This is a genomic window from Flavobacterium cheniae (assembly GCF_004363695.1).
Classification (GTDB): Bacteria; Bacteroidota; Bacteroidia; order Flavobacteriales; family Flavobacteriaceae; genus Flavobacterium; species Flavobacterium cheniae.
On the sequence record NZ_SNZC01000001.1, the window covers coordinates 556,431 to 1,008,949 of the forward strand.

Genomic DNA, 452,519 nt, shown 5'->3' on the forward strand with positions numbered 1-452,519 from the left:
GGAGCAACTGGTTCAGCTACGGTAATTTTTACTGCTACTGATAACTGTGGAAATTCTTCTACTACTTCAGCAACCTTTACTATCATTGACGATACAGATCCAACTATCACAACTCAAGCTTCAAATTTAGAAGTACAATGTGATGGAAGTGGAAATACCGCTCAACTAAACGCTTGGTTAGCTTCAAACGGTGGCGCTGTGGCATCAGATGTTTGTTCGAATGTGACTTGGACCAATAACTTCGCATCAGTTTCTGATACTTGTGGTGCAACTGGTTCGGCTACAGTGACTTTTACCGCAACTGATAACTGTGGAAATTCTTCTACTACTTCAGCAACCTTTACTATCATTGACGATACAGATCCAACTATCACAACTCAAGCTTCAAATTTAGAAGTACAATGTGATGGAAGTGGAAATACCGCTCAACTAAACGCTTGGTTAGCTTCAAACGGTGGCGCTGTGGCATCAGATGTTTGTTCGAATGTGACTTGGACCAATAACTTCGCATCAGTTTCTGATACTTGTGGTGCAACTGGTTCGGCTACTGTGACTTTTACTGCTACTGATGCTTGTGGAAACGCTTCTACTACTTCAGCAACCTTTACAATCATTGACGATACAGATCCTGTTATTTCTATTCAAGCAAATGATTTAACTGTTGAATGCGATGGTAGTGGAAATGCTAGAGAATTAAGTATTTGGCTATCATCAAATGGTGGTGCATCGGCTAGTGATACTTGTTCAAACGTAACTTGGACAAACAATTTTGAATCATTATCTGATACTTGTGGATTCACAGGATCTGCTTCTGTAATATTTACAGCTACTGATGATTGTGGTAATAGTTCTTCTTCAACTGCAACATTTACTATTATTGATTCTACTAATCCTTTAATTTCTATTCAAGCAACTGATTTAATAGTTGAATGTGATGGAAATGGAAATACCAGACAATTAGAGAATTGGTTGACTTCAAACGGAGGTGCTGTTGCTTCGGATGTTTGTTCGAACGTAACTTGGACAAATAACTTTGCTTCGGTTTCTGATACTTGTGGAGCAACTGGTTCGGCTACAGTGACTTTTACTGCAACTGATAACTGTGGAAATTCTTCTACTACTTCAGCAACCTTTACAATTATTGACGATTCGGATCCAACTATCACAACTCAAGCTGCTAATTTAGAAGTACAATGTGATGGTTCTGGAAATACTGCCCAACTAAACGCTTGGTTAGCTTCCAATGGTGGTGCTGTGGCTTCGGATGTTTGTTCGAATGTAACTTGGACAAATAACTTCGCTTCAGTTTCTGATACTTGTGGAGCAACTGGTTCGGCTACAGTGACTTTTACTGCTACTGATGACTGTGGAAACGCTTCTACTACTTCAGCAACTTTTACTATCATTGACGATACGGATCCAATCTTTACAAGTGAATTACCACAAGATATTAGTGTTTCTTGTGATGCAATTCCAAATCCTGTAAATATGTTGGGTTCTGATAATTGTGGAGAAGTAACTATAACTGTTTTAGATACAATAGACAGAGAAGAATCGCAATGTGAAGGAGAATATATCATCAACAGAACTTGGACCATAACTGATAGTTGTAATAACAGCTCAAGTTATACACAAACTATAACTGTTTTTGACAACACTCCTCCTATTTTAACTACACCTTTAAATTCTCAAATAAGTGCTTTATGTTCTGAAATACCAGAAGTCCCACAATTAGTTTTTACCGATAATTGTTCTGGAATTCAAGATGTAGTTTTCAACGAAACTTCTACTATCATATCAATTTATTCCTATGTAATTGTACGTGAATGGGTTGTTTCTGATAATTGTGGAAATGAAGCTAATTTTACTCAAACAATTAACGTAAGTGTTGAAGAACCGTTTGATGCAATTCCTTTCGCAATTTGTATTGAAGAAAATCCAATAGATTTATTTACTATATTAGACGATTCAATTCCTACAACTGGAACATGGATAGAAGTTACTAGTTCTGGTGGATTAACAGGCAGTATTTTTAATCCTTCAAATGTAACTTTAGGTTATTACACCTTAAGATACATAGTGGAATTAGAAGATAATGCTTGTCCAATGATTTATGAAATTTACTTAAACGTAAATGACGATTGTGTGGTGTTACCAGCTTGTGATATTACAGTTTACAATGCAGTTTCACCAAATGATGATAGCTCGAATGATTTCTTTTTCATTGACGGACTTGAATGTTATCCAAATAATACAGTAGAAATTTATAACAGATGGGGAATTTTAGTTTATGACGAAACAGGTTATGATAATAATCTTAAATCGTTCAAAGGAATATCTGAAGGTAAAAACACCATTAACAAAAGTGAACTTTTACCAGATGGAACTTATTTTTATATTCTGAAATATACAGATGAAGAAAATAAAAATCATGACCGATCAGGATATTTATACCTAAACCGTTAATTACTAAAGTAACTTAAATACGAACAAGATGAAAACGATTCTAACTATAATTTGTGCATTCATTTTACAAAGTATGTATTCTCAACAGGATTCTCAATATACTCAATATATGTACAATACACCTCTAGTTAACCCTGCTTATGCGGGTTCTAGGGAAACTATAACGGCTTTTTTACTTCACAGAAATCAGTGGGTTGGATTAGAAGGTGCACCAGTAACTAACAATTTTTCTATAAATATGCCAGTTGGAGATTCAAACTTTGGTGTAGGATTAAATTTTGTTAACGATGAAATTGGTCCAGTATCTGAAAATGAAATTTCAGCCGACTTAGCTTATTTTATTCAAGTTTCTGAAAATTATAAATTGTCATTAGGTTTAAAAGGAACTGCTAATTTATTTCAATTAGACGTGAATAAATTAAGAATTTTTGATCCATCCGACCCACAATTTCAGAATGTAGATACTGAATTTTCACCAAATGTTGGAGCTGGATTATACCTATTTTCAGATAAAACCTATTTTGGATTATCGATACCTAATTTTTTCGAATCGTATCGATATAATGATAACAATGTTGAAATTACGAAAGAAAAAATGCACTTTTATTTTATTGCAGGTCATGTATTTACAATTAGTCCAAACATCGATTTTAAACCTGCAGTTTTAAGTAAAATTGTTGAAGGAGCTCCTTTACAAGCTGATGTTACTGCTAACTTTCTGTTCTTTGATAAACTAACTTTAGGAGCTGCATACAGATGGGATGCTTCTGTAAGTGCTTTAGCAGGATTTCAAATTTCAGATTCATGGTTCATTGGATATGGTTATGATTTAGAAACCACTAAGTTGTCTAATTACAATTCAGGTTCTCACGAGATATTCCTACGATATGAGTTTTTCAACAGAAGTAGAGTTTCAGCACCTAGATTCTTTTAAATTTTCCGATTATGAAAACATTATATACACTAGTATTCGTCTTAAGTATCACAATTGGTGCTTTTGGACAAGGGTCTAAGCTAAACAAAGCGGACAAAAAATACGACAAATATTCCTATATAGACGCAATCGAAATTTATGAGAAAGTGGCCGAAAAAGGATATAAATCGGTTGAATTATTCGAAAAATTAGGAAATGCTTACTACTTTAATGGTGAATTAGATAAAGCTTCAAAATGGTATGGCGAACTTTTTGCACTAAATCAAGAAGTAGATTCTGAGTATTATTTTAGATATGCGCAAGCCTTAAAAGCCGAAGGAAATTACGAAAAATCAAATCAGTACATGGAATTATTTGCTCAAAAAACAGATGATTCTAGAGCAAAGTTATATCAACAAAATAAAGACTACTTAACTGATATTGATGCCGTTTCTGGAAAATACACCATGGATAAAACCGATGTAAATTCAGAATTCTTTGACTACGGGCCAACATTTTTTGGAAAACAAATTGTATTTACTTCTTCAAGAAGCGAAGGCAATCAGTATACAAAAATTCACGATTGGACTAAACAAAATTTTACTGATTTATTCGTTGCTTCAATGGATAATGATGGAAAATTAGGAAGTGTAGAAAACTTTTCTAAAACCGTGAATACCAAATTTAACGAGTCCTCTCCTGTTTTCACTAAAGATGGAAAAACCATGTATTTTACCCGAAACAATTACAACGACGGTAAAAAACGTAAAAGTGATGACAAAGTTATCATGGAAAAAATTTACAAAGCAGAATTAGTCAATGGCGAATGGACAAATGTAAAAGAAGTTCCTTTTTCAAACGACAATTACAAAACAGCACATCCAACGTTGAGTCCAGATGAAAAAACCATGTATTTTGCTTCGGATATGCCAGGAAGTTTTGGATTTTCTGATTTGTACAAAGTATCTATCGATTCTAATGGTAAATTTGGAACACCTGAAAATTTAGGTCCTAATATCAATACAGAAGGAAGAGAAACGTTCCCTTTTGTTGATGCTGATAACAATTTGTTCTTCGCATCAGATGGACATCCAGGACTTGGTGGTTTAGATATTTTTGAAGCAAAATCAGCTAACAATTCTTTTGAAAAACCTTTAAATGTTGGAAAACCATTAAATAGTCCAATGGATGATTTTGGCTATGTCACCAACAAAGATGGTTTAGGATTTTTCTCATCCAATAGAGATGGCGGAAGCGGTTATGATGACATCTATACGTTTACCGTTTGTACACATACATTATCAGGTTTAATTACCGATGTTGATACAAAAGAAATTCTACCAAATGCTAAAGTGATATTGTTTGATGATAAAATGAATCAAATTAGTGAAACTACTGCTTCAGAAAAAGGCGCCTATTCCTTTAAAATTGAATGTAATAAAAAATATTACGTAAGAGCATCAAAAGAAGAATATGAAACGAATGAAAAACCCTTTGGCCCCGTAACCAAAACTGGTGAATCTAAATTAGACATTGAATTAAAACGAAATATATTCCCAGTTGAAGTAGGAACCGATTTAGGTAAAATACTTGGTGTAAGCATTATTTATTTCGATTTAGATAAATGGAACATAAGACCTGATGCTGCAGAAGATTTAGAAAAAATTATTGCCGTTATGAACCAATATCCAAATATGATAATAGATATTCGTTCACATACCGATAGTAGACAAACGCACAAATACAACGAATTGTTGTCAGACAGAAGAGCAAAATCTACTTTAGAATTTATGGTTAAAAACGGTATCAACCGAAACAGATTAACAGCAAAAGGATATGGAGAAACACAATTGGTAAACAATTGTTCTGACGAAGTTCCATGTAGCGAAGCAGATCATCAAAAAAATAGACGAAGCGAATTTATCGTACTAAAAATGTAACCTACACACATATCTATATCATTTTAGGAAAAGCAGTTATTATTTTAATAACTGCTTTTTTATGTTTTAAATATTTCATTTCAAAACTTCGGATAACTGATATTTATCATTTTTAATTAATTGATAGTGAAGTAACTTTATGTATCCCTAAATATGAAGTTATGAAAACTAAATTAAGATTTTTGATTTTATTAGCATTCGTTGGCTTTAATACTATTTATAGTCAATTTAGTGCTATTAGACCCGATTTAAGATTATGTGGATCTCCACCAAATTATTATTTAGATTACTACAATTGTACTTCTAATAATTATACTTTGGTTGATGTCTTTTTAAGTCTTACAGATGTTAATGGTGTACCATTAAATAATACTACTTGTACAATTGGAACACCACAAGATTTATATGTGATGCTCGATTATACCTCAAATTCAGCAAGTGCTGTGCATCATGCTCGTATGTTTGCCGATTTAAATATTGAAGGCCAAGGTACTGTTCCTTTGAATGTTGATTTCAGAACAGTACAACCTGGAGCCGGGCAGATAGCTCTTTATGGGCCATTTACATGGGTTTGTGGTCAAGAAATTACATTAAGTAGAATATTAATTGTTTGGAGAACAAACGGTGATGATACCGAATTAGTTCCATATGATTGTTCTTCTTACAATAAAACACAATGTGATTTACCTGACAACATTGCTGTAACAGCACCATTAGCTGTTGAATTTGATTATACAGCTTGTACTGTTGGTAACTTTACTACTGTTAGCTTCAATTCATCAACATCAGGTGGTACTCCACCCTATACTTTTGCATGGGATTTTGACAATAATGGAAATACTGATTCTATATTAGAAAACCCAACATTTGTTTACAATAACAGTATGAGTTATTCTGCTGAACTAACTGTTACGGATAATTTAGGATTATCAAATTCATATTTGGTACCAATTGTATATCCAACTGAAATTCAAATTACAACATCATTAACTACTGTCGGATGCTCTACTTCTAACGATGGAGCAATTGATATAACTGTTTCAGGAGGAACTCCACCTTATAGCTATTTGTGGAATAATGGAGCAATAACTCAAGATATTTCTAATCTTTTACCTGGAAATTATAATGTTCAAGTAACCGATTCTTTTGGTTGTATTAAAAATGAATTTTTTACAATATTAAATGGAGATACAACTCCTCCTGTAGTTACAATAACTCCAGATGTAACTTTAGAAGGTTGCTCAACGGCAATAATTGATGTAACCGATTTACCTTATTCAAGTATTGCTTCAACAATTGATTTAGCAACTTTCCAAAGCGTAGGCGGAACTATCACAGATGCTTCTAGCATTAGTAGTATTTCTTATCAAGATACCCAAACAGGAACTTGTCCGATTATTGTAACCAGAACTTATACAGTTTTAGATGCGTGTAATAACTCAACTTCAATAAGTAAAACCATTACAATCGATGATACAATTCCTCCAACATTTGTAGAAAGTTTACCTGCAAATGTAACTGTAGAATGTAACGTTGTTCCAACAGCAGTAACTTTAACTGCAACGGATATTTGTGGAACTCCAACAGTAACTTACGTAGAAGTTAGAACAAATGGAACTTGTACTTACGATTATACTTTAACTAGAACTTGGACTGCAACTGATGCATGTGGAAACACAACTTCTCATAATCAAATAATAACCGTTCAAGATAATTCTAATCCTACATTCGTAGAAAGTTTACCTGCAAATGTAACTGTAGAATGTAACGTTGTTCCTACTCCTGTTACCTTAACTGCAACGGATATTTGTGGAACTGCAACAGTAACTTACGCAGAAGTTAGAACAAACGGAACTTGTATTTACGAATATACATTAACTAGAACTTGGACTGCAACTGATGCTTGTGGAAACACTACAACTCACAATCAAGTAATAACCGTTCAAGATAATTCTAATCCAACATTCGTAGAAAGTTTACCTGCAAATGTAACTGTAGAATGTAACGCTGTTCCAACAGCTATAACTTTAACTGCAACCGACATTTGTGGAACTGCAACAGTAACATACACTGAAGTTAGAACAAACGGAACTTGTACTTACGATTATACATTAACCAGAACTTGGACTGCAACTGATGCTTGTGGAAACACTACAACTCACAATCAAGTAATAACCGTTCAAGATAATTCTAATCCTACATTCGTAGAAAGTTTACCTGCAAATGTAACTGTAGAATGTAACGCTGTTCCAACAGCTATAACTTTAACTGCAACCGACATTTGTGGAACTGCAACAGTAACATACACTGAAGTTAGAACAAACGGAACTTGTACTTACGATTATACATTAACCAGAACTTGGACTGCAACTGATGCTTGTGGAAACACTACAACTCACAATCAAGTAATAACCGTTCAAGATAATTCTAATCCTACATTCGTAGAAAGTTTACCTACAAATGTAACTGTAGAATGTAACGCTGTTCCAACAGCTGTAACTTTAACTGCAACGGATATTTGTGGAACTGCAACAGTAAGTTACGCAGAAGTTAGAACAAACGGAACTTGTACTTACGAATATACATTAACCAGAACTTGGACTGCAACTGATGCTTGTGGAAACACTACAACTCACAATCAAGTAATAACCGTTCAAGACAATTCTAATCCAACATTTGTAGAAAGTTTACCTGCTAACGTAACTGTAGAATGTAACGCTGTTCCAACTCCAGCTACTTTAACTGCAACCGACATTTGTGGAACTGCAACAGTAACATACACTGAAGTTAGAACAAACGGAACTTGTACTTACGATTATATATTAACCAGAACTTGGACTGCAACTGATGCTTGTGGAAATATAACTTCTCACAATCAAGTAATAACCGTTCAAGATAACTCTAATCCAACATTTGTAGAAAGTTTACCTGCAAATGTAACTGTAGAATGTAACGCTGTTCCAACAGCTATAACTTTAACTGCAACCGATGTTTGTGGAACTGCAACTGTTACTTACAATGAAGTTAGAACAAACGGAACTTGTACTTACGAATATACTTTAACTAGAACTTGGACTGCAACTGATGAATGTGGAAATACAACTTCTCACAATCAAGTAATAACCGTTCAAGATACTTCTAATCCTATATTCGTAGAAAGTTTACCTGCAAATGTAAATGTAGAATGTAACGCTGTTCCAGCAGCTGCAACTTTAACTGCAACCGACATTTGTGGAACTGCAACTGTTACTTACACTGAAGTTAGAACAAACGGAACTTGTACTTACGATTATACATTAACCAGAACTTGGACTGCAACAGATGCATGTGGAAACACTACAACTCACAATCAAGTAATAACCGTTCAAGATAATTCTAATCCAACATTCGTAGAAAGTTTACCTGCAAATGTAACTGTAGAATGTAACGTTGTTCCAACAGCTGCAACTTTAACTGCAACCGACATTTGTGGAACTGCAACAGTAACTTACAATGAAGTTAGAACAAACGGAACTTGTACTTACGAATATACTTTAACTAGAACTTGGACTGCAACTGATGAATGTGGAAACACAACAACTCACAATCAAGTAATAACCGTTCAAGACAATTCTAATCCTACATTCGTAGAAAGTTTACCTGCTGATGAAATAATTGAATGTAATGCAACGGTTCCAAGTGCTGCTACACTTACTGCTACAGACGTTTGTGGAATTGTAAATGTAACTTTCACTCAGCAAGAAATAAACGGAAGCTGTGATAATGAAAGTCAAATCATAAGAACTTGGACTGCAACTGATGCTTGTGGAAATGTAACCACTCATATACAAACTATTACTATTCAAGACACAACTCCTCCGGTCTTTACAGGAATTATTCCAAGTCAAGTTGTTTATGCATATTGTGATGGAATTCCAGCCGTTGAAACTGTAACAGCTTCTGATAATTGTGGTGCAACTACAATCAGTTTTAATGAAATTAGAATAGATGGAGATTGTATCAACAAATATGATTTAAACAGAACTTGGACTGCTGAAGACGATTGCGGAAATATAGCAACATTTACTCAAGTAGTTCATGTGGCTTGTGATATTAAAATTTACAATGCTGTTTCTCCTAATAACGATGGAATGAACGACATTTTCTACATCGAAGGTATTGATTGTTATCCAAACAACTCTGTAGAAATATACAATCGTTGGGGAATTAAAGTTTACACCATTAAAGGATATGATAATGTGAACAAAGTATTCAATGGTTATTCAAACGAGCACAATTCTGTTTCTGGAAACGACCTATTACCTGCTGGAACTTATTTCTATATTTTAAAATATGAGTACGATTTGTATGGTACTGAAAAACAAAATATTGAAAAATCTGGTTATTTATATATTCAAAGTAAATAGAACATTATGAAACGTTATATAACATCAAAAATAACTTCTTTAATGCTGTTAGTTTTAACTACGCTTGGAGTTATAAACGAGAGTGCTGCTCAGCAAGATTCTCAATATACCATGTATATGTACAATACCGCTAATGTAAATCCGGCTTATGCGGGTTCCAGAGAAACAATTACTGCTTTTCTGTTACATAGAAATCAATGGGTTGGATTAGATGGCGCTCCAGTAACCAATAACTTTGCAATCAATGCTCCATTAGGAGATTCAAATTTTGGTTGGGGAATATCATTTGTTAACGATCAATTAGGGCCAACATCTGAAAACGAAATATCAGCAGATTTAGCTTATTTCATTCAAATTTCTGATAATTTCAAATTGTCATTAGGCTTAAAAGGAACAGCTAACCTATTCAAATTGGATATTAATAAATTGGATATTTATAATCCTCTAGATCCTGAATTTCAAAATATGGATACTGAATTTTCTCCAAACATTGGTGCTGGATTGTACTTGTTCTCTGAACAAACCTATCTAGGAGTTTCTGTTCCTAATGTCTTTGAAACCTATCATTACAATGATAATAATACACAAATCAACAAAGAAAAAATGCACTTTTATGTTATTGGTGGTCACGTTTTTGAATTTAGCGATAACCTCAAATTCAAACCTGCATTTTTAACAAAAGCGGTTGAAGGTGCTCCAATTCAAATCGACTTAACTGGAAATTTCCTAATTCATGAGAAACTAACCCTTGGTGCTTCTTATCGTTGGGATGCTTCAATAAGTGCCTTAGCCGGATTCCAAATTTCTGATTCTTGGTTCATTGGATATGGTTACGATATGGAAACAACCGAACTTGCCAATTACAATTCAGGTTCACATGAAATTTTCTTACGATACGAATTCTTTAATAACAATCGAATCTCTGACCCTAGATTCTTCTAAAAAATTGATTATGAAAACGATATATATAATATTATCAATAATAGGTTTCTCATTTTCAGTTTGGTCTCAAAATGCTCAAATTGCGGAAGCCGATAAAAAGTACAACAAGTATTCATATGTTGATGCTATTGAGATTTATGAAAAAGTAGCCGAAAAAGGATATGAATCTCCCGAGTTGTTCCAAAAACTAGGAAATGCCTATTATTTCAATAGTAATTTACTAACTGCTGCTAAATGGTATGGAAAACTATTTGAATTGAATCCAGAACAAGAACCTGAATATTATTTTAGATATGCACAAGCACTAAAAGCTTCTGAAGAATATGAAAAATCAGATGCTTACATGGCTAAATTCTATGAGAAAAGTCCAGACTCTAGAGCTAAATTATATGCAGAAAACAAAGACTATCTAAAAGATATTGAAATTCATTCAGGGAAATTCACCGTTACTCCTACTGATATTAATTCTGAATTTTCAGATTTTGGAACAGCCTTTTTTGGAGACAAAATCGTGTATTCATCCTCTCGAAAAGAAGGTGCGCTATACAAAAAAATCAATCCTTGGACCGAACAAAATTATAGAGATTTATATGTTGTAGAAAAAGACAATGCTTACAAATTAAGTAGTCCAGTCAACTTTTCGAATGTGATTAATACAAAATACAACGAGTCAACTCCTGTATTTTCAAAAGATGGCAAAACCATATATTTTACCAGAAATAATTTTAATTCTGGAAGAAAAGGAAAAGCAGATGATAAAAGTACTTTAATCAAAATTTACAAAGCTAGTTTGATTGATGGCAATTGGACCAATGTAAAAGAACTTCCTTTCTGCAGTGATGATTATAGTACGGCTCATCCAGCATTAAGTTTTGATGAAAAAACCTTGTACTTCGTATCTGATATGCCAGGAGGTTTTGGAAGTTCTGACTTGTACAAAGTGAATATTGACGGTAATGGAAATTTTGGAAAACCAGAAAATTTAGGCAAAACAATTAATACCGAAAGTAAAGAAACGTTTCCTTTCCTAGACGACGACAACAATTTATACTTTGCCTCTGATGGTTATCCTGGATTAGGTGGTTTGGATATTTACAAAGCAAAAATAACAGCTACAGGGTATGAAAAACCTATGAACATGGGAAAACCAATCAATAGTCCGCTTGATGATTTTTGTATCATTATGGATAAAGAACATAAAGGGTATTTATCATCAAATCGTATAGGAAGCGTGGGTTATGACGATATTTACAGTTTTACCAAATGTAATTACATCGTAGAAGGTTTTATTACCGATGTAAAAACTGGCGAAATCTTAATAGATGCAACCGTTGAAATCTTTGATGAAAACCGTAAAAAAGTAACTGAAACCAAATCTAATGCTTTAGGAAAATACAGTTTGGCCATTGAATGTAGAGAAAACTATACGATTAGAGCTTCTAAAAAAGATTATGAATCTGCAGAGAAAATGTTTGTTTCTGAAAATGTAGATAACCTTTCAATAGTGAATTTAGCATTAGACCGAAACGTATTCTTAGTAGAAACTGGAACCGATTTAGCTAAAGTATTTGATATCAGTTTGATTTATTTTGATTTAGACAAATGGAATATCCGACCTGATGCTGCTAAAGATTTAGAAAAAATCATAGCCGTGATGAAACAAAATCCAGATATGAAAGTGGATATTCGTTCTCATACCGATAGCCGACAAACTCATAAATATAACGAAACATTATCTAACCGAAGAGCTAAAGCCACCATGGATTTCATGATTAAAAATGGAATTGATAAATCAAGATTAACAGCTAAAGGTTATGGTGAAACCGAATTAGTAAACGAATGTAAAGACAACGTTCCTTGTTCTGAAGCCCAACACCAAAAAAACAGAAGAAGTGAATTTATAATTTTAAAAATGTAATCTCAATGTTTTCATGACGACGAAAAAGCAGTTGTTGATATTTTTCTCAGCTGCTTTTTCAATTTTATATGTAATAAAAGTTTTATATATTTGATTGTTACAAATAAGTCTTAGCTATTTTTTCGAATTAGAGTCATATGAGAAACGCAATTATTTTGGTGCTTTTAATTTTAATTCTTTCCACTGGTCAAATAATGGAATTAAATTTTCCTTTATCATTAAATATTTTTTTAGTTATTTTAATTTTTACTTTAATAATTTTTTGGGAGTTTTCTGTTTTAAATAAAAATTTTATATCTGACTTTAAAATTCGTAATTGTAGTAGAAAATTAAAATTTGGAAGTTTTATCAATGCACTTTTTTGGACTAGTATAATGCTCTATGACAGTAAACTGAAAAGCTTTTTTTTTATAATTCTAATTATGTGGTTGTATCCATTAATTGATATAATAATAGTGTATGTCTACAGAAAAAAGCAACCATATACTATTTTTATAAATGATAATAATTTGATTTTGAACTTGCCTTGGAAAAAAGAAAGAGATTTGTCTGAATTGACAGAGATTACATTTGATAGATTTTCTAAAGATCTAGAACTTAGTTTTAAAACAAAAAGTGATATTACAGTACAAACAAAAGAGTACAATAAGCAAGAAATTGATAAATTTATTGAAATCATAATAAGCAAAACTAAATATAATATTTCTATTCCTAAAAATTACATCTTAAGTAAAGAAAACAGTTAGTTAACTATAGCGTGCAACAATTATACTTTAATTTAAACAAACAAAAAAGCAGCTATTCTTTTCAAAATAGCTGCTTTTTCTATAAACAAACATGAAATTTTATTTTTTAATGAACATATTAGTGTAGTATTTTCTACCTTGATCGTCCATTTTAATTGCAGCTCCAAAATGTGTGTAATCACCTTCTAAGTTCGCTTTGTGTCCTGTGCTGTTTGCCCAGGCTGTTACTGTTGCTTGTGCAGTAGAATAAGCAAAAGCCACATTCTCTCCTACTCGGTAAGCTCCTAACACTTCTTGTAAATTTGATTTTCTTTCATCAAAACCTGCATGTGTTACTGTTTGGTTAGCCAACATGTAAGCATTGTGCTCTGCTGATTTGTATGAAATGTGTTCTATAATTTGTAACGGATTTAAACCTACTGAAACTCGGTAAGCGTTAACTTCGTCTAATAATTCCAATTCAATTGCGCTATGAGTATAGCTTTTAGCTGTTTCGATTGGTTCGTTTGCACTTTCGCTATCAGACGAACAAGAAGTTAAAGATGATAAACCAATTGTTAGGGCAAAAAGAGTAATCATTAATTTTTTCATGAGTAGAGAGTTTTTAGTTGTTGTTGTGTTAATAAACACTAAAAATCGATTAAGTGATTGATTAACAAGACAAATGTACAAAAACATCGGTAACGTGCAAAAAAAATCGATGAAATGCATCAAAATTTAACGTTTTAAACATTTGGATATCAATTACTTACAACTTTACTTACAGAAATAAAAAAATCCCAAGTTGTGAAACTTAGGATTTTATATAAAAAAAGTAAAATATTGATTATCAAGGTGATAATCGTTCTATTTTCCACTCATAATTGTCAGCTAATTGATAGCGAATTCTATCATGTAAACGATTAGGTCTTCCTTGCCAAAACTCCACTTCTACAGGTCGCACTAAAAAGCCACCCCAATGTGCCGGACGCAAAATTTCTTTTCCTTCCCACTCTTTTTCTAATTGTTTTAAGTTGTCTTCTAAAAACTCACGATTCGGAATTACTTCACTTTGTGGCGAAACAATTGCTCCTAGTTTACTTCCATCAGGACGCGATGCAAAATAATTATCGGAAATATTCTCAGCCGTTTTTTCAGCAATTCCTTTTATAATAATCTGACGTTCCACTGTTGGCCAAAAGAAAGACAAACACACATTCGGATTATTTAAAATAGCTTTTCCTTTTTCCGAATTGTAATTGGTATAAAAAATAAAACCTTCTTCATTAAATTTTTTAAGCAACACCACACGCGCTTTCGGAAAACCATCTAAACCAATTGTGGTAACGGTCATGGCGTTTACTTCCTCTGCAGCGTTTAAATCTTCCGCTTCATAAAACCATTTATGAAATAAGTTAATTGGATCTTCAGGAATTTGGTTTTCCAGTAATTCGCTCTTTTCGTATGATTTTCTATAATTGCTTAAATCTTTCATATTATTAACTATCGTAGTTTCTACAAAGCAAAGTTACAAAGGGAAACTTGTTTTTTTACTAAAACAAAAATTAAAATTAAACCTTTTTGAATATCTTTAGTCTTATAAACAAATATCGCATTTTGCAAGACGAAAAAGCTTTCATATCCGAATTATTAAACCCGAAAACGCAAAATGAAGCGTTTCGAAAGCTCCTGCAATTGTATCAAAAACCATTGTATTATCATATTAGAAACATGGTTTTGAATCATGATGATGCCGATGATGTGTTGCAAAACACGTTTATAAAAGTATTTGGTAACCTTAAAAATTTTAAAGGTGATAGTAAATTGTATTCTTGGATGTACCGAATTGCTACTAACGAAGCTATAACTTTCATGCAACAAAGAGCAAAAAAACAAGGCATATCAAACGAAGAAGCGCAACAAAAAGCCATTAATAAATTAGAAAGTGATGTTTTTTTTGATGGAGATGACATCCAATTAAAATTACAAAAAGCAATTGCAAAATTACCTGATAAACAACAAATGGTATTTAAAATGAGATATTTTGAAGAAATCAAATACGAAGAAATGTCCGAAATTTTAAATACTTCGGTTGGTGCTTTAAAAGCAAGTTACCACATAGCCGCTAAAAAAATAGAAGAATTTTTACATACCAATTAAACCTTTACACAAAATTTTTGTCCAATAGATATGAAACCTTTTGACTTAGAAAATAAAAACGAAATAAAATCGGGATTTAAAGTTCCAGAAAATTACTTTGAGCAATTCGAAGCTAAAATGATGGCACAAATTCCAGTAGAAAAAGAAACGAAAGTGGTTTCCTTATTCTACAGAAAACAAGTTTGGATAAGTGCTATTGCTGCCGTATTTTTACTTGCGATTGCAATTCCTGTTTATTTCAATATGGCAAGTGAAAGTAATTTAGACGCTTCAACTATTGAAAATTATTTAGCACAACAGCAAAATGTTGGTATAACAGAATTATCAAAACACTTAACCGATGACGATATTATAGCATTAGAGAAAAATTTATCTCTAAACGAATCAAATCCTGATGCTGTTGAAGATTATCTTTCCGAATCGGAAAACTTAGATTATTATATTAACGAATAAATTTACCCATTATGAAAACGAAAATCTTATTTCCAATTATATTTCTTTTAGTTGCTTCATTATCTTTCTCTCAAGGTTTTAAAGAAAAAAGAGAAAAAGTTAAAGCACTAAAAGTAGCTTACATTACTGAGCAATTAGAATTGACTACAGATGAAGCTCAAAAATTTTGGCCTATTTATAATGCATTTGACGATAAGCAAGGAGAATTACGTCATGAAAAAATGAAAAGTATTTTAGACCGATTTAAACCTGGAAATGTTGAAAAATTAAGTGAAAAAGATGCTTCTAATTCATTAATACAAATGGAAAAAATTGAAGAAGATTTATTCAATTTAAAGAAGAAATTCATCAAAGATTTACAAGGTGTAATTAGTGCTAAGAAAATCATCAAACTTAAAAAAGCCGAAGAAGATTTTAATAGAGAATTATTAAAACAAATGCGCGAAAAAAGAAGAGGATAGTTATAAATTTTTAAAAAGCGTTCAGCAACAGTTGAACGCTTTTTTTATTCCATTTGAAATCGAACCAACTTATTTCTTCCAGTTGCATAAAACACTTTTTCTGATTCAAATCTAAAAGTGAAAAAATCTTTGTCATCAGAGAATTTTGTCCAACTTTTACCAAAATTAGCCGAATAAAACATTCCTGTTCCACCAACAGAAATTAGCTGCTTTCCTTTGCTATTTGGAACAAATTGTACACACGAAGCGTATCCAAAAGCTTCATTTTCAGAGATTAATTTCCAAGTTTTTCCACCATTTTTAGTAATGGCTTTGTTGGCCCAATTTTGGTCTTGCTTCATGTAATTTCCGCCTGCAATTATTCCGATTTTTTCATTGTAAAAGTCCGCGGTAAAAATTCCGGTCATTTCCTCACCTTGAACAATTGGCGTTTCATAAACTTTCCAAGTTGCACCAAAATCTTTAGAAACAAAAACACGAGATTTCTTTCCACCCGAAACCATGAAAATCGATTTCCCTTTTATAGTTAAATTAGTATTACTAGTTGCAAAAGCGGCTTCACCTTCTGAAACTATTGGTAAAACATCGCAATTTACTTTTTGCCACGTTTTGCCTCCATCATTAGTTTTTATGAATGTTAAACAATTTTCAATTGGATCACCCATGGCAAATCCCTTTAATTCATCAACAAATTGCATACTGTCGTAAAACACTTTTTCGTGTTCTTCTTTATAAACTACAGTTTCTTCTAACGTTTTCTTATCAATACGAATTAACATCGCCGGATTTCCAACTGCTAAAATAAAAATGGCTTCTTTGGTTCCTGCAATGCTTCTAAATTCAGTATTTCTAGCAACTGATTGGACATCTTTTAGAATTGTAGTATCTTTTTTCTTATCGTAAAATCCGTAACGTCCTTTATCCATTCCCATCCACACTTTTTCATCGTCAACAAAAATGGCCCTGCAACTCAATTTAGTTTCTAGAATAACTTCCGATTTAAATTTTCCGCTTTGAGCTAATGTTGAAATACTCGTAAAAAACAGAAATGCAATTATTATCTTCATTTGATGGGTTTTATTTTCAAATATAATGGAAATGTTTTAAAGCAAAAATATATTTTATAAATCACTAATTATCAATACCTTAAATCGTTACGAAAAACTTTGGCACAGTAATTGAATTATGAAAAGTAAAAATAAGAACCCTTAAACGAAAATATTATGAAAACTAAATTGATACATCTGAGCTTACTGGCTTCATTGACGATAGGTTCACTTTTTGCTCAAGAAAAAACTACGGTTACAGCAAAAAATTCGGATATCAGCGACAACTTAGATTTAAGAGCGGTTGCAACGGTTTTTGGAGACGCTTCTAATTTAGAAGACTTTGAAAGACGTTTAAATGATCCTAAAACACAAATTTCAAACTTAGATTTGAATAACGATAACTATGTCGATTATTTAAGAGTTATTGAAACAGTTGAAGGCAATGTACATTTAGTAGTAGTTCAAGCGGTTTTAGAAAAAGATGTTTTTCAAGATGTAGCTACTATTGAAGTTGAACGCGATAGTAATAACCGAGTTCAAGTTCAGGTTGTTGGTGATGTTTACATGTATGGAACAAATTATATCTACGAACCCGTTTATGTACACACTCCTATAATTTATAATACATTTTGGGTAGGAAACTATCGTCCGTATTATTCATCTTGGTATTGGGGTTATTATCCTAGTTATTATAGCTACTGGAATCCGTTCCCAATTTTTAGATACAGAAATCACATTCATGTTCATATCAATTTTGGTCACAGTTATCATTATGTTTCACACAGAAGATGTGCTTCGGTTTATAACAATTATTATGGAAGAAGAGGAAATGGTTACGAAAGAATGCATCCAAATCGTTCATTCGCACATAGAAATTCAGGATATTCAAACCGACATGAATTAGATTCAAGAAGAAATATCAACACGCCACGAAATAGAAGTGAAATGACTTCAAACTCACCAAGAGGAAATCGTGAAACAAGAGAATTTAACGGAACTACGCCAAGAACTAGAACAGAAACAAGTACTCCAAGAAATAACGGAACAAGAGGAAATTCTGGCACACGAGTAACAACTGAAAACAGAGGAAATTCGCCTAGAGTTACTACTGAAAACAGAGATAGAAATCAAGGTATAAGATCAAATGGTGGCAGAGAATATTCAGAAAATAGAAGCAATACTCCAAGAGAAAGAGGTACTGTAACTAGTAGTGGCAACAGAGGAAATTCTGAAACAAGAGGAAGTTCTTCAAGAGGAAACTCTCAATCTAGAAGTAGCGCTCCTCGAGGCGATTCAAACTCTAGAGAGTCAGGTTCAAGAGCTGGTGGAAGAGGATAAATATTAAAGCTGTCAAATTTGACAGCTTTTTTTATTTTTATTCGTATCTTTGCAGGCTGATTTAAAATAAATAATGAGATTACACAGAAATTTAGTATTCACTACGATAGATTCGCTTATGGCGATTTTTAATGAAGGTGAATATGCCGATAAAGTTGTTGCTAGAGCTTTAAAAAAAGACAAGCGTTGGGGAAGTCATGATAGAAAATTCGTAGCCGAAACAATTTATGAAATTGTAAGATGGAAACGTTTATACGTAGAAATAGCAGAGGTTAAAGAACCTTTTGATAGAGATAATATTTGGAGAATATTTGCAGTTTGGGCTGTATTAAGAGGTTATACCCTACCCGATTGGAAATATTTTGAAGAAACTCCTGTTAGAAGAATTAAAGGAAAATTTGACGAATTAACAAAAACCAGAAAATTCAAAGAATCTATTCCAGATTGGATGGATGAATTGGGTGTTAAGGAATTAGGCGAAGAAATTTGGACAAAAGAACTAGCAGCTCAAAACGAGCAAGCTAAAGTAATCTTAAGAGTAAATCGTCTTAAAACGACAAAAGAAAAATTAAGAGCTATCTTAATGGATTTGAATATTGAAACCGAGTTTCATAAAGATTATCCAGATGCTTTAATTTTAACGGAAAGAGCAAATGTATTTTTAACAGACGCTTTTAAAGACGGATTGTTTGAAGTGCAAGATGCTTCTTCTCAATTAGTGGCTTATTTCTTGGATGTAAAACCAGGAATGCGAGTTGTAGATACTTGTGCTGGTGCTGGCGGAAAAACCTTGCATTTGGCTTCTTTAATGGAAAATAAAGGACAATTAATTGCTATGGATTTATACGAAAGTAAATTAAAGCAATTAAAAATTAGAGCTAAACGTAATGGCGCTTTCAATATTGAACCTAGAGTAATTGAAAGTACTAAAACAATAAAAAAATTACATGAAAAAGCAGATAGAGTTTTAATAGATGCGCCATGTAGTGGATTAGGTGTTTTAAAAAGAAACCCTGATAGCAAGTGGAAATTACAACCCGAATTTATTGAGAACATCAAAAAAATTCAGGCTGAAGTATTAGAAAATTATTCAAAAATTGTAAAACCAGGCGGAAAGTTAGTGTATGCTACATGTTCGGTTTTACCATCTGAAAATCAAGAACAAATTAAGCATTTCTTAAGCACCGAAATTGGAAAAGAGTTTACTTTTGTTAAAGACCAAAAAGTCTTAGCAAGCGAAAGCGGTTTCGACGGATTTTACATGGCATTATTAGAAAGAAAAAACAAATAGTTTATGAAAAAGAACTTTACTTTATTAGCGTTTTTATTGTGTTCAGTTATAGGATTGGCACAAATTCCTGCAGGTTATTATAGTACTGCAACAGGAAGTGGTTACACTTTAAAAACTCAGTTGAGTACAATAATTTCAACAGGTCATACTGATCAAGGTTATGGTGCACTGTGGACATTATTTACACAATCTGCATTTAGAGATAATTACTATGAAAACAATGGTAGTTTATTAGATATGTATTCAGAAAATCCAACAGGAGCAGATGCTTACGAATACACTTCAACTTCTCAACAATGTGGTAGCTATTCTGGAGAAGGTAATTGTTATAACAGAGAGCACTTGATACCACAATCGTATTTTGATCATTTTGATATTAATCCAATGAAGAATGATCCCTTTCACGTTGTCCCTTCAGATGGATCAGTGAATGGAGCACGTAACAACTTGCCTTTTGGAGTTGTTAATTCTGCTAATTATATTTCTCAAAATGGATCAAAAAGAGGAAGCAATTTAATTAATGTTTTTTCAAGTTATAATGGAACTGTTTTTGAGCCTTTAAACGAGTTCAAGGGAGATATTGCAAGATGTTTTTTTTATTATGCAACTAGATATGAAAATTTAATGGATGATTTTTATACAGGCGCAAATGCAGGTACTTGTGAAGCAAAAAACATGTTTGATGGTTCTACAAATAAAGTTTTTTCTGATGCATTTATATTATTATTAATTAAATGGCACAAAGAAGATCCAGTTTCTGCTAAAGAAATTGCACAAAACAATGCGATTTATACTTTTCAAGGAAATAGAAACCCTTTTATTGACAATCCTAGTTATGTTTGTAACATTTGGATAACTCAATGTAATACTGTTGACACTCTTTCTTCTGATAGCTTTACATTTGAAAACGGAATCTCAATTTATCCGAATCCAGCTGTTAATAATGAAGTAACAATTTCATCTGAAACGGAATTAAAATCGATTGTTTTATACAACATCAACGGACAAATTATTCAAGAAATTAAAAACCCTACGAGAGTTGATAATTCTTACAAAGTAAATAATTTATCAAGTGGGTTTTATTTAGTTCAAATGGCTTCTGAAAATGCAATCGCAATTAAGAAACTTATTGTAAACTAAGATTCAAAATATATAATAAATAGAAAAGTCTCATCAGTTGATGGGACTTTTTTATACAATAAAAAGAGTGCTAAAGTACAAACCTTAACACTCTTTTCCCCTATTAACAAAAAATATTTAATGACAATTGGCTTCGGGCTGCACAAATAAACTCATATTACTTGGCGATAAATATGGGATATCTAACCCTAAACCTCTTATGATAAATAACATTCCAATAATAACCGCTACTAACGGTATTGCTTTTTGAATAGTTCCTCTAAATGAAAATGAAATCAATCCAGAAGCATAAACTACTGCTACCATCATAGGAATTGTTCCTAGTCCAAAAAGTAACATATACCCTATTCCTAAAGTTACATTTTGCATAGCAATTGCACCAAACAGCGCTACATAGACCATTCCACAAGGTAAAAAACCATTTAATAATCCAATAGTAAATAACGATTTATAGCTTTTGTTTTTAAATTGTTGGCCTAAACTCGATTTTACTTTTGTAATAACTCTATAAACTGGTTTTGAAAAATTGTATTTAGCAAATACTTTCTCAGGAATTACCGCTACCATAATCATTAAAACCCCAACGATTATTGATAATTGCTGTTGCATTCCTGCTAAATAAAAGCTTCTTCCTAATAAACCAAAAATAAGACCTAAAATTCCGTAAGCTGATAATTTTCCAATATGATAAGTGATAATTTGTGTTATTTTTTTGGCTTCATTATTTCTATCAACGGGTAACATCATAGCTATTGGACCACACATTCCTATGCAGTGAAAACTACTAATTAACCCAAATATGAAAGCCGAATATAACATCAATTACAAATTCAATTACAAATTCAAAAATCAACAATGCAATTTAATCAATTCTAAACGAATTTTTATTCAAATATTTTACACCATCGTATTCCCAATCGATAGAAATGTCCCAAAGACCGCCAGCCAAATTACTTTTAGGTATGAGCAAATGTGGACTAGATAAAGAAATCGGAATTTCAAAATCTAATTTCTGACTTGACGGTCTATAAAAGGACACTTTTCCATTTATTTTTGAATAATCAAAATCTGCCGGAAACTGAATTTTAACGCCTTCCGCAGTATTTTCGATAGTAACTTTATTTGTTAATGCATTTGCATTTTCTTGTTTTTCAATATCTCCTTGAACTAAGGCTTCTTTTTTATAATAATCTTCTACCACAAGTTCATGATCATATTTATCATTGGATTGTACTTTGTACACATACGACAAAATAAATGTCATAAAAAGTGCAAAAGCAATAACGATTCCTGTTCCCCAATTAAATTTCATACTATTATTTTTTTAATTAAAATTTCTCGGTCCTTGGAAATTGGTTGATGTTTCTTCAATCAATTTATCTCCATTATATAATTCTAATTTTAAGTGTACTTTTTCGTCTTTTAGTAAGTTTTCTGGAATATCAATATATAATGTTCCACTTGCTAAACCTTGTTTTGGCACTTTAATTACTGGACTTCCAATTAATTTTATTTCTCCTTTATAATTTACAATCTTAACGGTTACATTATCAAAAGATTGTTCTGTTTTATTGACAACTTTATAGGTGTAGAAATTTCGGATTTTTTCTCCATTGTGTTGGAATAATTGTCCCGACATAGGTAAGAAATTAGCTTCTACATCATTTCGTAAGAATAGCATTCCTATTAAAACTCCAATTAATAAAGTTAAAACTCCAATATAACCTTTCATTCGAGTCGTTAATTTGAACTTCTCTTTCTTCACAATTTCATCTTCACTTGCATAGCGAATTAATCCTTTTGGCAATCCTACTTTATCCATGATGATGTCACATTCATCAATACAAGCCGTACAATTGATACACTCTAATTGCGTTCCGTTTCTAATATCGATTCCTGTTGGACAAACTACTACACATTGGTTACAATCAATACAATCACCATAACCTGCTGCGGTTCTATCTTCACCGTTTCTCCATTTTTTTCTTCCGTTTGTACTTTCTCCCCTAACGTGATCGTAGGCAACATTTATGGATTTGTTATCCAATAAAACACCTTGCATTCTTCCGTAAGGACAAGCAATAATACAAACTTGTTCTCTAAACCAAGCGAATACAAAATAGAAAACTCCAGTAAAAATTAATAATGCAATAAGTGTACTTAAATTATTTGCTGGACCTTCGGTAACCATTTTGATTAACTCGTCGCTGCTAATTAAATACGCTAAGAAAACATTGGCAATGAAGAATGAAAAAATAAAAAAGATAATCCATTTTGTAACTCTTTTTCTTATTTTTTCAGCATCCCACTTTTGTTTTGATAATCGTATTTGTGCACCTCTATCGCCATCAATCCAATACTCGATACGTCTGAAAACCATTTCCATAAAAATAGTTTGCGGACAAAACCAACCACAAAAAATACGTCCGAAAGCCACGGTAAATAAGGTTAACCCTACTACTCCAACAATCATTGAAATTACAAACAAATGAAAGTCTTGAGGCCAAAATGCAAATCCGAAAATACTAAAACGTCTTTCTAATACATTGAACATTAAAAATTGATTCCCATTAACTTTTATAAATGGTGACGCAATTAAAAACACCAAAAGAAAATAACTTAATAGTTTTCTTTTTTCATAAAATGGTCCAGAAGGCTTTTTAGGATGGATAAAATTTCTTTTGCCTTCGGCATTAATGGTAGATATGGTATCTCTAAAACTTTCGTCTGGTAAATTTGACATAATACTTTTATTTTTAGTTTAAAAAAGGTTTTGAGAAATTCCCAAAACCTTTTTTTACTAGCTTATTATTTTTTTGCAGGTTCTGCAACTTTTGTTGAATCTACAACAGCTTCCGCTGCTGGTTTAGCTTCTGCAGTTTCTTTCCAAACTTCTCCTTCTGCTGCTTTTGCACCAGCAGGTTTAGTTCCTTGTAATGTTAAAATATAACTTGATACACTTTGAATATCTGTAGAAGATAAATTTCCTTTCCAAGCTACCATTGAAGGGTTGTTTTTACTTCCTTCAGAAATTAACTTGAAGATATTTTTAATTCCTCCACCATTAATCCAATGCTCATCTGTTAAGTTTGGTCCCACTAAACCTCCACCATCTGCTTTGTGACAAGCAGCACAAGCGTTTGTGAAAATTTCTTTTCCTTTAGCTAAGCTGGTGGCATCAGTTACAGCAACAACGGTTTCGTAACTTACTTCATCTGCAGCGCTTTTTGGTAGTTTAGATTTCTCTAATTCTGCTAACGCTACTTCATTTTTAAATTCTTGTTCTTGATCGTATTCGTTCATCACGTGGAAACGAACCATATAAACCAATGCAAAAATAATTGTACCATAGAATAAATATACCCACCATGGTGGTAACACATTGTCTAACTCTTTGATACCATCGTAATCATGATCTAACATAATGTCTTCCTCTCTTTCCATTTCTTTAGAACGAGTCAATTTGCTTACTATGTTTTGATACCATTTACTTTCTGTAAAAGAAACTGATTGAGCATTTGCTAATTGTTGCTTTTGTTCGTCTGTTAGTAAATGATAGGTAACTTTATCAACAGCATCGATTACGATTTCGATTGCTATTAACAAAAATAGGAATACGCCTAAAAACAAAGCTACCATAGGAAACTTTATGAATGCTGGCCTGTCTCCTGAATCGATAAAATATTCCAATGCTGCAAAAACGAATGCAAACAGTAATGGAACTCTTACGTATGATGGAATTAATTTTTTCATATTAAGAAAGTTTAAATTTTTAAAAGAATCTGAACAACTATGAATATAAAGCTTCATAGTTGTTGCAGCTTCTGATTAACTATAATTATGACTATTCGTCGTTTAATGGCATTTCGCTAATTTCTTTGATTTTTTCTTTACTGTATGTAAATGCCCAAACGGTGAACAATACAAACGCTGTAAAAAATATTGTCAATGAAATGATTGGATAAATTTCTACTCCCGTTATGGTTTCTAAATTATGTTTGATAAACTTTAGCATAACTATTATTTTTTAACTTGAGTATCTGTACCTAATCTTTGTAAATAAGCAATAAGTGCTACAATTTCTCTATCTTTTAATGGAGACGCTGTTTCATTTCCGAATGATTTCTTAATATCAGGATTTGCTAATAAATTAGTTTCAATTTTAGTAGCTTGTTCATCCATATGTTTAAGTGCATTGTTAATTTCAGCTTCTGAATAAGGAACACCTAATGTAACCATGGCTTTCATTTTATCTTGAGTAGATGATTTATCCAACTCATTTTTAATTAACCATTGGTATCTTGGCATAATCGATTTCTCATTTAAACCTTGAGGATCATACATGTGGTTAAAATGCCATACGTCATCTCTACCTCCATTAAAAGGTTTTCCTTTAACACCTTCACGAGCTAAATCTGGTCCAGTACGTTTAGAACCCCATAAGAATGGATGGTCGTAAACGAATTCTCCTGCTTTAGAATAATCTCCATAACGTTCCACTTCTGAACGGAACGGACGAACCATTTGAGAGTGACATCCCACACAACCTTCACGGATATATAAATCTCTACCTTCTAATTCAAGAGGTGTGTATGGTTTTACTGCTGATATTGTTGGAATATTTGATTTTACTAAAATCGTTGGTAAAATTTGGATTAAACCACCAATTAAAATAGCAACTGTAGTCAATAACATGAATTGAACTGGTTTTCTTTCTAACCAAGAGTGTAATTTTTCACCTTTTAAACGGTTTGGAGAAATTACAGCTAAAGCTGGAGCTTCTACTAATTCGTTTTCTACTGGAGAACCTTGTCTAACGGTTCTAATAATATTGTAAACCAATACGATAACTCCTGTAAGATATAAAGTTCCACCCACAGCACGCATCCAATACATTGGCATTAGTTCGGTTACTGTTTCAAGGAAGTTTCCGTATTGTAAAGCACCACCGTCTGGTTTAAATTGTTTCCACATAGAAGCTTGAGTAAATCCAGCAACATACATTGGAAGCGAATATAAAATAATACCTAAAGTACCAATCCAGAAATGGAAATTCGCTAATTTCTCAGAGAATAATTTCGTTTTTGTCATTCTTGGGATTAACCAATAGATCATACCAAATGATAAGAAACCATTCCAAGCTAAAGCTCCAACGTGAACGTGAGCAATAATCCAATCCGTAAAGTGAGCAATAGCGTTAACGTTTTTTAATGATAACATTGGACCTTCAAAAGTTGCCATACCATAACCTGTAATAGCTACAACGAAGAATTTCAATACTGCATCTGTACGTACTTTATCCCAAACACCTCTTAATGTTAATAATCCATTAATCATACCTCCCCAAGATGGAGCAATCAACATTACAGAGAAAACAACTCCTAAGTTTTGAGCCCAATCAGGTAAAGCAGTATATAATAAATGGTGAGGTCCAGCCCAAATGTAAATAAAGATTAACGACCAAAAGTGAATAATTGATAATCTATATGAGTACACTGGACGATTTGCTACTTTTGGAACAAAGTAATACATCATACCTAAGAAAGGAGTAGTTAAGAAAAATGCTACCGCATTGTGTCCATACCACCATTGTACTAAAGCATCTTGAACACCAGCATAAACCGAATATGATTTCATTGCTGAAACTGGTAATTCTAAACTGTTAAAGATGTGAAGAACTGCAACCGTAACAAACGTAGCGATATAAAACCAAATAGCTACATAAATATGACGTTCTCTTCTTTTAATAATGGTTCCAATCATATTGATACCAAAAACTACCCAAATAAGAGCAATTGCAATATCAATTGGCCATTCTAATTCAGCGTATTCTTTTGATGTAGTAAAACCTAATGGTAATGAAATTGCTGCAGCAACAATAATTAATTGCCATCCCCAAAAGTGAATTTTACTTAAAAGGTCGCTAAACATTCTTGCCTTTAATAAACGTTGCATCGAGTAATAAATACCGGCAAACATTGCATTACCAACGAAGGCAAAAATTACCGCATTGGTGTGTAAAGGTCTTAAGCGTCCAAAACTTAAAAACGAAACGCCGCTCGTTAAGTTTGGAAACAAAAATAGGAAAGCTAAAATAAGCCCTACTAACATCCCCACTACTCCGAAAACGATACTAGCGTAGATGAAATTCCTTACAATTTTGTTGTCGTAATAAAATTGTTGCTTCTCCATAAAATTAGATTGATTTTTGTTTTTCTGTTTGTATTATTTTGTTAGGATTCTCTTTTACAATTTCATCGTCAAATAACATTCTGACTGATGGCGTGTAGTCATCATCATATTGGCCACTTTTAACTGCTTTTATAAAAGCAATCAAAAAAGCTATAGCAACTACTATACTGATCGTGATTAATAAATAAATGACACTCATACCTTAAATTGTGTTAACAAAGTTACTTGTACTCCTTTTTATAAAACATGACTTTTATCATGTATTAAAATTTTCTTAAATATTACTTCTTACTAGCGTACCAATTTGTCATAATTGTTACAAAACTTACAATAGTTATGGTGCTCAATGGCATGATGATAGCTGCAACAATTGGATCTAATTTACCTGTAATTGCATAACTCAATCCTACTACATTATATAATAAGGACAAACCAAAACTCATATAAATGGTCTTCATAGCGTTTTTAGAATAGCGCATATAAAAAGCAATCTTATCAAATTGTGATGCGTCTAAAATTCCATCACAAGCTGGCGAAAAAACATTTACGTTTTCTGATATAGACAATCCTAAATTACTTTGAGCTAAAGCTCCAGCATCGTTTAAGCCATCGCCGACCATCATGACGTTTTTACCTTCATTTTGTAATTGTTCGATGTATTGAAGTTTTTGCTCTGGTTTTTGATTGAAAACTAAAGTGGTTTTTGCTGGCAACATTTTTTCTAATATACTACGTTCGCCATCATTATCGCCTGATAAAACCACTAAATTATAATGCTTCGCTAAATCATCAAATAATTGCTCTAAACCTTTTCTGTACTGATTATTGAATACGTAACTTCCTTTATAAATACCATTGATTTCAACATGCACTTTGGTTTTCTTATGCGTGTTTTCGGTCATGGTTTTTAGGAATTGAGAGGAACCTAATTTTACTGTATTGCCATCGATTTCCGCAAAAATTCCTTTTCCGATAATTTCTTCGAAGCTTGAAGTTTCGATTTTGTCTTGGTTGGGAATAAATTCATACAATCTTCTACTTAAGGGATGATTCGAACCTCGTAAAACGTTTTTCAATAATTTTAATTCGGTTGGATTTAATTCGGTTCCTTCGTATGTAATTGCGGTTTTTTTATTGGTCGTAATCGTTCCTGTTTTATCGAAAACAATGGTATCTACTTTAGCTAATTGTTCGACTACCAAAGCGTTCTTTAAATATAACTTTCGATTGCCTAATATTCGTAACACATTTCCCAATGTAAACGGAGCCGTTAATGCCAACGCACACGGACAAGCCACAATTAAAATCGCAGTAAAGACATTAAAAGCTGTGGTAACATCAATAAAAACCCAATAAATAAAGGAAACAACTGACAAAGCCAGTAAAGCCGGCGTAAAATAACGACTAATTCTATCCGTAATGTTTTTGTGTTGTTGTTCTACTCGTTTTTGGAAGACATCGTTGCTCCATAATTGAGTCAAGTAACTATTTGAAACCGAAAATAAAACTTCCATTTCAATGACTTTTCCCATTTGTTTTCCTCCTGCGAAGACTTTATCTCCTGATTTTTTCTCAATCGGAACAGCTTCACCAGTAACAAAACTATAATCAATAGAAGCTTTTTCGGAAATTAAAATCCCATCAACCGGAATTAATTCTTGATTTCGAATCAATAATCTGTCGCCTTTTTCAATATCATAGACTTGAACTGATTCTTCTTCTCCATTTGGTAATATTTTTGTGATGGCAATTGGAAAATACGATTTATAATCTCGCTCAAACGAAAGGAAATCGTATGTTTTCTTTTGGAATAACTTTCCTAATAACATGAAGAAAATCAATCCTGCCATACTATCGAAAAAGCCTTGACCGTAATCGAAAATAATATCGACCGTACTTCTTACGAACATGACTACAATTCCTAAAGCAATTGGAATATCAATGTTCAACAAACCTGATTTCATGCTTTTCCAAGCGGAAACATAATAACCAGAAGCCGAATAAATAAACGTAGGAAGCGATAATCCGAAAATCAACCAACGGAAAAATCCTCGGTATTGATCAATCCAATATTCTTCTACTTCAAAATATTCGGGAAACGAAAGCAGCATGATATTTCCGAAACAGAAAAACGCTACTCCTATTTTATAGATTAAACTTCGGTCAATTTTTTTCTTTCCTTCATCAAAATTTTCTAAACTGATGTAAGGTTCATAACCAATTGAACTCAATAAGTAAACGATATCTTTTAAAGAAGTTTCTTCGGGATTAAACGTAACACGGACTTTCTTTTCGCCAAAGTTAACTTGAGAAGTACTTATTCCTGGTTGAAGTCTTTGTAGATTTTCCAGAATCCAAATACACGAACTACAGTGTATATGAGGAATGTAGAGTGAAACAATATGTGTTGTACGCTCTTGGAATTCCAATAGTTTTGAAACAATTTCTTCATTGTCTAAAAAGTCATATTTGCCCTGAATGTCTTGTGGAGTGGCGCCGGGTGCTGCCTGAAAGTCGTAATAACACGTTAAATCATTTTGACTAAAAATTTCGTACACGGTTTTACAACCATTGCAACAGAACTTCTTGTTGTCAAATAGAATCTCGTCTTTTTTTATAATTTCATTACCACAATGGAAACAATTTTCTGTGTCCATATATTTGCTCATTTTACCTAAGCACAAATTTCTTACTTCGTGGCAAAACAAAATATGATAATTGTCATACTTTGTTTATATTTGTATCAAACTCTAAACATTCCTTAAAATGAGTAAATGCGAACAATGTATTGTGAGGCAATTTAGTTCATTAAAAGCCTTAAATAAAGAAGAATTGCTACGCATGGCCGATTGCAAAACATCTTATACCATAAAAAAAGGCGAACCTATTTTTGAAGAAGGTGAAGTAACCAATGGTATTTATTGTATAAAAGACGGAATTTGTAAATTATCTAAGTTAAGTGATAACGGAAAAGACCAAATTGTAAAACTAGTAAAACCAGGAGAATTGCTAGGACAACGCTCAATGATTAGCGACGAACCTGCCAATTTAAGTGCCGTGGCGCTTGAAGACATGGAAGTTTGTTTTATTCCAAGAAGTGAAGTCATGCAGTTTTTTAATCAAAATAATCAGTTTTCGATGAATGTGATGCGTACCATTTGCGACGATTTAAAAGGAGCCGATGATCACATGGTGAATATGGCGCAAAAAACCGTTCGCCAACGTTTAGGTGAAACTTTGATTTACTTAGAGGACACTTTTGGCAAAAACGAAGATGGCTCATTACACATTCAACTATCCAGAGAAGAATTAGCCGGAATGATTGGCACCGCAACTGAAAGTTGTATTCGATTGTTATCTGAGTTAAATAAATCAGGTTATATTGAGTTAACGGGTAAGAAGATTACACTGTTAGATAAAAATAAATTAAAACGATTAACATAAGAGAATCCGCTGAAGAGCGGATTTTTTGTTGGGAATTAATATCCTAATTTTATAAAAACCTTAAATACAACTTTGAAAATAATTTATTACTTTTGAGAATACCAAAATGAATCAGCTATGGATATGACAGCCCAAATAAAAAAGAATTTAATTTCAAGAATTAAAGATTCTAAAGATTTGAATTTTCTTAAAGCGCTTCAAACTATATTTGATTCGTCTGAACAAGATTTATACCAATTATCTTCTGAGAAGCAATCAGCTATTGAAAAAGGGAGAAAGGAAATTAAAGAAGGTAATTTTCATAAAAATGATGAAGTAATTTCAGAAATGCGAGAATGGTTAAAAAAGAAATAATTTGGTCAGAATTAGCCAAACTTCAATTCAAAGCCATTTTAGAATATTATGTTGAAAGAAATGGTAACGAAAATTACAGTTTAAAACTGGTTGATGAAGTTGAAGATGTATTAAATACACTTTCAAAGTCTGAACTTATTGGAAGATTGACTTCAAACAAATGCAGTCGTGTTATTCCAATGAAAGTATATCTTATTTTTTATGAGATAAATGAAAACAAAATAGAGATTGTTTCTTTTTGGGATAATCGACAAGATGTAGAACGTAGAAAAATTAAATAACTCTACTTAGGTGGATTTCTTGTTGAATGAAGTTTTAAGAAATTAGTATTCAATAAAACTAAAAGATTACCAAAATAAATCTAGAAATTATGCCAAATAAAAATGAGAAAGAAAGGCGCAAAATAATTGTTAAAGAATTAAGATTAAAAGCAAAAAATGAATTTGAAAATAAACTTCCAATTAGTAGAGATTATTTTCTAAATCTATTTAATTATTTAGATGAAGAACTTTCAGAAAATGAATGTGATCATAATTTAGAATTTACCATTAATTTTCTTAATTCTCAAAACATAAAAAATATAAACAAAGTAACAGATTGGCTTAAAGACAATGGAGGTTACTGTGATTGTGAAGTTATTGCAAACGTGGAGGAAATGTTTGATGAAGATGCAATTTTATAATTTTTTTTATATCGATAGAACATAATTCCACCACCCCACAAACTAAAAAAAAATCCGCTCATCAGCGGATTTCTTTATTTATTCTGTTGGTCCCTCCCAATTAGAAAAACCACCTACTAAATTAAAGGTATTTTCAAAACCTAATTGTTCCATGGCGTTACAAGCGTTGGCACTACGTACACCAGCCGCACAATACACATAATAGTTTTTCGATTTATCTAATTCCTCTACTCTATAAATAAAACCTTGTCCTTTATATATATCGATATTTATAGCACCTGGAATAAAACCATCGTTAAATTCATCTTCGGTACGAACATCTACTATTACGCCGTTTGCATCTTGCAAAAACTGGCTCCACCACGTATTTTGATCTAAGTTTGTCATCTTTATTTTTTTTCAAAAGTACTATCAAAAAATGCATTTTTAAAATTTTAACAAAAATTTATTAAACATTTGTACATACAAATAAAATATTTACTACATTTGTACATACAAATTTTACAACATCAAATGAGAATAGAAGAAATCATAAAACCAAATACTCCAATGGCAATGGAAAAGAAAACATTACTTAACGTGATGTATACTCAAAATGTCATTTCGGAAAAGTTTAATGAGATATTAAAGCCATTTGACCTTTCCCCAGAACAATTTAATGTATTGCGCATTTTACGTGGTCAAAAAGGAAAGCCTGCTAATATGTGTATGATACAAGAACGCATGATTGCGAAAACCAGTAACACAACACGTTTAGTAGACAAATTGTTATTAAAAGAATTAGTGCTTAGAGAAATTTGCCCCATCAATCGCCGTAAAATGGAAATTACCATTACCGAGAAAGGGTTGCAACTTTTACTACAATTGGATCCATCAGTAGAAGCTCATGAGCGCTCTTTTTCTAAAAATTTGACGGTTGAAGAATTAGAATTGTTAAACGAATTGCTAGAAAAATTTAGAAATTAAAAACCCAACATTTACTATGAGTCACTTTATAGAAAACCAAAAATGGCGTTACGCCACCAAAAAATTTGACGCTGCTAAAAAAATATCAGCAGCAGATTTAGAAACCTTAAAAGAAGCAATCCAATTAAGTACTTCTTCTTACGGATTACAGTTATACAAAGTATTCATTATTGAAAATCCAGAAGTTAGAGCCAAGTTACAACCAGTTTCTTGGGGACAATCTCAAATTGTAGATGCATCTCACCTATTAGTATTTGCTAACATTGTAGATGTACAAGAAAATCACATTGATGCATATGTTCAAAACATTGCAACTACAAGAGGATTATCAGTTGAGGATTTAAAAGGATATTCAGACTTTATGAAATCTAAGATTGTTTCGTTACCAGTAGACCAAAAAGCGGTTTGGACATCAAAACAAACCTATTTAGCATTAGCCAACTTAATGAATGCTGCTGCCGAATTAAAAATTGATGTTACACCAATGGAAGGTTTTGAACCAGAAAAATACAATGAAATTTTAGGTTTCAATGCATTAGGATTAAACGCTTCATTAGTAGCAGCTGTTGGATATCGTCATGAAGAAGATGCAACACAACACTATGCAAAAGTGAGAAAACCAAAACAAGAATTATTTACTACCATTTAATTATAACCTTTAACATTAAAACAATTTTAAAACATGAAAAATTTCAAATCAATCGCTTTAGCTCTTGTAGCATTAGTAACTTTTACAGCTACAGCACAAAAATCAAAAAAAGTAGACGCTTCAAAAAGTACTATCAACTGGGTTGGTAAAAAAGTAACAGGTGCTCACGAAGGTACAATCACTTTAAAAGAAGGTGCTTTAATTTTCAAAGGAAAAAAATTAGTAGGTGGAAACTTTACAGTTGACATGACTACAATTAATACAACTGATTTATCAGGAAAAGGAAAAACAAACTTAGATGGTCACTTAAAATCAGATGATTTCTTTGGTGTTGAGAATTTCCCAACAGCAACTTTAGTTATCAAATCTCTTGGTGAAAAAGGAAACGGTGTTTACGCTGTAACTGCTGATTTAACAATCAAAGGAAAAACAGAATCTATTAAATTTGACTTAACTGTAGGGAAAAATACAGCTGAAACTTCTTTAAAAATCGATAGAACAAAATACGGTATCCAATATGGTTCTGGAAGCTTCTTTGATAACTTAGGAGACAAAACTATCAGTGACGAATTCGAATTAAAAGTAAAATTAGTATTCTAATTGAACTGGGAAACTTTGCTATGAAAAACAAAAAGCCTTGAAGAAATTCAGGGCTTTTTTGTGTTTATGTCTAGTCAAGGAATTTCACATTAAACATACCTGTTTTATATACTACTTTTAAAGTATCTCCATTTTTTAATTCATAAAGAGAAGGATGTTTTTTTACAATTCTTAATGAATCAATTTTATCCAATTGATCGGGAGAAGTTATAAACTCTTCTCTATTTTCATAAATATGAAATATTTTGTTGGTATTATCACTCACAACATGGTAAGTTTTTATTTGGCTTTCTAAATTGAATTTTGAATTTAAAAACAAAAGAAAATTATCTGTTATACTTTTGAATAAAAATCCAAATAACGCAGCCATAAGTAGAATAGAAAATACATAAACCTTATTAATAATCTTTTTTCTGAATCCATAAACAAGAAAAAAGACAATAACAACAAAAGGTATTAGAAGTGAAAATTTCCACGATATATCTTTGAAATTACGAATATCATTATCAAAATATATTTCCCTTATATAGGGTCTCAATAAAAATATATCTGTACATAAGATTGCAATAAAGACTGAATAAGCAAATATTCTATATTTTGAAATTTTCATTTTAGCATTTATATTCCTTCAAAAATAATAAATCGTTTTAAATAAAAATACTGTAAACCGTAAAAAGAAAATAAAAAAAGCCCTGAATTACTTCAGGGCTTTCCAATGTTAAGGGTGAAAGACGGGTCTCGAACCCGCGACCTTCGGAACCACAATCCGACGCTCTAACCAACTGAGCTACAATCACCATTTGTTTTGCGAGTGCAAATATAGGGGTTTACTTCTATCTTGCAAAGATTTTTTTTACTTTTTTACGACTATTTTATTTCAAATCGCCTAAGCTATTGACTGCCAAATATCTTTCGGTTGTAAAACCTTCTGCATATTCTACTCCAACGAGTCTTCCAAGGTCTTGAGCACGATATTTTACACTATCTAAAAAGTTTTTTGAAGTAATTGGTGAAACCGGTTCTTTTGAATTTGGATCATAAAATTGCGAACCATAAGCCAACACCGATTCCATTTTTTTACCGATAAATTCCGAAATATCTACCACAAAATCAGGTTCGATGTTTTGCCATTGGATGTAATGATACACCACTTTTGGTCGCCACGCTTCTTGCGCTTCTCCATTCAATTCCGTTTTAATTTGTCGCAAACCTGATAAAAAACAAGCATCACTAACTAATTTACTTCCTTTTCCGTGGTCGATGTGTCTGTCAGTAATCGCATTGCATAACACGATTTCAGGTTGGTATTTGCGAATCATTTCTATTACTTTAATTTGATGCGCTTCATCGTTTACAAAAAAGCCATCTCGCATATCCAAATTTCTTCGCACCGTTACCCCTAAAATTTCAGAAGCCTTAGCTGATTCCTCATTACGAATAGCCACAGAACCACGCGTACCAAGTTCACCACGAGTTAAATCGATAATCCCGACTTTCTTTCCAAGGCTAACTTCTTTGGCAATCGTACCACTACAACCTAATTCTACATCGTCTGGATGAGCTCCAAAAGCTAATATGTCTAATTTCATTTTTAAACTTTTATATTTTTTTAAACACATAGAATCATAGATTTTCTTTGTGTTTATTTTAGTCGTTTCACTCTACATAGTATACATAGCATCACTATGATAACTATTTAAAATACAATGCCTTTCAATATTTTCTATGTGCCTATGTGTTTCAATTTCATTTTGAAACTAAAACATTCCGCATCGTCATCGATTTATTTTCGGTTTCAATGAATTCTTTTTCAGGATTACTGTCTTTTGTAATGCCACAACCTACGTAAATGTTCACAACATCATTTTCCACTTCTAAACAGCGTAAATTTACGAATAAATCGGTTTGATTGTCTTTATTGTATTCGCCTAAAAATCCAGCGTAAAATTTTCTATTGTAACCTTCATTTTTTAGAATAAAATCAATAGCATTTTCTTTGGGTAAACCACAAACTGCTGGAGTTGGATGTAACGTTTTTATTAAATCATTCGCCTGAAAATCAGCTGTTAATTCTCCCGAAATAGAAGATTTTAAGTGAGCTAAATTTCCAGCTTTAACTGTTTTAGCATCAGAAATAATAAGTTTAGTTACTTTATCTTTTACTTTAGCTACAATATAATCCGTTACAAATTGCTGTTCTTCAATTTCTTTGGTTGCCCAAATTACATTTTCCGAATACAATTGAGTACCAGCCAAAGCTACTGTTTCAAAGTGATTTTGATTGATTTTTACCAATTGCTCCGGCGTTGCTCCCATCCATAAACCAATATTTGGATGAAAAAACAAATAACGAAAAGCCGTTGCATAAGATGAAATCAAGTTCTGAAAGGTTTCTACAATTGAGATTTGTTCCTTCAGAATGATTTTACGAGACAAAACCACTTTCTGAAATTCATCCTTTTGAATTGCTGAAACTCCTTTGGAAACTAAATCTTCAAAAGCTTCTTTTTGATTCGTTTGAGTAGTGAAATTTTCAGATAATTTTTGCTCTAATTTTTCAATATTTCCTTGCGAAAACGAATTGCCTTCAAACGGAATTACTACTTGTTTTCCTTCATGAAAAGGCATAAAAACAAATCCGGCTTGATTAGAAAATTCAATCATTTCATCGTTTTGTTGCACGAGTAAATTCCAAACTATTTCATTTGGTTTTACATAACAAACAAATGGTTTTTGTTGTGATAAAAAAAATTGTATTTCTTCGAAAACTTGCATTATTGTCTTCTTGAAAGTACCATATTCGTCAATTTACAAAGCGAAATCAATTTTCCTTCTTCGTCTACAATTCTAATTTCCCACAAATGAATACTTGCACCTTTATGAATGATTTTTGCTGTTGCCGTAACCATTCCTTCGCGTTTACTTTTTAAATGATTTGCCGAAATTTCGATACCACGAACTTCTTGCTTTTCTGGATTTACAAACATTAATGAAGCGGCACTTCCCACACTTTCAGCTAACGCAACTGTTGCACCTCCATGTAATAATCCCATAGGTTGATGCACTCTCGGATTAACAGGCATTGTAGCGGTTAGGAAATCTTCACCTGCATCGGTGTAGACAATATCTAAGGTATTCATTAAAGTATTTTTGCTCCAATCATTACACAATTGCAACATTTTTTCTCTATCAAACATCATAACTTTATTTTTTGTAAAATTAAGCATTCCGAAGAGAATAATTCAACTGATTTAACGTTTTAGTAAGTAATTTAAGCACATTTAGTTTTTATAGATTTAAAATTAATAATTACATTTACCAAAATTAACTATACATGCGTCGTTTATTACTTTTATTACTGATAGGATTTGCTGTTTCATTAACTTCATGTCGAAACGATTTTGATTTTGAATCAAGAACTGGTGGTTTGGAATTTTCTAAAGACACCGTTTATTTAGATACTGTTTTTACTGACATTGGTTCAAGTACTTATACATTAAAAGTGTACAACCGAAGTGATAAAAACATTTCAATTCCATCACTTAGATTAAAAGAAGGAACAGCATCAAAATACCGTTTAATGGTAGATGGAATGGCAGGTCAAGTATTTGAAAATGTAGAAATCTTAGCAAAAGATAGTATGTACATTTTTGTTTCTGTTACAGCAGAAGTAGCCGATGCGAATCCTACTGATTTTTTATATACCGATAAAATTTTATTTGGTGAAGAATCAAATCCAAATCACCAAAAAGTGGAATTGGTTACTCTAATTCAAGATGCTTATTTTATTTATCCTGGAAGAGTTCAAAATCCAGATGAATCCTATACTTATGATGAACTAAACTTAGGAGTTGATGGTGACGGAAATCCTATTACGATTCGTGGTCGATTTTTGGAAGAAACGAATCCAATCAATGGAAACGAATTGCATTGGACGAATACCAAACCTTATGTCATTTATGGTTATGCGGCCGTTCCTTCAAACAAAACACTTGTTGTAGATGCTGGAGCAAGAATTCACTTTCATGCAGAATCAGGATTAATTGTTGCTAATAATGCTTCGATTCATGTGAATGGAACAAATTCAACAACGGCTGCCTTAGAAAACGAAGTCATCTTTGAAGGTGATCGTTTAGAACCTGATTTTGCTGAAGTCCCTGGACAATGGGGAACGATTTGGCTAACACAAGGTAGTACAAACAATCAAATTAAAAATTTAACGATAAAAAATGCTACTGTTGGGCTTTTAGTTACTGGAAACGATGGTACTCCTACTCCTACTTTAGATATTGAAAATACTCAAATTTATAATTGTGCTAATGTTGGGCTTTTAGCTCGAACTGGAAACATTGAAGGAAGAAACATGGTTATTAATAATTGTGGTCAAGCTTCGTTTGCAGGAAGTTTTGGAGGAAGTTATGAATTTACACATTGTACGTTTGCTAATTATTGGCCAAGTCCAACACATACAGCAGTTTTATTAGATGATTTTGATGGAAATGCGATTTATGCACTTACCAAAGCGAATTTCAAAAATTGTATTATTCATTCTTCAAGTAATCTAGCTATTAACCTGAAAAAAGAAGGAACAACTTTTGTCTACAATTTTGACCATTGCTTAATCAAATTTGCCGATTTTAGTAATCAATTTACGAATAATCCTTTGTATGCCTTTTCTAATGCTACGCTTTATGATACTTGTTTAATTGCTACGAATTCTACAATTAATAATCCGGATTTTAAAGATGCTAGAAATAATGAATTAATTATTGGTGAAGATTCTGCAGCAAGAGGAAATGCTGACAACACCTACTCTAGTTTTAATGATATTTTGAATAATCCAAGAACTAATCCATCCGATATGGGTGCTTATAATTGGACCACTTTTGACTAACCAATTAAATTATACAATTATGAAAAATCTCTCTTTATCTCTTTTAATTATTGGTTTAACATTCGTTTCTTTTAAAAAAGAAGAAGCGCAACAACCAGCCGAAACAACAACTAAAGAAGAAGTTACTACCGAAACTAAACCCGATTCTGCTACAGTTGCTAAAGCTTGGGCGGATTATGCTACACCATCAAAGGCACATGAAATGTTGGCTAAAGATAGTGGAACTTGGGATGCCGAATTAACATTCTGGTCACCCGATAATCCACAAGAAATGAAATCTACTGCTATCGTAACCTACAAAATGATTATGGGTGGTAAATACCAAGAAGGAACTTATTCTGGAGATATGTTTGGAATGCCATTTGAAGGAAAAGGAACAGTTGCTTTTGATAATGCAACTCAAGAATTTGTATCAACTTGGATTGACAATATGGGAACTGGAATGATGGTTACTCGTGGAAAATATGATGAAGCTACAAAAACATCTACTTTTCATGGCGAAATGGTAGACCCAGTAATTAAAAAGGCTAAAAAAGTAAAAGAAGTTATTACCTATATTGACGATAACAACCAAAAAATGGAAATGTTTGATATTTTGGAAGATGGCAAAGAATTCAAATCGATGCAAGTAGTTTCGAAACGCAAAATATAGTTTTCAACAAATAAATACAAAGCTGTTCAAAAAAGAACAGCTTTTTTTGTTTTTATGCAGTCTTAAAACTTTGAACTTCTAACTTTTTAGAATAAATTTGCACTTTCAACAACAACACAAACATACAGATAAGGTAAACTTGTCTTTAAAAACAAAACTACAATGATTCATTTCTTCGGAAACCAATCCAACACCGTATTTGCGGTTCAAACGCAAAACGAATTATCGACTGAAGACATCAACAAATTAAATTGGCTTTTTGGCAACGCACATAAAATAGAAAAATCCGTATTGTCGGATTTTTTTGTTGGACCACGTGCCGCAATGGTTACGCCTTGGAGTACAAACGCTGTAGAAATTACCCAAAACATGGGGATTTCGGGTATCATTCGTATCGAGGAATTTGAAAAAGTAGCTGCCGATTTTAACGATTTCGACCCAATGCTTTCGCAAAAGTATTCGGAATTAAATCAAGAAATTTATACGATTAATATCCAACCTGAACCTATTTTGGATATTGAAGATATTGACGCTTACAATAAATCAGAAGGTTTAGCTTTGAGTCCAGAAGAAGTAGAATATCTAGATAATCTTTCAAGTAAATTAGGAAGAAAGTTAACCGATTCAGAAATTTTTGCTTTCTCACAAGCGAATTCAGAACACTGTCGTCACAAAATTTTTAACGGAACATTTGTGATTGATGGCGAAGAAAAACCAACATCTTTATTCAAATTAATCAAGAAAACATCCGAAACAAATCCAAACGATATTGTTTCGGCATATAAAGATAACGTAGCTTTTGTAAAAGGTCCGAAAGTAACGCAATTTGCTCCAAAAAGTGCAGACAAGCCAGACTTCTACCAAGAAAAGGAATTTGATTCAGTACTTTCTTTAAAAGCAGAAACACACAACTTCCCTACAACAGTTGAGCCTTTCAACGGAGCTGCAACAGGTTCAGGAGGAGAAATTCGTGACCGTTTGGCTGGAGGACAAGGTTCTTTACCATTAGCAGGAACTGCAGTTTACATGACTTCTTATTCTCGTTTAGCAGAAGAACGTCCTTGGGAAAATGGAATGTACGAAAGACCTTGGTTGTACCAAACACCAATGGATATTTTAATTAAAGCTTCAAACGGAGCATCTGATTTTGGAAATAAATTTGGACAACCTTTAATTACAGGTTCTATTTTAACTTTCGAACATGAAGAAAACAATCGTAAAATTGGTTACGATAAAGTAATCATGCAAGCGGGTGGAATTGGTTACGGAAAATTAGATCAAGCGATTAAAAAGAAACCTACGGCTGGCGATAAAATCGTTATTTTAGGTGGAGAAAATTATAGAATTGGAATGGGTGGTGCTGCAGTTTCTTCTGCAGATACTGGTGCTTTTGGTTCAGGAATTGAATTAAATGCCATCCAACGTTCTAATCCAGAAATGCAAAAACGTGCTGCCAACGCCATTCGTGGTTTGGTAGAAAGTGATAACAATCCGATTGTTTCCATTCACGATCATGGTGCGGGTGGACATTTGAACTGTCTTTCTGAATTAGTAGAAGAAACTGGAGGATTAATCGATTTAGATAAATTACCGGTTGGTGACCCAACGCTTTCGGCTAAAGAAATCATCGGAAACGAATCGCAAGAAAGAATGGGATTAGTTATTGGTGAAAAAGACATCGAAACATTACAAAGAATTGCTGACAGAGAGCGTTCTCCAATGTATCAAGTTGGTGACGTAACTAACGACCATAGATTTACTTTCGAATCAAAATCTACAGGGTTAAAACCAATGGATTATGCGTTGGAAGATTTCTTCGGAAGTTCGCCAAAAACGATTATGACGGATAAAACCGTTGCAACAAATTACTCAGATTTAGCATATAATAAAGAAAATATAGGAAGCTACTTAAGTCAAGTTTTACAATTAGAAGCGGTAGCTTGTAAAGATTGGTTAACTAATAAAGTAGACCGTTGTGTAGGCGGACGCGTTGCAAAACAGCAATGTGTTGGTCCATTACAATTACCACTGAACAATGTTGGTGTAATGGCATTGGATTTCAAAGGAAAAGAGGGAATTGCTACATCGATTGGACACTCACCTATTTCAGCTTTAGTAAATCCAGTTGCGGGTTCACGAACTGCGATTGGTGAAGCTTTATCAAATTTAGTTTGGGCTCCGTTAAAAGAAGGAATGAAATCGGTTTCATTATCAGCTAACTGGATGTGGGCTTGTAAAAATGAAGGAGAAGATGCTCGTTTATATGAAGCAGTAAAAGGTTGTTCGGATTTTGCTATTGAATTGGGAATCAATATTCCAACAGGAAAAGATTCGCTTTCGATGAAACAAAAATACCCGAATGATGAAGTAATTGCACCAGGTACAGTTATTATTTCAGCTGCTGGAAATTGTTCGAACATTACAAAAGTAGTTGAGCCTGTTTTACAAAGAAATGGCGGAAACATTTACTATATCAACTTATCTCAAGATTCGTTTAAATTAGGTGGAAGTTCATTTGCTCAGGTATTGAATAAAATTGGAAATGATGTTCCAACGATTCAAAACTCGGAATTCTTCAAAAAAGCGTTCAACGTTTTACAAGATTTAATTAAAGATAGAAAAATTAAAGCTGGACACGATATTGGAAGTGGTGGTTTAATCACAACTTTATTAGAAATGTGTTTTGCAGATGATAAATTAGGTGCGCTAATCGACTTGACTTCTTTAGGAGAAAAAGATACGGTTAAAGCCTTATTTAATGAAAATATCGGAGTTGTTTTCCAAGCAAATGCTGAAGTGGAAGCAACTTTTGCCCAACATAATATTGAGATTTTTAAAATTGGTTCGGCTATCGATGGCGATGCGTTTACCGTTATTAATGGTGAAGATAGTTTAACATTTAGTGTTTCAACTTTAAGAGATACTTGGTTTAAAACATCATTCCTATTAGATTCAAAACAATCTAAAAATGGAATGGCACAAGAACGTTTTGACAATTACAAAAATCAAAAATTACAATTTACTTTCCCATCGCATTTTAATGGTAAATTACCTTTAATTGATGGGTCAAAACCAAGACCAAAAGCAGCAATCATTCGTGAAAAAGGAAGTAATTCAGAACGCGAAATGGCAAATGCTATGTTCTTAGCTGGATTTGATGTAAAAGATGTTCACATGACCGATTTAATTTCGGGAAGAGAAACATTGGAAGATATTCAATTCATTGGAGCTGTTGGAGGATTTTCAAATTCTGATGTTTTAGGTTCAGCTAAAGGTTGGGCTGGAGCGTTTTTATACAACGAAAAAGCAAATACGGCTTTGAAAAACTTCTACAAACGCGAAGACACACTTTCAGTTGGAATTTGTAATGGTTGTCAATTATTAATGGAATTAGAATTGATAAATCCAGAGCACGAAGTTCATGGAAAAATGCATCACAACACTTCGAACAAACACGAAAGTGGTTTTACTTCGGTAACAGTTCAAAAGAATAATTCAGTGATGTTATCTACTTTAGAAGGAACGACTTTAGGAGTTTGGATTTCACATGGAGAAGGAAAATTCAAGTTACCTTATTCAGAAGAGAAATATAACATTGTAGCTAAATATGGGTACGAAAGTTATCCGGCGAATCCAAATGGTTCTGATTTCAATACGGCTATGATGTGCGATGTTACAGGAAGACATTTGGTAATGATGCCACACATTGAGCGTTCAACTTTCCCTTGGAACTGGGCACATTATCCAGAAAGAGGTCAAAAAGACGAAGTTTCACCTTGGTTAGAAGCTTTTGTGAATGCTAGAAAATGGATAGAAAACAAAAAATAATAACAGAAAAGCTCTCATACACTGAGAGCTTTTTTTATACAAAAAAACTGCCCGAAGGCAGTTTTCCAAAATTAACCCCAAAAACTAAAACTTATCTGTTTCTAAAACAACATAATTACTTGGATATTGTGTACTTGCATCATCTTCAGCTGTGATGAAAATTCGTTTTGGTTTTGATGAAGAAACACTTTCAAACTTTACATGAAGTCTTGAAGTTCCTACAATTTGACCAATATTTAACGGAATTTGATTTTGCTCTGAAGATAACCAAACCACATAATGTTTCTTAGGCGGTTGCAATCTTTCAGGTTCTGCTAGGTACGAAACCTCTAACTTAATGTTATAATTGTCATTTTTATCTTTTTTAACCGAAACATCACCTCTTGCTGCTGGAACCACATTTGAATTTTCAAATTCAATTTTTTTTGAACAAGATGAAAATGTTTGAGATAATACAAAACAGGATACAAAAAAAAATACTATTTTAATTGTTGTATTATTTGTTTTCATACTCTTTATTTTTTCTTGTTTCGGTCTGCCATTTCAGAAATAGATTTCCCTAAATCATCTAATTCATTATTGAAATCTACTTTAAACAATTCCCATTTTTGAGCAGGACCTTGTTCATAATTTTCAATTTTCAGTCTTAAATCGGTATTTCTTTTTTCTAATTTATTGATTTCAACTTCATCAATATCTCTTTCTACTTTTCCTTTCGAAGTGATTTTTAATTTTAAATCATCAATTACTTTCTGATTTTCAACTAATTTCAATTGAATACTCTCTTTAAAAGTATTGAAATCGCTAATCGAATCGTATTCTGCTTGATTCAAATCAGCTTCCGCATCAATTAAATCTTGAGTAGCTTCTTTTACGTCTTCCTCTTTAGCAGTTGGCGAATTATTGCAACTCGTCATAAAAAGTCCGATTATACTTGTCGTAAGAATCGTTTTTAAAATATATGTTTTCATTTTATTTTGATGTTTTATAAAACCATGATTTCTTTTTTCATCTATGCTAAAATTTTCATTTTAGCAATCATAAATGGTATCGTCTTTATTACTTAAGCTCGCTTCTGCAAACTCGTTCAAATGATGATTTAAAAATGAAACCATGGTCTATATTATTATTTCTTATTCATTTGATGATCTGAACCACTGTGAAGCAATTCATTTGCTTTGTCTTTAAAAGAAGTTCCCGCTTTACTGATTTTGTCTTCTAAAAGATGTTCAAAACTCATTGCTTTATCTTTTAAATACTGACCGTCTTCGCTAATTTCTTGTTTAAACTTACTAGCAGTATTTTTTACACTATTGGCAATATTTTTTCTTGTCTTTTTCCCTTTATGAGGTGCAAACAATACGCCAACTGTGGCTCCAATAAGTGCTCCAACTAACAAACTACCAACAACTAATTTCCCTTTATTATTTAAATTTTCCATTTGTATTATATTTTAAAAATTAAAATCTGTAACCTACTGTAGCTTGATACCACATGTTTTTGTAACGTGGTGTTGTTGAAGTTCCGTCACCGTTGTTATTTTTTAAATCCCAACCACCTCTAACACCAAAGACTAGATTTTTAATATTCAAATCAACTCCACCAATTAGAGAAAAAGTGTTTTTACGGATGTTGTCATTTGAAAATTCTTCCTCTTGTGTTGAACTCAATGATCCGCCTGTAAATTCATCTTTTTGCTTTAACAAATACGAATATTGTGGTCCGAATAAAAGCGTAACGTATTCAACTGGTTTAATGGCTAAAAACAAAGGAATATCAATATAATCTGTTGTTCTTGTAGTTTCATAATCTGTTCCTAAAAACGTTCCTGAAGATTTAAATCCTTTTTGAGAAAATAAAACTTCGGGTTGTACTCCAATAAATTTTCCTAATGGAATGGATACAAAAACACCACCTGCTAAACCAAGTTTTCCATCTGCAACAAAATCTTCGCCTTCAGAATCATACACATTGGAATAGTTTACTCCTGCTTTTACTCCAAAAAACAATTTATCTCGATTATCTGTTGTTGTTGACTCTTGAGCCATAGAATTGGTAACCGAAAGCGTAACTAATGCGATCATTATGATTGCTTTTTTCATTTTTTTTAATTTAAGTTATATGCGTATTATTACTAGATTTAGTAAAGATTTATTTCCTTACTATCTATAGAACAAAGGTGCAATACAATAAAGCATGATGTGTTACACATTATATTTATAAGTTACATGATTCACTTATTTTGAAAAACTTCTTCATAAAATTCCATTTCCTTTATCGAATTTGAGGTTTTTTCCATGGCTAACCTTGAAAGTAAATAACTAATGGTAGATTCTGCTCCTTGATTTAGATTCACATGATGTTGTTCTAAGCCATCATAACAACCACCTGTTTTAGGATTGTAGATGATTTGATGCAAATGATTTTTTCCTAAAAACCAATCAAAAGCAATTTTCATTTTGTTTTTATAGGATTCATCTTCATACACTTGATAAAAAGTTTGCAATGCTAATATCGTATACGCTACATCGATAGGCTGTTCTCCATATTGATTGACCGTTTTTCCTTTGTGGTACCAACCTTGATTTGAAATCACTTTAATTTGGTCATCTTTGAAAGTAAGAGAAAGTAAAAAGTCAAACGATGTTTTTGCAATGTTTTTGTACAATTCGCTTCCAGTGCTTAAACCTGCGTATAACAAGGCTTCAGGTAGAATACTATTGGCATAAGTAAGATAATCTTCAAACCATTTCCATTTTTTATCTGAAATTCCACGGTATTTTGAAACTAAATTATCCGCTAACGAAGTAATTAAATGATTAATCCTTGGGCTTTCTTTTTCCAAATTATAAAAATACAATCCTTTTATGGCGAAAGAAATTGCTCTTGGAGAATGAAATTTTAAAATATTTTTCAATGATTTTTCAATGGCAAATTTTGCTTTTCTAATCATGTTTTTATCTAATATTTCATTAAATGAAATAAATTCGCCCAGTGCCCAAATGGCTCTACCGTTAGCATCTTCTAAATTTTCATTAGAATTATTTGCAGTAAAATTGCCTTCTTTATCTACATAATTTAAAAAGCTTCCATCTTCTTGTTGGCAAAATAGAATGAACTTTAAATAGGTTTTTATTAATTCTAAATCTTCTTCTGAATTGGTTAATTGATAATGTTTCGTCACCGCAATTAATGCTCTTGCATTATCATCTAATGTATAACCCGATTCGATACTTGGTTTTGAAATAGCCGAAAACTGAATTAATCCATTTATAGTCGTCATTCTCTTGATATGGTTTAATGAAATTTTCGGCATTTCATACTGCAACACAATTTTATGTTTTTTACTATTGCTTTTTACTAATTCGATGTGTGCTATGGCTGAATTTTGCCAAGAAGTTGGGCTAATTTTATGCAACGCATTCAAGCGCATTTCTCTCAATAATTTTGGATTATAAAGTAATTCAATGGTTTTTTCAGCAAGTTGATTGGCATCTTGAAAATCATAATTGAATCCGGCTCCGTCTAAAAATTCTTTAGCATGCGGAATTGGTGTTGCAATTACTGGACAGCCACAAGCCATAGCATACGCTAATGTGCCACTAACCGCTTGATTTGGATCTTTTGAAGTGAAGAGATATATTTTTGTGCGTTGTAAATAATCCATTAATTCGTCTAAAGACAAATACTTATTTATAAATCGAACATTATTTTCTAAATGCAAGTTTTGCACTTTTTCGTAAAGAAAATTGCGGTATTTTTCACCTTCTTTTTTTACTACTTCAGGATGTGTTTTCCCAATGATTAGATAAATTACATTTGGAAATTTTTCTATAATTTGAGGTAAAGCGTCTAATGCTGTTTCTATACTTTTTCCTTCATTCAGTAAACCAAAAGTAGTGAGCACTACTCTATCGCTAAATTGATTTTTTGTTTTATGTTGCAAATTATCAAACGAAGCTACCAAATGAGTTCCATGAGAAATTACTGAAATTTTTCGTTCAGCAATACCATAATTTGTCATCAGAATGGTTTTCGAAATATCAGTCATCACAACTAAAGAATCAGAATAATCGGCAATTTTACGAACTACTTCTTTTAACTTATCATCTGGATTTGGTAAAACGGTATGAAATGTTGTAGTAATAGGTCGTTTTAAATGCTTCATGAATTTTAGTAAAAAATTACCATAAACTCCTCCAAAAAGACCAAATTCGTGTTGTAAAAATACCATTGCAATGTTTTTATCCGCATTGATTTTTATTGCTAACTCTGAAAAATTTGATTCAGCATCCGAATTTAATTTGTATTTAACTTCTTCTGGATAATTGTAATTTTCACCTGTTGTTTCTAGGGCGCAAACTTTTAATGAAAAAGTAGTTCCAAATTTTTCTTGCACAGCATTTTTTAAATCTTGTGTATAGGTCGCTATTCCACATTCTCTTGGTGGATAAGAAGTTATAAAAACGATTTCAGGAAGCTGTTTTTCTACTACTGGAATTAGTTCGTATTTAGAATTCGTAATGAATTTCATTAAATGACTTTCATTCAAATTATTTTTGGCTTCATTATAAACGAGTAATGAATTATTAAAAATTGGAAAAAAATTAGCTCTCATGTTGTGTTGGATTTTGTAAAAGTTCTTTTAATAATGCTTTTATACTCATAGATGCGCAAGCAATACATTTGTCAGCGGCACCATAATAGATATAAAGCGTATCTTCAAATATTGCAGTTCCTGTGGGAAACACCACATTGGAAACCACACCGTTTTTTTCATAATCGAGTTCTGGTACAAATAAAGGATCAACTAATCTTGCAAGTACTTTTGTAGGATTATCGATGTCTAATAAAGCAGCGGCGGCAGAATAAATATAGCCTTCTGAAGTATCAAAAACGCCATGATAAATAAGTAGCCAACCTAATTCGGTTTCTATTGGAGGACAACCACCACCTATAAAACCTGATTCGTGGTTAGTTCCTTTTGGATCAAGAATAATATGTTCATTAAAATGTAGAAAGTATTCGCTCCAAAATTCTTTAGTTAATTCCTCTAAATTATTGATTAAAACCAATTGAATTCCAGGACGAATTCGATGTAAAAAGGCAAGTTTTCCGTTTATTTTTCTTGGAAAAAACATTACATCTTTATCCCAAAGAAAAATTTCTTCATCATGCTTAAAATGACGCACATGACGAAAATATTTAGCGTTTACCAAATTATTACATTCGGCTAACCTTTTAAATTCATCAAATGTGAATTTTGGAACAATAATTCCGTGTCTTTCAAAAGTTAGCAGATCAGTTGATGTTACTAAGGCTCCTAAGGCATTGATTCCGTTATAAGCGGTATATGTTATGTAATAAACTCCATCGATTTTTACAATTCTGGCATCTTCAACACCTTTTGATTCTTCATCCAAAAAAGGTATAATTAGTGGTGTATTATTTCTTTGAATCAGTTTTATTGGACCTTCAAATTTGGCATATCCAATAGTTGAATAGTTACCACTTCTTACTGCTCGATATAGCATATGAACAGTATTTCCTTCTTGCATAATGGCAGGATTTAAAACACTATCATTTTCAAACGAGAGTTTTGTTTTTTTTAGAAGGATTCCTTCTTTTTTGATTTGTATCATTTTGAGTCGTAGTTAGATGAAAAAAAAGCGTAGATGATAATTCACCTACGCCTTTTATTGGCTATTATGTGTATTCATAGCATTTTTAAGATGCTAAGTTGCCCACAAAAGAAAGTCAATTATTATGTTGTAGGTTGCCCTTTTTTGATAATATTAATTACTTCCTCTCGTTTTTTGTGCAAGCGTGCCTCTACTCGTTCAAGTAAATCATCTTCTCTACCACTTTCGAATTTTAAATCAGAATCAGTTAATTGGGGAAATTTGTCTTTTAAATTATCTGCTTGTCTTTTCCAATCGCCAGAAATTTTAAAAACTTCTGTTCCTTTGTTTGCTTTTGATTCCATTTTAATTGTGTTTAAATGTTATAATCTTATAAAACAAAGGTTATTCATTTGAAACTAAAATGTATTACAGCATTAAAAAGAAAACTTGCATAAATCACACATTTTCATGTATTTAAACTAAACATCTTCTAAATTTTCTCTTAGTTTAGATTTTCTTTTCTTTTTTAATTGTTTAAAATAGGATGGAGATAATCCTGTAACTTTTTTAAATTGACCAGATAAATGTGCAACACTACTGTAGTTTAATAAATAAGCTATTTCAGATAAATTCAATTCATCATATAAAAGCAATTCTTTAACACGTTCAATTTTATGATTAATAATAAATTGTTGAATCGTAATTCCTTTTACTTCTGAAAATATGTTAGATAAATAAGTGTAATCTTGATGTAGTTTTTCGCTGATGTAATCTGAATAATTTACTTTTGGAAATTCATCTGTATAATGAACCATTTCGATAATTACATCTTTAATTTTTTCAATAAGAATAGCTTTTTTGTCGTCTAATAATTCAAGACCCGACATGGCCAAATTTGATTTCAGTAAATCAAATTGTTCAGGAGTTATATCTTCTAAAATTTCAACAACTCCCAAATCAACGATAACGTGATGCAACCCTATTTTCTTTAGTTCTTCTTTAACCATCATTTTGCAACGAAGACTAACCATATATTTAATATAGAGTATCATTTTGTTTTGGTTTTTATGAGCAAATTAGTTTTTGCTCTGCTTATTTAATCTTCATAACCACTTTTAATTACGGTTGATATCATTTTAAATTGTTCATTAGCATTAAAGTGGTGTGTGGAATGTGCAGGAATAACCATACCATCTCCTAGTTTTAATTTGAATTTTTTCTTATCAACAGTAATTTCTGCTACACCATCAATAATTTGAATATACGTATCAAATGGCGATCTTTTTTCGTCTAACTCTTCTCCTGCATCAAAGGAAGAAGCCGTAACATTTCCAGTTACTTTTTTTATAATTGTTTTACTTACCACTGCATTTGGTATGTATTCAATTAGTTCAACAACAATGTGAATTTTTCCTTTTTCAACTTCAACAACTTCGCTTGGCTTTTTCATTTTTTTGGCTGAATTGCTTTATAACTTTAAACTCAAATTACAACTCTATTCAAAGGTGGTTAAATATTTGGCATAATCATTACAAAATCTTATTTATTATTTACATAAATCACATTTTATACTGAAAAACAGTAATGGTTTAGCTTATTCAAACCACTTTATTCTCTATAATTTTACTAATATTGCAAAAAATAAAAACTATGTGGTTTGTCATTTTAAGTGTAATTTGTAGTGTTTCAGTTGGGATATTTTTAAAAGTAGCCAAACGATTTCAATTGAATGTATTTCAAATCATCACTTTTAATTATTTTTCGGCTTTACTACTCACCTATTTTACTTACCAACCTAATTTAGCTATTGAACAAAAATCGGTTCCGTATTCGCTTTTTATAAGTTTAGCATTTTTATTGCCTATTGTATTTTTTATTCAAGCAAAATCTATCAAACTTACTGGAATAGTAAAAACGGATATTGCGCAACGACTTTCTTTATTTATTCCGCTAATTGCATCTTACTATCTTTTTAATGAAATTTTCAGTTCGCTCAAAATAATTGGGTTTGTTGTGGGATTTTCAGCCATCTTTTTTACATTAAATAAAAAATCAGAAAGTAAATCAAATAATTGGGTTTATCCTCTATTAGTTTTATTGGGATTTGGAATTATTGATATTTTATTTAAAAAAGTAGCTGTTTTTAAAGCGTTTAGTTTTACCACTTCTTTATTTTTAATTTTCTGTGGTGCTTTTATAGTTTCAATTTTATTTTTAATTGGAAAAATAATTGTCCAAAAAGAAAAACTCGAAATGAAAAATGTACTTTGGGGATTGGCATTAGGAATTTTAAATTTCGGAAACATTCTCTTCTATCTAAAAGCGCATAAAGCTTTAGCAGAAAATCCTTCAACTGTTTTTGCTGGTATGAATATGGGAGTTATCATTCTAGGAAGTTTAGCTGGAATACTTCTGTTTAAAGAAAAAATGACCAAATGGAACTACTTCGGAATCATTTTGGCAATTATTTCAATAATTATCATCACACTTTCACAATTAAAGTAAAAATTAGTAGGCAAGCATAGTATTTTATTTTTGTTAAAATTCTAATTACAAGATTATCAATAATTTAAAAAATTGTATAATTAATTTAATTTTTATAATTTGCATAAAATAATAATTGCGAATTATGAACAATATCACACGCTTATTTGACTTTCCTTACTTTCAATTAGAAAAGTATAATTTAAAAGATGCTTTAGTTACAAAATATGACGGTCAGTGGATCAAAACTTCCACTCAGGAATATTTAGATAAAGCCAACGCCCTTTCTAGAGGTTTACTTCGATTAGGCGTAAATAAAAATGATAAAATTGCTATCATTTCATCTAACAATAGAACCGAATGGCACATTACAGATATTGGAGTTTTACAAACAGGAGCACAAACAGTTCCCATGTATCCAACAATTTCAGCCGAAGATTATGAATATATCTTAAATCACTCTGAATCAAAATATGTTTTTGTTTCTGATGACGAAGTGTATGAAAAGTTAAAAAGCATCAAAGCTAATGTTCCTACATTAAAAGAAGTGTATTCTTTTAATGATATTTCAGGATGCAAAAGTTGGAAAGAAATCTTAGAATTAGGTGCTGATAAAGAAAATCAAGATGTTGTAGAAGATAGAAAAAATAATGTCTCAACTACCGATTTAGCAACTATCATCTATACATCGGGAACTACAGGAAGACCAAAAGGAGTTATGTTAACACATCAAAATATTGTTTCAGATGTATTAATGAGTGCGCCAAGAGTTCCATTAAGAGCTGGAGATACTAGAGCTTTAAGTTTCTTACCGATTTGTCATATTTTCGAAAGAATGTTGACGTATTTATACCAATATTATGGTATCTCTATTTACTTCGCTGAAAGTATTGAGAAGATTTCTGATAACTTAAAAGAGGTAAAACCACATGTTATGTCGGTTGTTCCTCGTTTATTAGAAAAAGTTTACGATAAAATTTATGCTAAAGGAGCAGATTTAACAGGAATCAAAAAAGCACTTTTCTTTTGGGCTTTAGATTTAGGTATGGACTATAAACCTTATAAACAAAACGGAGCTTTCTACGAATTCAAATTAAAAATTGCACGTAAATTAATTTTCTCTAAATGGCAAGAAGGTTTAGGTGGTGAATTAGAATTATTAGTTTCAGGAAGTGCTGCGTTACAAAGTAGATTAACAAAAGTTTTTTGTGCTGCTAATATTCCAGTTATGGAAGGTTATGGTTTAACAGAAACTTCTCCTGTGATCTCAGTAAACGATATGAGAAACGGTGGTTTCAGAGTAGGATCTGTTGGAAAAGTATTAGACGGAGTTGAAGTTAAAATTGCAGAAGACGGTGAAATCTTATGTAAAGGTCCAAACGTTATGATGGGATATTACAAAGACGAAACACAAACTGCTGAGGTTTTAAAAGATGGCTACTTCCATACAGGTGATATCGGTGAAATTGATTCAGATGGTTTCCTAAAAATTACCGATCGTAAAAAAGAAATGTTCAAAACTTCAGGTGGAAAATACGTAGCACCTCAAATTTTAGAGAATACTTTCAAGCAATCTCGTTTCATTGAGCAAATCATGGTTATTGGTGATGGCGAAAAAATGCCAGCAGCTTTCATTCAACCTAATTTTGAATTTGTTAGAGAATGGGCAACAAGACATAATCTTAATTTCAATACCAATGAAGAATTATGTGCTAATAAAATGGTAGTCGACAGAATTCAGGAAGAAATTGATCAATGCAATGAGAAATTTGGAAATTGGGAAAAAGTAAAACGTTTTGAACTTACTCCAGATGTTTGGTCAATCGTTGATGGGCACCTTACTCCAACCATGAAATTAAAACGTAAAATCATTAAAGAAAAATACAACAATTTATATCAAAAAATTTACGGATAGAAACGCTAAAACCCACATTTCGTGGGTTTTGCTATTTTAAAATGTTAAATTTTGTAAAAAATGTTAAAAATACTATGCACGCATAGTATTTTTTTTTATATTTGAAAAAGTTTAGATAGTAATTCTATGAAAGATAAAACAATAGACTATATACTTAGAGCAACTTGGCAAGCAGTTGCCAGGATGTACAACGAAGAAGCAGCAAAATACAGTGCTACAATGGCTACTGGATTTGCTCTTTTAAGTATTGATAGAGAAAATGGTTCACCATCAACAACTCTAGGTCCAAAAATGGGTATGGAAGCCACAAGCTTAACCAGAACTCTAAAATCGATGGAAGAACGAGGATTAATTACTCGTAAAAAAAATCCAACTGATGGTCGTGGCGTAATTATTCAATTAACTAAAGAAGGAAAAGAAAAAAGAGAACTTTCAAAAGAAACCGTACTTCGTTTTAATGAAACCGTAAAGCAACATATTAGTGAAGAAAAATTACAACACTTTATGGAAGTTGCCGAAATCATAAACGAATTAATTGCAGACAAAAAAATCTATAACGACAAATAAAACAACAAACCTATAAACATGAAACGTAATATTAAAAAAGTTGCTGTTATTGGTTCCGGAATTATGGGAAGTGGTATCGCTTGCCATTTTGCTAATATTGGTGTAGAAGTCTTATTATTAGACATCGCTCCAAACGAACTAACCGAAGCAGAACAGAAAAAAGGATTGACTTTAGAGAGCAAAGCCGTTAGAAACCGATTAGTTAATGATCATTTAGCTAACGCATTAAAATCGAAGCCTTCTCCTATTTATCATCCAAGTTTTGCTTCAAGAATCACTACTGGAAACACCACAGATGATATGTCAAAAATTGCAACTGCAGATTGGATTATCGAAGTTGTAGTAGAACGTTTAGACATCAAAAAAATTGTTTTTGAACAAGTTGACAAATATAGAAAACCAGGAACTTTAGTTACTTCAAATACGTCTGGTATTCCAATTCAGTTCATGAGCGAAGGAAGAAGCGACGATTTTCAACAACATTTCTGTGGAACGCACTTTTTCAATCCAGCACGTTACTTAAAATTATTTGAAATCATTCCTGGTCCAAAAACCTCTAATGAAGTTTTAGATTTCTTGAATGGTTATGGTGAAAAATTCTTAGGAAAAACTTCAGTTGTTGCTAAAGATACTCCAGCTTTTATTGGAAATAGAATTGGAATCTTCGGAATCCAAAGTTTATTCCACCAAGTAAAAGAAATGGGATTAACGGTTGAAGAAGTTGATAAATTAACTGGACCAGTCATTGGTCGACCAAAATCAGCTACTTTTAGAACGGTTGATGTTGTAGGTTTAGATACTTTGGTTCATGTGGCTAACGGAATTTATGAAAATTGTCCAAACGACGAAGCGCATGAATTATTCAAACTTCCAGAATTTGTTAACAAAATGATGGAAAACAAATGGTTAGGAAGCAAAACGGGACAAGGTTTCTACAAAAAAGAAGGAAAAGACATTCTAACTTTAGATTTAGATACATTAGAATACAGAGCGAATAAAAAAGCATCTTTCGCAACTTTAGAATTAACTAAAACGATTGAAAAACCAATCGATAGATTCAAAGTTTTAGTTACTGGAAAAGACAAAGCAGGCGATTTCTACAGAAAAAACTTTGCTTCGATGTTCCAATATTGTTCAAACAGAATTCCTGAAATCACAGACGCTTTCTACAAAATCGACGATGCTATGAAAGCTGGTTTCGGTTGGGAAAACGGCCCATTCGAAATTTGGGATGCCATCGGAATTGAAAAAGGAATCGAATTAATGAAAGCGGAAGGTTACCAACCTGCTTCTTGGGTTACAGATATGTTAGCTTCAGGAAACACTTCTTTCTATTCGATTAAAGATGGAGCAACACACTTCTACTCTATCACAAACAAAAAGGTAGAAAAAATTCCAGGTCAAGATGCCTTCATTATCTTAAATAACATTCGCGAAAGCAAAAAAATATGGAACAACAGCGATTCAATCATTACCGATTTAGGTGATGGAATCATCAACTTAGAATTTACCTCTAAAATGAATTCTATTGGCGCTGGTGTTTTACAAGGAATCAATAAAGCTATTGACATTGCTGAAAAAGATTACAATGGTTTAGTAATTGGAAATCAAGGCGCAAATTTCTCTGTTGGAGCTAATTTAGGAATGATTTTCATGATGGCTGTGGAACAAGAATATGACGAATTAAACATGGCTATCAAAATGTTCCAAGACACGATGATGCGTTGTCGTTATTCAGCAATTCCAGTTATTGCAGCTCCTCACGGAATGACTCTTGGTGGTGGTTGCGAATTAACCATGCACGCTGATAGAGCTGTTGCCGCAGCAGAAACGTACATCGGATTAGTAGAATTTGGTGTTGGAGTAATTCCTGGCGGTGGTGGTTCTAAAGAAATGGCTTTGAGAGCTTCTGATTTATTCCGTAAAAATGATGTAGAATTAAACGTTTTACAAGAATATTTCTTAACTGTTGGTATGGCAAAAGTAGCTACTTCAGCTTACGAAGGTTTTGATACGGGAGTTTTACAAAAAGGAAGAGATATTGTTGTCGTGAACAAAGACCGCCAAATCGCAACAGCTAAACAAGTGGCTTTACAAATGGCAGAACAAGGTTATACACAACCTGTAAGAAGAAAAGATATTAAAGTATTAGGAAAACAAGCATTGGGAATGTTCTTAGTTGGAACTGACCAAATGGAAGCTGGTAAATACATTTCTGAACACGATAAGAAAATTGCAAACAAACTAGCTTATGTAATGGCTGGTGGTGATTTATCAGAAGCAACTTTAGTTTCTGAACAATATTTATTGGATTTAGAAAGAGAAGCATTTTTATCATTAACTGGAGAAAGAAAATCTTTAGAAAGAATTCAGTACATGTTAACCAAAGGGAAACCGTTAAGAAACTAAAAGATGAAAACAGCATATATAGTAAAAGCATATAGAACAGCAGTAGGAAAAGCACCAAAAGGAGTTTTTCGCTTTAAAAGACCTGACGAATTAGCAGCAGAAACCATCGAACACATGATGAAAGAGCTTCCTAATTTTGATAAAACTCGTATTGATGATGTTATGGTAGGAAATGCCATGCCTGAAGCAGAACAAGGTTTAAACGTTGGTAGATTAATTTCATTAATGGGATTAAAAGTAGAAGATGTTCCAGGTGTTACAGTAAATAGATATTGTGCATCAGGTATTGAAACTATCGGAATGGCAACGGCAAAAATTCAGTCAGGAATGGCAGATTGTATCATTGCTGGTGGTGCCGAAAGTATGAGTTATATTCCAATGGGAGGCTACAAACCAACACCAGATTATAAAGCTGCAGCTGCAGGTCACGAAGATTATTATTGGGGAATGGGATTAACTGCTGAGGCGGTTGCAAAACAATTCAACGTTTCTCGTGAAGATCAAGATGAGTTTGCATATCAATCACATATGAAGGCTTTAAAAGCACAAGCAGAAGGTAAATTTGATGCTCAAATAGTTCCTATTACAGTAGAAGAAACTTTTATCAATGAAAATGGTAAAAAAGAAACGCGTTCTTATGTTGTTAACAAAGACGAAGGACCAAGAGCAGGAACTTCTGTTGCGGCATTAGCAGGTTTAAGACCCGTATTTGCTGCTGACGGAAGTGTAACAGCAGGAAACTCATCTCAAATGAGTGATGGAGCAGCTTTCGTATTAGTTATGAGCGAAGAAATGGTAAAAGAATTAAATCTTGAACCTATTGCTCGATTAGTAAACTTTGCTTCAGCAGGTGTAGAACCAAGAATCATGGGAATCGGTCCGGTGAAAGCAATTCCAAAAGCATTAAAACAAGCAGGTTTAAAACAATCTGATATTGATTTAATTGAATTAAACGAAGCGTTTGCTTCTCAATCGTTAGCGGTTGTTAGAGAATTAGGTTTAAATCCTGATATCGTAAACGTAAATGGTGGAGCTATCGCTTTAGGCCACCCACTAGGTTGTACTGGTGCAAAACTTTCTGTTCAATTGTTTGACGAAATGCGATTAAGAGGAAGTAAATATGGAATCGTTTCTATGTGTGTGGGAACAGGACAAGGAACAGCAGGAATTTTTGAATTTTTAAAATAAAACTATAAAACTTAATAAGTTATGTCAGATATCATCAGAGGAGGACAATTCCTTGTAAAAGAAACAAAATGCGAAGACATCTTCACTCCAGAAGACTTCAATGAAGAACAAGTTATGATGCGTGATTCGGTTATCGAATTCGTAGACAAAGAAATTTGGCCAAACAAAGAACGCTTCGAAAAGAAAGATTACGCTTTAACCGAAGACATCATGCGCAAAGCGGGTGAATTAGGTTACTTAAGTGTTGCTGTTCCTGCGGCTTATGGCGGAATGGAAATGGGATTCGTAAACACCGTTTTAGTTTGTGATTATATTTCGGGAGCAACTGGTTCGTTTTCAACCGCTTTTGGAGCACATACTGGAATTGGAACTATGCCAATTACTTTATACGGAACTGAAGAACAAAAACAAAAATATGTACCAAAATTAGCTTCTGGCGAATGGTTTGGTGCGTATTGTTTAACAGAACCTGGAGCTGGTTCAGATGCAAATTCAGGAAAAACAAAAGCGGTTCTTTCAGAAGATGGAACACATTATAAAATCACAGGAGGAAAAATGTGGATTTCTAACGCTGGTTTTTGTAACGTAATGATTGTTTTCGCTCGTATCGAAGACGATAAAAATATTACAGGTTTCATTGTTGAAAATGATCCTTCAAACGGAATTTCAATGGGTGATGAAGAGCACAAATTAGGAATTCGCTCCTCTTCTACTCGTCAGGTTTTCTTTAACGAAACAAAAGTTCCTGTTGAGAATATGTTGGCAGGTCGTGGTGAAGGTTTTAAAATTGCTATGAATGCTTTAAATGTTGGGCGTATTAAATTAGCTGCTGCTTGTTTAGAAGCACAACGTAGAACCATTACTGGAGCAGTTAATTATGCTAACGAAAGAGTTCAGTTTAAAACACCTATTTCAAGTTTTGGAGCAATTCAAGCTAAAATTGCTGAAATGGCTACAAATGCTTATGCTGGAGAAAGTGCTACTTACAGAGCTGCATCTGATATCGAAAACAGAATCAATATTAGAGTTAGTGAAGGAAATTCGCACCAAGAAGCAGAATTAAAAGGTGTAGAAGAATTTGCAATCGAATGTTCTATCTTAAAAGTAGCGGTTTCTGAAGATGTTCAAGCTTGTACAGATGAAGGAATTCAAATTTTTGGTGGAATGGGATTCTCAGAAGATGCACCAATGGAAAGTGCTTGGAGAGATGCTCGTATCGCAAGAATTTACGAAGGAACTAACGAAATCAACAGAATGTTATCAGTTGGAATGTTAGTGAAAAAAGCAATGAAAGGTCATGTGGATTTATTAGGTCCAGCAATGGCTGTAGCTGAAGAATTAATGGGAATTCCATCTTTCGATATTCCTGATTATTCAGAATTATTTGCTGAAGAAAAAGAAATGATTGCCAAATTGAAAAAAGTATTCTTAATGGTTGCTGGTGCTGCAGTTCAAAAATATGGAGCAGAATTAGAATCACACCAACAATTATTAATGGCAGCTTCTGATATCTTAATCGAAATCTATATGGCTGAAAGTACAATTCTTAGAACTGAAAAATTAGCCAAAAAAGAAGGTGAAGACAAAGTTCAAGAGCAAATTGCTATGGCAAAATTATACTTATATCATGCAGTAGATATCGTAAACCAAAAAGGAAAAGAAGGAATCGTTTCTTTTGCTGAAGGCGACGAACAACGTATGATGTTAATGGGATTAAAACGTTTTACAAAATATACGAACATGCCGAATGTAATTGGTCTTCGTGAAAAAATTGCTGCAAAAATTATTAGCGAAAATAAATACGCTTTTTAATACAGCAATTAATTGGTTTAGTTTGTTTAAAAAAACCATCCGTTATTGCGGATGGTTTTTTATTTTAATATGTCAAAGCAGCAAAAATCTCTTTATTCCCTAATTTTTCTCTTCCGTTTAAAAACGATAATTCCATTAAGAAGTTCATTTGTACGATTTCGCCACCTAATTGCTCCACTAACTCACAAACGGCTTTTGCAGTTCCTCCAGTAGCTAAAACATCATCGTGAATTAAAACCTTATCCCCTTTTTGAATGGCGTCAATATGCATTTCTAATGTATCGGTACCATATTCTAATTCGTATGACGCACTAATTGTTTCAAAAGGTAACTTTTTAGGTTTACGAACAGGAACAAACCCTGCATTCAATTTTTGAGCCAATAAAATGCCAAAAAAGAAGCCACGACTCTCAACTCCTATTACCTTATTAATATTTTTATCAGCTAAAGTACTGGCTAACAATTCTAAGCAGGCAGAAGTTGCTTCAGGATTACTTAATAAAGGAGTAATATCTTTAAATCCAATTCCTGGCTTCGGAAAATCCTGAATATCACGTATATAGTTTTCTAAGTTCATTTTTTATATATTTTTTCTTTAATTGGTTTGCAATTTACACATTTATCTCTATATTTGCACCCGCATTAAGGCCTCGTGGCGCAACTGAATAGCGCATCTGATTACGGCTCAGAAGGTTACTGGTTTGAATCCAGTCGAGGTCACTTTAAAATCCCCAATCCCTTATAAAATAAGGTTTTGGGGATTTTTATTTTCTATTTGTGCCTTTTTTGTGCCAAAACCTAATATCTTTACTAAAATAGCTTTTTTTATATATAAAAATTAAAAAAATGAAGGATAATATTTTAGATGGAGTTTTACAATTATCTCTAGATATATTTAATACAAATTGGGATGAGACTCAATTAAAAATTTTAGATTGGGAAATTCAAGATTTAAAAAAAGAAATTCAGGAAGAAATTGAAGAAAATTTATTAGGCAAACATTTAATTTTTAAAGAAGATTCTGTTAGAATTTACTTAACCAATCTTTCAAATTTACACGATAAAATATTATCTTTAAATATAAAAGATTTTGAATTCGCAGAAAATTGCGACAAAGCTCAAGAAAAAATTATTCATTTTTACCAAGAAATAGTCGACTTTATTTGTACAGAATGTCTAACGCATGGAATTGATTTAAAAAAAATAGTAGATAATAATCACTATACATTCAATAATATTGATATATCAATTTTTGAAAATGAAATTGCTGAATCTAAACTTAAATCAAGGCTCTCTACTATGGATTCAGAGAAAATTTTGAAAGATCAATTTTCTAACCCAGAATACTATGCTTTTTTCAATTATTTAGTAAATAACTTCGATAAAAAATACAGTGATCATAATAAATATAGTTGTATTTATAGATTAATGATAGAAGATGAATTTATTTCAAACGATTTAAGACCTGAAAGATTTAAGCAAATTTTAGAAAAAAAACCTTTTGAAATTAAAATTACATTTTTCTTGAAAACAAAAAATGATTTGAGTAAAAAAATTAAAATGCATTATTATGAATTAAAAAATATTTTTTTGAAAAAATAAAAACCATTTAGTAAAAATGAAAAACCATTGAGTAAACTCAATGGTTTTTTTTTTATATAAAATTTCAAGTGCAATAAATTTGGCTCAACATTAAATCAGAAAATTTATGAATAAAGAAATTATCCCTACAAAATATCTTTCAAGATTGAATGCCTCTCAATACTTGGGGGTTTCTATTAAAACAATAGATCGTTTAATTCGAGATCATCGAATCAAAGCCTTTAAACTTGGTAAAAGAGTTCTAATACATTTAGATTCATTAACCGAGGAAAACATTAATTCTGTTAAGCCAAGATTCTGAAAAAAATAGAATTTTACTTAGAAGCATATTAAAAAACTTTCAAACAACTTAAAACTTTCTAATTATGACAAAACAAATTCAAAAAAGAACTTGCTTGTACTCTGGTGAAGAGTTTATTCCAAAAAGAAACAATCAAGTATTTGCAAATAAATACAATAGAATCAGTTTTCACAATCAAATAAATAACAAACTGAGAAATGAACTTAAGCAAACCAATAATCAATTAATGGTTAATTATAAAATTGGAATTGAACTTTTATCAAAAGAGAAAACAATTACTATTCATCGTGAATTTTTGAAAGGCAAAGGTTTTGACTTTAGATTTTTTACAAATCTTACTTCAAATAATGACATGAAAGGAACTGCTTATCAAGTATATGATATTTCATTTGAAAAAATTGATGAGAACAATTATTTAATTTCCAAATTATGATTAATCCAGATACAGAAAATTTGATCTTGATTCCTAGTGATGATATTGTTCAATTAGAAATTGAAAATGTAATGAGAGTACGAAATGAAAACCAAATTTTAAAAACTTCAATACTTTTAATTATTGTATTAACTATAATCATTATTACTAACTATAATACTAAAATACAAGATGAAAGAAATAAAAAACATTTATGACAATGGATTCGTAAAGCTTTCTAAACAAGTTTTAGAATGGCAATGGTATAATGATCCAAATGTAGCAAGATTGTATTTTCATATCCTTTTAAAAGCTAATTTCAAAGAAAACAATTGGAGAGGAATTGAAATAAAAATTGGAGAATTTGTAACATCTATCGATAAACTTCATGTAGAATTAAACATTTCGATTCAGACAATAAGAACAGCGCTGAAAAAATTAGAAAGAACAGGTTACATTCAGTTAAAACCAACTAACCAATTTACCTTGATAAAACTATTAAACTCTGATGTTTATAATAGTCAATCAAACAATACTATTATACAATCTGACAAACAAAAAACAATCCATCAACACTCAAATAACAAACAATTAACAACAACTAATAAAGAAAAGAAAGAATTAGAAACATTAGAAAGAAAAGAAATTTTTAAAAAACAAATTTTCCAATTTCAAAATCAATTTTCTAATAAAAAACTTGAGAGTTTCTTTAATTATTGGAGCGAAGAATGTGAGCAAACTGGGCGGCTGAAATTTGAAGATGAAAAATTTTGGAATCTTGAAACCAGAATTTCAAATTGGAAAGTTTTTGTAAACGAAACAACTAAAAAAGAATCTAATAATTTTTATTTAAATCGATAAACTATGAAATTAAACATTAATGAACTTGTCAATAATGCAAATGAAAGAAAAGCGTTATTAAACCAAACAACAGATCCGAAAAAATTATTTTTATTATTTCAATCAAAATTTCAAGAAATTGAAAAAGAAAAATTTATTTGCACTGAAGAAAGTAAAGCTTTAGTCTACACTCTAATTTACTTCTTTCAAAAGAAAGATAATTTTAAAAATTCTTCATTACTTTTTCAACACCCTCTCTCTTCGACAAACTTAAACAAGGGTTTAGTAATTGTTGGAGGCTTTGGTTGTGGGAAGACTTCTATATTAAGGGTTTTTCAACAAATTATAAATGAAAGTAATCAAGTGAATTTAAAATTTACCACAACAGTTGATTCAGTATCAAAATTTGAATCGATGGAAGACGAAAACATGCATGATTTTAAAGAACGTCTTTACAAAGGTCATCTAATTATTGATGATTTACTTGCAGAGAAACCAGCTTCTAGATATGGAAAATCAGAACTATTTGAAGAAGTTTTGTTTCAAAGATTGGAAAACAAAAAGATGAATTCCATTATTACTATGAATTACGACAGTGAGCATCAAAATGACATCGAATATGCCATAAATAAACTTTCTAGATATGGAGGAAGAGTATTTGATAGAATCTTAGGGAATTTCAATTTTATAGAATTACATGCTAAGAGTTTTAGAATTTAACTAGTTGTTTTAAAAGTAAATATGAGGCCTCATTTGCTTTTAAAAAACATTAAATCTCATAAGAAAAGAGGACTAAGCCTCTTGATTTACTTCTTACCTTAAAATTCCTTATTATTAGAATTTTATTAACGATATGGACAAAGAGTATTTGATCGCATATTAGGGAATTTTAATTTTATTATTCTAAAAGATAAAAGCTTTAGGAAGTAATAATATTTTATAATAACCCAAAGTAACAAATCAATAAAAATTATTTATTTAACTTTAATGTCTTAAAAGTATTATTCAAAACATTAACATAAAGTAAACCTCCATCAAAATTAGATTCAATACCGAGTATAATTTTGACTACCTCATTTGACATTAAACTACCAATCATTCCACATACTGGACTATTTATACCCTTTGATTCACAAGAATCTGCTTGTAAAAGTGTTTTAATATCAAACAAATCCTGATACTGAAATTTATTTTTATAATGTAGAAGTGTAATATATCCTTGCCAATCTGAAACTGCTCCATGGACTAAAGGAATTTCGTTGGCAAAACAATTTTTATCGATTATTAGTCTTGTATTTAAATTATCAGTACAGTCACAAACAATGGAATAATTTTTTATTATTTCATCAAAATTACTACTCGTTAACTCTTCATCATAAGCACAAATAGTCAGATGTTCGTTTTGGTTTTTTAATTTTGAAGTCAACACTAATGCTTTACTCTTTCCCAAATCATTTGAAGAATATAAAAACTGTCGATGTAAATTTGTCTCTTCAATTGTATCAAAATCAACAATTCCAATCTTACCAACCCCCATTGCAACCAAATAAGTAGCTACTACTGTTCCTAGCCCTCCTGCTCCAACTACTAAAACGCTAGCTTGACTTATTTTTTGTTGCCCTTTTTCTCCAATTTCAGGTAATTGAATTTGTTGTTTATATCTTTTCACTATCTATTAATTTGAGAAGTAATTGTAGTATCAGTTATTTTATCATCACTTGCTAAAAGAAAAGCCTTAGAAATAATTACAGACAAACCATTATCTCCTTCGAATGGCAAGAACAGATTTTCGCTGAAGTCCTTTTTACTTCTATCAGCAACAATACATAAATACTGATCGTTTGGTTCCATTAAAATATTAGTACTTCCTATGTGAATTTTATAAGTTCTTAGTTTTCCTTTGACCACAACAAACTTATCTTGTATAGATGTAACCCCTGAAATTTTTAATCGCGGTATTAGTCTTTGTAAAATCTCTTTTCTGTTTTTTGCAATTTCTGATAAATCGCCAAATGAATACGATTGCCAATAATCTCTATAAGTTGGTAATCCTCCAGAATCACTCCAAGTAGGGTCATTACCCACACTGGCAACTCCTACAAATAAATCAACATCACGCATTGCTTCTGAAAAAGCAACTGGTGGAACATCGATTAAATCAAGTAATTCTCCAGAATTAGAATCTAAAAATCTTATTTGGTCAGTTGATACATAATTCCATATTCCAGTGTCATTGAATTGATCTTCTGCATTTAAAGCATTTACCCAATATTCAACCCTGATATTATATTCAGGCATGTCTAATGTGGCTGTATCTTGATCTCCACCATCCCAAGAACCTATCAATCTCGCTTTCCAATTTCTTCCTTTAGCCAAAGTAACATACTGATGTTGTTTCAGGATATGAGAAGCCATTCTATTGCTATAAGTACGAGTATTTACTTCTGCATCTGTTAGCAAGTAAATCTCCCTGAAAGCTTGTTTAAAGGGTTGTTGAATTTCTCCTTCCATTAAAAATTTACGCCACTCCTTAACTTCATTTGTTGTACTTATAACAGGATGCCATAATAATACATTGTCATACTTTTCAATATCAACATTTGAATAATCCAGAGCAATCCATTGTTTATTGATGTATATAGCTAGAACATCATCATTTTCATTAGAAAATTTAAAAATTACTTTATTTATACAAAAAGAAAGTAATTCATGTTTCAAATACTTTTCTTTCAAATAATCTAATTTCATTACTCTGTTGCTTCGCAACATTCTATCAAATCGTTCCTTTTGTGCAGATGTAGTTTGATCTATTTGCTTTTGAACAGCTTTTAATTTTTTTAGCTTGACTGCAAATTTATCTTTTACAAATTGTGGAACTGACTTTTGCTCATTTCCATCTGGCTTAAACCATTTAATAACTGATTTACCAATACCAGTTAAAACCAAATTAGCGTTATATTCATCAAAAGAGTATATTAATTGATGGTCTTTCAATTTAAAATCATCAACTGCTAAATCTTCAATTTCAATTGAAGATATACCTAATTTTTGAGCCGCTTCTTCAATATATTTCTCAATTAATGCCAATGTATTGTTTTGCTTAATTTTTAATCGTAATCTCGATAATTGAGCAATTCCATCTAAACCCTTAGAAGCATACAGACTATACAAACAAGCATTCCCAATTCCTGCAGCTGCAGGACCTTTCTCTGGAATTTTTTTAAAACAACGTTCCCCTAATTTACTTAAAGTTTGAATAGTTCCATTATCGTAAAACCACGATGACATCCATACAAAACCTTTAATAGTATCAGCATTTAAGCTACTCAAAAATTCTATAACATTATAAGTATATTCTCTTTTGTCATAAATTTGAGTTTGAGTAATTACAGACTCTTTCATTTCTATAACATAAGTAAACCATTCTTGAGAAACTTTTTTAAATTTATCAGAGCCTAATTCATCAATTATCTTTTTAGCTTCATTAAGATACTTCTGTGATGGTTTACTTCCATTTGCTTTTTGTGCTAATGAAACTAAGGCAAACCAATTCTTTTTATCTTCTTCTTTTTGTTTATCTAATACATCATTGGCATATTGCTGAAAACCATCTATACCTAAAAAATAAGTTGGTTTAATACTACCTTCATCTGAATTACTTGCATGCATGTAGGTTTTAATTCTTTCCTCTAGCTTTACTTGATCTTTGTAATGGTAAGTGTTAACGTCTTTTTTTATTTCTGTAATTTCATTTAAAATTTCTTTAATACTCTCCGGAATAGAGTCTGATTTAAAACTCCCTTCAATTTGTCTAAATAAGCCAGATATTGGCCACCAATACATACCTAAATAGTTTTTATCAGGATTATAACTTTTGAAAATTTGATAAATAGCCAAAATAGTCTCTTCAGAAAATTTCATTTTGCTTCTAAACATATTTTGAAGCATTTGTGAAGACATTTGATATTCATTACCGCTTTGTCTGTCTCCTTTTCTGTATGGTAAATAAGTTCTTTTTACCGTGTTTGAAAGAAAAATTGCAAACTCTCCTTTTTTCTCATTATCCCATTTTTTTATTATATCATTATAAGTTGGAATTGCTGAAAAAGTGAACGTATAAAAGTATTGGCTTTCTTTTAGTTGTTCTTGAATTGTTTGCGAAAATATAGTTTTAAATTCGGAAATTTCTTCACTTTTCGATTCATTACTAATACCAATTGCTGATTTAATTTTATTGAATAATCCCATGAATATTATTTTATCCTCCTACTAAAGGTGTTAATTTTACAAAAGATATTTTGGATGTACTTTTAAGCACAACTTGTTGCTCTAATTCTTCTAATTGTTCATTATCAACCAAAACGAAAAATCCATTTTTTTGGAAAGCATCTAAAGCTATGTAAACTTGCTTTTCAACATCGATTAATTGTTTAGGTTTTAACTTGTAGCCATTTAAAGTCCGTTCAGCTTCTTTTGGTTCTATTAAACCGTTAAAATATTGAGGCAAACGTTTGTTATAATTTTCAATTTCTATGGAAACTCGTTTAGTTATCAAATCTCTAACAGTCAATGAATCTGATTCTAACGATATTTCAAATTGATTAGTTATGGTTCCGTTTAAAAGCTCATCGCAAATTACTATATTCATAAACAAAATTATTTATTATTCCTTTTTTTGAATTAGAGGCAACATAACCCCTAATTTATAAACTTTATGGTAAGCTTTAATTTTATTTTCTTCTTTATTTTTTTGATTTATTATGTTTTCCAAACTAAAATCCATAATACCCTTTTCCATATCAGGATAAATAATCAAACAATCAATGTTTCTATCATCTGTTACTTTTAACTTCTCTCTTACTTTATTCAGCCTTGCATAACCTGCAACTTGACGAATATCTTGATGTAAATGACCGTTTTGATAATGCAATTTATATTTAGCATCTATGACCATTTGAAAATCTGGTTTAGATACTAAAATATCTAAAAAATTTCCATGAGTAGAAAATTGATAATGTATCGCTTTTCTATCGGTTGGGTTAGCTTCAATCATTTTACTATAGACATATAACTCAAACAATCTTGGCATATCTATCCAAAAAGGAGGAGTTGCTACTTTATCGTTAGTAGTTTGGGTAATGTTATAAGCAAATCTTTTCAATATCTTTTTTCCTAAATCTATTGCAGTTGCATAATCTTTATAAAATGGATTGTGCTTAATATGCTTTAATTCGTAATCATTGACTTGATTAGAAATAAGTTCAAAAGTAGGTCTACAATAATTGATGGTATGTTGTAATTCTATAAATTTATCACCGAAAAGCTTTTCATGATTTTCGATATAGCTGCTGGCAAATTGCAATACTTTTTTTAGAAAACGATTTTCTGGATGATCTTCACCAAATTGTTGGTATTCACAAAAGGTATTCGTGAATCTATTTTTAAAAACATTTTGTTTAATGTGTTGACCCACTAAAATTTTACCCTTAACTCTATTGTTTAAGTTTTCTTGAACTTTATAATAATTTTTCTTCAGCCCCTGCCTAACAATAGCTTTAACTAATTGAAGATACTGAACAATCAAAAACGGTGTTAGTTTGTCTTCTTTTTGTCTAATTTCAATTGGTTTAGCAACCCAATCTATTTGTACCAAACCCTTTAATTCATCATTACTTTCAGAAACATAAGTAACTTGTAATAACATTTTTAAATAATCCAATTCTTTAATTTCTGTTGGAATATTTTCAGAATCATCTTTTAAAATTTCTTCTTCAGAATCAGTAATTGTATCAAATATTTTAGCTGTTTTGGTATTGAGTTTAGGTTCTACATATAAATATCTACCTGTGTTACCTAACCAATCTAAGCCAATACAATAATCGGCTTTTAAGCTAAAACCAAGCTCATTTTTTTCATAAACAAAACAATGACTACTATTATTAAAGACCTTTGAACTGAAAGAATCAAACAAATCATAATTGGAATGATTGATTTTAATTATTCCATCAACTTCCTTTTCTTGATCCTTTTCATCAAAAAAATGAATTTTTAAATTCTTATGTTCATGTAAACGAAAGCCCATTAAATAGATGTTTCTAATTGTTCTATCTTGTTAACGATGTCATTACCAATTAAAATACCATCTTTTACATACTCTAGTAAAATTGGTTTAATTTCATATTCTAAACGCATTTGGAAATCAATAGGCTTTGTTTTATCCTCTTTCCCTTTTTCATCTTTTTCGTATTGTTGAATAAAGTAAGAATGCCCCAATACAACATCTTTAGGATCAAACTCTTTGGATAAATTGACCGAATGCGTTTTATAGTCATCAGTTGTGAATAGTGATTTAACTGCTAAAAATAGTTGATTATCAAATACTACCTCTTCATTACTTAAATCTTTAGGTAAAACATTTACAAAAGCAAAACGTCTTCTAATAGCATAATCAATATGTCCTACTGAGCGGTCGGCTGTGTTCATAGTTCCTATGATGTACAAGTTTTGTGGCAATATTAACTCTTTTCCTTCTACATCATACATGCTTTCTACAGCTTCTCCTCTATATTCTAATGCATAAATTAACTCACCCAAAACAGAAGATAAGTTTGCGCGGTTAATTTCATCAACAATGAGAACGTAATTCTTCTGATCAATTTTTTTCTCAGTTTTTATTGAATTATTTTCTAAATTTTCATCTTCAATAAACTTCTGAAAAAGATTAAGAACTCTAACAAAATAACTAGCATGCTGCCTTGCAAGACCTGAAATTTTTTGATTATTTTTTATATGCTTCCTAACAGAATCCCCAGCAAAATATGACTGTAATATATCTTTAAATAAAATCCTATTTCCATTTTTCAACCAACCATCATTTAAACCTTTATAACGAAACGCATATTCGTCGTCTGAAGAAATTAATCCTACATTATCCGTTAATGAATAAAAACCATTTGCTTTTTCAATTTCATCATTTAAATACTCAACAAAATTTTCAAAAAGTTCCTTAACCTTAACTTCTTTAGTAATAGCAACTACATCTTTATTACTATCAACAAAATTATCTAAAGCATTTTTTGCAAAAGCTCCCAAAGTTTTATTTTCTGCCTCATATAAAATTCCTTCGCCATCAGAATTTGGCTTTGCTACAATACCTCTTACAAAATCCTCATAAGTGTAAGATGGATGAAATTGAATTATCTTAAATTGTTCTTCAAATAACTCTTCAAACTTGAATTCATTCAAATGTTTTGCAACCGCTAATGAATAAGGATCCATACCATTTTTATTGGAGGGCTCTATTCCTTTAGTCAATTGATTATATTTCTCAATAATTTCATTGTAAGAAGGGTTCCAATCTTGAGTTGTTCTATCGCTTATTAAACTAACAGAATCATCATTTAGAGCTTTAATGGTATAATACTCCTTTGCTCCGCTTGCATTAGCTATTTTGCTTCCTACAACAAGTTTGTTTTTTATTATATCAGAAGTTAAACCAATCATTTCTTTAGCAATTAATTTTGCCTCTCTTGTTTTACCAGTTCCAGGAGGACCTTGTAAAATGATTTGTTTTTTGTATTTTAATAAATCTCTGTTTTTATAGATACTAGACATTAACTTTTCTATTTTTTCGTTTTTTTGGAATGTTTCAAATCTTTGCTTAAAAGTTGTAAAAAAATCAATAAATTCTTCTGAAATTTCATCTGCTTCAAATAACTTTAATTTTTCTAAAGAATACTCCTTACCAGAATTTACTCTTCTTGTTGGTTTTTCCCAATAAATAAACTCATCTTGATATAAACCAGTTATTTGATTATTTTTCCATCTTGCTAAAACATTTAAACCGGTACCATCCCAATTTAAATAACATTTAACAGATTTATAATTATTTCCAAAATTACCCTGAACATTGATACAGATTTTACCACAAGAATATGATTCCCAACCTTTGATTTGATTTTGTATACCCGCACCATCATAACCTTGACCTGTCATTTTAAAACTTCCATCATCAACATATGATTTTATATACTTGTCGTAACCAATAAAAGTGCTTTGTTTATTTTGAATCCAATCTAAATGGGAAACAAAATATTCTAATAGTTTTTTAAATTTTAAATACTCTTCTAGCATTTTATTTTATGTGGTAATTTTTATAATAATTTCATTTGCTTACAAACATCTCTTTTTATTTTTCCGAGATGTTTTTTATTTATCTGCTCAGGACCTAGTGGTACTCCTTGACTATTTAATAAAGTAATATTACTTAATTCCACACTACCAGCTAATCCTTTGAATTGACTTAATAAAGATCTTTGTACTTTGGGAGATCGATGTTTAAATAAATTTATTAAATCATATAATATATCTCTTGTAGCTCCTTGATTATATCTATCCAAAATATCAAAATCAACTATTTGATTTTCATCATGAGTTGTTAAGTTATTAACACTAATTAATATTTCAGAAGAATCATTAGGAATTATTGAATTAACATAAAATTTAAAATGTTCATCAAAACTTTTATGAAATGGATTGAAGTGAGTTGTAATATTAAAATCTTTTTCACCTTTCAATGTAGCATTACATGTTGAACAACCTGGAATTAAATTAAAAAAAGATAGCGATAAATATGGGTACCTTGATCTTGGGTAAAAATGATCAAGTTGATATAACCTATTAGTTAGTGCATAGCCCGTAACTAAATCAATTTTTTGAATATTTTGCACTTCATCTTTATTACAATAAGGACAATAATTTATATTAAATTGTCTAAAATGAAATGCTGGTTTATCAGTATTGCGATACCATTCGTAACTAATTACATCTCTAACAATTTTTCCAAAATCATTTAAAGTTGCAGAATTATAACTAACATCATTAGATAAAAAATTAATACCAAACTCAGAATCAATATCAGAAATAATAGTTTGCAATTCATCAGGGCGAGAAATTATAATTCTCTTAAGATTTTCAAAATCATTATCTAACAAATAGGTCCAAAACCTTACCCTTTGAGGAAAAAGAATATCTAAAATAAGTTGACTTTGGATTCTACCTATTAGAGATTCCCTTTTTTTATAGAATCCATTAGCATTTTTCTTGAAAGTCAAAAAAGTATAATGTTCAAGTGCTAGCTCATCCAATTCTACTGTTGTATTATCATCAATTTTTACCATCCCTCAAATTTTCTATATGAATGTTGATAAATTCATCACCAATACTATCTATAACTAACATATCCTCTTTACTTAATGGAATTTTATTGTTGATTTTATCGATTAATTTTTGAATTTTATTGGCAGCAAAACGACTAATTAATCCTCCTTCCATAAAAAATGCATCAATGTAAAGTTCTCCTATATTCCCGCCAAAAGTTTTTACACTTTCATCATTATCAATAATAATTGAATGATTTTCAGAATCAACCCCTAAAAAAATTAAATTTTGCCTAGGTAAATCAGAAACTAAAAATGGAGAGTGAGATGTTAAAACAAATTGATAATTCGCAGAATTGAACATAGGTATTAATTTAACCAATTTATAAAAGAAATCAGCTTGCCACTTTGGATGTAAATATAAATCTCCTTCATCAATACATATTAAAATATTATCAGCTTTAATACTTTTAATCTCAAAGCGTAATAATGAAAATAAGTCAAGATATGCCTTGTGTCCCGAACTTAATCCAAGCCAATCAAGTTTGAATTTATTACTTGTATCTATAAAATTAAAAAAATCTTCATCGAGTCGACTAGCTGATTGATTAAATTCGAGAATATAATCTTCAGTTTTTCTGTTTCTAGCTCCTTCAGTATTGATTTCCAATTTTTTTGAATCTATAAATTGTTCAAACTTCTCTAATAATTTTATATTTTCATGTATTTTTTCTAGTTCTTTTAATTTTAGTTTGCTACTAAAAACACCTTCAAAACTTTCTATTATTATAGATTCAGTCCATTTTAACCATAATTTAGTAATATCAAACTTACTTTTATACGTTAGTTTTATATTTTCAATTTCGTTAATAAGATTGTCTGTATGTTTATTAATTAAGTCATCAAAAAAAATATCATCAAAACGTGAATATCTAATTTCACTTAATAAATCTGTAACAATACTAAATAGTAAAAAATAATATAATTTTTGCTTTGAAGGTCTCGTTGATTTTATATCAGACCATAAAGTTTTTAATTCTTTTGAAAAAAAATCATTTTTACTAAAATTTGAATTTATTCCTCTTTCAAAATATGCTGAATTAAAGAAATTTATTTTTGGAGTTATAATTACTTTTGTTGGTAACGGAATTTCAGAACTTTCAAATAGATCGCTTCTAATAAACTGCAATTGTTTTACAAAATCTGAAGTTTTACTCCTATTTGGCCAATTGTACTTGGGATAACGATTATTTGCAGATAAGTTAGATACTTTATTATCAAAAATATGAGTTCTTTCATCATATACATTTGAAAAATAAATAACCTTTAAATTATCTAAGTCTCCTTTATACTCTATGAATGAAATTGGGAAATTTGCATCTATTTTTATAAGTTCTTCAAAACTATAATAACAAATGAATTTATCGTCTTGTTTTATAATTATAAAAAAATCAGAATTTAAACTTGTTTTACCCCCTTTAACAAGTTTACATACTAATTCAAGTAAATTACTTTTACCAGTGCCGTTTTTTCCAATAAAACCTGTAACTTCACAAATATCGTTACCAAAAAAATTATCATTAATTTTATCTTCTTTACTTATGAATAATTCATTATTGATATATCTAAATTTTTCATGACTAGATAAATTAACTCCAAAATTTTGAAAATTTCTAAATTCTGAAACCCATATGTAACAAATTTTAAAACTCATTTTAATCAATATTTAGTTTTGTTCTCCGCAACCATCCCCAACTCTTCCTTAACATCACCCACCGTTACCTGACCATTCATCAACATAGGCAACAACCAATCACGAAGCGAAGCGAGTTCTTGGTTTTCTTTTAGATTTTTTTCTTTTTTAATTTGAATTGGCTTCATAAAATCGTAGAATTTCTCAGCTAATTCAATAGGTGGAATTGCTGTATAATGAGTACTTACAAATGATTCAAACAATAAATTCTTTATACCACTTGTTTTTCCTTCATAACCAAATAAAACGCCAGCATCATATATACTATTCCATTGAAATACGAAATTGTAGAAATAGTATTTACTTTTTAATGTAACAGCTTTACAAAAGTTAGAACAAATTATTGGTGCATCAAAGCGATGAAGTGTTTCTTCTGTAATGTATGCTAATCTACCAGTTGATTGAACGGGACTTCCTCCTGAAATTTCTACAATTAAATCATAAGGATCTAATGTTTTGAATAAATTTTTTTCTAAAATATAACGTTCTGGAGTTTTTAATTCTCCTTTCCCATTTAAGCCATTGATGTCTGCTCCTCTAACGCAATATACTTTCTGATTATAGTTTCCTTCTTCTTGTTCTTTTCCCCAGTCACCACTTTTATCATTATTTATAAATGAAGATAAGGTATCAACTTCCCATCCCTCAGGAATCTCCGTTTTCAACTCCTCATTCCAAACCATTTTACCACCTGAAGATTTATATGGTTTTCCATTCTCATTAGGAAAATCAAACTGCACAAACCAATAATCATACAAGGTCTTTGCCATAGCTTCTAACTCGGCGTTGATTTTGTTATTCAATTCAATTTTAGCATCTAAATCAGAAAGAACTTTGGCAATTTTTTGTTGCTCTAATAATGGTTTATATATTATATCTATTTCACCAAAATTTTTTAGAATAATTCTTGGCAATGCACTACCAGAAACATATTTTTTTGCAACTGTTTCTTTTACAGAATTAGAATGTAAATAGTATTTTAAATAATCAGGGGAGATTTTTTTTAGGTTAGGTCTAAGAATTCCTATAGATGATAAAATTGCTTGCTTTTTTTCTTCTTTAATTACAAAAACATGTTTTAAATAACTTCCATCTTTTGCTATTAAGACATCATTCAGTAAGGGAACACAATCGTTCCTTAACATCTTTTCATATTCCTCCTCTGATATATATTTACAATCAAGATATGAAAATCCATTGTGTTCCATATCTTTTACAGATAGCATGGGTAAACCATCAGTAATACCGACAGGACTATAATGAGAGCCGTCAGTAATTCTATCACAAACGGAATTTAATTTTACAAAGTTCAAATTACTCATATTTCAAACCTTTCAAATTATTCTGTATTTCTTTTTCTAGCTCTTTACTTTCCGCAAATAAATTAGCCAGATTACTTTCAAAGGTTTTCATTTTAGCAGTAAACTCATCAGATGTTATATCCACATGTTCAATTTTCACTTCAAAATATTGTCCAGCGGAAAACGAATAATTTTTAGCTTCAATTTCGGCTTTGGTTACTACCACTGATAAATCTTCAACGACTTGTTTGTTATTAAACGTATCAATAATTAATTGTTCTTCCTTTGGAGTTAAAACGGTACGTTGGTTTTTACCTTCTTTTACAGTTTCTCCTAATTTAGAAGCATCTAATAAAACTATATGCTCGCTATCGGCTTCTTTGTCTAAAAACAATACGGAAACATTGGTTCCTGTGCTGGCAAAAATGTTAGATGGCATACTCACTACACCTCGTAACCAACCTTTGGTAATCAAACGTTCTCTTATTTTCTTTTCAATACCACTTTGAGCTGTGATAAATCCTGTTGGTAACACAATAGCGGCTTTACCTGTATCACTCAAACTAAACATGATGTGCTGGATGAATAACAAATAAATCGCCATCGATTCTTTTTTAGTTTTCGGGATATTGGGAATCCCTGCAAAGAATCGTTTTTTGAAGGCATCTTTATCTAAATCGGCATGAAAATCAGAGAAATCCAATTTAAATGGAGGATTCGAAACTATATAATCAAACTTATCCTTTAAATACGTCGGTTGTGCTATGGTATTGGTTTTAATGATATTCGGAATCGAATGCGTTAAATTATTCAACACCAAATTCAAACGCAACATATTACTCGATTTCTGCGAAATATCTTCCGAGTAAATCGTACAATTTTCTTCTCCAATTTGGTGCGCTAAACTCATTAAAAGCGTCCCCGAACCCGCACTGGGGTCGTACACTTTTACTCCTTTTACAGGGGTTGGCACCATAATTTGTGCCATTATACGCGCTACCGCATGAGGCGTATAGTATTCCGCATATTTCCCACCTGAGTCGGTATTGTAATCTTTAATTAAGTATTCAAAAATAGTAGCAAAGAAATCGTATTTTTGCTCGAACATTTCTTCAAAACTAAATTCAAACAACTTATTAATTAACGCTTTCGCAAAAGCATCACGTTGCGAACTATCCGAAATAAACTGCGTTAATTCATCAAACAAAGTATCCTTTGCTCCCGAGAATGATTTTACCGAAAATACTTCGGCATTTTCTATCGAAATCTGACGTAAGGTATCATCAAAGGTTTTCGCAAAATCACTGTCGTTTTGTTTCACAAACAAATGCGAAATCAAATGTTCTGGACGTAAACGAGGAATATTTGGGTCTAAACTTGCAATTAAGAATTGGTATTCGTCTTCGCTTAAATCCAATAAAGCTTTGGAGAAATTCTCCGCTTCGTCTAATTCTGGTTTTTCTCGTTTCACCGCATAGCGAAACTTATCATTTAAGAACTTGTATAAAAATACTTGGGTAATAATTTTAAATTCGTTTCCATCATTGCCCAAGCCATAATTCGCACACACACTTTTTAAGTTGTCAATAAGTGCTTTTGTTTTGGTCATGAAGTTAATATCCTGCGTCATTTTTTCTATCGGTATTGGTATTGTTGTAAATATTCGTTCACTATTAAATTATTGATGGTTTCAGTGGTTGAAAAATCCAACGGAATGTTTTCATTTTTCTTAAATTCCTGAACCACTAATTGCAATAAATAACGTTTAAAGAAAGCTTCATTCTTCATAATATCTTCTTGTCCTTCTAATTTGTTATCTACATGTTGTTTTACTTGCATTAAGGCATTATGCAATTGCATTTCTTTAGCGTTAAGTGTTCCTTTTTCACTCAAGCGCTTATGAATGCGTGTATATTTTTCATCATTGATATACTTAGCTTTTAACAGTGCATTTTTACGATTCAACTCTTTGGCTTGTTCGTATATTTTTTGGAGTAAATGCATGTTTTCAATCATGTCGGCTTGCGTAACTTCACTCAAATTTTTCTTTTTGAAAATACGTTCTAGCTCTTCACGCAAACTTACAAATTGTGGATCGATTTGGTCAAAATTATTTTGAAGAGATTCCCTTGTTTTGCGTAATATATTTTTGAACTCATCAGCTAATACTAACTCGCTTTCATCAACTTTGATAAATTGAAAGATGACATCTTCTAAAGCGGTGTTCAATAAATTAGCGGAAGCTTCTTCATTACCAATGCTATCCACAAAATTTAAGTTGTCTAATCGGCTTTGTGCTTCTAGTAATAAGCGATTCCAAATATCAAAATCAGCAACACCATCTAAAGCTTCATAACCGTTAACTGCAATAATATTTTTCAATTCTTTTGCAGTACGCAAGGCTTTAATCAAGCGCAGCAACTCGTTTTTATCGGTAAGTTGTGCTATTTGCTGTGAGAACAACTCTCTATTTTGCGTATCGTAATGGAAAAGCGTCTCTTTAATCTCCTGAATTTCCTGTTGAATTTCTTCTTCCGTTTTGAACAAGTGCGAATACATTTCCATTTCATCGCCTAGTTGTTCTTGCAACTCATCAAAGTACATTTTGTTGGTTCGGTCAAAAGCTTTTGAAATATCAGCAAAATCAACCACATAACCGTATTGATATTTTTTATATGGTCTGTTAACACGAGTCAAGGTTTGTAATAAATTGTGGTCTTGAATAACACGAGCCAAATACAATTTCTTTAATCGTTTGGCATCAAAACCAGTCAGCAACATGTTGTAAACAAATAACAAATCAACCTTTCCTTTTTTGTAGGTAGATATTAATTCTTTACGAATGGCTTTGTCGTTTTCATCATGTAAGATTAAAGCAGCTGTTAATTTTGGTTCATCGTGATTACCATATCTTTCAGGCGGTTCGGCTGCCATCAAAATACTAGCATCGGTTTCTTGTTCTCCATACTTTTCCTCAAACAATCGAAACAATTCCTTCGCTTGATTCGCAGAATCACAAACTACCATTCCTCCTAAAGAAGTGTCTTGTTGTTCACGTCTGAATTTGATTAAATCAGTTACGATATAATCTAGTAATGGTTGCGCAAATTTTGGATGCGCATAAATCTGACGTGTGCTAATATCGCCTTGTAATACTTTGATTTGATCCATTACTTCTTTCATTTCCATTTTGAAGTTACCTTCAATTTGTTCACGAATTAAACGTAACGTATAACCATCAGCAATCGACATGTTGTAGTAATACTTGTGAAAGTAATTACCAAACAACATTTTAGAATCGTATTCTTTAGCAACTTCTTTTAATAATGGCGTTCCAGTTAAAGCAATAATTACAGCAGAACGGTCTGAATTAATCAGATTCGCTAAATAATTCCCTTTAGGATTATAACTTCTGTGTGCTTCATCTAAGAAATAAACACGTTGAATATTAATGTCATAGCTAATATCTTTATTTGCAATGGCATCCTCCGAAAATTTCTGAATATTCACCACCGTAATTTCAGGAACTCCGCTATCATTATGAATAGCACCCACTACTTTTAAGTCAGCAATAAAATCTTGTTTAGAATTAACTTGTTTTACTTTCAAACCTCTATTAGCAAATTCACTCGAAGCCTGAATTAATAAATCCAATCGGTCAACTATAAAATAGAATTTTGGAATTACTTGTTTCTTGGCGTAATAATCCGTTAAGTGTTTAACGTTGTAATATGCAAGTGCAGTTTTTCCTGAACCTTGCGTATGCCAAATAATTCCTTTGTTTTGTCCTGTGTCAATTTTAGTTGCAATTGCTTGTGTGGCAAACAACTGAGGATAACGCATGATATGCTTTTGATACGCTACTTTTCCTGTTACTTCTTCTTCCACATAAACAATAGCGTATTGTAAAATAAATTTCAAACGTTCTTTACTAAACAAAGAAGTTAAAATTCGATTCGTTGGCGTATTCGATTGTTTATTAGTAATGTATTCAGGACTATTTTTAATAACAATCAAATTGTTATCTTTTAAAAGTTCGTTTTCGGTCTTATCGTCAATATCCTTCAACTTTTGTTGAACAGGATAATCAGCATCTTCTCTAAAATAATTGAAATTAACATTTTCATAAGCTGGCGTAGCATAGAAAGCTCCGAAAATCGGTTCTACTATTCCATCTTCATATTCCATATTGTTAGAGAAAACCAACAACTGTGTAATATTAGCAAAACGTCTAAAATGTTTATTTTTAAAACGCTGATTAATTCGAGTTCTTTCTTTGATAACGCCCTCTTGATTATGAGGTTTTTTCACTTCAATAAAAGCCAAAGGCATTCCATTGATTAAAACCGTAATATCAGGTCGAAATTCTTCGTCTTCAGATTTACAAGTTAATTCGGTGGTAACGTGAAATTCGTTGTTGCTGAAATTTTCAAAATCAATTAATTTAACTCCTGAAGTTGAAGTCAATCTCTCGTAAAACTTTTTTCCCAAGTCTTCATAATCTAACTCCAGATTGATTTCATCTAAAATTCGTTGCGCTTCTTGTTCAGTTATTCCATTCAAAGCCGAAATCTTAGGAATGAAAATCGAATAGAAAATATTATTACTTTCAATTCTATTTTGCTCATTCAAAGGTAAATACTGATACCCCAAACGCATTAAATGTAATAAGGCTGGTATTTTTACACGAGAATCTTCGTTGAATTTCATTTATTAATTTTAAATATGTAGTATAAACCCTCAAACATAACGAAAAAAAAGGGCTTTTGCAACCCGTAAAAATACCTGATTTTCAAACCAGGTATTTTTACGGGGGTACCTTCTAGAGCTAAAGTAAATATTGGGATTGATAAAAAAATGTGGAAATCCGTAAACAGGTCATTCTTTTATTTAATTTAATATTTTAATCTACTTTTTAGAATAATTTTTAAGATGTAGATACATTAAAAAAATTCAATCAAAAGGAAATAATTAATCCTTTTTTCGTGTTTTTATAGATATGATTCAAAAATGAAAAGTCAATTTACCGTAGGTCAGATAATTCGATACAAAAAACAAAGAAGATCTCTTTTGGAAGAAGATTTTTATTTTGTGGTGTTAGGATTCAAAGGTCAATCTTTATGGATTCAAGTTCTAAATACAAATCCACAATATAAAGCTGGATGTTGTATTATACCTGAATCGGAAGATGATTTTGAACCTATTGAAATCTATGGTTATCATTTCATTAATTCAGAAGTTTTACTTTATGAATCCTATACTGATGAAATTGTAATAGGTGCCATTACTTATGTAGAAGATATAGATAATCCTATAACTTTTTATAGGTCAAAGAATGGTCTTGAATCTAATGTAACCTTTGGAATGGGTGATGATAGTTATCCTACTTTACAAGGTAAACTTCTTGTAGAATTTCCAGATGTTTTCTATTCATAAAACATTTTAAAGATATTAGTGCTTTTTTAAACGAATTAAAACATTTTCAAACGTTTTTAATTTAATTAAACATCTAAATATCAAAACACTATACTGCTTTACTTGTATAGAAACGTGAATCTATATGAATACTTTAATTATATCTTTTTCTCTAAGTAATCTTTAGCTTCACTATAATTATCAAAAATCCATTCTGTATCAGTAGCTTTTAATTTACTATTCATTCCATTTAGTAAAGTTCCTATTGAATTACTACAATTATCACCAATTATTACGACATTATGAATATCACTTTCTACACCTATATTGAATACTTTTTCTATAAGATCTCCCCAATTATATTCAAGTTGTGAAAAATCAAGAATAATTCCAAAAGGATCATATAATTTACAACCTAATTCACCCTTTGCAAACATATATTTAGCATCATCATTTCCTTGAGAACCATCACGATATTTTCCAATGTATTTGATTACAAGTATTTTTTTATAACTTTCTATACTAGATTGATCTAAAAAATATTTTACATTAATTGAACTTAAATTTTCAGGAAATATTTCTATCATAAGGTTTAATTTTAGGGGATTATAGAATACATATTTTTATTCTAATTATGATATTCTAATTTAAAGAAATCAGGATACTTTTCATCATTATTACTATTCCAACTATTAAATGTAAAATCTTCTAACTTACTTTTTAAATCAGAATGTAAATTTAAATTGGACTGTTCACAAAATGCTAAAATAGTAACAAAACCAACAATTGTTGGATTGGTGTCGGTTGCAATTCTACCTTCTACTTTTTTAATCTTAACCTTCCATTTTTCATTACTCAGTGAAAAGGCAAATTCTAACCCTTTTATTGTAGCTTTTTTCCAATGCTCATATCCATTATTTGGAACACTTTCAATGTGTCCCTGCGTAATCCAACCTTCACCAGAATAATCTTCAATAATTTCATTATCAGCATCACTCCTACTTACTTCAAGATTTACTATTGCAAAAAATGGTTTTCCATTTTTTACTTTAAAAAATTGATAGTCCAAATTATCATTAATCATAAGTTGTATTTTGCTGTGATCAAAAGTAAAGTTTTACTTCCGAAATATATTAGGTAAGTACATAGTCAAAAATTTTTGTTCTTATTTTTTTTAGCTTATCCACAATAGAGATTGGGTATAATATTCCCATCTTCCATTTCTTTTCAAATAAACATATATAGAGCTATTAGCTAATAAATAATCTGCAGATCTTTCAACATGTATAATTGCAACTGATTTATTTTTATCGAAAATTGGAATTGAGCAACTAGAATTTCCTTTTCCATATAATGTTTTATAATTTGTCCAGTAATCTTTACCATTGCTTTTTTCTAATTGATCAACTTTTTTCAAATCTGAAGGAGTTAAAACCCAAAATCCTTTTAGTTTAGTTTTATCCCAAAGCTTGGTTTTCTTATCCAATTGATTTATCAAATATTCTTTATTTTCAACATTTACAATAGTGTCTGGTAATTCATCAATTAAATTAATAAAACTATCTCCATGAGGTATTGAAAAACACATTAGCTTTCGAAATTTTAAAGAATCTTTTGTAACATTTTCAATACTTTCATTTGAATAAATTTCATTCATGAAGTTATAAATATCATTATCCGAAATTACTTTTCTTGAATTCTTTAAAACAGTATAAGAGCCATTAATATAATTGTGAGTATATTTATATATATGATTTGCAAAGGCTACTATAGCTATAAAAGCAATACTCATAATTAAAATATTCCACTTATAATTTTTATTCCTTTTTTTCTTTAAAAATCTCACAATTAGCTTTTTTATGAACATTCAACCCAAACTGTAATGAATTTAATTATTCATTATAAGGATCCATAATTCCGTTTGGATAATATTCTAGTCTATTCCAAAATTGTCCAGGATTTATACTACCTTCATATTCATTACTATAAACAATTATATTTTTCTCTTCCGTTTCATTTTCATTACGATTTGTGATCATTAATTCAATTCTGAATTTTGTTTTGAAACCTCCAGAATAAATAGGTGTTTTAAAACTCCAATAATTATTTCTTTCAAGAGTCAGAGTATGATAACTGTTTCCACACCAACTATTCGGTAAATATTCAATATCTTTCCATATACCATCCTCATCTTTTGCTTGAACTTTCATATACAATCTACTATCCTGTGCTGAGAAATTAATTTCTTTATTAGTTAAATTTGAAAGTGTAACATTATAAGCGTTAAAATTGCTGAAAATTGTATCCTTTGAATCTACATGAACAATAAGACTTATTTTTTTGTTTGGAAATTTTTCATTCTTAATTTTCTTAGGGATATTTCTTGAAGTTCCATAACCTCCCAAATCGTTTTTATTTGGTTTTGAATAAGCACTAAAATAACCTCTATTCATAAAATCAATATCAAGATTTTTTAGTTTTAGTTCTTTTGATTCTATTTCTTTCCAAATAATTTCACCCTTTTCATTAAAATAGACTAATTTATCGTCAATGGATGTTTTTAATATACCATTTTTAAAACCTTCTACATCAAATTCTTTCAACTTTGGTTCAATTATAGTAATACCATTAATATTAGCAACACCCCATAATGTTGTTTCTTCATCGTTTTCAATCCCATAATAAAAATAACCATTAACGACACCAATCTCATTAATCAAATCATATTTAGGATTTACAATGTAATTTCCATTTATATCAATAATACCAAACTTTACATCATTACTAACAATCGCATAATTGTTTACGAACCCATTTCCTGAAATTTTTTTATATGTATTATTACCTATTTTATTTAAATTAGTATCAACAATTTTATAATCTCTGTTACTATCTAAAATAAAAGCTCTTCCACAAGAAAAATCTCTTAACCTTTCATTAATTGTATCATTTAAAACAATTTTTCCTGTTTTATTAATATAACCATCGTAATAATTATAACTGGTTTCGCTTAATTTTTTCTTTATTGAAATTTTACCAATCCCATCATTAAAATAATCAGGTAGTAAATACTTACCAGTATATTTTTCTTGAAATAATAAATTTCCTTTATCATCAATATACCCGTAAATTTCATCATTCGAATCTGTATTTTTAAAATATACCTTTGCTATTCCATCATTATAATCGTTAATTTCAATAAATTTATTGAAAGGCACTATTAAATTTCCAGTAATATCAATTACTGCAGGTTTATGAATTAAATGATTTCCATTTTGAGAGATTTCTTTATTGGTAACTATCGCAACACCATTTTTAAAATTAGTAATTGAGCTATAAATTGTATCAATAACTAAGTTATTAGAAACAAGATTTAAAACCCCTTTTTTATCAGATGCTGTTGAAACAATAGCAAGGTCTTTATTTACAAATTCTAGAGATGTATATTTTTTACTAATAACAATTTTTCCATTTTTATCAATAAAAAAAGGGGTTCCTTTTAAAAATACTTTAGCAATCCCATTATAAAAATTGAAAGCTAAATCATATTTTGGCTCGATTACATATTTTCCTTCGGAATCAATAAAACCATATTTATCATACTCTCTTACAGAAGCTAAGCCTTCAGAAAAATCATAACCAACGGTATAATTTGGTTTAATTACTATTTTACCATAATTATTGATATAACCAATTTTATCATCTTCTATGATTCTAATCAAATCATTTGATTGAGCAAATAGATTTATTTGAAATAAAGTTAGAATCGAAACTAATATAATCTTATGCATATTAAAAAAATTATAATTCAATATAATAACATGATTTTTAAAATAATATTTTATTGAGGAAAAGTAAAATTGCAATTATTATTTTAACTGTTTGAAATGAGAATAAAAAAATTAATCTAATGTTTTAAATCATTTCATTCCACCAATTTTTATGATACTACATTTAAAATCACAATAATTTCACCATTTTTTGCTCTGTAAATAGAAATTTCAGATAAATCCATATCAGCAATATCATGCCCCCAAATTCCATATTTACCATCGGTTATATTCCTATTAGCCATCTTTGTTCTTTTGTTAATTGGAATTGTTTTAATAGTTGCTGTTTTTTCTTCTTCCGCAAAAAGTAAATAATAATGCTTACTAATTTCCATTAACAATTGCCCTCTAGAAAAACCTTTATTCGATTTAAGAACGAATTCATATTGATTTGTTAATGGATAATCGATAATTATTTTGATTTTATTCTCAGGAATAATAATAACGTCTTTTTGATCTAGAAGTGGTAAATCATTTTGTGGATTTTCTATATCTGCCCAAGGGATATATCCATCTTCAAAATCTATTTTATTATCTGTCTTAACTTTAAACTCAAACCTAGAAATAAATTCTCCTATGTCATTATAACTTTTTTCAGTTGACTGTTTTTCTCTTTCAATTATAACTTCAATAGGGTTTTTCGAATTAACTTCTGAATTTGAATTTTCTTTTGATTGTCCTTTACAATTCAAAAATGAAATTAATATGGTAGTCGCAATTAGATATTTACTTATCATGTTTGTTTAGTTTATATTTTAATGAAAGTAGCTAAAATAGTAAGATTTATTATTCCAATATGTTATTTTTAATCAAAGAATCCAATTCTGCTTCGTATTTTTTTCTCCAACCCATTCCGTTTCTAGAATTTAGATATTTTTCAATTTCATTATTATACATGTCAATTCCTCTTATAGTTGGACCATTTAAAGTACAGCCAACATATGATTCATGAAATCCATATTTTTCCTTTAATCCAATACAAGGAACGCCACACGGATGACTTAAAAGCTCTGTTGTTACAATTCTTGCAGAATCTCTCCATGCATCAATTTTTGCAGTCAAATAATTAAATCTATTAAAGAATCCTAATTGCCAAGATATTATTGTAATTATTAAAATTACTATTCCGAGTTTTATTTTTACATTTCTAGTCATTTGTTACTCTCTAACTACTATTTATATAGATCTATGAAATCCAAGTTGTTTTGTTAATTTCTTCTCTATTTACATTATTAAATATGTGTGTGAACAATACATATTTCAAAACCTAATTTTTGTTGGAACTCCTCAATAAAATCTTCTTTAAATTCAGGCCAGTTCCAAAAAGTGAACCCGATATTGCTAAACCCCCATTGAGGCTTAAAACTATAGTTGTTTATTTCAGTTTGATTTCCACAATTTGAACAGGTCAAATTATTAGTCTTATGTTCAAACCAATCGTCTAAAAAATCCCAAACATCAGATACAATATTTACTTTACAGTTTGGACAAATACATTCATCCATTCCATTTTGGCCAGTATGAAAAATTTGTCGTTTACTAGTAATTTCAAGGCCATTCACAATTAAATCAAATGGAAGATATTCGCTTTGCTCGACTATCTCAATAGCTCCTTCAGAAATTGCATATCCTTTATCTGAACTTAAAATACAATCCGAAATTGATGATTTAATAATGTTTTTAGACACCAACCATTCTAAAATTTCTCTCGCTTTTATTTCACTATCTGGATATACAGATTTTTTTGGTACTATTGAAATGCTGTGACTACTCATTTTGCATATTATATAAGTTTACAATTTACTTTTGACGTATATTCTTGGTCAAGGTAATTTAGTAAATATTAGGTTAATTAAACTAACTATAGTTAGATATAAAAAAAAACAACGAAGTTATTCATGCTAAATGTATTTATAAATTTATTTGATTTTTTGAAGAGAGTTTTCATATACTTCATCAATATCTTTAAATTTAGAAATTATTTTATGGACATTTCCATTAATTTCTGTGATTTCAAATCTTATTGTATCTTGATGTTCAATATTGAAATCTAAATTACTCAGTACTTTTCGATTGTAAATTTCATACGAACATGGTGAAGTCCATTTTATATTGTATTGAACTACAATATTAGAATCATTCAAATATTCAGTTTGATAAATTTCATTTCTTACGATTGTGTGAATAGTTCCATCAATCCCTTTCAATTCGAAAGTTCCAATTTTTAAATTTTTACAATCTTTTTCACATGAAATAATTAAAAAAGAAATTAATATTAAAAAATAGTGTTTCATTTTTATTTGATTTTATTTAAATCGCATTTAACGGTTTGCAGATTTGCGATGGGCGGGTTTTTCAGCACAAATGTTCATTCGAAGACTTGAGCTTTCGGCTGCAACTAATCTGTCTACGAAGCACGAAACCCCACCTATTGCAAATGTGCTGTTATGAGGTCTTTTTTTTATTTCTTGTCGGGGTCAATCAGTTCTATCATGTTGTAAAGTACTTCTGCACTGTCAACTGGCACATTGCATCTGTATTTGTCTGCTAAACTTATGTCAAGCATTTGTCTTTCAAATTTCATTGCATCTTGTCCTTTAATGTCCGCTCGAATAAAGACTTTATTGTCTTTTTGGAAAAAGCAAAAATTGTAGTCGTGTTGATGGCTACGATTAAACTTAAATTGTCTAAAGGAGAAATAATATTTGTTGTCATAAGTGATTAAGAAATCATTTTCTCCATACTCGTTTATCATAATGTCTTTTGCTTTGCCGTCAAACAAGACTGTATATTTTTCTCTCCTGCTAAATAAATCCGCGTCTGTCGAACGGTTAATGGTGTTGACACTAATTCCAAATTCAATTTTTACTTTGTCCGAGGTCAATGGGACATCTACTGTCACATTGATAGAATTATTGTCCCAAATTGCGTAGTAGTCTTTGTTGATTTTCCTAAGACCAAGTCCGCCAAGAATGAGAATAAAAAGTCCTGTTATGATTAATATTCGTCTTTTCACTTTTCTGTCTAACGTTTTAGCATGCCGCATAACTTGTATATATAGTAGTTTTTATTAGGACTTATTTTTTTCAATTGCTATTAACAATATTTTTTTATCCCATTCATCCCACATTATATTAATTCCTCTTTTTAAATCTTTAAAATCTGTTCTAAATAAAGTTCCATCATAATTTTCATAAATCAATTCAACATTCACATTATTACCTAATAATCTTTTTAATTTAAATTTTGAATATTTATTAAATAAGGTCAACATTTTTTCATGTAAAGAAAATGAAGTGATTGTTTGGTTTTCTATTCTAAAACGTGCACCATTTTCATAACCCAACCATCCACCTCTTTCAATTACCGCTTTTTTTCTCTCCTCTAATGTAAATTCAATTTCTTTTCCATTTATTGTAACATATGTCTTTCCTTCCCGCCAAGAAGAAAAATCGATTTTTTGAGGATATATTTCCAATCCTGTCATATCAATTTTACTAAAATCAATTAAAGATACAGAATCACCTATTCGGTGCCCGTTTAATTTTAGTTCTTCTGCTACAACATTTTTATCAAAGAGTATTTTAGGATTTGAAATGATTTCATAATCCTTAATTTTATCATTCTTAAATATTTTGCCTATTAAATTCAAATTGAAGAAATATCTGAGATTAACGTTTAGAGGTTTTAATTAAATGTCAAGTAATTACAAATATAATAAACCATCATACTTGTCTAATGATTTTAATTAGAAAAAACTAAAATTAAAAATTAAAGTTACCCTTTTTTATCTGCATTTATAAATCAAGTAATTCATACTCATTAAGTGCGTCTATCCAGATATTCTCTTTATTAATTCTAATTGCTTTTTTTACTAGTGATCCAATAATATTTTGAAAGAATTCATCTTGATTTATGAATTGAATAAAGATTTTCGAATCTTCAATGCTTAAAGGTTTTGACTTATCTTCAAAATTACAACACCCATATCCATCAAAAGATATTCTAATAAGATATACTAAATTTTCATCAGAAACATTAAAGTCGAGAAAAACAGCACTGTCTAAACATCCTAAATAGTAATCTGCCTCTCTAGTATCTGGCATTGTAGTTTTGAAAAAATTCATTCCTCTATCCATTGGAATTTCAATTATTAAATTCATTTTTGAATCATAGAAAGAATTGTTATCTAAGATAATCTCTTCGTCCAAAGGCATTTTAGACAATTGCTCAACAATTTTATTAGTAAACTCCTTGATTTTTTTACTTGGGTCTGTTATACCCAATTCTTGCATCTCTTTTCTGACGGTATAAATGTTCAGAAAATGTTCTACATTTAAGTTTTTCATATTTTTAAGAGTAATTGTAGATAACACTTCCTCACATAGTGAAGTTTTGAAAACAATAAACATTCTTTACATGCTAAGTTAAGATTTTCTTATTGAAAATCTAATTGATGTTTATTATAAATTTGACATTTAAAAGAATCTTTGATAAGTTTTAGTCATGTAATAACTTTACCAAAATTCCCACCATCGTCTTGTTTTTTGTTGCTTTAATCTTGATGTATCTTCTAATGTTTCTCCATCAAAGTTGATGATGTATTCATTGTTTTCAAAATCAGTTAATAGAATTTTGTCATTTTCAATTATTACTTCTGGTTTTCCATTAATATTTACCCAAATGTCTTTGCCTCCATAACTCCATTTAACATTACCACATTTATCAATACGATGGATTGCAAGTTCGCCACGTAACAAAAAATCGTCTTGAAGATTATAAAATTCAAAAATCTCTGCCAAATCAGGTCTAATTTTCCATTTTATTTCAAGGTTAACCAAATCAAACATAAAGAAAGTAAAACCTAAACTAAACACAATTGTGTCCTCTAAAATTTTCACAGAATAAGAGTTTTTTTCACCATTTGCTGTATGCAAAAATATTCCTCCATCAATTCCTTTGATTAAAATTGATAATGGAATTTTAGATTGAAAATAAATTTTCAAAATCAATGAGCTTGATGAATTCTCAATTTCATTAAGTTCTATGATTTTGTCATAACTATTTTTATAAAGAAATTCATTTTGATCATTAATTCTTTCAAATAAAATTTCAACAGTAACAAGTTCATTTTTAACTGTTAATGACTGTTTGTCAAAATTTGGAATTGTATTATTCATAAAGTTAGTAATTACTGTATGCTAAATAGTTGTAGTGTATTCATAGGACCAAAACAAATATAACTAAAACTTAAAAGTTTTCGGAATTGAACTGGACAAGACATTACTTTTTAATTTTTGTTGTGTAAAGTTCTTTTATTTGCTAAACGTTCTATTATAGTAATCCCTCCTACTAAAATTAATGCTAAAATAAGTCCTTGAATCCAAATTAGATAAAATCCACCCCAAGGCGAAGTCAGCCAATCAAATTCTTTTTCTGGGTCGAATTGTCTAATATTATAATCAGCAAGAAAAATGATATATCTTTCAAAATACCAACCAATTTTCATCGTAATAGATACGAACAGGAGAAAAAGAGGTTTTAATCCTATTTTTTTATAAAATAGAAAAAACGGAAGAAAAAGAGATGAAAAAATCATAAACCAATAACTGAACCAATATTTTCCAGTTGCTCGATTTATAAAAGCTGACTTTTCATGATTAATTATTATAAGTATTATGAAGGAAATTAAATTGACTATTACATATCCAATTATTATCCATTTTATTATTAGATAAGCTTTTTTAAATTGTAGTCTATCTTTAAAAAGTAATTGAAAAATTAACAAAGTTATAATCATTGCTGGTAAGCAATAAATCAGATTTGTGTCAATTAATTTTAGAATTCTGTCAAATATATCCATTCAAAATCTTGGCTTGGCCGATTTGTATTAAAAGTTTAGCTATTTTGGCAATTAAGTAAATTTAGTATAAAAGACAAATCAATTAAAAAATTCAGAAGTAGAAAAAGCCTTCCAATTTCTAAAATTATTGTTAAGTACTCGTTTTATTTTTTGTCAAAAATTGATTTATATTCAGCTACATGAATTGGAAATTCTTCTTCATAGAATGGATATGGAATTCCGAAAATTTCTATTTGATATTCTTCATTATCCATTCCACTAATTTGGTTTCCAACTCCTTTTATTTCAATTCCGACATTATTCGTAATTTTTAGTTTCGGAATACTCATTGTCGAAATCATTTTTACTTCTGGATAATCGTAAGCGAGTTCAATTTGATTATTCTCACAATATTCTTTAAGAAAACCATATCCAAATTTTGTATCAATAAAATTTAATTTACCAGTTACAACTCCCATTGGTGCATCAGCCTTTTCAAGTTCTGAAATTCCAATTTCTTTGTCATCTAGAAATATTCTATATATTTTATTTTGATGTAATATATTTAATTTTTCGTTATAAAATTCTAATTCATGATCTGAAGCAAGACACTCAAAGGTTTCGTCTTTAAAAAAGAATATAAAATGTTTTTTTTCTGAGTTGTTATTTACAATTATCTCAATTGGATTTGGCATATTCTTGTCTAATCCGCTTATTATTTCATAAAATTCTCCCCAAGGTAATTCGCTTGGATTTGTTCTATATTGTCCGTAATAATAGCCTTCATCATTACAAGTGTTAAGAGAATATAAAGTACAGTTTTTAAATCGAATTTTAACTTTATCACCTTTTTTAAAATTATCAAAGACATAATAATTTAAATAAATATCCATTATCAATTCAGTTTGATCAATTTTTAATTCAATTTTTGGTAAAACTGGATCGGCATTCCAATTAGTAGTCAATTGAATATATTCAATTTTTGGTATAACTGACTCATCAATATGATTAAAATTCGATTGGATAATTTCATTTTTATGAATTGAAATTTCCTTATTAATTTCAGATTTATTTTTGTTTCCAAATATTCTTTCTATCCAACTCAATTTTATTTGTATTACAGGTTTAAAATGACGAACAACGTTCCATTACTTGTGGCAGTTAAGTAAATTTAGAACAAATGATTACAAGTACAAAACTACTCATGGGATTTTTGTAGGAGAATCAGAACACAAACTATCTCTAGCAATTGGAGATAAACAGCTATGAAGTTTGTTGTTTTTAGTCAATCGAAATGTTGTATTCTTTGAAAAGAATCCTAAAATGCTCAGACCAATTCCCGCTATCCCAATCTTCTTGTTTTGTTTTTAATATACTAACTATTTTTTCTATATCATTCGGATTTTTAAATGATAAAATCGTATCTGTTAAATGGAAAATTTCAAAAGGTATATTTTTTTGTTGTAAACGATTAAGAATTGCTTCATATGTTTCACTTAGTTTATTGTCTTTTATAAACATTAAAAAGGTAGCAAGTTCAATAAATTTAGTAGAATTGACATTAACTTTACAAATGGTAAGCATTTTGTCATTTTGATATTTTTTTATGTTTTCCAAAATTAGAGGTAGTATCAATTCACTTTGACCATAATCACTGTCGAATTCTAAAAATCTATAATCATTGTTTGATAAAAGCCCATTTGCAAAAGAAATAGAAGCTTTTTCAGGTATATAATTAATTAAAAGTTTTGTTGCTGTTATGTCTATAATTTTATAATTTTCCCAAATGGATAGAATTAAAGATTGATAATGGCTACAATAATTTTTAGTAATTACTTCACTTAAATATGAGATGGATTCTTCATTAATATTTTTTAGTATATCTGTTAGAATTCCAGCAGATTTTTCACTTTTAAAAGCTGAAACAGCCAAAAGATAACTTTCTGATTCAAATTTTGATTTATATGAAAGTAAAAAGTCCCAAAATTTAGGATCCGGAAATTTAGCAATTCCAAAAAAAGCAAGTTCGCCAAGTTTTTTAAACTCAGGAATATCTTCTTCTCTTTTATAAATTGCCAAAGCCTCAATCGCTCCTATGTTTTTGTCTTTAAGAGCTAATTCTTTGATCCTTTCATATGTTTTTGGATTACCGTTATTGTTTTTAAGTGCATTAGATAGTAAATCAGTTTTATTTTTACCATAAAAAATTACACTATCGAGCTGTTTAATTTGAGATTGAAAGAATAAACTATCTTGTTCTGTAATTTTGTTATCGTAGTACTGGTATAATACTCTGTGATAAAATTCACGAGCCAATTCGTCCTTAGAAACTATGCAACCGTGTTGAGTGGTTGCTGATTCCCCAGTTCTTAGAAATTCAGCAAAGATGTTTGCTAGCTTAGGGTATTTATTATCGGCTAAAGCCCAACTGGTGTATCCTTTTACTACAGAATTTTTGTGGTTGAGAAGTTTTAAAAGTTCTTCCGTTGTAGCTTTGTTTTTAAGCTTTTCGAAGTTTCTGTATTGGTCTGTTGTCATACCAGCAATTCCAACGTGCTCGGATTGTAGTTCGTTATATTTTTCAATTTTTTTAACAAGGTTCTTTATTTCAGGTCTTATTTTTTGGGCAGAAACTTGAAATGTATAAAATGTTAGTATAACTAATGCAATATTTCTCATAGTTTTTTAAAACGTTGCTTGTGACTTTTAATGTAATCAAATATAAGAAAGTTTATATATCAATAAAGACATATAGTTATAAATAATAAATATTATTCTTTATCTAAAAAATTCATGTTTCGCAATTCTTTTTGCATTTTCTACTTTTTGCACTTTTACATAATTTAGAAAAACACGTTCCGATTTATGTCCGCTAATCGCCATAATATCTTGAATAGGCATACCAGCTTTAAATGCATTTGTACAAAAAGATCTTCTTGCTGTATGTGATGAAACAAATTTATATTTTGGCAAATTATACTCCTCCATCTTATTCCCTACTGTTCTCGTTAATGAATGATTATCTGTAATTTTTGCTTTCTTACAGATTGATTTAATGTGCTCATTAATCAATCCAGAGTAAATATAATCTGGCAATTTCCCCTCTCGTTTTTCTATTATTGAATTCACTATTGAATTCAATGGAATAATTACAGCATTAGATGTTTTCATTTGTCTTAGTTGAAAATATTTCACATCATCTTCTTCAAATATAACTTGGTATGGCTTTTTTAATAATCCTAACATGTCTGAAACTCTTAAACCAGTATAACTACTAATTAAAAAGATGTCTCTTACACCATCTAAAATTGGATCTTTTAAATCTAATTCTTGTATTCTCTTTAATTCCTCTACGGTTAAATAAACATGATCTATTTCCTCAGTCATCTTAGAAAAATAGCCTTTTTTGAATTCATTATTGTTATGAATACCTTCTTCATAAGCATAACCTAAAATTGTTTTTAATTTTTGAATAATTGTACCAAGATAGTTTTTAGAATAATTAAGAGAAGATAAATACAATACATAATCATTATAAAATTCTCTGTTACAATCATTAAATGAAAATTTTTTCAATTTTCTATCTTCTATATATTCTTGCAATCTGGATAAACCTGTTTTATAGGTTTTTAGTGTTCCTTGACCTAATTTTTTCTTTGTGTATGGACTATTGTGAACGGAATAATAATCTAAGAACCATGTATAATATGAGATCAAATTACTTTTATAACTCTCAACTTTCGCTTTTTCTTTATCAGAAACACTAGTTTTACAGAAAGCATCTAACATTATTTTCTGAACAATACCTTCTGAAATATCCGTTTCATCAATTGCCGAAATTGACTTATTGAATTTATACATAGCTTCAGATAATTTTGTATTAATGTCTGCTGCTCCAAATACTGAAGATGGAATTTTTAATCTTTCTTTTCTACTATCCCACTCTTTTGAATTCTGAATCATGTATCCTGTAGAAGTTCTTAATCGAATAGAACCATTTGAATTTCTGTATTCAAAATTTATTGAATACTTTTTTGTACTTTTGCGAAGGTAAAATCTAATTTTCATTACTGTCTTTTTTTAAAAATTAACATTATTGTAATATTAGATTTTGGCAAATTTTAATCAAAATATTGTGACCAAAATTGTGACCATTCTAAACCATTTGAGTCCATTTCTGTCCACTTAAACAAAAAAATGATTTAAAAAAGCCTCTGAAAAACATCGAATTGACGCGAAAACAGTAAAAAAAGTGACTAAAAACCTCCTGCAGTCGAGGTCACTAAATACTAAAGCGTTCAATCTTTTTGAACGCTTTTTTTTATATCTTAACTCAGTGTAAATCTACAAAAAACATGGATAATTCTATAGAAAATCGCGTAAGATTAGTGGAAACATTGTTTCATAATCTCGATGTGGAAATTATAGATTTCCAAAAAGAAACGAAATTAGGTTGTATTGCAGGTTGCGGAAAATGTTGCTCAACACCCGAAATTGATGCATCACCATTAGAGTTTTTGCCTTGGGCTTTTCATATATTTTTAAACGGTCAAGCCGAAGATACGCTTTTAGAATTAGAACAAAGCACAACAGCTACTTGCTTTTTATATCGCCCAAAATCGTTAGCAGAATTTACATCCGGAAATTGCAGTACGTATCAATATAGAGGATTAATCTGCAGACTTTTTGGTTTTGGTGCCACAACTGATAAATACGGAAAATTACGCATTGCAACGTGTAACATCATAAAAGAAGGACAAGCATCAAATTTTGAAAACGCTACTATTGCTATAAATACTAATTTATCTGTACCTATTTTTACAGAATATTACATGCAACTTTCGCAAATAGATTTTAAACTTGGAAATGTTTTTCTGCCAGTAAACAAAGCTATGAAAGCGGCTTTAGAAGAAGTTTTGCAATATTATGCGTACAGACCTTTTCCTGATAACTACAAAAAATCTATATAAAAGATTTATTTTCATTTTGTTGAATTAAAAGTAACAAATCAAACAAACTACCAAATTATAGTCTACCTTCGGTAAAAAATTATGACCATCGAACAACGAGTTGTTTTGGTAGAAGAATTATTCCAAAATTTGGATGTTGAGATAAAAGAATTCCAATCACACACTAAATTAAATTGCGTAGCTGGCTGTGGCAAATGCTGCAATCATCCTGAAATTGATGCGTCGCCATTAGAGTTTTTACCTTGGGCTTTTCACTTATTTTTAAATGGTGAAGCCGAAAAAGTATTAAACACCCTAAACAAATCCGATGTAAACCGATGTTTTATCTATAATCCGCTTTCATTGTTGGATAAAAACAAAGGAAATTGTAGCAGTTACCAATATCGAGGTTTAATTTGTCGCCTTTTCGGATTTGGAGCCAATACCGACAAATATGGTCAATTGCGATTGGCAACTTGCAAAATCATTAAAGAAGGACAAGCCGAAAATTACAATAAATCAACCGAATTAATCAACAAAGGTTTACCGGTTCCTATTTTTACAGACTACTACATGAATTTATCCCAAATCGATTTTCAATTGGGAAATGTAATTGTTCCAATAAATAAAGCACTCAAATTAGCTATTGAAGAAGTATTACAATATTACGCCTATCGTCCAATGCCAAATGGTCATTTTAATTGTGCTTAACCTAAATATTTTTCACCGATCACTTTTCGAATCGAAACAAAACCTATTTGATTCAAATCAATTTCCGAACGCTTTACCCAAATCAATTCCTGAATTTCGTCTTCTGCTTCTACTTTTATTACTTCGGAAGTTAATTCACATTCGTAAAAAATATCCATTGTTCTATAGGGAACGTTTTTATACAAATAATTGTTTGGAGATGTTGTGATGTATTTTAAATCGCTGTTTGAAATTTCTATTCCTAATTCTTCTTTGATTTCTCTACAAGCGGCTTCTTCTGCCGTTTCATTTGGGTCGATAAATTCCCCAGGTAAATCCCATTTTCCTTTGTCTGGGTCTACATTTCTAACCGTAAACAATACTTTGTCTTCAAACGTAAAAACAATCGCAACAGCGGCCGCTATGTTATGATAATACGTAAAACCACAATCATCACATAAAAACCGACGATTATCAGGAAACGTAAAATGAGTTGAAGCACAACTTGGACAAAATTTAAAAAAAGTCATTTTTTAGTGATTAGTGATTAGTGATTAGTGATTAGTGATTAGTGATTAGTGATTAGTGCAAATTTACTTTTTACTTTTTACTTTTTACTTTTTACTTTTTACTTTTTACTTTTTACTTTTTACTTTTTACTTTTTACTTTTTACTTAATAACTATCTTTGTCACATGAAGCATTTAGTCATCATAGGAGCCGTTTGGCCCGAACCTAATTCTACAGCAGCTGGAAGCAGAATGTTACAACTCATTTCGTTGTTTCAAAAGCAAGATTATGAAATTACGTTTTTGTGTTCAGCTTCTAAATCAGATTTTTCGTTTGATTTGAGTACGATTTCGGTTCAAACTAAAGTTATTCAACTGAATGATAGCAGTTTTGATGGTGAAATTAAATCTTTGAATCCCGATGTTGTCCTTTTTGACCGATTCATGCTTGAAGAACAATATGGTTGGCGTGTGATGGAAAACTGTCCGAATGCTCTACGAGTTTTAGACACTGAAGATTTACATTTTTTACGAAAAGCAAGAGAAATTGCTTTCAAACAAAATCGCGAGTTGGTTTTTGAAGATTATATTTCCGATATTTTTAAACGCGAAATGGCTTCCATTTACAGATGCGATTTGACTTTATTGATTTCAGAATACGAAATGGAATTGGCGATTGAAACTTTTAAAATTGATTCTTCTCTTTTGTACTATTTGCCTTTTCTATCGGAAGAAGTGAATACAAATGTTCCAAAGTTTGAAGAACGAAACCATTTTGTAAGCATTGGTAACTTTTTACACGAACCCAATTGGCAAACCGTTTTAAACTTAAAAAAATATTGGAAATCGATTAAAAAGCAACTTCCCGAAGCAGAAATTCATGTTTATGGTGCATATGTTTCGGAAAAAGCCAAGCAATTGCACAACGAAAAAGAAGGCTTTCTAGTTAAAGGAAGAGCCGAAAGTGTTGCTGTTGCATATTCAAAAACAAGAGTTTTGTTAGCTCCAATTCCGTACGGAGCTGGTTTGAAAGGCAAATTATTTGAAGCGATGCAATTTGGATTACCTTCAATAACCACAGAAATGGGAGCTGAAGCAATGAACGGAAAATTAGATTGGAACGGATTCATTACTACAGATGAAGCTGATTTTATTGAAAAAGCAGTCGAATTGTATACTAATAAATCGCTTTGGGAAAACGCTCAAAAAAACGGCTACGAAATAATTAAAAAACGATTCAAAAAGGAATTATATGAAACTGACTTCATGAATCAAGTAGAAAATCTCAAAGAAAATTTAAACGCACATCGTAGCAAAAACTTCTTGGGACAAATTTTGCAACATCAAAGTTTACAAAGCACTAAATATATGAGTAAGTGGATTGAAGCGAAGAATGCAATTTAATTAACAAAAAGTTTATAAAGAAACATTATAATAAGTCCGGGTAAAATTAAAAATAAACAACCAAATAAGACATCAGCTTTTGTCACTTTTCTATTTTTTGGATATCCGTTACTACCACCAATTTTAAAGCCTAAACCTTCCATACGACTTGGCATATAAGGGTATTTGTCTATCCATGATTTTAAAATATTTTTTAAGAATTCATAACTCAATAAAACGATAATTGGAGTCAATCCTAATATTGTATAGTTTATCCATTTTGGATTAAAAAATATTAAACTATACAGAACTGAAAAAAAGAAAAAAATAATTGAAACAATAATTCTATTCTTATATCTATCTTTTTTCATTGTTTCAGCAATAAAGAAAACATATAAATAAACAATAAGAAAAATAATAAAATAGATTATTTCCAAAATTCAAAAATTTAAATTAACCATGAATCGTTTCTGATTTTCCGTAGCTTTCAATCACTTTAGCTTCAAATTCTAACCATTCTTCCCAACGTTTTTTAACGTCGTAACCTTCTTCTGCTAATTCGTGAGCAAATTGTAAAAATGAAGTATAATGATTGGCTTCCGAAATCATTAATTCTCTATAAAAAACAGCTAATTCTTCGTCTTTGATATTATCTGAAAGTACTTTAAAACGTTCGCAGCTTCTAGCTTCAATCATTGCAGCAAATAACATACGCTCAACAATTAAATGCTTGCGATTTCCAGGTTTCATAAACTTGAATAAATCGTTTACATAACTGTCTTTTCGTTCACGTCCTAAAACCCAACCACGCGCTTTGATAATTTCATGCACTTGCTCAAAATGATCTAATTCTTCTTTCGCGATTGATGTTAACTCAGTAGTAATTTCTGTAAATTCAGGTAACAAATTAATTAACATCATTGCATTTGATGCCGCTTTGATTTCGCACCAAGCGTGATCAGTAAGAATTTCTTCTAAATTTCCTTCTGCTATGTTGGCCCATCTTGGATCTGTTGGTAGTTTTAAACGAAACATTTGATTTATGAATGTAGATTAACGATTTTTGATTTCAGATTACAAAATTAAGAAGATTAAAGTTGTAAACCTAAATTAGAAATATCCCATTGTTTATCAACATTATACTGAATATGCCCATTTTCAATTTCTAGTGTACAATCAAAATTATTGGTGTACAAACCACCAGTTCCTAAGCCTTGTGGCATTGGATTATTTAAGGTAAAAGTAAATTGGGTTATCGCATTCAATCCAATATTACTTTCCAATGCGGAAGTAATCCACCAACCAATATTTAAACTTTCAGCAATAGAAATCCATTCTAAAGTTCCTTTGAAACCACCAACTAAACTTGGTTTTAAAATGATGTATTGTGGTTGAATTTCTTCAAGTAATCTTCGCTTATTCTCAATTCCAAAAACACCAATTAACTCTTCGTCTAAAGCGATTGGAAAGGGCGTTTGATGGCAAAGTAATTTCATTTCTTGAATTTGATTGGCTCTTATAGGCTGTTCAATACTATGTAATTCAAATTCATTTAATTGATTCAACTTACTTAAAGCTTCATTTGAATTAAAAGCACCATTGGCATCTACCCGAATTTCGATGGTTTTAGCATCAAAATTTTGACGAATAAATCGCAATAATCCTAATTCTTTTTCAAAATCGATTGCTCCAATTTTTAGTTTTATACACGAAAATCCCTGCGCTAATTTTTCTTCGATTTGGGTTTTCATGAAGTGCTCCTCGCCCATCCAAACCAAACCATTTATCAACATGTTTTTTTTACCTTTTGAAAATTCTGAAGGAAACAAATCGAATGGTGTTTTTGATGCTAAAGATAAAAATGCCATTTCCACGCCAAATTGAATCGAAGGAAATTCCATTAATTCATCCCACAATTTATCTTTTCCTAAATGAATATTTTGACAAACCCATTGTAATTTCTCCTCGTAATCAGGTCGATCATCAAATGAAAGCGTTCTCAAAATACCACACTCACCTATTCCTGTTTTACCATTTTCTTGCAAAATTAAAAACCAAGTTTCTTTCTCGGTCATAACGCCTCGAGAAGTCCCGCTAGGTCTTTTAAAAGTAAGGATGTATTTTTTATAGGTTGCTTTCATATTCAAGTACAATGACAATTTCAAGTACAAATTTCAAAATCTTGAAGTTGATTTTTGAAATTGAAATTGATTAATTTAATCTAATATTCTCAATATTTTCTTGAAATCATCTACATTCAAACCTTTTGATTTATAAAATTCTATATCAAATTTAGCCTGTTGAATCCATGAGGTTTTTACATCAATATTGTTACTCTTGTATTTTTTGTGTATTTCTTTAGCCTCAGAAATATCTTCATTAAACACTAAAGCATTTGCATATTTTAACTGATACCAAAGTTGATTATTATCTAATTGAGTCGCTTTAAAATAGGATTCCTTAGCCTTAACAAATTGTTTCGTTTCTATATAAATATCTCCTAAAGCACTGTAATCTTTAGCTTGTGCCCATTTGTTATCTACAATTTCTTTTAAAATATAATCAATCGCTTTCTGATGTTGGTTTTTCTTATAAAAGTCCCAAGCTGTTTTTCTTTTAAATTCTAAAAAATCGTTCATCTGTTTGGTGTTTTGAACTGCTTGAATCGCAAGATTTTGAATACTATTTGCTTTTTCAGATGGCAATAAATCTTTAAATTCCTTGTATTTATATTTTCCAATTATTAAATCTATAAATTCTCCAGAAAAAATTTCTTTTTTAGAAAGTGAACTAACAAAATCCAGCCTTGCAATTTCTGCTTCAAGTTCTTTTTTGTTTTGTTTGGTCCAACCTCTACTTGCTTTATAATCCACCCAAGGCACGACTTCTAAAACAATTTTTTGGTTCATAACCCAATTCTGACTTTCGAATCCGAACCATAAATTAGGCAAATTAGTTAAACATAAAGAGGATGACGAAATCAACTTGGCGTCTTTGTTTACTTTTTCTTTTTGTTCCCAACACGCTCTATCCGTTTTTCCTTCTTTCAAAAATAAATTAGCGGCATTTGCCTCTTGAAATAAAGCAAACGTACATTTATCATCTCCCGAAATTGCAGATGTTAAATGAATAGCTCCTGCTGTTCCTTGACTAATTCCGGTTGGATCAGGAATGGCTTTTAACACCGAAACCAAACTTGATGTTAGTTTTTGATTTTCATCTAAAACGGTAATTCGGTATACGAATTCGGTGGTTCCAACGGGTAAATCTTCTGTTTTAATTAATGTTCGTTTTCCGGCAGAAAGTGTTATTTCTTTTGTAGTTGCACGTTCTTTGTCCCAAAACCCATCTTTTTGAGCAAAAAACGAAGTTGAAAATAATACGGCTGATACTAAATATAAAAGTTTGTTCATTTTAATTTTTAATAGATAAATACAATTTGGGTGCCAAAGAATTACAATTCTATACTTTGCCCAATTTCTAATAACATCAAATCTTTTCCTTTATCGAAAAATTTGCGTTTAGCGTCTTCATGATTGATTTCGATATACCCAAACGTATCAAAATGGTAACCCAATACTTTATCGCATTGTACAAAATCTGAAGCAATAATAGCATCTTCTACATCCATTGTGAAATTACTTCCAATAGGTAAAATGGCTAAATCCAACTTAGTTCGCATTGGAATTAATTTCATATCCATTGTTAAAGCGGTGTCGCCAGCAATGTATATATTTTTGTGTTCGCCCTCGATTACAAATCCACCTGGTTGTCCTCCGTAGCTTCCATCAGGAAAAGAAGACGTGTGAATAGCGTTTACATATTTAACCGTTCCGAATTCAAAATCCCAACTTCCACCATGATTCATTGGATGGTAGTTAAACCCTTTATTTCCGTAATGTGATGCAATTTCGTAATTAGAAACAATAACCGCCTCTGTTCGTTTAGCGATTGCTTCCACATCTAAAATATGATCTTGATGTGCATGTGTTAGTAATATAAAATCGGCTTCCAACGTATTTATGTCAATATGAGAAGCCTTTGGATTACCCGAAATAAATGGGTCAACTAAAATGTGAACATCATTTACTGTAATTCCGATACAAGCGTGTCCATAAAATGTGATTTTCATAATATTTTGGTATTAAAATTTGATTATTAAGTAGTAAGACTAAATTTTGAATATTAAAGTTAACCAAAATAATATACTTAATGCAAATGTACTTAAGGCTACTTTTTTAAGTTCTGGGTCGAAGTCTTCGTATTTTTTTGCAGCTCTAATTGTTCTCACATGTATAATTAATGGGAAACAAATAATCAAAATTGAATGTAAGGAAATTTTGGCCATCATTAAAAAAAATAAAAATGAAGTCCCAGCAATAATTAGCAATAATTCATGATAGTTTTTTGCGGTTTCTAATCCCATTTTCACCACCAATGTATTCTTTCCAGCGATTTTATCATTTTCAATGTCGCGCATATTGTTTAAATTTAAAACAGCAACGCTAAGACAACCAATAGCAAATGCAGGTAAGAAAAGTAAACCATCTAATTCCTTCGTAAACAAAAAATTAGAACCAATAACAGAAACTAATCCAAAGAAAATAAATACAAATAAATCCCCAAAACCACTGTAACCGTATGCGCTTTTCCCAACAGTATATTTAATAGCTGCACCAATAGAACCAATTCCTAACAAGATAAAAATCAAACTCAGTGCAAAATTTTCTTTTCCGAATGCTACGTAAATTAATAATAAAGCGATGATGAAGGTTAAAATTGCTGTAATAATAACTGCTTTTTTCATTTGCTCAGCGGTGATAATTCCAGCCGCTACCAAACGTTTTTCGCCAATTCGATTAGCATCGGTTCCTTTTACGCCATCTCCGTAATCGTTGGCATAATTGGACAAAACTTGCAATCCCAAAGTAGTTAACAATGCTAAAACCACAATTCTCCAGTCGGAAAATCCTTGATAATAGGCATAAGCGCTTCCCACGATGATTCCAGAAACGGAAAGAGGTAGGGTTCGTAATCGTGCGGCTTGTATCCAGTGTTTCATTATATATTGTTATTTAAAAATTGCCATCAGTATCAAAATTCCAAAAGCTATTGAAAATGGCGCGCAAATTCTCAAGTATATTGGTCTTAATGTTTCAGCAGCTTTTGTTGAAAATTTGTGATGTGTTTTAATTGGTGTAAGCATCAAAATTACAGCAGAAATGATTAAAAAGTAGCCAAAAACGCGAAAATATAATTCATAAGCATTCGATTTAGCGGAAATGACAAAACTTATTCCTAATAACAAACGAACAATCAATTCTCCATAATTAATTACAATAGTACTTCCAGCTTTACCAATTATAGCTCTTGCTCTTTCAGGATTAAAAAACATCAAAAAACCAGAATATATCAGAAATAATCCAAAGGCAAAAACGATATTTTTCGAAATTAATTCCATTTATAAATTTAATTACATCCAATTCTTATCAGAAGTTTCCACTTGATACAACCAATAATTAGTTAATTGCTTCACTTTAGAATAATTTGTTGTTGAAAAATTAACTGTTCCTCCAGCTGTTGAAAGACGAACTGAACCAATATCAGCTGGCTTTTGCCAAAAAAACTGTTGGGTTTCAATAGCCTGAATTTTATAGGGTTCGATGATGATTGTATCAATATCCCAAGCTCCATTTTGCTTGATGATAAAATCATTTGAAACAAAAAGTTTATAATTTTTAAACGAAAACCATATTAAAACAATAGCAAAAATGACGAAAAAACTTGTGTAAAGCAGCCATTCATTCCAAGTAACAAAGTGCAATTTAAAATTTATTGCTATTGAAATTAAAACTGGTACTACAAGAAGAAAAAAGGTATTGACTGCAAATTTTCTCCAATTAGGTAAATACTTCTTCCCTTTTTCTGGCAATTGATTTAACAACAAATTCAGAATAATATCGCGCTCGCTTGCGGAGCATCCTGGCACTTCGATTTGGTCTTTTTCCTTCACTTTTTCTACATCGCTAGAAGCCTGATGAACTCCAATAGTGGTAACATCTAACTTCTTTTGAAAATAGTTTTGCGTTATTTTAATTTTTTGAACTTTATTCGGATTCAACAATGTATTTTTTGTAGATAGTAATCCGTAAGACAACACAATCGCTTGCTTGCTTTTTTGGATAGTAAAATCGAAATATTTTAGAATGGTACGAAATAAGTTTACTATCAAAATAAGCACAATAAAAATCCCGACAACTATCATAAATGAAGTAATACTTGGTAATGTACCTAAATAATCAGTGACTTTATCTTCATCAATTACTTCTGTATTTAACTGTTGTAAATTCTCAATAATTGTGGTAAAAAACAGAAAAATTAAAGCAAAACTTTTGATATAATTCGATGTAAAGCCAATCTTTACCAAACTCAATATTCCAATTTTAATGAAGGAAGTCGGACTTTCTTCAATTGCAACTTTTTCAGAATCGGTAATCGTTTCTTGTTGCGAATGATTGATTAATCGCTCTTTTAAAATAGTGGCTAAATCATGTGAAATAGCACTAATAGAAGCTTCTTTTTTATCACTTCCAGCAGTATCTATTTCTAGTTTATGAACTCCGACTAATCGTTGAATCAAACTCTGATTGATATTAACTTGCTGAATTTTATGCAATTGTATCGTAATTCTCGTTTTATTAAAAACACCTTTTTGAATTACAAATTCGTTATTTTCTTCATCAATATGAAACGTAAAAAACAAATATTGCAAGTATGAAATTACTCCAATTATTATCACAACTCCTGCTATACTTCCAAAAAAAACAAGTTTATTTAAGGAATCAAACTTTACTAACCAAATCAACAACATAGGCCACAAAGCACGAACCGTCTTCTGCAAGGAATTGGCAAACATGACCAAAATCCCAGGAAGCGATTGACGTTGGGGTTGCGAGAAATCGGTTGGGTTATTCATTTTCTGCAGTTAAGAATGATTCGTTTGAAAATGGTTCAATAACTTCTTCCTTTTTAGGTGGATTGATTTTTTGGGAAACCAAATTTTTAATAATTTGGGCATCAGCCAAAAGCAAACCCGGAATTTCTAAATCCGAACTACTACCACCTGCGGTGAATAATTCGATGGAAGCCAAACCTAATTTTCGAGAAATAAATCCTTGGTGTAAAGCTACGTGTTGTACTCTGTTAAAAGGAATAATTGTAGTCGTTTCCGAAATTAAACCTGATTTATAAATGGTGTCATGTTCTCTAAAAGCATAACCTTTTTTATTGAAACTAAGCTTTGTATAAACTATTAATCCAGCAAGAAAAACCAAAATTCCAATAAGAATTAAAATCCAAGTAGTACTTGAAAAAGCATCTTTTTTAAAGTAAAATAAGGTAGAAAATCCACCAATTATTAAAATAAAAAGCAATAAAAAATTAAAAAGTAAAACGTTTATATACTTTGGATGAAGTCCTTTTAATTGAACTTCTTCAAATTTTGGAAGTTGGTCAATTTCGATTGGATTATTTGTGAATTCGTTCATAGTTTAAAATTTAAAACCAAGACCTACATTAATAAAATGCGTATTTGCAGTTCCATCTATATCATTAGAATTTATAGGAAAATATTTGTAACTTCCTTCAATAAAAAGCAAATCAGAAACATGATATTTTAAACCTGGATTAATTGTAAATCCATTAAAATTAACTTTTCGTTCTCTTGGCATTAAAGCAGGATCCATTGGGTCAAAAATACCCGTAACGTATTCTATTTTATTAGAAAAGAAAGCGTATCCAATACCAAAGAAAGGTCTTAATTTACCTTTAAAAGCATCTACTTCTATACTTGCATTTGGATTCCAAATTAAAATATGATTTGGAAGAAAATAATCTCTAGACTTTAAATAATCGATAGTTAAACCTCCAAAAACCGAAATTGTTTCGTCTTTATAAATCGCGTAATTACCTGAAATTCCAACAACACCATTAAAGCCGTCGCTGATAATGTTTTCATTACGAAGATTCCCAACGTAGTGAACTCCTAGTTGAAATTTACGCTCTTTTTTAACCTCTTGACTTTCTTGAGCCATTGATAAATTACTTAAGAATAGTAATAACCCGAATGCGATTTTTTTCATGGTATTATTTGTAATCATTTAGATTTTGAACTTCAATAAATTGATTTAATACTTCTAACTCATTTTCTTTAAAATCTTTTATAGGAAAATTAAAAACCTTATCCGATTTCATAAGAGCAATAGCTAAATTATTATTTTCCATTGTGATATTTTTTATATCGGATTTTGAATAATCTTCAAAGTAATTATTTTCAATAATTGTTAAAAAATTTTGTTTAACTATCAAATGATAGTTTAATTGCTTGAGATTTATAAAACTTAAAAACAATATATTGTAAAAACTAAAATCTGGTAATTCTTTATCTCTTACAAAAACAAGAACTTGAGTTAAAGCTGCCAAAATAAGAAATACCATTAAAAAAAAATCAAACCCAGAAAATTTGTATTTATGTCTACCAATTATTGTCCAATCATTTTTATAAATTTTCCATTTCAAATATGAGTAAAAAGATAATTCAATCAACAAGAATAAAATACAAAAAAACTTTCCAACATTATTTAATTCCAATGAATCATTAATCCATAAAAAAAATGAATAAAGAATTGTTAGAAAAACAGTAAAAAGAATAAAATAATATGATTTGAATTTCAGCATCAAAATTTGATTGATTAAGGCAAATATTTCTTTTCAAAATTAGGCTTACGTTTTTCTAAGAACGCATCTCTTCCTTCTTTTGCTTCGTCTGTCATGTAGGCTAAACGAGTAGCTTCACCTGCAAAAACTTGTTGTCCTACCATGCCATCATCCGTTAAATTCATTGCGAATTTTAGCATTTTAATTGATGTTGGTGATTTCGCTAGAATTTCTTGTGCCCATTCATAAGCAGTATCTTCTAACTCAGCATGAGGAATTACGGCATTTACCATTCCCATTTCAAAAGCATCTTGCGCTGAGTAATTTCTACCTAAGAAGAAAATTTCTCTCGCTTTCTTTTGTCCTACCATTTTAGCTAAATAAGCCGAACCGTAACCACCATCAAAACTAGTTACATCTGCATCCGTTTGTTTGAAAATAGCGTGTTCTTTACTCGCTAACGTTAAATCACAAACCACATGAAGCGAGTGTCCGCCACCAACAGCCCAACCCGGAACAACACAAATAACAGCTTTTGGCATGAAACGAATCATACGTTGTACTTCTAAAATATTCAATCTGTGGTAACCGTCATCTCCAACATAACCTTGGTGTCCACGAGCTTTTTGATCGCCACCACTGCAAAAACTCCAAATTCCATCTTTAGAACTTGGTCCTTCCGCAGAAAGTAATACAACTCCAATTGACGTATCTTCTTGGGCATCATAAAATGCTTCAATTAATTCTTTGGTTGTTTTAGGACGAAAGGCGTTTCTAACGTCTGGACGATTGAAAGCGATTCTTGCAACGCCATCACATTTTTTATAAGTTATATCTTCAAATTCTCTAACGGTTTTCCAATTGATATTGCTCATTTTTCAAATATTTAAAATAGATATTGTAATTTTTTTTAAATGTAAATTTCCGTAAAAATAATTCATTTTTTGCATTATATTGCAAGTTCAAAACAATTAGATTCATGAAAAAACTATATATAGGATTACTGTTTGCATCTGGGCTATTTTCGGCTTCGGCTCAAAACTATGAATTTCAGAAAGTTAATGATGTCGAATGTTTGCCGGTCATCTCTCAAGATATTACAGGAACGTGTTGGAGTTTCTCAACTTCTTCGTTTTTAGAATCCGAAATTATTCGCTTAACAGGAAAGAAAATCGACCTTTCAGAGATGTATCAAGCGAGAACTACCTATCCATTAAAAGCCGAAAACTATGTTTTACGACAAGGAAAAGCAAATTTTAGTGAAGGCGCTTTGGCTCATGATGTAATCACTAGTGTAACAAAATACGGATTAGTTCCTAATAGCATTTATGATGGATTAAATGATGACGCCAGCAAACATAACCATGCAGAAATGGTTGCAGTTTTAGAAGCGATGTTAAAAACGTATGTTTCAAATCCAAGTGGTAAATTATCTAAAAATTGGAAACAAGCGGTTAATGCTGTTTTGGATATTTATTTGGGAAGTATTCCAACCAAATTTGAATACGAAGGCAAAAATTATACTCCAAAATCATTTGCTGAATTCACTAAAATTAAGCCTGAAAATTATGTGACCTTGACTTCATTTACTCATGAAGCGAATTACAAACCGTTCATTTTGAATATTCCAGATAATTTTTCAAACGGTAGTATGTACAATTTGCCTTTAGATGAATTTATTGCCAATATTGATAATGCATTAGCAAACGGTTATTCCCTTTCATTAGATTGTGACGTTTCTGAACCAACATTTTCAGGAAAATATGGAGTGGCTTTTGTTCCAGAAAAAGAAGAAGATACTAAAACGGGGTTGGGTGAAATTATCATTGAAAAAAATATCACACCTGAATATCGCCAACAAGAATTTGAAAATTTATCTACCACTGACGACCATTTAATGCACATCGTTGGAAAAGTAAAAGACCAAAAAGGAAATGTATATTACAAAGTAAAAAATTCTTGGGGAAGCGACGAAAAGAAAGTGGCTAACGGTGGTTATGTTTACATGAGTGTGCCTTATATGAAATTAAAAGCAATATCAGTTATGGTTCACAAAGATGGAATTTCAAAAGAAACTAAGAAGAAGTTAGGATTGTAATATGTTTTTTAAATCGGCCACAAGCAAAATAAATAAGTACATTTTAATTGGTGCGATTGTTTTTATGTATTTAATGACAATTCCAACATTATATGACGATTCGATTGAGCCTTTCCTTATTATTTTTGGAATTAATCTAATCATTACACTATTTTTGCTTTGGACATATAAAACTACTTTTTATATTTTAAAAAATGATACGCTAATATGGAAATCCGGCCCATTTAAGGGGACTATTGAAATAAAGAATATCAATAAAATTGAATATCACAAAGGAATTATTGTGCCAACAATTTGGAAACCAGCATTAAGTCATATAGGTTTAATTATCACTTATAACAAATATGATGATATTTACATTTCGCCCGAAAAAAGCGAACAATTTATTACACAATTATTAGAAACAAACCCAAATATTACGATTAAGAATACCCCATATGATTTATAAATTACTCACCATAAGCCTATTATTTTTAGTTACAAGTTGCCAAGATAAGCCTGACAAAGCAAAAGAATCCACTATTAAAGATAAGGAAGGGAATGTATCTGAATTTGCTGTTAATTTTTCACCTCTTACCACTATTTATAAAAAAAGAATGGGAAATGAAGTGGAAGCATTTTATGACTCAAAATTCAATTCAAAAGATTTTAGTGGTTCGTTTTTAGTAGCAAAAAATGGCGAAATTCTATATGAAAATTATAGCGGATATGCCTACAAAGAAAAAGGCGATTCCATCAAACAAAATACACCTTTGCACATTGCTTCAGTGAGTAAAGTGATTACGGCTGTAACCATTTTAAAATTAGTTGATGCTAAAAAACTAAAATTAGACGATTTTGTAACTTCTATTTTACCTGAATTTCCACACGAAAAAACAACCGTAAGAATGTTGTTGAATCACAGAAGTGGTTTACGAAATTATGCCTATTTTACTGATGATAAAGGCGTTTGGGATAAAAAGAAAACACTAACCAATCAAGATGTTTTAACACTTTTAGCTACAAAAAACATTGGTTTAGAATCAACACCTGGAACTCGTTTTGGGTATTGCAACACCAATTATGCTTTATTAGCTTTAATCATTGAAAAAGTTGAGAAAAAGACTTATCCAAAAGTGCTTCAAGAATTAATTTTTGATCCATTAGGAATGAAAAACACTTTTGTTTTTGATGATTTAACAAAGCAAGACAGCGTGAGTCAGTCTTATAAAAATAATTATTTACGATTGGCTTTTGAATATTTAGACCAAGTGTATGGAGATAAAAACATCTACTCCACACCTCGCGATTTATTACAATTTGATTTGGCTTTATATTCTGATAAATTTTTGAGCCCAGCTATGAAAGCCGAAATGTTAAAAGGTTATAGCTATGAACGTAAAGGAACCAGAAATTATGGTTTAGGAATTCGTATGTTAGAATTTGAAACTGGACAACAATATTTCTTTCACAACGGTTGGTGGCATGGAAATACTTCATCTTATGTAACACTGGTAAAAGATTCGGTTACGATAATAGCGATTTCTAATAAATTCACAAGAAAACCTTATCAAACAAAGAGATTGGCACCAAAATTTGGCGATTATCCGTTTAAATTTAATGACGAAGAAGGCGAATAATTAACCGATTTTCACCGAAGTCATCGTTAACGAACCACCAACTGCTTTATCGTTAAAGAATTCTACTTTATCATTATCGGTTTGTAATGCCAAAATGTAGAGTAATGGATAATAATGATCTGGTGACGGAATGGCTAATATAGCTGATTTGTTTAGTTTTTCGTATTGAATTAATTCTTTATGAAAACCATTTGAAATTTTATTTTTGAAGATATCATTCATTTCTAAAGCCCAATCAAATCCGTATTCGGGTTCATTTAATTTATCCCAAGCTACCATTCGTAAATTGTGCACCATATTACCACTTCCGATAATTAGAACTCCTTTTTTACGAAGTGAAAGTAATTGTTTTGCTAATTCATAATGATAAGCTGCTGGTTTATAATAATCGATACTTAATTGTAAAACTGGAATATCAGCATCAGGATACATATGTTTTACAACCGACCAAGTACCGTGATCTAATCCCCAATCATGGTCCAATTCCACTGCCGGATTTGTAATTAGTTTTTGAATTTCTGTCGCTAATTCAGGACTTCCAGGTGCTGGATATTGCACATCAAATAACGCTTGTGGAAAACCTCCAAAATCGTGAATCGTTTTTGGATTTGGCATTGCGGTAACTAATGTTCCTTTTGTTAACCAATGCGCCGAAATTACCACAACTGCTTTTGGTGTTGGAATTTCCTTACCCATTTGCTGCCAACGTTTTGAAAACTCATTGTCTTCAATAGCATTCATAGGCGAACCGTGTCCTATGAATAAAACGGGCATCTTCTCCTCTTCTTCTCCTAATCCTTTTGTCCAATCATAGAACGGTTGTATACTTGCCATAGCGATTCCTCCTGAAAGTAATGTTATGAAATTCTTGCGATTCATAAATTAATATTTGTATATACAAATATATTGATAAAATTAAAATTAAATACTAATTGATTGTTAAAAACGTTATCTCTAAAATCATACGAAATGAAAACCCTTATTTTATTACTAACTATCTCATTAACTAATTATTCAGTTATAAAAACAAGCATTGAAAAAGATAGAAATTTGTTGCAAAAAAAATACATTTCAAATGAAAATAAATCAGAAACAATTGAAGAAGCCAAAACTAAATTAACAGCCTATTTATATAACGATATTTTTAATAATTGGTATTCAACTAAATGGAGCTTTGAAGGTCATTCTGAAACACCAAAACAAGGAACAATTGCTTGCGGATACTTTGTTTCAACCACTTTAAGAGATGTAGGATTCAATCTAAACCGATACAAATTAGCACAAAAAAGTCCTGAAGAAGAAGCAAAAGTAATTGCATGCGGGACTTCGATTGAGAAACGTGAAAACATTTCTAAACAAGAATTAAAAAAGTATTTTCTAAAACAAAAAGATGGTATCTACTTTATTGGCTTAGATTTTCATGTTGGGTACATTTATAAAAATAATCAAGAAATTTATTTCATTCATTCCAATTATATTGATAATAAAGGCGTGATGAAAGAAACAATTGAAAATTCTAAAGCTATTGTGAGTTCAAAATACTTTATAGTAAATATTACTCACAATGATAAACTAATAAAGAAATGGCTAATGAAAGAAGTCGTAACTACAAATTAAGCAATTCAATTTTGAAATGTCTCAAAATGAAGAAAATTGAAATCACATTACAAAATAATGAAAGCCAGTAATATTTGCTATAATCATCTTGATTAACAGCAATTTCATACAAATTTAAAAGTGGTAAAACTACGATAGCTATCCAAATTGGAATCCAAATGATTTCAGTTTCAAAACCAATAAAATGAATGGTATCAAAATTTTGAAAAATGCCAACAAACGTTAGTAATAAAACTAATATGCTTAGAAAAAGATATATTTTATTCTTTGTTGTCATTTTAAACCAAATAAATTCCGTCTTCCTTGATTTCGATTAACTTTTGTTTGTATAAATTTCCAACGGCTTTTTTGAAATTCTTTTTACTCATTTTCAATACCGTTTTAATGTCTTCTGGATGCGAATTATCAGTTAAACGTAAGAAACCACGATTTGCTTTTAATTCGTCTAAAATAACTTGAGAAGAAGGTTCGATTGCCTCTACTCCTACTTTACGCAATAATACATCAATTTTTCCGTCAGGGCGAATGTTTTTGATATAACCAACGGTTTTCATTCCTGGTTTTACATCCGTATATACCTCATTTTTATAAGCTAAGCCTTTGTATTTCTGATTGATAATAACATTGATTCCACCATCTGTAATATGAGAAATTAAGATATTTACTTCTTCATTTGGTTCCAAATCAACATTTTCATTCGTCAAATATTTATTGGTTCTACTTGAAGCTACCAAACGATTCGTTTTATCATCCATATGCATGTAAACCAAATAACGCTTTCCAACTTCCATTGGTCGCGCTTGTTCTTTGAATGGAACAAATAAATCTTTCTCTAATCCCCAATCTAAAAAAGCACCAAACTGATTCATGTAATTTACTTTTAAATGCGCAAATTCATTCAGTTTGATATAGGGTTTAAGCGTAGTTGCTACAGGACGTTCTTCATGATCAAGATAGATAAATACAGTTAAATCATCTCCAATAGAAAATTCTTTTGGCACGTATTTATTCGGTAACAAAACATCATCTTCTTGTGTTTCTTCACTTCCTAAAAACAAACCAACTTTAGTATCTCTTAATATTTTTAACGTATTGAACTCTCCTATATGTAACATAATAAAATAAATAAAGTGCAAAGGTAAGCATTTTAAAAATTAGAATTTAGAAATCGGAAATCCAGAAAATGAAAAAACCACAAATCATTAACTGACTTGTGGTTTTATGTTATATTTTCTAAGACTTAGATTCCTATTTCTAATTGAAAACGAACGTACCAATTTTGTTTATTACTTCCATCTAAATAATCTAAATCAGATAACGTAACTTCACCTTGTAATTTGAAAGCATGTTCCCATAAATATTTAGTAACACCTAACGAATATTGTTTCGAATCAGGAGTCAAAGCCTGAATATCTTCGTGCATTTTTTGAGTAGAAAAACGACCAATGATTTCGTAGTTTGTTGGAAAAACATAACTTAATTGATAATCCATTCCGCTTCCAACTGGCACATAGTTAAACTCTGTAATATCATCTGGATTAAAAGCAATTGGATCTTTCGCTGAACGAGACATATAACTTGACATAAAAGCCCAACCGTTATATTTGAACATTGCATCTAACAATACCGATTTCATTGTTTTTTGTTCGAATAAATCGCCACCTAGTTGACCTTGTGTTCTTCTAGCTAAATTATTTTGATGAAATGCACCTGATAATAATAATCTTGGCTTTTCTTCACGAGCTACATCTCCTTCAAAATTAGTTCCGTCTTTTTTAAATGAACCAAAAGGCATTAACTCTAATTTTCCAGTTAAAGCTACTCCATCATCAGCAGATTTTGTCCAGTTTCTTCCTTCTCCAGTAGTTACTGCCGTTTTTACATTATATGAAAATTTATCTTTGTTTTCATTCAAATAGTAGGCTTGAAAACCAAAATCTCTATCGATTGTAAAACGAGCATTATTAATACTTCTATCTGTTAATTGTAAAGCTCCTGATGAATTTACACGTTGTCGATTTCCTGGTAATTTCGTTTGTCCAAAAAGGAAACTCCAATGCTTATTTGGACGATAAAAAACAGCAGCATCACGAATAATATTGATATTTTCTCCGTCTTGAATTTCGCCCACATCACCTGGCGCAAAGGACAATTGAATTACATATAAAAAGTGTGGATTACCTACATAACCATCAAAACGCAAACGTAAACGTCTAATTTCTCCTGAATAAGCTGGATCAGCATCTTCATTTTGAATGTAAGTAACTCGGTTTTGCATTCTAAAACGAATATTCAATTGAAATAAACTATCTGGTGATGTTATTCCTAATCCTTTTCCATAGCTATAATATGGAAGTGCTGCCAACTTTAAATCGTTGTCTTTTGTGGTTACTTTTATATCTTGAGCAACAGCAATAGTGCTGATTACAAGTAATAAAAGAGTTACTATTTTTTTCATTTGTTATGTTGTTGTTTATTTTGCGCAAACTTAACATTAAAACAAGGTTAAGTATGTTAAGTAAATATTACCTTTGCAAAAAATTAACGTTATGTCAAATATATACATTGGATATCATTTTACAATAGAACCTATTGAATTAGGTAGCGAAATTTTAATTGCTGAATTAGGAGAAAAAGCTTTTGAAAGTTTTATTGAAACTGAAACAGGGATTTCTGCTTATGTTCAAAAAGATTTATGGAGCGAAACTATTTTAGAAGATATTCAAATTTTAGATAATCCTGAATTTAAAATCAATTATACTTTTGAAGAAATTGAGCAGGTAAATTGGAATGAAGAATGGGAAAAAAACTTCGAAGCCATTGAAGTAGACGGAAAATGTCATGTGAGAGCGCCATTTCATGAAAAAACAAATGCTGAATACGATATTGTAATTGAACCAAAAATGAGTTTTGGAACGGGTCACCATGAAACAACTCACATGATGATTCAACATATTTTGGAAACCGATTTTACCAATAAAAAAACCTTAGACATGGGTTGCGGAACTGCCATTTTAGCCATTTTAGCTGAGATGAAAGGTGCACAACCTATTGATGCCATTGATATTGATAATTGGTGTTATTTAAACTCAATTGAAAATGCAGAACGTAATAATTGCAAGCATATTTCGGTTTATGAAGGTGATGCTTCTTTATTAGTTGGAAAAAAATACGATATTATTATTGCAAACATCAATCGTAATATTCTTTTAAACGATATGCAACAATATGTAAATTGTTTAAACGATAATGGAATTTTATTCTTAAGCGGATTTTATACAGAAGATATTCCAGTAATTTTAGAAAGTTGTACGTCTAAAGGATTAACCTATGTAAAACAATTTGAAAGAAACAATTGGGTTGCATTGAAATTTGTGAAATAGTTAGGAGTTAGGAGATGGAAGTTGGAAGTTTAACTTTTTTAAATCTTAAATTTGATTTTTGAACTTGAACTTGAATTTTGAATTTGATTTTTGAATTTGAATTTGATTCAGTATTTTTGCAAAGAACTTTCAAACGTAAAGAAAATGAGCACGATAGAAAAAGTACAAGAAGAAGTTTTAGTAGCAGAAGCTGTTGGTGTTAATAACGAAATTGTATTACATAATGACGATGTAAATACATTTGACCATGTTATTGATACATTAATGAGAGTTTGCCAACATGATGAATTGCAAGCCGAACAATGTGCTTTATTAGTACATTATAAAGGCCAATGCACGGTTAAAACGGGTCCGATTGACCAATTAAAACCACAATGTTCCGCATTACTAGATGCTGGATTAAGTGCAGAAATTATATAAATAAAAAATCCCGCAAATAGCGGGATTTTTTATATCTAAAAGTTAAAGGATTATCCTAAAACTTCTTTTACTTTTTTACCAATTTCAGCTGGAGAATCAACTACGTGAATACCGTTTTCTCTCATGATGCGTTTTTTAGCTTCTGCTGTATCATCAGCACCACCAACGATTGCACCTGCGTGACCCATTGTTCTTCCTTTTGGAGCCGTTTCACCTGCGATGAATCCAACAACTGGTTTACGGTTTCCATCAGCTTTTACCCATTTAGCAGCGTCAGCTTCTAATTGACCTCCGATTTCACCAATCATGATGATTATTTCAGTTTCTGGATCGTTCATTAATAATTCTACTGCTTCTTTAGTTGTTGTTCCAATGATTGGATCACCACCAATTCCAATAGCTGTAGTAATTCCTAAACCTTGTTTTACTACTTGGTCAGCAGCTTCGTATGTTAAAGTACCTGATTTAGATACAATACCAACTGTTCCTTTTTTGAAAACGAAACCTGGCATAATACCAACTTTAGCTTCTCCTGGAGTAATTACACCTGGACAGTTAGGACCAACTAAACGACAATCTTTTCCTTTAATATAATCATAAGCTTTAATCATATCTGCCACCGGAATACCTTCAGTAATACAAATGATTACTTTGATTCCAGCTTCAGCAGCTTCCATAATTGCATCAGCAGCAAATGCTGGCGGAACGAAAATAATTGAAGTATCAGCACCCGCTTTTTCAACAGCATCTTTAACTGTATTAAAAACTGGCCTGTCTAAATGTGTTGAACCACCTTTTCCTGGAGTTACACCACCTACAACATTAGTTCCGTACTCAATCATTTGAGAAGCGTGGAAAGTTCCTTCGCTACCTGTAAATCCTTGTACAATTATTTTTGAATTTTTATTTACTAAAACGCTCATGATATATGAATTAAATTGTGTTTAAATTTGTGATGCAAAAGTAAGTTTTTTACCAAATAATCACATATTTTTTATTGTATTTTTTTAATTAGGTTTGCTAATTTGGTATCCTTTTTTGATTTTTCCTTCTTCAAATTCCCAAATGGCTACTATTTTAGCTATTAAAACGAATTCTTTTGGGTTTTCGATAGTTGTTACCTTGTGATTGTATTTTACTACAATTTGATTTTCTTGTTCAATGAAATGCGAAATTTCCATGAAAGAATCAATGTAATTTTGTTTCAATTCGTTAGCCAAATTGATGATTGCACTTTTTTGAAGTAATAATTTTCCTTCTGAACTGTCCCATTCTAAAATAAAATCGTCGTGCAAAAGTGTATCAAGAAATGATGCATTTCTTATTCCGTCTTCTTTGTACAAAAACTCAATGCGTTCTTTATTTGTCATTTTGTTTTAATTTTTCAATAATTTCTGGAATGCGTTTCACATTAGCCAATTGTTTCAACTTTTCTCTTGATTCTTCAATTGGAGTACCAAAATAGGTTTTTCCTCCTTCAATAGATTTAGTAACACCAGTTTGTCCCATTACTACTGCTTTTGTTCCTATAGTAATACCACTTGTTGTACCAACTTGTCCCCAAAGTGTTACTTCGTCTTCAATAACCACACAACCTGCTATTCCAGTTTGTGAAGCGATTAAACATTTTTTCCCAATCACAGTATCATGCCCAACATGCACTTGATTGTCAATTTTAGTTCCAGCTCCAATGGTTGTATCGCCAGTAACTCCTTTATCAATAGTACAAAGAGCGCCAATACCGACATTATCTTCAATCACTACTCGCCCACCCGATAACAATTGGTCAAAACCTTCAGGACGTTTTTTATAATAGAAAGCATCAGCTCCTAAAATAGTTCCAGCATGAATCATTACGTTATCGCCAATTACTGTATTATCGTAAATCGTAACATTAGCATGAATCAAACAATTTTTACCAATTTGAACATTATGTCCAATAAAACAATTTGGTTGAATAACCGTTCCTTCTCCTATTTTAGCTGAATCCGAAATTGCAACATTTGAAGACTGAAATGGTCTGAAATGTTTGGTAAGTTTATTGAAATCTCTGAAAGGATCATCTGAAATCAACAATGCTTTTCCTTCCGGACATTCTACTTCTTTGTTGATTAAAACAATAGTAGCTGCCGATTGAAGTGCTTTGTCATAATATTTTGGATGATCTACAAATACGATATCTCCAGGTTCAACTACATGAATTTCATTCATACCGTGAACTGGAAAATCAGCATCACCCACAAAATTACAATTGATAATTTGGGCTATTTCTTTTAGAGGATAAACTTTTGGAAATTTCATTTAATAGTGATTAGTGAATAGTAAAACATAAAAGAGTAATTAGTTGCTTGGCTATTTACTAATTACTCTTCCCTTTTTACTAATAATTATTCTTTTACTCTTTCCATGTAGTTTCCTGAAGCTGTATCAATTTTGATTTTATCACCTTCATTGATAAACAACGGAACGTTTACTGTAGCTCCTGTTTCAACAGTTGCTGGTTTTGTAGCATTTGTTGCTGTATTTCCTTTAACTCCTGGTTCAGCATAAGTAACTTCTAAAACGATAGAAGCTGGCATATCTACTGATAATGGTGCTTCAGTTTCAGCGTTAATCTGAATCATTACGTTTGTTCCTTCTTTTAATAAATCTGGAGCATCTAAAACTTTTTTGTCTAACGTAATTTGTTCAAATGATTCGTTATTCATAAAGTGAAATTGATCTCCTTCAGCATATAAATATTGGAATGTATGTGTTTCAACACGTACTTCATCAATTTTGTGTCCAGCAGAAAATGTGTTATCTAATACTTTTCCGTTAGTTAACGATTTTAATTTTGTTCTTACGAAAGCTGGCCCTTTACCTGGTTTTACGTGAAGAAATTCGATGATTTTATAAATATCGTTATTGTATTTGATACATAATCCGTTTCTAATATCTGATGTACTTGCCATTTTGTTTTTATTTGATGTTTATTTATTCTTTTATTTTGAGATTACATTGAACTTGTATATCCTTTCATGATACCACGTGAAGAATTTCTAATGAAATCTAAAATTTCATCTCTTTCTGTTGTAGCTTCCATTTCGGCCTCAATGATGCTTAATGCTTGCGTTGTATTGTAATTTTTTTGATATAAAATTCTGTAAATATCTTGAATTTCTCTGATTTTATCTGTTGAAAAACCTCTTCTTCTTAATCCTACAGAGTTAATTCCTACATAAGACAAAGGTTCTTTCGCCGCTTTTGTAAAAGGAGGAACATCTTTTCTTACTAATGAACCACCTGAAATCATCGCATGATCACCAATAGAAATAAACTGATGAACCGCAGCTAAACCTCCAATGATTGCAAAATCTCCCACAGTTACGTGTCCAGCCAAAGCAACACCATTTACAATAATAGCATTATCACCAATATGGCAATCGTGTGCAATATGCGCTGTAGCCATAATCAAACAGTTTTTTCCAATTTTTGTTTGACCAGAAGCAACTGTTCCTCTATTGATAGTAACACATTCTCTGATTGTGGTATTGTCTCCGATAACCGCTAACGATTCTTCTCCACCAAATTTTAAATCTTGAGGAACCGCTGAAATTACCGCACCTGGAAAAATATTACAATTTTTACCAATACGAGCGCCTTCCATGATGGTAACGTTTGAACCAATCCAAGTTCCTTCACCAATTTCAACATTATTATGTATGGTTGTAAAAGGATCAATTACAACGTTTCTTGCTATTTTGGCACCTGGATGCACATAAGCTAATGGTTGATTCATATTTTTAAATTATTTTACTTTAACTATTTGCGCCATTAATTCGGCTTCTGAAACTAATTTTCCGTTTGCATACGCATACGCTTGCATGTGACAAATTCCTCTTCTAATTGGAGAAATTAAATCGCATTTAAAGAATAAGGTATCACCTGGTAAGACTTTATTTTTAAACTTAACATTATCAATTTTCATGAAATAAGTTAAGTAATTTTCTGGATCTGGAACAGTACTTAAAATTAAGATTCCTCCTGTTTGCGCCATTGCTTCTACTTGTAAAACTCCTGGCATTACTGGAGCTCCTGGAAAATGTCCAACGAAAAAATCTTCATTCATCGTAACATTTTTCAATCCAACTACATGTGTTTCGGAAAGTTCTAAAATCTTATCTACTAACAAGAATGGTGGTCTATGAGGTAATAAATTCATAATACCATGAATATCCATTACAGGTTCTTTGTTAATATCATAACTAGGAACATTGTTACGTTCTTCAATCTTAATTAATTTAGCCATTTTCTTAGCAAACTGAGTGTTTACGTAATGTCCAGGCTTGTTAGCAATAATTTTTCCTTGAATACGAGTTCCAATTAAAGATAAATCACCAATAATATCCAATAATTTATGTCTTGCAGCCTCATTCGGATAATGTAATGTTAGGTTGTCTAAAATTCCATTTTCTTTAACCGAAATGGTATCTTTATTGAAAGCTGTCTTTAAGTTTTCCATTGTTTCAGCTGAAATTTCTTTATCAACATAAACAATGGCATTATTTAAATCACCACCTTTAATTAAACCATTATTCAAAAGTGATTCTAATTCATGTAAAAAACTAAAAGTTCTACAATTTGAAATTTCTTTTTTAAATTCTTTAATTCCTTTCATTGTAGCGTTTTGTGTACCTAAAACTTTAGTACCAAAATCAACCATTGCTGTGACACAATATTCATCTGAAGGAATTACCGTAATTTCACTTCCTGTAGCTTCATCTAGGTAAGAAATTACATCTTTAACTACAAATATTTTTCTTTCTGCTTCTTGCTCAACAACTCCAACTTTTTCAATGGCTTCAACAAAATATTTTGAAGAACCATCCATAATAGGAAGTTCAGAAGCATTTAATTCTATAATAACGTTATCTAAATCGCAACCCACAAGCGCCGCTAATACGTGCTCTGGTGTTTGAATCATTACTCCTAATTTTTCTAAATTAGTGCCTCGTTGCGTATTTACAACATAATTTGCATCAGCTTCAATAATTGGTTGGCCTTCCAAATCTACACGTACAAATGTAAATCCGTTGTTTACAGGAGCCGGTTTAAAAGTCATTGCAACTTCTTGACCTGTGTGTAAACCTACACCTTTTAATGATATTTCTGCAGCAATTGTTGTTTGCTTCGCCATGATAAAAATGGTTTTAAAATTATTTAATTGTATTTTTTAATTCTTCTAAATCGGAAACAATTTTAGGTAAATTTCTAAAATGTACAAAGGCTTTAGCAAAATCTCCATAATTAAAAGCGGGACTACCTTGAACAACTTCGCCTGCTTCTAAATTTTTTCCGATACCTGATTGCGCTTGAATTTTAACTCCATCACCAATAGTTAAATGCCCCGCAAATCCGACTTGACCACCAATTAAACAGTTTTTACCTATTTTGGTAGTTCCTGCAATTCCGGTTTGTGCAGCGATGACAGTGTTTTCACCAATTTCAACATTATGTGCTACTTGAATGTGATTATCAAGTTTTACTCCTTTTCTAATAATTGTTGAACCTAAAGTAGCTCTATCAACGGTTGTACAAGCACCAATTTCAACATCATCTTCAATAATTACATTTCCAATTTGTGGTACTTTCACATAACTTCCATCTTCTTGAGGCGCAAAACCAAATCCATCTGAACCGATAATGGTTCCTGAATGAATGGTACATCTGTTTCCAATAACCGTTTCAGAATAAATTCGAACACCTGCAAAGAAAACACAATTGTCACCAATAGTTACGTTATCTCCAATGAAACTATTCGGATAAATTTTTACATTATTTCCTATGGTTACATTCTTCCCAACATAACAAAAACTTCCTAAATACAAATCAGAACCATAAGTTACACCATCAGAAATTACTGAAGGTTGCTCAATACCTGATTTCATCAGTTTTACTTGATTGTAGTATTCTAACAACTTTGAAAATGATTGATAAGCATCTTCTACCTTAATTAAAGTAGTTGTTATTTCTTGTTCTGGCTCAAATGTATTGTTAACTATTGTAACAGATGCTTGAGTAGAATAAATGTAATTGATATATTTTGGGTTGGCCAAAAACGTCAAAGACCCTTCTGTTCCTTCCTCTATTTTAGACAATTTAAAAACTTCAGCATCTGGATTTCCAACTACTTCGCCCTCTAAAATGCCTGCTATTTGCGCTGCTGTAAACTTCATTTTAAAATTTTATTACTATCTAATTAGATAGATTTTGGGATATAAAAATACTCATTTTCATTTAATACAATGTATTGATTCCACTTCATCTTGGCAAAAATATGAAATTAAATTAAAAAGCTATGCTTCTAAGACCACTTTTGGAAAACATATAAAGTATTTTGTTACTGGTTTTGATAAAGCTTTTAAATGTAATTGGTCAGATGCTTCTACTACATCTTCAATAGTTTTATCCTTTTTCAAAATACGAATAGGCTCACTTGATTTGCTATACGCTTGATTTTTTAACTTGCCTTTGAATACAAAATAATCCGCTTCTTTATCGGAAATTCCAGCAAGAGCAATGTATTTATTCTTAATTGCTAATAGATTCTCTTTGTTTGGTTTATCATCTGTCATTTGAATCTTTAGTAAATCACGATTTAATATCATTCTACATAACGATTGTAAAACAAAATCATCATGAAAATGCCATGATTTAATCGCGCCCATCACATCATAATCATCCAAATAAGAAAATTTATTTAAAACACTTTTATCAAAATCAGACAAAGAAATTTTGTTTTGCATGAAAAATTGCAACGATTCGCTGCAAGGTAATACAATTCCTTTTTGAGTTAATTCTTTGGCACGTTTTAGAATTTTGGTCAAGATTAATTCCGCTACAACGCTAGTTTTATGCAAATACGCTTGCCAATACATTAATCTTCGGGCAACTAAAAACTTTTCAACCGAATAAATTCCTTTTTCCTCAATAACTAAATAATCATCTTGCACGTTCATCATTTGAATCAAACGCTCGCTGTTGATATTTCCTTCGGCTACACCGCTGTAAAAACTATCGCGTTTTAGATAATCCATTCTATCCATATCTAACTGACTTGAAATCAATTGCAACATGAATTTTCTATGATATTCGCCTTTAAAAACTTGAATCGCAAGCGCTAATTTTCCATCAAATTCTTTATTCAATTGCTCCATGAACAACAACGATAATTCTTCATGATGCACTTCTTCCACAATACTATGTTCCATGGCATGACTGTAGGGACCGTGACCAATATCGTGCAACAAAATAGCAATATACAATGCATTTTCTTCTTCTTCCGAAATTGCAACACCTTTAAACTGCAAGGTTTGAACCGCTTTTTGCATAATATGCATACAACCTAACGCATGATGAAAACGCGTATGATGCGCACCCGGATAAACCAAATACGACATTCCCATTTGAGAAATTCTTCGCAAACGTTGAAAGTAAGGATGCTGAATTAAATCGTAAATTAAAGAATTAGGAATGGTAATAAAACCATAAATTGGATCGTTGAATATTTTGAGTTTGTTGGTTTGGCTCACAAGTATAAATTTTGAGTAACAAATGTAGCGATTTTTTACAAAAAGAATTGTTTAAAACTAATGGGAAATTTTATACTAAATTTAATACAATGGTCGTTTAATAAATACTAACTTGCACACAAATTAAGAAGAAATGAGCCAGATAAAAATCCTTTGGGTTGATGATGAAATTGATTTATTAAAACCACATATCCTTTTTTTAGAAAAGAAGAATTATCATGTAACTACCTGTAATAACGGGCAAGATGCTATTGATTTGTTTGATGAAAACAATTTTGATGTGGTGTTTTTAGATGAAAACATGCCGGGTTTAAGTGGTTTAGAAACTTTATCTGAATTAAAAGAAAAGAAATCTTCGGTTCCGGTGATTATGATTACCAAAAGTGAAGAAGAATATATTATGGAAGAAGCTATCGGTTCTAAAATTGCCGATTATTTGATAAAACCTGTAAATCCAAATCAGATTTTATTGAGTTTAAAAAAGAATTTAGATCATTCACGATTGATTTCTGAGAAAACAACTTTGGATTATCAGAAAGAATTCCGAAAAATTGCGATGGATATGGCAATGGTTCGTACCTATGAAGATTGGGTGGAATTGTATAAAAAATTATTGTTCTGGGAATTAGAGTTGGAAAACATCGAAGACCAAAGCATGGTTGAAATTTTGGAAAGTCAAAAAGCCGAAGCCAATATGCAATTTGGTAAATTCATCGAGCGTAATTACGAAGATTGGTTCCAACCAAAAGCCGATAAACCGATTCTTTCACATGAAATCTTTGGGGAATTAGTCGCGCCTGAAATCCGTAAAAAAGACAAGCCTATTCTATTCGTGGTGATTGACAACTTACGTTATGATCAATGGAAAGCATTTGAAAGCGTTGTAAATAATCACTACAAACTGGAAAAAGAAGTCAGCTACTTCTCTATTTTACCAACAGCAACTCAATATGCTCGTAATGCGATATTTTCGGGTTTAACGCCTTTAGATATGGAAAAGAAATTTCCTCAATATTGGAAAAACGATCCAGATGAAGGTGGAAAAAATCTGTATGAAGGTGAATTTTTAACCGAACAACTAAAACGTTTAGGATTAAACATCAAGCAAGAATATTATAAGATAACCAATTTTACAGCTGGAAAAAAATTAGCAGACAACTTCAAATCATTAAAAAACAATGATTTAACGACTATTGTTTATAATTTCGTAGACATGTTATCGCACGCTAAAACCGAAATGGATGTAGTAAAAGAATTAGCTTCAAACGATAAAGCATATCGCTCTTTAACGGCGAGTTGGTTTAAGAATTCTCCACTTTTAGACATGATTCAACAAGCACAACAACTTGGTTTTAGATTGATTATAACTACCGACCATGGAACTATCAATTGTAAAAATCCATCGAAAGTTATTGGTGATAAAAACACAAGTTTAAATCTTCGCTACAAAACCGGAAGAAGTTTAACCTATGAAGACAAAGACGTTTATGCTGTGAAAGATCCGAAAAAAATTGGTTTACCAGCTCTAAACATGAGTAGCTCTTTTATTTTTGCGAAAAACGATTTATTTTTGGCTTACGTTAATAACTACAATCATTATGTGAGTTATTACCGAAATACCTATCAACACGGAGGAATTTCATTAGAAGAAATGGTGATTCCGTTTTTAGTTTTAGAACCAAGATAATAGTGTTCAGTTAACTTAGAATATATATGACGATAATTTTTTCATTAGACGAAATCACAAACGTTGCCAAGCAAATATTAGCCACGCCATCATTAAAAAAAGTAATTACATTTCACGCTCAAATGGGTGCTGGAAAAACCACTTTAATTAAAGAATTGGTGAAAGAATTAGGCGTAAAAGATAATTCAAGTAGTCCTACATTTTCTTTAGTGAATGAATATCGCACGTTTGAAGGTGAAATCGTATATCATTTTGATTTGTACCGATTAAATTCAGAAGAAGAAGGTTACGACATGGGATTAGACGAATATTTCTATTCTGATAATTGGTGTTTTATCGAATGGCCAGAAAAAACACCCAATTTAATTCCGATAGACCACGCCAGTATTTCAATAAAAGTAATGGCGGACGGTAAAAGAGAATTGACCTTGAAGAACTAAAAGATTCTTTTCTATTTTAAAAAATATTCCTAAATTGGTACCACAAAAAACAACGCAACATGTCCATTTATAGTCCATTTTCGAAATCACAACTATTACCACAAGAAGAAAAGCTAGAAGTGGCGCGTCATAAAAGTGAGTTGTTTATAGGAATTCCTAAAGAAACTTCTTATCAAGAACGTCGTATTTGCTTAACACCAGATGCCGTTTCTTCATTAGTTTCACATGGACATCGCGTAATGTTAGAAGCTGGTGCTGGAGAATGTTCAAGTTATAGCGATAAAGAATATAGCGATGCAGGTGCCGAAATAACTCAAGACACAAAAAAAGTATTGGGTTGCCCAATGATTTTAAAAGTGGAACCACCTACTCTAGCCGAACTAGAAATGATGAATCCGCAAACTATCGTTATTTCAGCAATTCAATTAAAAACTCAGAAAAAAGAATATTTTGAAGCCTTAGCTACTAAAAGAATTACTGCCTTAGCTTTCGAATTTATAAAAGATGAAGATGGTTCCTATCCAGCAGTAAAATCACTATCTGAAATTGCAGGAACTGCTTCGGTTTTGATCGCATCAGAATTGATGATTGGAGAAAACATTGGAAAAGGATTATTGTTTGGAAATATTACAGGAGTTCCACCTACAAAAGTTGTCATAATTGGTGCAGGAACAGTTGCAGAATATGCTGCCAGAACCGCTTTAGGACTAGGCGCAACTGTGAAAGTATTTGATAATTCGATTACCAAATTACGTCGTTTACAAAACACATTAAATCAAAGAATATTTACTTCTACTATTCAAGAAAAATCGCTTTTAAAAGCCTTACGTCGTTGTGATGTTGCTATTGGTGCTATGAAAGGTAAAAACCGTGCTCCAATTGTAGTTACTGAAACTATGGTGGAACACATGAAAAAAGGAGCTGTTATTGTAGATGTTAGTATTGATACGGGAGGTTGTTTTGAAACTTCAGAAGTCACCACACACGAAAAACCAACCTTTATTAAAAACGGAGTAATTCACTATTGTGTTCCCAATATTCCTTCTCGATATTCTAAAACGGCTTCAATGTCAATTAGTAATATCATTTCTCCTTTCTTATTACATATTGCAGATGATGGTGGAATTGAAACCGCTATTCGTTGCAACAGAGGTTTAAAACACGGTATTTATTCGTATCACGGAGTTTTAACCAATAAAGCAATTGCCGATTGGTTTAATTTAGAATACCGTGACATCAACTTAATTGTTTTTTAATATCCTTCAAAAGATAAAAATCTATGTGTCTATGTGTTTAATTTAAACTAAATTTGCACAAATTATACTATTATGAAGTTTCAGTTTCGTTTAGCCTACTACTTATTTGGATTATTTTTAGGAGCAATATTTGTAATTTGGTTTTTAAAAGCAAAAGCAAATGATAAAGGGGTAGAATTTTGCTACTTACCAAATTGTCGTGTTTTAAAAGATTTAAGAAGTAAATCATTAGATATTGATACACTTGCTAAGAAATCTTTATCTGAAAAATGGGTTACAATGGAAGATGTTAAAGAAAGTTTACGCTATGGTGATGTAGATTTTGATAAAAGTAATGAACCATATAGAAAAGGTAAGATTTATGTAATTGAAGGCAAAACTGCTAATAATGAAGAAATTACTATTACAATGGTAAATTACACTAACAAAGTCTTGTTAGAAAAGATAGAAAAAAAGTAATTTTTTCTTCAAAACACTTGCAGAAACAAATATTCCTTGTATATTTGCACTCGCAATACGGTAATAGTAAAGCACTATATTGGGGCGATTAGCTCAGCTGGTTCAGAGCACCTCGTTTACACCGAGGGGGTCGGGGGTTCGAACCCCTCATCGCCCACCAAATTTAAATCCTACAGAAATGTGGGATTTTTTGTTTTTAGAAATGTGTCTAAAATTAGTAGTTTTCAAACAATTCATACAATACTTATTAAACTCATTAGAATTTTAAAATAACTACTTCATTCCCTATATTTGTATAAATTTAAAAATTCATGCAACACATTATCGATCGCTTTATAAGCTACGTAACAATTGATACAGAATCAGATCCAAATTCTGACACCACTCCAAGTACAAAAAAACAACTCGACCTTGCCAATTTGCTAGTCAAAGAACTTAAAACAATGGGAATGACTGAAGTAACTATTGATAAAAATGGTTATGTAATGGCTACTTTAGAAAGCAATGTCAAACATGAAGTTCCAACTATCGGATTTGTTTCTCATTATGACACGACTCCTGATTTTACTGGAGCTAACGTAAAGCCTCAAATTGTAAAAAATTATGATGGTGGTGATATTGTTTTAAACAAAAAACAAAACATCATTTTATCACCAAGTTACTTTAAAGACTTGTTACAATATAAAGGACAAACTTTAATTACTACTGACGGAACTACGCTTCTAGGTGCCGATGACAAAGCCGGAATTACTGAAATCATGTCGGCGATGGAATATTTAATTCAACATCCAGAAATCAAACACGGAAAAATTCGTGTAGGATTCACGCCTGATGAAGAAATTGGTCGTGGCGCACATAAATTTGATGTTGAAAAATTTGGTTGCGAATGGGCTTATACCATGGACGGAAGTCAAATTGGTGAATTAGAATATGAAAATTTTAATGCCGCTGGAGCTAAAATTATTTTCAAAGGAAAAAGCGTTCACCCTGGTTATGCTAAAGGAAAAATGATTAACTCAATGCTTTTAGCGAATCAATTTATTTCGAAATTACCAAAAAACGAAATCCCAGAAAAAACAAAAGGTTATGAAGGATTTTTTCACGTAGTTGGAATTTCTGGAAGTATTGAAGAAACTGTGGTAGAATTAATTATTCGCGACCATAGTGCAAAAAAATTCAAAGAAAGAAAAGAATTTATTCACGAATTAGCGAATAAATTCAATAAAAAGTGGAAAAAACAATTTGGTGAAGAAATCTTAATTGCGGAAGTAAAAGACCAATACTATAACATGAAAGAAAAGGTAAAACCTGTTTTTCATATCGTAGAAATTGCCGAAAAAGCAATGAAAGAATTAGGTATCAAACCATTAATTAAACCAATTCGTGGTGGAACTGATGGTTGCCAGTTGTCTTATAAAGGTTTACCTTGTCCTAATATCTTTGCTGGAGGACACAATTTCCATGGAAAATACGAATACGTTCCAGTTGAAAGTATGGTAAAAGCTACTGAAGTGATTGTGAAAATTGCCGAAATTACAGCAATTAAAAAATAAAACTTGGTGGAAGAAAACAAATGGAATAAAACCAATCAATGGGAAAACGAATTGGAGCAATTGCATGCTATTATTCGCAAAACACCTTTAATTGAAACTACGAAATGGGGCGGACCTGTTTACACTTACAACAATAAAAATGTATTGGGAATAGGAGGTTTTAAATCGTATTTTGGAATATGGTTTTACAATGGTGTTTTTCTAAAAGATGAGAAAAAATTACTCATCAATGCCAATGAAGAAAATACGAAGTCACTTCGCCAAATGCGATTTAACTCGGCACAAGAAATTGATGAAAAACTGATTTTAAATTATATCAAAGAAGCCATTGAAATTGAAGATAAAGGATTAGTTATTCCGAAAGAAAAAAAAGAAACCATTATCCCTGAATTGTTGCAAAAAGAATTGAATAAAAATTCAGAACTACATACTAAATTCAATCAATTTTCACCATATAAACAAAGAGAATTTATAGAATATATCGTTACTGCCAAACAAGAAAAAACACAGTTGGCTCGCTTAGAAAAAGTCATTCCAATGATTTTAGAAGAAAAAGGTTTGAACGATAAATATAGAGCATAAAAAAGCCGAATTTCTTAATTGAAATTCGGCTTTACTTTTATTTAAAATGAAATTATGCTTTTAATTTAGCACTCATTTCCATTGAAATAGCTGATTTTTCCATTTTGATTTTTCCTGCCATAGTTTCAACTACGATAGTATCATCATTCATTTCAGCAATTTTTCCATGAATTCCTGATTTAGTGATGATTTTATCACCTACTTTTAATCCGGCTTCAAATGCTTTCTCTTTTTTGGCTCTTTGTTGTTGTGGTCTTATTAATAAGAAATAAAACACGGCAATCATTAATACAATTTGTATTGCTAAACTTGGATTCATAATTTATTTATTATTTAGCTACTACTTAGCAGCTGGTGTTACATTTGCTTTAATTTTGAACGTTTCATGACCATTTTCTGAATTGGTCGTTAATGTTACTGTTTTTTCTTGTGATCCTGGTTTACCTTTTGAATCAAAAGACACTTTTATTGGTGCTGAAGCTCCTGGTTTTATAGGTTCTTTCGGTGGTTCTGGAACAGTACAACCACAACTTCCTTTAGCATCAGATATCACTAAATCTGTTTCACCTACATTTTTAACTATAAATTCAGTTTCAACAACATCACCTTCATTAATGGTCCCAAAATCGTGAACTTCTTTATCTAATTCTACTTTAGGAAATTTACCAATTAAAGCTCTCTCTGCTTCAATCGATTTCATATCAGCATCTGTAATTTTATCTGCTGCACTTTCTTGCTTACAAGCTGTTGCTAACACAACTAATGAAAGGGCGAATAACCCAACTGATTTTCTTATCATATTTTTAAAATTTTATAATAAACCTCTACCTGCTTTGTTCAATTTTCCATCTCGGTCAAACTCTTTTACTAAGTTGTCCAATATTCCGTTGATAAAAATACTACTTTTTGGCGTAGAATATTCTTTTGCAATTTCTAAATATTCGTTAATTGTTACTTTCGTAGGAATAGAAGGGAATTTCAATAACTCACAAATTGCCATTTTCAAGATAATGGTATCAATTTCGGCAATACGCTCTACATCCCAATTTGGTGTTTTATCGATATATTCTTTAGATAATTCAACTTCGTTTAAAACTGTTTTTCTAAACAAATTCTTTACAAACTCTTTATCATCAGAATCTTTATACACTTTTGGAATTACCAATGCATCATGTTCCGATTTTAATTGTTTGATTTGCTTCACAATCAAAGTATTGATTCCTGGTAAATCATCCACCCAAGTCAATTTATAATCTTCTAAATAATCGTATAAACGATCACTTGGAGCAATTACTTCGGTATATAAATCGGCAATAAAGTTTTTATCATCTTCAAAACTACTAGTTGATTTTTCCATGTAGTTTTGGTACAATTCACTTTCTTTAATAGTGTCTATTAAACCTAAAATAATATCATCATTCAATTTCCAATTGTTGATGTTATTATCATCTAAAGCCGTTTCTAATGCTTCTGATTCGGTTAATAAAACCAAAGCTTTATTGTTGATGAATTTTAAATTTGGATGACGCTCTTCTTTAGTAGCTAAGTGTTTTTTAGAAGCCAATTCGATGTATTCCTCTTCTTTCTTTTTGATTTCGATAAGTGCTGAAAGCAATAAAAGATACAAGTTTTGGGTATTTTCGATACTTTGAAAAAGGAATTTTTCTTCTTTATCCAAATTATCAGATTGGTGTTGGTGCATTGCATAAATACTTTGCATCACTTTTACTCGGATATGTCTTCTGTTTAACATACTAATTAAGAACTTTATAAAATTAAGAGAGCGAAAAAGTTACCTCTTTCGCTCTGCAAAAATACAATTTTATTTAAAACGAATTACTTCTTTAATTCATTTTTTGCATCATCAATACGTTTTTGCGCCATTGAAAAAGCTGCTTGATGCGTAGTAATGTTGTTATCATCTGCAAATTTGAAAATCTCTAATGCTGTGTTATAGATGTTTTCTGTTTTTTCCATCACCTGAGCATTCGTCCATTTTACTAATTCAGAATACACATTGATAACACCTCCAGCGTTAATTAAGAAATCAGGCGCATATAAAATACCTTTTTCTTTTAAGATTTTTCCGTGAATTGCTTCGTTTGCTAATTGGTTGTTAGCCGCTCCAGCAATGATAGAAGCTTTTATATTATTGATAGTAGCATCGTTAATAGTAGCTCCTAAAGCACAAGGTGCATAAATATCTACATCAGCACTATATAAATCAGCACCTGTATAAATTTTAGCGCCGTACTTCGCTCCTACTTGGTTTACTCTATCTTCGTTAATATCAGTAATCGTAACTAAAGCACCACTTTCTGTTAAGTGTTGTACTAACACTTCACCCACGTGACCAATTCCTTGTACTAATACTTTTTTACCTTCTAAACTATCAGAACCATATTTGTATTTAGCAGCTGCTTTCATTCCCATGAAAACTCCGTAAGCTGTTACAGGAGAAGGATTTCCAGAACCACCTCTTTCAACTGAAATACCCGCAACGTGTTTCGTTACTTCGTTAACAGTATCCATGTCTTTGGTTTCCATTCCTACATCTTCTGCAGTGATATATTTTCCAGATAATGAATCTACAAATTGTCCAAAACGACGCATTAATTCAGGAGTTTTTTGTGTTTTAGCGTCACCAATGATAACTGCTTTTCCTCCACCTAAATTTAATCCCGAAATTGAGTTTTTGAAAGTCATTCCACGAGACAAACGTAAAACGTCGTTTAACGCTTCCCATTCGTTAGTATAATTCCACATTCTAGTTCCTCCTAAAGCAGGTCCTAAAACTGTGTTATGAATTCCAATAATTGCTTTTAATCCTGTATCTTTGTCGTGACAAAATACAACTTGTTCATGACCATCAAAAGAAACCTGACCAAAAACTGGGTCTACTTTATGAAGCTCATTCGCTTTTAATAATTCTGCTGTCATGTGATTTGAGTTGGGTTGAAAATTATTCAATATTTAATTACAATATTACGAATAATTTTAAATTGATTCAAAAAATTATATTTATTTTAATAATTTAGCAATGAAAAGCTAAAAAACCCGATAATCATTCATTATCAATTGATTAACTTTTTAATTAATTTGATAACGATTCGATATCACACTAAAGATTACTATGAAAGAACTGCAATATTTAAACAAATACTTTGTCAAATATAAATATCGTTTCCTATTAGGGATATTAATCACTATAATCGCACAAATATTTTCTTTATTCACTCCTGAGTTAATTGGTAACTCTATTAAAGTGATTGAAGATTATGTGAATCATCCTACAAATGATATTCCGTTTCAAAAAGAATTACTAGTAAAAAACATTCTTTTAATCTTAGCTACCACTATTATAGCTGGATTTTTTACTTTCTTAATGCGTCAGACTTTAATTGTAATGTCGCGCCATGTAGAATTTGATTTGAAGAATGAAATTTTTAATCACTACCAAACCCTAACGCAAAGTTTCTACAAACGCAATCGTACTGGTGACTTAATGAGTCGAATTAGTGAAGACGTTGGAAAAGTAAGAATGTATGTTGGGCCTGCCGTTATGTATTCGTTAAATACCTTAATGCGTTTTACGATTGTGGTGATTTACATGTATAACATATCACCAAAACTTACTTTATATTCTTTATTACCATTACCACTTTTATCGTATAGTATTTTCAAAATCAGCTCTATGATTCACAAGAAAAGTGGTGATTTTCAACAAAATTTATCTACTTTATCTTCTTTTACGCAAGAAATTTTTTCAGGAATTCGAGTGATAAAAGCCTATGCAATTGAGAATAAAAAACAACAAGAGTTTACTGATTTAAGTAATGAAAGTAAGGTAAAAGCAATGGATTTAGCCAAAGTAAATTCGCTTTTCGGTCCGTTAATGATTTTACTTATTGGATTGAGTAACTTGGTTGTGGTGTATGTTGGTGGTTCTATGTACATTAATAACGACCCTGAAATTAACAGTATTGGAGTAATTGCCCAATTCATTTTATACATCAACATGTTAACTTGGCCTGTTGCCTCTTTAGGTTGGGTTTCGTCATTGGTTCAAGAGGCAGAAGCTTCTCAAAAACGTATTAATGAATTCCTAAAAGAAGAACCAGAGATAAAAAACACCAATAGTAGTCATTCATTAATTGAAGGGACAATTCAATTTGATAATGTCTCTTTTGAATACGATGATACCAATATCAAAGCTTTAGACAAGATTTCATTTGAAGTTAAAAAAGGAAAAACATTAGCTATTTTAGGAAAAACAGGTTCAGGAAAATCAACGCTTTTAACTTTGATTAGTCGTTTATATGACACCAATTCAGGAACGGTATTCATTGATAACAATGACATTAAAGATTTAAATTTATTCGATTTACGTAATCAAATAAGTGTGGTGCCACAAGATGCTTTCTTGTTCTCAGATAGTATTAAAAATAACATCAAATTTGGTAATGAAAATGCTACCGATGAAGAAGTTATGGAAGCTGCAAAAAAAGCAGTAGTTCATGACAACATTATGAATTTTAATCAGCAATACGAAACGGTTTTAGGCGAACGAGGGATAACATTATCAGGTGGACAAAAACAAAGAGTTTCAATTGCTAGAGCTTTAATCAAAAACGCTCCTATCCTACTATTAGATGATTGTCTTAGCGCCGTTGATACCGAAACCGAAGAAACCATACTAAACAACTTGCTAGCATATTGCAAAGACAAAACCACTATTATCGTAAGTCACCGTGTTTCATCAGCTAAAAATGCGGATTGGATTATCATTTTAGAGGAAGGAAAAATCATTGAGCAAGGCACTCATTCTCAACTATTAGAACAAAATGGTTACTACAAAGAGTTATACTTAAAACAACTTTCGGAAAAAGAAATTGACTAAACTTTTGTTTAATCCGATTTTTTTTTAGATTTTTGAGACGCTATAACACTAATTAATTGACAGTAGGATTATGAGAGAAAATGACATGTTAGAAAAAGAAGATATTTTTTCTAAAGTATTGCGTGCAGGAAGAAGAACGTATTTCTTTGATGTAAGAGCTACAAAAGCAGATGATTACTACATTACCATTACTGAAAGTAAAAAGTTTACAGAAGAAGATGGTTCTTTTCACTTTAAAAAACACAAAATTTATTTGTACAAAGAAGATTTCGCTGCTTTCAGAGAAATTTTAGACGAAATGACTGATTTTGTTTTAGACCAAAAAGGTGAAGAAGTAATTTCGGAAAGACACCAAAAAGATTTCAAAAGAGAAATCTATGCTGAAGATAACGAAGAAATAAAATCAGCAGAAAGTTTTACAAATATTGATTTTGATGATATTTAATCATCAGATTTTAAAATACAAATCCCAAATTCTAAAAAAGAGTTTGGGATTTTTTTTTTATCCAATTCGCAACCCATTTTCAACAGGAATATCAGAAGTCAACAAAACAATATCATGCTCTTCTCCTACCGAACCTAAAACTAAACATTCGCTCATGAAATCTGCAATTTGTTTTTTAGGAAAATTGACAACTGCAATAATTTGTTTTCCTAGTAATTCTTCTTTAGCATAACGTTTGGTAATTTGAGCGGATGATTTTTTGATTCCCAATTCAACACCAAAATCAATCGTTAATTGATATGCTGGTTTATTCGCTTTTGGAAAATCTTGAACTTCTAAAATTGTTCCTACTCGCATTTCTACTTTTTCAAAATCATGCCAAGTTATCATATTTATAAAATAAAAAAGTACAATTTACCGAAGTAAATCATACTTATATTAGACGTTAAATCGTATTTATTTTTTTGCTTTTACTTTGCAAGTATTTATTCCAAACAAGGTGTAAAACGGACAAAACTGTACCGAAGCTACAATAATCATTACGGCTCCAACACCCAAAGCAATCCATTTTAAATTTCCTTCCAAAATTCCTGAAAGTCCTAGTATAATAGCAATAACACCAATCATAACTCGAACAAAACGATCGGCAGTTCCAATATTTTTCTTCATAATCTAAAATATTAAGTTTATTTAACGGTTGGTTTTTCTTCGCTTGTCCAGTTTGTAATTCCGCCTTCTAAGTCGGTTATGGTCTTAAATCCTAATTCTTTCAATCTCGCAGAAGCTTTAGCACTTCTTCCACCTGATTTACAATACACCATTACAGGTTTTTCTTTATCTAAACTTACCACTTTGGCATCAAAATCATCCGCCATAAAATCGATATTCACAGCATTTTCAATATGACCTTGACTAAATTCTTCTGGTGTACGAACATCAACCAACTGAACATCAGGTTGTGTCATTTTTTTCTCATAAGTGGCTACATCTAAAACTTGCACACCATCAGCTTGATTTTTTAAACAAGAGGTAAATCCTAACAAAAGGAACATTAAACTCAATACTTTTATCTTCATTATTCTATTTTTTTATGTTTTCGAATCTAAATATACAAAAAAAATTAATTCAAATGATTACTGATAATATCAGTTAAATCTTTTGAACTTAAAACTCCTGATTGTCTCCAAAGCATTTTACCTGTTTTAAATAACATCAAAGTAGGAACTCCACGAACCATAAAATGACTAGCCAAATCTTGATGTTGATCGACATTCACTTTTATAATTTTTACAGCTTCTTTTAAATTAGTTTTCACTTCTTGCAATATTGGCGACATCATTTTACACGGGCCACACCAATCGGCATAGAAGTCCACTAAAACCAAATCATTACTATTGATGATATCATTGAATTTTGCGTTCATAATCTTTATTTTTTCAATTTCAAAGATACAATTCAAAAGACTTTTTTTATGTAATATTTGTTACACAAAGGCAATATGATAATTATCATTTTTTCTTTTCTAGAAGCGCTTTAAGTTTGTATTGTGCTAAAAATATATCGTCATGTCAGTCTCAATAGTCCAAAAATATAACGTTCCAGGACCACGCTATACTAGTTATCCTACTGTCCCTTATTGGGAAGAGGAAAAATTCAATTTAGAAGATTGGAAACGTACCCTTTTACAATCTTTTAAAGAATCGAATGCTACCGAAGGTATCAGCTTATATATTCACCTTCCGTTTTGCGAAAGTTTGTGTACTTTTTGTGGTTGCAACAAGCGAATTACAAAACGTCATGAGGTTGAAGATCCTTACATTACAGCCGTAATTAAAGAATGGAAATTGTATTGCGATTTATTTCCAAGAAAACCTATCATCAAAGAAATTCATTTAGGTGGCGGAACTCCAACATTTTTCTCGCCTGAAAATTTAGAACGATTGATGAACGGCATTTTTCAATATGCAACAAAAGCCGAAGAACACGAATTTAGTTTTGAAGGGCATCCAAACAACACAACTCGACACCATTTACAAACCTTATATAATTTAGGATTCAGACGCGTGAGTTTTGGTGTGCAAGATTATTCACCTATAGTACAAGAAGCTATTCACCGTATTCAACCTTTTCATAACGTAGCAAAAGTGACGTTTTGGGCAAAAGAAATTGGCTACACATCAGTAGGACACGATTTAATTTTCGGATTGCCTTTTCAAACATTAGCTGATGTTAAAGATACGATTGATAAAACCAAATCATTACAACCTGATCGATTAGCTTTTTACAGCTACGCACACGTGCCATGGATTAAAGGAAACGGACAACGTGGTTTTAAAGACGAAGATTTACCAAAAGATGATGAAAAACGCATGTTGTATGAAGAAGGCAAAAAACAACTCGCACAAAACGGTTACCACGAAATTGGAATGGATCATTTTGCATTAGAAAATGACAGTATGTTTATTTCGTTCAATGAAGGAAAATTGCATCGTAATTTCATGGGCTACACGGCTTCAAAAACGCAATTGATGATTGGATTAGGCGTTTCGTCAATTAGCGATAGTTGGTACAGTTTTGCTCAAAATGAAAAAACAATTGAAGATTATTACACCCATTTAGCAGAAGACCAATTACCTATTTTCAGAGGTCACGTTTTAACACCAGAAGACTTAATTATTAGAAGACATATTTTGAATTTAATGTGTCAATTTACCACTTCTTGGAAAGATGAAACTTTAGATTTTCCTGAACTACCATCAGTTTTAGCAAGTTTAGAAGAAATGCAAGAGGATGGTTTGCTTACTCTTCAAGACAACTCGATAACGGTTACCGAAAAAGGAAAACCTTTCGTTCGTAATATTTGTATGGCATTCGATTTGAGATTAATCAGAAAAGCTCCAGAAACTAAGCTATTTTCTATGACGATTTAACTACTCATATCGAATATAACCTGGTTTAGATAATTGAAAATCGTAAAGTGATAAATTCGTGTTTTCAAACGAATTGAACTTGTTAATTCCATCACCTTCAAAAGGAATCGTAGGATAATACGAAAACGAAATTTGGAAACTATTAAACACTAAAAAGTCATTATTTATTAGTGCACCAATACTAAATTTCGAATACACTTTACTTGAGAATAAAGCTTTTTCGTTTGCCAAAGAACCAAGTGTAGTGTTGAAATACGGACTAAATCGGAAGCCATACCAACTACCAGGAATATAAGATTGTGTTTGAAAAGAAACAGTCCATTTTTGAGTCCCATTTAAACGATTATTAAATCCTGGCAAGCCATCTTCGTCAAGTAAAGTCAAACGGTCTTTAAACGAATCATCTCGATTATTTCCCCAAACGTAAGTAGGCTTCACAAATTGTCTAAAACGCCAATTTCCCCATGAAATAAGTGGACTAAAATAATTCAATCCTAGTTTAAAAGTGGTTTGTTCTGTTAAACCTGCATCGTAAAAACTGCCCCATTCGGCAAAACCACTAGCATAACCAAAAGAATATTTTCTTCCAAAAGAAACACTCAATCCAGTATACAATCTAGAATTACTGTTTTTTTCTTGATGTCCTACAATTAAAGCAATATTTTCTCCGTATGGAATATCTTCAGTAATGTTGTAGTTGAAAACAAATTTATCTTGGTAAAACTTTTGCTTAGAAAAACCAATCATTCCTATCCAGTTTTTTTCATTTGAAAAATAAGAAGTAGGATCTAAAACAGCCGCTGGCATTTGTCCAAATACTTTTTGATTATAGGTTAACGCTAAAACCATGTTATTAAAATAACGCTCAGGATTTGATTTTGGATTTATTTTAAAAGCTCTACCATACCAATATTCCTGAAAATCATATGAAACATTTTGCAATGAAATAGTGTCTAATACCGGAAATTGTTCCGTTCTCAATCGGTTTTCAAAAAAAGCACCACCCGCATTTTTTGTAATTACGGAGTAAAATGGTCGATTAATATTGATACTTCTCTTACTATCGTTATTGTAATCATTTGCGTAATCCAAATCCAAGCGGATGTAAGTGTTTTTAATATTATTGATAGAATATTGCGCATAAACTGCTCGCTCTTTTGTGTCAAAACGATTTTTGATGTTTCCACTAATTAAATGTCCAAATCCTAAAATGTTACGCTCCGTTAATTTAGCACTGCTTTCACTTGACGACAAACTACCTGTTGGAATTAATGTCCAGGAATCTAAAACTCGAATCTTTATATCAATGGAATCTTTACTGTTTGCAATATCTATTGGAACAATCGTAACTTCACGGATATAACGTTGACTTCGTATCAAACGTTCCGATTCGAGCAATAACTTGGAATCTAATTTATCATGCTTCTTAAAAAGCATAATATTTCTAATAGTAACTTCTTTCGTTCTGATATGAATTGAATTACCAAATTTTTCCATACTTCGTTTCGGAACTTTTTTCTCGTTCGTAACGGAATAACCAAAAGGATCCAGTGTTTCAATGGTTATATTTCGAATAATCTTTCCTTCTTGATATTTACTTACAACTTTTTCTTTCTTTTTAGGTTTAGAAGGAAATAAATTCTCAGCTTTTAATGCCGATTCTCTAAATAATAGCTTGTAAATAAATCGTGAAAACTTACTTTTTTTTGAAAAATTATTAATGTCTTTGTAAATAGAAATACTATCCTTCTCTTGTATAACATTCTGAGCAAAAGTGCCCGAAGAATGAAAACAAAAGATAAAAACAACAAAAAATAGGATATTCTTTTTCACCCCACAAAATTATTACTATAAAATCGAATAATTATTACACAATTCCGATAAAACGTTATAAAATCAAATTTAGTACCACTTCCAAGATGTTAAAATTCATTCCAAAAAGTTTATGTACCTTTGCACAAATTTAATACCCTTTATGAAAACGTTCCAAGAATTCGATTTACCAAAATCACTACAAAAAGCATTAGACGAATTAGGTTTTGTTCACGCTACGCCTATTCAAGAAAAATCGCATTCTGTAATTCTTTCAGGAAGAGACATGATGGGAATTGCACAAACAGGAACTGGAAAAACCTTTGCCTATCTACTACCTATTCTAAAACAATGGAAATTTCAAAATAACGAATCAGCAAGAATTGTTATTTTAGTTCCTACGCGTGAATTAGTAGTACAAGTTGTAGAAGAAGTTGAAAAATTGACCAAATACATGAGTGTGCGAACACTTGGTATTTATGGTGGAGTTAACATCAATACGCAACGAAAAGCATTAGCACAAGGCGTTGATATTTTAGTAGGAACGCCAGGTCGTGTGATGGATTTAGGTCTTGACGGAGTTTTACGTTTCGATGAATTACAAAAATTAGTCATTGACGAATTTGACGAAATCTTAAACTTAGGATTCCGTGCCCAACTGACTTCGATTTTATCGATGATGCGTGGCAAAAAACAAAACATCTTATTTTCGGCAACTATGACCGATGAAGTAGATGCGATGCTAGATGAATACTTCGAATTTCCTGAAGAAGTTTCTTTGGCACAAAGTGGAACTCCATTAGAACAAATTGAACAAATTGTATATCAAGTTCCAAATTTCCTTACGAAATTAAACATGTTGAAACACTTGGTTCGTGAAACCGAAACCATGGAACGTGTTTTAATTTTCGTAAACAACAAACGTATTGTTGATTTGGTTTTTGAAACATTAGACGAAGAATTTCCAGAGCAATTTGGTGTTATTCACTCGAATAAATCACAAAATTATCGTTTGAATACGATGGCAGCTTTTCAAGCGGGCGAATTAAGAGGTTTGGTTACGACCGATATTATGGCGCGTGGTTTGGATATTTCTGATATTACACACGTAATCAATTTACAATTTACCGAAGAGCCAGAAAAATACATGCACCGTATTGGTAGAACGGGTCGTGCTGATAAAACAGGTATTGCAATCAGTTTGGTTTCACCAAGTGAAGTTGAAAGTAAAATTGAGGTAGAATTATTAATGAATACCGAAATTAAAGAATTTCCACTTCCAGAAGATTTAAAAATCGAAGAACGCTATTTAGACTTCGAAAAGGAAAAGAAAAAAATGAAATTCTTGTTGAAAACACCTAAAAAAGAAGGTGGAGAAGCCTTTCACAAGAAAAAAGATAAAAATGCCAAAGTAAACCTTGGTGGTCCAGGAAAACGTAAACCACGTAAAACCGAATCAAGAAATAGAAACATCGAACGTAAAAGAGACGAGAAGAGAAAGAAGAAATAATTCTTATAACTACGCATAACATTACCGTCACTTCGAGTGATTTTTAAAAGTAAAAATGCTAATTTTTACTTTTAAAAATTGTATCGAGAACTATAAAAATCGATATAACACCTCCGTCACTTCGAGTGATTTTAGATTTTAAAATCCATTTTTTTTTGAAATCTTAAATTGTATCGAGAACTATAAAAACGTTCTAACACTGCCGTCACTTCGAGTGATTTTAGAATATAAAAGCCTAAGATTTTATATTCTAAAATTGTATCAAGAACTATAGAAACGATATAAACCATTCGTCACTTCGAGTGATTTTAGATTTAAAAACGTTAGTTTTTGAAATCTAAAATCGTATCGAGAACAACTGAAAACTTTTTCTATTTTTGTCTCATGCAAATCTCATACGTCTACATACTAAAATGCGCTGATGATTCCTACTACACAGGAGTAACCAGCAATTTAAATCAACGTATGTACCAACATGATTCCGCATACTTTCCAGATTGCTATACCGCTTCAAGAAGACCAGTAGAATTAGTCTTTTATGCAGAATTTACTAATATAGGATTCGCAATTGACAAAGAGAAACAAATTAAAAAATGGTCAAGAGCTAAAAAAGAAGCTTTAATAAATGGTGACTTCGATGAACTTCCAAATCTTGCGAAGAAAAGATTTGACAAATAAACATTTTCATTAGTTCTCGATACATTTTTTACAAAATAGCTAAGGCAATTTTATAAAAAACACTCGAAATGACAAAGGTGGAATTATAAATTCAAAAGAAACTTAGCTAAAACAACCAATAAAATAAGAACTCAAGAAACGGAACAACATTACCGTCACTTCGAGTGATTTTGAAAAGAAAAAATGCTAATTTTTGCTTTTTAAAATTGTATCGAGAACTTTAAAAACGATATAACGCCACCGTCACTTCGAGTGATTTTAGATTTTAAAAACACTAGTTTTTGAAATCTAAAATTGTATCGAGAACTATAGAAACGATTTAATTCCATTAGTTCTCGAAACATTTTCTGAAATCTAAAATCTAAAATCTAAATTGAATTTCGTACTTTTGACAAATTCTAATAATAAATGCAGTTCAAACATCCAGAAATTCTATACTTCCTTTTTCTGTTGGTGATACCAATTTTGGTGCATTTATTTCAATTACGTCGTTTTAAAAAAGAATATTTTACTAACGTAAAGCTTCTGAAAGAACTTCAAATTCAAACCCGAAAAAGTTCTAAAATCAAGAAATGGTTGTTGTTAGCTACTCGCCTATTGTTATTGGCTTGTTTAATTTTAGCTTTTGCCCAACCTTTTTTTGACGCCAAAGACACGACAAACAAAGGCAACGAATTAATTATCTTATTAGACAATTCGTTTTCGATGCAAGCTAAAGGTGCAAAAGGCGAATTACTAAAGCGAAGCATTCAAGATTTATTAGAAGAGCTACCTGAAAACCAACAATTCTCATTACTTACCAATTCCGAAGTGTTTTGGGACACGGATGTCAAATCCATTCAAAAAGAATTACAGAATTTAGACTATTCAGCGATGCCGTTTCAATTGGATTATTTGATTAATCAAGTCGAAACCAAAAAGAAAAACACCAAAAAAGACTACGTTATCATTACCGATGCGATTCAATCGGAAAGTAAAAAAGCCTTGGATTTAGCAGAAAATAATGTGGTATATATCATCCAACCCGAAGCACAAAACAAAACTAATATCAGCATTGACAAGGTAGCAATTTCACAAGTTTTAGATCAATTTTATGAATTGAAAATCACGCTTCAAGCTTTTGGAGAAACGGAGAATGAAGTGCCACTTTCTGTTTTCAGTAACAATAAAGCCATTGCCAAAACCATCGCAAAGTTTGAAACGCCAAAAACAGAAATTGCAATCACCATTCCAAAAAACGATTTTCACGGAAACATAAGCATCGAAGACAATAGTTTAAGCTACGATAACGATTACTATTTAAGCATTTCAAAACCTGAAAAAGCAAATGTAATCGCCATTGGAAATTCTGATAAGAACAACTTTTTAAGTCGCATTTTTACAGCTGATGAGTTCAATTTCAAAAGCACGGAATTAGCAACTTTAGATTACAATCAAATTGAAAATCAAGATGCAATTGTATTAAATGAATTAGAAGATTTGCCGGTTGCTTTAGGAACTACATTGAAATCATTTTATGAAAAAGGCGGCAATATAGTTTTGATTCCGAATGCAAAAAATTCACCTTCTTTATTGAATGCTTTCGTAAAAAACTTTGGTGGATTGAGTTATTCTGAACTATCAACATCTGGAAAACAAATCACGAAAATCAACTTTAATCATCCATTATACCAAACGGTTTTTGAGAAAAAAGTGACTAATTTTCAATATCCAAATATAAAAGAAAGTTTTACTTTATCAGGAATTACGAACATTTTACAATACGAAGACAATTCCGTTTTTGTAGGTTCAACTACGAATCGATTGGGAACGTTTTACGCTTTTTCGGCACCGATAAACAAACAAAATAGTAACTTCCAGAATGCACCTTTAATTGTTCCAACATTCTACAACATGGGACAAAATCAAGGAAAAACGGGAATTAACGCATACACCATTGGAGAAAACGAAAACCTAATTTTAGAAACAATTTTAGCAAAAGACGAAGTGGTTTCAGTTCAAAAAGAAGGCTATAGTTTCATTCCGATGCAACAAATATTGAATACCAAATGCAAATTATCCTTTGGTGATTACCCAGAAGAAGCAGGAAATTTTGATGTGTTAAAAGCGAACAATTCGCTAAAGAAAATCAGTTTTAACTTTCCAAGAACGGAAAGTGATTTAACGCAAATTTCGACTGCCAATTTTGAGAATTTCACTAAAGTAGACAACATATCCACCGTTCTAAACGACATTGCTTCCGAACGCACAAGCAATGAAATTTGGAAATGGTTTATCATCGCAACACTACTATTTTTAATAACAGAACTACTAATCCAAAAATTTGTAAAATGACGCAAGTTATTCTAAAACAAGCCAAAATCATCGACGCTTCAAGTCCGTTTCACAACCAAGTGATGGACATCAAAATTGAAAACGGAACGATAACACAAATAGAAAAAGAAATTGCAACTACTTCAGGTTTTGAAGTGGTGAATGTTCCTAATTTACACGTTTCTCAAGGTTGGATGGACAGCTCGGTTTCTTTTGGAGAACCAGGCTATGAAGACCGCGAAACCATAGAAAACGGCTTGAAAGTCGCTGCTAAAAGTGGATTTACTGCAGTAGCTTTACAACCTAACTCAAATCCAACTATCGATAATCAAGCGCAAGTGCGATTTGTATTAGACAGAGCTAAAAACCAAGCGACAACTTTATACCCAATTGGTGCTTTAACGAAAGGTAGCGAAGGAACGGATTTAGCGGAATTATTCGACATGAAAAACGCTGGAGCAATCGCTTTTGGTGATTATAAGAAAGCGTTACAAAATGCCAATCTTCAAAAAATTGCCTTACAATACGTGCAAGATTTCGACGGAATGGTAATCGCTTTTTGCCAAGACAGCACTTTAAAAGGAATTGGAATTGCAAATGAAGGTGAGGTAAGTACAAAATTAGGTATGAAAGGAATCCCAGCTTTAGCCGAAGAATTACAAGTCGCTCGTAACTTATTTTTATTAGAATACACTGGCGGAAAATTACACATTCCAACAATTTCTACTCAAGGAAGTATTAAATTAATCAAAGAAGCTAAAGCAAAAGGCTTGAACGTTACTTGTAGCGTTGCCGTTCATAATTTAGTTTTAAACGATGAAATTTTAATGGGATTTGATTCGCGATACAAAGTATTACCTCCATTACGAGAAGAAGCTACAAGAAAAGCTTTAGTGGAAGCTGTTTTAGAGGGAACAATCGATTGTATTACTTCAGACCATAATCCTTTAGATATTGAACTTAAGAAATTAGAATTTGATTTAGCCAAAGACGGAACCATCGGATTAGAGAGTGCTTTTGGTGCTTTACTAACGATTTTACCACTTGAAGTAATAGTTAATAAATTAACAGCCAACAAACTGGTTTTCAATATTGATAACCCATCAATAAAAAACGGAAGTAAAGCTGATATTTCACTATTCACTACAGAAGAAAATTGGATATTTGGAAAAGAAAACATCCTATCAAAATCTAAAAACACAGCTTTCTTAGGCCAAAAAATGAAAGGAAAAGTTATTGGAATTTATAATAATGGACAATTAATAATGAACAATTAATAATTGATAATTTTAAAATTATGAATGAAGTAGAGCAAGGGAAAAGCGATATCGAACAAGGAAAAATTACAGCTATTACTAGTTATATTTTAATTATTGGAGTGTTAATTGCACTTTCAATGAATGCTGAAACAAAAAATAAATTTGCATCGTTTCACATCAAGCAAGCAGTAGGATTAAATCTTACTTTTATTTCAATTGGATTACTAATTTCTAACTTTAGTAATACACAAATTTATGTTTCTTTTTGGGTGTTTTTTACTGTATTATGGGTTTTCGGAATTTTATCCGCTATTAAAGGTGAAATAAAACCAATTCCTTTAGTTGGAAATCTATATCAAAAATTATTTAAAAGCTTCTAGAAATGAATTTACACTATTTAGTACAAGAACCAAAAACAATAAAAGACCAAAATCCGCTTTTAATATTATTACACGGTTATGGTAGCAACGAAGAAGATTTATTTTCTTTCGCTCCCGAATTACCAGACGATAGTTATGTAATATCAGTTCGTGCGCCTTATGATTTACAACCTTACGGACATGCTTGGTATGCCATTCATTTTGATGCAGATGAAAACAAGTTTTCTGATAACGTACAAGCCAAACAATCGGTTGAAATCATAGCGAGTTTTATTGACGAAATCGTAAAACAATATCCAATCGATACTAAAAATGTAACTTTAATTGGTTTCAGTCAAGGTGCGATTTTAAGTTATGCTACTGCCCTAACCTATCCTGAAAAAATAACGAAAGTTGTGGCCTTAAGCGGCTATTTCAATCAAGAAATCCTTCCAGAAGTTATCGATACCAAAGCTATTTCACATTTGAAATTTTTCGTTTCGCATGGTTCGGTTGACCAAGTAATTCCAGTAGACTGGGCAAGAAAAGCTAAACCAGCTTTAGAAAATTTAGGGTTGGAAGTGGAATACCAAGAATACCCTATTGGACATGGGGTTTCTCCAAAAAACTTCTACGATTTTAAGAATTGGTTACAACGATAAAATAAAAAAGCTCTGAACTAACAATTCAGAGCTTTTCGTTTAACAAACTAAACTAAACATTTTAAGCATTATGATTTAGGCGTTACCACTGTATCTACTACATGAATTACACCATTTTTTTGATTTACATCAGCAATAGTTACTTTGGCACTGTTTCCGTTTTCATCAGTAATATATAAGTCTTTACCTTTCATCCAAGCTGTTAACGTACCACCGCTAACTGTTTTTAAAGTTGCTTTTCCATTTCCTTTTTTAATAACAGCATCAATATCTTTTGCATTCATTTTTCCAGCTACTACATGGTAGGTCAAAATCGTTTGCAATAATTTTAAATTCTCTGGTTTCAATAAGGTTTCAACAGTTCCAGCAGGTAATTTAGCAAACGCGGCATTTGTTGGGGCAAAAACGGTGAATGGTCCTTCTGACATTAATACATCTACTAATCCAGCAGCTTTTACAGCAGCAACTAATGTAGTGTGGTCTTTAGAATTAACCGCATTCTCTACAATGTTTTTACTTGGATACATAGGAGCTCCTCCTACTTCTACTGTTCTTTCTTTCATCTGAGCAAAAGACGATGTTCCAACTAATAATCCGAAAGCTACAATAGCAGTAGCAAAAATTTTGTTCGTTTTCATATTATAATTTTTAAGTTTTATAATGGCATTTACGCTGAAAATAAAATCTTGGTTTTAAAAAACTAAAAAAAAATAATCTTAAGCAAAGTATAAGTTCAACTTTAACCAATTATTCTTTACTTTTGTTATTCAAAAAAAATTAAAAGCTATGGCATCAATTACATTAGGAGGAAATCCAATTCACACAAATGGCGAATTGCCAGCAGTAGGTTCAAAAGCTACTGACTTTAATATGGTAAAAACAGATTTAGGCACAGCTACTTTAGCTGATTTTGCTGGATCGAAAGTAGTTTTAAACATTTTTCCAAGTATTGATACGGGAACTTGTGCAGCTTCTGTTAGAAAATTCAATGAAAAAGCAAGCGCTTTAGCAAATACTAAAGTATTATGTATTTCGAGAGATTTGCCTTTTGCTCAAAAACGTTTTTGTGGTGCAGAAGGATTAGAAAACGTAATCAATTTATCTGATTTTAAAGAAGGAAGTTTTGGAAAAAACTACGGTTTAGAAATAACTGATGGACCTTTAGCTGGTTTACATTCACGTGTGGTAATCGTTTTAGATGAAAACGGAACTATTCTTCACACAGAACAAGTAAAAGAAATTGCTGACGAGCCAAATTACGACGCTGCTTTAGCGGTACTATAATATGAAATTCGAAAAAGACGAAACCCTTTTTACAGGCCGATTAAAAAGTATGAAATTTGCTTTAAAGGGAGCAATAAAATTAATTACAACAGAACATAGTGTCATGGTACAGTCTTCATTGGCTGTACTTATGACATTTGCTGGATTTTACTTTGGAATCAACCGTTACGAATGGATGATGCAAATTCTGGTTTTTGGATTGGTATTAGGAATTGAAGGTTTAAACACAGCAGTTGAAAAAATTGCCGATTTTATTCATCCAGATTATCACGAACGCATCGGTTTTATTAAAGATATCGCAGCTGGAGCTGTATTTTTTGCAGCCTTAACTGCCATAACAATCGGATGTATTATTTATTTTCCGTATTTGTTTTAATTTAGCTACTTTTGTAAAAATTGTTCCGTTTACATGGCCAAAAAAACTAGCAAAGACACCGTTAATTCTCCTACCGAAACCAAAGAAAAATTCTCTTGGCGATTAAGTCGTCAGCAGAAGTTTATTTTAGGTATTTCGCTTATTTTCTTTTCATTAGCCTTATTACTTTCTTTTATTTCTTATTTCATTACAGGAAATAACGATCAAGATTTAGTAACCGAATTAACGAATAGAAACGCTAAAGCCGAAAACTGGTTGGGCAAATTTGGCGCTTTCTTAGCCGACTTCTTCCTTTATAAAGGATTTGGAGTTGCCTCATTTATCTTTGTTAGAATCTTATTTTTAGTGGGAGCTTACCTAGTTTTAGATATGGCTTTAGCTAAATTAAAGAAAAGCTTCTTTTGGGATTTTTATCTCATCATTTTTATATCCATAATCTTAGGTTTTTTCTGGGAATACATTCCGCAATTAGGAGGAACGGTTGGATTTGAAATGAACCTTTTCATTCAAGATTACATTGGAAAAACAGGAACATTATTAGTGTTGCTTTTTGGTATCCTGATTTTCTTAGTATTTAAAATCAAAATGTCGCCTGAAAGCTTTACTAAAGTTTTTGAAAAACCGCAAACAGCTTTCAATGAAGATATTGCTGCAGAAAGCACAATAGCACCAGTAGCAGTAGACACTACAGAAGACAATAATGAAGAAGAAGAAATCAATACCGATTTACCAATAACAACTCCTTCAAACTCAAAAGACGATTTTATCTTAACAGAAGACGAAGAAGAAATGGGTAATTTCGAATTGAAAACTTATCCTTCCTCTTTCGAAATAGATAAAGAAGCTTTAAAACCAACAATTGCTTCTGCATCGGAACTAAATTTAGATCCAAAACCAAAAGTTGAAACTCCAGAAGTAACTAATTTTTCTATCGAAGACCGAAGCATTCCCAAAGAAGATTTCGTAAACGAAGACGCTTTTGTAATTGAAAAAATTGAAGAAGAAGTTTTAGTAGAAGAAAATCTTGCCGCTAAATTGGTTCAGGATTTTGGTTTATTTGACCCAACATTAGAATTATCACATTATCAATTCCCACCAATTGACTTACTAAAAGAATATTCTTCTGGCGGTATTACCATCAATCAAGCGGAATTAGAAGAAAATAAAAACAAAATTGTTGATACGTTAAAGAATTACAGCATCGGTATTTCGCAAATTAAAGCTACTGTAGGACCTACGGTTACTTTATACGAAATTGTGCCAGAAGCTGGTATTCGTATCTCCAAAATCAAAAACTTAGAAGACGATATTGCGTTGTCGTTAGCGGCATTAGGAATCCGTATTATTGCGCCTATTCCAGGAAAAGGAACCATTGGTATTGAAGTACCTAATAACAACCCAACTATGGTTTCTATGAAGAGTGTTATCTCTTCACCAAAATTTCAAACCGCTGAAATGGAATTACCTATTGCTTTAGGGAAAACCATTTCAAATGAAACATTTGTAGTAGACTTAGCCAAAATGCCTCACTTATTGATGGCAGGTGCTACGGGACAAGGTAAATCAGTAGGTTTAAATGCCGTGTTGACTTCCCTACTCTACAAAAAACATCCAGCCGAAGTGAAATTCGTTTTGGTTGACCCGAAAAAGGTAGAATTAACCCTTTTCAATAAAATTGAACGTCATTATTTAGCCAAACTGCCTGATGGTGGTGACGCTATTATCACCGATAACACCAAGGTAATTAACACCTTAAACTCACTATGTATTGAAATGGACAACCGTTATTCTTTATTAAAAGATGCGATGGTTAGAAATATCAAAGAATACAACGAGAAATTCAGAAACCGTAAATTAAATCCAGAAAACGGACACCGCTTTTTACCATACATTGTATTAGTAGTAGACGAGTTCGCCGATTTAATTATGACAGCTGGTAAAGAAGTTGAAACGCCTATTGCTCGTTTAGCGCAGTTAGCACGTGCCATTGGTATTCACTTAATTATTGCTACGCAACGTCCGTCGGTAAACGTAATTACGGGGATGATTAAAGCCAACTTCCCAGCGCGTATTGCGTTTAGAGTAACTTCTAAAATTGATTCCAGAACCATTTTAGATTCAGGTGGTGCTGACCAGTTAATCGGACGAGGGGATTTATTATATACACAAGGTAACGAAATCGTCAGAGTACAATGTGCTTTTGTAGACACACCAGAGGTGGATAAAATTTGTGATTTCATTGGTTCACAAAAAGCATATCCTGAAGCCTACCTGCTTCCAGAGTATGTGGGTGAGGAAAGTGGCATAAAACTTGATATAGACATATCCGAAAGAGATTCTTTGTTTAGAGATGCTGCCGAAGTGATTGTCACTGCACAACAAGGAAGTGCCTCTTTAATTCAAAGAAAATTGAAATTAGGCTACAACAGAGCCGGTCGTTTAATCGACCAATTAGAAGCGGCAGGTATTGTAGGTCCTTTTGAAGGAAGTAAAGCCCGTTCCGTTTTAATTCCTGATTTAGTTGCTCTGGAACACTTTTTAAATAATGAACAAAATTAACATCAAAATGAAACGTTTTTTACAAGTTGCAATCGCATTACTAATTGGTTTTTCCCTTCAGGCTCAAGATGCTAAAAAAGCAAAAGAGTTATTAGATGAAGTGTCTGCCAAAGTAAAATCGTATAATAATATTGTAATAGATTTTAAATACTCTTTAAATAATCCTAAAGAAAACATCAATCAAGAAAGCAAAGGAAATGTTGCCCTTCAAGGCAATTTATATAACCTTAACTTTATGGGAGTGACTAAGATTTTCGACGGAAAAAAAGTATACACTGTTGTTCCTGAAGATGAAGAAATTACGGTAGCTAACTTTGATCCTAAAGACGAAAATGCGATTACTCCAAACAAGATGTTGACTTTCTTTAATACAGGTTACAAATACGCTTGGGATATTCCTCAAAATCTAAAAGGAAGAAAAATTCAATACATAAAATTAACCCCAAACAGTAGCAAAGATCAACGCAAAGAAATCTTAGTAGGTATTGATGTACAAACGAAACACATCTACACCGTGATTGAAGTGGGCAAAAATGGAACAAAAACTACTTTAACTGTTAATTCTTTTAAAACAAATCAGCCTTTATCGAAAAATCATTTTACCTTTACAAAATCAAAATATCCTAATTATTACATCAATAAATTAGACTAATTTCGTTCGGGTGAAAATATTAGATAAATACATTATTAAATCTTTCATGATTACATTTACTTCGGTATTTGTAATCTTGTTTTTTATATTCGTTTTACAAGGAATTTGGCTTTTCATTGCCGAACTAGCAGGAAAAGATTTGGACTTTTTTACCATTCTTAAATTTCTATCTTTCTATGCTCCTACTATTGTTCCGTTAGTATTACCGCTTTCGGTTTTATTAGCTTCCATCATGACCTTTGGTAGTTTTGCCGAAAACTATGAATTTGCAGCTATGAAATCTTCCGGAATTTCGTTACAACGCGCTATGAAAATGCTAACGATTACAATTGGAATCTTAGCTATCGTATCCTTCTTTTTTGCGAATAACGTTATTCCAGATGCGCAATACAAATTCATCAATCTTAGAAAAACAATTGTTCAGCAAAAACCCGCTATGGCTATTGCCGAAGGACAGTTTAACACCATTGGAACATCCAACATCAAAGTCGATAAAAAATCAGGCGATAATGGCGAGTTCCTAGAAGGCGTTACTATGCACGTTAAAAACAGTAACATGGGTTTAGGTGCAAATACCATCATAAAAGCAAAAAGAGGTGTCTTAACCAGCGAAGACGATTCTAATTATTTACAATTAGAATTATACGATGGATACTATTATGAAGACATTCATCCAAAAGACTTTGAAGAACGCAAACGTTTACCATTTGCAAAAAGTAGTTTTGAAAAATATGTAATCAATATCGATTTAACCAAATTAAATCAAGCAGAAATAGACGATGGAAATGTTACTTCTGAAAAAATGCTTACCGTTCCTGAATTAAAAATTACTTTAGATTCGTTACAAAAAAGCTATAACAAAGATGTTATTTCCTATGCTGATAATGTGGTAATGCGAAGTGATAATATTTTTAGAAAAAATAATCCAACAACAACTATTGCAACTTCTCCAAAAGAATCTATTGCAAAAGCAGAGCCTAAAAAAGATATTTTATCCATTTTTAATGCTACCGAGCGCAAGCAAATTTTGGAAATGGCAAAAAGCAATGTTACTAGTACCGAGTTTAGTATTCAATCTAACAAATTGGATTTAGAAAATAAATCGAAAAACATCAACAATCACTGGTTGGCTATTCATGAAAAATTCGTGATTGCTTATTCTTGTTTATTAATGTTTTTCATTGGAGCACCTCTAGGAGCTATTATCCGAAAAGGAGGATTAGGTTTACCAATTGTATTTGCAGTTTTAATTTTCATAACCTTCCATTTCATTAATACATTCGGAAGAAAAGTAGCACAACAAGATGAAATTCCTCCTTTCTTAGGAGCTTGGATGGCATCCATATTAATGACACCATTTGCCATTATGCTAACGTATCGTGCTACAAACGATATTGGTATCATGATTAATTTTGATTGGATAACCGACCCGTTTAAAAAACTTTTTAATAAAATAACACAAAATAACGACGACAACAACTAACACCATGTCAAAGAACATACAACTAAACACGATTGAAGAAGCTATTGAAGACATCCGTCAAGGAAAAGTAATCATAGTAGTAGATGATGAAGACAGAGAAAACGAAGGTGACTTCTTAGCCGCTGCCGAAAAAGTAACACCTGAAATGATTAACTTCATGGCAACTCACGGTAGAGGTCTTATTTGTGCCCCTTTAACCGAATCGCGTTGTAAAGAATTAGACTTACATACAATGGTACGCAATAATACCGACCATATGGAAACGGCTTTTACAGTATCAGTAGATTTAAAAGGGAACGGAGTAACGACAGGAATTTCCGCTGCCGATAGAGCAAAAACCATTCAAGCCTTAATAGACCCTGAAACAAAACCATTCGATTTAGCACGTCCTGGACATATATTTCCATTAATTGCAAAACAAGGTGGCGTATTAAGAAGAACTGGTCACACAGAAGCTGCAATTGACTTTGCACGTTTAGCAGGATTTAAACCAGCAGGTGTTATTGTAGAAATCATGAACGAAGACGGAACCATGGCGCGTTTACCTGAATTGGTAAAAGTAGCTAAGAAATTCGACTTAAAATTGGTTTCAATTGAAGCTTTAGTGGCTTACAGAATGCAACACGATAGTTTAATTCAAAAGAAAGAAGACTTCGATATTCAAACCCGTTTTGGAACGTTCAGAATGCGTGCGTATTTACAAACTACCAACAAACAAGTACACATTGCTTTAACAAAAGGAACTTGGAATGCTGGAGAATCGGTTTTAACACGTATCAACACAACCCAAGTAAACAATGATATTTTAGGCACACTTACCGATAACAACGATAAGAAACTAGACGATATTTTCCGTAAAATTAACGAAGTAGAAAAAGGCGCAATCATCTTCATTAACCAAGAAGTAAAATCCTTAGAATTATTAGATCGTATTGCCGAATTAAAAGTATTACAATCTCAAGGCGAAATGCGTGCCCCACAAATTAAAATGGACACCAAAGATTTCGGAATCGGAGCACAAATCCTCCACGACCTAGACATCACCAAAATCGAATTACTATCCAATAGCACCGCTCCTACCAAACGCGTAGGAATGATAGGCTACGGCTTAGAAATCACCGATTATGTAAATTATTAATATAAAAAAACGCTCAAGACAACTTGGGCGTTTTTTTATATTAATGGTGGCTGAGGCTCTCGAAGGCAAAAGGTAATAAACCCTTCAATCAATTTAAATTAAACTCCAAAACAATGGGAATATGATCAGAAATTTCGCGAGCGTAACTTAAACTCTCAACTGCTTTATAAAAAGGAAGTATGTAATATTTTTCTCTTTGAAATTTCAATATTCCCTTCTTCCACTAATTCAATTAAAGCTATTAACCAATAAAATTTGTAAGTAGCAGATGTACTATTAAATACAGATGCCAGCTTTTGAATGGGCAAGTTATGGGATTGAGGTAGATTCATTTAAAGATTTTGAATTGTTGATATATAATTAGATGCATAGTAAAGTTGCTTAACATTAGGTGCTTCGCCTGACTTTAATTTTTTACCAATTTCATTAAATACAGAATCGTATTTTATTCCTTTAGCTTTTGCAATCATGCCAATTTTATCAAAATTTGATATTATATCTTCTCCTTTTTCAATACAAGAATTATATTTTTTTACAACATAATTTAAAGTGTTTTCAAGGATAGTGTTTTCTTCTATAACTATCTTATCTAATACATCAGGGTAATTAATTCTTATTTTTTGAATTTGGTTATTTTCGAAGTTAACTAAATCAGTTGTTAAATCCTCATTTTGTTGAATTAAAGCTGAAATATTAGAAAACTTATTTCTCTCGTTATCTGTCAGATTATCCCATAGTAATGAGTTCAATTTTTTGTAAAACTCAGGTGTTTTAGAATGAATATCTACACTGTCTTTTAAAAATTTAAAATCAACTTCTTTATTTTTAGAATTAGCTTTTAATTTTTTTTCCAATTCTTTTTTAGATATAGAATATTTATTAAAAATCTTATTAGATTTGTCTGTGTTTAAAAAATCTTTGATTTCATTTGAGTTGTAGATGTCATCCCACATCTCTTTCTTTTTACTATATTCACCTAAATCATCACTTTTTGCATATTTTTTAATCAAATCATTTACAAGTATCATTAACTCTTTTAGATATACTTTCAAATCATCTTCGAGTCCTTCTTTTGCCCATAATTTTGCTAAATCAAAAGTGTAAGGATTTCTTTTGTCTCCTTCAGTTTTTGAAAATAAGATTGACATAGTATAGGGAACAACGGCAGAACGCAATTGTCCAATTGCATTATTTCTAGTTCCATGAATTTCTTCAAGTGATTTAAACAATATTATTCGTGAAATTAAAAGCTCATAGAAATTTCTATCAATATTTAATTTTTTTTCATTTTCCTCTGAACCAACATCTTCAAGAAATTTTCTAAATATAGCTTCACCACCTTTTTTTACTTTGTATGGTTCATCACCCCAGGAAGAATAATATTTACCAAGTTGTTCTTTTGTAAAACGAAATTCTTTAGGATATTCTTTTTCAATTCTATTTTTACCGGATTGACCAGCTATTCTGAGTTTTGTATTAAATTCCCCTTTTGACTTCTCAAAGAACCATTTACGACCTGAAGGTGTAATTATACTTTCTGAGAGTGCTTTAATTTTATTAAGTTGTGGATTTCTTGAACGTAAATCAACTGTAGTAACTTTTGATTGAGAATTTGAAAATTCACTTATATTTGAAATTAATTCGTTTAAGTCTTCTTCTGAGACATTTTTGGCAACATTAATTTTTGCCATTACTTTTACCTTACTTACATCAATACCATCTTTTTGACTGAAATAAATACTTGCTGTTGTTTGACCACCATTAACAATTTGAAAATCAGACAAAGATTTTATATAAATCTTATCTTTAATCGTTTCAATTTCTTTATTACTTGCTGTTATAGTCAATCCGTTATTAAAGGCAATAAATTTTTCAGGGTCTTTAGTTAAAGTTTTTCTCATTCCAAGATTTACACCTCTAAATTGTAAAAAAGATCTAACATTTTTTTCCAATAATCTTGAACTAAATCTTTTATATAGCTCAGCTAATATATTTGCTGGTAAAACACATAAGTACGATTCAAAATTTGTTTCATCAGCGGCTTTTATTGCTTCAATTTTAAAATCAAATTGCTCTTCAAAATTAATAGTTAAAGCTTCTCTATTTCCTTGTGAAATAAGTACACTATATAGAAAATTTAAGTCTACCAATCTTTTTAAGATTAAAATTTCTTTTTCTATTGATTCTCTGTTTTTAGTATATCTTATTTTTACTTTTTCATCTTTGAAATCCATCCTTTTTGGTTGCACAATGGAGCCACTACTAGTTACAGTAGCAGTAGCAGAAATTAAAAATATTTCTACAACATCAAATTGATCAGCACCAAGTGACGACGACATTTGATTTATTAGAGCATTGATTGCTCCAATATCTTGAATGTCATTTAAATGTCCTTTAATGGATTTGTTTGTAAAATTTGTAGCTCTTTTAAAAATGGTTTCATAATATTCTTTGATTGATACTTCTAAATTTTTTGAGTCTAATGATATCGATTCATCATTTAAAATAAAAAGTTGTAATCTTTCTCCAGAATCATTTATTATATATCCATTTATTTTTATTGGAGAACCATCTATTTCCGTTGAATAATAAGTTTCTGTAAAATCTTCAGTATCTATTAGTTTGGCATCTAACATCGAAGGAATGATATTATTGATGAAATTAGTTTCATTAATAAATCCATCTTCGTCTTTAGATTCATTAAGCAAATCAACCCTATATTTTAAATACTCTTTAATTTCCATTTAGAATTGTTTTTTGTTTATAATAAATTCTTCAATCAGGTTTAATCTTATATTATAATTTATTTTATTGATTTCCTCTGGTATTGAAGAACGAATAAGTTTTGGAAAATTTTCTCTATTACTGTCATATGAAATTTCTTCAATAGGTGCATAACGATAAATTTCATATTGATCTAAATCTCCAATCGTCAATCCTTTTTGAGCTAATGCACTTATAAAAATTGAATTATCTCCTAATTTATCAAGTACAATTGTTTTAATATCATTGATTAATGATTTCAGACTTAATCCATTTTCAATATCTGTATTTACAAAAATTACCACCAATACCAGTTCTTTTCCCTTTTCTGATTCTAATTGAAATTCACTTGAAATACGAACATTGTTTTTAGAACTTTCAATTGTTTTAATTTCATAATCTGTAAATTCAAAAACAAAATCATGTCCTTCGTCATATGGTCCTCTCCATGAAAGTAAAATGTCATCAACAATTAGTTCAGAGTTAAGAAGTAAATTCTTCAAATAAATAAGCTCGCCGATCAATCCTTTTACTTGGTCTCTTGAAAGACCATCGGTTTTTTTATTTTCAAAAAAAGCACTCCATTTAAAAAAATGTCTTGTAAATAATTCTGAATACTCTTCTGTATTTGAAATATTGTAAATTTTACTGTAAATAGATAATATTAGATCATCAAACAAGTCTTTGAAAAAATCATCATTTAAGATAATGCACAAACATTTTTCTTTTTTAAAATATTTTAGCGAAAGATTTTCCTTTTCAAACTGTTGGAAAGGTTTGTCAAAGTCAAAAGGCAACTCAAGAATTAAACATCTTTGCCTTTTTTTATTAAAACCAATGTTTAATTGTGGGATTGACTCTTTTGAAAGTAATTTATATTCAAACTCTCCTTCTCCAGAAGGAATAATTTTATTCCAAATATTTTCAATGATTGCTTTATTCATTATTATTAAATTTCAGATTCAATTCCTTCATAATCGTCATCTATTTCTTCATCATCATAAATTATTTCCATAGGATTATTTTCAATATTTTCTAATATATGTTTGTTGACCAGATATTGTCCTCCAATATTGACTTTTAATGGAGGTATTCCAATAGCAAAACCTACAAGAGGAACATTCAAATCAATATTTTCTTTATTTGCTTTAATTTCTAATTCAGAATTATAAAAAATTGCTTTTAAGTCCATAAGATAAATAACAAGTAAACCATCATTATCTTTCATTTTTTCACGATAAATTCTTTCTGGTGGGTTTTTCCCGGGATTATCAAATTTAAACTTTTCTTCTGCTTGATTTTTTTCTGACTCTGTTAATACTAAACTTAAATCTGTAGGACTAGTAACTATGTTAGATGAATTACCTGAAGCTGTAAATACATTTAATTCATAAAGACTTTTATAAAATCTGTTCCCTTCTTTTGGACCACTTCTTTTTGTTAATTTAACTTCTGTATTAAATCCAGTATATTCTCTAGGAATTTCTCTTAGTGATCCAGATGTATTAATTGCAATTGTCCAATTGGTAAGTTTTTCGTAGTTATTGCATAATTTAATGAATCTAACTATTGCATTTTTTTCAAACTTACCTGTATGAGTAGAAATCGAATTTAAGAAATCTTCTAAGGCTTGAGTATCCTTTTTTAAAATTATAAATTTTCTATCGTCATCAAATTTAAATCCAGATGAGTATTTTTGATATGTATTTTTAAAATTTTCCCATGAATTTGATATTTTATCTGCTTTTAATTCAAATTCTGTAGTTTGTACTAATTTATCTTCATAAGACCAAGTTTCAGTAACCGCATTTTTTAAAATTGCGGGTCTTGTTATTTGTAGAGTACCTGGATGGGTTAAAACCTTAGTTGCATAATCTTTAGGTTTCTTTTTATCTCTTGATAATTTTCTGAATTCTTCTTCTAACTCTTCAATTGTCCAAGTTACTTGATCAAATTTTTCAAATGAATCAGATGTTGTAAATAATTTACAACAATCTAGATAACCAGGTCTGTAACCGAACCATCTACCCATTTGTAATAAAGTGTCTGCATAATTTGTATTTCTTATAAAGTAGTTTATAGTTAATCCTTCTAGTGTAAATCCTCTTGAAAGTTTGTTTCCACCAATCACGATGTATTTTTTCTCTCCACTTTCGTAATCAAGAAAATCTTTTTCAACAGTATTTACTGCCTTTACTTCAATAGCATTAATAGCTGATACTAATAAATCTCTTACTTCTAGAAATGTTTTTCTAGTTAAATACTCATCGTCATAATTTTCAGGCAGATACTCTTTAATATTGTTGACAGCATCAGCAAAATATTTAATCCAAATTCTCTCAAATTCATTAAATATAGAATCTTTAGAAGTTAAAGCGTCATTATTTAAACTTGTTCTTAAATTATTAATTCTTTCATTTATTAATTCTTTACTTCTGCATTGCCAATCTGAAAATCTTGATATATGAATCAACATTGTATTATGTGGGTGAAATAGCTTTGATTGAATAAGTTCTGGTCTTCTTGATTGTCTTATTGCAATAGAAATAATGAAGCATTTTATTGCTTCATCTAAAGATTTAGGGATTGAATTAGGGTAATTATCGTATTTTGTTGTTGCTCTTGTTAATTCACGATAATCTTGATAAGTACCAAAACGGATTCTAGCATTTTCGTCATTATCAAATTCTGTTTTGTTATTATATTTTTTTACACCAACTAGACTACCATCTGATAGTTCTTCCACTCTTTCAGGAAAATATTCAATATAGTCGTTTATTGGTTCTGCTAGTAAAGGATCAATTTTTTTTATATCTTCAATCCTAGTTTCAAAGAAATTTTTTGGTCCAATGTAATTAGAAGGTGGGATTAGTAATTCAATAAAATCATCAGGAAATAAATTACCTTCAAGATCAAATTCTAATTCACTGTTATTTTTAGAGTCTTTAACTTTCCATTTAACTTCAGGTTTTTTATTCCAATCTTGAAGAATATTTGCAAAAGGTGTTGCTGTATAACCGATATACGTTTTGCGATTAAACAAAGCTAATAATGCTCTAATATGTCCATTTATTTTATTTGCATAATCCGCGCCTTTATGTCCTAAGTTATTTATAGATGCATTATCTGCTTCATCATCAATAATTAAAAAAGGAATGTCATGCTTATCTGTATTCTTTCCTAAATATTCATGTAACCATAAAAGTAAATTTTGTAAAACGCTTGTGTTTTTTTTACAAATAAGTATGTTAATTTGATTTAAACTAAATTCTGATTCTTTTAAATTTCTATCAAAATCTTTATTTTTTGAAGTTGGAATTACGATTTGCTTAACATCGTCAAATTTACCAAGAGGACCAAATGAATTTTCTTCACCAACTCCTATAAAAGAGCCTTGAGTAATCATTTTCCCTTCAACTTCTTTTTCAGTTCTAATTTGAGTTTGTCTTCTCAAATCTTCCATGATACCAGATAAGACAATTATAAGCTTATATCCAACATCAATAGAACTATTTACAACAGCATTAAAATTTGAAGTTTTACCAGACTGAACACTACCAACGACTAAACCTTTTACAAAGAAATTATTCGAATTTTTAGGGTCTCCAATTTTTTTTATTATTTCTAAACTTGATCTTTCAGTTTCATTTATCATTGATTTAGATCGACCAAGTTTTTTTTCTAAATATAATAGATATCTTCCTCTGTATGTTTTTGCTTTAGTTTCATCATTATCCCAACCAATTTCATTAATTCTATTTTCATTTAACCAAGAGTCTTTGTATTCGTTTTGAATAGACATACTTGGATTCATGATAGTTCTATAATTATATCTTACATCTCTTAATGCTATAGTGTACTTTTCGTCAAAATCATTATCAGATAAGTTATAAGTTTTTCCACTAAATAATATTGGAAATATTATTTTTAAAGAAGATTTACATTTGTTTTTTAATTCCTCTCCTTCAAAAAAATCTCTATCTGCAAAACCATTAACTTCAAAAAATTGATTGTAATTTGACACTATTAAACTTTTGATTTGATCAATAATTTCATTCATAAGTGATTTAATTTAATAGGTTTGATATTTCTTCGTGTGAATTTACTTTTATCCCAAGATTTGGCAAAATATCCTTCTTGATTTGTTCTTTAGACAATCCAAGGTTTAATAATTCACTAATTGATTTTACAATCTCATCAATTGATATTCCATCCTTTTCTGCATTTCCTGTTATTTCAACATTATCTACTTGACGCACTTTGTTAATTAAGTTAGAACTCATTTTAAGAATAAAATTAAGTTCTGCTTTTTGCTTGTTATTAAGTGACGATTTAAGTGATTTTAATAATGGAAATTCATCATTAATTCTGAGTAAAACACCTTTGTTTGTAGCTGTTTTATAAAACAATTCACTACTATGTTCAGTAGGTCTTTGAGTGAAGGTTTTGAGACCGTAATTAAAATATTCTTTTTGAGCTTCTGCTTTTAAATCTACTATAGCTCGTAAAAAGGAGTTTTTTAAATCATGTGGTATATTAATCTGAGATTTTGCAACATTCAGATGAAATAAATGGTCAACTTTATTACCAATATCAATTTTAAGTCTTCCTAATTGTAATCGTGGCATTTTTTTTATTAGTCCGTTCCAACCACCAAATAAAATTAACCTATCTGCTCTGTAAATGTATAAACCTTCCATATCCATCAGACTTTTATTGTGTGGAGTCCATGGATTAGAATTTTCTTTAGTTTCTTTTATACTAGTATTAGGCAAAACAAAACCTTGAATTTTAACAATGTCCTTGCTAAATTCTTTTTGTAGAGGTTCTAATGCTCTTAAATTAGAATTGTCTGTTGGAAAAGGATTGAAAGGTTTAACTAATGTGTTGTTAATTCTTATATCAACACGATTTGTTTGTCTTTCCATAAATTTATGAAAGACTATTGATAAATACTCACTAGTTGTATTGGTTATTTCTTCTTTTAAAGCATCTTGCTTATTTTTAACATCTAAAAAGTTTTCAAATTTGTATAACCCCCTCCAAACGATAATTGTATTAGGAATGAATTCATTTGAACTATTTTGATGGTCATTTGAAATGTTATTATATTGTTCTAAAATTTCAGCAATTTCTTCATCAGAATTTATTATCATTTCCCATTTCCCAGAATCTTTAAGATGTTTGACATCCCAAGTTAGTCCAGAAAAAAAAGAACTGCCTTTTTTTCTTGATAAAACGGTAAAAGCTCTTGTTTGAGAGAACGAGGCTGTTTTTAATCCTAATCCAAATCTCCCTAAATCATTAGATTCTCTTGAATCTTCGGGTGATTTACTAGGAAATTGCATATTTCTTTTTAAAGATTCTTTACTCATTCCGTCTCCATTATCACTAAGAAAAAGAGTAAAAGGTTCTTCATCTATTTTAGTTAATACTTCAATTCTTGATGCATTAGCTGTAATAGAATTATCCATTAAATCAGCTAAAGCAGTTTCTAAACTATAACCTTGCTCCGCAATAGATTTAATTAGAAATTCAGGATTAGGATTTGCTAACTCAAAATTTTGATTTTCAACATTCATAACATCTCTTTTATTTTATTAGCAATACCTTCAGCCATTAAAACTGGCACAGCATTTCCAATTTGTTTAAACGCAGCTGTTCTACTTGATTCAAAAAAGTAATCATCTGGAAAAGATTGTATTCTGGCGGCTTCTCTTACAGTAATTGACCTATTTTGGTCGATATCTGGATGAATGTAATAATGACCGTCAGCACAAATATGTGCAACAACAGTGTGAGATATTCCTTTATGATTTACAACTTGAAATCTATTTGAAAATGTTTTTGTATTACTATGCTTGATTAACCTTTCAGGTAATTCTCCATAATTAAGTCTTTTATTGTCTTTAATCCATTTCTCTACAGCTATTCTGTAAATTTCTAAATCATTTTCATTATTGTATCTTGCAACATGTTGTGTTGTAAAATCTATACCATTTCTTATTCCCGTAGCATTTAAATAAGCATTTGTTTTTTTAGCATATTTTGAAACATTCCATTCACCTTGACCACTTTTTAATTTAGGTAAATCAGAAAAAAGATGCTTTAAAACTTCAAATTGCACTTCTTTATCTTCAAATTTTGGGTATTGTAATTTTAAGTCTTTTCGCCAGCCAATGATTATAACCCTTTTTCTATCTTGTAAAACATTAAAATTTTTGGCGTTCAAAACTTGCTTTTCAAGATGATAACCTTGTTTTTTTACCGCATTAAATATCTTTTCTAAATATTCACCATTATTAGCAGATAGTATTCCAGGTACATTTTCAAATACAAACATTTTAGGCTTGTAACGTTTCAAAAATTCAACATAATGTTTATAAAGATGATTTCTTGGGTCATCTTCCATGTTTTTTCTGGCTCTTCCAGCTACAGAATAAGCTTGACAAGGAGGTCCACCAATTACTAAATCAACTTCTTCACCTTTTAATTCTTCATCAATTTTTTCAAATATTTCTGGTAATGTTTTAGGAGAAATTTCCTTGTTTATTACTGAATTAATCAAATGATTTGGAATTTTATTCCATAGTTCATCTCTTGAAATATTTCCTTTCAAATATTTATAGTATTCATCAACTCTTTCATTTTCTTTTAGATAATGAAATGCAGTTCTTGTACGTAAAGTGTCACATGCGTCTTTATTCATTTCAACATGTGCAATTGGTGTAAAACCAGCTCTTATGAAACCTTCAGATAGTCCACCTGCTCCTGCAAATAAGTCAATAAAATTTAATTTCGTTTTCATTTAAATAAATCTTTCCAATAACCGTAAAAATAATCAAAATGAGTTTTATTTTTCACATATAACTTTACATAAAATACATAAGTTATAAACATCAACATATTATTTATTTTTCAAAAATATAGATATAATTTTTAATTAAAATGTGGAAAACCGTACGAGAAGTGTTAAAATTAAAATACGTCCCACCATTTCTGGCAGGGCGTTTCCAATAGGGCTATATTGAACACAAAGCAAGCCTATTGTGCCTATGTGTTTTAAAAAAAGGCATAAAAAAACCGATTCATTTCTGAATCGGTTTTACCCTGCGGAGAAAGAGGGATTCGAACCCCCGGACCTGTTACAGTCAACAGTTTTCAAGACTGCCGCATTCGACCACTCTGCCATTTCTCCAATAAGTCGCGCACTACTTCCGTATTGCGAGTGCAAATATAGAACGATTTTTTATTTCTGCAAACGTTTTCAAAAGAAAAAAGTAAAAAAAACACACTTTCCACCTTACCCCATTCCCAACCATTTGAATGTCAGTAAATAAATAAAACTAAAATTTAAGAAAAAATCAAGAACAAGTACAAGAACAAAGTCAAAGTTATCATTTGTATCGTTTTTTTTTATATCTAAAGTAGTTGAAGAGATGCTTAACAGCATGACAAACTATGCGTGTAGTCTTTTATGTGAGCTATGCCAAGTGAAACATCTCTGTGTAGCTCTCTCAACACAATCCACTTCCAAAAAAACTCCGTGCAACTCTGTGTAAAAAACTATGTGCCTATGTGTTTTAATTTCAAAATTCAACCTTCGTTAATCATCATTCAACATTCAAGAAATGCTTAACAGCATGACAAACTAGACGATTAGTCTATTGTGAACTATAAAAGTGTAACGCCTCTGTGCAACTCTTTCAACACAATCCACTTTCAAAGAAACTCCGTGCAGCTCTGTGTAAAAAACTATGTGCCTATGTGTTTTAATTTCAAAATTCAAGATTCGTTAATCAAGATTCAACATTCAAAAAAACCACCTACTTTTGTAAAAATCAAAAACAATGCACCCTAATTCCAAACTATTTTGCCTAGAAAGCGTTCCCGATGTCACTTCCCAAACATCCAGCATCATTCTACCCTCTTTAGAAAAACTAGCATTGCAATACAACATCACTAACGTTTACCAAACCTGTGATAGCATAGAAGGATTAGAAGAAAGCCTATCTACCCTACTCTACGAAGACCGAAACTTTCATGATTACGAAATCATCTACTTCGTATTCCAAGGAAGAGACAACAACATCATCATCGACAATTATTTGTACAGCCTAGAAGAAATAGCCGAGTTTTTTGAAGGGAAACTTACCAACAAACGCATCCATTTTGCCAATACCTTACAATTAGACCTAGATTCCGAAACCGCTCAATATTTCTTAGATGTCACGGGAGCCATTTCCATTTCAGGCTATCGTAACCCAGCACCAATACTAAGTACCATAATCGACAATCCGTTCTTCGCTTTATGCCAAGAATATGATGACGTAACCGATATTGTAGAAGCATTATTCGAAAAACACTACACCTTAGCTAAAGCCATGGGTTTTACTTTGTATTACTAATTTTAGTACATTTGTTTATATCATACGCATAATTAAATGAATATAAATCAAAATATAAAAGTAGCCGTTGATGCCATTGTTTTTGGATACAGTGAAAACCAATTAAATGTGTTACTCATCAAACAAAAATACGGCGTTTTAAAAAACAAGTGGGCACTAGTTGGAGGTTTTGTAAAAGACAACGAAACTTTATTCGAAGCTGTCAACAGAGAACTTCAAGAAGAGACAGGTATTACTGTAAATTATTTAGAACAACTCTTCACTTTTGGCGATGATATTCAAAGAGATCCTAGAGGAAGAGTAATTTCCGTAGCCTACTTTGCGTTGGTTAATTCAACTAAATTTAATGTAAGAGCAGATAGTGATGCCGAAGAAGCACAATGGTTTTCTATTGCTGCACTTCCCGATTTGGCTTTTGACCATAAACTAATTTTAGAAACCGCTTTAAAAAGATTGCAAAACAAACTCACCTACCAACCCATAGGTTTTGATTTATTACCAAAAGAGTTTTTATTCTCCGACTTAGAGAATTTATATTGCACACTATTAAACAAAGAAATAGACCGAAGAAACTTCAGAAAAAAAATATTAAGCTTCGGAATTATTGAAGAAACCGATAAGTTTGGTTCGAAAAAAAATGGTAGACCAGCCAAACTTTTTAAATTCAACAAACTGAAATACAATAAATTAACAAAAGAAGGCTTTGTATTCGATATTTATTTTGCGTAAATTTTACACTAAATATTTTGTAGTTAATTTTAAACCTATTAACTTTGCGTAGAATTTACACAAATAATCAAATTATGATACTTAATTTAGACCCTAATTTCAAACCTGTAGCAGGAGAAGAAATTCAATTTCAAAGCTTTACTTTTTCAGGTGGTGAACCTCATATTAAGATAGACCCAAATTGCAATAACCAAAAAGTTACAATAACGCATCGCTTAAATTCATTTAACGATTTAGGTTTGTTGTGTTTGGCTGTTGATGCACTCAGAAGAATGGATGCTAAAATCGAAAAACTAATCATTCCTTACTTCCCTTCTGCCAGACAAGACAGAGTTATGATAAGTGGTGAGCCTTTATCTGTAAAAATTTACGCAGACATTATCAATAATTTGCAAATAGAAAAAGTAGTTGTTTTCGACCCTCACTCGGAAGTTACTCCAGCTTTGCTAAATAATTGTCAAGTAATTTCAAATCACAGATTTATTGAAAAAATAGTAGCAACTATCGGAAACGATGTTACGCTAATTTCTCCAGATGGTGGAGCCTTAAAGAAAATCTATAAAGTATCTGAATTTTTAGGAGGCGTTGAAGTGGTGGAATGCAGCAAAAGTAGAGACGTAAAAACAGGCAAGCTAACAGGATTTAAAGTTTACAACAATAATTTAGAAGGTAAAGATTGTTTAATTGTTGATGATATTTGTGACGGAGGCGGCACCTTTATTGGATTAGCAGCCGAATTAAAAAACAAAAATGCAGGAAAACTCTATTTAGCCGTTAGCCATGGTATATTTAGCAAAGGATTTGATAGTTTAAAATGTTTTGACAAAATATTCACTACCAATTCTTTCAAAGATTTTGATAACGAAGGCATCACTCAAATCAATTTACAAGATGGACTTTTATCTTAATCCCTCAAATTCTTACAATCGAATAGTTGAAGAATACAATAAGTATGGCACTTTAGTTGTGGCTTTCGATTTTGATGATACCGTATATGACTTTCATAAAAAAGGAAGAATATATTCCGACATGATTGACTTACTGCAAGAATTAAAAAGCATCAATTGCTATTTAATTTGTTGGACAGGACAAGAGGATGACACCCTCGTACAAAACTATTTAGTAGAAAATCAAATTCCATTCGATAGCATCAATGAAAATCCACCTTTTCATCAATCTAAAAGCAGAAAAGTATATGCAAATGTGTATTTAGACGATAGAGCGGGATTACAACAAGTATATTTAGATTTAAAAAAATTAATTCAAACTCAAAAACACCACTAATTATGAATCCTTTATTATTAACAGACGGATACAAAGTAGACCACAGAAGACAATATCCTAACGGAACAACACTTGTTTATTCCAATTGGACACCAAGAAAAAGTAGAATTGAAGGAGTTGATGAAGTGGTATTATTTGGATTACAATATTTCATAAAAAAATATATTTTAGAAGATTTTGAAAACTACTTTTTCAAGCAACCAAAAGAAAAAGTCGTAGCAGAATACAACCGAAGAATCAACAACTATTTAGGTGAAAATCAAGTAGGAACAAAACATATTGAAGTACTTCATGATTTGGGTTACATCCCAATGGTGATAAAAGCATTACCTGAAGGTGCTAGTGTACCCATAAGAGTTCCAATGTTTACAATGTATAATACATTACCCGAGTTCTTTTGGTTAACCAATTATTTCGAAACTCTTGTATCGGCAGTGATTTGGATGCCATGTACTTCTGCAACAATTGCCAAACAATACCGAATGGTTTTAGATAAATATGCAAATGAAACCTCATCAGTACCTGAATTTGTAGATTGGCAAGGACATGATTTCTCTATGCGAGGAATGGCAGGTATTGAAGCCAGTGTTATTTCTGCTTGTGGACATTTACTTAATTTTAGTGGAACTGATACTATTCCAGCTATTAATTTATTAGAAAACTATTACAACGCCAACTCAGACACTGAGTTAATCGGTGGTTCTGTAGCTGCAACAGAACACAGTGTAATGTGTATGGGAACTGCAGAAGATGAAATTGGTACCTTTAGAAGACTAATTTGCGATGTGTATCCAAAAGGTATTGTTTCTATTGTTTCTGATACTTGGGATTTATGGAAAGTACTAACCGAATACATGCCAAAACTTAAAAATGAAATCTTATCTCGAGAAGGAAAAGTGGTACTTAGACCTGATAGCGGTGATCCAGTAGATATTATTTGTGGAAATCCAAATGCTACTAGTGAAGTAGAAAGAAAAGGGGTAATTGAATTGTTGTGGGAAACTTTTGGTGGTACAATAAACAATAAAGGATTTAAAGAATTAGATGGACATATTGGAGCCATTTATGGAGATAGTATCACAGTAGCAAGAGCAGAACAAATTTGCGAAAGATTAAAAGAAAAAGGATTTGCTTCAACAAATGTTGTGTTAGGAATTGGTTCTTATACTTACCAATACAACACAAGAGATACTTTTGGTTTTGCGATGAAAGCAACCTATGGCGAAGTAAACGGAACAGGTCGCGCTATTTTCAAAGATCCAATTACCGATGATGGAACTAAAAAATCAGCAAAAGGTTTGATGAAAATCGTATTAGAAAATAACAAATACAAACTAATTGATGAAGTCAATTGGGATGAAGAAAACCAAGGCGAATTAAGAGAAATATTCAGAGATGGTAAATTAATAATAAACGATTCCCTATCCGATATTCGAAATAGAGTACGAAATTAAAAAAAAGACCTTCAAACTAAGTTGAAGGTCTTTTTTATTAACTCCTAAACAAAACGTTCATAATGTCGTCATAGGTTTTTAATTCGGTGGGATGAACTCGCATTTTAAAAACCACTTTTCCAGAACGGGCTTTTAATGCTTTGAAATCTTCAATGGTGAAATAAGCCAATTTATTATCCTCAGTTAGTCCCCACAAAACATTCTGACTTTCTGGATTAAAATGAATCGTTTTGGTATAACGATACAAAGCATTAACTCCCATTTCCACTAACACAACTTGTTTTAAATCCAACGCCTTCCCATTTTCATCTACAAAAGAAGCATCCAGTTTAGCTCCCTTTGGATACACATGAGGATAATCTAAATTCACTACGCCAAACTGATTTACCTCTAACGTTCTCATTATTTTTTTACTACCTGTTAAACTTTCAATCTCTTTGCGTTGCATAAATCGATTATATTCATTTGCCTTTCTATCATAATTAGCCCAAGCTTCTTCTATACTTTTTCGTTCGTTCTCAATTTTAGAAATTAAACCCGCATATTTTTTCTTATAATTGCTCAAAGCTTTAGAATATTGTGCTTTATCCTTAAAACTCAAATAACAAACACATTTAGTTTTAATAGAATCAGGATATTTACCCCAAGGAACAAAAGTCACTTCATAGGTACCATTTTTTAAATCTTTAACTAATATATCTTTAGAATCAAAACCACATTTTTTACCATCAATTGGCTCAAACCAAACGTTTTTGTATGCTTTCAATTTATCATTTTCATTCAGATTGTCTGTGACCTGAAAAGCAAATTTTCCCGCCTCTTTTGGAGGAATTGGAGCTTCTGGTAAACGCTCTAGTTCTTCTTTCTTTGTAGCTGTTTTTATTTCATCCTTACCTAATTCACGCCAAGTATTCGTTTTAGGATCTAAATCATAACGATTAAATTTAGCATCCTCTGAAAAACTTACTGCATCGACTTTTATTTTATTATTTGGATTGACCTGAACAGCCTTTCCATTATTCGAAGCATTCATTTCGAACATTCCTGCCGATTCAAAAACCAATTCTTCTCCATTTTCATTGGTAAAATTCATGGGAATACCCGCTAAATAAATGTCTAATGGATTGGAAAACATTCTAAATTTTAAAGCCACTGGACTCGTAATTACATTACCCTTTTCATCTAAAAAAGCATCTTTAGGTATCGAAATCACCGAACCTGATTTATGATAAATCACCGTATCCTTTGTAGGTGAAATTTGAAATTCATCCGCAACAATATCAGCTGCAGGAATTGGTGGAACTAATCGTTCTTCAGTAGCAGCTTGAGGTTTAGCTGTTTCTTCCTTTTCTTTACAAGAAAACAAACTCATTGAAAACAATACAATGAGTAAAAAATAACGGTTTTTCATAATAATAAGATTTGGTTAATAGTAAAACGTTAATAAATTACAATTAGTGCATAACATTTTTAAAATTAAAAGATTACAATATGAAATCCGTACGTATTTCCGTATCAAACAAAAAATTAAAAGTTTCAGCGCAACTTGTACCATAAAAACTTTTAAAACTATAAGAAATTGCCTATTTTCGGGCGATATAATCCAATCGTGATGTCTTTCTTAAAAATTGGTTTTCTTGCTTTCTTATTCCTAATTACTTCTTGTAAAAACCAAGAAGAAAATCCTGCGCTTGATGCGAATTTAGAACAAGCAGAAAATCTTTTCGCCACGAAACAATATCGAAAAGCCTATTATTATTACAATCAATCTTTTCTCTTCAACAAAGAACAACACAATACCAAACGAGCTGTTTTTAATTTATTAAGAATGGCACATATCGAAAATTTAGAGTGCGATTATATAGGAAGTGAAGCCACAACTACACAAGCCATAAAGCTTTTTGACAAAACTATTCCGATACCTTATCAAACCAATGCTTATATTTCATTAGGATTAAATTATATGCATCTAGCCAACTATGAAGATGCCGAATCAATGTTCGAAAAAGCAATTCAAATAACCGAAGATTCATTAACCGTTTATATTTCAAAAAACAACATTGGGTATTTATACATCAAACAAAAAGAATATCAAAAAGCGGTTCGTCTATTATCCGAAATAGAAAACGAAAAAATCCTTCAAGAATCACCTTTAGATTATGCTCGCGTATTAGATAACAAAGGAATTGCATTGTTTCACTTAAATGATAAATTGGCATTATCCTATCTAAAAAAAGCAAAAACAATTAGAGAAACCAATAATGACGATTCGCAAATTGTATCGTCTTATATGCATTTAGCCGAATATTATAAAAATCAAGAGCCTGCAACCGCAAAAGAATGGACTCAGAAAGCATACCATTCAGCTACAAAAGCATTTATTCCCGATGATCGATTAGAGGCGTTAAACCTTCTCTTTACCACCACTACTAACAACAACCTAAAAAACCAATATCACGATACTTATATTCACATTAATGACAGCTTGCAACAAGCCAGACAACAAGCTAAAAACCAATTTGCTAAAATCAAATACGATTCCGAAAAAGCGGAAACAGAAAAAACAGCATATCAATATAAAATGTATGGTTTTATAATATTATTAATACTAAGTGTAGCCGTTTTCATTTTGCTTTATCGCCTAACAATTCAAAAAAATAAACGCAAAATTTTAGAAACCCAATACACCACCGAAACTAAAATTGCCAAACGTTTACATGATGAATTAGCCAATGACGTTCACAACACCATTGCCTTTGCCGAAACACAGAATTTAGAAAACGAGCAAAACAAAGAAACACTGCTGGAAAATTTAGACACCATTTACCAACGCGCGCGAAACATTTCCAATGAAAATAAGGAAATTAATACAGGTAAAAACTATTTAGAACAACTAAAATACATGATTAATGCGTATTCAAGCGATACCATCAATGTAATTTTAAACACGAGCACATTACATGAAGTACCTTTAAATTCAGAAGTTAAAATTGCTTTATATCGTGTACTACAAGAACTCATGGTAAACATGAAAAAGCATAGCAATTGCTCGTTAGTAATGATAGGCTTTAAAGAGACTAATTCCGCATTAGAAATTAACTATTCAGACAACGGAAAAGGGACCGATAATCAATTACAAATAAAAAATGGTTTGCAAAATGTGGAAAACCGCATTTTTTCTATCAACGGAAACATTACTTTTGATACTGAACCTAATAAAGGTTTTAAAGTAAAAATTACAATTCCGAAATAAGTATGTTTACCAAAGTACTAATAGCCGAAGATTTTGATAGTATCAATATCGCCTTAATTCAGACCCTTGAAAATATGGGGGTGAAAGAAATTGAACACGCTAAATATTGCGATGATGCCTTACTAAAAGCCAAAAAAGCAATACAAGACAAAGCTCCATTTGATTTATTAATCAGTGATTTATCCTTTGAAACCGACTACAGAACCGTTTCATTAACCAGTGGAGAAGAACTCATTGCAGCCATCAGAAAAATACAACCTGAAATACCGGTTTTGGTGTACACAGTAGAAGACAAAACTTTTGTAATTAAATCATTAATAGAAGATGTAAAAATAAACGCCTTTGTACATAAAGGAAGAAATAGCATCAGCCAATTAAAAACGGCTATGGAAACCATATTGTTTGGAGGTACTTTCATCTCTCAAAATGTAGCACATGCCTTAAAAGAAAAATCATTTAATGAAATAGAAGATTATGATGTTGAAATTCTATCTCATTTGGCAAAAGGAGTAACCATTGAAGAAATGGAGCAACTTTTTAAATTGAAAGATATTAAACCTAATAGTAAAAGTTATATCGAAAAAAGAGTTAGCAAACTTAAAGACATCTTTAAAGCAAAAACTACTATTCATCTCATATCCCTTTCAAAAGATTTAGGTATTATCTAAATCTTTTTATTCATTTACGGATTTCCGTACGGAATTAAATTTTCTTGAGGTTAGCTTTGTACAAAACAACGCTATTTCATGCCTAACTACTATTTACATACCGAACCTGATGCAAAAGGTAATTATTGCTTACATGTAGCAGGATGTTCTTGTTTAAATAACTCAAGTCAATTTGCAAATCTTGGAGATTTTACAAAAATTGAAGAAGTAATTGCAGAAACAAAATCTTCAGATTATAGGATTTCACTATGCAAAGAATGCATTGACATCCATTTTAGCAAAACGGCGATTGATAATACGCCACCGATATTCGTTCAACTAAAAAACGCAATCAAAAAAAGATTGCGTTTAGTAATTCCCTTAAAAAATAAAAAATTATAATAATAAAATCAACAAAAGAACGATAATGATAATGGCTCCAACCGATAAGTAAATACCGCTATTGCTATCTCGTAATGATGATTTTATAACTTTAACTTCTTTTCGAAGTGCTTTTTTTTCTGTTGAAGTCATGTCTGACTTGTCCATTGCTTTTATTTCATTCAAACGATCCAACTGTACTTGTACATGCGCAGGAACTTCAATAGGTTTTGCAACAGGTGTATTGGATGGATTACCAGCAGCAGTCATAGTGTTTGGAAAGAAACTTATCGACATAATTAGCATCAATAAGTAAAGAGTTGTTTTTTTCATAATAGTATAATGTTAGTAATTATTTACAACATTAAAATTATACACTTCAATTGACTAAAGTGTTATACTATTTTTAGAAAAAATTACAGATATTACAGATAAAAAATCCATCCTTAATTTAGAAAATTCCAAAACCCAAACCTACAAATACTTCGCAATGTCTTCCGCCTGAATGCTATGATGCGAAACTCGATACACCACTTCCCCATTCTTTAAAACAATAATCTGTGGCGATTGATGAATCACACTTAATTCCTCAGCAATAAAATTAGAAACACTTCGATACGAAAGTAAATCTAAATAATTGAAATCGGCTTTAGCAATCAATACATCATTTCCACTAACCAAGCGCTCTTTAGCATAAGCACTAATACCACAAGTCACACTATCCTTAAAGATAATTTGAGGTTTTTCATTTGATTTTTCAACAATTTCTCTTACTTGTTCTTCAGTAGTTATGGGATTCCAGTTTTTCATATTTTTTTATTTGCTTTATGCCTTAAGCTCTAGGCTATTGGCAAGAATATTATTAAAAAAGCATATTGCATATAGCTTAAAACCTATAGCAATTTAAGAACTACACGACAACATAGAACACCCAACTTTATGTCGCGCCCAATCAGGTCGTTTAGCAAACCATTTTTCATATTGCGGTTGTTCTTCGTATGGATTTTTAAGTAACGTATATAATTCGTCAATAAGCGTGTAATCTTCTTTCTCTGCGGCTTCAATGGCTAATTGTGCCATATAATTTCGCAACACATATTTGGGATTAATGGTATTCATAGCTTGTTTTCGTTCTTCATCTGAACCAACTTCTGCTTTAATTTTCTCCAAATACAATTCCATCCAATTCAACCAACTCGTTTTTAATGTCGTTACAATTTTATCGGGTTGGTAAAACGCTAAGGTGATTTTAGCTAACGCTTCATCAGAAGTATCTGTTTTTACTAAATTGGCCAAATTGCGATAGAAAATCGTCATATCCGTTTCTGAAGCAGTTAACAAAGTCGTTAATTCATCTTGAAAATGAGCATCATATTCCGCTTGCAATCCCAACTTTTGTTGTTGCAGTATCGGAAATTGGCTATCAAATTGCTGACTGTAACTATTCAACACTTGTTCCATCGAAGCAATATCTTCAATCAACGGATACAAAGCATTTCCTAATTGTACCAAATTCCACAAAGCTATATCAGGTTGGTTTCTAAAACGATATCTTCTGCCTTCTGCATCAGTAGTATTCGGTGTCCAATCAGGATCATAATCTTCTAACCATCCATACGGACCGTAATCAATAGTTAATCCTAAAATCGACATATTATCCGTATTCATCACCCCATGAACAAAACCAACGCGTTGCCAATCCAACACCATTTCCACCGTTCTATTCACCACTTCCTGATAAAACTGCAAATACTTTTCTTTTCCCGATGTAGTAATTTCAGGATAAAAATACTGAATTGTATAATCGGCTAATGTCTTTAAATTCTTGATATCCTTACGAGCAGCAAACAATTGAAAATTCCCAAAACGAATAAACGAAGGAGCTACTCTACATACCACAGCACCGTCTTCATAAGCGGCGTTTCCGTTGTATAAAACATCTCGTAAAACTTTGTCACCAGTTGTCACCAAGGATAACGAACGAGTGGTTGGTACACCCAAATAATACATCGCTTCGCTACACAAATGCTCACGAATAGAAGAACGTAAAACGGCAAAACCATCTGCTGTTCTCGAATAAGGCGTTTCCCCTGCTCCTTTCAATTGTAATGTCCAACGCTGATTATTGTGCAAAATCTCAAACAAATTAATCGCTCTTCCATCGCCAAGTTGTCCAGCCCAGTTCCCAAATTGATGTCCGGCATACGCCATGGCATAAGGTTTTGAATCTGGATAAACACTACTTCCTGAAACCAAATTTAAAAAATCAAGAGATTGTGTTTCTGCTTGAGAAATCCCTAATAATTCAGCCACCTCATCGGCAACATGAAGCAAATTAGGATGTGATGGAACACGAGGTGATACAAACGAAAAAGCAGCATCAAATACTTGTCTTCGTGTATTTGAAGCATTTGAATCGGCTGGCAATTGCTGATTGAAAGTATCGTTAAGGTGTAATTTCATTTATTATCGGGTAAAAACTAATGTGTTTCCTTTAGACAAGTTAGCATCAAAAGCATATCCATCATAATTGAATTGCTTCAAATCTTCTATTGTTTCTGCATTGGTATCAATAATATAGCGTACCATTAAACCTCTTGCTTTTTTAGCAAAGAAGCTAATCATTTTTAGTTTTCCGTCTTTGTAATCTTTAAATTCTGGAGTAATAACAGGAACTTTCAATGTTTTAGTATCTACTGCAGAAAAGTATTCGTTACTCGCTAAGTTGATGAAAAGTTCGTTTTCTTGTAATTCACTATTCAAAGATGCCGTTACCTTTTTTTTCCAGAACTCATACAAGTTCTTTTTTGTACCAATAGGCAAAGAAGTCCCCATTTCTAATCGATACGGTTGCATTAAATCAAGCGGCTTTAAAACACCATATAAACCCGAAAGAATGCGTAATTTATCTTCTAGAACAGGAAATTTATCGGTTGGGATAGTATAAGCATTTAAACCTGTATACACATCGCCATCGAAAGCAAAAACTGCAGGACGAGCGTTTTCAGGCGAAAAAGGTAACGACCAATTTTGATTGCGTTCCCAATTCAAATCGGCTAACTTTTCCGAAATGTCCATTAACTCCATCAATTGCTTTGGCTTTTTCTTTTTTAAAGTTTTTTGAATGGTTTCCGCATCTTTTAAAAATAAACTTTCAGTATAGTTTTGAATTGGAAGTGGTGATTCAAAATTTAAGGACTTGGCAGGTGATACTACAATTTTCATAGCGTTTTTAAGATATTAAACTTATACTTTCAAAAGTACGAAAATAAGGTAATATGAGATTTAGAAAACAATAAATATTACTTATACTACAATTAGAAATAAAAAATCCCGAATAAATCGGGACTTTCATTTAACTCATTTTTCCAATGGCGCAACTTACATACGATTTAGCTTTTGAGCCTAAACTATTTGCTTCGCCATCTTCGGGATATCCTAATACTTTCAGTTTTTCCTTAACTTCAATTAACTTTTCTTCTGTTGGATAATCAAAAGAAACGGAATTTTCTTCAACATTAACAGACACTTCAGTAATAGCATCAATTGAAGAAACATTCTTTGTTATAGTATTGGCACAACCGCCACATTTTAAATTTTGAATATATAGTGTAGTTTTCATGATATTGTATTTTTATGAATAACAAATTTACAACATCTAGAAGCCAAACACGGTAACTTTTATTACTTTAACTTAACTTTAATGAGGTAATTTATCTTTTAGAAGGCCATAAATATAAGTTCCTAACAAAGCCCCAATTAAAACTACAGCAATGGCGTAGGTTCCTGTTCCCAGTAAAATAAAAATAGGGCCTGGACAACTTCCCACTAATGCCCAACCTAGTCCAAATAGTATTCCGCCAATAATATAACGCCAAAAACCTTTTTCTTTTTCAATAATTTGAATAGGAAAACCGTTGAAGTCTTTTATTTTAAATCTTTTAATTAATTGAATACCTAAAACTCCAGTAAATAGAGCCATTCCAATAATTCCAAACATATGAAACGATTGAAAATGAAACATTTCGTAAATGCGATACCAAGAAACAGCTTCTGCCTTAGTCAAAACAATTCCGAATACAATTCCTGTCAGAAAAAATCTAGCTAATTTCATATGCTTATGCTGTTTTAAAAATTATAGGTAAAATATAATGTGCCATTAATAATCCTCCAATAAAAAATCCGATTACTGCCACTAAAGAAGGTAATTGAAAATTACTTAATCCAGAAATAGCGTGACCTGAAGTACAACCACCAGCGTAACGCGTTCCAAAACCAATTAATAATCCGCCAATTAATAAAATAGCGAATCCTTTTGGAGTTTGAAGTGTTTCCACGCTAAAAATAGCATCAGGCATAAGTTTACCATTTGGAGCTTCTATTCCTAAAGTTTGTAGTTGTGAAACTGTATCGGGATTAATATTTACACCTGTTCCATTCGATAAAAAGTAAAAGGCGATAAAACCTCCAACAAAAGCACCTAATATAACAGCTAAACTCCACTTTTGTTCGCGCCAGTCAAACTTAAAAAAATCACTGAATTTTCCTGCTCCAGCCATAGTACACATGGTACGCAGATTAGATGACATTCCGAAAGATTTTCCAAAGTAAATTAAAAGTAACATGACCATACCAATTAAAAAACCGGATACAGCCCAATGCCAAGTGCCAAAAACAATTTCCATACCTAATGTAATTTTTGACAAAAATAGAAATTCAGATTGGGTTTTGTAGCATTTATTACAAAATATAGTACATTTGGAGTACCAATTAAATTTAATTTTCATGAAGAAATTTGCAATCGAAATCAAATGGGCCATTATCTCAATTATTATTTTCTTAGCTTGGATGACTTTAGAAAAACAATTAGGCTTTCATGACGAAAAAATAAAATGGCAAATGTTTTTTACAATGCTAATTATTTTTCCAAACTTTATACTGTATTATTTAGCTTTAAGAGATAAAAAGAAAAATTACTACAATGGCGAAATGAGTTGGAAACAAGGATTTATTTCAGGTGTTGTGATTTCTTTTATTATTGTGATTTTTAGTCCAATTACCCAATTTATCACACACGAATTTATTACACCTAACTATTTCGATAAATTAATTGCGCTTTCGGTAGAAAGTAAAAGACTAACCTTAGAGGAAGCTCAAAGTTACTTTAATCTAACGGCCTACATTTGGCAAAGTATTTCAGGTGGATTATCATTTGGAGTGGTGATTGGCGCGATTGTTGCTTATATCTTAAAAACAAAAACACCCGATACAACGATTAAAACGAAATAAAATGAAATACTTATTTTCAATAATTACAGCGCTTTTATTAACAAGTTGCATAAGCACACAATCCACTTTAAAAAACGTTGACAATACAGCCATTCGTCCAACTATTAAAGACCTAGCTTATGCAATTACCGAATATGCTACCGATAATAAATATGGTTACGATCAAGATTATCCAATCAATATCGGTTTCATTCATGAAAAGCAAGAAGACATCAATATTCAATACTATTTTAAAGGATTAGAAGGTCCTAATGGTGAAAAAATAAGTTATAAAAAAGTAGATACTTGCTGTCCGTTTCCTACTAAAAACAGTCTAATGGGCGCTGGAACTGTAGGAATATACGAAGTAACGTTTGAAGGTAGTAACAAAAAAGTAATGTTATATTTTAATATTTTTGAAAAAGGAAAAATTCTTTGTCCAAAGGGATTTGCTATCAAAAAACCAGTTTCAAGCAATAATTAAAACTTTTTTATTTATTAGTAACATTTGTAACCTTTTGAACCGCTGTTTGAAAGGTTTTTCTTTTTATCTTTGCCACTTCAAAACCAACACAAATGAATTTACAAAACATTCCACAAATAAAGCATACTGATAGCGGGAACTTTTTCTTATTAGCAGGACCTTGTGCCATTGAAGGCGAAGAAATGGCAATGCGTATTGCAGAGAAAATTGTTTCAGTTACCGATAAATTACAAATTCCTTACGTTTTTAAAGGTTCTTTCAAAAAAGCTAACCGTTCTAGAGTAGATAGTTTTACTGGAATTGGAGATGAAAAAGCCTTGAAAATTCTTCAAAAAGTATCTAAAGAATTTGGTGTACCAACAGTTACCGATATTCACACAAACGAAGATGCTGTAATGGCAGCAGAATATGTGGATATATTGCAAATTCCAGCATTTTTAGTTCGTCAAACGGATTTAGTGGTGGCAGCAGCCAATACTGGAAAAACGGTAAACTTGAAAAAAGGACAATTCATGAGTCCAGAAAGCATGAAACATGCGGTTCAAAAAGTATTAGACAGCAATAACCAAAACGTTATGGTTACCGATAGAGGAACGATGTTTGGTTACCAAGATATGATTGTAGATTTCAGAGGTATTCCAACTATGCAACAATATGCCACTACGGTTTTAGATGTAACGCATTCGTTACAACAACCTAATCAAATGACAGGTGTTACAGGTGGTCGTCCAGATATGATTGAAACTATCGCTAAAGCAGGAATTGTTGTAGGTGTTGATGGAATTTTCATCGAAACTCATTTTGATCCAGCTAATGCTAAAAGTGATGGTGCTAACATGTTACATTTAGACTATTTTGAAGGTTTAATGACAAAACTTGTTGCCATCCGAAAAACAATTAATCAATTCTAATTTTTTTATTTTTAAACTTTTAATGAAACATCCATTTTTAATGGTTGTACTAACTTTTTGTGTTTTTTCACAGTACACCTTTTCACAAGAAACAGTCGAAAATCCTGAAAAATACACAGCGCATAACAAAGGTAAATTCTATATTTTTTGGGGTGGAAACCGCGAATCGTTTTCAAAATCTGACATCCGATTTAAAGGTGCCGATTATGATTTTACACTTCATAATGTATCCGCTCACGACAAGCCAAAAGGTTTTCATATTGATTATTTCAACCCGGCTAGAATGACTATTCCACAAACCAACTTACGAATTGGGTATTTTATTTCTGATCATTACAATATTTCGATTGGATTTGACCACATGAAATATGTAATGTATAATGACAGAAGAGTAAGTTACTCTGGTTATTATCCAAATCCTGGAACTTATAATGAAAATCCAGCTAACGGAGAATTAACGTTAGACGAAGATTTCTTGTTATTTGAACATACGGATGGTTTAAACTATGTAAACACTGAAATTTCACGTGTAGATGATATTTCAAAACTTTTCAAAATAAACAATACCGATAAAATTCAAGTAAATGTTACAGAAGGTATTGGTGGTGGATTTTTATATCCAAAAACAAATACAACACTTTTAGGAAAAGATAGATACGACGAGTTTAACATTGCAGGATATGGAGTATCTGCAAAAGTGGGTTTAAACGTAACTTTCTTTAAATATTTCTTTATTCAAACCGAATTAAAAGGAGGATATATCGAAATGAATAATATAAGAACGACCCAAGACAAAGCAGATTCAGCCGAACAAAATTTTTGGTTTCTACAAAGAATTTTAACCATTGGAGGAATTTTTAGAATATAAAGTAAAAAAGCTCGAAGTTATCCTTCGAGCTTTTTTTATTTATTTTAAAATCTGAGCAGCGTGTGCTTTCGTTTTTACATCGGAAATAACTTCTTCAATAATTCCGTTTTCGTCAATCACAAAAGTAGTTCGGTGAATACCATCGTACTCTTTACCCATGAATTTCTTTGGTCCCCAAACACCAAATGCCTGAATCACCGATTTATCTTCGTCAGCTAACAATGGAAAAGGCAAATCATATTTTTCTATAAACTTCGCTTGCACTTTAGCGCTATCAGCACTTACGCCTAACAAAGCGTAATTATTAGCTTGAAAACGAGCGTAATTGTCTCTCAAATCACATGCTTCTGCTGTACATCCTGGCGTACTTGCTTTTGGATAAAAGAAAACTACTAATTTCTTTCCTTTATAATCAGCTAATGTGTGTGAAGCTCCATTTTGGTCTAAACCTGAAAAATTAGGTGCTTTATCTCCTGCTTTTAATGTTGTCATATTTTTATTGTTTACTATTTATTTTTAAAACATATAAGTCATATAAGCAAATGTAAGATTTCTTTGTCTTGATAAGTTCATATTAGTTCGGTTTCTATGCTTTCTATCTTAAGTGAAACGACTAAAACTATTCATATAGAAATTCTATGTGCCTATGTGTTTAAAATCTTGATCTTTTCACTTTTGCGTTTGAAGTTAATTTATCTTATTTTTACTTTCAAATTTAGTTAAAAATGACCAAAAGCGAGAAGGTAACATTTGTTATAAATACGTTAAATGAATTATATCCTGAAATTCCAATTCCGTTAGACCATAAAGACCCTTATACTTTATTGATTGCTGTTTTACTTTCAGCACAATGTACGGATGTTCGCGTGAATCAAATTACTCCACTCCTATTTGCTAAAGCTGATAATCCATATGATATGGTAAAAATGTCTGTGGAAGAAATTAAAGAAATCATTCGTCCGTGTGGATTATCGCCAATGAAATCGAAAGGTATTCACGGTTTATCAGAAATTTTAATTGACAAATATAATGGAGAAGTTCCGCAAAGTTTTGAAGCTTTAGAATCTTTGCCTGCTGTGGGACACAAAACAGCAAGTGTGGTAATGAGTCAAGCATTTGGAGTTCCAGCTTTTCCGGTAGATACACACATTCATAGATTAATGTACCGCTGGGGATTAACTAATGGTAAAAACGTACAACAAACTGAAAAAGATGCCAAACGCATTTTTCCAGAAGAATGTTGGAACGAGTTACACTTGCAAATTATTTGGTACGGACGCGAATACTCTCCGGCTCGTGGTTGGAATTTAGAGAAAGATATTATTACGAAGACGATTGGGAGGAAGAGTGTTTTGGAGGATATAGGAAAGAAGAAATAAATTTAACAGATTATGAATAAAATACATATAAACTATTTAAATGACACAATTAAATTATTAATTGAGGAAGCAAAACAAACTGAAAACGATAATGAATTTAATTCAGGAATAAGATTAGGATATTATCATGCAATATCAAGGATTTTAAGTCAATCAATTGCTTTTGGTTTTTTTGAAGAACTTGATTATGAAATTAGAGAGTTTAACTTAGAAAGTTTACTTTAGAAAGTATTTTAATAAATCACTAAAATAGAGGGTATTTTGGATGAATCACTAAAAAAATTAAAATGTCCAAACACAAAATAAACACCATGGCTTTCTCAAGCGTTTACCCACATTACATAACCAAAGCAGAGAAAAAAAATCGCACAAAAGCAGAAGTCGATGAAATTATTTGTTGGTTAACAGGATACACACTTGAAAGTTTACAAAAGCAAATTGATAGTAAAGTTGACTTTGAAACTTTTTTTGAGCAATCGCCTCAATTAAACGAAAACGTTTCTAAAATTACTGGTGTTATTTGTGGTTATCGCATTGAAGAAATTGAAGACCCATTAATGAAAAAAGTACGTTATTTGGATAAATTAATTGACGAATTAGCCAAAGGAAAAACGATGGAGAAAATCTTGAGAAAATAATTATCACGAAATGGATTCATCAAAAAAACACTTTCATACATTAGATGCTTTACGCTTTTTTTCATTTCTAATTGTTTTTTTTCATCATATACCTGTTCCAGAAAATTCTTGGTTTTCAGTATTTTCAAAAAGCGGTGATGTTGGGGTTTCCTTCTTTTTTGTTTTAAGTGGTTTTCTCATATCGTACATTTTAATTTTTGAGAAAAAAGCAAATAAAACCATCAATCTGAAAAATTTTCTCGCCAAAAGAATTTTAAAAATTTGGCCTTTGTTTTACGCAATGTTACTATTCGCTTTTTTAACTCCTTTTATCTTAAAACAATTGCAGCTATCATTTTCAAATGAAGGTTACGAACCAAATTGGTTACTATCGGTACTTTTCTTAGAAAATTACAATATGATGTTGACCAACAATTTTCCAAATGTTTCTCCATTACGAGTTATGTGGTCATTGTGTATTGAGGAACACTTTTATATTATTTGGGGATTTTTATTTAGCATCATTCCGTTAAATAAAATTAAGTATTTAATTATCATTTCGATAGTTCTAGCAAGTGTTTGCAGACTTTTCTATTCTTATTTTAATTTACCTTTTTTAGACGTATTTACTAATATTGATTATTTTGCTTTTGGCGCAATTCCAGCTTATATCTTAAGCTTTAAAAAGGAACAATTAATCACAATTGAAAAGCTGTCTTATTCGTTTAAAATAGGAATATGTTTACTTACAATTGTTGCTATTTTTGGATTATCTAATTTGAATTTTGAATGGCTTAAATTTGAAAAACCTATCATTTATGGAATTTTATTTGCTACAATATTGTCATTTGTAATTACAGAACAAAATTCTCTAAAAATAAAAGATACATTATGGATTAGTAAATTAGGAATATATACATACGGTCTCTATTTGTATCATACTATAATCATAAACTTATTTATAAAACTTAATAAAACATTAGAGCTCAACTGGTTTTTGATTTCAGTAATAAGTTTTACGCTAACCGTATTAGTAAGTTTTTTGTCTTATCATCTATTTGAAAAACAATTTTTAAAACTTAAAACCTATTTTAATTAAAGTCGTTTAATAATATAAAAAAAATGCCTCAAATCTCTTTGAGGCATTTTCCTTAATTAGCAATAATTTCAAAAGTTGATTTGCCCACCTTATGTATACTCAAAGCTTTTGAATAGTTGAGTAAAAACGAAATCGTTTCTTTTTTAGGTAACATTTTTTGAGTTGCTAATTTTTTCTTAGAGTAAAGTTTTGCCATTTATTATGATTTGGTTTATAAATCTATAACGACATTATTTTACTTTTAGTATTAGTTAGTCAAAATAATTTGATTTTTTTCGATAATTTTTCTCAAGTTTAATAATGCATAACGCATTCTTCCTAGTGCGGTATTTATGCTAACACCCGTTAAATCAGCTATTTCTTTAAAACTTAAGTCTTGATACATACGCATAACTAAAACTTCTTTTTGATCTGCAGGAAGTTCTTCTAAGAGTTTTGCTAAATCCGATTCTACTTGAGCTGTAATAATTTGTCCTTCAATATTCAAACTGTTATCAGTCATATAGTTGAAGATAGAATATTCTTCCGTTTCACGTTGAAAAGGCATTTTCTTTGCTTTTCTGAAATGGTCTACTACCAAGTTGTGAGCAATACGCATTACCCAAGGCAAGAATTTCCCTTCTTCGTTATACGAACTTGTCTTCAAAGTTTTAATGACCTTAATAAAAGTATCCTGAAAAATATCATCTGATAAATCCCTATCACCAATTTTAGAATAAATAAATCCGTAGATTTTAGATTGATGTCTGTTAATTAATAAAGCTAAAGCAGATTCATCTCCGCTTATATAATTCTTTACCAACACCGCATCTGGAAGTACAAGATTAGCCATAACAATACCTTTTAGTTAATTAAAGTTCGGAGTCTAAAAAGTAATTGTTTGTTATAGGCAAATGATTTATTGAGATTAATAAACCAAATTTAACATAAAATTTAATTAAAAAACAAATTTGAACTAAAAATTTAACATTTTGAATGCAATAAAAAAACGAAACTCATGTAATTATTAAAGAATAAAAAGGATTTCGAAGTAAATAAGATAAAATTCTTTGTCTGTTCTATCCGAGGAAATTAGTTTTAATGCTTAATAATCTTTTTGTTAGTTTTTTTAGTACCTGAATAAAGAGTGAGAATATAAATCCCTTTGGATAAATTTGAAATATCAACTTGATTCGTATTAAATTGGGTTTCTAAAACTTTACTACCTATTAGTGAATATATTTCAATCTTATCAATCGGATTTTCGGAGGTTATTAATAAAACATCATGAATTGGATTATTGAAAGTAAAATTATTAAAATCATTACTAACGGGTTGACTTAATGTACAATTATTTCCTACAACATAGGGAATATATTGTGTAACTGACATTCCGTTTGCAAAAGCAAATTTTACTGCATAATTAATTGTACTACCAATAGTTTGCCCCGTAATTGTATGTGTAAAAATTCTACCTGAAACATTTGTCATAGGTGTTTCTGCAAAAGGTGCAGCACGCCATAAATAAGCAAATAATCCAACTTTGTCTGTATCTAACAATTCAAAAGTTATTTTTACTGAATTACCAATGGTTTCAAAAGAATAATTATATCCCAATGAAAAAGTTCCTTGAGAAGCAATATTACTTGTGCCGTTACAACCTACAAAGCCAAGTGTTGTTGCATTCAAAATAATGCCATTGTTTGAAGCATTATTTCCGGATGCGTCTAAGGCTGTTACTGAAAAAGTGTAATTTGTATTTGGATTTAAGTTAGGAACAATAACTGATTTTTGAACTCCAGAAGTACCAAAAGTAGATATCGAGCTACTTCCATAAGTAATATTATAATTAACCGTGCCCGAATTGTCAATAGCATTTAATAAAAGTTCAATTGAGGAACTCGTAATATTACCAACAGAAGCCGAAAAATTAGTTGGAATTTGAGTATCCACTTGTACATTTTGATAAACTCTTACATAATCAATCTCCATAGCAGCTTGCGAAAAATTACTTGGAATAGTTCCTGCAACACCTCCCATAGCAATGTTTAATAGCAAATATTGATCGGCAATAAAAGGCCAAGTAGAAGCATTTTTTACTGCTGGATTATACGTATAAAATGCAACTCCATCAAGCAAAAACGTAATTTGGTTAGGAGACCAATTCATAGAATAAACATGAAAATCGTTACCTAGATTATTAGCTATCGTTCCACCATGATTTACTGTGTTTCCAAAAGAAGATGGAGTATGTAAGGCACTTTGTACATATCCAGAAGGTTGCCATGGCGTAATTCCATGTTCCATAATATCAATTTCACCACAAGCTGGCCAAGAGGTTGTACCATTAGTAGCTGAAAAAAAAGCTCCTGGTTCGATAATATTTTTTCCCAACAACCATAATGCAGGCCATGTACCTTGATTGGTAGGTATTTTTGCACGAATATCAACTCTACCATAAGTAAAAGCAAATTTTGAATTTAACCGTGCTGAAGTATATTGCTTAGTATAGCCTTGATTAGTATAAACTTCTTTTTTTGCTACAATTTTAAGTACACCATTTTCTACAAAAGAATTGGCCAACTCATTCGTATAATGCTGTTCTTCACCATTATACCAATTGCCACCAGATGGTATTTGTGTTTGATGATGCCATTTTGAAGCATTTATTACTCCGTTATTTTCAAATTCATCCGACCAAACCAAGTCGTTGTATCCTACATCAACTTGAGAATTAACAACTTGAAAATTCAAAAGGCATAATAAAAATCCAACTATTTTAAGAAAATTTTGCACTGTATATAATTAAAATTTTAGTTTTTCATTTTTATCCCAAATACCCCAGTGAGCACCCACTTCACCTTCAGGACCTACTTTCCAAGATTCGTCAAATGAAGAAAAGTAGAAAATTTCGATATTTTCATCTGCAGACCAAAGTTGGGAATTGATAAAATACTTCATTGCATTTTCAGCCGAAGGATGCGAATCTTTGAAACTTTCCCCTTGACTTGGCCAACCTGTTTCGGTAATGATAACTTGTTTACCGTTAGCCACACTTTTAGCTTGATGGTACATACTTTTCATGTGAGACAACGCATATTCTTGATTTGTTCCTTCCCAATACGGATAACAATTGGTTAAAATAACATCGCAAGCTTCGGTAATTCTTGGTTTGATAGTAAACTCGTAATACGCATCTACATAACCTACTGGAATATGAGACGGAATTTCTTTTCGTACTTTATGAATAAAAGATAAAAGTTCGTCTTCAGTTAAATCTTTACGATACATTACTTCATTACCCACAGCAGCAATATCGACAAAGCCTTCTTTTGCTAACTGAATTAAAGCTTCGATTTCTTTTTCGTTCTTTTCAGCATCGTCACCTAACCAAGCTCCTACGAGTGTTTTCATTCCTAACTCACGAGCAATTTTAGGAATAAATTCGTTTCCTTCAATGCAAGAAAACGAACGAACCCATTTTGTGTAAGGTGCCATGATTTCAAGCCTTCTTCGTACTTGTTCCTCAGAAATAGTATCACCTGGTTTTTGACCGTCTTCATACATGCTAAAGCAAAGTCCGTGCATGCCACTTTGCAAAACTTGTGAATATAAAAGTGTGATATCTTCTGGAGATTTTGTTGAAAAATCCAATCCGTTTTTGAAATCAGCAGTTGAAGAATCAAATTTTTTAGAATACTGAATATAATCGGTTCTGAATGACATAATTGTATTTATTATTAGTAAATGCTGTGTTGTTTTTAATTGACTTAATTTACTATCTTTTTCTCTATTCGTTTTTTCTCTAATTCTCTTTTAACTTCAGCAACTTTATCTTCATTAAGATCATAATTCCACATTACCCAAACAGCCAAAGCTGCCGTTAAACAAGGAATAATAATATCAGCAATTCGCAATTGATTCATTGTTTCAAAAGATTGTGTTGTGTTACCTGCATCAAAACCTACCATCGACAAAACTAAACCTCCTAAGGCCAATGCAATTGATTGACCAATTTTAACCATCCACCAATAGATTGCTCCAAAAGTACCTTCTCTTCTAGGTAATCCATTTCTAAGCTCATCTAAATCACACACATCGGCAGTCATACTCATCATTAAGGTGAACAATCCACCTAAACCAAATGCCATAAATGGAATGGGTAACAATAAAATTAATGGCATTTCAATAGAAAATTTTACGACGCCAATTTGTAAAACAACATCATTAAAAAGTACAGCAGTATTTTCATCAACGACCACAAAACCCCACCATTTTAAAGCATAACCAAAAATTGATAATATTGTTGAAATGATAAAGGCGTTTCGTTTACCATATTTATTAGCTAACCATGAAACTATTGGAATAATTAAAACGGCAGTTAAGAATGCTCCTAAAATAGAAAATATTGCTGGAACAGTACCTGCCATTTCATAACTGCCATTATACATATAAAAAACAATAATGAAGTAGCTAAACGAAGCCACCATTTGAAAGCCGTTAAATACTAAAAAAGTAGCCCCACACAAACGCATGAAAGGATTATTTTTAGTCATGTTTTTCATAGTATCCCACAAAATTTTCATGTTTTTTGTTAAATCTTTAAATGTTAAATTGGCTTTACTATCTGCGTCAGAAACATCCATTTCTTTACAAAATATAGCAGGCATAATTCCAAAAAACAGACAAGCAAACCCAACAAAAATTGACAAAGTTCTAACTCCATCTGCCTGATTATCAAATAAATCTTTATTAGCAATTAACACCCAAAACAAAGGCACAATCATCCAAGATATTTGCCCAACACTATTTGCAATGCCCATTAATCTAGTTCGTTCTTTTGTATCAGTAGTCATTTCATAACCCATTCCAATTAATGGTGTTGAAAAAACAGTATTGGCAAAAATGAATAAAATGGAGAACAATAGAAAATACCAAAAATTGTAAGTTGCACCATTGTCTTCCCACATTTGCCATTGCACTACAAACAAAATAGAAGCTAAAATAGCACCCGAAAATATATAAGGTCTTCTTCTTCCCCATTTAGAAGTAGTATTATCTGAAACAAAACCCATAATTGGATCTGAAAGCGCATCAAAAAAACGTGGAATTGCTGACAATAATCCAGCAATTGCGGGTTCTATACCAAATGCTGTAATTAAGAAAAATGAAAATACACCAAGTGCACCAGGTAATAAATTATTAACCAAATGTCCTGCGCCAAAAGCCGCTTTTTGCACTAATGGAACTCTTTCTCTTGAACTTTCAGAATTAAAAGCCATAATGAATTTATTTTAAGATTTAATCATCACTGTTTGCAATGCGTTTGCATCAATAGAAATGATTGTATTTTGATTATTAATTTGAATTTCGATGGTATGTTTTGCAGTAGTCGGATTAAATACCACTAGAGCAATTGACTTATCCGGATTTTGAACTGCGGTTACTTTTAGGTCTTTGCTATTGACATCGCATCCAATTTTAATAGCTCCTGGTCGCATGAATTTGCTAAAATGTGCCATTACATAATACAATGGTGTAAAGTATACTTCGTCATTTTCAGCGTCTACAATTACTGGTGCCACACACCAGTTTTTGAACCAATTTGGGCCACCTTGTCTATCTAAAACCATATTCCAATCGACCCAACCGTCGACTTGGTTATTCAAACAACCGATAATATCTTCAGCGTAGCGGTTAACTGGTGCGTATTTTGGATGTAAATATTTGTCTTTTTCACTTGCCCAATCCCAACCCCAATCAGTAGCTTCTTTTTTCCAATACCAAGCATCATCTTGCCAATATGGAATTTCAGAATCTACACAAGCTTCAGTTTGGATTAAGTGTTTGTTGGGTGCTTTGTTGTGAGCATATTGCAAGGCTTCTGGAAAAACTTCATAGGTGCTTTCGTACCAATGAATAGCGGTTCCTGCGAAGTATTTTGAGGTTTTGTCATCTTTATACATGGCATCGACCCATTCTTGTAAACCCGCTCTATTTTGGTCGTACCCTAAAATTTTGATGTTATTCCAACCGTCACGTTCTAATTTGGGTCCCAAATGATTTTGTACAAATAAGGTCATTTCTTCTGGTGAAAATAATGTGCTTTCCCAATTATTTCCATTACCGTGAGGTTCGTTAATAACCGTTACACCCCAAATATCAATGCCTTCTTTTTTATAAACTTCTAAATATTTTGAAAAATACAAAGCGAAAGTGTCGTTATATTCAGGTAGCAATTTTCCGCCTACATAACTTTTGTTATCTTTCATCCAAGGCGGACACGACCATGGTGATGCAATGATGTTAAATCCTTCTTTAGAAATTGCTTTCGCTTCTAAAATCATAGGAATAATATCGTCTTTGTCGTCTTCGATAGTGAAATGTTCTAAGGCTAAATCATTCTCTACTTTGGCATAAGTATAATTCTTTAAAGAGAAATCGCATGAAGCAATGGTAGTTCTAGTTAATGAATAATTCGCTCCACTTTCACTGAAGTAAGCATCTAGGATTTTCTTTCTGTTTTCTTTACTTAACCTATTCAATAAATAAGCCGAAGCTTCTGTAAATGAACCTCCAAAACCTGTGATTTTTTGAAATTTCTCCTCAGGATTAATACTAATAACAGATTTACTTCCTGTAGAAGAAAATTGGTCGACTTTTTTCAAAGCATTACCACTTTCAGAGGTTTCATAAACGGTTACTTCCAATGCACTATTGACTCCTTTACAATTCATCATTGTTACAAGAATTAAAAAACTTACTATATAATGAACTACTTTCATTTTACCCTTTTTTTGGTGGTGCTAAAATGCTTTTCATCAACAATTCTTTATCACCTGAATACGTTTTTTCAATCTTATTCCCATTTCTTTTCAAATTGGAAAAAATCTTTTTATCAACTGAATTCCACAAGGCGAATTTTGCTTTTCCATCTACAGTAAAAATCCCGAAATGATTTTCAGAACCATTTTTATTATGGCTGTCTTTCCAAGGTTCATCAAAAGCTTCGAAGTAAAAACAAGTGATATTTTCTTTATTGGTCCAAGCTCGCATACTTTGATAATACAAGGCTTGTTTATATTCATCTGAAGCTTTGGAACCGTGAACTCCATAATGTCCGTCGGAACTAGAAGCCCAGCCTGTTTCTCCAATATGAATCGGCTTATTTGGAATAATGGAATGCACGTAAGCTTTTACATTTTCAAATTGTTTTTGAGCGAATAATTGCACGCGAACCATTGCCGTTTCTACTTTTTGTAATTCATCAAAATGATTTTCATTGCTAGAGGTTTGCCAAAAATCAGGATTGTAATGTGTGTTGTGATAAGGATACGTGTGCATCGAAATGTAATCAACTGCTTTGATTAAATCCTCTAAATCTTTGGTATGGTAACTTGTATCGCCTCCACCCCAAGAAGCAAAATCATCAGAGCTGGTAATCCAAACTTGATTTGATAATTTGTTTTGCTTTTTTAAATCTTGTAAATGATTGACCCATTTTAAAATGATATTTGGCGAAACATAATAACTGGTTGCCCATTTTACCATAGCTTCATTTCCAACAGCAATTATTTTTATGATTTCTGGATACGCATTTGTTAAACGAACAGCTTCTGCTATTTCGATGGCATTTCTGTCACTTTCTTGATTGTGAATAGGTTCCAAATCAGTCCAAGCGTTTTTACAATCAATCCAAGCGCCGAGCATGACATACATTTCGAAATTGGATTCTTCTTTTTTTAGTTGCGTAATAGCTTCTAATAAATTGGAAACTTCTTTAAAATGGACATTATATGTTCTTACTATTTTGATGTTTAAAGCGGCTAAAATTTTTAAATCCTCTTTAATTTCAGCGATAGTAGGCTCAATTTCTCTAGTATTTTTACGATATCCGCCATAACAAATGGCTTGGTAATTTGGATTTCCTAATAGCTCTTTTGCTGTTATTTCTATAGGTTTTGCGTTCATTTCTTGGCTTTCTGATTTGGAATTACATGAAAACAACAAACACAAGCATACCATCAAAAGAAAGACTTTTGAAAGTTGGGAAAATGCTATGTTTGTTTTGATTTTCATATCGCAATCCTTCTTATTTTAAATTGGTAGCAACCACATTTACAATTAGTTTCTCAATAACTCCATTTCGACTAAATACGTCTTGACTTGTTTTAGCATCTAATGTTAATTGGTCAATTACTTTTGAGTTTCCATGGTTATCAAAAATTTCGATATTGGATACATCTGACAATTGATACACAACTGGAATTTGGCAGAATGTAAACGCTAAAGAATTTTCTTTTAATTCAATCGTTTTGTGTTCGAAATGAACGTTTACATATTCGAATGATTTGGATTTAGTTAAAAACTCATCTTTTCGCAATAAACATGGATTAAAATGCAATATTCCGTTTTTAATGAACACTCCTAATTCTCCAAAACGACTTAAAATATCTTCTTTTACTTGACCTGTCATTCCAGGTTGTTGTGCGCCTTTTCCTGCTGGTGTGTGCGAATAAGCATCTGTAGGGAAAGCACCGTAAAGTTTTGGAGATTTGTGAACTCCAATTCCTTCATTTATTTCGTAATAATGCTCTAATAGACGTCCGATAACTTTTGAAGATTCGTTTTCTTCGATGGCTTTTAGACAACATTCTTGAACGGCTAATTGTAGTTTTGAAACCATGTGCCAATAAATCGAACCTAAACCTTCATAACCATAAAAAGTTCCTGAGCGACCTGTGAACGCTTTGTGATTAAACACTTCTTCAAAGATTTCTAAAACTAATTTTTCATCTTTTTCAACAAGTGTTTTGAAAGTGTTATTTTGTTTTACTTCTTCTAACGCTTTTTTCAAATCATTGACATTGTGAAAGTTTCCATTAAAATGATAATTTCCTAAAATGTCTTGATTAATGATTTGAGCATTTTTATTGGCTACTAAATTTTGTAATAATTCTGATTTGGTAATTGCCTCTTTTGAAATGGTATTTTTCTCAATAAATTTTGGCAATTCTTTATTCGGATACAATAAATAACTGTATTGATCGTGTCTGAACAATTTGCTAGCTTTTAACGCATCTAAAACTTTTAAATTTTCTTTTGATGATAAATAGCCTGAACTCAAAACAGCAACTTGCCCTTCTAACATTTCGCTTAAATAGGAAATTGAAATCGAATTGTTGTTTTCAATCGTCATTAAGTTGTAAGCGTGATACAATGCATCTGAACGTTTGTTAGATTCGATGGAATGTTCGATAAATTTCAAACTTACTTTGGTGAAGTTTTTCAAACCTTGCATGGAATGGGTACGCTTTTTACCCCAAAATCCGCTGTTATAGATTTGGTAACGGTAATCTGAAGCTGCTTTTCCTAATCGGTCTAAAATTGCTTTTCGGGTAACATCATCAATTTTTCCTGAAAGTAGGTGCTCGTTTTCTAACAAACATTCTCTAACTTCATGATAGAATTCGACCATTTCATTAGAAATTTTGATGTTTTCTTGGTCTGAATTTTCTAATAATTGTTCAAAGAACTTCAAGAATCTTCTTAAATAATACAACGTAACCATCGAAACTCCGTTACCTACTAAAGCGTTGTTGGCGTCGTTCCATTCTGGTCGTTGTGTGTTCATCCAAATACCAGCTTCTGGAATAAAGTTGGACATTTTAGATAAAACCGTAGCTAATATTTTTTCTATGAAATTAACGTGATAAATGCTCTTGTCGTTACTATGTAACAAAGCACCATCAGCACCCATTTGTTGTTTTCTATCGTTGATTAATTTTTCCCAAGAATGGCTGTATTCTATGGTATCTTTTGGATTTTTTAGAATTTCGTCATAAGGTTTGATGATATACGGAACGGCTGCATATACAAAACAATCCGTTTCAAAATAATTGTTTAGTTTTCCTGGAGCATATTTTTCGCAGAATTCTAAAAATTTCAATAAATAGATAATTTGATGATCACCCCAATATCCGATGTACGACCAAGGATTATCAGGTTCAATTGCTTCCCAATCGAAACCATCTTTTGTAACACGATATGGATTGTACCCATCAAAAGTAGAAGCATTTAAGAATTTATGAATCATGTTATCTATAAACTCAGGGAAAGAATGTGCTAACGCTTCCCAGTTTTGGAAAATATCGCGCCAGTTTCCTTCGTAATCTAATATTTTTGAACCATCAATTTCATTGGTTGTGTTGATAGAAAATTTGTTCCAAGGACGGCTTGGATCTCCGTGTCTTCTACTGAATTTTAAAGGTAAATATTCAAAACTTAAACGTTCAAAATCTAAATTATTTTGTTGTTTTGCAAATTCTTTTAAAGTTTGAAGTGAAAACGTTTCTGTTAATTGATTGATTTTATTAGCTAATTTTTCAAAGATAACTTTATTTGCTTTTTTGATGTACAACACAAAATCGTGTTTTTCAATTTGGTAATTGTAATCGAAAATTCCGCCACGCATGATGTTGAAAAGCGTGTTTGAAAAATGTCTTGTATCTCTTAAATTATCTTCGGTAGCTTGAAGTGCATCAGAAGATGCATTAATTTCAATTAATTTTTTTGTTCCTAATTCGATATCCTCTTTGATACGACTTACTAAATCAGTATCATTTGAAATTGTTTGAATAATTTGAACAATATCGGCATGATTTTGATTTACGTTCGCAACAATTATCCAATTTTTATCTGAATTTGCTGATAAAGAAATTTCGCTATTGATAAAATAAGCGCCTTTTTCACCTTTGATATCATCTTCTTGTAGAATTGAATTTCCTCTTCTGAAATTATTTACTTGTAAAGAAGACACTAAATAAGAAGGATTTTCGAAACCTAAAGCATAAGCTACATTGGCTTTTAAAGCTTCACTTGGTTCGGCTTTATCAACAATGATCGCACTTAATGCAAAAATTCCTAATCCGCTGTTTTGATGTAATTCGCTTCGTTTGTAGGCATCAACTAAATTACTTGTTGACGCTTGCAAATCACTACTTACACCATGTGGCATAATATTTTGTATTCCGTCTAAAACTGAAATTTGATACTGATTATTCGAATGATTTTGAAGTTTCGATTTTTTTACAAAACCAAATTTATTACTAGAATTCCATTCGTAACTAAACGTAAGTTCTAAATCATGATTTACTTCTTCGAAAATAATTTTATTACCATAGAAGTTTTTGTATAAATTTCGACTAATGTTGTATTTACCTGTAAAACGCTCTGAAAATGGTTCCCAAACTAAAGTTTGATTGTTAAACGAAATTTGAAAAATAGATTTACTTCCTGTGATATCTGCCGATTCGGTAATTTTATCATCGGTGTAATATGGAAACAGTGCAAATTCAGCATTTTTTCTACCAGCAGAAAGTCCGCCATTACTGGAGATAAACATCCAATGATTAGAATCGGAAACAATGCTCATAAAAAATGGGCGCATTGCATCGTTATTATTTATTTTATAAAATTTTTCACCTTCGATGGTTACAATATCCATTGAAACCGATTTGTTTTCGGTTTTCGTTTCAGTCTCAACAAAATTTTCAGTGCTTTTACTCATGATTTGGTTGTTGCATTTTTAAATACATAACAAAATCAATATTAGACTTCTCCAACGAAAAGTCTAATATTTAATTCTGAATTGGTTTTAACTCTAAATTTAATTAATTCTACTATTGATATATTCTTATGTAATCAACAAGCATAGTTTGTGGAAAAGCTGTTTCTGTATTTGGAGAACCTGGCAAATTTCCTCCGACAGCCATATTCAAAATAATATAAAATGGTTGATCGAAAACCCACTCTCCAGGAACATCTTCAGGTGTTATTTGATTGTATAATACATCATCGATATAATAATTGATGTAATCTTCTCCCCACTCAATTCCAAAAACGTGAAAATCTGTATCAAATCGGCCATTAGGTAATGTGTAACTTTTTGAGATTGATTCACCACCAGAATAACCAGGACCGTGAACAGTTCCAAAAGCAGTTGTTGGATTATTTCCTAAGTATTCCATGATATCGATTTCTCCACATAAAGGCCAAGTAACTGTATCTGAATTAGCTCCTAACATCCAAAATGCTGGCCATAAACCTTTTCCTAATGGAAGCTTTATTCTAGCTTCTATTCTACCATATTTTTGTTCTACTTTCCCTTTTGATAAAATCCTAGCTGAAGTGTAGTTAGAACCCATGTACAATTCTCTACGAGCTGTAATTTTTAACATTCCATCTTCTACAACAACATTCTCAGGTCGGTCTGTGTAATATTGCAATTCGTTGTTTCCCCAACCGTTACTTCCTGTTCCAATATTGTAACTCCAGTATGTGCTATTTGGAGCACCATCTACATCAAATTCATCTTGCATAACTAGATTATTCATTGTGGTAACTGTTTGCTTTTCATCTGTAGAACATCCCATAATTACTAACAATGAAGTAGATAGTATTAATGATTTGATTGTATTATATTTTATAATCATAATGGTTACTTTTAAATTAATTACTGGATGATGTTAGTTGTAGAAGTAAACGTTGTCTACATAAATTACAGAACCATCACCCCCTTCAAGGATTATTTGAGCAATATTTGATCTGCTAGCTAGACCTGGCATCGCAGAAAAAGGAATATCAATTGACATCCAATTTTGAGACACTAAAAATGGTGCTGTAAAAGTGGTAGAATGTCTTGTATCATTACCACCACCAAAAGCGCCATCAGCACCAAAATCAACAACAATTACTCTTAATTGTCTACCTGGAGCAATTGTACCTGGTATGAAAGCGTCTAAATGGAAATGAGTCATAGAAGTTGCATTTACAGTAGGTGCACTAAATTCAATTCCAACAAAATTAAAAATGGTGTAATTCAAGATATTGTCATTAGCTACTGTAAAATCACTTGAAACTGTTGTTTGCCAAGGAGCCCAATATCCATTGTAATAATTTACCGGTACATTGTTATACGCATCAGAAAATATAGAAATAACATTGGCTTGATTTCTTGTGGGTGTTGGCGCATGAGTAAAGTTACCCGAACAATTTATAGTTAAACTTCCATTTGCTTGAACACCATTTATAGTTCCAGTAATTACAGTTGTTCCTGCGCTTAATGAAGTTACTAAACCATTAGAATCAACTGAAGCTACCGTAGGATTAGAAGATGTAAATTCAAAATAAGCAGTGCTTAAATTTACAATTTGGTTTATACCATTTGGTAAATTAAAAGTTGAAATAATACCTGTAACATTTGAATTAACTCCAACAAATGTATTTACAGAAGCATTATTTCCGTTCATAATAGCTGCTCCAACTGTTCTTATTGTACCTAGTTTTTCAAATTTCAAATTATCAATCCAAAAAGTATAACCCATTCCGTTTGTGCCTTGTGTACCTGCAGCATATCGAAACATACCTCTTTCTTGTAAAAGTTTTGATGCATCTGGAATTGGAATAATTACTTTAGACCAATTTGTACCAACGCTAACATTTGTAATGGTAGCCATATATTTGTTTTGGTCAAAATCTTCACCAAAACCAAACTCAGAAATGGTTACCCCTTGTGAAGCTTTCACGTAAAAAGTTAAGGCATCATATTCTGTTAAATTTCTACCTGCACCATCTACTCTAAAAATGGCACCTGCATAATTACCTTCTGCATCGTTTGCATTAGGAACATCAAATCGCATTGAAGCATTACTATTATAACCTTCTTCACGATCTACAGACCATGCAGTTGGCTTAGAACCACCGTATGGAAAGTAAAAATTAGATCCCATGCCTACAAAATCTTCGATAAAGATTTCTGCAACTTTAGGAAAAGTTGCTTCTGCAGCGTCATCGGATAATTCTCTCTCACAACTAGTATTGATAATTGCTATCGATCCTAGAAGCAAAAAGCCTACTAAACAATTAAACTTTAAGTTTTTCATATCTTCAATTTTTTTTTTATTATTTTCCAATATTAATGTGAATGTATGTTCTAATTTCCCATTCTGAACCGTTTCCAAAACCAACTGGACTTAAAACTGGTTCTGGTGGGAATGTATTTTCTGGAACTGCTGTTGGTGAATATCTTGGTGAATATTGGTCTAATGAACGCCAAATTCCCATGATTCCAATTCTTGTATCTGGTAAAATAAACCAACTTGGTTTTCCAACAGATGTTGATATATCGATAGAACTTTGAACAGGGAATGTTAAGTTAAAATCTCTATGATAATCGAACGGTCCCCAATCATTGAATTTAAGAGAAGTTACTACTTTCACTTTTTTGTAAATCATTCTAACGTCACCACCTGCTCTGTTGATAGTTCTTTCAGAATCACCATTCGCTTGACCATTACCAAAGTATAGGTTAGCTATAATTCCTAAATCAGGTGAAATTTTTGAAACAATTCTAGTGTTTGATTCCCATAAATCTTTTGCTGGAGCTGAGCGCTCAAATGCGAATGGATTTCTATTTGATAAAAATCCGATAGCAGCATCCATTGTTGTAGGTAAATGACGGTAAACAAATCCTGTACTGAATGCAAATTTTGCATCTTCTACCATGTCATTATTCCATTCATACATCCATGTTCCAGGTGTAGGGTCATATGTTAATAATAATTCACCACCAACAGTTTCCCTATTAGCTCTTACAATAAATGGATCATCTAAAATATTTCTTAATCTTCCAGGAGCATCAACTCCATTTGGCATAGCTTCTAATAAAGGTTTTTGCCATAAGAAGTTTGGTGCAATTTGCAAATTAGAATTTACATTATATGTAAAACCAGCTAAAAAGTTCATTTGATTTCCACTTCCACTGTCTTTTAATCTCCAACCTGTAAAAGTTTGCGTATAATCGCCACCACCATTTGCTACTAAACCTTGGATAGCACCTTGCGTGTAAGCGTTAAATTTTCCTTTAGAAAAAGTAAGCTTTGCTTTTCCACCCCAATTATCTTTATTGTTTACTTTGTCAACTTTTACAACATCACCATCCATCATTTGGAACTCTCTACCATTAAGTGGTTGCCCTCCCCAAATACCTCCTAATTCAATTCCTAAATTACCTAATTTTGTTTGGAAATAAACTGTTGCTCTTCTGGTTTTTGGCTGTGGAATAAAAATTGAAGTAACGGCTTGAGCTGCACTTGAAATATCTTCATGATAAACTGCTGAGGCGTTGAAAATTCCAATTTTTCTGTTGTATTTTAATAAGTATGCTGGATTGGCACCCCACCATAATTGAGGACCAAAAGCAGCTTTTAATCCGTCTAAACTTCCTCTTCCATCCACTTCAAAACCTAGAGTTTCTCCATTGTAAATGTCTAAATTTGGACCATAATTTGCTTCTGGATATAACCCGAAGAAATCGCCTTCATAACCCCAATGGTAGTGACCAGTTCTGTAAAAACCTCTTAATTCAAAATCTTTAGCTGTCCATTTGTATGAAGCGTTGTAAACTTGAAATCTATTAACATCTGTAGATAAAACTTCACCTTCATTTGTAAGCACTGTTTGCGATCTACCTCTATTTTCATAAAAAATTTCATTGATTGGATTTGTAGCAACGTTTCCTAAAATGTTGAAATTTACGTTAGCTTTCATATTAGCTGATGGATTTCCTTCAACACCAATGAAATACGATTGCATGTGGTCAAACCCTAATTTATTTGGATATCCGCTTGTATCAGGATCATCAGCTTCTGGAGTTGTGATTAAACTTCCACCCGTATTGAATGTTGTAAATTCTGCTCTAAGATTGCTTAATTTAATCATTCCTCCATCATTACTTGATAAAGCAGCTTTATCTCCTCTAGCTCTTAAAGCGGCATCCATTAAATTAGCTTCACCAAAATGAGTATTAACCACTTGAGTGTTTACACCTTCTTTAAATGGATTTAATTTGTGAATATCTTTTAAAACATAGTAAGTAGCTCTTGGATATAATTGATAATGTCCTTTTTCATTAGTAGGTCCTTTTGCGCAAATTCCAAACCATTCTTCATTCATGTTGTTTTGACCTTCTGTGAAATCTTTTTGATAACCACCATTAGACCAAGAAGCGTTTGAATCATGAACGTCTAAGTTTTTAGTTTGACCAAACTTCCACCAACCGTCACTAAATTGAAATGTAAATCCTCCAATAGAGTTACCTGATTTACCTAATCCTGCAGCATTTTCATAGATTTCTTTCCAATTCCCTTTTAAGTAAAAAGCTTGTGCGTTTTGATCTTCTTGGTTAGTCATAACATTGAAAGCATCAGAGCCAAACTCAGTAAATAAAACTGGTTTACCATATTCTTTCTTAACTCTTTCAAATAAATCACCAAAAGAAACTCCTCTATATACATTTGTTCCGAAGACATCTACATCTTTACATTCTTGGGCAATGATGTCAAGAAAAAGTAAATCACCGTTACAAATTGCCATAGGATGATTTGTGTCTATCGCTTTCATTGCTACAACAGCTTCGTTAAATAGCTTATACATAGAACGTGCTCTCGCTGTTGACTTTCTATCTTCTATCGGAATATTTTCTGTTTCGGCTCCATCCCAAAATAAACCGTAGTTATTCTCATTTCCTAAAAGAAATAAAAGAAGCCCTTTAGTATCTTTATATTCTGAAGCCATTTGTGTTACTTCCTTAAGAAGAAGTTCACGTGTTTTTTCATCAGAATATTCTGTATTTGGTTTCCATACACCATCAATTGTTAAACCATATCGACCGAAAGAATGATTTAACATGGTGTAAATACCATAATTTGTATAAATGTATTCAATCCATTTTTTTGGAATACCCGAATAAACACGGATAGTATTCACACCCATGTTTTGAAGTAATCCCATTTCATCATCTAAAGCCTGACGAATAAAATCGTCTGATTGATTCCAAAGACTGTATGAGTAATTTGTACCGATTGGAAAATAATCCCAATTCATTCCGTTTACCATAAAATCTTTACCGTCGACTTTAAGTTTCAATTCCGAATTATTATTTTCAACTACTACTTTTCCAGATTGTGAATAGGTAGTAAATGAATAACAAAAAATTAGTATCAGAATAATTTTTTTCATTTGCTGTTTGGATTTAAATAATTAATAATCGTATTAAAAATTGGTTTTGTTAATGATTTCATAAAAATAGCGAGTAAATATTACATTTTTGATAAAATTAACCTCAACAAAAAATATACATCGTAAAAAAGACGCTGGAAGCATTGAAAAATGCCAATAAAACATCGTTTTAACTGAATAAAAAAAGATTTTGATAATATCTTAAAATATCAGTTAAAGAATGTTTGTATAGGTAATGTATAGGTAAGAAAAACGCGCTTTTAGGACATTATATAGCTAATAAGTATTCCACAAGTCCCATTTCATGAGGAAGATTCATTTTCTTTCGCAAACGATATCGCTTAATTTCGATACTACGTACTGAAATATTAAGTAAAGGTGCTATTTCTTTTGAAGATAAATTAAGTCGTAAATAAGCACACAAACGCAAATCGTTTGGAGTTAGACTTGGGTGGTTTTCTTTAACTTTCTTCAAGAAATTATTATCAGCACTATCAAATGCTTCTTTAAAAATATTCCAAGTATTTTCTTCTTTCACATTTTTATTTATCGTAGAAATCACAGATTTAATACTTCTATTTGATGTACTATCTGTTGAGTTTTTTAAATCGCCTTTAATAATGTTTAAAAGTTCTGTTTTCTTGATAAGATTCATTGTAGAAACAGCAAGTTCCTTGTTCTTTTTGTCTACATCTTGAGTAAGCTGTTCGTTTTTAATTTTCATTATTTGCTGTTCATTCTCTAATTCCTTTAATTCTAATAAAATATTATTTTCAGCAATAATGCGTTGATGTCTTTTTTCGTGATAAATAGTGTAAAATTTATTGATGTAGTATCCTAAAACGATTAACATAATGAAGTAGAACATCATGGCCCAATTGTTAGCATACCAAGGTTTTTTAATCACAAAAGAATAAATAGCAATATTATCTGTTACAGAATTTGCTACTTTAGCTCTAACACTAAAAACATAATCGCCAGCTGGCAAATTTTCAAAAACGACTTGTGAATTAAAAGACCACTCACTCCATTCGTCATGAAGTCCTTCTAATTTGTACTGATATTCTGCATTAATGTATTTATCATATTCTGGAACGGTGTAATTAAATGCTAAATTATTTTCATCATGATGAAACGTTCCTTTTTCAGTAATTGAAATATTCGTTGATTTTGAATTGACAACATTATTAGAAATTCCGAAAAGCGAAACTTTGTGATTACTAAATTTGAACTCGTTGTTATTTAAAACATAATAACCATCTGTTGTTCCAATTAAATATGTTTCATCGCTTAATTGCAGAATATTTTCGTAACCAGGCATTGAATTGGTTAAAGAAGAAGGAATTGGCAGACTGTTTTTCTTTAACTCAGGTGATAATTTCCCAGAGGAATAGTAGTGAATGTAATTTTTAGTAAAAAACCATAATTTGTTTGATTTATCTACAATCATTTTTCCAGTTACATATTCGTCATTTTGAAATATTTCACTTAGAGATTTGTCTTTCTCAAAAATCTTTGTGGCATTATTCATTTTAAAAATACCATCCTTAGAAGCATAATAAATTTGATTATTGTACTTGGCTAAGGTTGCATTTTTACTTTTTGTAAGGTTATCAAATTTAATAATATCAGAAGCATTAAGAAGAGATTTATCTACTTTAAATTTATAAACTCCTTTATATTCATGACTTATATAAATTTCATTTGAGTTTAAAACCTCAAAATGCTTAGAAGAATAATTAAATCCTTTTATTTTGTTCTTATAAACCCAAGTATTATTCCTTTTCTCTAATACAGTAATTCCATTGTAATTACCTTGTAAAATATAATTGGTATTTCTAAAAGGGACAAATTTCCAAGTTCCAGAGGAGACAAAAATTGGAGTTGCATTTTTATCATTAATAACAAATGTTCCCGAATCATGTCCGCAAAAAAGCGTGTTTTGATAAGAAAACAAAGACCAAACTTGTCCTTTTGTATTTTGAACAAATTCAAATTTAGAGGTAGAATTCAATTCTTTACAAAACAAACCTTGATTAGTTCCAATGTATAATTTATTATTATGAGTTATTGAAGCATAGGTAGTTCCTAAAATTCCTGTATTATCTATATAGCTTTTTATAGGCGATTTAAGATTGATACAATTGATTCCGTTATCTAGTCCAATCCAAAGATTTTTATCAATATCCTCAAAAAGAGAAAGTGCAGTGTTATTACTTAATCCTGAATTTTGCGTTATATGATAGATGAGTTTGCCTTCTTTAGATAAGATAAATATTCCGTTTGAGATGGAACCTAAAGCTATACTTTCATCAGACAACATCTGGCTACTGTAAATATTACTTTGCTGAATTTCGACATCAACATTTGTTGAGAATTTACTTAATACACCATTCTTATAATTGAAAATCCCTTGCTTTTGAGTGACTAAGATTAACCCTTCGTTTGTATCAAAAATATTAATCAGTTTATTTTGATTGATAATATCGTTGCTTAAAAACAATTTACTTTTACCTTGATCAATCTCATACAACCCTTTTGTGGTCTGAAAATAAATACCATTAGCAGTCTTGAAAGCTTTATTAATTGTACTATTTGGGTTAATTATAGTGAATGATTTTGTTTTTGTATTGAAAGCATAAATTTTTTCTAAAGATTGAAAAAGTATCCAATTGTCGAATGGAAAGATACCCCAAAATTGTTCATCATCATTAATTTTATCTTTAATTGAATTACTAAGTGAAGTGTATGATAATTGACCATTTATAGCACGTTGCCAATAACCGAATTCCATAAAAGAACCCGTATAAATTTTATCGTTAATACACTTAACCGAACGAATAATTGTCTCATTAGGAGAAGGATTTAAAATCCATTTGGAACCGTTAAATTCTAACAAACCTTCATTATTAGCAAAATACATGAATCGATGATTATCTTGAGAAATCATCCAATTTTGAATTCCAGCACCATATACATCTTTAGAATACTTTACAATTGGAGGTAATTGTTGCCCAACACAAAATACTGAAGATAAGAATAATAAAAGCTTGAATAGAATTTTCGAAAATTGCATTTAAATAAAATTAAAAACTAAAGATATATAATATTAAATTTATAAAAAAATGATTAATAAAAAAAGACTGCCATTACTGACAGTCTTTAATACATTATATTGGTTAAAATTACTCTTTTATAAACTTAGTTGATGAAACGTTACCATCTACCATTGCTTTAACAACATAAATACCAGCATTTAATCCTGAAACATCTAAAGTAATAGAGTCTCCATTTACCTCTTTATTGATTACTTCTTGTCCTAAAACATTATAAATAACTAAGTTTTGAATAGTTCCAACTGATTCAATATTAAGCAAATTAGACGTTGGATTTGGATATAACTTCGTTTTTGAAACATCAAAACTATTAGATGATAAAACTGTATTTTTGTGAAAATAAATATTATCTAAATAAATTTTAATTGGCACATTGTTATCTGCTCTTGCTGCAGTAATTACAATTTGAGCTATTGCGTTTCTGCTTAAATTAGCTGGAGCACTAGCTGCAACAAAACTACTTAATGGAATATCAAGAGAAACCCATTGATTAGTTAATAATGGAGATGGTAAGAATTCAATTGCACTAGTCTCACCCATACCTCCATTATGGTTTGATAACTTTATACTCATTACTTGCCCAACCGGTAAGGTACCTCCAATCCAATAATCAACGTGTAAAGTAGTAAAAGTTGTTGCATCAAATAATACAGAAGCGAAATCAATTCCTGCAAATACTTTACCAGCAGCAAAATCAATAACTTTAGTTGGATTACTTTGAACAGGGAAATCATTTATTCTTGCTGAAGCAGGTCCCCAATCTGGCCCCCATTGACTAACAGTTAAGTTAGAATAAGCATCACTGTAAACAGATACAACATCTGCCGTTGGTCTAGCAGGAGGTGGTGTTGCAGCAACTGTTGGCGTAGGAATACAAGCAGCACAAGAACCTCCACAATCAATTCCTGTCTCAGTTCCATCTTGAATTCCATTAGTACATGTATTCACAACCTGAACAACAGAAACATTATCAATAAATACAAAGCCTGTCGCAGCACCTAAATCAAAAATTACTCTATCCGCAACAGCATCACCATAATTGATTGTGTATTGATATGAAAAAGTCTGTGGTGTAGCAGTTAAAGAAGTTGTTGAAGTTAAAGCAGCCCAAGGAGCATTATTTTGCCCTAAGCCAACTATAATGTTTCTTGTTGCAGTTGTTGCGTCAGTAAATGCCGTAAAGGTCAATTCATAAGTTAATCCACTAGTCAAATTAATGTTTTGACTTAAGTTTACATCATAAGGATTACCTGCTGCCAATACATTCGCTTGGTTTACAAAATTGGAACCACCAAGATCAACAACATTTGCAGCGTTATTATACCAAGGTGCTGCTGTACCCGTTTGAAAATCACCATTTGTCACCAAATTCTGAGAAAAACCCAGTGAACAAAAAATTAATGATAGAAAGAAAGTAATTTTTTTCATAATATATAATTTATTTAGTTAAAATTTATTGAATGTAAATTTAATCCATAAAATTTTTAAACAATTCTCAATCCATATATACAAACTATACATTGCGTTTTTTATACCACAATTTTTATACAATTGAAATAAAATTATAAATTATTAATTATCAAGCATTTATATCGTTAAAATTTTATTTAAAAATTAAAATGTATAGTTGATGTATAGTTTAATAATCGTATTTTTTGACCATTAGAATGATATAATCAACTCTACTTTAAGCAAAAAATCAATTTGGAATGAAAGATATACTATAACTTAAAATAGATTAATTATCTTTGCAATTCTATTAAAATCAACAATGATACAACACGATTTTTCAACCTTAGAACCAAAAAAAAATATCTTAATTAAAGGCGCTCAATTGCACAACCTTAAAAATTTAGATGTTGCTATTCCACGAAATAAATTAGTAGTAATTACTGGTCTTTCAGGTTCAGGAAAATCAAGTTTAGCTTTTGATACTTTATATGCCGAAGGGCAACGTAGATATGTTGAAAGTTTGTCTTCATATGCACGACAATTCCTTGGAAGATTAGACAAACCAAAAGTAGAATACATAAAAGGAATTGCTCCTGCGATTGCCATCGAACAAAAAGTAAATACTAGTAATGCACGTTCTACAGTAGGAACTTCTACAGAAATTTATGATTATTTAAAACTACTGTTTGCCCGAGTTGGGAAAACCTACTCTCCAATCTCTGGAAAAGAAGTAAAAAAAGATACCGTTTCTGATGTTATTAATGACATTAAAGAATTTCCAATAGATAGTAAATGGTTACTGCTTGCTCCTATTCATTTAGAAGAAGGAAGAGCTTTAGAAGACAAACTAAAAGTTTTATTACAACAAGGTTTTGCACGTATTTTAGTAGATAACGAGATGGTGCGTTTGGATACGTTAGACCAACACCAATTGGACAATAAAGATATTCTACTAATTATTGACCGAATTGTGGTTAAAACTGAAGAAGAATTCTTCAATCGTTTAGCTGATGCGGTACAAACTGCTTTTTATGAAGGAAAAGGCGTTTGTTATTTGCAAGAAGTGGATACTAAAAAACGTTTGGAATACAGCGCTAATTTTGAATTGGATGGTATCACGTTTTTAGAACCTAATATTCACTTGTTCAGTTTCAATAATCCTTACGGAGCTTGTCCAACATGTGAAGGCTATGGAAGTGTTATCGGAATTGATAGTGATTTAGTGATTCCTAATACTGCTTTATCTGTTTACGAAAATGCTGTATTTCCTTGGCGTGGCGATAGTATGAGTTGGTACCGAGATCAATTGGTAAACAACGCTTATAAATTCGATTTCCCTATACATAAACCGTTTTTCGAACTTTCAGACGAACAAAAACAACTGATTTGGGACGGAAATAAATATTTCACTGGATTAAACGATTTCTTTTCGGAATTAGAAGAGAAAAATTATAAAATTCAAAACCGCGTTTTACTTTCTAGATATAGAGGTAAAACAAAATGTCACACGTGTAAAGGCAAACGATTACGTCCCGAAGCTAATTATATTACTGTTGGGGGTAAAACAGTTTCTGATTTGGTTGATTTACCAATCGTAAATTTGATTGATTTCTTCAAAAAATTAGAATTAAACGAATACGATGCCAAAGTAGCCAAGCGTTTATTAATCGAAATCAACAATCGTTTGGACTTCTTATTCAATGTGGGATTGAGTTATTTGACGTTAAATCGTAACTCCAACTCACTTTCTGGAGGTGAATCGCAACGTATTAACTTGGCCACTTCGTTAGGAAGTAGTTTGGTAGGTTCTATGTACATTTTAGACGAACCAAGTATTGGTCTACATCCAAAAGATACCGAAAGATTAATCGAGGTATTGAAAGAACTTCGCGATTTAGGCAACACTGTTATCGTTGTAGAACACGACGAAGATATCATGAAAGCAGCCGATATGATTATCGATATTGGTCCAGAAGCAGGAACTCATGGAGGTGAATTAGTTGCACAAGGAACCTATGAAGAAATTCTAAAAGCCGATTCGCTAACAGCAAAATACTTAAATGGTAAAGAAGAAATTTCAGTGCCAAAAACAAGAAGAAAATTCAAAAATCATATCGAAGTAATTGGTGCGAGAGAAAATAACTTAAAAAATGAAAACTTCACTTTCCCATTAGAATGTTTGACTGTGATTACAGGTGTTTCGGGAAGTGGAAAAAGTACCTTGGTGAAGAAAATTTTGTTTCCAGCCATTCAAAAAAAATTAGAAGGTGTTGGTGAAAAAGCAGGACAATTTACCGAATTAGCCGGAAGTTTTTCGCACATCAAACATATTGAATATGTAGACCAAAATCCGATTGGAAGAAGTTCGCGTTCAAATCCAGTTACTTATATTAAAGCGTATGATGATATTCGTGAACTATTTGCCAAACAAAACGTTTCCAAACTACGAAATTATCAAGCAAAACATTTCTCTTTCAATGTAGAAGGCGGAAGATGTGAAGTTTGTAAAGGTGATGGAGAAGTTACTATCGAAATGCAATTCATGGCAGACGTTCACTTAGAATGTGAAGTTTGTAACGGAAAACGTTTCAAAAAAGAAGTGTTAGAAGTAACGTTTGAAGGTAAAAACATCAATGATATTTTAACCTTAACTATTGATGATGCTTTGGCGTTTTTTGGAGCGCACAACCAAACTAAAATTACACAGAAATTGCAACCTTTACAAGATGTTGGTTTAGGTTATGTGCAATTAGGACAATCCTCTTCTACCCTTTCTGGTGGCGAGGCGCAACGTATTAAATTAGCTTCATTCTTAGTTAAAGGAACTATAAAAGATAAAGCATTGTTTGTTTTTGATGAACCTACAACAGGATTGCATTTTCACGATATTAAAAAATTATTAGCTTCTTTTGACGCTTTGTTAGACAAAGGACATTCGATTATCGTAATTGAACACAATTTAGATTTAATTAAATGTGCCGATTATATTTTGGATATTGGTCCGGAAGGCGGTGAAAACGGTGGAAAATTAATGGCTTTTGGCACACCCGAAGAAGTAGCTAAAAACAAGAATTCGATTACTGGAAAATATTTAAAAGAGAAACTAAACTAATGATAAACCCTTCTGCAAACGGATGGATTGATAAGTTTTTTGCTGAAAATCAAGCTAATTTTGTTGATTTTCAAGGCAATACTTTGACTTTTTATGAAGATTGTAGAGCAACAGGGTTTATATATGGTTATGTGGTACGTTACCAACTTAAAAATCAAATCAATACCGTAAAATGGTCATATGATGAAGTGACGAAAGTTGGGTTCTTAAACACACTTTTTTCCTTGTATTGCATTGAAAAATCAAACGGAACTAAAGAAGATTTCATCAATTCGGTTTATGAATTTTATAAAATTATTCAGCCAGAAAACCTGAATTTCATTAAAAAACTACTACCAGAAGGTTCTTATAGTACCCGTTTAGAAAAAGTGATTGATGACCGAATTCAAACCAATAACAATACGATTAGCAAGAATTTTTCACATATTATTACAAATGCACTTTTATTTATCGATGTTTTAGCTTTTGAACATTATTTAAAAAATGATACTTTACCTTCCGATTATTTGAAAAATATGGAATCGGATTGTATTAAAATTGTTTCTTTGGCTTTAAAAATAAAAGAAAGTAAGTCAAAATACGACGAATTATTGGTGAAATTATTTGAAAATTCAATTCGTTATACCAAATTCAATTCCATCGAAAATATCGAATTATCTGAAATCAAGTTGATGCGACATTCTTCGCTTCTGGAAAAATTGTATCTTTTGGATATTGCTCAAATGGCTCTTTGGAGCGATGAAAAATTAGAACACAACGAAGAAAATTTCTTAAAACAATTGAGTTCAGATTTAGAATTAGAATCAGACTTACTTGAAAAAAGTAAAAAAGTAATCAATGCTTTTATAGAAAAATACAAATCGGAAATTCCGTTCTTTAATTATTCCAATCCTATCAAACATTTTTACGATCAAGCCAATAAAAATGTAACCAAACTTATCATTCGAAACAAAGACCGATTAACAAAAGAAATCAAAGAAAGTGGTGAATTAATGCAACTTTTAGCCAAATCAACCACTAAAGATTTGAGCAAAGACGAAAAAAAGAAAGTAAAAAAACAGTTACTAGATGTCTGTAAAACAGTTCCGTCGTTAACTATATTTTTACTTCCTGGTGGTGGCTTATTATTGCCTATTTTGATAAAATTTATTCCGCAATTATTGCCTTCTGCTTTTAATGAGAATTTAGATGATTAAAACTTCAACTGATACACATCATCCAAGTCTTTATCACAACTAAAATTTACACCTAAATCGGTTACATAACCATCGTTAAGACCATAAACCCAACCATGTAAAGATAACTCTTGTCCGTTTTTCCATGCGTTTTGAACAATGGATGTTTTGGCTAAATCCATAACTTGTTCTTTTACATTGATTTCTACGAATTTATTGAAGCGTTCTTTTTCATCGGTAATGGCATCTAATTCTTCATGATGAAAACGATATACATCTTTAATATGACGAATCCAATTATCAATAATTCCAATAGAAGTATTTCCCATTGCGGCTTTAACTCCACCACAACCATAATGTCCACAAACAATTACGTGTTTGACTTTTAAAGCATTTACAGCATAATCCAATACGCTTAACATGTTCATATCAGAATGTACAACCATATTAGCAATATTTCGGTGTACAAAAACTTCGCCAGGTTCAGCCCCAATAATTTCATTTGCAGGAACGCGACTATCTGAACAGCCAATCCATAAAAGTGGTGGACTTTGTCCGTCGGCTAAATTTTTGAAATAGTTTGGGCTAATGGCTAGTTTGTTTTCCACCCATTTTTTGTTATTGTCTAATATCTTTTTGTAAAAATCAGTCATTATCATTGTGTATGTGTTATCAAATATAAAATAAAAAAGCTATCAATTCCGTATTAAAATTTGGTGAAGTGATAGCTTTTTGAAAATATGATTTAAAATTATCTTTAGTGTCTTAGGTCTGAAACCGTAAATTCAGGATTAGAATTATCTTTAATGTACATAACATCATCGTAGAAAATTACTTTACCCGACTCGATATCGTGCATTGCTCCTACAATTCCGATTTGACCTTCTTCTAACATTTGTTCTAAAACAAAACTTCTTTCGATAATGTTTTTTACACTTCGTTTTACATTGATTTCTGCTACATTTTCAACGAATCCACTGTTTTTTGAAGTTCTGTCATCTGTCGTTTCTTTTTCTTGATAAACTGCAGGTTGAATTTTTGATAATAGTTCTGTTAAATTACCCATTTCAACATGATCACAAGCTCCTTTTACAGCTCCACATTTTGAATGACCTAAAACAACGATTAATTTAGAGCCAGCTACTTTACAAGCAAATTCCATACTTCCTAGAATATCGGTATTTACGATATTTCCAGCAATTCGTACCGAAAAAATATCGCCTAAACCTTGGTCAAAAATCAATTCCGCTGAAGTTCTACTATCAATACAACTTAAAATCGTAGCAAATGGCCATTGTCCATCACGAGTTTCGTTGGCTTGTTCTAATAAGTTTCTGTTCGCTTTTAAATTATTAATAAATCGATCATTTCCCTCTTGTAAAAATTGTAATGCTTTACGAGGTGTCATTTGTGCTTGAGTTTCTTTATTATGTGCTTTCATATTTATTTTATTTCTTTTTTATCTTCTTTAATTTCAATGTGTTTAAATTCAGTATTATCTAAATTATAATGCTCTTTAAATCCTTTTAAGGTTAAATCTATTTTTTTGTCTTCGGCTTTTACATTCCTAAAATCCTTTATCAATTCTACCACATCAAAATCAATATATTTGGTGTTTGATGCATCGATAACTAATTTAGAACCTTTTGGAATACGACCTAATGTATTTTTAATAGCTGCTTTATTTAAAAATGAAACTTCTTCAGCTAGTTTAATTGTAATTATATCACCATCGTGTAATGATTCCTTTTTGAACGAATAAGCAAATTTCAAGTTTTGATACAAGATAAATATTATACTTACTGCTAAACCAATTCCTACACCTTTTAATAAATCGATACGAACAACCGCAATTACTGTAACAACAAAAGGAATAAATTGAGAATATCCATTATTCCACAAGTGAACAAAAACGCTTGGTTTCGCTAATTTATATCCAACCATTAATAAAACCGCAGCCAATGCAGCTAATGGAATTTTATTTAAGATAAACGGAATTGATAATGCAAAAGTGAATAACAACAATCCATGAAAAATAGTTGAGAATTTAGTTCTACCACCAGAATTTATATTGGCAGACGAACGAACAACAACAGATGTCATTGGCAAGCCACCTAATAAACCACTAACAATGTTTCCAATACCTTGAGCCTTCAACTCACGATTTGTGTCTGTAAATCGTTTGTAAGGATCTAATTTATCTGTCGCCTCAATACATAATAATGTTTCAATGGACGCAACAACAGCAATGGTTACCGCAACAATCCACACTTTTTCGTTTGTTAAGGAAGCGAAATTTGGTAAAGCAAATCCATTACTAATTTCAGTAAAAGAAGGCAAACTCACCAAATGGTTTTGAGTAACAATCGCTAAACTTGAACCCGATTGAATAAAAAATTCATTCAATAAAATACTCACGACAACCACAACCAAAGCGCCAGGAACAACTTTTATTTTTTTTAAAGCAGGAACTTTTTCCCAAGTAATTAAAATGGCTAACGATAACAATGCAATTATTAATGCTCCTGTATGAATGTAATTGATAGACTCAAATAAAGTATCAAAAGTTGTATGACCCGATTTTTCGATATAGAAAAAATCGCCCTCGTTATCTACATCATGACCAAAAGCATGTGGAATTTGCTTTAAAATAATGATGATTCCAATAGCAGCTAACATTCCCTCAATAACACTTGTGGGAAAATAATTAGAAAAACTTCCCGCTCTCAAAAAGCCTAAAGCGATTTGAATTAATCCTGCTAAAATTACCGCAACTAAGAAAATATCAAATCCTCCCAAATCAGTAATTGCTGCAAGAACGATAGCTGTTAATCCAGCAGCTGGACCAGTAACACTCAATGCTGAATTACTTAAAAAACCAACAACTACACCGCCAATTACACCCGAAACAATACCTGAAAACAAAGGTGCTCCAGATGCTAATGCAATTCCTAAACACAATGGCAAAGCCACTAAAAATACAACAAGACCAGATGCAAGATCTCCTCTTACATTGGAAAAAATAGAATGATTATTCATGAATTTTTTGTATAATACATTAATAGTACACTCAAAAATTAAAAGAGTGTTAATAAAGAAAAATGAAATGTATTATGCCAAATTAGGAGGTGGGGAGAAAATTTGGTGAGCCAAATTGTCAAAACTTAATAAATCGTGTTCTATTAGAACATTAAGCTTTACTAACTCTCCGAATGAAAAATGAACTACTGAATAATTAGTAGTTTGTACCGTTTTAATTTCATTAAATAGCGAATGATTTTCCTCTTCTTCACACATTGTGTAAAAATAAGAGGTATCTGCTTCTTTATCTACCATACCAATTAATGTTGGAGTAGCTAAGAAAGCAATAAATAAGAATAAAAAAACAGTTGATAAAAACTTCATATAACAAATATAAAAATATTTTATAGTAATTCAACGATTAGTAAAAAAATAATGCTGTGAAAATTCACAGCATTATTTTTTTTAAACATATTAAATTTCTTCGTCCAACCAAGCTTTGAGCATCCAGTTGGTTTTTTCTTGCTCGGCAATAAAATCACTCATCATAGAATTAGTTCCTTCATCATTTATTTCTGATGCTTTAGCTAAAATTACTCTTTCAACTTGCAGCAAAACACTTAACGATTCTAAAATCAGCTGAATAGCTTCTACATCTTTTGAAATATCTTTTCCTACTTTTAATTTGCTATTTACAATATAATCTGAAAATGTATGTAAAGGAGTTCCTCCTAAAGTAAGTACACGCTCTGCAATTAAATCAATTTTTAACTGACTATCGTTGTATAATTCTTCAAATTTTAAGTGCAAATCAAAAAATCTTTTTCCTCTAATATTCCAATGTAAACCTCTTAAATTTTGATAATATATTTGAAAGTTAGATAACAATCCGTTCAATTCATTTACTAATTCTTCAGATTGTTCAACTGGTAATCCTAAGCTATTAAGTTTCATAATTTAGTATTTATTTTCTCAAATTTACAAAATTCCACACCCATTCCCTATAAATTTAATTGATAGTTTTTATATTTGCATCAAATTTATCAATGTTATGACAATTACTCAATTATACTACGTTTTGGCTGTAGCCGAATATAAAAACTTTACGTTAGCTGCTGAAAAATGCTTTGTAACACAACCTACATTGAGTATGCAAATTCAAAAATTAGAAGATGAATTAGATATTTTGATTTTTGATAGAAGCAAAAAACCAATATTGTTAACAGAAGTTGGTGAGAAAATCGTTAACCAAGCCAAAAACATCGTAAACGAAGCAGGAAGAATTAAAGATATTGTTGATCAACAAAAAGGATATATTGGTGGCGAATTTAAAGTGGGGATAATTCCAACAGTAATGCCAACCTTACTTCCTATGTTTTTGAATAATTTCATTAAAAAATATCCAAAAGTCAATTTAATTATTGAAGAACAAACCACTGAAGATATTATCAAGAAATTAAAAAATGGTCATTTAGATTGTGCTATTGCCGCTACTCCATTAGAAGAAGAAAATTTAAAGGAAATCGTTTTATATTACGAGCCTTTTGTTGCTTATGTACCTTCTAATCATCCTTCAATTGATAAAAAAGAAATTGAAATCTCTGATTTAGATTTAGACAAGATTTTACTTTTACAAGACGGACATTGTTTCAGAAATGGAATTCTTAACTTGTGTAAAAACAATAAGTATATTGCTGATAGTCATTTTCAATTGGAAAGCGGCAGTTTTGAAACGCTAATCAAATTAGCCGATGAAGGTTTAGGAACTACGCTACTTCCTTATTTGCATACTTTAGATTTGAATGAAAAGAATAAAGAAAAACTAAAACCGTTTAAAGATCCAAAACCGGCTAGAGAAGTTAGTTTGATTTATCCTAAAAACGAATTGAAAATACATATTATTAACGCCTTACGCGATACAATATCTGGCGTTGTCCGTGGAGCAATAGCATTTAGTGATGTTGAAATTATAAGTCCAAAAACAAAATAGATTTCAATATATACCATAAAAAAAGTCCCGAGATTATCGGGACTTTATATTTTTAGTTGATATAAATTAAACATTGTCTTAATTCTGGCTTCTCTTCGGTAAACTGTAAAAGCCACTCTCTCAATTGATCTATTTCATAAGGAAGCAATATTCTCACTGCTTTCTCTAATTCTTTACAAAATAGTTTCGCATCAAAACTCACTCTCTCCAAAATTGACTTGGTGTAAGAAAACATCGGTCTGGGCATACTTTTTCTAGATAAAAGGTTAGACTGGGGGTAAGAACTTGTCGTAAAGATAAATAAAAAAATCTTTCGAAAACGATATAGTTAATAAAAAAAATGCTAAAATTTTATTAAATTCTTACTTTACAGTAAAAATCATACATTTTTTGTAGCTCGTAACATTTCGCGTTTTCCTGGAGCTCCAGGCAGTTTTTCAATTGAAAATCCGACACTTAGCATCGCGTTCTTTATAGATGAACGACAAGCATAAGTAACAAGGGTTCTTTTTGGTAAAAGTGCATCGTACATTTTCTTAAAAATGGCTTCACTCCACAATTCGGGTTGTAATGGAAATCCGAATGCATCAAAATAAATTAAATCGAATTGGTTTTTGTCTTCGATATCTTGAAAAAACTGTTTTCTCTTAGTTAAATGAAAATTTTCAGAAATCGTTTCTTGTTTTTCCCAATCACAAGAATGCATTTTATCAAAAATCTCCTGATACATTTCGGAATCTAATTCAGAAACATAATTCATTTGCGCTATTTCTTCCTGAGAAATGGGATATGCTTCTACTCCAACGTAATTAACTTTTTCTTTATTTATAGTTTCCAAAAAAGTAATGAAAGCATTCAAACCAGTTCCGAAACCAATTTCTAAAATAGAAATCGCATCCTGATTCTGAAATAAATCTAATCCGTTTTTGATAAAAACATGTTTCGCTTCTTGAATTGCACCATGAGTTGAATGATAGTTCTCGTCCCATTCTGGAATTCGGATAGTCGTGGATCCGTCGTCGGTGATAATGATTTCTCTTTTCATAGTAAATTCAAAAAAGAAAAGGTTTAAGAATTCGAAATCTAGCTCTTAAACCTTTTTATTTTAATGAGTACATTACTCAATATACAATTTCTTAATTTTCGGTATCGGTCCGCCACATTTAACTTCGTGGCACTTGATACAAGCATCGATTCCGTTATTAAAATGTTCTTTAGCATTTTTTGGATCTTGATAAATCAATTCCTGAGCTTTGATAAATTTAGCTGCTTGTTCATCGAAAAAAGCATCTTTATCGGTTTCATCCGTCATTACTGCTTTATGAATGCGAATAAAATGTTGCGGAAATTTACCAATGGTATCGCCTTTCATGATGCGTTCTTTCAAACGTTCATTATCAACATACATTTGTTCCATCAGAGCTGCCATTTCTGACATTTCGTACATTTCAAAACCGTCTTTATTTACTTTTGAATCGGTTTCACATGCTTCTTTATCTGTTGCTTTTTCATCCACTTTCTTATCACAAGAAATCGACAAAATAGCAAAAGATAATAGTAGAATTAACTGTTTCATTATTTAGCAATTAAAACACCATTTGCCATAAACGAGTACGTTACTTTTGGCTCTACAATACTGTCAATTGCTGCTTGCGATTTTCCAGCATCTTTTGCATAATGTTTTAAAACATCAACACTTTCAACGCTTACAAATGCTTTTCCGTTCACAATAACTTCTTTATCTTGTGCATTTTTTGGAACGAAGAAACCATAGTCTTTAAATTTTACAAAAGCTTCTTTATCATCTGCTAAATCCAATGTCATCCAACAACCTTTCTTTTGACAAACTTCGTTGATTCCTGATTTGAATTTTACTTCTAAAGTATCGCCTTCTTTTAAAGATTTGAATTTTTCCATCATTTCAGCATTCGATAAAGCGCCTTCAGATGAAATAGAGTCGCCAAAAACAGCATAATCTACTTTAGCAATTTCTGGAGTAGTTTCTTTTTTTTGTTCACATCCAACAAATGCAATAGTTAGAAGTGATAGAGTAAGTATTTTTTTCATTTTAATTGTGAATAATTTCAACAAAAATAACGATATTTTTTATATTTTCGGAGCATCAAAAAAGAAAGTTTCATCTCTTGTAAAAGAAGTTAACGACACGAAGATTTCTTATTTATTTAGGTGATTTAAAATCAATTTAAAGTTTTTATCAAGATAAAATTTTGTCAGTTGTTGATAATTATTTTTTGGTAAGTAAAAATAAAACTTCTTTTTTTTAGTAAATTTGCAACGAATACGTAAAAATCTACCTTTTTTTTGTTGATTTTACAAAACTATAAATTATAACAGTTTGACCCTAATGGAATTAAAAACTTTAAACGAAATTGAAATTATTTCGGCTCCTCATTCAAAAATCAGCGAGGTTGATTTTGAAAACCTAACCTTTGGTAATGTCTTTACAGACCATATGTTAGTATGTGATTATGTAGATGGAGCATGGCAAAAACCTGTTATAGAACCATATGCACCTTTCATGATTGATCCTTCTGCAAAAGTATTCCACTACGGACAAGCTATTTTTGAAGGAATGAAAGCTTACAAAGATGAGCAAGATGACGTTTGGTTGTTTAGACCAGATGAAAATTATCACCGTTTTAATAAAAGTGCTACTAGAATGGCAATGCCAGAAGTTCCTGAAGATGTTTTCTTAGGAGGTTTACACCGTTTATTAGAAATTGAAAAAGAATGGGTTAAAAAAGGAAAAGGAAATACTTTGTATATCCGTCCTTTTATGATTGCAACCGGTCATGGTGTAATTGCGGCTCCTTCTCAAGAATACCGTTTTATGATTATATTATCGCCAGCTCGTGCTTATTATTCTGGTGAAGTTAGAGTACTTATTGCGGAACATTTTAGTAGAGCGGCTAACGGAGGAATTGGTGCGGCTAAAGCTGCAGGAAATTACTCTGCACAGTTTTACCCAACAAAATTAGCAAACGAGCAAGGTTTCCAACAAATCATTTGGACAGATGATGCTACGCATACCAAACTGGAAGAAGCTGGAACTATGAATGTTTTCTTTAGAATTAATGATACAATTTACACAGCACCAACAAGTGAAAGAATCCTAGATGGTGTTACTCGTAAAAGTGTTATCGAATTAGCGCAAAGAGAAAACATTAAAGTAGAAGTACGTTCGGTTTTAGTTGACGAACTAGTAGCTGCTGCAAAAGACGGTTCATTAAAAGAGATCTTTGGTGCAGGAACTGCGGCTGTGATAAATCCAATCGTAGGCTTTTCTTATTTAGGTGAATACTATGAATTACCAAAATTAGAAAACTCGGTGGCTTTAGAAATTAAAGAAAAGCTAACTAACATTCAATATAAATTAGCAGAAGACACTTTTGGTTGGACTGTTAAGATATAGTGTTCAGTGTTCAGTGTTCAGTGTTCAAAATTAAAAAACACATAAGTAAAAAGGCGATTTCAAAATTGAAATCGCCTTTTTTTTATTTTAAAATTTCTTCAAAATTAGGTTTAAAGTAATTTGGACCTTTCATTACTTTTCCGTCTTCTCTGTAAATAGGTTTTCCGTCTTCTCCAAGTTTACTCATATTAGAACGTTGAATTTCATCAAACACTTCTTCAATTTTATGTTGTAATCCGTGTTCTAAAATGGTGCCACACAAAATATATAACATATCGCCTAGAGCATCTGCAATTTCAACGATATCATTGTTTTGAACGGCTTCTAAATATTCTTCATTTTCCTCTTTCATTAGGTTAAAACGAAGTTCATTTTTTAAAGCACCTAAATCGGCTTTCATTTCTTCACTCACTCCTAAACCATAGGTTTCATGAAAAATTCTTACTGCTTTTAATTGTTTTTGCATAATTGACCTTATAAATTTCTCTAAATTAAAAAATTAGATAGTATTAAATTCTTATTTTTGTAAAAATTTTCAATATGTTTTCAACAGGACAAATCTACTTTGCTATTTTCTTTATAATTGCGTTTGTAACCACAATGATATTGGTATACCGTAAAGATTTAAGACAAATGAAACCGTTCTATAAAGGAACCTATTGGGTATTTATTGGATTTTTAGGCTTCATTGGGTTACTCTTTTTAATTAAAGTACTAATGAAAGATTAATTTTCTTACTTTTGAAAAACAAATTCATGCCCTGATGAGAATTTTAAAATACATACTTCTTTTATTGCTTCTATTTAGTGTGGCCTTTGTTGTCTTTGTTGCTACTCAGCAAAGCGACTATAGAGTGGTTCGCTCTAAAGAAATAAAAGCTTCAAAGGATATTGTTTATAATTTTGTTTCCGATAGCACTTCTTTAGTTGATTGGAATCCTTGGGATAAAGACAATGCGGTTTTTAAAAATCTAAAATCAGTTCCAGGTGATACAATTATGCAAACCATTACGGTTTCAGGTGAGAAAAACGATTCCTTTATGCGTTTTCAAAAAACAAAAAAAGGAGCTTTAGTTACTTGGGAATTAAAAGGGAAATTAGATTTTGAATTAAAATTATTGAGTGTTTTACAAGGTGGCGTTGATAATGTATTAGGAGATAAATTAGAAGACGGATTAAACAACATTGACACTTATTTAGTTAAGGAATTGACTACTTACAATATCAAAATTCACGGATTGGTAACTAAACATGCAACCAATTATATCCAACAAATAGATACTTGTTCATTTGCCGATTTTCAAAAAGTTTCTAAAACCATGTTGCAAAATATGATGGCTTTTGTGGAGAAAAACGACATTATCATTACTGGTTTACCTTTTATTACTTATGATACTTGGGATAAACAAAACAAAACAACCATTTTTTCAATGTGTGTTCCGGTGGAGGAAGAAATATTAACTACTCCGGGTAGCGAAATTTCAGGAGGTCATTTTGATGAATTTTTAGCTGTAAAAACAACTTTAACTGGCGATTATTCTCACAATCAAGAAGCTTGGGACAAAACTTTAGCTTATATTAAAAAGAAAAAACTAATTGAGGATTTAGAAGGTACTAACATTGAAGTTTATAAAGTTAGTTTACCAAAAGAACGTAAACCTTCAAAATGGGTAACCGAAATTTTTGTACCAATAAAAAAACGAGTTTACATTCCAAAACCAAAACCAGTTGAAACTGAAGTAGAAATCACTACACCTGTAGAAGGAACGACAACTAATACAAATCAATAATTATTTTAAATTTTATACTAATGAATAAACTTTTTTTATCAATTGTTTTTATACTAATTGGATCTTTTATAAATGCACAAGAAGTTGAAATTAAAGACGATAAAGTTCTTTTAGATGGAACACCAATTTTAAAATATGAAAAAATTAATGTTAGCCAACATTCCTTTTACTCATTAGAAGGCGATGACGAAATATTGCTATTCAAATGGCATTCCAACGAAACAAATGGATATACTGATGATGATTACATCATTCTAAACTTTTTAACCGCTAAAGTAAAAGTTGAATCTACAAGTGTTGAGCATATTATTTCAGGATTAGGTATGAATTCGAAAAAGAATATGCAAAAATTAGTAAAATGGCTATTAAAAGAAAAGGTTATTGATAGCAAAGGAATTTTAAATATTGAAAAAGTACAAACATTTTACGACAAATACAACGAAGACATAACGATGAGAACTTCTAGATAAAATAAAAAAAGGACATTTTAAATGTCCTTTTTTTATTCTTTATTCTTTCCTATCAAATGCTTTACAACAGTTTCAGCAGCATGTAAACCAAACAAAGCAGGCATCCAACTGTTCGTTCCGTAAAAAGATTTCTTGAAATTTGTTCCATCAGTGGTTTTTACACTAGAATAATCTGGTCGTTCGTATGAATATACCACTTTTACTCCTTTTGAAATTCCTTCCATTTTTAAACGCTTGCGTACATTCTTCGCTAACGGACAATATTCAGTTTTGCTGATATCGCGTACTTGAACTTTTTCAGCTTCAAACTTACCTCCTGCTCCCATGTTACTGATTACTTTCACTTTCTTACGTTTACAAGCCAAAATCAAATTGATTTTTGGCGTTACGCTATCAATACAATCTAAAACGTAGTCAAATTCAGGTGAAACCAATTCATAGGCACGTTCTGGAGACAAAAATTCTTCAATTCGTGTTAATTTTAATTCTGGATTAATATCCATTAATCTGTCACCAACAATTTTTACTTTTGGTTCACCAACTGTACTATGCAACGCTGGCAATTGACGATTAATATTCGTAATATCCACAACATCTCCATCCACAATGGTCATGTTTCCTACACCAGCACGGGCTAAAAATTCGGCAGCAAAACTCCCTACTCCACCTAATCCAACAACCAAAACATTAGCGTTTTCAAGTTTTTGAATGCCTTCTTCTTTAAATAATAATACCGCTCTTTCTTTCCACTTTGCCATAATAGTGTTGAATCGTTAAATTGATTAATTGTTTAACTGAAAATCCTTGAAAAATTAGTAAAAACGATAGTTTTCATTTCCTCTACCGAAATTCCTTTTATCGAAGCTGCTTTTTCATACACTTGATAAATGGATTCTTCAATCGTATCGGTTTCTAATAAAACTTGATTTTCGGGTGCAAAGGTAAATACTTTTTCTAAATCTGGATTACGAAGTAAGTATTTTCCAAACGAAAGATAAAAACCGTTATTCAAAAGTGATTTCGCCACTTGTTCGTTTTTTGAAAATCCGTGAATAATCATTGGATTTTCAATTTTCATTTCTCTCTTGATGGTAATAACTTCAACATAAGCCGCAACACAATGTAAAACGATAGGTTTATTAGTTTGCTTTACGATTTCTAATTGTTTCTTAAAAACCGATATTTGTAAGTCTAATGGAATTTCAATTCGTTTGTCTAAACCACATTCGCCAAGTGCTAAACATTCGTTTAATTGTAATTTCTCTTTGATGATTTCTAAATCGGATTCTAAACGATTCTCATCAATATACCAAGGATGAATTCCAATAGAATAATTCGGAATCGAAGCGTCAAACTCCCACGGATATTGATTAACGACTTCAATCACATCTAAAAGATTAGAAAATTTGTGCGTATGTAAGTTGATGAATTTAGTCATGAAATTTCTTTACTCCAGCTAAAATTTCGATATTCAAATCGTTTTCTAAAGGTACAATCGGACACGAATATTCGTAATTATAGGCACAATACGGATTATAAGCTTTATTGAAATCAATAGTCCAAGTTTTACCTTTTTGAATTTTCATGTCAACATATCTTCCACCTATGTAGCTTTCTTTTCCGCAAGTTAAATCAGAAAATGGTAAGAATAAATAATCTTCATAACCCGGTTTTTTATTCAAATCTACATTTTGATACACATTTAGTTTAAATGCTTTATCATCAATATTGAAGTGTAATTCACCATATTTTTTGTACAATGGAGTTCTAGAAGTTGTCGTTTTCATACCAAAAGGCTTTTCCTTTTTGGTTCTAATAAATGTCGCTTCAACAATATACTTTTCATTTATCGAAAAGAAGTCCAAACCTTTAAATTCTTTTAAATCCTCTTTAGTCAATGGACTTTTCAATGAATCCGCATAACTTTTATTCAAATCAGATTGAAATTTTTCAGCCGAAGACAAGTCTTTTTGAGCAAATGTCATAGTTGAAAATAATAGGAAAATCAAAAGTTTTTTCATTGGATTCATTTTTTACAAAAATATATAATTTCTATAACATTTTAATCGTGTTAGCTTTCGTAAATTTGCGATTCAACTTTAGGTATGTTACAGCGCGCTTTTAACAAATATATCGACAATTTCAGAGGATTTTCTCGCGAAATTTGGATACTTACACTTATTACTTTCATCAATCGTGCTGGAACCATGGTACTTCCTTTCTTGTCTAAATATTTAAGAGAAGATTTAGACTTTTCATACAATCAGGTGAAGTGGATATTGATAAGTTTTGGATTGGGTTCCATCGTAGGTTCTTGGTTAGGAGGAAAATTATCTGATAAAATTGGTTTTTATAAAATCATGATTTTCAGTTTAATGACCAGTGGAATTGCTTTTTTTGGATTACAATTTGTCACTAGTTTTGAAGGGTTACTTGTCGCTATGTTCTTCATAATGGTAGTTGCCGATATGTTCCGTCCAGCCATGTTTGTATCTTTAGGCGCTTATGCAAAACCAGAAAACAGAACTCGAGCCTTAACCTTAGTTAGATTAGCTATTAATTTAGGCTTCGCTGCCGGACCAGCACTTGGAGGATTATTAATTATGACTGTGGGCTACAAAGGTTTATTTTGGGTGGATGGTGCCACTTGTATTTTAGCCATTTTAATATTTTGGATTAAAGTAAAAGAAAAGAAAAAATCAAAATATACCGATAAAGAACATCCTGGCGAAATCCTAACCAATTCTGTTTTCAAAGACAGACCTTTTTGGATATTTCTTGGTGCTACTTTAATTACTGGAATATTATTTTTCCAATTGTTCACTACTATTCCGTTGTATCATAAAGAGCAATTTAATTTATCCGAATTACAAACAGGATTATTGTTAACTCTAAATGGTGTTTTAATCTTCTTTTTAGAAATGCCAATTGTAAGTTATATCGAACGCCATAAAATTAACAAGCTAAAAGTCATTACATTAGGCTGTTTGGCAATGGCAATAAGTATGTATTTACTTTTAGTCAACCAATGGGCAGGCATTTTAATCATTATGATGTTGTTTATGACATTTGGTGAAATGTTTGTATTTCCTTTCTCTAATTCATTTGCTATAAGTCGCGCACCTAAAGGCCATGAAGGTCGCTATATGGCAATTTTTACCATGAGTTACAGCACAGCACATATTTTAAGCGCCGAAGCTGGTATGGATATGATTCGTTTGTTTAGCTATCAAAACAATTGGTTCTTCATGGGAACACTTGGTATCATTGGTGTTTTACTCTTTATTTGGACCATGAAATTGGTTAAATATGAACCGCCAAGAAATATATAAACTAAAAATTTAGTTAAATAACTATAAAAATAGTTGTAAAACTAAAAATATAGTTATAAGTTTGACTTATCAAATTGAAAGTCATGCAAAAACTAACCAACAAAGAAGAAGAAATCATGCACATTTTATGGAAGCTAAAAAAAGCTTTTGTAAAAGATATCATGGAAGAAATCACTGACGATAAACCTCATTATAATACACTTTCTACCATTGTTCGTAATCTTGAAGAGAAAGGTTATGTTGGGTACAATGCTTACGGAAAAACACATCAGTACTTCCCGATTGTTACCATTGAAGATTACAGAAAAACGTTTATGAATACAGCTATTGATAACTATTTCAATAGTTCGTACAAAAATTTGGTTTCCTATTTTGCCGAAGAAGATAAAATTTCGGCAGACGAACTTCGTGAGATTTTAGCTTTAATCGAAAAAAAGAAATAGTATGGAAAATCTACTGATGTATTTTGCCAAGGTAAATGGGCTCATCATTTTATTTTATTTGATGTATATTTTATTCCTTCGAAAAGAAACATTTTTTGTTTCGAATCGCTGGTACTTTTTGTCGGGTTTAATATTATCATTGATTTTACCTCTAATCACTTTTACCAAAATAATTTGGGTGGAACCAACACCAATTCCTGAATATTATGAAGAGGCAATTCCAATAACCTATAATACTATCGAAACTCCAATACAAGAAGCTACTTTAGATTGGTCTTTGATTTTAATGTCGGCTTACATCGTAATTTCAATTTTAATTATTTTGAAAATTGGAATAGAATTAGTTTCGTTTTTCAAAAGAATTCAAAAACAAAACAAGCAAAAAGAAAGCGATTATACTTTGGTAGATTCAAATTCAGCTGAAAATCCTTTTTCATTTTTTAGTTACATCGTAATTAATAAAGATATGTTTACTGAAGAAGAATTACAGCATATTTTAACGCACGAGAGCATTCATGTGAAGCAAAAACATTCATTTGATGTGCTAATCGGAAAAGTGTTTTGTGCTATCTTTTGGGTAAACCCAATCATTTGGTTCTACCGAAAAGCGATGCTTCAAAACTTAGAATTTATTGCCGATAACGAAACATTTCAACAAATCGAAAACAAATACGAATATCAAAAAACATTATTAAAAGTTGTGACTCATCAACACAATTTAAGTATTACTAATCAATTTTATCAATCATTAATCAAAAAACGAATCGTTATGTTACACACAAATCAATCCCACAAAAAGAATGTTTGGAAGTATGCTACTATTCTTCCACTATTAGTAGGTTTCATGTTATTGTTTCAAATTGAAACCGTAGCTCAAGTAAAGGAAGTTACAATTTCAAAATCAATTACCAACGAATTAATTCAATTTGTAATTGATAAAAATACAACGGATGCGCAAATAAAAGAAGAAACTGAATTATTAAAAAAAGAGCATAATATCGAATTAAAAATTTCAAAAATTAAACGAAATGCTAAAAATGAAATCACTGCTTTAGAAGCTAAGTTTGAAGATAGTGATAAAACTTCAGGAAAAATTTCAATTAAAGGAGAAGAAGCTATAGAACCTATTCGCTTTTTTAAAGAAATAAATGAAAACGGAAAAGGAAATATTGGTTTCGACAGAAATAACATTTCAACCGTTTTTGCGAAAATGGATGCTGATCAACTAGAATGGAATGATGCTCAAACTATCGAAATAAAAAAATCAGATACAGATGAAGTGATTTACATCATAAATGGGAAAGAATATTCTAAGGAGGAAATGAAAGATAAAATCGTTGAATTAGACGGTGCCATCGAAATGAATGAGAATGAAAAGAACGGAAAAAAAATTATGATTTTTAAAGGAAATTCTACCATTTCAGACGAACCAAAAACCATTATTTATCTTGACGAAAAAATGATTTCTGAGGATGAAATGAAAAGAATAGATGCAAATATCATCAAATCAGTGGATGTAAATAAGGGTAATATCAAAAAAGAAATTAAAATTATAACTAAAAATTCTAGCGGGTTGCCAGAAGATGCAGAAATTTACATTGACGGAAAAAAAGCAACAAAAGAAGAATTAGACAAAATCGAAAAAGAAGAGATTGAAACCATAAACATAAACAATAATAACGGTAAAAAATCAATAGAAATCCATAAGAAAAACATCAAAACTATTTCAGGAGGAACTTGGACAGATGTTAATAAAGAAATTAAAAAGCAAGAAATAAAAATCATAACTACAGATGATGGAGATGAATCAATTATTTTTAATGTAAATAAGTTAAAAATCCCCGGAGAACCTACTGTTATAATAGAAAATGGCAGAGTTGATATTTATGTAAATGGCAAAAAACTTCCAAATTCAGAAAGTTTTTTAAATATAGATCCTAGTAAAATATATTATCTTGAAGTAACAGATAAAGAAAAAACAAATGAGGGTATTACCAAAATAAAACGAATTGAAGTAAAAACCAAATAACAAAAAAATCCCGATTCACTCGGGATTTTTAATTTTACTATATTTGCCAAAAATTAAACGATGTATAAATTACTTGCCAAACTTAATAAAGCACTTTTACCTAGTTTTACCAAACAAGGTTTAGATCCTATCAAAGCTAAAAAATGGCAAAAAGCAATTATTGCTTATCGTTATTACGTTACAATAAAATCTTTGGATTAGTCAATATACGTTTTATTACCGTTTTTGTTGATATAATATTTACCGCCTCTTGGTCCTGTAAATACTTTTTTACCTTTATACTCTCCAGTAACTTTGTCTTTTACTTTTTTCTCAGCTGCTTTAGATGTTGCCGTTTCTTTTAAGTCTTCTTTTTCTTCAACTTCAGTTTTCTTAACTTTTGTTTTTGTCTCTGTAGCCTTAGTTTTTGTTTCACTTTTAGCTTTTGCTTCTGCTTTGTTAGCTTCTGCTTTCGCTTTTCCAATTGTAGATTTAGCTTGACCTTGTTCTGAAGCACTATTTGATTTTACTTCTTTCTTAGCTTTTGAAACTTTTTCATCAGTTTCTTTTTTTGCTTTCGAAATTTCTTCTTTTGCTTCTTTTACTTTCTTATCTTGATCTTTTTTAGCATCAGCAACTTTTTTATCAACTGCTTTCTTTTTCTTTTCAGCTGCTTTTTTATCTTTCTCAGCTTTTTCTGTTGTAGCTTTTTTAGCTTCTTTAGTTGTTTTGGTTTCTTGTGCTAAAGAACCTAATGTAAATAATAGGGATAAACCCAAAAGAGCAATTTTTTTCATTCGTTTTTGTTTATAGTTATACAATTTTGTGAATTCTATTTACAGGTATCACAACTCCCTGTTTAAGTATTACTCTACTATCAGTAACGCCCCAAATAGTAGTTTCTACCATTTTTTTTGATATATCATCCTCAAAGTAAATTTTAATTTTAACATGCTCCAAATTACCTAAGGAAAGCGCTCTGTCTAAATCGTTTTTACGTCCAGATATATCTTCTTTATCTTCTAATACATCCGATTTTGGAAAATTTAAAGATGCTATTAATTCTTTGTCTATTAATTCAAATGCTGTATTCATAGTTTAATTAGTTAGGTTAGTTTCATAAAATTAAAAAAAAAACTAAATAAAGTCACTTTTTTTCTCTTTTATTTCAAACCTAAAAATAACTTCAAACAATTAACAAAATACATGCCAAAAAAAGAGACTACTTTTCAGCAGTCTCTTTTTCGAATAAAACTATCTAATAAACAGTTTAGAACTTCATACCAACACCTACCCCAATTAACCATGGATTGATATCAACTTCTGCTGGAATACTTAATCCTGGTGCTAAATTTGAAGCATCAACAGTTACGTCAGTACTTAAAAACAAACGTTTAGCATCAAAATTTATGAAAAAAGTATCATCTAACATTAAGTCAAAACCTACTTGTGCAGCATAACCTAAAGCATTATCATAGTCTACACCTGCAACATCACCTGATTTTACGTTGTAGAACAATGTATAATTTACACCAGCTCCAATATATGGTTTAAAAACTTTTTGGTCTGAAGTATAAAAATGGTATTGAGCAGTTAATGTTGGAGGCAATAACCAAACGCTTCCTAAATTTACATCACCCGCAAGTGTATTAATTGCTTGTACATCATGTTTTGCAGTTCCTAAAATTAATTCTGCAGCAAAATGTTCTGTAAAGAAATATGTGAAATCTAATTCAGGGATTAAAGCATTCGAAATAGCAACATCACCATCGATAATACCAATTTTAGCACTTTCGTCTGGAGCAACTCCAACAGCTCTTAAACGAACTTGCCATCTTTTAAATTCATTTGATTTTGATTCTTCTTTTGTTTCGTTATCTTGTGCATTTACAAAATTTACTGTCATTAAAGACATTGCCATTAAAGCAAAAACTATTTTTCTCATTTTTATTTAGTTTAAAAATTATGTGTCAAAGATATTTAGATGTAAAAACCTAAAAACTGATATAAATCATAGATTAAAAAATATTTATATGTAATTATCGTTTTAAAATGCTACAATTTTGATTTACATTTGTGGTCCTTATGCAAAAGACAGTTAACATACTTAATAAACGTGCTAAATTCGATTACGAAATTTTAGACAAATACACCGCTGGAATCGTTTTAACCGGAACCGAAATCAAATCGATTCGTTTGGGGAAAGCTGCTATTACTGAAAGTTTTTGCGAATTTAATGATGGTGAGTTATTTGTAATTAACTCGCACATCGAAGAATATTTATACGGAACACACTACAATCATAAAACGAAAAGTGAGCGTAAACTTCTTTTAAACAAGAAAGAATTAAAGAAATTATTCAAAGATTCTGATAACAAAGGGTTGACAATTGTGCCACTTCGTTTGTTTACCAATGAAAAAGGATTGGCTAAATTAGATATTGCCTTATGTCGTGGTAAAAAGAATTACGATAAACGTGAATCGTTGAAAGAGCAAGATACTAAACGCGATATAGCCCGAATTAAGAAAAGTTTCTAATCATACTTTTATGAAAGAAATTTTAAAACAAGCCCGAATAGAAAAAGGTCTTTCCACTAGAAAGTTAGCGGAACAAGCAAAAATCGACCAAGCTTTAATTAGTAAGTTTGAAAACGGATTTCGCATTCCAACAAAAAAACAAATCCAAACGCTAGCTCAAATTTTAGAAATCGACATAAAGCCTTTATTAGTAGCTTGGTACAAAGTAAAGCTAGACCATAATTTCGATTTAAATCCATTTGCCATTCAAGCCATTACTGAAATTCTTCAAGAAAAAGGCATTGAAGTTGGGAATTCATCTAAAGAAAAAGAAATTACTTCCATCTTAGACGAATTGGAAGTTTTGAAACAAAAATTAACGAATCTTCGCTAATTAATTTTTGTTTTCTAAAAGCGGTACAAATCGGAAATCACCAAATTCATGCTTCTCGAATTGTGTTTCGTTTTTACGAATCAACAACGTCATGATTTGTTCTTTTTCACCTACTGGAATTACTAACCTTCCTCCTATTTTCAATTGTGCCATCAAAGGTTGTGGAATAAAAGGAGCTCCAGCCGTTACAATGATACTATCAAAAGGAGCATAATCAGGTAAGCCTTTATAACCATCTCCAAAAGATAAAAATTTAGGTCGAATGTGCAACTTAGGTAACAAATTAGAAGTTACTTTAAACAATTTATTTTGTCTTTCTACCGAATATACTTTGGCACCCATCAAACATAAAACAGCCGTTTGGTAACCACTTCCGGTTCCAATTTCTAAAATTTTATGATCTTTTTCCACTTCTAACAACTGAGTTTGAAACGCCACAGTATACGGTTGCGAAATGGTTTGACCTGCTCCAATAGGAAATGCCTTGTCTTGATAGGCAAAATCTTCAAAACTAGAATCTAAAAACAAATGGCGCGGAATTTTACCAATAGCAGCTAACACGTTTTTATCGGTAATTCCTTTGTCTTCCAACTGTTTTACGAGCTGATTTCTAAGTCCTTGATGCTTATTAGTATCTTTCAATTTGGGTACGAATTTATTTTGTAAAAATAGAAAACAAATTGTCAATTATCAATTAAGATTTATCAATTAATTTCTATTTTTGTTGAAAATACTTTTTTATGCTTAAAGTTGGAGTTTTAGGTGCTGGTCACCTTGGAAAAATACATTTGAGATTATTAAATCAATCTGAAAAATATGAATTAGTAGGCTTTTACGATGCTTTTGAAGAAAACGCCAACAAAGTAGCAGCCGAATTTGGTTATAAAAAATTCGATTCTATTGCCGAATTAATTGCCGCAGTAGATGTGGTAGATATTGTAACGCCAACCATGCAACATTTTGATTGTGCAAAACAAGTTATTGAAGCTGGAAAGCATATTTTTATCGAAAAACCAATTTCAAACACAGTAGCAGAAGCAGATGAAATTATCGCTTTAGCTAATAAATACAATGTAAAAGGGCAAGTTGGACATGTAGAACGATTCAACCCAGCGTTTACTGCTGTGAAAGATAAAATCAAAAATCCAATGTTTATTGAAACGCATCGTTTGGCAGAATTTAATCCTCGTGGAACAGATGTTCCTGTGGTTTTGGATTTAATGATTCACGATATTGATGCTATTTTGAGTGTTGTAAAATCGAAAGTAAAATCAGTAAATGCAAGTGGAGTTGCTGTAATTTCTGATTCTCCAGATATTTCAAATGCACGTATTGAATTCGAAAACGGTTGTGTAGCGAATATTACTTCAAGCCGTATTTCTATGAAAAACATGCGTAAATCGCGTTTCTTCCAAAAAGATGCTTACATTTCTGTTGACTATTTAGATAAAGTATGTGAAATCGTTCGTATGCAAGATGCGCCAGAAGTTCCAGGTGATTTTGATATGATTTTACAAAATGCAGAAGGTGTAAAAAAACAAATCTATTTTGACAATCCACATGTAGATGCCAACAATGCCATTTTGGACGAATTAGAAACATTTGCTGATGCTATCAATAATAACACCACACCCATCGTAACGTTAGAAGACGGAACCGAAGCATTACGTGTGGCGTATCAGATTATTGATTGTATGAACGCTAGAAAATAAAAAACCAAACAAACCTAAAATAACAAAATGAACACAATAGCTGTAATTGGAGCAGGAACTATGGGTAACGGAATTGCTCATACTTTCGCGCAAAGCGGATTTACCGTAAAATTAATCGATATTTCAGACAAATCATTAGAAAAAGGAATGGCAACTATTGCTGCAAACCTTGATCGTATGGTAACAAAAGGAACTATTACGGAAGATGATAAAATCAAAACCATAGGAAATATTATTACGTATACTGACATCAAAGACGGTGTTGTAGGTTGTGATTTAGTAGTGGAAGCCGCTACAGAAAACGTAACTTTAAAAATGAACATCTTTAAACAATTGAGTGATGTTTGTGACCATAACGTAATTTTAGCTTCTAATACTTCTTCAATTTCTATTACGCAAATTGCAGCACAAGTTGTTCATCCTGAAAGAGTAATCGGAATGCACTTTATGAATCCGGTGCCAATTATGAAATTGGTTGAGATTATCCGTGGTTATTCTACTTCTGATGAAGTGACTAAAATCATCATGGATTTATCAGTTAAATTAGGAAAAACTCCAACAGAAGTAAACGATTATCCAGGTTTCGTAGCCAACAGAATCTTAATGCCAATGATTAACGAATCTATCGAAACGTTATACAACGGTGTTGCTGGTGTACAAGAAATTGACACCGTGATGAAATTAGGAATGGCTCACCCAATGGGACCATTACAATTAGCTGACTTCATTGGATTAGATGTTTGTTTATCTATCCTAAACGTAATGTACGACGGATTCAAAAATCCAAAATATGCACCATGTCCGTTATTAGTAAATATGGTAATGGCTGGAAAATTAGGAGTTAAATCTGGAGAAGGTTTCTACGATTACTCAGAAAGCAAAAAAGCAGAGAAAGTTTCGAAACAATTTTCTAAATAATTAACAATGGATAATTGATAATTGATAATTTTTGTAATTGTCCATTGTTAATTATCCATTATCAATTGAGTAAATGGCTAAAATAAAACCTTTTAAAGCAGTTCGTCCGGTAGCAGATAAAGTTGCCTTAGTTACTTGCAGAACGTACGACGATTATAGTTCGGCTGAGCTTGCTGCTTGGTTGGATTTTAATCCGTATTCGTTTTTGCATGTGATTCATCCTGCTTATGCTAATGCACAAAAAGTGTCATTGGAAAAGCGTTTTAAAGCCGTTGCTAACAAATATCAAGATTTTAAACACGACCAAATTCTGATTGAAGAAGAACATCCTGTTTTTTATCTGTACGAAATCCAGTCAAAAGGACAAACTTTTACTGGAATTATTGCCGGAACTTCGGTTAAAGATTACCAAGATAACGTCATCAAAAAACACGAAGACACCTTGCAATATCGCGTGGAATTGTTCAAAGATTATTTACATCAAACGAATTTTAACACCGAACCCGTTTTAATTACGTATCCCGATAGTGTGGAAATCAATACGTTTATTGCGTTGCGAAAAAAGAGTAAACCTGTTTACGAATATTCGACTACCAATAAAGAAAAACACACGCTTTGGAAAATTGATACGCAATCAGAAATCGATTGGCTACAAGAACATTTCGAAAAAATTCCGAATTTATATATTGCAGACGGGCATCATCGTTCGGCTTCAGCGGAATTATTATACGAGCAAGACAAACATTTAGGCAACGAAAATCTGAATTATTTCATGAGTTTTTTAATTGCTGAAAGTAACGTCAAAATTTACGAATTCAACCGATTGATTCGCGATTTGAATGGTTTGAACAAAGAAGAATTCATCAAAAAATTATCCGAAAATTTTATCATCAAAGCAAAAGACCAAGAAATTTGGAAACCTCAAAACAAGTTTGAATTTGGAATGTATTTAGATGGTAGTTTTTATGCTTTATTTTACAAACACGAAAACCACATTGCTACAACTGTTTTAGATGATTTAGATGCCCAAATTTTATACGATAAAGTATTATTTCCAATATTAGGCATCGAAGATTTAAGAAACGACGAACGCATTGATTACATTCCAGGAAAACAATCCATTTCGGTAATAAAAGACTTAATAGACGAAGGCGAATTTGAAGTTGGTTTCATGCTCTACCCTTCCGACATCAATGAAATCAAAGCTTTAGCTGATAACAATTTAATCATGCCTCCAAAATCTACGTACATTGAACCGAAGTTTAGAAGTGGTTTGGTGGTGTATGAGTTGTAGGTTTTTTTAGAAAAAAGAAGCAAGAGAAAAGAAAAAAGACACAATTTTGTCATTCTGAACTTGTTTCAGAATCTATTTTATATTTATGAAAATATTTGAAACAGAAAGTAAAAAATTCCTTTTAAGATTTTGGAATAAATTTAAATTATATATTTTACCTTTAATTATTGTTTTTATATTACTTTTTAGTAAACAAATAAATCTAAATAGCTACTTTTTATTCATTCTAACATTATATCTAATTTTTACTGTTTTTTACTCAATAATTTATTCAAAAAATGAAATTTACAAAATATGCTTTGATGAAAATAAATTAACTTTTTTCGGGAAAAAATATAATACCATTTGGCAAGAAGATTTTTTAATTTCAGAATCAGACATTAAATTGAAGGTCATTTCTAGTAGAAGATATTGTGATAAGGTTTATTATTTAAATATACAAAATAGAAACTCAAAATATTTGATCAACTATGATAACAATTGGAAACAAATTGAAGTTTTAAATATTTTCAATACTTACAAAGAATTAAAGAATGAAAAAATAATAATTGATGAACATCTAATTTTAAATTCATTAATAGATAAAATAAAAAAATGTCAATCTCAATAAACCTCAATAACATAAAATCCCAACTTCCACCTCACGTTACATTGGTTGCGGTTTCAAAAACCAAACCTGTGGCTGATTTAATGGAAGCTTACAATGCTGGGCAACGTATTTTTGGAGAAAACAAAATCCAAGAAATGACCGATAAATGGGAAGTCATGCCAAAAGACATTGAATGGCATATGATTGGTCACGTGCAAACCAACAAAGTCAAATATATGGCACCTTATGTGAGTTTGATTCACGGAGTTGATAGTTTGAAATTACTGCAAGAAATCAACAAACAAGCTGCTAAAAACAATCGTGTAATTGATTGTTTGTTACAAGTATATATTGCCGAAGAAGAAAGCAAATTTGGATTAGACGAACAAGAATTGGAAGATATTTTATCTTCTACTGAATTCAAACAATTAAAAAACATCAGAATCGTCGGTTTAATGGGAATGGCAACGTTCACCGAAAATAAAAACCAAATCGAAAAAGAATTCAAACATTTGAAAACGATTTTTGACAAATATAAAAAACTGAACACTGAACACTGTCAACTGAACACTCTTTCCATGGGCATGTCGGGCGATTATCAACTCGCAATTTCATGCGGAAGTACCATGGTTCGAATAGGAAGTAGTATATTTGGATCCAGATAAGAGAAAACTATTCACTAATTACCAATCACTATTTACTAACTTGTACTGTATACTCGACATAGAAACCACTGGAGGCCAATTCAATGAAGAAGGAATTACCGAAATCGCCATTTATAAATTTGATGGTCATGAGGTAGTGGACCAATTCATTAGTTTGGTCAATCCTGAAAAGCCAATTCAACCTTTTGTGGTGAAATTGACTGGGATTAACAATGCCATGCTTCGAAGTGCTCCAAAATTCTATGAAGTTGCTAAAAGAATTATCGAAATTACTGAAGGTTGCGTTATTGTAGCACACAACGCTTCATTCGATTATCGTATTTTAAAAACCGAATTCCGACGTTTGGGTTACGATTTTAAAAAGCAAACGCTTTGTACTGTTGAATTAGCTAAAAAGTTAATTCCAGAACAAGAATCGTATAGTTTAGGAAAATTAGTTCGTGCTTTAGGAATTCCTATGGCAGATCGTCACAGAGCTAGTGGTGATGCCATGGCAACTGTAAAGTTGTTTAAAATGTTGATGGTAAAAGACGTTGAAAAAGAAATCGTAAAAAGTTTTATTAAGACGGAAATCAAATCAGGAATTTCTCCAAAACTATTGGATATTGTCGAAAATTTACCTTCAAAAACGGGAATTTACTACATACACAATGAGAAAGGCGATTTGATTTACATTGGTAAAAGTAAAAACATCAAAAAACGCGTCAACCAACATTTCACAGGAACTTCAAGTAAAAGTAAAAAAATACAACGCGATGTATTTGCTGTCACAGTTGAAGAAACCGGAAGCGAGTTAATTGCACTTTTGAAAGAAAGTGAAGAAATTAAAATCAATAAGCCAATTTATAATAGAGCGCAACGTAAAAGCATTTTTCAATATGCCTTATACATGCATAAAAATGAAGAAGGCTATTTAGCTTTAAGTGTTGAAAAAGCAGATGGTCGTAAAAAAGAAATTACATCTTTCACAACCTTACAAGAAGGAAGAAATGCTTTATTTAAAATTACAGAAAAACACAATTTATGCCAGAAAATCAATGGTTTATACATCACAAAAAACGATTGTTTTCAGCATAAAATAAAAGAATGCAATGGTGCTTGTATTTGCGAAGAAACTCCAGAAAGTTATAACGAAAGAGTAACCGAATTTATAGAGGAAAACGCTTTTGAAAACAACAATATGATTATCATTGATCGCGGTAGAACTTTTGATGAAAGAAGTGCCGTATTAATTGAAAATGGTGTTTACAAAGGCTATTGCTTTTACGAATTAAATTATCAGATTACGAACATCGATATTTTGAAAAACATCATTATTCCAATGCAACATAATAGGGATATTAAAACGATTATTCAAAGCTATTTACGCAAAAACAAGGTTTACAAAGTAATTAAGTTTTAATTGCTTAATTTTGTTGTTATGAGTGAAATTAAGTCAAAATACGAAAATTTTAAACAAAAAGCCCACATTATCATCTACGGCACTAATACAGTAGCTGGTCGACTTTTTGATTTAATTTTGTTAGGCTTAATTTTACTAAGTGTTGTATTAGTAATGCTAGAAACCGTAAAAGGATTTGATGCAAAATATCACGCTTATTTAGTATTTTTTGAATGGGTAATTACTGTATTTTTTACTTTAGAATACATTTTACGAATTATTACCATCAAAAAACCAATCAATTACGTTTTGAGTTTCTACGGAATCATCGATTTGATTGCGATTTTACCTATGTATTTATCCTTTTTCATTACTGGAACCAGTGTATTTGCAGTAATTAGAGCATTACGATTGTTACGATTATTCAAGATTTTAAATCATCCCCAATTCAATAATCAATCTACACATTTAAAAGAATCATTAATTGCTAGTCGAGGCAAAATATTGATTTTCATGTATTTTATGTTAATTAGCACCATAATTATTGGTTCTGTAATGTATGTTGTTGAAGGAGAAGCAAGCGGATTTACAAGTATTCCAATGGGGATTTATTGGGCAATTGTAACTTTAACAACCGTTGGTTATGGAGATATTTCACCCGTTACGCCACTCGGTCAATTTTTAGCATCGTTTGTAATGATAATGGGTTACGGAATTATCGCGGTTCCTACCGGAATTGTCTCTGCAGAATTTGCTAAAAACAAACCAACTGTAAAAGAAAGTGAAACCAAAGTGTGTCAAAATTGTGGAAGTCACGAACATTATGTAAACGCGAAGTTTTGTCAAGATTGCGGACACGAATTATAAAATGAATTACCTAATCACTATTATCGGGCCAACAGCCATCGGAAAAACGGCGCTAAGTATTGCTTTAGCACAACATTTTGGTTGCGATATTATTTCGTGCGATAGCCGTCAGTTTTTTAAAGAAATGAAAATTGGTACGGCTGTTCCAAGTGATGAAGAATTAGCTGCGGCACAACATCATTTTATTCAAAATAAATCGATTTTTGAATCTTATTCTGTTGGAGATTTTGAACAAGAAGCTTTAGCTAAATTGGACGAATTATTTCAGAAAAACAACATTCAAATTATGGTCGGTGGTTCTGGTTTGTATGTGGAAGCGGTTTTGAAAGGATTTGATGATTTTCCTGATATTGATAACTCAGTTAGAGATGAAATAAATGCAAAATTTGATAGTTTAGGAATCGAATATTTACAACAACAATTACAAGAATTAGATTCGGAATATTACCAAAAATTACAATCAGAAAATCCGCAAACGTTACAAAATCCACAACGTATGAAACGCTTTGTAGAAGTTTGTATTGGAAGTAGAAAACCGTATTCGAGTTTTATTGGAAAACGAAAAAATGTGATAAACTTCACTCCTATTATCATCGGTTTAGAAGCCGACAGAGAAATCATGTACAACAGAATCAACCAACGCGTTGATATTATGCTAAATGAAGGACTTTTAGCCGAAGCGCAAGCATTGTATCCAAACAAACATTTAAATGCGTTACAAACCGTTGGTTACAGAGAATTATTCGATTATTTTGATGGAAAAACAACATTGGATTTCGCCATCGAACAAATCAAAATGAACACACGCCGCTTTGCTAAACGCCAAATTACCTGGTTTAAACGAACTGAAAATGTGAGTTGGTTTGATTATTTGACTAATAGAAAAGAGATTATTACAATAATAGAATCACAGATTCAAAAACTATAAAAATGCCCATTTCACCCAACTTTACTTCCATCTTAGAACAAGAATACGAAATCAACTTTTTACAATGCTATCCAAATGGTTTGTTGAAATATACCGATTTATGCAATATTTTTCAAATCACAGCCGGAATTCATGCCGATTTAGGTGGAATTAGTTTTAGTGATATGCAAGAACATCACCAGGCTTGGGTAATGAGTAAAATGCGTTTGGAAATTATCAGTTTACCGAAATGGAAAGAGAAAGTTACCGTAAAAACTTGGATAAAATCATTGGAAAATTCGCGTTCAACTCGTTGTTTGGAATTGTATCGAGGTGATGAAAAATTAGCAGGTTGCGAAACGTATTGGGCAGTTTTAAATACTCAAATCAGAAGACCTGAAAATTTAGCTTTACCACACGAACATTTCATTAAATATCCAGAACACAGCGCAACTGAAAAATCGGTTCAACGAATTAATTTAGATGTTCCGTTTGAAAAAATAACAGATTACAAAGTTCAGTTATCAGATTTAGATATTGTAAATCATGCAAACAACGTAAAATACTTAGAATGGTGTCTGAACACAATGGATAAAAAGTTCATTTTAAAACAACACATAAAAGGTTTTGAAATGAATTTCCTAAAGGAATTGAATTTAAATGACGAAGTTATCATTTCGAAAAACGAAAATACCTATACGATTTCTAAAGAAGATAAAATTTGCTTCGCATTAGAAATAAACGAATAAAAAAAGTCCTGATTGCTCAGGACTTTTTTGTTATTTTTTGATTACTAATCTAAAACCTTCTCCGTGAATGTTTAAGATTTCTACGTTTTCATCTTGTTTCAAGAATTTTCTCAATTTAGCGATGTAAACATCCATACTTCTTGAAGTGAAATAGTTATCGTCTCTCCAAATTTTGGTTAACGCTAATTCTCTTGGCATTAAATCATTTTCGTGAAGTGCTAACATTTTTAATAATTCGCACTCTTTTGGAGATAATTTAATTGGTTCTTGTCCTGGAAAAGTTAAGAAACGTAATTTTGAGTTTAAGTGGAATTTACCAATTTCGAACTCAAATTTAGTTGTATCTGGTTTTACTTCTGATGCTTTTCTTTGGATAATCGCTTTAATTTTCATTAAAAGTACTTCCGAATCAAACGGTTTGTTTAAATAATCGTCTGCTCCTACTTTATATCCTTTTAAAACGTCTTCTTTTAACGTTTTAGCAGTTAAAAAGATGATTGGCACTTCTTGGTTTTTCTCACGGATTTCTCTCGCTAAAGTATAACCATCTTTATAAGGCATCATAACATCTAAGATGCATAAATCAAAAGTATCTTTTTTAAATTTTTCAAATCCTTCCATTCCGTTTTTTGCCAACGTAACATCAAAATCATTTATCATTAAATAATCTTTAAGTACGGCGCCAAAATTGGGATCGTCTTCAACTAATAATATTTTCTTTGCTTCCATAGTAATTGTGTGTATATTTTAATTTATTAATGGCAATTTTATAATAAAGGTACTACCCTTTCCTTTTTCACTTTCAACAAAAATTTGTCCGTTGTGATCTTCTACAATTTGTTTTACGTAAGACAAACCTAAACCATGCCCTTTTACGTTATGCAAATCACCAGTATGTTCTCTGTAAAATTTTTCAAAAACTCTTTTTTGAGCCACTTTACTCATTCCTGCTCCTTGATCTTGAATTTTTATTACAATAAAATCTTTAATATTTTCTGTAAACACATCAATGATTGGAGCTGCTGGCGAATATTTAATCGCATTATCCAATATATTTACCAAAACATTGGTAAAATGAACTTCATTTAAAAGAATGGTATTTCGTTGTGCATTAAAATGCTGGTGAACTTGGCCTTCTCTATCTTCTACAATTAAACTAACATGTTCAATTGCGTCTTCTATAATTTCAGTAACATCTCTTGGTTCTTTTGAAATGTCTAACTCATTTTTCTCTAATTTAGAAATTCGCAACACATTTTCCACCTGAGCGTGCATACGTTTGTTTTCTTCTTTTATCATTTGAAGGTAACGTTGTACCTTTTCCTTGTCGTCTATAATTTTAGGGTTCTTAATAGCGTCTAAAGCTAAATTTATTGTAGCAATAGGCGTTTTGAACTCGTGTGTCATGTTATTAATGAAATCGGTTTTGATTTCAGAAATTTGCTTTTGTTTGATTAACTGATTTAAAGCACTTGAATACGTTAAAACGATAACCAAAGTAAACAACAAAGACAAACTTGATATTCCAATCAACGATGAAAAAACGAATTTATTTTTATGAGGAAAACTCACTAACAATTGATACTTTGAAAGTCCTTCATTGTCTTGAAAAACTGGAATTCCATATGTGGTATTGATGTCGTATTTAAAATCTTCTGAACGTACTTTTGTTGCTAAACCGTTACTATAAATTCCAAACTCAAATGGCGTTTCTACTCCATATTTATTGAGTTCAGCTTTTAAATATTTTCCTAATTGTTCAGTTGAAACTCTTTCTTGCAAGGGTTTTAAAGACACGACATCTTTAAAAGCTACTTCAAAATTTGCTTTATCTAAACTAGAAACACTACCTGATTTTTTTACAGTAACATCTGGAAAAGAACGCATTTGTAAACTTCCATCATTTAATGTGTTCCCGTTATAAATTTCTGTTTTTCTCTTAGAAACTACGTTTCCAAAATTAACTGAATTAGCATTTTTATCAAAGAACGAACCGTTTATACCGTAGTTTTCTGCCACTAAAGTATTGGTATAAATTATAGTTTCATTTGTTTTTTTATCGCGTTCGTAGAAATAAATTTCTTTTAATTCGTCTTCTTGTGGAACTTTACCTGTACTATCAATAATTTTATTGTAGTGATTATAGAAAGCAACTAACTCTTTTTCTTTTATCGTGTTGGAAACATTCCCTAAAACTTGCTGAACATGATACTTGAATTCCTCTTCATTTTTATCCAATGAAGTAGAAATCCAATATAATTGAACTAAAATGATTCCTATTAATGACAAACTCATTAAAAAGACCAATAATCTAAACCTTGATTTATTCATCGAAACAAATTTAACATTTTAACATTTATTGTTAAAATACATTAACCAAAGATTAACATATGAACAAATTTTTATGTTTTTGCTAATATTTTAAGAATTTCGTCAATTTTTAAGAAAGTATTACTTAAATCAATATTTTCTATGATAAAATCACTCAATTCTTTCTTTTTTGCCTCAGGAAGTTGATTATTAATTCTAACTAAAATGTCCTTTTTTGTTAAATTATCGCGTTTCATAGCTCTTTGAATCCTAAGTTCTTCGGGTGCAGTAATTAAAATAACTTTATCACATTGTTTATTTCCACCTGTTTCAAATAAAATAGCAACTTCTTTAATTACAAAAGGAAATTTTTCATGCTTTTTGACCCAATTTTTGAAATGATTATGTACTTCGGGATGTACAATGGCATTTAATTCTTTTAATTTACTTGGATTATTAAAAACGAATTCGCCTATTTTTTTTCGATTTAACGTTTTATCAGCATTAAGAACAGATTCATCAAACAAATTTTGAATTCTTTGTTTCACATCTGCATTTTCCATTATTTTTTTGGCTTCATCATCGGCAATGTAAACTGGAATTCCTTTTGAAGCAATGTAATTTGCTACAGTAGATTTTCCACTTCCTATACCACCTGTTAAACCAATAATTTTTGTCATAACTTATTTCTTAAAAAACAACTCTGGAAATGCTTTTTGAGGCTCTTGTTTTAACACCTCAACTTTATAGTAGGAAAGTAAAAATCCCTTTCCATAACCATAAAACTGAATTACCGCAGCCCATACTGAATATAACGCAATTTTGATACTTTTATTGGTTAGTAGTGAATTTATGAAAAGCATAAAAAAGTACAATCCATACAAACCGATAAAAAAGTAGATATTAAAAAAAGCTACTAAAACAGAAAATAGAAATCCTAATAAAAACAAGCTTGGAAACCAAAATGTGATTTTTTTATGTTCTGGATACCATGAATTTAGAATAGGTCGTGCTTTTCCAAATTTATTGACTTGAATTTGGAATTTTTCCCAACTGATTCTTCTTTTATGATACACAAATGCGTTTTTGATTAACTTGGTTTTAAAACCTAAATTCCACAATCGGATAGACAAATCGGGATCTTCACCTGGGTGGATATTTCCAAATCCGTTTGAAGCTTCAAATGCCTTTTTAGATAATCCCATATTAAAACTTCTAGGTTGAAATTTATCTACTTTTTCGCTTCCGCCTCTAATTCCTCCGGTAGTTAAGAAAGAGGTCATGGTAAAATTAATTGCTTTTTGTATGTCTGAAAACGAGTCCAAAGCAGCATCAGGACCACCAAAACAATCTACATATTCTGACTCTAAACTTTGCTGAACTTGCGTTAAATAATCTTGAGGAATAATACAGTCTGAATCTAAAATGATAAAATAATCACCTTTGGCAACTTTCATTCCGTAATTGCGGGAATCACCAGGACCTGAATTTGGTTTGAAGTAATAGGAAATAGTTAATTTATCAGTATACTTTTCAATTATATTCTGACAAGGAATGGTTGAACCATCTTCTACAATTACTACTTCAAAAGGAATAGTAGATGTAAACTTAGTTAAGCTTTCAAGCAATTCATCAATCTCATCTGGTCGGTTATACACCGGAACTATAAACGAAAAATACATCTAATTTTTTTTACAAAACTACATAAATTTTAAAGATTTTATATAGTAGTTTTCTAATCTATGTAGGTTCTTTATTCCTTGGGCAAAATAACACTTAGGAAAAAAGATAGTAAAAAGAAAAGTCCCGAATAAATCGGGACTTTAATCATTAACTCAATTTAATATTTATTGCTTAACTACTTTTAAAGTTTTAACTGAGTCACCTACTGTTACATTTACAATGTAAGTACCAGCACTTAATTCAGACATATCAACCTGAGTTGAAGTTGCATTAATATTTCTTGAAATTACTTCCTGACCTATCATATTGATAACTCTTACAGAAGAGATTTCAGATGTATAAGAAATATTTAAAATATCTCTAACTGGGTTTGGATAAGCAGTGAAAGTATTGTTATTAAAATCTTCATTACTTAATACACAAGCTACAGTCATTTCAAATGTACCAGTAGCTGTTCCAAATCCTTCAACCATTATATAATATGTTGAAGTTCCATCAGCTGTAAAAGTTGCTGATGATTGTAAACCACATGAATCATCATTTGATATAATTTCTGTTCCACCACAAGCATCAAATACTCTAATCAAAGTATCAAAAGAAGTATTTGTACATAAACTTACTGTAATATCTCCAGCTGCACCATTATAAGAATACCATACGTCAGCAGAAGCGTTACTTCCAGAATCAGTAGCTCCGTTAGCTGTTGATCCAGTAACTACATCTCCACAATCAACAGCAATTGCATCTACACAAGCGTCATTTGTAGGAGGACAAATGTTGGTAAAAATCCCTAAAGGTAAATTACAAGTACTATCTACTCCGTGTAATGCTGTTAAAGTTACAGATGCACCATCAGCAAAAGGTCCAACAGTAATTACTCCTGTAGCTGTAATAGGCCAATTGTTTGTTCCGTCACTAATTACTGGCGTTCCATCACCTAAAGCAGTTACATCTACATTAACAGAGAATTCTGCATTTCCACAATCAGCAACAAGAGTTGAAGAAGCTACAACAACTGGTGAACAAGTTGCTGCAATTATATTTACAAAATAATCTTCTGTTTGTCCCCATGTACTATTTGTAGGTCCACATGCCTGAGTATTTGTAATAGCTGAATCATCACCTCCTCTAATTCTCATTCTAGTTTGACCTAAAGTAGCTCCACCAGGAATAGTTATATTAATGTTTGATGTGCCTGAACCTCCAGCATTAGTAACTAAAGAGAAAGACTCTGAAGGCTCAAATGTTGTATTTTGGTTAAAATCAATCCAAACTCTACTAAATTGGGTACCATCAGTTCCCATTGTTACTGCTAAACTTACAGTTGTACCCGCACTTAAATTAGGAATTGCAATAGTAGCTGGTTGAGATAAAGTGAAATCTTCATAATAAGGGTTTACATTTCCAGTTGAAGCATTAGACCATGCACCAATTGCAACATTAGTAATATTATCACCACCACCACCATTAGTGTAAGTTGGTGAACAAAAACATGCATTTAAGCTTGTTGTAAATGAAACTTCAGAACAGCCTATTGCTGGACCAACACCGTTATATGGAGAAATTGTAAAATAATATGTTGTATTAGCATTACCACTAAAAGAGTAAGACAATACGTTTCCTAAATTAACATTATTTGCAATGTTATTTCCACCTGTAGTTGTACCAATAGTTATGTTGTAACCATCTGCTCCTGCAACGGCATCCCATGTAATAGCATTAGCAAAATTACCACAAGTTGGATTTGGTGTTACTACAACATTTGTTGCACAAACTGGTGCTGAAGCTGGAGTTAATCTAATTTCAAAATTATCAATAAAGAAATCAACATCTGCACCACCATTAGCTGCACCTTCTACTCCTCTAAAAGCAAAACGAACATCTGAACCCAAATAAGTATTAAGATTAATTACATTTGTTGTCCCTGTAGGTGCAGGTACATTTGTATTATTGTATGTGTATAAAACTGTCCAGTTATTTAAACCAGTTGTTGATACTAATACTTCAACAAAATCATCGGCTTCCCATGGAGTTGTTGGGGCTCCAGTACCATTCCACTGAGTAACAGCGGCATCAAATTTTAATTCGTAACCAGTAGCAGGTATATTAACAACAGGAGAAATAACCCAATCATTATCTCCTGTAAAGTCTATATTAATTTTAATAGCTCCAGTTCCACTAGTATTTCCAAAACCATCAGCAGCCCAACTTGAAGTTCCAAATGTAGCTGGTCCTGTAGTTACATTACCACCATCAGCTGCTTGCCAACAACTTGGTAAGAAAGTACCAAATTGCTCTAAATGAGGAACTGTTAAAGCGTCACAAGTAGTAAAATTAATTTCCGTACAACCTGTAGCTTGTCCAAATGTATTATATGGGAAAACCGTTACAAAATAAGTTGATCCAGCATCTGTTGGGAATGAATATGATAAAACATTACCTACATCAAAATTGTTTAAAACGTCAGTAGCTCCAGAAGTTGTACCTACACTAATTCTGTAGCCCGTAGCATCTAAATCACTAGCCCATGTTACATTTGAATTCATTACATTAACAGCATTATTTGCAGGTGAAGTAATTGCAACACAACTCGGTGCAACCGCAGGAGTATCCTCAACTACTACATCATCAATATAAATTCTCCATCCATCAAGACCTCCAGAAGGAACATGCCAAGCAAAATAAACATCACCAGAAACTCCAGTCAAATCTAAAGCCATAGTTGCAGGTGCAGTGTTAGAATAACTTGCTAAAGATGCTAATTCGGTAGTGAAATTAGCAGGAGCATTTCCTGTTGTTGACAACATTACTCTAAAATCATTAGGTTCAAAAGAACTTTGAACTTTATATTTGAAAACCAATCTTTGATTACCTGTTAAAGTAATTCTTGGAGAAATTAACCAGTCATCATTTAAACCTCCATTAAAGTCTGTATTAATATTTGCAGATTCATTGCCTGTAATTGGTGTAGTAGCGTAGCTAGTATTCCAAGCATCCCCATCACCATTTACATTTAGAACTGACCAACAAGATTCTGAAGATGAAGTCGAATCAAAAGTCTCTAGGAAAGGAACTGTAAAAACATCGCATGTTGTGAAGTTGCTTTCAAAACATCCTGTTGCTGCTCCGTTAACATTATAAGGAAAAACAGTCACATAATATGTTGATCCACCTACTAGACCAGTTAATGAATAAGAAAGCACATTACCAACATCAAAATTATTTAAAACATCTGTTGCACCAGATGATGATCCAACACTTAGTCTATAACCTGTTGCACCACCTGCTGCTGCAGGCCATGAAACAACACTTGAGCTTACATTAATAGCTCCATTCAAAGGAGATGAAACCGCAACACAAGATGGAGGTGTCAAAGGAACGAAGGTAGCTTCTACACCTATTGTTATAGTTACTTCATCTGAGAAAACATCATCATCATGTGAAGTAATGGTAAGCGTTGTAAATCCTGTGATATCCAAATTATTAAAAGCCGCTGCACAACCTGTAATGATAGGACCTCCATCTACAGATAAATCAAAACCAAACCACTCTGAACCATCAGCACTACAATCAGCAGAAGTTAAACTTCCTGCTGGATTTATTAATCTTAAACTAGTTAATGGATTAGCTCCATAACAAGTTATGTCTGCTGCATTAATTGTTAAAACTGTTGGGTCATCATCTTGTCCTGTTGCAGTGAAGGTTTGGCTACACGTTTGTGCATTTACTTGCCAACAGGTTAAAAGAGCAAATAACCATAAGGTAATTTTTTTCATGAAATAATGTTTTTTTGTGTTATGTTGAAACAAATTTAACGATTTAATAATACTCGAAAAGTTAAAAAAATTTTCAAAAAAAAGTTAAACAAAAAACATCGGTGAAAAACAAAAAGCATCGATTAAAAACAAAAAACCCTAACATAGTCAGGGTTTTATAACATTTTTTATGTAGAATGTGTTATTATTTAATACTTGGCACCATTACCATTTCGTTAGTATCTGCTTGATAATCTACACCATCAAAACCAAATCCAAATAAGTTTAAGAAATCTTGTTTATATCCAGCTAAATCACCTAATTCAACTAAAGACTCTGTAGTTGATTCTAACCACAATTTAGCTATTCTTTCTTGTACATCAGCTCTCATTTCCCAATCATCAATACGAATTCTTCCTTTATCATCGGTTGGAACTGCATTTCCTGTATACAATCTATCGGAGTATAAACGTTGGATTTGTTCAATACAACCTTCATGAATTCCTTCTGCTTTCATGATTTTATATAATAATGAAATATATAATGGAATTACAGGAATAGCTGAACTTGCCTGAGTTACTAATGCTTTATTAACTGAAACATAACCTTTTCCGTTGATATCTTTTAATTTCTCAGTAATTTCAAAAGCAGTAGCTTCTAAATGATCTTTTGCTCTTCCGATAGTTCCTTTTCTATAAACCGCTTCTGTAACTTCAGGTCCTATGTAAGAATAAGCAATTGTAGTTGCTCCTTCTGCTAAAACACCTGCGTTTTTCATTGCATCTACCCACATTGCCCAATCTTCTCCACCCATAACAACAACAGTGTTATCAATGTCTTCTTGATTAGCTGGTTCAATTGAAACTTGCGTAACATTTCCAGTATGGAAGTCTACTGTTTTATTAGTAAAAGTACTTCCAATAGGTTTTAAAGTAGAACGGTGTAAAACACCTGTAACCGGATGTTGACGCACTGGAGATGCCAAACTATAAATGATTAAATCAATCTGACCTAAATCAGCTTTAATCATATCGATTGTTTGTTGTTTTACTTCATTTGAGAATGCATCACCATTAATGCTTTTAGCATACAATCCTGCTTTTTCAGCCTCTACTTCAAATGCTGCAGAATTGTACCAACCTGGAGAAGCTGTTTTACCTTCAGATGGAGCTTTTTCAAAAAACACACCAATTGTAGCAGCATCAGAACCAAATGCACTTGTAATTCTTGAAGCTAAACCAAATCCAGTAGAAGCACCAATAACTAATACTCTTTTAGGTCCGTTTATTTTTCCTTTAGATTTTACATATTCAATTTGATTTTTTACATTTTGCTCACAACCTTTTGGATGGGCTGTTAAACAAATAAATCCTCGCATTCTTGGTTCTATAATCATCTTATTCTTTTTTTATATTGGTTTGTTGTTGTTTTATTTCTATAACAAAAGTACTTTAAAAAATTAATTAAGCAAAGCTTTTGCATGTTGTAAAGCTGAATCGGTTATATCTTTGCCTGATAACATTTCGGCAATTTGTTGAATTCTTTCTTCTGAGGTTAACAGATTTAATTCTGAAATCGTAGTATCGCCTTGGTTTCGTTTTGATACTTTATAGTGCGAACTTCCTTTAGCCGCAATTTGTGGCAAATGAGTAATTGCAAATACTTGCATCGTAGTACTCATTTCTTTCATAATTTCTCCCATTTTAATTGCGATTTCACCAGAAACTCCAGTGTCAATCTCATCAAAAATAATGGTAGGAAGTTTGGAATAATTAGCTAAAATGGCTTTTATCGCCAACATGATACGCGACATTTCTCCACCTGAAGCTACTTTTTTTAGTAATCCAAAACTAGTTCCTTTGTTTGCTGAAAATAGCAAAATTACTTCGTCTTTTCCTTTTGGATAATATGAATCGGTGTGATTAATTTCAATTTGAAAATTGGATTCTACCATTCCTAATTGAGATAAAATCGCTTTGATTTTTTCAATTAAGATTGGAGCCGTTTTCTTTCTGTTTTCAAAAACAGTGTTTGCTAATTCATCAACTTTGGCTTGTTGACTATTTAATTCTGTCTGTAATTTTTGAATAGCGCCGTCTAAATCATCAACACGAATAACCTTTGCATCCAATTCATTTTGAATTACCAATAATTCAGCAACAGTTTGCACTTGGTGTTTCTTCTGTAAATTATAAATAGATTGCAATTTGGTATTGACTAATTCTAATCGTTCTGGATCGGCTAAAATCTTTTCGTTATTTTGTTCACATTCTGAAACAATGTCTTCAATTTCCAACAAACTACTTGTCAATCTTTCTTGCAATTGCGCATATTGAATTGAAAAAATAGCTATTTTTTGAAGTGAAACTTTAATTTCTTTCAAATTCATTATTGCTCCAACTTGCTCTTCATTGGCAATAGCTAAAATTCGTTCAAAATTTTCTTTTATGAACTCAACATTACTTAATTGTTCCAATTCTTGTTCTAACTCTTCTTGTTCACCTTCAACTAAATTGGCTGCTAAAAGTTCGTTTAACAAATACGAATTGTATTCATATTCCTTAACCAAAGCTTCTTTTTCTAAAATCAATTGTTTCAACTCTTTTTGAGTCGATTTGAAATCAGATAAAGCATTTTTATAAGCAATTACATTATTTCCGTTATTGGCAACAGCATCTAAAATATCTATTTGATAATTTTCTTCTGTAAGTTCGCGCGTTTGGTGTTGGGAATGAATATCTAACAACATTGCACCTAATTCTTGTAACTCTTGGAGATTTACTGGACTATCGTTTATAAAAGCACGTGACTTTCCTGAAGGTAAAATTTCTCTTCTGATGATGGTTTTATCTTCATAATCCATATCATTTTCATCAAAAAAAGATTGAAGATTATAGTTAGAAATAGCAAATTGTGCTTCAATAATGCATTTTTGTTCTTTATCTTTCAATGAAGTCAAATCGGCTCTATTACCTAAAACCAAACCTAAAGCACCTAAAAGAATCGATTTACCTGCTCCAGTTTCTCCTGTAATAACAGAAAACTGATTGGAAAAATCAGTTTCAAGCGATTCGATTAACGCATAATTTTTTATGGAAAGTGAAAGCAACATAAATAATATATTAAATGAAGTATTATTTAATTTTACTCCACTGTTGAGAATTTAATGGAGAAATTCTATTTAAAGTTTCTACTAAAGGAGCAACATTAACTCTTGGTCCACCACTAAAAATTGATACAATTTCATCAGTTTTTGCATCAAAAAAAGTTCGGGTCAACAAAGCATTTGGACGTATTTTTTGAACTTCAGCTAAGGTATTAATACCTTTAACAACTCCTTCTTTACCTTTTTTTACATCATCTGACATTAAATCCATTCCCATTCTGTGGTATTGATAAAGCGATTGTCTGAATGGAGCAAAAGTGTTTGATAAAATATCTGAAATTAGAAAATTACGATTGTTATTGTTTCCTTCCGATTGATTCCATCCTTTAAATCCACTTGTTTGAGCTACATTGACGATATTTGATGCAATTTGGTAATATTCAGAGCCACCTAATTCCGAAAAAGTATCTTGATCTAATCCGATTATTAAATTAGAGTAGAAAGCCAAAACTGAAACCAAATTTGAATTAAACGTATTTGGATCATAAATTAAATTTTCAAATTCGATAAATCGAAACGAAAAATTTTTATCATTTATATTTAAAATTGGTGAAGACAAAGTAGAATTATGAACAGGTCTTGAAGACTGAACCTGAAGAGTAGCCTCAAAATTATTTGAACCAAATGAGTTTACATTTATAAAAAAATTACATTCAATTTTTTCTACATCAGTATATTCTTTCGTAGTCCATTTGGTTGTGTTTAAAAATTCTTTAACCTGAGTTTCTAAATTTTTAAATAATTGAGGATTTCCATTAGCAACTTGTTGAAAATTTACTGAAACGGTAGCATTCAACTCTTGTGAAAATACATTCACTAACGAAAACAAGAAAACTACTAATACAAATACTTTACGCATCATAAAATTGAATTACTTTATTAATAATATCCTGAGCTACTTCTTCTTTTGATTTTAATTCTTTAGGTTCAACAATAAAGTCTTTTGAAATAAAAGTCACTTTGTTTGTTGGTAAACCAAAACCTGCACCTTTATCATTTAACGAATTTAAAACAATCAAATCTAAGTTTTTTTTCTGGATTTTTTGCTTTGCATGTTCAATTTCATTCTCTGTTTCCAATGCAAATCCAATTAAAAACTGTTTTTTCTTTTGTTCGCCAAGAGAAGCCAAAATATCTTTTGTTTTTTCTAACTCTATAGAGAACGTTGCTTCATTCTTTTTTATTTTCTGGTCGGCAACATTTTTTGGGCGATAATCTGCAACTGCTGCCGCTGAAATAGCGACATCAACGTTATTGTAGTATTCATGACAAGCATCATACATATCTTGAGCTGATGTTACTCGAATCAATTTAATCGAAGAGTTTTGCACGTTAAAATGTGTTGGACCAGATACTAGAATCACTTCAGCCCCTTTATTAGCTGCTTCATTTGCGATATCAAATCCCATTTTACCGGAAGAATGATTTCCAATAAAACGAACAGGATCTATTGCTTCATATGTTGGACCAGCCGTAATTAATATCTTCTTCCCTTTAAGTGGTAGTTTTTCTAATAAGTCGTTTTCAAGGAAAGTAACTATATTTTCAGGTTCTGCCATTCTTCCTTCACCAGATAAACCACTAGCTAATTCTCCACTTTCGGCAGGAATTATTATGTTTCCAAACGATTTAAGTTTGTGAAAACTATCTAAAGTAGAAGGATGTTTGTACATATCCAAATCCATTGCAGGTGCAAAGTAAACCGGACATTTTGCAGACAAATAAGTTGCTATAAGTAAATTATCGCAATTCCCATTTGCCATTTTAGAAAGTGTATTGGCTGTAGCTGGAGCCACAAGCATTAAATCTGCCCATAATCCTAACTCAACGTGATTATTCCATTCTCCAGTTGCTTCTTCTTCGTTATAAAAAGTAGAATACACTGGATTTTTAGAAAGTGTAGCTAAAGTTAGTGGCGTAACAAAATGCAAAGAAGCAGGCGACATTACAACTTGTACTTGTGCACCTGCTTTTATGAATAGTCTAACCAAGTTGGCTGTTTTATAAGCAGCTATACCACCAGATACACCTAGCAAGATTTTTTTACCGCTTAAAACAGACATATTGATTTATTTAGCTTCTCTGTAATAGATTTTACCTTCTTCCCACTCTTGTACTGCTAAAGCATGTGGTTTAGGTAATTTTTCATAGAATTTTGAAACTTCGATTTGTTCTTTGTTCTCAAAAACTTCTTCTAAACTATCATTGTAAGTAGCAAACTCTTCTAATTTTTCAATCAATTCTTTTTTAATTTCAGTATTGATTTGATTAGCGCGTTTTGCCATGATAGTAATCGCTTCATAAATGTTTCCAGTAGGCTCTTCTAATTTACTTTTGTTGTAAGTAATAGTATTTACAGGAGCATTTGTTTTCTTTAAATCCATGATTTACTTTTTATTTAGTATATTTTTGTAATTCTTGTTCCACTTCAGCTAACATTTTATCAGCTTTATCTTTGTATTCTGTTTGAGCGTTATGCTTAATTAAATTTGAATATGTGTTCTTAGCATAAGTTAAACGTTCTTGTTTTTTTGATTCAACACTATTAATTGCTAATTTATATGCAGAATCAAATCTGTAAAATAAAGCTTGCTCTTTAAAAGGTGTTCCTGGATAATCCGCTAAGAAATTTTCAAAAGCTTTTAAAGCTCCTTTAAAATCAGAAATTGTATTATACTGCTTAGCGATTTCAAATGCTTTTTTCTCAAGTTTTTCTCTTAATTCTTTAACATAAACATTTGCTTGAGGTAAAAATTGAGATTCAGGATATATATCAATAAAACGTTGCATTTTATCTAATGCTTTGTTAGTATCTGTTTGATCTAAACTATATTCTGGTGATAATTTATAAAAGCACTCAGCTGCAAAAAAAGCGGCTTCTTCTCTTTTTTCACTTTTAGGGTAACTTGCTACAAAATTTTCTAATTGATAACCCGCCAAATAATATTGTTTAGATTTATACAAAGACATTGAATAAAAATAAAACATACGCTCAGCGTTTGGTTTTCCTTTGTAAGCTGGAGCTATTTGCTCGTATAATCTAATAGCTTTTACATACTTTCCAGCTTCATACATTTTATTTGCTGCTTCATTTTTTATTGCAACATCATCTGATTTTAAAGCCTTTTGATACTCACTACACGAAATCAATAAAAATGCAATAAAAAGAAAACTAACTACTTTGTTCATTTATTTAAATTTAATCTTTCTTAAAATTCAATACTTTAGAAGTCTAAAAAAGCAACTGCAAATTTAGACATTATTTGTTTACTACAAAAATCTTTTTTTAACTTAATTTACGAGTAAAATTATGCAATCTTGTTGCTAAATCTTCATTTACATTTACAAGTGGTAATCTTACTGTATTTTCAGACAAACCTAATGCTTTAAAGACTTCTTTAATTCCACCTGGATTTCCTTGCTCAAAAATCATATCGATACTATCCGATAGTAAATAGTGTAATTTATAAGCTTCGTCCACTTTTCTTTGCAATCCTAAACGAACCATTTCAGAGAATTCCTTTGGAAAACCTTCACCAATTACAGAAATCACTCCTGCTCCACCGGCTAAAACCATTGGTAATGTTATCATATCGTCTCCAGAAATCACTAAAAATCCTTCTGGTTTTGTTTGGATTAATTTCATTGCTTGTACAATATCACCCGCAGCTTCTTTGATTCCGATTACATTTTTGAAATCATTTGCAATTCTAATTACTGTAGATGGCAACATGTTACTTGCGGTTCTTCCAGGTACATTGTATAAAATCACTGGAATTGGAGACGCTTCTGCAACCGCTTTGAAATGTTGGTAAATACCTTCTTGTGTTGGTTTGTTATAATATGGAGAAACTGATAAAATTGCTGAGAAATGAGAAAAATCTCTAGTTTTCAATTCTTCAACTACTTTATGAGTATTGTTTCCTCCAACTCCTAAAACCAAAGGCAATCTTCCTGCATTGGCTTTAATAATAGTATCAATAACCAATTCTTTTTCATCTTGCGATAAAGTTGCTGATTCTGCTGTAGTTCCTAAAACTACCAAATACTCTACTCCACCTTCAACAACATAATTTACAATTCTAGCCAACGCTTCAACATCAACCGAAAGATCTTTTTTAAATGGCGTAACTAAAGCAACACCTGTACCAATAAATGATTGCATTTTTTATATTTTATTTAAAATTTTCAAATACTTAAACAGTTCTAAAACAAACTCATTATAATTTTCAACAAGTGATTTTATAATGAAATGATTCACTCTTTTATCAACTGTATCAAAGCCTACTTTAAATTTAGCTTTTGATTTGGTTGACAACAACAAAAGTCCGCTTTTATTCACATCATAATAATTCACTAACAAGTCGAAAGGAGTTTCTATAAAATCATTGACTTCTTTTTTATTGATTTCGCCAGAAAGTGAAATATTCTTTAAGGATAAAAAAGGCTCGTTAATTTCTTCTTTTTTCTTGATTTTATCTTTATAAACTAATATCGAAATATTGCTACCATCAATTCCTTGCGAAGCTATTCTTTTAACTAATTCAGCTGTTTCTGAGAAATAAGATTCATCAACTAAAATTCCAACCGTCAACACTTTATCGTTTGAACCATACGAATTTTGAGTTGCTAACTTTTTAGTAACATTTTTTTTAAGAAAAAAGTTCTTTATAATATTATAAAACATAGTATTTTTACCTATTCGACAAAATTAAAAATTTAAGCTTTTGTTATGCTTGTAAATGTAAAAAAGAATACAATATATTTTCGATTTTTTGTTATATTATTAACATTTAATCTTATTATATCCTGTAAATCAACTTCTTCCTATCAAACCACAAAAATTGAAGGAAAAAAAATAGGTGTAACCAATGATAAAGGTGAAAACCAAGCCATTGCAACTTATGTAAAACCTTATAGTGATAACATCAATAAAGACTTAAATAGTGTATTGGCTTATTGTCCTGAAACACAAGACAAAAGCAAAGGAACTTGGCAATCGAATATCGGAAACTTATTAGCCGAAATTACTTTCGAACTTGGAAATCCAGTTTTTCAAAAAAGAGAAAACAAAACTATTAATCTTTGTTTACTCAATCATGGAGGCATAAGAGCGGTTATTCCTAAAGGAGATGTTACTACAAGAACTGCTTTTGAAGTAATGCCTTTTGAAAATAGCCTAATCATTGTAGGACTTACCGGAAAAGAAATTAAAACGTTAGCCGAATACATCATTAAAGAAAAGAAACCGCATCCGTTATACGGAATGAAAATTTACATTGATAAGTCAACTTTAAAGATAAACAAGATTGAAATCAACAATAAACCATTGGATGAAAATCGAATTTATTATGTGGGAACTTCTGATTATTTAGCGAATGGAGGCGATAACATGACTTTTTTTAAAGAAAGTAAAATCAAATTTGACATGGAATACAAACTTCGAAATATGATGATTGATTATTTCAAGAAAGTAGATACAATTCCGAACATTACAACTGAAAAAATAATTTTAGAATAATACTTAGCTATGAAGAGAAGAGATTTTATCCAAAAAACAGCTGCAAGTTCGGCTTTACTTGGCTTATCAGGTGTGAGTTTAAGTAGTTTTTCTACATTAGAAACCAAGAAAATTACCATTTTACATACGAATGATACGCACAGTCATATTGATCCTTTTCCTATTGATCATCCAAAAAATCCAAACATGGGTGGTGCTGCCAGAAGAGCTGCAATTATTGAAAGCATTAGAAAAGAAGAAAAAAATGTGCTTTTATTAGATGCTGGTGATATTTTTCAAGGAACTCCGTACTTCAATTATTATGGTGGCGAATTGGAATTCAAACTAATGAGTATGATGCAATACGATGTTGCTACGATGGGAAATCATGATTTTGACAATGGAATTGATGGTTTTTATGCACAATTGCCACACGCTAAATTCGATTTTGTATCGGCTAATTATGATTTTAAAAATACGGTTTTGAATGATATAGTTAAACCATACAAAATCATCATTAAAGATGGAATTAAGATTGGGATTTTCGGATTAGGAGTTCAATTGGACGGACTTGTTGACAAAAAACTTTATAAAGAAACCGTATACAACAATCCAATTGAAGTAGCGCAAGATATGACCCGAATTCTAAAAGAAGAAAAGAAATGTGATTTGGTGATTTGCTTATCACACTTAGGATTCAAGTACAAAGACGAACCAGAGAAACCAAGTGACATCTTATTAGCTCAAAAGACTAAAAACATCGATTTGATTATTGGTGGTCACACCCATACTTTTTTAGACAAACCTGTAATTGAAAAAAATAGCGAAGGAAAAGAAGTTTTAATTAATCAAGTAGGTTGTTTTGGCGTAAACTTAGGAAGAATTGATTTCTATTTATCTAACGACAAACTTCATCACAATCAAACAAAGAATATCATTGTGTAATTACTTTTCTCTGTGCAATAAATACTTCAGAAGAAAATAATAGGTTGGGATTTCGATGATACAAGAGATGTAAATAAACAAGTCATTCTTACTGTAATACTTGTTCAATGCTATAAAGACATCCGAAAAAAACAGACAAAGTATTGTTAACAATAAAAATCGTGATGCAATAGATTTAAATCGCAAAGCATTGTAAATACTTAGAATCAAAACCATTAAAAACATTACAATATAACCTATAACCACAAAAAACTCTTTAAATTCTACATTTAAAGTCATGCTGGCTACTTTGTAAAGTATCACTAAAACTAAATAAGAAATAATAAAATATTTAAAATTCTTCTTCAGAAATTGATTCTTTTTAAACAATTGGGAATCTACAATAACATAGTAAAATAAAATACCAATAGCAATCAAATACAAATAGGTTGAAAAAACTTTTAAATCTTGTTCTTCTAGTAAGATTAAATTATCGGCAAAGAAAATAACTAAAAACAAACTCAAATTCAAGTAAATTTTTGGTGATTTACTTATGAAAAAATAGGCAAAAGCAATACTAGGAACAATTATTGGCTTAAAAATAAAAGCTATATCCATATCATCATAAACTCTATAGAAAAATAGATAACAGATATAGGAAATAAAATAAACATATAAAGCTACACTTGCTCTACTGTCTATATTTTTGTCAGTCTTGAATATCTCTCTTACCATAAAGCTTAAATTTAGTTCTGTAAATAAAATAACTTATGTAACAAAAAAATGAAAGCTCTTGAGTAACAACATTTATCATTTTCAATGCAATCAAATCTGGCAATTTTTTATAAAAAACAAAAAACAAATCCGAAACAATAAAACAAGCAACCATAATTCCTGTATACAAAATTGTCCTATTCGTATAATTAATTTGCATTACAAAAGCTAAAACTCCCATCAACAATAACATTATACCATACAACGCATAAATAAAAAAGTCAAAACTACTTTCTTCAATCATCATCATCAAAACATTAAAAAACAAATAAACTAATAACATCAAAATGATGTAAAATGAAAATGTATTGAGCTTAATTTTCTGTTTTTTCAAATAATAAATTAAATCTTGAATGATGAAATGTAAGATTATAAAATAAGGAATTAAAAGAAATATAAGTCCTGATATATTAAAATCCACACGACTAATCAAATGGAGAATTTCGCCGATAAAAAAAGACAAAATAGAAAAGGAAAACAAATAATTAACCTTACCTCTTACAGAAATATAATAGTAATAATAAATTGACGGAATAATAATTGGCTTGCTAAAAAGTTCCAAATTATCACTGTCTATTAATACCGCTATTATGTAAATTACAAATGCAGTAAAATAAAGTATTAACGCCGAATTTACTTTAACCATCTATCATATGTTTGAAATCGGTTTCCGAAATTATTGCAATTTTTAATTGATTCGCTTTTTCTAGTTTTGAAGGCCCCATGTTATCTCCAGCAATTACATAATCGGTTTTTGATGAAATAGAACTTCCTACTTTTCCGCCGTTATCTTCAATCGCTTTTTTGAGTTCGTCTCTTGAATAAATTTCAAAAACACCCGAAACTACAAAGGTTTTTCCTTTTAACTTTTCCGAAAGCAAAACATCTTCAGCTCCCGATTCTAATTGCACACCATAACACTTAAGCCTATCAATAATACGAATATTTTCTTGATTTTCAAAGAATTGAACGACACTCTGTCCGATTTTATCGCCAATCTCATCAACCAAAATCAAATCCATGATGCTCGCTTGAGCAATTGCGTCAATAGATTTATAATGTTTAGCAAGTTTTTTTGCCACGGTTTCACCAACATATCGAATTCCTAATGCATATAAAACACGTTCAAAAGGAATGGATTTCGATTTTTCAATTCCGTTAATTAAATTCTCAGCTGATTTTTCTGCCATTCGTTCTAACGGAATGATTTGCTCTTTTTTCAGTTCATACAAATCGGCATAATTGGTAACCAAACCTGCATGGAATAACAAAGCAACCGTTTCTCCGCCCAAACCATCAATATCCATGGCTTTTCTGGTGATAAAATGCTGAATTCTTCCAATAATTTGCGGTGGACAACCATAAAAATTTGGACAAAAATGATTCGCTTCGCCTTCACTTCTAACCAATTCTGTTTGACATTCTGGACAATGGGTGATGTATTGTGTAGGTTCAACTTGATTTCCTCTTTTCGCAACAGCAATAATTTTCGGAATAATTTCTCCACCTTTTTCTACAAAAACTTCATCACCTATTCTAATATCTAATTTTTCAATTTGGTCGGCATTGTGTAACGAAGCACGTTTTACAATAGTTCCAGCTAATTGCACGGGTTCTAAATTCGCTACAGGAGTTATAGCTCCAGTACGCCCAACTTGGTATGAAATCGAATTTAATTTTGTAGTCACTTGTTCCGCTTTAAACTTATACGCCATCGCCCAACGTGGTGATTTTGCCGTGTAGCCTAATTCATCTTGATGTTGTAAATTATTAACTTTAATAACCACACCATCCGTTTCATAAGGTAAATCGTGACGGTGTTTATCCCAATAATTGATGTATTCGAAAACTTCGTTTAGATTTTTAGCTAATTTAGATTGCGTAGGAACTTTAAATCCCCAATCTCTGGCTTTTTGTAAACCTTCAAATTGGGTTTTAAAGGGTAAGTTATTTCCAATTACGAAGTACAACAAACAATCTAACGGGCGTTTTGCTACTTCAGCACTATCTTGTAGTTTTAAACTTCCAGAAGCGGTATTTCTTGGATTTGAATAAGGTGTTTCACCAATTTCAATTAATTCTTGATTCATTTTTTCAAATCCGGCAAACGGAAGAATGATTTCGCCACGAATGTCAAATTTATCAGGAAAATCACCTTTTAAATGAATAGGAACTGCCTTAATGGTTTTGATGTTATTGGTTACATCATCGCCTTGAAAACCATCGCCACGCGTTACTGCACGAACTAAACGACCATTTTCATACGAAATACTAATTGACGCTCCGTCGTATTTTAATTCGCAAGTATATTCTAATGGAACATCTCCTAAAACCTTTTGAATTCGGGTTTCCCAATCTTGTAAATCTTCGATTGAATAGGAATTATCCAACGAATACATGCGATATTCGTGTTTTATGGTTTCAAAATTTTTGGTCACCATTCCTCCCACTCGTTGCGTAGGCGAATTTTCATCAAAAAACTCTGGATGTTGCGCTTCTAAATCTTGTAATTGTTTTAGTTTTTGATCAAATTCAAAATCAGAAATGGTAGGATTGTCCAACACATAATAATTGTAATTATGCTGATTTAATTCGTCTCTTAAATTCTTAATAGTCTCTAAAACGCTCATATTTACTGATTGATTAAGCTGTCTAATTTGGTAAATAATTCTCCTTTGCTGATGATTCCACCTTGTTTGATGATTTCAAACAATGATTCATTTCTGTTTTCTGACAAGTCCTTCTTACCTCTTGTAATTTCAACATCGTTGGAAAACAAATTTTCAGACAACCAATGAATTCCATCGGCAGAAACAAAATCAATTTGTGGATTATTGGTTTTAATTACAAAAGAGAAAACCGCATTTTGCATACATTTAAAAAGAAAAATGTAATTTTTAGAAAAATGATCAATGTGAGTTACATTCGTCAATGCTTTTTCCCAAATCATATCGGAAAAAACATCAATTTCTTGTTCGGCAATGTGTGGTTTATTTTGTTTGATTTCATCCCATTCCTTTTTATCAATAGATTGTGTTGCTAAAAAAGTAATGAATTCTGGATGTAATTCTTCTAATTGCTCTTTGGTTAATCTTGCGTACTTCATGTAGTAATTTTATAAAGTAAAGATAAAAAAAAAGCCCCGATAAAATCGGAGCTAATTTATATTTTAAGAAAAATTATGCTTTTTCACCTACGATTTCGTATGGTAATTCAACGATAACATCTCTGTGTAATCTTACGCTTGCAATATATTTACCTACACGTTTTACTACACCGCTAGTGATGAATTTTTTCTCGATTGAATGACCGTTAGCTTCTAATGCTTCAACAATGTTAGCGCTAGTAACTGAACCAAACAATTTATCACCACCTGCTTTAGCAGTAATTTTAATTTCTAAAGCTTTTAAAGCCTCAGCTAAAGATTTTGCATCTGCAACGATTTTAGCTTCTTTGTGTGCTTTTTGCTTTAAGTTTTCAGCTAAAACTTTTTTAGCAGAAGGAGTAGCTAAAATAGCAGCACCTTGAGGGATTAAGAAGTTACGTCCGTATCCGTTTTTCACAGTTACTACATCATCTTTAAATCCTAAATTTTGAACGTCTTGTTTTAAGATAAGTTCCATGTTGTTGTCCTTTTAATTAGAAGTTAGGTTCCTTAACGGAAACCAACAACTTAGTTGATATTATTTTAATAAATCGGCCACGTATGGCATTAAAGCTAAGTGACGAGCTCTTTTAACAGCTACAGAAACTTTTCTTTGGTATTTTAATGAAGTACCTGTTAAACGTCTTGGTAAAATTTTACCTTGCTCGTTAACAAATTTCAATAAAAAGTCTGCGTCTTTATAATCGATATATTTGATACCTGATTTTTTGAAACGACAATACTTTTTAGTTTTGTTTGTATCTATGTTTAAAGGCGTAAGATATCTGATATCCCCGTCTTTTTTACCTTTTGCAGATTGCTCTAATGTAGACATGATTAGTTTGATTTAGCTTTTAATTTAACTCTTCTTCTTTCTGCCCAAGAAATTGCATGTTTGTCTAAAGACACAGTTAAGAAACGCATAACACGCTCGTCACGACGGAATTCAGTTTCAAATGCAATAATAATTTCAGCTGGCGCTTTGAATTCGAATAAGTGGTAAAATCCACTTTTCTTGTGTTGAATTTCGTAAGCTAATTTTTTTAAGCCCCAATCTTCTTTCGATACCATCTCAGACCCTTTAGAAGTAAGAAAATCTTCAAACTTGCTTACTGTTTCCTTTACCTGTTGTTCAGATAAAACGGGATTCAAGATGAAAACAGTTTCATAATGATTCATAATCTTTATATTTATTGTTATAAAATTGGGTGCAAAAATAATACTTTTATTTGAAATTACAAGCATAACTAATTATTAATTTTTACATAAAAAAACTTGTGTAGTTGTAATAATTATTCTACTTTTAACAAACTATAAAAAATATATGCCCATGAAGTTGAATTGTATCGTTGTAGATGATAGTGCTATTCAAAGAATTACCATCACCAAATTAGTTAACGAATCAACATTATTAAACTTAGTAGGAGATTTCGCCAATGCTCTTGAGGCAAAGAATTGTATCAACAACAACTCAATTGATTTGATCTTTTTAGACATCGAAATGCCGTTAATTAACGGTTTCGACTTATTAGACGGACTAAAAACTAAACCACAAATTATATTCATTACTTCAAAAGCAGACTACGCAGTGAAAGCTTTTGATTATGAAGCAACTGATTTTCTTCAGAAACCAATTTCTAAAGAACGTTTCAATAAAGCGGTAAAAAAAGCTACTGAACTTCACGCATTACGTTACGAAAACCATGAAGAACATGGCGATAGTATCGTAATAAAAAGTAATTTAAAGAAACTAAAAGTATATGTTTCTAAAATTAAATGGATTGAAGCCTATGGTGATTATATAAAAGTTGTTACTGATGACGAAAGTCATTTAGTATTATCAACTATGAAAGGTTTTGAAAAAGAACTTCCAGAAGGTAAATTCATTCGAGTACACAAATCGTATATTATCAATTTAGACCGAGTGGAAAAATTCAATAGTAAGTTTGCCGAAATTGGAAACACAAAAATCCCTTTGAGTCGAAATAAAAAAGAAGAAATTGTAAAAGCAATCGAAAACGCTTAATAAACGTCTACATCAACTTTTACCTTAATAGAACGATATTGCGGAACTGCTTCAAAACTCATGAGCACTTTCGCAATATTTTTTTTGGTATTTCCCAAATGTTTCTGAACAGGAATTTTAACCATAATAGTTCGAATGTATTCATTACGAATTCTATTTATAGCTGGTTCTTCCGGACCCAAAACTGGCATATCTAAATTTTGAGACAACACGTTATAAATCCACATAGAACCTTCTTTCAATTTATCAAAATCGCGATGTTTCAAAGTAAGCTTCACTAATCTAAAGAAAGGCGGATATTTGAAATTCTGGCGTTCGTAAATTTGCTCTTTGTACATTCCCATATAATCATTACCCAAAACTTGTTGAATGGTATTATGATATGGATTATACGTTTGAATAACCACTTTTCCATTTTTCTCGGAACGTCCTGCCCTACCCGAAACTTGCATCATCATTTGATACGCTCTTTCGTAAGCTCTGAAATTCGGTTGGTTTAATAAATTATCGGCGTTTAAAATCCCAACTAAAGTTACATTGTCAAAATCTAAACCTTTGGCAAGCATTTGAGTTCCTACCAAAACATCAATTTCTCTATTTTTAAAGGAATCGATAATTTTTTCGAAGCCAAATTTTCCTCGTGTCGTATCTTGATCCATTCTTCCAATATTTTTTTCCGGAAAAAGGGTTTTTAATTCCATTTCAATTTGTTCGGTTCCGAAACCTTTCGAAGTAACATCAACCGATTGACAACTATGACAATGCGTGGGATTTGCAATCGAATGACCACAATAATGACAACGCAATTGGTTTTTGAATTTGTAATACGTCAAACTTACATCGCAACTTGGACAATGAGGCACATGACCACACGTCATACATTCCACATAAGGCGAAAATCCTCTTCGGTTTTGAAATAATATAACTTGCTCTCCTTTCGATAAGGTTTCGGTAATTTCTTCCAATAATTCATCTGAAAAATGTCCTGACATTTTCTTTCTGAAATACTTATCTTTTAAATCGACCAATTGAATTTCAGGCAAAACAACGTTTCCATAGCGCACTTTTAATTCGGTTAAACCGTATTTATTGGATTGCACATTATAATAGGTTTCCAAAGACGGAGTCGCGCTTCCCAAAACTACTTTTGCTCCGTGCTGCTTCGCTAAAACTATAGCAGCATCGCGAGCATGATATCTTGGTGCTGGATCGTTTTGTTTGAATGTTTGTTCGTGTTCTTCATCTACAATTATACATCCTAGATTTGAAAATGGAAGAAACAATGCACTTCGAACACCAATAACCACTTTTGCTTTTGGAGAATTTTCTAAGACTTGATTCCAAACTTCAATGCGTTCGTTATTTGTATATTTTGAATGAAAAACGGCAACTTCATTTCCGAAATAAGCTGTTAATCTTTGCACTAATTGAGTGGTTAAGGCAATTTCTGGCAATAAAAACAAAACTTGCTTTCCTTCCTTAATATATTGCTCTAATAGTTTGATGTAAATTTCGGTTTTACCTGAAGCTGTAACGCCGTGTAATAAATTCACATCAAAGGTTTTGAAATTTTCTTGAATACTATCAAAAGCTGTTTGTTGCGCTTCACTTAATGTAAATTGACTATCATCTTCTTTGTCGAAAGCAACTCTATCTTGCGCAATGTAATATTCTTCGAAAATCGTTTTATCTACCAACGATTTTACTATTGCAGATGAACTTCCGGAAGTTTCGATAAGTTTTTTTACGGAAATTGGTGCTTTTTCACGAGCTTGTAATTGAAAATAATGCAAAACCAATTCGCGTTGTTTCTTGGCTTTGGATAAAACTTCTAATAATTCAGCCAATTGTTCTTGTTGCAAAAAAGAATCATGCAATTTGATATAGCGAATCAACTTGGGTTTGTATTGTTCCGAAATCTCTTCTTGCAACACCAAAGCTCCTTTTGCTAACAATCGATTTATGATAGGAAAAACCGTTTTCTTACCCAAAATTTTAATCACATCTTGAACTGTAATCGAAGATTGACTTTTTAAAGCTTCTAAGATTAGATATTCATCATCCTTTAAATCATCCGAATCTAATTCCGCATTTTCTCTTGCTGAAATAATCGTTTCACTTTCCAATATATAACCCGAAGGCAATGCACTTCGAAACACTTCACCAAGCGAACACATATAATAAGAAGCAATCCATTTCCAATGCTCGATTTGATGTAAATTCACAACAGGTTTTTCATCTAAAATTTGATGGATTTCTTTGGCTTCGTATAACTGAGGTGGTGTATTGTTTTTATCTAAAACTAATGCGGTATAAATCTTGGTTTTACCAAATGGAACCGCCACTCGCATTCCAATTTGAATGTAGTGAAATTCCGCTTCCGAAACCTGATAAGTAAAGGTTTTAGAAACAGCCAACGGTAAAACGACTTCGATAAAATACAGCATAGAACAAATATAGTTTGAAAAAGAGAATAGAGAAAAGAAAAAAGAGAAAAGATGAACAACTACAATAAAAAAAGCGTCCTCGAATGAGAACGCTTGATCTATATTTTTAGTTAGAATTATTTCCCTAACATTTCGTCTTTTAAGTCTTTATCAGCTGGTTTGTCGCATAACCAAATTCCGAATAAAGCTTTTTTGAAATCATGTCCTTCAATACTTCCTTTTTTAACTCCGTTTTTGTAAACAACAACTCCTTCGTTTGGCACATTGATAATAATGAAAACATCACCTTTTTTAATTTCTTCTTTAAAGAAACCTTTGAATTTGTCAATTTTAGCTTTTAATGGTGCTGTTTTTTTACCAGTTGCATTTTCAAAACCTTCATTAATAGCCGAAACCATTTTTTCAGAAGTAATCAAACCTGAAACGATGTTTAATTTGATAGCAGCTCCTTCTTTACTGTTCATTACTTCAGAGGCATTTGCACTTTTTTTCTCTAAATATAAAGCTCCCACATACATGTCCATAAACATTTTAACACGAGTTCCAGCTCCGTTTAATACTAAAGATTGCCCTTCTAAATTCATTTTAGCATCTACCTTAACTCCTGCTACAGTTTTTTGTGCATTTACAGTAAATACAGTTGCAATCAACATTAAAAATGTAATAACTTGTTTTCTCATAATTTATTTTTTTTAGTTTGGTTAAATATATAAATTTTTTCTTTTCAATTTTGAAATAGTTGCATTTAATTCGAAACCTAATAACAAAACCATGCAATTTATCCAGATGTAAAACATTAATACAAGAAGTGTACCAATTGAACCATACAACTCATTATACTTAGCAAATTTAGTTACATATATTCCAAAAATATAAGAGGAAATCACAATTAAAATGGTGGTAAAAACCGCACCATAACTTATAAATGCAATGCTTGAAGTTTCTTTTGCTCCAAACTTATATAATATTGAAGTTGTGATTAAAATCATTAAAAGTATGAATCCATATCTACTCCATTCAATCACTGAAACATCTGCAACATAACCTCTAATATTGATCTTTTGAATCATTACCTCAGCAATAACGATAGCCGCAACTGTAATTAATAAAATCATCGACAACACCAAAGAAATGGCTAAAGAAATAAAATATTGTCTAAAAAAACCTCTAGTAATAGTAATGTGAGCCGACATTTCAAATCCGCCCAAAATAGCATTAATACCATTGGTCATCAATAAAATGGACAAAATAAAACCTGATGAAAGCAAGCCTTGATGGCTGGTTTCCATAATATCTCTCAAAATAGCTTCAATAGCGTCATAAGTATTAGGCGGAACACCTTCTTCTACAAACTCTAAAAAATCGGCTTGAAAATTCTCTAACGGAATAAACGGAATTAAATTCAGAATAAATAAAGCAAATGGAAATAACGCCATAAAGAAACTAAACGCAATAGAACTGGCTCTGTATGAAAAAGCGCCTTTGAAAATTCCCAAAACATAAAGTTCCAAAATATCATAAAGTGACAAGCCTTCTAAAGTTTTTAGCTTTATGGCTTTGGTAATTGCAACCAATTGCTTTACAACAGGAATTTTATTGAGTTTATTTTCTATTTCTTCGGACATAATTTATATTGCTTTTAAACTTAAATCCATATTATAAACTGAATGCGTTAATGCGCCAGAAGAAATATAATTCACACCACATTCTGCATAATTGCGAATGGTTTTTTCATTGATGTTTCCTGAAGATTCTGTCAAACTTTGATCTCCAATCATAGCTACTGCTTTCTTAGTCGTTTCGTAATCGAAATTATCTAACAAAATTCGGTAAACGCCGCCAGCATCTAAAATTTGCTGTACTTCGTCTAAATTTCTGGCTTCAACAATGATTTTTAAATCTTTATTATTATCGATTAAATATTGCTTTGTTTTTGCTATCGCTTGCGGAATTCCTCCTGCAAAATCGTTATGATTGTCTTTCAACATAATCATATCGTACAAAGCAAAACGATGATTTTCACCTCCACCAATTTTCACTGCCCATTTCTCGATGGCACGAATTCCTGGTGTGGTTTTTCTAGTATCTAAAATTTTAGTATTTGTTCCTTCTAATAGATCAACAAACATTTTGGTTTTTGTTGCGATAGCGCTCATTCGTTGCATCGAATTTAATACCAGACGCTCTGCTTTCAAAATTGATTGTGAACTTCCTGAAACATGAAAAACAACATCACCATATTTTACTCTTTCACCATCATTGATAAAAGTTTCCAGTTTCATGTCTTTATCTACATAATGAAAAATCATTTTGGCAAATTCTACTCCAGCAATAATTCCCTCATCTTTAACTAATAACTTCGCTTTTCCTTGAGCTGAAGCTGGAATACATGCGAGTGAACTATGATCGCCATCTCCAACATCTTCACGAATGGCATTACTAATAATTAACTCTAATTCTTTTTGAAATTGCGCTTCTGAAATCATGGTTTGTAAATTGAATTGCTAATGTAAGAAATCCTTTGAAGTTTAAAAAATATTGAGCCTGTAAAAACAAAAAACTCCCAGATAAATCTGAGAGTTTCTTTATGATTGAATTTAAAATTCGATTAAGATAAAGCTGCTTTAACTTGGTCAGCTGCTTCTTGGAATTGAACTGCAGATAAAATTGGCATACCTGAATTATCGATTAATTCTTTAGCAATTTCTGCGTTTGTTCCTTGTAAACGAACGATGATTGGCACTGTAATAGCGTCACCCATGTTTTTGTAAGCATCTACAACACCTTGAGCAACACGGTCACAACGAACGATACCACCAAAAATGTTAATTAAAATAGCTTTTACATTAGGATCTTTTAAGATAATACGGAAAGCAGTTTCAACACGTTTTGCATCAGCAGTTCCACCTACGTCTAAGAAGTTAGCTGGTTCAAAACCTGCATATTTAATTAAGTCCATAGTAGCCATTGCTAAACCAGCTCCGTTTACCATACAACCTACAGTTCCATCTAAATCTACGTAGTTTAATCCTACTTCTTTAGCTTCAACTTCGATTGGATTTTCTTCTCTAACGTCTCTCATTTCAGCATATTTTGCTTGTCTGAATAAAGCGTTATCGTCGATATTTACTTTAGCATCAACTGCTAAGATTTTATTGTCAGATGTTTTTAATACAGGGTTGATTTCAAACATTGATGAATCAGAACCGATATACGCTTTGTATAAAGCATCGATAAATTTCACCATTTCTTTGAAAGCATCTCCAGATAAACCTAAATTGAAAGCAATTTTTCTAGCTTGGAAACCTTGTAATCCGTAAGCAGGATCAATTTCTTCTGTAAAGATTAAGTGTGGTGTGTGCTCAGCAACTTCTTCGATATCCATTCCACCTTCTGTAGAATACATAATCATGTTACGTCCAGTTGCTCTGTTTAATAAAACAGAAACATAGAATTCAGAAGTTTCGCTTTCACCAGGATAATAAACATCTTCAGCAATTAATACTTTGTGAACTGTTTTTCCTTCTGGTGGAGTTTGTGGCGTAATTAACTGCATTCCGATGATTTGCTCAGAAATTTCAGTTACTTGGTCTAAGTTTTTAGCTAACTTAACTCCTCCACCTTTTCCTCTACCTCCAGCATGGATTTGTGCTTTTACTACGTACCAACTTGTACCTGTTTCTGTAGTTAATTGTTTTGCTGCAGCTAACGCCTCAACTGGATTGTTTGCAACAATACCACGTTGAACACGTACTCCATAACTAGCTAGGATTTCTTTACCCTGATATTCGTGTATGTTCATAATTGTTATGCGTTTATCTTGTTTAAAAAAGTGCCACAAAAATAGCAAAGTAATTTTTAATGGACTAACTTTTTTTCGTTTAATTTGGGAATTTGATATACATATTCTTATTAAAAGCGCAAGTTAAAAAATTTTCAAATGTTATAAATAAAACATTTTGTTATTTTTTGTTAATAATTGTTTTAAAAATTGCATTGAATTAATATTGATTTACTTTTGCATCAAATTAAATAACAATGAAACCAGAAGTATTACAACAATTAGCAACAGAATTTGGAAGTCCGTTATATGTATATGATGCGGAAAAAATTGCCTTTCAATACAACCGATTACAAAATGCATTTAGCAAAGTAGAACGTTTTAAGGTGCATTATGCCGTTAAAGCATTATCGAATGTTTCTGTTTTGAAATACTTAAAAAGTTTAGGTTCTGGATTGGATACTGTTTCTTTACAAGAAGTGCAATTGGGATTACACGCTGGTATTGAACCAAAAGACATTATTTATACTCCTAATGGTGTTTCGATGGAAGAAATTGAAGAAGTAGCGCAATTAGGTGTTCAAATTAATATTGATAATTTATCGATTTTGGAGCAATTTGGAACAAAACACCCAACAATTCCAGTTTGTATTCGAATTAATCCTCACGTGATGGCTGGTGGAAATGCGAATATTTCGGTAGGTCATATTGATAGTAAATTTGGGATTTCAATTCATCAATTGCCTCATATTTTGAGAATTATTGAAAATACGAAAATGCACATCAATGGCATTCACATGCATACAGGTTCTGATATTTTAGATGTAGAAGTATTTTTATATGCGGCTGAAATCCTATTTGAAACGGCTAAAAATTTCCCAGCATTAGATTTTATTGATTTTGGAAGTGGATTTAAAGTGCCTTACAAAAAAGGAGATATCGAAACCAATGTAGAAGAATTCGGAAGAAAATTAACAAAACGCTTTTTAGCTTTCGAAAAAGAATATGGTCGTCCATTGACTTTAGCTTTTGAGCCTGGAAAATTCTTGGTAAGTGAAGCGGGTTATTTCTTAGCGAAAGTAAACGTGGTAAAACAAACCACTTCAACTGTTTTTGCTGGAATTGATTCTGGATTCAATCATTTGATTCGTCCGATGTTATATGGAGCACAACATCATATTGAAAATATATCTAATCCAAAAGGAAAAGAGCGTTACTACTCGGTAGTAGGTTATATCTGCGAAACCGACACTTTTGCTAGCAACCGAAGAATTACTGAAATTCACGAAGGTGATATTTTATGTTTTAGAAACGCAGGTGCTTATTGCTTTTCAATGGCATCTAACTACAACTCACGACTAAAACCAGCCGAAGTACTATGGAAAGACGGAAAAGGTCACTTAATCAGAGAACGCGAAACGTTTGATGATATTTTGAAAAATCAAGTTATGATTGAAATTTAGTTTTATAGTTAAGTAAAGAAAAGCCCGGATTAATTATTAATTCGGGTTTTTTGATTTTACTTTACTGGAATTTCATGAATTAGTACGAATAAAAAAGCACCAAATTTTAGTTTGATGCTTTTTTATTATACTGACTTTCTGTATTTTTCTTTAATCTGTAAATGTATCTTTCATCTTCTAATAAAATACCTTTTGAATTAAGTGATTTCAACTTTTCATTATCAAAATAAACATCCATTTTATTCAATTTAGGATAAACAACAAAAATAGAATCATGAAATTTATGATAATCTCCTTCTTCAAAACTATCCCAATCTGCTTGAACTTTTCTCAAAACTATTCTTTCTATCGAATCAGTCTTTAAGTCAAAATAAACTCTTCTTTCAGAAAAACCAGCCTCTGGATTAAATCTAAATTTCAAATATTTAAGTTTTGAATCTATAAAAAAACTCTCTTGTGGTACTAAACCATCCTCTAAATATTTAAATTCTTCTGCATTTGTATTGGCAATAGCTGTTCTAAACTCTTTCTCTAAATCAGAATCTAAAATGTCATTATTTGAATTTTCACATCCAATAAATAAAAAAGATAAAAATAGAAGTCTAATAAAAATATTCATAAATAAATTTACTTACTTAAAACCTCCAACAAAACCTTACCATCAGAACTATTTGGCATAGTAATTTTTAGCATTTGTGTGATAGTTGGTGCTATTTGCGTGATTTCTTTTCTGTCGTGAGTTTGTCCTTTTTTGATGTTCCAACCAAAGAAAATTAACGGAACGTGTGTGTCATAAGAATAAGGCGAACCGTGTGTTGTTCCGGTTGAAGAATATTCTACATAACCTGGTTTGAAAATCATAATTAATTCCCCGTTTTGTGTTGGGTCATATCCTTTTGTGATGAAGTCTAAATAGTAATCACTTGGATTTCCGTTGGTGATTTCTTCTTCAGTGTAAACACGCTTGATGTAATCTTGCTTGTGTAAATAATCTTTGAAGGTTTGTTTTACCTCTTGTAAATTCAAGCCTTTTGCTTTTACTTTTGCTTTATCAAAAAATAGGTTATAATTCGAATAATCTAACACCAAGTTTTCTCCAAAAGTAGTTTCTGAGAATTCTTTCAACTCTTTTTGAATGTTTTTATAATTGATGTTATCTACTTTGTATTTATTGTCTTTCAAATACGTCACATTTTCCGCTCCAGCGTGATCTGCTGTTAAGAAAACCAAGTAATTTCCTTTTCCAACGGTTTTGTCTAAGTAAGCTAAGAAATCAGCAATAGTTTCGTCCAAACGCAAATAAGTGTCTTGTAATTCGATAGAACGAGGACCTAAAACGTGTCCGATGTAATCAGTTGAAGAGAAACTTACGGCTAAGAAATCGGTAATATTATCTTTTCCTAAATTTTCGCTTTCGATGGCTTTTTTAGCAAAATCAGCTAATAAATTATTTCCATAAGGCGTTGAACGTAGAATTCCAGCATCATTTGCATCATACATATCTTGTAAATTGTATGGCATAAACGGCGCTTTTTTATACAATTTCCCTTCGTATGGATTGTTATCGGTTAAGCTTTCGTTATAGGTTTCTTTTGGTTTTAATAAATCCCAACCTTTGGTTACGTATTTTAAATAATTTTTCTCAGCATTGAATTGCGTTGCCCAATCTGGAAGTTTTTCTCCGTAATACGTACTTGAAATAAAAGCTCCGGTTTTACTGTACCAAAAAGCCCAATCTGCAAAATGTCCAGCTGGAAGAATTGCACCTCTATCTTTAATACTCATTCCAATTACTTTACCCTTGAAATTAGTTGAAAGTTTCAATTCGTCAGTAATGGTAGAACTTTGCAAGTTTCTTGGCGACATTTTTCCTTCTTTTTTAGAATCGTCTCCAATAGTTGAAACCGTTTCATCATCGGTACAATACATTTCTTTTCCAGTCGCTTTATTGAACCATTCATTACCTACAATTCCGTGAACCGATGGTGTTGTTCCAGTATAAACTGAAGCATGACCAGGAGCTGTATATGTAGGCATATAATTGTAATGTGTGTTATGAAAAGTATATCCTTCTTTCATTAATCGTTTGAAACCATTTTCTGAAAAGTCGCTTGAAAAACGGTATAAGTATTCCATTTTCATTTGGTCTACTACGATTCCAACTACTAATTTTGGTTTATCTTGCGCAGTTCCTGTAAAAGAAACTAGAACAACTAACAAGGCTAAGGCTTTTTTCATTTTAAAACTATTTTATACAAAAGTACGTTTTTGATGTAAATGGAATGTTAATAAATAAAAAAATGACTTTCTATTGCATTCAATAAAAAGTCATTTTAATTATAATTTAAACTTATTTCTTCTTTGCAGGTTTATCTTCAAGAACCGTCATATTGTAAGCAATAATCATGTCTTCGTATGTAATATACAATTGATTTCTGCCTCCTTGTTTCTTTCTGGTGTAAATAGTTAAAACACATTCTACTCCATTGTTATCCACACAATTGAATTTAACTACATCGTCGTCTCCAATCGTTTCTTGATTTCCATATTTCATAATAGAAAACAGCTGAAGTACTTCTGAATAAACTACAATTCGGTGACTTTCCATGTCCAAAAGGACAGTCATTTCTGATTTTTGCAATTTCGACCAATCGCTCCAATTTCCTTTTTTGTCTTTCTGGCTTACCATATATCCAGAAGTTTTGAAATTAAATTTTTGAGCATAAGTAGTAACCGATGCAAAAAACAAAAACAATAGTATGTATTTTAAACTCTTCATTTCGTTGTTATATTAAAATTCAAAGGTAGTTACCTCTTTTCTAGCAGCGTTAAATTCCGTTATGATATTATCAACAATAGTTTCAACAGGCAAAATATCGTGAATTAATCCGGCAATTTGACCAATTTCTAATTCTCCTTCAACTAAATCGCCTTCAAACATACCTCTTTTTGCTCTTCTTTTACCTAATAATGCTTCTAAATCTTCTTTTGATGGACATTTAGCGTACAATTCCTGCACATCATTATAGAATTTATTTTTGATAAGTCGAACCGGAGCCAATTCTTTTAATGTTAATTGCGTATCTCCTTCTCCTGTTTCCACAATTGTTCTTTTGAACTCATCATGTGCAGAACTTTCAGTTGAAGCAGCAAAACGACTTCCCATTTGAACGCCATCGGCACCTAAAGTCATAGCGGCTAGCATTCCTCTTCCTGTTGCAATTCCTCCTGCAGCAATTAATGGAATTGAAATTTGTTCGCGTACCATTGGAATTAAGGTTAACGTTGTTGTTTCTTCTCTTCCGTTGTGTCCACCTGCTTCAAAACCTTCAGCAACTACAGCATCTACTCCAGCTTCTTGTGCTTTTAGTGCGAATTTAGAACTACTAACTACATGTACAACAGTTATGCCATTTTCTTTTAAAAACGGAGTCCAAGTTTTTGGATTTCCTGCAGAAGTAAAAACGATTTTCACACCTTCTTCTTTCAGAATTTGCATAATTTCTTCAATGTTTGGATATAACATTGGAACATTTACTCCAAAAGGTTTATCGGTTGCCTTTTTACATTTTTGAATATGTTCTCTTAACACTTCTGGATACATAGAACCAGCACCAATTAATCCTAAACCACCAGCGTTACTTACGGCACTTGCCAGTTTATAACCACTATTCCAAATCATTCCTCCTTGGATAATTGGGTATTTTATATTGAAGAGTTGGGTAATTTTATTCATGAGTAAAAATATATTTTAAGAAAAAGAAGTATAAATAAAAACGGCGTAAGCTAAAATTAGTAAAACACCTTCTTTAAAAAAAAGGCTACTACGTCGAGTAAACAGAACTAACGGCATTAAAGCAACCGCAAATCCTAACATCCAAATTAAATCGTGAGATATCATTTTTTGATCAATATTGTTAATTGGACTTATAATGGCTGATATTCCTAAAACACCCAATATATTAAAAATATTCGAACCTATTACATTACCAATTGCAATATCTGATTCTTTTTTTAATGCTGCTATAACTGAAGATGTTAATTCTGGTATACTTGTTCCCATTGAAACAACTGTAATTGCAATAATTCGATCACTAACTCCAAAATTTTTGGCTACATTTACGGCTCCTTTGACTAATAATTCAGATCCCAACCAGAGAGCAGCTCCTCCAAAAAACAAAAATAAAAATAGTTTTAATAACGTTTGCTCTTTAGTTGTTTCATTTGGTAATTCTACTATAATATTTTTATTAATTTTTATAAGATATACCAGAAACAAAATAAATAAAATTAGAAAGATAAATCCTTCTGTTCTACTTATACTATTATCAAACCATAGAAAGAAAGCTAATAAAAAAGATGCAATTATTTTAACTGGCCAATCTAAGGTATAAAATGTAGGACTCACCTTAATAGAATTAATTAATAAAACAATTCCAAGAATTAATCCTACGTTTCCAATGTTTGAACCTATAACATTTCCTACAGCTATATTTGAAAACCCTTGTAATGCAGCTTTTACACTTACAATGAGTTCAGGAGCCGAAGTAGCAATAGATACAACTGTTAATCCAATTATGATTTTAGAAATTTTTAACTTTAAAGAAAAACCTACAGATGCCTTTAAAAGCCAATCAGCTCCAAAAACTAATAATCCTAATCCAACAATAATGTATAAAAAATTCATCTATAATTAAAATTTAAGCTATTACACCGCTACCTAAAATTTCATCATTCAAATGCCAAGCAACAAATTGTCCTTCAGTGATTGCGGATTGCGGACTTTCAAAAACCACATACATTCCGTCTTTAAATTGATTCAAAGTTGCTTTTTGTAAAGGTTGACGGTAACGAATTCTTGCCATTACTTCCATTTTTTCTCCTTCTTTTAAAGCTAAATCTTCTCTAATCCAATGAATCTCTTCATTTGCAATAAACAATGCTTTTTTGAATAATCCAGGATGTTGATTTCCTTGACCAGTATACACAATATTTTTCTCTACATCAGTTTCTATGATGAATAAAGGCTCTTTGGTTCCACCTACATTTAAACCTTTGCGTTGGCCTTTTGTAAAATAATGAGCGCCTTGATGCTTACCCATAACTTTGCCAGGTACTTTTAGATAATCAATTCGTCTCGATTCAAAAGCAAAAGCTTCTTCTTCTGAATTGAATTGTGGTTTTTCTTGATGATATATTTCGGCTTCTGCTGGAATTTCAATAATTACTCCTTCTTTTGACTGTAATTTTTGTTGTAAAAATTCAGGTAAGCGCACTTTCCCTATAAAACAAAGTCCTTGCGAATCTTTCTTTTCAGCTGTAATTAAATCTAATTTGGATGCAATTTCACGAACTTCTGGTTTTGTTAATTCGCCAATAGGAAATAACGCTTTTGAAAGTTGCTCTTGTGATAATTGACAAAGAAAATAAGATTGATCTTTATTGCCATCTTTACCTGCTAATAATTGGTAAATTTCTTTTCCGTCTTTTTCAATCGTTCCTTTACGGCAATAATGTCCAGTTGCTACATAATCGGCACCTAAAGACATAGCAATTTTCATGAAAACATCAAATTTGATTTCTCGGTTACACAATACGTCAGGATTTGGAGTTCTTCCTTTTTCGTATTCGTTAAACATATAATCAACGATTTTCTCTTTGTATTGTTCGGATAAATCAACGGTTTGAAATGGAACTCCTAACTTTTCAGCTACTAACAAAGCATCATTACTATCTTCTAACCATGGACATTCATTTGAAATAGTTACAGAATCATCGTGCCAATTCTTCATGAATAGACCAATAACTTCATATCCTTGTTCTTTTAATAAATATGCGGCAACACTAGAATCTACTCCACCTGAAAGTCCTACTACAACTCTTTTCATTTATTCTTGTCCTCCTTTTTCTTGTTTTAATTGTTCTAGCGTTTTAGATGCTTCTTTGGCATTTCTTTGCTCGTATTTTATTAATTCTTGTCCGAATTTAGAAGCTTTTACTTCCTTTATAACTTTGTTTTTTTCGAAAAACTTCCAAGTTCCAACACGTTTTCCGTTTACGTAATTTCCTTCATACATTTTATTTCCCATTCCATCGTAATAAGAAGCAACACCATCATATTGTCCATTCTTATATATAAGAGACTCTAATAATTGCCCTTTTTCGGAATATGTCTTTGATTTTCCAATTTTGATTCCTGCTTTGTAATTAGTTTCTTCAGCAACTGTTCCGTCTTTGTAGAATACTTTTCGAATTCCTTCTAATTTACCACCTTTATAAAATTCTTGCGACATTAATTGTTTTGATTCGAAATGATAATATTTCCATTCGCCTTCAGGAAGCTTGTTCACTAAAGCACCTTCACTTACTTTATTCCCTTTTTGATCAAAAAAATTAGCATAACAAGAGCCATCTCCTTTTGAAAAATCTCTTGTAGCTATAACTGTTCCTGCCTTTGTATCATCAAAATATTTAAAAACACCCGTTTCTTTACCATGACTAAAAGTACCTTCATATCTAACACGATTCGATTCTTTATGAGTTCCTCTCCATAAACCATGGCGGTTACCTTTATCGTCTAATTGATTGATTTTATCTTGACTAAAGCCTAAAATTGAGATTAAAATTACAAAAATTACAGAAATTTGTTTCATTATATTAAGTATTGTTTAATTTATTAATTAGTAATCATACATTAAATATTGAAAAATCAAATATTAGACCAAATACTGATTAAACAAAAAATAAATGTGAGTTAAATCTGCTATACAACGCAGTAAAATAGTTTTTTATTCGTTTAATCTTTTTTAATTTTGATTAAACAAAAAATAAAACACTATGAAAAACTATGCAAAATTAATCAAATTAACGTTACTAGTAGTAAGTTCTACGATAATGTTTTCATGTTCTGATGATGACTCTACAACTCAAGACAGAACAATAACTGAATTCATTTCAAAAAATCCTACGTTTACAAACCTCTATGCAGCTTTAGAAAAAGCAGAATTATCAGAAACACTAAATCAAAGTGGACAATTTACAATTTTTGCTCCTACAAACGAAGCATTTGCTGAATTTTTAGCTGTAAACGGATTTGAAAATCTTGAAGATGTTCCTACGCCAGTTTTAAAAGAGATTCTACTAAATCATGTTTTAAATGCAAGAGTACCTTCATCTGATGTAAGTACAGGATATGTTAAAACGCTTGCAAAAGGAAGCGCTTCTTCAACAAATACTTTAAGCATGTTTATCAATGTTACAGAAAGTGGCGTTAGAATAAATGGTGTATCTAGTGTAACTGCTTTTGATATCAATGCTAGCAATGGTGTTGTACACGTTGTAGACGCTGTTATTGGATTACCAACAATCGTAACACATGCTTTAGCAAATCCAAACTTTAGCAACTTGGTTGGAGCACTTACAAGTCCTGGTCAACCTGATTTTGTGGGAATACTTTCTGGAAATACAAATTCACCATTTACCGTTTTTGCCCCATCAAATGCAGCTTTTTCAAGATTTGAAACTCAAAATCCTGGTACTCTTGGAAGTCTAACTTCTGGTCAATTAACTTCTGTTTTAACATACCATGTTGTAGCTGGTGCAAATGTATTATCAACTGGGATTCCATCAGGACCTATAACTACATTTGAAACAGGAACCTTTACTGTGAATGGTACAACAATTACAGATGAAGCAGGAAGACAAACTAATATTGTTGCAGTTGATGTTCAAGCTGCTAATGGCGTAATTCATGTTTTAGATAATGTAATCTTACCTAATCTAAATTAATTCGTTTCTATAAATAAAATTGCTATGAACAAAAAACGCTTTCCAATGGAAAGCGTTTTTTTTATGAACCTAATTCTAATGCTCTTGCATTTGCAGCTTCTATTCCTTCTATAACAATTTCTTGAAGCTCATTTTTATTAAACACTAACAAAGCCGCTTCGGTTGTTCCCCCTTTTGAAGCAACTCGTTGAATCCAAGCTTCGTTTGATAGTTTACTTCTATTTTGTAATTGAACAGAACCAGAAAAGGTTTGGCTCACCAAGAACTCTGCTTCAGATGCTGAAAAACCTAATCTAATTGCCGATTCAATCATAGCCTGCATAAAATAAAACACATAAGCTGGTCCACTACCTGAAACCGCTGTTGCGGCATTTAGCATTTCTTCTCTTTCAATATAAATTGATTTCCCTGTAGTGTTAATTAAATTCTGAACGATGAAAAGTTCTTTTCTATCTACTGCATTTGAAGCACAAAAAACGGTCATTCCCTCGCCTATTTGTGTTGGAATATTTGGCATTGATCGTACAATTTTAGAAACACCCAATTCATTTTGCATAGCTTCAATTGAAATCCCCGCCATTACTGATAAAATAACATGTTCTGGATTTAAGAAAGCTTTTATTTCAGAAGCCAATTGTTTGAAATCTTGTGGTTTCACAGCTAAAATCAAAATATCGGATTCAAAAATATTGGAATTAGGTTCGGTGAAAAAATTCACAGTATCGATTCCAAAACTATTCTTTTCTTCAATTTTAGTTTTATTCAAAATTAAAATATCTGATGCTCCTACAAACCCAGAACTCATAAAACTATTGGCATAGGTTTGTCCCATATTACCAAATCCAACAATGGCTACTTTCATAATGCGATATAAAAAAACCCTGTCGGTGCAGACAGGGTTTATATAAATATAAAACTTATTTTTTCTTTTGTGCGGCTTTTTGAGCTTCTGCTTGCTCCATCATTTCGCGCATTTTTCTTTGGAATTTACTTTCCTTTTTCTCTTTTGTTTTATTCTCTTGAATTTGAGCGTGAATTTTATCTTCTTTCACGATGTAATTCTTAATAACCAACATAATTCCGATAGTAATTAAGTTAGAGATGAAGTAATACAAACTCAATCCAGATGCATAATTGTTAAAGAAGAATAACATCATAACAGGGGAAATGTAAATCATAATTTTCATGATTTTACCCATATCTGGCATACCTTCTTGTGGTGGCGTGCTCATTGCTTGGTCTCCAGTTGTCATTTTCATATAGAAGAAAATAGCAATAGAAGCTAAAATTGGGAATAAACTCACGTGATTTCCATAAAAAGGAATACTAAAACCATTTGGAAAATAGTAAATCGCATCAAATGAAGATAAATCATCTGCCCATAAGAACGATTTTTGTCTTAAATCGAACATCGATGGGAAGAACTGAAACAACGCATAGAAAATAGGCATTTGCATCAAGGCTGGTAAACATCCTGCCATAGGATTTACACCGGCTTTAGAATACAACTTCATAGTTTCTTGTTGTTTCTTCATTGGATTGTCCTTGAATTTTTCATTCAATTCTGTAATTTCAGGACGTAAAACCTTCATTTTTGCTTGTGACAAATAAGACTTGTATGTTACTGGCGACATTACAATACGAACTAAAATCGTAAACAATACAATCGCAATTCCGTATCCTACTCCTAATGCTGAAATTAATCCGAAAACTGGAATAAAAATATAACGGTTAATCCATCCGAAAATTCCCCAACCTAATGGTAAGATTTCGTCTAAATTTTTCTCGTATCCATCCAAAATTTCATATTTCGCTGGACCATAATACCAATTCATATTATAGTTTAAAGCACCATTTTTAAATTCTAAAGGAACTTGAGCTGTGAAATTTTTTGTAAAAACAGTATCAATTTCTTCATCATCAACTAAATTATCAGATTTGAATTTCGCTGTTTTGAATTTCGTATCTGTTAATAAAATTGAAGTAAATAAATGCTGTTTAAAAGCGATATAAGAAACATCAATTGCTTCGTCTTCAGAATCTTTTGCTGCATTTAAATAATCGTCTTTTCCATCTTCATATTCAAATACTAGCTCAGTATAACGGTTTTCATAAGAAACACTATTTTCGTTTCTGTATGATTTTAATTGCCATTCTAAATCTAACGGTTTAGAAGTATTCACTACTTTTTCTAACCCTTGAGAACGGATAGCAAAATCTAACATGTATTCGTTAGGTTTTAATACATAACGATATTCTAAAAACTGATCTGGACCTGCTTTTAATTGCAACGTTAAAACTTGATTTTTACCTTCAGTAGTTAACTTAGGCTCAAAATACATGTCTTTTGTATGCAACGTTCTGTTATCAGTTGTATTTAAAGCAATGTCTAAAGAAGCGTTTTTATCTTTAATGATTTGAACCGCTTTTTTCGAATTTTTCTCAAATTGATCAAATCCTAAAACAGTTGCTTCTGTAATATAACCTCCTTTATTAGAAATTTTAAGTGATAAAACTTCGTTTTTGATTTCAGTAACAGCATCTGTAGCTGATGGAAGTGTTGCAGAATATCCAAACGTACCTAATTGTGCTTGAGCTGCTGCATTTTTAGTAGAATCTGCTACTGGCGCTGCAGCAACCGTTGAAGTTACCGTTTTAACTTCTTTAGCTTGTTTGTCTAATTGCTCTTTTTTCTCTTTTTCCTTTTGTTCTTCTGGTGTTGGAGCATTTGAATATAACATCCAAATCAAAATTCCAGAAATCAATACAAATCCGATAATCGAATTAAGGTCTAATTTTTTTTCTTCCATCTACTTATTAGTGTTCAGTGTTCTTAATTGAACAGTTTATTTAGTTTTATGTTGTACAGCTGCAGCTACAAAACTCACAAAAAGTGGGTGTGGATTTGCGACTGTACTTTTATATTCAGGATGGTATTGAACGCCGATAAAGAAAGGATGTGTAGGAATTTCAACAATTTCTACCAACTTCGTATCTGGATTTACTCCAGAAGCTACTAATCCTGCTTTTTCTAATTCGTTTAAATACGCACCATTGAATTCGTAACGGTGACGGTGACGCTCCATAATCTCAGTTTTACCATAGATTTTTTGTGCCAACGTATTTTCTTTTATGCTACATTTCCATGCACCTAAACGCATAGTTCCTCCTTTGTTTTCAATATTTTTTTGCTCTTCCATTAAATTAATAACTGGATGAGTTGTATTTTCATTCATTTCGGTTGAATTGGCATCAGCGTAACCTAAAACGTTACGAGAATATTCAATAACCGCCATTTGCATTCCCAAACAAATTCCGAAAAACGGAATATTATTTTCTCTTGCATAACGAACCGTGTCGATTTTACCTTCAATTCCACGACCGCCAAAACCTGGTGCAACAAGTATACCATCTAAATCTTTCAACTGACTTTCTGCCGAATTGGCATCTAAATACTCAGAATGAATAGAAATCACGTTCACTTTTGTCTCGTTTGCAGCTCCAGCATGAATGAACGCCTCTAAAATCGATTTGTAAGAATCTTGCAATTCCACATATTTTCCAACCAAACCAATGTTTACTTCGTGCTTAGGATTTTTCAATCTAAATAAGAACTCGTTCCAGTTGTTTAAATCTGGTGTGTTTTTTTCTGGTAAATCTAATTTTTTCAACGCTACTCTATCCAATCCTTCTTCCAACATTAAATTTGGAACTTCATAAATAGTTGATGCATCAATCGATTGAATTACCGCTTCTTTTTTCACATTACAAAACAACGCTAATTTTTGACGTAAATCTTGCGAAATTTCATGTTCAGTTCTACACACTAAAATATCAGCTTTGATTCCGCTTTCCATTAAAGTTTTCACCGAATGCTGTGTTGGTTTCGTTTTTAATTCACCGGCAGCAGCCAAATATGGCACTAACGTTAAATGAATTACGATTCCGTTATTTTCACCTAATTCCCAAATCAATTGACGCACTGACTCGATATAAGGTAATGATTCAATATCTCCAACAGTTCCACCAATCTCAGTAATTACAATATCAAAATCACCCGATTTTCCAAGCAACTGCATGCGTTCCTTGATTTCGTTTGTGATATGAGGTACTACCTGAACCGTTTTTCCTAAAAATTCTCCTCTACGTTCTTTTTCAATAACTGAAAGATATACTCTTCCTGTAGTTACGTTGTTCGCTTGAGAAGTAGGAACGTTTAAAAAACGCTCGTAGTGACCTAAATCCAAATCCGTTTCTGCTCCATCGTCTGTCACATAACATTCTCCGTGTTCGTAAGGATTTAATGTTCCTGGATCCACATTGATGTACGGATCAAACTTTTGAATGGTCGTTCGGTATCCTCTGGCTTGCAATAATTTGGCTAACGAAGCTGCGATAATCCCTTTTCCTAAAGAAGAAGTCACACCTCCGGTAACAAAAATGTACTTAGTTTGGTTCATTGTATTGTTGTTGTGTTGTTGTTGCGATAAAATCTTTTATCTGTAATAAAATCGTGCAAAGATAACACTAATTAGTCAATGTGCCAATTAGTCGATGTATCAATTTTGTAATTAAATTGTAAACAATTTATTTTTGTTTTGGAAAGTTTCTACGGATGTTTCTAACCAGTTCTTCCAATCCATTTAGCTTGAGTTCGTGGACCAATTTTAATTGTTCGCCTAATTGTCCTTTTGGAAAACCTTTATTAGCATACCAAACCACATAATACTCCGGAAGGTCGATTAAGTAATAGCCTTCGTATTTGCCAAATGGCATTTTGGTGTGAGCAAGTTTTACGAGGAGTTCTTGGTTGGTCATTTTGTTTAGAGAATAGAAAAAAGAGAATTTTATTTTTTAATTACAGTGGGTCAAATATTGTCTTTCTTCAAAATGCTTTTGAATCTTACCTGTAACTGGATCCAAATGTAAAATTTCCTCATCTGAATAACAATCAAAAATTGCAATTGTGTTAAAAACAATCCAATAATATTCATTCTTTTTTGAATCGAATTCTAATCTTAAATTAATCTTTCTTACTGATTTTTTTAAATTTTGATTATCAATAATTTGATTAAGTTCTGTTCTATTAAGCCAATTTGATTTTTTATTCTCCAAGAGAAATTTTGGAATTCTTTCAATATCAATTCTTTCAACCAAATTGAGCGATGAGTCAAGATTCACATAAACTCTTTTGTCTACAAAGTCATATTCAAAATCAGGATGTTTACAACTAAAAACTATCTGTTTTGCACTTAAAAATTTTCCTTTTGTTCGCTTACCTTTTTTTAATCTAGCCCATTTAACGTTTCCCTTTTTATCTATATATTGATAAAAAGAATTATCATCAAAATTTAAATAACTAAAAAAATAATCTCCAACAGCTTCTCTGAGGCTATTATTAGCTTTTTTTAGTATGTCATCAGTCAAATAACTTTGACTTTTCAAAGTTATCGACACAAAGAATAACACTATTAAAAAAAATATCTTTTTATTCACATTAGAATATGATTTTTTACTTCCAATTAAAAACAATCTCTTTTTTAATATCTGGATGCAAGCTGTAAAAAACTGGGCATGTCATTGCGGTTCTTTCTAAAATTGTTTTTGTTTTTTCATCGGGATGAATTGAGAAATGGAAGGTTACATGAATTTCGGTAATTCTTCTTGGTTCGGTTCCCATGATTTTGGTTACTTCTGCGGTGGAACCTGAAAAATCTACGTCTAAATCACGGGCTTTGATTCCCATAACGGTGAACATGCAACTTGCTAATCCATTGGCAACAGTATCGGTTGGAGAAAAGGCTTCTCCTTTTCCGTTGTTATCAAGTGGTGCATCCGAAATAATTTCCGAACCTGATTGTAAATGTATAGAAGAGGTGCGTAAATCACCTAAGTAAGTCACTTTTGAAGTTGCCATTATTGTGCTTGTTTAATCGTTAAATCGCTGTCGTAATACAATAAATACGTTGCATTATTTGAAATTAATCCGTTACTAGAATTGTAATCAAATGCGTTTTCAATGTATTCTGTTTTGGTTGTCGCTGCTGATTTTACAAAACCTTCTGGTTGGCAAATTCTCAATAAAGCATCAAACGTTACATCGAAACCTTTTTTGGCTGCAGCATTTGGATAAATATTATTGATTTTCTTGAATTGCTTTTCAAATTGCTTTTCTTCTGGTGTTGAAGCTACTTTAGTTGCTGATGGAAATAATAATTTCAAATCAGCTAAGTTTTTCATTGGAATTTCCTCAAAATTCAACGCATCATACAATTCGAAAACTGCTAATTGAATATCATATTCTTTTTGCAATCCTTTTAAAATGTTGGTAATACTTAAAATTGTACTTGCTTTTTCAATTTCCATAAGTACAAAATTCTTTTGCCCTTTAACCAATTGTGTTTTTAAAAGCGCCACATCTAAAGCTCCTTTATCATTAAATAAAGCATGCTTAACTTCTGGATGATTCGCTGTTATAAAATCTTTTGAAGTTGTTTTTTTAGCACTAATGATCGCTACCACATTTCCGTTTTTCGATTTAAAATAATCAAACATCGAAGCACGTAAACGATCTTCTGCTGGAACCGTGTAATATAAATTTGGTAATGGCAATCCACGCTCTTTAGAAAGTGGTGAAATTACCGGAGTATTATATTTTGTTAGCAATTGTGCCGTTGTTTCAACAATTGAGTTTTGAAAAGGTCCAACAACAGCATCTACATTTTCAAAATCATTTTTAGAAATGATAGAAGCTACATTTGATGAATATTTAGTACTTTCTACATCGTAAACCTTAACATTTACAGGCAATCCAAGTACTTTAGCCGAATCAATTGCCATAAGCGCTCCAGCGTAAAAATCTAAAGTAAGGTTTAAGAATTTATTCGTTTTTAACTGCTCTGTTTTGGTTTTAACCGAATCTGTTTCAATTTTATTGATATTGAATGGTAACAACAAAACCATGTTTCTTTGTTTCGATTTATCAACCGTAGCTAATAAATTCACTTTGTTTTTAGCTACTAAAACAGAATCTTTTGCTTTTGTAATAACAGTTCCGTTAGAAGGCACTTTTAAAAGCATTCCAATTTTTAAACCATCTTGCAAATCTGGATTTAGCGTAATTAAATCACCTTGCGCAATATCAAACTTTTTAGAAAGACTATAAAGCGTTTCTTTAGGTTGCACTTCATATTCAACCAAAGTTATATTCGAAGGTTTTTTAACCTGAACTCCTGGTTTCAAAATTAAGGTTTGACCAACATTTAATCCGCCTACAATTTGTGGATTTAGTTGTTCTAATTCGGTAACAGTTAAGCCGTATCTTGTAGCAATACCATACTTAGTTTCTTTAGCCTCTACTAAGTGAGTAGTTGCATTTGTTGTTGCTTTTGGCTTAAAAAAAGTCGCCTGACTAGCATTAATATCTGCCGCTGAGGGTTTTGAAACGAATATTTCTTGACCAATTTTCAAACCATTTTGCAAAGCAACTTTGTTCCAATTTTCGATATCTGAAACGGAAACATTATATTTTTTGGAGATTCCAAAAAGCGTTTCTTTTTCACCTACTACATGCTTAATTGCTTTATTAACTGAGCCATTAGGAATTAGTAGTGTCGTGTTTTCTTTAACACCATTTTTCGCATCTGGATTTAATCTGTAAATATCAAAAGGCGTAACCTCGTACTTTTTTGCGATTTGAAAAACGGTTTCTCCTTTAGCTACAACATGTTTAATCTGAGATTGAACAGGTAACGCGAAAAGAAAAATCAAACTGAAAAGAAAAACAACTCTTTTTATCATAATCTTAATTTAAAAACAATACTAAACAAAAATTTCAATAGCAATTTATATCGTAAAAATAGAATAAAAATAATTGCTATTGAAATTTATATGTCGAATTTGAAAAATTTATTTTATTCCCATTCTATCGTTGCAGGCGGTTTCGAACTGATGTCATACACCACTCGGTTTACACCTCTAACGTTATTTATAATTTCATTAGAAATTTTCATTAAAAACTCATACGGTAAATGTACCCAATCCGCAGTCATTCCGTCTGTCGATTCTACTGCACGTAAAGCAACAACTTTTTCGTATGTACGTTCATCACCCATTACTCCTACGCTATTTACTGGTAACAAGATTGCTCCTGCTTGCCATACTTTATCGTATAATCCGTGTTCTTTTAATCCGTTGATGAAAACCGCATCTACTTCTTGCAAAATAGCTACTTTTTCTGGCGTAATATCTCCTAAAATACGAATCGCTAATCCTGGTCCAGGGAACGGATGACGACCTAATAATTCTTCATCGATTCCTAAACTTCTTCCTACTCTACGAACCTCATCTTTAAATAACATTCGTAAAGGCTCCACCACTTGCAATTTCATAAAATCAGGTAATCCACCTACATTATGATGCGATTTAATCGTTGCTGAAGGTCCACCCGTTGCTGAAACTGATTCAATAACATCAGGATAAATCGTACCTTGACCTAACCATTTTACATCGGTTAATTGGTGTGCTTCATCATCAAAAACTTCAATGAACGCTTTTCCAATGGCTTTACGTTTTGCTTCTGGATCATCTAACCCAGCTAACGCATCCAAAAAGCGTGCCGAAGCATCAACTCCTTTTACATTTAAGCCCATTCCTTTGTACTGATTTAATACATTTTGGAATTCATTTTTACGTAACAATCCGTTGTTTACGAAAATACAATATAAGTTTTCTCCGATTGCTTTATTCAATAAAACCGCTGCTACTGTTGAATCTACACCACCCGAAAGTCCCAAAACCACTTTATCGTTTCCGATTTTAGCTTTCATTTCGGCAACCACTTCTTCTACGAAAGCGTTTGGTGTGAAATTTTGAGGTACTTGTGCAATTTTCACTAAGAAGTTCTCCAACATTTGTTTTCCATCTGTTGAATGGTATACTTCTGGGTGAAATTGGATTGCATAAGTAGTTTCGCCTTCAATTTTATAAGCTGCGTTTTCTACATCTTTTGTGCTAGCAATCTTAACTCCGTTTGTTGGCAATTGTTTGATTGAATCCGAATGAGACATCCAAACTTGACTGTTTTCAGAAACACCTTCTAAAAACACTTCGTTTTCTTTGATGTAAGACAAATTTGCTCTTCCATATTCTCTTGTGTTTGAAGCCGCTACTTCTCCACCTGAAAAATGGGCTAAATATTGTGCTCCGTAACAAACTGCTAACAATGGCATTTTACCTCTAATTTGAGATAAATCTGGATGTAATGCTTCTTCAGAACGAACTGAACATGGGCTTCCGCCTAAGATTACGGCTTTGTATGATGATAAATCTGCTGGAATTTTATCGAATGGAAAAATCTCGCAGAAAATATTTAATTCTCTTACTCTTCGGGCAATTAATTGGGTGTATTGCGAACCGAAATCTAAAATTAATACGTTGTGTTGCATTTTATTGTTGTTGTGTTGTAAATTTTAATTTCATTAAAAACAGAAAGACAAGTCATGACTTGTCTCTACAGATTAATACTCAAATGTTCCGTATTCGGATGTAATTGTTAATTTCTTACTATCTGATTTCTCTACTCTTCCTACGATTTGTGCGTCGATGTTGAATGATTTTGAAATTTCAATGATATCTTGTGCTACCTCTGCAGGAATGTATACTTCCATTCTGTGACCACAGTTGAATACTTGGTACATTTCTTTCCAATCCGTTTTAGAATTTTCTTGAATCAGTTTAAATAATGGCGACACTGGAAATAAATTATCTTTAATCACATGAACATTTTCTACGAAGTGAAGCACTTTTGTTTGCGCACCACCACTGCAGTGAACCATTCCGTGAATTTTGTTTGAATTGTATTTTGATAAAATCTTTTTGATTACTGGGGCGTATGTTCTGGTTGGAGAAAGCACTAATTTCCCAGCGTCAATTGGACTATTTTCAACAGCATCTGTCAATTTAGTTTGACCTGAATACACTAATTCATTTGGAACTGAAGCATCAAAACTTTCTGGATATTTTTCCGCCAAATATTTCGAAAAAACATCATGACGAGCCGAAGTTAAACCATTGCTTCCCATTCCGCCGTTATATTCCTTTTCGTAAGTAGCTTGCCCAAAAGAAGCCAATCCTACAATAACATCTCCAGCTTGAATATTTGCGTTATCAATTACATCCGCACGTTTCATTCGAGCTGTAACTGTTGAATCTACGATGATGGTTCGAACTAAATCGCCTACATCAGCAGTTTCTCCACCGGTAGAATGAATCGTAACTCCGTGATTTTTTAAATCCGAAATTAATTCTTCTGTTCCATTGATGATGGCTGAAATAACTTCGCCAGGAATCAAATTTTTGTTTCTTCCAATGGTTGATGAAAGTAAAATATTATCGGTTGCTCCGACACATAATAAATCATCAATATTCATGATTAACGCATCTTGAGCAATTCCTTTCCATACCGAAATATCTCCAGTTTCTTTCCAATACATGTAGGCTAAGGAAGATTTTGTTCCTGCGCCATCAGCATGCATAATGATGCAATATTGGTCGTCGTTTGTTAAATAATCTGGGATGATTTTACAAAATGCTTGTGGAAATAAGCCTTTGTCGATGTTTTTGATAGCTTGGTGCACATCTTCTTTAGAAGCCGAAACTCCTCTTAAATTGTAGCGTTTGCTCGTATCAGAACTCATGAATGTAGTGTGTTGTTGTTGTGGCGCAAAGATAGTTCTAAAATTTAGAATTTAGAAGTATGAATTTAGAATTTGTTAAATTTTTATAACATGAACAGCTTCAACCAATTCCGAATCGTTGTTTGGAAACAAAATATTTTCAATTTTAAAAGTGGTAAAACATTCTCCAACAATAGATGAAACATCATAATTTACATCAATTTGATCCATCTGTAAAGTTGTTTCGTTGTTCAACTTGATAGCAAACGAATTTCCTGTTGCATTTGAAACCGGTGGAAATATCTGGATTACATTCAAATTTTCAATAAACTCATATGGAATAGCTGCTTCCTCTAAATCTTGAATAATTATTTGTTGTGCTGTATAGGTTTCGTTCTCAAACACATTTTCGCCAGTAGTTTCATCTATGATTTCAACAAAAAAAGAAGCTGGCGTAGGCTGATTTCCTTCATCACACTTATCATTACAACTAACTAATGAAACCGTTATTATTATTAAAAATAAACCTATTATTTTTTTCATCGTTTTTTACTTAAAATTTCAATTTCGACTCTTCGATTTGCTGCTGCTTGTTCAGGCGTTGCTTCGGGAATAGGATGTATGGGTTGTGAAACTCCAAACCCTTTTGTTTTTACACGATATTCCTGAATACCATTATAAACGAGAAAACGTTTAATTTGTTTTGCTCTATCGGTAGACAAATTTCGATAATCTTTATCAATACAACAAATGTGACCTTGAATTTCGATTATTAACTCAGGATTATTTTGCATTACAAACAACAAATCGTACAACGTTCCTTGTGATTCGGGCATGGTTGCGAAGGTATTTTGGTAGAAATTGATGTTTTTCAATGTGATTTTCGTCCCCACTTTTGCCAACTTTACTTTTTCAGCTAATGGCGCATCATCTGGAATTATTACTTCTGGCTCAACTTCTTTGATTCCCAAAACTTCATCTTCCTTATCTAAATCTTTTTCCAATAAATAATGAATGATGGCTTTTCTGTTTTCGGCTTTGCTTGTAGAAGTTGCTCCTTTTTCGCCAAGAGAAATACTTTTAAAATCGGGTCTGATGTTTATCTTTCCTTTAATTTGGTTAAAAACATGACTTACTCGCTTTTGAGATAAAGTGTCATTAAAACCAGTACTTCCTACTTCATCAGTTGAACCTGTAATGGATAAAATTTTTGACGTTGTATTTTCTGAAATCCATTTCTGAAGTTTAGCTGCTTCAACTTTGTTTAATTCGAACTTATTATTGTCAAAATAAAAAACAACTTGTTCCTGAGCAAAGGTTAGTTGAAACAGAACGAACAATATAACAGAATATAGAAATTTCATGAAGTGTAAATTTTAAATGATCAAGGACGAAAAACTATGCCAAAATTAATTCTCTAAGATAAGAATTTCTACTCTACGATTTTCATTTCTTTCCTTTTCGTTTCTTTCAGGGATTTTATGGATAGGCTGAGTGCTTCCAAAACTTTTGTATAGCAATCTACTATCATCAATATCATTAGCCACTAAAAAGTTATGAACCGCAATAGCTCTAACTAATGCAATATCTTCTGGATCTTCTCCCAGCTGACAACAAATATGACCTTGAATTTCGATTTTAACTTTTGGATGCGTAATCATGAATTCTAATAATTCTTCCATTACAGGCAACGATTCGGGAACGAAAATCCCAGAACGATCATAGAAATACAAATTATTCATGACCAACTTATCACCCACTTTTGCTGTTGCATATGGATTTTTGTAAAGTCCAACAGGATCAATTAAATCATCTGTATCTGGAACTTGAATTATTTCTTTCTTTTCAATTACTTCTGGTTCTTTGTTTATGACTTGTCCTGTGTACACTACTGGATCATCATAAACCACTTCTTTCACCACTACTTTGTTGGGAATAATAATATAAAAAACATCAACCCTTCTATTATGGCGTCTTTCTTTTCTCGTTTGAACACGCTCTCCAAAACCTTTTATTTTTAAATCTTCGTTAAAGAAAATGGAAGAATTTACTTTTGCTTTTAATTGCTCATGAACCGTATGAATTCGTTTATAAGCTAAAGTATCGTTATAATCAAAGGTTCCGTACCAATCGCAATACCCATTAATTACCAGAATTTCGCGGTTTTCGTCTTTGTTCAACCAAGTCATAAACAATTCGTTTTGCTTTGGGTTAAACGTATCTTGATCAAAATCAAAATAAAAACTCGCCTTTTCTTGTGCTGAAAGTAAGAATCCAAACAGCAGTAATACGTATTTCATTTGGGGTATTTTAATGTAACGAATATAAAAAATAAAACGTATTAAAAAAACTTATTATTAAAAAGAACTTTTCAAATTCACATAACAATTTCATTTACAAACACTTAAAAACAAATCATTTTATCTATTAATTGGCAACAATTTGAATTTCTACTCTTCTATTTTCATTTCGTTCATCTTCGTTATTTTCGGGAATAATGTGAATGGGTTTTGAACTTCCAAAACTTTTATAACTCAATCGGTTTTTATTAATTCCGTTGTTAATCAAATAATTATAAACAGCTAAAGATCTAACTTTGGCTGTATCTTCCACATCGGTGCCTTTTTGACAACAAATATGACCTTGAATTTCTATTTTCAAATTAGGATTAGCCAACATGATTTTTAATAATTCCTCTAAAATTGGACGCGATTCAGGAACAAAAATTCCAGAACGATTGTAAAAATGTAAGTTTTTCAACACTAACTTATCGCCTACTTTTGCTGTTGAAACTTGGTGGGATAAATCCTTTTTATCGTCTTTTGTATGTGTTTTTTCTATTTGCAATTCTTCATAGAAAATCTCCACTTTTCGATTCAATTTTAAATCGGAATTTTGCTCGAAATTTTCTCCTTTACTTTGGATTTCGATTTGCTTTTGGTTGGTAACTTTTTCGATAATATGCGATACAAATTTAGCTCTATTGAACGCCAAAGTATCGTTGTAACCATTTGATGCACGATAATCGCAATACCCAATAAGTTTAGTAAATTTTAAATCTCTGTTTTTTAAAAAATTATCTAATCTGTTTAATTCAGAAAGTTGTAATTGGTACGAATCCGTATCAAAATACACCGTAAACTTGTTTTGCCCAAAAGAAATGGAACTCAGCAATAAAAACAGAAAAAGTATTTTTTTCATTAGGTAGGTTTTAGTTTACCGAAAATAGTAAAAATAGCAGAATTACTGTAGTTTTTGTACACTTTTTTTTTATATTTTTGAGGAAATAATATGATACTCTACTTATCCGAAATTGTGAAGACAAATATAAGTTTATAAGAAATATTAAATCCAAGTTTTCAAAACTTTATGAAAAACCATTTTTTTACAATACTATTATTTTTAATGTTTTCATCTTTTTCTTTAGCACAAAATGTTACTGATTTAGAAGAAGAAATATCTATTAGTAATCATGGTAATCGTTTTGAAAAAGTAGCTTATGCAAGAAAATTACTTTTACAAGATCCTTTTAACGAGAAAGGCATAAATTACATGATTCGTTATTATAATGAAATGAAATATGATTCAATATCAATTTTCCTTACTCAATTTAAAAATAAATTTCCAGACAATCCAAAAACTTATATCATTCTTTCCGAATACTGGCCGGCAAAAAAAGATATAAAACAAACACAAATTAATTTTCTTGAAAAGTCTATTTCAATTGATTCGAAAAATATTGAAGCACATAAATTACTTGCTAAAATATACTACGACGACTTTCAAATACCCTATTGCAAACCAGAACCATATGAATCTTTAGGTTTTAACAAAAAAGAGGACTCAATTTTTAAAGCTGAATACGATAAGATTTGGTCTAGGCCTATAAATTCAACCTTTAACAATTCACCTGAAAAAGCTTATGAATATTTAACAAAACTCTGGAATTTAAACAAATCCGAGCAATCAATATATTATTTTCCAATCAAACAACTTGAATCTTTTTTAAAGATTAAAAATTCTCAATATCAATTACCCAATAATAGCTTTTTCCCATCTGGTCATTTTATTAAACTAGAAAAGGACTGGCAAAATGATTACTCTAAGAATTACTTGTTTGAAGCTGAACAATCAGAAAGTACTACTAAATGGATTGGTAAACAACTATTAAGTCTTCAAGAACCTGATTTAATGAATCAAAAACTAAATTCACAAGATACTATAATTCGACTTACTTGGCTTAGATCATTTCATAATCCCATAACAATAAAAATCACACGTTCAAATTCTAGAATTATTTTGAATTACGTCATTGGGAATGGAGCTGGAGGATATGAACCAAAAGGGATTAAGCGAAAAGGAAAAATACGAATAAATGAAAAGGAATGGAATGAAATTCAGAAACTTTTATCCGATGCAAATTATTATAATCTAGAAAATGACTTTTATGTTTTAATGACAGATGGTTCAGAATGGATAATAGAAATTAAAACTGAAAACAAATTTTATGCAAAAAAGCGTAATTGGCCAAATGAAAAATTTTTATCAATATGTAATTATATTTTGGAATTATCTGAAATAAAAATTCCCAAAAAAGAGAGATATTAAAATATCAACTTAAATAGGAAGCAATAATCTAATAAGCAACAAAAAATACTTATTTTTATTTTTTTATTAAATCTATAACATTTTTTTATGATATTGAATTTATTAATTCATAATTATAAATATTATATTAAAATCAAAGTTTCAAATGACAAAATTTTTCTTTCTCATTTTACTTTTTTTCTTACTTTCTTGTAAAAGTCATTTTACTAATAATAACTACAATTTTAAATTAATTAAAATAGAAAAACTAACCAATCATAAATTATTAAGCTACAGCAATAATGTAGATACGTTTATGGTGGTAACAAAAAACAATATTTCCGAAAATTGTATTGAAAAAAACTTAACAAAGTTTTCTATTCAATCAAATGATAAAATAAACAAATTAATAGATAACGATGAGGAAATCTATTTTGAATATTTTACAAAGGTATTAGGAGATGAAAATAAAAAAATTTCAACTTCAACTGGAAATCTAGGAAAAAATAAAAGACGAATCCACTCCTATAATTCTCTTCCATATTACTTTGAAAATTGCGATGATTAAAAACCCTACAACTTAGAATTTTATTCTCAGTCTAAAATGTTTAAACATTAACCTCAAGCTTATACCCTTTTCCACGAACTACTACAATATTAATATTCGGGTCAAGCTCCAGTTTTTTTCTGAGTTTTGATATGAACATGTCTAAACTGCGTCCTACAATAACGCCTTCGTCTTCCCAAATCTCTTTTTGTAGTCGGCTTCTTTCTATTGTTTCGTTAGGCGATGAGGCAAAAATGAGCAATAAACGTGTTTCGGTTGCTGTTAAATCTATTGTTTTTTCATTACTTTCTAATTGACGCTTTTGCGCATCAAACACAACTGAACCAAAAGTGAATTGTTTGTTAGACAAATCTTTTGGTAACTCTTTCTTAGGTTTTAATTTCCAAAAAATGAATCCTATAAATGCCAAAAACACTAAGCCTGCTAAAAAATATTTATAATTTGCTGTAAATACATTAATTGGTTTAAATTTAACAACAATATTATAACAAGCAATGGGTTGCTTTCTTCCAACACAGGCTACAATATCTTCTTTTTTGTTTTTGGAAATAGCATAACCATAAGCTACACTCGAATTTTCACAATTAATTACATTTACAACATAATCCGTTACATGATAATCTTTAGCCAATAAACGCTTGGTGGTATTCACCAAAGAATCGGTTTGAAAAGCAAATTCTTTCTCAAAACTAATTTGGTATTCATTTTCAGCTATCTTTTTTATTGGAAGCACTCTTGAAGTACTATCACCCGATTGTAAAAGTATTTCATGTCCTATCCTACGCAGTAAAACTTCTCTTTTAGAAAGATCAAAATCGCTAGTATTATTTACAAAGAAAGCTAATGAAATTAACACTAGTAATAACAGTGCAATTATATATTTAGGTTTCCCAGAAAGGCGTTTTTGTCTACTACTCATATTGTCAATTAATTATTTACAAAGTTTACAATTTTATTTACAATCCCAATCGCTCTAACAAAAAATTATGAATGTAAATTCGTGTAATCAATTTAAAAAAATGAAACTTATGAAAAAAACAATTTATGTTCTAATCTTATCGCTGGTTGTGATAAGTGGATTTGTATTTAGCTTCTCTTCTTTTGCAAACAACTCGAAAGCAAAGACTGAAATTAAAAAAGAAACGAAACCTGTTAAAAGAACTTTATCTAGTGCTGAAAAGAAATCTATGTTGGAGCAACGAAAAAAATGGGAAGCTTCACCAGATGGAATAAAATTTAATGACTGGAAAAACTCGCCCGAAGGTAAAAAAGTACAAGCTAGCTATGAGAAAATAAAAAACGAAATAAATGCTTTTGATAAAATGGAAGCCATTGTAACATCAGTTACTTTTCAATTTCCAACTACAAACCCATTAAGTCCAAAATGGTTAGTTGTTAAGATTAATTGCGAAGATTACATGATGCAATTTATTCCTGAGGATTTTGAGAAATTTAAAAACTTAAACGTTAACGACAAAATAATTATTAAAAGTAGAAGCGCTGGTTTTTCAAATAATCATCCTTATTTGATATTATCAAGCGACTATATTGAACACAACGACAAAGTTCTTTTTGAACGTGATTTAAGTAAAAATGATGGTTGTTAATAATTTAAACTCATGATAGTATTCTTTAATTTAAGAATGTTTTGCTTCTAATCTTTTAGGTATATTTGTATATAACTAAGATGAAAAAACTTCTAAATAAATTGAATACAGAAATAACTCATAAAATATCTATTCTTGATAAATTTACATCAATATTAATTTTTTTCGGATTAATATTAGGTATAGGATTAAAAATAGAAATTGATGACTTAAATTATAATAAAAATAATCAAAATTTAATAATTATAGTAATTTTTACACTATTTATCATTTTATTTATTTTTAGTTGTATTAGGATTTTTGACGACAAGCCCATACTAAAAATCAATGAAAATGGTGTTTTTTACAGAAGTAGTTTTTTACCATTTTTACCATTAAGTCAACTAGAATGGAATGAAATAGACTTTGTTGAATTAAAAATAGTAAGGTATTCAAAACATTCAAGAGGAAAAGGATTATTAATATATAAAAAAAATAGCTTAACTCCAAAAACGATACATTTAGAAGATTTAGATTATCCTGAAAATGTAGTCTTGAATATCTTTAAAAAACATTCAAATTTTTTAAATTCAATTAACAAAACCGAAATAAAAAACCAGCATTAATAAATTCGATAGTATAGAATTATTTATTAAATAAAAAATCCCAATCTTTCGATTGGGATTCCTATTTCTAATTACTTCGTAAATAACAATTCTCTGTATTTTGTTAATGTCCAAAGTTCGTCGTCTACTAACAATTCTAATTTGTCAGCGTGGTAACGAATTTCTTCGAAGTATGGTTTTACTTTATCGCAATACGCATCTGCCATTTTTTCTGTGCTAGTTAAGGCATTTGCTTTTTTACGTTCTTCGGTCATTTTTTCTACTTTCGTATTAATGCCTTCGATGTGTTCTGAAATTTCTTTGATTAATGAAATTTGTTCTTTGGCAATTTTCTCAAAGTCTTTTCCAAAGATTTCTTTCAATCCTTTTACGTTTTCAATCAACACATTTTGGTAACGAATAGCCGTTGGAACCACATGATTACGAGCAATATCACCTAAAACACGACCTTCGATTTGGATTTTTTTCACGTATTCTTCCAATTCAATTTCGTAACGCGATTCAACCTCAACATGATTCATTACACCCATTTCACCAAACAATTCAATTGCTTTTTTAGAAACTTTCGCTTTTAATGCTTTTGGTGTTGTTTTGTGATTGCTTAGGCCACGTTTTTTAGCTTCTTTTTCCCATGCATCGCTATAACCATCACCTTCAAAAAGGATAGCTTTTGTTTGCTTAATATATTCTCTCAATACATTAAAAATCGCTTCGTCTTTCTTTAAATCTTTTTTCTCGATTAAAGCATCAACTTCAATTTTGAAATCTTTTAATTGTTTTGCAACAATCGTATTTAAAGTCGTCATAGAAACTGCACAGTTTGCAGAAGAACCAACGGCTCTAAACTCAAATTTATTACCAGTGAAAGCAAATGGCGAAGTTCTATTTCTATCCGTATTATCTAATAAAACGTCTGGTAATTTTCCTACTACGTTTAATTTTAAATCTGTTTTTTCTTCTGGCGATAATTTTCCTTGAGAAACTCCTTCTAATTCCGCTAACACCTTAGTCAATTGTTGTCCGATGAAAACCGAAATAATTGCTGGTGGCGCTTCGTTAGCTCCCAAACGGTGGTCGTTACTTGCCGAAGCAATTGACGCTCTTAACAATTCTTCATAATCATGAACCGCTTTAATCGTATTAATAAAGAAAGTCAAAAATTGTAAGTTGCTCATTGGCGTTTTTCCTGGAGACAATAAGTTAATTCCAGTATCAGTAGCTAATGACCAATTGTTATGCTTACCAGAACCATTAACTCCTTTGAATGGTTTTTCGTGGAATAATACTTTAAAATCGTGACGTTCAGCCACTTTTTGCATTACATCCATTAATAACGAGTTGTGGTCAACCGCTAAATTTGTTTCTTCGAAGATAGGTGCTAACTCAAATTGGTTAGGCGCTACTTCATTGTGACGTGTTTTAACCGGAATTCCTAATAACATACATTGGTTTTCCAAATCACGCATATACGTTAAAACTCGTGTAGGAATTGAACCAAAATAATGGTCGTCTAATTGTTGCCCTTTTGCCGCAGTGTGACCTAACAACGTTCTTCCTGTTGCTAATAAATCAGGTCTTGAATTGGCTAAAGCAGTGTCAACTAAGAAATATTCTTGTTCCCAACCTAAAGTTGGTGTTACTCTTTTTACATTTTTATCGAAATATTTTGCTACGTCGATTGCAGCTGAATCGATAGCATGTAATGCTCTTAATAAAGGCGTTTTGTTATCTAAAGCTTCTCCTGTGTACGAAACGAAAACTGTTGGAATACATAATGTAGTTCCGAAAATAAACGCTGGTGATGTTGGATCCCAAGCCGTATAACCTCTTGCTTCAAATGTATTACGAATTCCTCCATTTGGAAAAGAAGAAGCATCTGGTTCTTGTTGTACTAATTGACTTCCACCAAATTTTTCTACTGGATCACTTCCATCAGGAAATGTTTCGAAGAAAGCATCGTGCTTTTCCGCAGTGGTTCCAGTTAATGGTTGAAACCAGTGCGTGTAATGAGTTACTCCTTTAGATAATGCCCACTCTTTCATTCCCAAAGCAATATAATCGGCAATTTTTCGGTCGATTTTTACTCCTTCTGCTGCCGCTTTAACTGCTTTGTAAGCTTCTGATGTTAAAAACTGTCGCATGGCTTTATCGCCAAAAACATTACTACCAAAAATAGCTGATTTTCTGTCCAATTCTTCTACATGAACAGGTTTTCTGTCGGTTGCTTTTCTTAAAGCTTGAAAACGAAATGTCGACATAAGTTGTGTGTGTTTAAAGTTATACCCTTGAAAAGTTATGCAAATATATAACTTTTTTAAATATTTACACATACACCCCTATTTTTTTAGGGGTAAAAATATTTTTTATTATATTTACACTATGAAAACAGTAAATTTACATATGATTATGCTGGGGTGCACCCCAAAAGGGCGTTTTACCGAACAACACGATATCTTTTTTGGAATCGGAACCAGCTTGAAAGAACTAGTTGCCGACATGAAAGCTTTTTGGCCAGAAGCGAAAGGAAAAATTCACATTGATGCTTGGCAAAAAGTAACTTGTGTTGATGGTTTTACAATTGAAGTGGTTTCAAAAGAAGAAAAACCAGAACAAGAAGAGCAATTATTCTTTTTGAATTTGGGCGGTTATAAAGAAGGCGAATTTGAAGAATATCATTATAAATCTTTAGTTGTAGCTAAGACTAAAGGCAAAGCCATCAGAAAAGCCAAGCAAACTACTTTTTACAAACATTGCAGCATAGCAAAAAAAGGAGGTGAATCTCATTTTGATGATCAATACGGGGTTGATGTAGATGACATCCATAATATTGAAGATATTCTTTCAGATAAATTCAAATCACAGTATCGATTGAAAATAACAAAAACCAATGTGACTTTCGAAGATGAAAAACACATTGGTTATTTAAAGATTGATAAAATATCGGTATAAAAAAGAGCTATCAGATTGGATAGCTCTTTATATTTATGTTACATTTTAATCTTAGTTACTTTAGCATTATCTAATTTATAATACTCTTTAACTGAATTATAATCTTCGAAATCTAATTTTCCAGCTGCTGTTTTATTCCCAAAATAAGCAGGAATAACAACTACTCTAAACACTTGGTCTAACTTATACACATTAGATAAGTTTGGTAAATCATATCCAAATAAACTTACTTGTGCATCGTAACGCGTAAAATCATTATCGTAGCCAAAGTCTAAAGTTCCATCATTAAAATAATAGGTTTCAGGTAATAATTTCCAAACATCACCAGCAGAACCATAATCTACTAAACGATACACCAAAACCATATCTGACGTATAAGTAGCATGCGGAAAAGTCAATAAAGCAGAATATCCGTTTCCTGAAGTTAGGTCAACATTTGAATATTCGAAAACTTCACTAATTGTATCGTTATCAACATTATTTTGTTCTTCATTAACCGTACAGCTTTGTAGTGTTATCATCCCGATAAAAGCTATCAATAAAGTAATTTTCTTCATAATCTTTAAGTTTTAAATTATTTACTATGTAAATATAACCAATTGTTGTGCCAAACTTTTATACCATTTAAATTAGTATCTTTGAAATCTCTAAAAAGACCATAAAAATGGGAAGAAATAATCCAAAAAATATTAAAACTCACAACGATAAATTACACAAAGAGCAAGCGAAAGAAAAAGCTAAAAAGAATGCTCGTGCCGAAAAATTAAAAGAAATTCAACGAAAATTCAACGAATCTAAATCGTAATTTATGTCGGGTTGCTACTGCGGAAATTCTATTTCCTTTCAAGATTGTTGTGAACCTTATATAAAAGGTATTAAAAATGCTCCAACGGCAGAAGTTTTAATGCGTTCGCGTTACAGTGCATTTGCAACAGGCGCTGCCGATTATTTGGTAAACACTACCCATATTTCAAAAAGAAGATTTCATAATAAACGAGATATTTTAGCTTGGAGTCAAGCCAACAAATGGTTAAAACTAGAAGTTTTAGCCTCAACCGAAACTACAGTAACTTTCAAAGCCTATTATTTAGATCAAAATTTGAAAGCGCAAGTTCATTACGAACACTCGACTTTTAAATTAGAAAACGGAAAATGGTTTTATGTGGATGGGGAATATTAAGCCTTTCTTTTAATAGGAATCCAAATTTCTTCTTCAGAATCTGGACTGTTGTTTTTATACTTCTCACCTAATATTTCAAAATGAGGTCGATTATCTAATTGATATTCTGAGTTAGGCAACCAAACTCCAAAAATATAACCAAAGGTTTCTCTTGCTTTTACAGCATCTCCCACATGATTGAAAACAGCATACAATCCTTCTTCAATAATTAATGACTGCATTCCTTCAGGAAGAAAATCGAAATCTGACACAGGAACCGCAGCCCATTTAACAAATTCAGTTTGTGGATTAAAATCAAAATTATCAGGATTGATTTGAATGTTGAATAATTCTGTTCCTATCGTATTTTTAATTTCATTTCGTCGTGGCATAAAATTACCCCATAATTCTCCTATTCGATAATTCGAATAAGAAATTACACTATTCATTCCAATGAATTTTGTCTCGGGAAATGTTTTAATTATTGGCTCCATTCTTCAAAAATAAAAAAACCTTTCATTTCTGAAAGGTCTTTTTTATAAATTATTCATCTATTTCTAATTACATATTACGTCGATACTGACCTCCTACTTCAAATAATGCACTTGTAATTTGCCCTAACGAACAAACTTTGGTTGCATCCATTAATTTTTCGAAAATGTTTTGGTTCTTAATCGCTGCTTCTTGTAAAATGTTGATGTGCTCGGCTACTTTTTCTGCACTTGTTTTATGCAAATCGGTTAACATATCAATTTGATATTGTTTTTCTTCTTCCGTTGCACGAATAACCTCAGCAGGAATAACTGTTGGCGAACCTTTTGAACTCAAGAAGGTGTTTACACCAATAATTGGGAATTCTCCAGTATGTTTCAAGGTTTCGTAATACAATGATTCTTCTTGGATTTTCGAACGTTGATACATCGTTTCCATAGCACCCAAAACTCCACCACGTTCTGTGATTCTGTCGAATTCTTGTAAAACCGCATCTTCTACTAAATCAGTTAATTCTTCAATAATGAACGAACCTTGAATTGGGTTTTCGTTTTTCGCTAAACCTAATTCTTTATTAATAATCAACTGAATTGCCATGGCTCTACGCACTGATTCTTCTGTTGGAGTTGTAATTGCTTCATCATAAGCATTCGTATGTAACGAGTTACAGTTATCGTAAATTGCATACAACGCTTGTAAAGTCGTACGAATGTCATTGAAATCAATCTCTTGTGCGTGTAATGAACGTCCAGAAGTTTGAATGTGATATTTCAACATTTGTGCTCTTTCGTTAGCTCCGTATTTATTTTTTAAAGCTTTCGCCCAAATTTTACGCGCTACTCTACCAATTACTGCATATTCTGGATCAATTCCGTTTGAGAAGAAGAATGATAAGTTCGGGCCGAAATCGTTGATGTTCATTCCTCTACTTAAATAGTATTCTACATAAGTGAAACCATTTGCTAACGTGAAGGCTAACTGCGTAATTGGATTTGCTCCTGCTTCCGCAATATGATATCCTGAAATAGAAACCGAATAGAAATTACGAACGTTTTGTTTGATGAAATATTCTTGAACGTCACCCATTAATCTTAAAGCAAATTCAGTCGAGAAAATACAAGTATTTTGTGCTTGATCTTCTTTTAAAATATCCGCTTGAACCGTTCCACGAACTTGTGCTAAGGTTTTTACTTTGATATCTTGATATACATCAAAAGGTAAAACTTGGTCTCCAGTTACTCCTAAAAGCATTAAACCTAAACCGTTATTTCCTTCTGGTAATGCACCTTGATATCTTGGACGTGCTACTCCTTTTTTCTTATAGATTTCGTTGATTTTTTCTTCAACTTCAACTTGAAGATTATTCTCAACAATGTATTTTTCACAGTTTTGATCGATAGCTGCATTCATAAAGAATCCTAACAACATCGGTGCTGGACCATTAATTGTCATCGAAACCGAAGTCAACGGATGACTTAAATCGAAACCTGAATATAATTTCTTAGCATCATCTAAACAACAAATCGAAACTCCAGCATTACCGATTTTTCCATAAATGTCAGGACGAATATGTGGATCATTTCCATATAATGTTACAGAGTCAAAAGCGGTTGAAAGACGTTTTGCTGGTAATCCCGCAGAAACATAATGGAAACGTTTGTTCGTTCTTTCTGGCCCACCTTCTCCTGCGAACATTCTACTTGGATCTTCTCCTTCGCGTTTGAACGGATACAATCCTGATGCGAATGGGAATTCTCCTGGTACGTTTTCTTGTAAATTCCATTTTAAGATGTCTCCCCAAGCTTGGTATTTTGGTAAAGCTACTTTTGGAATTTGAGAATGTGATAAAGATTCAGTATGCGTAGCAATTTTGATTTCTTTATCACGAACTTTAAAACTATAAACCGGATTTTTATATTTGTTTACTTTTTCGTCCCAAGTTAAAATGATTTCCCAGTTGTATGGGTCAAGGTTCATTTTTACACGATCGAATTCTTTTGTCAATAACGAAACGAAATCTTTGTTATCAGCAGTAATATTCAAAGAACTTTCAACAATTCCTGCTTTATCTAATTGCGGAACATTTCCGTTAACGGTTTCAACAGTTTTGAAAATTCCATATAATTTCTGAGCTACTTCTACTTGAGAAAGAGCTGTTTCATCGTATTTTCTATTGTTTTCTGCAATTTCAGATAAATAACGTGTTCTGTGAGGCGGAATTACGAAAATCTTCTCGCTCATTTCACGTGTAATTTCAAAAGTTGATTTTAAATCAGCTCCTGTTTTCTCTACAATCTTATCCATGATAGATTTGTAAAGTGTATTCATTCCTGGGTCGTTGAATTGTGAAGCGATAGTTCCAAAAATAGGCATCTTATCGGTATCCACATCCCATAAATTATGATTGCGTTGGTATTGTTTTTTTACATCACGAATCGCATCTAAAGCGCCACGTTTGTCGAATTTGTTTAACGCTACTAAATCAGCAAAATCCAACATATCGATTTTTTCTAACTGTGTTGCTGCTCCAAATTCTGGTGTCATTACATACAACGAAACATCAGAATGTTCTAAAATTTCGGTATCCGATTGACCAATTCCTGAAGTTTCTAAAATAATGATATCGTATTTAGCTGCTTTCAATACTTCAATCGCTTCAGCCACATATTTTGATAAAGCCAAATTGGATTGACGAGTTGCTAACGAACGCATGTAAACACGAGAATTGTTAATCGCATTCATACGAATTCTATCGCCTAACAAAGCACCACCTGTTTTACGTTTTGATGGGTCAACCGAAATTAATCCGATTGTTTTTTCTGGGAAATCGATTAAGAAACGACGCACTAATTCATCGACTAACGATGATTTTCCAGCACCACCGGTTCCTGTGATTCCTAAAACTGGGATTTTTGACGTTTCATTCTTTTGATGAATCTCCTCAAAAACCGATTTTGCAATTTCTGGAAAATTCTCAGCTGCAGAAATTAATCTTGCTATTGCAGTTGGGTTTTTCTCTTCGATATGCGATAATTCTCCCGTTAATTTATCACCAATTGGATAATCTGAACGTTGAACTAAATCGTTAATCATACCTTGTAATCCCATAGCACGACCGTCGTCTGGCGAATAAATTCTTTCGATTCCGTATTCGTGTAATTCTGAGATTTCAGATGGTAAGATTACTCCTCCACCTCCACCAAATATTTTGATGTGACCTGCTCCTTTTTCTTTAAGCAAATCGTACATGTATTTGAAATATTCGTTATGGCCTCCTTGGTAAGACGTCATTGCAATTGCATTAGCATCTTCCTGAATAGCTGTATTTACTACTTCTTCCACACTTCTATCATGTCCAAGGTGAATTACCTCAACACCCGTAGCTTGAATAATTCTACGCATGATATTAATGGCTGCATCGTGTCCATCAAAAAGTGACGCTGCGGTCACAATTCTTACTTTATTTTTAGGAATATAAGGAGTTTGTAGTTCCATATGTAATTTTTATTCGTTTTAAAGGGTGCAATTTACGAATTTAATAATTTTATTCCATCCAATTTTTAGAATAAATTCTACCAAAAAATGGCACTATCTTTGCCAATACATTAGCAAAATAGAAAAACATGAAAAAAATAGTTCTTAGTTTAGTCGCCTTTAGTTTATTTAGTTGTGCTGAAATGCAACAAGTTTTAGATCAATTACCACAAGGAACTGGTATTTTGAGTCAGGCAGAAATTGGTAGTGGATTGAAAGAAGCCTTGAATAATGGAATTACCAAACAAGTTTCAAAATTAACCGCAACCGATGGTTTCTTTAAAAATGAAGCAGTAAAAATTTTATTACCACAAGAATTGCAAGTGGTGGATAAAAAATTACGTCAAATAGGCATGAGTAAATTAGCCGATGAAGGATTGAAAGTCTTAAATCGTGCTGCTGAAGACGCGGTAAAAGAAGCGACACCTATTTTTGTCGATGCCGTAAAACAAATGACTTTTAATGACGCTAAAAACATTTTGATGGGTAATGAAAGTTCGGCAACAACTTATTTACAAAACACGACTTCAAATGCTTTATATGCTAAATTTAATCCTGTTATTAAAAATTCGTTTGCCAAAGTGGGTGCTGATAAAGTTTGGAGCAACATTATTACAAAATACAATGCTATTCCGTTAGTGACAAAAGTGAATCCTGATTTAACGGATTATACAACCAACAAAGCTATGGAAGGTGTTTTTAAAATGGTAGCTGTAGAAGAGAAAGAAATTCGTACAAATTTAAATGCGAGGAGTTCTGATTTGTTAAAGAAAGTATTTGCTTTACAAGACAAAAAGTAATCTTTTGTAATTCATTTTTTACAGAAAAAACGTTTTCGTAAAAATTTAGTAATCAATAACATAAGAATAACATAACCTTAACATTACAATTCAAAAATTCATCGGATATTTGCAACGTAATAAGAATAAAATTCTCATTTAGTTAGGGTTAGTTTAGTATAAATCACTCCGATGTAAATCGGAGTTTTTTTATACAAAAAAAGACCGATTTACATCGGTCTTAAACAATAAATATCATATAATATTAGTTTCTACAAGCAGGGTCTAAATGTCTTCTTAATCTTGTTGGAGTTGTAAAATCCCCTGAACAACTTGGAATACCTCTTGTATCATCATATGGAGTAGCAGCATCATCAACTAATGCTCCAAAATAAGGATAATAAGCAGTCTTAGTTACTGTGCCATCTAAATAGGTAAAAGACCTTTCAGTTTTTGTTAATACACCATCTGCATCATCATCAACATCTAAATAGTCAGGTCTATCGTCACCATCAGTATCAATTGGATCTTGATCAAAACTAGGACCATATTCATACATAGACAGAATACCATCTCTATCATGATCCATTCTTCTCATATTGTACAACTTGAAATTAAAAACTAAATTGGAATATGCTTGAATTCCTGGTCTTATAGAATTAAAATATGCCAATCCTGAAGGAATAAATACAACTCCAACTCCAAAATCTTGAAAAGAAATAGTTCCATCAGGATTAGAGCTATAAGTTCCTACCTTGAATTGTGGAATAATTTCAGCCCATCCTTTAATAACTCCATCTAAGTTAAACCAAATTGGATTTACATTTTCTTCAAAAACAGACTGATCATAAACCGTAACTCCATCTACAGTTCCTTTGTAAATTGTATTACCTTTGTAAGCCACAAGAGTTGAATCAACTCGAGTTGGACTTTCTCCTATTCCTTCTCTCAATTTTAAATAATAAACCTTGTAAGTTATATCATGTAGATCTACCTCTTTAAATTCTAATTCAGGCATATCAGAAACAGGTACCTGAGCTCCTCCATCTGGAATTTTTGTAAAAACAGTATTAAAATCTGCATCAACGGTTACGTAATGAGTATCCAAAAATTCTTCTATTTTTAGAATATCCTCCTCATAAACCTCATCATATGGTCTTGCAGGAACAATCGTTGTGCTATCATCTGGTTGACAAGAATAAAAACCAATAAACAAACCTAAAACCAATACTATTTTAATCAAACTCTTCATTTTTATGCTTTTTTTGTGGGCGCAAGATACAATTTTCATTTATTTTTGTAGAAATATTAACATGGTTTTTTGAATTATATTATGCGAATAGATAAACTTTTATGGTGTTTACGGTATTATAAGACCCGAAGTATAGCTACTGAAGCTGTAAAAAAAGGACATATAACAGTTAACGGTCAGGTGGCGAAGGCTTCAAGAGAGGTTTTTCCCACCGATAAAATCACGCTTCGCAAAGACCAAATCAACTACAAATTAACCATTTTAGATATGCCTCAAAATCGGTTGGGAGCAAAATTAGTCGATATGTACCGAAAAGATGAAACGCCAAAAGAAGCTTTTGAACATTTAGAATTACTAAAATTATCAAAAGAACATTATAGAGCAAATGGAACTGGTCGTCCTACAAAAAAAGATCGAAGAGAAATCGACGATTACTTATGGGAAAGTGATGAAACCGAAGACATCAATAAAACTGAATAATGAATTACTGGGAAGAACGTTATCAAAAAGGAGAAACGGGTTGGGACGCAGGTAAAATTACTACTCCAATAAAAGAATACATTGACCAATTAACCAATAAGAATCTTAAAATTCTAATTCCCGGAGCCGGAAATGGTTATGAATTTGACTATTTGATAGAAAAAGGATTTAAAAATGTGTATGTAATTGATATTGCAGAAACGCCTTTAGAAAATATTAAAAAAAGAAAACCAGAATTTGCAACGCATTTATTGCATGCTGACTTCTTTTCATTAGAAACCAAATTTGATTTAATTTTAGAGCAAACATTTTTCTGTGCTTTACCTCCCGAAATGAGACCTCAATATGTTGAAAAAATGGCTTCGATTTTAAATCCAAAAGGAAAATTAGCAGGATTGCTTTTTGATTTTCCATTAACTAGCGAAGGTCCGCCTTTTGGAGGTTCAAAAGAAGAATATATCAACCGATTTGCTCCAAAATTTGAAATTAAAAAACTAGAACGCTCATATAATTCGATAAAGCCACGAGAAAATAAAGAACTCTTTTTTATCTTTGAGGTCAAATAACAACAACACATGGAAAATATTATTTTAACGCACAAAGAAATTGCGCACAAAACCAAACGAATTGCTTACCAAATCTTCGAAACTTTTGTTAATGAAGAAGAAGTTATTTTAGCTGGAATTGCCAACAATGGCTACCTTTTTGCTCAAAAAATAGCAGCAGAATTAGCTTTGATTTCTGATTTAAAAGTAACACTTTGTGAAGTTAAAATTAATAAACAAAATCCACAATCTCCTGTAACTACCTCAATCCCTTCAGCCGAATATCAAAACAAAGCACTAGTTTTAATTGATGATGTACTGAGCACAGGAACTACTTTAATTTATGGAGTAAAACACTTTTTAGAAGTACCGTTAAGTAAATTCAAAACAGCTGTTTTAGTAGACAGAAATCATAAAAAATATCCAGTAAAAGCAGATTTTAAAGGAATTTCACTTTCAACTTCATTACAAGAGCATATTCAAGTCGTTTTTGAAGAAGATAACTCCTACGCTTATTTAAGCTAATAAAGCTTCTATTTCATTTGCAATTTGCTCTACCGACTTATTATCAACCGTTACTATTTTAGTAGCTTGATGGTAATAAAAATTTCGGTCGAATAAATGCTTATTGATAAAATCTTTCAAAGTAACCTCATCTTGATTGTGCAATAACGGACGCTTGTCTTTTTCGTTTATCAATCGATTTACTAAAGTATCCGTAGAAGCCTTCAAGTAAATTGAAAAAACGTCATCTTGTTGCAACAATTCATGATTATTAAAATAACAAGGTGTTCCACCACCTAAACTCAAAACGAAGTTTTCATTCTTATCTAGAAAAGTTTTCAAGACTTCATTTTCCTTTTTTCTAAAATAAATTTCACCTTTTGTTTGAAACAATTCAGAGATAGAAATTTGAGTTACGTTTTCAATTTCTTCATCCAAATCATAGAAAGATACTTGTAACTTTTTTGCTAAAAAATCACCAATTACCGACTTACCACAACCCATGTAACCTAACAACACTACTTTCATATCTAAATAATCCTCTATAAATTAAAGGGTTAAGAAATTAATTATAAAAAAAGACAAATTTATAATAAATTCCCATTGGAAAATAAATAAATGTTTATATATTTGCACCCGCATTCAAGAAAAGAAAATGACTTGGTAGCTCAGTTGGTAGAGCACATCACTTTTAATGATGGGGTCCTGGGTTCGAGCCCCAGCCAGGTCACAAAAACAAAAAAACTTTTCTTGATTGCTACGACTTGGTAGCTCAGTTGGTAGAGCACATCACTTTTAATGATGGGGTCCTGGGTTCGAGCCCCAGCCAGGTCACAAAAAATCTAAAAGACGTTGCAATGCAACGTCTTTATTTTTTTAAGGCCATGTGGAGAAACGGTAGACTCGCCATCTTGAGGGGGTGGTGCTCGCAAGGGCGTGAGGGTTCAAATCCCTCCATGGTCACAAATATTTACTTCCTAAAAACTCTTTTCTTATTCTTTAAAAAAAAATTGTTTGATTATTTTTCTCATTAGTTAAACATTTTTTATCGTAAAAATTTTTTTGTTTACTTTTTTTATTACTTTTGTTAAACAAAATAAAGAAAAAGATGAACAACGTTAAAAATGTATTTAGTATCAAAGATTTAGAAAATCTTTCTGGCATAAAAGCACATACCATTCGTATCTGGGAAAAACGTTATAATGTTTTAGAACCTATGCGATCTGATACTAACATACGTTCGTACGATATAAAAAACCTACAGAAGTTATTAAACATTGTATTACTTCATAATTACGGTTATAAAATCTCTAAAATTGGTACTCTAAACCAAGAGCAAATTAATAAACTTGCCAACGATATTATTTCCGAAAAAAGTGCAAAAACTCATGCCATAAGTACTTTTAAAATGGCAATGATGAATTTTGATCAATCTTTATTTTTCAATACTTATAATGAATTATTAAGCGAAAAGTCCTTCAGAGAAGTTTTCTATACTGTATTTATTCCGCTAATGCAAGAAATCGGTTTCTTATGGCAAACTGAAACCATTTCTCCTGCTCACGAGCATTTTATAAGTTACCTAATCAAACAAAAACTTTTAATTAATACAGAAAAAGTTCAAATATTAGAACCTACAAAAACTGACAGTGTATTTGTTTTATTTCTTCCACTTAACGAAGTCCATGAACTTGGTTTAATGTATTTGAATTACGAAATTCTATTGAAAGGTTATCAAACCATTTATTTAGGAGAAAGCATTCCAACTGAAAGTTTGTTAGATTTAAAAAACTCTTACGAAAACATAACTTTTGTAAGTTATTTAACCGTAGAACCTAATCAAGAAGAAATTGATAGTTATATTGTTGATATGCAAGCAAAATTACTTGAAAATACAAACCACAAAGTATTATTATTAGGTAGAATGACTCAATTTATTACATCCAAAACTCTACCTAACAACGTACATATTTACAATAGCATAGAAGAACTTTCAAATACTTTGTAAAAATATTTGTTTTGTTTAACTTTTTTACTATTTTTGTTAAACAAAAATAAATCAAGTGCATAAAAAAATTATAATAATCGGTTCTGGATTTTCATCATTGTCTGCAGCGTGTTATTTAGCAAAACAGGGAAATGATGTTACAATCTTTGAAAAAAACAGCACCATAGGAGGAAGAGCTCGTCAACTTAAAAAAGAGGGATTTACTTTTGATATTGGACCAACATGGTATTGGATGCCAGACGTTTTTGAACGCTTTTTTGGTGATTTTAATAAAAAGCCATCTGATTATTACGAACTAATAAAACTTTCTCCAGCTTATCAGGTATACTTTGGCCATTTAGATTTTTTAACTATTGCTGATAATTTACCAGAAATTGTAACCACTTTCGAATCTATTGAAAAAGGAAGCGGTAAGCAATTAGAACAATTCATGGCAGAAGCTAAAAGCAATTACGATATTGCCATTAAAGATTTAGTGTATCGCCCAGGAGAATCTCCAATGGAATTAATCACATTGGAAACAGCAAAAAAAGTGAATCAGTTTTTTAGTAACATAAAAAAAGATGTTCGAAAAAGATTCAAAAACATGAAATTGGTTCAAATTCTAGAATTCCCAGTTTTATTTTTAGGCGCTAAACCAAGTGATACACCTTCTTTTTATAATTTTATGAACTTTGCCGATTTTGGATTAGGAACTTGGCATCCAAAAAACGGAATGTATTCGGTTATATTAGCTATGGAAACATTAGCTATAGAATTAGGCGTTAAAATCGAAACCAATGCTAATGTAGAGAAGATTGATGTAACCAACGGAAAAGCCACAGGCATATTAGTTAATAATCAAATTGTAAAAGGCGATGTGATTTTAAGTGGTGCTGATTATCATCATTCTGAAACTTTACTAGATAAAAATTACCGTCAGTATTCAGAAAATTATTGGGAGAGTAAAACATTTGCACCATCTTCACTCCTATTTTACGTTGGGTTTGATAAGAAAATAGAAAATGTAGAACATCACTCTTTATTTTTTGATGTAGATTTTGATATTCATGCCGAAGCGATTTATGACAATCCAAAATGGCCAGAAGAACCACTTTTCTACGCCAGTTTTCCATCTAAAACAGACGAAAATTGTGCTCCAGAAGGAAAAGAAGCAGGTATATTTTTAATTCCATTAGCACCGGGATTAGAAGATACAAAAGAGTTAAGAGAACTGTATTTTGAAAAAATAATTACACGTCTTGAGCAATTAACTGATCAAAAAGTAAAAAATAATATTATCTTTAAGGAATCGTTTTGCGTAAATGATTTCATTAAAGATTATAATTCATATAAAGGGAATGCTTATGGTATGGCAAATACTTTACTGCAGACTGCTTTTTTAAGACCTAAATTGAAAAGTAAAAAAGTCAAGAACTTATATTTTACTGGACAATTAACTGTACCAGGACCAGGAGTTCCTCCTTCCTTAATTTCAGGAAAACTAGTTTCAGATTTAATAGAAAAATATCAATAAGAATGAAGGCACTATTTGACAAAGTTTCTAATGATTGCAGTGTAAAAGTCACAAAGGCTTACAGTACATCTTTTTCCAGTGCTGTGAAGATGTTAGCACCAAGTATTAGACAAGATATTTATAACATATATGGTTTTGTTCGCTTTGCAGATGAAATTGTGGATTCATTTCATGATTATGATAAAGAATTCCTTTTTTCAAAATTTGAACAAGATTTGGCAGATGCATTAGAGCATAAAATAAGTTTAAACCCGATTTTAAATTCATTTCAACATACTGTGAATAAATATAATATTCCACAGGAAATGATTGATGCTTTTATGAAAAGCATGAAATTAGATTTGAGTAAAAGTGAATACAAAACCACAGAAGAATATCAAGAATACATTTATGGATCTGCTGATGTAGTAGGTTTAATGTGCTTGAAAGTTTTCGTTAACGGAAATGAAGAAAAGTACAATGAATTAAAAGATTCTGCTATGCGTTTAGGTTCGGCCTTTCAAAAAGTGAATTTCTTACGCGATTTAAAAGCAGATTTTGAAGATTTAAGTAGAACTTATTTTCCAAATACCGATTTAAATCATTTAGATGAAAAATCGAAACAAGAAATTATTGCCGATATTGAAAGTGATTTTGAAGCCGCATATGAAGGTATTAAAAACTTACCTTTAGAAGCTAAATTTGGAGTTTACACCGCTTACAGATATTACAAGAAGTTATTAAAAAAGCTTCAAAAAACACCTTCTTTAGAAATCAAAAATACACGTATACGAGTTTCTGATTATCAAAAAGTAGAATTATTAGCAAGATGCTATGTCAAATACAGATTAAATATAATTTAATACTATTGTTATTATGTGGTTACACGTTTTAGTTTTTTTTACAACCTTTTTCTTTATGGAATTTATGGCTTGGTTTAGTCACAAATACATTATGCACGGATTTTTATGGAGCTTGCACGCCGATCACCACAAAAAAGACCATGATTCATGGTTTGAACGTAATGATGCTTTTTTCATATTTTATGCGGTTGTAAGCATTGGTTGTTTTTTATTATGGCAGAACAATATCTTAGAAATTGGATTGGCTATTGGTTTAGGAATTTTCGCATACGGATTAGCTTATTTCTTAGTTCATGACATCTTTATTCACCAACGCTTTAAGTTGTTTAGAAACGCTAATAATCGTTATGCTAAAGCCGTAAGACGCGCTCACAAAATGCATCACAAACACATTGGAAAAGAACATGGAGAATGTTTTGGAATGTTAATCGTTCCTTTGAAATACTATAAGAACTAAAAAATCCCGCTGATGCGGGATTTTTTTATTTCATAAGTTGTTGTAAAGGTTTTAATTGCTCCATATCTACTTGTGATTTTTGGAGTAAACTCAGCATATTCATGATGTGCGTCGGATTCATATCGTTTCCTAAAACGCGAACTACTGCAAAACCATTTTCTTTCTTTCCAGCTAAAACAACAAATTCTTCAATGTGTTCGTCATCATTTCCAACGAAGTAAATGGCTGCACCATCATTTCCTGAACCAGCTTTCATTAATTGCTGATAGCTTTCGTCTTTCAAAATAGCCTTTACTTCTTTGATTTCTTTATCATATCCATTAATATCTGTAGAATCAGTTCTAAAAGCTAAAATATTCATTTTTTCGAACGATTCTAAAGCAGCTTTCTCTGTTTCAGATAACGCAACTTTATCGGTTTTAATGATATTTGACGCTAAATCAATTGCAATAAACTTGGAAGATTCGGTATTTTCTACAAAATACTTTTGAAGTGTTGGTTTGTCATTACAACTCCAAAGTAAAATCACACTTGAAACAAGTAATACTAACTTTTTCATAGTTTACTTTTTAGAAGCTTTTTTCAAATCATCTCCACCAGGTAAATTCATTTTCTCTGTTAACATAGAAATTTCATCTAAACTAAAGTTCCCCGTTAATGATAAAACAACTGTACTAGCGTCTTTCATATTAGCTCCTTCAATAAACATTAAAAGTTCTCTAACAATATTTTCGTTGGCACCTGATTTTACGTAAATTTTTACATTTTTACCATCGCCATTCATACGCATTAATTCTTCTAATGGATTTGATTTTAAGTAACCATTTACAGTTGCTTTCATATCGGCACCTAATTTTGTATTGCTAGTTGTAAACACTTTTAAGTTGTCTAATTTTTTAAGCAAGTTCATGTATTGTTGCATTTCTTTATCTTTTGCATCTACTTTTACTTTACTCATCATTTCAAACATCTTCTTGTTAACAACAACAGATGCTACTCCTTCTTTGTCTTCAAATTTATCAAACGCTCCTTGTGCAAAAGAAACTGTTGATGCCATTAAAAATGCTATAACTACTACTAAATTTTTCATGTCTATTTTATTTAAAAATTGTTTTTTTTGTTTTTTCGTATTCTTCTAAATATACTACACTTTCCATGCCAACATTTACTTGTTCTGAAACCATTAACAAAGCTTTATGTGTAGCGGCAAAAGCTTCTTCTGGATTATCGTACGTTCCTAAATCTTCATGCTTAGGTTCAGAGGGATAAAAATAGAAGGTGGCCAATCCAAAAAGCACTACAAAACTTGCTGCGATACCTATCCATTTTACTGTGTTTTGTTTTCTAGGTTGTAATGGAAGTTTTTGCTCGAATTGCGTTCCTTTTTGTGTTTCAAAGTAACCAAACAGCGCTTGATATTTTGCCAAATGTGGCGCCACATCGTTTGAAGAAAAATAGGCCTTTAATTGTTTTTCTTCTGCTATTGTAGTTTCTCCTTGAAAGTATTTTTCCAATAATTGTTCAACTAACTTGAGTTCCATAATTATGTGTTTTTTCTATTTGTTCTCTTAAGGTTTTTCGTGCTCTTGATAAAGCTACTCGAACCGCTGTTTCATTCATTTCTAATACTTGAGCTATTTCCGAAAATTCGTATTCTTCAATTTCTCTTAGTTGTAATATCAATCGTTGTTGTTCGGGTAAATCGTTCATTAACTTTTCTGCCCATTGCAACGTGTTTTGATGTTCTATTTGTGTTTCAACACTAGCTTGCTTGTCTTGATAATTGTTATGTACAATTTGCAAATTCGAAGCTCTTTTACTTTTGAGTTGATCCAAACAATAATTCTTGGTCATCGTCATTGCTAATGCTTCTACACTGTTATATTGCTCTAAAGCACTATTTTTATTCCACAACCTTACCAACACTTCCTGAGTAGCATCTTCTGCTTCTTCGGTACTTACGAGCATTCGCTTCGCTAAACGAAATAACTTATCCTTAAAAGGAGTGATTATTTGTACAAACTCGTTTTGGTTCATATTAATTGGTTGGTTTATAATGAAGACGAATGTAATTTAATTTTGTTACATAATGAAAAAAGGTTTTGATAAATAAATACCAAAACCTTTTAAAATCAAATAATTAAACTTTATCTAAAACAGAAAATTTAAACCTAATTTAAAGTTTCTTCCTCTGGTGTTGTATCCAATTAATTCTTGGAAATCATCATTTAAAATATTCGTTACAGTTCCAAAAACATGTAAACGATTAGGCAATAACTCGTAAGAAATATTCGAATTAACCAACTGATAAGCACCTAAATTAACAGCTTGTGTTGCCCAAATATTCGAATCGTAATACGCATCGCTTCTATGATCTACATATTGATAATTGATTCCGAATGTACCTCTTTTGAATTTGTAATTCAAATCTACATTTCCTTTGTGCTTTGGAATCAAACGGTTTAATTGCTCTTCCACTTGAGTAAATGTATAATTTCCACCAATATTGAATCTTTCAGATAATGTGTAACGAACGCTTGCTTCAACTCCTTTTGCGTTGTAAGTTCCGTCAATATTAATATAATAGGATTCAAATGTTGCTGAATTGTAATAAAATCCAAAAGTATTTTCTTCTTCTCTATAAAAACCAACAGCATTAATAGTCAACTTCTTATCCAATAATTGCGATTCGAAACCAAATTCTGCCGTAGCATTTTCTTCTGGCGTTAAGTCTAAATTCCCGAAAGGACCATATAATTGGTACAAACTTGGCGTGATGAAAGCCGTACTGTATGAAGCTAAAACTTTCAAAGGTAAGTTCTCAAATGAATAACTCGGATTAAAATTGTAAACTGCTTGACTTCCGTATTCACTGTGTGTATTGTAACGAGCTCCAGCGTTAATGTTCAAACCAAATTCAGAGTTAAATACAACCGTTGCATACGGATCTAATAAGTTGAACTTAGCATTTTCTTTGATAACATCTACTACTCCATTTGTGTTTTGCGTCATATCGAAATATTGATATTGCACACCTAAAACTAAATATATTTGCTTGCTGAAATTGTATTTATTGAAAGCATCAATCGAAGCACTTCTTCCTGAATAATTATAATTATCAATCGTTCCCGACCACGAATTTGAAATATTTAAAACTCTATCAATAGTTGAAGCACCAGCATTGATTGCAAATTCTCCTTTATTGTATTTGTATTTTGGCAAGAATCCGATTCTGAATTGTTCCGAAAAACTATTGTTGTTCAAATCATCAGCATTAGCGATAATTCCGTCAAAAGAATTGTCAAATGTATTTTTAATTCGGTCGTAATTTCCAAAAAACTCAAAACTTAATTTATCGTTCGCTTTAAAACCAATTTTCTGCAACACATTCACTCTCGAAAACGTATCTTCTTCAAAATCTTCTCCAGCGGCTTCGGACATTCCTTTAGTTTCGGTGCTATTTAAAGTGGTCATGTACGAAACTTTATTAATCGTTCCGTTTACAGATAATCCTTGATTGAAATCTTGCGCACTCGTTTTTGAAGTTTCCGAAGTATTTTGCGTTCCCATATTGATGTACGCATTTCCTGAAATTTCCTTTTTAGCTGATTTTTTCAACGTAATATTGATAACTCCAGTCGCAGCTCCAGTTCCATATAAAGTACTTGAAGCACCTTTCATTACTTCAATTTTCTCGATTTGTTCCACTGGAATCAAACGCAAATCGTATTCGATATTAATTCCTGAAGCATCAGAAACCGGAACACCATCAATATAAATGGCTACTTGACGATTACGGCCACCACGAATGTAATAACCTAAGTTTTTTCCGTTGAAAGATTGATTTCCATTAATTTCAACTCCCGCAACTTGACTCAAAACGTTAGCCAAATTTTGACCTTTTTTAGCTTCTAAGTCTTGAGCTGTAATCACTTCAATAATTTTACCTGATTTTTCTTTGCTTTGCGCAAATTTTGTGTCGGAAACGACCACTTCTTTTAAATTAGTAACTTTTAGCGTATCTGATTCTTGAGCATACGCAAAAGCAGTAGCTAGTGTAAATACACTTAAGCCAATAAACTTTTTGTTCATTTTAAGGTTAATAAAAAATTTAATAAATTGGGGAGAAAAGCACAGAATTTACCCATACTCAAACTTTTTTTCCCGAAAGTTTGTTACTCAATGAATGTGGCAGGTCTCCTGGCTTGCGTCTTGTTATCAACCTTCTCATTCGCAAAGGCGAACAATGGTAATGTAGATAATAACAAGCTTTATAGCTTACAGTTGCGGGTACAGCTTAGGTCTTACACCTAATTCCCTTTTAATGTTGTTTTGAAAAATTCAGAAACAACAACCAAAATTCGAGGGCAAAGGTATTATATTTTTATAAAAATGCAATATTTACTAAACATCTTTCAAAAAACTACTTCTTCTTATTCATCTTACGCCACAACCAAATAAAGCCAATAACAAAATGTGCTAAAATAATAGTTGCTACTGCATAAAGGAAAGCGTTTGAATCTGTTCTCATGTTTTTTTTATGACAAATTTAGTGGTTTTTGATAAATCGTTTGGCATCATTTGTTACATATAATCTGTTTTTGAATGTAAAGTACTACTTTTGCAAAAAACATTTTCATGCGCCATTATTTCTTGTTAGTCGTTTTATTTTTGGGATTTATCCAATGTAAAAAATCGGAAAGTTCTGCAAATCTGAATACTTCTGTTCAAAATAGCATTCAACATGCGGAAGGATTTTCTATTGAAAAATATGATGGTTTTTCGGTTGTAAAAGTTTCGAATGCGTATCCTGAAGCTAAAAATGATTACACTTACATACTTCATAAAAAAGGCGTTCAAATTCCAGATAGTTTACAACAATTTACTTCGATTGAAGTACCAATTAAAAAAGTAATTGTAACATCAACAACACATATTCCTGCTTTAGAATCATTAGGTGTAGAAAATACATTAATTGGTTTTCCAACAACACAATATATTTCATCTGAAAAAACAAGATCTTTAATCGATGCTGGAAAAGTGCGAGATTTAGGTTCAAATCAAGGATTAAATACGGAAGTTATTTTAGACATACAACCTGATGTCATTGTTGGTTTTAGTGTGGATGGCGATTTGAAAACCTATAAAAACTTAGAAAAAAACGGTCAAAAAATCATCTTCAATGGCGATTGGACCGAAAAAACACCTTTGGGAAAAGCCGAATGGATTAAGTTTTTCGGCGCTCTCTATGATTTAGACGAAAAAGCAACTGAAATTTTTAACTCGATTGAGAAAGAATATAATTCGGTATTAACATTAGCAAAAAATACAAAAACCCAACCGACTATTTTTGCAGGTGCTATCTACGAAGACCAATGGTTTTTACCACAAGGCGATAGTTGGGCGGCCTATTTCTTAAAAGAAGCTAACGGAAATTATCTATGGAAAGATTCCAAAGGAACGGGAAGTTTAGCATTATCATTCGAAAGTGTTTTAGACAAAGCCAAAGATGCTGATTTTTGGATTGGTCCAGGACAATTTGGTTCAATTCAACAAATTTTGGATAATAATCCAAATTACATTCATTTCAAAGCGGTTGCAAACAAAAACGTATACTCATTTAGTACCAAAAAAGGCAAAACAGGTGGCGTAATTTATTACGAATTAGCGCAAAATCGACCAGATTTGGTTTTGAAAGATATTGTAAAAATTTTACATCCTGAAGTATTGCCAGATTATGAGTTGTTCTTTTTTGAGAAATTAAAATAACGTAATTTAGCCAAAAATTCAACGCATGCCATTAACCAAAAAACAAAACTTTCTTTTTATCATCTTACTTTTAGTAATGGTGTTTTTGTTTTTGGTGAATATTAGCTTAGGTTCCGTTTCTATTCCTATAAAAGAAGTGGTTAACGGACTTTTATCGCAAAAAATGAGTAAGGAAAGTTGGGAAATTATTCTGTGGAATTTCCGCTTTCCAAAAGCTATTACCGCAATTTTAGTAGGAATCGGACTTTCGATGAGCGGATTGTTAATGCAAACGTTGTTCAGAAATCCATTGGCTGGACCTTATGTATTAGGATTGAGTTCGGGTGCAAGTTTGGGTGTGGCGTTTATTATCTTAGGAACTGGATTTTTACCAACATTCATTTCATCTTTCTTCTTATCGAATTACGGATTAGTTTTAGCTTCAAGTTTAGGTAGTTTTTTAGTTTTGATGGCGGTTTTATTGGTTTCCCAAAAATTAAAAGATACCATGGCAATTCTAATTGTCGGTTTGATGTTTGGAAGTTTCACTAGTGCTATAGTTTCGGTTTTATCCTATTTTACTTCGGCTGAAAAATTACAAAAATTCACTTTTTGGTCGATGGGAAGTATTTCGAATTTATCCTGGAATGAAATTTCGCTTTTATCTTTTTTTGTTATCATCGGAATTGGAATTAGTTTTATGGTTATCAAACCTTTAAACGCTTTACTATTGGGAGAAAAATATGCTCAAAGTATCGGAATCAATTATAAGAAAACCCGTTTTTTAATTATAATGGCAACGAGTATTTTAGCTGGAAGCATCACCGCTTTTGCTGGTCCGATTGCTTTTATTGGCTTGGCGGTGCCACACATGGCGAAATTGTTGTTTCAAACGAGTAATCATTTTGTGTTGTTTTGGAGTACACTTTTACTTGGCGCGATTGTGATGCTTTGTTGTGATACTATTGCTCAAGTTCCAGGAAATGATATAACCTTACCAATAAATGCGATAACTTCTGTAATTGGAGCGCCAGTAGTAATTTGGTTGTTAGTTAGAAAGAAACGATTTTAATTATGAGCGAACAAAATTTCACCATACAAACCCATAATCTTTCGATTGGCTATAAATCCAAATCGGAAACGATTACTATTGCTCAAAATATCAATCTTGGTTTAGAAAAAGGGAAATTAATCGCTTTAATTGGTGAAAACGGAATCGGGAAATCTACTTTATTAAAAACAATAACTGGAATTATTCCTCCTTTACAAGGCGAAGTTTCTTTACTCCATAAGTCGCTTCAAAGCTATAAACCACTTGATTTAGCGCAAGAATTAAGCATCGTGTTAACTGAAAAATTGCCTCCAAGTAATTTAACCGTTTACGAAATCATCGCTTTAGGAAGACAGCCATATACTAATTGGTTAGGTACTTTATCCGAAGAAGATACAATCAAAATTGAAGAAGCAATTTCGTTAACCGAAATCCAACATTTGGTTCATAAAAAACACGATGAAATTAGCGATGGTCAATTGCAAATTGCTCTAATTGCTCGTGCTTTGGCACAAGATACTTCGATTATAATTTTAGATGAACCTACAACGCATTTAGATTTGGTTCACAAAGCTACTTTGTTGAAATTATTGCAAAAATTAACCCACGAAACTGGTAAAACCATCCTCTACTCTACGCATGATATTGATTTAGCGATTCAAATGACAGACGAAATGATTGTGTTTACACCAACTCAAATTGTACAAGACCAACCTTGTAATTTGATTCAAACTGGGATTTTTAATACCTTATTTGATACCGAACATTTGACTTTTGATGCTACAATTGGTAAGTTCAAAATCAAATAATTTATTCCAATTTTACCTTTTGTTTAACGCTAAGTGTCTTCAATTTTCATAATTTTACTAAAAAAAGTTATGAAGTACATTTACATTACATTACTCTTAGCAACAATGAATAGCTTTGGACAATTAGTAAAAGTAGATTACGCCGATGGTAATCAAAAATTAGAAGGTTTTTTTGCTAAAGCACAAAAAGCTAATCCTAAAAAAGCAGGTATTATAGTTCTTCCAGCTTGGATGGGCTTAGATGCACATGCTAAAGAATCAGCTGAAGCATTAGCTAAATTAGGTTATCATGCTTTTGTAGCAGATATTTACGGAGTTGGAAACAATCCAAAAAATACAGGAGAAGCTGGAAAAAATGCAGGTTTCTACAAAAACAATCCAGCAGAATATCAAAAAAGAATTCAATTGGCTATTGACCAATTAGTAAAAGCCGGTGCTGATAAAAATCAGATTGCGGTAATTGGATATTGCTTTGGCGGAACAGGTGCTATTGAAGCGGCTCGTGGTAACTTAAATGTAAAAGGAGTGGTTTCTTTTCATGGTGGCTTAAGAAAAGCAGCGAATAGTCCAACTAATGAAATTAAAGCAAAAGTTTTAGTATTACATGGTGCAGACGATCCTTATGTTCCTGCAAAAGAAGTGGAAGCTTTTCAAACCGAAATGCGAGAAACTAAAGCCGATTGGCAAATGATTTATTATGCAAATTCGGTTCATGCTTTTACACACAAAGATGCAGGAAATGATAACAGCAAAGGCGCTGCCTACAACGAATTAGCCGATAAAAGAAGTTGGGAAGCAATGAAAGCGTTTTTCTTAGAAATTTTCAAATAATCTTTATAGTATTTCAAAAAACTAAAACAGTTATTTCGTCGGAAATAGCTGTTTTTTTTTACACATCAAAACCACTGACTTCCAAAACTTCTCCTGCTTTTAAGTCATTCAAATGAATGTTTCCTACACGCACGCGAACCAATCGTAATGTAGGAAAACCAACAGCCGATGTCATTTTTCGTACTTGACGAAATTTTCCTTCGGTCAAAGTTATCGAAACCCAAGAGGTTGGTCCGTGACGCTCATCGCGAATCTTTTTACCACGTTCGCCTATATTGGGAACAGATTCTAATTTAAAAGCCTTGCACTTTTGGGTTTTGTATTTTTTACCATGTAAACCGATTTCAACTCCGTTTCTTAATTGTTCTACAGCTTCTTCTGTAATGATTCCATCGACTTGCGCGTAATATTCTTTTTCTACTTTTTTGCTTCGGACAATTTCGCTCATCATGCCGTCTGTAGTTAGTAAAAGTAAGCCTTCAGAATCTTCGTCTAAACGACCAATTGCCATCGTATTTTCGGGAAAATCATATAATTCGCCCAACAACTTTTTCTTGCGTTTTAATTGGTAAATAAACTGCGATAAATAACCGTAAGGCTTGTGAATAAGAAAATGATGATGCATTTAGAAAATTACGTTTAAGAGGCAACGAAGATAGTAAAAACTCTTGGAGTGATACAAAAAATAAGGAGGCCTTGTTTAAGACCTCCCTGTGTCGATTTTGATTTATTACGTTTTTCTGATCTGCTATAACTTGAGAGGAATAAACGACTGAATCTCTTTTTAGATATGTAACTAATGATATATTCAATAACTAATCAAAATCACATAGTAAAAGTACAAAACATTTTAACACAAATAAATGATTTTTAAACGTTTAACATATAATTATCATTAGCATTCGACGAACGAATCATTACATCGACGAACTTATTTTCAATAAAATTTCGAAGAGTTTTAAGTACTAATATAGCTTCAAATTTTATTTTTTGTTACATTTACATTGTTAAATAAAATCAACCACCATGTCACAAACACTTTTAGTACTTGCCGCATTTATCATTGCCTTAGGAATTGGAATTTTTATTGGAAAAATCTTATTTTCCGCCAAATCGCAATCCGAAAAATCAGGTTTAGAAGAACGAATTAACGGACTTTTAGGTCAAATTGAACAATTAAAAATCCAATTTCAAACCGAGAGAAATCAGTTTGAAAAATCGTTTGCCCAACTTTCATCCGAAAAAGAAAACGTTCAAAAAGAAAAGGAATCGTTAGCCATTCATTTAGCAAAAAAAGAAAATGATTTTGAAAATCTTTGGGAACGCAATAAAGAACAAAAGCAAGAAGTAGAACAACTTCAGGAGAAATTCACAAAAGAATTTGAAAATCTAGCTAATAAAATTCTGGAAGAAAAAACCGTAAAATTCACCGAGCAAAATAAGGAGAATTTGAAAAATATTTTGTCACCTTTACAAGACAAAATCCAACTTTTTGAAAAGAAAGTCGAAGATACGCACAAAGAAAGTATTGATTATCATGCCGCATTACGCCAACAAATATTGGGACTTCGCGAAATGAACGAACAAATGAGCAAAGAAACCATCAATTTAACCAAAGCCTTAAAAGGCGATAGCAAAATGCAAGGGAATTGGGGCGAATTGGTGTTAGAACGCGTTTTAGAAAAATCAGGATTAGAGAAAGATAGAGAATATTTCGTGCAACAAAGTCATGTTACTGAAGAAGGCAATCGTGTGTTCCCAGACGTTATAATCAATCTTCCTGATGGCAAAAAAATGATTATCGATTCAAAAGTAACGCTAACCGCTTACGAGCGTTACATAAATGAAGAAGATTCGGATGTAAAAAATCAATATTTAAAAGAACATATTGTTTCGATAAATCGTCATGTGGAGCAATTGGGCAGCAAAAATTATCATGATTTGTACCACATGGAAAGTCCTGATTTTGTGTTGTTGTTCATTCCTATTGAGTCTGCATTTGCAGTAGCTTTAAATGAAGATACAAGCTTGTACAACAAAGCTTTCGAGAAGAATATTGTGATTGTAACGCCTTCTACCCTTTTGGCAACATTACGCACGATTGATAGCATGTGGACGAACCAAAAGCAACAAGAAAATGCGATTGAAATTGCGCGTCAAGCAGGCGCATTATATGATAAATTTGAAGGTTTTGTTGGCGATTTGATTAAAATTGGTAAGAAAATGGATGAAGCCAAAATTGAATATGGTAACGCCATGAACAAATTGGTTGACGGAAAAGGAAACTTAATTACCAGTGTTGAAAAGTTAAAGAAAATGGGGGCTAAAGCAAAAAAAGCATTGCCTGAATCGGTTTTGAAAAGAGCAGAAAACGAAGAAAATTTACTAACAGAAGAAAATAATTAACTCATGAATACAGTAAGAAAAATTTTGGTTTACTTCCTATTAGTGGTAACTATAGGTTTAATAGGTTATACATTGTTTATTTACAATTTTACCTTGAGTGATGGTGTTAGAAGTGGTGTTTTATCGAAATTTAGTAATAAAGGTGTTATTTTCAAAACTTGGGAAGGCGAACTAAATGAAGGTTTTGGAGCTACGCGATTTTTCCCATTTTCAGTTGAAGATGGTGAAGAAAAAGTCATAGAAGATTTAAAAAAATACCAAGGCCAATATGTAAAATTGGAATATAAAGAACGATTAAAAACATTACCTTGGTGGGGAGATACACATTATTTTATTGTAAAAGTAACTCCTGAACAATCACCATATTTTAATAGTAAATAGATGGAAACAGCTAATACAGTTAAAGCATCCAAAATTACGTTGTCAGAGTTAATGCTGCCTTCGCATTCTAATTTTAGCGGAAAAATCCATGGTGGTTATTTGTTAAAATTAATGGATCAAATTGCTTTTGCATGTGCATCAAAATATTCGGGATGCTATTGTGTCACAGCTTCTGTTGACACGGTTGATTTTTTAAATCCTGTGGAAATTGGTGAATTGGTTACTTTAAAAGCTTCAGTTAATTATGTTGGTAAAACTTCAATGGTTGTGGGTATTCGAGTAACATCGGAACACATTCAAACAGGAATTAAAAAACATTGTAATTCGAGTTATTTTACAATGGTTGCCAAAGACGAATCGGGAAATAATGTAAAAGTTCCAAAATTGATTATTTCTAATATGGAAGAAGTGCGTCGTTTTTATGACAGCATCAATCGCATTGAAAACAAAAAGAAATACAAAGAATTGGAAATGACTTTTGATTATCATTCGGAAGATGCACTCAATAATTTAAAAAATTATAATGTTGAAATTTCAGAAAAACTAACTAACAACATCTAACTCTCGTAAAAAAATTGTCATTTTAAAAAAAAAGTTATATTTGTTATTACAAAAACAAACAAAAACTACTAATATGACAAAAAAATACGCAATTCTATCCTTTTTTGCTATTTCGCTTCTTATATTTTTTTCTTGTACTGACAATGATGATGAAGAATATACTCCTATTTCACCAGTAACTGTAGATTTAACACAGGTTCCATATCCTAAATTATCTGACTATCATTTTTTTGACGGAGAAATGAAGAATCAAGCTCCTTCATTAAATGTTTTACCTTACGAACCAATTTCTTCTTTATTTACCGATTATGCGCATAAAAAAAGATTTGTTTGGTTACCAAATGGGTTGAAAGCAACTTATAATGGTGATGATCAAATACTAGATCTTCCTGTAGGTGCTGCCATTATTAAAACTTTCTATTATGACAATGTGCAACCTACTAATACTACAAAAATCATTGAAACACGAATTATGATTAGAAAATCTGAAGGATGGATTTTTGCTGATTATGTTTGGAATGACGAGCAAACTGAAGCTTATTTAGATTTGAATGGAAGCACAAAAAATATCACATTTAAAGATGAAAATGATGTAACCCGAACTGTGGATTATCGTATTCCAAATGAATCGCAATGTATTGTTTGTCATAAAACTAAAAGCTATGAAAACGGAAATTATGTTCAAAAAAACATTCCTATTGGGATAAAACCTCAAAATCTAAATAGTTTGTTTAATTATGGAAACGAAACTAAAAACCAATTAACAAAATGGATTGACGCTGGATTATTAACAAATAATTTCACTTTACCTTCTGAAACAAATACCATTGTTGATTATAATGACAGTACTAAACCTCTTGAAAAAAGAGTTCGCTCCTATTTTGATATCAATTGCGCTCATTGTCACAAAGAACACGGTCACTGCGATTACAGACCAATGAAATTTGCTTTTTCGGAAACTTATAATAATTTAACAAACATGGGAGTTTGTGTAGACACTCAGGATATGCAAAATTTTGAGCCTGCCCTTTCCAAAATTGTTACCCCAGGAAATATTTACAGATCTATGCTTTACCACAGACTTAATACTTTAGATGAAACATACAGAATGCCTTTACATGGACGAACAGTAATTCATGAAGAAGGCGTACTTCTTGTTGAAGAATGGATTAATTCATTAACAACACCTTGCAACTAAAAACAAACCTACCAACTAAAACATCTCAACTATGAAAAAAACTACTTTTTATTTTTTATTTTCATTATTTTCTACTTTAGGAATACATGCCCAGGACAATTGCGGTACTGCCTTACCAATTTCAGGTCCTGGAATTTACACGGTTGGGGTTATCAACGGAACGCAGCCTAGCACTTTTTGTGCGCCTAATAATGCTATTCCAACAGGAAATATTCCAGCTGGTGAATGGTATGCATATACTCCAACTCAAAATTACTCGGTAACAATAACATCTGATATTGCCGCAAACACACCAAGAAAAGACACTCGTGTTCACATTTATACTGGTAATTGTGCGGCTTTAACATGTTTTGCAGGAGATGATGATACGGGTTCAGGTTATTCTTCTGTTGTAAATTTTAATGTAGTTGCTGGAACAACCTATTATATTGCTTGGGACAACAGATGGTTAAATACCACAAACAATATAGGATTCAGTTTTCAATTATCTGAGAGTACAATTTTAGTACCTACAACACCTGTTTCATATACTACACAAACCGTAGCTACTATTAATAGCGGTTACAATATTTGCGTTGTTGACATGAATGGCGACTACAAAGATGACATTGTTGGTATAAGTGCAGCTAATATGAGAATTCATTATCAAACTTCTACTCCAGGAACTTATACAATTACTGATTACACTTTAACTGGAACCGTTTTACAACCAAATTGGAGTTTAGCAGCTGGAGATTATAACAAAGATGGTTTTAACGATATTGTTCTAGGTAATGGAAGTGGCGCTACAATCTTAACATCAAACAGTACTGGAACTTCATATACTACAAACACTCCTGGTCAATACATTTTTTCACAAAGAACAAATTTTACAGATCTAAACAACGATGGAAATCTAGACATTTTTGTTTGTCATGATATTGCTCCAAGTTGCTACTATTTAAATAATGGAACTGGTGCTTTAACTTTTTATCAATCAACAGTAACTCCAGGTGCAATGAGCATTGCAACAACTACAGGAAATTACGCTACTTTATTTACAGATTTTGATAACGATGGAGATTCTGATGTTTTTGTATCCAAATGTTCTGGTCCTCCTTGTGAATTATATCGTAATGACGAAAATGGAGTTTACACTAATATTTCTGCTTTAGCTGGAATCAACATCACACCTATACAAACTTGGTCATCTGCTATTGCTGATTTTGATAACGATGGTGATATGGATATTATAATAACCGCAAGTTCTGGAGCGCATAATTTTTTCAGAAATAATTTAGACACTACAAATGGAACTGAAGAAGCTTACTCTAATATTACTGCAGGTTCTGGATGGGACACCAATTTATCAACAAACACTGACAACATTGCTTATGATTTCGACAATGATGGTAAAGTAGATGTAATTGGAGGTGGAAATAAAATCATGTTTAATCAAGGCAATAATACTTTTGCTCCAGTTACATACACTGGATTAGGGGTTTCTTCTGTGGGAGATTTAAACAATGATGGCTTCTTAGATTTTCAAAGCGGTACAACTATTAGATATGCTGTTCCAAACGGAAACAATTGGATAAAATTCAATCTTCAAGGTGTTCAAAGTAATAGAAACGGAATTGGTGCAAGAGTAGAAATTCATGGAGCTTGGGGAAAACAAATTAGAGACATTAGAAGTGGTGAAGGATTCAGACACATGAGTACTTTGAATGCTCATTTTGGAATTGGTACAGAAACAGCAGTAACACAAGTTGTGGTTATTTGGCCATCAGGTGTAGTTGATGTTATCAATAACCCTAACGTTAATCAAGCTTTAACCATTATTGAAGGCTCAAGCCCGTTAAGTTTAGTTGATAATGGTAATTCAAAAATTAAATTATATCCTAACCCAACATCTGATATTCTTACACTTTCAAATATCGAAATGCTATCTATTAAAAACATTTCTATCATTTCAACATTAGGAAAAGTAGTTAAAAATGTACAACTTTCTAATTCAAGTATTTCTGTTTCAGATTTGTCTGAAGGATTTTATATTCTTTTAATTGAAACAGAAGACGGTAAAAAATATTCAGAAAGTTTTCTAAAAAAATAAGTCTATTGTTTTTTGATTAAAAAATAAAAACTGCCTTTAATAAAAGGCAGTTTTTATTTTAATATGTAAACTATTTTTTTATATTATTGCAAATTATTTTAACATGAAAATTTCTCCATTTTTATTCGTCCTTTTCCTTTGTATTTCATCTGTTGCCCAAAAAAATGCAGATCCATCTCCGGAAGAAATTAAAACTGCAAAATCGATACGAGAAAAGTACGATAAATTTGATATCGCAATTCTTAACAGTACCGAAAAAGTAACTTTTAATATTAACAAAACAAACGATCTTGTTGAAGTTAATTACAACGTAAAAGAACACTTAATGAATATTAATCATAGAGCTGATATTCAGAAATATGAATTTTATGACAGCCAATCTACAATTGAAAATTTCTCATTAAAATACAAAACTGACAAACAAGCCAACTTTTTTGTAAATGATGAATTTTATAAAAGCGATGACTTATTTTATAATGATGCACGAGTAAAATTCATGCAAGTTGATTTTCCCGTTCAAGGTTATACTTACAAATACCAAATGGAAAAGAAAATCAAAGACAGTAAATATTTTACAAGTATTTATTTTAGTGATGAATTTCCAGTTATTGAAAAAAAGGTAATTATTGAAATTCCAAAATGGTTAGATTTAGAAATTAAAGAATTTAACTTTGATGGATTTGCAATCAAAAAAGCAATAACGCAAAATGCTGAGAACACCATTTACACCTACACAATTGAGAATTTAAACGGAAACCCAAAAGAAAATTATAGTCCAGGACCAAGTTTTTTATATCCACATATCTTATTTGTTGCGAAATCATTTTCGGTTAAAAATGACAAAAAACCTCTTTTTAGTTCTTCAGCTGATTTATATAAATGGTATAAATCGCTTGTAAATTCAATGAAAGATGATCCTACTATTTTTGCTGAAAAGGTAAAAGAACTAACTGCAAATGCTAAAACCGACGAAGAAAAAATAAAAAACATCTACTATTGGGTTCAAGATAACATCCGATACATTGCTTTTGAAAACGGAATTGCAGGTTTTAAACCCGATGATTCTCAGAATGTTTTCCAAAAAAGATATGGCGATTGTAAAGGAATGGCCAACTTAACAAAACAAATGCTAAAACTAGCTGGATTTGATGCTAGATTGTGTTGGATTGGAACCAACCATATTGCTTATGATTATAGTACACCTTCGCTATCTGTAGACAATCACATGATTTGTGCTTTGATTAAAGATGGTAAAAAATACTTCTTAGATGGAACAGAAAAATATAATTCGTTTGGAGAATACGCTCAAAGAATTCAAGGAAAAGAAGTATTAATTGAAGATGGCGATAAATTTATTTTAGATAGAATTCCAGTACAAAAAGCAGCTTCAAACACAGAAAAAAGTGTAATTAACTACGTAATTGAAAACGAAAGCTTAAAAGGAAAAGTAAAAGCAGAATATCTTGGCGAAAGTAGAGCTTCCTTTTTATACAGCTATAACTCTATAAAAAACGATAAAAAAGAAGATGCATTACGATGGTATTTGAATTCGAGAGATAAAAATTGTACTGTAACTAACATTAAGACTTCCGATTTATTAAATAGAGATCAAAAACTAACTTTGGATTATGATGTTTCCATTGCCAATCATGTTTCTTCTTTTGACAATGAAATTTATGTGGATTTGAATTACAACAAAGAATTCAATTCATTCGATTTTAAAGAACGTAAAACCGATTTCATGTTGAGCTACAAATCATTTGACGACATTACGATTAGTTTACAAATTCCTGATGGTTATAAAGTAACAAAAATGCCTGAAAATATTTCGATAATTACAGATGATTATACCATTTCAATGAAATATGAAGTAAAAGGAAATACGTTAGAATATACCAAACAATTCCAATTTAAAAACGGAATCATCAAGTCATCAAAATTTAATGATTGGAAAAATCATTACGCAACAATTCAAAAAAACTATTCAGAACAAGTTGTTTTAACCAAATAAAAATCCAAAATGAAATTCAAATTATTCCTACTAACCTTTATTTGGGTTAGTCTTTCACAAGCGCAAACAAAAGACGAAATTAAAGATTTCTTTTGGGGCAAAAACGACGAATACAAAAGCCAAAATACTGTTCCAGATAAGTATAAAAACGAATCTGCAGTAGTAATTTACAAATATGAAGATTATGATTTTCATAAATTTGGTAAAAGCGTAACTTTTAGATCGGCATACAGAAAAAGAGTAAAACTAAACGATCAAGCTGCCGTTACAAGCTTTTCAGAATTTAGTTATTCTGAAAAATTAAATCCAAGATATGGAGCAGTAATAAAAACAGTTATTGGTATAAAAATTATTAAACCAAACGGAACCGAAAACATTATTAATACTGAAAAAGAAGCCGTTACCGTTGACAAGGAGAAAAAAATTGCGGTTCCAAATTTAGAAATTGGCGACATTATTGATTTCTATAATTATAGTACAGAAACCTTCAGTTCTACTTATGAATTTGGGTTTGATGCCGTGGAAAGAACGCTTGGCGAAAGTTATCCCATTTTAAATTACAAATTAACTTTTCAGACCGAAAATGATTTCTTTGTTAACTTCAATACTTACAATAATGGTCCAGAATTAAAACAAATTCCGTTAGAAAAAAGTGGCGAACGCAAATATGAAATTGTTGCAACAGATATTCCAAAAAACGATTTCCCAAGATGGTTTTTACCATTAGTAGAACTTCCTTGTTATAAATTTCAAGTTTATTTTGCGCGTTCGGGAAAATTTGAACAAAGAGCCGCCGCTTTTTTACCTGAAAAAGAAAGTATCATTAAAAGAACAGTTTCTAAAGAAGATATTTTTAATTATTATGATACCAAATTTTATCCATCAGGCAATTTAAATGATGTAGAAAACTTTTTAAAAGGTAAAAACTTTAAATCTAATGAAGAAAAAGTAAACGCTGTATATTATTTTATGCGTCATCAATTTTACACAAGATACATTGAAGCTTTTGTAATTAACGATGCTAATATTATGAATCCTTTTGGACTTTATGGTTATGATCCTGTTTTCTTTACAAAAGAGGAACAGTTTATTAATTATTTCATGCAATTTCTAAAAAAGCAAAAAATCGAATTTGATATCATAGTTGCTACGGGAAGAGAAAATGGTCCAATAAGTGATGTATTAATTCAGGAAAACATTAGAATTCTTTTAAAAGTAAATACAGAAAGTCCTATTTATTTCGGAATTTTTGATCCTTTTTCTATCCCAAATCAATTTGACAGTACTTTAGAAAATACAAAAGCTTATGCTTTAAAAGTTTCAAAAAGTAAAAAAGTAAGTGATATTGAAGAAATAAAACTTCCAGGTTTAACCTATAAAGACAACGTCACAAAAGTGACAACTAATCTTTCAGTAAATACAGATTTTACAACTGCAAATGCCACAAAAATTTCTTCATTATATGGTCATAATAAAGAGTTTGAGCACAATAGCAAAATTTTCTTCTATGATTATATTAGTGAAGATTATGAAAAATATGGAACTAGTCCAGTTTTAGATTTAGTTCGAAAACAAAAAGACAAAGACAAATACAAAAAAGAATACGCTGCTTTAATTGAAAAATTCAAACAAAATCAGGTTGAAAAATTCAAAAAGGAAATTGAAGAAGAATACGACATTAAAGTTGACAAACATGATTTAAAGGTTGATAAAACAGGAAGATTTGCAATCAATGAACCATTAGTGATTACAGAAAACTTCACTATTACTTCAAATTTTATCAAAAAAGCAGGAAACAATTATATTTTAGATATTGGAAAATTCATCAGTTCACAAGTGGATATTGAAGAAAAAGAATACGAAAGGACCAATAACATCTATACCATTTTCCCACGTTCTTTTGAATACACTATTAATTTGGATATTCCAGAAGGATATACTGTTAGTGGTTTAGAAAAACTAAACGTAAAAGTGGAAAATGAAACAGGAAGTTTTGTGAGCAAAGCCGAAATAAAAGACAATAAATTAGTTATTGTTTCCACAAAAAATTACATCAATTCGTACGAACCTAATGCCAATTGGAAAAAAATGATTGCCTTCTTAGATGCGGCATACCAGTTTTCACAAGAGAAAGTATTACTTAAGAAGAATTAAAAAAAAACCGAGCTAAGCTCGGTTTTTTTTATGCTTTAAAAAACTCGTACCAAATTAAATCCAAAACCAAACTCGCCTTTTCCCCAATCACCTACTGTTTGTCCTAGATAACCTGTTTCATGCATTGCCGTTGCGTTAGTAAAATGCATTTGAAAAACGTGTCCGCCAGTTTCTAAATCAAAACCTATCGATAGCGGATTTTTATAAATAGATTCGTTAGCGCGATTTAAATGAGCAACATAATCTACATTAAACGACCAACGTTTAGTTAACTTATAACGACCTCCAATTCCTATTGCATATTGTGTATTTTCTTGAGGATTAGGAGAAATAACCATATTATTTTCATCTAAAATATCACGTAATGTATTTTCGTGAAAAAGGGTTGGCGCTAATTCCAATGACAATTTTTCTGAAAATTTTCGAGAAATTAAAATTTGAGTAGCAAAACTCAGACGATTTTCAAATTCTAATTTTGGATAATCTTCTTCTTTTAATTCGGTATTAACGGCAACACTATTAAATCCAACAATAGTCACTGGAAAGTTATTTTCTCCTTGCGCAAACAAGCGATATTTTGCTGCTGCATCATAGGTTTCTTGAAAACCACTTCTTGCTACGTGAACGGTTAACCATTCATTTACTCCGTAAAGAAATTTTAATTGAGTATTGGCGTTGTCTAATCCAAAAAAATCGTCAAATCCATTATTTACAAATCCAAAGCGATGCGCTACCACAAAATAAAAATCACCCTTTGCGGCTAATTTTGTAGATTCTAAATTCACAATTTTTAACGATTTAAAAGCCGATTCTACCTTTTGATTTTGAGGTACAGAATCGATTTCACTTAATAAATCATCTTGGGCAAATCCCAAAAATGGGAACATCAAGGCAAAGAAGAATGTTTTTTTCATAAAATTTGTTATTAATCTAATATTAGAATTTTAGAAGCTAATCCATTATCAGAATCAACTTTAACTATATACGTACCTTTTTGCAAATTGGATGTTTCTATTCTTGAGGAAGTTGTATTTAGTGATTCCTTTTTAACCAATCTTCCTAAGTAATCATATATTAAAACGGTTGCATTAGAAGTTAAATCAGATAAATCAATAGTAACATAGGCTTTAGCAGGATTTGGATACATCATAAACTCTGACAATACAAAATCGTTGTTTCCTAAAGTAAAATTAGCCGAAGTAACTCCTCTTCCACCATGATACGATAAAGTGTAGCTGTTTGCTGTACTTCCGTAAGCCCAAATCAAACTTATTGGATTTGGATTGGATGAGAATGTATAATCATTTGTGTCTCCCGTACTCAATGCTCTAGTAGCAATAATAGTTCTAACAGTGCCACTTACTGTATTTGATGTTATGGTCCAATGCTGACTTGGATCTGAGACTGGTGCAGAAAACCCAGTTAGATAACGATCAAATGAAGGCAATGCAACTGTATTCGCATGACAAACCACTACATCTGTTCCTGCGGTCATTGAACTAGCTCCAAAACCTAAAGCAAACCAGCGATTAGAAGGTCCAGTTAAAGTAAGCGTTACCAAAGTGTTTACATCAATCTTAGCCGTCATAGCAACACCTGCTGTATTATTCAAACTAATTGTTCCAGTTGAATACCCTTGTGCCGAACTGTAAAAAGTGGCTAAAAAATAAAATAAAAAAGTAATTTTTTTCATAATCTATAGTTTTAATAAGTGTTGTATTTTTTTGTCTTTTAAGTTGATTGCATATGCTTTTGCCGTCATTCCCATATTATCTTTTATAGTAATTTGAGGTTGGTATTGCATCAAAAGGGCAATCATTTCATAATTTCTAAATTGAATAGCATAATGCAAAGCAGTAAAGCCATTTCCGTCTTGTAAATCGGGATTAGCGTTGTGGTCTAGTAATAGTTTTGCTAATTTTTCATTGTTTTTAACTACCGAAGCCATTAATGCAGTTCCATTTGGACTCACATTATTTAAATTGGCTTTTTGTTGAACTAAAAAAGTAGCTACCTCATCATTACTGTTGTAACAAGCTAAAATCAAAGGCGTAAATCCTTGAGCGGTTTTACTTTCAATTAATTGAGGTTGTGCTGTTAATAAAGAAGTCATTTCGGCAACTGTTCCTCTTCTGGCAACATCAAAAATAGTGACTTGAGAAAAAACCGAAGAAAATCCCAAAAAAGCGATGATTAAAATAATTGATTTCATACGTTTCATTTTATTCTTCTATTGTACATTGATCCATTCGTAACTCATTGAACAATTCGTCATAGCCAATAAATCGTCCTTTTAATTTTACCAATTCTCCCATCTTAGCGCTATTCATTTGATCTTTAGAAGTAGTAGCGATTAACTTGTTATCTAACGTAATCGTGTTTTGTTTTAAATCCAATGCTGTAACATTTCCGTATATGGAAATAGTTTGGTCAGCATAAGTTACCGTTGAAGAATCAGGATTATTTAAGAAACGTTGCGATAATTCACTCACACTAGTTTCAAAAGCGGCTTTTTCAGCATCAATATCGCGATGGGATTGATACACATAAAAATACAAAACAACAATGGCAGAAAGTAATACCAAAGCGACACCTAGTCCTAATCTAAATTTTAATTTTCTATTCATAACTAATACTTTTTAAAATGAAAAAAATGATACAAAAACTCCCAATTCTAGCTCTTATTTTAGTAACGTTTTCGGGTTGTAGCGAAGACAGTGTTTCCGACTTAACAGAAACCGAAATTCCAACATCAATAAGTTATCAAAATGATGTGAGACCCATAATTCAAAACAATTGTTTGAATTGCCATGGAAACCCAACCAATTTTGGCGCGCCCAATTCTTTAACTACTTACGAAAATGTGAAGGCTTCGGTTTTAAATAATTTAATTGACCGAATTTCAAGACCAGAAGGAACATCTGGAGCCATGCCGCTTGGTGGTCCTAGATTATCTCAAAATGATATAAACATTATCATAGCATGGCAAAATGCTGATTTTCCTCAATAACTAAATTTTAAGATTATGAAAACTAAAATAATTATGGCTTTACTTTTAATTAGTAGCCTCAGCTTTTCACAAGACAAATTAATTACGAAAACCGGAACCATAACTTTTGAAGCTTCGGTACCTTCATTTGAACAAGTAAAAGCCAAAAATTCAGGTGTTTCCTGTGTATTAAATACGAAAACAGGTGAAATAGCCTCTTTAGCTTTACTTAAGGGATTCCGATTTAAAGTCGCTTTAATGGAAGAACATTTTAATGAAAATTATGTGGAAAGCGACAAATTTCCCAAAGCAACTTTTAAAGGAAAAATAGAGAATTTTGACTTATCTAAACTAACGACAACTGCTAACAACTATACCATTAAAGGCAAATTAGAACTGCATGGAAAATCAAAAGACATTGCCATTACTGCAAAAATTAAAAAAGGAAAAGATGGCATAGAAATTGTATCAGACTTTACTGTCAATACAGACGATTTCGACATTGAAATTCCAAGTGTGGTTAGCAAAAAAGTTACCAAAAAAGTAAATGTTCGATTTGAATTTGTATTGAAATAGTATTTTATTACATTTACAATTATTATTCAAACAAACTATTCAAATGAAAAAACTTACACAAATTGCATTAACTGCCTTATTATTTGTAGGAATTACAGCTACTGCTCAAACACAATTAAAAAAAGGTTCTGTAACTTACAGTATGACAATGCCTAATGTTAGCGAAGAAATGGCGGCTATGGGTGAAAGTACTATAACAGTTCACTTTGATGAAAAAACGCAAGCTACCGATATGAGTATGATGGGTGGTATGATGTTGATGAAGACAATCGTTCCTAATGAGAATAAAAAAGATTCGAAAATGACGGTTGAAGTAATGGGTATGAAATATGAAATTACTGATGCTGGAGAAGAAGCTTCAAAGAACGCAAATGGTCTTACCAATTTAGAAAATGCAAAAGATATTGTTTACGATAAAAAAGACACAAAAGAAATTGCAGGTTTTAAATGTTACAAAGCTACTGTAAATATGAATGATGGTACAAAAAGTACTTACTACATTACTGAAGCAATTGTACCACAAATAAGTGCAACAGAATCTAAATTAAAACTTGCTGGTTACCCTTTAGAAATTACAACGCAAACTGCTCAAGGAGAAATGGTTATGAAAGCTACTAAATTTTCAAAAGAAGTTCCTGCAGAAGCTTTTAAAGTTGGTGAAGGATACACAAAAACAACTATGGAAGAATTCCAAAAACAAATGGGTGGTATGTAATACTAACTCCATTTATAATATAATAAGCACTGAGAAATCGGTGCTTTTTTTGTTTGTTACAATCTGATAATGTAGAAAACCTTTTGATGATTTGTAAGATTTTTTTATTATTTTTGAACAAAGATGAAACTAACATTTGTTAGATATATACACCCAAAATTGGGTAGATAAGTCTGATTTTGTCAAACATATAAACGAGTTAGCAGTAATTTTAAACAGAACATAGTGAAACATAATATATATCAAATTGACGCATTTACGGACACAATTTTTGGAGGAAATCCTGCTTGTGTTGTGCCACTTGACAATTGGTTGTCAGACGAAATCTTGTTGAAAATAGCAAAAGAAAACGCAGTTGCTGAAACTGCTTTTTTTGTTGACAAAGGAGAAAAAATCCATTTACGATGGTTTACGCCTGAAATTGAAATGGATTTGTGCGGTCACGCTACACTTGCAACTGCTCATAGTTTAGCGACAATTCTTGACTATAAGAAAGATAAAATTGTGTTTGAAACTTTAAGTGGCGACTTAATTGTCAAAATTGAAAATGGAAAATATAAAATGAACTTCCCATCAAGAATGCCTATTGTCGACATCTTACCACCGACAATTTCAAAATCCTTAAATATTCAACCGAAAGAAATTTTGAAATCAAGAGACTATGTTTTGGTGTATGAAAATGAAACAGAAGTTAGAAACATAAAAATTGACAGACAATTATTCGACCAAATAAATCTTGACCCAGGAGGTGTAATTGTAACAGCAATTGGAGACAATTGCGATTTCATTTCAAGATTTTTCACACCGCAAGCATCAATTTTAGAAGACCCTGTAACAGGTTCTGCACATTGTTCTTTAATTCCATTTTGGGCGAAAAGACTAAATAAAAAAGAAATTTATGCTCAACAAGTTTCTGAACGATTGGGCAAGTTGTATTGTGAAGACAAAGGAGATCGAGTGATTATTAGTGGACAAGCAAAAACATATTCAATTGGAGAATTTTGGACAGAATAAAACTACTGTTAACAGCACCTACCCAAAAGGCGGGGGTTCGTGTTCCAAAGACAGTTTTGTGGTTAAACAAACATTAGTTTTTCAAATCAAGTTTTGTGGTAAAAGTCCCGCCCTTCGGGTAGCTGCAAAACGTTAAAAAGCTGTTTATGGCTACTCGCTATTTTAAAACATAAAAAAATCCCAATCTTTCAATTGGGATTTTCTTTTTTATTTTTCAAACTCTTTTAAAGTATTGATGATAATTGCAACACAGTCTCTCAATTGCTCTTCTGTCATTACTAATGGCGGAGCAAAACGAATGATGTTTCCGTGTGTTGGTTTGGCTAACAAACCATTTTCTGCTAAACGTACACAAATATTCCAAGCGGTGTCACTTTCTTCGGTATCGTTAATTACAACAGCATTCAACAAACCTTTTCCTCTTACTAAAGTAGCAATGTTAGAAGTCTCGATAAACTTTGCTAATTCCTCACGGAATATTTTTCCTAATTTTCTAGCATTTTGGGACAAGCTTTCTTCCGAAACTACTTCTAAAGCCGCCATAGCAACCGCAGCCGCCACCGGATTTCCTCCAAAAGTAGAACCATGTTGTCCTGGTTTAATAACATTCATAATGCTATCATTTGCCAAAACAGCTGAAACTGGATAAGCACCACCAGATAATGCTTTTCCTAAAATTAGAATATCTGGTTGCGTATAAGTAGCTTGTTTTTCACATTTTGCTTCACAAGTACAATTGCCACAAACGGCTAATAAAGAACCCGTTCTTGCAATACCTGTTTGCACTTCGTCAGCGATGAATAAAACGTTATTTGCTTCACAAATTGCTTTTGCTCTTTTAAGAAAATCTTCTGATGGTGTGTAAACTCCAGCTTCCCCTTGAATAGGTTCTACTAAGAATCCTGCAATGTTTTTTGATGAATTTACTGCTTTTTCTAAAGCTTCAATATCATCGTAAGGAATGCTAATAAATCCTGCAGTATAAGGTCCGAAGTTTTTACGTGCGTTTTCATCATTTGAGAATGAAATAATCGTAGTCGTTCTTCCGTGGAAGTTACCATCACAAACGATAATTTGTGCTTCGTTTTCGTTGATTCCTTTTTTCTCGTATGCCCATTTTCTACACAATTTTAAAGCGGTTTCTACTGCTTCAGCTCCCGTGTTCATTGGTAATACTTTATCAAATCCGAAATAGTTCGTTACAAATTGTTCGTAAACCCCTAATTTATCATTGTAAAATGCTCTTGATGTTAACGTTAAAGTTTGGGCTTGTTGCACCATTGCACCCACAATTTTTGGATGACAATGTCCTTGATTTACCGCAGAATAAGCCGAAAGAAAATCGTAATATTTCTTACCTTCTACATCCCAAACATAAACTCCTTCTCCTCTACTCAAAACTACTGGTAGTGGATGATAATTGTGTGCACCGTACTTATCTTCTAATGCAATAGCTTCAGCCGAACTCATTTTTTCTAAAACTGACATAAAATTTTGTTATTGATTGTTACATCGCAATTCCTTCTTACTGGTGAGAAATCAACCGATTACAAAAGTAGTAAATTTTGTTGGAAGATGGAAAAAATCACCCATCACCCATCATCCATCAACTATTCAAACATTTCCAACAACGTCGTAACCGTATTCCAATTTCTAATTGTGGCGACAACGTTTAATTTTTTCTCAATATATTTTTGATCCAATCTGGTTTTTCCAGCTCCAACAGCGTATTTGATGTAAATTCTACTTTTATCAATTGCGGCTTCATCAGGTTTGAATTGACTTATTTTTAAATCATTTAAAGCGCCACTTGACAATTCTTTAGAAATAAAAGCAACGTACAACTTCTTAGTATCGCACTCTTTCTCTTTTAGATAAGAATTGTTTTTGAAACATGCTTCCAAATCTTCTTTACCAATAACCACCACAGGAACTTCCAAACCTAATTCTTTGAAAATTTCTTGTTTGATTTTAAAACCAACACTCGCGCCATGTTCTTCTTCCGAATCCACAAAAACATTGCCCGATTGAATATAAGTACGTACATTTTGAAATCCAGCATTTTCTAAAAGCGATTTCAAAACGTCCATTTTTATCATGTTATGTCCGGAAACATTAATTCCGCGTAGTAAGGCTAAATGGGTTTTCATTTGGTGTAATTTGATGCAAAAATAGAATTTCCTATTTAATTCGGTTCAAAATATCGTTCATCATTTCGATTTGTATCTTTTGAATCTCAATTAACTCTTGTTGTTGGTGCATAACTAAATGATCAATTTTATCATCTAACATTCTAATTTCTAGTTCTGATTTCAAATTAATCATGTAATCTTTCTTGGCACGTACACGGTCTTTTTCTTCCTGACGGTTTTGACTCATCATAATGACAGGTGCTTGTAATGCTGCAATACAAGACAAAATCAAATTCAATAAAATGAATGGATACGGATCAAATTCTTTGTTCGTAAAAATAATTACATTGGAAGTAATCCAAATGGTAATAAAAATAAAAAAAGAAATAATAAAAGTCCAACTTCCGCCAAAAGATGCCACTTTATCAGCCACTATTTGTCCGTAGTTCCTAGTATCTGCTTCATCTTCTATTTTGGCTACAAATGAAGTATCGTCTCCTAATGATTTGATGACATCTTTCTCAAGATTAGAAAGTTCTCTAATTTCGGTTTGCAAGTATTTTGAAATGTATTTTTCACGATACACATTCAATTCTTGTATAGAAATAGAATCATTCACGTCAAAATTGGGATAATCTTCTAAAATTAGGTTTAAAATAGAGGTTCGTATGGTTTTTCCAAAAACCTGATCTTGTAGAGGAAATTCAATATTTGAAATAGCACTTATAAAAGTTTTATTGCTTCTCATAATTCAAAAACATTTTAGCTAATTTACGATTAAAACCATTGGATTCAATCAAATTGATTTTAAAAATAGTAGAAAACGAAAAAATCCTATCAAATCCTCCTAACAATTCTTATTTTTGCCTCATGGGAAAAAAGAAAACAGACAAAATCGTATTCGAAAACGTAAAAATCCTTGATGCAGGTGCAAAAGGTGTATCGGTAGCAAAAGCTCCTGATGGCAAAGTAATATTTCTTCCAAATGTAGTACCAGGAGATGTGGTAGACGTACAAACCATGAAGAAAAGAAAAGCCTACTACGAAGGTAAAGCTATAAAAATCCACGAATTTTCAGAACATAGAATTGAACCGGTTTGTGAGCATTTTGGTGCTTGTGGTGGTTGCAAATGGCAAAACATGAAGTACAGCCAACAATTGTTCTATAAAAATCAGGAAGTTTATAATAATTTAAAACGAATTGGTAAGATTGAATTACCAGAATTCGAGCCAATTTTAGGTTCAGAAAAACAATTATTCTACAGAAATAAAATGGAATTTGGTTTCTCGAATGCGCGTTGGATGACCGATGCCGAAATTCAATCGGGAACTGAATTTGATAATAAAAATGCATTAGGATTTCATATTCCTAGAATGTGGGATAAGATTTTAGATATTGAGAAATGTCATTTACAAGAAGATCCATCGAACGAAATTCGTAACGAAATCAAACGTTTTGCAAACGAAAACAATCTAACATTCTTCAATGCTAGAGCTGTGGAAGGTTTGTTGCGAACGTTGATGATTCGAACTGCTTCAACCGGAGAACTTATGGTGCTGATTCAGTTTTATGAAAACGATAAAAACGGAATCGAATTGATGATGAACTTCTTAGCAGAGCGTTTTCCACAAATCACTTCGTTACAATATGTTATCAATCAAAAATTGAATGATACGTTGTATGACCAAGACATTATTTTGTTCAAAGGTCGCGATTATATTTTGGAAGAAATGGAAGGCTTGCATTTTAGTATTAATGCGAAATCATTCTATCAAACCAATTCGGATCAAGCGTATGAATTGTACAAAATTACTAGAGAATTTGCTGGATTAACCGGAAACGAAACCGTTTACGATTTATATACAGGAACTGGAACTATTGCGCAATTCGTATCGAAAAAAGCGAAGAAAGTAATTGGTGTAGAAGCTGTTCCAGAAGCGATTATAGATGCAAAAGCCAATGCAACACGCAATAACATTACGAATTGTGAGTTTTATGTAGGTGATATGAAAAATGTATTCAATGACGAATTCATCAACCAACACGGACAACCCGACGTTATCATCACCGATCCACCAAGAGATGGAATGCATAAAGATGTGGTAGAAATGTTATTAAAAACAGATGTACCAAAAATTGTGTATGTAAGCTGTAATTCGGCAACACAAGCCCGTGACTTAGCATTAATGGACGAAAAATACAAAGTAGTTCGTGTTCGTCCTGTGGATATGTTTCCGCAAACGCATCATGTGGAAAACGTGGTTCTTTTAGAAAAAAGATAAATTATGAAAAAAATAGTTTTTATAACCCTATCCTTACTTTTAGCGCTTTCATTTTGGAACTGCGAAAAAGATGATATTTGTGCCGAAGGAACTCCAACTACACCAAGAGTAATTATTGAGTTTTACGATGCTGCCAATCCTACCGTTTTGAAGAATGTTACAAATCTTAGGGTTGAAGAATTTGGAACAAACGAAGGTGTTGTTTTTAATGAAACTTTAGATGAAACAAATGAAGCTAGATATTTAACAAATGGAAATAAAATCGCAATTCCATTGAAAACATTCGCCAATATTTCTGAGTTTGATTTTAAATTCAATTACGGAGATGCTTCTGAAAACAATGATGTAATTTCATTTACGTATGATAGAGATGAAATTTACATTTCTCGCGCTTGTGGTTATAAAACAATTTTCAGCTTAACAGCAAACAATCCAAGTGTTTTTCCTGCAACAGGATATTGGATTCAAAACATTGAAGTAATGCAACCTAATATAGAAACCGAAAATGAAGTACATGTTAAAATTTATTTTTAGTCTGAGCTTGGTTTGTATTTCGTTATTAGGAAATGCACAAACTAAAGACACTGCAAAAGTTATGTATCCTGAACGCTATGGTTTGCGCGTGGGAGTTGATTTACACAAAATAGCGCGTTCGTTTTACGAAAAAGACTATAGAGGTTTTGAAGTGGTAGGAGATTATCGTTTAACCAAGCGTTTTTACATAGCAGGTGAAATTGGAAACGAAGACAAAACCGTTGACGACGACCGCTTGAACTTCACCACAAAAGGAACATATTTTAAAGTAGGTTTTGATTACAATTCGTTTGAAAACTGGCTCGACATGGAAAACATGATTTACGCCGGAATGCGATATGGAGTTAGTAGTTTTAGCCAAACTTTAAACAGCTACACCATTTATGACCCAACGAACTATTATGGAGAAAACACCATAATTTCAGGAGCAGAATTCGATGGCTTAAATGCAAGTTGGTTAGAAGTTGTAGGTGGTATCAAAGCTGAGTTATTTAATAACCTTTATATGGGTTTTTCGGTACGATTGAACTATTTGGTATCCAACAAAAAACCAGATAATTTTGACAACCTTTTCATACCTGGTTACAACCGAACGTATGACGGAAAATTTGGAGCAGGATTTAACTACACCTTGAGTTACTTTATACCGATTTACAAGAAAAACAAAACTACAACTGAGAAAAAATAAAATGAAAATTAAATTTCTAGTTCTTACTACATTATTCAGTTTAAATTTATTCAGCCAAAATTCAAAACTTAGTGTAGAATTAAATTACCCAATACCTTTTGACAATAATTTTATTGCAGAAAATTATAAAAGCATCGTTGATGTTGGAGTAAAATACCGTTTCATTAATTCAAAAGTTATCAATGTTGGGGTAGCATTTAACGCAGGTGTTTTATACTTTGATAATAAAAGTTACTTTCAAGATTATAAAGTAACCAACTATATGCTTCAACCTAAAATATTTGGTGAATTTAATATTCAAAAATTCCAACCTTTTATTGGCATAGGATATACCTCAATGATTTTTAATTACAAAGGAAGCAACAATGGATTTGATATTAGCAATGAAAGTGACACACAAAGTGGGATTGATTTTAATATTGGTTTAAAATACAAGGTTTTAAAAAATGTTTTTGTTCAAATTCAATATGATTACATAGTACTTAATGTTGGAGATGAAATTCCTAGAACAAAATACAATACAAATGTAAATTTATTAAAAATAGGATTAGGTTATCAATTTTATTAATGGTCCTTTCAATAATAAAAAATTAATATGATATATAAAAAAGGCAGTCATTAAGACTGCCTTTTTTATTGTTTTATCTCTTCAAAGAGAAGTGTGCTTTAAATTGTTTTGCAACTCCATTTTCTGTATAATCTAATGAGAACCAATAATCGGTTGATGGAAGTAGTTCTTGGTTATACGTTCCATCCCAACCTTCGCTATCATCAGTAGCACTTAACTGTTTTAACAATTTACCATAACGGTCAAAAATGTACAACTTAGCTCCTGGTTGGTTCAGTCCGATAATATTCCATGTATCGTTTATTCCATCTCCATTTGGTGTGAAGTAATTTGGATAATCAATTATAGTAACTATTTGTGTCATAAATGTACAACCTTCTGTATCAAGAATGGTTACTAAATGTTGCCCTGTACTTACACCTGTAAATACATTAGAAGATTGTAACGAACCTTCATCTAACGAATATAGTAAGGTTCCGGTTCCATCTGGAACTGTTACGGTAATAGTAGCATTATCACTAAAATATTCACTTTGAACTACTGTCATTGAAGTTGCTGGCATTGTTTCACTTACTGTAGCTGTAACCATTGATGATGAACAACCTGTTAACCAATTTGTAGCTATAACACTATAAGTGCCTGCTTCATCAACTACTAATGTTGCATTTATTTCACCTGGAATGGTATCTCCATTACTATCAAACCATTCAAAGTCATAATCAATATCATTTAAACCTGTATTTAAAGTGTAGGTTTGATAAACTTCTCCATCAGATGTAATACAAATATTACCATCTACTAATTTTGGTAATGGTGCTGGATTTACATTCACTCTATAATCGGTATAACTACCCTCACACTCGCCTAGACTTGTTCGAACTCGGTAAATTACATATCCACCTTGGGTAGAGGTTAAAACATCATTAATAGGCTGTGGTGCAATTCCTGAACCTATATTGGCTCCTGATACATTCACTACCGTTAATACTTCCCATTCTATTTCTGTTCCTGCTATCAAGGGCGACACATCAATCATTAAATTGGTAGGTTGTCCACTACAAATGGTTTTATCTGGTGATGGAACAGCAATTCCTGGATTTGGATTCACCGTTACAATTGCGCTTTGAAGCGTATTTCCAACACATACATTTTTAACGGCAGATACTTCAAAATAAATTGTTCCTGCTACAAGTGGATCGCTTGTAATTACTTGTAAATCAAAACCTGTTGTGGTTGATATAGCAGTAATTGTTCCTGAAGTCGTTCCTCCTACAACAGTTACACCATTTGTAATAGCAGTCCAATTATAAGTAATTCCACTAATATTACCTGAAATTTCAACATGAACATTATTATTACCATTTGTTGCTGAACACACAGAAGTATCTGTAACGGCTACTATTTCTACAACTGGGTTTGGATTAATAGTAATCGTAATCGCTTCAGATTCATCACCTAAACATCCGTTAGCATAAGGTGTAATTTTAACAGTAACAGTTCCAATAGTCTCAGAATTATTAAGTGTGACTATTTGATTAATATTCGACTCATCTCCATTAGTTACGAAAGTTCCTGAAACATTAGATATGGTAGCACTCCATATAAATGTCGTATTTGGTAAATTACTACTTAAAACAAAATCTAAAGGGCTTCCATCACAAATAGAATTAGTTACTGTGTAAGTTAAAACAGGACGTCCTGTAATTGTAATGGTTCCCGAAGCTGTTGCTTGTGGATTACAACCACCTGTAGTTACAATGGAATAACTTGATACTCCAGCTACATTTGTAGCGCCAGAAATAGTTAACAAACCAGTTGTAGCATCATAACTGTGTGTAATTCCTGCTGGCAATCCTAAAACAGAAACACCTGTTGCAGTGCCAGTAACTTGATATTGAATTGGATCAATTGTCGTATCTGCACATCTTGATTGATTTGCTGTACTAGCTGCTGAAACCAATGTTATAGTGGTGTCCGCAAACAAATTAGCGGTAGAACTCAACACGACATTCGACGAACAAATTCCATCAAAAACACTAATTGTACTTAATGTTGTACTACTTGTTATTCCTGAAACATTCACAACTCCTTCACCTAAAGCATCAATTGCAACGGTTTGGGCAGGATTTCCATCAATCGAATAACTTACTTGTGTATTTGGACTTGCATTTATAGTAAAACTTACTGTTGAACCTGAACATATTGGTCCGTTATTAGTAACGCTAACTATTGTTGGCAAAGGTAATTGTTGCGCTATTACAAAAGAAGTAGAATTTGCAGATGCACAACTTCCATTTCCTGCCGAAACAAAATAAGATGTCCCAAATGTCATTCCAGAAATTAGTCCAGATGCATCAACTGAAGGTCCTACTGGGTCAAAAATATAACTTTGACCTGCTACATAATTGGTAATCCTTGCAAATCCATTCGCTAAACACGTAGGAGCAGTAACTGATACTAATGGAACAGCTGGAACTAGTAACATTGGATTATTAACAAAACTATTTGAAACTGCTGAAGTACATAATGATGAATTAGTACTTGTTACTTCATAACTAGTTCCTAAAACCATTCCTTGAATTATTCCCGAAGAATTAATAGTAGGTCCTAATGGGTTAAAAGTATAATTTAAAGTTGCATTATAATTAGTGATAGTACTAAATCCGTTTGCTGAACATGTTGGTGCCGTTACGCTAACAATTGGAGCGGCTGGTATAGGTAAAATCGAATTTACACTAAATGGAGTTGTATTTGCTGAAGCACAACTTCCGTTTCCAGTAGTAAGAGTGTAAGGTGTTCCAAATAGCATTCCTGAAATCACGCCAGTTGAAGCGACTGTTGGACCTGCAGGATTGAAAGTATAAGTTTGACCTGTTACATAATTGGTTATAGTAGCTGAGCCATTTGATGTACATGTTGGTGAAGTAACATTAACAATTGGCACTACCGGTGAAGTATTGACTGTAATTGTAACATCATCAAAACAACTCAAATCACTTGATGTCCATCTAAAAACATTTGCTCCTGCTGACAATCCACTTACTTGTGTATTAGGAGAAGTATTCGATGTGAAATTTCCAGTTCCAGAAACAACACTCCAAGTTCCAGTTGCAGGTGAATTTGCCGCTAAATTTGTAGATGTAGAATTGCAAATCGATTGATTTACACCAGCATCACATTGTTGAGGAGTAAAACTACCTCCTTCTAAATAAACAACACTATCTAAACTTCCGTCGGAAACATCAGTAATAATTAACTTAATATGATACGTTTGTCCTGGTGTTAAATTAGATTGAGAAGCGGTTAAAATCTGAGTATTACCATTTAAATGCGTTCCATCAATTCTTCCCGAAAATTCAGGTGAAACTACATTTTGAACCCAATTAGGATTGGAAAGCAAACAAGCGGAAGAATCTCCATCAGGACCGATAACGCCATCATTTACAGAATTAATAGAAACCTGAGAACCATTTGGTAAAATAGCCATATTTCTAGCATCATTACTAAAACCTTGACCTCCTGAAATACCAGGGCCACTAATTAAAAATCCAAATTTATCATTGAATTCGGTACATTGATAATTGGAATCAACACCGTTATTATACTCTTCAGAACCAAAAACATATCTAAAAGTAACTGAAGTATGAACAGTTACAAAGTCAAACTCTAAAATTGTGGCATTATAATACCCTTGAGCATCTGCTAATACGGCTAAATCATTAACAAAAGTAGAACATGTTCCATCTTGTTGTACTAATCCAGGAGTACAGTCAGCATAAAACTCATCCATCAAAGGAGGTGGAGTTGTAGGCGTCCCAAGTGGTGCTGGAATATCTGAGGTTTTTCCAGTGGTTAAAACAATTCCATTAGCAAAACCCATCTGGCTTAAAGTTGTTGTAGCGGTTGAAAAATAACCTACTTGATATTTGCTATTATCGCCATAAACACCTCTGTAAGCTACATTGGAAATCGTAACACCACTCATTGGAGGAACTAAAACTCCATTAATTAATTGATTTGGAGTATAAATGGTATTATTAATTGTAATTTGGGCTTTTAACTGAAAACTTAAAAGTAAAATTAGTAGTGCAAATAGCTTTTTCTGGAATGTCATTACAGTAATTATTGATTAACAAAAACGATGTAAAATTATTACTAAATTTCACAAGCACAAAACCTTTCTTTAAGAATTTTCCTTAAAAAATTAAAAAAAATACTTTTTATAGTTAATCTAAATTTATCATAAACAAGGTTACCAATTACAGTACTATTTTACAACAAATAAAGCTTGCTTTTTAATTACTCGCAAAGTTATTTCATCCCAATTTACAAGAAAAACAAAACCACAACCGAGAAAAAATAATAAACGAAGCGTTACGAAAGTGGCGCTTTTTTTATGAGTGATATTTATAATGTTGTAACTATTTTATTATATTTGATAAAACAAAAAAAGTATGATGTTTATCATACATATCTACCCAAAAACAGACAGATATGTATGACTGCGTCATACATATAAACAAGTTAGCCGTCAGTTTTGAGAACGCCACAATAAAACAGAAAATATGAATGTCGAAAGAAAGCAACTAATCGAATTATGCGACAAATTTCTGAATGATGAAATCAGCTCAAATGATTTAACAGTATTTGCTTTTAATGCAATCATGTCCGATGAAATGGAATGGGACGACGAAGTTATCTCAGACACTCTTTTTGAATGGGATAATGAAGAAATAAATTTTCCAATTAATAAAGTTAATATGAAGCTTTGGAAAAACAGGCTGGAAAATGATATTGACGAATTAATTATTTACAACAGCTGGAATTTTCATATTGAAAGCCAAAAAGAAATTTGTGAAAAGTATGGCTCAAATTGGAAACCGATAAATAAAACTTTAAATATTGGAATTTCAGAAAATCTGGATTTAGAAACATTGAATGGATTAAGACACAAAGCCAAAAAAGGAGAAGTTTGCTGGTTCATTTGGAGTGGAGAATATTCTGAAGACGAGAATTTTTTCAAACCAATTTGCGCGGAACATTTAATGCAGAAAAAACCAAAACTAATTGATTATTTAGGGCTTGATGAAGGCTACAGATTTCTAATAACAGAAAGTGGCTATGAAGATGTTTGGTTTGACGAAAAGTTACTGGAAATAGAAAAACCGAACGGCTAACAGCCGTTTCTCGCAATTGCGAATTTTGTGGTAAGTTCACGTTTACGTTTCGCAATAATTTTTATCTTTAACAGAAAGTAATTCGTTCCGCAGTTCGCAACTGACGAGAAGCGGCGGAACGTTAGTGGCAATTTTATGAAATACCTTCTTTACATATTTTTTCTAGCAACAATAAGTTGTAATAATCAGTCTAAAAAGATTGATAAATCTGTTATTGAAACAAATAATGATATTGTATTAAAGCATCAAATAGACAATTCGAAACACTACACAAAAAAAGACACTGTTTATATTAATACTGAAATTGGAGAAACGCTAAAGTTTGCAAAAGAAGAATTTAACCAAATTATAGGCAAGCATCCCGAGTTTTTTGAAAAATATCCTAACAATCCTGACCAGTTATATTTTAATGATAATGATAGAGAAGAATTTGGAAGTGAAGTTGGACAAGACACTTATTATGCATTATATGCTTATTTTTTAAAACAAAGAAACGGCATTGACAAATATGCACAACAACGTAAGAAACTTATTGAACTATACTCAAATGTAAATTCACTATTCGGTCAGATTCAATATGGTGGAACATACTTTGGACATCAAGCAATGAGAATTTTAGGATACGCTGAATATTCTATTTATCTTCTTCCAAAAGAGAAAAATGAAATCCAAAAAACCTATGACATCACCGAGCAAAAAAAACTTTACATAAAATCGCTAAGACAACTTATAGAAGATGAAAGTAAAATTGACTTTAATACTTTAGGAAAGGAAAAAGAGGAACGAAATAAAAACCTTAATCGAATTGTTGACGAAATAGACAAACTAATTTCAGATAATTTTTATTTGAGCCGAACACAAGAATTTCACTACGGACATTATGAATATTATTAACAAGAAAAACTGCCACTAACAGGCGTTTGGCAAGATTGCGAATTTTACAGTAAATTCACGTTTACATTTCATATGAAATTTTACCCAGCTAACGCGAGCGTAACGCACGTGAACACAAAATAAAAAAAACAAAAATCCCGAGCTCACACTCGGGATTTTTTTATTCTATTTCTTTCACACCCTTTATAAAAAACCACTTCATGTAGATTTTTTCTCCGTTGTGGGTTTTAATTGCTTGAAATTTAGGTGCTAAAATTAAAGCTACCATAAAAGCGGTCATTGGAATCCAAAGTCCATTCAAATGCGTGAATTCGTCCACTAAATATAATGTTGGTAAATAAATCACCACAAATCCTAAGAAGTTATATAAGAATGATTTTACTTTTTTATTCATTGTTTATAATGTTTAATTGATAAATTGTTGAACTGTTAAATTGTAAAAATGACTTTTCACTTTTCACTTTTTACTTTTTACTTTTTACTTTTACTCTTCAGTATTCATATACTTTCCTTTCTTACTGCCTTCGTACATTTCGTATTTCACTAAACGTGCTTCAAGCTTTCCGTTGAAAAGTTTAATTTTTCTACTTGGTTTCAAGCCTACGAATTTCAATGCTTCTAAATTCGCAGTAATAAACCAAGCGTTGGTATTTGGATAATTTTGTTTTAAAGTGTCACCAATTTCTCTGTAAAAACGCTCCATATCAATATCCAAACGCTCACCATAAGGCGGATTGAACACCATGTGTAATGGTCCTTCTGTTTCTTTTTTAGAATCGAAGAAGTTTTCATTGGTAATGGTAATATATTCGTCTAAATTGGCATTTCTAACATTGTCTTTTGCTTTTGAAACCGCACTTGGCGCTTTGTCATAGCCTGTAATCGTGTAATGAAATTCGCGTGTTTTCTTTAATAACGATTCCATAATGTTATCAAACAATTCCGCGTCCCAATCTTTCCATTTCTCAAAACCAAATTCCTTACGATTAATATTCGCTGGTACGTTACAAGCAATCATTGCAGCTTCTGCCAAAATAGTTCCCGAACCACACATTGGATCTAAGAAATGACTCTTTCCTTCCCAACCCGATAAAATCAACATTCCTGCTGCTAAAACTTCGTTTATTGGAGCAATATTCGTAGCCGTTCTGTAACCTCTATGGTGCAACGAAGCGCCTGAAGAATCTAACGAAACCGTTACATTATCTCTATCAATGTGTACATGAATTTGTAAATCTGGGAAATCTTTATCGATACTTGGACGCTTGCCGTTCAAATCTCTAAATTGATCCACAATCGCATCTTTAGTTTTTAAAGCCACAAACTGACTGTGATTGAAGTTTTCAGAATGCAAAGTAGTTTCTACTAAAAACGTATTGTGTTCAGTCAAATAATCCGACCAATCAATCGCTCTAATACCTTCATACAAGGCTTTATCGTTATGGGCTTTAAAGGTTTTGATAGGTTTTAAGATTTTTAAAGCCGTACGAAGTGCCAAATTGGCTTTGTACATAAATCCTTTATCGCCTTTAAAACTCACCACACGTGTACCGATTTCCACTTGTTGCGCACCAAGAATTTGCAATTCTCTAGCTAATATTTCTTCAAAACCAAAGAAGGTTTTGGCAGTCATTTTATAATTTTCCATTTACTTTTCTTTAAAATAGTAATTTCCTTTTCCTTACTATTATTTTTAAATTTGATTCCTGAAATTAGAAATCAATATTCTTATTAATTGAATTATCGTGCAAAAATACACTAAATTTGCAAGATTAATTTGCCAGAAAAAGAATAAATGTCAGAAATTCAAAAGCCTGTATCAGAAAATTGGTTCGAATCTTGGTTTGATACCGAATATTATCACATTTTATACAAGGAACGCAACGACGAAGAAGCGCAATTGTTAATGGACAATTTAACGCATTATTTAAACCTTCCAGAAGACGCTAAAATCTTAGACTTAGCTTGTGGAAAAGGGCGTCATGCGATTTATTTAAACTCTTTAGGCTTTGATGTTACAGGTGCTGATTTATCTGAAAACAGTATTAAAGAAGCATCTGAATTTGCCAATGAGAAACTGCATTTCAAAGTGCACGATATGCGCGAAACGTGTAACGAAAAGTACGATGCGATTTTCAATTTATTCACCAGTTTTGGCTATTTTGAAGACGATGCCGACAATTATAAAACCATCAAAGCCATTCACAACAGTTTAACCGAAACAGGTTTTGCAGTAATCGATTTTATGAATGTGGATTATGTTTTGGAAAATTTGGTTGCCGATGAAGTAAAATCGGTAGACGGAATTGATTTTCACATCAAACGTTACTTAAAAGACGGACACATTTACAAAGAAATTGATTTTGAAGATAAAGGCGAAAAGTTTCATTTCACCGAAAAAGTACAAGCACTTCGCTTAGAAGATTTCGAGAAAATCATGGAAGAAGCCGGCATTTATCTTTTGGATATTTTTGGCGATTATAAATTGCGAAAATTCTTTAAAACACAATCAGAACGTTTAATTATGATTTTTAAATAATGCAATATATCATCACCTTTTCAGCCGTTATTTTAGGTTTTTTAATCGCTTTGTTTTTAAAACCTCAAAAGAAAAAAAACATCAAATTATTGTTGGCATTTAGTGGTGCGTTTTTATTATCGCTTACTGTTTTGCACTTACTTCCCGAATTATTTAGCGAAGGACATAATCACGTTCACGAAGGCGAAGAAACACATGCCACGTTACCGGTTGGTGTTTTCATTATGATTGGAATTTTATTCCAAATCTTATTGGAATTTTTCTCAAAAGGTGCTGAACACGGTCACGTTCACGTACATACTGACGAGCATAACGAATTGCATCACATTCCGTGGTTGTTGTTTATTAGTTTGTGTATTCACGCCTTGTTAGAAGGTTTCCCAATTCACGAAAACAACAATTTAGCTTATGGAATTGCGGTTCACCACTTCCCTATTGCCATTATTTTGACCTTGTTTTTCGTAAATGCGAAGATGAATAAAATGATGATTTTTGCTTTTATGTTTTCATTCGCATTAATGACGCCGCTTGGAACTTTATTAGCAGAACAAATGCATTTTGCACAACATTACTCAAAGGAAATTTCGGCTGTGGTAGTTGGGATTTTATTTCATATTTCGTCTACTATTATTTTTGAAAGTAACGAAGGCCACAAATTCAATTTGGCAAAAATTACCATGATTGTCTTTGGTTTTGTATTGGCTTACATTATTGAAATGGGGCATTCGCATTAAAAATTTAAAAGGCTTAAAACATAAGTAGTTTTTAATTAAATTTGAAGAACATTTAAAACATTTGATATGGGATTATTTTCTGCGCTACTTGGCAATGCAGGTACTGTAAATCAAGAAACTTTAGTGAAAGATTATGGCAAATTATTAATCACGGGTGAAGAAATCGAATTGGGTTTTAAACTAATCCGAGATACTTTTATTTTCACCAATAAACGATTAATTCTAGTTGAAAAACAAGGAATTACAGGTAGCAAAATTGAATATAAATCCATTACTTACAAAAGCATTTCACGTTTCAGCGTTGAAACGGCAGGCACTTTTGACTTAGAAGCCGAATTGAAAATTTGGGTTTCTAGTGAAGCTAATCCGAGTATCGTGAAACAATTTAATAAATCAGTTAATGTGTATGATGTGCAAAATGTTTTAGCCCATCATGTTTTAAAATAATCGCATGAACTTTACTAAAACCACTGAACAAGCTTCCAAATACGAGCATTTAGAAAAAATGTCGGTCACTGATTTGTTGACGAATATCAACAATGAAGATAAAACCGTACCGTTAGCCGTAGAAAAAGCTTTGCCTCAAATTGAAACTTTAGTGACTGAAATCGTTTCTAAAATGAAACATGGTGGTCGTTTATTTTACATTGGAGCAGGAACTTCGGGGCGTTTAGGAATTGTTGATGCTTCGGAATGTCCGCCTACTTTTGGTGTTCCGTTTGATTTAGTTATCGGAATTATTGCGGGTGGCGACACTGCCATCAGAAAAGCAGTAGAATTTGCCGAAGACGATCGTGAACAAGCTTGGAAAGATTTACAACAATGGAATATAAATGAAAATGATGTTGTAGTTGGAATTGCAGCTTCAGGAACAACGCCTTATGTGATTGGTGGATTAGAAATGTGTAATCAAAATAATATCAGCACTGGAAGTATTAGTTGTAATGCAGAAAGTCCGCTATCTAAAACTGCTAAATTTCCGATTGATGTGGTGGTTGGACCAGAATTCGTAACAGGAAGTTCTCGTATGAAAGCTGGAACGGCTCAGAAGTTGGTTTTGAATATGATTTCGACTGCAACTATGATTCAGTTGGGTAAGGTAAAAGGCAATAAAATGGTCGACATGCAATTGAGCAATACCAAATTAATTGATAGAGGTACGAGAATGATTATGGAGGAAATTCCGGTAAGTTATGAAGAAGCTAATCAATTATTAAACACGCATGGAAGTGTTAGAAATGCCGTAGATTTTTACAATAATATCAAATAAACATACTATGAAACAATTATTTTTAATCGTAGCAATATTCGGTTTTTCAATATCTTTTGCTCAAAAATTAGAGTACACAGATGGTAAAATCTTTCAAGATGGAGAACAATTATCTTCTTTTGAAACCAAGAACCTAATGAAAACCGATTTAAAAGCATTGCATTTATTCAAAAAAGCAAAATCGAAAGAATCCATTGGAGGCTTTATTTTAGGATTAGGAATTGGAGGAACTGTTGCCGATTTAGTAATGGGATTAACATCAGACGATAAAAAATACCCAACAGTAATTACATATGCCGGTGTTGGATTAATGGCTGTTTCGATCCCAATTTTATCAGGAAGAAAGAAAATGGTGCAAGAAAGTGTAGATATTTATAATGCAGGATTAAAAGAGCAAAATAAAACATTAGGCGATAATTTCGAACTAAATATTGTAAATAATTCTAATGGAGTTGGACTTCGAATTAATTTCTAATGGCAACTGATAAAAACATATTAGCAAAAGGAGTAAAATATCTTTCAGGTGCTTTACCTTTATTATTTCTTGGCCCCATAATTATCAATAGTGCTTTTAAAAATCAAGAGAGTCCATTATATCCTTATGTTTTAGGATTAGGAATCATAATTGCTCTAGCGGCTATGTTTTTAATTTTTAAAGGCATTACTACCTTGGTAAAAAGTATGTTTGATGGAGATAAACAAGGGCAATAACAATTTCAAAAATCAAATATGAAATTCAAAATACAATATTCTATTTGTAGTTTATTACTACTTACATTGCTAACTTCTTGCTACAATCAAGAACGCAATTGTACTGATTTTAAAACCGGAAAATTTACTTCAGAAACAGAAATTGAAGGTAAAAAATACACCAGTACTTTTGAACGCAACGATTCTATTCAAATAGAAAGCTACGAAGGAAAAATAGATACTTTTAAAGTTAGATGGACTAATGATTGCGAATACATTATTCAAAATACGAATCCAAAAAACCGAGAAGAGAAAAAACCAGTTCAAATGAAAATTTTGACAACTGACTCAGATTCATACACTTTTGAATATTCTTTCGTTGGCGACTCAAAAAAACAGCGCGGAACTGTAACAAAACTGAAGTAACCAACGTAAAATACAATTTAAAACACTAAATAAATGGAAGTTTTCTTAAACCCAGATGCTTGGATAGCATTGTTAACCTTAACCTTCTTAGAAATCATTTTAGGTATCGATAACATCATTTTTATTTCGATTGTTACCGGAAAATTACCTCAAGAAAAACGTAAAAGAGCAACCCGAATCGGATTATTCTTAGCTATGTTCATGCGTATTGCTTTGCTTTTTGGAATCACCATTTTAATTGCTATGAAAGCGCCATGGTTTAGCTTTGATTTTGGATGGTTCTCAGCCGAAATTACTGGACAAGCTATGATTTTATTGTTAGGAGGTTTGTTCTTAATTTATAAAAGTACTAAAGAAATCCATGAAAAAGTAGATCATAAAGGAGAAGAAGAAAAAGAATTAAAAACTTCGGCAACCAAATCATTTGCTAGTGTAATTGTGCAAATTCTTTTAATCGACTTAATATTCTCCGTTGATAGTATCTTAACAGCTGTTGGTATGACAAATGGTGTAGAAGGCGCATTAGTAATTATGATTACCGCAGTAGTAATTTCTGTAGGAATTATGATGTTGTTTGCTGTTCCTGTTGGGAATTTCGTAAATGCAAATCCTTCGATTCAAATCCTAGGATTAGCATTCTTAATCTTAATCGGATTCATGCTAATTACAGAAAGTATGCACTTATCACACGCTGAATTAGCAGGACAACACGTTGGAGCTGTTCCAAAAGGTTATTTGTATTTTGCAATTGCTTTCTCACTAGGCGTTGAATTCATCAATATGAAAATGCGTAAGAAAAATTAATTACAAATTATTACATAAAAAATGTCCCGAAAATATCGGGACATTTTTATTTATAGAATATATGTGTTAAGACAATCCTGTAATTACACCATTATTATCAATATCAATTCGTTCCGCATTAGGAATAGCTGGTAAACCTGGCATTCGCATTACTTCACCTAACAACGGCACAATAAATCCAGCGCCACTTGCGATTTCAAATTCTCGAACGGTAATATCAAAATTCGTTGGGCGACCAATTAACTTTTCATTGTCTGAAAAACTCGCTGGTGTTTTAGCCATACAAACCGAAAAATGACTAAAACCTAAATCGTTAATCATTTTTAACTGTGATTTTGATTTTGGAGAAAACTCTACTGAATTCGCTCCATAAATTTCTTTAGCAACCGTATTTATTTTATGCTCAATACTGTCCGAAGGTTGGTATAAAGGTTTGTAATTGGCATTTCCTTTATTAATTTCTTCTACCACTTTTTCAGCCACTTCCGCCGAACCTTTTCCACCATGAACAAAAGCTGTGCTTACTATGGCAGTAACTCCTTTTGTAGCACATAACTCAATTAGTTTATTGTATTCAGCTTGTGTATCATCTGGAAAAGCATTCACACAAACCACTGGATTAATGCCAAATTTTTGAATGTTTTCAATATGCTTTTCTAAATTACAGAAACCTTTTTCAATCGCACTTACATTTTCAGTTTTGAAATCTTCTGCGGCTAATCCTGCATGATGTTTAATAGCTCTTATTGTTGCTACTAAAACAACAGCATCCGGTTTCAAACCACTTTGTTCACATTTGATGTGTAGAAACTTCTCTGCTCCTAAATCAGCACCAAAACCAGCTTCTGTTACTACGTAATCGCCAAGTGACAATCCCATTTTGGTTGCAATTGCTGTGTTAGTTCCTTGTGCAATACTTGCAAAAGGTCCGCCATGCAAAATTGCTGGATTTCCGTCGATAGTTTGTACTAAGTTGGGCTTAATCGCATCTTTTAATAAAGTTGCCATCGCTCCTACTACATTTAAATCTCTAGCGAAAATAGCTTTTCCATCTAACGTTTTTCCAACGAATATATTTCCTAAACGGAATTTTAAATCTTCTAAATCTTTTGCCAAACATAAAATCGCCATCACTTCCGAAGCAGGTGTGATATTGAAACCATCTTCACGCATGGTTCCATTAGCTTTCGCTCCAACACCAATAATAATCTGACGTAGTGAACGGTCGTTCATATCCATCACACGTTTCCACGCGATTGATTTTGGATCCAGATTTAATGAATATTTCGTGTTTTGCAAGTTGTTATCAATCACTGCCGATAACAAGTTATTCGCTTTTTCAATTGCCGAAAAATCGCCAGTAAAATGCAAATTGATGTCTTCCATCGGCAATACTTGAACATAACCACCGCCAGCTGCTCCACCTTTTAAACCGAAAACAGGTCCTAATGAAGGTTCGCGTAAAACGGCAATTGCTTTTTTACCGATATAATTCAAACCATCTGTCAAACCAATCGACATGGTAGTTTTTCCTTCACCATATTTAGTTGGAGACATAGCAGAAACTAAAATTAGTTTTCCTTTAGGATTTTCTTGTTGTAAGTGTAAAGGTAATTTGGCTTTGTACTTGCCATAATATTCTAAATCGTCTTCTTCAATATTGATTTTTTTTGCGATTTCTTTTATGTGAGACATCGTTGCATTTTGCGCAATTTCAATGTCTGATGGAAAATTTGACATTAGTTGTTGTGTTATAATTGGTATTCGAAATTAGTATTATTTGGTTGAAAAAAACACGACAAAAATCATGTTTCAAAAAAAACCTGCAAGACAAAAATAGTCTCGCAGGTTATGGTTATTCTAAGGAAAGTGTTATCTGTCCGTCGTCATCTAATTCTATGTTGAAATCGGTTATATCAGCACCTTCACTTTCATCAGTAGCTTCTTGTTGCGCTTCAGGTTCTTCCAAAATTTCTTCATAAGGTAATGGATCTAACAAATTGATTTGTTTCAGCTTGTCAGTAGTTAATTGGTTACCCAAAGCTTTTATGCCTTTTACCGAAATAAATTGCTCTAAATCAACTATTTGATTTTCTTTTTGAATACCTTTTACTTTGGCAAAAATAACCTCAGCAACCGGACGCCAATCAGTAGAAACAATTTCTAATTGCGATTTCTCGTGTTCGGTGATAAAAATTTCCTCTTTGTTTTCGTTTTCAACTAAGAAACGCTTCACAAAATATCTGTCTTTTTCGCCACAGTAATAAATACAAGAAACTGGTTTATTTGGATTCCATTTTTCCAATACAATCATATCTTCGTCGAAATGCGTTGTCAATTCTGGAATAATGGTTTTTAGTTTTCCGGATTGGTTTACAATCAACAAGCGATCATTTGGACGGAATTCGCCTAACAACTCGCCTCTTCCATCTACATTTAAACGTTGTACCGTATCATCAAACCAAACTTTTCGAGGTCGTAAAGTTGAAATACCTTTCTCTTTTAACTCGATTTTTTTGATTGGATATTTGGTCACCGTATTGCCACGAGAAGCTCTTCCTTTGATAGCAATATCCGAGAAATCAACATCCCATTTCAGTTTTTTCACGCTTCCTACTTGACGTAATAAAATCGTAACAACTTCAGCTTCTCCATTTGGATTAGCAGAGAAATACGACACCATTGAACCTGGTTTTTCTTGTGTTAAATCGTAAAATTTATCACGAGTTACACCTGAAACATTGAAACGTTTGATAAAAGTTGAACCGTTTTTACCATCACGATACATCATGTTGTAAATGGTTCGTTTGTCGTTTTTATCAAAAACAGCGATGTGAATAATATCTTTTCCTACGAATTTTTTATCATCTACTTTCGCTACCATCATTTTTCCATCGCGAAGGAAAACAATTACATCATCAATGTCTGAACAATCCGCAACGTATTCATCTTTCTTTAAACCTGTTCCAAAGAAACCTTCTTCACGATTTACATAAAGTTTTGTGTTTCGTAAAACCACTTTCGTAGCCTCAATATTATCAAAACTTCTTAATTCGGTTTGGCGTTCGCGCCCTTTTCCGTATTTGTCTTTTAGTCTTTGGAAGAAATCAATCGTATAATCAATAATATGATCTAAATGAAACTTGACTTGTTCCATTTCTGCTTCCAATTTCGAAATCGCTTCATCCGCTTTATCCGAGTCGAAACGTGTAATACGAATCATTGGAATTTGCGTTAATTTTTGCAAATCATCGTCGTTAATTTCTCGAACAAATGATTTTAAAAACGGTTCAAATCGGTCATACATGTATTTGTACAACGATTCTCTGTCGGAATACAATTTGAAGTCGATATACATTTCTTCACGAATGAAAATCTTTTCTAACGTAGAGAAATGCCATTTATTTTCTAATTCGTCCAACTGAATTTCTAATTCGCGTTTCAGCAAATCAACCGTTCTGTTGGTCGAAATTTTCAACATATCAGAAACCCCAATAAACAACGGTTTGTGGTTTTCAATAACACATCCTAATGGCGCTACTGAAGTTTCACAAGCCGTGAACGCATATAACGCATCAATAGTTTTATCAGGTGAAACACCAGCTGGCAAATGAATTAAAATTTCAACCTCAGCAGCTGTGTTATCTTCAATTTTCTTGATTTTTATTTTCCCTTTTTCGTTGGCTTTCAAAATACTATCAATCAATGTTGACGTATTGGTTGAAAACGGAATTTGGGTAATCACCAAAGTTTGTTTGTCTAACTGCCCAATTTTTGCACGCACACGCACACGACCGCCACGTAATCCATCATTATAATTGGAAACATCAGCAATACCTGCGGTTGGAAAATCGGGAAATAAGGTAAAAGGTTTTCCTTTTAATATTTTGATAGAAGAATCTATTAATTCGTTAAAATTGTGAGGTAACACTTTGGTCGATAAACCTACGGCAATACCTTCGGCACCTTGTGCTAACAACAAAGGAAACTTTACCGGAAGATTAATCGGTTCGGCACGACGACCATCGTATGACATTCCCCATTCGGTGATTTTTGGTGAATACAATACATCGTGACCAAATTTTGAAATTCTGGCTTCGATGTAACGGGAAGCTGCGGCACTATCACCTGTTAAGATATTTCCCCAGTTTCCTTGCATATCGATAATTAGGTCTTTTTGCCCAATTTGCACCATGGCGTCACCAATACTCGCATCTCCGTGAGGGTGATACTGCATGGTATGACCCACGATATTCGCCACTTTATTGTAACGACCATCATCTAACTCTTTCATGGAGTGCATAATACGACGTTGCACCGGTTTAAAACCGTCTTCAATCGCTGGAACTGCACGTTCTAGAATTACATACGAAGCGTAGTCCAAAAACCAATCTTTGTACATTCCTGTAACTTTGGTAATGGTGTCTTCTGGGTTTTCGTTGTTTTCGTAAAAATGATGTCCCGTTGAAACACGAATATCTTCAAAACCTTCCTCGTTTGTGGATTGGTCTTGATTGTCGAAATTTTCGTCTTCGTTTGGAATGATGTTATCTTCTTCTTCGTCTTTCATATCTTTGTAGCACTATGTTACTCAAAGTTTTACACTAAGTTTCACAATGTTATAATATTAATCTTTTTATTCCGTCTTTTAATGATTTTTTATAAAAATTTAAAAGTAAACCTAATCTACATTCTGAAAGTCTCATATAGGTTAAACATTGCGCTGTATGCTCTAATGTAAACTCTTCAACCACTTTCAATTCAACAATAACTTTATTATTTACGATTATATCAACTCTGTAGCCACAATCCATTTTAATGTCTTCATAAACTACTGGAAATGGACATTCTTGTTTAACTTCTAATCCGCATTTTGTTAACTCATAAGCTAAACATTCTCTGTACACTTTTTCCAATAAACCTGAGCCTAACTTTGTATGAACTTTATAGGCACAATCTAAAACGATTCGGCTAATTTCATTTTCTTCAGTCATATCTTTTTGTATCACAATGTTACACTAAGTTATTCACTATGTTTCCCAATGTTTAATATATCTTGGTGTGACTTTGTGTTAAACTTTGAGAAACTTTGTGCTCCAAATAACTACTTCTCCACCACATCCAATTCCACTTTCAAATTGTTAATGATAAACTCTTGTCGGTCTGGGGTATTTTTACCCATGTAAAACTCTAACAAGGTTTCAATTGAAGTGGCTTTATCTAACATGACTGGATCTAATCGAATGTCTTGCCCAATGAAGTGCTTGAACTCATCTGGCGAAATTTCTCCTAATCCTTTGAATCGGGTGATTTCTGGTTTTGGTTTTAGCTTTTCAATGGCGTTTACTCGTTCTTCTTCGCTATAGCAATAAATAGTTTCTTTTTTATTTCGCACACGGAACAAAGGTGTCTGTAAGATATACAAATGGCCATCTTTTATCAACTCAGGGAAAAACTGCAAGAAAAACGTAATCAACAACAAGCGAATGTGCATTCCATCGACATCGGCATCGGTTGCAATTACGATATTGTTGTAACGTAAATCTCCCATGTCTTCCTCAATGTTTAATGCGGCTTGTAATAAATTGAATTCTTCGTTTTCGTACACAATTTTCTTAGTCATTCCATACGAATTCAAAGGCTTACCACGTAAACTGAAAACCGCTTGTGTATTTACATCACGACTTTTGGTAATCGAACCCGAAGCCGAATCTCCCTCGGTAATAAAAAGCGTACTTTCTAAACTTCTTGGATTTTTAGCATCGGTTAAATGCACACGACAATCACGTAATTTTTTATTGTGAAGACTGGCTTTTTTAGCTCGGTCTTTAGCTAATTTTCTAATGCCTGAAAGTTCTTTACGTTCGCGTTCGGCTTGTAAAATCTTACGCAATAAAGCATCAGCAACTTCTGGATTTTTATGTAAAAAATTATCTAACTTCGTTTTGATGAAATCATTCACAAACGAACGCACCGAAGGCCCATTCGGACCAATATCGGTTGAACCTAATTTGGTTTTGGTTTGTGATTCGAAAACAGGTTCTTCCACTTTAACCGAAACTGCAGAAACAATCGATTTACGAATATCAGAAGCTTCAAAAGGCTTGTTGTAAAACTCTTTGATGGTTTTTACAATTGCTTCACGAAAAGCGCCTAAATGCGTTCCTCCTTGCGTGGTATTTTGTCCGTTGACAAATGAATGGTATTCTTCTGAATATTGGGATTTACTGTGTGTGATAGCTACTTCGATATCGTCGCCCAACAAATGAATCGTTGGATAAACCATATCGTCTTCGTGAATGGCTTCTTCTAATAAATCTTTTAAACCGTTATCTGAAAAATACTTTTCACCATTGTAATAAATGGTCAATCCTGTATTTAGATAGCAGTAATTTTTGAGCATCTTGATGATGTACTCATTTCGGTATTTGTAGTTCTTGAAAATCGCTTCATCGGCAACAAACGAAACTTTCGTTCCTTTACGCTTGGTTGTTTCTTGAACGTCTTCTTCTAAGGTTAGATTTCCGGCAGAGAATTCCGCTGCTTTTTGTTGGTTATCACGTACCGATTCTACTCTGAAATAATTGGAAAGTGCATTTACAGCTTTTGTTCCGACACCATTTAAACCTACGGATTTTTTGAAGGCTTTGGAATCGTATTTTCCACCTGTATTCATTTTGGAAACTACATCAACGACTTTTCCTAACGGAATACCTCGACCATAATCGCGCACCGTAACGAGTTTGTCTTTAATGGTAACTTCGATGGTTTTTCCTGCACCCATGACAAATTCATCGATACAGTTATCCAATACTTCTTTTAATAAAATATAAATACCATCATCGGGCGAAGAACCATCACCTAGTTTTCCGATATACATACCGGGACGCATACGAATGTGTTCTTTCCAATCAAGGGAACGTATATTGTCTTCGGTATATTGATTTTGCTCTAACATAGACAGAATTTGGATTTTGTGCAATATAGCATTTATCTCCAAATTTTAGAAGCGAAAATCCGAGAAGTTATTGACAAAATATGGTTAAGAAGATAGAAAAAAGAGAAGAGAAAAAAGACAAATTATTTATCAATCTTTAATTTTCTAAAATGATAGAAAAGATAAAAATTTGTAATTAATAATAAATAAAAACCAATTTTTATTTGACCAATTCTATCAATAAAAACATAGCCAATTGTTAATAAAATAAGTAATATCAAGACAGTGTTTAATAGATATAATCTAACAAGATTTATTTTGTTATTTTTAAACATAAAAAATACACCTAATAATGAAGACATAACTAAAATTACTGAAAAAAGTATATATAAAATACATAAAAAATCATAAAACCCCAGTTTGTCATTAGAATTAATTTCAAAAAACAAATTAACATTTAAACTCAAATCAATTATACTATCACTTTCTTCAGTAAAGTAAATTTCCAAATCAGATAGATAATTAGAAATTTTTTCTGTGTAATTAACCTCTATTTCACATCCGAAACATTCTGACTCTTCAAGAGCAAATTCATGCATTTCACATTGCTTTACGAATGGTAAAAACAAGAATAAAACAGAAAGAACTGAAAGAATTCTTAACTTATATTTTTTGATAAAATTCATACATCAAATTTAATTATAATGTCTAAAAATGCCACTATCCGAAATCGTCCAAAGAGCGGCTTTTTGATTGGCTGCTTTTAAAGCTTGATTTGCCCAAGAATTGCAAGTATAAAACAACGAATAGCTTCCTTTGGCTTCATAAAAAACATCGTGTTTTCCGTAAACGGCATCGGTTTCAATTTTTAGAAATTCACCTGATTTGGTTTGGAAAGATTCATTAATAAACAGAATCAACTTTTTGTAATTATCGGATGAAATTTGAAGTTTTTTACAAGAGTTACTTTCTTTCAAATCTTTGTAAAACGTTACATGCATTGCCGTTGTACTCAATCCAGAAGCCGCTTTTAAAGCTGTACTTGTTTTCAAATCTGCCCAAGTAGGGGTTTCCAAATAAAAACCTTTATCGCCCCAACCTATAGCTGCATATTGATACGTGGAATCTTTTGCTTTGGTGTGTTCTGGTTTGAGTTGGTTAGTCCAATCGTAATGTTCGCTTTTTAAAGGCAAAACAACATCGGTGTGAACACCATTAGTTAAGATGTAAATTGGAATTTCTTTACGACTTTTCACCAAACCATCATTCACAGAAACAAACGACAACAAAGTTACAATGAGCAAATAAGTCATCAAAGACAACACAAAAATTGCAGTGTATTTTAGGAGTTTTTTGATGATTTTCATAACCTTTTATTTAAACAAGTAATTACTTTCGTACTCAAAACCTTCTTTTCGTAATAGCTTTCTAAAATCGGCACGAGTTGGCGTTAAAACAACGTGAAGTGTGTCGTTTTCTTTCATTTCGGTTGCAAAGGGAATTTTTAATTCAGCCTTTAACTTTGTAAAATCTTTTTTGGTTCCGAGTTGAATGTGTCTTGCTCCAATAGTGGATAATTTCAAAATACTCGTTTGGTATTTTCCATCCACTTCCTTATTTAAAACTAACGAAGATTTATATTCTTTAGCGATTTCGTTTTCGGCAAAAGAAAAAATAGTATCCAAACGTTCAATTTCAAAAGCAATTGTATCACCTTTTATAAACGTTTTATAGGCTTTATTTTCTGATTTATCATAAACTTGATTGTTGCGCAATTCAAATTCTGGAATGGAATCTAATTCTGATTTTAAAGCGGTTAAAGTTTCGATTTCTAGAATGTAAGCACATTTTGGTTCCACTACTAAACGATGTGAATAATCCATCGTATACGTTCGAACAAACTTCTTGTGAAATGCTTTTATCTCATCCACATTTGTGGGTTGGGCTTCAGAAAAATAAATAAAACTATTGTTCAATCCTGAATCTTTACAGGAACCCATAGCCAAAGCAAATGAGGCTAGAATAAGATATTTTTTCATGGTAGTTTGTTTTAAAAATATCATGACAAAAGGTATGCCAAAATATACTTAAAAAACTATCTATTTTCTTGCTTTAGTAAATTGGTGTACTTCTTAATAACTTTTATAATTGCGATTGCAAATAACAAGAAAATCATGCTGTACAATAAAAAAGGATTTAATTCTTTTTCATTTTCAAGATAAACTCCAACGTAATCAAAAACAAAGAAAATTGCGAATAAAACAAAAATTCCCGTAATCTCTTTCCTAACAACTTTTTTCCAACTAAGAGAAAGATTAGCTTTTATAAAGTTTTTAAAATCAGGTACAAATGCTGGTACTTTATTTGACCAATCGATATATGATTTTCCGAATTTATTTCTTAAAAACTGTTCTTCTGCATACATAATTCGTTCATAGTAAACCCAGTAAAAAAGTGTAAAAGCTACTACAAACCAAAGATTACCAGACAATATTGCAGGTCCAAGCCACATAAAATAGTTCCCAACGTACAATGGATGCCTAACCAAGGAATACATCCCAGTTGTATTTAAACTATCTGCAACTTGATTTTTTACGGTTCTACCCGAAGTATTTTTAGGCGTAAAACCTATTACACAAATTCTAATAAATAGTCCAAAAAGACTAATTAACAGACAAAGCATTTCAAAATAAATCTCATACGGTGAGTTTTTTATAAAAAAAGAATCAGGATTTAGCTCTGTTTGAATAAAAAGTAAAAAACCTATTACTAAAATAATAACAGGTAAAACACCTCTATATCTAAATAGCCAAAGCCCTTGTTTTTCAAATTCTTCTTGTAATGCCATAACGTAGGATTTTATTTGGTTTGTTTAAAGCTATCTCTTACACATTGAATCTAAAGTGCATTACATCACCATCTTTTACAATGTATTCCTTTCCTTCTACTCTTAACTTTCCAGCTTCTTTTACTTTAGCTTCTGAACCGTAGTTTGAGAAATCTTCGAATGCAATAACTTCTGCACGGATGAATCCTTTTTCGAAATCCGTATGGATTACTCCAGCTGCTTTTGGTGCTGTATCTCCGATGTTAATAGTCCAAGCACGAACTTCTTTAACACCAGCCGTGAAATACGTTTGTAATTTTAATAATTTGTAAGCAGCACGAATTAACACTGCCGAACCTGGCTCAGTTAATCCCATATCTTCCAAGAATACTTGACGCTCTTCGTAGCTTTCTAATTCGGTAATATCAGCTTCTGCTCCTACTGAAAGGATGATAACTTCTGCTTGTTCGTCTTTTACTAATTCACGAACTTGATCTACATATTTGTTTCCGTTTACTGCCGAAGCTTCGTCAACGTTACAAACATATAAAACTGGCTTTGTAGTGATTAATTGGAATTCTTCCATCATATCTACCTCATCTTGATTTTGAGGAATTACGGTACGAGCTGATTTAGCTTCCATTAAAGTCTGACGAATTCTATCTAACAACGCTTTTTCAGCTTGTGCTTCTTTATTTCCAGTTTTTGCAGCACGATTGGTTTTTTCCAAACGCTTCTCAACTGTTTCTAAGTCTTTTAATTGCAATTCGATATCGATGGTTTCTTTATCGCGAATTGGATTTACATTACCATCTACGTGCACGATATTATCGTTATCAAAACAACGTAAAACGTGAATAATTGCATTACATTCTCTAATGTTCCCTAGGAATTGATTTCCTAAACCTTCTCCTTTACTTGCTCCTTTTACTAAACCTGCAATATCTACGATATCAACTGTTGCCATTTGAACACGCTCTGGTTTAACCAATTCCTCTAAACGAGCAATACGTGGATCTGGAACGTTTACTACACCAATATTTGGCTCAATAGTACAAAACGGAAAGTTTGCACTTTGCGCTTTAGCGTTTGACAAACAATTAAATAAAGTTGATTTTCCAACATTTGGTAATCCTACAATTCCTGCTTTCATTATGAATGTATTTTTAAAAGTGTGCAAATATAGTTTAAAAGTTGGAAAGCCACAAAGTTTGAGTCGAAGCAAAATTAACTTTAAAGCACTGAAACTGAATAAAAACAAAAGTGGAAAATATATAACATTATCAATTTCAGATGTAAGACAAGTGAGAAAAAGAAATTTATCTTTATAACTTATTAATTTTTAACATTATACATTATGAAATCAATCCTATTTGGAATTTTATTTATATGCGCAACAAGCACTATAAACAGTCAAAACAAAAACGTAAAAGACGAAACGAAAACTACAACTACAACAGTTGTAGATTCTAAAGGCGAAAAAACGTATGTAAAAAAAGAAAATACACGCGAAGTTCAGAATATTGAACTGAAAGAACAAAATCCAAAAAATATTAACATGGATTTAAAAGATTCCGCTGTAATGGTTAAATCTACAACTACAATAACTAATCCTGATGGTTCTACAAGAACTGTAGATATTGATCGTTCTTCTTATTATTTATTGAATGGAAAAAAATATAATGTTGCTTTAGACAGTAGAGGTTATCGAATTTTATCTGAAGACAATAAGGAAGAAGCTTTTTTAAGAAAAACATCAACTAATAGTTTTATTTATCGCAATAAAAACAAAATTGCAATTGGCTATTTTGATGTAGAGGGAAATTTAATTTTAGAAACTTACGATCCAAAAACGGATACCGTTTCTTACGAAAAATATAATGTAAGTAAATAAATTTAAAGTTTTTACTTCAAAAAAGTCCTAGAGAAATTTAGGGCTTTTTTTATTCTTCGTTTTCATCTTTATCGGATTCATCACTTTTAGACAACCTTTCAATTATCATTTTTTCTTCATCTGTTGATACGAAACCCGATTCTACATCCCAATAATTGGTAAAAAATGAAGTCTTTTTATTAATTAACGATTTGTCTTTGAAAACATTTTTATCACTGTATTCAAACATCTTTTTATCAAAATCAGTGATTACCATATGATTTTTAACTTCAATTCTTCTGGATTTCTTTTTATAGTATTTCTCAAAACCAATTACTTCTTTCGAATTTGCTAAATAATAGAAATCTCCTTCTAATCGAAATGTATTTTTAAACTCTAATTTATACACTTTTCTAGTAGCAAACATGCTTTCCTTATAAGCAAAAAGTCGGTCAGGAGTTACATATGAGCTTACTTCTAATATTATTTTTTTATTACTATCATACACTACTAAAAAATCAGATAAAACTCCTTTAGATTCAGCAAATGGAACAATTTTAATTACCAAATAATCTTCATTCGAAGGATAGGTTTTTACTGAAAAATCATAAATCTTCTTAGCTTTTGAATCCAATACTTCGTCTAAATATTTAAACTGATAATAATTTTCAATAATATTATTCAAATCATAACCTAAAATATTGGGATCAATATCGCCATCCAAAACACCTATTGCTCTGTTTTGTTCAATTAAAATATCAGTTTTAATACTTTTCGAATTGCCTAAAATTTGAAAATTAATTAATCCGTCATTAAAAAAAACAATTTGATTGTCCCGCTTGTAAAACTCATGCAAATACACTTTTAAATTAACCGGGATTGTCATTTTGTTTCGCGAATTTTCAATTAATCGCTTTAAAATTTCTTGCGGATGATCTTTAGTAATGATATATTCTTCTAATTGCTGTGTATTAGGTTCCATATACACTACATTTTCCTTTTTGGTTAATGTGGAAAATTTTACAACAATCGTTTTATAAGTGGAATGAACTAATTCTAAATCTGAAGATCTGGTAAGACTAACTATTGCTTTTCCTTCTTTATTAGTTAAAAAACCTTGTTGAGTTCTAGAAGCTGTAATGGTAACTTCCTCAATAGGCAAATCGGTATCGAAATCTTTTACAATAACCGTAAATTCGAGGTTTTGCGAAAAGACTATAGTAGTGAAAAAACATAATAAAAAAGTAAGTTTTTTTATCATAAATTTCAGATTATCAATCAAATATAGCAAAAAAATAATTATAAAACTCTTATTTAGTGAAGTTTCTAAAGCTTTTAAAAACAAAAAAGAGAACCTTCAAATGAAAATTCTCTTTTTTATATTACTTGAAAATTATTTATTCGTTATGTAAAAACGATTGTCTGTTCAACAAAGTTTCTTCGCTTTCCACGTGATTATCATCTGGCACACAACAATCAACTGGACAAACGGCAGCACATTGTGGCTCTTCATGAAACCCTTTACACTCGGTACATTTTCCAGGAACAATGTAATAAATATCATCAGAAATTGGTGTTTGAGCCGCATCTGAATCCACTTCTGTTCCATCAGGTAAAATCACTTTACCACTTAATTTTGTACCATCTTTCCATCTCCAATCATCCGCTCCTTCATAAATTGCTGTATTTGGACATTCAGGTTCGCAAGCCCCGCAGTTGATACATTCGTCTGTTATTATAATTGCCATTTCTTTACGTTTAATTGTTTAAAAGTTCAATTGTTTAAAAGTAATACCTCTTATTAATTTAAACTTTTGGCTAATGCCTTTTCACTTCATATCTTTGTGCAAAAATACAACGTATACTAAATATAAACAAGTTACAAATGTTACAAATTGAAATAAAATCGAGTTTTGTTGAATTAGGGAATTTCTTACGTCAATTTTCTGAAGAAGGAAACATTAAATCGGCATCGGTTTTACAAAACGATTTGTTCTTTGATGAATTTGTCAATTTAATTGAACTTTCACAATCTCACAATGGTTGGTTTACACCTGAACACATTTTGTTTAGTATACAATCTTGGGCGAAAGCCTTAACGGAAGACAACTTAAATCAGTGGCTATCTAACTACGATTTCTCGAAAATAGAACCTAAAAAAGTAGGATTGGTTTTAGCTGGAAATATTCCTTTAGTGGGTTTTCATGATTTTCTTTCGGTATTGATTTCGGGTCATGATGTATTGGTAAAAACGTCTTCAAATGATCAATATTTATTAAAATTTTTAGCGAAATATTTAATCGCGATTCAACCTGAACTTAACTCAAAAATAACGTTTGTTGAAGGAAAATTAGAAGGTTTTGATGCCGTAATTGCCACAGGAAGCAATAACACAGCTCGCTATTTTGAATATTATTTCAAAGACAAACCAAGTATTATTCGTAAAAACAGAAATTCGGTTGCGGTTTTAGACGGAACTGAAACTTTTGAAGATTTAGTGGGTTTAGGCGAAGATATTTTTAGATATTTTGGTTTAGGATGTCGCAATGTTTCCAAACTTTTTGTACCAAAAGACTACAACTTTGATAATTTCTTTAAAGCGATGTACGAATATCGTGATGTGATTCAATATGAAAAATATGCAAACAATTACGATTACAACAAAGCGGTTTTCTTGATGAGTAATTTCCAATTATTGGATAACGAGTTTTTAACGATTAAAGAAGATACTAGTTACGCCTCACCTATTTCATCTGTCTTCTATGAATTCTACGAAAATTTAGAAGAAATCACAACTCGATTGAATGCAGATGCGGAACAAATTCAATGTGTGGTTTCAAAAAACTTAATTCCAAATTCAGTTGCTTTTGGGCAAACGCAACAACCAAGACTTTGGGATTATGCAGATAATGTGGATACTTTGGCGTTTTTAAATAATTTGTAATATGAAAATTTCAAAAATCATCAAAATCCAAAAAGAGAAAGAAATACACAAACACGAACCCAATTTTAATTTGGAAGCAAAAGTGAATTCAAATCGAAAAACTTTAAAAAAGAAGAAATAAAATTGCGAAAACGTTTTTGTTAATAACATCTCATAATTATTGTAGTATTTAGACCTATTTTTTATTTAAGAATTCCGAAATTTGACCTTTAAATAAATAACTACAACTACAATGAAAAAACACAACTACAGTGCAGGTCCATGCATACTTCCGCAAGAAGTATTCGAAAAATCAGCACAAGCTATTTTAGATTTTAACAACTCAGGATTATCTATTTTAGAAATTTCACACCGCAGTAAAGATTTCGTAGCCGTTATGGAAGAAGCTAGAGCTTTAGTTTTAGAACTTTTAAACTTGGAAGGAAAAGGATACGAAGTATTATTTTTAGGCGGTGGTGCCAGTTTAGAATTTTTAATGGTGCCTTTCAACTTAATGAAAGTTGACGGAAAAGCCGCTTATTTAGATACTGGAACTTGGGCAAGTGGCGCTATTAAAGAAGCCAAACATTTTGGAGAAACCGTAGTTGTAGCTTCATCAAAACCAGAAAATTACAATCATATCCCAAAAGGATTTACGATTCCATCTGATGCAGATTATTTTCACTGCACGAGTAACAACACTATTTTTGGAACCCAAATGAAATCATTTCCTGAAGTAAATATTCCTTTAGTTTGTGATATGAGTTCTGATATTTTTTCTCGTGTTTTAGATTTTTCAAAATTTGATTTAATCTATGCTGGAGCTCAAAAAAATATGGGACCAGCAGGTGCAACTTTGGTAGTTGTAAAAAAAGAAATCTTAGGAAAAACAGGAAGAACAATTCCTAACATGTTAGATTACCAACAACACATCGACAAAGAAAGCATGTACAATACGCCACCTGTATTTCCAATTTATGCATCACTTTTAACGTTACAATGGTTGAAAAACTTAGGTGGTATTGCAGCTATTGAAAAAATCAATGAAGCAAAAGCAAACCTACTTTACACTGAAATAGACAGAAACCCATTATTCAAAGGTGCAGCAGTAAAAGAAGACAGAAGTAACATGAATGTAACTTTCTTATTGAATGATGAAGCACATCAGGAAAAATTTGATGCTATGTGGAAAGCAGCTGGAATTTCAGGATTACCTGGTCACCGTTCAGTTGGTGGTTATCGTGCTTCAATGTATAATGCGTTACCAATTGAGAGCGTTCAAGTTTTAGTGGATGTAATGCAAGAATTAGAAAATAAAATTTAGTAAATAGTGACTAGTAAATAGTAACTAGCGTAATAAAAATAATAAGTAAAATGAAAGTTTTAGCAAACGACGGAATTTCAAAAAGTGGTATCAAAGCTTTAGAAAAAGGAGGTTTTGAAGTAATTACTACGAAAGTGGCTCAAGAACAAGTGGCCAACTATATCAACACAAACGATGTAAAAGTAATTTTGGTTCGTAGTGCAACAAAAGTTCGTAAAGATATTATTGATGCTTGTCCAGGATTAAAAATAATTGGTCGTGGTGGCGTTGGAATGGATAATATTGATGTGGCTTATGCTCGTGAGAAAGGTTTACATGTAATCAACACTCCAGCTTCATCATCAGAAAGTGTTGCTGAGTTGGTTTTTGCACATTTATTTACAGGTGTTCGTTTTTTACATGATGCCAACAGAAATATGCCATTAGAAGGTGATACCAATTTTGACGGATTGAAAAAAGCCTATGCTAACGGAATTGAACTTCGTGGTAAAACATTAGGAATTATTGGTTTTGGTCGAATTGGTCAAGCAGTAGCAAAAATGGCTTTAGGATTAGGAATGAAAGTTATTGCTGCGGATAAATATGTTAACGAAGCTGTTATCAGAGTAGATTTCTACAACGGACAATTCATCAATGTTGAAATCGTTACCGAATCATTAGAAGATATCTTCAAACATTCTGATTTTATTACTTTACACGTTCCTGCTCAAGATGGCTATGTGATTGATAAAGAAGAATTTCAATTAATGAAAGAAAATGTAGGAATAGTAAATTGTGCTCGAGGCGGTGTAATTAATGAAGTAGCATTAATTGAAGCTTTAGATGAAGGGAAAGTATTGTTTGCAGGTTTAGATGTTTTTGAAAAAGAACCAACACCAGAAATTCAAATTCTAATGCACCCAAAAATTTCATTAACTCCTCACATTGGAGCCGCTACTGAGGAAGCACAAGATAGAATTGGCACAGAACTTGCAGAGCAGATTATCAGTTTATTGAAAAATAACTAAAATTTTATTATCTTTAACTGAACAAAAACTTTAAAAACTATGTTTGATCAACTCTCAGAATTAGTAAAACAATTTGGTGGCGAAGCTGTCGTAAACAATCCAGCAGTTCCAAATGAACAAAATGATGCCGTTATGCAAGAAGCCGGAGGATCTATCCTTTCGGGTTTAAAAGATATGGTAGCTAGTGGAAACATTAGCGATTTAACTGGAATGTTAAGTGGAAAAACTCCAATTGATGGAAACAACCCAGTTGTAAAACAATTGACAGAAAAAGTAACTGGAAATTTAGGTGAAAAATTTGGTTTATCATCTGATGCAGCAGGAAGCGTTGCTGGTGGATTAATTCCGCAAATTTTAGGTGGATTAGTTAACAAAGCAAAAGATCCTAACCAACCAGGTTTTAACATGAACGATTTAGTAAGTGCTATTTCTGGTGGTCAAGGCGGTGGCTTAATGGATGCTGTTTCTAAATATGGTGGTCAATTTGGTTTAGATCAAAATAATGATGGAAAAGTTGACATGAGTGATGCAATGTCTGCCGTTACAAAAAAAGGTGGATTAGGTGGTCTTTTAGGAAAATTATTCGGAAAGTAATACCTTTTATATAATAGTTAAAAGCATCGGCTATGTCGGTGCTTTTTTTTACCTTTATACTTTTAAATCAAGGAGCTATGAAACGTGTATTATTACTTTTATCTGCTTTATTTTTTTTCCTGATAGCTTGTTCGGTTTCTCAGGACAAAAAAAGTTTTGATAATAAACCAAAACTAGAAAGCGATACTATTCGTATATCAAATGAAGAGATTGAGTATGAAGTTCTTATTATTGATATAGGATTTCAGTCCTGGTTTAACAGTTATGCAAAACCGAGAAATTACTATTCTCAATCCTATTTAGAATCAAGAAATAGAATTTGGGTATTAGAATGGAACAGAAGAGCCATGTTACCTTTACAATACAATCCAAATTTATATGAAATGACAATTAATTATGATAGTACTACCAATTATGGTTATGAAGTAAATTACATGATTTATAACTATTTGGTCTATTTTCAACTAACAAACAATCAAAAATTAGGTGGATTTACACCGAGAATTTAATTTATGAACAAACTAAAAGAACGTTGGAACGTAACTTCAAATTGGCAATTAGTAATTATTTTTATAGTATTTGCTATTACTGGTTCAACCGCTGCCTATTTATCCAAACCTGTAACTTCTGCGTTAGGAATTACAAAAGAAAATTTATCACTTTGGTTGTATTGGCCTTTTAGATTATTAATTATTTTCCCTGTTTATCAAGTAATGTTAGTTATCATTGGAGCTATATTTGGACAATTCGCGTTCTTTTGGGAATTTGAGAAGAAAATGCTCGACCGAATGAAATTAGGATTCATAGGCAAATATGTTGATTCTAAAATAAAAAAATAAAAGACCGACTAAAAGTCGGCCTTTCTTATTATAAAGGAATATTTCCGTGTTTTCGTTTTGGAGTATCAACTGTTTTATTTTCCAGCATACTAAATGCTTTCATCAGTTTTCTACGAGTATCTCTTGGTAAAATTACCTCATCGATAAATCCACGTTGCGCTGCAGTGTATGGATTAGCGAATAACTCTGCATATTCTGCTTCTTTTTCTGCTAATTTAGCTACTGGATCAGCTGCTTCACTAATTTCTTTTTTGAAGATAATTTCTGATGCTCCTTTTGCTCCCATTACCGCAATTTCGGCACTTGGCCAAGCAAAATTCATATCAGCTCCAATGTGTTTTGAATTCATTACGTCATAAGCACCACCATATGCTTTACGGGTAATTACAGTAACTCTTGGCACCGTAGCTTCGCTGAATGCGTATAATAATTTTGCTCCATGCGTGATGATTCCGTTCCATTCTTGGTCGGTTCCTGGCAAGAAACCTGGTACATCTTCTAACACTAACAATGGAATATTAAAACAATCACAAAAACGAACAAATCTTGCCGCTTTAATCGAACTGTTCACATCCAAACAACCTGCTAAAACCATTGGTTGGTTGGCTACAATTCCGATACTTCTTCCTCCTAAACGAGCAAAACCAACAATAATATTTTCAGCAAAGTCTTTATGGATTTCAAAGAACGAATCTTCATCTATAATTCCACCAATTACTTCGTGCATATCGTATGGTTTGTTTGCACTATCAGGAACAAGTGTATCTAATTTTTCACGAACCTCATCACCTACTACATAAGGTAATTTAGGAGTTGTTTCTCTATTATTTTGAGGCATATAGCTCAACAATCTTTTGATATCTTCCAAACATTCGATTCCGTTTGGTGAAGTAATATGACAAACTCCTGATTTTGATGCATGAGTTGCTGCTCCACCTAATTCTTCAGAAGTTACTTCTTCATTGGTAACGGTTTTTACAACGTTTGGTCCAGTTACGAACATATAACTATTGCCTTCCACCATCATAGTAAAATCGGTCATGGCCGGAGAATAAACGGCTCCACCAGCACATGGCCCCATAATAGCTGAAATTTGAGGAATAACTCCTGACGCCTGAACGTTTCTGTAGAAAATATCGGCATATCCACCTAAAGAACGAACTCCTTCTTGAATACGAGCACCACCTGAATCGTTTAGTCCAATCATTGGAGCACCACTGCGAAGTGCCATATCCATTACTTTACAGATTTTTTCTGCATGGGTTTCCGATAACGAACCTCCAAAAACGGTGAAATCTTGTGCAAAAACATACACTAATCTTCCATCGATTGTTCCGTAACCTGTAACAACTCCGTCGCCGTAATAGACTTCTTTTTCCATTCCGAAATCGGTTGTACGGTGTGTAACTAACATACCAATTTCTTCAAAAGAACCTTCATCTAAAAGGTATTCTACACGCTCTCTTGCCGTTAATTTCTTTTTAGCATGATGCGACGCAATTCTTTTTTCGCCTCCACCTAATTTGGCTAAAGCTATTTTATCGTTTAATACTTTAATTTTATCTTCCATTTTTTGTAATGAGTCAATTAGACAATTTACCAATTAGTTAGGCAATCTTAACACTTTTTGATCTTCAACGTATTGTTGAAATGCAATCATTGCTGCAATTTCAGCTTCAGTATCTAATTTTGATTTTAGTTTTTCGGCATCATAATACGCTTTCACAAATCCTGTATCGAAATCACCTGAACGGAATGCTTCATGTTCCATTACAAATTTTCCGAATGGTAACGTAGTGTGAACTCCTTCAACCAAATAATTATCAATAGCTTTAATCATTAATTCGATTGATTCTTCACGTGTGTTTCCGTACGTAATCAATTTTGAAAGCATTGGATCGTAATAAATTGGCACATCCATTCCTTCTTCAATTCCGTTATCAACACGAATTCCTTCTCCTTCTGGTAATTTATAAGTACTTAAGAAACCAACGTTTGGCAAGAAATCATTCATTGGATCTTCTGCATACACACGAAGTTCCATTGCGTGACCTTTTATTTGTAAATCTTCTTGTTTCATTGGTAACGCTTCGCCACGTGCAACACGAATTTGCAATTCTACTAAATCCAATCCTGAAATTAATTCTGAAACTGGGTGTTCTACTTGCAAACGTGTATTCATTTCTAAAAAGTAGAAATTATGGTCAGCATCCATCAAAAATTCGACAGTTCCTGCTCCTAAGTAATCACAAGCTTTAGCAACTTTTACAGCCGCTTCGCCCATTTCTTTACGCTTTTCTGGAGTCAAAATTGCTGAAGGCGCTTCTTCTACTACTTTTTGGTGACGACGTTGGATGCTACATTCTCTTTCGAAAACATACACAATATTACCATGACTATCAGCCATTACTTGAATTTCGATGTGACGTGGTTTGGTAACATATTTTTCAATGAAAACCGAACCGTCTCCAAAAGCATTTGTTGCTTCTGAAATCGCTCTATCCATTTGAGAAACGAAGTCTTCTGCTTTTTCTACTATACGCATACCTTTTCCACCACCACCTGCTGAGGCTTTGATTAGAATAGGAAAACCAATTTCTGTAGCAATTTTCTTTGCTGCTTCGATATCTGTAATAGCATCTTCTGTTCCTGGAACCATTGGGATGTTGTAATCTTTAACAGCATCTTTAGCCGCTAATTTATTTCCCATCATTTCGATGGCTTTAGATTTTGGTCCGATGAAAATGATGTTGTTCTTTTCACATTCTTCTGCAAAATGTGAATTTTCACTTAAGAAGCCATAACCTGGATGAACAGCATCAACACCCAATTCTTTACAAACTTCGATGATTTTATCACCACGTAAATACGATTGACTCGAAGCTGCTTCTCCAATTAAAACTGCTTCATCTGCATATTTAACATGCAATGCATTTCTATCGGCTGACGAATAAACAGCAACAGTTTTGATTCCCATTTTTTTCGCGGTTTTCATTACTCTGATAGCAATTTCACCACGATTGGCAACTAATATTTTTTTAATTTCTTTCATGTTATTCGAATTCAATTAACAATTGTCCTTTATCTACAGCGTTTCCTTTTTCAACGGCAATCGATTTGATAACTCCGTCTCTTGGCGAAAGGAAACAGTTTTCCATTTTCATTGCTTCTAAAATCAATAAAGGATCATTTTCTTTTACTTCTTGTCCAACCGAAACGTTGATTTCTAATATCAAACCTGGCATTGGAGCTTTAATAGCGTTCACTACTTTTGTTCTACCACGTTCAATTCCCATGCTTTTAATTAATTCATCTAAAGCATCAGAAATAGCAACCTCGTAAGTGTTGTTGTTAACTTTTACGGTATATTTTTTAGAAAGAAAATCAGCTGAAACAATTTCAGCCTTGTAGGGTTTGTTGTCTTTTAGCACATGAAACTTAGCTTCATCTACCTTTACGGCATCTAACTTTTGAAGATCGTTTTCAGTAACTTCAAACGAAGCCGAATTGTTTACTAAAAGTTTATAATTTGTGCTCATATGAGATTATTTTTAGTGGACGTAAACTTACAAAAAGAAAACGTTTTCTAAAGTGATAATTCTCATAAAATTTGTAAAAATACTATAGCTAATTTACAAAGTTAACAATCCAAATTGTCGCATAGTCATAATTGGCTTTGAATACCAAAACAATTCAAAATCATCAAATTGTTGTTCAAAATCAGATTTTAGCTGTGAAAAAGTCATTTTGTTTTCAGTATAAACAGAAATTTTTTCTAAAGTTGCAACCAACCACTTTCCTTCTTCTGCATTTACCGAAATATCATAGGTTTGAGTTTTATTGTGAAACGTTAATTTCATTATTTCCCATGAAGTTCCTTTTTTCGATTTGGTGAAGATTTCGGTTTGAGGCTTTCCTCCTATCCAAACGATTTTCGCATTGGGTTTCGTGTTGAAATTTTGTTCTTTTTCTAAACAATTATAAATAAAGTCAGAAGGAATTTTTGTTTTTGGAATTTTGAAATCGAACCAATCTTGCAAATCGTAATCGAAGCAGATTCCGTGCATATAATTAAACAACGATTTTTTCAATCCAAAACTAAACTTATCATGATTGATTCCGGTTTTGTCTTTAAAATTGATGTCGTTATTAGCAAAAGTAATTTCATTCTGATCTGGAATTACTCCAAACTCTTCTGGAAACATTCCCACTGGAGAATGCGCTGTCATGGCAAATTGATGCCAAAAACCACTTTGTAAGACTCCTAATTCAAATAACTGACGCACCATTTCCAAGCTATCTACCGTTTCCTGAATGGTTTGCGTAGGATAACCGTACATCAAATACGCATGAACCATAATTCCTGATTCTGTGAAATTTCGGGTAACTTGTGCTACTTGCTCGACCGTTACTCCTTTTTTGATTAATTCTAAAAGTCGGTCTGAAGCCACTTCTAATCCACCAGAAACTGCAATACAACCTGATTCTTTTAACAACAAACATAAATCAGCTGTAAAACTTTTTTCAAAACGAATGTTGGTCCACCAAGTGACTACTAATTTGCGTTTGATGATTTCTAAAGCTACTTCTCGCATTAAAGCTGGCGGCGCTGCTTCATCTACAAAATGGAATCCGTTTTCGCCTGTTTGAGCGATTAATTCTTCCATTCGGTCGACCAAAATTTTTGCGGCAATAGGCTCGTAAAGCTTAATGTAATCTAAAGAAATATCGCAAAACGTACATTTCCCCCAATAACAACCGTGTGCCATGGTGAGTTTATTCCAACGACCGTCGCTCCACAAACTGTGCATTGGATTTGCAATTTCTATAACCGAAATGTATTTATCTAACAACAAATCAGAATAATCGGGTGTTCCCACTTCTGCTTGTTTGTAATCGTGACGTGAAGTGTTGTTTATATAAACGACTTCATTGTTCTCTAAAAGAAAAGTTCTTTTAAATTGGACTTCGACAAGCTCTGTCTGACAAACTGCATCAAATAATAATTCCACAGGAAGTTCACCATCATCTAAAGTAATAAAATCGAAGAATTCAAAAACTCGATTATCTTTTAATTCGCGAAGTTCCGTATTTGGAAAACCTCCGCCCATCGACAATTTTATATTTGGATAATTGGCTTTTATAAACTGAGCACAACGAAAAGCGCTATATAAATTACCCGGAAATGGAACTGAAATTAAAACCAATTTCGGTTGTACTTCTTCAATTCTTTCTTTGAGAATTTTGATTGTAATTTCGTTTATGAAAGTTAACTCGTTTTGCAAGTGATTGTATAACTCATCAAACGAATTCGCGCTTCTTCCTAAACGTTCTGCATAGCGACTAAAACCAAAATTTTCATCAATACATTCCACAATGAAATCCGATAAATCTTCTAAATATAAAGTTGCTAAATGCTTTGCTTTATCTTGCATTCCCATGGAACCAAATGCAAATTCCATATCGTCTAATTGGTCAAAACGAGACGCTTCGGGTAAGAAATTCCCTGAACAAATTTGACGTGCTAAAGATGGATTTTTACCCTGAAGAAAAGCGATTACGGAATCGATTGTTTTGATGTAATCGTCTTTTAGAGAATAAATTCTTTGGGAGTTGGAAGTTGGGAGTTGGGAGTTATCTCGACTTCGCTCGATGTGACAAAAGATATTGGCTAAACCTTTTTTGGAAAATAGTTCTAAAATCACTTCAATACCTAAATCCATTTGGAAAGCCGAAATGTTTTTGGTATTCAAAAAACCTTTGATATAAGCCGTTGCTGGATACGGTGTATTCAGTTGGGTAAAAGGTGGTGTGATTAAGAGAATGTCTTTCAAGGTTTTACTGTAAAGTTAAGGTTATCTATGTTAGAAAAAGTTTAAAATGTTTTTTTTTGTAAAAAATAAATTCGCTTTTTTGTATTTTTGCGAAAAATTTTACAAAATGAAAAATATTCTTTTTCAAATCTCTCTACTTTTTCTAACTATTACTTGTTTAGGGCAAAATTCCGAATTAAATACCAAAAATTCAAACATTGTTTTAATTAATGGTCGTGCATTTGAAAGTACTCCTGAATTTAACTTAAATGATTCTCTTCAAAGACAACAATTTCTTAACAAAATTGAGGCTGAAAGAAATTTGAATTCCTCCAGGTTTATTCCTTTTTCAAGATTACAAAGTTCGGTATTTTTGTGTAATAACGGGGGGTTTGAAGAATTTGAAAATTCAAACAATACTTATACTTTAAAAAATTATAGTTACGGCATTGGATCACCAGAAAATCCTATGCAATGTAAAGATGTCTATGTAAATGCTAACCAAGGAATAATTCAATATAATCCAAACACAACCAATATAATGGCTACTACGGTACCATCTAATTATTATGATGAATTTATTGGTAACATTAACGGATTTGATCAATATGTTTTAAAGGTAAATCATAAAAATTCAACTATTACTTCTGGAGTTATTCAAACAAAACGTTTTAAAACTAATAATGAAACTGAAGTTAAATTTAATTTTAAAGCGGTACTTCAAAGTATAACAGGATCCGATCATTATAATGAACAACCTTATTTCAAGGCTAAAATTATTAAAAACAATATTGTAGTTAGTGAGTTTTGTTTAATTGGAGATCCTAACAATTGTATTTTCACTCAATTTGGATCATCAAATAGTGAAAGTATTATCCTTTACACTCAAAATTGGCAATCAGGAATTTTAGATATTTCTTCAATTCCAAACAACGAAGATTTTATAATAGAATTTACTGCATCAAGATGTGGCTTAAATGGTCATTTTGGTTATGCCTATATAGACGATTTATGCTTGTTACATTCTAGTGAAAACTTACAAGGTGGTATTGAAATAAATCCATTATTTGAAATTTGCCCTACATTTCCATTATCAGTATGTGGTACATTTACTATTCCTAATTCTGGTGGAGTTAGTGCAAATGTTCAATCTATCGAATTAAAAGTTTTAAACGAAAACAATCAAGTTGTTTATACTTCATTAAATCCTTCTCAGTTAGATATAAACACCAAAACTTTCTGTTTTGAAATTAATTCAACTAACTTACCTAATACAACAAACAGCAACTACAATGTTCAAGCAATTATAAATTATGGTATCGTACAAGGTAACACACCGTGTTCTGGAACTAACTTTACAAGCGCCTCTGACAGTGATGCAAATACAGGTTGGGACATTTCATTTTTAAATTGTTTACCAGATTGTGATTATAAACCGATAACTACAAATTTATTTAAATGTGATTTAAATGGTGATGGAAAAGAGTTTTTTGATTTAACAAACTGTGAAAGTTTAATAATCAACAACTCTTCAAACTATACTTTTAGTTATTACATTAATCAAAATGATGCATTTAATGATGTAAATTCAATACAAAATTTTCAAAATTTTGAAAGCTATACTTCGGCAATTTTTGTTAGAGTCATTAAAGATGCTACTTGTTATAAAATAATTCCAATACAGCTTACCGTTAAAAATCCTTTCACAACCATTTCGGGAATTTTAAATGTTTGTAGCGGAAGTACAACATTAACAGCATCTCAAGGAACAAACTATCTTTGGTCAACGGGAGAAACTACACGAAGTATTGATGTAAATTCTGTTGGTACATATTCAGTTACCGTTACAGATAGTTTTGGATGTATTTCTTCTAATAGTGTTACAATTTTACCTAATCAAGTAGCTGTTTTACCTACAATAGAAATTCAGCAACCAAGCTGCCATGTAATATATGGAACTATAACTGTTACTTCTCCTGCTTCAGAATATAGCTATGATGGTGGAGCAACTTGGACAACATCTAACACTCGTACAAATCTAAATCCAGGAACCTATCAGGTTAAAATTAGAACAATAATGGGATGTGAGTCTTATAATTCTCCTATAACAATTCGCCCTATATTATTAAGTACTCCTTATGTATCGTATACAAGTCCTTCTTTTTGCGGAGATTTTGGTTCTATTACTATACAAACTCAAGCTACTGAATACAGTTTTGATGATGGTTTAACTTGGTCAACAAATAATACCGCAACAAACCTACCTATTGGAATTTATACTGTTAGAATAAAAGACTCAGATGGTTGTATTTCCAATCCAAGAATTATTTCAATTGAAGGTATTTTCTTAAATACTTTAGATTATAATGTTATTGAACCATACTGTTCAAATTTAGGAAGTATAACCATTACAACAACAGCTAGTGAATATAGTTTTGATGGAGGAAATACTTGGCAAACTACTAACACATTAAATAATGTAACCGCTGACACTTATATTCTAAAAATTAAAAATGCGCAAGGATGCAGCTCTCCAAATTATTATGTTTATGTAAGAAGTTTAGAGAACACTCAACCTAATTATATTATTGACCCAGCAGGTTGTAACAAATATGCAAGTGTTACTATAACAACAATTGGAGATGAGTATAGTTTTGATGGAGGAATAACATGGGGAACATCAAACACTTTAGAAAATCTAAATCAAGGTAATTATGTTTCAATTAAAATAAAAAGAGGTAATTGCCAATCGCTATCAAGTACATTATATATTTCATCTTCTTTTTTACCATTACCTAACTCACAAGATTTCACGACACTTATATGTGATAACAGTAATAATGGTGACGAAGTAGTTAATTTAACACAATTTAATCAAAACATCATAAACAATCCTAATAATTACAATTTCACTTACTACAATTCTCTAATTGGAGCACAAAATCAAACGATCTCAGATCAGATAACTACAGTTTCAAATTATAATTTGAACCAAACCGACAAAACTATCTATGTTTTAGTAAGAGACAACTTTGGATGTTATCAAATAAGTAATTTACATTTAACTTTAATACAAACACCAGTAATAACATTAACCAATTTATATTACTTATGTGAAAACTTTACTGTTACATTAAGTGAAAACAATTATTTTGATAGTTATTTATGGTCAACTGGTGAAACTACTCCATCAATAGTAATTAATCAACCTGGTAATTATAGTTTAACAGTTACAGAAATTCATGGAAACGTAATATGTACTACAACTAAAACTGTAACTGTTGTTTTATCTAATCCTGCAACTATTGGTACATTTGAAACATTTGACTGGACAGAGCAAAACAACGTAATTACAGTAAATGTTTCCGGCTTGGGTGATTATGAATATTCTTTAAACGGAATTGAGTATCAGGATAGCCCCGTATTTTCAGACTTGCCAAATGGAGAATACACCGTATTTGTTAGGGACAAACACGGATGTGGCATAAGTTCCGACGAAATTTACTTACTAATGTATCCAAAATATTTTACTCCAAATGATGACACATATAATGATTATTGGAGAATTAAGTTTTCAGAAAACGAACCTAATTTAAAAATTCTGATTTTTGATAGACACGGTAAATTTTTAACGCAATTTGGACCAAATGATTTGGGATGGGATGGGATTCATAATGGAGAACCATTACCCTCAACTGATTACTGGTTTGTAGTAAAAAGAGAAAATGGAAAAGAACACAGAGGTCATTTTACGCTAAAAAGATAAAATTATAAGCCTTTGTTAAAACCCTTTTTGTGAGTTATATTTTTAGTATTTTAGCAGAAAAATAATTGCTAAAATGCCAAACGACTGTATTACGTATCAAAATTCGGGATATTTTTCAAGATTAATTGTAGATTATTTAGACCAAAAGGCTGAATTAAAGTCGTTATACAATCGGTTTCCAACATTAGAAAACTTTAAACTTCAAATTGAAGAAAAAAGCAAAAATTTTCCAATTGAGAACAGAGAAATTTTAGCTAATGCATTACTAAATCAATATCAAAAGTTCGAAATTTCTGAAGCAACTTCTAAAAATATTGAACTCTTAAAGAAATCAAATACGTATACTATTACAACAGGTCATCAGCTAAATTTATTTACTGGTCCTTTATACTTTCTCTATAAAATTATTTCGGTTATTAATTTAACTAAAGAATTAAAGAATACTTATCCAGAAAACAATTTTGTTCCTATTTATTGGATGGCGACCGAAGATCACGATTTTGATGAAATCAATTACTTCAATTTCAAAGGCAATAAAGTTCAATGGAAAAAAGAGAGCAATGGACCTGTTGGTAGATTGAACAACTCTGGACTAGAAGAAGTATTTGAGAAATTTTCAAACGAATTAGGCTTAGGAAATAATGCGAATTGCGTTCGTGAACTTTTTAAAAAAACGTATTTAGAACATGATAATTTAGCCGATGCAACTCGCTATTTAGCAAATGAATTATTTAAAAATGAAGGCTTAGTTATCCTTGATGGAGACGATTCAGAACTAAAAAAACTATTTATTCCTTTCGCTAAAAACGAATTAATACATCAAACTTCATTTAAAAAAGTAAATGAAACGCTTCCGTTATTAAAAGAATATAATGTTCAGGTAAATCCGAGAGAAATTAATCTATTTTATATTCAGGATAATTTAAGAGAACGCATCGTTTTTGAAAACGGAAATTACAAAATCAACAATACATTATTAACATTTTCAGAAAGTGAAATACTAACCGAACTAGAAAAAAATCCTGAAAATTTTAGTCCGAATGTAATTTTACGTCCGTTATACCAAGAGATTATTTTGCCAAACCTTTGCTATATAGGTGGTGGAGGTGAATTAGCATACTGGTTAGAGCTAAAATCAAATTTTGAAGCAAACACTATTGCCTTTCCAATTTTATTGCTCAGAAACTCTGTATTAGTTGCTACAAAAAAACAGGTTAAAAAAATGGAAAGATTAAATCTTAATTGGGCAGATGTGTTCCAAAACCAGCAAATTTTAGTTAATGAAAAAACCAAAGCATTGTCCGATTTTACAATTGATTTCAGCGAACAAAAAGAATTTCTAAAAAATCAATTTAAAGCTTTATATGAAATTGCAAATAAAACCGATAAGTCATTTTTAGGAGCTGTAAAAGCACAAGAAGTAAAACAATTAAAAGGTCTTGATACTTTAGAAAAGAAACTTCTGAAAGCAGAAAAGAGAATTCATAAAGAAAGACTAGACCAAATTATTCAACTTCAAAATGAATTATTTCCAAATCAAACTTTACAAGAAAGAAAATCAAATTTCGCGGATTTCTACGACGAAGTAAATAATTTTGAAGCTTTTTTCTTACTTTTAAGCTCTCGTTTACAACCATTAAAGCAAAATTTCAACATTGTTATTATTTAAAAATATCGACTAAAAACACTTTTATTCGATAAAAAACAATATATTTAATTTTTTAACATTAAATTGAGATAAAAATTCGTTTTTATAACAATTTAATACATCAATGTTATATTATTATTATATTTGCACACCTAAATTAATAACAAAACTTATGAAAAAAATTACATTTTATTCTACATTATTAATTACCCTTTTATCATTATTTGCATTTAAAAACAGTCTTATTGACAGCAACTTAATCAGAATTCAAGGTGGAACTTTTAAAATGGGTTCAAAAGATTCTGATGGATTAGCTGATGTTGATGAACAAAAAGAACATACCGTTAATCTTAATACATTTGAAATTAGCAAATTTGAAGTAACCGTTTGGGAATGGAAACAATTCATCAAAGCTAATAAAATGAAAATGCCCGTTAAACCAACTTGGGGATGGCAAGATAATTACCCTATTAATGGAGTAACTTGGAACGAAGCGATTGCTTACTGTAACTGGTTAAGCAAAAAAGAAAAACTTCAACCAGTTTATTCTAAAAAAGGACCAAACTTTATTTGCAACTTCAAAGCAAATGGGTATAGATTACCAACTGAGGCAGAATGGGAATTTGCTGCAAAAGGGGGTGCTTCATCAAAATCTTTCAAGTACAGTGGTAGTAATAATTTAGATGATATTGCTTGGCACAAAGGAAATAGCAAAGGAAGTCCTCATACTATTGGAACAAAATTACCTAATGAATTAGGATTACACGATATGAGTGGAAACGTATGGGAATGGTGTTGGGACTGGTACAATAAAGATTTCTACAAACAAGAAAAAGGAGAAAACCCTAGAGGACCAGAAATGGGAGAAAGAAGAACCGTAAGAGGTGGTTCTTGGGATAGCCAACCAAATTATGTAAGACCTGCTAACAGAATTTCTACAGAACCAAATAAAACGCATGAATTTTATGGTTTTAGAGTAGCTAGAACAATTACAAAATAATAAAAAACAATATTGCAAAACCTAATTAAAATGGTACCTTTGCAAAAAATTTAAAAAATGGCAACAAACAGAACTTTTACAATGATTAAACCAGATGCTGTAGAAAACGGACATATTGGTGGAATCTTAAACATGATTACAGAAGGTGGTTTCAAAATTGTTTCTTTGAAATTAACTCAATTAACTATTGCTGATGCACAAGCTTTTTATGCTGTTCACGCTGCAAGACCATTTTTTGGTGAATTAGTTGAATTTATGACAAGAGGTCCAATTGTAGCTGCTATCTTAGAAAAAGATAACGCAGTTGAGGATTTCAGAACTTTAATTGGAGCTACAAATCCTGCTGATGCAGCTGAAGGAACTATCCGTAAAAAATACGCTACTTCTATTGGTGAAAATGCAGTTCACGGATCTGATTCTGATGAAAATGCAGCTATTGAAGGTGCTTTCCATTTTTCAGGAAGAGAGCAATTCTAATTCTAGAATTAATTATATAAAAAAATCCCGATTCAATGAATCGGGATTTTTTTTATCTAAGAACCAAATTCGTTACCAAATCTTTCCTTAATTCTTCATTTATCATTCTTATGATTTTATCTTTTCCGTAACTTAATTCCTCTCGCAAAACAGCAGAAGACAAAGCTACATAAAGGGTAGAACCTTTTAATTGAATTTCCGTTGTATAATTATTCACGCCATTTCCCATTAAATTTTTCCAAGCATCACGAACATTAACCACATCCATACCAGCTTCCAACTTATTTTGAGAAATAAATTGTTTCAACACATCTCCTATCGGACTTTCTTCATTGAATCGCTTTGCCATAACTTACTTTACAGAAAATTTCACCGGTCTTTTATAATGATATTCTAAATCTTGCTCGTTTTTAACTACTAATTTATCTTTTGTCAACTCGATAATTTCTTCTTTCCAACTAGCATAAGTGGTTTTATACTGAATTGTAGCATCACCATCTTTAACAGCAATAACAATATCTTCCTGGATATCATTAGTTAAATAGGTCCCGTCTAATTGAGGCATTACTTTTTTTCTAAAACCTTTATTGCCATCTATTTTAAAAAAATCGATAGTTTCATTTACTTTATATTCTTTCTTATCACCATCTGGAAGTTCTACTTTTTCAATTTCCCAATAGCCATTTAAATTCGAAATATCAGCATCCGTAATCTTCTGTTTACACGAAAGAACTGAGCCTAAAACAATTAAAAAAAGAATTTTCTTCATACTATATTTACCAAATTAGACTATAAAATTACAATTAAAAATCATTCGAATTAAACTATTCTGTATTTTTATTGTCTAACTTGTATAAGTTCTAAAATTAATTTAGCTATGAAAAAAATATCACTACTTTTTATCCTTATTACTTCATTATGGAGTTGTAATTCAGATGATGGAAATTCATCTAACGAAGAAGCTATGTATTTTCCTCCTATTGGTTCTTCTACATGGGAAACCAAAACAATAGCATCACTTGGATGGAATGAAACTCAAGTACAACCTTTATTAGATTATTTAGAGTTAAAAAACACTAAAGGTTTTATTATTCTTCATAATGGAAAAATTGTAATGGAAAACTATTTTAATGGTCACAGTGCTACTGACACCTGGTACTGGGCAAGTGCAGGAAAAACATTAACCGCAACCGTTACTGGTATAGCTGAACAAGAAGGATATTTAAACATCAATAATAAAGTTTCGGATTATCTTGGAACAGGCTGGACAAGTGCTCCGATTTCTAAAGAAAATCTAATTACCAACAAACATCTTTTAACGATGTCATCGGGATTAAATGATGCCTTAGGAGATGATGTTTCTCCTGCTAATTTACAATACGTAGCTGATGCTGGAACACGTTGGGCATATCATAACGTATATGTCAAATTACAAGATGTAGTCGCTGCATCTACTGGACAAACTTGGACAAACTATTTCAATACTAAATTAAGAGATAGAATAGGAATGACGGGGTTTTGGTTTCAAAGCGGTGAAAATAGAGTTTACAGAAGTAACACAAGAAGTATGGCAAGATTTGGGTTATTAGCTTTGAATTTAGGAAATTGGAATGGCAATCAAATTATTAATAATTCTTACTTCAGAAATTCAACTTCGACATCTCAAAATTTAAATTTGGCTTATGGATATATGTGGTGGTTAAATGGGAAAAGTAGTTATCGATTACCCCAAACTCAATTTCAATTTAATGGAACTTTAATACCTAACGCTCCGAATGACATGTATTGTGCTTTAGGTAAAGATGATCAAAAAATATATGTTGTGCCAAGTAAAAAATTAGTTATTATTCGAATGGGTGATGCTGCCGATGGGACAAATTTTGCACTTTCTGACTTTGACAACGAACTTTGGCAAAAAATAAATGCTGTCATTAATTAACAGCATTTATTTTTTATTTTTTTGCTTTCTTCTTACCGCTTGTAAACTTAATCAGTAAGTACATAAATATGGCAAAAGAAGCCAATCTTAATGTTAGAAATACAAAATCATAATCACTAAATGGAATGGCAACTAAAGCCATTACAACAGCCGCTAAAAATAACTGAACTGTTCTATATTTTAAAAGTTCTTTCACAGTTTAAATCTTATTTAAAAAACGAATCCACAAATTCATATTTATTAAACACTTGTAAATCTTCGATTCCTTCCCCTACTCCAATATATTTTACAGGGATTTGAAATTGGTCAGAAATTCCAATTACAACTCCTCCTTTTGCTGTTCCGTCTAATTTTGTAACCGCTAAACAAGAAACTTCTGTAGCTGCTGTAAATTGTTTTGCTTGTTCAAAAGCATTTTGACCAGTAGAACCATCTAAAACCAAAAGTACATCATTTGGTGTATTTTCTACCACTTTTTGCATTACTTTTTTCACTTTAGAAAGTTCGTTCATTAAACCAACTTTATTGTGTAAACGACCCGCAGTATCGATAATTACAACATCAGCATTTTGAGCTACTGCACTCTGTAATGTATCAAAAGCTACCGATGCAGGATCACTTCCCATTTGTTGTTTTACGATTGGCACACCTACTCTATCTGCCCAAATTTGCAATTGATCAATAGCAGCTGCTCTAAACGTATCCGCAGCTCCTAAAACAACGTTATAACCTGCTTTCTTAAACTGGTAAGCTAATTTACCGATAGTAGTTGTCTTACCAACACCATTAACACCAACTACCATAATAACATAAGGCTTTGTGTTAGCTGGAATTTCAAACTGAGTTGCTTCACCTGAATTGGTTTCCGATAATAAACCAGCAATTTCTTCACGAAGAATGCTATTTAATTCGTCAGTTCCTAAATATTTATCTTTTGAAACACGCTCTTCTATACGTTCAATAATCTTTAATGTAGTATTAACACCAACATCTGAAGATACTAAAATTTCTTCTAAATTATCCAATACTTCAGCATCCACTTTCGATTTTCCAGCAACAGCTTTAGTAAGCTTAGAAAAAAACGACGTTTTCGATTTCTCTAAACCTTTATCTAAAGTTTGCTTCTCTTGCTCGTTTAATACGGGCTCTTTCTTTTCCGAAGAGAATATTTTTTTAAAAAAACTCATACTAAATAGGGTTTAAGCTTTTACTGATTTTGTATTTACTGCAAAATCAATTATCTGACAAATGTAAAAATAAAAAAGCTACTTTCAAACGAAAGTAGCTTATCTATATAATTGTTTTATGAATTATTTCTTTTTCAAGAATTCATCAACTAATTCAGGAGCCATCACAGATTCAACGAATGTGTAAGCGCCAGTTTTTGGAGATTTAACCATTTTAATAGCTTTGGTTAATCTTTTAGAAGCTGTTTGTAAAGTTGCTACGGTTTTCTTTGCCATGACTTATCTTATTTAATTTCTTTATGTACAGTTACTCTTTTCAAGATTGGATTAAATTTTTTAATCTCTAATCTATCTGGAGTGTTTTTTTTGTTTTTCGTAGTAATGTAACGAGACGTTCCTGGAACTCCAGAAGTTTTGTGCTCAGTACATTCTAAAATAACTTGGATTCTATTACCTTTCTTTGCCATTTTGATATATATTATTGCGGATTATACAGATTTTACAAATCCGTTTGCTTTTGCATTTTTCAATACAGCAGCAATTCCATTTTTATTAATAGTTTTTAATGCAGCAGTTGAAATTTTCAACGTTACCCATCTATCTTCTTCAGGAATGTAAAAACGTTTTTTTACTAAGTTAACAGAGAATTTTCTCTTCGTTTTGTTCATAGCGTGAGAAACATTGTTCCCTACCATTGCTCTTTTACCTGTAAGTTCACAAACTCTTGACATTATTATTCAGCTTTATTTCGTTATCTAAAATCAGGGTGCAAAGAAACAAAATCGATTTCATATACACAACTATCTTTTGTTATTTTTTTAAAATTTCTTTATAAATTAATTCTAATGCTTTACTAACCGCCCTGTCAATAACCTTTTCACGGGGTTGTCCAAAATTAAATTCTTCCACAAAAACCCCATTTGGAGTAGCAATAGCAATGAAAACCGTTCCTAATTCTGACGCTTCATCTCCTTTTGTTGGGCCAGCATTTCCTGTAGTGGCAATTGCAAAATCAGAATTCATTATTTTTTGCACTGATTTTGCCATTTCAGTAGCAACTTCTGTACTTACAACTCCATATTTAACAACAGCCTCATTAGCAATCCCTAACACATTTATTTTAGTCTGAGTAGCATAACTTACGACACTTCCCTTAAAATAATTTGATGCCCCTGGAACCGCGGATAAAGTTGCCGCTATTTTTCCACCCGTACAACTTTCCGCTGTTGAAATTGTTATCTTTTTTTCAGTCAATAACCTTCCTAAAACTACCTCAATAGGTTCATCTTCGTTATACCCTACAATTATATCATGAATTAACAAATCGAGCTTTTCAACTTGCTGTTTTATTTCATTTTTCAGCAATTCTTCATTTGTTCCTCTTGCTGTTAATCGCAAACGAACTTTCCCTGGACTTGGTAAATACGCTAATTTGATAAAATCAGGTAAATTATCTTCCCATTCTTCAATTTGTTCAGCAATCATGCTCTCTCCACGACCATAAGTCATAATGGTTTGATGCACAATATAAGGACGTTCAAATTTTTTAACTAAATTTGGAATCACTTCATTATCAACCAAATATTTCATTTCATAAGGAACGCCTGGCAACGAAATAAAAACCGTATTTTCTTTCTCCACCCACATTCCTGGCGCTGTTCCGGCTTGATTAAAAAGCACTTTTGCTTTTGTAGGAACTAACGCTTGTTCTCTATTAATTTGTGTGATTGGACGTTTATAAATCCCTTCAATAATAGATTTTACATGCAACAAAACGGCTTCATTTTCCACTAAAGTATCTTCAAAATAGTCGCAAAAAGTTTTCTTAGTAATATCGTCTTTTGTTGGACCTAATCCACCAGTTACGATAACTACATTCACTTTATTTTGAAGCGAATTAAACGTGTCTAAAATATGTTGTTTGTCATCTGAAATCGACAACATTTCATGCGTTGCAATTCCGATTTTATCAAGAGCTTTGGCAATATAAGAAGAATTCGTATCGACAATTTGGCCAATAAGAATTTCATCGCCAATGGTTACTATAGCAGCTTTCATTTTGAATATTTAATAGATTGGGGAATTTAAAAAACAGAATGTTACAACTTGAAATCTTTTTTTATTTCTTTTACTGCTAAATCAATTCTACTTTTTAACGATTTGAATACTTCTTTAATTTCTTTTCTTTTACCTTCGGCTTTTGCCCAAGTCATGATTTGAATGTTCTCTTCATAAGCTAAGTCCATTCCTAATAAATCTAAAGTCGGCTTTATTTTATGGCAAGAAGCATAAGTTCTAGTATAGTCTTTTTCTTCGATAGCTACTTTGATGGATTTTATTTCCGCCGGAACCTCTTCAAAAAATAAGGTTACGATTTGCAATGCAAATTCAATATCGTTTTCAGAAATTTCATAAACCTTCGCTAAATTGTATTGTAATGCCATAACTATCTGATTTGAATTTTAAACATCGATTTTCCTTCTATAAAACCTTCCAAAACATCACCTTCTGTAACTTTTGCAACACCTTTTGGAGTACCTGTAAAAATAATATCTCCAATTTTTAACGTAAAATATTGTGAAACATAAGCTATTAACTCATCTATTTTCCACAACATCAAACTAGTATTACCCTCCTGAACGGTGGTTCCATTTGATTTTAACTCAAAGTTAATATTTTCTAACGAAGTATAATTTTTTTTCGACGTAAAGCTTCCAATTACCGCTGAATGGTCAAATGCCTTTGCTTTTTCCCAAGGTAACCCTTTCTCTTTCAACTTACTTTGCACATCTCGAGCGGTAAAATCAATTCCTAAACCAATTTCTTCATAATATTTATTAGCAAATTTAGCATCGATATGTTTCCCTACTCGGCAAATCTTTACCAAAATTTCCACTTCATGATGAATATCATTACTGAAAGCCGGAATCACAAATGGATTCTTATTTGGCAAAATTGCAGAATCAGGTTTCATAAAGATTACCGGTTCTGTTGGTCTTTCATTATTCAACTCCGAAATATGGTCGGCGTAATTTCGACCTATGCAGATTATTTTCATTTTTTTTAGGTTAAGGGTAAATGGTTAAGGGCAATGGGTAGAACCTTTTAACTTTCACCCATTACCTTTCACCTTATTTAGTATTTAACTTTCTTAATTTAATTCCTGTAAGTACTTTTTTAGTATATAACGGAAAATCAGCATTTTGAATCCATCCAAAATAACCTGGTTCTTTATCAAAAACATCATCTACCAAAGCACCTTTATGTTTTCCAAAGGTAAAAATTTCTTTTCCTTCGTTATTCAAAGCAATGAATCCTGCAAAATCAACTGATTTTTTACGCGTTGTAAATTCAGATAACGATTTCATATCGTTTTCTAAATTCTCGTAGCGATCTAATTGTGATTTTAAGATTTCGTACGTTGCCATCGTATCCGCTTCAGCACTATGAGCGTTTTCTAAACTTTGTCCGCAATAGAATTTGTATGCTGCACTTAAAGTTCGTTCTTCCATTTTATGAAAAATCGTTTGCACATCAACAGAAACTCGGTTTTTCATATCAAAATCAACTTCGGCACGCAATAATTCTTCGGCTAAAAGCGGAATATCAAATCTATCAGAATTAAATCCAGCCAAATCAGAATCTTTAATCATGTTATGAACTTGCGTTGCTAACTCTTTAAATGTGGGTTCATTAGCTACTTTTTCATCGGTAATTCCGTGCACCGCAGTGGTTTGTGGCGGAATTGGAATCGTAGGATTTACCAACCAAGTTTTACTTTCTTTATTTCCGTTTGGATATACTTTAAATATTGAGATTTCTACAATTCGGTCTCTAGCAACATCAATTCCAGTGGTTTCAAGGTCGAAAAAGCAGATTGGGCGTGTTAATTTTAATTCCATAGCGATTTTATATAGGACAAAGATAGAAAAACCCGACAGCTTTTAAAAACTATCGGGTTTACTTATAAATTTATTTTCAGTTTAGAAATCTCTGTTTACATCAAAAGCTTCTAAATAATCTGCAACACGTTTTACAAAACTTCCTCCTAACGCTCCATCAACAACTCTGTGATCATAAGAGTGTGATAAGAACATTTTTTGACGGATTCCAATGAAATCACCTTCTGGAGTTTCAATAACAGCTGGTACTTTTCTAATCGCTCCTAAAGCTAAAATACCTACTTGTGGTTGGTTGATAATTGGCGTTCCAAAAACAGAACCAAAAGTTCCCACATTCGTAACTGTATAAGTTCCACCTTGCGTATCGTCTGGTTTTAATTTTCCTGCTTTTGCACGGTTTCCTAAATCGTTTACTGCTTTTGCCATTCCAACTAAGTTTAATTGATCAGCATTTTTAATTACAGGAACAATTAAGTTTCCGTTTGGTAAAGCTGCTGCCATTCCTAAGTTGATATTTTTACGTTTGATAATATAATCTCCATCAACTGAAATATTCATTCCTGGGAAATCTTTCAATGCTTTTGCTACCGCTTCCATCATAATTGGTGTAAAAGTTAACTTCTCACCTTCTCTTTTTTCGAAAGCAGCTTTCACTTTATCTCTCCATTTTACGATGTTCGTAACATCTACTTCAATGAACGATTGTACGTGAGCCGAAGTTTGTACCGAAGCTACCATGTAACCCGAAATCAACTTACGCATTCTGTCCATCTCTACAATCTCGTCACCACCATTTACTGAAACCGGAACGGATTGAGCTACTGGAGCTGGATTTGCTTTTGGAGCCACCGCTGGAGTTGCAACAACTGCAGGCTGACTTCCTCTATTTTTGATATAATTTAATAAATCTTCTTTGTTTACTCGACCATCTTTACCAGAACCAGCAATAGATTCTAATTCTACTAATGAAATTCCTTCTTCTTTAGCAATATTTTTAACTAAAGGTGAAAAGAATTTATCTGATGCTGAAAAATCTGCTGGAGCAACAGTTTCTTTTGCTACTTCTACTGCTTTTGCTACTTCTGCAACTGCAACTGGAGCGTCTGCTTTAGCTTCTGGAGTTGCTACAACGGCACCACCTTCCGTTTCGATAATAGCGATAGTTTGTCCTACTTGAACTACATCATCGGTATTAAATAAAATTTCAACAAGTGTTCCTGCAACTTCTGAAGGCACCTCACTGTCTACTTTATCAGTAGCAATTTCAAGTACTGCTTCGTCCATTTCAATTTTATCACCAACTTTTTTTAACCAGTTAGTAACTGTTGCCTCTGCAACACTTTCACCCATTTTAGGTAATTTCAATTCAAACTTTGCCATATCTTTAAACTAAAGTTGTGTTTTTGTATTTGGTTTGCAAAAATACTAATTTTTCGTTCGTTTTTTAAACAATTCAATAATTTTTTACAATAAAATTATTTGTCCTCTATCGTTAGAATTATTACTTCCTATTAAGTAATTCGAACTCGAAATATAATTCTTAAAACTTAGATTTTTACTCTTATTTAACTGCATAAAAGTAATAATTTCAGCAAAACTAAAAGTAGTCTTATCAAATATTATTTCAATGTTTTTATGCGATTGGTTCTCAAATTGATTAAAATCAGACAAATAAGTTGCTTTTTTTGATAGGTTCAATTCTAAATTTTCTCTTGAAAAAACGACATATTCATCAATAATCCGAACTTCATTCTTCTGTTGATTCTTCTTCAAAAGACTAAAAACAAAACTTCCCACTTGCATCATTACATCAAAAAACCATGATTTCTTAAAGTGCTTTTTATAGAAAAATTGCATCGCTTCACGGAAACGCTTCATATAGGTTCCATCTCGTACTGTACTTTCACCTTTATAATGAATCACAGAAGTTTCGTGAAAGTAATAATTCGATTTACCTGTTTTCAACACCAAATAACTCAAATCGATATCATCTGAATACATGAAACAATTTTCATCAAACCCGCCAACTTTTAGATATAATTCACGTTTCATTACCATAAAGGCACCAACTAAAATATCGACTTTCCCTGATTCGTTTTCAGATAAATGTTGGGCGTAATATTTTCCGAAATAATTCGAAATTTTATACAATCCGAAGATTTTCGTAAAAGCTACCCAAGGAGTTGGAACCCCACGTTTGCTTTCGGGTAGAAAATTTCCAGCACCGTCGATTAATTTACAACCGATAATTCCAGTGTTCAGTTGCCAGTTTTTAGTGTTCAGTATTTTAGAAAAAGTATCTTCTGTAACAACCGTATCAGGATTTAAGATGCAAATGTATTTCCCTTTAGCTTGAGCTACTCCGATGTTATTTCCTTTTGGAAAACCTAAATTAGCTGCGTTTTCAATGAGTTTGATGTGCGGGAATTTGGTTTTCATCATCTCACAACTATCATCAGACGAAGCGTTATCAATGACAATGATTTCGCTATCAATTCCTTCCAATGCTTTTTGAACACTAAGAACACATTGCTCTAAAAAATAGCGCACATTATAATTAAGGATGATTACGGATAGTTGCATGATGCGAATATAATTAAAAGTTTAATTTTAACATTAGTCAATATTCATTTTGAATAAAAACTTAATATCTTCGAAAATTAAAATTCGTTTTATGAAAAAAATAGTTACCCTAATTTTATTTTTAACATCATTTTCTATTTTCTCGCAAGAGGATATAAAAGCTAATTACGACAAAAAAGAAGTTTATATTTCAATGAGAGATGGTACAAAACTTTTTACTGCCATCTATACTCCTAAAGACATTTCTTCTAGAAAAAAGTATCCTATTTTGATGCAAAGAACTTGTTATAGTGTTGCCCCTTATGGTGAGGACAATTATAAAAAATCATTAGGACCAAATGCGTTTTTACAAAAAGATAAATACATTTTTGTTTACCAAGATGTGAGAGGAAGATACATGAGTGAAGGAACTTTTACAAATATGACACCTCAAGTTATTCAAAAAAGCAAGAAAGATACTGATGAAAGTACTGATACTTACGACACGATTGATTGGTTGATCAAAAACATTAAAAACAATAATGGAAAAGTCGGACAGTATGGAACTTCATATCCCGGATTTTATACTGCGGTTGGAACTTTAGCCAATCATCCTGCATTAGTTGCATCATCTCCGCAAGCACCAATTTCCGATTTCTTTTTTGATGATTTTCATCATAATGGTGCTTTTTTAATGGGATATTTCAAAACTTTCCCCGTTTTTGGAGTTCAAAAAACTAAACCTGAAAATAAAGCTTGGTATTCTGACCAATCCATCAAAACAACTTCAAGAGATGGTTCTATTTTTTATAAAGAAATTGGAACTTTAAAAGAAGCGGTTGATAAATATTACAAAGACAATTTTTTCATGCAAGAAATTGTAAATCATCCTAATTACGATGATTTCTGGAAATCTAGAAATTTGTTACCCCATTTAAAAGGAATCGATCACGCAGTTATGACTGTTGGCGGATGGTACGATGCAGAAGACTTGGCCGGACCATTGAACATTTATAAAACAATTGAAAAAAATAATCCTAAAGCAAAAAACACAATTGTAATGGGACCTTTCTCTCACGGCGGATGGTCGAGAGAAGCTGGAAAACACTATCACAACGATGTTTATTTTGGAGATAGTATCGCTACTTTCTATCAAAAAAATATCGAACATAAATTCTTCAATCACTATTTGAAAGAAAAATCTAAAGAATCTGCAAAACTCCCTGAAGCATACATGTTTGATACAGGCAAGAAAGAATGGAAAACATTTGAAAATTGGCCTCCAAAAGAAAGCACAAAACTGAATTTTTATCTAAGTTCAAATGGAAAATTAGATACCAAAAAAAGTGAATCAGCAAACTTTAGCGAATACTATAGTGATCCAAACAACCCGGTTCCAAGTAGTATCAATTATGCTGAATATAACGGTTTCACACCCAGAAATTACATGAGCGAAGACCAAAGATTTGCCTTGAGCCGACCTGATGTAGTTACTTTTACAACAGATTATTTAACGGAAGATATTACATTAGCTGGAGAAATTATGGCTAAATTAAAAATTGCTTCAACTGAAACAGATGGAGATTTTATCGTAAAATTAATCGATATTTATCCAGCTGACGAACCTCAAAATAAAGACAAACCAAATGTACTTTATGCCAACTATCACCAAATGGTGAGAAGCGAGGTAATGCCAGCACGTTTTAGAAATAGTTTTGAAAAACCAGAACCTTTAACTCCAAACGCAACTACGGAAGTTAATTTTAGATTACAAGATGTTTTACATACTTTCAAAAAAGGACATAAAATTCAAATTCAAGTACAAAGCACTTGGTATCCGTTAATTGCTGTTAATCCTCAGAAATTTTTAGAAAACCCTTACTTGTCAGAAAAACAAGATTACACTAAGGCTTTTATTAAAATCTTTGAAGAAAGTCATTTAGAAGTAGAAATTTTAAAATAACAAAACAAAAGCTGTCAGAAATGATGGCTTTTTTATTTAATTCCAAAAGATTGTTTCATCTGTTACAATAAACTATTTTTGCAGCTCTAAATTGTATTATGAATTACTTATCAGTCGAAAATATCTCCAAATCTTATGGCGAACGTGTGTTGTTTGACAACGTTTCGTTTGGAATTAATAAAGATCAAAAAATAGCTTTTATCGCTAAAAACGGTTCGGGAAAAACCACCATTATGAACATGATTAATGGTTTAGACGAACCTGATTCAGGTCAAGTGGTGATTCGAAAAGAAATCAACATGGCGTTTTTGTCGCAAAACAATAATTTGCAAGACGAATTAACTATTGAGGAAAATATTTTTGCTTCGGATAATGAAATTCTGAAAGTAATTGAACGCTACGAAAAAGCGTTAGAAAATCCGAATGATGAAGAAGCGTATCAAAGAGCTTTTGACGATATGGACCGACATAATGCTTGGGATTTTGAAACGCAATTCAAGCAAATTCTATACAAGCTAAAGTTGGAAGACTTGAAAATGAAAGTCAAAAACATGTCGGGTGGACAAAAAAAGAGACTTTCGTTAGCGATTATTTTGATTAGCAAACCTGATTTATTGATTTTAGACGAGCCAACGAATCACTTGGATTTAGAGATGATTGAATGGTTAGAAGATTATTTTGCAAAAGAAAATATCACATTGTTTATGGTAACGCACGACCGTTTCTTTTTGGAACGTGTTTGTAACGAAATTATCGAATTAGACAATGGAAAAATATACCAATACAAAGGCAACTACTCGTATTATTTAGAAAAGAAAGAAGAACGTTTGGCTTCTGAAAATGCGAGTATCGACAAAGCACAAAACTTATTCGTAAAAGAATTAGCTTGGATGCGCCGTCAACCAAAAGCTAGAACTACCAAATCGAAATCGCGTCAAGATGATTTTTACGTGATTAAAGAAAAAGCGGAAAGTCGTAGAAAAGAAAATGTGGTAGAGCTCGAAATCAACATGGAGCGTATGGGAAGCAAGATTATCGAAATGGTAAAATTGAACAAAGACTTTCCTGATAGAACCATTTTAAAAGATTTTAGCTATTCATTTCAACGTGGAGAACGTATTGGAATTATTGGTAAAAACGGAACGGGAAAATCGACTTTCTTGAACATTTTAACCCAAACCATTCAACCTGATTCGGGTAAAGTAATTATTGGTGATACTATTAAAATTGGATATTACACCCAAAGTGGTATCAATCCAAAACCAGGACAAAAAGTAATCGATATTATCAAAGAATATGGCGAATATATTCCGTTGACAAAAGGAAAAATTATTTCGGCTTCGCAATTATTGGAACGCTTTTTATTTGATGCCAAAAAACAATACGATTTCGTAGAAAAATTAAGTGGTGGCGAATTGAAACGTTTGTATTTATGTACGGTTTTAATTCAGAATCCGAATTTCTTAATTTTGGATGAGCCAACAAATGATTTGGATATTGTAACGCTGAACGTTTTAGAAAGTTTCCTTTTAGATTATCCTGGTTGTTTGTTAGTGGTGAGTCACGATAGATATTTCATGGATAAAATTGTCGATCACTTATTTGTTTTTAGAGGTGAAGGCGAAATTGAAGATTTCCCTGGAAATTATTCAGATTTCAGAGCATATGAAGATTCAGCTGAACCAAAAGTTTTGAATTCGGTAAGCACTGAAAAAACAAATTGGAAGGAAAAACAAACGGCTACAACCGGATTAAGTTTCAACGAACAGAAGGAATTCAATAAAATTGAAAAAGAAATCAAAGATTTAGAATACAATAAAAAACAAATCGAACAAGAATTCGCTGACGGAAAAGTTGCTGATGATAAAATTGAAGCGAAAGCAAACGAATTACAAAAAATCATTCAGTCTTTAGAAGAAAAAGAAGAACGCTGGTTTGAATTGAGTTCTAAAATGGAATAAAGTTTCACAATGTAACACCACGTTTTACACAAAGTTTCACTAAGTTTTTTTTCTTATAAATTCTTTGTGTTACTTTGTGCCAAACTTTGAGAAACTTAGTGCTACAACAAATAAAATCTTACATAAAATTCCTTTTACACTCCAAAAACGAACATGGAGTGCATTCGCCATTTGTATTTGATTTGATTATGAAATGTTTTTATGATGCAACAAAATATCAAGAATACGAAGTATTAAAATCGTATAGAAAATCGCTTTTAGAAAATAAAAACACGATCGAAGTAACGGATTTTGGTGCAGGTTCACGAGTTTTTAAATCGAATACCAGAGAAATTGCAAAAATCGCACAAACCGCTGGAATTACTCCAAAAAATGCGGAATTGCTTTTTAGAATCGTTCGCTATTTTCAACCCAAAAGCATTTTAGAAATTGGAACTTCTTTAGGATTAGCCACTTCGGCTCTTTCGTTAGGAAATTCAAATGCGAAAATCATCACTTTAGAAGGTTGTCCGAATACGCAAAAGCAAGCACAAATTCAATTACAAGGGCAAAATTCAAATTTTCAAAACGTTGAATTTGTCAATACAGAATTTTCAAGCTATTTTAAAACCCTTAACCTTTCACCTGTCACCCATCAACTAATCTATTTCGATGGCAATCATTCCAAAAAAGCTACTTTAGATTATTTTGAAGCGTTAATTCCAACCATTTCAAATGATTCTGTTTGGATTTTTGATGACATTCATTGGTCAGCCGACATGGAAGAGGCTTGGGAAATCATAAAAAATCATCCAAAGGTTTCGGTTACAATTGATACGTTTCAATGGGGAATTATCTTTTTTAGAGCCGAACAAGAAAAAGAACATTTTATCATCAATCCGAATAAAACGATTAGTTCGCATTTGTTTGAAAGAATTCGTTTTTAGTTGTAACAAAATTTATATTTTCGCACTAATAATCAAACAGCTATAAATTGGTTATTATGGAAAATCTTTCTTTTTTTAAATCAAAATATTTCAAATTTATACTTCCTTTTATTATTGTATTGGGAATAATTTATTTGTTTAAATCAGGATATAAATTTGGTCAATGGTTGTATTTAATGATAAATTAAATCATTGTTTTGCTTTATTTATGTAACAAATTCCTTTCTTTTTCTACTTATTAGAGTATTACATCAATAATATTGTCATCTCGAGCGAAGTCGAGAGGCTAAATTCTAATTTCATTATGGCAAATCCGTTAATCAAAATAACCAATATCAAAAGAGATTTTCCTTTAGGAAACGAAATCGTGTATGTATTAAAAGGCATCGATTTAGAAATCAATAAAGGCGAATATGTAGCTTTAATGGGACCTTCAGGTTCTGGAAAATCAACTTTGATGAACATTTTAGGTTGTTTAGACACACCAACTTCTGGAACATACATTTTGAACGGAAAACACGTTAGTGAAATGCAAGACGATGAATTGGCAGGAATTCGTAATAAAGAAATTGGATTCGTTTTTCAAACGTTCAACTTAATGCCACGAACAACGGCTTTGGATAATGTCGCTTTACCAATGGTTTATGCCGGTCATTCCAAATCAGAACGCGTGGAACGTGCTACTGAAGTATTAACACAAGTAGGCTTGAACGACAGAATGGATCACAAACCAAATCAACTTTCGGGTGGTCAACGTCAGCGTGTGGCGGTTGCGAGAGCTTTGGTAAATAAACCTTCTATCATTTTAGCCGATGAACCAACCGGAAACTTAGACAGTAAAACTTCGGTGGAAATCATGAATTTATTCAACGAAATTCACGCCAAAGGAAACACTGTAATTCTAGTAACTCACGAAGAAGACATTGCCGCTTATGCACACCGAATCATTCGTTTACGAGACGGACTTATTGAAAGTGATACCATGAACTCTAATATAAAAAAGTAAATTCACTTTAAATCCCGAATTACTTAAATGGATAATGTGGAGAAAATATATCCCGCGGTAAACGTAAAATCATTTGTCTCCTTTTTTTGGTTTATCCTAGTACTTGCAATATCTGTTATTGCATCTATTTTTGGGTATGTTTTAATTAGAGATGGCTATTGGAAAATTTCTTTTTTCACTTTACCCTTTATTTTATTAACTCCTTATATAATATTTTTTAGCTTAAAATCTAAAATAATTTTAACTAAAGATTCTATAATTAGGAAAGTTCCATTTAGTAGAAAGGAAATAAAATATTATGAAATTAAAACTCTTAAAATTTACGATACAATAGGAAATGGATATGGCTCTGTTTCTTATTTAGAAAGTAAAAAACCAAATTCAAAAAGTCTATTTACTTTAAAAACAATTTTTGTATCGGATATAGAAAACTCTCATCCAAATAAATTCACAAAGGGTAAACAATTTACTTTTCATGCTACAAATGATATTTACTCATTTATTGAAGAAAAAATTTCTAATAAACAAGTTGATTAAGTAATGTTTTATTATTGAAAAATCTTTTTCAAAATAACTACCTTTGCTCAAAATTGCCAAAATGACTTTTTCCGACTACTCTAAAGAATTTTCATATAACTTAAAACTTGCCTACCCTATTATTTTAGGAATGTTAGGCCATACCGTTGTGGGAATTGTAGATAATATCATGGTCGGAAAATTAGGTCCAACCGAGTTAGCTGCTGTGTCTTTAGGAAACAGCTTTGTTTTCATTGCCATGTCATTAGGAATTGGATTTTCTACTGCAATTACACCTTTAGTAGCAGAATCAGATGGAAAAAATGATGTAGCTGGTGGTCGTTCTGCATTTCATCACGGATTGTATTTGTGTACGATTTTAGGTGTAGCTTTATTTACTTTAATTTTCTTTTCGAAACCACTAATTGCTTACATGGGACAACCCGAAGCAGTTGTAGAAATGGCAAAACCTTATTTAGATATCGTAGGTTTTTCGTTGATTCCGTTAATTATGTACCAAGCGTACAAACAGTTTGCCGACGGTTTGAGTGAAACTAAATATTCGATGTGGGCAACCATTATTGGAAATTTAACCAACGTAGTTATAAATTACTTCTTAATCTACGGAATTTGGATTTTTCCAAAATGGGGCATCGTTGGAGCCGCTGTAGGAACTATTGTTTCGCGTTTTGTGATGTTAGGCTATATGCACTACATAATGAATTTAAAACCAAAATTCCATCCGTATTTTAAAGGATTTAGCTTGAAAGAAATTAAGAAAGAAGTCAACCAAAAAATCATTAAAATTGGGATGCCTTCTGCCATGCAAATGTTCTTTGAAGTGGCGTTGTTTACAGGAGCCATTTGGTTATGTGGAATGATTGGAACAACAAGTCAAGCAGCGAATCAAATTGCATTGAGTTTAGCTTCTTTAACCTTTATGTTTGCGATGGGATTAAGCGTTACCGCAATGATTCGTATTGGAAACCAAAAAGGATTAAATGATTATGTAACCTTAAGAAAGGTAGCAATATCCATTTTCTTATTAGCTGTGGTGATTGAAATTGTTTTTGCTTTACTATTTGTTGCCTTACATACGACTTTACCATACATTTTCGTAGATATCAACGATGCAAAAAATCTAACCGAAAACTTAGAAGTAATCGCAATATCAGCCAATTTACTTTTGGTTGCTGCCGTTTTTCAAATTTCCGATGGGTTACAAGTAGTGGTTTTAGGCGCACTTCGTGGTTTACAAGATGCTAAAATTCCAATGTATATTACGTTTGTAGCGTATTGGGTAATTGGATTTCCTATCTCCATTTATTTAGGATTAGAAACCGAATTAAAAGCTGTTGGCGTTTGGATTGGACTTTTAGCCGGATTAACAGCAGCAGCAATATTTTTGTATATTCGCTTTAATTATTTGACTAAAAAACTGGTTCAAGTACAAGCACAAGAGCAAGTTCAATTACAATAACAAGAAGAAATTAAAATCATAAAAACATGAACTTACCAAAATTTGTAATCGGAGATAATACCGATTTTCCAGAAGATATTTTCGTAATCCATTTAGAATATCCAAGATTCGTAATCAACTTGAAAGATGACGAAGTAGAATTTTTAGAAGACATTGAAGAAGAAGACGAAAAAGAATTAGAATCAGAAATGGAACATTTAATTACCATTGCCGGAGAATTCTACGATAGAGAAATTGAACGTTACGAGCAGGAATAGTGTTCAGAGTACAGTATTATTTTTTAAAATATTGATCTAATAAACTCATAGCCGCTGCAAAAGGTGAAATTTCATTGTTTTGCACGGCTTTTTTATTTTCTTCCAATAGTTGCATGATATTCGGATGATTGTAAAAGTGAGATTTCAATTGTTCATTAATCGTTTCCATCATCCAAAATTGGTTTTGATTTTGACGTTTTTCTTCGAAATAATGATTTGCTTTTACCAATTCGAAATACTCTGAAATGATCTCCCAAATCGCATCAATTCCTGTTTGTTCATAAGCACTACAAGTCGTTACTTTTGGAATCCAACCCGAAGATTTAGCTGGAAATAAATGCAACGCTCTATTGAATTCGGTTTTGGCTAATTTTGCTTTCGCAATATTATCACCATCCGCTTTATTGATTACGATAGTGTCTGCCATTTCCATGATGCCACGTTTGATGCCTTGTAATTCATCACCAGCGCCTGAAATTTTCAACAACAAAAAGAAATCGACCATACTGTGAACAGCAGTTTCGCTTTGCCCTACTCCAACCGTTTCAATAATAATCGTATCAAATCCACAAGCTTCACACAAAATAATAGTTTCACGCGTTTTTCTGGCAACGCCACCTAACGTATCGCCCGAAGCACTTGGTCGAATATAGGCATTCTCGTCTTTTACCAATTCTTCCATACGGGTTTTATCGCCCAAAATACTTCCGTGACTGATAGACGAACTCGGGTCAACAGCCAAAACAGCGACTTTCTTTCCGATGGTAGTTAAATATTTTCCAAAAGCTTCAATAAACGTACTTTTTCCAACACCTGGAACACCGGTAATTCCAACACGAACCGAATGATTCGCATGTGGCAAACAACCTTTAATTACTTCATTTGCTTTGGCTAAATGTTCAGGATTCGTGCTTTCGACTAAAGTTATGGCACGACTCAAAGCGGTTTTATCTCCTTTTAAAATTCCAGCAATCAGCTCTTCTGCCGAAGGTTGTTTTCTTCGGAATTGTTGAATTTGACTTGCCACAAGGGTACTCAGCGTTTCAGGTTGTTCCACGCCATGAATTTCTGAAAGTGCCGATTTTTTATTTGGTGTTTTCAAAAGGAATTTTGCTTTGTGTAAAAATACAAAAAATGTAGGAATATAAAACATCGAAATCTTCATGATTAATTACCTTTGTATTCTTGATTTTAGGAAATGGAAAACATCATTTTATTATTTTTATGCTTGATTTTGGGCGTTGCGCTTCAAAAAGTGCCGCAATTTCCTAAAAATGCCTATCAAAGTTTGAATCAATACGTGATTTACGTTTCGCTTCCGGCTTTGGCATTGTATTACATTCCGAAAATTACGATTTCACTCGCTTTACTTTATCCGTTAGGAATTGCGTGGTTAGGTTTCGGATTATCGTTTGTGTTTTTCTATGCTTTGGGGACGTATTTCAAATGGTCGAAAAAGTTAATTGGATGTTTAATTTTAACCGGTGGATTGAGTAATACTTCTTTCGTAGGATTTCCAATTATCGAAGCTTTGTATGGTGCAGATGGATTAAAAACCGCCATTATTGTTGACCAACCCGGTTCATTCGTAGTCGTAACTACATTAGGTATTTTAGTCGCAGCTAGTTTTTCAAGAGGAAATTTAAGTACTTCAGAAATCGTATTGAAGATTGTAAAATTCCCACCATTTATCGCTTTTACGATTGCACTTTTTTGTACAATATTTACTTTAGAATTTCCAGAAGCGTTGCAAAACTCCTTTTTAAGAATTGGAAATACCGTAACTCCAGTTGCTTTAGTAGCCGTTGGATTACAATTAAAAATTGATACCCGAAGCAAACATTGGTCATTTTTAACTTTAGGATTATTTTTCAAATTAATTTTAATGCCCGCTTTTTTCTTCTTGCTTTACAAAATCATATTAGGCGGAAAAGGATTAGAAATAGATGTATCTATAATAGAATCTGCCATGGCGCCCATGATAACAGGTGCGATTTTAGCTTCCAATTATGGATTAAAACCCAAATTGAGTAGTATGATGATTGGTATTGGAATTCCGCTGTCGTTGCTGACGGTAGCTTTTTGGTATTGGGTTCTGAGTTTGTAGCACTAAGTTTGACACAAAGTTCCGCCAATTTTTTTTGAAATCTTTGCGACTTAGCGCTTTTGCGAGCGAAAAATTCTGTGTCCCAAAAAACATAAAATTAATTATCTTTACACTTCAATTGTACACTATGAATCCTGAAATATTACTTGCGCTTGAAAACATTGTAGGTTCGGCTTATATTTTTACTGATGAAGCTACTCGTAAAACCTATGGTCACGACGAAACGGAAGATTTGAGTTTTCCGCCTCATGTGGTGGTAAAACCAGCAAATACCGAAGAAGTTGCGCAAATTTTAAGAGTTTCGAATACGTATAAAATTCCGACAACACCAATTGGTGCTCGTACTGGTTTGAGTGGTGGCGCTTTATCTATTTATGGTGGAATTGGAATTTCAATGGAGCGATTCAATCAGATTATTGAAATTGATGAACAAAATTTACAAGTTACAACTCAGCCTGGCGTAATTACGCAAGTTTTACGTGAAGCTGTTGCCGAAAAAGGCTTGTTTTATCCCGTAGATCCAAGTAGTATGGGAAGTTGTTTTATTGGTGGAAATATTGCAGAAAATTCTGGTGGCGCTAGAGCTTTGAAATATGGCGTAACCAAAGATTATGTCCTGAATTTAGAAGTCGTTTTACCAACAGGTGATATCATTTGGACAGGCGCTAATACTTTGAAAAATTCAACGGGTTATAATCTTACGCAATTGATGGTAGGAAGTGAAGGAACTTTGGGCATCGTGACTAAAATTGTATTGAAATTATTACCTCAAAATAAACATAACGTTTTACTTTTGGTTCCGTTTTATAAAGCAGAGCAAGCGTGTGAAGCGGTTTCAGCGATTTTTAGAGCAGGAATTATCCCAAGTGCTTTAGAGTTTATGGAACGCGATGCGATTGATTGGACATTGAAATTTGTCGATGGGTTGAATGTGGAAGTCAAAGATAACGTTCAGGCGCATTTGTTGATTGAAGTAGATGGTAATTATCCTGAAATTTTAATGCAAGAAGCGGAACAAATTTTGGCAGTAGTAGAACAATTTGAAATCGACGAAGTGTTGTTTGCCGATACCGAAGAACAAAAAAATGCACTATGGAAAATGCGTCGCTCTTTAGCGGAAGCGGTAAAAGCAAATTCCATTTATAAAGAAGAAGATACGGTTGTTCCGAGATATGAATTACCAAAATTATTAAAAGGCATCAAGGAAATTGGTTCAAAATATGGTTTTCAATCGGTGTGTTATGGACATGCTGGCGATGGTAATTTACACGTCAACATCATCAAAGGCAACATGACCGATGACAATTGGAAAACCGAAGTTCCAAAAGGTATTCGTGAAATTTTTGAATTAACAGTTGGCTTGAAAGGAACGCTTTCTGGCGAACACGGTATTGGTTTGGTGCAAAAAAACTACATGGATATTGCGTTTTCAAAAGTACATTTGGAATTAATGGAACGCATCAAAGCGATTTTTGACCCAAATAATGTGTTGAATCCTGGGAAAATTTTTCCTGATGGGAATGATTAATCTAATGTTTTGAGAACTTTTTAAAAATCACAAATCCAATTGAACTTCCGACCAAAAAAGAAACAATAAAATTTGTCAAATTTGGTTCGGGATGTCCGTTACTTCCGGGATAAGCTGTAAAGAATAAACTCATGATGTAATTCATTTCATGTGAATGATAATAACATAGATCTGGGATTAACAAATAGTACAACACGGTAAAACTAAAAATTGAAGTAATAAAACCTCCAATAATTATAAATAACCATTTATTAAACTTTGTGTATTTCATTTTTACTTTGAATTCAAAAACTCCACCAAATTCGCATCCGCATTTTTAAACGTTGGCGGTTGCTCGATAATACTGGCTATGCGCTTTTTGTTTAATTTCATAGTGATATCAGCTTCGGTTGTAAACAACAAAGCAGATAAAAAAGGGTTGTTGATGTGCGGAATTAACTCTGCTTCTAAATCGTCTAATTTGCAGATTTTTACCAATTCTTGCTTTTCAGTCGTGTAAATTTTATACGTCATTGACAATTTTAAGATATTGTCTTCTACGATGGTTTTTACGTAAATGTTCTGTAATTCAGGTTTTCCAACGGTTTTAGCTAGCGTTAATTTGGCAAAAGTACCATTCGAAATACTTGCTCTAACTTGGTTAAAAAATTCGGTATAAGTGATGTTATTTTCGTTCATGTTATAAGTCTAAAGCTTTTACAATTTTTTCATCAAAAATCATAGAAAACAATTTGTTGTCCTTGTCTTTATTCAAAAATTTCCATTGCTTTTTAGTTAATTCGTCAGCAACAGCAATTAAGGTTGAACGCATTTCAATACGAAACGTATTTGTTGCTTTATCATAGGTCACTTTTTCAGCATTCATTGACGATTTAAAAATATCTGTCATAGATTCCGCATCGTTCATTGGCTCTTTAAATTTCATAGCCATCACATTATTATGTCCAATAAGACAAAACATTTTACCCTCAATTTTCTTGATTTCTCCAAACGAAAAACCAGGATCTACTTCGACTAATTTGATTGAAAATTGTTCGTTCTCCATCATTTGACCAAACATTGTCTTCATTTGCTCTTGTGGAATAATATCAAATACTTTTGGATAGGTAGTTTCAAAAATGGCATCAAAATTCATATTTACTCCTGCTTTATACGACTTAAGCGCCTCGGTTTTTAAAGACGTCATGTCTTGCGCTAAAACAGCAATAGTTTGAAAAATGAAGAATGCGATGAATAGAATTTTGGTTTTCATTTTGAGTGATTTTAATTTTATCAAAGATAGTTAGTTTTGATGAAACACAAATAAAATTAAACACATAGACACATAAGATTTACTATGTCTTTATTTTTAGGCGTTTCACTTAGCATAATTCACATAGCAAATTAATTAACCTATGTGACTATGTGTTTCAAAAAAAATCCCCAACTACTTTTAGCAATTGAGGATTAGTTTATTTATGTGTTTTAATTATTCGTTAACCAAAACCCATTCGCCAGAAGCAATCATGCTTTCTGCCTTTTTATATTTCATGGTTTCGCTTTTTCCACTCATTACGTGTTTGATAGTAACAGTGTCATTACGATTGATTTTTGGCATTTCTCTTGTAATCGTTTCTGTTACTTGAGGTCTTTGACTTGCCATTTCTCCTGCTCTTCTTGCTTGAGCCGCTGTATCTTCGCTATCTAAATCTTCTTTAGTTTCAGTATAGTTTTCTTTTTGTTGCACTTGCTTAGCTTCTTGAATTTCAGAAGTATTTTGAGAAGGCAAATCTCCTTTGAATAAGAATGAAATTACTTCTTTATTTACATCATCAATCATTTTCTTGAACAAGTTGAACGCTTCGAATTTGTAAATCAACAATGGATCTTTTTGTTCATGAACCGCTAATTGAACCGATTGTTTCAATTCGTCCATTTTGCGTAAGTGTTTTTTCCAAGCTTCATCCACAATAGCTAACGTGATGTTTTTCTCAAAATCAGCCACTAACGAACGTCCTTCTGAAGTATATGCTTTTTCTAAATCGGTAACCACATTTAATGATTTGATTCCGTCAGAGAATGGCACAATAATTCTTTGGTACTGACCATTATTGTTTTCGTAAACATTTTTGATGATTGGATACGCTTCACGAGCATCTCTAGCAATTTTTTCTTCGTAATGAGCTAAAACCGCTTTGTAAACTTTACCAGTGATTTCTCTAACTGATAATTTTGCAAATTCTGATTGTGAAACTGGAGCACTAATTGAAAAATAACGAATTAATTCAAACTCGAAATTCTTGAAATCTTCTGCTAATTTGTTTTGTTCCACTACTAATTCGCAAGTGTCGTACATCATGTTTGCGATATCCACTTTCAAACGTTCTCCGTGTAAAGCGTGACGTCTTCTTTTGTATACTACTTCTCTTTGTGCATTCATTACGTCGTCATATTCTAACAAACGTTTACGAACTCCAAAGTTATTTTCTTCTACTTTTTTCTGTGCTCTTTCGATAGATTTTGTCATCATAGAATGCTGAATTACTTCACCTTCTTTCAAACCAATTCTATCCATAACTTTCGCTACTCTTTCAGAACCAAATAAACGCATTAAGTTATCTTCCAAAGACACGTAGAATTGAGAACTACCTACATCTCCTTGACGACCCGCACGACCACGTAACTGACGGTCCACACGACGCGAATCGTGACGTTCTGTTCCGATAATTGCTAAACCACCTGCTTTTTTCACTTCGTCAGATAATTTAATATCGGTACCACGACCTGCCATATTGGTTGCGATTGTAACTACTCCAGGTTTTCCTGCTTCAGCTACAATTTCTGCTTCACTTTTGTGCATTTTAGCATTCAATACATTGTGTTGAATACCTCTAATTTTTAACATTCGGCTTAATAATTCCGAAATCTCAACTGATGTTGTTCCAATTAATACAGGTCTTCCTGCATTTGATAATTGTACTACATCTTCGATAACTGCGTTGAATTTTTCACGAACGGTTCTATAAATTAAATCGTCTTTATCTTTACGCGCCATTGGACGGTTGGTAGGGATTTCCACTACGTCTAATTTGTAGATTTCCCAGAACTCACCTGCTTCAGTTGACGCAGTTCCTGTCATTCCTCCTAATTTGCTGTACATACGGAAATAATTCTGTAACGTAACGGTTGCAAATGTTTGAGTAGCAGCTTCAATTTTTACATTCTCTTTTGCTTCGATTGCTTGGTGTAAACCATCTGAGTAACGACGACCATCCATGATACGTCCTGTTTGCTCATCTACAATCATTACTTTATTGTCCATGATAACGTATTCGGTATCTTTTTCAAATAAAGTATAAGCTTTTAATAACTGCGTTAACGTGTGAATACGTTCCGATTTTATTGAGAAATCACGGAATAATTCTTCTTTACGTTCTGCAGCTAGTTCTGGCTCTAAATTTTCTCTTTCAATTTGAGCAATTCCTGTCCCAATATCTGGTAAAACAAAGAATTGTGCATCTGTATCTTGTGATAAGAATTGGATTCCGTTATCCGTTAACTCAACTTGATTATTTTTTTCTTCTATAACAAAGTAAAGTGCCTCATCAATTTTTGGCATTTCTCTGTTGTTATCTTGCATGTATTGGTTTTCGGTTTTTTGAAGTAATTGTTTAACTCCTTCTTCCGATAAGAATTTGATTAAAGCTTTGCTTTTTGGTAATGCTCTGTACGAACGTAATAAATTAAATCCAGCGTCTTTATTGTTACCTTCTTTGAATAAACGTTTTGCTTCGGTTAAACAATCTGTAGCTAATTTACGTTGTAAAGTTACTAAGTTATCAACTTTTGGTTTTAACTCATTAAACTCATGGCGATCACCTTGAGGAACTGGTCCAGAAATAATCAATGGCGTTCTAGCATCATCAATTAAAACCGAGTCAACCTCATCGACAATTGCATAATTGTGTTTGCGTTGTACTAAATCTTCTGGAGCATGCGCCATATTATCTCTCAAATAATCGAAACCAAATTCGTTATTTGTTCCATAAGTAATATCTGCTTCGTATGCTTTTCTTCTTTCTGGAGAGTTTGGCTGGTGATTATCAATACAATCCACCGTTAAACCATGAAACTCGAATAAAGGTGCTTTCCATGTACTATCACGTTTTGCTAAGTAGTCATTCACAGTTACTAAATGCACACCGTTTCCGGTTAAGGCATTCAAGTATAATGGTAATGTTGCTACTAATGTTTTTCCTTCTCCTGTTTGCATTTCGGCAATTTTACCTTGATGCAACACAACTCCACCAATTAACTGAACGTCGTAGTGAATCATATCCCAAGTAATAGCTTTACCAGCTGCATTCCAAGAATTGGACCAAGTAGCGTTATCACCTTCAATTGCGATATATGATTTAGTTGCCGATAACTCTCTGTCTTTTGGAGTAGCGGTAACCGTGATTGACGTATTTTCTTTAAAACGACGAGCTGTTTCTTTCACTACTGCAAACGCTTCTGGAAGAATTTCGTTTAATGTTTTCTCAGAAATTTCATAAGCTTCTTTCTCGATTTTGTCGATTTCAGCATAAATATCTTCACGAGCATCAATATCTTGTGTTTGCTCTGCGTCTTGTTTTAAAGAAGCGATTTTTGCATCTTTTTCAGCGCGAGCATTTTTAATTTTAGCTTTGAATTCAGCTGTTTTAGCACGTAATTCATCATGAGACAGTGCTTGTAATGCACTCTCAAAAGATTTTACTTTAGTAATAAGTGGTTGAATCGCTTTTACATCTTTCTCCGACTTGTCTCCCACAAAAGCCTTCAATATTGAATTTATGATACTCATAATTTTTATTTTCTAAATAGGTTTGCAAATATAACCAAAAAAAAAGCCTCAGTAAAGAGACTTGTTTCTGTTGTGTTTATTTATTTTTTAATATTCATCCTCATTCCAAAGATAATCTTCGTCAGTAGGATAATCAGGCCAAATCTCTTCCATTGATTCATAGATTTCTCCTTCGTCTTCTATAGACTGTAAGTTTTCCACTACTTCTAATGGAGCTCCAGTTCTGATAGCATAGTCGATAAGTTCATCTTTGGTTGCTGGCCAAGGCGCATCACTTAAGTATGACGCTAATTCTAATGTCCAATACATCTTTTATCGATTTAAGTTTATGCAAAAATAAATTTATTACCCAATAAGGCAAGTTTTTTTTTACTTTTTTTATTAAAATTTAAGAACGTTTTTTTTTAAGTGCTCAAAACATGACTTTTCATCTCTGTTTTCAGACGTACTGAACACTTAAAACTGATTATCGAACACTATTTTCTAGGAATCCATTGTACTTCATCAGCGTTCAAATCATGGGACAACTTTCGTGCCAACACAAAAAGATAGTCAGAAAGTCGGTTTAGGTACTTAATTACACGTTCGTCTGTCGGTTCTATGTCATTCAAATGTACTGCTAAACGCTCGGCTCTACGGCATACACAGCGTGCAATATGACAATATGACACCGTTGTATGTCCACCTGGCAAAACAAAATGTGTCATTGGTGGTAACGCTTCTTCCATGGTATCGATTTCATTTTCCAAAAATTCGATATCTGATTCCACAATTCCTAGGTTTTGCAAGCGTGGTTGACCGTTTTTAAGGGTTTCTTTTTCAGGTGGTGTGGCTAAAATAGCTCCGACTGTGAATAATCTATCTTGTACCTCAATTAATACATTTTTGTACAAATCGCTCATGTCTTGGTCGCGAATTAATCCGATGTGGGAATTTAATTCATCAACCGTTCCATAACTTTCAATTCTGATATGATGTTTTGGCACACGCGTTCCACCAAACAATGCTGTGGTTCCGGTATCGCCAGTTTTTGTATATACTTTCATTTTTAATATTCTTGAAATTATTTTTTTAATTGTTCACGATACACTTCGATATTCGCTTTTACTTTTGAATCTAATTCGGGTTCGGTAATATCGGTTAGTTTTTCCATCTCTTCCCAAATGGTTTTGGCTACAATATATCTTGCAACACCTTTATCATCAGCTGGAATTATGTACCAAGGCGCAAAATCAGTTGATGTTTTATTGATGGCTTCTTCGTAATATTTCATATAATCTTCCCAACGCTCACGTTCCTTCAAATCACCAGTGCTGAATTTCCAATTGTCTTCTGGATTTTCTAAACGTTTTAGCAAACGTTCTCTTTGTTCGTCTTTACTCATGTGAAAATAGAACTTCAAAATTTTAGTACCGTTTTGAGAAAGGTGCTTTTCGAAATTCACCATTTGTTCCATTCGATTTTCCCAAAATTGAGGTGTAATATCTTCTACTTTTTCAATTCCTGGCAAGTTTTCGAACAAAATATATTCTGGATGTACTCGAGTTACCAATACATTTTCATAATGCGTGCGATTAAAAACAGCAAATTTTCCTTTTTCAGGCAAAGCCAAATAATGACGCCATAAATAATCGTGCTCTAACTCGGTTGAATTGGGTGTTTTAAAACTGTGAACCACTACTCCACGCGGATTAAATTCTTTGAAAACCTCACGAATTAAACTGTCTTTTCCACTGGTATCCATACCTTGCAAGCAAATTAAGAACGCATGACGATTGTGTGCATACATAGCGTCTTGCTTTTTAGACAACTTTTGCTGGATTTTATCTAACGCTAATTCTTCTTGGTCTTTATCAGTATCGATGTCTAATTTCGTAGCAAAATCAGCCAATTTAATAGTTGTTTTTACTTTAAAATCTTCAATATTTATATTTTCCATTTTGCATCGCTTTTTAATAAATGTAAAAATAGTACTTTTATGGGCAATTTCTGACTTAAAAACTTCATAAAGTTATCGGTAAAAATATGGAAAATTTCAAACTTACAAATCTCTTCACTATAAAAGGTATTGCAGCGCCATCTGGCTTGTTGTACTCACAAAATGTTTTATTTGTTATTTCAGATTCGAGTAATTTTTTATACCAATATGACATCGCAAAAAAACTTTTACTAAAATTCCCATTGGTAAAAGACGCTAAAGAAAACATTGAAAAAGTAAACAAACCCGATTTAGAAAGCATCACACAATATGGCAATCAGCTAATTATGTTAGGCTCTGGATCAACAGAAAAAAGAAATTCGATGTTCACTTTAGATTTAGGATCCGATGCTTTACAATCACAAGATTTATCAGCTCTATACCAAAAATTAAAAGATGTTGGTTCGTTTACTGATGACCAATTAAATATTGAAGGTGCGATTTATGCGCATCAAACCATGTTACTTTTTCAAAGAGGCAATTCAAAGAATAGTCAAAATGGCATTTTTATTATTCCAAATCATCAAGAAGACGGTATTCGATTTGTACCGATTTCGCTTCCAACACTAGATAATGTAGAAACCACTTTTACCGATGCAATATTGGTTGGCGATAAAATTTATTTCTTGGCTTGCGCCGAAAACACGGAATCTACTTATGAAGATGGCGAAGTCTTAGGAACCATTTTAGGAATCATGCACGCGCCAACATTTGAAATTATAGATGTTCAATTATTATCGGAACATCAAAAATTTGAAGGTATCACACTTTATAATGAAACAGAAACCGAATTAGAATTTTTACTTTGCGAAGACAATGATACCGAGAATTTAGAAGCTGAAATTTATAAGTTGAACTTTCAGAAATAAATTCGTAACGTTTGATAAGAAAATACTACAAATAAGAAACCAAAAAAATTATGATTAAACATTTTCTTACTCTCGAATGGAAATCTTTTGTTCGGTCGGCATCGTTTAAAACCAATTTGGCTTTTAAAATTTTCATGGCGCTAATATTCTTATATTTTGCTGCGATGTTTGTTTTTGCTGGTATTGGAGCCTTTTACGGAATAAAAAAAGCTGGCTTAGAACCTTTACAAACGGTAAATAAGTTTATGATTTATTATCTTTTTGCCGATATGATGATGCGCTATTTTTTTCAAAAAATTCCAACATTAACAATTAGACCGTTGCTAGTTTTACCAATCAAGAAAAACACAATTGTACATTTTTCTTTAGGCAAAACGGTTTTAAACTATTTTAATACGACACATGCTTTCTTTTTTATCCCATTTAGTATTATTTTACTGATAAATGGATATAGTATATTAGGCGTAATTACTTGGCATTTAGGAATTTTGACCGTAATATTATTCATCAATTTCTTGAATATTTTAATCAACAATAAAGATGTTATCTTCGGAATTGTAGCTACAATTGTTATCGGATTAATTGCTTCTCAATATTATAAATTATTTGATATTACTATTTATACACAACCTTTCTTTCAAGGTTTGTATGAGCATGTTTGGATGGTTTTACTTCCAATTTTTGCCTTAGTAATCATCTATTATTTCACATTTAATTTCTTCAAAAAAGATTTAACGTTAGATGAAAGATTACATATTAAAAAGAGCTTAGCTACATCAAACGACTTAACTTGGTTGAATCAGTTTGGAACTTTAGGAACTTTCTTAAAAAACGACATTAAACTATTAATGCGAAATAAACGAGCAAAAACAACTTTATACATGAGTTTATTTTTCTTGTTTTATGGCTTGATATTTTTTCCACAAGAAATTTATAAAAATTCAGTGATGCAAGCCTTTGCCGCGGTTTTTGTAACTGGTGGATTCCTAATTAATTTCGGACAGTTTGTACCAAGTTGGGACAGTTCTTATTATCAACTCATGATGACACAAAGTATTTCGTACAAAGAATATTTGAATTCTAAATGGTGGCTAATGGTTATTGGAACAGCAATTAGCATGCTTTTAGCTTCCTTTTATATTTTCTTTGGATGGGATGTTTATATTACAATATTGGCTGTTGGCATTTACAACATTGGATTTAATTCTTTTTTAGTATTGTTCACAGGCGCTTACACTAGAACGGCAATAGATTTAGAATCAGCAAAAGGAGCTTTTGGAGATAAAAAAGCGTTCAATGTAAAAACCTTATTATTTTCATTACCACAAATGATTATTCCAATTTTACTTTTTGGAGTCGGACTTTTGGTAGACAATCTTTATATTGGAATAGCATTAATTGCCGTTTTTGGACTTTTAGGATTGCTTTTCAAATCGAGACTATTCATGCTTATTGAAAAAATATTTCAGAAAGAAAAATACAATGCTATTGTGGCTTACAAACAAAAAAATTAATTTAAATCCAATAAATTATCATGATACAAGTAAACAATCTTACCAAAAAATATAACGCTACAACTGTTTTAAATATTCAAGAATTACAAATTCCTAAAGGACAAAGTTTTGGTTTAGTAGGAAATAATGGTGCGGGAAAAACAACTTTTTTTAGTTTATTATTAGACTTAATCGAACCAACTACTGGAGGAATTATCAATCACAATATAGAAGTAAACACAAGCGAAAATTGGAAAAACTTTACAGGCGCTTTTTTAGATGAAAGTTTCTTGATTGGTTATTTAACTGCCGAAGAATATTTTTATTTTATTGGTGAATTACGCGGTCAAAACAAAGCTGATGTTGACGCTTTACTGAAAAAATATGAAGAATTTTTCAATAACGAAATTCTAAATACCAAAAAATATCTTCGCGATTTATCTAAAGGAAATATGAAGAAAGTGGGCATTATTGCTACTTTAATTGGAAATCCAGAAGTAGTGATTTTAGATGAACCATTTGCAAATTTAGATCCAACAACGGTAAACCGATTAAAGAAAATTGTAAAAGAATTAGCCGAAAATCCAGATGTTACCGTTTTAATCTCAAGTCACGATTTAATTCACACTGTAGAAGTTTGTAACCGAATTGTAGCTTTAAATAAGGGTGAAGTAGTTAAAGACATCAACACCTCAGAAGAAACATTGAAAGAATTAGAAGCGTTTTTCGCAGTGTAACACTGTATTATTTCATACTTTTATAATCGCAAGTTTCATCGCTTGCGATTTTTTTTTAAAAATATTTTAAAGGCGTCCCAACCTTTTCCCAACTTTTCTACTCTATATAAAAAAGCAAGTTTACCAATGGATGTAAAACACATACAAGGCTGCCGAAAACAACACCGCGAAGCGCAACGCTTGGTGTATGAAACTATGGCACCCAAACTCTATCGTTTGTGTAAACGGTATTTAAAAAAAGAGGAAGAAATTGAAGAAGTATTGGCCGATGCTTTTTTTACAATATTTACAAAAATAGAACAACTAAAAGAGGATTTAGCTTTTGAAGCTTGGGCGCGAAAAATAACGGTTAACAATTGCCTTTTACAAATTAAAAAGAACATCAACTTTAATTTGTACTTGGAAGATGTGAGCTACAATTCGCAACCCTTGGCAGATGAAGTCACCGATTTAGAAGAAGAAGATTTGCTCAATTTACTGAATTACATTCCCGATGGATGCCAAACGATTTTTAATTTGTTTGTGATTGAAGGCTATTCACACAAAGAAATCGCAGAGCAACTGGGCATTAGCGAAGGAACATCAAAATCGCAATTGAATGCGGCGAAAAGTAAATTAAAAGAATTGGTAAGAACTTTTTATTATCAAAAAGCAAAATAGTCATGGGAACAGAAGAAAAATTATATAAAAAAATTCAACAAGCTGCCGAAAAATCCGAGCAAAAAGACTTTCCAGGAATGGAGAAGATTTGGGCACGCGTTGAAGATAAGTTGGAAACACAAACGCTTCAAAAAGAGAAACATTTGTGGAAAAAATTAGCGGTAGCTGCATCAATTGTTTTAGTGGGAACATTAGCCTTTTTCTTACTGCAAGAAAAAGAAAATGTAATAATTCCAGAAAATACGATTACAACGATTGATTCATCAAAAAATACCATTCCAACACCAGAATCGGCGAATGGTTTTGTAAACACAACTCCTGAAATTAAAAAAGAAGCGGAGCAAATTTTACAACAACAAATCGTAATTCAAAACAACATTGTGATTAACGATACAATCAATTACAAATCGAAAAAAGAAGTTCTACTTTCTGCTCCTATTGCTATGGAAGAAGTTCAAGAAATGGCAAAAACGAGTTTAGTTCCGAGTTACAATAATAGTATGTCTAATTCAGCATCAATAAATAATTCAGGCTATTTAGCAAAAGGGAAACGTTATGATATTACAATGAATTCAGCAGAAAAAACTCAAGAAAAAGATAAAAAAACAGCAAATGATGATTTAGTTTTGGTAGATGGAGAATTAACCAAAGAATCCCTTTCTAATTTAAATCCTGATGACATAGATTCAATTATTGAGCTAAAAGAACCTATTTATTTTATTAACGGAGTGGAGTATTCAGAAGAATCGTTATTTGGGAAAAATCCAACAAGTCCGTATGCGCCTTTGAGTAAACAAAAAATAGAAAAAATTGAAGTCATCCAACCTGTAGATGCTGTAAAAATTTATGGTAAAAAAGGAGAAAAAGGAGTTGTGATTATTTCGATTAAAAAAAACTAAATCTAATTATGAAAAGGCAATTAACAATACTCTTATTTCTATATTTTGTGACTTCAAATATATGTTACAGTCAAGAAACAATTATAACAAAACCAAGAAAGTCAGTAACGGCAATCAAAGCTGAAAAACCATTAATTGTAGTAAATGATTCCATTTTAAGATATGAAGTTATGGAACACTTGAATCCGAACGATATCGAATCTGTAACGGTCTTGAAAGATAAAAAAGCAATGGAATTATATGGCGAAAAAGGAAAGTTTGGAGTTATTAAAATAACTACTAAAAATATTTCAAAAAGAAAACTAAGAAAAATTTATAAAGAATTTAAACATGAACTTTAAATTAACAATCATAGCATTATTTTTCTCCTTTGCACTTCATGCACAAGAGAAAAAACAAAATGAAACAATGAAAATCGAAATCAATTCAAATACCAAAACCATTTATGTCTTAGGCGGAATTGCTTCTGTAATCACCAAAGAAGATTTAGCTTTTGCTAAAAAATACAATATTCAATTTCACGATTTTGGTTGCATTGCTCCTACCAATTTTAAGGAATATGAAACTAAAAATGAATTGGTTTTTGAATATCTAAACAAAATTTATGGAAAGCAATGGCAAAAAGAAATTAAGCAAAGTGTTATGGGTTTTGAGAAGTGGAAGAAAAAATAAGTTTTGGAATGAAATTTGAGATAAATACTTGCAAAATAACATTATGAGAATAGTACTAATCTTACTCGCTTCATTATTAATTTCATGTAATAAGGAAATTGAAATAAAAACTAATTTACCTCAACAAGAAAAAGAGAAAAGTGTTTCTGAAATTTTATCAAATCTAAGCAAAACTGATACCATACTAAAATTAGATTTATCCTATAAAAAATTAGACTCACTTCCTGATTTATCTAAGTTTAAAATTATTTCATTGGATTTATCACACAATAATTTAGATACAATACCACTTAGTAAATTACCTTTGACATTGAGAAAATTGAAATGTACAAATAACACTTTACGAAACTTCTATGTTTTTAACAGCAAAAATTCATTCTTTGGAAAAAAGGAAAAAGAAATAAAAAATAATACCTCCATTAATTTTGAAGAAATTGATATGTCAAATAATAAATTAAAGTTCTTCTCTTATAGTTTTTTTGATAATAAATCAAACCTAAGAAAGATAGTCCTTTCAAACAATTTAATTGAAAATATTCATTTACATGACAATATCCATTATTTAGACATTTCAAATAATCCAAATATTAATTCCGAAGTTTTATTCGCTGTTGAAAAAATTGACACTTTAATACAAACTAACAATCCAAAGAAATTAAAAACTAAACGAATTCCTCGACCAACAAAACCAATTATTTGTTTTTAAATTAATTTAAACCTTATGAATAAAATCATCGTATTACTTCTACTTTTCCAACTATCAAGTTGTAAAACTTATACGAAATTCAATAGTAATGAATTAAGTCAATCTGACACTATTTATTATCTTGATTTATCAAATAGAAATTTAAAAACACAACCCGATTTATCAAAATTCACCATTATAGAGCTTAATATTTCCAAAAATAGAATAGCTACTTTTGATGAAAACAAACTTCCAAAAGGAATTCAAAAACTAAATTTTAGTTACAATAGAATTTCAAAAAAAGTTATTTTTAATAATGTAAGAAATCTTGAATCAGTTAATTTTTCAAATAATAAAATTGAATCTTTTTATTATACAAATGGGATTGTAAAAAACTTAAATTTATCAAACAATAAACTAGTTTCTATTCAAATGCCATTGTATGATGATGTAAGAGCTGATACTTTAAATGTAGCTAATAACAAGCAATTAAAAACATCCAAGATAAACAACATTGGTTTTCCTAGATTTTATAAAACTCTAATTAATTATAGTATTTCAACAAAGAACTAGATAGCATTATCTTTAATTAAATATACCTAGAAATCACATTTTCTAAATCGGAATATTCAAATGGTTTTACCAAGACATCGGTAAGACCATTTTTCTTTTCCAGAATTTCTTTTAGAATATTTTCTTTGTCAGAAGCAGTTAAAGCAATGATAGGCGTTTTAATTCCAAGATTTCTCATCTTAATAGAAGCTTCAATTCCGTTCATAACCGGCATGTTGATATCCATTAAAATAATGTCAAAAGTATTTTGTTCCACTAATTGAAGTGCTTCTAATCCGTTTTCTGCCATTTGGTAGCTGTGACCATTTTTCTCTAGCAGTTTTTTAGTCACCATTTGATTGATTTTATTGTCTTCTACCACTAAAATATTCAAGTTCTTTAACTTTTTCTGAGAATGAGTTTTTAGTTGGTCAGAAGCCACAATTTCATCAGCAGGAATATGAGGAAACATAACTGTAAACTTACTGCCTTCATTAATTTTACTTTCAACTGAAATGCTACCTTTGAACAGTTCAACCAAACGTTTTACAATAGATAATCCAAGTCCTGTTCCTTTGTATTGTTCTTGCAAATTCACATCAACCTGAACAAATTTTTCAAAAATCTTATCAATGTATTCTTCTGGAATTCCAATTCCTGTATCTAAAACCTCTAATTTCAAAAACGAATTATCATTTACCTTGTCTAAAGACAAACTAATGGTAACTTTTCCTTTTTTAGTGAATTTTAATGAATTGCTAGCTAAATTGATTAAAATTTGAGAAAATCGAGTTAAATCAGTTTTAATGTATTGCGGAACATCATCAGCAATTGAAACAATAATCTCGTTTTTATTAGACTTCGCAATCACATTCATTGATTCTTTTATGTGGCCAATCTCTTCTCTAACATTAATGTTCTCATAATTAAATTCAATATCATTATCTTCAATTTTATACACGTTTAAAACATCGTTAATCAAAGTTAAAAGATAGTGAGAAGAAAATTTTAAAGCATTAAAATACGGACTCTTTTTAATTTCTTTGTGTTCGCTTTCTAAAATTTCAGCCATTCCAATTACGCCATACAAAGGTGTTCGCAATTCATGACTCACATTAGATAAAAACTGAGTTTTCAATCGGGTTGCCTCTTCTGATTTTTCTCGAGCAACTTGCAATTGAAAATTATAATCAGACAATTTTTTACTTAAATTTCTATAATTTACAAATCCTTTGAAAATAAAAATCAAAAACACTATTACAAATCCAAGAAACCACAAAACGACTTTATTAAAACGACTTGAAGCTTTCATCTTTTGCTCCTGAATCCTTTTCTCTGTTTCAATTTGTTGCACTTTATATTTATATTCAAGTGCTTCAATATCGCCACCCGCCATTTTTATTTCTATATTTCTTTCCTTACTAAAAAGTTCATCTTGTAATTGATCGTGCTTTTCTAAATAATAAAGCGCTTGTTCTGTTTTCTTATTTTTTTTATAAAATGCATAAATCATGGCATAAATGTCCATTTGATGTGATTTATGATATTCAAACTCCTGATGTTGAAAATCGGAAATACATTTTAAATAATTTTTTTCGGCATTAACAAAATCGCCTTTTATTTCATAATAATATCCCATTAACGAATAATACGACATTCCCATTTCGTAATCATCCGGCGACATTTTTTTTTCTACTAATTGCAGATAATATTTCCCTTTGTCAAATTCATTTAATTCTAAATATACATCAGCTAAATTAATTTCTGCAAAAGCGATATCTCTTGGTGCATCTAACCTCTTGGATAATTCATATGATTTTTGGTAGTAATAAAGTCCTTTTTTAGAATCTTTCAGTCTGAAATAATAGAGATTCCCAATGTTATTATACAAGTAATTTTCTATCGTATCATTTTTGGCTAATTGAGCATAAGAAACTCCAGAATTATAATATTGAATGGATTTTTTTAGATCACCAAATTCTTCAAAATTTAACCCAATGATATTATAAGAAGCCGCAGCCATGTCGTACTTATTTCTCTTTAAAGCATATTCTAGAAGTTGTTGCGAATACAATAAAGATTCGCTACATTTCAAATCGTTTAGTCCTTTTAAAGCTTTATCATACAAACCTCTTGCATACTTATCTTTATAACCAATTCCTTGTCCAAAGGACAGTTGGAAGAAGAATAGCAAACAAAAAAATACAATAGCTTTTTTAAACATTTTTAATCAAGAGAGATTTGTTAAATTTTAGGCTAAAAATGAAATAAATATTTGGGTAAGTACACAAATTTAAAATTTTTATTGAATTGACCAAGAAATATGTCAGAATATTAATAAAAAGATAAACTGAAACAATACGTTTTAAAACAAAAAAGCTCCATTTAAAGAGCTTTTTATTATTAATTTAAAAATCTTATTTCTCAATCTCTTTCAAAGAATCCATTTTCTTATGAGCTAAGAATCCTTTAATATCTTCAAAATGTTCTTTTACTCGTTTGTGTCCAAATTCGAATACTTTTTCAGCTAAACCGTCTAAGAAATCACGATCGTGAGATACTAAGATTAAAGTTCCGTCAAAATCACGTAAAGCATCTTTGATGATGTCTTTGGTTTTCATATCTAAGTGATTCGTTGGCTCATCCAGAATCAGAACATTCACTGGTTCTAATAATAATTTAATCATAGCCAAACGCGTTTTTTCTCCTCCAGAAAGCACTTTTACTTTCTTTTGAATATCGTCTCCTTTGAACATGAACGCGCCTAATAAATCTTTGATTTTCGTACGTACATCACCAACAGCAATTTGGTCAATCGTTTCAAAAATGGTCATTTCTCCATCTAACAATGAGGCTTGGTTTTGTGCAAAATACCCAATTTGAGCATTGTGCCCTACTTCTAACTTTCCTTCAAAATCAATTTCGCCCATAATCGCTTTAATCATGGTTGATTTTCCTTCTCCATTTTTCCCAACTAAAGCTACTTTTTGACCACGCTCGATAACCATATTGGCATCTTTGAACACCACATGATCACCATACGTTTTTGATAAACCTTCTACAACAACTGGATATTGCCCAGAACGTGGTGAAGGTGGAAATTTTAATTTCAATGCCGAAGTGTCAATTTCGTCAACTTCAATTGGAACAATTTTTTCCAACATTTTTACACGCGATTGAACCGATTCTGTTTTTGAGAAAGTTCCTCTAAAACGATCAATAAATGCTTGATTTTCTGCTATGAATTTTTGTTGTTCGTCGTAAGCTTTTTGTTGGTGAATTCTTCTATCTTTTCGCAATTCTAAATATTCAGAATATACGGCTTTGTAATCGTAAATTCGCCCCATTGTAACTTCAATAGTACGATTGGTAATATTATCAACAAAGGTTTTATCGTGGGAAATTACCATAACCGCTTTTGCCTGATTGATTAAGAAATCCTCTAACCATTGAATACTTTCGATATCCATGTGATTCGTAGGCTCATCTAACAAAATTAAATCGGGTTTTTTCAAAAGGATTTTTGCTAATTCAATTCGCATTCTCCAACCTCCAGAAAATTCGGAAGTTTGTCTCGTAAAATCTTCACGTTCAAAACCTAAACCTTTTAATACTTTTTCAACTTCCGCTTCATAATTTACTTCTTCAATCGAATAGAATTTTTCAGATAATTCTGAAACGCGTTCAATCAATTTCATGTACTCATCACTTTCATAATCGGTACGAATCGTTAATTGCTCATTGATATCGTCAATTTCTTTCTTCATGTTCAATACATCAGCAAACGCTTTTGATGTTTCTTCCATCACGGTACAATCATCAGAAGTTAGCAAATGCTGTGGTAAATAAGCAATTACAGCATCACTTGGCGCCGAAATTACACCACGAGTAGGTTTGTTTTCTCCGGCAACAATTTTTAAAAGCGTAGATTTTCCTGCACCATTTTTACCCATTAAGGCAATCTTATCATTTTCATTAATGGCAAAAGTTACTTCGCTAAAAAGAGTGGTTCCGCCAAATTCTACGGCGATGTCGTTTACTGTAATCATTTTTTAAAGTAAAAAGTTATAAGTAAAAAGTTAAAAGTAAAAAGTTAAAAGTCTTTTTACTGAAATTTTTGAAGGTGCAAAGATAACTTTAAAATTCAGATTTTGGAATGCTGTAAACACATTTCATAAAATATAGTTAAGTTTTAGTCATACCAATAGAAATCTACTATTTTTACGTTTTAAAATTCACTAAAATGAAAATCAAAACTTTACTTTTATTTTCAGCATTAACAGGTGCTGTTTCCATGCATTCACAAGATAAAAACAAAACTATTATGAATCCGTTTTTTGAAACGTATACCACGCCTTATCAAGTTCCTCCATTTGATTTAATTAAAAATGAACATTTTAAACCTGCCATTCTAGAGGGAATCAAAAAACAAGAAGCTGAAATCAATTCGATTATTTCGAACAAAGAAAAACCAACGTTTGACAACACGGTTTTAGCTATGGAAAACTCGGGAAAATTATTAGCAAGAGTTAGTACTGTGTTCTATAATTTAAATAGTGCGAATACCAACGAAGAAATTCAGGCGATTGCAAAAGAATTAGCTCCAAAATTATCAGCACACAATGATAATATATATTTGAATGATGCTTTATTTAAAAGAGTAAAAGTCGTTTGGGACAACCAAAAGAATTTCAAATTGAACAAAGAACAAGCTAAAATCTTAGAAAATTTGTATAAAAACTTCGTACGAAGCGGTGCCAACCTTTCAGAAGAAAACAAAAAACGATTGAGAGAAATCAACTCTGAAATGGCTGTTGCTACTTTAAAATACGGACAAAATATTCTAGCCGAAACGAATTCGTACGAATTAGTAATTTCTGATAAAACCGATTTATCGGGATTACCAAACGAACTTATTGAAACCGCAGCTGCTGATGCAAAAGCAAAAGGAAAAGCTGGAAAATGGGTATTTACTTTATCAAATTCAAGTGTGATGCCATTTTTACAATACAGTTCAAATAGAAAATTACGTCAGGAAATTTGGAATGCTTACCAAATGAGAGCTAACAATGGAAACGACAAAGACAACAAATCATTAGCAATCAAAATTGCAAATTTAAGAGGCGAAAAAGCACGTCTTTTAGGATATGCTACTCATGCTGATTATGTCTTGGAAAAATCGATGGCTAAAAATCCAGAAACAGCTAACAAATTATTGAATGATTTATGGATTCCAGCTTTAAATATGGCAAATAAAGAAGCTGCTGATATTCAAAAAATGATGCAAAAAGAAGGTATTAATGAACCTGTTCAACCTTATGACTGGAGATATTATACCGAAAAAATCAGAAAAGAACGTTTTGATTTAGACGAACAAGAAATGAAACCTTATTTCAGTTTGGAAAAAACAAGAGAAGGTGTTTTTACCGTTTGTAAAAATTTATATGGATTACAATTCAAACAGTTAAACAATGTTCCAAAATACCACGAAGACGTTACCGTTTGGGAAGTAACAGAAGCTAACGGAAGTCACGTTGGAATTTTATACATGGATTTTCACCCAAGAACTTCAAAAAGAGGTGGCGCTTGGATGACTTCATACCGAACTCAAAAAATGGAAAACGGAAAACGTGTAGCTCCTGTAGTTTCTATTGTATGTAATTTCACAAAACCAACAGAAAATGCTCCAGCTTTATTAACTTTCGATGAAGTGAGTACATTTTTCCATGAATTTGGACACGCTTTACACGGATTATTATCAAATGTTACTTATGAAAGTTTAGCAGGAACAAGTGTTCCAAGAGATTTTGTTGAATTACCATCGCAAATTATGGAAAACTGGGCTGCCGAACCAGAAGTAATGAAAATGTATGCAAAACATTATAAAACAGGCGAAGTGATTCCAAATGCGTTGATTGAAAAAATGCAAAAGGCTGGAACATTTGATCAAGGGTTTGTTACTACAGAATATTTAGCGGCTTCACTTTTAGATATGCAATATCACACTCAAAAAGGAAACATTACTATTGATGCTGAAACGTTTGAGAAAGAAGCAATGAACAAAATTAATTTACCAAGCACAATTATTCCTAGATACAGAAGTACGTATTTCAACCACATTTTTGCTGGAGGTTATTCGGCTGGATATTATAGTTATATTTGGTCAGGCGTATTAGATACCGATGCTTTTGAAGTTTTTAAAATTAATGGATTATTCAATTCAGATTATGCAAAATCGTTTAGAAAAAACGTTTTAGAAAAAGGTGGAACTGAAGATCCAATGGAATTATACAAAAGCTTCAAAGGTGCAGAACCAAGTGTGGAACCACTGTTAAGAAAAAGAGGTTTAGACCAAGTAAAATAAAACCAAAAAGCTCCTGAATTTTCAGGAGCTTTGTTTTTTAATATATTGAGGAAGTTTACAAACTCATCCTAAATTCCTCTAAAACTGGACTGATTTTTCCATAATAACGTTCGTCTACAAATAATTCTACTGCTAAATCAGAAGAACCAAATCCAGCCATACGAGCCGATTGTAAGTTATCCTTTTTTACTACTTCAACTCCAACAGCTTCTATTTTTTGTTTCAATGCTTCAGCAAGAATTTCACTTCCCGAAAATACTTTCATTATTCCCATAACTATCTATAATTTATTCTTCTGATTCGAAGAAAAGTGGCTCAATCATTATTCTATCAGCTAAAATTTCTACTCTTTCAGTAATTTGAGAACAGAAGAATAAACGCTGTGTTTTTTCAGCACTCATTGACAGCCTTTGTATAATTGAATCTTCGCGTTTACGCAACATTTCTTCTACATCATCCACCACAAACATTTTAATGGTGTTCATATTAAATCCTGCTGATGAAAACATTTCATTTATACGAATTGGCGTTCCAATTAAGACGTCCATTCCTAATGAAATTTGGTTTTTATCGTAATCCATATCGCCTTTTTCATGCACTCCAAAAACACGTAAATTTGTGTAATGGTTTAGTTTTTTGAATTGCTCAACAGCTTCCAAAACTTTTTCTTTATCCTGAACCAAAACCAGAGCACGTGTACTTTCACCCACTGGTTTTTCCATTCTTTGAATTACATTCAATAAAATTGTAGTGGTTTTTCCAGAACCGTTTGGCGATTGAATAACCGCATCAACACCACTTTTAATGGTTGAAAATGTTTCTTGTTGTAACTCATTCGCTTCAATAAAGTCGTTTTCAATTAACGCTTTCTGAAGGTTGGGGTTTATTTTTTTTAATTGCATTTTTTATAGCTGTAAGCCATAAGCGATAAGCCATAAGCAACTTAATGCCTTTGCCTAATGCTTAAAGCATTATTTATTTACTCGCAAATAATTGCACGTCTTGTTCCGAAATTTCGCTTCCTCCTAAAATAATTAGACGTTCTACCACATTTCGTAACTCACGGATATTTCCGGTCCAATCGTATTCTTGTAATAGTTTTATAGCTGACTTGGAAAAACTTTTCACAGCATTTCCTTGTTCTGAAGCAATTTTAGAAGCAAAATGCTCTATTAACTCTGGAATATCATCTCTTCTATCATTTAAAGCCGGAACTTTGATTAAAATTACTGCTAAACGATGATATAAATCTTCTCTGAATCTTCCTTCTTCAATTTCCTTTTTTAAATCTTTATTGGTAGCTGCAACCACACGAACATTTACTTTAATGTCTTTGTCTGCTCCTACTCTTTGAATTAAATTTTCTTGTAACGCACGTAAAACTTTAGCCTGAGCAGACAAACTCATATCGCCAATCTCATCTAAGAAAATAGTTCCGCCATCAGCCGCTTCGAATTTTCCAGCTCTGTCTTTTACAGCTGAAGTAAAAGCGCCTTTAACGTGACCAAATAATTCACTTTCAATCAATTCTGACGGAATAGCAGCACAGTTTACTTCTATTATAGGAGCAGATGAACGCTCGCTTCTTTCATGTAATTGATGCGCAACTAATTCTTTTCCAGTTCCGTTTGGACCTGTGATTAAAACTCGGGCATCAGTTGGGGCGACTTTATCAATCATCGTTTTAATATGATTGATGGCTTCGCTATTTCCTATCATTTCATAGTTTTTAGAGACTTTCTTTTTCAAGATTTTGTTCTCTACTACTAATTGTTTTTTATCTAATGCATTTCGAACCGTATTTAATAGACGATTTAAATCGGGTGGTTTTGAAATGTAATCAAACGCACCTAAACGCATGGTATTAATTGCTGTTTCCAAATCGCCATGACCAGAAATCATGACCATTGGAATTTCAGGTTTGATTTTTTTTACGGCTTCTAACACCTCAACACCGTCCATTTTTGGCATTTTGATGTCACATAGAATTAAGTCATAATCTTCATTTTTGACTTTTTCAATTCCTTGCAAACCGTCTTCCGCTTCTTCAACTTTGTACGAATCATTTTCTTCGGAAAGTATTTTAGTCAATACTCTTCGAATAGCTGCTTCGTCTTCTATGATAAGGATTTTACTCATTATTATGTGTTGGCTTTAATATTTCAACCATTTATATAATTCTTTCCAAGTTGGTTTTTTTCCGTACATTAAAATACCTACTCGGTAGATTTTTGCCGCAAACCAGACTACAAAGATAAACGTTCCGTACAATAAAACTACAGAAAGTGCTAATTGCCATAATGGCACTCCAAAAGGAATACGCATTAGCATTACAATTGGCGATGTTAATGGTATTAAAGAGAAGACAACTGCTACTGTTCCGTGAGGATCATTCATAACCGTTAAAAACCCAACATAAACCGCTAACATTAATGGCATTATGATTGGCATTAAAAACTGTTGCGAATCGGTTTCTGAATCTACTGCAGCACCAATAGCGGCATAAAACGAACTGTATAAAAAGTAACCTCCAATGAAGAAAACTACAAATGAAATTAAAATTGAAGCCACTGGGATTTCGTTCATATATAAATGAATTTGATCCATGAAATTTGTTGCTACTTCTGCTTGTTCGGCTGTAATTTGCGATGTAGCCACCGCTTCTTGATTGCCTCCAATAAAGAAAGAAGCACCAATCATGATAGCACCGCCAAGTACAATCCAAATTAAAAATTGTAAAATTCCAGCTAATGATGTTCCAATGATTTTACCCATCATTAATTTGAAGGGTTTTACCGAAGAAATGATAATTTCGATAATACGATTCGTTTTTTCTTCAATTACACTTCGCATTACCATGTTTCCGTAGATAATGATAAACATCATGATTAAATATCCGAAAGCGAAACCAATAGCAATTTTAATTTCATTTAAGAATTTTAATCCATCTTCACCAGAAAATTTTGCAAACTGAACTTCCGATTTGATTTTAGCTTTTTCAATAGTATCAGCATTTAATCCTAACTTTTCTAAATTTTCTTTGTTTAACTTGGCATCGATAGTTCTTTGCAAAGCCATTAAGAAATCCATTTTTGGACTATCATCTGAAATATAAGTCGTTTTAGTGGCTAATTCTTCAATATTTTTCACTTCTGGAACATAAATTAATCCTTCAAATGCATTACTTGAAGAATCTTTTGCCTTATCATATGACAAATTAGAAAGATTCACATATTTAATATCTTCTGAATCTTTAAAATCGTTAACAAACACACTGGCTCTATCGTGAACTCCAATTGTTTTTACTTCGCCTTTATTTACACTGGATAAATAAGCAATAAAAAAGGTCATTCCCACAATCAATAACGGACCTAAAAAAGTCATTACGATAAATGATTTATTGCGCACTTTTGCAATAAATTCTCTTTTGATAATTAAAGATAATACGCTCATAATTATTGACTAACGGTTTGAATGAATATATCGTTTACACTTGGAATTTTCTCAACAAAATGTGTCACTTGACCAAATTGAGTTAGGATTGAAAGTAATTCGTTTGAATTGTACTGCCCTAAATGCACTTCTAATTTTAAATCATCGTTTAGCGATTTGAAATTGGTTTGATTTAAAGTGAATTTATGTGTTAGTTGCAACATTAAACCTTCAATATTATTAGTAACGATTCCCACTTGGAACGTATTCGTACGGTGTTGGCGTTTTACATCTTCTAACTTTCCTTCGATTAATTTATTCGATTTGTGAATTAATGCAATGTAATCGCACATTTCTTCTACTGACTCCATTCGGTGAGTAGAGAAAATTACAGATGTTCCTTTTTTATTTAATTCGATGATTTCGTCTTTAATTAAATTCGCATTAACTGGGTCGAAACCTGAGAACGGCTCATCTAAAATCAACAATTTAGGATTATGCAATACGGTAACCACAAACTGAATTTTTTGCGCCATTCCTTTTGAAAGTTCCTGAATTTTCTTGTCCCACCAACCTTGAATTTCTAATTTTTCAAACCAGTACTTCAATTGTTTTTTAGCCTCAGCTTCTGGCATTCCTTTAAGTTGAGCCAAATACAAACACTGCTCGCCTACTTTCATGGTTTTGTACAAACCGCGTTCTTCGGGCATATAACCAATATATTGTACATGTTCAGGCTTTAACTTTTCTCCATCTAAAAGCACCACACCACTATCTGGCATGGTAATTTGATTAATGATACGAATAAGCGATGTTTTTCCGGCACCATTTGGACCTAAAAGTCCGTAGATACTTCCTTTAGGAACTTGTAGCGAAACATTATTAAGTGCCGTATAATTGCCATATTGTTTAACTACATTTTGTACTTCGAGAATATTGCTCATAAATTGAGTGATTTTGTTTATTTATTAGTAGCAAAAAGTGGAATTTGTTACAAAAAAAACCCACCCTTTATTGCTAAAGGATGGGAAAAATTGCTATGAAAAAGAAAAACTCACTCTCCTAAGAAAGTGAGTTTCAAATGTATTAATATTTATTTAATTATGAAAACATATCTTTAACTTTTTCGAAAAAAGATTTATCTGACTTTTCTGGTTTCGGAATAAAGTTTTCATCTGTAAGCATTTTCTCAAAAAATTGCTTTTGTTCTTTGTTTAATGTTTTTGGTGTCCAAACGTTTACATGAACTAGTAAGTCACCGTTTCCATAAGCATTTATACTTGGAACACCTTTACCTTTCAGTCTCAGTATTTTACCTGATTGAATTCCATCTTCCAACTTGATACGAACTTTTCCAGAAACGGTATCAATTTCTTTAGAAACTCCTAGAGCAGCTTCAGCAAAACTAATATATAAATCGTAATGTAAGTTTTCACCTTCGCGTTTTAAAAATTCGTGTTCAACTTCTTCGATAGCAACAATTAAATCACCTGGAATACTGTTAGTTCCTGGTGCTTCGTTACCTTTTCCTGCTACTTTTAATTGCATTCCGTCAACTACTCCCGCAGGAATTTTGATTGAAACGGTATCTTCTTCTAACAACATTCCTTGTGCATCTGCACCAGCTGGTTTTTGGTCTAAAATTTGACCCGAACCACTACAAATATGACAAGTAGCTGCGGTTTGCATTCTACCTAAAATGGTGTTAGCAATTTTCATTATTTGTCCAGAACCATTACAAGTAGGACAAGTTCTATAAGTTACACCTTTAGCTTGAACTTTACGTTTTACTTTGACTTTCTTTTCAACTCCATTAGCAATTTCTTCCAAAGTTAATTTCACTTTTATACGAAGATTGCTTCCTTTTACTCTACGTTGACCTCCGCCACCGCCAAAACCAGAAAATCCGCCACCGCCAAAAGCGCCACCAAAAATATCACCAAACTGGCTGAAAATATCATCCATATTCATGTGCTGACCACCGCCAAATCCACCACCATCAAAAGCTTGGTGACCATATTGATCATATTTAGCTTTTTTGTTGGCATCGCTTAAAACTTCATAAGCTTCAGCAGCTTCTTTGAATTTTTCTTCCGCTTCTTTATTGCCTGGATTTTTATCAGGGTGAAATTCGATTGCTTTCTTGCGATATGCTTTCTTAATTTCTTCTGGTGTAGCATTTTTTGAAATGCCTAATATTTCGTAAAAATCTTTTTTCATTACATCTTGTATTATAATATGTAGAAAAAGACAAGTCATAACTTGTCTCTACGGTAAAAATTATTGTCCGATTACAACTTTAGGGAAACGAATAATTTTGTCACCTAACTTGTACCCTTTTTCAATTACGTCAACAATTTTACCTTTTAATTTATCATTTGGTGCTGGAATTTGAGTAATAGCTTCTGCAAAATCAGCATTAAAAGCGTCACCTGCTCTCACTTCTACTTCTTCCAAACCTTTTGAAACTAAAGTACTTCTTAATTTATCATGAATCAATTGCACACCAGTTACTAATGCTTCATCATCAGACTTAGAAACTTGTGCCCATGCTCTGTCAAAATCATCTAAAACTGGCAACATGGCTTGTAAAACTTCTTGATTTGCTGTTTTAAACAAATCGATGCGTTCTTTGGCAGTTCTTCTTTTATAATTTTCAAATTCAGCAAAAAGACGTAAAAATTTATCTTTTTCGTTACTTAATTCTTCTTGCAATTGTTCTTCTACCGACAAATCTGGTGTTGGAATTCCTTGAGTTTCTGAAACATTTTCTTCATTAATGTTGTCCTTTTCGATGTTTTCAGTACTTTCTTGATTCATATTTTTGAATATTTTTTTAAACATTTTTACTTTAGTAAATGGAATTGCAAATGTATTGCCAAATGTTTAAAAATGTCAAATTGTCAGCCAAATTTATTTGAATTAAAATTTTAGCAAGCTTTTAAGACAATTTAAAAATTCGATTTATTAAGTTTGTGAGAACTAAAAAAAATTAAAACATGAAAAAAAGCATCTTAAGTTTATTTGTTTTGGCTACTATTTCTATGAATGTAGCTTGTAAAGGAGAAAAAGAAAATGTTGAAGCAGGCGAAGTAGCAACTGCAACTGCCGAAAGTACAACATATGTGGTTGACACAAAAATATCAGTAATTGAATGGATTGGTTCTAAACCAGCTGGAAAACACAATGGAACTATTAATTTAAAATCGGGTGAAGTTGCCGTTATGAATGATAGTATTCAAAGCGGGAAATTTGTAATCGATATGAATTCTATTGTAGTTACCGATTTAAAAGCAGGCGACGGAAAAGAAGATTTAGAAGCACACTTAAAAGGAACCGGCGATAAAGAAGGTGAAGATCATTTCTTTAACGTAGGTAAATTTCCAGAAGGAATGTTTGAAATTACTTCTATCACTTCTGAAAATGGAAAAGCTACTGTAAACGGAAATTTAACTTTAAAAGGAGTTACAAAACCTGTAACATTTCCTGCAACTGTTGCGTATGAAGGAAACAACATGACTTTAACTTCTGATTCTTTCCAAATTAACAGAACTCAATGGAATGTTAACTACGCTTCAAAATCAATCTTTGATGATTTAAAAGATAAGTTTGTAAACGATGAAATTGAATTGGTTGTAAAATTAAAAGCAACAAAACAATAAAAACAAAAACCGCCAATTGGCGGTTTTTTTATTTCAATAAATCATTCAAAGCTTTATCTAAGGATGCGAATTTGAATTGGAAATTTTCATCTAAAAGCTTACGACAACTTACATGTTGACTCGAAAATAAGATTTGATGCATTTCGCCTAATATCAATTTCATTGCAAATTTTGGAATATTAGGTAAAAACAAAGGTTTCCCAAGTGTTTTTGCAATTGCTTTTGTTAATTCAGAATTGGTAACCGGATAAGGCGCCACTCCATTATAAATACCAGGTAATCTATTTTCCATAACAAATTGGAAAATGGCTACTAAATCTTGAACATGAATCCAAGATTGGTATTGTTCACCTGAACCAAACGCTGCTCCTACTCCATATTTAATCGGTTTTGCCATTTCTTGTAAAGCACCACCGTTTTTAGCAAGTACAATTCCGATTCTAATTTTAGAAACGATTATTTCTAATTTTTCAAATTGACTGACTTCGTTTTCCCATTGTTTCACAACATTACCAAGGAAAGAAACATCAATATCTAAATCGGTTTCATGGTAGATATCGGTTAAACTATCTGGATAAATTCCAACAGCTGAAGCCGAAATGATTTGTTTTACTTGATGGGAATTCTTTTGAAGTGTTTTATATAACAATTGAGTTGAAAGTACACGGCTTTCAATAATTTCTTCCTTATAAGCTGTGGTCCATTTTTTTGCCACATTAGCCCCAGCCAAATGTATGATAACTTCAACGTCTGTTAAGGCCTTCGTATCAATTTCAGCGTTTTTAGGATTCCAATAAAAACCTTTGTAGTTAGTATTGGTAACTAATTTACTTTTTGATGTGGACAAATAATGAACATTGTGCCCGTTTTGTAGCAACAAATTCACCAATTCTTGTCCAACTAATCCCGTAGCTCCTGTTATTAATACTGTCATTTTCTTTTTCCTTTTTCTCAAATTTACTATCAATAAATAAGGAATGAAAGTAAATTAACTTATGTTTAGGATTAGTTTTAAGTTGAATGCAAGAAGTTGAAAGTTTGGGATTAAAACTTCTAAGCTCTTACTTTAATTGTCCATTCAAATTGCATTTCCGAAACTTGTTCTCCTTTTTCGTTTTTACCAATTGAAGTTAACCAAATCGTTTGTCCTTCATTAGTAGCTACTGCTTTTTGAATGGTTTCTTTAATTGCTGTTCCTTGATTACAAGTAAAAGTAATTCTTCCCGTAGCTTTTTTTGTGAATACACTTTTATTTTGAGCCACTAACATTGAGATGTTTTTCTTGCTTTCTTTTATCTGATACATGACTAAAGCTCCCGTTGTAAACTCGGCTGCCATAGCTTGAACCGCAAAATACATGGAATTAAACGGATTCTGGTTGAACCAACGATGTTTTACGGTAACCTCACAAACTTCTGGTGAAATTGACTTAACGCGAACTCCACTCCAAAAAGCAGAAGGCAGTTTAAAAAAGGTAAAAAGATTCAGTTTTGCAGGTGTAAACTCCATAATTCATTGATTTATTTTGTAAAAATACAAAAAATACTATGCATTCCTACTATTTTTTTAAATGTTAATTTTATGTTAAATATCAGTACTATGCGTAACAAGATACCTTATTTTAGACTTATCTTTGTATAAGAAATTAATAGGTAATCTAATTTCAATCATCAAATCAATCATTGCGCAAGCAAAACAAATCAAAAAATGAACAGTCTAATTAAAAAAAACAAGGGGAATTATGAACATTGAAAACACTAAAGCACAAATGCGAAAAGGTGTTTTGGAATTCTGTATCTTATCGGTCTTAAAAGAAAAAGATGCATACACTTCTGAAATATTGGATACGCTAAAAAATGCTAAATTACTAGTTGTGGAAGGCACCGTTTACCCACTACTAACAAGGCTAAAAAACGATGGATTACTAAATTATCGTTGGGAAGAATCAACATCGGGACCACCAAGAAAATATTACGGTTTAACCGATGAAGGCAAAGAATTTTTACAAGAATTAAATGGCACCTGGAAAGAATTAGCAGATGCAGTAAACATAATAACAAGTCAAAACTAAAGGTCATGAACAAAACAATAAGTATAAATTTAGGAGGTTTTTTCTTTCACATCGACGAAGATGCCTATCAAAAATTATCGCGTTATTTTGATGCGGTGAAGCGTTCACTTTCGCCTGATGGAAGAGACGAAATAATGAAAGATATAGAAAGTCGTATTGCCGAACTTTTTCAAGAGCGTTTAAAAAACGACAAACAAGTAGTAGGTTTAAGCGAAATCGAAGAAGTAATTTCGATTATGGGACAACCAGAAGATTATAAAATTGATGACGAAAAAACATCATACCAATCTAGTTCTTCTTCATCAACTAATTTCTATTATCCGTCAAAAAGATTGTATAGAGATAAAGAAAACGGAATGATTGGTGGTGTAATGGCTGGATTAGGTCATTATTTAGGGGTTGATTCGTTGTGGTTAAGAATCTTAATGGTGATATTATTCTTTGGATTTGGAACTGGTTTATTTGTATATATCGTATTATGGATTTTAGTTCCAGAAGCGATTACAACTACTCAAAAATTAGAAATGAAAGGGCAACCCATAACCATCTCTAATATCGAAAAAAAAGTAAAGGAAGGTTTTGATGATATTACTTCGAAAATAAGTAGTATCGACCATGAAAAGATTACCAATAGTGCAAAATCTGGAGCTTCAAGAATTGGATCATCAATAGAAGAAGTTATTACCACAATATTTAAAGTATTTGCAAAAATAATAGGTTCATTTATCTTATTTTTCTCAGCAATAGCATTGTTAGGCATTGTTATAACAAGCATTATTATGATATTTTCATCAACAATGCCAGAGAACTATATTTTAAATCACATTCAAACACCTATTGGATTAGAAACACCACTTTGGGCACAAGGAATACTATTTTTATTAGGATTTGGAATTCCGTTATTTTTCTTATTCATTTTAGGATTAAAATTAATGGTTAACAACCTAAGATCGATAGGTAATTATATAAAATATAGCTTATTAGCTGTTTGGATTGTTGCAGTAGGAATTATTATTTCATTGGGAATTAACGAAGCTTCTCAATTAGCTTTTGATGGAAAATCAGTTCAAAAAGAAGTGATTACGATTGCACCAACGGATACGTTGAAAATCAAATTCAAAAACAATGATTTTTATTCGAAAAGTATTTACAGAAATCACGATTTCAAGATAACGCAAGATGAAGGTGATAACGAAATTATTTATTCTAACAATGTGAGTATTGAAATCAAAGAAACTGATGCAGCTGCTCCTTATATGTTAATTGAGAAATTAGCTAATGGAAAATCAACTTCTCAAGCAAAAAAGAGAGCTGAAAAAATTAAATATGAATATAAAATTGAAGGCAACACCATCATTTTAGACAATTATTTATTGACTGCTGTTGAAAATAAATTCAGAGGTCAGGAAGTAGAAATTTATCTTTATTTACCAAAAGGAACTATCTTCCAAACTGATGAAAGTTTTAGTAACTTTGACAGAAGTGATTACGGGTTTTTCGATGAAAACGAATATGATACAAAAAATCCAGTTTATAGAGTGGATGCCGATAAAGTAAGATGTTTAAATTGTTTAGCGGAAGAAAATAGAGAAAACAATGGAATAGAAAATGAAGATTCTTCTGCAACCATCTATTATGACGAGAATGGAGTTTTGATTAAAAAAGAGGTTAAAGTAAATGAAACTGATTCTTCAAAAACCAAAGAAATCATTACAATAAAAACTAAATAAGAACTACTAAAAAATTAAAACATGAAAACGACTTTAAAATTAGTTGCTCTATTACTAACTCTTAGTCTTGCCTCGTGCAATGCTAATCTAAATTTAGGAGATGGTATTGATGGAAGCGGAAACGTGGTAACCGAAAAAAGAACTATCGACGCTCCTTTTACTAAAATTGATGCCAGTACAGGTGTTGAAGTAATTGTAGAACAAGGCGCAACTACAGAAGTAGAAGTGGAAGTAGATGATAACTTGATGGAGCATATTGTTACAAGAGTTGAAAATGGAACTTTAATTGTAAAAATTGAAGGGAATATTAATACAATGGAAAGTGCAATTGTTCGTGTAAGTACAAAAACTATCGAAGGGTTAGAATCTTCTAGTGGTGCAACTATTCGTTCAAAAAACACTTTAAAAGGAACAAATTTAGCTTTAAAATCAAGTAGCGGAAGTACAATTAATACCGATTTAGAATACGAAAAGGTTAGCAGCGAATCAACAAGTGGTAGCGAAATTAAACTATCTGGTAAAGCACTTACTTTAGATACTAAATCGTCAAGCGGAAGTGAAATAGATGCCAAAGACTTAGCTGCAAACGAAATCACAGCTCAATCTACAAGCGGAAGCAATACAACCGTAAATCCAATTGTATTGTTAAATGCAAAAGCCTCTAGCGGAAGTTCTATTGATTATGTTAAAGAACCAAAAAAAGTGATTAAAGAAGAAACTTCTGGCGGAAGTGTGAGCCTTAACTAATTAACAAATAATTAGTATTTAATTAACAGCTTTGTTTCAAGCATTTTATAATTTTACATTAACAACTAAAAACTTCACTCTCATGATTAAGTTGATAATTCAAGTCGTAGAATTTGTTTTTACTCTAGTAGTAAATTTAATAGATTCCATTATATAAAACAATGAAAGCATCAGTATTTAAACTGGTGCTTTTTATTTTTTTCTCCCTATCAGATAGCGTTAATTTTTTTAATCTATTTCTGAAAAAATAAAATTGGAACAAATTTTGTGTATGTTTGTGATATCAAATTATCATAAAAATGACAAAAAAAATATCTTTTCTATTTGCGCTTTTATTTATCACTACAATTGCTGTAGCTCAAAAAAAAGAAAAAATTAAAGGTTCAAAAATTGTAACCGTTTCGGTTAAAGAAATTCCTGCATTTGAAAATATTGAAATCAATGACAATTTTGAAGTTTTCTTAGTAAAAGCAGATAAAACTTCTCTAGAAATTGAAGCCGATGATAATCTTCACGAAATCATCAATTATGAAGTCGTTGCTGGAACATTAAGAGTTTCGTCTTTGAGAGAAGCTACTGGAGCAAAAAAATTCGCATTACGAATTAACTATACTTCCGATTTAAAATTAATCACTGCAAAAAATGAAAGCTCTGTTCATGCTTTAGCTGATTTAGAATTAGAAAACATTACCGTTAAAAATTATGATAATTCTAGAGCATTCTTAAATGTGAAAGCTAACTATTTTGCGTTAGTTTTAAATGATAAAGCAGAAGCAGAAATCAACGTAAAAGCAGAAAACACTTCTTTGGAATTAAGTAAAAATGCTGAATTAAAAGCTTTAGTTACATCACCTGAATTAAAACTAGACATGTATCAAAAAAGTCAGGCTACAATTGAAGGCAATTGTAATAATGCTAAACTAAGATTAGATAACTCTTCATTACTTATCGCAAAAAAACTAGTAATAGCTACTTTAGATTTAACTATGGAAGGTTATGCAAAGTGCTATGTTAATGTAACAACCAACCTCACTTTATCAGCATCAGGAAAAACTGAAGTAGAACTATTCGGTGAATCAAAAATTCAAATTAATAAATTCATCAATAACGCAACATTATCTAAAAAAGAAAAATAAAAAAAGGAGCTTTATGCTCCTTTTTTTATTCCTGTCCTTTTCCGCCTTTAATGACGTAAGTATAAAACCAAGTTATAGTAAATGTTGGCACAAAATCTATAAACGGAACCAACTCTTCTATAAAGCCAAAAACACCAGCTAATTTCCCAATAGTTCCTCTATACATTGTGATTAATAATATTCCTGAAATGGGTGCCCAAACTAAATCGGTCACTTCTGCAAATACAGGAACTATATAAGACAACATTCCTATTCCATCAAACAACAAACTCAAAATTAATTTCGATGTTTTATCGCTTTTTACGGGTTGAACTGGATTATTAATTGCTTTTTCTATCATTTCTTATTTTGTAAATTCTATTACGAATATACAAAATAGATGCCAAATTATTCTTTATGAATCATTTTATAAAAATCGTCACGGAATTCTTTCTGATTGAAAACACCACCATACTGTAAAGTTGACGTAAAACTGCTTTCATCTTTAATACCGCGACTCGAAACACATAAATGAGTAGCTTCCATCACCACAATCACATTATCAGTTTCTAAAACCGTTTTTAGTTCGTTGAAAATTTGCATAATCATACGTTCTTGTACTTGTGGACGTTTCGCATAGTAATCTACAATACGATTCAGTTTGGATAAACCAATTACTTTTCCAGAAGAAACATAACCAATATGCGCTTTCCCAACAATCGGTAAAAAATGATGCTCGCAAGTTGAATTGAAACTGATGTTCGCTTCCACCAACATTTTATCATATTGATACGAATTATCAAAAACCGAAATCTTTGGTTTGTTTGCAGGATTCAATCCTGAAAATATTTCCTGAACAAACATTTTTGCCACGCGATGCGGTGTTCCTTGCAAACTGTCATCAGTTAAGTCCAAACCTAACTCTTTCATGATAATTTCAAAATGGTGTTCAATAACTTCCATTTTTTGAGCGTCAGATCGAACAAAAGCATCTGGTCGTAACGGTGTTTCCACAGATGTCATTTGATGATTGTCACCAATAATGTCGAATATTTCTTTTTCAATAGTAGTGTTCATAGCAATTTTTCCCTTCTATTTTAATTTCGATTTATAATACTTGCGCAATTTTTCTAATTTTGGTGCAATCACCATTTGACAATAACCTTGACTTGAATTTTGATTGTAATAATTTTGGTGATACTCTTCTGCATTATAAAACACACTAGCCGAAGACACTTTCGTTACAATCTTTTTATCATATAATTTTTCTTTTTCTAACAACTGAATGTAGTTTTCTACTTTCGTTTTTTGAGCTTCCGAATGATAGAAAATCTCACTTCTATATTGTGTTCCTACATCTGCACCCTGACGATTTAGAGTGGTTGGATCGTGTGTTGCGAAGAAAACTTCTAATAAATCTTCATACGCCACTTCATTCGGGTTAAATGTAATTTGAATCGCTTCTGCATGACCTGTTTCTCCCGTACAAATATCCTTGTAAGTTGGATTTTTAGTTGTTCCACCAATATATCCCGAAACCACTTTATCTACTCCTTTTATCTCTAGGAAGACCGCTTCGGTACACCAAAAACAGCCTCCAGCAAATGTTGCTACTTCCATACCTTCTTTTACTTTTATTTTTACAGGTTCTTTAAATTCTTCTTTTACGATTGGTTTTTCTTTTGCGGTACATGAACCAAAAACCAAACCCAAAACTAACGACAACCCTTTTAAACTATTTCTCATAAATTACATTCGTTTATTTTGTTTAACAAATCTACAAAAAAATTAAACATAAATACTATTTTAACTAAACTTTATTAATTGAGATACGTGAATAGATTTCGAATAGTTTTTTTATTAGCCAAAAATCTTTGTTTCTTTGTAGAAATGTTCCATTATGATTACGGCAAAAAATCTACATAAATATTATGATTCGCTTCATGTTTTAAAAGGAGTGGATTTACACATTAAAAAAGGAGAAATCGTTTCTATTGTTGGTGCTTCGGGTGCTGGTAAAACGACTTTACTTCAAATTTTAGGCACTTTAGATTTACCTGCCAAACAAAACGATACCGTTTTAGAAATCAATGGTGCATCGGTTTTGAATTTAAAAGACAAAGAACTTTCTAAATTTAGAAACCAACATTTGGGATTCATTTTTCAGTTTCACCAATTATTACCTGAATTCACTGCTTTAGAAAATGTTTGTATTCCTGGATTTATAGCCAATCGCGATAAAAAAGAAGTGGAAACCGAAGCCAAACGTTTATTATCTTATTTAGGTTTAGCCGAAAGAACACATCACAAACCAAGCGAACTTTCAGGAGGAGAGCAACAACGTGTTGCGGTTGCGAGAGCTTTAATTAACAAACCAGCTGTTATTTTTGCCGATGAACCTTCAGGAAATTTAGATACTACAACAGCCGAAAACTTACACGAATTGTTCTTTAAATTGCGTGATGAATTTGGGCAAACCTTCGTAATTGTGACTCACAATGAAGAATTAGCCAACATGGCAGATAGAAAACTAACGATGGTAGATGGGAATATTGTAAGTTCTTAAAATGACACAATCCGAGTTAAAAGATTTTCTAGACGAAAAGGTTGAATTATACAACAATCCGAATTTCATTGAAAGCGATCCAATTCAGATTCCGCATTTGTATTCGGTTAAAGAAGATGTTGAAATTGCTGGATTTCTGGCAGCTACAATTGCTTGGGGAAATCGCAAAATGATTATCAACAATGCGAAGAAAATGATGGATTTAATGGGAAATTCGCCTTATGATTTTGTCATGAATCATTCAGAATCACACTTAGAATCGTTAGAAAATTTCGTTCATCGTACTTTTAATGGAAAAGACTTTGTAGGATTCGTTAAAGGTTTACAACATATTTACCAAAATCATAACGGATTAGAAGCGGTTTTTTCGAAAGAAAATCCAACGATGCAACATACGATTTCAGAATTCAAACAATTGTTTTTTGAAGTACCACATTTATCACGAACTGAAAAACACATTTCAGATCCGTTGAATGGTTCGGCGGCGAAACGCATTAATATGTATTTGCGTTGGATGATTCGTAAAGATAACAAAGGTGTCGATTTAGGCATTTGGAACAGCATCTCTCCTGCGCTACTTTCTTGTCCATTGGATGTACATTCGGGAAATGTGGCAAGGAAATTAGAATTGCTGAGTCGCAAACAAAACGATGCTAAAGCTTTAGCGGAATTGGACGAAAATTTAAGAAAATTAGATTCGAATGACCCAGCCAAATACGATTTTGCATTATTTGGACTAGGCGTTTTTGAAGGGTTTTAAAAACAAAAAATCCTGCCGAAACAGGATTCTTGTGGAGAAGATGGGGCTCGAACCCACGACCTCTTGACTGCCAGTCAAGCACTCTAGCCAACTGAGCTACATCCCCAAAATTTTCACGAATATAGCTTTTTTAAACACATAAGTTTCTTTTTGATTCGATAAAAAATTGAAGTAGTTTTACATTTCTAAACTAAAACCATGCACGCAGATTATATTATCGACCAAAATTTCTCTGATATTACTTATGCTGAAAGCGATGTAAAATACAAAGAATACGAAAATTGCACGTTTACGAATTGCGATTTCAGAGCGTGTTCGTTTATTGCGGTAACGTTTATTGACTGCAACTTTATCGATTGTAATTTTAGAGGCACGAAGATTAATCATGTGTCGTTGCGTGATGTTTGGTTTACGAAATGCGATTTTACTTCGGTGAATTTTGCTATGACGGATCAAATTTTATACGAATTCCACTTCAAAGATAGTTTGCTTGATTACGCACAATTCTACAGTTTAAAATTGAAGAAAATGCAATTCATCAATTGCAGCATGATTGCTGTTGATTTTATGGAAAGTGATTTATCGGAAGCCATGTTTGACAATTGCAACTTAAGACATGCTGTTTTCATAGGCACAACAGCTCACAAAACCGATTTTTCCACGAGTTATGATTTCATCATTGACCCTGAAAAAAACAAACTAAAACGCGCTGTTTTTTCTACTGGAAATTTGTCTGGATTGTTGAAAAAATATGATTTAGTTATTAAATAAAAATAGAAAAAATGACAGAGGCTCAAGAAATACTCTGGAAAAAAATTAAGGAATTTGAAATTGACGAACCTTCATCTGCTTTGACATTTACAGAACGATTAGCAAGAGAAAATGGTTGGTCAATTGAATATACATTAAGAGCAATCGAAGAGTACAAAAAATTTATGTTCTTAATTTGTATTGCCGAACATCCATTAACACCTTCAGACCAAATTGACCAAGTTTGGCATTTACATTTACTATATACTCAATCATATTGGAATGATTTCTGCAAAAACACGCTAAACAAGACAATTCATCACGGTCCAACAAAAGGAGGCATGGATGAGAACACCAAATTCACAAATTGGTATGAAAAAACAAAGGAACTTTATAAATTGATTTTTGAAATCTATGCTCCAGAAGATATTTGGGAACCAAGCCACATTCGATTTAGTGAAAACAACTTCCAAAGAATCAATTTGAATCAAAATTGGATAATAAAAAAACCGTCAATATTTAAAAAGTGAAATATCTATCTCAACTTACACCAGCTGAAACATTAATAATTCTTAAAGACAAAGACACTCGTTTAAAAGAAGTATTAAAAGTAACTTTAATGGATTTATTGTTAAAACAAGTTTTGAAAATTGAAGAAGTTTATAAACAAACAGGACGAACAGATGAGCAAAGACTATACGAATATATTGAAACGGGTAAGAATTTTAGATTTTATAACTCATTACCACATGAAAATGTATTTTTAAATATATTTCAAAAAAATGAGGACTATCGTTATCTTTTCCGTCATGTTGTTAAAGTTGGATATGAAAATGCGAAATCACATAACTACTTTCATAAACTAATCCGAAAGAGCCCTAATATTTCGGAATGCTTCAAGGAAAACTTTATCTTTTACTTCATTGGTTACAATTTTAAAACTTCTAAACACGAACAACTTAGAAGAGAACTTCAAAAAGAAATTAATCACCTTGAAGTACAACTACCTTCAATTATTCAAAACGATAAAGAGAAAGCTTTGGAAATTTTAAAAGAGATAAAAGGGAATATTTTTCTTCTATCCACAATAGAATTTGATTTATTAAAACAAATAGACCAAACCATTTCTACAGAAATGAATAGACAAACCGATAATTCATTTGGATGTTCAGGCTGCTCTTGGAGTCATTTTGAAAGCTATTCAGAAAGTTTTGATAGTAGTTGTAGCGGCGATACTGGTTCCTCTGATGGAGGCTGCAGCGGATGTAGTGGTTGTGGAGGCTGTGGAGGTGATTAAATCACTATTTATCAAAAAATATTAAATTTTTATTGTTTTTCAATAAATTTTTATTGACATTTGCAATGTAATTTTAAACTTTGTAGTTATGTCAAAAACAAACAACTTCGTATTTTGGGGCTTATATGCTATAGCTTGGCTTATTTTTGTTGGCTTATCCATTGAAACTGGAGCCATAATCGTTAATTTCTTTTTCAGCCTTTATAACCCTGAAATTATTCAAAATCTGTATCAAAAGTTAGACTTAATGGCTATGTATAACGACAGTAAATTAACTTTTTATGGTGTTTATAGTTTTATACTTATCATTTCCATTTTAAAAGCGTTTCTATTTTATGCCGTAATTCATCTCATGCACAAAATGGATTTATCAAAACCGTTCAACACTTTTGTGGCAAAACAAATTTTACTTATTAGTTATTTCACCCTATCGATTGGAATATTAAGTCACATTGCGAGACAAATAGTTAAAAGTTTAATGCATCATGGTTTTGTTCCCGATAACTTAAACCAATTTTGGGCAGACAGCGGGGCTTTTATTTTAATGGGAGGTGTTATCTATATTATCGCGATTATCTTTAAAAAAGGAATCGATATTCAAAACGAAAACGACTTAACAGTGTAACGTATGGCAATTGTAGTAAACTTAGATGTGATGATGGCAAAACGTAAAATGTCGCTCAACGAACTTTCGGAAAAAGTAGACATTACCTTAGCCAATTTGTCCATCTTAAAAACAGGAAAGGCAAAAGCAGTACGTTTTAGTACGCTTGAGGCCATTTGCAAAGTCTTAGATTGTCAGCCAGGCGATATATTAGAATTTGTGGAAGATTAGAATTAGGACTTTTTTAACGCTATTGAATTTGTAAGACTGAAAGAATATTCGTAAGTTTAGGTATTAATAATTTAATCCCTTAACGCTATGTTAGTTCAAATTCACACCGACAAAAACATTGAAGGCGGAAGCCGTTTTGCAGAATATTTTACAACCGAAATTAAAAATGAATTAGCACGATTTGACGAAATTGTAACCCGAGTTGAAGTTCATATTACCGATGAAAATGGAAATAAATCTACTCCAAACGACAAAAAATGTGTCATTGAAGCCAAAGTAGAAAAAAAACAACCCATTGCCGTTACCGCTAATGCCGATAGCCCAGAAAAAGCCTTTTTTGAAGCATTAGAAAAAATCCAACGTGTTTTAGATACGACGGTAGAAAAAATAAAAGAACATTAAAAACAAGCAATCCCGAGTTTAGGCTCGGGATTTTTTTTTGTTTACTAAGATTGTATTTAAACTAATGTGTGCTTAATAATTTATAAGATTTTTTATATATTTACTAAAATAAAGTATGACAAATATCATACATATCCACCCAAAAATACATTTAAACGAATTAGCAACGATACTCAAGAAAATTTACCGTAATGAAAGCGATCACCACTATCATTTATTTCTTTACACTGATTTCGGCACAACAATTAAGTTCACAAAATTTAGAGTTGGGCGTTAACGAAATTAATTCCTACAAAAATGAAAATTATGTAGTTCCGAATAACATCGAATTTATTTTTTCGGGTAATCCAAGATATATCAAATATTTTTTTTCTGACTTTGAAGAAAAAATTAAACCACTTTGTCGAAAATATAATATTGAATTTTCATTAAAGTATTTGGATGAAAAGGTGCATTTTACATCATTGAATTATAATACGACTAATAGCTACATTGTTCGGTTGCACATTGATCGATCTGAGGTAATCGCTGAAAATAGCGGGCATAACAGAATAATTAAATTTGTTTTTAGTGGACAAGTGAAGAAAAACGAGGAGGATACTTCTGTATTAGATTTTACATCAATTGTAAAAGGGATTCATGATATTACAAATCAGAATCAAGCTGTTGCTGATTACGTCGCAGAAAAAATTATGAAAAATTAATACCGTTGCTAACACACACTAAACTTCATTGCTTCATTTTGGATACCGTCAGCACCACTCTACTAATAATATTACTAAATTAAAGAAAATACTCAGCTAACCAAAACACAGTGAGAGTTTAACGTAGAACGTTAAAAAAGCTGTTTATGGTTACTAGCCATTCTTAAAGTATAAACAAAAAAATCCCGAGCTCAAACTCGGGATTCTTTATATAAACCATTTTGGTTATTATTTCAAACCCTCTAAACTTTGTTCTAAAGTCGCAATTTTTGCTAAAGCGTCAGCTTCTTTTTTGCGTTCGTTGGCAATTACTTGTTCGGGTGCGCCGGCTACGAATTTTTCGTTAGACAATTTTCCTTGCACCGAGCGTAAGAAACCTTTGGTGTAATCTAACTCTTCGGTTAATTTTGCAATTTCTGCTTCTACATCGATGTTTCCAGTAATTGGAATAAAATACTCATTCGATTTCACACGATACGATAACGCGCCATCTACTTTATCTGAAACGTATTCTAAAGCAGCAACATTACCTAACTTCTGAATCACTGAATCAAAATACGTTGACGCTTTTTCATTGTTCACCACTTTTAATTCCATCGCATCTTTAAATGGAATGTTTTTGTCTTTACGAATCGTTCTAATTCCAGAAATAACTTCGGTAGCAAAATCAAAATCAGCAATTAATTTTGCATCAAACGATTTAGCTTTTGGCCACTCACCTACTATCAAAGCTTGTTCTGGCGTTCTTTCGGCAATATGGTGCCAAATTTCCTCTGTTAAAAACGGCATGAACGGATGTAACAATTTCAAGTTATTTTCTAACATTTCAATTGCTTTGTCAAACGTAGCACGATCGATTGGTTGTTGGTAACCGGGTTTTATCATTTCTAAGAACCACGAACAAAAATCGTCCCAAACCAATTTGTAAATCGACATTAAAGCATCAGATAATCTGTATTTATCAAAGTTATCTTCAATTTCGGCTAAGGTTTGTTGTAACTTCGCTTCGTACCATTCGATTGCTACTTTTGAAGCTTCTGGTTGAGCAATATCAGCCACTTCCCAACCTTTGATTAGTTTGAAAGCATTCCAAATTTTATTAGAGAAACCCTTACCTTGGTTGCATAATTCTTCATCGAATAAAATATCATTTCCTGCCGAAGCACTTAATAACAATCCAACACGAACACCATCAGCACCAAATTTCTCAATTAGTCCAAGCGGTTCAGGCGAATTTCCTAATGATTTTGACATTTTACGACCTTGTTTGTCACGAACTAATCCCGTTAAATATACGTTTGAAAATGGTTTTTCTCCAGCATATTCATAACCTGCAATAATCATACGCGCTACCCAGAAGAATAAAATATCTGGACCCGTAACTAAATCATTGGTAGGATAATAGTATTTAAAATCTTCATTTTCTGGATTTAAAACACCACCAAAAACAGCCATTGGCCATAACCATGAAGAGAACCAAGTGTCTAATGCGTCAGCGTCTTGTTTTAAATCTGCTGCTGTAAGTGATGTGTTTCCAGTTCTTACTTTCGCAAGCTCAACTGCTTTTTCGATATTTTCTGCTACTACAAAATCTTCTTTTCCGTCACCAAAATAGTAAGCTGGAATTTGTTGTCCCCACCACAATTGACGTGAAATATTCCAATCGCGAATATTGTTTAACCAATGTGCATACGTATTGTTAAAACGACTTGGATATAATTTAATTTCGTCTGATTCTAAAACCGCTTTGATGGCTGGTTTTACTAATTCTTCCATGCTTAAGAACCATTGGTCTGACAATCTTGGTTCGATTACCGCTTTGGTTCTTTCAGAAGTTCCAACTTTATTTAAATGCGTTTCGGTTTTTGCTAAAGCGCCGATAGTTTCTAATTCTTTCGAAATCTCTTCACGAACTACAAATCTGTCTTTTCCTTGATAATGCAATCCGAATGAATTCAAAGACGCATCTTCATTGAAAATATCGATAATTTCTAAATTGTGTTTGTCACCTAACGTTTTATCGTTTGTATCATGAGCTGGTGTTACTTTTAAACATCCTGTACCAAATTCTACATCAACATATTCGTCTTCGATAATAGGAATAACTCTACCACAAATTGGAACAATAGCTTTCTTCCCTTTTAAATGCGAAAAACGTTCGTCATTTGGATTAATACAAATTGCAGTATCTCCAAAAATAGTTTCTGGACGCGTAGTTGCAACGGTTAAGAAATCTTCCGAACCTTCAATTTTATATTTGATGAAATATAATTTTCCTTGACGTTCTTCAAAGATTACTTCTTCATCAGACAAAGTCGTTTTAGCTTCTGGATCCCAGTTTACCATTCGGTAACCACGGTAAATCAAACCTTTGTTGTATAAATCTACAAACGAGTGAATTACAGACGCTGACATATCGTCATCCATAGTAAACTTAGTACGACTCCAATCGCAAGAACAACCCAATTGTTTTAATTGCTCTAAGATGGTTCCTCCGTATTTATCGGTCCATTCCCAAGCGTGTTTTAGGAATTCTTCGCGAGTTAAATCGTTTTTATTGATGCCTTCTTCTTTTAACTTAGCTACAACTTTAGCTTCGGTCGCGATAGAAGCATGGTCAGTTCCTGGCACCCAACAAGCATTGAACCCTTTTAAACGCGCACGACGAATTAATACATCTTGAATGGTGTTATTCAACATGTGTCCCATATGTAAGACTCCTGTTACGTTTGGTGGCGGAATTACAATGGTGTACGGCGTTCTGTGGTCGGGTTTGGATGTAAAATAATCATTTTTCATCCAGTAGTCGTACCACTTTTGTTCTACTTCTTTAGCGTTGAATTGTGCAGGAATCATTATATTTTTTTCTTGTTTAATTATTGAATCGTTGAACAGTTTGACTGTTCTTTTTAACATTCCAAAATTTAATTTGGTATGTTTTTTGTATTAGTAACTGCAAAAGTAACTATATCACGAAAATAAAAAAAATGTTAGGAGTAGTTTGTTGGTTGCTTATATTTAATTAATTTTACAACAACCTATTAATTTATAAGATGATGAAAAAATTACTTGTTTATTTAACTGTATTAGTTGGGATGGCTTCATTTGCTCAAACGGGTCCAAAGATTGAGTTTAAAGAGGAAACCATAAACTATGGCGAAGTTGAAAAAGGAAAAGATGATGGGATTAGAGTTTTTGAATTCACGAATACTGGTGATGCTCCGCTTATTATTACCAATGCAAAATCGAGTTGTGGTTGCACTGTGCCTGAATGGCCAAAAGAACCAATTGCACCAAATAGTAAAGGACAAATTAAAGTTCAATACAACATGAATCCTGGTCCTATTAGTAAAACGATTACTATTGAAAGTAATGCAATAAACAAACCAAACGGTATGGTTCCTTTACGAATTAAAGGTACAGTTATTGTTAAGGAAGAAGTTAGTCCGTTAGTTAAAAAGAAAACGTTTCCGAATTCATAAATAAAAAGTCCCAATTTAGTTGGGACTTTTTTTATAGGATTTTTTCAAGTTTAAATTTAAAGGTTAGAATTTTTCCTTTTCGATCAACGACTATTGTTATTTGCTTACCATCTTCGGATGTAAATAAATCATTAAAAAAATCAATTTTCACATTTAATGCTTTTCTACCATTTATCTTAACTATTAAATCTCCTTCTTTAAGACCAGCCCTAAATCCGGGAGAATTTTCCCTGATAGCATATATCTCATAAATTGGTTTTAATTCATACTTGAAATCAACAACTTTTTCATAGAAGTTGATTACTTTATCCACTTCATTGTTTTTTCTATCTAAAGATGTCACTTCATACTTTACCCATTGAGATCCTTTGTGTTGTATTTCTAAACCCGACATATTGTACTCAAAAGGCAAATTAAACAATTGGTTCTTTTTAAAATAAACTTTATTGTTTTTATAATCAAAAAACCAATTAAAACGCTTTAAAAACTGTCCGCCTAATGAACCATTTCTACCATTAGTAATATTTAATCCTTTAAAAAACTCTTTCTCTGGGTAAGATACGAGTGCTTCTTTAATTATATATTCAGATAAAAAAACTTCTTTAACTTTTGCACGCTTTCCGGATACAACACCAGATAGACCGTAACCAAGTATATCTGAAAAATAATTACTCTCACATTTTATAGTATCATTCTCAAATAACCAAAGACCATCAGCCAAACCTGTATCAAGTAATAATTTCAAATTATTTGGAGCTTTTTCAATAACAACAGGAATTATAACATATGGCTTTCTATTTTCTATGATTATGGGGGCCCATTGATACTTCCTTAATTTTTTTAAGCTTTTTTTAAAATTTTTATGTAATATTAATTGTTTTGCATCGTAATCAACTTCAACTAAAAACTGTTCGAAGAAACTGGCTCCTAAAATACCATTAATTTGAATTCCTGTTATATTTACAATATCAATTTGCTGATTGGGTACAATTAAAATATCAAAATCAACATTGGTATACTGTTTAATTTTTAGAATATTATTTTTTGCTAAATACGCATCCATTAAATCATTTTTACCTACCCCTTTTATTTTAATTAATTCTGTTTCCTTTATAAAAATTGAATCATTTGCTGGCAGACTAAATAACATACTTTCATCTGATCCTGTATCTGCAATCATTTTTAACTTAACGCCATTAAAGACGACATCAACAATCATGAGATTATGGGAAAGTTCAAACGGTATTTTTATTTTGTCTTTTTTTGAATTCCAAACAATAGAATCTTGAGCAAAAGATAATGCACCAAATAAAATTAGTATTCTTAAGAAGAATATTTTTGTCATAAATTTTTTATTCTAAGATAATAAAAACATAAATACAAATAATTGATTTAACATTTTTTAATGTGTTGTTTTACTAATATCACAAAAAAAAATCGCAATTTTGCACATCTTTAAAAAACAAGTCATGCCAAAAGTTTCCGTTAAAGGGCAACAAATGCCAGAATCTCCAATTAGAAAATTGGTTCCATATGCAGAAATTGCTAAGAAAAAAGGTCACAAAGTATATCATTTGAATATTGGGCAACCTGATATTAAAACTCCAGAAGTGGCGCTACAAGCTGTAAAAAATGCCGACATAACGGTATTAGAATATAGTCATTCTGCTGGTTTTGAAAGCTATAGAACTAAACTTTCTCAATACTATAAAAATCACGGATTACCAATAGACACACAAGATATTATCATTACGACGGGTGGCTCAGAAGCTTTGCTTTTTGCTATGGGAAGTACAATGGATACAGATGATGAAATTATTATCCCAGAACCATTTTATGCCAATTATAATGGGTTTTCAACTGCATCAGGCGTAAAAGTTGTTCCAGTAATTTCAGGAATTGAAACTGGTTTTGCTTTACCTCCAATTGAAGCTTTTGAAAAATTAATTACTTCAAAAACAAAAGCTATTTTAATTTGTAATCCAGGAAATCCAACAGGTTATTTATATTCTAAAGAAGAAATTCTAAAACTAGCTGAAATCGTAAAAAAACACGATTTATTTTTAATTGCCGATGAAGTGTATCGCGAATTTATTTACGATGGCGATAAGCATTTTTCAGTTATGAATGTTCCTGGATTAGAAGAAAATGCTATCATGATTGATTCGGTTTCTAAACGTTATAGTATGTGTGGAGCTCGAATTGGCTGCATTGTTTCTAAAAACAAAGAAGTTATGGCTACTGCTATGAAATTTGCTCAAGCTCGTTTAAGTCCTCCAACTTATGCACAAATTGCAAGTGAAGCTGCTTTAGAAACTCCACAAAGTTATTTTGATGATGTTATTTCAGAGTACAAAGATCGTAGAGATACTTTAATTACCGAATTAAATAAAATTGAAGGTGTAACAGTTGCTACTCCAAAAGGTGCTTTCTATTGTATTGCAAAATTACCTATTGATAATGCGGATAAATTTGCTCAATGGTTGTTAGAATCATACGACTTAAATGGAGAGACAGTTATGGTAGCTCCCGCAGCAGGATTCTATTCTACACCAAATGTTGGGTTAGATGAAGTTCGTATAGCTTATGTTTTAAAGAAAGATGATTTAATCAAATCAGTTCAAATTTTAAAAGAAGCTATTACTGTTTATAATAAAAAGTAATAAAAAATTATAAAAAAAGAGTTCACTAGTACTAGTGAACTCTTTTTTTTGTGAAATAAAAGCAATCCCAAGGATTGCTTTTATTGTTTATCTAATTAGTGAAAAATGCGCTTTAAACTGTTTAGCGACTCCATTTTCCATGTAATCTAATGAGAACCAGTAATCGGTTGCTGGAAGTAATTCTTGATTGTATGTTCCATCCCAACCCTCGCTATCGTCTGTAGCACTTAGTTGTTTTACTAATTTACCATAGCGGTCAAAAATATACAACTTAGCTCCTGGTTGGTTTAATCCTCTGATATTCCATGTATCATTGATACCATCTCCATTCGGTGTGAAGTAATTTGGATAGTCGATTATGGTTACTAATTGTGTCATAAATGTACATCCTTCTGTATCAACAACAGTTACTAAATGTTCCCCAGCACTTACTCCTGTAAACACATTAGAAGACTGTAGTGGAC

The 452,519-nt window shown here is 31.7% G+C and carries 450 protein-coding genes, 8 tRNA genes and 1 riboswitch; of the genes, 203 read left to right on the forward strand and 255 right to left on the reverse strand.

What is annotated here, in order from left to right; genetic code table 11:
* From C8D80_RS02645 to C8D80_RS02675, 7 genes are all read left to right on the forward strand, one after another.
* Nucleotides 1-2,466, forward strand: a 2,466-nt coding sequence (locus tag C8D80_RS02645; RefSeq protein ID WP_133607085.1) for a gliding motility-associated C-terminal domain-containing protein, incomplete at its 5' end; no start/stop codon positions are given.
* A 28-nt stretch (nucleotides 2,467-2,494) separates the two neighbouring features.
* Nucleotides 2,495-3,400 (forward strand): PorP/SprF family type IX secretion system membrane protein, encoded by a 906-nt coding sequence (locus C8D80_RS02650; protein ID WP_133607087.1) that lies wholly within the window; start codon nucleotides 2,495-2,497, stop codon nucleotides 3,398-3,400.
* Between the two features lie 11 nt (nucleotides 3,401-3,411).
* Nucleotides 3,412-5,319, forward strand: coding sequence for an OmpA family protein (locus tag C8D80_RS02655; RefSeq protein WP_133607089.1), 1,908 nt, complete (start codon nucleotides 3,412-3,414; stop codon nucleotides 5,317-5,319).
* Between the two features lie 161 nt (nucleotides 5,320-5,480).
* Nucleotides 5,481-9,725: an HYR-like domain-containing protein gene (locus C8D80_RS02660; protein ID WP_133607091.1), complete on the forward strand. Its 4,245-nt coding sequence runs from the start codon at nucleotides 5,481-5,483 to the stop codon at nucleotides 9,723-9,725.
* Nucleotides 9,726-9,731: 6 nt separating this feature from the next.
* Nucleotides 9,732-10,667 (forward strand): PorP/SprF family type IX secretion system membrane protein, encoded by a 936-nt coding sequence (locus tag C8D80_RS02665; RefSeq protein WP_133607093.1) that lies wholly within the window; start codon nucleotides 9,732-9,734, stop codon nucleotides 10,665-10,667.
* A gap of 10 nt (nucleotides 10,668-10,677) precedes the next feature.
* Nucleotides 10,678-12,585 carry an OmpA family protein gene (locus C8D80_RS02670; protein ID WP_133607095.1) on the forward strand — a complete coding sequence of 636 codons (1,908 nt, stop codon included), beginning with the start codon at nucleotides 10,678-10,680 and terminating at the stop codon, nucleotides 12,583-12,585.
* A 137-nt stretch (nucleotides 12,586-12,722) separates the two neighbouring features.
* Complete coding sequence (locus tag C8D80_RS02675; protein ID WP_133607097.1) at nucleotides 12,723-13,331, forward strand: hypothetical protein; 609 nt, start codon at nucleotides 12,723-12,725, stop codon at nucleotides 13,329-13,331.
* Nucleotides 13,332-13,430: 99 nt separating this feature from the next.
* Here C8D80_RS02675 and C8D80_RS02680 read toward each other — a convergent pair whose 3' ends face one another.
* Both C8D80_RS02680 and pdxH read right to left on the reverse strand, forming a co-directional pair.
* Entirely contained in the window at nucleotides 13,431-13,922 is a 492-nt protein-coding gene (locus C8D80_RS02680; RefSeq protein ID WP_133607099.1) for a CAP domain-containing protein, read from the reverse strand.
* Between the two features lie 238 nt (nucleotides 13,923-14,160).
* A complete protein-coding gene (pdxH, locus tag C8D80_RS02685; protein ID WP_133607101.1) occupies nucleotides 14,161-14,805 on the reverse strand; it encodes a pyridoxamine 5'-phosphate oxidase in 645 nt (214 codons plus the stop codon).
* 122 nt (nucleotides 14,806-14,927) lie between these two features.
* Between pdxH and C8D80_RS02690 the strand changes: the two genes are divergently transcribed.
* The 3 genes from C8D80_RS02690 to C8D80_RS02700 are packed head-to-tail and all read left to right on the forward strand — an operon-like array spanning nucleotide 14,928 to nucleotide 16,384.
* Nucleotides 14,928-15,470 carry an RNA polymerase sigma factor gene (locus tag C8D80_RS02690; RefSeq protein ID WP_133607103.1) on the forward strand — a complete coding sequence of 181 codons (543 nt, stop codon included), beginning with the start codon at nucleotides 14,928-14,930 and terminating at the stop codon, nucleotides 15,468-15,470.
* 30 nt (nucleotides 15,471-15,500) lie between these two features.
* Nucleotides 15,501-15,923, forward strand: a complete 423-nt coding sequence (locus tag C8D80_RS02695) for a hypothetical protein (RefSeq protein ID WP_133607105.1) — start codon at nucleotides 15,501-15,503, stop codon at nucleotides 15,921-15,923.
* A gap of 11 nt (nucleotides 15,924-15,934) precedes the next feature.
* A complete protein-coding gene (locus tag C8D80_RS02700) occupies nucleotides 15,935-16,384 on the forward strand; it encodes a sensor of ECF-type sigma factor (RefSeq protein WP_133607107.1) in 450 nt (149 codons plus the stop codon).
* Nucleotides 16,385-16,428: 44 nt separating this feature from the next.
* Here the strand turns inward: C8D80_RS02700 and C8D80_RS02705 are convergent, their stop codons facing one another.
* Complete coding sequence (locus C8D80_RS02705; RefSeq protein WP_242004812.1) at nucleotides 16,429-17,451, reverse strand: WD40/YVTN/BNR-like repeat-containing protein; 1,023 nt, start codon at nucleotides 17,449-17,451, stop codon at nucleotides 16,429-16,431.
* Nucleotides 17,452-17,607: 156 nt separating this feature from the next.
* On the opposite strand from C8D80_RS02705, the gene C8D80_RS02710 reads away from it, so the two are divergent.
* The 3 genes from C8D80_RS02710 to C8D80_RS02720 all read left to right on the forward strand — a co-directional run bounded on the left by C8D80_RS02710 (nucleotide 17,608) and on the right by C8D80_RS02720 (nucleotide 21,202).
* Complete coding sequence (locus tag C8D80_RS02710; RefSeq protein ID WP_133607109.1) at nucleotides 17,608-18,771, forward strand: hypothetical protein; 1,164 nt, start codon at nucleotides 17,608-17,610, stop codon at nucleotides 18,769-18,771.
* 73 nt (nucleotides 18,772-18,844) lie between these two features.
* The gene (locus C8D80_RS02715) at nucleotides 18,845-20,062 is read left to right on the forward strand and encodes an RsmB/NOP family class I SAM-dependent RNA methyltransferase (RefSeq protein ID WP_133607111.1); all 1,218 of its coding nucleotides are present in this window, start codon (nucleotides 18,845-18,847) and stop codon (nucleotides 20,060-20,062) included.
* 3 nt (nucleotides 20,063-20,065) lie between these two features.
* Nucleotides 20,066-21,202 carry an endonuclease gene (locus C8D80_RS02720; protein ID WP_133607113.1) on the forward strand — a complete coding sequence of 379 codons (1,137 nt, stop codon included), beginning with the start codon at nucleotides 20,066-20,068 and terminating at the stop codon, nucleotides 21,200-21,202.
* Between the two features lie 117 nt (nucleotides 21,203-21,319).
* Here C8D80_RS02720 and C8D80_RS02725 read toward each other — a convergent pair whose 3' ends face one another.
* From C8D80_RS02725 to C8D80_RS02760, 8 genes are all read right to left on the reverse strand, one after another.
* On the reverse strand, nucleotides 21,320-22,021 hold the full coding sequence (locus C8D80_RS02725) for a sulfite exporter TauE/SafE family protein (protein ID WP_133607991.1): 702 nt from the start codon (nucleotides 22,019-22,021) through the stop codon (nucleotides 21,320-21,322).
* A gap of 43 nt (nucleotides 22,022-22,064) precedes the next feature.
* Nucleotides 22,065-22,514, reverse strand: a complete 450-nt coding sequence (locus C8D80_RS02730; protein WP_133607115.1) for a FixH family protein — start codon at nucleotides 22,512-22,514, stop codon at nucleotides 22,065-22,067.
* 12 nt (nucleotides 22,515-22,526) lie between these two features.
* Nucleotides 22,527-23,945 (reverse strand): cytochrome c oxidase accessory protein CcoG, encoded by a 1,419-nt coding sequence (gene ccoG / locus C8D80_RS02735; protein ID WP_133607117.1) that lies wholly within the window; start codon nucleotides 23,943-23,945, stop codon nucleotides 22,527-22,529.
* 65 nt (nucleotides 23,946-24,010) lie between these two features.
* Nucleotides 24,011-24,955 (reverse strand): cbb3-type cytochrome c oxidase N-terminal domain-containing protein, encoded by a 945-nt coding sequence (locus tag C8D80_RS02740; RefSeq protein WP_133607119.1) that lies wholly within the window; start codon nucleotides 24,953-24,955, stop codon nucleotides 24,011-24,013.
* A 91-nt stretch (nucleotides 24,956-25,046) separates the two neighbouring features.
* Nucleotides 25,047-25,217, reverse strand: a complete 171-nt coding sequence (locus tag C8D80_RS02745) for a CcoQ/FixQ family Cbb3-type cytochrome c oxidase assembly chaperone (protein WP_133607121.1) — start codon at nucleotides 25,215-25,217, stop codon at nucleotides 25,047-25,049.
* A gap of 5 nt (nucleotides 25,218-25,222) precedes the next feature.
* Nucleotides 25,223-27,394, reverse strand: a complete 2,172-nt coding sequence (ccoN, locus tag C8D80_RS02750) for a cytochrome-c oxidase, cbb3-type subunit I (protein ID WP_133607123.1) — start codon at nucleotides 27,392-27,394, stop codon at nucleotides 25,223-25,225.
* A 4-nt stretch (nucleotides 27,395-27,398) separates the two neighbouring features.
* A complete protein-coding gene (gene ccoS, locus C8D80_RS02755) occupies nucleotides 27,399-27,593 on the reverse strand; it encodes a cbb3-type cytochrome oxidase assembly protein CcoS (protein WP_133607125.1) in 195 nt (64 codons plus the stop codon).
* An 82-nt stretch (nucleotides 27,594-27,675) separates the two neighbouring features.
* A complete protein-coding gene (locus C8D80_RS02760) occupies nucleotides 27,676-30,051 on the reverse strand; it encodes a heavy metal translocating P-type ATPase (protein WP_133607127.1) in 2,376 nt (791 codons plus the stop codon).
* Nucleotides 30,052-30,160: 109 nt separating this feature from the next.
* Between C8D80_RS02760 and C8D80_RS02765 the strand changes: the two genes are divergently transcribed.
* The 4 genes from C8D80_RS02765 (at nucleotide 30,161) to C8D80_RS02780 (ending at nucleotide 31,874) form a co-directional block, all read left to right on the forward strand.
* The gene (locus tag C8D80_RS02765) at nucleotides 30,161-30,838 is read left to right on the forward strand and encodes a Crp/Fnr family transcriptional regulator (RefSeq protein WP_133607129.1); all 678 of its coding nucleotides are present in this window, start codon (nucleotides 30,161-30,163) and stop codon (nucleotides 30,836-30,838) included.
* A 123-nt stretch (nucleotides 30,839-30,961) separates the two neighbouring features.
* On the forward strand, nucleotides 30,962-31,192 hold the full coding sequence (locus C8D80_RS02770; protein WP_242004813.1) for a hypothetical protein: 231 nt from the start codon (nucleotides 30,962-30,964) through the stop codon (nucleotides 31,190-31,192).
* Entirely contained in the window at nucleotides 31,174-31,473 is a 300-nt protein-coding gene (locus tag C8D80_RS02775; protein ID WP_133607133.1) for a type II toxin-antitoxin system RelE/ParE family toxin, read from the forward strand. The genes C8D80_RS02770 and C8D80_RS02775 overlap by 19 nt, the downstream gene beginning before the upstream one ends.
* 89 nt (nucleotides 31,474-31,562) lie before the next feature.
* Nucleotides 31,563-31,874, forward strand: a complete 312-nt coding sequence (locus tag C8D80_RS02780) for a DUF2695 domain-containing protein (protein ID WP_133607135.1) — start codon at nucleotides 31,563-31,565, stop codon at nucleotides 31,872-31,874.
* 78 nt (nucleotides 31,875-31,952) lie between these two features.
* Here the strand turns inward: C8D80_RS02780 and C8D80_RS02785 are convergent, their stop codons facing one another.
* Entirely contained in the window at nucleotides 31,953-32,261 is a 309-nt protein-coding gene (locus tag C8D80_RS02785) for a rhodanese-like domain-containing protein (RefSeq protein ID WP_133607137.1), read from the reverse strand.
* Nucleotides 32,262-32,387: 126 nt separating this feature from the next.
* On the opposite strand from C8D80_RS02785, the gene C8D80_RS02790 reads away from it, so the two are divergent.
* The 3 genes from C8D80_RS02790 to C8D80_RS02800 are packed head-to-tail and all read left to right on the forward strand — an operon-like array spanning nucleotide 32,388 to nucleotide 34,089.
* Nucleotides 32,388-32,840 carry a MarR family winged helix-turn-helix transcriptional regulator gene (locus C8D80_RS02790; protein WP_133607139.1) on the forward strand — a complete coding sequence of 151 codons (453 nt, stop codon included), beginning with the start codon at nucleotides 32,388-32,390 and terminating at the stop codon, nucleotides 32,838-32,840.
* A 16-nt stretch (nucleotides 32,841-32,856) separates the two neighbouring features.
* On the forward strand, nucleotides 32,857-33,489 hold the full coding sequence (locus C8D80_RS02795; protein WP_133607141.1) for an NAD(P)H-dependent oxidoreductase: 633 nt from the start codon (nucleotides 32,857-32,859) through the stop codon (nucleotides 33,487-33,489).
* A gap of 33 nt (nucleotides 33,490-33,522) precedes the next feature.
* Nucleotides 33,523-34,089: a YceI family protein gene (locus C8D80_RS02800; RefSeq protein WP_133607143.1), complete on the forward strand. Its 567-nt coding sequence runs from the start codon at nucleotides 33,523-33,525 to the stop codon at nucleotides 34,087-34,089.
* Nucleotides 34,090-34,159: 70 nt separating this feature from the next.
* Here the strand turns inward: C8D80_RS02800 and C8D80_RS02805 are convergent, their stop codons facing one another.
* The 5 genes from C8D80_RS02805 to C8D80_RS02825 all read right to left on the reverse strand — a co-directional run bounded on the left by C8D80_RS02805 (nucleotide 34,160) and on the right by C8D80_RS02825 (nucleotide 37,289).
* Complete coding sequence (locus tag C8D80_RS02805) at nucleotides 34,160-34,699, reverse strand: hypothetical protein (protein ID WP_133607145.1); 540 nt, start codon at nucleotides 34,697-34,699, stop codon at nucleotides 34,160-34,162.
* Between the two features lie 112 nt (nucleotides 34,700-34,811).
* A tRNA-His gene (locus C8D80_RS02810) sits at nucleotides 34,812-34,887 on the reverse strand.
* A gap of 74 nt (nucleotides 34,888-34,961) precedes the next feature.
* The gene (gene bshB1, locus C8D80_RS02815; protein WP_133607147.1) at nucleotides 34,962-35,678 is read right to left on the reverse strand and encodes a bacillithiol biosynthesis deacetylase BshB1; all 717 of its coding nucleotides are present in this window, start codon (nucleotides 35,676-35,678) and stop codon (nucleotides 34,962-34,964) included.
* A 157-nt stretch (nucleotides 35,679-35,835) separates the two neighbouring features.
* On the reverse strand, nucleotides 35,836-36,864 hold the full coding sequence (locus C8D80_RS02820; RefSeq protein ID WP_133607149.1) for an isochorismate synthase: 1,029 nt from the start codon (nucleotides 36,862-36,864) through the stop codon (nucleotides 35,836-35,838).
* Nucleotides 36,864-37,289: a PaaI family thioesterase gene (locus C8D80_RS02825; protein WP_133607151.1), complete on the reverse strand. Its 426-nt coding sequence runs from the start codon at nucleotides 37,287-37,289 to the stop codon at nucleotides 36,864-36,866. Before C8D80_RS02825 ends, C8D80_RS02820 begins: the two co-directional genes overlap by 1 nt.
* Nucleotides 37,290-37,423: 134 nt before the next feature.
* Here C8D80_RS02825 and C8D80_RS02830 point away from each other — a divergent pair, with 134 nt between their 5' ends.
* The 3 genes from C8D80_RS02830 (at nucleotide 37,424) to purL (ending at nucleotide 43,463) form a co-directional block, all read left to right on the forward strand.
* Nucleotides 37,424-38,983, forward strand: coding sequence for a hypothetical protein (locus tag C8D80_RS02830; RefSeq protein WP_133607153.1), 1,560 nt, complete (start codon nucleotides 37,424-37,426; stop codon nucleotides 38,981-38,983).
* A gap of 19 nt (nucleotides 38,984-39,002) precedes the next feature.
* The gene (locus C8D80_RS02835) at nucleotides 39,003-39,635 is read left to right on the forward strand and encodes a DUF1579 domain-containing protein (RefSeq protein ID WP_242004814.1); all 633 of its coding nucleotides are present in this window, start codon (nucleotides 39,003-39,005) and stop codon (nucleotides 39,633-39,635) included.
* Nucleotides 39,636-39,797: 162 nt separating this feature from the next.
* Nucleotides 39,798-43,463 (forward strand): phosphoribosylformylglycinamidine synthase, encoded by a 3,666-nt coding sequence (gene purL, locus C8D80_RS02840; RefSeq protein WP_133607157.1) that lies wholly within the window; start codon nucleotides 39,798-39,800, stop codon nucleotides 43,461-43,463.
* An 84-nt stretch (nucleotides 43,464-43,547) separates the two neighbouring features.
* Here the strand turns inward: purL and C8D80_RS02845 are convergent, their stop codons facing one another.
* From C8D80_RS02845 to C8D80_RS02885, 9 genes are all read right to left on the reverse strand, one after another.
* Nucleotides 43,548-43,973 carry a hypothetical protein gene (locus C8D80_RS02845; RefSeq protein ID WP_133607160.1) on the reverse strand — a complete coding sequence of 142 codons (426 nt, stop codon included), beginning with the start codon at nucleotides 43,971-43,973 and terminating at the stop codon, nucleotides 43,548-43,550.
* A gap of 5 nt (nucleotides 43,974-43,978) precedes the next feature.
* Nucleotides 43,979-44,434: a hypothetical protein gene (locus C8D80_RS02850; protein WP_133607162.1), complete on the reverse strand. Its 456-nt coding sequence runs from the start codon at nucleotides 44,432-44,434 to the stop codon at nucleotides 43,979-43,981.
* Nucleotides 44,435-44,589: 155 nt separating this feature from the next.
* Nucleotides 44,590-44,904, reverse strand: coding sequence for a YtxH domain-containing protein (locus C8D80_RS02855; protein ID WP_133607164.1), 315 nt, complete (start codon nucleotides 44,902-44,904; stop codon nucleotides 44,590-44,592).
* A 19-nt stretch (nucleotides 44,905-44,923) separates the two neighbouring features.
* Entirely contained in the window at nucleotides 44,924-45,565 is a 642-nt protein-coding gene (locus C8D80_RS02860) for a porin family protein (protein WP_133607165.1), read from the reverse strand.
* A gap of 131 nt (nucleotides 45,566-45,696) precedes the next feature.
* Nucleotides 45,697-48,081: a glycosyltransferase gene (locus C8D80_RS02865; protein WP_133607167.1), complete on the reverse strand. Its 2,385-nt coding sequence runs from the start codon at nucleotides 48,079-48,081 to the stop codon at nucleotides 45,697-45,699.
* Nucleotides 48,071-49,105, reverse strand: a complete 1,035-nt coding sequence (locus tag C8D80_RS02870) for a glycoside hydrolase family 130 protein (RefSeq protein WP_133607169.1) — start codon at nucleotides 49,103-49,105, stop codon at nucleotides 48,071-48,073. Before C8D80_RS02870 ends, C8D80_RS02865 begins: the two co-directional genes overlap by 11 nt.
* A 122-nt stretch (nucleotides 49,106-49,227) precedes the next feature.
* Nucleotides 49,228-49,449, reverse strand: coding sequence for a hypothetical protein (locus tag C8D80_RS02875; protein ID WP_133607171.1), 222 nt, complete (start codon nucleotides 49,447-49,449; stop codon nucleotides 49,228-49,230).
* A gap of 117 nt (nucleotides 49,450-49,566) precedes the next feature.
* Nucleotides 49,567-50,139 (reverse strand): helix-turn-helix domain-containing protein, encoded by a 573-nt coding sequence (locus C8D80_RS02880; RefSeq protein ID WP_133607173.1) that lies wholly within the window; start codon nucleotides 50,137-50,139, stop codon nucleotides 49,567-49,569.
* Between the two features lie 44 nt (nucleotides 50,140-50,183).
* Complete coding sequence (locus tag C8D80_RS02885) at nucleotides 50,184-50,537, reverse strand: cupin domain-containing protein (protein ID WP_133607175.1); 354 nt, start codon at nucleotides 50,535-50,537, stop codon at nucleotides 50,184-50,186.
* A gap of 200 nt (nucleotides 50,538-50,737) precedes the next feature.
* Here C8D80_RS02885 and C8D80_RS02890 point away from each other — a divergent pair, with 200 nt between their 5' ends.
* The 6 genes from C8D80_RS02890 to C8D80_RS02915 all read left to right on the forward strand — a co-directional run bounded on the left by C8D80_RS02890 (nucleotide 50,738) and on the right by C8D80_RS02915 (nucleotide 59,462).
* The gene (locus C8D80_RS02890) at nucleotides 50,738-51,592 is read left to right on the forward strand and encodes an EamA family transporter (RefSeq protein ID WP_133607177.1); all 855 of its coding nucleotides are present in this window, start codon (nucleotides 50,738-50,740) and stop codon (nucleotides 51,590-51,592) included.
* A 124-nt stretch (nucleotides 51,593-51,716) separates the two neighbouring features.
* Nucleotides 51,717-53,486 carry an AMP-dependent synthetase/ligase gene (locus C8D80_RS02895; protein ID WP_133607179.1) on the forward strand — a complete coding sequence of 590 codons (1,770 nt, stop codon included), beginning with the start codon at nucleotides 51,717-51,719 and terminating at the stop codon, nucleotides 53,484-53,486.
* Between the two features lie 126 nt (nucleotides 53,487-53,612).
* Entirely contained in the window at nucleotides 53,613-54,053 is a 441-nt protein-coding gene (locus C8D80_RS02900; RefSeq protein ID WP_133607181.1) for a MarR family winged helix-turn-helix transcriptional regulator, read from the forward strand.
* An 18-nt stretch (nucleotides 54,054-54,071) separates the two neighbouring features.
* The gene (locus C8D80_RS02905) at nucleotides 54,072-56,462 is read left to right on the forward strand and encodes a 3-hydroxyacyl-CoA dehydrogenase/enoyl-CoA hydratase family protein (RefSeq protein ID WP_133607183.1); all 2,391 of its coding nucleotides are present in this window, start codon (nucleotides 54,072-54,074) and stop codon (nucleotides 56,460-56,462) included.
* 3 nt (nucleotides 56,463-56,465) lie between these two features.
* On the forward strand, nucleotides 56,466-57,650 hold the full coding sequence (locus C8D80_RS02910) for an acetyl-CoA C-acyltransferase (RefSeq protein ID WP_133607185.1): 1,185 nt from the start codon (nucleotides 56,466-56,468) through the stop codon (nucleotides 57,648-57,650).
* Nucleotides 57,651-57,671: 21 nt separating this feature from the next.
* A complete protein-coding gene (locus C8D80_RS02915) occupies nucleotides 57,672-59,462 on the forward strand; it encodes an acyl-CoA dehydrogenase family protein (protein WP_133607187.1) in 1,791 nt (596 codons plus the stop codon).
* Between the two features lie 64 nt (nucleotides 59,463-59,526).
* Here the strand turns inward: C8D80_RS02915 and C8D80_RS02920 are convergent, their stop codons facing one another.
* The gene (locus C8D80_RS02920) at nucleotides 59,527-60,039 is read right to left on the reverse strand and encodes an adenine phosphoribosyltransferase (RefSeq protein ID WP_133607190.1); all 513 of its coding nucleotides are present in this window, start codon (nucleotides 60,037-60,039) and stop codon (nucleotides 59,527-59,529) included.
* A gap of 69 nt (nucleotides 60,040-60,108) precedes the next feature.
* Between C8D80_RS02920 and C8D80_RS02925 the strand changes: the two genes are divergently transcribed.
* From C8D80_RS02925 to C8D80_RS02950, 6 genes are all read left to right on the forward strand, one after another.
* Nucleotides 60,109-60,182: transfer RNA gene (locus tag C8D80_RS02925), tRNA-Arg, on the forward strand.
* A 126-nt stretch (nucleotides 60,183-60,308) separates the two neighbouring features.
* Nucleotides 60,309-61,064 (forward strand): hypothetical protein, encoded by a 756-nt coding sequence (locus C8D80_RS02930; protein WP_133607192.1) that lies wholly within the window; start codon nucleotides 60,309-60,311, stop codon nucleotides 61,062-61,064.
* A 106-nt stretch (nucleotides 61,065-61,170) separates the two neighbouring features.
* Nucleotides 61,171-61,365 carry a helix-turn-helix domain-containing protein gene (locus C8D80_RS12890; RefSeq protein WP_133607194.1) on the forward strand — a complete coding sequence of 65 codons (195 nt, stop codon included), beginning with the start codon at nucleotides 61,171-61,173 and terminating at the stop codon, nucleotides 61,363-61,365.
* Nucleotides 61,366-61,429: 64 nt separating this feature from the next.
* Nucleotides 61,430-61,798, forward strand: coding sequence for a hypothetical protein (locus C8D80_RS02940; RefSeq protein WP_133607196.1), 369 nt, complete (start codon nucleotides 61,430-61,432; stop codon nucleotides 61,796-61,798).
* A 171-nt stretch (nucleotides 61,799-61,969) separates the two neighbouring features.
* A complete protein-coding gene (locus C8D80_RS02945; RefSeq protein WP_133607198.1) occupies nucleotides 61,970-62,638 on the forward strand; it encodes a helix-turn-helix domain-containing protein in 669 nt (222 codons plus the stop codon).
* Nucleotides 62,639-62,641: 3 nt separating this feature from the next.
* Nucleotides 62,642-63,337, forward strand: coding sequence for a hypothetical protein (locus tag C8D80_RS02950; protein WP_133607200.1), 696 nt, complete (start codon nucleotides 62,642-62,644; stop codon nucleotides 63,335-63,337).
* Between the two features lie 250 nt (nucleotides 63,338-63,587).
* On the opposite strand, the gene C8D80_RS02955 is transcribed toward C8D80_RS02950, so the two are convergent.
* From C8D80_RS02955 to C8D80_RS03000, 10 genes are read right to left on the reverse strand one after another with little or no spacing between them, the layout of a single operon-like run.
* Nucleotides 63,588-64,286 (reverse strand): HesA/MoeB/ThiF family protein, encoded by a 699-nt coding sequence (locus C8D80_RS02955; protein ID WP_158633791.1) that lies wholly within the window; start codon nucleotides 64,284-64,286, stop codon nucleotides 63,588-63,590.
* Entirely contained in the window at nucleotides 64,286-66,865 is a 2,580-nt protein-coding gene (locus tag C8D80_RS02960) for a DUF4132 domain-containing protein (protein WP_133607204.1), read from the reverse strand. The genes C8D80_RS02955 and C8D80_RS02960 overlap by 1 nt, the downstream gene beginning before the upstream one ends.
* 10 nt (nucleotides 66,866-66,875) lie before the next feature.
* The gene (locus C8D80_RS02965; RefSeq protein ID WP_133607206.1) at nucleotides 66,876-67,265 is read right to left on the reverse strand and encodes a hypothetical protein; all 390 of its coding nucleotides are present in this window, start codon (nucleotides 67,263-67,265) and stop codon (nucleotides 66,876-66,878) included.
* 15 nt (nucleotides 67,266-67,280) lie between these two features.
* Nucleotides 67,281-68,699, reverse strand: a complete 1,419-nt coding sequence (locus C8D80_RS02970) for a 5-methylcytosine restriction system specificity protein McrC (RefSeq protein WP_133607208.1) — start codon at nucleotides 68,697-68,699, stop codon at nucleotides 67,281-67,283.
* Nucleotides 68,699-70,750 carry an AAA family ATPase gene (locus tag C8D80_RS02975; RefSeq protein WP_133607210.1) on the reverse strand — a complete coding sequence of 684 codons (2,052 nt, stop codon included), beginning with the start codon at nucleotides 70,748-70,750 and terminating at the stop codon, nucleotides 68,699-68,701. The genes C8D80_RS02970 and C8D80_RS02975 overlap by 1 nt, the downstream gene beginning before the upstream one ends.
* 20 nt (nucleotides 70,751-70,770) lie before the next feature.
* Nucleotides 70,771-71,796: an HNH endonuclease family protein gene (locus C8D80_RS02980; RefSeq protein ID WP_133607212.1), complete on the reverse strand. Its 1,026-nt coding sequence runs from the start codon at nucleotides 71,794-71,796 to the stop codon at nucleotides 70,771-70,773.
* A complete protein-coding gene (locus C8D80_RS02985) occupies nucleotides 71,783-73,489 on the reverse strand; it encodes an AAA family ATPase (RefSeq protein ID WP_133607214.1) in 1,707 nt (568 codons plus the stop codon). Before C8D80_RS02985 ends, C8D80_RS02980 begins: the two co-directional genes overlap by 14 nt.
* Nucleotides 73,490-73,494: 5 nt before the next feature.
* Nucleotides 73,495-74,850 (reverse strand): restriction endonuclease subunit S, encoded by a 1,356-nt coding sequence (locus C8D80_RS02990; RefSeq protein WP_242004815.1) that lies wholly within the window; start codon nucleotides 74,848-74,850, stop codon nucleotides 73,495-73,497.
* Complete coding sequence (locus tag C8D80_RS02995) at nucleotides 74,843-76,459, reverse strand: HsdM family class I SAM-dependent methyltransferase (protein ID WP_133607216.1); 1,617 nt, start codon at nucleotides 76,457-76,459, stop codon at nucleotides 74,843-74,845. Before C8D80_RS02995 ends, C8D80_RS02990 begins: the two co-directional genes overlap by 8 nt.
* 5 nt (nucleotides 76,460-76,464) lie before the next feature.
* Nucleotides 76,465-79,539 (reverse strand): type I restriction endonuclease subunit R, encoded by a 3,075-nt coding sequence (locus C8D80_RS03000; protein ID WP_133607218.1) that lies wholly within the window; start codon nucleotides 79,537-79,539, stop codon nucleotides 76,465-76,467.
* 300 nt (nucleotides 79,540-79,839) lie between these two features.
* Between C8D80_RS03000 and C8D80_RS03005 the strand changes: the two genes are divergently transcribed.
* Complete coding sequence (locus tag C8D80_RS03005) at nucleotides 79,840-80,265, forward strand: hypothetical protein (protein ID WP_133607220.1); 426 nt, start codon at nucleotides 79,840-79,842, stop codon at nucleotides 80,263-80,265.
* 137 nt (nucleotides 80,266-80,402) lie between these two features.
* Here C8D80_RS03005 and C8D80_RS03010 read toward each other — a convergent pair whose 3' ends face one another.
* The 16 genes from C8D80_RS03010 to C8D80_RS03085 form a co-directional block, all read right to left on the reverse strand.
* A complete protein-coding gene (locus C8D80_RS03010; protein WP_133607222.1) occupies nucleotides 80,403-80,831 on the reverse strand; it encodes a hypothetical protein in 429 nt (142 codons plus the stop codon).
* A gap of 41 nt (nucleotides 80,832-80,872) precedes the next feature.
* A complete protein-coding gene (locus tag C8D80_RS03015; protein WP_133607224.1) occupies nucleotides 80,873-81,328 on the reverse strand; it encodes a hypothetical protein in 456 nt (151 codons plus the stop codon).
* Between the two features lie 90 nt (nucleotides 81,329-81,418).
* Entirely contained in the window at nucleotides 81,419-82,090 is a 672-nt protein-coding gene (locus tag C8D80_RS03020; protein WP_133607226.1) for a zinc ribbon domain-containing protein, read from the reverse strand.
* A gap of 46 nt (nucleotides 82,091-82,136) precedes the next feature.
* The gene (locus C8D80_RS03025) at nucleotides 82,137-84,035 is read right to left on the reverse strand and encodes a WG repeat-containing protein (protein WP_133607228.1); all 1,899 of its coding nucleotides are present in this window, start codon (nucleotides 84,033-84,035) and stop codon (nucleotides 82,137-82,139) included.
* 149 nt (nucleotides 84,036-84,184) lie between these two features.
* Nucleotides 84,185-84,811: a hypothetical protein gene (locus C8D80_RS03030; protein WP_133607230.1), complete on the reverse strand. Its 627-nt coding sequence runs from the start codon at nucleotides 84,809-84,811 to the stop codon at nucleotides 84,185-84,187.
* 49 nt (nucleotides 84,812-84,860) lie between these two features.
* Entirely contained in the window at nucleotides 84,861-85,229 is a 369-nt protein-coding gene (locus C8D80_RS03035) for an FEKKY domain-containing protein (protein ID WP_133607232.1), read from the reverse strand.
* A gap of 77 nt (nucleotides 85,230-85,306) precedes the next feature.
* Nucleotides 85,307-85,849 carry a TFIIB-type zinc ribbon-containing protein gene (locus C8D80_RS03040; RefSeq protein ID WP_133607234.1) on the reverse strand — a complete coding sequence of 181 codons (543 nt, stop codon included), beginning with the start codon at nucleotides 85,847-85,849 and terminating at the stop codon, nucleotides 85,307-85,309.
* Nucleotides 85,850-85,993: 144 nt separating this feature from the next.
* Entirely contained in the window at nucleotides 85,994-86,368 is a 375-nt protein-coding gene (locus C8D80_RS03045; protein WP_133607236.1) for a hypothetical protein, read from the reverse strand.
* A gap of 167 nt (nucleotides 86,369-86,535) precedes the next feature.
* Nucleotides 86,536-87,120, reverse strand: coding sequence for a hypothetical protein (locus tag C8D80_RS03050; RefSeq protein ID WP_242004816.1), 585 nt, complete (start codon nucleotides 87,118-87,120; stop codon nucleotides 86,536-86,538).
* A 24-nt stretch (nucleotides 87,121-87,144) separates the two neighbouring features.
* The gene (locus C8D80_RS03055; protein ID WP_133607240.1) at nucleotides 87,145-87,726 is read right to left on the reverse strand and encodes a hypothetical protein; all 582 of its coding nucleotides are present in this window, start codon (nucleotides 87,724-87,726) and stop codon (nucleotides 87,145-87,147) included.
* A 145-nt stretch (nucleotides 87,727-87,871) separates the two neighbouring features.
* A complete protein-coding gene (locus C8D80_RS03060) occupies nucleotides 87,872-88,423 on the reverse strand; it encodes a hypothetical protein (protein ID WP_133607242.1) in 552 nt (183 codons plus the stop codon).
* Between the two features lie 168 nt (nucleotides 88,424-88,591).
* Complete coding sequence (locus C8D80_RS03065; protein WP_133607245.1) at nucleotides 88,592-89,254, reverse strand: hypothetical protein; 663 nt, start codon at nucleotides 89,252-89,254, stop codon at nucleotides 88,592-88,594.
* Between the two features lie 110 nt (nucleotides 89,255-89,364).
* Entirely contained in the window at nucleotides 89,365-89,583 is a 219-nt protein-coding gene (locus C8D80_RS03070) for a hypothetical protein (RefSeq protein WP_133607247.1), read from the reverse strand.
* Between the two features lie 497 nt (nucleotides 89,584-90,080).
* The gene (locus C8D80_RS03075; RefSeq protein WP_133607249.1) at nucleotides 90,081-91,022 is read right to left on the reverse strand and encodes a hypothetical protein; all 942 of its coding nucleotides are present in this window, start codon (nucleotides 91,020-91,022) and stop codon (nucleotides 90,081-90,083) included.
* A 175-nt stretch (nucleotides 91,023-91,197) separates the two neighbouring features.
* Complete coding sequence (locus C8D80_RS03080) at nucleotides 91,198-92,595, reverse strand: hypothetical protein (RefSeq protein ID WP_133607251.1); 1,398 nt, start codon at nucleotides 92,593-92,595, stop codon at nucleotides 91,198-91,200.
* A gap of 99 nt (nucleotides 92,596-92,694) precedes the next feature.
* Entirely contained in the window at nucleotides 92,695-93,984 is a 1,290-nt protein-coding gene (locus C8D80_RS03085; RefSeq protein WP_133607253.1) for a tyrosine-type recombinase/integrase, read from the reverse strand.
* Nucleotides 93,985-94,271: 287 nt separating this feature from the next.
* Between C8D80_RS03085 and C8D80_RS03090 the strand changes: the two genes are divergently transcribed.
* Entirely contained in the window at nucleotides 94,272-94,886 is a 615-nt protein-coding gene (locus C8D80_RS03090; protein WP_133607255.1) for a YkgJ family cysteine cluster protein, read from the forward strand.
* 81 nt (nucleotides 94,887-94,967) lie between these two features.
* On the forward strand, nucleotides 94,968-95,576 hold the full coding sequence (locus C8D80_RS03095) for a YkgJ family cysteine cluster protein (protein WP_133607257.1): 609 nt from the start codon (nucleotides 94,968-94,970) through the stop codon (nucleotides 95,574-95,576).
* Here the strand turns inward: C8D80_RS03095 and C8D80_RS03100 are convergent.
* The gene (locus C8D80_RS03100; RefSeq protein WP_133607259.1) at nucleotides 95,573-96,085 is read right to left on the reverse strand and encodes an NUDIX hydrolase; all 513 of its coding nucleotides are present in this window, start codon (nucleotides 96,083-96,085) and stop codon (nucleotides 95,573-95,575) included. The genes C8D80_RS03095 and C8D80_RS03100 overlap by 4 nt on opposite strands.
* A 164-nt stretch (nucleotides 96,086-96,249) precedes the next feature.
* Between C8D80_RS03100 and C8D80_RS03105 the strand changes: the two genes are divergently transcribed.
* Complete coding sequence (locus tag C8D80_RS03105) at nucleotides 96,250-97,467, forward strand: glycosyltransferase family 4 protein (RefSeq protein WP_133607261.1); 1,218 nt, start codon at nucleotides 96,250-96,252, stop codon at nucleotides 97,465-97,467.
* Here the strand turns inward: C8D80_RS03105 and C8D80_RS03110 are convergent.
* The 12 genes from C8D80_RS03110 to C8D80_RS03165 form a co-directional block, all read right to left on the reverse strand.
* Complete coding sequence (locus tag C8D80_RS03110; protein ID WP_133607263.1) at nucleotides 97,464-97,817, reverse strand: hypothetical protein; 354 nt, start codon at nucleotides 97,815-97,817, stop codon at nucleotides 97,464-97,466. The genes C8D80_RS03105 and C8D80_RS03110 overlap by 4 nt on opposite strands.
* 82 nt (nucleotides 97,818-97,899) lie before the next feature.
* Nucleotides 97,900-98,481, reverse strand: coding sequence for a tRNA-(ms[2]io[6]A)-hydroxylase (miaE, locus tag C8D80_RS03115; RefSeq protein WP_133607265.1), 582 nt, complete (start codon nucleotides 98,479-98,481; stop codon nucleotides 97,900-97,902).
* A gap of 56 nt (nucleotides 98,482-98,537) precedes the next feature.
* Nucleotides 98,538-99,587, reverse strand: a complete 1,050-nt coding sequence (locus tag C8D80_RS03120) for an o-succinylbenzoate synthase (protein ID WP_133607267.1) — start codon at nucleotides 99,585-99,587, stop codon at nucleotides 98,538-98,540.
* A gap of 75 nt (nucleotides 99,588-99,662) precedes the next feature.
* Complete coding sequence (locus tag C8D80_RS03125; RefSeq protein ID WP_133607269.1) at nucleotides 99,663-100,859, reverse strand: tetratricopeptide repeat protein; 1,197 nt, start codon at nucleotides 100,857-100,859, stop codon at nucleotides 99,663-99,665.
* Nucleotides 100,860-100,900: 41 nt separating this feature from the next.
* A complete protein-coding gene (locus C8D80_RS03130; protein WP_133607271.1) occupies nucleotides 100,901-101,578 on the reverse strand; it encodes a metal-dependent hydrolase in 678 nt (225 codons plus the stop codon).
* A 39-nt stretch (nucleotides 101,579-101,617) separates the two neighbouring features.
* Nucleotides 101,618-102,508, reverse strand: coding sequence for a 1,4-dihydroxy-2-naphthoate octaprenyltransferase (gene menA, locus C8D80_RS03135; RefSeq protein WP_133607273.1), 891 nt, complete (start codon nucleotides 102,506-102,508; stop codon nucleotides 101,618-101,620).
* A 9-nt stretch (nucleotides 102,509-102,517) separates the two neighbouring features.
* Complete coding sequence (locus C8D80_RS03140) at nucleotides 102,518-102,907, reverse strand: hypothetical protein (protein ID WP_133607275.1); 390 nt, start codon at nucleotides 102,905-102,907, stop codon at nucleotides 102,518-102,520.
* A gap of 12 nt (nucleotides 102,908-102,919) precedes the next feature.
* Nucleotides 102,920-104,422 (reverse strand): PH domain-containing protein, encoded by a 1,503-nt coding sequence (locus tag C8D80_RS03145; RefSeq protein ID WP_133607277.1) that lies wholly within the window; start codon nucleotides 104,420-104,422, stop codon nucleotides 102,920-102,922.
* Nucleotides 104,415-104,993: a PH domain-containing protein gene (locus tag C8D80_RS03150; RefSeq protein ID WP_133607279.1), complete on the reverse strand. Its 579-nt coding sequence runs from the start codon at nucleotides 104,991-104,993 to the stop codon at nucleotides 104,415-104,417. Before C8D80_RS03150 ends, C8D80_RS03145 begins: the two co-directional genes overlap by 8 nt.
* A gap of 3 nt (nucleotides 104,994-104,996) precedes the next feature.
* On the reverse strand, nucleotides 104,997-105,587 hold the full coding sequence (locus tag C8D80_RS03155; protein ID WP_158633792.1) for an outer membrane beta-barrel protein: 591 nt from the start codon (nucleotides 105,585-105,587) through the stop codon (nucleotides 104,997-104,999).
* A gap of 4 nt (nucleotides 105,588-105,591) precedes the next feature.
* Complete coding sequence (locus C8D80_RS03160) at nucleotides 105,592-106,182, reverse strand: hypothetical protein (RefSeq protein WP_133607283.1); 591 nt, start codon at nucleotides 106,180-106,182, stop codon at nucleotides 105,592-105,594.
* A gap of 14 nt (nucleotides 106,183-106,196) precedes the next feature.
* Nucleotides 106,197-107,036 (reverse strand): 1,4-dihydroxy-2-naphthoyl-CoA synthase, encoded by an 840-nt coding sequence (locus tag C8D80_RS03165; RefSeq protein ID WP_133607285.1) that lies wholly within the window; start codon nucleotides 107,034-107,036, stop codon nucleotides 106,197-106,199.
* Nucleotides 107,037-107,140: 104 nt separating this feature from the next.
* Between C8D80_RS03165 and C8D80_RS03170 the strand changes: the two genes are divergently transcribed.
* The 3 genes from C8D80_RS03170 to C8D80_RS03180 are packed head-to-tail and all read left to right on the forward strand — an operon-like array spanning nucleotide 107,141 to nucleotide 109,878.
* Nucleotides 107,141-108,259 carry a C1 family peptidase gene (locus C8D80_RS03170; protein WP_133607288.1) on the forward strand — a complete coding sequence of 373 codons (1,119 nt, stop codon included), beginning with the start codon at nucleotides 107,141-107,143 and terminating at the stop codon, nucleotides 108,257-108,259.
* A gap of 1 nt (nucleotide 108,260) precedes the next feature.
* Nucleotides 108,261-108,707, forward strand: coding sequence for a PH domain-containing protein (locus tag C8D80_RS03175; protein WP_133607290.1), 447 nt, complete (start codon nucleotides 108,261-108,263; stop codon nucleotides 108,705-108,707).
* Nucleotides 108,697-109,878, forward strand: coding sequence for a serine hydrolase domain-containing protein (locus C8D80_RS03180; protein ID WP_133607292.1), 1,182 nt, complete (start codon nucleotides 108,697-108,699; stop codon nucleotides 109,876-109,878). The genes C8D80_RS03175 and C8D80_RS03180 overlap by 11 nt, the downstream gene beginning before the upstream one ends.
* On the opposite strand, the gene ygiD is transcribed toward C8D80_RS03180, so the two are convergent.
* Entirely contained in the window at nucleotides 109,879-110,712 is an 834-nt protein-coding gene (ygiD, locus tag C8D80_RS03185; protein ID WP_455423378.1) for a 4,5-DOPA-extradiol-dioxygenase, read from the reverse strand.
* A gap of 135 nt (nucleotides 110,713-110,847) precedes the next feature.
* On the opposite strand from ygiD, the gene C8D80_RS03190 reads away from it, so the two are divergent.
* On the forward strand, nucleotides 110,848-111,495 hold the full coding sequence (locus tag C8D80_RS03190) for a hypothetical protein (protein ID WP_133607296.1): 648 nt from the start codon (nucleotides 110,848-110,850) through the stop codon (nucleotides 111,493-111,495).
* On the opposite strand, the gene C8D80_RS03195 is transcribed toward C8D80_RS03190, so the two are convergent.
* The 3 genes from C8D80_RS03195 to C8D80_RS03205 all read right to left on the reverse strand — a co-directional run bounded on the left by C8D80_RS03195 (nucleotide 111,485) and on the right by C8D80_RS03205 (nucleotide 113,953).
* Nucleotides 111,485-111,772, reverse strand: a complete 288-nt coding sequence (locus C8D80_RS03195; RefSeq protein WP_133607298.1) for a hypothetical protein — start codon at nucleotides 111,770-111,772, stop codon at nucleotides 111,485-111,487. The two genes, C8D80_RS03190 and C8D80_RS03195, sit on opposite strands and share 11 nt — an antisense overlap.
* Nucleotide 111,773: 1 nt before the next feature.
* Entirely contained in the window at nucleotides 111,774-112,610 is an 837-nt protein-coding gene (locus C8D80_RS03200; RefSeq protein ID WP_133607300.1) for a CvfB family protein, read from the reverse strand.
* A gap of 125 nt (nucleotides 112,611-112,735) precedes the next feature.
* The gene (locus tag C8D80_RS03205; protein WP_133607302.1) at nucleotides 112,736-113,953 is read right to left on the reverse strand and encodes a porin; all 1,218 of its coding nucleotides are present in this window, start codon (nucleotides 113,951-113,953) and stop codon (nucleotides 112,736-112,738) included.
* A gap of 91 nt (nucleotides 113,954-114,044) precedes the next feature.
* Here C8D80_RS03205 and prmA point away from each other — a divergent pair, with 91 nt between their 5' ends.
* Both prmA and C8D80_RS03215 read left to right on the forward strand, forming a co-directional pair.
* On the forward strand, nucleotides 114,045-114,878 hold the full coding sequence (prmA, locus tag C8D80_RS03210; protein WP_133607304.1) for a 50S ribosomal protein L11 methyltransferase: 834 nt from the start codon (nucleotides 114,045-114,047) through the stop codon (nucleotides 114,876-114,878).
* Between the two features lie 144 nt (nucleotides 114,879-115,022).
* Nucleotides 115,023-115,298 carry an ATP-dependent Clp protease adaptor ClpS gene (locus C8D80_RS03215; protein WP_133607306.1) on the forward strand — a complete coding sequence of 92 codons (276 nt, stop codon included), beginning with the start codon at nucleotides 115,023-115,025 and terminating at the stop codon, nucleotides 115,296-115,298.
* A gap of 50 nt (nucleotides 115,299-115,348) precedes the next feature.
* Here C8D80_RS03215 and sucD read toward each other — a convergent pair whose 3' ends face one another.
* From sucD to C8D80_RS03255, 8 genes are all read right to left on the reverse strand, one after another.
* Nucleotides 115,349-116,221, reverse strand: coding sequence for a succinate--CoA ligase subunit alpha (gene sucD, locus C8D80_RS03220; RefSeq protein ID WP_133607308.1), 873 nt, complete (start codon nucleotides 116,219-116,221; stop codon nucleotides 115,349-115,351).
* Nucleotides 116,222-116,305: 84 nt separating this feature from the next.
* The gene (locus tag C8D80_RS03225) at nucleotides 116,306-116,668 is read right to left on the reverse strand and encodes a nuclear transport factor 2 family protein (RefSeq protein ID WP_133607310.1); all 363 of its coding nucleotides are present in this window, start codon (nucleotides 116,666-116,668) and stop codon (nucleotides 116,306-116,308) included.
* A complete protein-coding gene (locus C8D80_RS03230; RefSeq protein ID WP_133607312.1) occupies nucleotides 116,658-117,599 on the reverse strand; it encodes a UDP-3-O-(3-hydroxymyristoyl)glucosamine N-acyltransferase in 942 nt (313 codons plus the stop codon). The genes C8D80_RS03225 and C8D80_RS03230 overlap by 11 nt, the downstream gene beginning before the upstream one ends.
* An 86-nt stretch (nucleotides 117,600-117,685) precedes the next feature.
* Nucleotides 117,686-118,252, reverse strand: a complete 567-nt coding sequence (gene efp, locus C8D80_RS03235; protein WP_133607314.1) for an elongation factor P — start codon at nucleotides 118,250-118,252, stop codon at nucleotides 117,686-117,688.
* A 41-nt stretch (nucleotides 118,253-118,293) separates the two neighbouring features.
* A complete protein-coding gene (gene lpxA / locus C8D80_RS03240) occupies nucleotides 118,294-119,079 on the reverse strand; it encodes an acyl-ACP--UDP-N-acetylglucosamine O-acyltransferase (RefSeq protein ID WP_133607316.1) in 786 nt (261 codons plus the stop codon).
* Between the two features lie 9 nt (nucleotides 119,080-119,088).
* Nucleotides 119,089-120,477, reverse strand: coding sequence for a bifunctional UDP-3-O-[3-hydroxymyristoyl] N-acetylglucosamine deacetylase/3-hydroxyacyl-ACP dehydratase (locus C8D80_RS03245; protein WP_133607318.1), 1,389 nt, complete (start codon nucleotides 120,475-120,477; stop codon nucleotides 119,089-119,091).
* Nucleotides 120,478-120,496: 19 nt separating this feature from the next.
* Nucleotides 120,497-121,516: a UDP-3-O-(3-hydroxymyristoyl)glucosamine N-acyltransferase gene (gene lpxD, locus C8D80_RS03250; protein ID WP_133607320.1), complete on the reverse strand. Its 1,020-nt coding sequence runs from the start codon at nucleotides 121,514-121,516 to the stop codon at nucleotides 120,497-120,499.
* A gap of 120 nt (nucleotides 121,517-121,636) precedes the next feature.
* A complete protein-coding gene (locus tag C8D80_RS03255; RefSeq protein ID WP_133607322.1) occupies nucleotides 121,637-122,872 on the reverse strand; it encodes an HD domain-containing protein in 1,236 nt (411 codons plus the stop codon).
* A 133-nt stretch (nucleotides 122,873-123,005) separates the two neighbouring features.
* Here C8D80_RS03255 and porX point away from each other — a divergent pair, with 133 nt between their 5' ends.
* The 7 genes from porX to C8D80_RS03290 all read left to right on the forward strand — a co-directional run bounded on the left by porX (nucleotide 123,006) and on the right by C8D80_RS03290 (nucleotide 128,849).
* A complete protein-coding gene (gene porX / locus C8D80_RS03260; RefSeq protein WP_133607324.1) occupies nucleotides 123,006-124,559 on the forward strand; it encodes a T9SS response regulator signal transducer PorX in 1,554 nt (517 codons plus the stop codon).
* 26 nt (nucleotides 124,560-124,585) lie between these two features.
* A complete protein-coding gene (gene tsaE / locus C8D80_RS03265; protein ID WP_133607326.1) occupies nucleotides 124,586-124,999 on the forward strand; it encodes a tRNA (adenosine(37)-N6)-threonylcarbamoyltransferase complex ATPase subunit type 1 TsaE in 414 nt (137 codons plus the stop codon).
* A 59-nt stretch (nucleotides 125,000-125,058) separates the two neighbouring features.
* Complete coding sequence (locus C8D80_RS03270) at nucleotides 125,059-126,255, forward strand: alanine dehydrogenase (RefSeq protein ID WP_133607328.1); 1,197 nt, start codon at nucleotides 125,059-125,061, stop codon at nucleotides 126,253-126,255.
* Between the two features lie 72 nt (nucleotides 126,256-126,327).
* Nucleotides 126,328-126,714: a DUF4258 domain-containing protein gene (locus C8D80_RS03275; RefSeq protein WP_133607330.1), complete on the forward strand. Its 387-nt coding sequence runs from the start codon at nucleotides 126,328-126,330 to the stop codon at nucleotides 126,712-126,714.
* Between the two features lie 82 nt (nucleotides 126,715-126,796).
* A tRNA-Val gene (locus tag C8D80_RS03280) sits at nucleotides 126,797-126,874 on the forward strand.
* A gap of 151 nt (nucleotides 126,875-127,025) precedes the next feature.
* On the forward strand, nucleotides 127,026-128,267 hold the full coding sequence (gene pepT, locus C8D80_RS03285; protein WP_133607332.1) for a peptidase T: 1,242 nt from the start codon (nucleotides 127,026-127,028) through the stop codon (nucleotides 128,265-128,267).
* A gap of 6 nt (nucleotides 128,268-128,273) precedes the next feature.
* Nucleotides 128,274-128,849, forward strand: a complete 576-nt coding sequence (locus tag C8D80_RS03290) for a YdeI/OmpD-associated family protein (protein WP_242004817.1) — start codon at nucleotides 128,274-128,276, stop codon at nucleotides 128,847-128,849.
* A gap of 52 nt (nucleotides 128,850-128,901) precedes the next feature.
* Here the strand turns inward: C8D80_RS03290 and yajC are convergent, their stop codons facing one another.
* The 4 genes from yajC to C8D80_RS03310 form a co-directional block, all read right to left on the reverse strand.
* Nucleotides 128,902-129,168 carry a preprotein translocase subunit YajC gene (gene yajC / locus C8D80_RS03295; protein ID WP_133607336.1) on the reverse strand — a complete coding sequence of 89 codons (267 nt, stop codon included), beginning with the start codon at nucleotides 129,166-129,168 and terminating at the stop codon, nucleotides 128,902-128,904.
* A 21-nt stretch (nucleotides 129,169-129,189) separates the two neighbouring features.
* On the reverse strand, nucleotides 129,190-129,648 hold the full coding sequence (locus C8D80_RS03300) for a DUF1573 domain-containing protein (protein ID WP_133607338.1): 459 nt from the start codon (nucleotides 129,646-129,648) through the stop codon (nucleotides 129,190-129,192).
* 12 nt (nucleotides 129,649-129,660) lie between these two features.
* A complete protein-coding gene (gene nusB, locus C8D80_RS03305; RefSeq protein WP_162845027.1) occupies nucleotides 129,661-130,602 on the reverse strand; it encodes a transcription antitermination factor NusB in 942 nt (313 codons plus the stop codon).
* A gap of 83 nt (nucleotides 130,603-130,685) precedes the next feature.
* A complete protein-coding gene (locus C8D80_RS03310) occupies nucleotides 130,686-131,789 on the reverse strand; it encodes a Glu/Leu/Phe/Val dehydrogenase dimerization domain-containing protein (RefSeq protein ID WP_133607340.1) in 1,104 nt (367 codons plus the stop codon).
* A gap of 193 nt (nucleotides 131,790-131,982) precedes the next feature.
* Between C8D80_RS03310 and C8D80_RS03315 the strand changes: the two genes are divergently transcribed.
* Nucleotides 131,983-133,749: an ABC transporter ATP-binding protein gene (locus C8D80_RS03315; protein ID WP_133607342.1), complete on the forward strand. Its 1,767-nt coding sequence runs from the start codon at nucleotides 131,983-131,985 to the stop codon at nucleotides 133,747-133,749.
* 70 nt (nucleotides 133,750-133,819) lie between these two features.
* Nucleotides 133,820-134,194 (forward strand): PUR family DNA/RNA-binding protein, encoded by a 375-nt coding sequence (locus C8D80_RS03320; RefSeq protein WP_133607344.1) that lies wholly within the window; start codon nucleotides 133,820-133,822, stop codon nucleotides 134,192-134,194.
* A 57-nt stretch (nucleotides 134,195-134,251) separates the two neighbouring features.
* Here C8D80_RS03320 and C8D80_RS03325 read toward each other — a convergent pair whose 3' ends face one another.
* From C8D80_RS03325 to trxA, 4 genes are all read right to left on the reverse strand, one after another.
* Entirely contained in the window at nucleotides 134,252-134,584 is a 333-nt protein-coding gene (locus tag C8D80_RS03325; protein WP_133607346.1) for a tRNA-binding protein, read from the reverse strand.
* A gap of 66 nt (nucleotides 134,585-134,650) precedes the next feature.
* Nucleotides 134,651-134,863 carry a YgaP family membrane protein gene (locus tag C8D80_RS03330; protein WP_133607348.1) on the reverse strand — a complete coding sequence of 71 codons (213 nt, stop codon included), beginning with the start codon at nucleotides 134,861-134,863 and terminating at the stop codon, nucleotides 134,651-134,653.
* Nucleotides 134,864-134,880: 17 nt separating this feature from the next.
* Entirely contained in the window at nucleotides 134,881-135,270 is a 390-nt protein-coding gene (locus C8D80_RS03335; protein ID WP_199757198.1) for a rhodanese-like domain-containing protein, read from the reverse strand.
* A 44-nt stretch (nucleotides 135,271-135,314) separates the two neighbouring features.
* Nucleotides 135,315-135,620, reverse strand: coding sequence for a thioredoxin (gene trxA, locus C8D80_RS03340; protein WP_394364576.1), 306 nt, complete (start codon nucleotides 135,618-135,620; stop codon nucleotides 135,315-135,317).
* A gap of 139 nt (nucleotides 135,621-135,759) precedes the next feature.
* Here trxA and hemN point away from each other — a divergent pair, with 139 nt between their 5' ends.
* Nucleotides 135,760-137,124: an oxygen-independent coproporphyrinogen III oxidase gene (gene hemN, locus C8D80_RS03345; RefSeq protein ID WP_133607353.1), complete on the forward strand. Its 1,365-nt coding sequence runs from the start codon at nucleotides 135,760-135,762 to the stop codon at nucleotides 137,122-137,124.
* Here hemN and C8D80_RS03350 read toward each other — a convergent pair whose 3' ends face one another.
* A complete protein-coding gene (locus C8D80_RS03350) occupies nucleotides 137,125-138,957 on the reverse strand; it encodes a BamA/TamA family outer membrane protein (RefSeq protein ID WP_133607355.1) in 1,833 nt (610 codons plus the stop codon). It abuts the gene before it with no gap.
* Nucleotides 138,958-139,099: 142 nt separating this feature from the next.
* Between C8D80_RS03350 and C8D80_RS03355 the strand changes: the two genes are divergently transcribed.
* The 6 genes from C8D80_RS03355 to C8D80_RS03380 all read left to right on the forward strand — a co-directional run bounded on the left by C8D80_RS03355 (nucleotide 139,100) and on the right by C8D80_RS03380 (nucleotide 145,717).
* On the forward strand, nucleotides 139,100-140,446 hold the full coding sequence (locus C8D80_RS03355) for a DEAD/DEAH box helicase (RefSeq protein WP_133607357.1): 1,347 nt from the start codon (nucleotides 139,100-139,102) through the stop codon (nucleotides 140,444-140,446).
* A gap of 384 nt (nucleotides 140,447-140,830) precedes the next feature.
* Nucleotides 140,831-141,124, forward strand: a complete 294-nt coding sequence (locus C8D80_RS03360) for a GIY-YIG nuclease family protein (RefSeq protein ID WP_133607359.1) — start codon at nucleotides 140,831-140,833, stop codon at nucleotides 141,122-141,124.
* 408 nt (nucleotides 141,125-141,532) lie between these two features.
* Nucleotides 141,533-143,458 (forward strand): vWA domain-containing protein, encoded by a 1,926-nt coding sequence (locus C8D80_RS03365; protein ID WP_133607360.1) that lies wholly within the window; start codon nucleotides 141,533-141,535, stop codon nucleotides 143,456-143,458.
* Entirely contained in the window at nucleotides 143,455-144,714 is a 1,260-nt protein-coding gene (locus C8D80_RS03370; protein ID WP_133607362.1) for a dihydroorotase, read from the forward strand. The genes C8D80_RS03365 and C8D80_RS03370 overlap by 4 nt, the downstream gene beginning before the upstream one ends.
* Before the next feature lie 20 nt (nucleotides 144,715-144,734).
* A complete protein-coding gene (locus C8D80_RS03375; protein ID WP_133607364.1) occupies nucleotides 144,735-145,076 on the forward strand; it encodes a hypothetical protein in 342 nt (113 codons plus the stop codon).
* 2 nt (nucleotides 145,077-145,078) lie between these two features.
* On the forward strand, nucleotides 145,079-145,717 hold the full coding sequence (locus tag C8D80_RS03380) for an alpha/beta hydrolase (protein ID WP_133607366.1): 639 nt from the start codon (nucleotides 145,079-145,081) through the stop codon (nucleotides 145,715-145,717).
* Between the two features lie 68 nt (nucleotides 145,718-145,785).
* On the opposite strand, the gene C8D80_RS03385 is transcribed toward C8D80_RS03380, so the two are convergent.
* Complete coding sequence (locus tag C8D80_RS03385) at nucleotides 145,786-146,355, reverse strand: fasciclin domain-containing protein (protein WP_133607368.1); 570 nt, start codon at nucleotides 146,353-146,355, stop codon at nucleotides 145,786-145,788.
* A gap of 148 nt (nucleotides 146,356-146,503) precedes the next feature.
* Between C8D80_RS03385 and tpx the strand changes: the two genes are divergently transcribed.
* The 6 genes from tpx to ribB are packed head-to-tail and all read left to right on the forward strand — an operon-like array spanning nucleotide 146,504 to nucleotide 153,209.
* Complete coding sequence (gene tpx, locus C8D80_RS03390) at nucleotides 146,504-147,001, forward strand: thiol peroxidase (protein ID WP_133607370.1); 498 nt, start codon at nucleotides 146,504-146,506, stop codon at nucleotides 146,999-147,001.
* 1 nt (nucleotide 147,002) lies between these two features.
* On the forward strand, nucleotides 147,003-147,377 hold the full coding sequence (locus C8D80_RS03395) for a diacylglycerol kinase (RefSeq protein WP_133607372.1): 375 nt from the start codon (nucleotides 147,003-147,005) through the stop codon (nucleotides 147,375-147,377).
* A 33-nt stretch (nucleotides 147,378-147,410) separates the two neighbouring features.
* Nucleotides 147,411-149,936 (forward strand): DNA translocase FtsK, encoded by a 2,526-nt coding sequence (locus tag C8D80_RS03400; protein WP_133607374.1) that lies wholly within the window; start codon nucleotides 147,411-147,413, stop codon nucleotides 149,934-149,936.
* Nucleotides 149,937-149,943: 7 nt separating this feature from the next.
* On the forward strand, nucleotides 149,944-150,588 hold the full coding sequence (locus C8D80_RS03405) for a LolA family protein (RefSeq protein ID WP_242004818.1): 645 nt from the start codon (nucleotides 149,944-149,946) through the stop codon (nucleotides 150,586-150,588).
* 10 nt (nucleotides 150,589-150,598) lie between these two features.
* The gene (locus tag C8D80_RS03410; protein WP_133607378.1) at nucleotides 150,599-152,071 is read left to right on the forward strand and encodes an LptF/LptG family permease; all 1,473 of its coding nucleotides are present in this window, start codon (nucleotides 150,599-150,601) and stop codon (nucleotides 152,069-152,071) included.
* A 4-nt stretch (nucleotides 152,072-152,075) separates the two neighbouring features.
* Nucleotides 152,076-153,209 (forward strand): 3,4-dihydroxy-2-butanone-4-phosphate synthase, encoded by a 1,134-nt coding sequence (gene ribB / locus C8D80_RS03415; RefSeq protein ID WP_133607380.1) that lies wholly within the window; start codon nucleotides 152,076-152,078, stop codon nucleotides 153,207-153,209.
* Nucleotides 153,210-153,541: 332 nt separating this feature from the next.
* Here ribB and C8D80_RS03420 read toward each other — a convergent pair whose 3' ends face one another.
* The 6 genes from C8D80_RS03420 to C8D80_RS03445 form a co-directional block, all read right to left on the reverse strand.
* The gene (locus C8D80_RS03420; RefSeq protein WP_133607382.1) at nucleotides 153,542-155,953 is read right to left on the reverse strand and encodes an AIPR family protein; all 2,412 of its coding nucleotides are present in this window, start codon (nucleotides 155,951-155,953) and stop codon (nucleotides 153,542-153,544) included.
* Nucleotides 155,954-156,916, reverse strand: a complete 963-nt coding sequence (locus C8D80_RS03425; RefSeq protein WP_133607384.1) for a PD-(D/E)XK motif protein — start codon at nucleotides 156,914-156,916, stop codon at nucleotides 155,954-155,956.
* A 5-nt stretch (nucleotides 156,917-156,921) separates the two neighbouring features.
* A complete protein-coding gene (locus C8D80_RS03430) occupies nucleotides 156,922-160,032 on the reverse strand; it encodes a Z1 domain-containing protein (RefSeq protein ID WP_133607386.1) in 3,111 nt (1,036 codons plus the stop codon).
* 7 nt (nucleotides 160,033-160,039) lie between these two features.
* Nucleotides 160,040-161,554 carry an ATP-binding protein gene (locus C8D80_RS03435; RefSeq protein ID WP_133607388.1) on the reverse strand — a complete coding sequence of 505 codons (1,515 nt, stop codon included), beginning with the start codon at nucleotides 161,552-161,554 and terminating at the stop codon, nucleotides 160,040-160,042.
* Nucleotides 161,551-162,780 carry a DNA cytosine methyltransferase gene (locus C8D80_RS03440; protein WP_133607390.1) on the reverse strand — a complete coding sequence of 410 codons (1,230 nt, stop codon included), beginning with the start codon at nucleotides 162,778-162,780 and terminating at the stop codon, nucleotides 161,551-161,553. Before C8D80_RS03440 ends, C8D80_RS03435 begins: the two co-directional genes overlap by 4 nt.
* 305 nt (nucleotides 162,781-163,085) lie before the next feature.
* A tRNA-Ser gene (locus C8D80_RS03445) sits at nucleotides 163,086-163,170 on the reverse strand.
* Nucleotides 163,171-163,822: 652 nt separating this feature from the next.
* On the opposite strand from C8D80_RS03445, the gene C8D80_RS03450 reads away from it, so the two are divergent.
* The 5 genes from C8D80_RS03450 to C8D80_RS03470 all read left to right on the forward strand — a co-directional run bounded on the left by C8D80_RS03450 (nucleotide 163,823) and on the right by C8D80_RS03470 (nucleotide 167,847).
* Nucleotides 163,823-164,380: a DUF6642 family protein gene (locus C8D80_RS03450; RefSeq protein WP_133607392.1), complete on the forward strand. Its 558-nt coding sequence runs from the start codon at nucleotides 163,823-163,825 to the stop codon at nucleotides 164,378-164,380.
* A gap of 36 nt (nucleotides 164,381-164,416) precedes the next feature.
* Nucleotides 164,417-165,109, forward strand: a complete 693-nt coding sequence (locus C8D80_RS03455; protein ID WP_133607394.1) for an NUDIX hydrolase — start codon at nucleotides 164,417-164,419, stop codon at nucleotides 165,107-165,109.
* Nucleotides 165,110-165,183: 74 nt separating this feature from the next.
* Entirely contained in the window at nucleotides 165,184-166,017 is an 834-nt protein-coding gene (prs, locus tag C8D80_RS03460; protein WP_133607396.1) for a ribose-phosphate diphosphokinase, read from the forward strand.
* A complete protein-coding gene (locus tag C8D80_RS03465) occupies nucleotides 166,001-166,393 on the forward strand; it encodes a hypothetical protein (protein WP_133607398.1) in 393 nt (130 codons plus the stop codon). Before prs ends, C8D80_RS03465 begins: the two co-directional genes overlap by 17 nt.
* A 2-nt stretch (nucleotides 166,394-166,395) precedes the next feature.
* Nucleotides 166,396-167,847, forward strand: coding sequence for a nicotinate phosphoribosyltransferase (locus tag C8D80_RS03470; protein WP_133607400.1), 1,452 nt, complete (start codon nucleotides 166,396-166,398; stop codon nucleotides 167,845-167,847).
* A gap of 37 nt (nucleotides 167,848-167,884) precedes the next feature.
* Here C8D80_RS03470 and C8D80_RS03475 read toward each other — a convergent pair whose 3' ends face one another.
* On the reverse strand, nucleotides 167,885-169,258 hold the full coding sequence (locus C8D80_RS03475; protein WP_133607402.1) for a hypothetical protein: 1,374 nt from the start codon (nucleotides 169,256-169,258) through the stop codon (nucleotides 167,885-167,887).
* A gap of 201 nt (nucleotides 169,259-169,459) precedes the next feature.
* Here C8D80_RS03475 and C8D80_RS03480 point away from each other — a divergent pair, with 201 nt between their 5' ends.
* The 3 genes from C8D80_RS03480 (at nucleotide 169,460) to C8D80_RS03490 (ending at nucleotide 172,149) form a co-directional block, all read left to right on the forward strand.
* Nucleotides 169,460-171,100: a tetratricopeptide repeat-containing sensor histidine kinase gene (locus C8D80_RS03480; RefSeq protein ID WP_133607404.1), complete on the forward strand. Its 1,641-nt coding sequence runs from the start codon at nucleotides 169,460-169,462 to the stop codon at nucleotides 171,098-171,100.
* 2 nt (nucleotides 171,101-171,102) lie between these two features.
* The gene (locus C8D80_RS03485) at nucleotides 171,103-171,768 is read left to right on the forward strand and encodes a response regulator (protein ID WP_133607406.1); all 666 of its coding nucleotides are present in this window, start codon (nucleotides 171,103-171,105) and stop codon (nucleotides 171,766-171,768) included.
* 78 nt (nucleotides 171,769-171,846) lie between these two features.
* Entirely contained in the window at nucleotides 171,847-172,149 is a 303-nt protein-coding gene (locus tag C8D80_RS03490) for a hypothetical protein (RefSeq protein ID WP_133607408.1), read from the forward strand.
* Here C8D80_RS03490 and C8D80_RS03495 read toward each other — a convergent pair.
* From C8D80_RS03495 to C8D80_RS03525, 7 genes are all read right to left on the reverse strand, one after another.
* The gene (locus C8D80_RS03495) at nucleotides 172,144-172,461 is read right to left on the reverse strand and encodes a hypothetical protein (protein WP_242004820.1); all 318 of its coding nucleotides are present in this window, start codon (nucleotides 172,459-172,461) and stop codon (nucleotides 172,144-172,146) included. The genes C8D80_RS03490 and C8D80_RS03495 overlap by 6 nt on opposite strands.
* 141 nt (nucleotides 172,462-172,602) lie before the next feature.
* On the reverse strand, nucleotides 172,603-172,938 hold the full coding sequence (ytxJ, locus tag C8D80_RS03500; protein WP_133607410.1) for a bacillithiol system redox-active protein YtxJ: 336 nt from the start codon (nucleotides 172,936-172,938) through the stop codon (nucleotides 172,603-172,605).
* A 93-nt stretch (nucleotides 172,939-173,031) separates the two neighbouring features.
* On the reverse strand, nucleotides 173,032-174,591 hold the full coding sequence (locus C8D80_RS03505; protein ID WP_133607412.1) for a protein adenylyltransferase SelO: 1,560 nt from the start codon (nucleotides 174,589-174,591) through the stop codon (nucleotides 173,032-173,034).
* Between the two features lie 3 nt (nucleotides 174,592-174,594).
* Nucleotides 174,595-175,353 carry a peroxide stress protein YaaA gene (yaaA, locus tag C8D80_RS03510; RefSeq protein ID WP_133607414.1) on the reverse strand — a complete coding sequence of 253 codons (759 nt, stop codon included), beginning with the start codon at nucleotides 175,351-175,353 and terminating at the stop codon, nucleotides 174,595-174,597.
* Nucleotides 175,354-175,483: 130 nt separating this feature from the next.
* Nucleotides 175,484-175,750 carry a heavy-metal-associated domain-containing protein gene (locus C8D80_RS03515; RefSeq protein WP_133607416.1) on the reverse strand — a complete coding sequence of 89 codons (267 nt, stop codon included), beginning with the start codon at nucleotides 175,748-175,750 and terminating at the stop codon, nucleotides 175,484-175,486.
* A gap of 78 nt (nucleotides 175,751-175,828) precedes the next feature.
* Nucleotides 175,829-176,242, reverse strand: coding sequence for a DUF6691 family protein (locus C8D80_RS03520; protein WP_133607418.1), 414 nt, complete (start codon nucleotides 176,240-176,242; stop codon nucleotides 175,829-175,831).
* A 4-nt stretch (nucleotides 176,243-176,246) separates the two neighbouring features.
* On the reverse strand, nucleotides 176,247-176,813 hold the full coding sequence (locus C8D80_RS03525; RefSeq protein ID WP_133607420.1) for a YeeE/YedE family protein: 567 nt from the start codon (nucleotides 176,811-176,813) through the stop codon (nucleotides 176,247-176,249).
* Between the two features lie 100 nt (nucleotides 176,814-176,913).
* On the opposite strand from C8D80_RS03525, the gene C8D80_RS03530 reads away from it, so the two are divergent.
* From C8D80_RS03530 to C8D80_RS03545, 4 genes are all read left to right on the forward strand, one after another.
* Nucleotides 176,914-177,417, forward strand: a complete 504-nt coding sequence (locus C8D80_RS03530) for a DUF4199 domain-containing protein (protein WP_133607422.1) — start codon at nucleotides 176,914-176,916, stop codon at nucleotides 177,415-177,417.
* A gap of 1 nt (nucleotide 177,418) precedes the next feature.
* A complete protein-coding gene (locus tag C8D80_RS03535) occupies nucleotides 177,419-177,880 on the forward strand; it encodes a 2-dehydro-3-deoxyphosphooctonate aldolase (protein WP_133607424.1) in 462 nt (153 codons plus the stop codon).
* Between the two features lie 92 nt (nucleotides 177,881-177,972).
* Nucleotides 177,973-178,791, forward strand: coding sequence for a 3-deoxy-8-phosphooctulonate synthase (gene kdsA / locus C8D80_RS03540; protein WP_133607426.1), 819 nt, complete (start codon nucleotides 177,973-177,975; stop codon nucleotides 178,789-178,791).
* Between the two features lie 22 nt (nucleotides 178,792-178,813).
* A complete protein-coding gene (locus C8D80_RS03545) occupies nucleotides 178,814-179,659 on the forward strand; it encodes a hypothetical protein (RefSeq protein WP_133607428.1) in 846 nt (281 codons plus the stop codon).
* A gap of 39 nt (nucleotides 179,660-179,698) precedes the next feature.
* On the opposite strand, the gene bcp is transcribed toward C8D80_RS03545, so the two are convergent.
* On the reverse strand, nucleotides 179,699-180,151 hold the full coding sequence (gene bcp, locus C8D80_RS03550; protein ID WP_133607430.1) for a thioredoxin-dependent thiol peroxidase: 453 nt from the start codon (nucleotides 180,149-180,151) through the stop codon (nucleotides 179,699-179,701).
* A 233-nt stretch (nucleotides 180,152-180,384) separates the two neighbouring features.
* Here bcp and C8D80_RS03555 point away from each other — a divergent pair, with 233 nt between their 5' ends.
* The 4 genes from C8D80_RS03555 (at nucleotide 180,385) to C8D80_RS03570 (ending at nucleotide 182,754) form a co-directional block, all read left to right on the forward strand.
* Complete coding sequence (locus C8D80_RS03555; RefSeq protein WP_133607431.1) at nucleotides 180,385-181,038, forward strand: endonuclease III domain-containing protein; 654 nt, start codon at nucleotides 180,385-180,387, stop codon at nucleotides 181,036-181,038.
* 12 nt (nucleotides 181,039-181,050) lie between these two features.
* Nucleotides 181,051-181,263 carry a hypothetical protein gene (locus C8D80_RS03560; RefSeq protein WP_133607433.1) on the forward strand — a complete coding sequence of 71 codons (213 nt, stop codon included), beginning with the start codon at nucleotides 181,051-181,053 and terminating at the stop codon, nucleotides 181,261-181,263.
* 62 nt (nucleotides 181,264-181,325) lie between these two features.
* Complete coding sequence (locus C8D80_RS03565; RefSeq protein ID WP_133607435.1) at nucleotides 181,326-181,676, forward strand: DUF2200 domain-containing protein; 351 nt, start codon at nucleotides 181,326-181,328, stop codon at nucleotides 181,674-181,676.
* A gap of 10 nt (nucleotides 181,677-181,686) precedes the next feature.
* Nucleotides 181,687-182,754, forward strand: coding sequence for an acyltransferase family protein (locus C8D80_RS03570; RefSeq protein WP_133607437.1), 1,068 nt, complete (start codon nucleotides 181,687-181,689; stop codon nucleotides 182,752-182,754).
* A gap of 52 nt (nucleotides 182,755-182,806) precedes the next feature.
* Here the strand turns inward: C8D80_RS03570 and C8D80_RS12755 are convergent, their stop codons facing one another.
* The 13 genes from C8D80_RS12755 to C8D80_RS03630 form a co-directional block, all read right to left on the reverse strand.
* Nucleotides 182,807-182,950 carry a hypothetical protein gene (locus C8D80_RS12755; RefSeq protein WP_162845029.1) on the reverse strand — a complete coding sequence of 48 codons (144 nt, stop codon included), beginning with the start codon at nucleotides 182,948-182,950 and terminating at the stop codon, nucleotides 182,807-182,809.
* A 51-nt stretch (nucleotides 182,951-183,001) separates the two neighbouring features.
* The gene (locus C8D80_RS03575; RefSeq protein ID WP_133607439.1) at nucleotides 183,002-183,586 is read right to left on the reverse strand and encodes an RNA polymerase sigma factor; all 585 of its coding nucleotides are present in this window, start codon (nucleotides 183,584-183,586) and stop codon (nucleotides 183,002-183,004) included.
* A 245-nt stretch (nucleotides 183,587-183,831) separates the two neighbouring features.
* Nucleotides 183,832-185,529 (reverse strand): family 16 glycosylhydrolase, encoded by a 1,698-nt coding sequence (locus C8D80_RS03580; protein ID WP_133607441.1) that lies wholly within the window; start codon nucleotides 185,527-185,529, stop codon nucleotides 183,832-183,834.
* 9 nt (nucleotides 185,530-185,538) lie between these two features.
* A complete protein-coding gene (locus C8D80_RS03585) occupies nucleotides 185,539-186,459 on the reverse strand; it encodes a glycoside hydrolase family 17 protein (protein WP_133607443.1) in 921 nt (306 codons plus the stop codon).
* 44 nt (nucleotides 186,460-186,503) lie between these two features.
* The gene (locus C8D80_RS03590) at nucleotides 186,504-188,015 is read right to left on the reverse strand and encodes an MFS transporter (protein WP_133607445.1); all 1,512 of its coding nucleotides are present in this window, start codon (nucleotides 188,013-188,015) and stop codon (nucleotides 186,504-186,506) included.
* A 12-nt stretch (nucleotides 188,016-188,027) separates the two neighbouring features.
* A complete protein-coding gene (locus C8D80_RS03595; RefSeq protein WP_133607447.1) occupies nucleotides 188,028-189,518 on the reverse strand; it encodes a glycoside hydrolase family 30 protein in 1,491 nt (496 codons plus the stop codon).
* 1 nt (nucleotide 189,519) lies between these two features.
* On the reverse strand, nucleotides 189,520-190,812 hold the full coding sequence (locus C8D80_RS03600; protein ID WP_394364573.1) for a glycoside hydrolase family 17 protein: 1,293 nt from the start codon (nucleotides 190,810-190,812) through the stop codon (nucleotides 189,520-189,522).
* A gap of 13 nt (nucleotides 190,813-190,825) precedes the next feature.
* The gene (locus C8D80_RS03605) at nucleotides 190,826-194,302 is read right to left on the reverse strand and encodes a hypothetical protein (protein ID WP_133607449.1); all 3,477 of its coding nucleotides are present in this window, start codon (nucleotides 194,300-194,302) and stop codon (nucleotides 190,826-190,828) included.
* A gap of 112 nt (nucleotides 194,303-194,414) precedes the next feature.
* Complete coding sequence (locus C8D80_RS03610; RefSeq protein ID WP_133607451.1) at nucleotides 194,415-195,227, reverse strand: glycoside hydrolase family 16 protein; 813 nt, start codon at nucleotides 195,225-195,227, stop codon at nucleotides 194,415-194,417.
* 33 nt (nucleotides 195,228-195,260) lie between these two features.
* Nucleotides 195,261-196,676, reverse strand: coding sequence for an Ig-like domain-containing protein (locus C8D80_RS03615; RefSeq protein WP_133607453.1), 1,416 nt, complete (start codon nucleotides 196,674-196,676; stop codon nucleotides 195,261-195,263).
* A 19-nt stretch (nucleotides 196,677-196,695) separates the two neighbouring features.
* The gene (locus tag C8D80_RS03620) at nucleotides 196,696-199,812 is read right to left on the reverse strand and encodes a glycoside hydrolase 5 family protein (protein ID WP_133607455.1); all 3,117 of its coding nucleotides are present in this window, start codon (nucleotides 199,810-199,812) and stop codon (nucleotides 196,696-196,698) included.
* A gap of 268 nt (nucleotides 199,813-200,080) precedes the next feature.
* Nucleotides 200,081-202,888: a helix-turn-helix and ligand-binding sensor domain-containing protein gene (locus C8D80_RS03625; RefSeq protein ID WP_133607457.1), complete on the reverse strand. Its 2,808-nt coding sequence runs from the start codon at nucleotides 202,886-202,888 to the stop codon at nucleotides 200,081-200,083.
* A gap of 109 nt (nucleotides 202,889-202,997) precedes the next feature.
* Complete coding sequence (locus C8D80_RS03630) at nucleotides 202,998-204,356, reverse strand: T9SS type A sorting domain-containing protein (protein WP_133607459.1); 1,359 nt, start codon at nucleotides 204,354-204,356, stop codon at nucleotides 202,998-203,000.
* A gap of 343 nt (nucleotides 204,357-204,699) precedes the next feature.
* Between C8D80_RS03630 and uvrA the strand changes: the two genes are divergently transcribed.
* Together uvrA and C8D80_RS03640 are read left to right on the forward strand one after the other, a co-directional pair.
* Nucleotides 204,700-207,492 (forward strand): excinuclease ABC subunit UvrA, encoded by a 2,793-nt coding sequence (gene uvrA, locus C8D80_RS03635; protein WP_133607461.1) that lies wholly within the window; start codon nucleotides 204,700-204,702, stop codon nucleotides 207,490-207,492.
* Nucleotides 207,492-208,688, forward strand: a complete 1,197-nt coding sequence (locus C8D80_RS03640; RefSeq protein ID WP_133607464.1) for an LETM1-related biofilm-associated protein — start codon at nucleotides 207,492-207,494, stop codon at nucleotides 208,686-208,688. Before uvrA ends, C8D80_RS03640 begins: the two co-directional genes overlap by 1 nt.
* Here C8D80_RS03640 and can read toward each other — a convergent pair.
* The 5 genes from can to C8D80_RS03665 all read right to left on the reverse strand — a co-directional run bounded on the left by can (nucleotide 208,685) and on the right by C8D80_RS03665 (nucleotide 212,642).
* Entirely contained in the window at nucleotides 208,685-209,320 is a 636-nt protein-coding gene (gene can / locus C8D80_RS03645) for a carbonate dehydratase (RefSeq protein WP_133607466.1), read from the reverse strand. The genes C8D80_RS03640 and can overlap by 4 nt on opposite strands.
* A gap of 104 nt (nucleotides 209,321-209,424) precedes the next feature.
* Nucleotides 209,425-210,108: a carbonic anhydrase family protein gene (locus tag C8D80_RS03650; protein WP_133607468.1), complete on the reverse strand. Its 684-nt coding sequence runs from the start codon at nucleotides 210,106-210,108 to the stop codon at nucleotides 209,425-209,427.
* A 2-nt stretch (nucleotides 210,109-210,110) separates the two neighbouring features.
* The gene (locus C8D80_RS03655; RefSeq protein ID WP_133607470.1) at nucleotides 210,111-211,706 is read right to left on the reverse strand and encodes a SulP family inorganic anion transporter; all 1,596 of its coding nucleotides are present in this window, start codon (nucleotides 211,704-211,706) and stop codon (nucleotides 210,111-210,113) included.
* Between the two features lie 72 nt (nucleotides 211,707-211,778).
* Nucleotides 211,779-212,072: a hypothetical protein gene (locus C8D80_RS03660; RefSeq protein WP_133607472.1), complete on the reverse strand. Its 294-nt coding sequence runs from the start codon at nucleotides 212,070-212,072 to the stop codon at nucleotides 211,779-211,781.
* 90 nt (nucleotides 212,073-212,162) lie between these two features.
* The gene (locus C8D80_RS03665; protein WP_133607474.1) at nucleotides 212,163-212,642 is read right to left on the reverse strand and encodes a Dps family protein; all 480 of its coding nucleotides are present in this window, start codon (nucleotides 212,640-212,642) and stop codon (nucleotides 212,163-212,165) included.
* A 97-nt stretch (nucleotides 212,643-212,739) separates the two neighbouring features.
* Between C8D80_RS03665 and C8D80_RS03670 the strand changes: the two genes are divergently transcribed.
* On the forward strand, nucleotides 212,740-213,678 hold the full coding sequence (locus tag C8D80_RS03670) for a LysR substrate-binding domain-containing protein (protein WP_133607476.1): 939 nt from the start codon (nucleotides 212,740-212,742) through the stop codon (nucleotides 213,676-213,678).
* A gap of 52 nt (nucleotides 213,679-213,730) precedes the next feature.
* Here C8D80_RS03670 and C8D80_RS12830 read toward each other — a convergent pair whose 3' ends face one another.
* The 4 genes from C8D80_RS12830 to C8D80_RS03690 all read right to left on the reverse strand — a co-directional run bounded on the left by C8D80_RS12830 (nucleotide 213,731) and on the right by C8D80_RS03690 (nucleotide 215,745).
* Nucleotides 213,731-213,925 (reverse strand): hypothetical protein, encoded by a 195-nt coding sequence (locus tag C8D80_RS12830; protein WP_111565666.1) that lies wholly within the window; start codon nucleotides 213,923-213,925, stop codon nucleotides 213,731-213,733.
* 132 nt (nucleotides 213,926-214,057) lie between these two features.
* Nucleotides 214,058-214,723, reverse strand: a complete 666-nt coding sequence (mnmD, locus tag C8D80_RS03680) for a tRNA (5-methylaminomethyl-2-thiouridine)(34)-methyltransferase MnmD (RefSeq protein ID WP_133607478.1) — start codon at nucleotides 214,721-214,723, stop codon at nucleotides 214,058-214,060.
* A 72-nt stretch (nucleotides 214,724-214,795) separates the two neighbouring features.
* On the reverse strand, nucleotides 214,796-215,254 hold the full coding sequence (locus tag C8D80_RS03685; RefSeq protein WP_133607480.1) for a hypothetical protein: 459 nt from the start codon (nucleotides 215,252-215,254) through the stop codon (nucleotides 214,796-214,798).
* A complete protein-coding gene (locus tag C8D80_RS03690) occupies nucleotides 215,254-215,745 on the reverse strand; it encodes a DUF4920 domain-containing protein (RefSeq protein ID WP_133607482.1) in 492 nt (163 codons plus the stop codon). The genes C8D80_RS03685 and C8D80_RS03690 overlap by 1 nt, the downstream gene beginning before the upstream one ends.
* 298 nt (nucleotides 215,746-216,043) lie before the next feature.
* On the opposite strand from C8D80_RS03690, the gene C8D80_RS03695 reads away from it, so the two are divergent.
* Nucleotides 216,044-217,111, forward strand: a complete 1,068-nt coding sequence (locus C8D80_RS03695) for a branched-chain amino acid aminotransferase (protein WP_133607484.1) — start codon at nucleotides 216,044-216,046, stop codon at nucleotides 217,109-217,111.
* Nucleotides 217,112-217,193: 82 nt separating this feature from the next.
* Here the strand turns inward: C8D80_RS03695 and C8D80_RS03700 are convergent, their stop codons facing one another.
* Complete coding sequence (locus tag C8D80_RS03700; protein WP_133607486.1) at nucleotides 217,194-217,577, reverse strand: pyrophosphohydrolase domain-containing protein; 384 nt, start codon at nucleotides 217,575-217,577, stop codon at nucleotides 217,194-217,196.
* 297 nt (nucleotides 217,578-217,874) lie between these two features.
* Between C8D80_RS03700 and C8D80_RS03710 the strand changes: the two genes are divergently transcribed.
* The gene (locus tag C8D80_RS03710; protein WP_133607490.1) at nucleotides 217,875-218,900 is read left to right on the forward strand and encodes a GyrI-like domain-containing protein; all 1,026 of its coding nucleotides are present in this window, start codon (nucleotides 217,875-217,877) and stop codon (nucleotides 218,898-218,900) included.
* Nucleotides 218,901-218,920: 20 nt separating this feature from the next.
* Complete coding sequence (locus C8D80_RS03715) at nucleotides 218,921-219,370, forward strand: hypothetical protein (protein WP_133607492.1); 450 nt, start codon at nucleotides 218,921-218,923, stop codon at nucleotides 219,368-219,370.
* A 32-nt stretch (nucleotides 219,371-219,402) separates the two neighbouring features.
* Here the strand turns inward: C8D80_RS03715 and C8D80_RS03720 are convergent, their stop codons facing one another.
* The 3 genes from C8D80_RS03720 to C8D80_RS03730 are packed head-to-tail and all read right to left on the reverse strand — an operon-like array spanning nucleotide 219,403 to nucleotide 221,391.
* Nucleotides 219,403-220,128 (reverse strand): tRNA threonylcarbamoyladenosine dehydratase, encoded by a 726-nt coding sequence (locus C8D80_RS03720; protein WP_133607494.1) that lies wholly within the window; start codon nucleotides 220,126-220,128, stop codon nucleotides 219,403-219,405.
* 32 nt (nucleotides 220,129-220,160) lie between these two features.
* Entirely contained in the window at nucleotides 220,161-220,808 is a 648-nt protein-coding gene (locus C8D80_RS03725) for a TatD family hydrolase (protein WP_133607496.1), read from the reverse strand.
* Nucleotides 220,801-221,391, reverse strand: a complete 591-nt coding sequence (locus tag C8D80_RS03730) for a DUF1684 domain-containing protein (protein WP_133607498.1) — start codon at nucleotides 221,389-221,391, stop codon at nucleotides 220,801-220,803. Before C8D80_RS03730 ends, C8D80_RS03725 begins: the two co-directional genes overlap by 8 nt.
* A gap of 84 nt (nucleotides 221,392-221,475) precedes the next feature.
* Here C8D80_RS03730 and C8D80_RS03735 point away from each other — a divergent pair, with 84 nt between their 5' ends.
* The 4 genes from C8D80_RS03735 to C8D80_RS03750 all read left to right on the forward strand — a co-directional run bounded on the left by C8D80_RS03735 (nucleotide 221,476) and on the right by C8D80_RS03750 (nucleotide 225,375).
* Nucleotides 221,476-222,702, forward strand: coding sequence for an MDR family MFS transporter (locus tag C8D80_RS03735; protein WP_133607500.1), 1,227 nt, complete (start codon nucleotides 221,476-221,478; stop codon nucleotides 222,700-222,702).
* An 83-nt stretch (nucleotides 222,703-222,785) separates the two neighbouring features.
* On the forward strand, nucleotides 222,786-223,145 hold the full coding sequence (locus C8D80_RS03740; protein WP_133607502.1) for a BlaI/MecI/CopY family transcriptional regulator: 360 nt from the start codon (nucleotides 222,786-222,788) through the stop codon (nucleotides 223,143-223,145).
* 1 nt (nucleotide 223,146) lies between these two features.
* Complete coding sequence (locus C8D80_RS03745) at nucleotides 223,147-225,174, forward strand: M56 family metallopeptidase (protein WP_133607503.1); 2,028 nt, start codon at nucleotides 223,147-223,149, stop codon at nucleotides 225,172-225,174.
* 60 nt (nucleotides 225,175-225,234) lie between these two features.
* Nucleotides 225,235-225,375, forward strand: coding sequence for an SsrA-binding protein (locus tag C8D80_RS03750; RefSeq protein WP_133607505.1), 141 nt, complete (start codon nucleotides 225,235-225,237; stop codon nucleotides 225,373-225,375).
* Here C8D80_RS03750 and C8D80_RS03755 read toward each other — a convergent pair.
* The 3 genes from C8D80_RS03755 to C8D80_RS03765 form a co-directional block, all read right to left on the reverse strand.
* Entirely contained in the window at nucleotides 225,372-225,950 is a 579-nt protein-coding gene (locus C8D80_RS03755) for a hypothetical protein (protein ID WP_133607507.1), read from the reverse strand. The two genes, C8D80_RS03750 and C8D80_RS03755, sit on opposite strands and share 4 nt — an antisense overlap.
* A 16-nt stretch (nucleotides 225,951-225,966) precedes the next feature.
* Nucleotides 225,967-226,248, reverse strand: coding sequence for a hypothetical protein (locus C8D80_RS03760; protein ID WP_133607510.1), 282 nt, complete (start codon nucleotides 226,246-226,248; stop codon nucleotides 225,967-225,969).
* 175 nt (nucleotides 226,249-226,423) lie between these two features.
* Complete coding sequence (locus C8D80_RS03765) at nucleotides 226,424-227,098, reverse strand: OmpW/AlkL family protein (RefSeq protein WP_133607512.1); 675 nt, start codon at nucleotides 227,096-227,098, stop codon at nucleotides 226,424-226,426.
* Between the two features lie 140 nt (nucleotides 227,099-227,238).
* Here C8D80_RS03765 and smpB point away from each other — a divergent pair, with 140 nt between their 5' ends.
* Entirely contained in the window at nucleotides 227,239-227,691 is a 453-nt protein-coding gene (smpB, locus tag C8D80_RS03770; RefSeq protein WP_133607514.1) for an SsrA-binding protein SmpB, read from the forward strand.
* Between the two features lie 10 nt (nucleotides 227,692-227,701).
* The gene (locus tag C8D80_RS03775; RefSeq protein ID WP_133607516.1) at nucleotides 227,702-228,064 is read left to right on the forward strand and encodes a helix-turn-helix domain-containing protein; all 363 of its coding nucleotides are present in this window, start codon (nucleotides 227,702-227,704) and stop codon (nucleotides 228,062-228,064) included.
* Here C8D80_RS03775 and C8D80_RS03780 read toward each other — a convergent pair whose 3' ends face one another.
* On the reverse strand, nucleotides 228,065-228,706 hold the full coding sequence (locus tag C8D80_RS03780; protein WP_133607518.1) for a protein-L-isoaspartate(D-aspartate) O-methyltransferase: 642 nt from the start codon (nucleotides 228,704-228,706) through the stop codon (nucleotides 228,065-228,067).
* A gap of 98 nt (nucleotides 228,707-228,804) precedes the next feature.
* On the opposite strand from C8D80_RS03780, the gene C8D80_RS03785 reads away from it, so the two are divergent.
* From C8D80_RS03785 to C8D80_RS03825, 9 genes are all read left to right on the forward strand, one after another.
* The gene (locus tag C8D80_RS03785; RefSeq protein ID WP_133607520.1) at nucleotides 228,805-229,776 is read left to right on the forward strand and encodes a Gfo/Idh/MocA family protein; all 972 of its coding nucleotides are present in this window, start codon (nucleotides 228,805-228,807) and stop codon (nucleotides 229,774-229,776) included.
* A 27-nt stretch (nucleotides 229,777-229,803) separates the two neighbouring features.
* Complete coding sequence (locus C8D80_RS03790; protein WP_133607522.1) at nucleotides 229,804-230,694, forward strand: 3-hydroxyacyl-CoA dehydrogenase family protein; 891 nt, start codon at nucleotides 229,804-229,806, stop codon at nucleotides 230,692-230,694.
* Nucleotides 230,695-230,767: 73 nt separating this feature from the next.
* The gene (locus tag C8D80_RS03795; protein ID WP_133607524.1) at nucleotides 230,768-231,988 is read left to right on the forward strand and encodes a DUF1015 domain-containing protein; all 1,221 of its coding nucleotides are present in this window, start codon (nucleotides 230,768-230,770) and stop codon (nucleotides 231,986-231,988) included.
* 85 nt (nucleotides 231,989-232,073) lie between these two features.
* Nucleotides 232,074-232,598 carry a hypothetical protein gene (locus C8D80_RS03800; RefSeq protein WP_133607526.1) on the forward strand — a complete coding sequence of 175 codons (525 nt, stop codon included), beginning with the start codon at nucleotides 232,074-232,076 and terminating at the stop codon, nucleotides 232,596-232,598.
* Nucleotides 232,583-233,242 (forward strand): YggS family pyridoxal phosphate-dependent enzyme, encoded by a 660-nt coding sequence (locus tag C8D80_RS03805; RefSeq protein ID WP_133607528.1) that lies wholly within the window; start codon nucleotides 232,583-232,585, stop codon nucleotides 233,240-233,242. The genes C8D80_RS03800 and C8D80_RS03805 overlap by 16 nt, the downstream gene beginning before the upstream one ends.
* 40 nt (nucleotides 233,243-233,282) lie before the next feature.
* Nucleotides 233,283-234,644: an exonuclease domain-containing protein gene (locus C8D80_RS03810; RefSeq protein ID WP_133607530.1), complete on the forward strand. Its 1,362-nt coding sequence runs from the start codon at nucleotides 233,283-233,285 to the stop codon at nucleotides 234,642-234,644.
* Nucleotides 234,645-234,662: 18 nt separating this feature from the next.
* A complete protein-coding gene (locus C8D80_RS03815; protein ID WP_133607532.1) occupies nucleotides 234,663-235,490 on the forward strand; it encodes an ion transporter in 828 nt (275 codons plus the stop codon).
* 1 nt (nucleotide 235,491) lies between these two features.
* Complete coding sequence (miaA, locus tag C8D80_RS03820) at nucleotides 235,492-236,418, forward strand: tRNA (adenosine(37)-N6)-dimethylallyltransferase MiaA (RefSeq protein ID WP_133607534.1); 927 nt, start codon at nucleotides 235,492-235,494, stop codon at nucleotides 236,416-236,418.
* Nucleotides 236,419-236,420: 2 nt separating this feature from the next.
* Nucleotides 236,421-237,146, forward strand: a complete 726-nt coding sequence (locus C8D80_RS03825; protein ID WP_133607536.1) for an acyl-[acyl-carrier-protein] thioesterase — start codon at nucleotides 236,421-236,423, stop codon at nucleotides 237,144-237,146.
* 30 nt (nucleotides 237,147-237,176) lie between these two features.
* On the opposite strand, the gene C8D80_RS03830 is transcribed toward C8D80_RS03825, so the two are convergent.
* The 13 genes from C8D80_RS03830 to C8D80_RS03890 all read right to left on the reverse strand — a co-directional run bounded on the left by C8D80_RS03830 (nucleotide 237,177) and on the right by C8D80_RS03890 (nucleotide 252,747).
* Nucleotides 237,177-237,875, reverse strand: coding sequence for a response regulator transcription factor (locus tag C8D80_RS03830; protein WP_133607538.1), 699 nt, complete (start codon nucleotides 237,873-237,875; stop codon nucleotides 237,177-237,179).
* Nucleotides 237,876-237,893: 18 nt separating this feature from the next.
* Entirely contained in the window at nucleotides 237,894-239,477 is a 1,584-nt protein-coding gene (locus tag C8D80_RS03835) for a sensor histidine kinase (RefSeq protein ID WP_162845030.1), read from the reverse strand.
* A gap of 71 nt (nucleotides 239,478-239,548) precedes the next feature.
* Nucleotides 239,549-240,136 carry a dephospho-CoA kinase gene (gene coaE / locus C8D80_RS03840; RefSeq protein WP_133607540.1) on the reverse strand — a complete coding sequence of 196 codons (588 nt, stop codon included), beginning with the start codon at nucleotides 240,134-240,136 and terminating at the stop codon, nucleotides 239,549-239,551.
* Between the two features lie 3 nt (nucleotides 240,137-240,139).
* Nucleotides 240,140-241,138, reverse strand: coding sequence for a glycosyltransferase (locus C8D80_RS03845; RefSeq protein ID WP_133607542.1), 999 nt, complete (start codon nucleotides 241,136-241,138; stop codon nucleotides 240,140-240,142).
* 165 nt (nucleotides 241,139-241,303) lie between these two features.
* Entirely contained in the window at nucleotides 241,304-244,915 is a 3,612-nt protein-coding gene (locus C8D80_RS03850; RefSeq protein ID WP_133607545.1) for a T9SS-dependent choice-of-anchor J family protein, read from the reverse strand.
* Between the two features lie 184 nt (nucleotides 244,916-245,099).
* A complete protein-coding gene (gene fabV, locus C8D80_RS03855; RefSeq protein WP_133607547.1) occupies nucleotides 245,100-246,290 on the reverse strand; it encodes an enoyl-ACP reductase FabV in 1,191 nt (396 codons plus the stop codon).
* A gap of 63 nt (nucleotides 246,291-246,353) precedes the next feature.
* Nucleotides 246,354-248,006, reverse strand: coding sequence for a DNA repair protein RecN (recN, locus tag C8D80_RS03860; protein WP_133607549.1), 1,653 nt, complete (start codon nucleotides 248,004-248,006; stop codon nucleotides 246,354-246,356).
* A gap of 22 nt (nucleotides 248,007-248,028) precedes the next feature.
* Nucleotides 248,029-248,922, reverse strand: a complete 894-nt coding sequence (gene porD, locus C8D80_RS03865) for a type IX secretion system protein PorD (protein WP_133607551.1) — start codon at nucleotides 248,920-248,922, stop codon at nucleotides 248,029-248,031.
* A complete protein-coding gene (gene coaBC, locus C8D80_RS03870; RefSeq protein WP_133607553.1) occupies nucleotides 248,912-250,123 on the reverse strand; it encodes a bifunctional phosphopantothenoylcysteine decarboxylase/phosphopantothenate--cysteine ligase CoaBC in 1,212 nt (403 codons plus the stop codon). Before coaBC ends, porD begins: the two co-directional genes overlap by 11 nt.
* A gap of 6 nt (nucleotides 250,124-250,129) precedes the next feature.
* Nucleotides 250,130-250,444 (reverse strand): DNA-directed RNA polymerase subunit omega, encoded by a 315-nt coding sequence (locus tag C8D80_RS03875; protein ID WP_026726592.1) that lies wholly within the window; start codon nucleotides 250,442-250,444, stop codon nucleotides 250,130-250,132.
* A gap of 10 nt (nucleotides 250,445-250,454) precedes the next feature.
* Nucleotides 250,455-251,249 carry an outer membrane protein assembly factor BamD gene (locus tag C8D80_RS03880; RefSeq protein WP_133607555.1) on the reverse strand — a complete coding sequence of 265 codons (795 nt, stop codon included), beginning with the start codon at nucleotides 251,247-251,249 and terminating at the stop codon, nucleotides 250,455-250,457.
* 97 nt (nucleotides 251,250-251,346) lie between these two features.
* Entirely contained in the window at nucleotides 251,347-252,225 is an 879-nt protein-coding gene (gene dapA / locus C8D80_RS03885) for a 4-hydroxy-tetrahydrodipicolinate synthase (protein WP_133607557.1), read from the reverse strand.
* Nucleotides 252,226-252,228: 3 nt separating this feature from the next.
* Complete coding sequence (locus C8D80_RS03890; protein WP_133607559.1) at nucleotides 252,229-252,747, reverse strand: DUF6913 domain-containing protein; 519 nt, start codon at nucleotides 252,745-252,747, stop codon at nucleotides 252,229-252,231.
* Nucleotides 252,748-252,792: 45 nt separating this feature from the next.
* On the opposite strand from C8D80_RS03890, the gene C8D80_RS03895 reads away from it, so the two are divergent.
* Nucleotides 252,793-253,581 carry a 5'-nucleotidase C-terminal domain-containing protein gene (locus tag C8D80_RS03895; RefSeq protein WP_133607561.1) on the forward strand — a complete coding sequence of 263 codons (789 nt, stop codon included), beginning with the start codon at nucleotides 252,793-252,795 and terminating at the stop codon, nucleotides 253,579-253,581.
* Nucleotides 253,582-253,590: 9 nt separating this feature from the next.
* Entirely contained in the window at nucleotides 253,591-254,505 is a 915-nt protein-coding gene (locus C8D80_RS03900) for a bifunctional metallophosphatase/5'-nucleotidase (RefSeq protein WP_133607563.1), read from the forward strand.
* On the opposite strand, the gene C8D80_RS03905 is transcribed toward C8D80_RS03900, so the two are convergent.
* From C8D80_RS03905 to rpsF, 7 genes are all read right to left on the reverse strand, one after another.
* On the reverse strand, nucleotides 254,506-255,219 hold the full coding sequence (locus C8D80_RS03905) for a hypothetical protein (protein ID WP_133607565.1): 714 nt from the start codon (nucleotides 255,217-255,219) through the stop codon (nucleotides 254,506-254,508).
* Entirely contained in the window at nucleotides 255,194-255,904 is a 711-nt protein-coding gene (locus tag C8D80_RS03910) for a hypothetical protein (protein ID WP_133607567.1), read from the reverse strand. The genes C8D80_RS03905 and C8D80_RS03910 overlap by 26 nt, the downstream gene beginning before the upstream one ends.
* The gene (gene ligA / locus C8D80_RS03915; protein WP_133607569.1) at nucleotides 255,897-257,888 is read right to left on the reverse strand and encodes an NAD-dependent DNA ligase LigA; all 1,992 of its coding nucleotides are present in this window, start codon (nucleotides 257,886-257,888) and stop codon (nucleotides 255,897-255,899) included. Before ligA ends, C8D80_RS03910 begins: the two co-directional genes overlap by 8 nt.
* Nucleotides 257,889-257,890: 2 nt before the next feature.
* Nucleotides 257,891-258,364 carry a DUF6495 family protein gene (locus C8D80_RS03920; protein ID WP_133607572.1) on the reverse strand — a complete coding sequence of 158 codons (474 nt, stop codon included), beginning with the start codon at nucleotides 258,362-258,364 and terminating at the stop codon, nucleotides 257,891-257,893.
* Between the two features lie 73 nt (nucleotides 258,365-258,437).
* A complete protein-coding gene (rplI, locus tag C8D80_RS03925) occupies nucleotides 258,438-258,881 on the reverse strand; it encodes a 50S ribosomal protein L9 (RefSeq protein ID WP_133607574.1) in 444 nt (147 codons plus the stop codon).
* 60 nt (nucleotides 258,882-258,941) lie between these two features.
* The gene (gene rpsR, locus C8D80_RS03930) at nucleotides 258,942-259,238 is read right to left on the reverse strand and encodes a 30S ribosomal protein S18 (RefSeq protein WP_008253655.1); all 297 of its coding nucleotides are present in this window, start codon (nucleotides 259,236-259,238) and stop codon (nucleotides 258,942-258,944) included.
* Between the two features lie 2 nt (nucleotides 259,239-259,240).
* Nucleotides 259,241-259,582 carry a 30S ribosomal protein S6 gene (gene rpsF / locus C8D80_RS03935; RefSeq protein WP_008253663.1) on the reverse strand — a complete coding sequence of 114 codons (342 nt, stop codon included), beginning with the start codon at nucleotides 259,580-259,582 and terminating at the stop codon, nucleotides 259,241-259,243.
* A 151-nt stretch (nucleotides 259,583-259,733) separates the two neighbouring features.
* On the opposite strand from rpsF, the gene C8D80_RS03940 reads away from it, so the two are divergent.
* A complete protein-coding gene (locus tag C8D80_RS03940; RefSeq protein ID WP_133607576.1) occupies nucleotides 259,734-260,429 on the forward strand; it encodes a LytR/AlgR family response regulator transcription factor in 696 nt (231 codons plus the stop codon).
* On the opposite strand, the gene priA is transcribed toward C8D80_RS03940, so the two are convergent.
* From priA to sucC, 5 genes are all read right to left on the reverse strand, one after another.
* Nucleotides 260,426-262,876, reverse strand: a complete 2,451-nt coding sequence (gene priA, locus C8D80_RS03945) for a replication restart helicase PriA (protein WP_133607578.1) — start codon at nucleotides 262,874-262,876, stop codon at nucleotides 260,426-260,428. The two genes, C8D80_RS03940 and priA, sit on opposite strands and share 4 nt — an antisense overlap.
* Nucleotides 262,877-262,992: 116 nt before the next feature.
* Nucleotides 262,993-263,556 (reverse strand): chalcone isomerase family protein, encoded by a 564-nt coding sequence (locus C8D80_RS03950; RefSeq protein ID WP_133607580.1) that lies wholly within the window; start codon nucleotides 263,554-263,556, stop codon nucleotides 262,993-262,995.
* A 21-nt stretch (nucleotides 263,557-263,577) separates the two neighbouring features.
* Entirely contained in the window at nucleotides 263,578-264,501 is a 924-nt protein-coding gene (locus C8D80_RS03955) for a YihY/virulence factor BrkB family protein (RefSeq protein ID WP_133607582.1), read from the reverse strand.
* A 3-nt stretch (nucleotides 264,502-264,504) separates the two neighbouring features.
* Nucleotides 264,505-265,362, reverse strand: coding sequence for a carboxylating nicotinate-nucleotide diphosphorylase (nadC, locus tag C8D80_RS03960; protein ID WP_133607584.1), 858 nt, complete (start codon nucleotides 265,360-265,362; stop codon nucleotides 264,505-264,507).
* 122 nt (nucleotides 265,363-265,484) lie between these two features.
* Complete coding sequence (sucC, locus tag C8D80_RS03965; RefSeq protein WP_133607586.1) at nucleotides 265,485-266,678, reverse strand: ADP-forming succinate--CoA ligase subunit beta; 1,194 nt, start codon at nucleotides 266,676-266,678, stop codon at nucleotides 265,485-265,487.
* A gap of 236 nt (nucleotides 266,679-266,914) precedes the next feature.
* On the opposite strand from sucC, the gene lysA reads away from it, so the two are divergent.
* Nucleotides 266,915-268,120 carry a diaminopimelate decarboxylase gene (lysA, locus tag C8D80_RS03970; RefSeq protein ID WP_133607588.1) on the forward strand — a complete coding sequence of 402 codons (1,206 nt, stop codon included), beginning with the start codon at nucleotides 266,915-266,917 and terminating at the stop codon, nucleotides 268,118-268,120.
* Nucleotides 268,121-268,226: 106 nt separating this feature from the next.
* On the opposite strand, the gene C8D80_RS03975 is transcribed toward lysA, so the two are convergent.
* The 7 genes from C8D80_RS03975 to C8D80_RS04005 form a co-directional block, all read right to left on the reverse strand.
* Nucleotides 268,227-268,739 carry a hypothetical protein gene (locus tag C8D80_RS03975; RefSeq protein WP_133607590.1) on the reverse strand — a complete coding sequence of 171 codons (513 nt, stop codon included), beginning with the start codon at nucleotides 268,737-268,739 and terminating at the stop codon, nucleotides 268,227-268,229.
* Nucleotides 268,740-268,747: 8 nt separating this feature from the next.
* Nucleotides 268,748-270,358, reverse strand: a complete 1,611-nt coding sequence (pafA, locus tag C8D80_RS03980; RefSeq protein WP_133607592.1) for an alkaline phosphatase PafA — start codon at nucleotides 270,356-270,358, stop codon at nucleotides 268,748-268,750.
* Between the two features lie 112 nt (nucleotides 270,359-270,470).
* Nucleotides 270,471-270,899, reverse strand: coding sequence for a hypothetical protein (locus C8D80_RS03985; RefSeq protein WP_133607594.1), 429 nt, complete (start codon nucleotides 270,897-270,899; stop codon nucleotides 270,471-270,473).
* A 12-nt stretch (nucleotides 270,900-270,911) separates the two neighbouring features.
* Nucleotides 270,912-271,856, reverse strand: a complete 945-nt coding sequence (locus C8D80_RS03990; RefSeq protein ID WP_133607596.1) for an NAD(P)H-dependent flavin oxidoreductase — start codon at nucleotides 271,854-271,856, stop codon at nucleotides 270,912-270,914.
* Nucleotides 271,857-271,871: 15 nt separating this feature from the next.
* Nucleotides 271,872-272,807 carry a calcium/sodium antiporter gene (locus C8D80_RS03995; protein ID WP_133607598.1) on the reverse strand — a complete coding sequence of 312 codons (936 nt, stop codon included), beginning with the start codon at nucleotides 272,805-272,807 and terminating at the stop codon, nucleotides 271,872-271,874.
* Nucleotides 272,808-272,820: 13 nt separating this feature from the next.
* Nucleotides 272,821-274,008: a tRNA 2-thiouridine(34) synthase MnmA gene (gene mnmA, locus C8D80_RS04000; protein ID WP_133607600.1), complete on the reverse strand. Its 1,188-nt coding sequence runs from the start codon at nucleotides 274,006-274,008 to the stop codon at nucleotides 272,821-272,823.
* Entirely contained in the window at nucleotides 274,009-274,773 is a 765-nt protein-coding gene (locus C8D80_RS04005) for a toxin-antitoxin system YwqK family antitoxin (protein ID WP_133607603.1), read from the reverse strand.
* Nucleotides 274,774-274,957: 184 nt separating this feature from the next.
* Between C8D80_RS04005 and C8D80_RS04010 the strand changes: the two genes are divergently transcribed.
* Entirely contained in the window at nucleotides 274,958-275,908 is a 951-nt protein-coding gene (locus C8D80_RS04010) for a fasciclin domain-containing protein (RefSeq protein WP_133607607.1), read from the forward strand.
* 61 nt (nucleotides 275,909-275,969) lie between these two features.
* On the opposite strand, the gene proC is transcribed toward C8D80_RS04010, so the two are convergent.
* The 13 genes from proC to C8D80_RS04075 form a co-directional block, all read right to left on the reverse strand.
* On the reverse strand, nucleotides 275,970-276,770 hold the full coding sequence (gene proC, locus C8D80_RS04015) for a pyrroline-5-carboxylate reductase (protein WP_133607610.1): 801 nt from the start codon (nucleotides 276,768-276,770) through the stop codon (nucleotides 275,970-275,972).
* 55 nt (nucleotides 276,771-276,825) lie between these two features.
* On the reverse strand, nucleotides 276,826-278,718 hold the full coding sequence (gene yidC, locus C8D80_RS04020; protein WP_133607613.1) for a membrane protein insertase YidC: 1,893 nt from the start codon (nucleotides 278,716-278,718) through the stop codon (nucleotides 276,826-276,828).
* 36 nt (nucleotides 278,719-278,754) lie between these two features.
* Nucleotides 278,755-280,368 carry a CTP synthase gene (locus C8D80_RS04025; RefSeq protein ID WP_133607615.1) on the reverse strand — a complete coding sequence of 538 codons (1,614 nt, stop codon included), beginning with the start codon at nucleotides 280,366-280,368 and terminating at the stop codon, nucleotides 278,755-278,757.
* Nucleotides 280,369-280,495: 127 nt separating this feature from the next.
* Entirely contained in the window at nucleotides 280,496-280,726 is a 231-nt protein-coding gene (locus C8D80_RS04030; RefSeq protein ID WP_133607617.1) for a DUF3820 family protein, read from the reverse strand.
* A 36-nt stretch (nucleotides 280,727-280,762) separates the two neighbouring features.
* On the reverse strand, nucleotides 280,763-281,335 hold the full coding sequence (locus C8D80_RS04035; protein ID WP_133607619.1) for a hypothetical protein: 573 nt from the start codon (nucleotides 281,333-281,335) through the stop codon (nucleotides 280,763-280,765).
* An 85-nt stretch (nucleotides 281,336-281,420) separates the two neighbouring features.
* Entirely contained in the window at nucleotides 281,421-281,825 is a 405-nt protein-coding gene (locus C8D80_RS04040) for an OsmC family protein (protein WP_133607622.1), read from the reverse strand.
* Complete coding sequence (locus C8D80_RS04045) at nucleotides 281,825-283,708, reverse strand: LysM peptidoglycan-binding domain-containing protein (RefSeq protein WP_133607624.1); 1,884 nt, start codon at nucleotides 283,706-283,708, stop codon at nucleotides 281,825-281,827. Before C8D80_RS04045 ends, C8D80_RS04040 begins: the two co-directional genes overlap by 1 nt.
* Before the next feature lie 113 nt (nucleotides 283,709-283,821).
* Complete coding sequence (guaA, locus tag C8D80_RS04050; protein ID WP_133607626.1) at nucleotides 283,822-285,354, reverse strand: glutamine-hydrolyzing GMP synthase; 1,533 nt, start codon at nucleotides 285,352-285,354, stop codon at nucleotides 283,822-283,824.
* Between the two features lie 72 nt (nucleotides 285,355-285,426).
* Nucleotides 285,427-286,605 (reverse strand): AIR synthase related protein, encoded by a 1,179-nt coding sequence (locus C8D80_RS04055; RefSeq protein WP_133607628.1) that lies wholly within the window; start codon nucleotides 286,603-286,605, stop codon nucleotides 285,427-285,429.
* Between the two features lie 75 nt (nucleotides 286,606-286,680).
* On the reverse strand, nucleotides 286,681-287,127 hold the full coding sequence (locus C8D80_RS04060) for a hypothetical protein (protein WP_133607630.1): 447 nt from the start codon (nucleotides 287,125-287,127) through the stop codon (nucleotides 286,681-286,683).
* Entirely contained in the window at nucleotides 287,124-287,948 is an 825-nt protein-coding gene (locus tag C8D80_RS04065; RefSeq protein ID WP_133607632.1) for an OmpA family protein, read from the reverse strand. The genes C8D80_RS04060 and C8D80_RS04065 overlap by 4 nt, the downstream gene beginning before the upstream one ends.
* 45 nt (nucleotides 287,949-287,993) lie before the next feature.
* Nucleotides 287,994-288,884, reverse strand: coding sequence for an OmpA family protein (locus tag C8D80_RS04070; RefSeq protein WP_133607634.1), 891 nt, complete (start codon nucleotides 288,882-288,884; stop codon nucleotides 287,994-287,996).
* Between the two features lie 127 nt (nucleotides 288,885-289,011).
* Nucleotides 289,012-289,785: an OmpA family protein gene (locus C8D80_RS04075; RefSeq protein WP_133607636.1), complete on the reverse strand. Its 774-nt coding sequence runs from the start codon at nucleotides 289,783-289,785 to the stop codon at nucleotides 289,012-289,014.
* Nucleotides 289,786-289,953: 168 nt separating this feature from the next.
* On the opposite strand from C8D80_RS04075, the gene C8D80_RS04080 reads away from it, so the two are divergent.
* Both C8D80_RS04080 and C8D80_RS04085 read left to right on the forward strand, forming a co-directional pair.
* Nucleotides 289,954-291,192, forward strand: a complete 1,239-nt coding sequence (locus tag C8D80_RS04080; protein ID WP_133607638.1) for a tetratricopeptide repeat protein — start codon at nucleotides 289,954-289,956, stop codon at nucleotides 291,190-291,192.
* A 145-nt stretch (nucleotides 291,193-291,337) separates the two neighbouring features.
* Nucleotides 291,338-291,739 carry a hypothetical protein gene (locus C8D80_RS04085; protein ID WP_133607640.1) on the forward strand — a complete coding sequence of 134 codons (402 nt, stop codon included), beginning with the start codon at nucleotides 291,338-291,340 and terminating at the stop codon, nucleotides 291,737-291,739.
* A 40-nt stretch (nucleotides 291,740-291,779) separates the two neighbouring features.
* Here the strand turns inward: C8D80_RS04085 and C8D80_RS04090 are convergent, their stop codons facing one another.
* The gene (locus tag C8D80_RS04090) at nucleotides 291,780-292,658 is read right to left on the reverse strand and encodes a winged helix-turn-helix domain-containing protein (RefSeq protein WP_133607642.1); all 879 of its coding nucleotides are present in this window, start codon (nucleotides 292,656-292,658) and stop codon (nucleotides 291,780-291,782) included.
* A 109-nt stretch (nucleotides 292,659-292,767) separates the two neighbouring features.
* On the opposite strand from C8D80_RS04090, the gene C8D80_RS04095 reads away from it, so the two are divergent.
* Nucleotides 292,768-293,346, forward strand: coding sequence for a hypothetical protein (locus C8D80_RS04095; RefSeq protein WP_133607644.1), 579 nt, complete (start codon nucleotides 292,768-292,770; stop codon nucleotides 293,344-293,346).
* 80 nt (nucleotides 293,347-293,426) lie between these two features.
* Nucleotides 293,427-293,951, forward strand: a complete 525-nt coding sequence (locus C8D80_RS04100) for a hypothetical protein (RefSeq protein WP_133607646.1) — start codon at nucleotides 293,427-293,429, stop codon at nucleotides 293,949-293,951.
* A 71-nt stretch (nucleotides 293,952-294,022) separates the two neighbouring features.
* Here C8D80_RS04100 and C8D80_RS04105 read toward each other — a convergent pair whose 3' ends face one another.
* Nucleotides 294,023-296,209, reverse strand: a complete 2,187-nt coding sequence (locus C8D80_RS04105) for a glutamine synthetase III family protein (protein WP_133607648.1) — start codon at nucleotides 296,207-296,209, stop codon at nucleotides 294,023-294,025.
* Nucleotides 296,210-296,357: 148 nt separating this feature from the next.
* Between C8D80_RS04105 and C8D80_RS04110 the strand changes: the two genes are divergently transcribed.
* Complete coding sequence (locus C8D80_RS04110; RefSeq protein WP_317125868.1) at nucleotides 296,358-296,900, forward strand: DUF1543 domain-containing protein; 543 nt, start codon at nucleotides 296,358-296,360, stop codon at nucleotides 296,898-296,900.
* Between the two features lie 38 nt (nucleotides 296,901-296,938).
* Here C8D80_RS04110 and C8D80_RS04115 read toward each other — a convergent pair whose 3' ends face one another.
* Entirely contained in the window at nucleotides 296,939-297,457 is a 519-nt protein-coding gene (locus tag C8D80_RS04115) for a hypothetical protein (protein ID WP_133607652.1), read from the reverse strand.
* Nucleotides 297,458-297,564: 107 nt separating this feature from the next.
* Between C8D80_RS04115 and C8D80_RS12760 the strand changes: the two genes are divergently transcribed.
* Together C8D80_RS12760 and C8D80_RS04120 are read left to right on the forward strand one after the other, a co-directional pair.
* A complete protein-coding gene (locus C8D80_RS12760; protein WP_162845031.1) occupies nucleotides 297,565-297,705 on the forward strand; it encodes a hypothetical protein in 141 nt (46 codons plus the stop codon).
* Between the two features lie 3 nt (nucleotides 297,706-297,708).
* The gene (locus C8D80_RS04120; protein ID WP_133607654.1) at nucleotides 297,709-298,080 is read left to right on the forward strand and encodes a YchJ family protein; all 372 of its coding nucleotides are present in this window, start codon (nucleotides 297,709-297,711) and stop codon (nucleotides 298,078-298,080) included.
* Here C8D80_RS04120 and C8D80_RS04125 read toward each other — a convergent pair.
* Both C8D80_RS04125 and C8D80_RS04130 read right to left on the reverse strand, forming a co-directional pair.
* Nucleotides 298,077-298,553, reverse strand: a complete 477-nt coding sequence (locus tag C8D80_RS04125; RefSeq protein WP_133607656.1) for a GyrI-like domain-containing protein — start codon at nucleotides 298,551-298,553, stop codon at nucleotides 298,077-298,079. The two genes, C8D80_RS04120 and C8D80_RS04125, sit on opposite strands and share 4 nt — an antisense overlap.
* Nucleotides 298,554-298,620: 67 nt before the next feature.
* Nucleotides 298,621-302,046: a methylmalonyl-CoA mutase family protein gene (locus C8D80_RS04130; protein WP_133607658.1), complete on the reverse strand. Its 3,426-nt coding sequence runs from the start codon at nucleotides 302,044-302,046 to the stop codon at nucleotides 298,621-298,623.
* 128 nt (nucleotides 302,047-302,174) lie between these two features.
* Between C8D80_RS04130 and C8D80_RS04135 the strand changes: the two genes are divergently transcribed.
* A complete protein-coding gene (locus C8D80_RS04135) occupies nucleotides 302,175-302,885 on the forward strand; it encodes a DUF4197 domain-containing protein (RefSeq protein ID WP_133607660.1) in 711 nt (236 codons plus the stop codon).
* A 244-nt stretch (nucleotides 302,886-303,129) separates the two neighbouring features.
* Here the strand turns inward: C8D80_RS04135 and C8D80_RS04140 are convergent, their stop codons facing one another.
* Nucleotides 303,130-304,116, reverse strand: a complete 987-nt coding sequence (locus C8D80_RS04140) for an FKBP-type peptidyl-prolyl cis-trans isomerase (RefSeq protein ID WP_133607662.1) — start codon at nucleotides 304,114-304,116, stop codon at nucleotides 303,130-303,132.
* Between the two features lie 81 nt (nucleotides 304,117-304,197).
* Here C8D80_RS04140 and C8D80_RS04145 point away from each other — a divergent pair, with 81 nt between their 5' ends.
* Genes C8D80_RS04145 through C8D80_RS04155 form a run of 3 tightly spaced genes read left to right on the forward strand, consistent with a single transcriptional unit; the run spans nucleotide 304,198 to nucleotide 305,666 of the window.
* Nucleotides 304,198-304,596 (forward strand): RNA-binding S4 domain-containing protein, encoded by a 399-nt coding sequence (locus C8D80_RS04145; protein WP_133607664.1) that lies wholly within the window; start codon nucleotides 304,198-304,200, stop codon nucleotides 304,594-304,596.
* Nucleotides 304,596-305,162 (forward strand): methyltransferase domain-containing protein, encoded by a 567-nt coding sequence (locus C8D80_RS04150; protein WP_133607666.1) that lies wholly within the window; start codon nucleotides 304,596-304,598, stop codon nucleotides 305,160-305,162. The genes C8D80_RS04145 and C8D80_RS04150 overlap by 1 nt, the downstream gene beginning before the upstream one ends.
* A 9-nt stretch (nucleotides 305,163-305,171) precedes the next feature.
* On the forward strand, nucleotides 305,172-305,666 hold the full coding sequence (locus C8D80_RS04155; RefSeq protein ID WP_133607668.1) for a phosphoribosyltransferase family protein: 495 nt from the start codon (nucleotides 305,172-305,174) through the stop codon (nucleotides 305,664-305,666).
* Here the strand turns inward: C8D80_RS04155 and C8D80_RS04160 are convergent.
* On the reverse strand, nucleotides 305,658-306,173 hold the full coding sequence (locus tag C8D80_RS04160) for a shikimate kinase (RefSeq protein ID WP_133607670.1): 516 nt from the start codon (nucleotides 306,171-306,173) through the stop codon (nucleotides 305,658-305,660). The genes C8D80_RS04155 and C8D80_RS04160 overlap by 9 nt on opposite strands.
* A gap of 129 nt (nucleotides 306,174-306,302) precedes the next feature.
* Between C8D80_RS04160 and C8D80_RS04165 the strand changes: the two genes are divergently transcribed.
* From C8D80_RS04165 to C8D80_RS04195, 7 genes are all read left to right on the forward strand, one after another.
* Nucleotides 306,303-306,375: transfer RNA gene (locus tag C8D80_RS04165), tRNA-Lys, on the forward strand.
* Between the two features lie 31 nt (nucleotides 306,376-306,406).
* Nucleotides 306,407-306,479 (forward strand) — tRNA-Lys (locus C8D80_RS04170).
* A gap of 46 nt (nucleotides 306,480-306,525) precedes the next feature.
* A tRNA-Leu gene (locus tag C8D80_RS04175) sits at nucleotides 306,526-306,608 on the forward strand.
* A 145-nt stretch (nucleotides 306,609-306,753) separates the two neighbouring features.
* A complete protein-coding gene (locus C8D80_RS04180; protein ID WP_133607673.1) occupies nucleotides 306,754-307,653 on the forward strand; it encodes a MerR family transcriptional regulator in 900 nt (299 codons plus the stop codon).
* 55 nt (nucleotides 307,654-307,708) lie between these two features.
* The gene (locus C8D80_RS04185; RefSeq protein ID WP_133607675.1) at nucleotides 307,709-309,169 is read left to right on the forward strand and encodes a phytoene desaturase family protein; all 1,461 of its coding nucleotides are present in this window, start codon (nucleotides 307,709-307,711) and stop codon (nucleotides 309,167-309,169) included.
* A 2-nt stretch (nucleotides 309,170-309,171) separates the two neighbouring features.
* Nucleotides 309,172-310,011, forward strand: coding sequence for a phytoene/squalene synthase family protein (locus C8D80_RS04190; protein WP_133607677.1), 840 nt, complete (start codon nucleotides 309,172-309,174; stop codon nucleotides 310,009-310,011).
* A 13-nt stretch (nucleotides 310,012-310,024) separates the two neighbouring features.
* On the forward strand, nucleotides 310,025-310,468 hold the full coding sequence (locus C8D80_RS04195) for a sterol desaturase family protein (protein ID WP_133607679.1): 444 nt from the start codon (nucleotides 310,025-310,027) through the stop codon (nucleotides 310,466-310,468).
* A gap of 25 nt (nucleotides 310,469-310,493) precedes the next feature.
* On the opposite strand, the gene C8D80_RS04200 is transcribed toward C8D80_RS04195, so the two are convergent.
* From C8D80_RS04200 to C8D80_RS04220, 5 genes are all read right to left on the reverse strand, one after another.
* A complete protein-coding gene (locus tag C8D80_RS04200; protein WP_133607681.1) occupies nucleotides 310,494-311,027 on the reverse strand; it encodes a DUF4252 domain-containing protein in 534 nt (177 codons plus the stop codon).
* Nucleotides 311,028-311,030: 3 nt separating this feature from the next.
* Nucleotides 311,031-311,558, reverse strand: a complete 528-nt coding sequence (locus C8D80_RS04205; RefSeq protein ID WP_133607683.1) for a DUF4252 domain-containing protein — start codon at nucleotides 311,556-311,558, stop codon at nucleotides 311,031-311,033.
* Nucleotides 311,559-311,565: 7 nt separating this feature from the next.
* A complete protein-coding gene (locus tag C8D80_RS04210) occupies nucleotides 311,566-312,009 on the reverse strand; it encodes a hypothetical protein (protein WP_133607685.1) in 444 nt (147 codons plus the stop codon).
* Nucleotides 311,990-312,505 carry an RNA polymerase sigma factor gene (locus C8D80_RS04215; protein ID WP_133607687.1) on the reverse strand — a complete coding sequence of 172 codons (516 nt, stop codon included), beginning with the start codon at nucleotides 312,503-312,505 and terminating at the stop codon, nucleotides 311,990-311,992. Before C8D80_RS04215 ends, C8D80_RS04210 begins: the two co-directional genes overlap by 20 nt.
* Nucleotides 312,506-312,619: 114 nt before the next feature.
* The gene (locus tag C8D80_RS04220; RefSeq protein WP_133607689.1) at nucleotides 312,620-314,560 is read right to left on the reverse strand and encodes a TonB-dependent receptor plug domain-containing protein; all 1,941 of its coding nucleotides are present in this window, start codon (nucleotides 314,558-314,560) and stop codon (nucleotides 312,620-312,622) included.
* 81 nt (nucleotides 314,561-314,641) lie between these two features.
* Nucleotides 314,642-314,842: riboswitch (cobalamin riboswitch) on the reverse strand.
* Nucleotides 314,843-315,106: 264 nt separating this feature from the next.
* Between C8D80_RS04220 and C8D80_RS04225 the strand changes: the two genes are divergently transcribed.
* The 4 genes from C8D80_RS04225 to C8D80_RS04240 all read left to right on the forward strand — a co-directional run bounded on the left by C8D80_RS04225 (nucleotide 315,107) and on the right by C8D80_RS04240 (nucleotide 318,907).
* Entirely contained in the window at nucleotides 315,107-316,237 is a 1,131-nt protein-coding gene (locus C8D80_RS04225) for an ABC transporter substrate-binding protein (protein WP_133607691.1), read from the forward strand.
* Between the two features lie 25 nt (nucleotides 316,238-316,262).
* Nucleotides 316,263-317,288, forward strand: coding sequence for a FecCD family ABC transporter permease (locus C8D80_RS04230; protein WP_133607693.1), 1,026 nt, complete (start codon nucleotides 316,263-316,265; stop codon nucleotides 317,286-317,288).
* A 2-nt stretch (nucleotides 317,289-317,290) separates the two neighbouring features.
* Nucleotides 317,291-318,076, forward strand: a complete 786-nt coding sequence (locus tag C8D80_RS04235; protein ID WP_133607695.1) for an ABC transporter ATP-binding protein — start codon at nucleotides 317,291-317,293, stop codon at nucleotides 318,074-318,076.
* Nucleotides 318,077-318,145: 69 nt separating this feature from the next.
* Nucleotides 318,146-318,907: a dienelactone hydrolase family protein gene (locus C8D80_RS04240; RefSeq protein ID WP_133607697.1), complete on the forward strand. Its 762-nt coding sequence runs from the start codon at nucleotides 318,146-318,148 to the stop codon at nucleotides 318,905-318,907.
* Nucleotides 318,908-318,965: 58 nt separating this feature from the next.
* On the opposite strand, the gene C8D80_RS04245 is transcribed toward C8D80_RS04240, so the two are convergent.
* Nucleotides 318,966-319,532, reverse strand: coding sequence for a pseudouridine synthase (locus C8D80_RS04245; protein ID WP_133607699.1), 567 nt, complete (start codon nucleotides 319,530-319,532; stop codon nucleotides 318,966-318,968).
* Nucleotides 319,533-319,933: 401 nt separating this feature from the next.
* On the opposite strand from C8D80_RS04245, the gene rmuC reads away from it, so the two are divergent.
* The 7 genes from rmuC to C8D80_RS04280 all read left to right on the forward strand — a co-directional run bounded on the left by rmuC (nucleotide 319,934) and on the right by C8D80_RS04280 (nucleotide 329,710).
* Complete coding sequence (gene rmuC, locus C8D80_RS04250; protein WP_133607701.1) at nucleotides 319,934-321,313, forward strand: DNA recombination protein RmuC; 1,380 nt, start codon at nucleotides 319,934-319,936, stop codon at nucleotides 321,311-321,313.
* A gap of 3 nt (nucleotides 321,314-321,316) precedes the next feature.
* Nucleotides 321,317-321,694, forward strand: a complete 378-nt coding sequence (locus C8D80_RS04255) for a 6-phosphogluconate dehydrogenase (protein WP_133607703.1) — start codon at nucleotides 321,317-321,319, stop codon at nucleotides 321,692-321,694.
* A complete protein-coding gene (locus tag C8D80_RS04260) occupies nucleotides 321,695-322,255 on the forward strand; it encodes an acyl-CoA thioesterase (RefSeq protein ID WP_133607705.1) in 561 nt (186 codons plus the stop codon). It abuts the gene before it with no gap.
* 73 nt (nucleotides 322,256-322,328) lie between these two features.
* Nucleotides 322,329-323,453: a hypothetical protein gene (locus C8D80_RS04265; protein WP_133607707.1), complete on the forward strand. Its 1,125-nt coding sequence runs from the start codon at nucleotides 322,329-322,331 to the stop codon at nucleotides 323,451-323,453.
* 31 nt (nucleotides 323,454-323,484) lie between these two features.
* Nucleotides 323,485-325,545, forward strand: a complete 2,061-nt coding sequence (locus C8D80_RS04270; protein ID WP_133607709.1) for an FG-GAP-like repeat-containing protein — start codon at nucleotides 323,485-323,487, stop codon at nucleotides 325,543-325,545.
* 103 nt (nucleotides 325,546-325,648) lie between these two features.
* Entirely contained in the window at nucleotides 325,649-327,556 is a 1,908-nt protein-coding gene (locus C8D80_RS04275; protein WP_133607711.1) for a transglutaminase-like domain-containing protein, read from the forward strand.
* Nucleotides 327,557-327,565: 9 nt separating this feature from the next.
* On the forward strand, nucleotides 327,566-329,710 hold the full coding sequence (locus C8D80_RS04280; RefSeq protein WP_133607714.1) for a DUF3857 domain-containing protein: 2,145 nt from the start codon (nucleotides 327,566-327,568) through the stop codon (nucleotides 329,708-329,710).
* Between the two features lie 35 nt (nucleotides 329,711-329,745).
* Here C8D80_RS04280 and C8D80_RS04285 read toward each other — a convergent pair whose 3' ends face one another.
* The 4 genes from C8D80_RS04285 to C8D80_RS04300 are packed head-to-tail and all read right to left on the reverse strand — an operon-like array spanning nucleotide 329,746 to nucleotide 332,337.
* Nucleotides 329,746-330,624, reverse strand: coding sequence for a DUF5777 family beta-barrel protein (locus tag C8D80_RS04285; protein ID WP_133607716.1), 879 nt, complete (start codon nucleotides 330,622-330,624; stop codon nucleotides 329,746-329,748).
* Nucleotides 330,625-330,635: 11 nt separating this feature from the next.
* The gene (locus tag C8D80_RS04290; RefSeq protein WP_133607718.1) at nucleotides 330,636-331,403 is read right to left on the reverse strand and encodes a T9SS type A sorting domain-containing protein; all 768 of its coding nucleotides are present in this window, start codon (nucleotides 331,401-331,403) and stop codon (nucleotides 330,636-330,638) included.
* Nucleotides 331,404-331,406: 3 nt separating this feature from the next.
* Nucleotides 331,407-331,922 (reverse strand): ankyrin repeat domain-containing protein, encoded by a 516-nt coding sequence (locus C8D80_RS04295; RefSeq protein WP_158633803.1) that lies wholly within the window; start codon nucleotides 331,920-331,922, stop codon nucleotides 331,407-331,409.
* A gap of 10 nt (nucleotides 331,923-331,932) precedes the next feature.
* The gene (locus C8D80_RS04300) at nucleotides 331,933-332,337 is read right to left on the reverse strand and encodes an OB-fold protein (RefSeq protein WP_133607722.1); all 405 of its coding nucleotides are present in this window, start codon (nucleotides 332,335-332,337) and stop codon (nucleotides 331,933-331,935) included.
* A 26-nt stretch (nucleotides 332,338-332,363) separates the two neighbouring features.
* Here C8D80_RS04300 and C8D80_RS04305 point away from each other — a divergent pair, with 26 nt between their 5' ends.
* The 4 genes from C8D80_RS04305 to C8D80_RS04320 all read left to right on the forward strand — a co-directional run bounded on the left by C8D80_RS04305 (nucleotide 332,364) and on the right by C8D80_RS04320 (nucleotide 335,004).
* Nucleotides 332,364-332,720 (forward strand): c-type cytochrome, encoded by a 357-nt coding sequence (locus C8D80_RS04305; RefSeq protein ID WP_133607724.1) that lies wholly within the window; start codon nucleotides 332,364-332,366, stop codon nucleotides 332,718-332,720.
* 15 nt (nucleotides 332,721-332,735) lie between these two features.
* Complete coding sequence (locus tag C8D80_RS04310) at nucleotides 332,736-333,275, forward strand: YceI family protein (RefSeq protein WP_133607726.1); 540 nt, start codon at nucleotides 332,736-332,738, stop codon at nucleotides 333,273-333,275.
* A gap of 43 nt (nucleotides 333,276-333,318) precedes the next feature.
* Nucleotides 333,319-333,990 carry a hypothetical protein gene (locus tag C8D80_RS04315; RefSeq protein ID WP_133607728.1) on the forward strand — a complete coding sequence of 224 codons (672 nt, stop codon included), beginning with the start codon at nucleotides 333,319-333,321 and terminating at the stop codon, nucleotides 333,988-333,990.
* A gap of 225 nt (nucleotides 333,991-334,215) precedes the next feature.
* Nucleotides 334,216-335,004 carry a PhzF family phenazine biosynthesis protein gene (locus C8D80_RS04320; protein WP_133607730.1) on the forward strand — a complete coding sequence of 263 codons (789 nt, stop codon included), beginning with the start codon at nucleotides 334,216-334,218 and terminating at the stop codon, nucleotides 335,002-335,004.
* A gap of 207 nt (nucleotides 335,005-335,211) precedes the next feature.
* Here C8D80_RS04320 and rocD read toward each other — a convergent pair whose 3' ends face one another.
* The 3 genes from rocD to C8D80_RS04340 form a co-directional block, all read right to left on the reverse strand.
* Nucleotides 335,212-336,492, reverse strand: a complete 1,281-nt coding sequence (gene rocD / locus C8D80_RS04330) for an ornithine--oxo-acid transaminase (RefSeq protein ID WP_133607734.1) — start codon at nucleotides 336,490-336,492, stop codon at nucleotides 335,212-335,214.
* A 122-nt stretch (nucleotides 336,493-336,614) separates the two neighbouring features.
* Nucleotides 336,615-337,154 carry a DUF1697 domain-containing protein gene (locus tag C8D80_RS04335; protein WP_133607736.1) on the reverse strand — a complete coding sequence of 180 codons (540 nt, stop codon included), beginning with the start codon at nucleotides 337,152-337,154 and terminating at the stop codon, nucleotides 336,615-336,617.
* 31 nt (nucleotides 337,155-337,185) lie between these two features.
* Complete coding sequence (locus C8D80_RS04340; RefSeq protein WP_133607738.1) at nucleotides 337,186-337,884, reverse strand: DUF1003 domain-containing protein; 699 nt, start codon at nucleotides 337,882-337,884, stop codon at nucleotides 337,186-337,188.
* 122 nt (nucleotides 337,885-338,006) lie between these two features.
* On the opposite strand from C8D80_RS04340, the gene rlmD reads away from it, so the two are divergent.
* Genes rlmD through C8D80_RS04360 form a run of 4 tightly spaced genes read left to right on the forward strand, consistent with a single transcriptional unit; the run spans nucleotide 338,007 to nucleotide 341,209 of the window.
* Nucleotides 338,007-339,419, forward strand: coding sequence for a 23S rRNA (uracil(1939)-C(5))-methyltransferase RlmD (gene rlmD / locus C8D80_RS04345; protein ID WP_133607740.1), 1,413 nt, complete (start codon nucleotides 338,007-338,009; stop codon nucleotides 339,417-339,419).
* A 3-nt stretch (nucleotides 339,420-339,422) separates the two neighbouring features.
* Nucleotides 339,423-339,953, forward strand: coding sequence for a DUF6452 family protein (locus tag C8D80_RS04350; protein WP_133607742.1), 531 nt, complete (start codon nucleotides 339,423-339,425; stop codon nucleotides 339,951-339,953).
* Entirely contained in the window at nucleotides 339,934-340,641 is a 708-nt protein-coding gene (locus tag C8D80_RS04355) for a DUF6048 family protein (protein ID WP_133607744.1), read from the forward strand. The genes C8D80_RS04350 and C8D80_RS04355 overlap by 20 nt, the downstream gene beginning before the upstream one ends.
* Before the next feature lies 1 nt (nucleotide 340,642).
* Nucleotides 340,643-341,209 carry an outer membrane protein gene (locus C8D80_RS04360; protein ID WP_133607746.1) on the forward strand — a complete coding sequence of 189 codons (567 nt, stop codon included), beginning with the start codon at nucleotides 340,643-340,645 and terminating at the stop codon, nucleotides 341,207-341,209.
* A gap of 73 nt (nucleotides 341,210-341,282) precedes the next feature.
* Here C8D80_RS04360 and C8D80_RS04365 read toward each other — a convergent pair whose 3' ends face one another.
* The gene (locus tag C8D80_RS04365; protein ID WP_133607748.1) at nucleotides 341,283-345,323 is read right to left on the reverse strand and encodes a choice-of-anchor L domain-containing protein; all 4,041 of its coding nucleotides are present in this window, start codon (nucleotides 345,321-345,323) and stop codon (nucleotides 341,283-341,285) included.
* A gap of 451 nt (nucleotides 345,324-345,774) precedes the next feature.
* Here C8D80_RS04365 and C8D80_RS04370 point away from each other — a divergent pair, with 451 nt between their 5' ends.
* Nucleotides 345,775-346,386 carry an immunity protein Imm33 domain-containing protein gene (locus C8D80_RS04370; protein WP_133607750.1) on the forward strand — a complete coding sequence of 204 codons (612 nt, stop codon included), beginning with the start codon at nucleotides 345,775-345,777 and terminating at the stop codon, nucleotides 346,384-346,386.
* A gap of 135 nt (nucleotides 346,387-346,521) precedes the next feature.
* Nucleotides 346,522-347,280 (forward strand): hypothetical protein, encoded by a 759-nt coding sequence (locus C8D80_RS04375; RefSeq protein ID WP_133607752.1) that lies wholly within the window; start codon nucleotides 346,522-346,524, stop codon nucleotides 347,278-347,280.
* Nucleotides 347,281-347,440: 160 nt separating this feature from the next.
* Here C8D80_RS04375 and C8D80_RS04380 read toward each other — a convergent pair whose 3' ends face one another.
* Entirely contained in the window at nucleotides 347,441-347,674 is a 234-nt protein-coding gene (locus C8D80_RS04380) for a hypothetical protein (RefSeq protein WP_133607754.1), read from the reverse strand.
* A 90-nt stretch (nucleotides 347,675-347,764) separates the two neighbouring features.
* Nucleotides 347,765-348,928 (reverse strand): THUMP domain-containing class I SAM-dependent RNA methyltransferase, encoded by a 1,164-nt coding sequence (locus C8D80_RS04385; protein WP_133607756.1) that lies wholly within the window; start codon nucleotides 348,926-348,928, stop codon nucleotides 347,765-347,767.
* Between the two features lie 147 nt (nucleotides 348,929-349,075).
* On the opposite strand from C8D80_RS04385, the gene C8D80_RS04390 reads away from it, so the two are divergent.
* From C8D80_RS04390 to C8D80_RS04425, 8 genes are all read left to right on the forward strand, one after another.
* Nucleotides 349,076-349,819, forward strand: coding sequence for an SAM-dependent methyltransferase (locus tag C8D80_RS04390; RefSeq protein WP_133607758.1), 744 nt, complete (start codon nucleotides 349,076-349,078; stop codon nucleotides 349,817-349,819).
* Nucleotides 349,819-350,553, forward strand: coding sequence for a ZIP family metal transporter (locus tag C8D80_RS04395; protein WP_133607760.1), 735 nt, complete (start codon nucleotides 349,819-349,821; stop codon nucleotides 350,551-350,553). Before C8D80_RS04390 ends, C8D80_RS04395 begins: the two co-directional genes overlap by 1 nt.
* Nucleotides 350,554-350,619: 66 nt before the next feature.
* Nucleotides 350,620-351,000, forward strand: coding sequence for a PH domain-containing protein (locus C8D80_RS04400; protein WP_133607762.1), 381 nt, complete (start codon nucleotides 350,620-350,622; stop codon nucleotides 350,998-351,000).
* A gap of 4 nt (nucleotides 351,001-351,004) precedes the next feature.
* Complete coding sequence (murQ, locus tag C8D80_RS04405; RefSeq protein ID WP_133607764.1) at nucleotides 351,005-351,823, forward strand: N-acetylmuramic acid 6-phosphate etherase; 819 nt, start codon at nucleotides 351,005-351,007, stop codon at nucleotides 351,821-351,823.
* 7 nt (nucleotides 351,824-351,830) lie between these two features.
* Complete coding sequence (locus C8D80_RS04410; RefSeq protein ID WP_133607766.1) at nucleotides 351,831-352,298, forward strand: hypothetical protein; 468 nt, start codon at nucleotides 351,831-351,833, stop codon at nucleotides 352,296-352,298.
* Nucleotides 352,298-352,534 (forward strand): DUF6095 family protein, encoded by a 237-nt coding sequence (locus tag C8D80_RS04415; RefSeq protein WP_133607768.1) that lies wholly within the window; start codon nucleotides 352,298-352,300, stop codon nucleotides 352,532-352,534. Before C8D80_RS04410 ends, C8D80_RS04415 begins: the two co-directional genes overlap by 1 nt.
* 18 nt (nucleotides 352,535-352,552) lie before the next feature.
* Complete coding sequence (locus C8D80_RS04420; protein ID WP_133607770.1) at nucleotides 352,553-352,939, forward strand: DNA topoisomerase IV; 387 nt, start codon at nucleotides 352,553-352,555, stop codon at nucleotides 352,937-352,939.
* Between the two features lie 33 nt (nucleotides 352,940-352,972).
* Nucleotides 352,973-353,743, forward strand: coding sequence for a TerC family protein (locus tag C8D80_RS04425; protein ID WP_133607772.1), 771 nt, complete (start codon nucleotides 352,973-352,975; stop codon nucleotides 353,741-353,743).
* A 66-nt stretch (nucleotides 353,744-353,809) separates the two neighbouring features.
* Here the strand turns inward: C8D80_RS04425 and C8D80_RS04430 are convergent, their stop codons facing one another.
* From C8D80_RS04430 to ychF, 9 genes are all read right to left on the reverse strand, one after another.
* The gene (locus tag C8D80_RS04430; RefSeq protein ID WP_133607774.1) at nucleotides 353,810-355,483 is read right to left on the reverse strand and encodes a formate--tetrahydrofolate ligase; all 1,674 of its coding nucleotides are present in this window, start codon (nucleotides 355,481-355,483) and stop codon (nucleotides 353,810-353,812) included.
* A 115-nt stretch (nucleotides 355,484-355,598) separates the two neighbouring features.
* Nucleotides 355,599-358,313 (reverse strand): DNA gyrase/topoisomerase IV subunit A, encoded by a 2,715-nt coding sequence (locus C8D80_RS04435; RefSeq protein ID WP_133607776.1) that lies wholly within the window; start codon nucleotides 358,311-358,313, stop codon nucleotides 355,599-355,601.
* 49 nt (nucleotides 358,314-358,362) lie between these two features.
* Entirely contained in the window at nucleotides 358,363-358,737 is a 375-nt protein-coding gene (locus tag C8D80_RS04440; RefSeq protein ID WP_133607778.1) for a GxxExxY protein, read from the reverse strand.
* Between the two features lie 110 nt (nucleotides 358,738-358,847).
* The gene (locus C8D80_RS04445) at nucleotides 358,848-360,701 is read right to left on the reverse strand and encodes a DNA topoisomerase IV subunit B (protein ID WP_133607780.1); all 1,854 of its coding nucleotides are present in this window, start codon (nucleotides 360,699-360,701) and stop codon (nucleotides 358,848-358,850) included.
* A 122-nt stretch (nucleotides 360,702-360,823) separates the two neighbouring features.
* Nucleotides 360,824-361,366, reverse strand: a complete 543-nt coding sequence (locus C8D80_RS04450) for a hypothetical protein (protein WP_133607782.1) — start codon at nucleotides 361,364-361,366, stop codon at nucleotides 360,824-360,826.
* Nucleotides 361,367-361,375: 9 nt separating this feature from the next.
* Nucleotides 361,376-362,047 carry a TIGR02117 family protein gene (locus C8D80_RS04455; protein WP_133607784.1) on the reverse strand — a complete coding sequence of 224 codons (672 nt, stop codon included), beginning with the start codon at nucleotides 362,045-362,047 and terminating at the stop codon, nucleotides 361,376-361,378.
* A 6-nt stretch (nucleotides 362,048-362,053) separates the two neighbouring features.
* Complete coding sequence (locus C8D80_RS04460; RefSeq protein WP_133607786.1) at nucleotides 362,054-362,719, reverse strand: hypothetical protein; 666 nt, start codon at nucleotides 362,717-362,719, stop codon at nucleotides 362,054-362,056.
* Nucleotides 362,720-362,775: 56 nt separating this feature from the next.
* Nucleotides 362,776-363,528 carry a methyltransferase family protein gene (locus C8D80_RS04465; protein ID WP_133607788.1) on the reverse strand — a complete coding sequence of 251 codons (753 nt, stop codon included), beginning with the start codon at nucleotides 363,526-363,528 and terminating at the stop codon, nucleotides 362,776-362,778.
* Between the two features lie 37 nt (nucleotides 363,529-363,565).
* A complete protein-coding gene (gene ychF / locus C8D80_RS04470; protein ID WP_133607790.1) occupies nucleotides 363,566-364,660 on the reverse strand; it encodes a redox-regulated ATPase YchF in 1,095 nt (364 codons plus the stop codon).
* Between the two features lie 204 nt (nucleotides 364,661-364,864).
* Between ychF and C8D80_RS04475 the strand changes: the two genes are divergently transcribed.
* Nucleotides 364,865-365,401 (forward strand): hypothetical protein, encoded by a 537-nt coding sequence (locus C8D80_RS04475; protein ID WP_133607792.1) that lies wholly within the window; start codon nucleotides 364,865-364,867, stop codon nucleotides 365,399-365,401.
* A 49-nt stretch (nucleotides 365,402-365,450) separates the two neighbouring features.
* Here the strand turns inward: C8D80_RS04475 and C8D80_RS04480 are convergent, their stop codons facing one another.
* Entirely contained in the window at nucleotides 365,451-366,641 is a 1,191-nt protein-coding gene (locus C8D80_RS04480) for a hypothetical protein (protein WP_133607794.1), read from the reverse strand.
* 136 nt (nucleotides 366,642-366,777) lie between these two features.
* On the reverse strand, nucleotides 366,778-367,128 hold the full coding sequence (locus C8D80_RS04485; protein ID WP_026726242.1) for a 4Fe-4S dicluster domain-containing protein: 351 nt from the start codon (nucleotides 367,126-367,128) through the stop codon (nucleotides 366,778-366,780).
* Between the two features lie 137 nt (nucleotides 367,129-367,265).
* Here C8D80_RS04485 and C8D80_RS04490 point away from each other — a divergent pair, with 137 nt between their 5' ends.
* From C8D80_RS04490 to C8D80_RS04515, 6 genes are all read left to right on the forward strand, one after another.
* Nucleotides 367,266-368,324 carry an acyl-CoA reductase gene (locus tag C8D80_RS04490; protein WP_133607796.1) on the forward strand — a complete coding sequence of 353 codons (1,059 nt, stop codon included), beginning with the start codon at nucleotides 367,266-367,268 and terminating at the stop codon, nucleotides 368,322-368,324.
* Between the two features lie 232 nt (nucleotides 368,325-368,556).
* The gene (gene serC, locus C8D80_RS04495) at nucleotides 368,557-369,627 is read left to right on the forward strand and encodes a 3-phosphoserine/phosphohydroxythreonine transaminase (RefSeq protein ID WP_133607799.1); all 1,071 of its coding nucleotides are present in this window, start codon (nucleotides 368,557-368,559) and stop codon (nucleotides 369,625-369,627) included.
* 50 nt (nucleotides 369,628-369,677) lie between these two features.
* Nucleotides 369,678-370,634, forward strand: coding sequence for a D-2-hydroxyacid dehydrogenase (locus tag C8D80_RS04500; protein ID WP_133607801.1), 957 nt, complete (start codon nucleotides 369,678-369,680; stop codon nucleotides 370,632-370,634).
* Nucleotides 370,635-370,673: 39 nt separating this feature from the next.
* Nucleotides 370,674-371,228 carry a DUF937 domain-containing protein gene (locus C8D80_RS04505; RefSeq protein ID WP_133607803.1) on the forward strand — a complete coding sequence of 185 codons (555 nt, stop codon included), beginning with the start codon at nucleotides 370,674-370,676 and terminating at the stop codon, nucleotides 371,226-371,228.
* A gap of 77 nt (nucleotides 371,229-371,305) precedes the next feature.
* Nucleotides 371,306-371,737: a DUF6146 family protein gene (locus tag C8D80_RS04510; RefSeq protein ID WP_133607805.1), complete on the forward strand. Its 432-nt coding sequence runs from the start codon at nucleotides 371,306-371,308 to the stop codon at nucleotides 371,735-371,737.
* 3 nt (nucleotides 371,738-371,740) lie between these two features.
* Nucleotides 371,741-372,067, forward strand: coding sequence for a DUF6787 family protein (locus C8D80_RS04515; protein WP_133607807.1), 327 nt, complete (start codon nucleotides 371,741-371,743; stop codon nucleotides 372,065-372,067).
* Between the two features lie 28 nt (nucleotides 372,068-372,095).
* On the opposite strand, the gene C8D80_RS04520 is transcribed toward C8D80_RS04515, so the two are convergent.
* The 4 genes from C8D80_RS04520 to C8D80_RS04535 form a co-directional block, all read right to left on the reverse strand.
* Nucleotides 372,096-373,637 (reverse strand): acyl-CoA carboxylase subunit beta, encoded by a 1,542-nt coding sequence (locus tag C8D80_RS04520; RefSeq protein WP_133607809.1) that lies wholly within the window; start codon nucleotides 373,635-373,637, stop codon nucleotides 372,096-372,098.
* Nucleotides 373,638-373,670: 33 nt separating this feature from the next.
* Entirely contained in the window at nucleotides 373,671-375,110 is a 1,440-nt protein-coding gene (locus C8D80_RS04525; RefSeq protein WP_133608006.1) for an acetyl-CoA carboxylase biotin carboxylase subunit, read from the reverse strand.
* Nucleotides 375,111-375,120: 10 nt separating this feature from the next.
* Complete coding sequence (locus C8D80_RS04530) at nucleotides 375,121-375,606, reverse strand: biotin/lipoyl-containing protein (RefSeq protein ID WP_133607811.1); 486 nt, start codon at nucleotides 375,604-375,606, stop codon at nucleotides 375,121-375,123.
* Nucleotides 375,607-375,699: 93 nt separating this feature from the next.
* The gene (locus tag C8D80_RS04535; protein ID WP_133607813.1) at nucleotides 375,700-377,901 is read right to left on the reverse strand and encodes a B12-binding domain-containing radical SAM protein; all 2,202 of its coding nucleotides are present in this window, start codon (nucleotides 377,899-377,901) and stop codon (nucleotides 375,700-375,702) included.
* Nucleotides 377,902-378,007: 106 nt separating this feature from the next.
* Here C8D80_RS04535 and C8D80_RS04540 point away from each other — a divergent pair, with 106 nt between their 5' ends.
* From C8D80_RS04540 to C8D80_RS04555, 4 genes are all read left to right on the forward strand, one after another.
* Nucleotides 378,008-381,646 carry a T9SS type B sorting domain-containing protein gene (locus C8D80_RS04540; protein ID WP_158633802.1) on the forward strand — a complete coding sequence of 1,213 codons (3,639 nt, stop codon included), beginning with the start codon at nucleotides 378,008-378,010 and terminating at the stop codon, nucleotides 381,644-381,646.
* A 73-nt stretch (nucleotides 381,647-381,719) separates the two neighbouring features.
* On the forward strand, nucleotides 381,720-383,315 hold the full coding sequence (gene bshC, locus C8D80_RS04545; protein ID WP_133607817.1) for a bacillithiol biosynthesis cysteine-adding enzyme BshC: 1,596 nt from the start codon (nucleotides 381,720-381,722) through the stop codon (nucleotides 383,313-383,315).
* 151 nt (nucleotides 383,316-383,466) lie between these two features.
* A complete protein-coding gene (locus C8D80_RS04550) occupies nucleotides 383,467-384,294 on the forward strand; it encodes a formylglycine-generating enzyme family protein (RefSeq protein ID WP_158633801.1) in 828 nt (275 codons plus the stop codon).
* 57 nt (nucleotides 384,295-384,351) lie between these two features.
* Nucleotides 384,352-384,771: a nucleoside-diphosphate kinase gene (locus tag C8D80_RS04555; protein WP_133607821.1), complete on the forward strand. Its 420-nt coding sequence runs from the start codon at nucleotides 384,352-384,354 to the stop codon at nucleotides 384,769-384,771.
* 52 nt (nucleotides 384,772-384,823) lie between these two features.
* On the opposite strand, the gene C8D80_RS04560 is transcribed toward C8D80_RS04555, so the two are convergent.
* Nucleotides 384,824-385,120, reverse strand: a complete 297-nt coding sequence (locus C8D80_RS04560) for a DUF721 domain-containing protein (RefSeq protein ID WP_133607823.1) — start codon at nucleotides 385,118-385,120, stop codon at nucleotides 384,824-384,826.
* 3 nt (nucleotides 385,121-385,123) lie between these two features.
* Nucleotides 385,124-385,540, reverse strand: coding sequence for a lipocalin-like domain-containing protein (locus C8D80_RS04565; protein WP_133607825.1), 417 nt, complete (start codon nucleotides 385,538-385,540; stop codon nucleotides 385,124-385,126).
* Between the two features lie 108 nt (nucleotides 385,541-385,648).
* Here C8D80_RS04565 and C8D80_RS04570 point away from each other — a divergent pair, with 108 nt between their 5' ends.
* Nucleotides 385,649-386,710 (forward strand): serine hydrolase domain-containing protein, encoded by a 1,062-nt coding sequence (locus C8D80_RS04570; protein ID WP_133607827.1) that lies wholly within the window; start codon nucleotides 385,649-385,651, stop codon nucleotides 386,708-386,710.
* 13 nt (nucleotides 386,711-386,723) lie between these two features.
* Here the strand turns inward: C8D80_RS04570 and C8D80_RS04575 are convergent, their stop codons facing one another.
* From C8D80_RS04575 to C8D80_RS04625, 11 genes are all read right to left on the reverse strand, one after another.
* The gene (locus C8D80_RS04575; RefSeq protein ID WP_133607829.1) at nucleotides 386,724-386,906 is read right to left on the reverse strand and encodes a hypothetical protein; all 183 of its coding nucleotides are present in this window, start codon (nucleotides 386,904-386,906) and stop codon (nucleotides 386,724-386,726) included.
* 10 nt (nucleotides 386,907-386,916) lie between these two features.
* Nucleotides 386,917-387,897 carry a signal recognition particle-docking protein FtsY gene (ftsY, locus tag C8D80_RS04580; RefSeq protein WP_133607831.1) on the reverse strand — a complete coding sequence of 327 codons (981 nt, stop codon included), beginning with the start codon at nucleotides 387,895-387,897 and terminating at the stop codon, nucleotides 386,917-386,919.
* A 123-nt stretch (nucleotides 387,898-388,020) separates the two neighbouring features.
* Nucleotides 388,021-388,173 (reverse strand): DUF4295 domain-containing protein, encoded by a 153-nt coding sequence (locus tag C8D80_RS04585; RefSeq protein ID WP_113988621.1) that lies wholly within the window; start codon nucleotides 388,171-388,173, stop codon nucleotides 388,021-388,023.
* Between the two features lie 8 nt (nucleotides 388,174-388,181).
* Entirely contained in the window at nucleotides 388,182-388,364 is a 183-nt protein-coding gene (gene rpmG, locus C8D80_RS04590) for a 50S ribosomal protein L33 (RefSeq protein WP_008253902.1), read from the reverse strand.
* 21 nt (nucleotides 388,365-388,385) lie between these two features.
* Complete coding sequence (rpmB, locus tag C8D80_RS04595) at nucleotides 388,386-388,628, reverse strand: 50S ribosomal protein L28 (protein ID WP_008253904.1); 243 nt, start codon at nucleotides 388,626-388,628, stop codon at nucleotides 388,386-388,388.
* Between the two features lie 79 nt (nucleotides 388,629-388,707).
* The gene (locus tag C8D80_RS04600; RefSeq protein WP_133607833.1) at nucleotides 388,708-389,955 is read right to left on the reverse strand and encodes a CinA family nicotinamide mononucleotide deamidase-related protein; all 1,248 of its coding nucleotides are present in this window, start codon (nucleotides 389,953-389,955) and stop codon (nucleotides 388,708-388,710) included.
* Between the two features lie 41 nt (nucleotides 389,956-389,996).
* On the reverse strand, nucleotides 389,997-390,341 hold the full coding sequence (locus tag C8D80_RS04605) for a histidine kinase (protein WP_133607835.1): 345 nt from the start codon (nucleotides 390,339-390,341) through the stop codon (nucleotides 389,997-389,999).
* Between the two features lie 2 nt (nucleotides 390,342-390,343).
* Entirely contained in the window at nucleotides 390,344-390,955 is a 612-nt protein-coding gene (locus C8D80_RS04610) for a fumarylacetoacetate hydrolase family protein (protein ID WP_133607837.1), read from the reverse strand.
* A 73-nt stretch (nucleotides 390,956-391,028) separates the two neighbouring features.
* A complete protein-coding gene (locus C8D80_RS04615) occupies nucleotides 391,029-391,799 on the reverse strand; it encodes a 3'-5' exonuclease (protein WP_133607839.1) in 771 nt (256 codons plus the stop codon).
* Between the two features lie 81 nt (nucleotides 391,800-391,880).
* Entirely contained in the window at nucleotides 391,881-393,179 is a 1,299-nt protein-coding gene (locus tag C8D80_RS04620; protein WP_133607841.1) for a dihydrolipoamide acetyltransferase family protein, read from the reverse strand.
* A gap of 84 nt (nucleotides 393,180-393,263) precedes the next feature.
* Entirely contained in the window at nucleotides 393,264-394,382 is a 1,119-nt protein-coding gene (locus C8D80_RS04625) for a glycosyltransferase family 2 protein (RefSeq protein WP_133607843.1), read from the reverse strand.
* 91 nt (nucleotides 394,383-394,473) lie between these two features.
* Here C8D80_RS04625 and C8D80_RS04630 point away from each other — a divergent pair, with 91 nt between their 5' ends.
* The 7 genes from C8D80_RS04630 to C8D80_RS04660 all read left to right on the forward strand — a co-directional run bounded on the left by C8D80_RS04630 (nucleotide 394,474) and on the right by C8D80_RS04660 (nucleotide 402,470).
* Nucleotides 394,474-396,324: a CocE/NonD family hydrolase gene (locus tag C8D80_RS04630; protein WP_133607845.1), complete on the forward strand. Its 1,851-nt coding sequence runs from the start codon at nucleotides 394,474-394,476 to the stop codon at nucleotides 396,322-396,324.
* 98 nt (nucleotides 396,325-396,422) lie between these two features.
* A complete protein-coding gene (locus tag C8D80_RS04635) occupies nucleotides 396,423-398,285 on the forward strand; it encodes an ABC-F family ATP-binding cassette domain-containing protein (RefSeq protein ID WP_133607847.1) in 1,863 nt (620 codons plus the stop codon).
* A gap of 98 nt (nucleotides 398,286-398,383) precedes the next feature.
* Entirely contained in the window at nucleotides 398,384-399,211 is an 828-nt protein-coding gene (locus tag C8D80_RS04640) for an O-methyltransferase (protein ID WP_133608008.1), read from the forward strand.
* Nucleotides 399,212-399,515: 304 nt separating this feature from the next.
* Nucleotides 399,516-400,217, forward strand: a complete 702-nt coding sequence (locus C8D80_RS04645; protein ID WP_133607849.1) for an ABC transporter ATP-binding protein — start codon at nucleotides 399,516-399,518, stop codon at nucleotides 400,215-400,217.
* Between the two features lie 36 nt (nucleotides 400,218-400,253).
* Nucleotides 400,254-400,754, forward strand: a complete 501-nt coding sequence (locus C8D80_RS04650) for a hypothetical protein (RefSeq protein ID WP_133607851.1) — start codon at nucleotides 400,254-400,256, stop codon at nucleotides 400,752-400,754.
* A 61-nt stretch (nucleotides 400,755-400,815) separates the two neighbouring features.
* Complete coding sequence (locus tag C8D80_RS04655; RefSeq protein ID WP_133607853.1) at nucleotides 400,816-402,213, forward strand: MATE family efflux transporter; 1,398 nt, start codon at nucleotides 400,816-400,818, stop codon at nucleotides 402,211-402,213.
* A gap of 26 nt (nucleotides 402,214-402,239) precedes the next feature.
* On the forward strand, nucleotides 402,240-402,470 hold the full coding sequence (locus C8D80_RS04660) for a hypothetical protein (protein ID WP_008253940.1): 231 nt from the start codon (nucleotides 402,240-402,242) through the stop codon (nucleotides 402,468-402,470).
* A 16-nt stretch (nucleotides 402,471-402,486) separates the two neighbouring features.
* On the opposite strand, the gene meaB is transcribed toward C8D80_RS04660, so the two are convergent.
* Complete coding sequence (gene meaB / locus C8D80_RS04665) at nucleotides 402,487-403,635, reverse strand: methylmalonyl Co-A mutase-associated GTPase MeaB (RefSeq protein WP_394364574.1); 1,149 nt, start codon at nucleotides 403,633-403,635, stop codon at nucleotides 402,487-402,489.
* 33 nt (nucleotides 403,636-403,668) lie between these two features.
* On the opposite strand from meaB, the gene C8D80_RS04670 reads away from it, so the two are divergent.
* Both C8D80_RS04670 and C8D80_RS04675 read left to right on the forward strand, forming a co-directional pair.
* Nucleotides 403,669-404,577: an AEC family transporter gene (locus C8D80_RS04670; RefSeq protein WP_133607855.1), complete on the forward strand. Its 909-nt coding sequence runs from the start codon at nucleotides 403,669-403,671 to the stop codon at nucleotides 404,575-404,577.
* A gap of 127 nt (nucleotides 404,578-404,704) precedes the next feature.
* Entirely contained in the window at nucleotides 404,705-406,105 is a 1,401-nt protein-coding gene (locus C8D80_RS04675; protein ID WP_133607857.1) for an FAD-binding oxidoreductase, read from the forward strand.
* A 1-nt stretch (nucleotide 406,106) separates the two neighbouring features.
* Here C8D80_RS04675 and C8D80_RS04680 read toward each other — a convergent pair whose 3' ends face one another.
* The 7 genes from C8D80_RS04680 to C8D80_RS04710 form a co-directional block, all read right to left on the reverse strand.
* A complete protein-coding gene (locus tag C8D80_RS04680) occupies nucleotides 406,107-406,376 on the reverse strand; it encodes a hypothetical protein (RefSeq protein ID WP_133607859.1) in 270 nt (89 codons plus the stop codon).
* Between the two features lie 2 nt (nucleotides 406,377-406,378).
* Entirely contained in the window at nucleotides 406,379-406,783 is a 405-nt protein-coding gene (locus C8D80_RS04685; RefSeq protein WP_133607861.1) for a hypothetical protein, read from the reverse strand.
* A 1-nt stretch (nucleotide 406,784) separates the two neighbouring features.
* Nucleotides 406,785-407,357 carry a hypothetical protein gene (locus tag C8D80_RS04690; RefSeq protein ID WP_133607863.1) on the reverse strand — a complete coding sequence of 191 codons (573 nt, stop codon included), beginning with the start codon at nucleotides 407,355-407,357 and terminating at the stop codon, nucleotides 406,785-406,787.
* 216 nt (nucleotides 407,358-407,573) lie between these two features.
* A complete protein-coding gene (gene secA, locus C8D80_RS04695; RefSeq protein WP_133607865.1) occupies nucleotides 407,574-410,930 on the reverse strand; it encodes a preprotein translocase subunit SecA in 3,357 nt (1,118 codons plus the stop codon).
* 87 nt (nucleotides 410,931-411,017) lie between these two features.
* Nucleotides 411,018-411,239 carry a DUF2795 domain-containing protein gene (locus C8D80_RS04700; protein WP_002986941.1) on the reverse strand — a complete coding sequence of 74 codons (222 nt, stop codon included), beginning with the start codon at nucleotides 411,237-411,239 and terminating at the stop codon, nucleotides 411,018-411,020.
* Nucleotides 411,240-411,406: 167 nt separating this feature from the next.
* Nucleotides 411,407-411,976 carry a cob(I)yrinic acid a,c-diamide adenosyltransferase gene (locus C8D80_RS04705; protein ID WP_133607867.1) on the reverse strand — a complete coding sequence of 190 codons (570 nt, stop codon included), beginning with the start codon at nucleotides 411,974-411,976 and terminating at the stop codon, nucleotides 411,407-411,409.
* Nucleotides 411,977-411,993: 17 nt separating this feature from the next.
* On the reverse strand, nucleotides 411,994-412,869 hold the full coding sequence (locus C8D80_RS04710; RefSeq protein WP_133607869.1) for a PPK2 family polyphosphate kinase: 876 nt from the start codon (nucleotides 412,867-412,869) through the stop codon (nucleotides 411,994-411,996).
* An 86-nt stretch (nucleotides 412,870-412,955) separates the two neighbouring features.
* On the opposite strand from C8D80_RS04710, the gene C8D80_RS04715 reads away from it, so the two are divergent.
* The 9 genes from C8D80_RS04715 (at nucleotide 412,956) to C8D80_RS04755 (ending at nucleotide 419,496) form a co-directional block, all read left to right on the forward strand.
* On the forward strand, nucleotides 412,956-413,777 hold the full coding sequence (locus C8D80_RS04715) for a DUF6929 family protein (protein WP_133607871.1): 822 nt from the start codon (nucleotides 412,956-412,958) through the stop codon (nucleotides 413,775-413,777).
* Between the two features lie 50 nt (nucleotides 413,778-413,827).
* Nucleotides 413,828-415,291, forward strand: coding sequence for a DUF5687 family protein (locus tag C8D80_RS04720; RefSeq protein WP_133607873.1), 1,464 nt, complete (start codon nucleotides 413,828-413,830; stop codon nucleotides 415,289-415,291).
* Between the two features lie 20 nt (nucleotides 415,292-415,311).
* On the forward strand, nucleotides 415,312-416,007 hold the full coding sequence (locus C8D80_RS04725) for an ABC transporter ATP-binding protein (protein WP_133607875.1): 696 nt from the start codon (nucleotides 415,312-415,314) through the stop codon (nucleotides 416,005-416,007).
* A gap of 126 nt (nucleotides 416,008-416,133) precedes the next feature.
* A complete protein-coding gene (locus C8D80_RS04730; protein WP_133607877.1) occupies nucleotides 416,134-416,667 on the forward strand; it encodes an RNA polymerase sigma factor in 534 nt (177 codons plus the stop codon).
* Nucleotides 416,668-416,669: 2 nt separating this feature from the next.
* Nucleotides 416,670-417,566 (forward strand): hypothetical protein, encoded by an 897-nt coding sequence (locus tag C8D80_RS04735; RefSeq protein WP_133607879.1) that lies wholly within the window; start codon nucleotides 416,670-416,672, stop codon nucleotides 417,564-417,566.
* Nucleotides 417,567-417,574: 8 nt separating this feature from the next.
* Nucleotides 417,575-417,907 (forward strand): hypothetical protein, encoded by a 333-nt coding sequence (locus C8D80_RS04740; protein ID WP_133607881.1) that lies wholly within the window; start codon nucleotides 417,575-417,577, stop codon nucleotides 417,905-417,907.
* Nucleotides 417,897-418,238: an FEKKY domain-containing protein gene (locus C8D80_RS04745; RefSeq protein WP_133607883.1), complete on the forward strand. Its 342-nt coding sequence runs from the start codon at nucleotides 417,897-417,899 to the stop codon at nucleotides 418,236-418,238. Before C8D80_RS04740 ends, C8D80_RS04745 begins: the two co-directional genes overlap by 11 nt.
* Before the next feature lie 28 nt (nucleotides 418,239-418,266).
* Nucleotides 418,267-418,944: a leucine-rich repeat domain-containing protein gene (locus C8D80_RS04750; protein WP_211341867.1), complete on the forward strand. Its 678-nt coding sequence runs from the start codon at nucleotides 418,267-418,269 to the stop codon at nucleotides 418,942-418,944.
* A gap of 15 nt (nucleotides 418,945-418,959) precedes the next feature.
* Nucleotides 418,960-419,496 (forward strand): hypothetical protein, encoded by a 537-nt coding sequence (locus C8D80_RS04755; RefSeq protein ID WP_133607887.1) that lies wholly within the window; start codon nucleotides 418,960-418,962, stop codon nucleotides 419,494-419,496.
* Between the two features lie 16 nt (nucleotides 419,497-419,512).
* Here the strand turns inward: C8D80_RS04755 and C8D80_RS04760 are convergent, their stop codons facing one another.
* Together C8D80_RS04760 and C8D80_RS04765 are read right to left on the reverse strand one after the other, a co-directional pair.
* Complete coding sequence (locus C8D80_RS04760) at nucleotides 419,513-421,699, reverse strand: tetratricopeptide repeat-containing hybrid sensor histidine kinase/response regulator (protein WP_133607889.1); 2,187 nt, start codon at nucleotides 421,697-421,699, stop codon at nucleotides 419,513-419,515.
* A 193-nt stretch (nucleotides 421,700-421,892) separates the two neighbouring features.
* On the reverse strand, nucleotides 421,893-423,524 hold the full coding sequence (locus tag C8D80_RS04765) for an ABC-F family ATP-binding cassette domain-containing protein (protein ID WP_133607891.1): 1,632 nt from the start codon (nucleotides 423,522-423,524) through the stop codon (nucleotides 421,893-421,895).
* 194 nt (nucleotides 423,525-423,718) lie between these two features.
* Here C8D80_RS04765 and C8D80_RS04770 point away from each other — a divergent pair, with 194 nt between their 5' ends.
* Entirely contained in the window at nucleotides 423,719-425,839 is a 2,121-nt protein-coding gene (locus C8D80_RS04770) for a M3 family metallopeptidase (protein ID WP_199757201.1), read from the forward strand.
* 55 nt (nucleotides 425,840-425,894) lie between these two features.
* Here C8D80_RS04770 and C8D80_RS04775 read toward each other — a convergent pair whose 3' ends face one another.
* The 7 genes from C8D80_RS04775 to C8D80_RS04805 form a co-directional block, all read right to left on the reverse strand.
* Entirely contained in the window at nucleotides 425,895-426,113 is a 219-nt protein-coding gene (locus C8D80_RS04775) for a putative signal transducing protein (protein WP_133607893.1), read from the reverse strand.
* 13 nt (nucleotides 426,114-426,126) lie between these two features.
* A complete protein-coding gene (locus C8D80_RS04780) occupies nucleotides 426,127-426,741 on the reverse strand; it encodes a DEAD/DEAH box helicase (protein WP_133607895.1) in 615 nt (204 codons plus the stop codon).
* A gap of 73 nt (nucleotides 426,742-426,814) precedes the next feature.
* Complete coding sequence (locus C8D80_RS04785; RefSeq protein ID WP_133607897.1) at nucleotides 426,815-427,978, reverse strand: sigma-54-dependent transcriptional regulator; 1,164 nt, start codon at nucleotides 427,976-427,978, stop codon at nucleotides 426,815-426,817.
* A gap of 15 nt (nucleotides 427,979-427,993) precedes the next feature.
* On the reverse strand, nucleotides 427,994-429,292 hold the full coding sequence (locus tag C8D80_RS04790; protein WP_133607899.1) for an ABC transporter permease: 1,299 nt from the start codon (nucleotides 429,290-429,292) through the stop codon (nucleotides 427,994-427,996).
* A 2-nt stretch (nucleotides 429,293-429,294) separates the two neighbouring features.
* Nucleotides 429,295-430,215, reverse strand: a complete 921-nt coding sequence (locus C8D80_RS04795) for an ABC transporter ATP-binding protein (RefSeq protein WP_133607901.1) — start codon at nucleotides 430,213-430,215, stop codon at nucleotides 429,295-429,297.
* A 157-nt stretch (nucleotides 430,216-430,372) separates the two neighbouring features.
* On the reverse strand, nucleotides 430,373-431,491 hold the full coding sequence (gene dnaJ, locus C8D80_RS04800) for a molecular chaperone DnaJ (RefSeq protein WP_133607903.1): 1,119 nt from the start codon (nucleotides 431,489-431,491) through the stop codon (nucleotides 430,373-430,375).
* Nucleotides 431,492-431,551: 60 nt separating this feature from the next.
* Nucleotides 431,552-432,091, reverse strand: coding sequence for a nucleotide exchange factor GrpE (locus tag C8D80_RS04805; RefSeq protein WP_394364575.1), 540 nt, complete (start codon nucleotides 432,089-432,091; stop codon nucleotides 431,552-431,554).
* A 179-nt stretch (nucleotides 432,092-432,270) separates the two neighbouring features.
* Between C8D80_RS04805 and C8D80_RS04810 the strand changes: the two genes are divergently transcribed.
* Nucleotides 432,271-432,933, forward strand: coding sequence for a YceI family protein (locus C8D80_RS04810; protein WP_133607907.1), 663 nt, complete (start codon nucleotides 432,271-432,273; stop codon nucleotides 432,931-432,933).
* Between the two features lie 28 nt (nucleotides 432,934-432,961).
* Here C8D80_RS04810 and C8D80_RS04815 read toward each other — a convergent pair whose 3' ends face one another.
* Together C8D80_RS04815 and C8D80_RS04820 are read right to left on the reverse strand one after the other, a co-directional pair.
* Nucleotides 432,962-433,867, reverse strand: a complete 906-nt coding sequence (locus C8D80_RS04815) for a TIGR01777 family oxidoreductase (RefSeq protein WP_133607909.1) — start codon at nucleotides 433,865-433,867, stop codon at nucleotides 432,962-432,964.
* A gap of 119 nt (nucleotides 433,868-433,986) precedes the next feature.
* Entirely contained in the window at nucleotides 433,987-434,442 is a 456-nt protein-coding gene (locus tag C8D80_RS04820; protein ID WP_133607911.1) for a DUF4442 domain-containing protein, read from the reverse strand.
* 232 nt (nucleotides 434,443-434,674) lie between these two features.
* Between C8D80_RS04820 and C8D80_RS04825 the strand changes: the two genes are divergently transcribed.
* The 4 genes from C8D80_RS04825 (at nucleotide 434,675) to C8D80_RS04840 (ending at nucleotide 438,617) form a co-directional block, all read left to right on the forward strand.
* On the forward strand, nucleotides 434,675-435,004 hold the full coding sequence (locus tag C8D80_RS04825) for a PadR family transcriptional regulator (protein WP_133607913.1): 330 nt from the start codon (nucleotides 434,675-434,677) through the stop codon (nucleotides 435,002-435,004).
* Between the two features lie 5 nt (nucleotides 435,005-435,009).
* Nucleotides 435,010-436,734 carry a PspC domain-containing protein gene (locus C8D80_RS04830; RefSeq protein ID WP_133607915.1) on the forward strand — a complete coding sequence of 575 codons (1,725 nt, stop codon included), beginning with the start codon at nucleotides 435,010-435,012 and terminating at the stop codon, nucleotides 436,732-436,734.
* A gap of 21 nt (nucleotides 436,735-436,755) precedes the next feature.
* Nucleotides 436,756-437,481 carry a head GIN domain-containing protein gene (locus tag C8D80_RS04835; protein ID WP_133607917.1) on the forward strand — a complete coding sequence of 242 codons (726 nt, stop codon included), beginning with the start codon at nucleotides 436,756-436,758 and terminating at the stop codon, nucleotides 437,479-437,481.
* Between the two features lie 299 nt (nucleotides 437,482-437,780).
* The gene (locus tag C8D80_RS04840) at nucleotides 437,781-438,617 is read left to right on the forward strand and encodes a GIN domain-containing protein (RefSeq protein WP_133607919.1); all 837 of its coding nucleotides are present in this window, start codon (nucleotides 437,781-437,783) and stop codon (nucleotides 438,615-438,617) included.
* Nucleotides 438,618-438,642: 25 nt separating this feature from the next.
* On the opposite strand, the gene C8D80_RS04845 is transcribed toward C8D80_RS04840, so the two are convergent.
* Genes C8D80_RS04845 through msrA form a run of 3 tightly spaced genes read right to left on the reverse strand, consistent with a single transcriptional unit; the run spans nucleotide 438,643 to nucleotide 440,216 of the window.
* Nucleotides 438,643-438,957, reverse strand: a complete 315-nt coding sequence (locus C8D80_RS04845) for a hypothetical protein (RefSeq protein ID WP_133607922.1) — start codon at nucleotides 438,955-438,957, stop codon at nucleotides 438,643-438,645.
* Nucleotides 438,958-439,004: 47 nt separating this feature from the next.
* Nucleotides 439,005-439,673, reverse strand: a complete 669-nt coding sequence (gene folE, locus C8D80_RS04850; protein ID WP_133607924.1) for a GTP cyclohydrolase I FolE — start codon at nucleotides 439,671-439,673, stop codon at nucleotides 439,005-439,007.
* Between the two features lie 15 nt (nucleotides 439,674-439,688).
* Nucleotides 439,689-440,216: a peptide-methionine (S)-S-oxide reductase MsrA gene (gene msrA, locus C8D80_RS04855; RefSeq protein WP_199757202.1), complete on the reverse strand. Its 528-nt coding sequence runs from the start codon at nucleotides 440,214-440,216 to the stop codon at nucleotides 439,689-439,691.
* Between the two features lie 280 nt (nucleotides 440,217-440,496).
* Here msrA and C8D80_RS04860 point away from each other — a divergent pair, with 280 nt between their 5' ends.
* Nucleotides 440,497-441,162 (forward strand): ABC transporter ATP-binding protein, encoded by a 666-nt coding sequence (locus C8D80_RS04860; RefSeq protein WP_133607928.1) that lies wholly within the window; start codon nucleotides 440,497-440,499, stop codon nucleotides 441,160-441,162.
* A gap of 1 nt (nucleotide 441,163) precedes the next feature.
* Nucleotides 441,164-441,922, forward strand: coding sequence for a TIGR02757 family protein (locus C8D80_RS04865; protein WP_133607930.1), 759 nt, complete (start codon nucleotides 441,164-441,166; stop codon nucleotides 441,920-441,922).
* A gap of 32 nt (nucleotides 441,923-441,954) precedes the next feature.
* On the opposite strand, the gene C8D80_RS04870 is transcribed toward C8D80_RS04865, so the two are convergent.
* Nucleotides 441,955-442,028: transfer RNA gene (locus C8D80_RS04870), tRNA-Ala, on the reverse strand.
* 92 nt (nucleotides 442,029-442,120) lie between these two features.
* Here C8D80_RS04870 and C8D80_RS04875 point away from each other — a divergent pair.
* The 7 genes from C8D80_RS04875 (at nucleotide 442,121) to C8D80_RS04905 (ending at nucleotide 445,910) form a co-directional block, all read left to right on the forward strand.
* Entirely contained in the window at nucleotides 442,121-442,693 is a 573-nt protein-coding gene (locus C8D80_RS04875; protein WP_133607932.1) for a pentapeptide repeat-containing protein, read from the forward strand.
* Between the two features lie 11 nt (nucleotides 442,694-442,704).
* Nucleotides 442,705-443,202 carry a glycine-rich domain-containing protein gene (locus C8D80_RS04880; protein ID WP_133607934.1) on the forward strand — a complete coding sequence of 166 codons (498 nt, stop codon included), beginning with the start codon at nucleotides 442,705-442,707 and terminating at the stop codon, nucleotides 443,200-443,202.
* Nucleotides 443,199-443,969: a hypothetical protein gene (locus C8D80_RS04885; RefSeq protein WP_133607936.1), complete on the forward strand. Its 771-nt coding sequence runs from the start codon at nucleotides 443,199-443,201 to the stop codon at nucleotides 443,967-443,969. The genes C8D80_RS04880 and C8D80_RS04885 overlap by 4 nt, the downstream gene beginning before the upstream one ends.
* Nucleotides 443,970-444,057: 88 nt before the next feature.
* The gene (locus C8D80_RS04890) at nucleotides 444,058-444,594 is read left to right on the forward strand and encodes a DUF2975 domain-containing protein (protein ID WP_133607938.1); all 537 of its coding nucleotides are present in this window, start codon (nucleotides 444,058-444,060) and stop codon (nucleotides 444,592-444,594) included.
* 3 nt (nucleotides 444,595-444,597) lie between these two features.
* Nucleotides 444,598-444,804, forward strand: coding sequence for a helix-turn-helix domain-containing protein (locus C8D80_RS04895; protein ID WP_133607940.1), 207 nt, complete (start codon nucleotides 444,598-444,600; stop codon nucleotides 444,802-444,804).
* A gap of 87 nt (nucleotides 444,805-444,891) precedes the next feature.
* Nucleotides 444,892-445,206, forward strand: a complete 315-nt coding sequence (locus C8D80_RS04900; protein WP_133607942.1) for an HPF/RaiA family ribosome-associated protein — start codon at nucleotides 444,892-444,894, stop codon at nucleotides 445,204-445,206.
* Between the two features lie 191 nt (nucleotides 445,207-445,397).
* A complete protein-coding gene (locus tag C8D80_RS04905) occupies nucleotides 445,398-445,910 on the forward strand; it encodes a hypothetical protein (protein WP_133607945.1) in 513 nt (170 codons plus the stop codon).
* Between the two features lie 228 nt (nucleotides 445,911-446,138).
* On the opposite strand, the gene C8D80_RS04910 is transcribed toward C8D80_RS04905, so the two are convergent.
* The gene (locus C8D80_RS04910; RefSeq protein ID WP_162845037.1) at nucleotides 446,139-448,769 is read right to left on the reverse strand and encodes a valine--tRNA ligase; all 2,631 of its coding nucleotides are present in this window, start codon (nucleotides 448,767-448,769) and stop codon (nucleotides 446,139-446,141) included.
* Between the two features lie 197 nt (nucleotides 448,770-448,966).
* Between C8D80_RS04910 and C8D80_RS04915 the strand changes: the two genes are divergently transcribed.
* Nucleotides 448,967-449,392 carry a DUF1573 domain-containing protein gene (locus C8D80_RS04915; protein WP_162845032.1) on the forward strand — a complete coding sequence of 142 codons (426 nt, stop codon included), beginning with the start codon at nucleotides 448,967-448,969 and terminating at the stop codon, nucleotides 449,390-449,392.
* A gap of 31 nt (nucleotides 449,393-449,423) precedes the next feature.
* Here C8D80_RS04915 and C8D80_RS04920 read toward each other — a convergent pair whose 3' ends face one another.
* Nucleotides 449,424-450,737, reverse strand: a complete 1,314-nt coding sequence (locus C8D80_RS04920; RefSeq protein ID WP_133607949.1) for a retropepsin-like aspartic protease — start codon at nucleotides 450,735-450,737, stop codon at nucleotides 449,424-449,426.
* Nucleotides 450,738-450,861: 124 nt separating this feature from the next.
* On the opposite strand from C8D80_RS04920, the gene C8D80_RS04925 reads away from it, so the two are divergent.
* Complete coding sequence (locus C8D80_RS04925; protein ID WP_133607951.1) at nucleotides 450,862-452,055, forward strand: pyridoxal phosphate-dependent aminotransferase; 1,194 nt, start codon at nucleotides 450,862-450,864, stop codon at nucleotides 452,053-452,055.
* A gap of 87 nt (nucleotides 452,056-452,142) precedes the next feature.
* Here C8D80_RS04925 and C8D80_RS04930 read toward each other — a convergent pair.
* Nucleotides 452,143-452,519 (reverse strand): T9SS type B sorting domain-containing protein (locus tag C8D80_RS04930; RefSeq protein WP_133607953.1); only part of this gene is annotated, 377 nt, incomplete at its 5' end.

Bases quoted from the DNA above. Each gene is read 5' to 3' on its own strand.
- C8D80_RS02650 (WP_133607087.1), top strand. From the start codon at position 2,495: ATGAAAACGATTCTAACTATAATTTGTGCATTCATTTTACAAAGTATG.
- C8D80_RS02655 (WP_133607089.1), top strand. From the start codon at position 3,412: ATGAAAACATTATATACACTAGTATTCGTCTTAAGTATCACAATTGGT.
- C8D80_RS02660 (WP_133607091.1), top strand. From the start codon at position 5,481: ATGAAAACTAAATTAAGATTTTTGATTTTATTAGCATTCGTTGGCTTT.
- C8D80_RS02665 (WP_133607093.1), top strand. From the start codon at position 9,732: ATGAAACGTTATATAACATCAAAAATAACTTCTTTAATGCTGTTAGTT.
- C8D80_RS02670 (WP_133607095.1), top strand. From the start codon at position 10,678: ATGAAAACGATATATATAATATTATCAATAATAGGTTTCTCATTTTCA.
- C8D80_RS02675 (WP_133607097.1), top strand. From the start codon at position 12,723: ATGAGAAACGCAATTATTTTGGTGCTTTTAATTTTAATTCTTTCCACT.
- C8D80_RS02680 (WP_133607099.1), bottom strand. From the start codon at position 13,922: ATGAAAAAATTAATGATTACTCTTTTTGCCCTAACAATTGGTTTATCA.
- pdxH (WP_133607101.1), bottom strand. From the start codon at position 14,805: ATGAAAGATTTAAGCAATTATAGAAAATCATACGAAAAGAGCGAATTA.
- C8D80_RS02695 (WP_133607105.1), top strand. From the start codon at position 15,501: ATGAAACCTTTTGACTTAGAAAATAAAAACGAAATAAAATCGGGATTT.
- C8D80_RS02700 (WP_133607107.1), top strand. From the start codon at position 15,935: ATGAAAACGAAAATCTTATTTCCAATTATATTTCTTTTAGTTGCTTCA.
- C8D80_RS02705 (WP_242004812.1), bottom strand. From the start codon at position 17,451: ATGAAGATAATAATTGCATTTCTGTTTTTTACGAGTATTTCAACATTA.
- C8D80_RS02710 (WP_133607109.1), top strand. From the start codon at position 17,608: ATGAAAACTAAATTGATACATCTGAGCTTACTGGCTTCATTGACGATA.
- C8D80_RS02715 (WP_133607111.1), top strand. From the start codon at position 18,845: ATGAGATTACACAGAAATTTAGTATTCACTACGATAGATTCGCTTATG.
- C8D80_RS02720 (WP_133607113.1), top strand. From the start codon at position 20,066: ATGAAAAAGAACTTTACTTTATTAGCGTTTTTATTGTGTTCAGTTATA.
- C8D80_RS02725 (WP_133607991.1), bottom strand. From the start codon at position 22,021: ATGTTATATTCGGCTTTCATATTTGGGTTAATTAGTAGTTTTCACTGC.
- C8D80_RS02730 (WP_133607115.1), bottom strand. From the start codon at position 22,514: ATGAAATTTAATTGGGGAACAGGAATCGTTATTGCTTTTGCACTTTTT.
- ccoG (WP_133607117.1), bottom strand. From the start codon at position 23,945: ATGTCAAATTTACCAGACGAAAGTTTTAGAGATACCATATCTACCATT.
- C8D80_RS02740 (WP_133607119.1), bottom strand. From the start codon at position 24,955: ATGAAAAAATTAATTCCATCATACGTAAGAGTTCCATTACTGTTTGCA.
- C8D80_RS02745 (WP_133607121.1), bottom strand. From the start codon at position 25,217: ATGCTAAAGTTTATCAAACATAATTTAGAAACCATAACGGGAGTAGAA.
- ccoN (WP_133607123.1), bottom strand. From the start codon at position 27,394: ATGGAGAAGCAACAATTTTATTACGACAACAAAATTGTAAGGAATTTC.
- ccoS (WP_133607125.1), bottom strand. From the start codon at position 27,593: ATGAGTGTCATTTATTTATTAATCACGATCAGTATAGTAGTTGCTATA.
- C8D80_RS02760 (WP_133607127.1), bottom strand. From the start codon at position 30,051: ATGGACACAGAAAATTGTTTCCATTGTGGTAATGAAATTATAAAAAAA.
- C8D80_RS02765 (WP_133607129.1), top strand. From the start codon at position 30,161: ATGAGTAAATGCGAACAATGTATTGTGAGGCAATTTAGTTCATTAAAA.
- C8D80_RS02770 (WP_242004813.1), top strand. From the start codon at position 30,962: ATGACAGCCCAAATAAAAAAGAATTTAATTTCAAGAATTAAAGATTCT.
- C8D80_RS02775 (WP_133607133.1), top strand. From the start codon at position 31,174: ATGGTTAAAAAAGAAATAATTTGGTCAGAATTAGCCAAACTTCAATTC.
- C8D80_RS02780 (WP_133607135.1), top strand. From the start codon at position 31,563: ATGCCAAATAAAAATGAGAAAGAAAGGCGCAAAATAATTGTTAAAGAA.
- C8D80_RS02785 (WP_133607137.1), bottom strand. From the start codon at position 32,261: ATGACAAACTTAGATCAAAATACGTGGTGGAGCCAGTTTTTGCAAGAT.
- C8D80_RS02790 (WP_133607139.1), top strand. From the start codon at position 32,388: ATGAGAATAGAAGAAATCATAAAACCAAATACTCCAATGGCAATGGAA.
- C8D80_RS02795 (WP_133607141.1), top strand. From the start codon at position 32,857: ATGAGTCACTTTATAGAAAACCAAAAATGGCGTTACGCCACCAAAAAA.
- C8D80_RS02800 (WP_133607143.1), top strand. From the start codon at position 33,523: ATGAAAAATTTCAAATCAATCGCTTTAGCTCTTGTAGCATTAGTAACT.
- C8D80_RS02805 (WP_133607145.1), bottom strand. From the start codon at position 34,699: ATGAAAATTTCAAAATATAGAATATTTGCTTATTCAGTCTTTATTGCA.
- bshB1 (WP_133607147.1), bottom strand. From the start codon at position 35,678: ATGAAATTAGACATATTAGCTTTTGGAGCTCATCCAGACGATGTAGAA.
- C8D80_RS02820 (WP_133607149.1), bottom strand. From the start codon at position 36,864: ATGCAAGTTTTCGAAGAAATACAATTTTTTTTATCACAACAAAAACCA.
- C8D80_RS02825 (WP_133607151.1), bottom strand. From the start codon at position 37,289: ATGATGTTTGATAGAGAAAAAATGTTGCAATTGTGTAATGATTGGAGC.
- C8D80_RS02830 (WP_133607153.1), top strand. From the start codon at position 37,424: ATGCGTCGTTTATTACTTTTATTACTGATAGGATTTGCTGTTTCATTA.
- C8D80_RS02835 (WP_242004814.1), top strand. From the start codon at position 39,003: ATGAAAAATCTCTCTTTATCTCTTTTAATTATTGGTTTAACATTCGTT.
- purL (WP_133607157.1), top strand. From the start codon at position 39,798: ATGATTCATTTCTTCGGAAACCAATCCAACACCGTATTTGCGGTTCAA.
- C8D80_RS02845 (WP_133607160.1), bottom strand. From the start codon at position 43,973: ATGAAAACAAATAATACAACAATTAAAATAGTATTTTTTTTTGTATCC.
- C8D80_RS02850 (WP_133607162.1), bottom strand. From the start codon at position 44,434: ATGAAAACATATATTTTAAAAACGATTCTTACGACAAGTATAATCGGA.
- C8D80_RS02855 (WP_133607164.1), bottom strand. From the start codon at position 44,904: ATGGAAAATTTAAATAATAAAGGGAAATTAGTTGTTGGTAGTTTGTTA.
- C8D80_RS02860 (WP_133607165.1), bottom strand. From the start codon at position 45,565: ATGAAAAAAGCAATCATAATGATCGCATTAGTTACGCTTTCGGTTACC.
- C8D80_RS02865 (WP_133607167.1), bottom strand. From the start codon at position 48,081: ATGAGAGCTAATTTTTTTCCAATTTTTAATAATTCATTACTCGTTTAT.
- C8D80_RS02870 (WP_133607169.1), bottom strand. From the start codon at position 49,105: ATGATACAAATCAAAAAAGAAGGAATCCTTCTAAAAAAAACAAAACTC.
- C8D80_RS02875 (WP_133607171.1), bottom strand. From the start codon at position 49,449: ATGGAATCAAAAGCAAACAAAGGAACAGAAGTTTTTAAAATTTCTGGC.
- C8D80_RS02880 (WP_133607173.1), bottom strand. From the start codon at position 50,139: ATGATACTCTATATTAAATATATGGTTAGTCTTCGTTGCAAAATGATG.
- C8D80_RS02885 (WP_133607175.1), bottom strand. From the start codon at position 50,537: ATGAAAAAGCCAAGCGAAGTTGTTGAAGTTGAAAAAGGAAAAATTCAC.
- C8D80_RS02890 (WP_133607177.1), top strand. From the start codon at position 50,738: ATGTGGTTTGTCATTTTAAGTGTAATTTGTAGTGTTTCAGTTGGGATA.
- C8D80_RS02895 (WP_133607179.1), top strand. From the start codon at position 51,717: ATGAACAATATCACACGCTTATTTGACTTTCCTTACTTTCAATTAGAA.
- C8D80_RS02900 (WP_133607181.1), top strand. From the start codon at position 53,613: ATGAAAGATAAAACAATAGACTATATACTTAGAGCAACTTGGCAAGCA.
- C8D80_RS02905 (WP_133607183.1), top strand. From the start codon at position 54,072: ATGAAACGTAATATTAAAAAAGTTGCTGTTATTGGTTCCGGAATTATG.
- C8D80_RS02910 (WP_133607185.1), top strand. From the start codon at position 56,466: ATGAAAACAGCATATATAGTAAAAGCATATAGAACAGCAGTAGGAAAA.
- C8D80_RS02915 (WP_133607187.1), top strand. From the start codon at position 57,672: ATGTCAGATATCATCAGAGGAGGACAATTCCTTGTAAAAGAAACAAAA.
- C8D80_RS02920 (WP_133607190.1), bottom strand. From the start codon at position 60,039: ATGAACTTAGAAAACTATATACGTGATATTCAGGATTTTCCGAAGCCA.
- C8D80_RS02930 (WP_133607192.1), top strand. From the start codon at position 60,309: ATGAAGGATAATATTTTAGATGGAGTTTTACAATTATCTCTAGATATA.
- C8D80_RS12890 (WP_133607194.1), top strand. From the start codon at position 61,171: ATGAATAAAGAAATTATCCCTACAAAATATCTTTCAAGATTGAATGCC.
- C8D80_RS02940 (WP_133607196.1), top strand. From the start codon at position 61,430: ATGACAAAACAAATTCAAAAAAGAACTTGCTTGTACTCTGGTGAAGAG.
- C8D80_RS02945 (WP_133607198.1), top strand. From the start codon at position 61,970: ATGAAAGAAATAAAAAACATTTATGACAATGGATTCGTAAAGCTTTCT.
- C8D80_RS02950 (WP_133607200.1), top strand. From the start codon at position 62,642: ATGAAATTAAACATTAATGAACTTGTCAATAATGCAAATGAAAGAAAA.
- C8D80_RS02960 (WP_133607204.1), bottom strand. From the start codon at position 66,865: ATGGGATTATTCAATAAAATTAAATCAGCAATTGGTATTAGTAATGAA.
- C8D80_RS02965 (WP_133607206.1), bottom strand. From the start codon at position 67,265: ATGAATATAGTAATTTGCGATGAGCTTTTAAACGGAACCATAACTAAT.
- C8D80_RS02970 (WP_133607208.1), bottom strand. From the start codon at position 68,699: ATGGGCTTTCGTTTACATGAACATAAGAATTTAAAAATTCATTTTTTT.
- C8D80_RS02975 (WP_133607210.1), bottom strand. From the start codon at position 70,750: ATGCTAGAAGAGTATTTAAAATTTAAAAAACTATTAGAATATTTTGTT.
- C8D80_RS02980 (WP_133607212.1), bottom strand. From the start codon at position 71,796: ATGGTAAAAATTGATGATAATACAACAGTAGAATTGGATGAGCTAGCA.
- C8D80_RS02985 (WP_133607214.1), bottom strand. From the start codon at position 73,489: ATGAGTTTTAAAATTTGTTACATATGGGTTTCAGAATTTAGAAATTTT.
- C8D80_RS02990 (WP_242004815.1), bottom strand. From the start codon at position 74,850: ATGAGTAATTTGAACTTTGTAAAATTAAATTCCGTTTGTGATAGAATT.
- C8D80_RS02995 (WP_133607216.1), bottom strand. From the start codon at position 76,459: ATGACGCAGGATATTAACTTCATGACCAAAACAAAAGCACTTATTGAC.
- C8D80_RS03000 (WP_133607218.1), bottom strand. From the start codon at position 79,539: ATGAAATTCAACGAAGATTCTCGTGTAAAAATACCAGCCTTATTACAT.
- C8D80_RS03005 (WP_133607220.1), top strand. From the start codon at position 79,840: ATGAAAAGTCAATTTACCGTAGGTCAGATAATTCGATACAAAAAACAA.
- C8D80_RS03010 (WP_133607222.1), bottom strand. From the start codon at position 80,831: ATGATAGAAATATTTCCTGAAAATTTAAGTTCAATTAATGTAAAATAT.
- C8D80_RS03015 (WP_133607224.1), bottom strand. From the start codon at position 81,328: ATGATTAATGATAATTTGGACTATCAATTTTTTAAAGTAAAAAATGGA.
- C8D80_RS03025 (WP_133607228.1), bottom strand. From the start codon at position 84,035: ATGCATAAGATTATATTAGTTTCGATTCTAACTTTATTTCAAATAAAT.
- C8D80_RS03030 (WP_133607230.1), bottom strand. From the start codon at position 84,811: ATGATAAGTAAATATCTAATTGCGACTACCATATTAATTTCATTTTTG.
- C8D80_RS03035 (WP_133607232.1), bottom strand. From the start codon at position 85,229: ATGACTAGAAATGTAAAAATAAAACTCGGAATAGTAATTTTAATAATT.
- C8D80_RS03040 (WP_133607234.1), bottom strand. From the start codon at position 85,849: ATGAGTAGTCACAGCATTTCAATAGTACCAAAAAAATCTGTATATCCA.
- C8D80_RS03045 (WP_133607236.1), bottom strand. From the start codon at position 86,368: ATGAAACACTATTTTTTAATATTAATTTCTTTTTTAATTATTTCATGT.
- C8D80_RS03050 (WP_242004816.1), bottom strand. From the start codon at position 87,120: ATGCGGCATGCTAAAACGTTAGACAGAAAAGTGAAAAGACGAATATTA.
- C8D80_RS03060 (WP_133607242.1), bottom strand. From the start codon at position 88,423: ATGAAAAACTTAAATGTAGAACATTTTCTGAACATTTATACCGTCAGA.
- C8D80_RS03065 (WP_133607245.1), bottom strand. From the start codon at position 89,254: ATGAATAATACAATTCCAAATTTTGACAAACAGTCATTAACAGTTAAA.
- C8D80_RS03070 (WP_133607247.1), bottom strand. From the start codon at position 89,583: ATGAAAATTGGTTGGTATTTTGAAAGATATATCATTTTTCTTGCTGAT.
- C8D80_RS03080 (WP_133607251.1), bottom strand. From the start codon at position 92,595: ATGAGAAATATTGCATTAGTTATACTAACATTTTATACATTTCAAGTT.
- C8D80_RS03085 (WP_133607253.1), bottom strand. From the start codon at position 93,984: ATGAAAATTAGATTTTACCTTCGCAAAAGTACAAAAAAGTATTCAATA.
- C8D80_RS03090 (WP_133607255.1), top strand. From the start codon at position 94,272: ATGGATAATTCTATAGAAAATCGCGTAAGATTAGTGGAAACATTGTTT.
- C8D80_RS03095 (WP_133607257.1), top strand. From the start codon at position 94,968: ATGACCATCGAACAACGAGTTGTTTTGGTAGAAGAATTATTCCAAAAT.
- C8D80_RS03100 (WP_133607259.1), bottom strand. From the start codon at position 96,085: ATGACTTTTTTTAAATTTTGTCCAAGTTGTGCTTCAACTCATTTTACG.
- C8D80_RS03105 (WP_133607261.1), top strand. From the start codon at position 96,250: ATGAAGCATTTAGTCATCATAGGAGCCGTTTGGCCCGAACCTAATTCT.
- C8D80_RS03110 (WP_133607263.1), bottom strand. From the start codon at position 97,817: ATGAAAAAAGATAGATATAAGAATAGAATTATTGTTTCAATTATTTTT.
- miaE (WP_133607265.1), bottom strand. From the start codon at position 98,481: ATGTTTCGTTTAAAACTACCAACAGATCCAAGATGGGCCAACATAGCA.
- C8D80_RS03120 (WP_133607267.1), bottom strand. From the start codon at position 99,587: ATGAAAGCAACCTATAAAAAATACATCCTTACTTTTAAAAGACCTAGC.
- C8D80_RS03125 (WP_133607269.1), bottom strand. From the start codon at position 100,859: ATGAACAAACTTTTATATTTAGTATCAGCCGTATTATTTTCAACTTCG.
- C8D80_RS03130 (WP_133607271.1), bottom strand. From the start codon at position 101,578: ATGAAAATCACATTTTATGGACACGCTTGTATCGGAATTACAGTAAAT.
- menA (WP_133607273.1), bottom strand. From the start codon at position 102,508: ATGAAACACTGGATACAAGCCGCACGATTACGAACCCTACCTCTTTCC.
- C8D80_RS03140 (WP_133607275.1), bottom strand. From the start codon at position 102,907: ATGGAATTAATTTCGAAAAATATCGTTTTTGCCTTTGGATTATTTCTG.
- C8D80_RS03145 (WP_133607277.1), bottom strand. From the start codon at position 104,422: ATGAATAACCCAACCGATTTCTCGCAACCCCAACGTCAATCGCTTCCT.
- C8D80_RS03150 (WP_133607279.1), bottom strand. From the start codon at position 104,993: ATGAACGAATTCACAAATAATCCAATCGAAATTGACCAACTTCCAAAA.
- C8D80_RS03155 (WP_158633792.1), bottom strand. From the start codon at position 105,587: ATGAAAAAAATCGCATTCGGGTTATTACTATTCTTAAGTAATTTATCA.
- C8D80_RS03160 (WP_133607283.1), bottom strand. From the start codon at position 106,182: ATGCTGAAATTCAAATCATATTATTTTATTCTTTTTACTGTTTTTCTA.
- C8D80_RS03165 (WP_133607285.1), bottom strand. From the start codon at position 107,036: ATGAGCAATATCAATTGGAAAACCGTTAGAGAATTTGAAGATATAACT.
- C8D80_RS03170 (WP_133607288.1), top strand. From the start codon at position 107,141: ATGAAAAAACTATATATAGGATTACTGTTTGCATCTGGGCTATTTTCG.
- C8D80_RS03175 (WP_133607290.1), top strand. From the start codon at position 108,261: ATGTTTTTTAAATCGGCCACAAGCAAAATAAATAAGTACATTTTAATT.
- C8D80_RS03180 (WP_133607292.1), top strand. From the start codon at position 108,697: ATGATTTATAAATTACTCACCATAAGCCTATTATTTTTAGTTACAAGT.
- ygiD (WP_455423378.1), bottom strand. From the start codon at position 110,712: ATGGCAAGTATACAACCGTTCTATGATTGGACAAAAGGATTAGGAGAA.
- C8D80_RS03190 (WP_133607296.1), top strand. From the start codon at position 110,848: ATGAAAACCCTTATTTTATTACTAACTATCTCATTAACTAATTATTCA.
- C8D80_RS03195 (WP_133607298.1), bottom strand. From the start codon at position 111,772: ATGACAACAAAGAATAAAATATATCTTTTTCTAAGCATATTAGTTTTA.
- C8D80_RS03200 (WP_133607300.1), bottom strand. From the start codon at position 112,610: ATGTTACATATAGGAGAGTTCAATACGTTAAAAATATTAAGAGATACT.
- C8D80_RS03205 (WP_133607302.1), bottom strand. From the start codon at position 113,953: ATGAAAAAAATAGTAACTCTTTTATTACTTGTAATCAGCACTATTGCT.
- prmA (WP_133607304.1), top strand. From the start codon at position 114,045: ATGTCAAATATATACATTGGATATCATTTTACAATAGAACCTATTGAA.
- C8D80_RS03215 (WP_133607306.1), top strand. From the start codon at position 115,023: ATGAGCACGATAGAAAAAGTACAAGAAGAAGTTTTAGTAGCAGAAGCT.
- sucD (WP_133607308.1), bottom strand. From the start codon at position 116,221: ATGAGCGTTTTAGTAAATAAAAATTCAAAAATAATTGTACAAGGATTT.
- C8D80_RS03225 (WP_133607310.1), bottom strand. From the start codon at position 116,668: ATGACAAATAAAGAACGCATTGAGTTTTTGTACAAAGAAGACGGAATA.
- C8D80_RS03230 (WP_133607312.1), bottom strand. From the start codon at position 117,599: ATGAAATTTCCAAAAGTTTATCCTCTAAAAGAAATAGCCCAAATTATC.
- efp (WP_133607314.1), bottom strand. From the start codon at position 118,252: ATGGCAAGTACATCAGATATTAGAAACGGATTATGTATCAAATACAAT.
- lpxA (WP_133607316.1), bottom strand. From the start codon at position 119,079: ATGAATCAACCATTAGCTTATGTGCATCCAGGTGCCAAAATAGCAAGA.
- C8D80_RS03245 (WP_133607318.1), bottom strand. From the start codon at position 120,477: ATGGCGAAGCAAACAACAATTGCTGCAGAAATATCATTAAAAGGTGTA.
- lpxD (WP_133607320.1), bottom strand. From the start codon at position 121,516: ATGAAGTTTACAGCAGCGCAAATAGCAGGCATTTTAGAGGGCGAAGTA.
- porX (WP_133607324.1), top strand. From the start codon at position 123,006: ATGAGCCAGATAAAAATCCTTTGGGTTGATGATGAAATTGATTTATTA.
- tsaE (WP_133607326.1), top strand. From the start codon at position 124,586: ATGACGATAATTTTTTCATTAGACGAAATCACAAACGTTGCCAAGCAA.
- C8D80_RS03270 (WP_133607328.1), top strand. From the start codon at position 125,059: ATGTCCATTTATAGTCCATTTTCGAAATCACAACTATTACCACAAGAA.
- C8D80_RS03275 (WP_133607330.1), top strand. From the start codon at position 126,328: ATGAAGTTTCAGTTTCGTTTAGCCTACTACTTATTTGGATTATTTTTA.
- pepT (WP_133607332.1), top strand. From the start codon at position 127,026: ATGCAACACATTATCGATCGCTTTATAAGCTACGTAACAATTGATACA.
- yajC (WP_133607336.1), bottom strand. From the start codon at position 129,168: ATGAATCCAAGTTTAGCAATACAAATTGTATTAATGATTGCCGTGTTT.
- C8D80_RS03300 (WP_133607338.1), bottom strand. From the start codon at position 129,648: ATGATAAGAAAATCAGTTGGGTTATTCGCCCTTTCATTAGTTGTGTTA.
- nusB (WP_162845027.1), bottom strand. From the start codon at position 130,602: ATGTTAAACAGAAGACATATCCGAGTAAAAGTGATGCAAAGTATTTAT.
- C8D80_RS03310 (WP_133607340.1), bottom strand. From the start codon at position 131,789: ATGACAGCAGAATTATTAAAAGCGAATGAGCTTCATAAAGTAGACCCA.
- C8D80_RS03315 (WP_133607342.1), top strand. From the start codon at position 131,983: ATGAAAGAACTGCAATATTTAAACAAATACTTTGTCAAATATAAATAT.
- C8D80_RS03320 (WP_133607344.1), top strand. From the start codon at position 133,820: ATGAGAGAAAATGACATGTTAGAAAAAGAAGATATTTTTTCTAAAGTA.
- C8D80_RS03325 (WP_133607346.1), bottom strand. From the start codon at position 134,584: ATGATAACTTGGCATGATTTTGAAAAAGTAGAAATGCGAGTAGGAACA.
- C8D80_RS03330 (WP_133607348.1), bottom strand. From the start codon at position 134,863: ATGAAGAAAAATATTGGAACTGCCGATCGTTTTGTTCGAGTTATGATT.
- C8D80_RS03335 (WP_199757198.1), bottom strand. From the start codon at position 135,270: ATGAAGATAAAAGTATTGAGTTTAATGTTCCTTTTGTTAGGATTTACC.
- hemN (WP_133607353.1), top strand. From the start codon at position 135,760: ATGTCAGTCTCAATAGTCCAAAAATATAACGTTCCAGGACCACGCTAT.
- C8D80_RS03355 (WP_133607357.1), top strand. From the start codon at position 139,100: ATGAAAACGTTCCAAGAATTCGATTTACCAAAATCACTACAAAAAGCA.
- C8D80_RS03360 (WP_133607359.1), top strand. From the start codon at position 140,831: ATGCAAATCTCATACGTCTACATACTAAAATGCGCTGATGATTCCTAC.
- C8D80_RS03365 (WP_133607360.1), top strand. From the start codon at position 141,533: ATGCAGTTCAAACATCCAGAAATTCTATACTTCCTTTTTCTGTTGGTG.
- C8D80_RS03370 (WP_133607362.1), top strand. From the start codon at position 143,455: ATGACGCAAGTTATTCTAAAACAAGCCAAAATCATCGACGCTTCAAGT.
- C8D80_RS03375 (WP_133607364.1), top strand. From the start codon at position 144,735: ATGAATGAAGTAGAGCAAGGGAAAAGCGATATCGAACAAGGAAAAATT.
- C8D80_RS03380 (WP_133607366.1), top strand. From the start codon at position 145,079: ATGAATTTACACTATTTAGTACAAGAACCAAAAACAATAAAAGACCAA.
- C8D80_RS03385 (WP_133607368.1), bottom strand. From the start codon at position 146,355: ATGAAAACGAACAAAATTTTTGCTACTGCTATTGTAGCTTTCGGATTA.
- tpx (WP_133607370.1), top strand. From the start codon at position 146,504: ATGGCATCAATTACATTAGGAGGAAATCCAATTCACACAAATGGCGAA.
- C8D80_RS03395 (WP_133607372.1), top strand. From the start codon at position 147,003: ATGAAATTCGAAAAAGACGAAACCCTTTTTACAGGCCGATTAAAAAGT.
- C8D80_RS03400 (WP_133607374.1), top strand. From the start codon at position 147,411: ATGGCCAAAAAAACTAGCAAAGACACCGTTAATTCTCCTACCGAAACC.
- C8D80_RS03405 (WP_242004818.1), top strand. From the start codon at position 149,944: ATGAAACGTTTTTTACAAGTTGCAATCGCATTACTAATTGGTTTTTCC.
- ribB (WP_133607380.1), top strand. From the start codon at position 152,076: ATGTCAAAGAACATACAACTAAACACGATTGAAGAAGCTATTGAAGAC.
- C8D80_RS03420 (WP_133607382.1), bottom strand. From the start codon at position 155,953: ATGGAAATTAAAGAGTATTTAAAATATAGGGTTGATTTGCTTAATGAA.
- C8D80_RS03425 (WP_133607384.1), bottom strand. From the start codon at position 156,916: ATGAATAAAGCAATCATTGAAAATATTTGGAATAAAATTATTCCTTCT.
- C8D80_RS03430 (WP_133607386.1), bottom strand. From the start codon at position 160,032: ATGAATGAAATTATTGATCAAATCAAAAGTTTAATAGTGTCAAATTAC.
- C8D80_RS03435 (WP_133607388.1), bottom strand. From the start codon at position 161,554: ATGAATGTTGAAAATCAAAATTTTGAGTTAGCAAATCCTAATCCTGAA.
- C8D80_RS03440 (WP_133607390.1), bottom strand. From the start codon at position 162,780: ATGAAAACGAAATTAAATTTTATTGACTTATTTGCAGGAGCAGGTGGA.
- C8D80_RS03450 (WP_133607392.1), top strand. From the start codon at position 163,823: ATGCACCCTAATTCCAAACTATTTTGCCTAGAAAGCGTTCCCGATGTC.
- C8D80_RS03455 (WP_133607394.1), top strand. From the start codon at position 164,417: ATGAATATAAATCAAAATATAAAAGTAGCCGTTGATGCCATTGTTTTT.
- prs (WP_133607396.1), top strand. From the start codon at position 165,184: ATGATACTTAATTTAGACCCTAATTTCAAACCTGTAGCAGGAGAAGAA.
- C8D80_RS03465 (WP_133607398.1), top strand. From the start codon at position 166,001: ATGGACTTTTATCTTAATCCCTCAAATTCTTACAATCGAATAGTTGAA.
- C8D80_RS03470 (WP_133607400.1), top strand. From the start codon at position 166,396: ATGAATCCTTTATTATTAACAGACGGATACAAAGTAGACCACAGAAGA.
- C8D80_RS03475 (WP_133607402.1), bottom strand. From the start codon at position 169,258: ATGAAAAACCGTTATTTTTTACTCATTGTATTGTTTTCAATGAGTTTG.
- C8D80_RS03480 (WP_133607404.1), top strand. From the start codon at position 169,460: ATGTCTTTCTTAAAAATTGGTTTTCTTGCTTTCTTATTCCTAATTACT.
- C8D80_RS03485 (WP_133607406.1), top strand. From the start codon at position 171,103: ATGTTTACCAAAGTACTAATAGCCGAAGATTTTGATAGTATCAATATC.
- C8D80_RS03490 (WP_133607408.1), top strand. From the start codon at position 171,847: ATGCCTAACTACTATTTACATACCGAACCTGATGCAAAAGGTAATTAT.
- C8D80_RS03495 (WP_242004820.1), bottom strand. From the start codon at position 172,461: ATGAAAAAAACAACTCTTTACTTATTGATGCTAATTATGTCGATAAGT.
- ytxJ (WP_133607410.1), bottom strand. From the start codon at position 172,938: ATGAAAAACTGGAATCCCATAACTACTGAAGAACAAGTAAGAGAAATT.
- C8D80_RS03505 (WP_133607412.1), bottom strand. From the start codon at position 174,591: ATGAAATTACACCTTAACGATACTTTCAATCAGCAATTGCCAGCCGAT.
- yaaA (WP_133607414.1), bottom strand. From the start codon at position 175,353: ATGAAAATTGTAGTATCACCTGCCAAGTCCTTAAATTTTGAATCACCA.
- C8D80_RS03515 (WP_133607416.1), bottom strand. From the start codon at position 175,750: ATGAAAACTACACTATATATTCAAAATTTAAAATGTGGCGGTTGTGCC.
- C8D80_RS03520 (WP_133607418.1), bottom strand. From the start codon at position 176,242: ATGAAATTAGCTAGATTTTTTCTGACAGGAATTGTATTCGGAATTGTT.
- C8D80_RS03525 (WP_133607420.1), bottom strand. From the start codon at position 176,813: ATGGAAATTGTTTTTGGCACTTGGCATTGGGCTGTATCCGGTTTTTTA.
- C8D80_RS03530 (WP_133607422.1), top strand. From the start codon at position 176,914: ATGAAGAAATTTGCAATCGAAATCAAATGGGCCATTATCTCAATTATT.
- C8D80_RS03535 (WP_133607424.1), top strand. From the start codon at position 177,419: ATGAAATACTTATTTTCAATAATTACAGCGCTTTTATTAACAAGTTGC.
- kdsA (WP_133607426.1), top strand. From the start codon at position 177,973: ATGAATTTACAAAACATTCCACAAATAAAGCATACTGATAGCGGGAAC.
- C8D80_RS03545 (WP_133607428.1), top strand. From the start codon at position 178,814: ATGAAACATCCATTTTTAATGGTTGTACTAACTTTTTGTGTTTTTTCA.
- bcp (WP_133607430.1), bottom strand. From the start codon at position 180,151: ATGACAACATTAAAAGCAGGAGATAAAGCACCTAATTTTTCAGGTTTA.
- C8D80_RS03555 (WP_133607431.1), top strand. From the start codon at position 180,385: ATGACCAAAAGCGAGAAGGTAACATTTGTTATAAATACGTTAAATGAA.
- C8D80_RS03560 (WP_133607433.1), top strand. From the start codon at position 181,051: ATGAATAAAATACATATAAACTATTTAAATGACACAATTAAATTATTA.
- C8D80_RS03565 (WP_133607435.1), top strand. From the start codon at position 181,326: ATGTCCAAACACAAAATAAACACCATGGCTTTCTCAAGCGTTTACCCA.
- C8D80_RS03570 (WP_133607437.1), top strand. From the start codon at position 181,687: ATGGATTCATCAAAAAAACACTTTCATACATTAGATGCTTTACGCTTT.
- C8D80_RS12755 (WP_162845029.1), bottom strand. From the start codon at position 182,950: ATGGCAAAACTTTACTCTAAGAAAAAATTAGCAACTCAAAAAATGTTA.
- C8D80_RS03575 (WP_133607439.1), bottom strand. From the start codon at position 183,586: ATGGCTAATCTTGTACTTCCAGATGCGGTGTTGGTAAAGAATTATATA.
- C8D80_RS03585 (WP_133607443.1), bottom strand. From the start codon at position 186,459: ATGTCATTCAGAACCGATTATATTCAGTATTCTAAAAAATTTGATTCT.
- C8D80_RS03590 (WP_133607445.1), bottom strand. From the start codon at position 188,015: ATGGCTTTTAATTCTGAAAGTTCAAGAGAAAGAGTTCCATTAGTGCAA.
- C8D80_RS03595 (WP_133607447.1), bottom strand. From the start codon at position 189,518: ATGAAAGTAGTTCATTATATAGTAAGTTTTTTAATTCTTGTAACAATG.
- C8D80_RS03600 (WP_394364573.1), bottom strand. From the start codon at position 190,812: ATGAAAATCAAAACAAACATAGCATTTTCCCAACTTTCAAAAGTCTTT.
- C8D80_RS03605 (WP_133607449.1), bottom strand. From the start codon at position 194,302: ATGAGTAAAAGCACTGAAAATTTTGTTGAGACTGAAACGAAAACCGAA.
- C8D80_RS03610 (WP_133607451.1), bottom strand. From the start codon at position 195,227: ATGATTATAAAATATAATACAATCAAATCATTAATACTATCTACTTCA.
- C8D80_RS03615 (WP_133607453.1), bottom strand. From the start codon at position 196,676: ATGAAAAACTTAAAGTTTAATTGTTTAGTAGGCTTTTTGCTTCTAGGA.
- C8D80_RS03620 (WP_133607455.1), bottom strand. From the start codon at position 199,812: ATGAAAAAAATTATTCTGATACTAATTTTTTGTTATTCATTTACTACC.
- C8D80_RS03625 (WP_133607457.1), bottom strand. From the start codon at position 202,888: ATGCAATTTTCGAAAATTCTATTCAAGCTTTTATTATTCTTATCTTCA.
- C8D80_RS03630 (WP_133607459.1), bottom strand. From the start codon at position 204,356: ATGAAAAAAATTACTTTCTTTCTATCATTAATTTTTTGTTCACTGGGT.
- uvrA (WP_133607461.1), top strand. From the start codon at position 204,700: ATGATACAACACGATTTTTCAACCTTAGAACCAAAAAAAAATATCTTA.
- C8D80_RS03640 (WP_133607464.1), top strand. From the start codon at position 207,492: ATGATAAACCCTTCTGCAAACGGATGGATTGATAAGTTTTTTGCTGAA.
- can (WP_133607466.1), bottom strand. From the start codon at position 209,320: ATGACTGATTTTTACAAAAAGATATTAGACAATAACAAAAAATGGGTG.
- C8D80_RS03650 (WP_133607468.1), bottom strand. From the start codon at position 210,108: ATGAAAGCACATAATAAAGAAACTCAAGCACAAATGACACCTCGTAAA.
- C8D80_RS03655 (WP_133607470.1), bottom strand. From the start codon at position 211,706: ATGAATAATCATTCTATTTTTTCCAATGTAAGAGGAGATCTTGCATCT.
- C8D80_RS03660 (WP_133607472.1), bottom strand. From the start codon at position 212,072: ATGAAGTTTTTATCAACTGTTTTTTTATTCTTATTTATTGCTTTCTTA.
- C8D80_RS03665 (WP_133607474.1), bottom strand. From the start codon at position 212,642: ATGAAACTTAATAGCTTAGGATTACCAGTTGAACAATCTGAAGAATTA.
- C8D80_RS03670 (WP_133607476.1), top strand. From the start codon at position 212,740: ATGACAATTACTCAATTATACTACGTTTTGGCTGTAGCCGAATATAAA.
- C8D80_RS12830 (WP_111565666.1), bottom strand. From the start codon at position 213,925: ATGCCCAGACCGATGTTTTCTTACACCAAGTCAATTTTGGAGAGAGTG.
- mnmD (WP_133607478.1), bottom strand. From the start codon at position 214,723: ATGAAAAGAGAAATCATTATCACCGACGACGGATCCACGACTATCCGA.
- C8D80_RS03685 (WP_133607480.1), bottom strand. From the start codon at position 215,254: ATGAAACAGTTAATTCTACTATTATCTTTTGCTATTTTGTCGATTTCT.
- C8D80_RS03690 (WP_133607482.1), bottom strand. From the start codon at position 215,745: ATGAAAAAAATACTTACTCTATCACTTCTAACTATTGCATTTGTTGGA.
- C8D80_RS03695 (WP_133607484.1), top strand. From the start codon at position 216,044: ATGGAATTAAAAACTTTAAACGAAATTGAAATTATTTCGGCTCCTCAT.
- C8D80_RS03700 (WP_133607486.1), bottom strand. From the start codon at position 217,577: ATGCAAAAACAATTAAAAGCAGTAAGAATTTTTCATGAAACCTATGGT.
- C8D80_RS03710 (WP_133607490.1), top strand. From the start codon at position 217,875: ATGAGAATTTTAAAATACATACTTCTTTTATTGCTTCTATTTAGTGTG.
- C8D80_RS03715 (WP_133607492.1), top strand. From the start codon at position 218,921: ATGAATAAACTTTTTTTATCAATTGTTTTTATACTAATTGGATCTTTT.
- C8D80_RS03720 (WP_133607494.1), bottom strand. From the start codon at position 220,128: ATGGCAAAGTGGAAAGAAAGAGCGGTATTATTATTTAAAGAAGAAGGC.
- C8D80_RS03725 (WP_133607496.1), bottom strand. From the start codon at position 220,808: ATGACTAAATTCATCAACTTACATACGCACAAATTTTCTAATCTTTTA.
- C8D80_RS03730 (WP_133607498.1), bottom strand. From the start codon at position 221,391: ATGAAAAAACTTTTGATTTTCCTATTATTTTCAACTATGACATTTGCT.
- C8D80_RS03735 (WP_133607500.1), top strand. From the start codon at position 221,476: ATGTTACAGCGCGCTTTTAACAAATATATCGACAATTTCAGAGGATTT.
- C8D80_RS03740 (WP_133607502.1), top strand. From the start codon at position 222,786: ATGCAAAAACTAACCAACAAAGAAGAAGAAATCATGCACATTTTATGG.
- C8D80_RS03745 (WP_133607503.1), top strand. From the start codon at position 223,147: ATGGAAAATCTACTGATGTATTTTGCCAAGGTAAATGGGCTCATCATT.
- C8D80_RS03750 (WP_133607505.1), top strand. From the start codon at position 225,235: ATGTATAAATTACTTGCCAAACTTAATAAAGCACTTTTACCTAGTTTT.
- C8D80_RS03755 (WP_133607507.1), bottom strand. From the start codon at position 225,950: ATGAAAAAAATTGCTCTTTTGGGTTTATCCCTATTATTTACATTAGGT.
- C8D80_RS03760 (WP_133607510.1), bottom strand. From the start codon at position 226,248: ATGAATACAGCATTTGAATTAATAGACAAAGAATTAATAGCATCTTTA.
- C8D80_RS03765 (WP_133607512.1), bottom strand. From the start codon at position 227,098: ATGAGAAAAATAGTTTTTGCTTTAATGGCAATGTCTTTAATGACAGTA.
- smpB (WP_133607514.1), top strand. From the start codon at position 227,239: ATGCAAAAGACAGTTAACATACTTAATAAACGTGCTAAATTCGATTAC.
- C8D80_RS03775 (WP_133607516.1), top strand. From the start codon at position 227,702: ATGAAAGAAATTTTAAAACAAGCCCGAATAGAAAAAGGTCTTTCCACT.
- C8D80_RS03785 (WP_133607520.1), top strand. From the start codon at position 228,805: ATGCTTAAAGTTGGAGTTTTAGGTGCTGGTCACCTTGGAAAAATACAT.
- C8D80_RS03790 (WP_133607522.1), top strand. From the start codon at position 229,804: ATGAACACAATAGCTGTAATTGGAGCAGGAACTATGGGTAACGGAATT.
- C8D80_RS03795 (WP_133607524.1), top strand. From the start codon at position 230,768: ATGGCTAAAATAAAACCTTTTAAAGCAGTTCGTCCGGTAGCAGATAAA.
- C8D80_RS03800 (WP_133607526.1), top strand. From the start codon at position 232,074: ATGAAAATATTTGAAACAGAAAGTAAAAAATTCCTTTTAAGATTTTGG.
- C8D80_RS03805 (WP_133607528.1), top strand. From the start codon at position 232,583: ATGTCAATCTCAATAAACCTCAATAACATAAAATCCCAACTTCCACCT.
- C8D80_RS03815 (WP_133607532.1), top strand. From the start codon at position 234,663: ATGAGTGAAATTAAGTCAAAATACGAAAATTTTAAACAAAAAGCCCAC.
- miaA (WP_133607534.1), top strand. From the start codon at position 235,492: ATGAATTACCTAATCACTATTATCGGGCCAACAGCCATCGGAAAAACG.
- C8D80_RS03825 (WP_133607536.1), top strand. From the start codon at position 236,421: ATGCCCATTTCACCCAACTTTACTTCCATCTTAGAACAAGAATACGAA.
- C8D80_RS03830 (WP_133607538.1), bottom strand. From the start codon at position 237,875: ATGGAAGCAAAGAAAATATTATTAGTTGAAGACGATCCCAATTTTGGC.
- C8D80_RS03835 (WP_162845030.1), bottom strand. From the start codon at position 239,477: ATGAATAAATCAAGGTTTAGATTATTGGTCTTTTTAATGAGTTTGTCA.
- coaE (WP_133607540.1), bottom strand. From the start codon at position 240,136: ATGACAAAAATTATTGGTTTAACAGGTGGTATAGGAAGTGGAAAATCT.
- C8D80_RS03845 (WP_133607542.1), bottom strand. From the start codon at position 241,138: ATGTATTTTTCGTTTATAGTTCCGGTGTATAACCGACCAGATGAGATT.
- C8D80_RS03850 (WP_133607545.1), bottom strand. From the start codon at position 244,915: ATGAAAAAAATTACCTTATGGTTATTTGCTCTTTTAACCTGTTGGCAA.
- fabV (WP_133607547.1), bottom strand. From the start codon at position 246,290: ATGATTATAGAACCAAGAATGCGAGGATTTATTTGTTTAACAGCCCAT.
- recN (WP_133607549.1), bottom strand. From the start codon at position 248,006: ATGTTGCTTTCACTTTCCATAAAAAATTATGCGTTAATCGAATCGCTT.
- porD (WP_133607551.1), bottom strand. From the start codon at position 248,922: ATGATGCGTAAAGTATTTGTATTAGTAGTTTTCTTGTTTTCGTTAGTG.
- coaBC (WP_133607553.1), bottom strand. From the start codon at position 250,123: ATGTCTGTTTTAAGCGGTAAAAAAATCTTGCTAGGTGTATCTGGTGGT.
- C8D80_RS03875 (WP_026726592.1), bottom strand. From the start codon at position 250,444: ATGGATTTAAAGAAAACAAATGCTCCTGTAAATACTATTACTTACAAC.
- C8D80_RS03880 (WP_133607555.1), bottom strand. From the start codon at position 251,249: ATGAACAAAGTAGTTAGTTTTCTTTTTATTGCATTTTTATTGATTTCG.
- dapA (WP_133607557.1), bottom strand. From the start codon at position 252,225: ATGCAATCATTTATTGGTACAGGTGTTGCTTTAGTTACGCCATTTAAA.
- C8D80_RS03890 (WP_133607559.1), bottom strand. From the start codon at position 252,747: ATGTTTTATAATATTATAAAGAACTTTTTTCTTAAAAAAAATGTTACT.
- C8D80_RS03895 (WP_133607561.1), top strand. From the start codon at position 252,793: ATGCTTGTAAATGTAAAAAAGAATACAATATATTTTCGATTTTTTGTT.
- C8D80_RS03900 (WP_133607563.1), top strand. From the start codon at position 253,591: ATGAAGAGAAGAGATTTTATCCAAAAAACAGCTGCAAGTTCGGCTTTA.
- C8D80_RS03905 (WP_133607565.1), bottom strand. From the start codon at position 255,219: ATGGTAAGAGAGATATTCAAGACTGACAAAAATATAGACAGTAGAGCA.
- C8D80_RS03910 (WP_133607567.1), bottom strand. From the start codon at position 255,904: ATGGTTAAAGTAAATTCGGCGTTAATACTTTATTTTACTGCATTTGTA.
- ligA (WP_133607569.1), bottom strand. From the start codon at position 257,888: ATGAGCGTTTTAGAGACTATTAAGAATTTAAGAGACGAATTAAATCAG.
- C8D80_RS03920 (WP_133607572.1), bottom strand. From the start codon at position 258,364: ATGAAGTACGCAAGATTAACCAAAGAGCAATTAGAAGAATTACATCCA.
- rplI (WP_133607574.1), bottom strand. From the start codon at position 258,881: ATGGAACTTATCTTAAAACAAGACGTTCAAAATTTAGGATTTAAAGAT.
- rpsR (WP_008253655.1), bottom strand. From the start codon at position 259,238: ATGTCTACATTAGAGCAATCTGCAAAAGGTAAAAAAGACGGGGATATC.
- rpsF (WP_008253663.1), bottom strand. From the start codon at position 259,582: ATGAATCATTATGAAACTGTTTTCATCTTGAATCCCGTTTTATCTGAA.
- C8D80_RS03940 (WP_133607576.1), top strand. From the start codon at position 259,734: ATGAAGTTGAATTGTATCGTTGTAGATGATAGTGCTATTCAAAGAATT.
- priA (WP_133607578.1), bottom strand. From the start codon at position 262,876: ATGCTGTATTTTATCGAAGTCGTTTTACCGTTGGCTGTTTCTAAAACC.
- C8D80_RS03950 (WP_133607580.1), bottom strand. From the start codon at position 263,556: ATGAGAAAACAAGTTATTACATTTTTAATGTTGATTGCAACTGTATTT.
- C8D80_RS03955 (WP_133607582.1), bottom strand. From the start codon at position 264,501: ATGTCCGAAGAAATAGAAAATAAACTCAATAAAATTCCTGTTGTAAAG.
- nadC (WP_133607584.1), bottom strand. From the start codon at position 265,362: ATGATTTCAGAAGCGCAATTTCAAAAAGAATTAGAGTTAATTATTAGT.
- sucC (WP_133607586.1), bottom strand. From the start codon at position 266,678: ATGAACATACACGAATATCAGGGTAAAGAAATCCTAGCTAGTTATGGA.
- lysA (WP_133607588.1), top strand. From the start codon at position 266,915: ATGAAACCAGAAGTATTACAACAATTAGCAACAGAATTTGGAAGTCCG.
- C8D80_RS03975 (WP_133607590.1), bottom strand. From the start codon at position 268,739: ATGAATATTTTTATTAGACTTCTATTTTTATCTTTTTTATTTATTGGA.
- pafA (WP_133607592.1), bottom strand. From the start codon at position 270,358: ATGAAAAAAGCCTTAGCCTTGTTAGTTGTTCTAGTTTCTTTTACAGGA.
- C8D80_RS03985 (WP_133607594.1), bottom strand. From the start codon at position 270,899: ATGAAGAGTTTAAAATACATACTATTGTTTTTGTTTTTTGCATCGGTT.
- C8D80_RS03990 (WP_133607596.1), bottom strand. From the start codon at position 271,856: ATGAATAAAATTACCCAACTCTTCAATATAAAATACCCAATTATCCAA.
- C8D80_RS03995 (WP_133607598.1), bottom strand. From the start codon at position 272,807: ATGAATTTTTTATACATTATTGTTGGATTAGGATTATTAGTTTTTGGA.
- mnmA (WP_133607600.1), bottom strand. From the start codon at position 274,008: ATGAAAAGAGTTGTAGTAGGACTTTCAGGTGGAGTAGATTCTAGTGTT.
- C8D80_RS04005 (WP_133607603.1), bottom strand. From the start codon at position 274,773: ATGAAACAAATTTCTGTAATTTTTGTAATTTTAATCTCAATTTTAGGC.
- C8D80_RS04010 (WP_133607607.1), top strand. From the start codon at position 274,958: ATGAAAAACTATGCAAAATTAATCAAATTAACGTTACTAGTAGTAAGT.
- proC (WP_133607610.1), bottom strand. From the start codon at position 276,770: ATGAAAGTAGCCATTGTTGGATTTGGTAATATGGGACAAACCTATGCC.
- yidC (WP_133607613.1), bottom strand. From the start codon at position 278,718: ATGGAAGAAAAAAAATTAGACCTTAATTCGATTATCGGATTTGTATTG.
- C8D80_RS04025 (WP_133607615.1), bottom strand. From the start codon at position 280,368: ATGAACCAAACTAAGTACATTTTTGTTACCGGAGGTGTGACTTCTTCT.
- C8D80_RS04030 (WP_133607617.1), bottom strand. From the start codon at position 280,726: ATGACCAACCAAGAACTCCTCGTAAAACTTGCTCACACCAAAATGCCA.
- C8D80_RS04040 (WP_133607622.1), bottom strand. From the start codon at position 281,825: ATGGCAACTTCAAAAGTGACTTACTTAGGTGATTTACGCACCTCTTCT.
- C8D80_RS04045 (WP_133607624.1), bottom strand. From the start codon at position 283,708: ATGATAAAAAGAGTTGTTTTTCTTTTCAGTTTGATTTTTCTTTTCGCG.
- guaA (WP_133607626.1), bottom strand. From the start codon at position 285,354: ATGCAACACAACGTATTAATTTTAGATTTCGGTTCGCAATACACCCAA.
- C8D80_RS04055 (WP_133607628.1), bottom strand. From the start codon at position 286,605: ATGAGTTCTGATACGAGCAAACGCTACAATTTAAGAGGAGTTTCGGCT.
- C8D80_RS04060 (WP_133607630.1), bottom strand. From the start codon at position 287,127: ATGAAAAAAATAATAGGTTTATTTTTAATAATAATAACGGTTTCATTA.
- C8D80_RS04065 (WP_133607632.1), bottom strand. From the start codon at position 287,948: ATGAAATTTCTATATTCTGTTATATTGTTCGTTCTGTTTCAACTAACC.
- C8D80_RS04070 (WP_133607634.1), bottom strand. From the start codon at position 288,884: ATGAAATACGTATTACTGCTGTTTGGATTCTTACTTTCAGCACAAGAA.
- C8D80_RS04075 (WP_133607636.1), bottom strand. From the start codon at position 289,785: ATGAAAAAAATACTTTTTCTGTTTTTATTGCTGAGTTCCATTTCTTTT.
- C8D80_RS04080 (WP_133607638.1), top strand. From the start codon at position 289,954: ATGAAAAACCATTTTTTTACAATACTATTATTTTTAATGTTTTCATCT.
- C8D80_RS04085 (WP_133607640.1), top strand. From the start codon at position 291,338: ATGACAAAATTTTTCTTTCTCATTTTACTTTTTTTCTTACTTTCTTGT.
- C8D80_RS04090 (WP_133607642.1), bottom strand. From the start codon at position 292,658: ATGAGTAGTAGACAAAAACGCCTTTCTGGGAAACCTAAATATATAATT.
- C8D80_RS04095 (WP_133607644.1), top strand. From the start codon at position 292,768: ATGAAAAAAACAATTTATGTTCTAATCTTATCGCTGGTTGTGATAAGT.
- C8D80_RS04100 (WP_133607646.1), top strand. From the start codon at position 293,427: ATGAAAAAACTTCTAAATAAATTGAATACAGAAATAACTCATAAAATA.
- C8D80_RS04105 (WP_133607648.1), bottom strand. From the start codon at position 296,209: ATGTCGACATTTCGTTTTCAAGCTTTAAGAAAAGCAACCGACAGAAAA.
- C8D80_RS04110 (WP_317125868.1), top strand. From the start codon at position 296,358: ATGCTGGGGTGCACCCCAAAAGGGCGTTTTACCGAACAACACGATATC.
- C8D80_RS04115 (WP_133607652.1), bottom strand. From the start codon at position 297,457: ATGAAGAAAATTACTTTATTGATAGCTTTTATCGGGATGATAACACTA.
- C8D80_RS12760 (WP_162845031.1), top strand. From the start codon at position 297,565: ATGGGAAGAAATAATCCAAAAAATATTAAAACTCACAACGATAAATTA.
- C8D80_RS04120 (WP_133607654.1), top strand. From the start codon at position 297,709: ATGTCGGGTTGCTACTGCGGAAATTCTATTTCCTTTCAAGATTGTTGT.
- C8D80_RS04125 (WP_133607656.1), bottom strand. From the start codon at position 298,553: ATGGAGCCAATAATTAAAACATTTCCCGAGACAAAATTCATTGGAATG.
- C8D80_RS04130 (WP_133607658.1), bottom strand. From the start codon at position 302,046: ATGGAACTACAAACTCCTTATATTCCTAAAAATAAAGTAAGAATTGTG.
- C8D80_RS04135 (WP_133607660.1), top strand. From the start codon at position 302,175: ATGAAAAAAATAGTTCTTAGTTTAGTCGCCTTTAGTTTATTTAGTTGT.
- C8D80_RS04140 (WP_133607662.1), bottom strand. From the start codon at position 304,116: ATGAAGAGTTTGATTAAAATAGTATTGGTTTTAGGTTTGTTTATTGGT.
- C8D80_RS04145 (WP_133607664.1), top strand. From the start codon at position 304,198: ATGCGAATAGATAAACTTTTATGGTGTTTACGGTATTATAAGACCCGA.
- C8D80_RS04150 (WP_133607666.1), top strand. From the start codon at position 304,596: ATGAATTACTGGGAAGAACGTTATCAAAAAGGAGAAACGGGTTGGGAC.
- C8D80_RS04155 (WP_133607668.1), top strand. From the start codon at position 305,172: ATGGAAAATATTATTTTAACGCACAAAGAAATTGCGCACAAAACCAAA.
- C8D80_RS04160 (WP_133607670.1), bottom strand. From the start codon at position 306,173: ATGAAAGTAGTGTTGTTAGGTTACATGGGTTGTGGTAAGTCGGTAATT.
- C8D80_RS04180 (WP_133607673.1), top strand. From the start codon at position 306,754: ATGAACAACGTTAAAAATGTATTTAGTATCAAAGATTTAGAAAATCTT.
- C8D80_RS04190 (WP_133607677.1), top strand. From the start codon at position 309,172: ATGAAGGCACTATTTGACAAAGTTTCTAATGATTGCAGTGTAAAAGTC.
- C8D80_RS04195 (WP_133607679.1), top strand. From the start codon at position 310,025: ATGTGGTTACACGTTTTAGTTTTTTTTACAACCTTTTTCTTTATGGAA.
- C8D80_RS04200 (WP_133607681.1), bottom strand. From the start codon at position 311,027: ATGAAAAAGTTAGTATTACTTGTTTCAAGTGTGATTTTACTTTGGAGT.
- C8D80_RS04205 (WP_133607683.1), bottom strand. From the start codon at position 311,558: ATGAAAAATTTAGTAGTAGTTATAGCATTTTTAATGGCATCAACAGTT.
- C8D80_RS04210 (WP_133607685.1), bottom strand. From the start codon at position 312,009: ATGGAACTCAAGTTAGTTGAACAATTATTGGAAAAATACTTTCAAGGA.
- C8D80_RS04215 (WP_133607687.1), bottom strand. From the start codon at position 312,505: ATGAACCAAAACGAGTTTGTACAAATAATCACTCCTTTTAAGGATAAG.
- C8D80_RS04220 (WP_133607689.1), bottom strand. From the start codon at position 314,560: ATGAACAAAAAGTTTATTGGCTTAAGTGTATTTACACTAGCTACTGCT.
- C8D80_RS04225 (WP_133607691.1), top strand. From the start codon at position 315,107: ATGCGCCATTATTTCTTGTTAGTCGTTTTATTTTTGGGATTTATCCAA.
- C8D80_RS04230 (WP_133607693.1), top strand. From the start codon at position 316,263: ATGCCATTAACCAAAAAACAAAACTTTCTTTTTATCATCTTACTTTTA.
- C8D80_RS04235 (WP_133607695.1), top strand. From the start codon at position 317,291: ATGAGCGAACAAAATTTCACCATACAAACCCATAATCTTTCGATTGGC.
- C8D80_RS04240 (WP_133607697.1), top strand. From the start codon at position 318,146: ATGAAGTACATTTACATTACATTACTCTTAGCAACAATGAATAGCTTT.
- C8D80_RS04245 (WP_133607699.1), bottom strand. From the start codon at position 319,532: ATGCATCATCATTTTCTTATTCACAAGCCTTACGGTTATTTATCGCAG.
- rmuC (WP_133607701.1), top strand. From the start codon at position 319,934: ATGTCACAAACACTTTTAGTACTTGCCGCATTTATCATTGCCTTAGGA.
- C8D80_RS04255 (WP_133607703.1), top strand. From the start codon at position 321,317: ATGAATACAGTAAGAAAAATTTTGGTTTACTTCCTATTAGTGGTAACT.
- C8D80_RS04260 (WP_133607705.1), top strand. From the start codon at position 321,695: ATGGAAACAGCTAATACAGTTAAAGCATCCAAAATTACGTTGTCAGAG.
- C8D80_RS04265 (WP_133607707.1), top strand. From the start codon at position 322,329: ATGACAAAAAAATACGCAATTCTATCCTTTTTTGCTATTTCGCTTCTT.
- C8D80_RS04270 (WP_133607709.1), top strand. From the start codon at position 323,485: ATGAAAAAAACTACTTTTTATTTTTTATTTTCATTATTTTCTACTTTA.
- C8D80_RS04275 (WP_133607711.1), top strand. From the start codon at position 325,649: ATGAAAATTTCTCCATTTTTATTCGTCCTTTTCCTTTGTATTTCATCT.
- C8D80_RS04280 (WP_133607714.1), top strand. From the start codon at position 327,566: ATGAAATTCAAATTATTCCTACTAACCTTTATTTGGGTTAGTCTTTCA.
- C8D80_RS04285 (WP_133607716.1), bottom strand. From the start codon at position 330,624: ATGAAAAAAACATTCTTCTTTGCCTTGATGTTCCCATTTTTGGGATTT.
- C8D80_RS04290 (WP_133607718.1), bottom strand. From the start codon at position 331,403: ATGAAAAAAATTACTTTTTTATTTTATTTTTTAGCCACTTTTTACAGT.
- C8D80_RS04295 (WP_158633803.1), bottom strand. From the start codon at position 331,922: ATGAAATCAATTATTTTAATCATCGCTTTTTTGGGATTTTCTTCGGTT.
- C8D80_RS04300 (WP_133607722.1), bottom strand. From the start codon at position 332,337: ATGAATAGAAAATTAAAATTTAGATTAGGACTAGGTGTCGCTTTGGTA.
- C8D80_RS04305 (WP_133607724.1), top strand. From the start codon at position 332,364: ATGATACAAAAACTCCCAATTCTAGCTCTTATTTTAGTAACGTTTTCG.
- C8D80_RS04310 (WP_133607726.1), top strand. From the start codon at position 332,736: ATGAAAACTAAAATAATTATGGCTTTACTTTTAATTAGTAGCCTCAGC.
- C8D80_RS04315 (WP_133607728.1), top strand. From the start codon at position 333,319: ATGAAAAAACTTACACAAATTGCATTAACTGCCTTATTATTTGTAGGA.
- rocD (WP_133607734.1), bottom strand. From the start codon at position 336,492: ATGTCAGTTTTAGAAAAAATGAGTTCGGCTGAAGCTATTGCATTAGAA.
- C8D80_RS04335 (WP_133607736.1), bottom strand. From the start codon at position 337,154: ATGAAAACCCATTTAGCCTTACTACGCGGAATTAATGTTTCCGGACAT.
- C8D80_RS04340 (WP_133607738.1), bottom strand. From the start codon at position 337,884: ATGAGAAGCAATAAAACTTTTATAAGTGCTATTTCAAATATTGAATTT.
- rlmD (WP_133607740.1), top strand. From the start codon at position 338,007: ATGGGAAAAAAGAAAACAGACAAAATCGTATTCGAAAACGTAAAAATC.
- C8D80_RS04350 (WP_133607742.1), top strand. From the start codon at position 339,423: ATGAAAAAAATAGTTTTTATAACCCTATCCTTACTTTTAGCGCTTTCA.
- C8D80_RS04355 (WP_133607744.1), top strand. From the start codon at position 339,934: ATGTTAAAATTTATTTTTAGTCTGAGCTTGGTTTGTATTTCGTTATTA.
- C8D80_RS04360 (WP_133607746.1), top strand. From the start codon at position 340,643: ATGAAAATTAAATTTCTAGTTCTTACTACATTATTCAGTTTAAATTTA.
- C8D80_RS04365 (WP_133607748.1), bottom strand. From the start codon at position 345,323: ATGACATTCCAGAAAAAGCTATTTGCACTACTAATTTTACTTTTAAGT.
- C8D80_RS04370 (WP_133607750.1), top strand. From the start codon at position 345,775: ATGAATGTCGAAAGAAAGCAACTAATCGAATTATGCGACAAATTTCTG.
- C8D80_RS04375 (WP_133607752.1), top strand. From the start codon at position 346,522: ATGAAATACCTTCTTTACATATTTTTTCTAGCAACAATAAGTTGTAAT.
- C8D80_RS04380 (WP_133607754.1), bottom strand. From the start codon at position 347,674: ATGAATAAAAAAGTAAAATCATTCTTATATAACTTCTTAGGATTTGTG.
- C8D80_RS04385 (WP_133607756.1), bottom strand. From the start codon at position 348,928: ATGGAAAATTATAAAATGACTGCCAAAACCTTCTTTGGTTTTGAAGAA.
- C8D80_RS04390 (WP_133607758.1), top strand. From the start codon at position 349,076: ATGTCAGAAATTCAAAAGCCTGTATCAGAAAATTGGTTCGAATCTTGG.
- C8D80_RS04395 (WP_133607760.1), top strand. From the start codon at position 349,819: ATGCAATATATCATCACCTTTTCAGCCGTTATTTTAGGTTTTTTAATC.
- C8D80_RS04400 (WP_133607762.1), top strand. From the start codon at position 350,620: ATGGGATTATTTTCTGCGCTACTTGGCAATGCAGGTACTGTAAATCAA.
- murQ (WP_133607764.1), top strand. From the start codon at position 351,005: ATGAACTTTACTAAAACCACTGAACAAGCTTCCAAATACGAGCATTTA.
- C8D80_RS04410 (WP_133607766.1), top strand. From the start codon at position 351,831: ATGAAACAATTATTTTTAATCGTAGCAATATTCGGTTTTTCAATATCT.
- C8D80_RS04415 (WP_133607768.1), top strand. From the start codon at position 352,298: ATGGCAACTGATAAAAACATATTAGCAAAAGGAGTAAAATATCTTTCA.
- C8D80_RS04420 (WP_133607770.1), top strand. From the start codon at position 352,553: ATGAAATTCAAAATACAATATTCTATTTGTAGTTTATTACTACTTACA.
- C8D80_RS04425 (WP_133607772.1), top strand. From the start codon at position 352,973: ATGGAAGTTTTCTTAAACCCAGATGCTTGGATAGCATTGTTAACCTTA.
- C8D80_RS04430 (WP_133607774.1), bottom strand. From the start codon at position 355,483: ATGTCAAATTTTCCATCAGACATTGAAATTGCGCAAAATGCAACGATG.
- C8D80_RS04435 (WP_133607776.1), bottom strand. From the start codon at position 358,313: ATGAAAGACGAAGAAGAAGATAACATCATTCCAAACGAAGACGAAAAT.
- C8D80_RS04440 (WP_133607778.1), bottom strand. From the start codon at position 358,737: ATGACTGAAGAAAATGAAATTAGCCGAATCGTTTTAGATTGTGCCTAT.
- C8D80_RS04445 (WP_133607780.1), bottom strand. From the start codon at position 360,701: ATGTTAGAGCAAAATCAATATACCGAAGACAATATACGTTCCCTTGAT.
- C8D80_RS04450 (WP_133607782.1), bottom strand. From the start codon at position 361,366: ATGAATTTTATCAAAAAATATAAGTTAAGAATTCTTTCAGTTCTTTCT.
- C8D80_RS04455 (WP_133607784.1), bottom strand. From the start codon at position 362,047: ATGAAAATCATCAAAAAACTCCTAAAATACACTGCAATTTTTGTGTTG.
- C8D80_RS04460 (WP_133607786.1), bottom strand. From the start codon at position 362,719: ATGAAAAAATATCTTATTCTAGCCTCATTTGCTTTGGCTATGGGTTCC.
- C8D80_RS04465 (WP_133607788.1), bottom strand. From the start codon at position 363,528: ATGGCATTACAAGAAGAATTTGAAAAACAAGGGCTTTGGCTATTTAGA.
- ychF (WP_133607790.1), bottom strand. From the start codon at position 364,660: ATGAAAGCAGGAATTGTAGGATTACCAAATGTTGGAAAATCAACTTTA.
- C8D80_RS04475 (WP_133607792.1), top strand. From the start codon at position 364,865: ATGAAATCAATCCTATTTGGAATTTTATTTATATGCGCAACAAGCACT.
- C8D80_RS04480 (WP_133607794.1), bottom strand. From the start codon at position 366,641: ATGATAAAAAAACTTACTTTTTTATTATGTTTTTTCACTACTATAGTC.
- C8D80_RS04485 (WP_026726242.1), bottom strand. From the start codon at position 367,128: ATGGCAATTATAATAACAGACGAATGTATCAACTGCGGGGCTTGCGAA.
- C8D80_RS04490 (WP_133607796.1), top strand. From the start codon at position 367,266: ATGTTACAAATTGAAATAAAATCGAGTTTTGTTGAATTAGGGAATTTC.
- serC (WP_133607799.1), top strand. From the start codon at position 368,557: ATGAAAAAACACAACTACAGTGCAGGTCCATGCATACTTCCGCAAGAA.
- C8D80_RS04500 (WP_133607801.1), top strand. From the start codon at position 369,678: ATGAAAGTTTTAGCAAACGACGGAATTTCAAAAAGTGGTATCAAAGCT.
- C8D80_RS04505 (WP_133607803.1), top strand. From the start codon at position 370,674: ATGTTTGATCAACTCTCAGAATTAGTAAAACAATTTGGTGGCGAAGCT.
- C8D80_RS04510 (WP_133607805.1), top strand. From the start codon at position 371,306: ATGAAACGTGTATTATTACTTTTATCTGCTTTATTTTTTTTCCTGATA.
- C8D80_RS04515 (WP_133607807.1), top strand. From the start codon at position 371,741: ATGAACAAACTAAAAGAACGTTGGAACGTAACTTCAAATTGGCAATTA.
- C8D80_RS04520 (WP_133607809.1), bottom strand. From the start codon at position 373,637: ATGGAAGATAAAATTAAAGTATTAAACGATAAAATAGCTTTAGCCAAA.
- C8D80_RS04530 (WP_133607811.1), bottom strand. From the start codon at position 375,606: ATGAGCACAAATTATAAACTTTTAGTAAACAATTCGGCTTCGTTTGAA.
- C8D80_RS04540 (WP_158633802.1), top strand. From the start codon at position 378,008: ATGAAAAATATTCTTTTTCAAATCTCTCTACTTTTTCTAACTATTACT.
- bshC (WP_133607817.1), top strand. From the start codon at position 381,720: ATGCCAAACGACTGTATTACGTATCAAAATTCGGGATATTTTTCAAGA.
- C8D80_RS04550 (WP_158633801.1), top strand. From the start codon at position 383,467: ATGAAAAAAATTACATTTTATTCTACATTATTAATTACCCTTTTATCA.
- C8D80_RS04555 (WP_133607821.1), top strand. From the start codon at position 384,352: ATGGCAACAAACAGAACTTTTACAATGATTAAACCAGATGCTGTAGAA.
- C8D80_RS04560 (WP_133607823.1), bottom strand. From the start codon at position 385,120: ATGGCAAAGCGATTCAATGAAGAAAGTCCGATAGGAGATGTGTTGAAA.
- C8D80_RS04565 (WP_133607825.1), bottom strand. From the start codon at position 385,540: ATGAAGAAAATTCTTTTTTTAATTGTTTTAGGCTCAGTTCTTTCGTGT.
- C8D80_RS04570 (WP_133607827.1), top strand. From the start codon at position 385,649: ATGAAAAAAATATCACTACTTTTTATCCTTATTACTTCATTATGGAGT.
- ftsY (WP_133607831.1), bottom strand. From the start codon at position 387,897: ATGAGTTTTTTTAAAAAAATATTCTCTTCGGAAAAGAAAGAGCCCGTA.
- C8D80_RS04585 (WP_113988621.1), bottom strand. From the start codon at position 388,173: ATGGCAAAGAAAACCGTAGCAACTTTACAAACAGCTTCTAAAAGATTA.
- rpmG (WP_008253902.1), bottom strand. From the start codon at position 388,364: ATGGCAAAGAAAGGTAATAGAATCCAAGTTATTTTAGAATGTACTGAG.
- rpmB (WP_008253904.1), bottom strand. From the start codon at position 388,628: ATGTCAAGAGTTTGTGAACTTACAGGTAAAAGAGCAATGGTAGGGAAC.
- C8D80_RS04600 (WP_133607833.1), bottom strand. From the start codon at position 389,955: ATGAAAGCTGCTATAGTAACCATTGGCGATGAAATTCTTATTGGCCAA.
- C8D80_RS04605 (WP_133607835.1), bottom strand. From the start codon at position 390,341: ATGGCATTACAATACAATTTAGCGAAGGTTTATGAAATTTCTGAAAAC.
- C8D80_RS04610 (WP_133607837.1), bottom strand. From the start codon at position 390,955: ATGAAAATAATCTGCATAGGTCGAAATTACGCCGACCATATTTCGGAG.
- C8D80_RS04615 (WP_133607839.1), bottom strand. From the start codon at position 391,799: ATGGAATTAAAATTAACACGCCCAATCTGCTTTTTCGACCTTGAAACC.
- C8D80_RS04620 (WP_133607841.1), bottom strand. From the start codon at position 393,179: ATGGCAAAGTTTGAATTGAAATTACCTAAAATGGGTGAAAGTGTTGCA.
- C8D80_RS04625 (WP_133607843.1), bottom strand. From the start codon at position 394,382: ATGCAACTATCCGTAATCATCCTTAATTATAATGTGCGCTATTTTTTA.
- C8D80_RS04630 (WP_133607845.1), top strand. From the start codon at position 394,474: ATGAAAAAAATAGTTACCCTAATTTTATTTTTAACATCATTTTCTATT.
- C8D80_RS04635 (WP_133607847.1), top strand. From the start codon at position 396,423: ATGAATTACTTATCAGTCGAAAATATCTCCAAATCTTATGGCGAACGT.
- C8D80_RS04645 (WP_133607849.1), top strand. From the start codon at position 399,516: ATGGCAAATCCGTTAATCAAAATAACCAATATCAAAAGAGATTTTCCT.
- C8D80_RS04655 (WP_133607853.1), top strand. From the start codon at position 400,816: ATGACTTTTTCCGACTACTCTAAAGAATTTTCATATAACTTAAAACTT.
- C8D80_RS04660 (WP_008253940.1), top strand. From the start codon at position 402,240: ATGAACTTACCAAAATTTGTAATCGGAGATAATACCGATTTTCCAGAA.
- meaB (WP_394364574.1), bottom strand. From the start codon at position 403,635: ATGAAGATTTCGATGTTTTATATTCCTACATTTTTTGTATTTTTACAC.
- C8D80_RS04670 (WP_133607855.1), top strand. From the start codon at position 403,669: ATGGAAAACATCATTTTATTATTTTTATGCTTGATTTTGGGCGTTGCG.
- C8D80_RS04675 (WP_133607857.1), top strand. From the start codon at position 404,705: ATGAATCCTGAAATATTACTTGCGCTTGAAAACATTGTAGGTTCGGCT.
- C8D80_RS04680 (WP_133607859.1), bottom strand. From the start codon at position 406,376: ATGAAATACACAAAGTTTAATAAATGGTTATTTATAATTATTGGAGGT.
- C8D80_RS04685 (WP_133607861.1), bottom strand. From the start codon at position 406,783: ATGAACGAAAATAACATCACTTATACCGAATTTTTTAACCAAGTTAGA.
- C8D80_RS04690 (WP_133607863.1), bottom strand. From the start codon at position 407,357: ATGAAAACCAAAATTCTATTCATCGCATTCTTCATTTTTCAAACTATT.
- secA (WP_133607865.1), bottom strand. From the start codon at position 410,930: ATGAGTATCATAAATTCAATATTGAAGGCTTTTGTGGGAGACAAGTCG.
- C8D80_RS04700 (WP_002986941.1), bottom strand. From the start codon at position 411,239: ATGTATTGGACATTAGAATTAGCGTCATACTTAAGTGATGCGCCTTGG.
- C8D80_RS04705 (WP_133607867.1), bottom strand. From the start codon at position 411,976: ATGAAAGTATATACAAAAACTGGCGATACCGGAACCACAGCATTGTTT.
- C8D80_RS04710 (WP_133607869.1), bottom strand. From the start codon at position 412,869: ATGGAAAATATAAATATTGAAGATTTTAAAGTAAAAACAACTATTAAA.
- C8D80_RS04715 (WP_133607871.1), top strand. From the start codon at position 412,956: ATGGAAAATTTCAAACTTACAAATCTCTTCACTATAAAAGGTATTGCA.
- C8D80_RS04720 (WP_133607873.1), top strand. From the start codon at position 413,828: ATGATTAAACATTTTCTTACTCTCGAATGGAAATCTTTTGTTCGGTCG.
- C8D80_RS04725 (WP_133607875.1), top strand. From the start codon at position 415,312: ATGATACAAGTAAACAATCTTACCAAAAAATATAACGCTACAACTGTT.
- C8D80_RS04730 (WP_133607877.1), top strand. From the start codon at position 416,134: ATGGATGTAAAACACATACAAGGCTGCCGAAAACAACACCGCGAAGCG.
- C8D80_RS04735 (WP_133607879.1), top strand. From the start codon at position 416,670: ATGGGAACAGAAGAAAAATTATATAAAAAAATTCAACAAGCTGCCGAA.
- C8D80_RS04740 (WP_133607881.1), top strand. From the start codon at position 417,575: ATGAAAAGGCAATTAACAATACTCTTATTTCTATATTTTGTGACTTCA.
- C8D80_RS04745 (WP_133607883.1), top strand. From the start codon at position 417,897: ATGAACTTTAAATTAACAATCATAGCATTATTTTTCTCCTTTGCACTT.
- C8D80_RS04755 (WP_133607887.1), top strand. From the start codon at position 418,960: ATGAATAAAATCATCGTATTACTTCTACTTTTCCAACTATCAAGTTGT.
- C8D80_RS04760 (WP_133607889.1), bottom strand. From the start codon at position 421,699: ATGTTTAAAAAAGCTATTGTATTTTTTTGTTTGCTATTCTTCTTCCAA.
- C8D80_RS04765 (WP_133607891.1), bottom strand. From the start codon at position 423,524: ATGATTACAGTAAACGACATCGCCGTAGAATTTGGCGGAACCACTCTT.
- C8D80_RS04770 (WP_199757201.1), top strand. From the start codon at position 423,719: ATGAAAATCAAAACTTTACTTTTATTTTCAGCATTAACAGGTGCTGTT.
- C8D80_RS04775 (WP_133607893.1), bottom strand. From the start codon at position 426,113: ATGGGAATAATGAAAGTATTTTCGGGAAGTGAAATTCTTGCTGAAGCA.
- C8D80_RS04780 (WP_133607895.1), bottom strand. From the start codon at position 426,741: ATGCAATTAAAAAAAATAAACCCCAACCTTCAGAAAGCGTTAATTGAA.
- C8D80_RS04785 (WP_133607897.1), bottom strand. From the start codon at position 427,978: ATGAGTAAAATCCTTATCATAGAAGACGAAGCAGCTATTCGAAGAGTA.
- C8D80_RS04790 (WP_133607899.1), bottom strand. From the start codon at position 429,292: ATGAGCGTATTATCTTTAATTATCAAAAGAGAATTTATTGCAAAAGTG.
- C8D80_RS04795 (WP_133607901.1), bottom strand. From the start codon at position 430,215: ATGAGCAATATTCTCGAAGTACAAAATGTAGTTAAACAATATGGCAAT.
- dnaJ (WP_133607903.1), bottom strand. From the start codon at position 431,491: ATGAAAAAAGATTTTTACGAAATATTAGGCATTTCAAAAAATGCTACA.
- C8D80_RS04805 (WP_394364575.1), bottom strand. From the start codon at position 432,091: ATGAATCAAGAAAGTACTGAAAACATCGAAAAGGACAACATTAATGAA.
- C8D80_RS04810 (WP_133607907.1), top strand. From the start codon at position 432,271: ATGAAAAAAAGCATCTTAAGTTTATTTGTTTTGGCTACTATTTCTATG.
- C8D80_RS04815 (WP_133607909.1), bottom strand. From the start codon at position 433,867: ATGACAGTATTAATAACAGGAGCTACGGGATTAGTTGGACAAGAATTG.
- C8D80_RS04820 (WP_133607911.1), bottom strand. From the start codon at position 434,442: ATGGAGTTTACACCTGCAAAACTGAATCTTTTTACCTTTTTTAAACTG.
- C8D80_RS04825 (WP_133607913.1), top strand. From the start codon at position 434,675: ATGAACATTGAAAACACTAAAGCACAAATGCGAAAAGGTGTTTTGGAA.
- C8D80_RS04830 (WP_133607915.1), top strand. From the start codon at position 435,010: ATGAACAAAACAATAAGTATAAATTTAGGAGGTTTTTTCTTTCACATC.
- C8D80_RS04835 (WP_133607917.1), top strand. From the start codon at position 436,756: ATGAAAACGACTTTAAAATTAGTTGCTCTATTACTAACTCTTAGTCTT.
- C8D80_RS04840 (WP_133607919.1), top strand. From the start codon at position 437,781: ATGACAAAAAAAATATCTTTTCTATTTGCGCTTTTATTTATCACTACA.
- C8D80_RS04845 (WP_133607922.1), bottom strand. From the start codon at position 438,957: ATGATAGAAAAAGCAATTAATAATCCAGTTCAACCCGTAAAAAGCGAT.
- folE (WP_133607924.1), bottom strand. From the start codon at position 439,673: ATGAACACTACTATTGAAAAAGAAATATTCGACATTATTGGTGACAAT.
- msrA (WP_199757202.1), bottom strand. From the start codon at position 440,216: ATGGAAGTAGCAACATTTGCTGGAGGCTGTTTTTGGTGTACCGAAGCG.
- C8D80_RS04860 (WP_133607928.1), top strand. From the start codon at position 440,497: ATGATTACGGCAAAAAATCTACATAAATATTATGATTCGCTTCATGTT.
- C8D80_RS04865 (WP_133607930.1), top strand. From the start codon at position 441,164: ATGACACAATCCGAGTTAAAAGATTTTCTAGACGAAAAGGTTGAATTA.
- C8D80_RS04875 (WP_133607932.1), top strand. From the start codon at position 442,121: ATGCACGCAGATTATATTATCGACCAAAATTTCTCTGATATTACTTAT.
- C8D80_RS04880 (WP_133607934.1), top strand. From the start codon at position 442,705: ATGACAGAGGCTCAAGAAATACTCTGGAAAAAAATTAAGGAATTTGAA.
- C8D80_RS04890 (WP_133607938.1), top strand. From the start codon at position 444,058: ATGTCAAAAACAAACAACTTCGTATTTTGGGGCTTATATGCTATAGCT.
- C8D80_RS04895 (WP_133607940.1), top strand. From the start codon at position 444,598: ATGGCAATTGTAGTAAACTTAGATGTGATGATGGCAAAACGTAAAATG.
- C8D80_RS04900 (WP_133607942.1), top strand. From the start codon at position 444,892: ATGTTAGTTCAAATTCACACCGACAAAAACATTGAAGGCGGAAGCCGT.
- C8D80_RS04905 (WP_133607945.1), top strand. From the start codon at position 445,398: ATGAAAGCGATCACCACTATCATTTATTTCTTTACACTGATTTCGGCA.
- C8D80_RS04915 (WP_162845032.1), top strand. From the start codon at position 448,967: ATGAAAAAATTACTTGTTTATTTAACTGTATTAGTTGGGATGGCTTCA.
- C8D80_RS04920 (WP_133607949.1), bottom strand. From the start codon at position 450,737: ATGACAAAAATATTCTTCTTAAGAATACTAATTTTATTTGGTGCATTA.
- C8D80_RS04925 (WP_133607951.1), top strand. From the start codon at position 450,862: ATGCCAAAAGTTTCCGTTAAAGGGCAACAAATGCCAGAATCTCCAATT.